General features: G+C 61.0%; 437 protein-coding genes, 11 tRNA genes, 3 pseudogenes and 1 riboswitch (2 of these 452 running past the window's edge). Of the genes and pseudogenes, 183 read left to right on the top strand and 268 right to left on the bottom strand.

From position 1 onward, the window contains the following. Both EFQ99_RS12395 and EFQ99_RS12390 read right to left on the bottom strand, forming a co-directional pair. Nucleotides 1-1,930: the 5' portion of a putative bifunctional diguanylate cyclase/phosphodiesterase gene (locus tag EFQ99_RS12395; RefSeq protein WP_126921322.1), read on the bottom strand. 341 nt of this gene lie to the left of the window's left edge; the window shows 1,930 of its 2,271 coding nt (coding positions 1-1,930); it begins with the start codon at nucleotides 1,928-1,930; its stop codon lies off the left edge, out of view. Nucleotides 1,931-2,021: 91 nt separating this feature from the next. Then, on the bottom strand, nucleotides 2,022-2,579 hold the full coding sequence (locus tag EFQ99_RS12390; RefSeq protein WP_126921321.1) for an RBBP9/YdeN family alpha/beta hydrolase: 558 nt from the start codon (nucleotides 2,577-2,579) through the stop codon (nucleotides 2,022-2,024). A gap of 176 nt (nucleotides 2,580-2,755) precedes the next feature. On the opposite strand from EFQ99_RS12390, the gene EFQ99_RS12385 reads away from it, so the two are divergent. Together EFQ99_RS12385 and EFQ99_RS12380 are read left to right on the top strand one after the other, a co-directional pair. Continuing rightward, complete coding sequence (locus EFQ99_RS12385) at nucleotides 2,756-3,559, top strand: DUF2189 domain-containing protein (RefSeq protein WP_126921320.1); 804 nt, start codon at nucleotides 2,756-2,758, stop codon at nucleotides 3,557-3,559. A gap of 108 nt (nucleotides 3,560-3,667) precedes the next feature. Next, on the top strand, nucleotides 3,668-4,126 hold the full coding sequence (locus EFQ99_RS12380; RefSeq protein WP_126921471.1) for a low affinity iron permease family protein: 459 nt from the start codon (nucleotides 3,668-3,670) through the stop codon (nucleotides 4,124-4,126). A gap of 78 nt (nucleotides 4,127-4,204) precedes the next feature. Here the strand turns inward: EFQ99_RS12380 and EFQ99_RS12375 are convergent, their stop codons facing one another. The 6 genes from EFQ99_RS12375 to EFQ99_RS12350 form a co-directional block, all read right to left on the bottom strand. Further along, nucleotides 4,205-4,477: a hypothetical protein gene (locus tag EFQ99_RS12375; protein WP_126921319.1), complete on the bottom strand. Its 273-nt coding sequence runs from the start codon at nucleotides 4,475-4,477 to the stop codon at nucleotides 4,205-4,207. 93 nt (nucleotides 4,478-4,570) lie between these two features. Beyond that, nucleotides 4,571-5,878, bottom strand: coding sequence for an adenylosuccinate lyase (gene purB, locus EFQ99_RS12370; protein WP_126921318.1), 1,308 nt, complete (start codon nucleotides 5,876-5,878; stop codon nucleotides 4,571-4,573). 61 nt (nucleotides 5,879-5,939) lie between these two features. Beyond that, nucleotides 5,940-6,425 carry a hypothetical protein gene (locus tag EFQ99_RS12365; RefSeq protein WP_126921317.1) on the bottom strand — a complete coding sequence of 162 codons (486 nt, stop codon included), beginning with the start codon at nucleotides 6,423-6,425 and terminating at the stop codon, nucleotides 5,940-5,942. Nucleotides 6,426-6,427: 2 nt separating this feature from the next. Continuing rightward, complete coding sequence (locus EFQ99_RS12360) at nucleotides 6,428-7,153, bottom strand: DUF2259 domain-containing protein (RefSeq protein ID WP_126921316.1); 726 nt, start codon at nucleotides 7,151-7,153, stop codon at nucleotides 6,428-6,430. Next, nucleotides 7,150-7,827, bottom strand: a complete 678-nt coding sequence (gene rpe / locus EFQ99_RS12355) for a ribulose-phosphate 3-epimerase (protein WP_126921315.1) — start codon at nucleotides 7,825-7,827, stop codon at nucleotides 7,150-7,152. The genes EFQ99_RS12360 and rpe overlap by 4 nt, the downstream gene beginning before the upstream one ends. A 64-nt stretch (nucleotides 7,828-7,891) precedes the next feature. After that, nucleotides 7,892-8,974, bottom strand: a complete 1,083-nt coding sequence (locus EFQ99_RS12350; RefSeq protein ID WP_126921314.1) for a branched-chain amino acid ABC transporter substrate-binding protein — start codon at nucleotides 8,972-8,974, stop codon at nucleotides 7,892-7,894. 181 nt (nucleotides 8,975-9,155) lie between these two features. On the opposite strand from EFQ99_RS12350, the gene EFQ99_RS12345 reads away from it, so the two are divergent. Next, a complete protein-coding gene (locus EFQ99_RS12345; RefSeq protein ID WP_126921313.1) occupies nucleotides 9,156-9,650 on the top strand; it encodes a flavin reductase in 495 nt (164 codons plus the stop codon). 32 nt (nucleotides 9,651-9,682) lie between these two features. Further along, nucleotides 9,683-10,000 (top strand): TfoX/Sxy family protein, encoded by a 318-nt coding sequence (locus tag EFQ99_RS12340; RefSeq protein ID WP_008526029.1) that lies wholly within the window; start codon nucleotides 9,683-9,685, stop codon nucleotides 9,998-10,000. Here the strand turns inward: EFQ99_RS12340 and EFQ99_RS12335 are convergent, their stop codons facing one another. The 5 genes from EFQ99_RS12335 to EFQ99_RS12315 all read right to left on the bottom strand — a co-directional run bounded on the left by EFQ99_RS12335 (nucleotide 10,001) and on the right by EFQ99_RS12315 (nucleotide 14,828). Then, nucleotides 10,001-10,423 (bottom strand): NUDIX domain-containing protein, encoded by a 423-nt coding sequence (locus tag EFQ99_RS12335; protein ID WP_126921312.1) that lies wholly within the window; start codon nucleotides 10,421-10,423, stop codon nucleotides 10,001-10,003. A 7-nt stretch (nucleotides 10,424-10,430) separates the two neighbouring features. Continuing rightward, nucleotides 10,431-11,945: a DEAD/DEAH box helicase gene (locus tag EFQ99_RS12330; RefSeq protein WP_126921311.1), complete on the bottom strand. Its 1,515-nt coding sequence runs from the start codon at nucleotides 11,943-11,945 to the stop codon at nucleotides 10,431-10,433. 157 nt (nucleotides 11,946-12,102) lie between these two features. Then, nucleotides 12,103-13,425 (bottom strand): peptidoglycan DD-metalloendopeptidase family protein, encoded by a 1,323-nt coding sequence (locus EFQ99_RS12325; protein ID WP_126921310.1) that lies wholly within the window; start codon nucleotides 13,423-13,425, stop codon nucleotides 12,103-12,105. 105 nt (nucleotides 13,426-13,530) lie between these two features. Then, nucleotides 13,531-14,358, bottom strand: coding sequence for a ferritin-like domain-containing protein (locus EFQ99_RS12320; protein WP_126921309.1), 828 nt, complete (start codon nucleotides 14,356-14,358; stop codon nucleotides 13,531-13,533). After that, complete coding sequence (locus EFQ99_RS12315; protein ID WP_126921308.1) at nucleotides 14,355-14,828, bottom strand: peroxiredoxin; 474 nt, start codon at nucleotides 14,826-14,828, stop codon at nucleotides 14,355-14,357. The genes EFQ99_RS12320 and EFQ99_RS12315 overlap by 4 nt, the downstream gene beginning before the upstream one ends. A gap of 124 nt (nucleotides 14,829-14,952) precedes the next feature. Between EFQ99_RS12315 and EFQ99_RS12310 the strand changes: the two genes are divergently transcribed. Together EFQ99_RS12310 and EFQ99_RS12305 are read left to right on the top strand one after the other, a co-directional pair. Beyond that, nucleotides 14,953-18,351: a YhdP family protein gene (locus tag EFQ99_RS12310; protein WP_126921307.1), complete on the top strand. Its 3,399-nt coding sequence runs from the start codon at nucleotides 14,953-14,955 to the stop codon at nucleotides 18,349-18,351. A gap of 220 nt (nucleotides 18,352-18,571) precedes the next feature. Further along, nucleotides 18,572-18,853, top strand: a complete 282-nt coding sequence (locus EFQ99_RS12305) for a hypothetical protein (RefSeq protein ID WP_126921306.1) — start codon at nucleotides 18,572-18,574, stop codon at nucleotides 18,851-18,853. Between the two features lie 90 nt (nucleotides 18,854-18,943). Here the strand turns inward: EFQ99_RS12305 and EFQ99_RS12300 are convergent, their stop codons facing one another. Together EFQ99_RS12300 and tyrS are read right to left on the bottom strand one after the other, a co-directional pair. Continuing rightward, the gene (locus EFQ99_RS12300) at nucleotides 18,944-19,513 is read right to left on the bottom strand and encodes a hypothetical protein (protein ID WP_126921305.1); all 570 of its coding nucleotides are present in this window, start codon (nucleotides 19,511-19,513) and stop codon (nucleotides 18,944-18,946) included. Nucleotides 19,514-19,626: 113 nt separating this feature from the next. Then, nucleotides 19,627-20,883 (bottom strand): tyrosine--tRNA ligase, encoded by a 1,257-nt coding sequence (gene tyrS / locus EFQ99_RS12295; RefSeq protein ID WP_126921304.1) that lies wholly within the window; start codon nucleotides 20,881-20,883, stop codon nucleotides 19,627-19,629. Nucleotides 20,884-21,013: 130 nt separating this feature from the next. Here tyrS and EFQ99_RS12290 point away from each other — a divergent pair, with 130 nt between their 5' ends. Then, the gene (locus tag EFQ99_RS12290) at nucleotides 21,014-22,132 is read left to right on the top strand and encodes an anhydro-N-acetylmuramic acid kinase (protein ID WP_126921303.1); all 1,119 of its coding nucleotides are present in this window, start codon (nucleotides 21,014-21,016) and stop codon (nucleotides 22,130-22,132) included. Further along, a complete protein-coding gene (locus tag EFQ99_RS12285; RefSeq protein ID WP_126921302.1) occupies nucleotides 22,132-22,644 on the top strand; it encodes a GNAT family N-acetyltransferase in 513 nt (170 codons plus the stop codon). The genes EFQ99_RS12290 and EFQ99_RS12285 overlap by 1 nt, the downstream gene beginning before the upstream one ends. 3 nt (nucleotides 22,645-22,647) lie before the next feature. On the opposite strand, the gene EFQ99_RS12280 is transcribed toward EFQ99_RS12285, so the two are convergent. After that, nucleotides 22,648-23,325: an alpha/beta hydrolase gene (locus EFQ99_RS12280; protein ID WP_126921301.1), complete on the bottom strand. Its 678-nt coding sequence runs from the start codon at nucleotides 23,323-23,325 to the stop codon at nucleotides 22,648-22,650. A 217-nt stretch (nucleotides 23,326-23,542) separates the two neighbouring features. Between EFQ99_RS12280 and EFQ99_RS12275 the strand changes: the two genes are divergently transcribed. The 8 genes from EFQ99_RS12275 to sufA all read left to right on the top strand — a co-directional run bounded on the left by EFQ99_RS12275 (nucleotide 23,543) and on the right by sufA (nucleotide 30,910). Then, nucleotides 23,543-24,709 carry a cysteine desulfurase family protein gene (locus EFQ99_RS12275; protein ID WP_126921300.1) on the top strand — a complete coding sequence of 389 codons (1,167 nt, stop codon included), beginning with the start codon at nucleotides 23,543-23,545 and terminating at the stop codon, nucleotides 24,707-24,709. A gap of 191 nt (nucleotides 24,710-24,900) precedes the next feature. Then, nucleotides 24,901-26,370: a Fe-S cluster assembly protein SufB gene (gene sufB / locus EFQ99_RS12270; protein ID WP_126921299.1), complete on the top strand. Its 1,470-nt coding sequence runs from the start codon at nucleotides 24,901-24,903 to the stop codon at nucleotides 26,368-26,370. A 1-nt stretch (nucleotide 26,371) separates the two neighbouring features. Then, on the top strand, nucleotides 26,372-26,614 hold the full coding sequence (locus EFQ99_RS12265) for a hypothetical protein (protein WP_126921298.1): 243 nt from the start codon (nucleotides 26,372-26,374) through the stop codon (nucleotides 26,612-26,614). Between the two features lie 83 nt (nucleotides 26,615-26,697). Beyond that, the gene (gene sufC, locus EFQ99_RS12260; RefSeq protein ID WP_126822894.1) at nucleotides 26,698-27,453 is read left to right on the top strand and encodes a Fe-S cluster assembly ATPase SufC; all 756 of its coding nucleotides are present in this window, start codon (nucleotides 26,698-26,700) and stop codon (nucleotides 27,451-27,453) included. Nucleotides 27,454-27,478: 25 nt separating this feature from the next. Further along, nucleotides 27,479-28,753 (top strand): Fe-S cluster assembly protein SufD, encoded by a 1,275-nt coding sequence (sufD, locus tag EFQ99_RS12255; protein ID WP_126921297.1) that lies wholly within the window; start codon nucleotides 27,479-27,481, stop codon nucleotides 28,751-28,753. A gap of 12 nt (nucleotides 28,754-28,765) precedes the next feature. Next, on the top strand, nucleotides 28,766-30,007 hold the full coding sequence (locus tag EFQ99_RS12250; protein WP_126921296.1) for a cysteine desulfurase: 1,242 nt from the start codon (nucleotides 28,766-28,768) through the stop codon (nucleotides 30,005-30,007). A gap of 12 nt (nucleotides 30,008-30,019) precedes the next feature. Beyond that, complete coding sequence (locus EFQ99_RS12245; protein ID WP_003559708.1) at nucleotides 30,020-30,400, top strand: SUF system Fe-S cluster assembly protein; 381 nt, start codon at nucleotides 30,020-30,022, stop codon at nucleotides 30,398-30,400. A gap of 117 nt (nucleotides 30,401-30,517) precedes the next feature. Then, nucleotides 30,518-30,910 carry a Fe-S cluster assembly scaffold SufA gene (gene sufA, locus EFQ99_RS12240; protein WP_126921295.1) on the top strand — a complete coding sequence of 131 codons (393 nt, stop codon included), beginning with the start codon at nucleotides 30,518-30,520 and terminating at the stop codon, nucleotides 30,908-30,910. Between the two features lie 11 nt (nucleotides 30,911-30,921). Here the strand turns inward: sufA and EFQ99_RS12235 are convergent, their stop codons facing one another. From EFQ99_RS12235 to gcvT, 7 genes are all read right to left on the bottom strand, one after another. Next, entirely contained in the window at nucleotides 30,922-31,548 is a 627-nt protein-coding gene (locus tag EFQ99_RS12235) for an alpha/beta hydrolase (RefSeq protein WP_126921294.1), read from the bottom strand. 85 nt (nucleotides 31,549-31,633) lie between these two features. After that, on the bottom strand, nucleotides 31,634-31,939 hold the full coding sequence (locus EFQ99_RS12230) for a flagellar basal body rod protein FlgC (protein WP_126921293.1): 306 nt from the start codon (nucleotides 31,937-31,939) through the stop codon (nucleotides 31,634-31,636). A 153-nt stretch (nucleotides 31,940-32,092) separates the two neighbouring features. Beyond that, nucleotides 32,093-33,133, bottom strand: a complete 1,041-nt coding sequence (locus EFQ99_RS12225; RefSeq protein ID WP_126921292.1) for a glycoside hydrolase family 25 protein — start codon at nucleotides 33,131-33,133, stop codon at nucleotides 32,093-32,095. Nucleotides 33,134-33,373: 240 nt separating this feature from the next. After that, complete coding sequence (locus tag EFQ99_RS12220) at nucleotides 33,374-33,619, bottom strand: DUF982 domain-containing protein (protein WP_164736371.1); 246 nt, start codon at nucleotides 33,617-33,619, stop codon at nucleotides 33,374-33,376. Between the two features lie 130 nt (nucleotides 33,620-33,749). Continuing rightward, on the bottom strand, nucleotides 33,750-36,614 hold the full coding sequence (gcvP, locus tag EFQ99_RS12215) for an aminomethyl-transferring glycine dehydrogenase (protein WP_126921290.1): 2,865 nt from the start codon (nucleotides 36,612-36,614) through the stop codon (nucleotides 33,750-33,752). Further along, nucleotides 36,614-36,976, bottom strand: coding sequence for a glycine cleavage system protein GcvH (gene gcvH, locus EFQ99_RS12210; protein WP_126921289.1), 363 nt, complete (start codon nucleotides 36,974-36,976; stop codon nucleotides 36,614-36,616). Before gcvH ends, gcvP begins: the two co-directional genes overlap by 1 nt. 23 nt (nucleotides 36,977-36,999) lie before the next feature. Next, nucleotides 37,000-38,136 carry a glycine cleavage system aminomethyltransferase GcvT gene (gene gcvT / locus EFQ99_RS12205; protein WP_126921288.1) on the bottom strand — a complete coding sequence of 379 codons (1,137 nt, stop codon included), beginning with the start codon at nucleotides 38,134-38,136 and terminating at the stop codon, nucleotides 37,000-37,002. Between the two features lie 155 nt (nucleotides 38,137-38,291). Further along, a riboswitch (glycine riboswitch) is annotated at nucleotides 38,292-38,384 on the bottom strand. Nucleotides 38,385-38,541: 157 nt separating this feature from the next. Between gcvT and EFQ99_RS12200 the strand changes: the two genes are divergently transcribed. After that, nucleotides 38,542-38,922, top strand: coding sequence for a hypothetical protein (locus EFQ99_RS12200; RefSeq protein WP_126921287.1), 381 nt, complete (start codon nucleotides 38,542-38,544; stop codon nucleotides 38,920-38,922). 73 nt (nucleotides 38,923-38,995) lie between these two features. Beyond that, entirely contained in the window at nucleotides 38,996-40,048 is a 1,053-nt protein-coding gene (locus EFQ99_RS12195) for a DUF1775 domain-containing protein (protein WP_126921286.1), read from the top strand. A gap of 76 nt (nucleotides 40,049-40,124) precedes the next feature. On the opposite strand, the gene EFQ99_RS12190 is transcribed toward EFQ99_RS12195, so the two are convergent. Then, nucleotides 40,125-40,391: a hypothetical protein gene (locus EFQ99_RS12190; protein WP_126921285.1), complete on the bottom strand. Its 267-nt coding sequence runs from the start codon at nucleotides 40,389-40,391 to the stop codon at nucleotides 40,125-40,127. A 121-nt stretch (nucleotides 40,392-40,512) separates the two neighbouring features. On the opposite strand from EFQ99_RS12190, the gene crcB reads away from it, so the two are divergent. The 7 genes from crcB (at nucleotide 40,513) to EFQ99_RS12155 (ending at nucleotide 46,037) form a co-directional block, all read left to right on the top strand. Continuing rightward, entirely contained in the window at nucleotides 40,513-40,890 is a 378-nt protein-coding gene (crcB, locus tag EFQ99_RS12185) for a fluoride efflux transporter CrcB (protein WP_126921284.1), read from the top strand. A gap of 94 nt (nucleotides 40,891-40,984) precedes the next feature. After that, nucleotides 40,985-41,977 carry an RluA family pseudouridine synthase gene (locus tag EFQ99_RS12180; protein WP_126921283.1) on the top strand — a complete coding sequence of 331 codons (993 nt, stop codon included), beginning with the start codon at nucleotides 40,985-40,987 and terminating at the stop codon, nucleotides 41,975-41,977. Continuing rightward, a complete protein-coding gene (locus tag EFQ99_RS12175; protein WP_126921282.1) occupies nucleotides 41,974-42,627 on the top strand; it encodes an HAD-IA family hydrolase in 654 nt (217 codons plus the stop codon). The genes EFQ99_RS12180 and EFQ99_RS12175 overlap by 4 nt, the downstream gene beginning before the upstream one ends. Before the next feature lie 9 nt (nucleotides 42,628-42,636). Beyond that, entirely contained in the window at nucleotides 42,637-43,422 is a 786-nt protein-coding gene (locus EFQ99_RS12170; RefSeq protein ID WP_126921281.1) for an ATP12 family chaperone protein, read from the top strand. A gap of 66 nt (nucleotides 43,423-43,488) precedes the next feature. Continuing rightward, entirely contained in the window at nucleotides 43,489-43,947 is a 459-nt protein-coding gene (locus tag EFQ99_RS12165) for a calponin homology domain-containing protein (protein ID WP_126921280.1), read from the top strand. 25 nt (nucleotides 43,948-43,972) lie between these two features. Continuing rightward, the gene (locus tag EFQ99_RS12160; RefSeq protein ID WP_126921279.1) at nucleotides 43,973-45,505 is read left to right on the top strand and encodes an acyl-CoA carboxylase subunit beta; all 1,533 of its coding nucleotides are present in this window, start codon (nucleotides 43,973-43,975) and stop codon (nucleotides 45,503-45,505) included. Between the two features lie 139 nt (nucleotides 45,506-45,644). After that, nucleotides 45,645-46,037, top strand: a complete 393-nt coding sequence (locus tag EFQ99_RS12155) for a DoxX family protein (RefSeq protein ID WP_126921278.1) — start codon at nucleotides 45,645-45,647, stop codon at nucleotides 46,035-46,037. Between the two features lie 47 nt (nucleotides 46,038-46,084). Here the strand turns inward: EFQ99_RS12155 and sugE are convergent, their stop codons facing one another. The 7 genes from sugE to lipB form a co-directional block, all read right to left on the bottom strand. Next, a complete protein-coding gene (gene sugE, locus EFQ99_RS12150) occupies nucleotides 46,085-46,399 on the bottom strand; it encodes a quaternary ammonium compound efflux SMR transporter SugE (protein ID WP_126921277.1) in 315 nt (104 codons plus the stop codon). Between the two features lie 176 nt (nucleotides 46,400-46,575). Continuing rightward, nucleotides 46,576-47,043, bottom strand: coding sequence for a YaiI/YqxD family protein (locus EFQ99_RS12145; protein ID WP_126921276.1), 468 nt, complete (start codon nucleotides 47,041-47,043; stop codon nucleotides 46,576-46,578). 10 nt (nucleotides 47,044-47,053) lie between these two features. Beyond that, complete coding sequence (locus EFQ99_RS12140) at nucleotides 47,054-47,527, bottom strand: GNAT family N-acetyltransferase (RefSeq protein WP_126921275.1); 474 nt, start codon at nucleotides 47,525-47,527, stop codon at nucleotides 47,054-47,056. Between the two features lie 537 nt (nucleotides 47,528-48,064). Further along, nucleotides 48,065-50,074 carry an acetyl-CoA carboxylase biotin carboxylase subunit gene (locus tag EFQ99_RS12130; RefSeq protein ID WP_126921273.1) on the bottom strand — a complete coding sequence of 670 codons (2,010 nt, stop codon included), beginning with the start codon at nucleotides 50,072-50,074 and terminating at the stop codon, nucleotides 48,065-48,067. Nucleotides 50,075-50,164: 90 nt separating this feature from the next. Beyond that, nucleotides 50,165-50,869, bottom strand: a complete 705-nt coding sequence (locus EFQ99_RS12125) for a hypothetical protein (RefSeq protein ID WP_126921272.1) — start codon at nucleotides 50,867-50,869, stop codon at nucleotides 50,165-50,167. 64 nt (nucleotides 50,870-50,933) lie between these two features. Further along, the gene (locus tag EFQ99_RS12120) at nucleotides 50,934-51,923 is read right to left on the bottom strand and encodes a DMT family transporter (RefSeq protein WP_208722745.1); all 990 of its coding nucleotides are present in this window, start codon (nucleotides 51,921-51,923) and stop codon (nucleotides 50,934-50,936) included. A 44-nt stretch (nucleotides 51,924-51,967) separates the two neighbouring features. Beyond that, nucleotides 51,968-52,687, bottom strand: coding sequence for a lipoyl(octanoyl) transferase LipB (gene lipB, locus EFQ99_RS12115; protein ID WP_126921270.1), 720 nt, complete (start codon nucleotides 52,685-52,687; stop codon nucleotides 51,968-51,970). Nucleotides 52,688-52,863: 176 nt separating this feature from the next. Here lipB and EFQ99_RS12110 point away from each other — a divergent pair. Beyond that, a tRNA-Leu gene (locus EFQ99_RS12110) sits at nucleotides 52,864-52,948 on the top strand. A gap of 229 nt (nucleotides 52,949-53,177) precedes the next feature. Continuing rightward, on the top strand, nucleotides 53,178-53,819 hold the full coding sequence (locus EFQ99_RS12105) for a methyltransferase family protein (protein WP_126921269.1): 642 nt from the start codon (nucleotides 53,178-53,180) through the stop codon (nucleotides 53,817-53,819). A gap of 71 nt (nucleotides 53,820-53,890) precedes the next feature. Here the strand turns inward: EFQ99_RS12105 and EFQ99_RS12100 are convergent, their stop codons facing one another. The 3 genes from EFQ99_RS12100 to EFQ99_RS12090 all read right to left on the bottom strand — a co-directional run bounded on the left by EFQ99_RS12100 (nucleotide 53,891) and on the right by EFQ99_RS12090 (nucleotide 55,666). Beyond that, complete coding sequence (locus EFQ99_RS12100) at nucleotides 53,891-54,256, bottom strand: hypothetical protein (protein WP_126921268.1); 366 nt, start codon at nucleotides 54,254-54,256, stop codon at nucleotides 53,891-53,893. A 311-nt stretch (nucleotides 54,257-54,567) separates the two neighbouring features. After that, nucleotides 54,568-55,101: a BON domain-containing protein gene (locus EFQ99_RS12095; protein WP_126921267.1), complete on the bottom strand. Its 534-nt coding sequence runs from the start codon at nucleotides 55,099-55,101 to the stop codon at nucleotides 54,568-54,570. Nucleotides 55,102-55,171: 70 nt separating this feature from the next. Continuing rightward, nucleotides 55,172-55,666 (bottom strand): peptide deformylase, encoded by a 495-nt coding sequence (locus EFQ99_RS12090; RefSeq protein WP_126921266.1) that lies wholly within the window; start codon nucleotides 55,664-55,666, stop codon nucleotides 55,172-55,174. A gap of 239 nt (nucleotides 55,667-55,905) precedes the next feature. On the opposite strand from EFQ99_RS12090, the gene mgtE reads away from it, so the two are divergent. Together mgtE and EFQ99_RS12080 are read left to right on the top strand one after the other, a co-directional pair. Next, nucleotides 55,906-57,321, top strand: a complete 1,416-nt coding sequence (mgtE, locus tag EFQ99_RS12085; protein ID WP_126921265.1) for a magnesium transporter — start codon at nucleotides 55,906-55,908, stop codon at nucleotides 57,319-57,321. A gap of 63 nt (nucleotides 57,322-57,384) precedes the next feature. Then, nucleotides 57,385-57,777: a MerR family transcriptional regulator gene (locus tag EFQ99_RS12080; RefSeq protein WP_011425479.1), complete on the top strand. Its 393-nt coding sequence runs from the start codon at nucleotides 57,385-57,387 to the stop codon at nucleotides 57,775-57,777. A gap of 26 nt (nucleotides 57,778-57,803) precedes the next feature. Here the strand turns inward: EFQ99_RS12080 and EFQ99_RS12075 are convergent, their stop codons facing one another. Then, entirely contained in the window at nucleotides 57,804-58,793 is a 990-nt protein-coding gene (locus EFQ99_RS12075; protein WP_126921264.1) for a heparan-alpha-glucosaminide N-acetyltransferase, read from the bottom strand. Beyond that, nucleotides 58,793-59,557, bottom strand: coding sequence for a DUF599 domain-containing protein (locus EFQ99_RS12070; RefSeq protein WP_126921263.1), 765 nt, complete (start codon nucleotides 59,555-59,557; stop codon nucleotides 58,793-58,795). Before EFQ99_RS12070 ends, EFQ99_RS12075 begins: the two co-directional genes overlap by 1 nt. A 194-nt stretch (nucleotides 59,558-59,751) precedes the next feature. On the opposite strand from EFQ99_RS12070, the gene EFQ99_RS12065 reads away from it, so the two are divergent. Next, a complete protein-coding gene (locus EFQ99_RS12065; RefSeq protein ID WP_126921262.1) occupies nucleotides 59,752-61,155 on the top strand; it encodes an L-serine ammonia-lyase in 1,404 nt (467 codons plus the stop codon). 204 nt (nucleotides 61,156-61,359) lie between these two features. Next, the gene (locus EFQ99_RS12060; RefSeq protein ID WP_126921261.1) at nucleotides 61,360-61,797 is read left to right on the top strand and encodes a DUF1489 family protein; all 438 of its coding nucleotides are present in this window, start codon (nucleotides 61,360-61,362) and stop codon (nucleotides 61,795-61,797) included. An 83-nt stretch (nucleotides 61,798-61,880) separates the two neighbouring features. Here the strand turns inward: EFQ99_RS12060 and EFQ99_RS12055 are convergent, their stop codons facing one another. From EFQ99_RS12055 to EFQ99_RS12015, 7 genes are all read right to left on the bottom strand, one after another. Then, the gene (locus EFQ99_RS12055) at nucleotides 61,881-62,156 is read right to left on the bottom strand and encodes a hypothetical protein (protein WP_126921260.1); all 276 of its coding nucleotides are present in this window, start codon (nucleotides 62,154-62,156) and stop codon (nucleotides 61,881-61,883) included. Between the two features lie 113 nt (nucleotides 62,157-62,269). Next, on the bottom strand, nucleotides 62,270-63,811 hold the full coding sequence (locus EFQ99_RS12050) for a D-alanyl-D-alanine carboxypeptidase (RefSeq protein ID WP_126921259.1): 1,542 nt from the start codon (nucleotides 63,809-63,811) through the stop codon (nucleotides 62,270-62,272). A 135-nt stretch (nucleotides 63,812-63,946) separates the two neighbouring features. Next, nucleotides 63,947-64,732, bottom strand: a complete 786-nt coding sequence (locus EFQ99_RS12045) for a hypothetical protein (RefSeq protein ID WP_126921258.1) — start codon at nucleotides 64,730-64,732, stop codon at nucleotides 63,947-63,949. Nucleotides 64,733-65,229: 497 nt separating this feature from the next. Continuing rightward, a complete protein-coding gene (locus EFQ99_RS12030) occupies nucleotides 65,230-65,835 on the bottom strand; it encodes a transglutaminase-like cysteine peptidase (RefSeq protein ID WP_126921257.1) in 606 nt (201 codons plus the stop codon). 376 nt (nucleotides 65,836-66,211) lie between these two features. Beyond that, nucleotides 66,212-67,186 (bottom strand): prolyl aminopeptidase, encoded by a 975-nt coding sequence (pip, locus tag EFQ99_RS12025; RefSeq protein WP_126921256.1) that lies wholly within the window; start codon nucleotides 67,184-67,186, stop codon nucleotides 66,212-66,214. 163 nt (nucleotides 67,187-67,349) lie between these two features. Continuing rightward, on the bottom strand, nucleotides 67,350-67,961 hold the full coding sequence (locus EFQ99_RS12020) for a PilZ domain-containing protein (RefSeq protein ID WP_126921255.1): 612 nt from the start codon (nucleotides 67,959-67,961) through the stop codon (nucleotides 67,350-67,352). A 124-nt stretch (nucleotides 67,962-68,085) separates the two neighbouring features. Next, on the bottom strand, nucleotides 68,086-68,730 hold the full coding sequence (locus EFQ99_RS12015) for a PAS domain-containing protein (protein WP_126921254.1): 645 nt from the start codon (nucleotides 68,728-68,730) through the stop codon (nucleotides 68,086-68,088). Nucleotides 68,731-68,993: 263 nt separating this feature from the next. On the opposite strand from EFQ99_RS12015, the gene EFQ99_RS12010 reads away from it, so the two are divergent. Further along, nucleotides 68,994-69,788, top strand: a complete 795-nt coding sequence (locus EFQ99_RS12010) for a rhomboid family intramembrane serine protease (RefSeq protein ID WP_126921253.1) — start codon at nucleotides 68,994-68,996, stop codon at nucleotides 69,786-69,788. 91 nt (nucleotides 69,789-69,879) lie between these two features. Continuing rightward, nucleotides 69,880-70,314 (top strand): CBS domain-containing protein, encoded by a 435-nt coding sequence (locus tag EFQ99_RS12005; RefSeq protein ID WP_126921252.1) that lies wholly within the window; start codon nucleotides 69,880-69,882, stop codon nucleotides 70,312-70,314. Nucleotides 70,315-70,364: 50 nt separating this feature from the next. On the opposite strand, the gene EFQ99_RS12000 is transcribed toward EFQ99_RS12005, so the two are convergent. The 3 genes from EFQ99_RS12000 to folE form a co-directional block, all read right to left on the bottom strand. Next, nucleotides 70,365-71,327 carry a patatin-like phospholipase family protein gene (locus EFQ99_RS12000; protein WP_126921251.1) on the bottom strand — a complete coding sequence of 321 codons (963 nt, stop codon included), beginning with the start codon at nucleotides 71,325-71,327 and terminating at the stop codon, nucleotides 70,365-70,367. 116 nt (nucleotides 71,328-71,443) lie between these two features. Further along, complete coding sequence (hisI, locus tag EFQ99_RS11995) at nucleotides 71,444-71,896, bottom strand: phosphoribosyl-AMP cyclohydrolase (RefSeq protein WP_126921250.1); 453 nt, start codon at nucleotides 71,894-71,896, stop codon at nucleotides 71,444-71,446. A 25-nt stretch (nucleotides 71,897-71,921) separates the two neighbouring features. After that, nucleotides 71,922-72,536: a GTP cyclohydrolase I FolE gene (gene folE / locus EFQ99_RS11990; RefSeq protein WP_126921249.1), complete on the bottom strand. Its 615-nt coding sequence runs from the start codon at nucleotides 72,534-72,536 to the stop codon at nucleotides 71,922-71,924. Between the two features lie 307 nt (nucleotides 72,537-72,843). Between folE and EFQ99_RS11985 the strand changes: the two genes are divergently transcribed. The 6 genes from EFQ99_RS11985 (at nucleotide 72,844) to EFQ99_RS11960 (ending at nucleotide 80,148) form a co-directional block, all read left to right on the top strand. Next, on the top strand, nucleotides 72,844-73,290 hold the full coding sequence (locus EFQ99_RS11985) for an iron-sulfur cluster assembly scaffold protein (RefSeq protein WP_126921248.1): 447 nt from the start codon (nucleotides 72,844-72,846) through the stop codon (nucleotides 73,288-73,290). A 5-nt stretch (nucleotides 73,291-73,295) separates the two neighbouring features. Beyond that, nucleotides 73,296-73,718 (top strand): membrane protein insertion efficiency factor YidD, encoded by a 423-nt coding sequence (yidD, locus tag EFQ99_RS11980; protein WP_126921247.1) that lies wholly within the window; start codon nucleotides 73,296-73,298, stop codon nucleotides 73,716-73,718. Between the two features lie 24 nt (nucleotides 73,719-73,742). After that, on the top strand, nucleotides 73,743-74,270 hold the full coding sequence (locus tag EFQ99_RS11975) for a DUF1697 domain-containing protein (protein ID WP_126921246.1): 528 nt from the start codon (nucleotides 73,743-73,745) through the stop codon (nucleotides 74,268-74,270). Between the two features lie 178 nt (nucleotides 74,271-74,448). Then, nucleotides 74,449-77,049, top strand: coding sequence for a tetratricopeptide repeat protein (locus tag EFQ99_RS11970; RefSeq protein WP_126921245.1), 2,601 nt, complete (start codon nucleotides 74,449-74,451; stop codon nucleotides 77,047-77,049). Nucleotides 77,050-77,198: 149 nt separating this feature from the next. Then, entirely contained in the window at nucleotides 77,199-79,205 is a 2,007-nt protein-coding gene (gene thrS, locus EFQ99_RS11965) for a threonine--tRNA ligase (RefSeq protein ID WP_126921244.1), read from the top strand. Nucleotides 79,206-79,308: 103 nt separating this feature from the next. Next, nucleotides 79,309-80,148 carry a lysophospholipid acyltransferase family protein gene (locus tag EFQ99_RS11960; protein WP_126921243.1) on the top strand — a complete coding sequence of 280 codons (840 nt, stop codon included), beginning with the start codon at nucleotides 79,309-79,311 and terminating at the stop codon, nucleotides 80,146-80,148. Nucleotides 80,149-80,169: 21 nt separating this feature from the next. Here the strand turns inward: EFQ99_RS11960 and EFQ99_RS11955 are convergent, their stop codons facing one another. Further along, nucleotides 80,170-81,267, bottom strand: a complete 1,098-nt coding sequence (locus tag EFQ99_RS11955) for a hypothetical protein (protein ID WP_126921242.1) — start codon at nucleotides 81,265-81,267, stop codon at nucleotides 80,170-80,172. A gap of 114 nt (nucleotides 81,268-81,381) precedes the next feature. On the opposite strand from EFQ99_RS11955, the gene EFQ99_RS11950 reads away from it, so the two are divergent. From EFQ99_RS11950 to EFQ99_RS11940, 3 genes are all read left to right on the top strand, one after another. Next, a complete protein-coding gene (locus EFQ99_RS11950) occupies nucleotides 81,382-81,966 on the top strand; it encodes a nitroreductase family protein (RefSeq protein WP_126921470.1) in 585 nt (194 codons plus the stop codon). Continuing rightward, complete coding sequence (locus EFQ99_RS11945) at nucleotides 81,966-82,574, top strand: flavin reductase family protein (protein ID WP_126921241.1); 609 nt, start codon at nucleotides 81,966-81,968, stop codon at nucleotides 82,572-82,574. Before EFQ99_RS11950 ends, EFQ99_RS11945 begins: the two co-directional genes overlap by 1 nt. A 102-nt stretch (nucleotides 82,575-82,676) precedes the next feature. Continuing rightward, nucleotides 82,677-83,822: a DUF2336 domain-containing protein gene (locus tag EFQ99_RS11940; RefSeq protein ID WP_126921240.1), complete on the top strand. Its 1,146-nt coding sequence runs from the start codon at nucleotides 82,677-82,679 to the stop codon at nucleotides 83,820-83,822. A 56-nt stretch (nucleotides 83,823-83,878) separates the two neighbouring features. Here the strand turns inward: EFQ99_RS11940 and EFQ99_RS11935 are convergent, their stop codons facing one another. After that, complete coding sequence (locus EFQ99_RS11935) at nucleotides 83,879-84,307, bottom strand: hypothetical protein (protein ID WP_126921239.1); 429 nt, start codon at nucleotides 84,305-84,307, stop codon at nucleotides 83,879-83,881. Between the two features lie 129 nt (nucleotides 84,308-84,436). On the opposite strand from EFQ99_RS11935, the gene EFQ99_RS11930 reads away from it, so the two are divergent. Then, nucleotides 84,437-84,895, top strand: coding sequence for a GNAT family N-acetyltransferase (locus EFQ99_RS11930; protein ID WP_126921238.1), 459 nt, complete (start codon nucleotides 84,437-84,439; stop codon nucleotides 84,893-84,895). Between the two features lie 15 nt (nucleotides 84,896-84,910). On the opposite strand, the gene EFQ99_RS11925 is transcribed toward EFQ99_RS11930, so the two are convergent. The 3 genes from EFQ99_RS11925 to parE form a co-directional block, all read right to left on the bottom strand. Continuing rightward, nucleotides 84,911-86,116, bottom strand: coding sequence for an AI-2E family transporter (locus tag EFQ99_RS11925; RefSeq protein WP_126921237.1), 1,206 nt, complete (start codon nucleotides 86,114-86,116; stop codon nucleotides 84,911-84,913). A 112-nt stretch (nucleotides 86,117-86,228) separates the two neighbouring features. Further along, entirely contained in the window at nucleotides 86,229-87,368 is a 1,140-nt protein-coding gene (locus EFQ99_RS11920; protein WP_126921236.1) for an esterase-like activity of phytase family protein, read from the bottom strand. Nucleotides 87,369-87,564: 196 nt separating this feature from the next. Further along, the gene (gene parE, locus EFQ99_RS11915; protein WP_126921235.1) at nucleotides 87,565-89,667 is read right to left on the bottom strand and encodes a DNA topoisomerase IV subunit B; all 2,103 of its coding nucleotides are present in this window, start codon (nucleotides 89,665-89,667) and stop codon (nucleotides 87,565-87,567) included. A gap of 207 nt (nucleotides 89,668-89,874) precedes the next feature. Between parE and EFQ99_RS11910 the strand changes: the two genes are divergently transcribed. The 4 genes from EFQ99_RS11910 (at nucleotide 89,875) to EFQ99_RS11895 (ending at nucleotide 94,068) form a co-directional block, all read left to right on the top strand. Then, the gene (locus EFQ99_RS11910; protein ID WP_126921234.1) at nucleotides 89,875-90,774 is read left to right on the top strand and encodes a dienelactone hydrolase family protein; all 900 of its coding nucleotides are present in this window, start codon (nucleotides 89,875-89,877) and stop codon (nucleotides 90,772-90,774) included. Between the two features lie 125 nt (nucleotides 90,775-90,899). Then, nucleotides 90,900-91,670 carry a triose-phosphate isomerase gene (gene tpiA, locus EFQ99_RS11905; RefSeq protein ID WP_126921233.1) on the top strand — a complete coding sequence of 257 codons (771 nt, stop codon included), beginning with the start codon at nucleotides 90,900-90,902 and terminating at the stop codon, nucleotides 91,668-91,670. 119 nt (nucleotides 91,671-91,789) lie between these two features. Continuing rightward, on the top strand, nucleotides 91,790-92,296 hold the full coding sequence (secG, locus tag EFQ99_RS11900) for a preprotein translocase subunit SecG (protein ID WP_126921232.1): 507 nt from the start codon (nucleotides 91,790-91,792) through the stop codon (nucleotides 92,294-92,296). Nucleotides 92,297-92,439: 143 nt separating this feature from the next. Continuing rightward, entirely contained in the window at nucleotides 92,440-94,068 is a 1,629-nt protein-coding gene (locus EFQ99_RS11895) for a CTP synthase (RefSeq protein WP_126921231.1), read from the top strand. Nucleotides 94,069-94,114: 46 nt separating this feature from the next. Here EFQ99_RS11895 and EFQ99_RS11890 read toward each other — a convergent pair whose 3' ends face one another. After that, nucleotides 94,115-95,203 (bottom strand): citrate synthase/methylcitrate synthase, encoded by a 1,089-nt coding sequence (locus tag EFQ99_RS11890; protein ID WP_126921230.1) that lies wholly within the window; start codon nucleotides 95,201-95,203, stop codon nucleotides 94,115-94,117. Between the two features lie 84 nt (nucleotides 95,204-95,287). Here EFQ99_RS11890 and EFQ99_RS11885 point away from each other — a divergent pair, with 84 nt between their 5' ends. From EFQ99_RS11885 to EFQ99_RS11865, 5 genes are all read left to right on the top strand, one after another. Beyond that, a complete protein-coding gene (locus EFQ99_RS11885; protein ID WP_126921229.1) occupies nucleotides 95,288-96,433 on the top strand; it encodes a citrate synthase in 1,146 nt (381 codons plus the stop codon). A 123-nt stretch (nucleotides 96,434-96,556) separates the two neighbouring features. Then, a complete protein-coding gene (locus EFQ99_RS11880) occupies nucleotides 96,557-97,072 on the top strand; it encodes a FecR domain-containing protein (protein WP_126921228.1) in 516 nt (171 codons plus the stop codon). 5 nt (nucleotides 97,073-97,077) lie between these two features. Beyond that, complete coding sequence (locus tag EFQ99_RS11875; protein WP_126921227.1) at nucleotides 97,078-98,934, top strand: CHASE2 domain-containing protein; 1,857 nt, start codon at nucleotides 97,078-97,080, stop codon at nucleotides 98,932-98,934. Between the two features lie 97 nt (nucleotides 98,935-99,031). After that, a complete protein-coding gene (locus tag EFQ99_RS11870; protein ID WP_126921226.1) occupies nucleotides 99,032-100,987 on the top strand; it encodes a DEAD/DEAH box helicase in 1,956 nt (651 codons plus the stop codon). A 44-nt stretch (nucleotides 100,988-101,031) separates the two neighbouring features. After that, complete coding sequence (locus EFQ99_RS11865; RefSeq protein ID WP_126921225.1) at nucleotides 101,032-101,682, top strand: class I SAM-dependent methyltransferase; 651 nt, start codon at nucleotides 101,032-101,034, stop codon at nucleotides 101,680-101,682. Between the two features lie 17 nt (nucleotides 101,683-101,699). Here the strand turns inward: EFQ99_RS11865 and EFQ99_RS11860 are convergent, their stop codons facing one another. The 5 genes from EFQ99_RS11860 to EFQ99_RS11840 are packed head-to-tail and all read right to left on the bottom strand — an operon-like array spanning nucleotide 101,700 to nucleotide 107,166. After that, a complete protein-coding gene (locus tag EFQ99_RS11860; RefSeq protein ID WP_126921224.1) occupies nucleotides 101,700-102,923 on the bottom strand; it encodes a molybdopterin molybdotransferase MoeA in 1,224 nt (407 codons plus the stop codon). After that, nucleotides 102,920-103,417: a cyclic pyranopterin monophosphate synthase MoaC gene (moaC, locus tag EFQ99_RS11855; RefSeq protein ID WP_126921223.1), complete on the bottom strand. Its 498-nt coding sequence runs from the start codon at nucleotides 103,415-103,417 to the stop codon at nucleotides 102,920-102,922. Before moaC ends, EFQ99_RS11860 begins: the two co-directional genes overlap by 4 nt. A 1-nt stretch (nucleotide 103,418) precedes the next feature. Beyond that, nucleotides 103,419-104,231 (bottom strand): indole-3-glycerol phosphate synthase TrpC, encoded by an 813-nt coding sequence (gene trpC / locus EFQ99_RS11850; protein ID WP_126921222.1) that lies wholly within the window; start codon nucleotides 104,229-104,231, stop codon nucleotides 103,419-103,421. Nucleotides 104,232-104,240: 9 nt separating this feature from the next. Beyond that, complete coding sequence (gene trpD / locus EFQ99_RS11845) at nucleotides 104,241-105,257, bottom strand: anthranilate phosphoribosyltransferase (RefSeq protein ID WP_126921221.1); 1,017 nt, start codon at nucleotides 105,255-105,257, stop codon at nucleotides 104,241-104,243. Nucleotides 105,258-105,273: 16 nt separating this feature from the next. Continuing rightward, the gene (locus EFQ99_RS11840; protein ID WP_126921220.1) at nucleotides 105,274-107,166 is read right to left on the bottom strand and encodes a peptidylprolyl isomerase; all 1,893 of its coding nucleotides are present in this window, start codon (nucleotides 107,164-107,166) and stop codon (nucleotides 105,274-105,276) included. A gap of 219 nt (nucleotides 107,167-107,385) precedes the next feature. Between EFQ99_RS11840 and EFQ99_RS11835 the strand changes: the two genes are divergently transcribed. Continuing rightward, on the top strand, nucleotides 107,386-107,667 hold the full coding sequence (locus EFQ99_RS11835) for a hypothetical protein (RefSeq protein ID WP_126921219.1): 282 nt from the start codon (nucleotides 107,386-107,388) through the stop codon (nucleotides 107,665-107,667). Nucleotides 107,668-107,740: 73 nt separating this feature from the next. On the opposite strand, the gene EFQ99_RS11830 is transcribed toward EFQ99_RS11835, so the two are convergent. Together EFQ99_RS11830 and EFQ99_RS35990 are read right to left on the bottom strand one after the other, a co-directional pair. Further along, nucleotides 107,741-107,995, bottom strand: coding sequence for a GlsB/YeaQ/YmgE family stress response membrane protein (locus tag EFQ99_RS11830; RefSeq protein WP_126921218.1), 255 nt, complete (start codon nucleotides 107,993-107,995; stop codon nucleotides 107,741-107,743). A 70-nt stretch (nucleotides 107,996-108,065) separates the two neighbouring features. After that, entirely contained in the window at nucleotides 108,066-108,194 is a 129-nt protein-coding gene (locus tag EFQ99_RS35990) for a hypothetical protein (protein ID WP_281024226.1), read from the bottom strand. A gap of 380 nt (nucleotides 108,195-108,574) precedes the next feature. Here EFQ99_RS35990 and EFQ99_RS11825 point away from each other — a divergent pair, with 380 nt between their 5' ends. Continuing rightward, nucleotides 108,575-108,730: a hypothetical protein gene (locus tag EFQ99_RS11825; protein WP_008526318.1), complete on the top strand. Its 156-nt coding sequence runs from the start codon at nucleotides 108,575-108,577 to the stop codon at nucleotides 108,728-108,730. Between the two features lie 469 nt (nucleotides 108,731-109,199). Then, nucleotides 109,200-109,358, top strand: a pseudogene (locus EFQ99_RS35480) (MFS transporter); the annotation flags it as partial. Nucleotides 109,359-109,765: 407 nt separating this feature from the next. Here EFQ99_RS35480 and EFQ99_RS11815 read toward each other — a convergent pair. Next, nucleotides 109,766-109,855, bottom strand: a tRNA-Ser gene (locus tag EFQ99_RS11815). Nucleotides 109,856-110,081: 226 nt separating this feature from the next. Next, a complete protein-coding gene (locus EFQ99_RS11810; RefSeq protein ID WP_126921217.1) occupies nucleotides 110,082-110,903 on the bottom strand; it encodes an Ig-like domain-containing protein in 822 nt (273 codons plus the stop codon). A 494-nt stretch (nucleotides 110,904-111,397) separates the two neighbouring features. On the opposite strand from EFQ99_RS11810, the gene EFQ99_RS11805 reads away from it, so the two are divergent. The 4 genes from EFQ99_RS11805 to EFQ99_RS11790 all read left to right on the top strand — a co-directional run bounded on the left by EFQ99_RS11805 (nucleotide 111,398) and on the right by EFQ99_RS11790 (nucleotide 115,594). Further along, the gene (locus EFQ99_RS11805) at nucleotides 111,398-112,498 is read left to right on the top strand and encodes a septal ring lytic transglycosylase RlpA family protein (RefSeq protein ID WP_126921216.1); all 1,101 of its coding nucleotides are present in this window, start codon (nucleotides 111,398-111,400) and stop codon (nucleotides 112,496-112,498) included. 72 nt (nucleotides 112,499-112,570) lie between these two features. Next, nucleotides 112,571-113,764 carry a D-alanyl-D-alanine carboxypeptidase family protein gene (locus EFQ99_RS11800; protein WP_126921215.1) on the top strand — a complete coding sequence of 398 codons (1,194 nt, stop codon included), beginning with the start codon at nucleotides 112,571-112,573 and terminating at the stop codon, nucleotides 113,762-113,764. 131 nt (nucleotides 113,765-113,895) lie between these two features. After that, nucleotides 113,896-114,576: a dTMP kinase gene (gene tmk / locus EFQ99_RS11795; protein WP_208722744.1), complete on the top strand. Its 681-nt coding sequence runs from the start codon at nucleotides 113,896-113,898 to the stop codon at nucleotides 114,574-114,576. Continuing rightward, complete coding sequence (locus EFQ99_RS11790) at nucleotides 114,569-115,594, top strand: DNA polymerase III subunit delta' (protein WP_126921213.1); 1,026 nt, start codon at nucleotides 114,569-114,571, stop codon at nucleotides 115,592-115,594. The genes tmk and EFQ99_RS11790 overlap by 8 nt, the downstream gene beginning before the upstream one ends. Here the strand turns inward: EFQ99_RS11790 and EFQ99_RS11785 are convergent, their stop codons facing one another. Continuing rightward, complete coding sequence (locus EFQ99_RS11785; protein ID WP_126921212.1) at nucleotides 115,595-116,383, bottom strand: sulfite exporter TauE/SafE family protein; 789 nt, start codon at nucleotides 116,381-116,383, stop codon at nucleotides 115,595-115,597. A 233-nt stretch (nucleotides 116,384-116,616) separates the two neighbouring features. On the opposite strand from EFQ99_RS11785, the gene metG reads away from it, so the two are divergent. The 3 genes from metG to EFQ99_RS11770 are packed head-to-tail and all read left to right on the top strand — an operon-like array spanning nucleotide 116,617 to nucleotide 119,783. Continuing rightward, nucleotides 116,617-118,167, top strand: coding sequence for a methionine--tRNA ligase (gene metG / locus EFQ99_RS11780; protein ID WP_126921211.1), 1,551 nt, complete (start codon nucleotides 116,617-116,619; stop codon nucleotides 118,165-118,167). A gap of 4 nt (nucleotides 118,168-118,171) precedes the next feature. Next, nucleotides 118,172-118,954, top strand: a complete 783-nt coding sequence (locus EFQ99_RS11775; RefSeq protein WP_126921210.1) for a TatD family hydrolase — start codon at nucleotides 118,172-118,174, stop codon at nucleotides 118,952-118,954. A 4-nt stretch (nucleotides 118,955-118,958) separates the two neighbouring features. Continuing rightward, nucleotides 118,959-119,783, top strand: coding sequence for an MBL fold metallo-hydrolase (locus tag EFQ99_RS11770; RefSeq protein ID WP_126921209.1), 825 nt, complete (start codon nucleotides 118,959-118,961; stop codon nucleotides 119,781-119,783). Between the two features lie 32 nt (nucleotides 119,784-119,815). Here EFQ99_RS11770 and EFQ99_RS11765 read toward each other — a convergent pair whose 3' ends face one another. Continuing rightward, a complete protein-coding gene (locus EFQ99_RS11765; protein WP_126921208.1) occupies nucleotides 119,816-120,424 on the bottom strand; it encodes a TerC family protein in 609 nt (202 codons plus the stop codon). A gap of 266 nt (nucleotides 120,425-120,690) precedes the next feature. On the opposite strand from EFQ99_RS11765, the gene EFQ99_RS11760 reads away from it, so the two are divergent. The 3 genes from EFQ99_RS11760 (at nucleotide 120,691) to EFQ99_RS11750 (ending at nucleotide 124,356) form a co-directional block, all read left to right on the top strand. After that, nucleotides 120,691-121,383 (top strand): hypothetical protein, encoded by a 693-nt coding sequence (locus tag EFQ99_RS11760; protein ID WP_126921207.1) that lies wholly within the window; start codon nucleotides 120,691-120,693, stop codon nucleotides 121,381-121,383. A 67-nt stretch (nucleotides 121,384-121,450) separates the two neighbouring features. Then, nucleotides 121,451-121,819 carry a hypothetical protein gene (locus tag EFQ99_RS11755; RefSeq protein ID WP_126921206.1) on the top strand — a complete coding sequence of 123 codons (369 nt, stop codon included), beginning with the start codon at nucleotides 121,451-121,453 and terminating at the stop codon, nucleotides 121,817-121,819. Nucleotides 121,820-122,205: 386 nt separating this feature from the next. Beyond that, the gene (locus EFQ99_RS11750) at nucleotides 122,206-124,356 is read left to right on the top strand and encodes a mechanosensitive ion channel domain-containing protein (protein ID WP_126921205.1); all 2,151 of its coding nucleotides are present in this window, start codon (nucleotides 122,206-122,208) and stop codon (nucleotides 124,354-124,356) included. 234 nt (nucleotides 124,357-124,590) lie between these two features. Here EFQ99_RS11750 and EFQ99_RS11745 read toward each other — a convergent pair whose 3' ends face one another. Further along, nucleotides 124,591-124,962 (bottom strand): hypothetical protein, encoded by a 372-nt coding sequence (locus tag EFQ99_RS11745; protein ID WP_126921204.1) that lies wholly within the window; start codon nucleotides 124,960-124,962, stop codon nucleotides 124,591-124,593. A gap of 213 nt (nucleotides 124,963-125,175) precedes the next feature. Here EFQ99_RS11745 and EFQ99_RS11740 point away from each other — a divergent pair, with 213 nt between their 5' ends. Continuing rightward, nucleotides 125,176-126,006 (top strand): universal stress protein, encoded by an 831-nt coding sequence (locus EFQ99_RS11740; protein ID WP_126921203.1) that lies wholly within the window; start codon nucleotides 125,176-125,178, stop codon nucleotides 126,004-126,006. Nucleotides 126,007-126,052: 46 nt separating this feature from the next. Here EFQ99_RS11740 and EFQ99_RS11735 read toward each other — a convergent pair whose 3' ends face one another. Next, entirely contained in the window at nucleotides 126,053-126,511 is a 459-nt protein-coding gene (locus EFQ99_RS11735) for a pyridoxamine 5'-phosphate oxidase family protein (protein WP_126921202.1), read from the bottom strand. Between the two features lie 202 nt (nucleotides 126,512-126,713). Here EFQ99_RS11735 and EFQ99_RS11730 point away from each other — a divergent pair, with 202 nt between their 5' ends. Further along, on the top strand, nucleotides 126,714-127,532 hold the full coding sequence (locus EFQ99_RS11730) for a universal stress protein (protein WP_126921201.1): 819 nt from the start codon (nucleotides 126,714-126,716) through the stop codon (nucleotides 127,530-127,532). Between the two features lie 61 nt (nucleotides 127,533-127,593). On the opposite strand, the gene EFQ99_RS11725 is transcribed toward EFQ99_RS11730, so the two are convergent. Further along, nucleotides 127,594-128,856 carry an MgtC/SapB family protein gene (locus EFQ99_RS11725; protein ID WP_126921200.1) on the bottom strand — a complete coding sequence of 421 codons (1,263 nt, stop codon included), beginning with the start codon at nucleotides 128,854-128,856 and terminating at the stop codon, nucleotides 127,594-127,596. 239 nt (nucleotides 128,857-129,095) lie between these two features. Here EFQ99_RS11725 and EFQ99_RS11720 point away from each other — a divergent pair, with 239 nt between their 5' ends. Then, complete coding sequence (locus tag EFQ99_RS11720; protein ID WP_126921199.1) at nucleotides 129,096-129,614, top strand: YidB family protein; 519 nt, start codon at nucleotides 129,096-129,098, stop codon at nucleotides 129,612-129,614. 52 nt (nucleotides 129,615-129,666) lie between these two features. On the opposite strand, the gene EFQ99_RS11715 is transcribed toward EFQ99_RS11720, so the two are convergent. From EFQ99_RS11715 to speB, 5 genes are all read right to left on the bottom strand, one after another. Further along, nucleotides 129,667-131,103 carry an NAD-dependent succinate-semialdehyde dehydrogenase gene (locus EFQ99_RS11715; protein WP_126921198.1) on the bottom strand — a complete coding sequence of 479 codons (1,437 nt, stop codon included), beginning with the start codon at nucleotides 131,101-131,103 and terminating at the stop codon, nucleotides 129,667-129,669. A 17-nt stretch (nucleotides 131,104-131,120) separates the two neighbouring features. Further along, entirely contained in the window at nucleotides 131,121-132,713 is a 1,593-nt protein-coding gene (gene ggt, locus EFQ99_RS11710) for a gamma-glutamyltransferase (protein ID WP_126921197.1), read from the bottom strand. Between the two features lie 17 nt (nucleotides 132,714-132,730). Continuing rightward, nucleotides 132,731-134,113 (bottom strand): aspartate aminotransferase family protein, encoded by a 1,383-nt coding sequence (locus EFQ99_RS11705; protein ID WP_126921196.1) that lies wholly within the window; start codon nucleotides 134,111-134,113, stop codon nucleotides 132,731-132,733. 115 nt (nucleotides 134,114-134,228) lie between these two features. Beyond that, entirely contained in the window at nucleotides 134,229-135,071 is an 843-nt protein-coding gene (locus tag EFQ99_RS11700; protein WP_126921195.1) for a transporter substrate-binding domain-containing protein, read from the bottom strand. 78 nt (nucleotides 135,072-135,149) lie between these two features. Beyond that, nucleotides 135,150-136,196: an agmatinase gene (speB, locus tag EFQ99_RS11695; protein WP_126921194.1), complete on the bottom strand. Its 1,047-nt coding sequence runs from the start codon at nucleotides 136,194-136,196 to the stop codon at nucleotides 135,150-135,152. Between the two features lie 177 nt (nucleotides 136,197-136,373). Between speB and EFQ99_RS11690 the strand changes: the two genes are divergently transcribed. The 6 genes from EFQ99_RS11690 to EFQ99_RS11665 all read left to right on the top strand — a co-directional run bounded on the left by EFQ99_RS11690 (nucleotide 136,374) and on the right by EFQ99_RS11665 (nucleotide 143,503). Next, nucleotides 136,374-137,072: a GntR family transcriptional regulator gene (locus EFQ99_RS11690; RefSeq protein WP_126921193.1), complete on the top strand. Its 699-nt coding sequence runs from the start codon at nucleotides 136,374-136,376 to the stop codon at nucleotides 137,070-137,072. Between the two features lie 33 nt (nucleotides 137,073-137,105). Further along, complete coding sequence (locus tag EFQ99_RS11685; RefSeq protein WP_126921192.1) at nucleotides 137,106-137,831, top strand: ABC transporter permease; 726 nt, start codon at nucleotides 137,106-137,108, stop codon at nucleotides 137,829-137,831. Then, the gene (locus EFQ99_RS11680) at nucleotides 137,828-138,529 is read left to right on the top strand and encodes an ABC transporter permease (protein ID WP_126921191.1); all 702 of its coding nucleotides are present in this window, start codon (nucleotides 137,828-137,830) and stop codon (nucleotides 138,527-138,529) included. The genes EFQ99_RS11685 and EFQ99_RS11680 overlap by 4 nt, the downstream gene beginning before the upstream one ends. Nucleotides 138,530-138,541: 12 nt before the next feature. After that, nucleotides 138,542-139,345 (top strand): ABC transporter ATP-binding protein, encoded by an 804-nt coding sequence (locus EFQ99_RS11675; protein WP_126921190.1) that lies wholly within the window; start codon nucleotides 138,542-138,544, stop codon nucleotides 139,343-139,345. Nucleotides 139,346-139,502: 157 nt separating this feature from the next. Next, on the top strand, nucleotides 139,503-142,751 hold the full coding sequence (locus EFQ99_RS11670; protein ID WP_126921189.1) for an adenylate/guanylate cyclase domain-containing protein: 3,249 nt from the start codon (nucleotides 139,503-139,505) through the stop codon (nucleotides 142,749-142,751). Between the two features lie 71 nt (nucleotides 142,752-142,822). Next, nucleotides 142,823-143,503, top strand: a complete 681-nt coding sequence (locus tag EFQ99_RS11665) for a peroxiredoxin-like family protein (protein WP_126921188.1) — start codon at nucleotides 142,823-142,825, stop codon at nucleotides 143,501-143,503. A gap of 210 nt (nucleotides 143,504-143,713) precedes the next feature. Here EFQ99_RS11665 and EFQ99_RS11655 read toward each other — a convergent pair whose 3' ends face one another. After that, nucleotides 143,714-146,560, bottom strand: coding sequence for a M16 family metallopeptidase (locus EFQ99_RS11655; RefSeq protein ID WP_126921187.1), 2,847 nt, complete (start codon nucleotides 146,558-146,560; stop codon nucleotides 143,714-143,716). Between the two features lie 200 nt (nucleotides 146,561-146,760). Between EFQ99_RS11655 and EFQ99_RS11650 the strand changes: the two genes are divergently transcribed. Then, complete coding sequence (locus EFQ99_RS11650) at nucleotides 146,761-147,741, top strand: substrate-binding domain-containing protein (RefSeq protein WP_126921186.1); 981 nt, start codon at nucleotides 146,761-146,763, stop codon at nucleotides 147,739-147,741. Nucleotides 147,742-147,813: 72 nt separating this feature from the next. Here EFQ99_RS11650 and EFQ99_RS11645 read toward each other — a convergent pair whose 3' ends face one another. From EFQ99_RS11645 to EFQ99_RS11620, 6 genes are all read right to left on the bottom strand, one after another. Beyond that, complete coding sequence (locus EFQ99_RS11645) at nucleotides 147,814-149,079, bottom strand: ABC transporter substrate-binding protein (RefSeq protein ID WP_126921185.1); 1,266 nt, start codon at nucleotides 149,077-149,079, stop codon at nucleotides 147,814-147,816. A 25-nt stretch (nucleotides 149,080-149,104) separates the two neighbouring features. Beyond that, complete coding sequence (locus EFQ99_RS11640) at nucleotides 149,105-149,941, bottom strand: carbohydrate ABC transporter permease (RefSeq protein WP_126921184.1); 837 nt, start codon at nucleotides 149,939-149,941, stop codon at nucleotides 149,105-149,107. Beyond that, nucleotides 149,938-150,861: a carbohydrate ABC transporter permease gene (locus EFQ99_RS11635; RefSeq protein ID WP_126921183.1), complete on the bottom strand. Its 924-nt coding sequence runs from the start codon at nucleotides 150,859-150,861 to the stop codon at nucleotides 149,938-149,940. Before EFQ99_RS11635 ends, EFQ99_RS11640 begins: the two co-directional genes overlap by 4 nt. Beyond that, on the bottom strand, nucleotides 150,854-152,035 hold the full coding sequence (locus EFQ99_RS11630) for an ABC transporter ATP-binding protein (protein ID WP_126921182.1): 1,182 nt from the start codon (nucleotides 152,033-152,035) through the stop codon (nucleotides 150,854-150,856). Before EFQ99_RS11630 ends, EFQ99_RS11635 begins: the two co-directional genes overlap by 8 nt. Beyond that, nucleotides 152,032-152,862: a metallophosphoesterase family protein gene (locus EFQ99_RS11625; RefSeq protein WP_126921181.1), complete on the bottom strand. Its 831-nt coding sequence runs from the start codon at nucleotides 152,860-152,862 to the stop codon at nucleotides 152,032-152,034. The genes EFQ99_RS11630 and EFQ99_RS11625 overlap by 4 nt, the downstream gene beginning before the upstream one ends. A gap of 157 nt (nucleotides 152,863-153,019) precedes the next feature. Next, entirely contained in the window at nucleotides 153,020-153,415 is a 396-nt protein-coding gene (locus EFQ99_RS11620) for a hypothetical protein (RefSeq protein WP_126921180.1), read from the bottom strand. 194 nt (nucleotides 153,416-153,609) lie between these two features. On the opposite strand from EFQ99_RS11620, the gene EFQ99_RS11615 reads away from it, so the two are divergent. Further along, nucleotides 153,610-153,795, top strand: a complete 186-nt coding sequence (locus EFQ99_RS11615; protein ID WP_126921179.1) for a hypothetical protein — start codon at nucleotides 153,610-153,612, stop codon at nucleotides 153,793-153,795. A 30-nt stretch (nucleotides 153,796-153,825) separates the two neighbouring features. Here EFQ99_RS11615 and EFQ99_RS11610 read toward each other — a convergent pair whose 3' ends face one another. Further along, on the bottom strand, nucleotides 153,826-156,198 hold the full coding sequence (locus tag EFQ99_RS11610; protein WP_126921178.1) for an alpha-amylase family glycosyl hydrolase: 2,373 nt from the start codon (nucleotides 156,196-156,198) through the stop codon (nucleotides 153,826-153,828). A gap of 261 nt (nucleotides 156,199-156,459) precedes the next feature. Between EFQ99_RS11610 and EFQ99_RS11605 the strand changes: the two genes are divergently transcribed. The 6 genes from EFQ99_RS11605 to EFQ99_RS11580 all read left to right on the top strand — a co-directional run bounded on the left by EFQ99_RS11605 (nucleotide 156,460) and on the right by EFQ99_RS11580 (nucleotide 162,288). Further along, entirely contained in the window at nucleotides 156,460-158,322 is a 1,863-nt protein-coding gene (locus EFQ99_RS11605; protein ID WP_126921177.1) for a calcium-binding protein, read from the top strand. 138 nt (nucleotides 158,323-158,460) lie between these two features. Further along, nucleotides 158,461-158,763: a hypothetical protein gene (locus EFQ99_RS11600; protein ID WP_126921176.1), complete on the top strand. Its 303-nt coding sequence runs from the start codon at nucleotides 158,461-158,463 to the stop codon at nucleotides 158,761-158,763. A gap of 38 nt (nucleotides 158,764-158,801) precedes the next feature. After that, nucleotides 158,802-159,308, top strand: a complete 507-nt coding sequence (locus EFQ99_RS11595) for a winged helix-turn-helix transcriptional regulator (protein WP_126921469.1) — start codon at nucleotides 158,802-158,804, stop codon at nucleotides 159,306-159,308. A 12-nt stretch (nucleotides 159,309-159,320) separates the two neighbouring features. After that, complete coding sequence (gene fabF, locus EFQ99_RS11590; protein WP_126921175.1) at nucleotides 159,321-160,586, top strand: beta-ketoacyl-ACP synthase II; 1,266 nt, start codon at nucleotides 159,321-159,323, stop codon at nucleotides 160,584-160,586. Between the two features lie 81 nt (nucleotides 160,587-160,667). Then, complete coding sequence (locus EFQ99_RS11585; RefSeq protein ID WP_126921174.1) at nucleotides 160,668-161,096, top strand: DUF4864 domain-containing protein; 429 nt, start codon at nucleotides 160,668-160,670, stop codon at nucleotides 161,094-161,096. 106 nt (nucleotides 161,097-161,202) lie between these two features. Beyond that, a complete protein-coding gene (locus tag EFQ99_RS11580; RefSeq protein ID WP_126921173.1) occupies nucleotides 161,203-162,288 on the top strand; it encodes an acyltransferase family protein in 1,086 nt (361 codons plus the stop codon). Here the strand turns inward: EFQ99_RS11580 and tgt are convergent. The 5 genes from tgt to coaD form a co-directional block, all read right to left on the bottom strand. Next, nucleotides 162,285-163,415, bottom strand: coding sequence for a tRNA guanosine(34) transglycosylase Tgt (tgt, locus tag EFQ99_RS11575; protein WP_126921172.1), 1,131 nt, complete (start codon nucleotides 163,413-163,415; stop codon nucleotides 162,285-162,287). The genes EFQ99_RS11580 and tgt overlap by 4 nt on opposite strands. Beyond that, entirely contained in the window at nucleotides 163,412-164,497 is a 1,086-nt protein-coding gene (gene queA / locus EFQ99_RS11570) for a tRNA preQ1(34) S-adenosylmethionine ribosyltransferase-isomerase QueA (RefSeq protein ID WP_126921171.1), read from the bottom strand. Before queA ends, tgt begins: the two co-directional genes overlap by 4 nt. Before the next feature lie 72 nt (nucleotides 164,498-164,569). Next, nucleotides 164,570-165,079, bottom strand: a complete 510-nt coding sequence (locus EFQ99_RS11565; RefSeq protein WP_126921170.1) for a peptidylprolyl isomerase — start codon at nucleotides 165,077-165,079, stop codon at nucleotides 164,570-164,572. Between the two features lie 28 nt (nucleotides 165,080-165,107). Next, complete coding sequence (locus tag EFQ99_RS11560; RefSeq protein ID WP_126921169.1) at nucleotides 165,108-165,680, bottom strand: peptidylprolyl isomerase; 573 nt, start codon at nucleotides 165,678-165,680, stop codon at nucleotides 165,108-165,110. A 25-nt stretch (nucleotides 165,681-165,705) separates the two neighbouring features. Further along, the gene (gene coaD / locus EFQ99_RS11555; RefSeq protein WP_126921168.1) at nucleotides 165,706-166,200 is read right to left on the bottom strand and encodes a pantetheine-phosphate adenylyltransferase; all 495 of its coding nucleotides are present in this window, start codon (nucleotides 166,198-166,200) and stop codon (nucleotides 165,706-165,708) included. 195 nt (nucleotides 166,201-166,395) lie between these two features. On the opposite strand from coaD, the gene EFQ99_RS11550 reads away from it, so the two are divergent. The 3 genes from EFQ99_RS11550 to EFQ99_RS35985 all read left to right on the top strand — a co-directional run bounded on the left by EFQ99_RS11550 (nucleotide 166,396) and on the right by EFQ99_RS35985 (nucleotide 167,040). Next, on the top strand, nucleotides 166,396-166,620 hold the full coding sequence (locus EFQ99_RS11550) for a hypothetical protein (protein ID WP_245441480.1): 225 nt from the start codon (nucleotides 166,396-166,398) through the stop codon (nucleotides 166,618-166,620). 93 nt (nucleotides 166,621-166,713) lie between these two features. Then, a complete protein-coding gene (locus tag EFQ99_RS35010) occupies nucleotides 166,714-166,869 on the top strand; it encodes a hypothetical protein (RefSeq protein ID WP_164736368.1) in 156 nt (51 codons plus the stop codon). A 36-nt stretch (nucleotides 166,870-166,905) separates the two neighbouring features. Continuing rightward, nucleotides 166,906-167,040, top strand: coding sequence for a hypothetical protein (locus EFQ99_RS35985; protein WP_010056528.1), 135 nt, complete (start codon nucleotides 166,906-166,908; stop codon nucleotides 167,038-167,040). A gap of 86 nt (nucleotides 167,041-167,126) precedes the next feature. Here the strand turns inward: EFQ99_RS35985 and EFQ99_RS11545 are convergent, their stop codons facing one another. The 5 genes from EFQ99_RS11545 to gyrA form a co-directional block, all read right to left on the bottom strand. Next, nucleotides 167,127-167,429 carry a hypothetical protein gene (locus EFQ99_RS11545; protein ID WP_126921166.1) on the bottom strand — a complete coding sequence of 101 codons (303 nt, stop codon included), beginning with the start codon at nucleotides 167,427-167,429 and terminating at the stop codon, nucleotides 167,127-167,129. A 20-nt stretch (nucleotides 167,430-167,449) separates the two neighbouring features. Then, nucleotides 167,450-168,523 (bottom strand): hypothetical protein, encoded by a 1,074-nt coding sequence (locus EFQ99_RS11540; protein WP_126921165.1) that lies wholly within the window; start codon nucleotides 168,521-168,523, stop codon nucleotides 167,450-167,452. After that, nucleotides 168,523-168,930, bottom strand: coding sequence for a hypothetical protein (locus EFQ99_RS11535; RefSeq protein WP_126921164.1), 408 nt, complete (start codon nucleotides 168,928-168,930; stop codon nucleotides 168,523-168,525). The genes EFQ99_RS11540 and EFQ99_RS11535 overlap by 1 nt, the downstream gene beginning before the upstream one ends. Before the next feature lie 10 nt (nucleotides 168,931-168,940). After that, nucleotides 168,941-170,434 carry an FAD-binding oxidoreductase gene (locus EFQ99_RS11530; protein ID WP_126921163.1) on the bottom strand — a complete coding sequence of 498 codons (1,494 nt, stop codon included), beginning with the start codon at nucleotides 170,432-170,434 and terminating at the stop codon, nucleotides 168,941-168,943. A 94-nt stretch (nucleotides 170,435-170,528) separates the two neighbouring features. Further along, nucleotides 170,529-173,327: a DNA gyrase subunit A gene (gene gyrA / locus EFQ99_RS11525; RefSeq protein WP_126921162.1), complete on the bottom strand. Its 2,799-nt coding sequence runs from the start codon at nucleotides 173,325-173,327 to the stop codon at nucleotides 170,529-170,531. A 237-nt stretch (nucleotides 173,328-173,564) separates the two neighbouring features. On the opposite strand from gyrA, the gene EFQ99_RS11520 reads away from it, so the two are divergent. Further along, nucleotides 173,565-174,212 (top strand): MarC family protein, encoded by a 648-nt coding sequence (locus tag EFQ99_RS11520; RefSeq protein ID WP_126921161.1) that lies wholly within the window; start codon nucleotides 173,565-173,567, stop codon nucleotides 174,210-174,212. 97 nt (nucleotides 174,213-174,309) lie between these two features. Here EFQ99_RS11520 and EFQ99_RS11515 read toward each other — a convergent pair whose 3' ends face one another. After that, a complete protein-coding gene (locus EFQ99_RS11515; RefSeq protein WP_126921160.1) occupies nucleotides 174,310-174,834 on the bottom strand; it encodes a single-stranded DNA-binding protein in 525 nt (174 codons plus the stop codon). 282 nt (nucleotides 174,835-175,116) lie between these two features. Here EFQ99_RS11515 and uvrA point away from each other — a divergent pair, with 282 nt between their 5' ends. From uvrA to EFQ99_RS11500, 3 genes are read left to right on the top strand one after another with little or no spacing between them, the layout of a single operon-like run. After that, nucleotides 175,117-178,038 (top strand): excinuclease ABC subunit UvrA, encoded by a 2,922-nt coding sequence (uvrA, locus tag EFQ99_RS11510; RefSeq protein WP_126921159.1) that lies wholly within the window; start codon nucleotides 175,117-175,119, stop codon nucleotides 178,036-178,038. After that, the gene (locus tag EFQ99_RS11505; protein ID WP_126921158.1) at nucleotides 178,035-178,523 is read left to right on the top strand and encodes a GNAT family N-acetyltransferase; all 489 of its coding nucleotides are present in this window, start codon (nucleotides 178,035-178,037) and stop codon (nucleotides 178,521-178,523) included. Before uvrA ends, EFQ99_RS11505 begins: the two co-directional genes overlap by 4 nt. Then, a complete protein-coding gene (locus EFQ99_RS11500) occupies nucleotides 178,520-179,326 on the top strand; it encodes a DUF72 domain-containing protein (protein WP_126921157.1) in 807 nt (268 codons plus the stop codon). The genes EFQ99_RS11505 and EFQ99_RS11500 overlap by 4 nt, the downstream gene beginning before the upstream one ends. Nucleotides 179,327-179,352: 26 nt before the next feature. Here EFQ99_RS11500 and EFQ99_RS11495 read toward each other — a convergent pair whose 3' ends face one another. Further along, nucleotides 179,353-180,825 carry an NAD(P)H-hydrate dehydratase gene (locus EFQ99_RS11495; protein WP_126921468.1) on the bottom strand — a complete coding sequence of 491 codons (1,473 nt, stop codon included), beginning with the start codon at nucleotides 180,823-180,825 and terminating at the stop codon, nucleotides 179,353-179,355. Between the two features lie 340 nt (nucleotides 180,826-181,165). On the opposite strand from EFQ99_RS11495, the gene EFQ99_RS11490 reads away from it, so the two are divergent. From EFQ99_RS11490 to hspQ, 3 genes are all read left to right on the top strand, one after another. Continuing rightward, nucleotides 181,166-181,504: a P-II family nitrogen regulator gene (locus tag EFQ99_RS11490; protein WP_003579240.1), complete on the top strand. Its 339-nt coding sequence runs from the start codon at nucleotides 181,166-181,168 to the stop codon at nucleotides 181,502-181,504. A 90-nt stretch (nucleotides 181,505-181,594) separates the two neighbouring features. Then, the gene (gene glnA, locus EFQ99_RS11485; protein WP_028756888.1) at nucleotides 181,595-183,004 is read left to right on the top strand and encodes a type I glutamate--ammonia ligase; all 1,410 of its coding nucleotides are present in this window, start codon (nucleotides 181,595-181,597) and stop codon (nucleotides 183,002-183,004) included. A gap of 156 nt (nucleotides 183,005-183,160) precedes the next feature. Next, nucleotides 183,161-183,490: a heat shock protein HspQ gene (hspQ, locus tag EFQ99_RS11480; RefSeq protein ID WP_126921156.1), complete on the top strand. Its 330-nt coding sequence runs from the start codon at nucleotides 183,161-183,163 to the stop codon at nucleotides 183,488-183,490. A 137-nt stretch (nucleotides 183,491-183,627) separates the two neighbouring features. Here the strand turns inward: hspQ and EFQ99_RS11475 are convergent, their stop codons facing one another. After that, nucleotides 183,628-184,287, bottom strand: coding sequence for an invasion associated locus B family protein (locus EFQ99_RS11475; RefSeq protein WP_126921155.1), 660 nt, complete (start codon nucleotides 184,285-184,287; stop codon nucleotides 183,628-183,630). Nucleotides 184,288-184,572: 285 nt separating this feature from the next. On the opposite strand from EFQ99_RS11475, the gene EFQ99_RS11470 reads away from it, so the two are divergent. The 3 genes from EFQ99_RS11470 (at nucleotide 184,573) to EFQ99_RS11460 (ending at nucleotide 187,826) form a co-directional block, all read left to right on the top strand. Continuing rightward, entirely contained in the window at nucleotides 184,573-186,375 is a 1,803-nt protein-coding gene (locus EFQ99_RS11470) for an extracellular solute-binding protein (RefSeq protein WP_126921154.1), read from the top strand. Between the two features lie 53 nt (nucleotides 186,376-186,428). Continuing rightward, the gene (locus EFQ99_RS11465) at nucleotides 186,429-187,100 is read left to right on the top strand and encodes a DsbA family oxidoreductase (protein WP_126921153.1); all 672 of its coding nucleotides are present in this window, start codon (nucleotides 186,429-186,431) and stop codon (nucleotides 187,098-187,100) included. 99 nt (nucleotides 187,101-187,199) lie between these two features. Continuing rightward, the gene (locus EFQ99_RS11460) at nucleotides 187,200-187,826 is read left to right on the top strand and encodes an imm11 family protein (protein ID WP_126921152.1); all 627 of its coding nucleotides are present in this window, start codon (nucleotides 187,200-187,202) and stop codon (nucleotides 187,824-187,826) included. A gap of 78 nt (nucleotides 187,827-187,904) precedes the next feature. On the opposite strand, the gene EFQ99_RS11455 is transcribed toward EFQ99_RS11460, so the two are convergent. Genes EFQ99_RS11455 through EFQ99_RS11445 form a run of 3 tightly spaced genes read right to left on the bottom strand, consistent with a single transcriptional unit; the run spans nucleotide 187,905 to nucleotide 192,194 of the window. Then, complete coding sequence (locus tag EFQ99_RS11455; protein ID WP_126921151.1) at nucleotides 187,905-188,372, bottom strand: OsmC family protein; 468 nt, start codon at nucleotides 188,370-188,372, stop codon at nucleotides 187,905-187,907. Nucleotides 188,373-188,388: 16 nt separating this feature from the next. Further along, on the bottom strand, nucleotides 188,389-191,892 hold the full coding sequence (mfd, locus tag EFQ99_RS11450; RefSeq protein ID WP_126921150.1) for a transcription-repair coupling factor: 3,504 nt from the start codon (nucleotides 191,890-191,892) through the stop codon (nucleotides 188,389-188,391). Then, the gene (locus EFQ99_RS11445) at nucleotides 191,889-192,194 is read right to left on the bottom strand and encodes an FAD assembly factor SdhE (RefSeq protein ID WP_126921149.1); all 306 of its coding nucleotides are present in this window, start codon (nucleotides 192,192-192,194) and stop codon (nucleotides 191,889-191,891) included. The genes mfd and EFQ99_RS11445 overlap by 4 nt, the downstream gene beginning before the upstream one ends. 92 nt (nucleotides 192,195-192,286) lie before the next feature. Between EFQ99_RS11445 and recG the strand changes: the two genes are divergently transcribed. Beyond that, nucleotides 192,287-194,392: an ATP-dependent DNA helicase RecG gene (gene recG, locus EFQ99_RS11440; protein ID WP_126921148.1), complete on the top strand. Its 2,106-nt coding sequence runs from the start codon at nucleotides 192,287-192,289 to the stop codon at nucleotides 194,390-194,392. An 80-nt stretch (nucleotides 194,393-194,472) separates the two neighbouring features. Here recG and EFQ99_RS11435 read toward each other — a convergent pair whose 3' ends face one another. The 14 genes from EFQ99_RS11435 to pcsA all read right to left on the bottom strand — a co-directional run bounded on the left by EFQ99_RS11435 (nucleotide 194,473) and on the right by pcsA (nucleotide 210,705). After that, nucleotides 194,473-195,180 (bottom strand): DUF502 domain-containing protein, encoded by a 708-nt coding sequence (locus EFQ99_RS11435; protein WP_126921147.1) that lies wholly within the window; start codon nucleotides 195,178-195,180, stop codon nucleotides 194,473-194,475. A gap of 135 nt (nucleotides 195,181-195,315) precedes the next feature. Beyond that, the gene (glmS, locus tag EFQ99_RS11430) at nucleotides 195,316-197,142 is read right to left on the bottom strand and encodes a glutamine--fructose-6-phosphate transaminase (isomerizing) (protein ID WP_126921146.1); all 1,827 of its coding nucleotides are present in this window, start codon (nucleotides 197,140-197,142) and stop codon (nucleotides 195,316-195,318) included. Nucleotides 197,143-197,250: 108 nt separating this feature from the next. Continuing rightward, nucleotides 197,251-198,612, bottom strand: coding sequence for a bifunctional UDP-N-acetylglucosamine diphosphorylase/glucosamine-1-phosphate N-acetyltransferase GlmU (glmU, locus tag EFQ99_RS11425; protein ID WP_126921145.1), 1,362 nt, complete (start codon nucleotides 198,610-198,612; stop codon nucleotides 197,251-197,253). Between the two features lie 127 nt (nucleotides 198,613-198,739). Next, nucleotides 198,740-199,516 carry a FadR/GntR family transcriptional regulator gene (locus EFQ99_RS11420; RefSeq protein WP_126921144.1) on the bottom strand — a complete coding sequence of 259 codons (777 nt, stop codon included), beginning with the start codon at nucleotides 199,514-199,516 and terminating at the stop codon, nucleotides 198,740-198,742. A 15-nt stretch (nucleotides 199,517-199,531) separates the two neighbouring features. Beyond that, the gene (gene yjfF, locus EFQ99_RS11415) at nucleotides 199,532-200,500 is read right to left on the bottom strand and encodes a galactofuranose ABC transporter, permease protein YjfF (RefSeq protein ID WP_126921143.1); all 969 of its coding nucleotides are present in this window, start codon (nucleotides 200,498-200,500) and stop codon (nucleotides 199,532-199,534) included. Then, a complete protein-coding gene (locus EFQ99_RS11410) occupies nucleotides 200,497-201,510 on the bottom strand; it encodes an ABC transporter permease (RefSeq protein ID WP_126921142.1) in 1,014 nt (337 codons plus the stop codon). The genes yjfF and EFQ99_RS11410 overlap by 4 nt, the downstream gene beginning before the upstream one ends. Next, nucleotides 201,507-203,030 carry a galactofuranose ABC transporter, ATP-binding protein YtfR gene (ytfR, locus tag EFQ99_RS11405; RefSeq protein WP_126921141.1) on the bottom strand — a complete coding sequence of 508 codons (1,524 nt, stop codon included), beginning with the start codon at nucleotides 203,028-203,030 and terminating at the stop codon, nucleotides 201,507-201,509. The genes EFQ99_RS11410 and ytfR overlap by 4 nt, the downstream gene beginning before the upstream one ends. Nucleotides 203,031-203,150: 120 nt before the next feature. Next, nucleotides 203,151-204,113, bottom strand: coding sequence for a galactofuranose ABC transporter, galactofuranose-binding protein YtfQ (ytfQ, locus tag EFQ99_RS11400; RefSeq protein ID WP_126921140.1), 963 nt, complete (start codon nucleotides 204,111-204,113; stop codon nucleotides 203,151-203,153). Nucleotides 204,114-204,255: 142 nt separating this feature from the next. Then, nucleotides 204,256-205,332, bottom strand: coding sequence for a BMP family ABC transporter substrate-binding protein (locus EFQ99_RS11395; RefSeq protein WP_126921139.1), 1,077 nt, complete (start codon nucleotides 205,330-205,332; stop codon nucleotides 204,256-204,258). 53 nt (nucleotides 205,333-205,385) lie between these two features. After that, complete coding sequence (locus EFQ99_RS11390) at nucleotides 205,386-206,306, bottom strand: ABC transporter permease (RefSeq protein ID WP_126921138.1); 921 nt, start codon at nucleotides 206,304-206,306, stop codon at nucleotides 205,386-205,388. Next, nucleotides 206,303-207,388, bottom strand: coding sequence for an ABC transporter permease (locus EFQ99_RS11385; RefSeq protein ID WP_126921137.1), 1,086 nt, complete (start codon nucleotides 207,386-207,388; stop codon nucleotides 206,303-206,305). Before EFQ99_RS11385 ends, EFQ99_RS11390 begins: the two co-directional genes overlap by 4 nt. Continuing rightward, nucleotides 207,378-208,946 (bottom strand): ABC transporter ATP-binding protein, encoded by a 1,569-nt coding sequence (locus EFQ99_RS11380; protein ID WP_126921136.1) that lies wholly within the window; start codon nucleotides 208,944-208,946, stop codon nucleotides 207,378-207,380. Before EFQ99_RS11380 ends, EFQ99_RS11385 begins: the two co-directional genes overlap by 11 nt. 39 nt (nucleotides 208,947-208,985) lie before the next feature. Continuing rightward, a complete protein-coding gene (locus EFQ99_RS11375) occupies nucleotides 208,986-209,966 on the bottom strand; it encodes a quinone oxidoreductase family protein (RefSeq protein ID WP_126921135.1) in 981 nt (326 codons plus the stop codon). Nucleotides 209,967-209,976: 10 nt separating this feature from the next. Continuing rightward, a complete protein-coding gene (gene pcsA / locus EFQ99_RS11370) occupies nucleotides 209,977-210,705 on the bottom strand; it encodes a phosphatidylcholine synthase (RefSeq protein ID WP_126921134.1) in 729 nt (242 codons plus the stop codon). 357 nt (nucleotides 210,706-211,062) lie between these two features. On the opposite strand from pcsA, the gene EFQ99_RS11365 reads away from it, so the two are divergent. Further along, nucleotides 211,063-211,875, top strand: coding sequence for a ferredoxin--NADP reductase (locus EFQ99_RS11365; RefSeq protein ID WP_126921133.1), 813 nt, complete (start codon nucleotides 211,063-211,065; stop codon nucleotides 211,873-211,875). Nucleotides 211,876-211,925: 50 nt separating this feature from the next. Here EFQ99_RS11365 and EFQ99_RS11360 read toward each other — a convergent pair whose 3' ends face one another. The 6 genes and pseudogenes from EFQ99_RS11360 to EFQ99_RS11335 all read right to left on the bottom strand — a co-directional run bounded on the left by EFQ99_RS11360 (nucleotide 211,926) and on the right by EFQ99_RS11335 (nucleotide 216,600). Further along, a complete protein-coding gene (locus EFQ99_RS11360; RefSeq protein WP_126921132.1) occupies nucleotides 211,926-212,540 on the bottom strand; it encodes a GntR family transcriptional regulator in 615 nt (204 codons plus the stop codon). Nucleotides 212,541-212,656: 116 nt separating this feature from the next. After that, nucleotides 212,657-213,858 (bottom strand): annotated as a pseudogene (locus EFQ99_RS11355) (ABC transporter permease). Continuing rightward, a complete protein-coding gene (locus EFQ99_RS11350; protein ID WP_126921131.1) occupies nucleotides 213,848-214,564 on the bottom strand; it encodes an ABC transporter ATP-binding protein in 717 nt (238 codons plus the stop codon). The pseudogene EFQ99_RS11355 and the gene EFQ99_RS11350 overlap by 11 nt, the downstream one beginning before the upstream one ends. Before the next feature lie 11 nt (nucleotides 214,565-214,575). After that, on the bottom strand, nucleotides 214,576-215,865 hold the full coding sequence (locus EFQ99_RS11345) for an efflux RND transporter periplasmic adaptor subunit (RefSeq protein ID WP_126921130.1): 1,290 nt from the start codon (nucleotides 215,863-215,865) through the stop codon (nucleotides 214,576-214,578). Nucleotides 215,866-216,017: 152 nt separating this feature from the next. Next, nucleotides 216,018-216,392 (bottom strand): GFA family protein, encoded by a 375-nt coding sequence (locus EFQ99_RS11340; protein WP_126921129.1) that lies wholly within the window; start codon nucleotides 216,390-216,392, stop codon nucleotides 216,018-216,020. Between the two features lie 7 nt (nucleotides 216,393-216,399). After that, nucleotides 216,400-216,600 (bottom strand): hypothetical protein, encoded by a 201-nt coding sequence (locus EFQ99_RS11335; protein WP_126921128.1) that lies wholly within the window; start codon nucleotides 216,598-216,600, stop codon nucleotides 216,400-216,402. 372 nt (nucleotides 216,601-216,972) lie between these two features. Between EFQ99_RS11335 and EFQ99_RS11330 the strand changes: the two genes are divergently transcribed. Beyond that, a complete protein-coding gene (locus tag EFQ99_RS11330; protein ID WP_126921127.1) occupies nucleotides 216,973-217,152 on the top strand; it encodes a hypothetical protein in 180 nt (59 codons plus the stop codon). A 54-nt stretch (nucleotides 217,153-217,206) separates the two neighbouring features. On the opposite strand, the gene EFQ99_RS11325 is transcribed toward EFQ99_RS11330, so the two are convergent. The 5 genes from EFQ99_RS11325 to EFQ99_RS11305 all read right to left on the bottom strand — a co-directional run bounded on the left by EFQ99_RS11325 (nucleotide 217,207) and on the right by EFQ99_RS11305 (nucleotide 224,252). Beyond that, a complete protein-coding gene (locus EFQ99_RS11325; protein WP_126921126.1) occupies nucleotides 217,207-218,286 on the bottom strand; it encodes an ABC transporter ATP-binding protein in 1,080 nt (359 codons plus the stop codon). Between the two features lie 29 nt (nucleotides 218,287-218,315). Beyond that, nucleotides 218,316-219,365, bottom strand: a complete 1,050-nt coding sequence (locus EFQ99_RS11320; protein WP_126921125.1) for a carbohydrate ABC transporter permease — start codon at nucleotides 219,363-219,365, stop codon at nucleotides 218,316-218,318. Further along, entirely contained in the window at nucleotides 219,365-220,399 is a 1,035-nt protein-coding gene (locus EFQ99_RS11315; protein WP_126921124.1) for a carbohydrate ABC transporter permease, read from the bottom strand. The genes EFQ99_RS11320 and EFQ99_RS11315 overlap by 1 nt, the downstream gene beginning before the upstream one ends. A gap of 11 nt (nucleotides 220,400-220,410) precedes the next feature. Continuing rightward, nucleotides 220,411-221,670: an ABC transporter substrate-binding protein gene (locus EFQ99_RS11310; protein ID WP_126921123.1), complete on the bottom strand. Its 1,260-nt coding sequence runs from the start codon at nucleotides 221,668-221,670 to the stop codon at nucleotides 220,411-220,413. A 65-nt stretch (nucleotides 221,671-221,735) separates the two neighbouring features. Beyond that, nucleotides 221,736-224,252, bottom strand: coding sequence for a hypothetical protein (locus EFQ99_RS11305; RefSeq protein WP_126921122.1), 2,517 nt, complete (start codon nucleotides 224,250-224,252; stop codon nucleotides 221,736-221,738). Between the two features lie 188 nt (nucleotides 224,253-224,440). Between EFQ99_RS11305 and EFQ99_RS11300 the strand changes: the two genes are divergently transcribed. Then, on the top strand, nucleotides 224,441-225,493 hold the full coding sequence (locus tag EFQ99_RS11300; protein ID WP_126921121.1) for a LacI family DNA-binding transcriptional regulator: 1,053 nt from the start codon (nucleotides 224,441-224,443) through the stop codon (nucleotides 225,491-225,493). Between the two features lie 35 nt (nucleotides 225,494-225,528). Beyond that, complete coding sequence (locus EFQ99_RS11295) at nucleotides 225,529-226,059, top strand: NADPH-dependent FMN reductase (protein ID WP_126921120.1); 531 nt, start codon at nucleotides 225,529-225,531, stop codon at nucleotides 226,057-226,059. Between the two features lie 19 nt (nucleotides 226,060-226,078). On the opposite strand, the gene EFQ99_RS11290 is transcribed toward EFQ99_RS11295, so the two are convergent. The 5 genes from EFQ99_RS11290 to EFQ99_RS11270 are packed head-to-tail and all read right to left on the bottom strand — an operon-like array spanning nucleotide 226,079 to nucleotide 231,193. After that, nucleotides 226,079-226,822 carry an ABC transporter ATP-binding protein gene (locus EFQ99_RS11290; protein WP_126921119.1) on the bottom strand — a complete coding sequence of 248 codons (744 nt, stop codon included), beginning with the start codon at nucleotides 226,820-226,822 and terminating at the stop codon, nucleotides 226,079-226,081. Further along, nucleotides 226,819-227,664, bottom strand: coding sequence for an ABC transporter ATP-binding protein (locus tag EFQ99_RS11285; protein WP_126921118.1), 846 nt, complete (start codon nucleotides 227,662-227,664; stop codon nucleotides 226,819-226,821). Before EFQ99_RS11285 ends, EFQ99_RS11290 begins: the two co-directional genes overlap by 4 nt. Then, on the bottom strand, nucleotides 227,651-228,553 hold the full coding sequence (locus EFQ99_RS11280; protein ID WP_126921117.1) for an ABC transporter permease: 903 nt from the start codon (nucleotides 228,551-228,553) through the stop codon (nucleotides 227,651-227,653). Before EFQ99_RS11280 ends, EFQ99_RS11285 begins: the two co-directional genes overlap by 14 nt. After that, nucleotides 228,550-229,578, bottom strand: a complete 1,029-nt coding sequence (locus tag EFQ99_RS11275) for an ABC transporter permease (RefSeq protein WP_126921116.1) — start codon at nucleotides 229,576-229,578, stop codon at nucleotides 228,550-228,552. The genes EFQ99_RS11280 and EFQ99_RS11275 overlap by 4 nt, the downstream gene beginning before the upstream one ends. Nucleotides 229,579-229,597: 19 nt before the next feature. Continuing rightward, nucleotides 229,598-231,193 (bottom strand): ABC transporter substrate-binding protein, encoded by a 1,596-nt coding sequence (locus EFQ99_RS11270; RefSeq protein ID WP_126921115.1) that lies wholly within the window; start codon nucleotides 231,191-231,193, stop codon nucleotides 229,598-229,600. A 132-nt stretch (nucleotides 231,194-231,325) separates the two neighbouring features. Here EFQ99_RS11270 and EFQ99_RS11265 point away from each other — a divergent pair, with 132 nt between their 5' ends. The 3 genes from EFQ99_RS11265 (at nucleotide 231,326) to kdgD (ending at nucleotide 234,035) form a co-directional block, all read left to right on the top strand. Continuing rightward, nucleotides 231,326-232,033 carry a FadR/GntR family transcriptional regulator gene (locus EFQ99_RS11265; protein WP_126921114.1) on the top strand — a complete coding sequence of 236 codons (708 nt, stop codon included), beginning with the start codon at nucleotides 231,326-231,328 and terminating at the stop codon, nucleotides 232,031-232,033. Nucleotides 232,034-232,101: 68 nt separating this feature from the next. Then, nucleotides 232,102-233,112, top strand: coding sequence for a mannonate dehydratase (locus EFQ99_RS11260; RefSeq protein WP_126921113.1), 1,011 nt, complete (start codon nucleotides 232,102-232,104; stop codon nucleotides 233,110-233,112). After that, on the top strand, nucleotides 233,109-234,035 hold the full coding sequence (gene kdgD / locus EFQ99_RS11255) for a 5-dehydro-4-deoxyglucarate dehydratase (RefSeq protein ID WP_126921112.1): 927 nt from the start codon (nucleotides 233,109-233,111) through the stop codon (nucleotides 234,033-234,035). The genes EFQ99_RS11260 and kdgD overlap by 4 nt, the downstream gene beginning before the upstream one ends. Nucleotides 234,036-234,290: 255 nt before the next feature. On the opposite strand, the gene EFQ99_RS11250 is transcribed toward kdgD, so the two are convergent. The 4 genes from EFQ99_RS11250 to EFQ99_RS11235 form a co-directional block, all read right to left on the bottom strand. Continuing rightward, the gene (locus tag EFQ99_RS11250) at nucleotides 234,291-235,364 is read right to left on the bottom strand and encodes an ABC transporter ATP-binding protein (protein ID WP_126921111.1); all 1,074 of its coding nucleotides are present in this window, start codon (nucleotides 235,362-235,364) and stop codon (nucleotides 234,291-234,293) included. Between the two features lie 23 nt (nucleotides 235,365-235,387). Continuing rightward, complete coding sequence (locus EFQ99_RS11245; RefSeq protein WP_126921110.1) at nucleotides 235,388-236,236, bottom strand: carbohydrate ABC transporter permease; 849 nt, start codon at nucleotides 236,234-236,236, stop codon at nucleotides 235,388-235,390. Next, on the bottom strand, nucleotides 236,229-237,167 hold the full coding sequence (locus tag EFQ99_RS11240; protein WP_126921109.1) for a carbohydrate ABC transporter permease: 939 nt from the start codon (nucleotides 237,165-237,167) through the stop codon (nucleotides 236,229-236,231). The genes EFQ99_RS11245 and EFQ99_RS11240 overlap by 8 nt, the downstream gene beginning before the upstream one ends. Before the next feature lie 80 nt (nucleotides 237,168-237,247). After that, nucleotides 237,248-238,552, bottom strand: a complete 1,305-nt coding sequence (locus EFQ99_RS11235; RefSeq protein ID WP_126921108.1) for an extracellular solute-binding protein — start codon at nucleotides 238,550-238,552, stop codon at nucleotides 237,248-237,250. Nucleotides 238,553-238,752: 200 nt separating this feature from the next. Here EFQ99_RS11235 and EFQ99_RS11230 point away from each other — a divergent pair, with 200 nt between their 5' ends. The 3 genes from EFQ99_RS11230 to EFQ99_RS11220 are packed head-to-tail and all read left to right on the top strand — an operon-like array spanning nucleotide 238,753 to nucleotide 241,746. Next, nucleotides 238,753-239,952 carry an ROK family transcriptional regulator gene (locus EFQ99_RS11230; RefSeq protein WP_126921107.1) on the top strand — a complete coding sequence of 400 codons (1,200 nt, stop codon included), beginning with the start codon at nucleotides 238,753-238,755 and terminating at the stop codon, nucleotides 239,950-239,952. A 33-nt stretch (nucleotides 239,953-239,985) separates the two neighbouring features. After that, the gene (locus tag EFQ99_RS11225) at nucleotides 239,986-241,086 is read left to right on the top strand and encodes a Gfo/Idh/MocA family protein (RefSeq protein ID WP_126921106.1); all 1,101 of its coding nucleotides are present in this window, start codon (nucleotides 239,986-239,988) and stop codon (nucleotides 241,084-241,086) included. 18 nt (nucleotides 241,087-241,104) lie between these two features. Continuing rightward, entirely contained in the window at nucleotides 241,105-241,746 is a 642-nt protein-coding gene (locus EFQ99_RS11220; protein WP_064249998.1) for a ThuA domain-containing protein, read from the top strand. 55 nt (nucleotides 241,747-241,801) lie between these two features. Here the strand turns inward: EFQ99_RS11220 and EFQ99_RS11215 are convergent, their stop codons facing one another. Further along, nucleotides 241,802-242,281: a DUF2938 domain-containing protein gene (locus EFQ99_RS11215; protein WP_126921105.1), complete on the bottom strand. Its 480-nt coding sequence runs from the start codon at nucleotides 242,279-242,281 to the stop codon at nucleotides 241,802-241,804. 245 nt (nucleotides 242,282-242,526) lie between these two features. Between EFQ99_RS11215 and EFQ99_RS11210 the strand changes: the two genes are divergently transcribed. Continuing rightward, nucleotides 242,527-243,324 (top strand): creatininase family protein, encoded by a 798-nt coding sequence (locus EFQ99_RS11210; protein ID WP_126921104.1) that lies wholly within the window; start codon nucleotides 242,527-242,529, stop codon nucleotides 243,322-243,324. A 21-nt stretch (nucleotides 243,325-243,345) separates the two neighbouring features. On the opposite strand, the gene EFQ99_RS11205 is transcribed toward EFQ99_RS11210, so the two are convergent. Then, nucleotides 243,346-244,296, bottom strand: a complete 951-nt coding sequence (locus tag EFQ99_RS11205; RefSeq protein WP_126921103.1) for a LysR family transcriptional regulator — start codon at nucleotides 244,294-244,296, stop codon at nucleotides 243,346-243,348. A gap of 182 nt (nucleotides 244,297-244,478) precedes the next feature. Between EFQ99_RS11205 and EFQ99_RS11200 the strand changes: the two genes are divergently transcribed. The 7 genes from EFQ99_RS11200 (at nucleotide 244,479) to EFQ99_RS11170 (ending at nucleotide 251,011) form a co-directional block, all read left to right on the top strand. Beyond that, nucleotides 244,479-245,495 (top strand): ABC transporter substrate-binding protein, encoded by a 1,017-nt coding sequence (locus tag EFQ99_RS11200; protein ID WP_126921102.1) that lies wholly within the window; start codon nucleotides 244,479-244,481, stop codon nucleotides 245,493-245,495. Nucleotides 245,496-245,564: 69 nt separating this feature from the next. Further along, entirely contained in the window at nucleotides 245,565-246,389 is an 825-nt protein-coding gene (locus tag EFQ99_RS11195; protein WP_126921101.1) for an ABC transporter ATP-binding protein, read from the top strand. After that, nucleotides 246,389-247,231, top strand: coding sequence for an ABC transporter permease (locus EFQ99_RS11190; protein ID WP_126921100.1), 843 nt, complete (start codon nucleotides 246,389-246,391; stop codon nucleotides 247,229-247,231). The genes EFQ99_RS11195 and EFQ99_RS11190 overlap by 1 nt, the downstream gene beginning before the upstream one ends. Further along, entirely contained in the window at nucleotides 247,231-248,544 is a 1,314-nt protein-coding gene (locus EFQ99_RS11185) for a cytosine deaminase (protein WP_126921099.1), read from the top strand. Before EFQ99_RS11190 ends, EFQ99_RS11185 begins: the two co-directional genes overlap by 1 nt. Before the next feature lies 1 nt (nucleotide 248,545). Further along, nucleotides 248,546-249,955 carry an FAD-binding oxidoreductase gene (locus EFQ99_RS11180; RefSeq protein WP_126921098.1) on the top strand — a complete coding sequence of 470 codons (1,410 nt, stop codon included), beginning with the start codon at nucleotides 248,546-248,548 and terminating at the stop codon, nucleotides 249,953-249,955. Next, nucleotides 249,952-250,533: an NAD(P)H-dependent oxidoreductase gene (locus tag EFQ99_RS11175; protein ID WP_126921097.1), complete on the top strand. Its 582-nt coding sequence runs from the start codon at nucleotides 249,952-249,954 to the stop codon at nucleotides 250,531-250,533. Before EFQ99_RS11180 ends, EFQ99_RS11175 begins: the two co-directional genes overlap by 4 nt. An 85-nt stretch (nucleotides 250,534-250,618) precedes the next feature. After that, a complete protein-coding gene (locus tag EFQ99_RS11170; RefSeq protein WP_126921096.1) occupies nucleotides 250,619-251,011 on the top strand; it encodes a RidA family protein in 393 nt (130 codons plus the stop codon). Nucleotides 251,012-251,032: 21 nt separating this feature from the next. On the opposite strand, the gene EFQ99_RS11165 is transcribed toward EFQ99_RS11170, so the two are convergent. Then, nucleotides 251,033-251,551, bottom strand: coding sequence for a MarR family winged helix-turn-helix transcriptional regulator (locus tag EFQ99_RS11165; protein WP_126921095.1), 519 nt, complete (start codon nucleotides 251,549-251,551; stop codon nucleotides 251,033-251,035). Between the two features lie 50 nt (nucleotides 251,552-251,601). Between EFQ99_RS11165 and EFQ99_RS11160 the strand changes: the two genes are divergently transcribed. Next, nucleotides 251,602-253,116, top strand: a complete 1,515-nt coding sequence (locus tag EFQ99_RS11160; RefSeq protein WP_126921467.1) for an FAD-dependent oxidoreductase — start codon at nucleotides 251,602-251,604, stop codon at nucleotides 253,114-253,116. A gap of 71 nt (nucleotides 253,117-253,187) precedes the next feature. Here the strand turns inward: EFQ99_RS11160 and EFQ99_RS11155 are convergent, their stop codons facing one another. From EFQ99_RS11155 to EFQ99_RS11145, 3 genes are all read right to left on the bottom strand, one after another. Then, nucleotides 253,188-253,439 (bottom strand): hypothetical protein, encoded by a 252-nt coding sequence (locus EFQ99_RS11155; protein ID WP_126921094.1) that lies wholly within the window; start codon nucleotides 253,437-253,439, stop codon nucleotides 253,188-253,190. Beyond that, the gene (locus tag EFQ99_RS11150) at nucleotides 253,439-253,609 is read right to left on the bottom strand and encodes a hypothetical protein (protein ID WP_164736361.1); all 171 of its coding nucleotides are present in this window, start codon (nucleotides 253,607-253,609) and stop codon (nucleotides 253,439-253,441) included. The genes EFQ99_RS11155 and EFQ99_RS11150 overlap by 1 nt, the downstream gene beginning before the upstream one ends. Nucleotides 253,610-253,770: 161 nt before the next feature. Beyond that, nucleotides 253,771-254,028, bottom strand: a complete 258-nt coding sequence (locus EFQ99_RS11145) for a DUF982 domain-containing protein (protein WP_126921092.1) — start codon at nucleotides 254,026-254,028, stop codon at nucleotides 253,771-253,773. Between the two features lie 496 nt (nucleotides 254,029-254,524). Here EFQ99_RS11145 and EFQ99_RS11140 point away from each other — a divergent pair, with 496 nt between their 5' ends. Then, entirely contained in the window at nucleotides 254,525-255,352 is an 828-nt protein-coding gene (locus EFQ99_RS11140; RefSeq protein WP_126921091.1) for a nickel-binding protein, read from the top strand. A gap of 117 nt (nucleotides 255,353-255,469) precedes the next feature. Here the strand turns inward: EFQ99_RS11140 and EFQ99_RS11135 are convergent, their stop codons facing one another. After that, nucleotides 255,470-255,754 carry a DUF982 domain-containing protein gene (locus EFQ99_RS11135; RefSeq protein WP_126921090.1) on the bottom strand — a complete coding sequence of 95 codons (285 nt, stop codon included), beginning with the start codon at nucleotides 255,752-255,754 and terminating at the stop codon, nucleotides 255,470-255,472. 294 nt (nucleotides 255,755-256,048) lie between these two features. Between EFQ99_RS11135 and EFQ99_RS35475 the strand changes: the two genes are divergently transcribed. The 3 genes from EFQ99_RS35475 to EFQ99_RS11120 all read left to right on the top strand — a co-directional run bounded on the left by EFQ99_RS35475 (nucleotide 256,049) and on the right by EFQ99_RS11120 (nucleotide 257,060). Continuing rightward, on the top strand, nucleotides 256,049-256,231 hold the full coding sequence (locus EFQ99_RS35475) for a hypothetical protein (RefSeq protein WP_126921089.1): 183 nt from the start codon (nucleotides 256,049-256,051) through the stop codon (nucleotides 256,229-256,231). Then, the gene (locus EFQ99_RS11125; protein ID WP_164736360.1) at nucleotides 256,191-256,571 is read left to right on the top strand and encodes a hypothetical protein; all 381 of its coding nucleotides are present in this window, start codon (nucleotides 256,191-256,193) and stop codon (nucleotides 256,569-256,571) included. The genes EFQ99_RS35475 and EFQ99_RS11125 overlap by 41 nt, the downstream gene beginning before the upstream one ends. 261 nt (nucleotides 256,572-256,832) lie before the next feature. Then, on the top strand, nucleotides 256,833-257,060 hold the full coding sequence (locus EFQ99_RS11120) for a hypothetical protein (RefSeq protein ID WP_126921087.1): 228 nt from the start codon (nucleotides 256,833-256,835) through the stop codon (nucleotides 257,058-257,060). A 105-nt stretch (nucleotides 257,061-257,165) separates the two neighbouring features. Here EFQ99_RS11120 and EFQ99_RS11115 read toward each other — a convergent pair whose 3' ends face one another. Both EFQ99_RS11115 and EFQ99_RS11110 read right to left on the bottom strand, forming a co-directional pair. Next, nucleotides 257,166-257,369, bottom strand: a complete 204-nt coding sequence (locus EFQ99_RS11115) for a CsbD family protein (protein WP_126921086.1) — start codon at nucleotides 257,367-257,369, stop codon at nucleotides 257,166-257,168. 183 nt (nucleotides 257,370-257,552) lie between these two features. After that, a tRNA-Lys gene (locus EFQ99_RS11110) sits at nucleotides 257,553-257,628 on the bottom strand. Nucleotides 257,629-257,838: 210 nt separating this feature from the next. Here EFQ99_RS11110 and EFQ99_RS11105 point away from each other — a divergent pair. The 3 genes from EFQ99_RS11105 (at nucleotide 257,839) to EFQ99_RS11095 (ending at nucleotide 260,832) form a co-directional block, all read left to right on the top strand. Then, entirely contained in the window at nucleotides 257,839-258,588 is a 750-nt protein-coding gene (locus tag EFQ99_RS11105) for a cytochrome c biogenesis CcdA family protein (protein WP_126921085.1), read from the top strand. 169 nt (nucleotides 258,589-258,757) lie between these two features. Further along, the gene (locus tag EFQ99_RS11100) at nucleotides 258,758-259,693 is read left to right on the top strand and encodes an MBL fold metallo-hydrolase (RefSeq protein ID WP_126921084.1); all 936 of its coding nucleotides are present in this window, start codon (nucleotides 258,758-258,760) and stop codon (nucleotides 259,691-259,693) included. Nucleotides 259,694-259,869: 176 nt separating this feature from the next. Beyond that, nucleotides 259,870-260,832, top strand: a complete 963-nt coding sequence (locus tag EFQ99_RS11095; protein WP_126921083.1) for an AEC family transporter — start codon at nucleotides 259,870-259,872, stop codon at nucleotides 260,830-260,832. Here the strand turns inward: EFQ99_RS11095 and EFQ99_RS11090 are convergent. The 5 genes from EFQ99_RS11090 to cysG are packed head-to-tail and all read right to left on the bottom strand — an operon-like array spanning nucleotide 260,800 to nucleotide 266,005. Continuing rightward, complete coding sequence (locus tag EFQ99_RS11090) at nucleotides 260,800-262,011, bottom strand: UbiH/UbiF family hydroxylase (protein WP_126921082.1); 1,212 nt, start codon at nucleotides 262,009-262,011, stop codon at nucleotides 260,800-260,802. The genes EFQ99_RS11095 and EFQ99_RS11090 overlap by 33 nt on opposite strands. Before the next feature lie 38 nt (nucleotides 262,012-262,049). Then, on the bottom strand, nucleotides 262,050-262,562 hold the full coding sequence (locus EFQ99_RS11085; protein WP_126921081.1) for a DUF934 domain-containing protein: 513 nt from the start codon (nucleotides 262,560-262,562) through the stop codon (nucleotides 262,050-262,052). 10 nt (nucleotides 262,563-262,572) lie between these two features. Next, nucleotides 262,573-264,243, bottom strand: coding sequence for a nitrite/sulfite reductase (locus tag EFQ99_RS11080; protein ID WP_126921080.1), 1,671 nt, complete (start codon nucleotides 264,241-264,243; stop codon nucleotides 262,573-262,575). An 8-nt stretch (nucleotides 264,244-264,251) separates the two neighbouring features. After that, entirely contained in the window at nucleotides 264,252-264,566 is a 315-nt protein-coding gene (locus tag EFQ99_RS11075; protein WP_126921079.1) for a DUF2849 domain-containing protein, read from the bottom strand. A gap of 2 nt (nucleotides 264,567-264,568) precedes the next feature. Continuing rightward, nucleotides 264,569-266,005 carry a siroheme synthase CysG gene (cysG, locus tag EFQ99_RS11070; protein ID WP_126921078.1) on the bottom strand — a complete coding sequence of 479 codons (1,437 nt, stop codon included), beginning with the start codon at nucleotides 266,003-266,005 and terminating at the stop codon, nucleotides 264,569-264,571. A 265-nt stretch (nucleotides 266,006-266,270) separates the two neighbouring features. Here cysG and EFQ99_RS11065 point away from each other — a divergent pair, with 265 nt between their 5' ends. Then, on the top strand, nucleotides 266,271-266,858 hold the full coding sequence (locus EFQ99_RS11065) for a deaminase (protein ID WP_126921077.1): 588 nt from the start codon (nucleotides 266,271-266,273) through the stop codon (nucleotides 266,856-266,858). Nucleotides 266,859-266,878: 20 nt separating this feature from the next. After that, on the top strand, nucleotides 266,879-267,718 hold the full coding sequence (gene mazG / locus EFQ99_RS11060) for a nucleoside triphosphate pyrophosphohydrolase (protein ID WP_126921076.1): 840 nt from the start codon (nucleotides 266,879-266,881) through the stop codon (nucleotides 267,716-267,718). Nucleotides 267,719-267,721: 3 nt separating this feature from the next. On the opposite strand, the gene hflX is transcribed toward mazG, so the two are convergent. From hflX to dusB, 8 genes are all read right to left on the bottom strand, one after another. Beyond that, on the bottom strand, nucleotides 267,722-269,047 hold the full coding sequence (hflX, locus tag EFQ99_RS11055) for a GTPase HflX (protein WP_126921075.1): 1,326 nt from the start codon (nucleotides 269,045-269,047) through the stop codon (nucleotides 267,722-267,724). A gap of 77 nt (nucleotides 269,048-269,124) precedes the next feature. Next, nucleotides 269,125-269,367, bottom strand: a complete 243-nt coding sequence (hfq, locus tag EFQ99_RS11050; RefSeq protein ID WP_003539403.1) for an RNA chaperone Hfq — start codon at nucleotides 269,365-269,367, stop codon at nucleotides 269,125-269,127. A 111-nt stretch (nucleotides 269,368-269,478) separates the two neighbouring features. Beyond that, nucleotides 269,479-270,342 carry a D-amino-acid transaminase gene (locus EFQ99_RS11045; RefSeq protein WP_126921074.1) on the bottom strand — a complete coding sequence of 288 codons (864 nt, stop codon included), beginning with the start codon at nucleotides 270,340-270,342 and terminating at the stop codon, nucleotides 269,479-269,481. Between the two features lie 65 nt (nucleotides 270,343-270,407). Then, nucleotides 270,408-271,772 (bottom strand): nitrogen assimilation response regulator NtrX, encoded by a 1,365-nt coding sequence (gene ntrX / locus EFQ99_RS11040; RefSeq protein WP_126921073.1) that lies wholly within the window; start codon nucleotides 271,770-271,772, stop codon nucleotides 270,408-270,410. After that, a complete protein-coding gene (locus EFQ99_RS11035; RefSeq protein WP_126921072.1) occupies nucleotides 271,762-274,032 on the bottom strand; it encodes a sensor histidine kinase NtrY-like in 2,271 nt (756 codons plus the stop codon). Before EFQ99_RS11035 ends, ntrX begins: the two co-directional genes overlap by 11 nt. Nucleotides 274,033-274,722: 690 nt before the next feature. Continuing rightward, nucleotides 274,723-276,174: a nitrogen regulation protein NR(I) gene (ntrC, locus tag EFQ99_RS11025; protein ID WP_126921071.1), complete on the bottom strand. Its 1,452-nt coding sequence runs from the start codon at nucleotides 276,172-276,174 to the stop codon at nucleotides 274,723-274,725. After that, nucleotides 276,171-277,325 carry a two-component system sensor histidine kinase NtrB gene (locus EFQ99_RS11020; protein WP_126921070.1) on the bottom strand — a complete coding sequence of 385 codons (1,155 nt, stop codon included), beginning with the start codon at nucleotides 277,323-277,325 and terminating at the stop codon, nucleotides 276,171-276,173. Before EFQ99_RS11020 ends, ntrC begins: the two co-directional genes overlap by 4 nt. Beyond that, nucleotides 277,322-278,341, bottom strand: a complete 1,020-nt coding sequence (gene dusB, locus EFQ99_RS11015; RefSeq protein WP_126921069.1) for a tRNA dihydrouridine synthase DusB — start codon at nucleotides 278,339-278,341, stop codon at nucleotides 277,322-277,324. The genes EFQ99_RS11020 and dusB overlap by 4 nt, the downstream gene beginning before the upstream one ends. A 142-nt stretch (nucleotides 278,342-278,483) precedes the next feature. Between dusB and EFQ99_RS11010 the strand changes: the two genes are divergently transcribed. Together EFQ99_RS11010 and EFQ99_RS11005 are read left to right on the top strand one after the other, a co-directional pair. Further along, nucleotides 278,484-279,701, top strand: a complete 1,218-nt coding sequence (locus EFQ99_RS11010) for a bifunctional 2-C-methyl-D-erythritol 4-phosphate cytidylyltransferase/2-C-methyl-D-erythritol 2,4-cyclodiphosphate synthase (RefSeq protein ID WP_126921068.1) — start codon at nucleotides 278,484-278,486, stop codon at nucleotides 279,699-279,701. Then, nucleotides 279,698-280,195, top strand: a complete 498-nt coding sequence (locus EFQ99_RS11005) for a CinA family protein (protein WP_126921067.1) — start codon at nucleotides 279,698-279,700, stop codon at nucleotides 280,193-280,195. Before EFQ99_RS11010 ends, EFQ99_RS11005 begins: the two co-directional genes overlap by 4 nt. Nucleotides 280,196-280,205: 10 nt before the next feature. Here EFQ99_RS11005 and EFQ99_RS11000 read toward each other — a convergent pair whose 3' ends face one another. The 16 genes from EFQ99_RS11000 to EFQ99_RS10925 form a co-directional block, all read right to left on the bottom strand. Then, nucleotides 280,206-280,658 carry a type II toxin-antitoxin system RatA family toxin gene (locus tag EFQ99_RS11000; RefSeq protein ID WP_126921066.1) on the bottom strand — a complete coding sequence of 151 codons (453 nt, stop codon included), beginning with the start codon at nucleotides 280,656-280,658 and terminating at the stop codon, nucleotides 280,206-280,208. 9 nt (nucleotides 280,659-280,667) lie between these two features. After that, nucleotides 280,668-281,264 (bottom strand): P-loop NTPase family protein, encoded by a 597-nt coding sequence (locus tag EFQ99_RS10995; protein WP_126921065.1) that lies wholly within the window; start codon nucleotides 281,262-281,264, stop codon nucleotides 280,668-280,670. Continuing rightward, nucleotides 281,261-281,827 carry an AAA family ATPase gene (locus EFQ99_RS10990; RefSeq protein WP_126921064.1) on the bottom strand — a complete coding sequence of 189 codons (567 nt, stop codon included), beginning with the start codon at nucleotides 281,825-281,827 and terminating at the stop codon, nucleotides 281,261-281,263. Before EFQ99_RS10990 ends, EFQ99_RS10995 begins: the two co-directional genes overlap by 4 nt. Before the next feature lie 67 nt (nucleotides 281,828-281,894). After that, on the bottom strand, nucleotides 281,895-282,866 hold the full coding sequence (gene lipA, locus EFQ99_RS10985) for a lipoyl synthase (protein ID WP_126921063.1): 972 nt from the start codon (nucleotides 282,864-282,866) through the stop codon (nucleotides 281,895-281,897). Nucleotides 282,867-282,906: 40 nt separating this feature from the next. Further along, a complete protein-coding gene (locus tag EFQ99_RS10980) occupies nucleotides 282,907-283,155 on the bottom strand; it encodes a GlsB/YeaQ/YmgE family stress response membrane protein (RefSeq protein WP_126921062.1) in 249 nt (82 codons plus the stop codon). Between the two features lie 23 nt (nucleotides 283,156-283,178). Continuing rightward, entirely contained in the window at nucleotides 283,179-283,433 is a 255-nt protein-coding gene (locus tag EFQ99_RS10975; RefSeq protein ID WP_003539329.1) for a GlsB/YeaQ/YmgE family stress response membrane protein, read from the bottom strand. Between the two features lie 76 nt (nucleotides 283,434-283,509). Next, on the bottom strand, nucleotides 283,510-284,955 hold the full coding sequence (gene lpdA / locus EFQ99_RS10970) for a dihydrolipoyl dehydrogenase (protein WP_126921061.1): 1,446 nt from the start codon (nucleotides 284,953-284,955) through the stop codon (nucleotides 283,510-283,512). A gap of 16 nt (nucleotides 284,956-284,971) precedes the next feature. After that, a complete protein-coding gene (locus EFQ99_RS10965) occupies nucleotides 284,972-285,553 on the bottom strand; it encodes a GNAT family N-acetyltransferase (RefSeq protein WP_126921060.1) in 582 nt (193 codons plus the stop codon). 2 nt (nucleotides 285,554-285,555) lie between these two features. After that, nucleotides 285,556-286,197, bottom strand: coding sequence for an SGNH/GDSL hydrolase family protein (locus EFQ99_RS10960; protein WP_126921059.1), 642 nt, complete (start codon nucleotides 286,195-286,197; stop codon nucleotides 285,556-285,558). Between the two features lie 19 nt (nucleotides 286,198-286,216). Beyond that, nucleotides 286,217-287,566 (bottom strand): pyruvate dehydrogenase complex dihydrolipoamide acetyltransferase, encoded by a 1,350-nt coding sequence (locus EFQ99_RS10955; protein WP_126921058.1) that lies wholly within the window; start codon nucleotides 287,564-287,566, stop codon nucleotides 286,217-286,219. A gap of 15 nt (nucleotides 287,567-287,581) precedes the next feature. Next, nucleotides 287,582-288,964, bottom strand: a complete 1,383-nt coding sequence (locus EFQ99_RS10950; protein ID WP_126921057.1) for a pyruvate dehydrogenase complex E1 component subunit beta — start codon at nucleotides 288,962-288,964, stop codon at nucleotides 287,582-287,584. 16 nt (nucleotides 288,965-288,980) lie between these two features. Then, nucleotides 288,981-290,027, bottom strand: a complete 1,047-nt coding sequence (gene pdhA / locus EFQ99_RS10945) for a pyruvate dehydrogenase (acetyl-transferring) E1 component subunit alpha (protein WP_126921056.1) — start codon at nucleotides 290,025-290,027, stop codon at nucleotides 288,981-288,983. 144 nt (nucleotides 290,028-290,171) lie between these two features. Continuing rightward, nucleotides 290,172-290,492, bottom strand: a complete 321-nt coding sequence (locus EFQ99_RS10940) for an FtsB family cell division protein (protein WP_126921055.1) — start codon at nucleotides 290,490-290,492, stop codon at nucleotides 290,172-290,174. A 136-nt stretch (nucleotides 290,493-290,628) separates the two neighbouring features. Then, complete coding sequence (gene eno, locus EFQ99_RS10935) at nucleotides 290,629-291,903, bottom strand: phosphopyruvate hydratase (protein ID WP_064838359.1); 1,275 nt, start codon at nucleotides 291,901-291,903, stop codon at nucleotides 290,629-290,631. A gap of 141 nt (nucleotides 291,904-292,044) precedes the next feature. Next, a complete protein-coding gene (gene kdsA / locus EFQ99_RS10930; RefSeq protein WP_126921054.1) occupies nucleotides 292,045-292,890 on the bottom strand; it encodes a 3-deoxy-8-phosphooctulonate synthase in 846 nt (281 codons plus the stop codon). After that, nucleotides 292,887-293,783 (bottom strand): VOC family protein, encoded by an 897-nt coding sequence (locus EFQ99_RS10925; RefSeq protein ID WP_126921053.1) that lies wholly within the window; start codon nucleotides 293,781-293,783, stop codon nucleotides 292,887-292,889. Before EFQ99_RS10925 ends, kdsA begins: the two co-directional genes overlap by 4 nt. A gap of 199 nt (nucleotides 293,784-293,982) precedes the next feature. Between EFQ99_RS10925 and lexA the strand changes: the two genes are divergently transcribed. Continuing rightward, nucleotides 293,983-294,702, top strand: a complete 720-nt coding sequence (lexA, locus tag EFQ99_RS10920; protein WP_126921052.1) for a transcriptional repressor LexA — start codon at nucleotides 293,983-293,985, stop codon at nucleotides 294,700-294,702. On the opposite strand, the gene EFQ99_RS10915 is transcribed toward lexA, so the two are convergent. Continuing rightward, entirely contained in the window at nucleotides 294,683-297,115 is a 2,433-nt protein-coding gene (locus tag EFQ99_RS10915; RefSeq protein ID WP_126921051.1) for a ComEC/Rec2 family competence protein, read from the bottom strand. The two genes, lexA and EFQ99_RS10915, sit on opposite strands and share 20 nt — an antisense overlap. A gap of 290 nt (nucleotides 297,116-297,405) precedes the next feature. On the opposite strand from EFQ99_RS10915, the gene gltA reads away from it, so the two are divergent. Further along, complete coding sequence (gene gltA, locus EFQ99_RS10910; RefSeq protein WP_126921050.1) at nucleotides 297,406-298,695, top strand: citrate synthase; 1,290 nt, start codon at nucleotides 297,406-297,408, stop codon at nucleotides 298,693-298,695. A gap of 28 nt (nucleotides 298,696-298,723) precedes the next feature. Here gltA and lpxB read toward each other — a convergent pair whose 3' ends face one another. From lpxB to EFQ99_RS10820, 18 genes are all read right to left on the bottom strand, one after another. Further along, nucleotides 298,724-299,893, bottom strand: a complete 1,170-nt coding sequence (lpxB, locus tag EFQ99_RS10905; RefSeq protein ID WP_126921049.1) for a lipid-A-disaccharide synthase — start codon at nucleotides 299,891-299,893, stop codon at nucleotides 298,724-298,726. Then, complete coding sequence (locus tag EFQ99_RS10900; RefSeq protein ID WP_126921048.1) at nucleotides 299,890-300,771, bottom strand: LpxI family protein; 882 nt, start codon at nucleotides 300,769-300,771, stop codon at nucleotides 299,890-299,892. The genes lpxB and EFQ99_RS10900 overlap by 4 nt, the downstream gene beginning before the upstream one ends. A gap of 3 nt (nucleotides 300,772-300,774) precedes the next feature. Next, entirely contained in the window at nucleotides 300,775-301,593 is an 819-nt protein-coding gene (gene lpxA, locus EFQ99_RS10895) for an acyl-ACP--UDP-N-acetylglucosamine O-acyltransferase (RefSeq protein WP_126921047.1), read from the bottom strand. After that, nucleotides 301,590-302,057: a 3-hydroxyacyl-ACP dehydratase FabZ gene (gene fabZ, locus EFQ99_RS10890; protein ID WP_126921046.1), complete on the bottom strand. Its 468-nt coding sequence runs from the start codon at nucleotides 302,055-302,057 to the stop codon at nucleotides 301,590-301,592. Before fabZ ends, lpxA begins: the two co-directional genes overlap by 4 nt. Then, the gene (gene lpxD, locus EFQ99_RS10885) at nucleotides 302,050-303,117 is read right to left on the bottom strand and encodes a UDP-3-O-(3-hydroxymyristoyl)glucosamine N-acyltransferase (RefSeq protein ID WP_126921045.1); all 1,068 of its coding nucleotides are present in this window, start codon (nucleotides 303,115-303,117) and stop codon (nucleotides 302,050-302,052) included. The genes fabZ and lpxD overlap by 8 nt, the downstream gene beginning before the upstream one ends. Before the next feature lie 50 nt (nucleotides 303,118-303,167). Further along, nucleotides 303,168-305,507 (bottom strand): outer membrane protein assembly factor BamA, encoded by a 2,340-nt coding sequence (gene bamA, locus EFQ99_RS10880; protein WP_126921044.1) that lies wholly within the window; start codon nucleotides 305,505-305,507, stop codon nucleotides 303,168-303,170. Between the two features lie 196 nt (nucleotides 305,508-305,703). Further along, a complete protein-coding gene (gene rseP / locus EFQ99_RS10875; protein ID WP_126921043.1) occupies nucleotides 305,704-306,837 on the bottom strand; it encodes an RIP metalloprotease RseP in 1,134 nt (377 codons plus the stop codon). Between the two features lie 29 nt (nucleotides 306,838-306,866). Next, entirely contained in the window at nucleotides 306,867-307,697 is an 831-nt protein-coding gene (locus EFQ99_RS10870; RefSeq protein ID WP_126921042.1) for a phosphatidate cytidylyltransferase, read from the bottom strand. Then, nucleotides 307,697-308,440 (bottom strand): isoprenyl transferase, encoded by a 744-nt coding sequence (locus tag EFQ99_RS10865; RefSeq protein WP_126921041.1) that lies wholly within the window; start codon nucleotides 308,438-308,440, stop codon nucleotides 307,697-307,699. The genes EFQ99_RS10870 and EFQ99_RS10865 overlap by 1 nt, the downstream gene beginning before the upstream one ends. Before the next feature lie 37 nt (nucleotides 308,441-308,477). Then, nucleotides 308,478-309,038, bottom strand: a complete 561-nt coding sequence (frr, locus tag EFQ99_RS10860; RefSeq protein WP_126921040.1) for a ribosome recycling factor — start codon at nucleotides 309,036-309,038, stop codon at nucleotides 308,478-308,480. 52 nt (nucleotides 309,039-309,090) lie between these two features. After that, complete coding sequence (pyrH, locus tag EFQ99_RS10855) at nucleotides 309,091-309,813, bottom strand: UMP kinase (protein ID WP_126921039.1); 723 nt, start codon at nucleotides 309,811-309,813, stop codon at nucleotides 309,091-309,093. A 96-nt stretch (nucleotides 309,814-309,909) separates the two neighbouring features. After that, nucleotides 309,910-310,836 (bottom strand): translation elongation factor Ts, encoded by a 927-nt coding sequence (gene tsf / locus EFQ99_RS10850; RefSeq protein WP_126921038.1) that lies wholly within the window; start codon nucleotides 310,834-310,836, stop codon nucleotides 309,910-309,912. 239 nt (nucleotides 310,837-311,075) lie between these two features. Beyond that, nucleotides 311,076-311,843: a 30S ribosomal protein S2 gene (gene rpsB, locus EFQ99_RS10845; RefSeq protein ID WP_008526906.1), complete on the bottom strand. Its 768-nt coding sequence runs from the start codon at nucleotides 311,841-311,843 to the stop codon at nucleotides 311,076-311,078. A gap of 221 nt (nucleotides 311,844-312,064) precedes the next feature. Then, nucleotides 312,065-313,171 (bottom strand): type 2 periplasmic-binding domain-containing protein, encoded by a 1,107-nt coding sequence (locus EFQ99_RS10840; protein WP_126921037.1) that lies wholly within the window; start codon nucleotides 313,169-313,171, stop codon nucleotides 312,065-312,067. Continuing rightward, nucleotides 313,171-313,788 (bottom strand): 5-bromo-4-chloroindolyl phosphate hydrolysis family protein, encoded by a 618-nt coding sequence (locus EFQ99_RS10835; RefSeq protein ID WP_126921036.1) that lies wholly within the window; start codon nucleotides 313,786-313,788, stop codon nucleotides 313,171-313,173. Before EFQ99_RS10835 ends, EFQ99_RS10840 begins: the two co-directional genes overlap by 1 nt. Nucleotides 313,789-313,795: 7 nt before the next feature. Then, nucleotides 313,796-315,382, bottom strand: a complete 1,587-nt coding sequence (locus EFQ99_RS10830; protein ID WP_126921035.1) for a VWA domain-containing protein — start codon at nucleotides 315,380-315,382, stop codon at nucleotides 313,796-313,798. Beyond that, nucleotides 315,379-316,455: a toxic anion resistance protein gene (locus tag EFQ99_RS10825; RefSeq protein ID WP_126921034.1), complete on the bottom strand. Its 1,077-nt coding sequence runs from the start codon at nucleotides 316,453-316,455 to the stop codon at nucleotides 315,379-315,381. The genes EFQ99_RS10830 and EFQ99_RS10825 overlap by 4 nt, the downstream gene beginning before the upstream one ends. A 205-nt stretch (nucleotides 316,456-316,660) precedes the next feature. Then, nucleotides 316,661-317,497 (bottom strand): cell envelope integrity EipB family protein, encoded by an 837-nt coding sequence (locus EFQ99_RS10820; RefSeq protein WP_126921033.1) that lies wholly within the window; start codon nucleotides 317,495-317,497, stop codon nucleotides 316,661-316,663. A gap of 136 nt (nucleotides 317,498-317,633) precedes the next feature. On the opposite strand from EFQ99_RS10820, the gene EFQ99_RS10815 reads away from it, so the two are divergent. The 4 genes from EFQ99_RS10815 (at nucleotide 317,634) to EFQ99_RS10800 (ending at nucleotide 320,575) form a co-directional block, all read left to right on the top strand. Further along, on the top strand, nucleotides 317,634-318,104 hold the full coding sequence (locus tag EFQ99_RS10815) for a RidA family protein (protein ID WP_126921032.1): 471 nt from the start codon (nucleotides 317,634-317,636) through the stop codon (nucleotides 318,102-318,104). Then, the gene (locus EFQ99_RS10810; protein ID WP_126921031.1) at nucleotides 318,101-318,820 is read left to right on the top strand and encodes a glycerophosphodiester phosphodiesterase; all 720 of its coding nucleotides are present in this window, start codon (nucleotides 318,101-318,103) and stop codon (nucleotides 318,818-318,820) included. The genes EFQ99_RS10815 and EFQ99_RS10810 overlap by 4 nt, the downstream gene beginning before the upstream one ends. A gap of 79 nt (nucleotides 318,821-318,899) precedes the next feature. Further along, a complete protein-coding gene (locus EFQ99_RS10805) occupies nucleotides 318,900-320,090 on the top strand; it encodes a GNAT family N-acetyltransferase (RefSeq protein ID WP_126921030.1) in 1,191 nt (396 codons plus the stop codon). A 53-nt stretch (nucleotides 320,091-320,143) separates the two neighbouring features. Further along, a complete protein-coding gene (locus tag EFQ99_RS10800) occupies nucleotides 320,144-320,575 on the top strand; it encodes an HIT family protein (protein WP_126921029.1) in 432 nt (143 codons plus the stop codon). A gap of 73 nt (nucleotides 320,576-320,648) precedes the next feature. Here EFQ99_RS10800 and clpA read toward each other — a convergent pair whose 3' ends face one another. From clpA to EFQ99_RS10770, 6 genes are all read right to left on the bottom strand, one after another. Further along, nucleotides 320,649-323,141 carry an ATP-dependent Clp protease ATP-binding subunit ClpA gene (gene clpA, locus EFQ99_RS10795; RefSeq protein WP_126921028.1) on the bottom strand — a complete coding sequence of 831 codons (2,493 nt, stop codon included), beginning with the start codon at nucleotides 323,139-323,141 and terminating at the stop codon, nucleotides 320,649-320,651. A gap of 10 nt (nucleotides 323,142-323,151) precedes the next feature. Then, nucleotides 323,152-323,505: an ATP-dependent Clp protease adapter ClpS gene (gene clpS, locus EFQ99_RS10790; RefSeq protein WP_008526939.1), complete on the bottom strand. Its 354-nt coding sequence runs from the start codon at nucleotides 323,503-323,505 to the stop codon at nucleotides 323,152-323,154. 278 nt (nucleotides 323,506-323,783) lie between these two features. Then, nucleotides 323,784-324,155, bottom strand: a complete 372-nt coding sequence (locus EFQ99_RS10785) for a phasin family protein (RefSeq protein ID WP_126921027.1) — start codon at nucleotides 324,153-324,155, stop codon at nucleotides 323,784-323,786. A gap of 274 nt (nucleotides 324,156-324,429) precedes the next feature. After that, nucleotides 324,430-324,633: a DUF3126 family protein gene (locus EFQ99_RS10780; protein ID WP_008526943.1), complete on the bottom strand. Its 204-nt coding sequence runs from the start codon at nucleotides 324,631-324,633 to the stop codon at nucleotides 324,430-324,432. A gap of 139 nt (nucleotides 324,634-324,772) precedes the next feature. After that, nucleotides 324,773-325,606 carry a serine O-acetyltransferase gene (gene cysE, locus EFQ99_RS10775; RefSeq protein ID WP_126921026.1) on the bottom strand — a complete coding sequence of 278 codons (834 nt, stop codon included), beginning with the start codon at nucleotides 325,604-325,606 and terminating at the stop codon, nucleotides 324,773-324,775. Nucleotides 325,607-325,746: 140 nt separating this feature from the next. Next, entirely contained in the window at nucleotides 325,747-326,532 is a 786-nt protein-coding gene (locus tag EFQ99_RS10770) for an alpha/beta fold hydrolase (protein ID WP_126921025.1), read from the bottom strand. A 166-nt stretch (nucleotides 326,533-326,698) separates the two neighbouring features. Here EFQ99_RS10770 and EFQ99_RS10765 point away from each other — a divergent pair, with 166 nt between their 5' ends. Then, nucleotides 326,699-326,944, top strand: coding sequence for a zinc-finger domain-containing protein (locus tag EFQ99_RS10765; protein WP_003539274.1), 246 nt, complete (start codon nucleotides 326,699-326,701; stop codon nucleotides 326,942-326,944). Between the two features lie 27 nt (nucleotides 326,945-326,971). After that, entirely contained in the window at nucleotides 326,972-328,126 is a 1,155-nt protein-coding gene (locus tag EFQ99_RS10760) for an FAD-dependent monooxygenase (protein WP_126921024.1), read from the top strand. Nucleotides 328,127-328,162: 36 nt separating this feature from the next. Here the strand turns inward: EFQ99_RS10760 and EFQ99_RS10755 are convergent, their stop codons facing one another. Further along, nucleotides 328,163-329,350: a cystathionine beta-lyase gene (locus EFQ99_RS10755; RefSeq protein WP_126921023.1), complete on the bottom strand. Its 1,188-nt coding sequence runs from the start codon at nucleotides 329,348-329,350 to the stop codon at nucleotides 328,163-328,165. Between the two features lie 359 nt (nucleotides 329,351-329,709). On the opposite strand from EFQ99_RS10755, the gene EFQ99_RS10750 reads away from it, so the two are divergent. The 4 genes from EFQ99_RS10750 (at nucleotide 329,710) to EFQ99_RS10735 (ending at nucleotide 333,981) form a co-directional block, all read left to right on the top strand. Then, entirely contained in the window at nucleotides 329,710-330,735 is a 1,026-nt protein-coding gene (locus tag EFQ99_RS10750; RefSeq protein WP_126921022.1) for an amino acid ABC transporter substrate-binding protein, read from the top strand. A 104-nt stretch (nucleotides 330,736-330,839) separates the two neighbouring features. Further along, complete coding sequence (locus EFQ99_RS10745; RefSeq protein ID WP_126921021.1) at nucleotides 330,840-332,042, top strand: amino acid ABC transporter permease; 1,203 nt, start codon at nucleotides 330,840-330,842, stop codon at nucleotides 332,040-332,042. Between the two features lies 1 nt (nucleotide 332,043). Next, nucleotides 332,044-333,189 (top strand): amino acid ABC transporter permease, encoded by a 1,146-nt coding sequence (locus EFQ99_RS10740; RefSeq protein WP_126921020.1) that lies wholly within the window; start codon nucleotides 332,044-332,046, stop codon nucleotides 333,187-333,189. An 18-nt stretch (nucleotides 333,190-333,207) separates the two neighbouring features. Beyond that, nucleotides 333,208-333,981 (top strand): amino acid ABC transporter ATP-binding protein, encoded by a 774-nt coding sequence (locus tag EFQ99_RS10735; protein ID WP_126921019.1) that lies wholly within the window; start codon nucleotides 333,208-333,210, stop codon nucleotides 333,979-333,981. A 90-nt stretch (nucleotides 333,982-334,071) separates the two neighbouring features. Here EFQ99_RS10735 and EFQ99_RS10730 read toward each other — a convergent pair whose 3' ends face one another. After that, on the bottom strand, nucleotides 334,072-334,713 hold the full coding sequence (locus tag EFQ99_RS10730; RefSeq protein WP_126921018.1) for a hypothetical protein: 642 nt from the start codon (nucleotides 334,711-334,713) through the stop codon (nucleotides 334,072-334,074). 354 nt (nucleotides 334,714-335,067) lie between these two features. On the opposite strand from EFQ99_RS10730, the gene EFQ99_RS10720 reads away from it, so the two are divergent. Continuing rightward, nucleotides 335,068-335,490 carry a DUF3597 domain-containing protein gene (locus EFQ99_RS10720; RefSeq protein WP_126921016.1) on the top strand — a complete coding sequence of 141 codons (423 nt, stop codon included), beginning with the start codon at nucleotides 335,068-335,070 and terminating at the stop codon, nucleotides 335,488-335,490. Between the two features lie 206 nt (nucleotides 335,491-335,696). Further along, nucleotides 335,697-336,011 carry a hypothetical protein gene (locus tag EFQ99_RS10715; RefSeq protein ID WP_126921015.1) on the top strand — a complete coding sequence of 105 codons (315 nt, stop codon included), beginning with the start codon at nucleotides 335,697-335,699 and terminating at the stop codon, nucleotides 336,009-336,011. 177 nt (nucleotides 336,012-336,188) lie between these two features. Here EFQ99_RS10715 and EFQ99_RS36290 read toward each other — a convergent pair. Further along, nucleotides 336,189-336,287, bottom strand: a pseudogene (locus tag EFQ99_RS36290) (flagellin); the annotation flags it as partial. Nucleotides 336,288-336,934: 647 nt separating this feature from the next. On the opposite strand from EFQ99_RS36290, the gene EFQ99_RS10710 reads away from it, so the two are divergent. Beyond that, the gene (locus tag EFQ99_RS10710) at nucleotides 336,935-338,986 is read left to right on the top strand and encodes a M10 family metallopeptidase C-terminal domain-containing protein (protein WP_126921014.1); all 2,052 of its coding nucleotides are present in this window, start codon (nucleotides 336,935-336,937) and stop codon (nucleotides 338,984-338,986) included. Between the two features lie 263 nt (nucleotides 338,987-339,249). Here EFQ99_RS10710 and EFQ99_RS10705 read toward each other — a convergent pair. From EFQ99_RS10705 to EFQ99_RS10685, 5 genes are all read right to left on the bottom strand, one after another. Then, a tRNA-Arg gene (locus EFQ99_RS10705) sits at nucleotides 339,250-339,326 on the bottom strand. A 57-nt stretch (nucleotides 339,327-339,383) separates the two neighbouring features. Next, entirely contained in the window at nucleotides 339,384-339,689 is a 306-nt protein-coding gene (locus EFQ99_RS10700; RefSeq protein ID WP_008526983.1) for an ETC complex I subunit, read from the bottom strand. Nucleotides 339,690-340,302: 613 nt separating this feature from the next. Continuing rightward, nucleotides 340,303-340,379, bottom strand: a tRNA-Pro gene (locus EFQ99_RS10695). 92 nt (nucleotides 340,380-340,471) lie between these two features. Beyond that, nucleotides 340,472-340,960 carry a DUF192 domain-containing protein gene (locus tag EFQ99_RS10690; protein WP_126921013.1) on the bottom strand — a complete coding sequence of 163 codons (489 nt, stop codon included), beginning with the start codon at nucleotides 340,958-340,960 and terminating at the stop codon, nucleotides 340,472-340,474. Nucleotide 340,961: 1 nt separating this feature from the next. Further along, on the bottom strand, nucleotides 340,962-341,540 hold the full coding sequence (locus EFQ99_RS10685; protein ID WP_126921012.1) for a cold-shock protein: 579 nt from the start codon (nucleotides 341,538-341,540) through the stop codon (nucleotides 340,962-340,964). Nucleotides 341,541-341,734: 194 nt separating this feature from the next. Between EFQ99_RS10685 and gloA the strand changes: the two genes are divergently transcribed. The 5 genes from gloA to EFQ99_RS10660 all read left to right on the top strand — a co-directional run bounded on the left by gloA (nucleotide 341,735) and on the right by EFQ99_RS10660 (nucleotide 344,092). Continuing rightward, nucleotides 341,735-342,175 (top strand): lactoylglutathione lyase, encoded by a 441-nt coding sequence (gene gloA, locus EFQ99_RS10680; protein WP_003539134.1) that lies wholly within the window; start codon nucleotides 341,735-341,737, stop codon nucleotides 342,173-342,175. A gap of 167 nt (nucleotides 342,176-342,342) precedes the next feature. Then, the gene (locus tag EFQ99_RS10675) at nucleotides 342,343-343,419 is read left to right on the top strand and encodes a YcbK family protein (RefSeq protein WP_126921011.1); all 1,077 of its coding nucleotides are present in this window, start codon (nucleotides 342,343-342,345) and stop codon (nucleotides 343,417-343,419) included. Between the two features lie 197 nt (nucleotides 343,420-343,616). Beyond that, nucleotides 343,617-343,691 (top strand) — tRNA-Glu (locus EFQ99_RS10670). Nucleotides 343,692-343,765: 74 nt separating this feature from the next. After that, nucleotides 343,766-343,840 (top strand) — tRNA-Glu (locus EFQ99_RS10665). Nucleotides 343,841-344,017: 177 nt separating this feature from the next. Continuing rightward, nucleotides 344,018-344,092: transfer RNA gene (locus EFQ99_RS10660), tRNA-Glu, on the top strand. 47 nt (nucleotides 344,093-344,139) lie between these two features. Here the strand turns inward: EFQ99_RS10660 and recJ are convergent. The 5 genes from recJ to EFQ99_RS10635 form a co-directional block, all read right to left on the bottom strand. Next, a complete protein-coding gene (gene recJ / locus EFQ99_RS10655; RefSeq protein ID WP_126921010.1) occupies nucleotides 344,140-345,942 on the bottom strand; it encodes a single-stranded-DNA-specific exonuclease RecJ in 1,803 nt (600 codons plus the stop codon). A gap of 80 nt (nucleotides 345,943-346,022) precedes the next feature. Then, nucleotides 346,023-346,268: a hypothetical protein gene (locus EFQ99_RS10650; protein ID WP_126921009.1), complete on the bottom strand. Its 246-nt coding sequence runs from the start codon at nucleotides 346,266-346,268 to the stop codon at nucleotides 346,023-346,025. Between the two features lie 160 nt (nucleotides 346,269-346,428). After that, nucleotides 346,429-347,754 carry a homoserine dehydrogenase gene (locus EFQ99_RS10645; RefSeq protein WP_126921008.1) on the bottom strand — a complete coding sequence of 442 codons (1,326 nt, stop codon included), beginning with the start codon at nucleotides 347,752-347,754 and terminating at the stop codon, nucleotides 346,429-346,431. Between the two features lie 64 nt (nucleotides 347,755-347,818). Beyond that, a complete protein-coding gene (locus EFQ99_RS10640) occupies nucleotides 347,819-349,036 on the bottom strand; it encodes an LL-diaminopimelate aminotransferase (protein WP_126921007.1) in 1,218 nt (405 codons plus the stop codon). A gap of 220 nt (nucleotides 349,037-349,256) precedes the next feature. Continuing rightward, the gene (locus tag EFQ99_RS10635; RefSeq protein ID WP_126921006.1) at nucleotides 349,257-349,670 is read right to left on the bottom strand and encodes a hypothetical protein; all 414 of its coding nucleotides are present in this window, start codon (nucleotides 349,668-349,670) and stop codon (nucleotides 349,257-349,259) included. A 146-nt stretch (nucleotides 349,671-349,816) separates the two neighbouring features. Between EFQ99_RS10635 and phaC the strand changes: the two genes are divergently transcribed. Both phaC and EFQ99_RS10625 read left to right on the top strand, forming a co-directional pair. Continuing rightward, entirely contained in the window at nucleotides 349,817-351,652 is a 1,836-nt protein-coding gene (gene phaC / locus EFQ99_RS10630) for a class I poly(R)-hydroxyalkanoic acid synthase (RefSeq protein WP_245441485.1), read from the top strand. Between the two features lie 207 nt (nucleotides 351,653-351,859). After that, entirely contained in the window at nucleotides 351,860-353,203 is a 1,344-nt protein-coding gene (locus tag EFQ99_RS10625; RefSeq protein WP_126921005.1) for a DUF2778 domain-containing protein, read from the top strand. Nucleotides 353,204-353,233: 30 nt separating this feature from the next. On the opposite strand, the gene EFQ99_RS10620 is transcribed toward EFQ99_RS10625, so the two are convergent. Further along, nucleotides 353,234-354,391 (bottom strand): pyridoxal phosphate-dependent aminotransferase, encoded by a 1,158-nt coding sequence (locus EFQ99_RS10620; RefSeq protein ID WP_126921004.1) that lies wholly within the window; start codon nucleotides 354,389-354,391, stop codon nucleotides 353,234-353,236. A 205-nt stretch (nucleotides 354,392-354,596) separates the two neighbouring features. Between EFQ99_RS10620 and EFQ99_RS10615 the strand changes: the two genes are divergently transcribed. The 5 genes from EFQ99_RS10615 to aat all read left to right on the top strand — a co-directional run bounded on the left by EFQ99_RS10615 (nucleotide 354,597) and on the right by aat (nucleotide 358,426). Continuing rightward, nucleotides 354,597-355,355 carry a DsbA family protein gene (locus tag EFQ99_RS10615; RefSeq protein WP_126921003.1) on the top strand — a complete coding sequence of 253 codons (759 nt, stop codon included), beginning with the start codon at nucleotides 354,597-354,599 and terminating at the stop codon, nucleotides 355,353-355,355. A 160-nt stretch (nucleotides 355,356-355,515) separates the two neighbouring features. Beyond that, on the top strand, nucleotides 355,516-355,953 hold the full coding sequence (gene aroQ, locus EFQ99_RS10610) for a type II 3-dehydroquinate dehydratase (protein WP_126921002.1): 438 nt from the start codon (nucleotides 355,516-355,518) through the stop codon (nucleotides 355,951-355,953). Between the two features lie 20 nt (nucleotides 355,954-355,973). Continuing rightward, nucleotides 355,974-356,444, top strand: coding sequence for an acetyl-CoA carboxylase biotin carboxyl carrier protein (gene accB, locus EFQ99_RS10605; RefSeq protein WP_126921001.1), 471 nt, complete (start codon nucleotides 355,974-355,976; stop codon nucleotides 356,442-356,444). A gap of 4 nt (nucleotides 356,445-356,448) precedes the next feature. Next, nucleotides 356,449-357,804, top strand: a complete 1,356-nt coding sequence (accC, locus tag EFQ99_RS10600) for an acetyl-CoA carboxylase biotin carboxylase subunit (protein ID WP_208722743.1) — start codon at nucleotides 356,449-356,451, stop codon at nucleotides 357,802-357,804. A gap of 7 nt (nucleotides 357,805-357,811) precedes the next feature. Further along, nucleotides 357,812-358,426: a leucyl/phenylalanyl-tRNA--protein transferase gene (gene aat / locus EFQ99_RS10595; RefSeq protein ID WP_126921000.1), complete on the top strand. Its 615-nt coding sequence runs from the start codon at nucleotides 357,812-357,814 to the stop codon at nucleotides 358,424-358,426. Nucleotides 358,427-358,484: 58 nt separating this feature from the next. Here the strand turns inward: aat and EFQ99_RS10590 are convergent, their stop codons facing one another. The 7 genes from EFQ99_RS10590 to gatB form a co-directional block, all read right to left on the bottom strand. After that, nucleotides 358,485-359,507, bottom strand: coding sequence for a LuxR family transcriptional regulator (locus EFQ99_RS10590; protein ID WP_126920999.1), 1,023 nt, complete (start codon nucleotides 359,505-359,507; stop codon nucleotides 358,485-358,487). A 14-nt stretch (nucleotides 359,508-359,521) separates the two neighbouring features. Next, entirely contained in the window at nucleotides 359,522-359,713 is a 192-nt protein-coding gene (locus tag EFQ99_RS10585; RefSeq protein WP_126920998.1) for a hypothetical protein, read from the bottom strand. A gap of 215 nt (nucleotides 359,714-359,928) precedes the next feature. Beyond that, nucleotides 359,929-360,369, bottom strand: coding sequence for a DUF2155 domain-containing protein (locus tag EFQ99_RS10580; protein ID WP_126920997.1), 441 nt, complete (start codon nucleotides 360,367-360,369; stop codon nucleotides 359,929-359,931). A 110-nt stretch (nucleotides 360,370-360,479) separates the two neighbouring features. Continuing rightward, nucleotides 360,480-360,878, bottom strand: coding sequence for an NADH:ubiquinone oxidoreductase subunit NDUFA12 (locus EFQ99_RS10575; RefSeq protein ID WP_126920996.1), 399 nt, complete (start codon nucleotides 360,876-360,878; stop codon nucleotides 360,480-360,482). 102 nt (nucleotides 360,879-360,980) lie between these two features. Further along, entirely contained in the window at nucleotides 360,981-361,454 is a 474-nt protein-coding gene (locus EFQ99_RS10570) for a GNAT family N-acetyltransferase (RefSeq protein ID WP_245441477.1), read from the bottom strand. Between the two features lie 4 nt (nucleotides 361,455-361,458). After that, the gene (locus EFQ99_RS10565) at nucleotides 361,459-361,962 is read right to left on the bottom strand and encodes a GNAT family N-acetyltransferase (protein WP_126920994.1); all 504 of its coding nucleotides are present in this window, start codon (nucleotides 361,960-361,962) and stop codon (nucleotides 361,459-361,461) included. A gap of 3 nt (nucleotides 361,963-361,965) precedes the next feature. After that, nucleotides 361,966-363,468, bottom strand: coding sequence for an Asp-tRNA(Asn)/Glu-tRNA(Gln) amidotransferase subunit GatB (gene gatB, locus EFQ99_RS10560; RefSeq protein ID WP_126920993.1), 1,503 nt, complete (start codon nucleotides 363,466-363,468; stop codon nucleotides 361,966-361,968). A gap of 147 nt (nucleotides 363,469-363,615) precedes the next feature. On the opposite strand from gatB, the gene EFQ99_RS10555 reads away from it, so the two are divergent. Then, a complete protein-coding gene (locus EFQ99_RS10555) occupies nucleotides 363,616-363,927 on the top strand; it encodes a DUF1294 domain-containing protein (RefSeq protein ID WP_126920992.1) in 312 nt (103 codons plus the stop codon). A 4-nt stretch (nucleotides 363,928-363,931) separates the two neighbouring features. Here EFQ99_RS10555 and EFQ99_RS10550 read toward each other — a convergent pair whose 3' ends face one another. Next, the gene (locus EFQ99_RS10550; RefSeq protein WP_126920991.1) at nucleotides 363,932-364,441 is read right to left on the bottom strand and encodes a GNAT family N-acetyltransferase; all 510 of its coding nucleotides are present in this window, start codon (nucleotides 364,439-364,441) and stop codon (nucleotides 363,932-363,934) included. A 310-nt stretch (nucleotides 364,442-364,751) separates the two neighbouring features. Here EFQ99_RS10550 and EFQ99_RS10545 point away from each other — a divergent pair, with 310 nt between their 5' ends. After that, nucleotides 364,752-365,009: a YjhX family toxin gene (locus tag EFQ99_RS10545; protein WP_126920990.1), complete on the top strand. Its 258-nt coding sequence runs from the start codon at nucleotides 364,752-364,754 to the stop codon at nucleotides 365,007-365,009. Nucleotides 365,010-365,060: 51 nt separating this feature from the next. Here the strand turns inward: EFQ99_RS10545 and EFQ99_RS10540 are convergent, their stop codons facing one another. From EFQ99_RS10540 to EFQ99_RS10520, 5 genes are all read right to left on the bottom strand, one after another. After that, nucleotides 365,061-365,336 carry a hypothetical protein gene (locus EFQ99_RS10540; RefSeq protein WP_126920989.1) on the bottom strand — a complete coding sequence of 92 codons (276 nt, stop codon included), beginning with the start codon at nucleotides 365,334-365,336 and terminating at the stop codon, nucleotides 365,061-365,063. A 23-nt stretch (nucleotides 365,337-365,359) separates the two neighbouring features. After that, entirely contained in the window at nucleotides 365,360-365,857 is a 498-nt protein-coding gene (locus tag EFQ99_RS10535) for a GNAT family N-acetyltransferase (protein WP_126920988.1), read from the bottom strand. Next, entirely contained in the window at nucleotides 365,848-367,329 is a 1,482-nt protein-coding gene (gatA, locus tag EFQ99_RS10530) for an Asp-tRNA(Asn)/Glu-tRNA(Gln) amidotransferase subunit GatA (RefSeq protein WP_126920987.1), read from the bottom strand. The genes EFQ99_RS10535 and gatA overlap by 10 nt, the downstream gene beginning before the upstream one ends. A 58-nt stretch (nucleotides 367,330-367,387) precedes the next feature. Beyond that, entirely contained in the window at nucleotides 367,388-367,675 is a 288-nt protein-coding gene (gene gatC, locus EFQ99_RS10525; RefSeq protein WP_126920986.1) for an Asp-tRNA(Asn)/Glu-tRNA(Gln) amidotransferase subunit GatC, read from the bottom strand. A gap of 69 nt (nucleotides 367,676-367,744) precedes the next feature. Then, the gene (locus EFQ99_RS10520) at nucleotides 367,745-368,449 is read right to left on the bottom strand and encodes a metal-dependent hydrolase (RefSeq protein WP_126920985.1); all 705 of its coding nucleotides are present in this window, start codon (nucleotides 368,447-368,449) and stop codon (nucleotides 367,745-367,747) included. Nucleotides 368,450-368,652: 203 nt separating this feature from the next. Between EFQ99_RS10520 and ruvX the strand changes: the two genes are divergently transcribed. Continuing rightward, the gene (gene ruvX / locus EFQ99_RS10515) at nucleotides 368,653-369,147 is read left to right on the top strand and encodes a Holliday junction resolvase RuvX (protein ID WP_126920984.1); all 495 of its coding nucleotides are present in this window, start codon (nucleotides 368,653-368,655) and stop codon (nucleotides 369,145-369,147) included. Here ruvX and EFQ99_RS10510 read toward each other — a convergent pair. From EFQ99_RS10510 to EFQ99_RS10505, 3 genes are all read right to left on the bottom strand, one after another. Next, nucleotides 369,084-369,416 carry a DUF6105 family protein gene (locus EFQ99_RS10510; RefSeq protein ID WP_126920983.1) on the bottom strand — a complete coding sequence of 111 codons (333 nt, stop codon included), beginning with the start codon at nucleotides 369,414-369,416 and terminating at the stop codon, nucleotides 369,084-369,086. The two genes, ruvX and EFQ99_RS10510, sit on opposite strands and share 64 nt — an antisense overlap. Further along, nucleotides 369,413-369,586 carry a hypothetical protein gene (locus EFQ99_RS35005; RefSeq protein ID WP_164736367.1) on the bottom strand — a complete coding sequence of 58 codons (174 nt, stop codon included), beginning with the start codon at nucleotides 369,584-369,586 and terminating at the stop codon, nucleotides 369,413-369,415. Before EFQ99_RS35005 ends, EFQ99_RS10510 begins: the two co-directional genes overlap by 4 nt. A gap of 129 nt (nucleotides 369,587-369,715) precedes the next feature. Continuing rightward, nucleotides 369,716-370,375: a TetR/AcrR family transcriptional regulator gene (locus EFQ99_RS10505; protein WP_126920982.1), complete on the bottom strand. Its 660-nt coding sequence runs from the start codon at nucleotides 370,373-370,375 to the stop codon at nucleotides 369,716-369,718. Nucleotides 370,376-370,624: 249 nt separating this feature from the next. Between EFQ99_RS10505 and map the strand changes: the two genes are divergently transcribed. The 5 genes from map to EFQ99_RS10480 all read left to right on the top strand — a co-directional run bounded on the left by map (nucleotide 370,625) and on the right by EFQ99_RS10480 (nucleotide 376,609). After that, a complete protein-coding gene (map, locus tag EFQ99_RS10500; protein ID WP_126920981.1) occupies nucleotides 370,625-371,461 on the top strand; it encodes a type I methionyl aminopeptidase in 837 nt (278 codons plus the stop codon). 7 nt (nucleotides 371,462-371,468) lie between these two features. Then, a complete protein-coding gene (radC, locus tag EFQ99_RS10495) occupies nucleotides 371,469-372,287 on the top strand; it encodes a RadC family protein (protein WP_126920980.1) in 819 nt (272 codons plus the stop codon). Between the two features lie 119 nt (nucleotides 372,288-372,406). Then, a complete protein-coding gene (gene sthA / locus EFQ99_RS10490) occupies nucleotides 372,407-373,813 on the top strand; it encodes a Si-specific NAD(P)(+) transhydrogenase (protein ID WP_126921464.1) in 1,407 nt (468 codons plus the stop codon). Nucleotides 373,814-373,869: 56 nt separating this feature from the next. After that, complete coding sequence (locus EFQ99_RS10485; protein WP_208722742.1) at nucleotides 373,870-374,679, top strand: endonuclease/exonuclease/phosphatase family protein; 810 nt, start codon at nucleotides 373,870-373,872, stop codon at nucleotides 374,677-374,679. A 160-nt stretch (nucleotides 374,680-374,839) separates the two neighbouring features. Beyond that, a complete protein-coding gene (locus EFQ99_RS10480; protein WP_126920979.1) occupies nucleotides 374,840-376,609 on the top strand; it encodes a B12-binding domain-containing radical SAM protein in 1,770 nt (589 codons plus the stop codon). A gap of 82 nt (nucleotides 376,610-376,691) precedes the next feature. Here EFQ99_RS10480 and EFQ99_RS10475 read toward each other — a convergent pair whose 3' ends face one another. The 6 genes from EFQ99_RS10475 to EFQ99_RS10445 form a co-directional block, all read right to left on the bottom strand. Further along, nucleotides 376,692-377,117, bottom strand: a complete 426-nt coding sequence (locus EFQ99_RS10475; RefSeq protein WP_126920978.1) for a nuclear transport factor 2 family protein — start codon at nucleotides 377,115-377,117, stop codon at nucleotides 376,692-376,694. Between the two features lie 185 nt (nucleotides 377,118-377,302). Continuing rightward, complete coding sequence (tig, locus tag EFQ99_RS10470; protein ID WP_126920977.1) at nucleotides 377,303-378,790, bottom strand: trigger factor; 1,488 nt, start codon at nucleotides 378,788-378,790, stop codon at nucleotides 377,303-377,305. Nucleotides 378,791-378,992: 202 nt separating this feature from the next. Then, a tRNA-Leu gene (locus EFQ99_RS10465) sits at nucleotides 378,993-379,077 on the bottom strand. Nucleotides 379,078-379,230: 153 nt separating this feature from the next. Beyond that, nucleotides 379,231-379,821 carry a GDYXXLXY domain-containing protein gene (locus EFQ99_RS10460; protein WP_126920976.1) on the bottom strand — a complete coding sequence of 197 codons (591 nt, stop codon included), beginning with the start codon at nucleotides 379,819-379,821 and terminating at the stop codon, nucleotides 379,231-379,233. Continuing rightward, entirely contained in the window at nucleotides 379,818-380,924 is a 1,107-nt protein-coding gene (locus tag EFQ99_RS10455; RefSeq protein WP_126920975.1) for a DUF2157 domain-containing protein, read from the bottom strand. The genes EFQ99_RS10460 and EFQ99_RS10455 overlap by 4 nt, the downstream gene beginning before the upstream one ends. A gap of 482 nt (nucleotides 380,925-381,406) precedes the next feature. Beyond that, the gene (locus tag EFQ99_RS10445; RefSeq protein WP_126920974.1) at nucleotides 381,407-381,604 is read right to left on the bottom strand and encodes a hypothetical protein; all 198 of its coding nucleotides are present in this window, start codon (nucleotides 381,602-381,604) and stop codon (nucleotides 381,407-381,409) included. Nucleotides 381,605-381,796: 192 nt separating this feature from the next. Between EFQ99_RS10445 and EFQ99_RS10440 the strand changes: the two genes are divergently transcribed. The 3 genes from EFQ99_RS10440 to trmFO all read left to right on the top strand — a co-directional run bounded on the left by EFQ99_RS10440 (nucleotide 381,797) and on the right by trmFO (nucleotide 383,915). After that, a complete protein-coding gene (locus tag EFQ99_RS10440) occupies nucleotides 381,797-381,943 on the top strand; it encodes a DUF1127 domain-containing protein (RefSeq protein ID WP_126920973.1) in 147 nt (48 codons plus the stop codon). Between the two features lie 300 nt (nucleotides 381,944-382,243). Next, nucleotides 382,244-382,387, top strand: coding sequence for a DUF1127 domain-containing protein (locus EFQ99_RS36285; RefSeq protein ID WP_126920972.1), 144 nt, complete (start codon nucleotides 382,244-382,246; stop codon nucleotides 382,385-382,387). 94 nt (nucleotides 382,388-382,481) lie between these two features. After that, nucleotides 382,482-383,915: a methylenetetrahydrofolate--tRNA-(uracil(54)-C(5))-methyltransferase (FADH(2)-oxidizing) TrmFO gene (gene trmFO, locus EFQ99_RS10430; RefSeq protein ID WP_126920971.1), complete on the top strand. Its 1,434-nt coding sequence runs from the start codon at nucleotides 382,482-382,484 to the stop codon at nucleotides 383,913-383,915. A gap of 9 nt (nucleotides 383,916-383,924) precedes the next feature. Here the strand turns inward: trmFO and EFQ99_RS10425 are convergent, their stop codons facing one another. The 5 genes from EFQ99_RS10425 to yajC form a co-directional block, all read right to left on the bottom strand. Then, nucleotides 383,925-384,392, bottom strand: a complete 468-nt coding sequence (locus EFQ99_RS10425) for a hypothetical protein (protein ID WP_126920970.1) — start codon at nucleotides 384,390-384,392, stop codon at nucleotides 383,925-383,927. Between the two features lie 72 nt (nucleotides 384,393-384,464). Next, nucleotides 384,465-385,322 carry a phytoene/squalene synthase family protein gene (locus EFQ99_RS10420; RefSeq protein ID WP_126920969.1) on the bottom strand — a complete coding sequence of 286 codons (858 nt, stop codon included), beginning with the start codon at nucleotides 385,320-385,322 and terminating at the stop codon, nucleotides 384,465-384,467. 2 nt (nucleotides 385,323-385,324) lie between these two features. Then, nucleotides 385,325-385,711 carry an Mth938-like domain-containing protein gene (locus EFQ99_RS10415; protein WP_126920968.1) on the bottom strand — a complete coding sequence of 129 codons (387 nt, stop codon included), beginning with the start codon at nucleotides 385,709-385,711 and terminating at the stop codon, nucleotides 385,325-385,327. 4 nt (nucleotides 385,712-385,715) lie between these two features. Further along, entirely contained in the window at nucleotides 385,716-388,256 is a 2,541-nt protein-coding gene (gene secDF, locus EFQ99_RS10410; protein WP_126920967.1) for a protein translocase subunit SecDF, read from the bottom strand. Nucleotides 388,257-388,300: 44 nt separating this feature from the next. Next, nucleotides 388,301-388,648, bottom strand: a complete 348-nt coding sequence (yajC, locus tag EFQ99_RS10405; RefSeq protein ID WP_126920966.1) for a preprotein translocase subunit YajC — start codon at nucleotides 388,646-388,648, stop codon at nucleotides 388,301-388,303. Nucleotides 388,649-388,854: 206 nt separating this feature from the next. Here yajC and EFQ99_RS10400 point away from each other — a divergent pair, with 206 nt between their 5' ends. Next, nucleotides 388,855-389,727: an ATP-binding protein gene (locus tag EFQ99_RS10400; RefSeq protein ID WP_126920965.1), complete on the top strand. Its 873-nt coding sequence runs from the start codon at nucleotides 388,855-388,857 to the stop codon at nucleotides 389,725-389,727. A gap of 125 nt (nucleotides 389,728-389,852) precedes the next feature. On the opposite strand, the gene EFQ99_RS10395 is transcribed toward EFQ99_RS10400, so the two are convergent. The 14 genes from EFQ99_RS10395 to EFQ99_RS10330 form a co-directional block, all read right to left on the bottom strand. Further along, nucleotides 389,853-392,828, bottom strand: coding sequence for an NAD(P)-dependent oxidoreductase (locus EFQ99_RS10395; RefSeq protein ID WP_126920964.1), 2,976 nt, complete (start codon nucleotides 392,826-392,828; stop codon nucleotides 389,853-389,855). Nucleotides 392,829-393,074: 246 nt separating this feature from the next. Further along, a complete protein-coding gene (locus EFQ99_RS10390) occupies nucleotides 393,075-394,673 on the bottom strand; it encodes a peptidoglycan DD-metalloendopeptidase family protein (RefSeq protein WP_126920963.1) in 1,599 nt (532 codons plus the stop codon). A gap of 251 nt (nucleotides 394,674-394,924) precedes the next feature. Next, nucleotides 394,925-395,578 (bottom strand): protein-L-isoaspartate(D-aspartate) O-methyltransferase, encoded by a 654-nt coding sequence (locus EFQ99_RS10385; protein ID WP_126920962.1) that lies wholly within the window; start codon nucleotides 395,576-395,578, stop codon nucleotides 394,925-394,927. Then, a complete protein-coding gene (surE, locus tag EFQ99_RS10380) occupies nucleotides 395,575-396,348 on the bottom strand; it encodes a 5'/3'-nucleotidase SurE (RefSeq protein ID WP_126920961.1) in 774 nt (257 codons plus the stop codon). The genes EFQ99_RS10385 and surE overlap by 4 nt, the downstream gene beginning before the upstream one ends. Before the next feature lie 4 nt (nucleotides 396,349-396,352). Beyond that, nucleotides 396,353-397,636: a serine--tRNA ligase gene (gene serS, locus EFQ99_RS10375; protein ID WP_126920960.1), complete on the bottom strand. Its 1,284-nt coding sequence runs from the start codon at nucleotides 397,634-397,636 to the stop codon at nucleotides 396,353-396,355. A gap of 98 nt (nucleotides 397,637-397,734) precedes the next feature. Continuing rightward, on the bottom strand, nucleotides 397,735-398,562 hold the full coding sequence (tatC, locus tag EFQ99_RS10370; protein ID WP_126920959.1) for a twin-arginine translocase subunit TatC: 828 nt from the start codon (nucleotides 398,560-398,562) through the stop codon (nucleotides 397,735-397,737). Further along, nucleotides 398,559-399,161 carry a Sec-independent protein translocase protein TatB gene (gene tatB / locus EFQ99_RS10365; RefSeq protein WP_126920958.1) on the bottom strand — a complete coding sequence of 201 codons (603 nt, stop codon included), beginning with the start codon at nucleotides 399,159-399,161 and terminating at the stop codon, nucleotides 398,559-398,561. Before tatB ends, tatC begins: the two co-directional genes overlap by 4 nt. A 51-nt stretch (nucleotides 399,162-399,212) precedes the next feature. Beyond that, the gene (locus EFQ99_RS10360) at nucleotides 399,213-399,404 is read right to left on the bottom strand and encodes a twin-arginine translocase TatA/TatE family subunit (RefSeq protein WP_064709192.1); all 192 of its coding nucleotides are present in this window, start codon (nucleotides 399,402-399,404) and stop codon (nucleotides 399,213-399,215) included. Nucleotides 399,405-399,587: 183 nt separating this feature from the next. Next, on the bottom strand, nucleotides 399,588-400,304 hold the full coding sequence (gene scpB, locus EFQ99_RS10355) for an SMC-Scp complex subunit ScpB (RefSeq protein WP_126920957.1): 717 nt from the start codon (nucleotides 400,302-400,304) through the stop codon (nucleotides 399,588-399,590). After that, nucleotides 400,301-401,158, bottom strand: coding sequence for a segregation and condensation protein A (locus EFQ99_RS10350; protein ID WP_126920956.1), 858 nt, complete (start codon nucleotides 401,156-401,158; stop codon nucleotides 400,301-400,303). The genes scpB and EFQ99_RS10350 overlap by 4 nt, the downstream gene beginning before the upstream one ends. Before the next feature lie 18 nt (nucleotides 401,159-401,176). After that, nucleotides 401,177-402,190, bottom strand: coding sequence for a beta-N-acetylhexosaminidase (gene nagZ, locus EFQ99_RS10345; RefSeq protein WP_126920955.1), 1,014 nt, complete (start codon nucleotides 402,188-402,190; stop codon nucleotides 401,177-401,179). Between the two features lie 111 nt (nucleotides 402,191-402,301). Beyond that, on the bottom strand, nucleotides 402,302-405,514 hold the full coding sequence (locus EFQ99_RS10340) for an SPOR domain-containing protein (protein WP_126920954.1): 3,213 nt from the start codon (nucleotides 405,512-405,514) through the stop codon (nucleotides 402,302-402,304). A gap of 61 nt (nucleotides 405,515-405,575) precedes the next feature. Further along, nucleotides 405,576-407,333: an arginine--tRNA ligase gene (gene argS, locus EFQ99_RS10335; protein WP_126920953.1), complete on the bottom strand. Its 1,758-nt coding sequence runs from the start codon at nucleotides 407,331-407,333 to the stop codon at nucleotides 405,576-405,578. Between the two features lie 65 nt (nucleotides 407,334-407,398). Further along, complete coding sequence (locus tag EFQ99_RS10330; protein WP_126920952.1) at nucleotides 407,399-408,616, bottom strand: deoxyguanosinetriphosphate triphosphohydrolase; 1,218 nt, start codon at nucleotides 408,614-408,616, stop codon at nucleotides 407,399-407,401. A gap of 221 nt (nucleotides 408,617-408,837) precedes the next feature. Between EFQ99_RS10330 and erpA the strand changes: the two genes are divergently transcribed. Further along, nucleotides 408,838-409,170: an iron-sulfur cluster insertion protein ErpA gene (gene erpA, locus EFQ99_RS10325; protein WP_004674150.1), complete on the top strand. Its 333-nt coding sequence runs from the start codon at nucleotides 408,838-408,840 to the stop codon at nucleotides 409,168-409,170. Nucleotides 409,171-409,326: 156 nt separating this feature from the next. Continuing rightward, entirely contained in the window at nucleotides 409,327-410,118 is a 792-nt protein-coding gene (gene xth, locus EFQ99_RS10320) for an exodeoxyribonuclease III (RefSeq protein ID WP_126920951.1), read from the top strand. A 71-nt stretch (nucleotides 410,119-410,189) separates the two neighbouring features. Here the strand turns inward: xth and exoR are convergent, their stop codons facing one another. From exoR to EFQ99_RS10290, 6 genes are all read right to left on the bottom strand, one after another. Next, nucleotides 410,190-410,993 carry an exopolysaccharide production regulator ExoR gene (gene exoR, locus EFQ99_RS10315; protein WP_126823514.1) on the bottom strand — a complete coding sequence of 268 codons (804 nt, stop codon included), beginning with the start codon at nucleotides 410,991-410,993 and terminating at the stop codon, nucleotides 410,190-410,192. A gap of 19 nt (nucleotides 410,994-411,012) precedes the next feature. Then, entirely contained in the window at nucleotides 411,013-411,483 is a 471-nt protein-coding gene (locus EFQ99_RS10310; protein ID WP_126920950.1) for a hypothetical protein, read from the bottom strand. Nucleotides 411,484-411,712: 229 nt separating this feature from the next. After that, complete coding sequence (locus tag EFQ99_RS10305; RefSeq protein ID WP_126920949.1) at nucleotides 411,713-412,990, bottom strand: OmpP1/FadL family transporter; 1,278 nt, start codon at nucleotides 412,988-412,990, stop codon at nucleotides 411,713-411,715. 400 nt (nucleotides 412,991-413,390) lie between these two features. Further along, the gene (locus tag EFQ99_RS10300) at nucleotides 413,391-416,234 is read right to left on the bottom strand and encodes a valine--tRNA ligase (RefSeq protein WP_126920948.1); all 2,844 of its coding nucleotides are present in this window, start codon (nucleotides 416,232-416,234) and stop codon (nucleotides 413,391-413,393) included. A 117-nt stretch (nucleotides 416,235-416,351) separates the two neighbouring features. Then, nucleotides 416,352-417,230, bottom strand: coding sequence for a DUF2497 domain-containing protein (locus tag EFQ99_RS10295; protein WP_126920947.1), 879 nt, complete (start codon nucleotides 417,228-417,230; stop codon nucleotides 416,352-416,354). Between the two features lie 309 nt (nucleotides 417,231-417,539). Beyond that, entirely contained in the window at nucleotides 417,540-418,205 is a 666-nt protein-coding gene (locus EFQ99_RS10290; RefSeq protein WP_208722741.1) for a protein-L-isoaspartate O-methyltransferase family protein, read from the bottom strand. Nucleotides 418,206-418,659: 454 nt separating this feature from the next. Between EFQ99_RS10290 and EFQ99_RS10285 the strand changes: the two genes are divergently transcribed. Further along, nucleotides 418,660-418,962 carry a hypothetical protein gene (locus EFQ99_RS10285; protein ID WP_126920946.1) on the top strand — a complete coding sequence of 101 codons (303 nt, stop codon included), beginning with the start codon at nucleotides 418,660-418,662 and terminating at the stop codon, nucleotides 418,960-418,962. A 71-nt stretch (nucleotides 418,963-419,033) separates the two neighbouring features. On the opposite strand, the gene EFQ99_RS10280 is transcribed toward EFQ99_RS10285, so the two are convergent. Then, nucleotides 419,034-419,107 (bottom strand) — tRNA-Cys (locus tag EFQ99_RS10280). A 271-nt stretch (nucleotides 419,108-419,378) separates the two neighbouring features. On the opposite strand from EFQ99_RS10280, the gene EFQ99_RS10275 reads away from it, so the two are divergent. Next, nucleotides 419,379-419,717: a KTSC domain-containing protein gene (locus EFQ99_RS10275; RefSeq protein ID WP_126920945.1), complete on the top strand. Its 339-nt coding sequence runs from the start codon at nucleotides 419,379-419,381 to the stop codon at nucleotides 419,715-419,717. Between the two features lie 100 nt (nucleotides 419,718-419,817). On the opposite strand, the gene EFQ99_RS10270 is transcribed toward EFQ99_RS10275, so the two are convergent. Both EFQ99_RS10270 and EFQ99_RS10265 read right to left on the bottom strand, forming a co-directional pair. Then, nucleotides 419,818-420,153, bottom strand: coding sequence for a hypothetical protein (locus tag EFQ99_RS10270; RefSeq protein WP_245441475.1), 336 nt, complete (start codon nucleotides 420,151-420,153; stop codon nucleotides 419,818-419,820). A 93-nt stretch (nucleotides 420,154-420,246) separates the two neighbouring features. Then, nucleotides 420,247-420,564, bottom strand: a complete 318-nt coding sequence (locus EFQ99_RS10265) for a hypothetical protein (protein WP_126920944.1) — start codon at nucleotides 420,562-420,564, stop codon at nucleotides 420,247-420,249. A gap of 117 nt (nucleotides 420,565-420,681) precedes the next feature. Between EFQ99_RS10265 and EFQ99_RS10260 the strand changes: the two genes are divergently transcribed. After that, nucleotides 420,682-420,756 (top strand) — tRNA-Asn (locus tag EFQ99_RS10260). A 203-nt stretch (nucleotides 420,757-420,959) separates the two neighbouring features. Here the strand turns inward: EFQ99_RS10260 and EFQ99_RS10255 are convergent. Further along, a complete protein-coding gene (locus EFQ99_RS10255) occupies nucleotides 420,960-421,292 on the bottom strand; it encodes a hypothetical protein (protein WP_126920943.1) in 333 nt (110 codons plus the stop codon). Nucleotides 421,293-421,539: 247 nt separating this feature from the next. Here EFQ99_RS10255 and EFQ99_RS10250 point away from each other — a divergent pair, with 247 nt between their 5' ends. Further along, nucleotides 421,540-421,791, top strand: a complete 252-nt coding sequence (locus EFQ99_RS10250; protein ID WP_126920942.1) for a hypothetical protein — start codon at nucleotides 421,540-421,542, stop codon at nucleotides 421,789-421,791. A 237-nt stretch (nucleotides 421,792-422,028) separates the two neighbouring features. Here the strand turns inward: EFQ99_RS10250 and EFQ99_RS10245 are convergent, their stop codons facing one another. The 3 genes from EFQ99_RS10245 to EFQ99_RS10235 form a co-directional block, all read right to left on the bottom strand. After that, entirely contained in the window at nucleotides 422,029-422,619 is a 591-nt protein-coding gene (locus tag EFQ99_RS10245; RefSeq protein WP_126920941.1) for a hypothetical protein, read from the bottom strand. A gap of 554 nt (nucleotides 422,620-423,173) precedes the next feature. Then, nucleotides 423,174-423,353 carry a hypothetical protein gene (locus EFQ99_RS35465; protein ID WP_126920940.1) on the bottom strand — a complete coding sequence of 60 codons (180 nt, stop codon included), beginning with the start codon at nucleotides 423,351-423,353 and terminating at the stop codon, nucleotides 423,174-423,176. A 391-nt stretch (nucleotides 423,354-423,744) separates the two neighbouring features. After that, a complete protein-coding gene (locus EFQ99_RS10235) occupies nucleotides 423,745-424,041 on the bottom strand; it encodes a DUF6074 family protein (protein WP_126920939.1) in 297 nt (98 codons plus the stop codon). A 185-nt stretch (nucleotides 424,042-424,226) separates the two neighbouring features. Here EFQ99_RS10235 and EFQ99_RS10230 point away from each other — a divergent pair, with 185 nt between their 5' ends. Next, entirely contained in the window at nucleotides 424,227-425,492 is a 1,266-nt protein-coding gene (locus EFQ99_RS10230; RefSeq protein WP_126920938.1) for a glycerate kinase type-2 family protein, read from the top strand. Nucleotides 425,493-425,494: 2 nt separating this feature from the next. Here EFQ99_RS10230 and EFQ99_RS10225 read toward each other — a convergent pair whose 3' ends face one another. The 3 genes from EFQ99_RS10225 to EFQ99_RS10215 form a co-directional block, all read right to left on the bottom strand. Further along, nucleotides 425,495-426,448 (bottom strand): NAD-dependent epimerase/dehydratase family protein, encoded by a 954-nt coding sequence (locus tag EFQ99_RS10225; protein ID WP_126920937.1) that lies wholly within the window; start codon nucleotides 426,446-426,448, stop codon nucleotides 425,495-425,497. A 97-nt stretch (nucleotides 426,449-426,545) separates the two neighbouring features. Continuing rightward, a complete protein-coding gene (locus EFQ99_RS10220; protein ID WP_126920936.1) occupies nucleotides 426,546-427,502 on the bottom strand; it encodes a lytic transglycosylase domain-containing protein in 957 nt (318 codons plus the stop codon). Nucleotides 427,503-427,670: 168 nt separating this feature from the next. Then, on the bottom strand, nucleotides 427,671-428,330 hold the full coding sequence (locus tag EFQ99_RS10215) for a peroxiredoxin (protein WP_126920935.1): 660 nt from the start codon (nucleotides 428,328-428,330) through the stop codon (nucleotides 427,671-427,673). 455 nt (nucleotides 428,331-428,785) lie between these two features. On the opposite strand from EFQ99_RS10215, the gene EFQ99_RS10210 reads away from it, so the two are divergent. The 6 genes from EFQ99_RS10210 (at nucleotide 428,786) to EFQ99_RS10185 (ending at nucleotide 437,864) form a co-directional block, all read left to right on the top strand. After that, entirely contained in the window at nucleotides 428,786-429,385 is a 600-nt protein-coding gene (locus EFQ99_RS10210) for an ANTAR domain-containing response regulator (RefSeq protein WP_126920934.1), read from the top strand. A 43-nt stretch (nucleotides 429,386-429,428) separates the two neighbouring features. Further along, complete coding sequence (locus tag EFQ99_RS10205) at nucleotides 429,429-430,703, top strand: CmpA/NrtA family ABC transporter substrate-binding protein (protein WP_425376270.1); 1,275 nt, start codon at nucleotides 429,429-429,431, stop codon at nucleotides 430,701-430,703. A 453-nt stretch (nucleotides 430,704-431,156) separates the two neighbouring features. Next, nucleotides 431,157-432,398, top strand: a complete 1,242-nt coding sequence (locus EFQ99_RS10200; RefSeq protein WP_126920933.1) for an MFS transporter — start codon at nucleotides 431,157-431,159, stop codon at nucleotides 432,396-432,398. A gap of 17 nt (nucleotides 432,399-432,415) precedes the next feature. Next, nucleotides 432,416-434,866: a nitrite reductase large subunit NirB gene (gene nirB / locus EFQ99_RS10195; protein WP_126920932.1), complete on the top strand. Its 2,451-nt coding sequence runs from the start codon at nucleotides 432,416-432,418 to the stop codon at nucleotides 434,864-434,866. Between the two features lie 4 nt (nucleotides 434,867-434,870). Continuing rightward, nucleotides 434,871-435,206, top strand: coding sequence for a nitrite reductase small subunit NirD (nirD, locus tag EFQ99_RS10190; RefSeq protein WP_126920931.1), 336 nt, complete (start codon nucleotides 434,871-434,873; stop codon nucleotides 435,204-435,206). Next, a complete protein-coding gene (locus EFQ99_RS10185; protein ID WP_126920930.1) occupies nucleotides 435,207-437,864 on the top strand; it encodes a nitrate reductase in 2,658 nt (885 codons plus the stop codon). A 36-nt stretch (nucleotides 437,865-437,900) separates the two neighbouring features. On the opposite strand, the gene EFQ99_RS10180 is transcribed toward EFQ99_RS10185, so the two are convergent. The 3 genes from EFQ99_RS10180 to EFQ99_RS10170 form a co-directional block, all read right to left on the bottom strand. After that, nucleotides 437,901-438,578: an HAD-IA family hydrolase gene (locus tag EFQ99_RS10180; RefSeq protein WP_126920929.1), complete on the bottom strand. Its 678-nt coding sequence runs from the start codon at nucleotides 438,576-438,578 to the stop codon at nucleotides 437,901-437,903. A gap of 123 nt (nucleotides 438,579-438,701) precedes the next feature. After that, nucleotides 438,702-439,100, bottom strand: a complete 399-nt coding sequence (locus EFQ99_RS10175; RefSeq protein WP_126920928.1) for a DUF2000 family protein — start codon at nucleotides 439,098-439,100, stop codon at nucleotides 438,702-438,704. Then, nucleotides 439,061-439,375 (bottom strand): hypothetical protein, encoded by a 315-nt coding sequence (locus tag EFQ99_RS10170; RefSeq protein WP_126920927.1) that lies wholly within the window; start codon nucleotides 439,373-439,375, stop codon nucleotides 439,061-439,063. The genes EFQ99_RS10175 and EFQ99_RS10170 overlap by 40 nt, the downstream gene beginning before the upstream one ends. Before the next feature lie 209 nt (nucleotides 439,376-439,584). On the opposite strand from EFQ99_RS10170, the gene EFQ99_RS10165 reads away from it, so the two are divergent. The 5 genes from EFQ99_RS10165 (at nucleotide 439,585) to EFQ99_RS10145 (ending at nucleotide 445,082) form a co-directional block, all read left to right on the top strand. Beyond that, nucleotides 439,585-439,911, top strand: coding sequence for a hypothetical protein (locus tag EFQ99_RS10165; RefSeq protein ID WP_126920926.1), 327 nt, complete (start codon nucleotides 439,585-439,587; stop codon nucleotides 439,909-439,911). Between the two features lie 184 nt (nucleotides 439,912-440,095). Beyond that, nucleotides 440,096-441,547, top strand: a complete 1,452-nt coding sequence (locus EFQ99_RS10160) for a cryptochrome/photolyase family protein (RefSeq protein WP_126920925.1) — start codon at nucleotides 440,096-440,098, stop codon at nucleotides 441,545-441,547. Beyond that, entirely contained in the window at nucleotides 441,544-442,878 is a 1,335-nt protein-coding gene (locus EFQ99_RS10155; RefSeq protein ID WP_126920924.1) for an NAD(P)/FAD-dependent oxidoreductase, read from the top strand. Before EFQ99_RS10160 ends, EFQ99_RS10155 begins: the two co-directional genes overlap by 4 nt. After that, on the top strand, nucleotides 442,875-443,726 hold the full coding sequence (locus tag EFQ99_RS10150; protein WP_126920923.1) for a DUF1365 domain-containing protein: 852 nt from the start codon (nucleotides 442,875-442,877) through the stop codon (nucleotides 443,724-443,726). The genes EFQ99_RS10155 and EFQ99_RS10150 overlap by 4 nt, the downstream gene beginning before the upstream one ends. A 96-nt stretch (nucleotides 443,727-443,822) precedes the next feature. Beyond that, on the top strand, nucleotides 443,823-445,082 hold the full coding sequence (locus EFQ99_RS10145; RefSeq protein ID WP_126920922.1) for an SAM-dependent methyltransferase: 1,260 nt from the start codon (nucleotides 443,823-443,825) through the stop codon (nucleotides 445,080-445,082). On the opposite strand, the gene EFQ99_RS10140 is transcribed toward EFQ99_RS10145, so the two are convergent. Together EFQ99_RS10140 and EFQ99_RS10135 are read right to left on the bottom strand one after the other, a co-directional pair. Then, nucleotides 445,083-445,916, bottom strand: coding sequence for an SDR family NAD(P)-dependent oxidoreductase (locus EFQ99_RS10140; protein ID WP_126920921.1), 834 nt, complete (start codon nucleotides 445,914-445,916; stop codon nucleotides 445,083-445,085). Nucleotides 445,917-446,014: 98 nt separating this feature from the next. Beyond that, nucleotides 446,015-446,191, bottom strand: the end of a protein-coding gene (locus tag EFQ99_RS10135; protein ID WP_208722739.1) for a ChrR family anti-sigma-E factor. The gene runs 477 nt beyond the window's last position; the window shows 177 of its 654 coding nt (coding positions 478-654); its start codon lies off the right edge, out of view — the gene reads right to left on this strand; the stop codon is at nucleotides 446,015-446,017.

The raw sequence follows: 446,191 nt of genomic DNA, 5'->3' as shown, positions 1-446,191 counted from the left end.
TGACGATCGAAGCGTGGCCGGTGCCGAAATCATCGATCTGGATGTCGATGCCGAACTTGCGCAGCTTTTTCAAGTTTGCGGTCACCGCCTCGTCGCAATCGTCGAGCGAGATCGACTCCAAGAGCTCGAAGGAAATGCTGCCGGGCTGGATCTTCAGGGCGCGGAGCTTCTTGCCGAGATCGGGATCGGCGAGCCGCCTTGCGGAGACATTGACCGATATCTTCGGGACCGACAGCCCGTCCTTGATCCAGGCGCGGCGGTCGGCCAACGCGCGCTCCAGGATCAGGGCGTCGATGGTCGAGACGACGTCGAGATCCTCGGCGATATCGAGGAATCTGTCGGGCGTCAGCAGCCCATGCACCGGATGTTGCCAGCGGGCAAGCGTCTCGACGCCTGCGACATCGAGCGTGCGAGCATCGAACTGCAACTGGTAGAAGGGCACGAATTCATTGCGCTCGAGGCCGATCAGGATCTCGTCGGCGAGCTGCTTGGCGGACACGACGTCGCGGCGGTCGGACGCCGAGAAGAATTCGAAGCGATTGCGGCCGAGGCCCTTGGCCCGATAAAGCGCGATATCGGCGTCGAGCAGGATCTGCTTGGCGTCGAGCTTCGGACCGCTGTCGACGGCGATGCCGATGCTGGCGCCGAAACGGCAGTCGTGGCCCTCATATCTGACGGGTTTGCGCAACTCGCGGATGACGCGTTCGGCAAGGCTGGCAATCTTCTTCGACGCGGCGTCGACGGCGCAGAGGATGACGAACTCGTCGCCGCCGATGCGGGCGACGAAATCGGCGGCGCGGACGGAATTCTTCAACACGCCCGCGGCATGTTTCAGCATGGCGTCACCAGCGCGGTGGCCGAGCGTGTCGTTGATCTGCTTGAAGCGGTCGAGATCGATATGCAGGATCGCCAGCGCCAGGCCCTTGGCGCGGCATTCGGCTGAGCGCTCGTCCAGCATCTTGTCGAGATAGCGGCGATTCGGAAGGCCGGTAAGGTAATCGTGCAGCGCCAGGTGCTCGATACTCTCCTTGGCGGCTTCGAGTTCAAGGTTGCGGGCTTCAGCCAGATCCTTGGCGCGCTGCAGCTCGTCGCGAAGCTTGACTTCCTCGGTCACGTCCCAGTTGGCGCCGATCAGCTTGCGGTGACCATTGCCGTCGATAAAGAAGGCCGAGCGGGCGCGGATGACCCGTTCAATACCATCGCCGCGGATAATGCGGTATTCCTGCTGGAAATCGCTGCCGCTTTCGACGCTGCTGTCGGCTAGGCCAAGGACGCGCTCACGATCATCGGGATGCAGGCTTTTCGCCCAGACGTCGCCGGCAATCCGACGAGCGGCGCCCTTCAGCCCGTAAATGGCGATGAGGCGGTCATCCCACTCGACCATATCCTCTTCGATATCGGCTTCGAAGACGCCGATGCGGGAAATCTCCAGCGCCAGATCGAGCCGGCGCGACAGGCGCGACAGCGTTTCCTCGGCCTCCTTGCGGGCGGTAATGTCGGTGTCTGTGCCGACAATGCGGGTCGGCACGCCGTTCTCGTCCCATTCGACGCAGGCGCCGCGGCATTCAATCCAGATCCAGCGACCGTCCTGGTGGCGCTCGCGATATTCGAAGATCTGATAATCAGGATCGCCGGCATTCTGCCGGTCAATGGCATGAGCGATGAAATCGCGATCATCGGGATGGACGAGCTGCAGCCAGGCATCGTAATCGCCGGCGACTTCCTCGTCCGGCGCCATGCCGCGCATGGTTTTCCAGGTCGGGGAATAATATTTCCGGTCGAGGCGGTAATTGTGATCCCACACGCCGAGGTCCGAGCCGACGAGCGCATAGTTCCAGCGGCCCTCCCGCTCGGCCAGATCGGAGCCGTCGGCCGCAGCAGCATCGCCATGCGGATCGTCGGCCTCTGGATGGGCTTTCTTCACAGGCATTCTCGCTTATTGCATCTCGATGCAGTCTGCGGTCATTCCATTAAGAAAGACTTAGAAAGCAATCACTCAATTAACGAGGGGAGGCTTTTCCTCAATCAGCGGAGAGCCGGCTGAGGAACTGGGCAAAGACCATCGTGCCTTCGGGCCAGGGGCCGTGACCGGAATCGGCATTGATATGACCGGCCTCACCGGCATCGACGAGGAAGGACCCCCAGCTGCCGGCGATATCGTCGGCATGTTCGTAAGTGCCGAACGGATCGTTGCGGCTCGCCACCGTGATCGAGGGGAAGGGCAGCGGGTCGCGCGGGTAAGGGCCGAAGGTCATCAGGTGCTTCGGGCGGATCTCGGGATTGGCGACATCCGGGGGCGCGACAAGGAAGGCGCCCGCCACTCGCTGGCGGAAATGCGGGATGGCGTGGATCACCGAGGGCACGCCCAGCGAATGGGCAACAAGAACGACGGGCCGCGTCGAGGCGTTCACTTCTTCGGCGATACGGGCGATCCAGTCCTCGCGGACCGGCTTGGTCCATTCGGCCTGTTCGACGCGCCGCGCCGTGCTGAGTTTTGCCTCCCAGCGGCTCTGCCAATGGCCGGGGCCTGAATTGGTATAGCCGGGGATGATGAGGATATCTGCGTCTGAGGCTTTCATAGTGCCGCCGATGTGAGAAAGCTTGTCCAAGATGTCAAGAGGGGAAGATCAAGGGAGAGAGCGACACCGGCGCTGAAAGTTGCTATATTGCTCCAGTGCCGGTTGCGGATTTCGTGTCGGCTTGTTCGCCGATGCTGTCCGCCGCCGATCATGTCTCGGCTGAGGAGGAGAAAGCCATGGCGGCATTTCATGTCATGACGGGTGCAGGTGAAAGCTTCGCGCGGCCCGTGGTCAATCGCATCGGCATCGCCGACGTCTTCGATGCGCTGAAGCGCGGATTCGACGATTTCATGGAGAAACCGTCGCACTATGTGTTCCTCTGCCTGATGTACCCGATCGCCGGCGTCTTCCTGACGCTGTGGAGCTCGGGCGCCAATCTTCTGCCGATGGTCTTCCCGCTGATGGCAGGTTTCGTGCTGATCGGCCCGATCGCGGCGATCGGCCTCTACGAGATCAGCCGCCGGCGCGAGGCCGGCGTCGACACCTCATGGACGCATGCGCTCGATGTGCGTCATTCGCCGGCGCTGCCGTCGATCGTGGCGGTGGGGCTGATGCTCTTTGCTCTCTTCGTGGTTTGGCTGGTGACGGCGCAGACGCTTTACAGCAACCTGCTCGGCGAAGTGTTTCCGCGCACCATGGGGGATTTCACCCGTCAGGTCTTCGGCACGCCCCAGGGCTTGCAGCTGATCATCTGGGGTAACCTCATCGGTTTCGTCTTTGCGCTCGTCGTGCTGGCAATTTCCGTCATCACCTTTCCGCTGCTGCTCGACCGCGATGTCGGGGCGGTTTCCGCCGTCGTGACCTCGATCCGCGCAATGGTCATGAACCCGGTGCCGGTGCTGCTCTGGGGTCTGATCGTCGCAGCTCTCCTCGTCATCGGCACGATCCCGGTCTTTGCCGGACTTGCCCTCGTCATTCCCGTCCTCGGCCATGCGACATGGCACCTCTATCGCAAGCTGATTGCGCGAGAAGCCCCGTAGCCACAGCTATTCCGAGGGATCGCGGCCCCGGCCGTGATCTGCTGGAACCTTCGAACCTTCCTCGGCGTTTTTTAGCGTAAACTCCGAGGAAGGATTTCAGAGGTGACGATGAAGCATCTGTTTGCCCACTTCGCAACCAAGACATCGGAATGGGCGGGCAAGCCCGTCGTCTTTATCCTGGCGCTGATGGTCGTCATTGTCTGGGCGGCGCTCGGCCCGTTCTTCGGCTATTCCGAAACATGGCAGTTGATCATCAATACGGGCACGACGATCATCACCTTCCTGATGGTCTTCGTGCTGCAGAATGCCCAGACCCGTGACACGCGGGCAATCCAGGCCAAACTCAACGAGATCATCCTGACAAGCCACGCCGAAAACCGCTTCATCGGCATCGAAAATCTCGATGAGGAGGAGCTGAAACGTCTCGACGAGCTGGTCGCGAAGGCCGCGAAAGGCCGGGGCGAGACGGAGGCCTGCAGGGTATCGGAATCAATCGAGGCAGCATCGTCGAGAAAGGCCGAGCCGAAGAAGCGGCGCGTTTCCGCCAAGCCGGCGAAGCAGAGATAGGCAACCGTTGAAGGTTGGCAGTGAGGTCGCTTGGCAGAAGATAGGGCTATCTAGTCTCTTTGACAGACCGGGTCTCTTTCATTTTTCCAGAGTGTTCATAGCTACGGCGTGCCATGCTGAAAAGAAACCGAGCTTAAATTTAAAATAAGATGCCAATTCCAACATAAGCAGAATCGTCAATAAAATAGCTGCGGGTATCGGCCATACAAAATTGAAATTAGCGACAGACGCGAAATCGATGTGTTCAAGCTCAACATATTTAAGCTTTGCTATAAAATACACGACGAGGGCTGGCGCGAACAATGCCCACAGGACAACAAAGAAATATACCTCACCGGGTAGCTTTTTCACCTGCTCCTCCTTCATTGAGTCGGCCGCGCCACTTCGGAAGCGGACATCAAGCTTGAGTCCGCTTCCATTTGCAAAATACCGATCCCGGTTCGCTCAGGCGTTACCAAACACCCGTCGGAAAATCGTGTCGACATGCTTGGTATGGTATCCGAGATCAAATTTCTCCCGAATATCCTCCTCCGAAAGGGCAGCCCGAACCTCCGCATCAGCCAGCAGTTCCTCCAAGAAATCCTTGCCCTGTTCCCAGACCTTCATGGCGTTGCGCTGCACCAGGCGGTAGGCGTCCTCGCGGGAGGTGCCGGCTTGGGTCAGCGCTAGCAGGACGCGCTGCGAATGGACGAGGCCGCGGAACTTGTTGAGGTTCTTCTCCATATTCTCCGGGTAGACCAGCAGCTTTTCGATGACGCCGGCCAGGCGGGCGAGGGCGAAATCGAGGGTGACTGTGGCATCCGGGCCGATCATGCGTTCGACCGAGGAGTGGGAAATATCGCGCTCGTGCCAGAGGGCGACGTTTTCCATGGCCGGCATGGCATAGGAGCGGACCATGCGGGCAAGGCCGGTCAGGTTTTCGGTCAGCACCGGGTTACGCTTGTGGGGCATGGCCGAGGAGCCCTTTTGGCCGGGGGAGAAATATTCCTCGGCTTCCAGCACCTCGGTGCGCTGCAGGTGGCGGATCTCGGTCGCCAGGCGTTCGATCGAGGAGGCGACGACGCCGAGCGTGGCGAAATACATGGCGTGGCGGTCACGCGGGATGACCTGGGTCGAGACCGGCTCGGCCTTCAGGCCGAGGGCCTCGGCGACATGTTCCTCGACGCGCGGATCGATGTTGGCGAAGGTGCCGACGGCACCCGAGATGGCGCAGGTCGCGACTTCCTCGCGGGCGGCGACAAGGCGCTGGCGGCAGCGCTCGAATTCGGCATAGGCGAGCGCCAGTTTGACGCCGAAGGTGGTGGGCTCGGCATGGATGCCGTGCGAGCGGCCGATGGTGACGGTGTCCTTGTGTTCGAAGGCGCGAGTCTTCAGCGCCGCAAGCAGGCGGTCGATATCAGCGATGAGGATATCGGTGGCGCGCACCAGCTGGACATTGAAGCAGGTGTCGAGCACGTCGGACGAGGTCATGCCCTGGTGGACGAAGCGGGCATCCGGGCCGACGATCTCGGCGAGGTGGGTGAGGAAGGCGATGACGTCGTGCTTGGTGACGGCCTCGATCTCATCGATGCGGGCGACGTCGAAAGTGGCGGCGCCACCCTTCTCCCAGATCGTCTTTGCCGCCGATTTCGGGATGACGCCGAGTTCGGCCAGCGCGTCGCAGGCGTGCGCCTCGATCTCGAACCAGATGCGGAACTTGGTTTCGGGAGACCAGATGGCGACCATTTCGGGCCGGGAATAACGCGGGATCATGGGCGGCTGCCTTCATTCAAGAGGTTTGTTAGCGCCCCTGTATCAAAGACGGGCGGCAATCTCAACGCATGCGTTTGGCAAGATGATAGCTGCTTGCGACAAGGCAGACGAGGCCGAGCGGCAGGAAAAGGCGCAATCCGATCACCAGGAACTGGTAGACGGCGCTGACGCTGGTGAAGACGAACTGGAAGGCCCAGACGATGCTGCCGAAGGGCGCGTGCCAGCGCGAATAGAAGATCCGGTATTCCATCGCAAAGAGAAAGGCGGTCATCAGGATCGTGGCGGCCGTCAGTGTCACGAAAAATGCGGCAAACCGGGCTTCCGACGGCCTGTTATACGCGAGGAAGCGGGCGACCGGCAGAGCGAAGGGCCACGAAAGCAGGCCGCCAAGGAAGTAGAGCACGGCGACCTCGCCAAGCCGGCTCGTCTGCAGGCCGTTGCGGAGGTAAAGGCCGAGCATGGCGGCGGCCAGCATCTGCATGCCCCAGAGCAATGCGCCGGCGAAGAGATCGGGGTAGGGCGGCTTTGCCGCCCGAAAACGATCCATGCTCAGGGATGAACCGGAACGGCGATCCAGCGTCCGTTCCTCGCCGCATCGAAGGCGAGGACGAGCGCGATATGAACCTGGTTTCCGCCTTCCGGCTGGTAGACCAGGGCGCCGCCGATCCTGTATTCCACCGAACACGTGCGCTCGGCCGGAACAGCCGTCACCTGGCGCGCCGCCTGGCGGTTCGGAACGCCTTGCTTTTCGATCATCTGCAGGCTGAAGCCCAGGACCCGCCTGTCGACCGCCGCGCAATCCTTCGGCGTCGGCACCGGCATCTCGGTAAGCGAGAGTGTATAGGGCGATTTCGGCGGACCGTCGGTCGCAAGTGTGGTGTAGCGAAGCGTCTTCGAGGGCGAGCCGAGTTCGGTTGGTGGGTTGAAGGCAGCGATCAGACCGGGATTGGTCAGAAGGTCGTATTTGTCCATCTGGCTGCGCGCCGCCGTCAGGTTCTGACGCCTCGCCTTGGAAAGATTGGCGTCCTTGTCAGTCAGCTCTGTGCGGAAGGGCGTGCCTTCGAGATACTCGCCGCTGTCGGTGTCGATGAAGTAGGTTTCGGAATAGGGGACGTTGCCGCTCTCCTTGATGCCGAATTCCTGGAACGCAAAGACCTTGCCGTCAGCGGAAAACCCAATCGGCTGGACGCTGGCGATGTCGCCGGCAAGTGACATGCCGGGCAGGCCGGCAAGCGCGCCGACGAGCATGCCACCGATGATCAGACTTTTTCTCATGCTCGTGCCCCTTCGGCTGCCTGACGCAGATCGGTGACGGTCTTGCGATAATCCTCGACCGTATCGCCCTTGAAAATTGCCGAGCCGGCAACGAGGACGTTGCCGCCGGCGCGCGCGATCAATGGGGCCGTTTCCACGGTAACCCCACCGTCGACCTCAAGTTCGATAGGCCGGTCACCGATCAGTGATTTCGCCGCGGCGATCTTCGCCGCCATGGCCGGAATGAACTTCTGGCCGCCGAAGCCGGGATTGACCGACATGATGAGGATGAGATCGACATCGTCGAGCACGTTCTCGATGGCGCTCAGCGGGGTTGCCGGATTGATCGTCACCCCGACCTTCTTGCCGAGATTGCGCACGGTCTGCAGCGAGCGGTGCAGATGCGGCCCGGCTTCGGCATGGACGGTGATGCGGTCGCAGCCGGCCTTGGCGAAGGCTTCGAGATAGTCGTCGACAGGCGAGATCATCAGGTGGCAATCGAAAGTGGCTGACGTGTAGGAGCGCAGCGACTTGATGACATCGGGGCCGAAGGAAATGTTCGGGACGAAGTGGCCGTCCATCACGTCGAGATGGATCCAGTCGGCGCCGGCGGCCGTCACGTCGCGCACCTCCTCGCCGAGCCTGGCGAAATCCGCCGCGAGGATCGAAGGGGCAATGCGAATGGGCAGCGTCATCAGGTCTTACTCCGTATGGGCCGCCATTTGACCACGGCGGCCGGATTCAAGGCTGGCGCGTTGCTTATTGCGTTGGCGCCGCAGGTGGAAAAAAGCCGTTGCCCCGCCATTCGAGCAGGCGGTAGGGATTTTGCGAAAGTTCATGTGCGCCGGTGAAGACAATCGCGCCGACCGGCGTCTGGAATGTCGTGCCGACAAGCGCCTCCTGCAGGGGCTTGCTTGCCGCAGCTGCGGCTTCCGCCGACTGTCCCGCAATGAGGGCGGCGGCCAGCGACGGCAGAACATAACCTTCCGGCTCGGTGCCTTTGGCGCGCAGCGCGTCGGCCGCCGCCGTGCCTTCCTGAAGCAAAGCATATTCAGGCAAAGCGACGGCGCGCACGCCATCGGCGAGTGCCAGGGGTTGATTGGCGGCGCGCATGGCATCGCCGCCAAGAATGGAGAGCGGGATGTTCTCCGCCTTGGCATCACGGGCGATGACGGCGACATCGTTACGGTCACCGCCGATGAAGACCCTGGTGGCGCCCGCCCGTTTCAGGCGGCGGACGAGGGCGATCTGCTGCTCCTGTCCCGGGCGGTAGGTATCGATGAACACAGGCTTCAGGCCGTTCTGCTCCAGCGCATTGCGCACCGCTTCCGTCAGTTCGTGGCCATGGATGGTGCCATCCTCGATGAGGGCGATCGGATCAGCAGCCCAGTCCTTCAAGATGACGTCGATGACCTTTGCCGCCTCGGTGCCGTCGGCGGGCGCCATGCGGAAGAGCGGCCAGCCGTTTTTCAACGCATCCTCCATCAGGATGCGCGAGCGCACGGAGACGGTGATTGCGGGAATATTGGCGTCCTTCAGCTTCGGCAGCGCGCCTTCCAGCGTTTCGCTGCAGAGAAAGCCGACGGCGACCTGGACTTTCGCATTGACGAGCGCATCGGCAACCGCCGCGCCGCTATTGTCTTCGCAGGTCTCATTGATCGCAACGAGCGTATTGCCGGATTGCTGGATCTCGAAACCGGCGCCGGCGGCAATCTGTGCGCCGAGCAGGCCGAGCGGGCCACCCTGAGGGGCGACGACGCCGATCGTCACGCCGGCCGCATGGCCTTGCGCCGCCGCTACCAGCAGCGTCAGAAAGGCTGCTATGCCACGCAGGTTGATCATGAAAGGCGGAGATCCCTAGCCATCGTCCATGCCCTTTTATCCGCAAGGCCGCGATCGTCAAAGAAAAACAAGCATAACGCGGCGCTTTTCGCCGCTCCTATTGTAGAAAACGTAACCGATGCTCGCCATATTGGCGCGATGGGAAGAGAATCCCAGGCATCACATGCGCACGGAGAAGCAGGTGTTGAATAGGCAGCATATCGACCCCGGCCTTTATCGCGACGCCATGAGCCGTTATGCCGGCCATGTGCAGCTCGTGACGACGGCGATGGAAGGGATGCGCCGTGGCGTCACCATCACCGCCGCCTGCTCGGTTTCGGACAATCCGGCCTCGGTGCTTATCTGCCTCAACAACACCAACCCGAAGAACGAGATCTTTTTCCGCAGCGGCATCTTCGCGCTGAACACGCTCGGCGCCCATCATCAGGGGGTTGCCGACGCCTTTTCCGGGCGCACGGCGCTTGCCAATGACGACCGCTTCGCCAGCGCCCGCTTCCAGACGCTCGTCACAGGTGCGCCCGTCCTTGCCGATGCGCTCGCCACCTTCGATTGCCGGGTGACCGACATCAAGGAACTGCCGACGCACAATGTCATTTTCGGCGAGGTCGCCGCCGTCCGCTTCAGCGAAAAGCATCCGGCGCTCATTTATTTGAACCGGGATTATCACACGCTGTGAGCGGCTTGGCCGAGACTTCGAGGGGATAGAGCATGGACAATGCCGGGATCGAGGAAATGTTTCAGGGGCTCGGGCCGGTCACGGTCAAGCGCATGTTCGGCGGCAAGGGCATCTATCATATGGGGCGGATCATCGCCGTCGAAGTGCGCGACGAGATGCTGCTGAAGGCCGACGAGACGAGCGCCCCGGAATTTGCCGCCGCCGGCGCAACCCAATGGGCCTATGAGGGCAAGAAGGGCAAGCCGGTGAAGATGCCTTACTGGTCGATCCCCGAAGAAGCCTACGACGATCCCGACCTCATGGCGAAATGGGTAAGGCTTGCCTATGAGGCGGCGCTTCGCGCGGAATAGCTAGCCGCGCTCACCGGGCGGCAATGCTGCTATCGCCGCCTTGGTGAAGGCCGAGAGCGGTTCCGGCAGATCTGTCAGGGGAAACCAGCCGAAATCCGAAAGCTTGTCCGGTTCGGTCAAATGCGGCTCGCCCTCGATGTCGCGGGCGAGATAGAGAATCGAAATCCAGTGCTGGCGATCGGCCTCGATGATCTGCTCGCTCATGCAGAGGCGTTCGATGCGGCCGATCGTCAGGCCGGTTTCTTCTTCGGCCTCGCGGCGCGCGGCTTCTTCAGCCGGCTCCATATGATCGACCTTGCCGCCGACGATATTCCAATAGCCGGCTTCAGGCGGACGCAGACGTTTGTAGAGAAGAATTTTGGCGTCGCGCAGAATCACCAAGCCGACGCCGAAGCCCGGGAAATCGAGGCCGGGCTTGCCCATTGGATGTTCAGACCTTGGCGCTGCCGGCAATCAGCATGAAGGCGGGGATATCGTCGCCGAAGCCGACCGGGGTCGGGCCGTCGTCGTGATCGCGATGACGGCGGCGGTCGCGGCTGTCGTCATTTGCCGGGTAAGGCCGATTGTTGCGCGCATTGTTCTGCGGCTTCTGCTCTGCTTTGCGCTCGTTCTTCACGATGTCGGCCTTTACTGGTGCTGCCTGGATCACGTCTACGCCATTATCCTGTACGTCGTTATCAGATTTATGACCTGCGGCGCCACGACCACCGCGTCCGCGGCCACGATCCTTCTCGCCCCGATCGTCCCGACCGCCGCGCTCACGGCTGTTGCGGCGCGGGCGTTCGTCCTTGCTTTCTTCTGCCGGCGGCAGCGAATTCAGGTCGCCGCTCTGCCATTCGATCTTTTCGCCGATCAGCTTCTCGATCGCATCGACGAATTTGGTGTCGCGCTTGGTGACGAGAGTGAAGGCAGCACCCGAGCGGCCGGCACGGCCGGTGCGGCCAATGCGGTGGACGTAATCCTCGGAATGGATCGGTACGTCGAAATTGAAGACGTGGCTGACATCAGGAATGTCGAGGCCGCGGGCAGCGACGTCGGAGGCAACGAGCAGCTGGAGATTGCCGTCACGGAAGCTCTGCAGCATCATCGTGCGCGAACGCTGGTCCATGTCACCATGCAGGGCGCCGACGGAGAATCCGTGGCGTTCGAGCGACCGGAAGAGATCGGCGACATCCTTCTTGCGGTTGCAGAAGATGATGGCGTTCTTCAGTTCAGTCTGGGCCCGGACGAGCTCGCGCAGAACCGCGCGCTTCTCGTAGTCCTTGCTGTGCGAGGCAACGAAGCGCTGGGTGACGGTCTTTGCGGCCGAAGCCGGCTTTGCGACCTCGATACGCTCGGGATTCTGCAGGAAGCGGTCGGCGAGCTTCTGGATCTCCGGCGGCATGGTGGCCGAGAAAAACAGCGTCTGGCGGGTGAACGGGATCATCTTGGCGATGCGCTCGATATCAGGGATGAAGCCCATGTCGAGCATGCGGTCAGCTTCGTCGATGACGAGGATCTCGACGCCGCTCATCAGGAGCTTGCCACGCTCGAAATGGTCGAGCAGGCGGCCGGGCGTGCAGATCAGCACGTCGGCGCCGCGTTCGAGCTTGCGATCCTGATCCTCGAAGGAAACGCCGCCGATCAGAAGGGCGACGTTGAGGCGATGGTTCTTGCCGTATTTCTCGAAATTCTCTGCGACCTGCGCGGCGAGTTCGCGCGTCGGCTCGAGGATCAGCGTGCGGGGCATGCGGGCGCGGGCGCGGCCCTTTTCCAGAAGCGACAGCATCGGCAGAACGAAGGATGCCGTCTTGCCGGTGCCCGTCTGCGCGATGCCGCAAATATCGCGACGCTCGAGCGCAAAGGGAATAGCACCCGCCTGAATAGGCGTGGGGATCGTATAGCCCGCGTCGGTCACAGCGGATAACACTTTTTGGCTCAAGCCAAGGTCAGCGAATGTCGTCAAAGGGAAAACTGTTTCCGTTCCGGTTCGGCCGAGCTCTGAACGAGTCGGCGGGATTGCATGCCGCAATGCAGCGCGACATAGCCCCGAATGACCGGCAAGTCAAGAAATAGAGAGGCCGCACCCCGTGCAGAGTGAAGCGATGGTTACCTGATGACTGTTACTTGATGTAGGTGGCGAGTTTAAGGCCGGCATTCATGAAGTATACTGGATCGACCGCACGTCCATCCTGGCGAACTTCATAATGCAGATGCGTGCCCGTCGAGCGGCCGGTGCTGCCGGCAAGGCCGATGACGTCATTGCGGTCGACGGTATCGCCGACCTTAACCAGAACCTCGGACATATGCCCGTAGCGCGTCGAGACGCCGTTGCCGTGATCGACCTCGACCATGTTGCCGTAACCGCCGGTCCAGCCGGCTGATATCACCTTGCCCGGTGCGGTTGGGCGGATCTTCTCGCCCGGCGAAAAGCGGAAGTCGATGCCTGAATGGAGGGCCAAACGGCCGAGGAAAGGATCGCGGCGATTGCCGAACGGGCTGGTCATTTCCTTGCCGATGGCGGGATTGCGGAAGGGCAGGGATTCGGCAGTGCTGCGCACGGCCTCAAGCCGGGTCAGCGCGCCGTCGAGTGCGACCAGCGAATTGTTGAAGTCGTCGTTGCTCTCCGGCTCGACATAGGGACCGCCGACGGCGCTGTCATCCTCATCCTGCTTGGCGGCGGTCTCGGGCATCGGGATCTTGAAGCGGGTCAGCACGCTCTCGATGGCGTTGGCGGCACTGCCGGCATCGCTCGTCAGCTGCTCGACACGGTTGCGCTGGTCCTGCTCGACATCTTTCAACGAAAGCGTCACCTTGGAGAAGATGCGGTCGGCGCGGTCGCCGACAGTTTCGGCGGCCGGCACATAAGCGAGCGTCGAATTATCAGGTGTCGCATCGGTGGGTGCGCCGTTCGCCAGTTGCTTCTCTATCGCCTCGATGCCGCCGCCGGTCAGTGACGCGCGCTTGTCCTTGACATCGGGGGCGTAGGACTGGACGGGAGAAGACGGCGCGGGCAGGGCACCGTCCTTATCGGTCAGACCGGAGCTTTCGGCCCGGTCGAGGAGATTGTCGAGCTTGCCATGGCGTGAGGTCAGCGCCATCTGCTGCTCCATCAGCTTGTCGACCTTGTCCTCGACCACCTGCTGGTCAAGAAGCTGGCGGGAGGTGATGCGGTCGACCTGAGCGCGAAGTGCGGCGATGCGGTCTTCATAATCGTGCTGCATGCGGGCCTGGCGAGCCATGGTCGCGCCGATCAGATCATCGCGCAGCACGAGGTAGGACGTCGCCAGGAGATAGCCGATCGAGAAGACGCCGACGAAACAGAAGGCGAGTGCTGCCATCCACGGCCGGACCGTCATATGACGGACCTTGTCACCGCTGGCCAGGATGAGAATATGTTCCTGCGCCCGCTTACCGAATACCCGGTGCTGATGTCCGCTGTTCACGCAGGCTCTCCCGATTGATGCTCTACGCCTCTTTCGGAAAATTAGACACGTTTATGGTTAACGAATACTTTCATCGCCGCCATTTACGCCAGAAAATCAATCATCTCAGGCGTGGCTGATCGATGCCAGCGAGCGGTAGAAGGATGGCGTCAAGCCGGCCTCGGCGCGGGCCAGATCGTTGAAGGGCGGCTTCAGCGGCCCGCGGAAATTGGCGCGCACCAGTTCCTGGAAGGCTTTTGCCGGATCGCGCTTCTCGCGGGCGCAGAGGAAGCGGAACCATTTGGCGCCGACGGCGACATGGCCTTTCTCGTCGTTATAAATGACGTCGAGAACCTCAGCACTTTCGAGATCGCCAGTCTCGCGCATCTTGGCCTGCAGCGACGGCGTGACGTCGAGGCCGCGGGCCTCCAGAATCAGCGGCACGACGGCAAGTCTTGCCGTCAGATCGTTGCGGGTGGAGTGGGCCGCCTGCCAGAGCCCGTCATGGGCGGGAAGATCGCCGTAATCGGCGCCGAGATCGTTAAGACGGGCGCGCACCATGCGGAAATGCTTCGCTTCCTCGAAGGCAACCTGCATCCAGCCGTCGAAGAAGGAGTTCGGCACCTGTTCGCTGGCGAATCGCGCCACGATATCGAGTGCCAGATCGACGGCGTTGAGCTCGATGTGGGCGATGGCGTGGAGCAAGGCGATACGGCCTTTCAGCGTATGCAGCGAGCGCTTCTCCACCTGGGTGGGCGGCGTCAGAACCGGTTTGTCAGGACGGCCCGGCCTTTCGGACAGGGCGGCGTCGAGCGGCGAGCGCAGCGACACCCGGCGCGCGAACCAGCGGGTGGCGCTTTCCTGCGCAAGCGCCGTCTTGCGGTCGAGGTCGGCTGCGCGGATGGCATCGATCGCTCCACCGCGCAGCGAGGTTATCGCGAGATCGCCGGTCACGCGGCGAGGTTCCTCACCGCTTGGAGCACGGTTTCGGCATGACCCTGTACCTTCACTTTCTGCCAGATGGTGGCGATGATCCCGTCCCGGCGGATGAGGAAGGTGGTGCGCTCGACCCCCATGAAATTGCGGCCGTACATGCTCTTTTCCTTCCAGACGCCGTAGGCCTGCAGTGTCGTCTTGTCCTCGTCCGAGGCGAGCGCCACCGAAAGGCTATGCTTCCTGATGAACTTGTCATGGCAGGCAGCCGAATCGGGCGACATGCCGATGACGGCAGCGCCCGCCGCGTCGAACTCGGGCGCGAGCGCAGTGAAAGCCAATGATTCGGCCGTGCAGCCCGTCGTGTCATCCTTCGGATAGAAGAACAGCACGAGCGGCTTGCCGTGGAAATGGGCAAGCGAGATGCGCCCGCCGCCATCGCGGGGGAGGTTGAAATCGGGGGCCATGGCACCGATGCCGGGAACCGCCATTATGAAAACCTTTCTTTTGCCGGGTTTGTGGATGACACACTCTCTCCCCGAATTATATATTGGACGGAAACCCGTCCAGCATGGCCGGGTTCAATTCTTCATTTAAGGGAGAGCCCAAGGGCGCATGTCAGCCATCCGCGGCGAAAAGGTCACGTTTCGCAAGAAGGATATCGTTGCGCTGGACCGCTTGCCGTCCGCCCAGGCCGAGGATCCGATCATCGTTCATTGCCCGCCGCCGCGTTCGCCAATGCGCCGGACAGCGAAGCTGACTTCAGGGTTTCTGGGACTGATCCTCCTCATTCTTGCCGCCGTCGTGTTCACCGTCGAGAGCGGCATGTTCGACAAGCCGCTGTCGCAGCAGGCCCAGGCGGCGCTGAATGGCGCGGCCGGACCGCGCTACCGCGCCGAGGTCGGCTCCACCGTCATCCGCTTCACCTCGGGCTTGCGGCTGGCGCTGGAAGCGCGCGACGTCAACATGATCGACCAGGCGAGCGGTCAGCACGTATCGACGACGGGCTCTGTGCGCCTGGCGCTCGATCCGCTGCAGCTTTTCCGCGGCCGTATCGCCGTGACCGATATCGAAGCCGAGGATATCGCCCTCGATACCGCGCTTCTGCCCTCCGGCAATCCCGTCAAGCTCGACGATCTGCGCATCGACGCGATGCCGGCGGCGATGGAGAGGATCTTCTCGCAGTTCGATATGTTTGACGGCATCGTCACCCGTGGTTCGACGAATTCAGTGCGTATCTCCGGCATCGACATCAAGCTTGCCGACACGGCGAACGGTCCGTTGTCGCTCGTCGTCGACAATCTCGTCTTTGCCCATGCCGGCCCAACCTCGCTGCAATTGAGCGGCGAGGTCGCGCTCAACGGCGAGGTGGCGGAACTCGACGTGTTGGCCGAGAAGGAGAACGGCCACGTGTCGAAGGTGGCGGCGACGCTCAAGCACGCCGACCTCACACCCTTCGCGCTGAAGCGCAACGATGAAGGCGTGATACGGCAGGGGCTCAACGCCTTCGCAGATCTGGCGGTGTCGGCCACCAGGGCGAGGGATGGTGTTTCACCGTCGCTCGCTGCGACGATCGATGTAGATCCCGGCCTGATCTATACCGATGGTGATGCTCAGGAGCTGTCGGGCGGGCAAATCAACCTCGTTTATGATTTCACCAAGCAGACGCTCGAAATCGCGAAATCAAACGCCCGGTTCGGCGCGACCACGGTCCCCCTCAACGGCGCGCTGATCGATCTCGACAAGCTCGATCCGAAGGCGGGCAAAGGTTTCGGCATCGACCTTCTGGTCAGCGGCGGTACGGCCGCCCCCAGCGGTTCCGGCGAACAGCCGCTCTCCTTCGATATTCAGGCGACCGGGCGCTACATGGTCGCCGGCCGGGAATTCCAGTTTCCCAATATGACCGTCTCCAGCCCGCTGGGCGCTCTCTACGGATCGCTGCATGTCAAACTCGGCGACAAATCGCCGGAGATCAGCTTCGCCGGCCAGTCGTCGATGCTGCAGACGACGGCGATCAAGCAACTCTGGCCGTTCTGGATGGCGCCCAAGGTGCGCACCTGGGTGCACGGCAACCTTTTCGGCGGCACGGTCACGGACGCCGCCATCTCAGTCTTCATTCCCTTCGGCCGGCTGGACGAAGCGGCCGGCGGCAAGGGATTGAAACTCGATGCCAACCAGATCCGCATCGGTTTCGACATCACGGGGGCGAGAATGAACGTCGCCGGCGACATTCCGCCGATCCGTGACACGGCGGCGCATTTCGACCTGACAGGCCCCGTTGCGACGATCGGGATCAAGAGCGGCACGTCCTATTTCCCCTCCAGCCGATCTGTCACACTCGGGCAGGGGACGTTCGTCATACCGTCCGCCTACGACAAGCCGCTGATGGCCGACATCGATCTCGCAGTATCAGGTGCGGCGGACGCCATCGGGGAGCTCCTGACCTACAAGCCGATCCGGGTGCTGCAGCGCGCCGGCTTTACGCCCGACGATCTCAAGGGCCACATCGAGGCGAATGTGAAGGCGCATTTCGGCCTGCTCTCATCGCAAAACCCGCCGCCTGCCGACTGGAAGGCGATGATGAAGCTCACCGACATCGACCTTGCCAAGCCCTTCTCCGGCCGAACGATCAGCAATGTCAGCGGCATGCTGAACGGCGATCCGAAACAGATCACGCTCGATGCCAAGGGCGAGATCGACGGCATTCCGGCCGATATCGATCTCATCGAGCCGGTCGAGGCATCCTCCGGCGTGGAGCGGCAGCGCGTGATCACCGCCACGCTCTCCGAGGCCCAACGCAACAAGGTGATGCCCGGACTTTCCGGCGTCGTCGGCGGCAATTTGAAGATGGTGCTGACGCGGATCGACGACGACCGGCAGAACGTTCAGCTCGACCTCACCAAGTCGCTGCTCGACCTGCCCTGGATCGGCTGGGCCAAAGGCAGCGGTATTGCTGCCTCCGCCGAATTCGAGGTATCCGGCCCACCCGACAATACGCAGATCAAGAATTTCCGGCTGAAGGGCGACGGTTTCGGCGCCAGCGGATCGCTTGTTGTCGGCAAGGCAGGGCTGATCTCCGCCGATTTCGACAGCGTCAAGCTTTCCTCGCTTGACGATTTCGCTCTCTCGGTGAAGCGCGGCAAAGGCAGTTTCGACGTCTCCGTCTCCGGCGACAGCGCCGATGCGCGACCGGTCATGGCGCGGTTGAAATCAGGCTCGGGTGACGACGAGGGTGGCGATGGCGGCGACACCAGCGTATCGGTGCGCGCCAAGCTGAAAAACGTCATCGGCTTCAACGACGAGAAGGTCGGCAATTTCCAGGCGCAGCTGTCACTGCTTGGCGACAAGCTGCAGACGCTCAGCTTTTCCGGCGTTACCGACAGCGGCGAGGCCGTGGTCAGCCAGATGAAGGACGGCGGCGTCATCAACATTACCAGCGGCGATGCCGGCGCAGTATCGCGTTTCGCCGATCTCTATCAGCATATGCAGGGCGGTCTTCTCAATCTGGCGATCCGACTGGGGGCGCAGGGCGGATGGGATGGTTCGCTCGACGTGCGCCGCTTCTCGATCGTCAACGAGCAACGCCTGCGCTCGATCGTCTCGACACCTGTCGGTCAGGAGCAGCGCAGCCTCAACGAGGCCGTCAAGCGCGATATCGATACTTCCTCGCAGCGCTTCCAACGCGGGTTTGCCCGCGTCGTCTCGCGCGACGGTATGGTCGGCATCGAGAACGGCGTGCTGCGGGGCGATCAGATTGGCGCGACCTTCCAGGGCGTGGTACGCGACAGCAAGGGCAACATGGACATGACCGGCACATTCATGCCGGCCTACGGCCTCAACCGGCTGTTTGCCGAACTACCGCTGATCGGCGTCATCCTCGGCAATGGCAGCGACCGCGGCCTGATCGGCATCACCTTCAAGCTCACCGGCAAGTTCGACCAGCCAAACCTGCAGATCAACCCGCTATCGATTATCGCGCCGGGCGTGTTCCGGCAGATCTTCGAATTTCAATGATGCGGGATGAAGCCAGGACGGCAGAGGTCGTGGCGATAAGTACCTAAATCCTTTCCTCCTGAGGAGATCAGAATCATGCACGGGCGTCAGACGGATCAGCCTCGATCCGAAGCCCGGTGTAGAAACGCGCCATCGATGCTCGGCCTGCTATTTTAGAGAGATTTGATGTAAGCTGTGGTTCTCGGCTTTGACAACGGCCGTTGCAATGTCGGAGGATGCCATGCAGTGCGCTCGGACAGGCTATTTCGTATCGTTCGCGGTGGTCGCCGCCCTTGGCGGCCATGCATCATACTCGGCCGAAAAAAGCGATCGGCTGGCGCCGCGCAAGCCTATTCATTCGGCCCATGTGCTGACGGTGCCTCTCGACGCGATGATGACGCCGCCGATCTTCTCGATCAGCTGGTGGTCGCGCGTGAAGCCTGCGTCAGACGTCAATCCGCCAAGCTATGTCTTCCGGGAGGCCGAACGAACGGACGCGGTATCTCGGCCGGGAGTTGAGTGATTTTTAAGCTCGGACCGCTTGAAAACTTCGGTACACCCGGCCGCGGCGTGAGCCTAGATCAGCGCCTCGATCTCACAGTTGCCGCCAATATCATTTTACAGGGAGCGCCTGTTCCAAAACAGCGGCCAGATCCTCTCGTTGCATCCTTATCCGCGGAATATCCGTTGCCGTGAAGAGTGCGAGATTGAGCAGCGCGAGCGTGTAGTCGCAATAGGGGCTAGACAAATCTTTTTGATATCTAATTTCTGCCAGGCATTGGGAAACGTTGTCATCACTTAATTTACTGCGGGCCGTGTCTACAACTATGTCAATATTGCTGATTACCTCCTGTGTTTGAGGAATGTTTTTTTGCTCCGTCGGTTTTTCATTTCCAGCTTGGATCAGTTTGACAAGCATCTCCTTGAAACCGGTTTTATCGTGGAAGTCGATGCGTTCCACCTTTGCTTTGTCTTGTGCAAACCAGATCTGCCAGAGCGTCCCGACACACGAAGGCGAATCGAAGCCGTCACGTGCCAGGATTGAAGTGTAACATGCTTGGATATCATGTATCGGATGAGCTAAAATCGATGCGAAATAGGGTGGCTGTGCCTTGTCATCCGCCGCATGCAAAGCCGTTGCGAGCAAAATAAAGAACGTGGGCACAAGCCATTTAGATCTCATCTCTAACTCATTTCCAAAGGCTCAATTCATATGCGGCTTTGCCAGTGCCATCAGCGAAATCGAAAAAGCCGGCGCGGACGCCGGCTTTGATATCCGTTCCGAATTGAAGCCGCTTAAGCGGCCCGGCGGATCAGGATGTGTTTCTTTTTGCCGAGCGAGAGCTTGATGATGCCGTCGGCGGTGATCTCGCCGCTGCCGATCATCTTGCGCTCGTCGCTGACAGCTTCGTCGTTGATGCGGACAGCGCCGCCCTGGACGTGACGGCGGGCTTCGCCGTTCGATGCGGCGAGGCCGGCGCGTACGATGAGCGAGAGAAGGCCGATGCCGGCGTCGAGCTCTGAAGCGGGAACGTCGACCGACGGCAGGTTCTCCGAGAGACCGCCTTCCTCGAAGGTCTTGCGCGCCGTTTCGGCGGCCTGGTCGGCGGCCTCGCGGCCGTGCAGGATCGCGGTGACTTCAGTCGCCAGGATCTTCTTGACCTCGTTCAGTTCCGACCCGCCGATTGCCGAAAGACGAGCGATTTCATCCATCGGCAGCGTCGTGAAGAGCTTGAGGAAGCGCGGAACATCGGCATCCTCGGTGTTGCGCCAATATTGCCAGAAATCATAGACGGGGAGCAGGTCGGCATTCAGCCAGACCGCGCCAGAAGCCGACTTGCCCATCTTGGCGCCCGATGACGTCGTCAGGAGCGGCGAGGTGAGGGCGTAGAGCTGCGGCGTCCCCATGCGGTGACCGAGATCGATACCATTGACGATATTGCCCCACTGGTCCGAACCACCCATCTGCAGGCGGCAGTCGTAGCGCTTCGCCAGCTCGACGAAGTCGTAGGCCTGGAGGATCATGTAGTTGAACTCCAGGAAGGACAGCGATTGTTCGCGGTCAAGGCGCGTCTTCACGCTGTCAAAGGACAGCATGCGGTTGACCGAGAAATGGCGGCCGACATCGCGCAGGAACTCCAGGTAATTCAACGAACGCAGCCATTCGGCATTGTTGATCATCAATGCGGCGTTGCCCGATTTGTCGTAATCGAGATAGTTCGAGAAGCAGCGCTTGATCGACGCGATATTTTCTTCGATCGTCTCGATCGTCATCAGTTTGCGGGCCTCCTCTTTGAAGGAGGGATCGCCGACCATGCCGGTGCCGCCGCCCATCAGCGATATCGGGCGATGACCCGTCGCCTGCAGCCAGTGCAGCATCATGATCTGTGTGAGATGGCCGACGTGAAGGCTGGATGCCGTCGGGTCGTAGCCGATATAGGCGGTCACGGTTTCCTTGGCGAAGAGGTCGTCGAGGCCGCTTTCATCGGAGATCTGATGAATGAAGCCGCGCTCTTTCAGCGTGCGGAGGAAATCGGACTTGAACTCGGACATGGCCTTCGTCTCTTGATATCTGCGCTCGCCCGCGTGGGTTCGCGCAAGTTCGTTGTTGTTGATCTGTCGCGGCGCGTTTAGCACTGTTTTTACAAAAGTGCATCCGGGAATCGCATGGGAGGCAAGCCTCATGGACGTCATCAGGACTGCGATCGGTCTGATGAGCGGCACGTCGATGGACGGAATCGATGTTGCGCTGATCAGAACCGACGGCCGCGGCTTCATCGAGCGCGGGCCGTTCATGGGGGCTCCCTATGATGTAGGCTTTCGCGGGCAGCTCAAACGGGCGCTGGAACTGGCGCGCCCGCTAAGTGACAGAACCGAACGGCCGTCCGAGCTTCGTCAGATCGAGCTTGAGCTTACCTTACGTCATGCAACCGCCGTTACGGCATTCCTCGAGCGTTTCGAGCTTTCTCCCGATGCGGTGGATGTTCTCGGTTTCCATGGCCAGACGGTGCTTCACCGACCCGATGAAGGCTTGACGATCCAGATCGGCGACGGCGGGGAACTGGCGCGCAGGACCGGCATATCGGTGGTCTACGACATGCGCGCCAACGACATGGCTCATGGCGGGCAGGGAGCGCCGCTCGTGCCGGCCTACCACGCCGCACTTGCCGGAAAATTCCAGCAGGCGGGACAAGCTGTCTGCTTCGTCAATATCGGCGGCATCTCCAATCTGACCTATATCGGCGCCGATGGCCGGATATCGGCGTTCGACAGCGGGCCGGGCAATACGCTGATCGATCAGTGGGTCGAGATGCAGACCGGCAAAACCTACGATCCCGGCGGCGAGATCGGCGGGCGTGGCACGGTTGTCGCTGATCTGGCGGAGCGTTATCTAGCAAGCCCGTTCTTTCGCGGCAATGTTCGCCGTTCGCTTGATCGCGGTGATTTCGCACCACTTCAGCAGGGAGAGGCAAGCCTCGAAGACGGCGCCCGGACGCTGGCGCATGTAGCCGCCGCGTCAATCATCAAATCCGCCGGTTTCCTGCCCGAGACGCCATCGATCTATATCATCTGCGGCGGCGGACGGCTGAACCGGACCCTCATGGCGGAATTTTCGATCATGGCTGAACGGCTGGGGTCTGATGTATTGACTGCCGAGGAGGCAGGTTTCGACGGCGATGCGATGGAGGCTGAAGCCTGGGCCTATCTCGCCGTGCGTTCGCTGGACGGGCTGCCACTGACTTTTCCCGGCACCACGGGGGTCAGCGCGCCGGTCAGCGGCGGCGTGATCGCGGCGGCGTGATGTCGGAGACGGTCATTCTCAAGACGCCGCGGCTCAGTCTCGTCATCTGGGGCGAAGACGACGCGTGGCTGGTGCAGGAACTGCATTCGACGATGGCGACGACCCGGTATCTCTCGGGCCAGGCGCCATGGAGCCTCGAAAAGGCTGAGAAGCGGCTGCAGGGTTGGCTCGAGGAACAGGCGCGCGACGGCACGACGAAATACAAGATCATCGCCGATGACGGCCGATTCGTCGGCCGCGCGGGGATTTCCAAGTTCGGGAACGAACAATTCGAACTCGGTTATTCCCTGCGGGAGCGGGAATGGGGCAAGGGCTACGCCACCGAAGCCGCAAGCGCCCTAAAGGAATGGTTTTTTGAAAGGGGATTTGCGCCTGATTTCATCGCCTTTACCCATCCCGAGAACATCGCTTCGCAGCGTGTGCTCAAGAAGATCGGCATGCGGGAACGCATGCCGATCCTGATCGATGGAGTGCTTCGGACGGCTTTCGAGATCACCGCCGACACCAGGTGATCTTCAGCGGATCCGCTTGGCCGCCGGTTCCGGCACCAGTTCGCCGTTGAGGCGGCGGTCGAGATAGTCCTCGCATTCGCCCATCAGCGTTTCCACCTGGCCGTTGAAGAAGTGGTTGGCGGCGGGCACGGTGCGATGGGTGATGAGGATGCCCTTCTGGGTCTTCAATTTCTCGACGAGGCCGTTGACGTCCTTCTCGGGCGCCACCTTGTCGGCTTCGCCGCTGATGATCAGGCCGGAGGAGGGGCAGGGCGCCAGGAACGAGAAATCGTAAGTGTTCGGCTGCGGGGCGATCGACATGAAGCCTTCGATCTCCGGCCGGCGCATCAGGAGCTGCATGCCGATCCAGGAGCCGAAGGAATAGCCCGCGACCCAACAGGTCTTGGAATCGGGATGCAGGCTCTGCACCCAGTCGAGCGCAGAAGCTGCATCCGAGAGTTCGCCAGCTCCGTGGTCGAATTCGCCCTGGCTGCGGCCGATGCCCCGGAAGTTGAAGCGCAGCGTCGTGAACCCGCGCTTCTGGAACATGTAGAAGAGCTGGTAGACGATCTGATTGTTCATCGTGCCGCCGAACTGCGGATGCGGGTGCAAAATCAGGGCGATGGGCGCGCTTTTTTCCTTGGAGGGCTGGTAGCGGCCTTCAAGACGACCGGCAGGGCCGTTGAAAATAACTTCGGGCATTGGTACTCCGGGTTTTATTTCGCGTTCGCGCTGCGTCGGACGACAACATGACTTGACTAATGTTGTCAGCTTTTCTAAAACGCAGTTTAGAACAATTCGAAACTTGCATGGCGATCCACGCATCGTGGAACGTGTCATAAGGCAAGCCCGGCGGAAATTTCAAGAAAAATGAACCGCGGGTGCTGAAGCAAGCTCGTTAAGCGCAGGACTGAAGATCATGGCGCCGCCACGCCTTTATCTCGACTGGAATGCCACAGCGCCGCTGCACCCGGCTGCGCGCGAGGCGATCATGCGCGCCATCGACATCTTCGGCAATCCAAATAGCGTCCATGGAGAGGGCCGCGCCGCGCGCGCCGCCATCGAAGGTGCACGGCGCAAGGTGGCGGCACTCGCCGACACCGATGCCGCCAACGTGGTCTTCACCAGCGGCGCGACGGAAGCCGCCAATCTGGTGCTGACGCCTGAATTCAGCATGGGCCGTACGCCGCTGAGGCTCGGCCGCCTCTATTATTCCGCTATCGAGCATTTGGCAGTACGGGAGGGAGGCCGGTTCCCCCAGGACCGCACGACCGAGATTCCGGTGACGGATGCCGGCATCGTCGATCTCAACGCGCTCGCCGCACTTCTCGATGCCCATGACAAGTCGGCGGGCCTTCCCGTCGTGGCGATCATGCTCGTCAACAACGAGACGGGCATCGTCCAGCCGGTGGAAGAAGCGGCAAAGATCGTGCACGCCCATGGCGGTCTCCTCATCGTCGATGCCGTGCAGGCGGCCGGCCGCCTGCCGATCGAGATCGAGCGCATCGGCGCGGATTTCATGATCATCTCCTCTCACAAGATCGGTGGACCGAAGGGCGCGGGCGCGCTGATCGCCCGTGGCGAGGCGCTGATGCCGAAGGCGCTGATCCGCGGCGGCGGGCAGGAGAAAGGTCACCGATCGGGGACACAGAATTCGCTGGCGCTGATCGGATTCGGAGCAGCGGCGGAAGCCGCACTGGAGAATCTCGGGGAACGCAACGCTGCGATTGCCGCGCTGCGCGATCGGCTGGAAGCCGGCATGCGCGCTGCCGCGCCCGATGTCATCATCCACGGGTTGGGCGGTCCGCGGGTCGCCAACACCATCTTCTTCACGCTTCCCTGCCTGAAGGCGGAGACCGGCCAGATCGCCTTCGATCTTGAAGGTGTCGCACTTTCGGCAGGCTCCGCCTGCTCGTCCGGCAAGGTCGGCGAAAGCCATGTTCTGGCGGCGATGGGACGCGACGCCAAGCTCGGAGCCTTGCGCATCTCGCTCGGCTTTTCCACAACGGACGGGGACATCGACCGGGCAATCGCGGCTTTCGGAAAGATCGCCTGCCGTCGCAGGTCGGCGGGCGAGGCGGCTTGACCGCATCATAAACTTGCGGAAACGCAAATTTCCGCTTGCCAATCGGGCTGAAAAGTCCCTTTTGGCCTCCTACATAAGGGCAAACAATTGCCCGGCATAAGGGGCAAGTAATTGCCCGAGGTGAAGGGCAAGTGAATTGCCCAGACGCTACAAGCTGCCGGACCTTGTATCCGGCGAGATTGGAGAATGAAATGGCTGCGGTGCAGGAAACAATCGACCAGGTTCGCCTGATCGATGTGGACCAGTACAAATACGGTTTCGAGACCGTCATCGAGATGGACAAGGCGCCGAAGGGCCTGTCCGAGGATATCATTCGCTTCATTTCGGCCAAGAAGCAGGAGCCGGAATGGATGCTGGAATGGCGTCTCGAAGCCTATCGGCGCTGGCTGACGCTGGAAGAGCCGACCTGGGCGCGCGTCAACTATCCGAAGATTGATTTCAACGACATCTATTACTACGCCGCGCCGAAGAGCACGCCGGGCCCGAAGTCGCTTGACGAAGTCGATCCGGAGATCCTCAAGGTCTACGAAAAGCTCGGCATTCCGCTGAAAGAGCAGGAAATCCTGGCCGGCGTCGAGAAGCCGAAGATCGCAGTCGATGCCGTCTTTGACTCCGTTTCTGTCGTCACCACCTTCAAGGAAGAGCTGAAGAAAGCCGGCGTGATCTTCATGTCGATTTCGGAAGCGATCCGCGAGCATCCGGAACTGGTGCGGAAGTACCTCGGCTCCGTTGTTCCGACGAGCGACAACTACTATGCGACGCTGAATTCGGCCGTGTTCACCGACGGTTCCTTCGTGTTCGTGCCCAAGGGCGTTCGCTGCCCGATGGAACTGTCCACCTATTTCCGCATCAATGAGAAGAACACCGGCCAGTTCGAGCGCACGCTGATCATCGCCGAAGAAGGCGCCTACGTCTCCTATCTCGAAGGCTGCACCGCGCCGCAGCGCGACGAGAACCAGCTTCATGCCGCCGTGGTCGAGCTGGTTGCGCTCGATGACGCCGAGATCAAATATTCGACGGTGCAGAACTGGTATCCGGGCGACAAGCACGGCAAGGGCGGCATCTACAACTTCGTCACCAAGCGCGGCGATTGCCGCGGCGACCGCTCGAAGATCTCGTGGACGCAGGTCGAAACGGGCTCGGCGATCACCTGGAAATATCCGTCCTGCATCCTGCGCGGCGACGACAGCCGCGGCGAGTTCTACTCGATCGCCGTCTCCAACGGCCATCAGCAGATCGACAGCGGCACCAAGATGATCCATCTCGGCAAGAACACGTCGAGCCGCATCGTCTCCAAGGGCATCGCCGCCGGTGTTTCCAACAACACCTATCGCGGCCAGGTCTCGGCCCACCGCAAGGCTTCGAACGCACGCAACTTCACCCAGTGCGATTCGCTGCTGATCGGCGACAAGTGCGGCGCCCATACCGTGCCCTACATCGAGGCGAAGAATTCGACGGCGCAGTTCGAGCACGAAGCGACGACCTCGAAGATCTCCGAGGACCAGCTGTTCTATTGCCTGCAGCGCGGCATCCCGACCGAAGCGGCGATCGCACTGATCGTCAACGGCTTCGTCAAGGAAGTCCTGCAGGAACTGCCGATGGAGTTTGCGGTCGAAGCGCAGAAGCTGATCAGCATTTCGCTGGAAGGTTCGGTCGGCTGACATGAACGAGGCGGACAAGAAGCGCATTCTTGAACGTCTGGAGAATATGCGCGGGGAGATATTGGCGAAAATTCGCCCCCGCGAGCAGAGATATGAAACCGAGAAGCCGCCGGAGCAGCCTTATGTGTTTCTCCAGCAGCGCATGGAAAAGCCGGGAAAGATCGTTCAGGGGATCTTGGAATTTCTCGAATGGCTTTGGCTCGTAACGGTCGCGGTTTTCCGTGTCATCCGTTTATTTGGGTGATAGCACCGAGCCCAACATGTTGATGTCCTTAGAAATTACGCGAGGCTCTGATGAGCTACGCAGAGAAAACGCAGGAACCAAAGATGCTTGAAATCAAAAACCTTCATGCCCGTATCGCCGAAGATGGCACCGAGATTATCCGTGGCCTGAACCTGACGGTGAAGGCTGGCGAAGTTGCCGCGATCATGGGGCCGAATGGCTCGGGTAAGTCGACCCTCTCCTATGTGCTGTCCGGCCGCAGCGACTACGAGGTGACCGAGGGCGACATTCTTTATAATGGCGAGAGCATTCTCGAACTCGATCCGGCCGAGCGTGCCGCCAAGGGCATTTTCCTTGCCTTCCAGTACCCGGTCGAAATTCCCGGCGTCGCCACGATGCAGTTTCTCAAGGTGGCGATGAACGAGCAGCGCAAGGCACGCGGCGAGGACGAGTTGACGACGCCTGACTTCATGCGCCGCGTCAAGGATGCTGCGGCCAAGCTGCAGATCAATACCGAGATGCTGAAGCGGCCGCTCAACGTCGGTTTCTCCGGCGGCGAGAAGAAGCGCGCCGAGATCCTGCAGATGGCGCTGCTCGAGCCGAAGCTTTGCGTTCTCGACGAAACCGATTCCGGCCTCGACATCGATGCGCTGAAGATCGTTGCCGACGGCGTCAACGCGCTGCGTTCGCCCGATCGCGCCGTCGTGGTCATCACCCACTACCAGCGCCTGCTCGACTATATCGTGCCTGATACCGTCCACGTGCTCTACAAGGGCCAGGTGATCAAGTCGGGTGACAAGACGCTGGCGCATGAGCTTGAGGCCAACGGCTATGCCGACATCATCGGCGCGGCAGCCTGAGTTTCGGGCGGAAAGGACGACGTCCATGAACATGCAGACGACAGGCCGCCTGACCGCGGCCGAGGCGGCGTTGATCGAAGCCTTCAACCAGCAGATCGGCGAGCTGCCGGGCAATGGTGCCGTGACGGCGTTGCGCGACCGGCTTCTTGACGACCTGAAGAAGGCCGGCCTGCCGACGCGCCGCATCGAGGCCTGGCACTATACCGACCTCAAGAATCTCCTGCGCACGGTCCCGTCGCAGGCGGGCGACGCGGGCTCGGAGCCTTTGGAGCCGCTCGTTGCCGATGCCACGGTGCTGGCGGTGATCCAGGGCCATTCCAACCAGAAGGCTGCCGCCGACGGTCTTGGTATTTCCGCCTATTCGGAACATCTGATCAACGGCTCGGCCGCGGACGGCCTGGATGCACTCGGTTCCGATGACGCGGTGGGCCGTATCAACGGCAGCTTCGTGCGCGACGGCTATGTCGTCGACGTGCCTGCCGAAACCGTGCTCGAAGACCCGCTCGAAATCCAGTTTATCCATGCCGGCGGCCAGACACATACACGCCTTCCCGTCTCCTTCGGCGCCGGCGTCAAGGCGACTGTGATCGAGCGTCACCTCGCGGCGACAAGTGATGCGGCCCTCGTGTCCCATATCAGTGACATCACGGTCGGTGCGGGCACGGAGCTGACCTGGATCATCCTGCAGCAGCAGGGCGCCGACGATACGCATCTCGGTCAGATCCGCGTCGATCTCGGCGCTGACGCCAAGCTCCGGCTGTTCGTCATCAATGCCGGCGGCAAGCTGGTGCGCCAGGAGCTTAATATCAAGGTGACGGGCGAGGGCGCCGATCTGACGCTGCGCGGCATCAACCTTCTTGGAGCCGACAGCCATACCGACGTGACGATGGTGCTCGGCCACGACGTACCGCACACCGGCTCGACCGAGGTGATCCGCAACGTCGTCTTCGACCGCGCCAAGGGCGTTTTCCAGGGCATGATCCGCGTCGCGCCCGATGCGCAGAAGACCGATGCCAAGATGGCCTGCAATACGCTGCTGATGTCCGATGATGCCGAATTTTCGGTCAAGCCCGAGCTTGAGATCTTCGCCGATGACGTCCAGTGCGGCCATGGCGCGACGGTGACCGATATCGACGCCAATCATCTCTATTACATGATGGCGCGCGGCATTCCGGAGAACAAGGCGCGGGCGATGCTCGTCAACGCCTTCGTCGCCGAGATCGTCGAGGAACTTGATGATGAAGCCCTGGTCGAGGCGCTGGAAGGCGTGATCTCGGCCTGGCTCGAAAAGCACGCCTGATCGGATATATCGATGGACAAGCTAGCGCCAGCCACGCAATACGACGTCGAAGCCATCCGCCGGGATTTTCCAATCCTGGCGGAGAAGGTGCATGGCAAGCCGCTGGTCTACCTCGACAACGGCGCCTCGGCACAGAAGCCGCAGGTGGTGATCGACGCCATCTCACATACCTACGCCCACGAATATGCCAATGTGCATCGCGGCCTGCATTATCTCTCGAATGCGGCGACGGATGCCTATGAGGCGGCGCGCGAGAAGGTGCGTCGTTTCCTCAACGCGCCTGTTGTCAACAACATCGTTTTCACCAAGAATTCGACCGAAGCGATCAACACCGTCGCCTATGGCTGGGGCATGCCAAAGATCGGCGAGGGCGATGAGATCGTGCTTTCGATCATGGAGCACCATTCCAACATCGTGCCCTGGCACTTCATCCGCGAGCGGCAGGGCGCCAAACTGGTCTGGGTTCCCGTCGATGATGAGGGCGCCTTCCACATCGAGGATTTCGAGAAGAGCCTGACGGAGCGCACCAAGCTCGTCGCCATCACCCATATGTCGAATGCGCTCGGCACGATCGTTCCCGTCAAGGAAGTCTGCCGCATCGCGCATGAGCGCGGCATCCCGGTGCTGATCGACGGCTCGCAAGGTGCCGTGCATCTGCCGGTCGACGTGCAGGACATCGATTGCGACTGGTATGTGATGACCGGCCACAAGCTCTACGGCCCATCGGGCATCGGCGTGCTCTACGGCAAGAAGGAACGGCTGCAGGAGATGCGCCCGTTCCAGGGCGGCGGCGAGATGATCTTCGAGGTCGCCGAAGACGCCGTCACCTACAACGATCCGCCGCATCGCTTCGAGGCCGGCACGCCGCCGATCGTGCAGGCGATCGGGCTGGGCTACGCGCTCGACTATATGGAGAAGATCGGCCGTGAGGCGATCGCCCGTCATGAGGCCGATCTAGCGGCCTATGCGGTCGAGCGTCTGAGATCAGTCAATTCGCTGCGCATGTTCGGGACGACGGCGGAGAAGGGGAGTATCTTCTCCTTCGAGCTTGCCGGCATCCATGCCCATGACGTCTCGATGGTGATCGATCGGCAGGGTGTCGCGGTGCGGGCCGGCACGCATTGCGCCATGCCGCTCTTGAAACGCTTCGGCGTCACATCCACATGCCGTGCATCCTTCGGCATGTACAATACCCGCGCCGAGGTCGATGCGCTGGCCGATGCGCTGGAATATGCGCGCAAGTTCTTTGCCTGAGGAGTGTCCTTTATGAGCCTGGACGAAAGCGAACAAAAGATCGACGTGCGCGAAGGCATCGTGCATTCCAGCATCCCGGCCGATGAACTGGCGCGGCTGAGCGACGACGTCATCAGCGCCCTGAAGACCGTCTACGATCCGGAAATTCCGGCCGACATCTTCGAACTCGGGCTGATCTACAAGATCGACATCGAAGACGATCGGATGGTGAAGATCATGATGACGCTGACCGCTCCCGGTTGCCCGGTCGCCGGCGAGATGCCCGGCTGGGTCGAAAATGCCGTCGGCGCCGTCGAAGGCGTGTCGGGCGTCGAGGTCGCCATGACCTTCGATCCGCCGTGGACGCCGGACCGCATGTCGGAAGAAGCGCAGGTCGCCGTCGGCTGGTACTGATACAGTACCGTGGTACTGACATCATCCCCCGCGGTATTGATCCGTTTACTTCAGGGCACTACATTTGATTCATGATGCGCCGGATCTTGACCCCGGTTGCGGAAGGAGAATGAGCCGATGGGCTTTGCAATCATGAGCATGACGGACGGTGCTGCTGCCCGCGTCAAGGCGATCGTCGAGAACTCAGGCCCTGACGCCAAGGGTGTGCGCGTCGGCATCAAGAAGGGCGGTTGCGCCGGGATGGAATATACCATCGACCTGGTGACCGAGCCCAATGCCAAGGACGACCTGATCGAGCGCGACGGCGCCAAGGTCTGGGTCGAACCATCGGCCGTGCTCTATCTGCTCGGCACCGAAATGGGCTTCGAGCAGACCACTCTGCGCTCGGGCTTCACCTTCACCAATCCGAACCAGACATCGGCCTGTGGCTGCGGCGAATCCGTCGAACTGAAGCCTGCCGATCTGGCCGCCCTTGCCGCCCAACGGCAGAGCGAACCGGCGCATTCCTGATAGTGCCGCGTTCAGGCTGGTGGGAAATTTTTCGCCAGCCAACTCCTGATGAAATCCGGTTCTTCCTCGTCAAGGCCATGGCCCGTGGGGAACAATCTGGTGGTGACGCCGGCGCCGCTTTTTTCGATCTGATCCTTCACCAGCACAACATCTTCGGGCGCGCGCCGTTCGTCGCGTTCACCCGCGAGGATCAGGATGCGATGGTTTTTCAGATCGGGAAAATCGGCGGCCGGCGCCGGTGACAGCGGCCGCAGCAGGATGGCGCCGGCCGCTGTTTCCGGGCGATGCAGCAGGATCGAAGCGGCCATGATCGCACCATTCGAAAAGCCGAGCAGCACCGGCGACCGTTTCAAGCGCCGGGTTTCCAGCGCCTTCGCCAGAAAATCGGCGAGGCGGTGGGTCTGATCGAAGAGATCGATGTAATCAAGCGTCCGGTCCGGGTTTCGCCGGAAGAAGGCGAATCCTTCCTCCCACACCACCGCACCTCTCACCGCCAGATAAGGGCGATCGGGGCCGACCCTGTCGGCGAGCGCGATGAGATTGCGTTCATGCATGCCGCTACCGTGCAGCAGCACAAGCGGCGGCGCATCCTGTTCGGCTCTTGCGGAAATGGTGAGAAAATCCTGACGATCAGGCATGGGATCGATCCGCGTCATTGGCGCAGACCGGCATAGGACCGATTCAAGACGGGGTTATTGCAGCGCTGGCCTTTACCTGCCGTGCTCAGTCGCGCTTGATGCTCATGAGCATTTCCCACATGTCAGCGCCGGTCTCGAAGACGACGGCGTTGGCTTTGTAGCTCTGCTCGGCTTGGATCATATCGGTCAGTTCGCTGGCGGGATCGACATCAGACGCCGTCGGCTCGACGATCGCCTGCACACCGCCTGGTTCAACGGAGGTGAGGCTGGTGTTCAGCCTGGCATAGCCCGGCGTGCTGCTGTTTGCGATATTGTTGGCGATCGCGCTGACCCGCGTCGTCTGCGCCCTCATGCCCGAGAGAGCAGTGCTCGTAATGCTCAATATGCTCATCAGCCGTTTCCCCAGAACTGGATGGTAGCGTTTTACCCACAACGGCTTAGGGAATGCTGAAGGCATTGCGTTAGCAAAGGGCTATGGCGCAGACGTCGCGCCGCCACATCTGTCTCGGAATGGCACGGTAGGCGGTGGCCTCATGACGACGTGCTACCGCGACGCCACCCAGTCGTGCCAATCGCTTTCGTTGCCGTTGAACACGTTGAGATCGATCTTGCCGTCGACGCCATCGGAAAGGCCGGAACCGGAATATTGCCAGAAGAGCCACTTGCGGCCCGGATAGACCTTGGAAGGATGGGCGGCGACAGAGCGGAGCCAGAAGGGATAATTGAGCATTTCGCCCTTCAAATTATCCCGATAGAAGTCCGGCGCGGTGTAGATGATCGGGCGCTGGCCGTAATAGCTTTCCAGCTTGTCCATGAAGACCTGCATCTTTTCCCGGACACGGGCGGGGGAGATGCGTCTCTTGCAGCTCGATTCGCCGTTCCATTCCACGTCGATGACCGGCGGAAGCGCATTTGCTTCCCTCGGCACGTTGCGGATGAACCAATCGGCCTGTTCGCCGGCTGTTCGGCACCAGTAGAAAAAGTGATAGGCGCCGTGTTTCAGGCCGGCTTCTTTGGCGCGGCGCCAGTTCTTCTTGAACATCGGATCGAGGTGATCGCCACCATCGGTCGCCTTGATATAGACGAAGTTCGCGCCTTGCTTCCGCAACGTCTCCCAATCGATCTCGCCCTGCCAGCGCGACACGTCGACGCCGTGCACGGCAAGCTTTCTCGGCGAGGTAGAGCCGAAGTTGATCGGCTTGGCGTCACGGAAACGGTGGCTGTAAATTCGCCCGCGTGTCGGCGATTTCGTATCGGCGTCGGGCTCGATACCCGGGTCGGCGGGCATGAGCATCGCGACCGGTCTTTCCGTCGGCATTGGCATGCCGACCGGCCGGTCCGTCGGCACGAGCGCTTGCGGCTCCGGAACCGGTCCCGTCCAGCTCAGCGCCTGCTGCGGCGGGCTTGCCTGCGGCGCGGGACTGCCAACGGCTGCAGCCGGAACCGGGCCGCTTGGCTTGGTGATGGCGTTGGTCGTTTCCGACGACGGCACGTTCGCCAGCAGATCTTCGGCGCCAGAACTGGCGGAGCATCCCGAGAGAATCAGGGCGGCGAGGAGAATTGCTGGCACAGCCGATGGACGCATGAGAACCTGCACGCAAAACAAAGATCGACGGGAACATCCATACTGAATGGAAATCGCCCATTTCGAATTGCTAACAGAGACTTGCTAAGAAAGGTTAAATTTGAACCTATGCCTTGATATGTGCGGGAAGGGCTTGCCGAATATTACTCCGCCGCCTCCGCATGACTTTCCACCGGTCGGCGGTGCAGATCGGGTTGCGGTCGCCGCCGTAGACGTTACGGACTTGGCCGTCATCGCCGTTCAGGCCTTGATGTCGAGGTCCGCTTCGACTGCGGCGGCGATGAATGCCTTGCGTGCATCCTCGCCGGTGCGCTTGCCCTTGATGACGTCGGCGCAGATCAGCAGCGCCTGGTCGAGTGCGGCACCGTCCTCCGTCGGCCAGTCCTCGATCATCGCCCAGGAGGCGGCCTGGGTGTTGTCGATGGTCACGTATTGGCCGGGCTCTTCGAGAGCGATGAGCACAGGTTTCGACCAGGGCGCCTGCATTCTTGCTTCGCTTTGATCCTGGGGCATGGGATGACCTTCTTTCGTGCATTCTATCAGAATAGGAAAGCCCCTCCCATGATGGAAGGGGCTTGGATTGTCCAGCCTTTCGCGACAGCGTCAGGCTTGACCGCTACTCGGCCGCCTCTGCGTAAGCCTCGACCGGCGGGCAGGTGCAGATGAGGTTGCGGTCGCCATAGACGTTGTCGACGCGATTAACAGGCGACCAGTATTTGTCGACGCGGAAGGCGCCGGGCGGGAAGCAAGCTTGTTCGCGCGAATAGGGGCGGTCCCATTCGCCGACGAGGTCTTCCACCGTGTGCGGGGCGTTCTTCAGCGGATTGTTGGTCTTGTCCATGCGGCCTTCTTCGATGGCGCGGGCTTCCTCGCGGATCGCCAGCATCGCTTCGCAGAAGCGATCGAGCTCGGCCTTGGTCTCAGACTCGGTCGGCTCGATCATCAGCGTGCCGGCAACCGGCCAGCTCATTGTGGGCGCATGGAAGCCGCAGTCGATCAGCCGCTTGGCGACATCGTCGACGGTGACGCCGGAGCTATCGATCAGAGGGCGGGTGTCGATGATGCATTCATGCGCGACACGGCCGGTCTTCGACTTGTAGAGCACGTCATAGGCGCCCTTCAGCCGAGTGGCGATGTAGTTGGCGTTGAGGATCGCCACCTTGGTCGCCTGCGTCAGGCCTTCGCCGCCCATCATCAGGCAATAGCTCCAGGAGATCGGCAGGATCGAGGCCGAGCCGAAGGCGGCGGCCGAGACCGCACCCGAACGGCCATCGGTTTCGGGATGGCCGGGCAGGTAAGGCGCCAGATGCGCCTTGACGCCGATCGGACCCATGCCCGGGCCGCCGCCGCCATGCGGGATGCAGAAGGTCTTGTGCAGGTTGAGGTGGGAAACGTCCGAACCAATGTCACCGGGGCGGGACAGGCCGACCATAGCGTTCATATTGGCGCCGTCGAGATAGACCTGGCCGCCATGCTCATGCACCAGATCGCAGATCTCCTTGACCGTTTCTTCGAACACGCCGTGCGTCGAGGGATAGGTGATCATGCAGCAGGCAAGGTTTGCCGCATGCTCTTCAGCCTTGGCGCGGAAATCGTCGAGATCGATATCGCCGTTTTCACGCACCTTGACGACGACCACCTTCATGCCGACCATCTGAGCGGAGGCCGGATTGGTGCCATGCGCCGAGGTCGGGATCAGGCACACGTCGCGATGGCCGTCGCCATTGGCGATATGATAGTTGCGGATCGTCAAGAGGCCGGCATATTCGCCCTGCGCACCGGAATTCGGCTGCATGGAGAAGGCGTCGTAGCCGGTGACGGCGCAGAGCTTTTCCGTCAGGTCGTCGATCATCTCGCGGTAGCCGAGGGCCTGGTCGGCCGGTACAAAGGGATGGATGTCGGAAAATTCCGGCCAGGTGATCGGCAGCATTTCCGCCGTCGCATTGAGCTTCATCGTGCAGGAACCGAGCGGGATCATCGAACGGTCGAGCGCGAGGTCCCTGTCGGAGAGCCGGCGGATGTAACGCGTCATCTCGCTTTCGGCGCGGTTCATGTGGAAGATCGGATGCGAGAGGTAATCGCTGGTCCTGAGCAGGCCCTTGGGCAGGCGGTAGGAAGGCTCGAAATCGGCAATAGTGAAATTGCCGCCGAAGGCACGCCAGACGGCTTCCAGCGTTGCAGGGCGCGAGCGCTCGTCGAGGCTCATGCCGATCTTCGTTTCGCCGACCTTGCGCAGATTGACGCCTTCGGCGACGGCGGCGCGCAGGATGAGACCCTGCATATGGCCGACTTCGACGGTGATCGTGTCGAAGAAGGTTTCCGGCTCGACGGCATAACCGAGCTTTTCCAGGCCCTTGGCCATCAGCACGGCCTTCTGGTGCACCTGCTGGGCGATCGCCTTGATGCCCTTGGGGCCGTGGAAGACCGCATACATCGAGGCCATGACGGCGAGCAGCACCTGGGCGGTGCAGATGTTCGAGGTCGCCTTCTCGCGACGGATATGCTGTTCGCGGGTCTGCAGCGACAGGCGATAGGCGCGGTTGCCGCGGGCATCGACGGAAACGCCGACGAGGCGGCCGGGCATGGAGCGCTTGATGGCGTCCTTGACCGACATATAGGCCGCATGCGGGCCGCCATAGCCCACGGGCACGCCGAAGCGCTGCGAGGAGCCGACGGCGATATCGGCGCCCATCTCGCCGGGCGATTTCAAGAGCGTCAGCGACAGGATATCGGCAGCGACGACAGCGATGGCGCCGGTCTGATGCAGGCGTGAGATCAGGCCGGTGAAATCATGCACGTGACCGTGCGTGCCGGGATACTGGAAGATCGCGCCGAAGACATCGACGGGATCGAGATCGGTGAAGGGGTTGCCGACGATGACGCTCCAGCCAAGCGGCTCGGCGCGGGTGCGGATGAGGGCGATGGTCTGCGGATGGCAGTCGGCGTCGACGAAGAAGGCCTTGGCCTTCGACTTGGCGACACGCTCGGCCATCGCCATGCCTTCGGCGGCGGCGGTTGCCTCGTCGAGCAGCGAAGCATTGGCGACGTCGAGACCGGTGAGGTCACAGATCATCGTCTGGTAGTTCAGCAGCGCTTCCAGGCGGCCCTGGCTGATCTCCGGCTGGTAGGGCGTATAGGCCGTGTACCAGGCCGGGTTTTCCAGAATGTTGCGCTGGATGACGGGCGGCGTGATCGTACCGTAGTAGCCCTGGCCGATCAGCGAGACCAACACCTTGTTCTTGTTGGCGGTCTCGCGCAGCTTGTCGAGTGCCTCGCGCTCGGTCATCGGCGCGCCCCAGACGAGCGGCGCCTTCTGGCGGATTGCGGGCGGCAGCGTCGCGTCGATCAGGCCGTCGAGGCTGTTATAGCCGATCACCTTCAGCATGTCGGTCATCTCAGTCGGCGAGGGGCCGATGTGACGGCGATTGGCGAAATCGTAGGGCTGATAATCTGTGAACTGGAATTCTGTCGGCGTCGTCATTACGCGGTGAGCTCCTTGTAGGCCGCCTCGTCGAGCAGGCCATCGGCGTCCGCAGCATTTGCAAGCTTCAGCTTGAAGAACCAGCCGGCGCCCTGAGGATCGGAATTGACCAGCGACGGATCGGCAACGATGGCCGGATTGACCTCGGTGATCTCGCCGTCGAGCGGACAATAGACGTCGGAAGCAGCCTTGACGGATTCAACGGTCGCGGCATTGCCGTTCTTGGAGAAGGTCGCGCCGACTTCCGGCAGTTCGACGAAAACCAGGTCGCCGAGCTGGTCGACGGCATAAGTGGTGATGCCGACCGTCGCAACGCCGTCTTCGATCTTCAGCCATTCGTGTTCTTCGGTAAATTTCAGCATTGTTCGTCCTCTCTGGAAAAAGGTTAGCGTTTGTAGGTCGGGGTAACGAAGGGCAGGGTGCTGACGGTGATCGGCAGATATTTGCCGCGCACCTCGGCGTAAACGAGCGTGCCTGCCGCAGCATGAGAGACGGGTACGTAGCCCATGGCAACCGGGCCTTCGGCGCTGGGGCCGAAGCCGCCGGAGGTGACTTCGCCGATTTCGACCTTGCCCTCGGCATCGGCATAGAGCTTGGCATGGCCGCGCACCGGCGCCTTGCCTTCCGGCTTCAGGCCGACGCGGCGGCGCGCAGCACCGTTTTCAAGTTCGGAAAGGATGCGTCCGGAGCCCGGGAAACCGCCGGCGCGCGTGCCGGCGCCGCGCCGCGCCTTTTGTATTGCCCATTCCAGCGCTGCCTCGACCGGCGAGGTGGTCGTATCGATATCGTTGCCATAGAGGCAGAGGCCGGCTTCCAGGCGCAGGGAGTCGCGCGCGCCGAGGCCGATCGTCTCGACATCGGGATGTTCGAGCAACCGCATGGTGACATCCACGGCCTTGTCCGATGGAACCGAGATTTCGAAGCCGTCCTCACCGCTGTAGCCGGAGCGCGAGACCAGACAGGACACGTCGTGGAGGCGGCAGTGGCGAACGTCCATGAATTTCATCGCCGCGACATCGGCCCAGAGTTCGGCGAGAACCTCGACCGCGCGCGGTCCCTGCAGCGCGATCAGAGCGCGATCGAGAACAGTGATATCGCATTGGTCGCCGATATGGGCCCGGAGGTGAGCGACGTCGGCCTCCTTGCAGGAAGCGTTGACGACGACGAACAGGTGGTCGTCGAGATGGGTGATCATCAGGTCATCGAGAATGCAGCCACTATCGTCGGTGAAGAAGCCGTAGCGCTGGCGGCCTTCGGCAAGACCCAGGATATCGACAGGCACCAGGCTTTCGAGCGCGAGTGCTGCATCCTCATAGCTGCCCGACTTCGCCTTGATGATGACCTGTCCCATATGGGAGACATCGAAGAGGCCTGCTTCGGCGCGGGTATGAAGATGCTCCTTCATGACGCCCGCGGGATATTGCACCGGCATGTCGTAACCTGCGAACGGCACCATGCGGGCGCCGAGTTGGAGATGCAGGGCATGCAGCGGGGTTTTCTTCAGGGCAGCAGTATCGTCCAAAAGACGCCTCCGGGGTTTGCGCCTTTCTCGAAGGCGCGGGCTCAAATCTGAAGGCGCGACTGCGCACTTCCCTCCTGAGCCCCCTCTGTCCTTAGCGCCTGAGATTGTTATCCCTTCGGCGAGCGTTTCGAGAACGCTTCTCTCCAGAGTTCCGTCTGCCCCTGCTGGTCCTTTTGCCTGAGAGTTTCCGGGGCGGTTGCTCCTTCGGCACCGGTGACGAAAGCACCGGATTCTCCCAACATGGTTGGCGCAATTATCCGGCGGGGGCGGCACTTGGCAAGGCCAAATGTCGTGACCTGACAAATTTTTGTCGTCATACTCAGGGGAGGCGCCGATCTCAGGCAAATCTGCTTTTGCATTCGGCGGGGAAACCGGTTATCGCGACATGCTGTTGAAGGGGATCTCATGCGGCAGACCGGACTGAAAGCAACGCTCTTCCTGCGCATGCTTTGCGCGGTGAGCCTGCTTTTGCTGGGCCTCGCCCATCAGGCGCCGCAGGCCATCTCCGCCGAAGGCTACGACGCTGCGGTCTATAGGCTGCCTGACGGCAGCTTTGCCTCTCTCTGCGTGACGGTGAAGGACGATGACGGCAAGACCGCCACCTTCAAGCCGAATTGCGAAACCTGCCGCCTGTCGTCCTCCGTTATCCTGCCGACGCCGGATGCGGGTTGCTGGCTCGATCGCAAGCTCGCCTCGCTCGTCAACTCGCCAATCGAGACCCCAGCGGTTGCCGGGGCAAGCACCGTCAGCCGGCCGAATTCGCGCGCGCCTCCCATCCCAGTCTGATCTTCCTCCGCAATCTGAACGCAACATGCCGGTCCGCCTGAGAGAAGTGCCGCGGCCGGCGAGGAGATATCCGATGAAAACGATCAAGACGCAGGCTATCAAGACCTTGGGGCTCGCCGCTCTTCTTTCCGCCACCGCCATTGCGGGTGCCGAGGCCCATGTGACCTTCCTCGACAAGCAGGCGACACAGGAAAGCACTATTCTCGCGACGCTGCAGCTGCCGCATGGCTGTGACGGCAAGGCGACCACGGAAGTGCGGGTCAAGCTGCCGGAAGGCTTCGTCTTCGCCAAGCCGCAGCCGAAAGCCGGCTGGGAACTCGAAGTGATCAAGGGCGATTACCAGAAGACCTACGATAATCACGGCGACAAGGTGAACAAGGGAGCGATCGAGATCCGCTGGAAGAACGGCAATCTCTCCGACGATTTCTACGACACCTTCGTCATTCAGGGTAAGGTTTCGGGCGTTGAGGCAGGCACCTCGCTCGCCTTTCCGGTGACGCAGATGTGCGGCGATACGGTCACGGCCTGGGATCAGGTGGCGACGGCAGGCGGCGATGCCCATAGCCTTAAAAGCCCGGCGCCTTTGTTGAAGGTTGTTGCCGGCGAAGATCATGGCCATGACCATGATGACATGGCCGGCATGGACATGAGCGGTAAAACCGGCATGGACATGACCGGTAAAGCCGGCATGGATATGACCGGTATGCCAGACATGGCGGCTGCTGCGCCGGGCGGCGAAACGGTCAAGGCGGGCGATCTCGAAATCTCCGGCGGTTTCGCCAAGGCGATGCTGCCCGGTCAGCCGGTCGGCGGCGGCTTTTTCACCGTGAAGAACAACGGCAAGGCGGATGATCGCCTGATCTCGGTGACATCGCCTGCGGCGGGCGAGGTTCAGATCCATCAAATGGTGACGAAGGACAATGTCATGCGGATGCGCCAGCTGAAGGACGGTATCGCCATTGCCGCGGGCGAGACCATAAAGCTCGAGCCTGGCAACCTGCACCTGATGTTCCAAAAGGTGACGACGCCGTTCAAGCAGGGCGACACGGTGCCGGTGACGCTGACCTTCGAGAAGGCAGGCAAGGTCGACCTGATGCTGCAGGTGCTGTCGGCCCAAGGCAAGTAAGGAAACAGCTGTTAAAACAGAGAAGCCCGCGACCGAGATAATATCGGTGGCGGGCTTTTCGTTTGGAAGGGCGGCCTCAAAAATCTTCGTAGGATTGCAACGCCTGTTTCAGGCCTGCTTGAGGCTGACGGTTGCCTTTGGCCATCAGGTCGAGCGCCACTTCCGTCGACTGGATGATGCTGGCGGGCTCTTCGGCTTGGTCAGGGCTATCGGCCTTCAATTGGCGGTCAGCAATGCGGCGAGCATCGCGTGCTGCCGTGCTCGTCGCGACACGCTGCGGGATTCGGAGCGATTCGAAGGCAATGGCAGCGGTGTTGGCCGATATCGACAAGAGCTGGGTCATGCCGTCACCGTATCGGCATGATCTTGGCGCCAACATAAGAAAATCGTTCACATTTTACCGGATGGTAAGAATTCTCGGTGACGAGATTGGAATCGCTTTCAAACTTCGGTAAATCCAGCTCATGATCCAGGCTCTCCTCGTCGCGGTCGGCGGCGCTATCGGTTCGGTGCTCAGATATTATGTCGGCCAATGGGGGCTGAGGCTCATGGGACCGGCGTTCCCCTGGGGCACGCTCGCCGTCAATGTCGTCGGCTGCTTTGGCATCGGTGTCATCACCGAGTTGATTGCGCGGAAATTCAACGCTTCGGTGGAACTGCGCCTGCTGCTCGTGACCGGCTTCCTCGGCGGCTTTACCACCTTCTCGGCCTTCTCGCTCGACGCCATCTCTCTGTTCGAGCGCGGCGAGGCTGTCGCCGGCAGCGTCTATGTAGCCGCGAGCGTCGGATTTTCCATAGCGGCCGCTATCGCGGGGCTCGCTATCATGCGCGCTTTGGCCTGATTTCTTTTCCGGTTTCCGTTTTGCGTGAAAATGCTCTAAAGGCTGCGGCAAGAACGCCGGCTCGGCCCGCGCAGCAATTTCCGAAAGATCGTTTATGGCTGGCATAGAACATATCAAGATTGAACCTGATGAAGCGGGCATGCGGCTCGATCGCTGGTTCAAGGTGCATTTTCCCGGGCTCGGCTTCGGGCCGCTGCAGAAGCTGCTGCGCTCCGGCCAGGTGCGCGTCGATGGCGGACGCGTGAAATCGGATGCGCGCGTGCAGCCCGGCCAGACGGTGCGGGTGCCGCCGCTTGACGTTGATGCGAAGGCGAAATCCGGGCCGATCGCCGGCAAGGATCTCAAGCATTCGAGTGATTTCGAGCTTCTCTCCCGAATGGTGCTGCATGAGGACGAAAAGGTGATCGTGCTCAATAAGCCGCCCGGCCTAGCCGTGCAGGGCGGGTCCGGCGTCGCCAGGCATATCGACCAGATGCTCGAAGCCTGGACCAGCCCGAAGGGCGAGAAGCCGCGGCTCGTCCACCGCCTCGACCGCGATACATCGGGCGTTCTGGTCATTGCCCGCACGCGCGGCGCCGCACAGAAGCTGACGGCAGCCTTCCGCGAGCGCGACACCAAGAAGACCTACTGGGCGCTGGTCAAGGGCGTGCCGCGCAAGCATGAGGACAAGATCTCGACGTGGCTCGTCAAGGAGCCGACGGCAGATGGCGACCGCATGCGCATTGCCAAGCACGGCGAAGACGGCGCCGATCACGCGATTTCCTTCTACCGCGTGCTGGAGACGGCGGCACAGAACCTCGCATGGCTGGAGATGGAGCCCTACACCGGCCGCACCCACCAGCTGCGCGTCCATGCGCTGCATATCGGCCATCCGATCATCGGCGATCCGAAATATTTCGACGACGATCCGAACTGGCCTTTCCCTGGCGGTATCCAGAAGAAGCTGCATCTTCACGCCCGTCACATCGACATCCCGCATCCCTCGGGTGGGCGGCTGCGCGTCAGCGCGCCACTGCCACCGCATATGGTGCAGACCTGGAACCTTCTCGGTCTCGACCTCGCAGGCGCTGAAAGGGATGACGAATGAAACTGGCACTCTTCGATTGTGACGGCACGTTGGTCGACAGTGCCGGGCTGATCCACGAAACCATGCGCCGGACCTTCGAGAAATTCGGCAAGCCGGAACCGCCATTTGAAGACACCAAGGCCATTATCGGCCTGTCTCTCGATATTGCGATCGCCCGCATGCAGGGCAGGCCGCATGTCGAGCAGGGAGACGTCGACATGACGGCGCATTACAAATCGCTGTTTTCGGTCGTGCGCCAGGATCTCGATTACCGGGAACCGCTGTTTGCCGGCATTCGTGAGATGATCGACGCGATCAGCGGGCGCGAGGATCTGCTGATCGGCGCGGTGACGGGCAAATCGAGGCGCGGGCTAAACCTCGTGATGGAGACGCATGGCTTCGACCAGCATTTCATCGTCGCGCGCACCGCCGACGATTGCCCTTCCAAGCCGCATCCTGCCATGGTGACGGAATGCTGTGACGAAACCGGCATGAATGCTGCCGAGACCATTGTCATCGGGGACGCGATTTACGATATGCAGATGGCAAAGGCTGCCGGCGCCAAGGCGATCGGCGTTGCCTGGGGGTATGCCAGCGTGGATGAGCTGATCGCCAACGGCGCCGATGCGATCGCCTATCATCCGAACGATCTATTGCGCCATTTTTCCTGAGGTAAGCCCATGCGCGACCTGCTGAACGATCTTTCCGAAGGCCTGAGCCACCCCGATCCCATCCGCCGTGCACAGATCCAGATGAAGAAGCCGCTGCCGAAGCGTTTCTACACAGATGTTGCCGTTGCCGAGCACGAGGGCGGTTTTGCGATCATGCTCGACGGCAAGAGTGTGCGCACGCCGGCGCGCCAGGTTCTCGCCGTTCCCACAGGGGCGCTCGCGCGGCTCGTTGCCGCCGAATGGGAGGCGCAGGCCGAGGTCATCGACCCCGTCACCATGCCGGTAACGAGGCTCGTCAATACCGCGCTCGATGGCGTTGCCTCGAATGCGCAGGCGACCTTCGAGGATATCCTGCGCTTTTCCTTGAGTGACCTGCTCTGCTACCGCGCTGATGGGCCCGAACTTCTGGTCGAGCGCCAGGCCGAGCGTTGGGACCCCATTGTCGATTGGGCCGCCAACGATCTCGGTGCCCGCTTCATCCTCGTCGAAGGCGTGATGCATCACGAGCAGCCGCGCGAGGCGACCGCCGCCTTTGCCGTCACGCTCGCACGGCATGAAAGCCCACTGAAGCTCGCAGCGCTCCACACGATCACGACGCTGACCGGCTCGGCGATCCTGGCGCTCGCTTTTGCCGAGGGCCGGGTGACCATGGAGGAGGCATGGTCGCTTGCCCATCTCGATGAGGATTGGACGATCGAGCATTGGGGACGCGACGAAGAGGCCGAGGAGCGGCGGGCGGCGCGCTTTGCGGAGTTCAAGGCGGCGACGGAGGTTTTTTTCGCCCTAAGCGCCTGAAACACATTGCCTTCCCAGACATTATGACGAAATCTGCGACTCCAATGGGGAATGCGGGATTTTGCAATGAATTGGCTGAGGTCGTGTTTTTGCCGAGCCACGCTCGTCTGTGTCGCGCTCACGGCCTGCGTCAGCCTCTCGGCCAACAAGCCTGAGGCGCCGATCTACGACGTGCGAAGCGCCGTCGTTCTTTCCGGCCCGAACATGCCAGCCGAATTGCTTGCCGGCATCAACGACCGCGTCAACGCTGCGATCAACGCCACTGTTCGCGATACCGTGCTGCCGCGGGTGGTGCTGACGATCCGCGTGGTTTCCATCCAGAAGGGGCTCGGCTTCCAGAAGGACCGCAACGTCACCAAGATCAGCATCGATGCAGCCTCGGTCGAAGACGGTTCGGTCATCGCCGTCAGCGCTTTCGACGTGAACAGCATCGCCGCCGATCCGAAGCTTGCCGACGAGATCATGGCCGAGGACGTCGCGGCCCGGATACGCTCGGTATTCTCGCTCAGTGGACGCGGCCGCTAGCGCATTAGCGGCGAGGAGAGATCGCATGAAGGAAATTCTCGAAGAACTGGAACGCCGCCGCGGCGTTGCCCGCCTCGGTGGCGGCAAGGAGCGCATCGGCGCTCAGCATAAGCGCGGCAAGCTGACGGCGCGCGAGCGTATCGATCTGTTCCTCGACGAGGGCTCCTTCGAGGAGTTCGACATGTTCGTCGAACATCGCTCTACCGATTTCGGCATGGACAAGAGCCGTATCGCCGGCGACGGCGTCGTCACCGGCTGGGGCACGGTCAACGGCCGCACCGTCTTCGTCTTCGCCAAGGATTTCACGGTCTTCGGCGGCTCGCTTTCGGAAGCGCATGCCGAGAAGATCATGAAGGTGCAGGATATGGCGCTGAAGAACCGCGCGCCGATCGTTGGTATCTACGATGCCGGCGGCGCCCGCATCCAGGAGGGAGTTGCGGCACTCGGCGGCTATGCCGAGGTGTTTCAGCGCAATGTGCTCGCCTCCGGCGTCATCCCGCAAATCTCCGTCATCATGGGCCCCTGCGCCGGCGGCGACGTCTATTCGCCTGCCATGACCGATTTCATCTTCATGGTGCGCGATTCCTCCTACATGTTCGTCACCGGCCCAGATGTGGTCAAAACCGTCACCAACGAGACCGTGACATCAGAAGAACTCGGCGGCGCGGTCGTGCATACGACACGCTCCTCGATTGCCGACGGCGCCTATGACAATGATGTGGAGACGCTTTTACAGGTGCGCCGCCTGATCGATTTCCTGCCGCAGTCCAACACGTCGCCGGTGCCGGAAATCGAATGTTACCAGTCGGTGACCGACACCGACAATTCGTTGGATACGCTGGTGCCAGCCAGCGCCAACAAGCCTTACGACATCAAGGAACTGATCCGGAAAGTGGCGGACGAGGGGGATTTCTTCGAGATCCAGGAGAGCTTCGCCAAAAACATCGTCTGCGGTTTCGGCCGTGTCGAAGGCTCCACCGTCGGTTTCGTCGCCAACCAGCCTATGGTGCTGGCCGGCGTGCTCGACAGCGATGCCTCGCGCAAGGCGGCCCGTTTCGTCCGTTTCTGTGACTGCTTCAACATTCCGATCGTCACCTTCGTCGACGTGCCGGGATTCCTGCCGGGCACGGCGCAGGAATATGGGGGCCTGATCAAACACGGCGCCAAGCTGCTTTTCGCCTACGCGGAGGCGACGGTGCCGAAGCTCACCGTCATCACCCGCAAGGCCTTCGGCGGCGCCTATGACGTGATGGCGTCGAAGCATCTACGCGGTGACCTCAACTATGCCTGGCCGACGGCACAGATCGCGGTGATGGGCGCCAAGGGCGCGGTCGAAATCATTTTCCGCAAGGATATCGCCGATCCTGAGAAGATCGCCGCCCATACGAAAATGTACGAGGACCGTTTTCTCTCGCCCTTCGTCGCCGCCGAGCGCGGCTATATCGACGAGGTCATCATGCCGCATTCGACCAGACGACGGCTGGCGCGCGGCCTGAAGATGCTGCGCAACAAGGATCTCGCCAATCCCTGGAAGAAACACGACAACATTCCGCTTTGACGTTTTCCACCGAATAAACCTGCGCGATCGGGTGTTCACCTACTGTCGAAAAAGTGAACGGCCGTCAGCGATCCGTGTGTTCAATCCTTGTCGAGGACAAGTTAACGCTCGGCTCTTAGTCTTTTAAAGGAGAGGTTTAATGTCAACTTTCGAGCGTCTTTCTGCCTATCGCCCCTATGGGCTGGCCGCTCTCAGAATCATCGCCGCGTTGCTTTTCATCGAGCACGGCACGATGAAGCTTTTCAGTTTCCCGATCGAGGCAATGCCCGGCTCACTGCCGCCGCTGATGCTTGTCGCAGCACTTCTGGAATTGGTCGGCGGCCTTCTTATTCTCGTCGGCCTGCTGACGCGCCCTATTGCCTTCCTCCTCGCCGGTGAAATGGCGGTCGCCTATTTCATGGCGCATGCCCCGAACAGCTTCTTCCCGGCCGTCAACCAGGGCGACGCCGCAATCCTGTTCTGCTTCGTTTTCCTCTATCTGTTCTTCTCCGGTCCCGGCGCTTTTGCTGTCGACAACCGCAAGACGGCCTGATGCATATAGGCTGCGGGGCGCTTCGGCGCCCCGCGGTGTTTTTCTGATCAAGCGGTAAGCTTGAGGCCGGCGATGCCAGCGACGATCAATGTGATGCAGGCAAGGCGGGAGACACTTGCCGAATCGCCGAGCAGCCAGACGCCGAGAAGCACGGTGCCGACCGTGCCGATGCCGGTCCAGATCGCGTAGGCGGTGCCGATCGGCAGGTGCTTCACGGCAAGACCGAGCAGCACGACGCTCACCACCATGGATATAACAGTCAGCGCCGTCGGCAGCGGCCGCGTAAAGCCATCGGTATATTTAAGGCCGACGGCCCACCCACATTCGAAAAGACCAGCAAGAAAAAGCAGAAACCAGGCCATACGACTCTCCTTGTTCAAAGAGCGAGGCCGTCCCCGCGACAGTTGCATCCTCAGGATGCCGCAGTCGTCTGCGATAAAGACTATATGAGTGAGGGAACGGCCGTGTTCAAGGTAGGAATTGGCATGGCTGCCTTGCCACCCGTTTCTTGCGGGCCTTTGTGGCCGGCGCCTGGAAGCTATTGCGTGTTGTCGGCACTCTGTGAATGGCTCTTGGCGCGTCGGCAGAGGCGATCGAAAGTTTCGAGGAAACGTGAGCGATCCCTAGGGCTGAAGGCAGCATTATAACCTTTGCTCTCGCCGGTTTCGCGCAGATGCGCGCCGAGATCGCGCATGGCGCTCGCCATGCCTATATTGGTCTCATCGAAGACGCGGCCCGTCGGGCCGCTGACAAAAGCGCCGGCCGCAACACAGCGCACGGCAAGCGGCACATCTGCGGTGACGACGACATCGCCCGAGCCGGCGCGCTCGGCGATCCAATTGTCGGCGGCGTCGAAGGCGTTGGAGACGATGACGTTGTGGACCATCGGGTCGCGCGAGGGACGCAGGCCGGAATTGGCAACGAAGGTGACCTCCAGGCCATGGCGCTCAGCGACCTTCAGGACTTCCGGCTTCACCGGGCAGGCGTCGGCATCGACGTAGATCATGGCGATATCCTCATGCCGGTTGAGTGACCGGCTGGCGGACCATATCGATATGGGGAATGCCATCCTCCAGATATTCCTCAGACGTGCCGATAAAGCCGAAGGATTCGTAGAAGCGGCGCAGATGGGCCTGCGCCGACAGCGCAATGGGGTTTGCCGGAAAAAGCCGCGCGCAGGCGGCGACCGCTTCGCTCATCAATGCACCGCCGAGGCGCTTTCCGCGATGGGCGGGGGAGACGACGACGCGGCCGATCTTTGACGGATCCTGCGCACTGTGCGGTTTCAGCAGCCGCGCAGAGGCGAGCAGTTCGCCGCCGTCCAGCAGCCGCAGATGCAGGGCATCGACGTCCTTGCCATCAAGTTCCGGGTAGGGACAGTTCTGTTCGACGACGAAAACGTTGACGCGCATTCTCAGAAGGTCGTAAAGTTCGCGCGCGGAGAACTCGTCGAGACCCTTGAGGTCGGTCGTGTAAGTCGTCGGAGCCATCGATAAAACCACGTTGCGGGTGCTCTCGCCGGAATGCATGAGCTTGAGGTTTTCGTATATGTACGACGGGAACGCTGACTTCAAGCGCGGAAATGGCTGCTCCTGTTTTGCTAATCTCCGCGAAGGTACTGATGAAAGTTCAAGCCGTACGCATGAGGAGCCTCTGTCGGAGGCTGCTGCGGTTCGGTCGAGTAAATATAGATTCGCCCGGACGCGCTAAATCCCAAATCCCGACCAATCGTCACGATCATATCAACAGCTTGGTCATCGTCGGTCGCCCAAACCTGTATGGTAAAGAAGGCTGCCGAGCCCGCCGTTGTACGGAAATCCGAGTTGGAGGTTATGACCTCTCCGTCTGCAATAACGGTGAAATGGCGGAAAGCAGTTTTCAGCTTTCCGTATCGTAGTTTCAACTTCCAGTTCTTTAGCAAATCCATATACGGTCAAAACAAGCTTTAAGTTGCGAATAGAGATCCGGACTGCGTCAGCTCGCAGCCTTGTTGATGTCATCGAGCGGTCCGGCTTGCCACTTTTGCCTCAGGCGAATTCCATGATGACGGCATCGACGGCCAGGCTTTCGCCGGGCGCGGCATTGATCTTCGAGACGACGAGATCGCGTTCGGCGCGCAGCACGTTTTCCATCTTCATCGCCTCGACGACCGCCAGCGTCTCACCGGCCTTGACCTCCTGACCCTCGGCAACCGCGATGGCAACGACGAGGCCTGGCATCGGGCACAGCAGGAGCTTCGACGTATCGGGCGGAAGCTTCACCGGCATCAGCCTGTCGAGTTCAGCATGACGCGGCGAAAAGACCTTGGCGGTCACCGAAAGTCCCTGCCAGTCGATGCGCAAGCCGTTGAGAACGGGACGGATCTGCGCGGTGACATCGAGACCGCCGACCTTACCGCTCCAGACCGGATCGCCCGGTCTCCAATCGGTGACAACACCTGAATGTTCGCGCTCGATCGCCATCTCCATATCGAAGGGGATGGTGACGAGGCCGTCGAGCAATCTGACAGCGACGTGGTTTTCGCCTGTTTTGACCACCCAATCCTCGCGCAACGCGCCCGATGCGGCGCGCAGGCGATCTGAAAAACGCTCGCGGCGATTCGTCTCGATCAGGAAGGCGGAGAGGGCGATGGCTGAAAGGACTGCCTCCTCCTTTCCGTCCGGCTTCATCGGCGCGAAGCCGTCAGGATATTCCTCGGCAATGAAGCCTGTGGAAAGCCGGCCCTCACGCCAGCGCGGATGTTTCATCAGCGCCGACAGGAATGGAACATTGTGCTCGATGCCATCGACGACGAAGCCGTCGAGCGCGCGGCCCATGGCGTCGATCGCCTCGCTTCGCGTCGGCGCCCAGGTGCAGAGCTTGGCGATCATCGGATCGTAATACATCGAGATTTCAGCACCCTCGAAGACGCCGGTATCGTTGCGGACGACGACATTGCCGGTCCGACCTTCGGCCGGCGGGCGATAGCGCGTCAGGCGGCCGATCGACGGCAGGAAGTTGCGGTAGGGGTCTTCTGCATAGAGCCGGCTCTCGATCGCCCAGCCGTCGAGCCGGATGTCCTCCTGCGCGAAAGGGAGCGATTCGCCGGCTGCGACCCGGATCATCTGCTCGACAAGATCGATGCCGGTGACGAGTTCGGTCACGGGATGCTCGACCTGCAGGCGGGTATTCATCTCGAGGAAATAGAAATTGCGATCGCGGTCGACGATGAATTCGACCGTGCCGGCGCTCTGGTAGTCGACGGCTTTCGCCAGCGCCACCGATTGTTCGCCCATGGCCTTGCGGGTCTTTTCGTCGAGGAAGGGCGAGGGCGCCTCTTCCGCCACCTTCTGGTTCCGCCGCTGGATCGAGCATTCGCGTTCGCCGAGATAGACGACGTTGCCATGCGCATCGGCCAGCACCTGGATCTCGATGTGGCGCGGCTCGACGACGAATTTCTCGATGAAGACGCGGTCGTCGCCAAAGGAGCTTTTCGCCTCCGAGCGGGCGCGCTCGAAGCCGTCGCGCACTTCCGCCTCGTTCCAGGCAATGCGCATGCCCTTGCCGCCGCCGCCGGCCGAGGCCTTGATCATGACGGGATAGCCGATCCCGCCCGCGATCACTTCCGCATGGGCGGCGTCCTCGATGACGCCGAGATGGCCAGGCACGGTGGAGACGCCGGCGGCATTGGCGAATTTCTTCGATTCGATCTTGTCGCCCATCGCCATGATGGCCTTCGGCTTCGGTCCGATGAAGACGATGCCCTGCTTTTCCAATTCAGCGCAGAAGGAGGCGCGTTCGGAGAGGAATCCGTAGCCGGGATGCACGGCCTCGGCGCCGGTCGCCTTGCAGGCGGCGATGATCTTTTCAGCAACGAGATAACTCTCGGAGGCCGCCGGAGGGCCGATATGAACGGCCTCGTCGGCCATCTCGACATGCAATGCGTCCCGATCAGCATCCGAATAGACCGCAACGGTCAAAATGCCCATGCGGCGCGCAGTCTTGATCACGCGGCAGGCGATCTCGCCGCGGTTCGCGATCAGGATTTTCTTGAACATCGAGACTCCACCCAGAAATGCGTTCCGAAGTTTTACGCACAAAACACCGGAACGCACAATCAGGCTTGAGGCGGGTCGCGCTTCGAGGCGTCAGGCGACGGCGGCTTCCCAGACGGGTTCCTCGTCAACGATGCGCAGCCAGCGGCTGCGCCGCTGCTCGGGACGGTCGCGCAGCTCGACGGCGGCCATGATGCCGTTCCAGTGCGGATGATTCGCACTGGGCAGCGTTGCCTGCTCGATCTGCTGGAGCACCCCAAATTCGGCCGGCGAGACGGCGATGACGCCGCCTGCGGAGATGCCTCTGAAGACGCGCATCGCGAAATCGACATCCTGGCGCGTGATGCTCCTGCGGTCGACGGCGCGTGACAGCTTGTAACCGCCGATGCCGTCCGTGATCGCCAGCCGAAGCTGATCGAGGACGAGCGCCCTCAGTTCGCCCGGGACATCGGTGGAAATCTCCATGACGTGGAGAATGAGCTCGAGCTCCAGCGCCGAGTTGACGACGCCATCGGTCGTGAACATGCGCATGATCCAGGCGACGTTGATTTCATCAAGCGAGCCCTGCGGATAGGTGTAATTGACGATGAAACCGGCGAGCTGCTCCACGAAGAAGGCATTCCACTCGGCACATTTTTCGGGGCAGGAATTGTTGAGCGCCAACATGGTCACGACATCCTGGGATGTCCGGATACCTTCGGGAAAGGCATGTTTGCGCAGCAGCACTATATCTTCGGCCGTCAGCCGATGCTTACCGGCCACGACACAGGCCGGAAAAGCGAGACGGAATTCGCTCATGTTTTAACTCCAGGCCTCATCATGAAGCCGGAGATTGTTTTACCGTCTGCGAATTGACGATCCCTCAAGAAGGGGAGTTAACCCCGTATTTGCCGGGTGGGGAAGATTTTAACGATCGTGCCTGCAGCCGCTCGCGCCAGATAATGAAGAGGCCGGAAGCGACGATGATGAAAATGCCAATCCATTTGGAGAAACTCGGGAAATCGTTGAACAGCGCATAGCCGAGCACGGTCGCCGAGATGATCTCAAAATACTGGAACGGCGCAAGCAGCGACAGCGGCGCGAGCCGGAAGGCCCTAACCACCAGCATATGCGCATATCCCGAAATCGAGCCGAGGATGAGAAGCAGGATCAGGCCGAGAACGGAGGAGGGCAGGGAGATGGCAAAATCGGCACTGCCGGAACCGCTTCCGATGATAAGCACAGCAGCCATGAAGGCCGTTCCACCAATGCCGGCCATCGTCTGCATGGTCAGCGGCGAATCGGCCTCGCCGATCGCCCGGTTGAGGAACAGATAAAGCGAGAACAGAAAGGCGCAGGCGACCGGCAGCAACGCCTTCAGGCCGAAGATCTCGTAGCTCGGCTGGATGACGATCATTGCGCCCCCGAAGCCGACGACGATCGCCATCCAGCGCCGCCAGCCGACCTTGTCGCCGAGAAACAGCGCCGACATGGCGGTCAGCATGAAGGGTTCGACGAAATAGATGGCGAAGACATCAGCAAGCGGCATGTATTTGACGGCGACGAAAAACAGCAGGCTCGCAGCCCCGTGCAGCACGCCGCGCAAAAGGTTCATCCAGGGCCGCTTGGCCGAAAGCGCCTTCGCGCCGAAAAGGGCGAAAAGAATCGGCAGGGTGCAGGCAATCTGGAAGAAGAATCGGTAGAAAGTGACCTGGCCCGGCGACATTGCCTCGAAGGTCGCCATGTATTTGGCGATGGCATCCATGGTCGGCAGGATGAGCATGGCGCCGGACATGATCGCCATGCCCTGCAGGGAATTTTGATGGACTGAATGCTCTGACATGGCGACCGATTCTTGAGGGGGTGACGCCATCAATCATCGGAATGCGCGGCAAATCAAGCCGAGCAACCGCGAGATCAGACTTCGTTTGCCGTTTCGCCAAAAACCTCCTCGAAAGCGGCGCGCAGCCGGATATCGACATCCGACATCATGACAGGCAGGCCGAGATCGACGAGGCTGGTGACGCCGTAACCCGATATTCCGCAGGGCACGATGCCGCCGAAATGATCGAGATCGGGATCGACGTTGAGCGACAGGCCATGGAAAGTCACCCATTTACGCAGCCTGATGCCGAGGGCTGCGATCTTGTCTTCCGCCATCGTTCCGTCGGGCAACGGCAGCTTTTCGGGGCGGCGCACCCAGACGCCGACGCGATCCTCGCGGCGCTCGCCGCGCACGTTCATGCTGTCGAGCGTGCGGATGACCACGTCTTCCAGGGCGGCGACGAAGGCGCGAACGTCCTGGCGCCTCCGCTTCAGGTCGAGCATGACATAGGCAACGCGCTGGCCCGGCCCATGATAGGTATATTCACCGCCACGACCCGTCGCAAAAACAGGAAAACGATCGGGCTGGACGAGGTCACTGGCATTGGCGCTGGTGCCGGCGGTATAAAGCGGCGGATGCTCGACGAGCCAGACGAACTCATCGCCGCCATCTGATATCACCGCCACCTCGCGTTCCATCGTCTCCACGGCGTCTTCGTAAGCAACGAGACCATCGGCGATGCGCCAGCGCACCGGGCGAGTGCCGAGTTTCGGTAGCATGGAGAATTCGAGATCAGTGCGAAGCATGGCCATTCCTTGCCGCTTTCCCCAAATACCGAAAGGGGCGGCAGGAGATCTATATGGACCCGTTTCAGGGGCAATTCAAATGCTGTGACAGGTTTTGAAAAAAACTGTCATATCGCCCTTGTGCACCCCAAATGCTTTTGCTACATGCTGCCCCGCCGACGCAAATCGGCACCTACCACGATGCGGTCGTGGCGGAATTGGTAGACGCGCAGCGTTGAGGTCGCTGTGGGGCAACCCGTGGAAGTTCGAGTCTTCTCGACCGCACCATCTCCCTTCACGGGAGCGCTCGCCGGGCGATACTTGCGGCACATCCTGATCCAACGCTATTGCCTGTGACAGAGCCTGCCGGCCTGTCATCGCGGCTGCGGTGTGCAGCCGGGTCGGCCAAGCACGACCATCTGCTCGGTGAGATTTCAGCGAGCGCTTTAACACATAATTAGCAGCGGCAAATATAGAGGTAAGGCCGGCTCTGAGAATGTGAAAGTGGTTGAGGACAATGAAAAAACAGGCGGTAAGCTGGTCATTCCTCGATGTTCATTTCGCTCTCGATATCGTCGAGAAGGTCCTGATCGGCTATTTCTTCGTCGCCATCGTCATCCGTGTTTTGCCCCAGATGCAGGACAACCGGGCGATTATCGACTGCCTGCTGATTGTTTCAGAGGCCGCCGCCGCCTTGCTCATTCTGACACGCCGGCCGACGAGAAATGCGTCTCTGCGTCTATTCGACTGGATGCTCACCGCCGTCGGCACCGTCTTCCCGCTGCTCGTCTCGCCTTCCGAGTCGCAGCCGCTTGCGCCGATCCCGCTTTGCGTGATGGCCATGGCATTCGGGTTGGCCCTGCAAATCTCGGCAAAGCTAACCCTGCTGCGAAGCTTCGGGCTGGTGCCGGCCAATCGCGGCGTGAAGATCGGCGGCCCCTACAAGTTCGTCCGCCATCCGATGTATGCCGGGTATCTGCTAACGCATATCGGCTTCTTCCTGGTCCATCCGAGCTTTTGGAATTTTACCGTCTATGCAACTGCCCTCGCTGCGCAATGTTTTCGCCTTCTCGCTGAAGAGCGTCTGCTCAAGCAGGATCCCGCATATGTAAGCTTCATGGCCACGACCCGTTACCGGCTCGTTCCATTCGTCTTCTGAGACGACAAAGCGGATGAAGAGAAAAAGGGCCGACTTCCGACCCTTTCCTTTAGCTAATCATGATTGCTGCATCAGTGCATCGCACGGCATGCTTCTGTGCGGGAGGCCCCACTGTCGGCACCCTTGGTGTGGGAGCCACTCGGGCCGACCATGCTGTGGCATGGGGGCAGGGGCTTGATGCTGGCGGTCGCGGTCTTGTCGACGGCCGGGCCGGCCATGGCGCTCGGGGCGAAGCCGTCGCTGTCATTGGTGTAGTCGCTGGAATAGGCCGGTGCCTTGTGGTTGCTGTAGTGCACCGTGGCGGGCTTTGACATCGCGCTCGGGGCGAAACCGTCGCTGTCGTTGGTGTAGTCATCGGAATATGTCGGCTGGGCGAAGGCAGCGCCTGCGAGGCTGACGGCGAACAGGGAGGCGGCGAGAGCAATTTTGATACGCATGGTTTATCTCCTCAATCTGATGTTGAATTCAACAACATCAACCATCCCCGGCGAAGAGAAGTTCGCGCCCCAATTCAGGCAATTTTGTGAAATGAAAAAGGCTTGCATTCGGCCTTTTGTTCAAATGAAATCACAGTCTTGTCAACGAATTTGACGTTTTCGTTACGACAGCCGCCTAAGTAAAAAGGGCAAAGGCGACACGCACAAAATAGCGCTCGCTACAATCGGAAATTGATTAACTTTTTGTAATATTGGAGAGCCATTCGGGAGGCGGCGGCCGGCCTCCCGCTGTGGTTTTTCTGTGAAATGGCTCAGTCCTCGTTCGGGATATGCGCGTCAACACCTGTCAGCTGCAGCTTGTTGCGTACATGGTGAACACCGTCTACCGAAAGCGCACCGAGTTCGACCTTGCGGGCAATGCCGATCGTCTCGACGGAACCCTCAAGGGTCACCACGTGGCCGTCGGCGTGGACATCAATGCTGTTTATGTCGACGTCGGGAATGTTTTCCAGGTTTTCGGTAACCCGCGCTTCCAGATCATCGCTTTCATCCCGATCGATCATACCGGCGCGAAGCGAATCCTTCAGGCGATTCTCGTTTCCATCCTTGTCGATGCCGTCGAGCCGAAAGCCTGTGTTGGGATCAGTATCGAAATTGGCCGCGGTCTCGCCATAAGGGCGGTTTCCCGGACCGTCGGTGCTGGTGCCGTCGGCATAGGGCCAGCCATCGTCAAGATTGCGTTCCTCGAGGTCGCGGTAATCTTCCTCGCGGGAAAGTTCCAACCTATCTCTGGAAACCCTGGGCTTCTCACCTGGAAGAGGGGGCTTGTCTTCGATCCTTGCCATTGCCGTCGCTCCTTGTTTTCTCTTTTGAGAACGCAACGAACGGCCAATGGTTCGGGCGCGCAGCGATTTCTCACGCTTGCGTCTTCTCCCATTTCTTCACCAGACGGTCGCGCTTCAGCCGTGAGAGGCGCTGCAGCCAGAAAATGCCGTCGAGCTGATCGATCTCATGCTGGATGCAGATGGCGAGGAAACCTTCGGCGGCATCTTCGTGCACGCCACCCTCGCCATCCTGATAGCGGAAGCGGATCGCCCGCGGGCGCGTCACCTCATCGGTCGCGCCGGGCATGGAGACGCTGCCTTCCGCATGGCTCATCGTCTCCTTCGAAAACCAGGTGATCTCCGGGTTGACGTAGAGGCGCACGCCGTCAGTCTTGTCGAGCTCCAGCACCGTCACACGGCGAAAGACGCCGATATGAGCGGCGGTAATGCCGACGCCGGGAGCGGCGCGCATCGTCGCCAGCAGGTCGTCGGCGAGCGTGGCGAGCGACGAATCGAAGGCCGTCACCGGCGCGCAGACTGTCTTCAGACCGGGATCGGGATAGCGCAGGATCGGACGGATGGGCATGGGGCTGGCTTTCTTCGCTTGGACGGCTGCGGAAACTATCGCTGGCCGCAGGCATTGTCATCACGAAGCATGGGTTGCGGCTTTACGGCAAGGATGGTTTGAGCTAGCAGGTGCAGGGATTCCGACTGCGGCAAGCTCGCGCGGGATTGACTTATCCGCTTGTTGACAATGTGTTTTCGGCCGACATTTGCGAATGGCGGCGGCAGTCGTTGAAATTCGAACCAGGTGCGAGGCGGCAGATGACGACGACCGACGGGGAAGACCGCATTCGCAGGCGTCCCGATGACGAGGAAGCCGACATCTACGACGAGGACGGCAATGTCCGCAGCGATTTCCTGGCGCTCGTCGGCGCCGCGATCGCCGACCGCGATACGCTGTTCCTGCGCCAGAACGTTGCCCGCCTGCATGAATCCGAAATAGGCGACCTGCTGGAATCGATCCAGCCGGATCAGCGCCTGGCGCTGGTGCGTTTGCTCGGCGACGATTTCGACATGACGGCGCTGACCGAGGTCGACGAGGCGATCCGCCGCGAAATCGTCGATCAGATGCCGAACGAGCAGATCGCAGCGGCGATCGGCGAGCTCGATTCGGACGATGCGGTCTACATTCTCGAAGACCTCGACAAGGAGGACCGGGAAGAGATTCTGGCCCAGTTGCCGTTCACAGAGCGGGTGCGGCTGCGCCGGGCGCTCGACTATCCCGAAAGTTCGGCCGGACGCCGCATGCAGACGGAATTCGTCGCCGTGCCGCCATTCTGGACGGTGGGACAGACGATCGACTATATGCGCGACGAGGAGGATCTGCCCTATTCCTTTTCGCAGATCTTCGTCATCGATCCGACCTTCAAGCTGCTTGGCGCCGTCGATCTCGACCAGATCCTGCGTACCAAACGGCAGACGAAGATCGAACAGATCATGCGGGAGACGAACCATCCGATCCCGGCGGAAATGGACCAGGAAGAGGCGGCCCAGCTCTTCGAGCAATACGACCTTCTCTCCGCCGCCGTCGTCGACGAGAACGGCCGGCTGGTCGGCGTGCTGACCATCGACGACGTCGTCGACGTCATTCATGAAGAGGCGGACGAGGACATCAAGCGCCTCGGCGGCGTCGGCGACGAAGAACTGTCCGACAACGTGCTCTCGACGGCGCGCTCGCGTTTCCTGTGGCTTTTGATCAATCTCGGCACGGCGATGCTGTCGGCAAGCGTCATCGGCCTGTTCGACGCTTCGATCGAAAAGATGATCGCGCTTGCGGTGCTGATGCCGATCGTCGCCTCGATGGGCGGCAATGCCGGCACGCAGACGATGACGGTGACGGTGCGCGCGCTCGCGACCCGCGATCTCGACATCTACAATGCCGGCCGTATCATCCGCAGAGAGGCAGGCGTCGGCATCCTGAACGGCATTATCTTCGCGACGATCATGGGCGCGATTGCCGGCACCTGGTTCCACGACTATCAGCTCGGGGGGGTGATCGCGGCGGCGATGATCATCAACCTGATGGCGGCCGCCCTTGCCGGCATTCTCCTGCCGCTGCTGCTCGACAAGATGGGAGCCGATCCGGCGATCGCCTCATCCGTTTTCGTCACGACGGTGACCGACTGTACCGGTTTCTTCGCTTTCCTCGGCATCGCAACCTGGTGGTTTGGCATCTGACCGGCTGCCGAAATTGACTATTACGTAAAAGTCAATATTATGACCTGCGCAGACGGGGAACACATGCCGGTGAACAAATATTATAGCATAACGGAGCTGACGCGCGAATTCGGCGTATCCACGCGCACGCTCCGCTTCTACGAAGACGAGGGACTTATCCATCCGGAGCGGAGAGGGCGCACCCGTCTCTTCCGGCCCGCCGACCGGCGGCTTATCGGCGAGATCCTCCGCGGCCGGCGCATCGGTTTCACCATTGCCGAAATCCGCGAGATCATCCAGGTCTACAAGGAGCCTCCGGGCGAACTCGGCCAGCTGAAGCTGCTGATGAAACGCGTCGACGAGAAGCGCGAGGACCTGCGCCAGAAGCGCAAGGACATCGACGACACGCTGACCGAACTCGACAATATCGAAGAGGCCTGCCTCGGCCGCCTCGCCGAAATCGGCGTCACCACCTGAAAACTTCCGCCAAGCGGCGCCGGCTTTTATTGCGCCTCGGCGCTGCATTCGGCAGCGATCGTCTGGACTCGCTCATCGTTTTCGATGTCGATCGTCCCCGCCTGCAATGGCGTCAGCAGGCTTTGCGTCTGCAATTTCTGCAGCGTGCACTGGCAGAAGCTGCGGCAGAGCGCTTCGCCTTGCTGCATCACGCAAGCGGCGTTGCATTGCTTTAGGTAAGTTTCGACCGGATCTGGCTTCGGCGGCGGGACCGCAAGGGAAAGCCCGTAGGCGATGGCGATCAAAACCGGCTGGTGAACGAGGTAGAAGGCAAGGCTGTGACGGCCAAGCCTTGCCGTCCACCAGGAGCCGGTGCCCAGAGCCGCAAGCCGGTGCGCAAGCCGGGTTCTCAGCGCGATCGAGGCAAAGCTCAGTCCTGCGAAAAACGGCGCTGCCCATGGAAAGAGCGGGACGTAGTCGTTGGAGCGTTCCGGCATCTCGGCAAGGCCGATCCAGGCAAGATATCTGGGATCGAAGAAAGACGATCGAAGCAGTCCCGGGGTTCCGAAATTATCGATGAGCCAGGCGGCAAGAAGACCGACGGTGGCGATCAGCGTGAAAGCCAGCGGCAGCCTTACGAAAACGACGCCGATGAGCGTGAGCACCGCGATGCAATGCAGGATGCCGAAATAGATCCACTCATTCGGCATTGCGATGCGCGTGGCGATCGAGATGAGCGCGGCTGCGGCGGCAATCATGCCGAACCGCTTCCAGAAGGAGGGCCAGCGCACTTCGGGTGTGCTGGAAAGCGCCAGGCTGATGCCGACGATGAAGAGAAACGTCGTGGCGATCGCCCGGGCATAGATTTTCAGCCATCCGGTCTCGGCCGTGCCCGGCGCAAGATAGCCCATGAACTCCATGTCCCAGCTGAAATGGTAGGTGGCCATGGCGATCAGCGCGACCCCGCGCGCGGTATCCAACAGACCGATGCGTGGCGGTCTCGCCGCCGCATCGGCTTCAATTGCCGGCAATGTCATCAGAAGCCCTCGGGCAAATCATTTCCGTCGCGCGACGGCATATCGCGGCGAATAGCAGAAAGGTGGAGATTTGATGGCGAACCGACATCCATGATCGCCAGACGCGCTTCCGAGAAGAACTGCCGGCGTGCGAGCACGAAGATGACGATGGAGGTCGTCACCATGAAGACATAAGGGTTGATGAGCCAGCCGAGATAACCGATCGACAGGAAGATTGCCCTGAGGCCTTCGTTGAAGTTGCTGGCAGCGATGACGTTCATGCGGATGACCCGTTCGGCGGCCCGCTCGGCGGCGATGACATCGCTCTCGGCCTCGCGCAGCATCGGGATCGAGCCGAAAAGGATGGTGCAGTAGTTGAACAGCCGGTAGGACCAGCCGAACTTGAAGAAGGCATAGCCGAAAAGCGCGGCGAGCCCTCCAACCTTGAGTTCGAAGGCGGCGTGGCCACCGTGGAGGACGAAGGGAAGGTCGGCGAAAACGGCATCGACCTTTTCCGTCGCGCCAAGCAGGGCAAAGCAGCTGCCGATCGCGAAGATCGAGGTCGAGGCGAAGAAGGCGGTGCCGTTCTGCAGGCCGGCCATGATCTGCGTATCGATCATCTTCAGGTCGCGACGCAGCGAATTGTAGATCCATTCCCGCCGCCGCTCAATCATCGCATGCGTCAGGCTGGTGCGCCCGAAGAAAGTGCGGCCCTGCAGCAGCCAGGAATAGCCCACCCACATACAGGCAAAGAAGGCCAGAGCGATGTAGTCCGCCGTCGTCATCAGTGATTCAGTCTCCGCATGAACGCGCGCCACTCTACATATGCATTGAAATGCTGCAATGACTGGTAAGGCGGGTCACTTGGTTTTAGTCTGCTGCGTGAATGTCGCATCGGCTCCATGCTATGTCGGTCAATCGCGCAGGTCTGGAGCGGGCCTCGCTTAAGCTTGCATTCTCGTATTCAAAAGGCGCATCCATGTTTCTTTCGGTATTCGATGTCTTCAAGATCGGTGTCGGGCCGTCGAGCTCGCACACGATGGGTCCGATGTCCGCCGCCAACCGGTTTCTCGAACTGATCCTGTCGAGCGAATGGCCGCGTCCGTCATCGGGCGCGCAGATCGCCGCGATCAAGGTCAGCCTGCACGGCTCGCTCGCCCATACCGGAATCGGGCACGGCACGGGCAGGGCGGTCATTCTCGGGCTGATGGGCGAGGCGCCCGACAGCGTCGATCCCGACAAGATGGACGGCATCATCGACACGGTGGAACGCACCGGTCGCATCACGCCGGCGGGCCATCCTTCCTATCAGTTCCAACCGAAGACCGACCTGATCTTCGACAAAAAACAGCCGCTGCCCGGCCATGCCAACGGCATGTCCTTCTCGGCCTATGACAAGGACGACCGGCTGCTCCTCAAGCGCATCTATTATTCGGTCGGCGGCGGCTTCGTCGTTACCGACACCGAGCTGGAACAGATGCGGGCGAAAAAGAACGCGGCCAGCGGAGCGCGTGTTCCCTATCCCTTCTCGACCGCCAAGCAGATGCTCGACATGGCAGAGCGCTCCGGGCTTTCGATCGCGCAGATGAAACGGGCGAATGAGGAGAGCCAGCGCTCGCGCGAGGAGCTCGACCAGGGGCTCGACCGCATCTGGGAGGCAATGCGCTCCTGTATCGAGCGCGGTCTTAAGGTCGATGGCATCATGCCCGGCGGCCTCAACGTCAAGCGCCGCGCCCGCAAGATCCACGACAAACTGGAGGAGGAGTGGCGCAGCAACCGCATTAACCCGCTGCTCGCCAACGATTGGCTGAGCGTTTATGCGATGGCGGTCAACGAGGAGAACGCCGCCGGCGGGCGTGTCGTGACTGCACCGACCAACGGGGCGGCCGGCGTCATTCCGGCGACGATCCGTTACTACGAGCATTTTCACGAGGACTGGGACCAGGAAGGCATCCGCGATTACCTGCTGACGGCGGCTGCCATCGGCGGCATCATCAAGCACAATGCCTCCATCTCGGGCGCCGAGGTCGGCTGTCAGGGCGAGGTCGGCTCCGCAGCCGCCATGGCCGCCGCCGGCCTTGCGGCCGTCATGGGCGGCACGCCGGAGCAGATCGAGAACGCCGCCGAGATTGCGCTGGAGCACCATCTCGGCATGACCTGCGATCCGGTCGCGGGTCTCGTGCAGGTTCCCTGCATCGAGCGCAACGCACTCGGTGCGGTCAAGGCGGTCACCGCGGCGTCACTCGCCGTCAAGGGCGACGGCCAACATTTCGTACCGCTTGACGCCTGCATCGAGACGATGCGCCAGACCGGCCACGACATGAGCGAGAAATACAAGGAAACCTCGACCGGCGGCCTTGCCGTCAACGTCGTCGAATGCTGAGTTTGTGGACGCGTGCGTAGGAGCGGCTTAGCGCTTCACGCGAGCGCAGAACCGCTCTAAGTTCTTGTTGCAATTCCCGGCAAAAGCGCTTTGCGCTTGCTTGGCAAAAACGCTGCGCGCTTTGCCAGGGAAAACCGCTTCACACTTTTCCTGGAACTGCTTTAGACGCTTGACGCTCGCTGCCAAAAGGATTTCAACGGCAGCATGGCATTGCATCTCATCAAACTCTGTGTCGGCGCCGACTCGATAGACGATCTGCGCGAATGGGTGGCGGAGCGGTCGCTGCGCGCCATAGCCACCGGCCTTGAGCCGCATTCGGTTCACACGACACGCATGGTGCCGAAGCGCGTCGAGGAGTTGCTTGACGGCGGCTCGCTCTATTGGGTGATCAAGGGCCAGGTGCAGGCGCGTCAGAAGCTGCTCGACATCAAGACCTTTACGGACGGCGAGGGGATTTCTCGCTGCCATCTGGTGCTCGGTCCCGAGGTCATCGAGACGGCCGTACAGCCGAAGCGCCCCTTCCAGGGCTGGCGCTATTACACACAGGACGACGTGCCGCGCGACCTGATGAGCCTCGGTGCCGGCATTACCGAAATGCCGGCCGATCTTCGCCGCGAACTTACGGAACTCGGACTGCTCTAACGCAAGACCCCGAAAACCGGAATCGATCTTCGGGGCCTCAGTAGATTGAAAGCGATAGTGCGTCCTGTCGGACGCTCTGCAGTTTAACGCAGGCGCAGTTGCACCGGCGCACTGCCGTCCGGCGAGGTCACATGCAGGTGGATGCGCGCCTCAGGTTGGGAATAGCGCCAGGCGCGGGCGCCATGGCAAAGCAGAAGATTGATGAGATCCCGGGTCTTCGCGGACTTCGCCTTTGGCCGCTGCAGGCCGAGTTCGGCGAGGCGGAGAGCGGCCTCGTGCAGCGGATGCAGGGAGGAACGCATCTTGCCGGCGGCGCGGCGCTCTGAAGGCGTTCCCGGAACATTCTCATTGATCGCCATTGTTTTCCCCGTAAGCAATACTGATCGAGTTCAAAAATGGTGGCCGGAAACGCAAACACCGATTCCGGCCTTCACCGATGCCGCCGGCACTTGCGTGGGCAGCATCGAATAGGTCATTGGGCGGCTGCCCAGCACTTGACGCCGGCCTTCTTCAAGGCCTTGCAGGCGTTGATGGCGTCGCGCTGGTCGTCGAAGCCACCGAAGCGGGCGCGATAAACCTGGCCACCGCCGTCGCCATAGGCGACCGCGAAAGGCTTTGCCGAGGCCAGTGCCTTGCCGCCCTTGTTCTTGGCGCTATCCAGCAGATCCATGGCCATCTGCCGGCTCGGTGAAACGCCGACCTGCACGACCCAGCCAGCCGGCCCGTCTTTGGCCGTGGTCGGGCTGGTAGACGCGGTGGTGACGTTATCGACGGCGGCATCGTTGTCTTCGGATGGGGCGGCGGCAGCGGCCTGCGGCTTGAAGGTCTTGGTCTTGACTTTGGTCGGCGCCGGCATTGCCTGGGCCACCAGCGGATTGTCGGTCTTCGGCGCAGCGGTTTCGGCGTAGGCCACCTCGGTTTCGGCGACCTGATAGCGCGCATCCGGCTGCGGCCCCTTCTGCGGCAGGCTTAGATCGGCGACGGCGGCCGAAACCGGCGGCTGTGCTGGTGTGATCGTTTTTGCGACCTGCTGCGGAGCCTTCGGAGGCTCGACGGGAGCGGGCGTCTCAATGATCGCAGACGCAGGGGCAGGGGCTGCCTGGGCGATCAGCGCCGAGGAACCGCCGCGGCTCGAAGCCTTCGGCAGGTAGGTGGCAATCAGATTGCGCATCTGGGTATCGCGGGCAGGTGTCGAGGCGCCGCCGAGCACGACGCCGACGATCGACTTGCCGTCCACCTGTACCGAGCTCACCAGATTGAAGCCGGCTGCCCTGGTGTAACCGGTCTTGATGCCGTCGACGCCGCGTACCGACCCGACCAGTCGGTTATGGCTGCGGATCGTGCGGGTGCCGAACTTGAAGGCGCGGGTGGAGAAATAACCGTAATATTGCGGGAAATGCTGGCGAAGCGCGATACCGAGGCGCGCCTGGTCGCGCGCCGTCGTCATCTGCGCCGTATTCGGCAGGCCATTGGCATTGCGATAGGTGGTGCGTGTCATGCCGAGCGCATGCGCCTTGGCAGTCATCAACTGAGCGAAGCGATCCTCGCTGCCGCCGCCGAGCATTTCGCCGAGGGCGGTTGCAGCATCATTGGCCGAAAGGGTGACGAGACCGAGGATGCCCTGTTCGACGGTGATCGTGCCACCGGCGCGCACACCGAGCTTGGTCGGCGCCTGGGCTGCAGCGTGAGCGGAGAAGGGAACTGGCGTATCGAGACGAATGCGCCCCTGCTCCAGCGCCTCGAAGGTCATGTAGATAGTCATCATCTTGGTCAGCGAGGCTGGATATTGCAGCCGATCGGCATTCTCGCTGTAGAGAACGTTGCCGGTCTTGGCGTCGACGACGATGCCCGCATATTTCGGATTTGCCGCTTCCGCTTCGGCACTTATCGAATCGACCAGGACGATCGTGACAGCCACAGAAAGGGCCGCCAACAGCCTTACGAAAAAGCTACCGGATCGGGACGATGATACGGAGGAGACTGACCTTGACACTATTCCACTCTTCGCTTGCATTTCAGATATTTGGCACTTCAGATTGTCGGCCGGATCCGCACACCTCCCGCCGCACAGTCCGTCGTTTGAAACTAACGGTTGGGCGTTACCAATCCGTTTATGATGAATCGTTTATTTCGCCTGCCGGGATGCATTTTAGGAACTTGTCTGGGAATGGTTCACAAGCCGCGCTTCCACAAAGGTGCGGATAGCGGCATCAATATGTTCCCAGTCGTCGAGATGGCTGCTGGAGAAGCGGTAGAGAACGCTGAGGTCCCTACCGACCTTGATATCGCGCTGACAATCTCCGCTCGCCGCCTTGTCCGGGGCTGAAGGCAATATGCAGCGCACGACGTAGTCCGGCCCGCCCTTGACTGGCGCCGTCAACAGCACCTCGTCACCGTAGCCCGCGTCGGCGCGAAGACGATGCAGCGTCAGGCCGTCACGAAACGGCTCGGGCGCTCCTTCGAGCAGATGCGAATAGATCGGCTCCAGCCGCCCGGACATGTCGCGCGACATCGTACCCTGGGTGATCTGCAGGAAGATCAGGCCGGAGGACTGAGCAATATCGTCGAATCGCAGGTGGTTTGCCTTGCCGTAACCCTGCATATCAGGCCATGCGAGGTAGAGATCGACGCGCTCGGCCGCACCTTCATGCCTCTGGCTCGGGAAGCGAATCGCATTTTCGGGAAATTTCACCGTATCGCGACCAATGGTCAGGCTGATTTCATCAGTGCTGTCGGTATTGCCGGCAAGAGAGATATGCCGGCCGAACCAGCGCCCGCCGATGCTGATCGCGACGGTCAGAACGGCGAGGACTGAAATCACAGTCATCGTGCGGAGCAGGAAACCCATGGAAAGGAGCGGCTGCTCGTCTGGTGCGCTGTGCGCGGCGTGGCTCATGGCGGTTCTTCGCGTTTCGGTCCGCCGCAAGATGAACATGAGCCGCTGATGCCGATGATGAATCTGATCGTCATCATCGGACCAACAAGGTTAACAATTCGCTAATAATTGGGGACGGTGTGCGGTCCCGGGACAGCGTCACCATAGGCTAGAGATTTTCCGGGTTAGCTTGCAGCATTCTGCCGGAGCAGGTTTTCGTCAGGGCAAAGGCGATTGGCGCAGGGCATACCCCAAGGTACGTCCGAGCTGATCGCCTTTGATCCTGCCGGAAAGATGCCCGGCCCTTCGGGTTGGCTGAAACGGGCCGCCTGATCGACCGGCCGGCTTGGCCGTAGAACTGGGCTACGACGCGCGCCGGCCGGTCGACCATCCGATTCCGTTTGAGCCAACAGAATGCTGCAATCTAACCCGGAAAGGCTCTAGAAATGGGCGAGCCGTTCCCGGGACAGCGGGAACGGCTCTTGGGCACCGGTCGGGACGGGTATGCGGGGACTGACCGGGCCGAGGCCTGCCGCCGGCAGAGCCGGCGGGCGTTCTTACTTGACGCTACCAACCGCGACAGTGCGGCCGTCCTGAAGCTTCGACCAGCGAGCCGGATCGTCGGCGGACTGGCGCTTCAGATAGGTGTATTCGGTATCCGACCACAGCAGCACCTTGTTGCGCATGTTGTCGAGGATGAAGTCGCCGTGATCGGTGCGGACCGTCAGCACGGCATGGCCTTCGCCGTTCGGCTGCAGCACGACCGTGATCAGTGTGTCGGACGGCGAGAAGCCGTCGTCGATCAGCATCTTGCGCTTCAGGAGGGCATAGTCCTCACAATCGCCGACCGTTGTGGGATAGGCCCAGTGCTCTTCGACACCGTAGATCTGTTCATCCGTCTCCGGCTGAATCGTCGAATTGACGGTGTAGTTGACCTTGAGGATTTCTTTCCAACGATCCTCGGTGAGGATGGCCGGTCCGGCATCGCCGCCGGCATAGGCGCATTCTTTCGGATTCGCCTTGCAGAATTCGTAGTGTCCGATCGGCGGGCTGGCATTGCCTGCCAGTGCCATGCTGGCGGGCATCGCCTGTCCCGAACCCGCCATTGCCATGATGATGGCGCCAGCCCAAAGGCCGCCTTTCAGGATATTCGCAGTTGTCATTGCCGTCTCCCCGTAAGTTGAAGCGACAATGGCACATACGTTTTTATCTCACGCAAAATTACGCAATAGAATTAAAGGCTTAGTTGATTCAAATGCCGATAAATATTGACTCAAAACAAACTCGAATGCGCATAAAATTCGACGAAGATTTGTCGCGAAATCGATTAAAATTGAAATCGACGCGACAAGGCTTTCGCCCTCGAAAGGCTTGGTTTGCCGTCCCTGACGTTAAGGATTTTCGTTGAGCCGGGTAACATCCGGTGCGCCACGAGAAGCGGGCGGCGTCGCGTGGCCGGCGAACGACTCAACCGAAATCGGCCGATTCGGCCGGCTCAGAACCAGAATATGGCTCACATCCGTGGTTACGGCGGAGAAATTATTTTTGAGGAGAGTCGCGAAATCGGTCGATGGCGGCAACGATCGCCGCGCTCATATCGGGATTAGAGGTGGAATGGGCGGCGCGCGCGATGATCCTGAGCTCGCTTTGCGGCCAGGCGCGGGCCAGTTCCCAGGCGGTGACAAGCGGCGCCTCTATATCGAACCTTCCCTGCAATAGGATACCGGGAATGCCGCTGAGCCGCTTTGCATTCTTCAGCAGCACGCCTTCTTCCAGCCAGGCACCGTTCACGAAATAGTGGGTGATGATGCGGGCGCGCGTCAGCAGATAGGCCGGATCGGCCCAGCGGCGCGGCAGGCCTTCGGGATCGGCGAGCAGGATCGAGGCCGCTTCCCAGTCATGCCAGTCGCGCGCCGCCTTGAGGCGTGTTGCAGGGCAGGGATCGTTGAGAAGACGATGGTAGGCGACGACCATATCCTCGTCCTGCCCCTGCACGCCTGGGGGAATCGCCTGACGGAAACGGTGCCACTCCTCGGGAAAGAAGGGCGCCATGCCGCGATAGAGCCAGTCGATCTCCGAGCGGCGCGTGGTGGTCACGCCTGATATGACGATCGCGGCGACGTGGCTCGGATGGGTTTCGGCATAGGCGAGCGCCAGCGTCGAGCCCCAGGAATTGCCGAGAAGGAGCCAGGTGTCGATCCCCAGATGGGTCCGCAGCCGTTCGATATCCGCAACGAGATGCCAGGTGGTGTTGAGAGAAAGATCGGTTCCGGGATCGGCAGCGCTCGGCAGGCTGCGACCGCAATTGCGCTGATCGAACAGAATGATCCGGTAGGCGTCGGGATCGAAATAGCGCCGCGCCGTGGCCGAACAGCCGGAGCCCGGCCCACCATGCAGCACCAGCGCCGGTCGGCCCGCCGGGTTGCCGCAGGCCTCCCAATAGATCAGGTTGCCGTCGCCCGTATCGAGCAGGCCGTGATCGTATGGTTCGATTTCAGGATAAAGAGGTGACATTGGCGCGCCTGGGACTGAGGCGAACCTTATCCGATACAGGAGTGACGAATGGAAGACGGTTAAAGCGCGTCGCGATCTTTCAGATTCGCTTGTCGCGCTTTAGATCTTTGTTTTTACGCATGTCCTGACCGCAAAACCGCTGCACACTTTTGCGCGACATGCTCTAAAGGAATTCGCGCAGCGTCTCGCGGGACTGGATCGAGAGAAATTCGATCGCCACACCTTCGACGAAGTGGCGAACGACACGCCCGCGCATGTTGCCGAGACGTACCGCCGTTCCGATTGAGGGACGCATTTCTACGTCGACGGCTGCGCCCGACAGCGAAAGGTCCATGATACGGCAGGAATAACGGGTGCCGTCCTCAAGCGTGAGTTCGGTCTTCACGTCGCGTGGCGTCAGGCGGTCGTGGCGACGATCCTCGGGCAGGCCGAGCTCGTGTTTATTGGCAAGCCAAGTGAGCTGGGCGGCGAGCTTCTCGCGCTTGCGGTCGGTGGCATTGATCGACATGGTGAAGCCGCGGCTGTCGAGCGTCTGAACATAACCTTCGACGCGACCGAGGTGGTCGATATAGGCAACCACGCGTTCGCTGGCGCGGGGTCGCCCAAGGCAGGTGACGTACATGTCGCCAGGCGACATGTCGATCACCATGCATTCGAATTCCTCGTAGTTGGCAAGCATCAGCCGGCCCTGCATATTGATGGGCACACGCTGGAAAACGCCCTGTTCAGGGCGCGGCGCAGGTCTTTGCGTCTGAGCTGGCTGGAACGAGTGCATCAAAAGGCTTCTTCATGAAAATCGCAGAGCTCGATCTTTACCTGCAATCCATTAACAGAAGGTTGTTTCGCCCCATTCCAGCATAGCCGAAAACGAGTATGCCCGCTGTCCCGAAACGGGACCGTCAACGGGCTTCCACGCTGAGCAGCTGCGACATCATGCGGCGCATGACCTGGCCGAAACGGGCGCCTCTACCGGCGACGATCTCATTGATCGGGCGCACGGGGGCCGGCGCGGCCTTGCCGAAATTTGTCGGCAGCAGACGGCTGCGGTCCAGCGCCAGGAATTCGAGCGGCACGATCTCCAACCAGCTCGCAGCCGCTGCCGGCGTGATCGCGCCGAGCAGCCGATCGCAGGCGCCGTCCGATGAGCGCAGCGGCATCATGACGATCTCGAAAGACGCCTGATGGCCAATGGTGCTGTAGCCGGTGGCATTGAACAGGGCCGGCATGGCGTGGTCCATTACGCCCTTTGCCGTGCGTTCGATATCGGTATGCTGACCATGCGCCCAGAGCGAAGAAAAACGTTCGCCGCGCAGATCTCGCCCGAAAAGATCGCAGATGCGGGTGCCGGCAAGCCGAAAACCGATGTCTCCGCCGTCGCGCGTCTCCAGAATGAAGAGATTCTGAAGAAGATGGGGAACGGCGGACGGTTCGACCTGGGATTTCAACGGTGCATCCGCGGTGCCGCGGATACGGTTCCAGTAGTCAAATATTTCGATGGTCGTCTGTAAACGCATTTCACACCAACCTGTCCCATTCCGGAGCAATTTCAGGCCGTCATGGCCCTTACAGGCTTTACCTTGCGGATTTCATGCCAAACCGCGGCGGTTAAGGTTAAGAAACGGTTTCGATTGAGATGGGGCGCCTCTCGTGACACTGTCTTGCCATCGCTTCGACTTTCGAAGTTCTGCACAACCTCCCCGGGCCGGGTCTTTCCAGGAGTTCCGGGTTACGCCGTCCGACACTACGGGCGGCTTTTTTTTTGACAGGCGCTCCTGTATGGCTGTGGCCTCAATGAGGCGAAACACAGATGAATGAGCAGACGGCCGAACCGAACAAGGCGCCCGAACCTCCCGAGGTCCAGCCGCCGGCACGGCCACCGCGCGTACCGGTTTTCAATCTTCCACCGGCACTGTTCTTCAGCCTCTGCCTGCTGATCGTCATCTATGCGGTGCAGACGCTCGTGCTGTCCGACGATGCAGTGGGCTGGCTGCTGTTCACCTTCGGCTTCGTTCCCGCGCGCTATGTGATTCCGCTGTCGCAGCAGGGGCTGGAACTGTTCTGGACGCCCGTCACCTATTCGCTGCTGCACGGCAGCGTCCAGCATATCGTCTTCAACGGATTCTGGCTCATGGCTTTCGGCGCACCGGTGGTGCGCCGGATCGGAACGCTGCGCTTCGTGCTCTTCTGGATTCTTTCCGCGATCGCATCCGCCGCCCTGCACACCGCGCTCAACTGGGGCGACATATCGCTGCTGATCGGCGCGTCGGGAGTCATCTCCGGCCTGATGGGAGCTGCCTGCCGATTCGCCTTTCCGGCCGAGCAGCGGCCGATGCTGTCCATGCCGACACATCTCAACGCCCGGCTCTCCATCTTCGAGGCGCTGAAGAGCCGGACCGTCGTTATCTTCATGCTGCTCTGGTTGGTCGGCAACGCGCTGATCGCCGTCGGCATACCGCTTGCGGGCGACAGCGATCAGGCGATCGCCTGGGACGCGCATATCGGCGGTTTCGTCTTCGGCTTCCTGCTTTTTTCGCTTTTCGACCGGGCGCCGCGCCCGCCTGTGGAAGCTGCCGGCACCAAGAAGGATATATTGCAATCCTGAGCGGGGCGGTGCACCATCGACCTATATCCGCGCTGGGGGGAGAAACCGTCGCGGACCTGTGAAAAGTGTTTCACGGACATAGGAGGTTCGAATGACCAGTTCAGTTAAAGCAATCCTCGACAGGAAGGGCAGGGACGTCGTCACCGCCGGGCCGAACACCACCGTCGCCGAGGCGGCCAACATCCTGAGTAAAAAGAAGATCGGCGCCATCGTCGTCGTCGGCATGGAAAACCGGATTTCGGGGATGTTCACCGAGCGCGACCTCGTGCACGCCATCTCCAAACACGGCAAGGACGGTCTCGACCAGTCACTTGCCCAGGTGATGACCGCGAAGGTCTACCGCTGCCATGAAGAGACGACCGTCAATGAGCTGATGGAGCTGATGACCAGTCGCCGTTTCCGTCACGTGCCGGTGGAAACCAATGGCAAGCTCGCCGGAATCATCTCGATTGGCGACGTGGTGAAATCACGCATCGCCGAAGTCGAGCGCGAGACCGAGGAAATCAAGGCCTATATCGCCGGCTGAGGTTTTCGCCGACCTGTTTGATGCATGTCGTTCCAAAACCGCGACGTGCATCAGGGAGGGCTGGCGTAGACTTCCTGCATGCGCTGGATTTCGGGGAGCCGCGCTCTGGCTTCCTCGTAGCCGCGTTCGATCGCTTCGCCGGCCCGGTGGAATTCGGAAAGGCCGATATAACTGAGACGCGGCTGCAGCGAAATATCGGGGGGATCGCCGGCAAGGCGGGCGCGGGCAATCCGGTCCTGGATGATGTTGAAGGCCTGGACCATGACGCCGGTCATGCCGAGGCGCGCATAAGGCGCCTCTTCCTGCTTCTGCACCTCCTGCGGCGAGAGGCTGGCATTATGCCGGACGACGGCCGAACGGCCGTAAAGATCGTAGTTCAGATTGACGGCGACGACGAGCGGCTGCTCGTAGGCGCGGCAGACGGAGACGGGCACCGGATTGACCAGCGCGCCGTCAACCAGCGTGCGGTGGTTGCTGCGCACCGGCTCGAAAATCCCGGGCAGGGCATAGGAAGCGCGCAGCGCCGTGATCAGCGAACCATTGGCGATCCAGACCTCGTGGCCGGTATTGACCTCGGCGGCAACCGCGACGAAAGGCCGGTCGAGGTCTTCGACGTTCAGGCCTTCGAGATGCTCCTGCATGCGCTTGGTCAGCCGCATGCCGCCGAAGAGGCCGCTGCCGCCGATGGTGAGATCGAGAAGGCTTGCGATGCGCCGCATGGTCAGCGAGCGCGCGAAGCTTTCGAGTTCGTCGAGCTTGCCCGCGAGATAGCAACCGCCGACCAGCGCACCGATCGAAGTGCCGGCAATCATGCCGATCTCGATCTTTGCCTCGTCAAGGGCGCGCAGCACCCCGATGTGAGCCCAGCCGCGGGCGGCACCGCCGCCGAGCGCGAGAGCGATCTTGATTCTCTTGACGGGCGCGGGAGGCGGGAGCGTTTCAAGTGTGGTGGAGATATCGGAACCGGCGCCTTCGCCCTCAGAGCTTTGACGATGCAGACTCCAGCTCAGCATGGCGTTCTCCCCTCCCAGCAGAACACTTGGTTTCCGATAGTGTGCCCGTTCAGTTTCCAAATGGTATATAGAAGCGGTTTTTGGCGCAATAAGGGGCAGATACCGGGTAATTCCGGCTATTTTCCGTAGACGTCCTGCGGATCAAAATGACGTTCGTCATCGACGATATCAAGCATCGGCTTTCCGTCCTGAAGCGTGATCGTCCGATAGAAGCAGGAGCGGCGGCCGGTATGACAGGTGGCGTCGTGACCGGCGACCTCGACCTTCAGCCAGATGGCGTCCTGATCGCAATCAGTGCGAATTTCCTTGACCGTCTGAAGATTGCCCGAGGTTTCGCCCTTCTTCCAGATCTTGCCGCGCGAACGGCTGAAATAATGGGCCGTGCCGGTCTGGATGGTCAGCGCCAGCGCCTGGGCGTTCATATGCGCCACCATCAGCAGTTCGCCGTCGCCGGCGTCGGTCACGATCGCGGTGATCAGGCCGCGGTCGTCGAAACGCGGCGTGAAATCACCGGCGTCTTCCAACGCGGACTTGTCCTCGGATGGTTGGCTGAAGATCAATTGGCTCATCGCGGCCCTCCTGAGGGAGCCGGTATCAGCGGCTCCGCACCATGGTCATGAAACGGGCCTGATCGGCCGGTTCGGTCTTGAACGTTCCGGTAAACGTCGTCGTCAACGTGGTCGAGCCCTGCTTCTGAACGCCGCGCATCGCCATGCACATATGTTCGGCCTCGATCATCACGGCGACACCACGCGGATTGAGCGTATCGTCGATCGCCCGGGCGATCTGCGCGGTCATCGTTTCCTGCGTCTGCAGTCGGCGGCCGTAGATCTCGACGACACGCGCGATCTTCGACAGGCCGAGCACGCGGCCGTCGGGCATGTAGGCGACGTGGGCCTTGCCGATGATCGGCACCATGTGGTGTTCGCAATGGGAGTAGAACGGAATGTCCTTGACGAGGACCATATCGTCGTAACCGGCAACCTCCTCGAAGGTGCGGCCGAGCACGTCTTCCGGCGCCATATCGTAGCCGGCGAAAAGCTCGCGGTAGGATTTGGCGACGCGAGCCGGCGTTTCCAGCAGGCCTTCCCGTGTCGGATCGTCGCCGGCCCAGCGCAGCAGAACGCGAACGGCTTCCTCCGCCTCCTGCTGGGAAGGCCGATCAGACTCACGGTTGGTCTGCGGAAAATTCTTCACGATGGCGTCCATGATCAATGGTCTCCTGGTCCGCATCGCGGACCCGTCTGTCGGAATCGCCACTGGTCAGTCCCATGCGGGAAGTCATGCACCTTTGGCAGGCTCCGGGGCTTTCAGGGCTGATTCAATACCCATCCGGCACGGTTTCCCAATCAAACTTACACGAGGCCATTGCATTTTCATGGCCTTCGAACGACATACATATAGGAAGACCGTCATGGTATGTAAGTATCCCTAGGCGACACGGTGTGTTTTTTGTTTCGACGACAATAACAGGCCGATACGGCCGATCCGCAGCGATTTTGGAGCGGAATCCAGCATGGACGACATCTACAACAGCAAAATTCTCGAATTCGCCGGCAATATTCCGTTGACCGGAACGCTTGTGGATGCGGATGCGAGCGCCCAGGCCCATTCCAAGCTTTGCGGCTCGAAGGTGCGGATCTGGCTGAAGATGGACGGCGATATCGTCACCGATTTTGCCCATGACGTGAAGGCCTGCGCGCTCGGACAGGCCTCGTCCTCGATCATGGCCCGCCATGTCGTCGGAGCCACATCGGGCGAACTGCGCCAGGCACGCCAGGACATGCTCGCCATGTTGAAGGCGGATGGAGCGGGACCCGCCGGGCGCTTCGAAGACATGCGCTATTTGATGCCGGTGCGGGATTACAAGGCCCGCCATGCCTCGACGATGCTGACTTTCGATGCGGTGGTCGATGCGATCGGGCAGATCGAGGCGAAACGGGCGGAAATTGTCGAGGCGTAACCGAAATGTGCGAGTTCTGCGCCCTGCAGGCCAGCGATGAGGACGACGGTGGCGCCGCCGGCTCCGAAAAGCCGCGCAAAACGACCGCACACCGTTCTCGCAACTATGCCGGCCCTTTCCGCAAGACTCCCGACCGCCTGCTCGGTATGGGGCTCATCCGTTTCTATCAGTTGACGCTTTCGGGCTTCGTCGGCAATTCCTGCCGCCACATCCCGACCTGCTCCGAATATGGCTACGAGTCGATCGCCCGTCACGGGCTCTGGGCGGGCGGATGGATGACGCTGTTTCGCGTCGGCCGCTGCGGCCCGGGCGGCACCAGCGGCCTCGATCAGGTCCCGGAAATGCTCGGCCAAGACTTTCGCTGGTGGATGCCATGGCGTTACCTCTCCATCGGACGCAAGAGGGGGGAGCGCCATGACGAAGCCTGATTGCGCATGGGAGTTCCGGCGGCCATGAGCATGTTCGTAGCGCTCCTCCACAGCATCGTCCTGGCGCCCGACCGCCGCGTCATCATGGAAGATTTGCGCGCGCTTGCCAAGGAGCTCGGCTATCGCGAACCGCGCACCTTGGTTTCAACAGGCAATCTTGTCTTCGAGGCCGACGAAATGCGGCCGCACGAACTCGAGGTCGCGCTGGAAGAGGCCTTCGAAGAGAAGTTCGGCAAACATGTCGATATCATCGTGCGCAGCGACTGCACCTGGATGGCGCTTTGCAGCACCAACCCCTTCAAGGACGGCAGTGGTGATCAGGTCATCGTCCGGGTGATGCGCCTGCCGGTCGACCCGGAAAAGGTGGAGGCCCTGAAGCCGCTAATGTCCGAAGGCCAGCGCATCGCCATCGTCGGCGGCGACGTCTGGATCGATTTCGCCGGCAAACCGAGCCAATCCAAACTGCTTTCGGCCCTGACCACCAAACGGCTCGGCGTCGGCACGATGCGCAACTGGAACACGGTGTGCGGCCTTGCCGAAATGATCATCTAGGCCGGCTTCTTCTTTACTCGGACGGGAAACGATCCCGCTCCTGACCGATGTGCCAGATTAGATGCAGGGAGAACACGTCTTCAAATGTTTTCATCACCGGAGAAAAAATGTACTTGCAGTTGAATAGGTGACAGATATCACTGTATTTCCTGTCCTGGTTTTTGAAATTCCGTCACTGATGAAACTCTTCAACTTTCTCGCGACCGCGTCACTTTTTCTCGCCGTCTCTATTGCCAATTCTCCCGTAGCTGCTGCAAACGCAGTTGACTCCGCACCGGAAGCCAAGTGCCGCCATCTTGCGCGTGACGGCGTAGAAATCGACAATCTCGCTTACTGGCGGAATGCACTTGCCGCTTGCGAAGCCTATTTGCAGGCAGAACCAGGCTCCACCGACGCCCGTTATTTCTGGCTCGCCAGCAAGTTCAACCTTCAGCAATATGAGCCGGCACTTGCCGGATTCGAGGAGCTGGCGGCCCAGGGGCACGCACCTTCCATGGATTATCTGGCGGAGGCATCTGCCTACGGTTTCGGGCGTGAGCGCGATTTCAATACCGCACTGTCCTGGCTGAGAAAGGCAAGAGAAAAAAACGATCCGCGCTCCGCCGATTATCTCGGAGAAATGTATAAGCTGGGATGGGGCGTTGCGCAGGACTTCGTCATGGCGCGCTCCTATTTCGAACTTGCCGACCGGCTGGGCTATGTTCCGGCGAAAAGATCGCTTGCCTGGGGGTATCTGGACGGGATCGGTGCTCCGGTGGATGCCGAGCGGGCTTTCGAACTGCTTTCAGCCGCAGCACAACAGGGCGATGAGAGAGCGATAACGGACCTCGCATTCCTTTACACGAGAGGCATTGGAACGGAAAAGAACGCCAGCCGTGCCGTTGCCATGCTGGATGACCTGGTGCGGAAAGGTTCCGCCGATGGAATGAGGACGCTTGCCCGATATTATCTGAGAGAGGGGGACAAGGCGCAGAAAAAGACGGCACTCGATCTCCTCGAGAAAGCCGTGGCGCTTGGCGACGGCAGTGCGATGAGGACGCTGGCAGACGTCTACATCGCGGGCAAGGAAACGGAGCGAGACTTCGCAAAGGCAGAGGCCCTGCTGGATCAGGCAATTGCGCAAGGGATAGTCGCTGCTTATCGCGGCAAGGCTTTGCTTTTCTGGAAGATGCCCGATCCGCGCTATGGCCAAGTCATGTACTGGATGAAGGAAGCCGCCTCTCGTGGAGATTCCCGCGCCATTGTGGATGTAGGCATTATGTATGAAGAAGGCAAAGGTGTGCCGGTGGACGAACGCGAAGCCCGCATCTGGTATGAAAAATCTGCCGAACTCGGAGATTCGAACGGTGCCCGCCATTTCGGCCAATCGCTCTATTTCGGAACAGGTGGTCCTCGCGACATCGAAAATGGCGTGAAATGGCTCGAGAAGTCGGCAGCGACCGGCGAGACAGACGCCATGCGGGTCCTTGCCTATGGTTATGAAGACGGCAGCGGTCTTGCAAAGGATGCGGTGAAAGCTTTCGAATGGTTCCAGAAGGCGGCGGAAGCCGGAGATGCCGACGCATTTCTCGAAGTCGCGGACCGCTCCTATGACGGTTCCGGGACGACTGCCGACGCCCAAAAATCCTTTGTCTGGTATCTCAAGGCGGCAGAAGGTGGTTCGGCCAAGGCCCAGTATTGTGTTGGGCTTCTGTATGAAAGAGGCGAGGGTACGGCTCAGGATTCGAGAGAGGCTGTACACTGGTTCAAGACCGCTGCAGAGAACGGATATATCGAGGCCTTCGCCAAGCTTGGCGAAATGTACGCCAATGATGCCAACCTGCCACGGGACGACGGCAAGTCGATCGACTATCTGGAAAAAGGCGCGGCTGCCGGTAATGCCACGGCGATGATCCTCCTCGGTATCAAATATGAGGACGGCGATGGGGTAACCCGCGACTATGCGAAAGCGATCGAGTGGTACGAGGCGGCGGCGAACAAGAAATCTGCCGACGCGATGTACAGGCTCGGGACGCTCTATCGAGGAGCGGATGGAAACCAGAAGGATTTCGGCAAAGCTTTGGAATGGCTGACGAAGGCCGGAGCCTATGGCAATGCGAAAGCGCAATACTCCCTGGGCGATATGTACGAATACGGGCAGGGCGTGCCTATTGATCGCTCCAAGGCGCTCAGTTGGTTCATGATGGCGGCCTTCAAGCAATATCCTGAAGCGATGAACGCCGTGGGCTACTACTACCAGAATGGCATCGGCACCAAAGAGGACCAGACAATCGCCCGCAACTGGTTTCAAAAGGCAGCCGATGCGGGATCTGCGGCCGGCGCTCTTAATCTTGCGGGGTATTACGAGAACGGGAAGGATCAAGATCAGGCTATCGCATTCCAATACTACAAGAAATCCGCCGAGCTGAATTCGGCTGGTGGCATGTTCGCTCTCGGGCGTTTCTACGATGATGGCCTCGGAATTGCTGCCAACCGGCAAGAGGCCATCAAGTGGTATCTGCGGGCGGCTGACGCGGGATACCGAAGAGCCGCCTATCGACTGGCCTATGCTTATGATGCGACCTTCAGTTCGGATAATGCAGCGGAAAGCATTCTCGTGGCAATCCAGCAGGGCGACCGACAGATTGTCGATGAGTTGAAGGCGTTTTCGCCTTTCACCCGCACGGCACTGAAAAGAAGCCTCTTGCGACGCGGCCTTTTCGATGGGCCGCTGGACGATGAGATCGACCAGCCCTTGAAATCAGCGCTGCAGAATTACACGATGACCTACGGCGGATAGAAGCCCGACGTCGCTTCGGTGCCGGATCGTCCGCTTCTTCTTTACTCACGAGGCAAATCTGAGTATCAGGCGGCGGCGCCTCCAAAGGACGGAGGCGCTTTCGTTTCAACCACCCGCATTCGTTGGCGGGACTGGACAGGAGAATTTCAATGTCCCAATCCGTTTCCCTGACATTTCCCGATGGTTCGGTGCGCAGCTTCCCGGCTGGCGCGACCGGCAAGGATGTCGCCGAATCCATTTCCAAGTCGCTTGCCAAGAGTGCCGTCGCCATTGCGATCGACGGCACTGTGCGCGACCTTTCCGACGCCGTGACCGACGGCAAGATCGAGATCGTCACGCGCAAGGACGGCCGTGCGCTGGAGCTTATCCGGCATGACGCCGCTCACGTGATGGCCGAAGCCGTACAGGAGCTGTGGCCCGGGACACAGGTAACGATCGGTCCTGTGATCGAGAACGGCTTCTATTACGACTTCGCCAAGAACGAGCCCTTCACGCCTGACGATCTGCCCAAGATCGAAAAGAAGATGAAGGAAATCATTGCCCGCAATGCGCCCTTCACCAAGCAGATCTGGTCACGCGAGAAGGCCAAGGAAGTTTTTGCCGCCAAAGGCGAGCAGTACAAGGTCGAGCTCGTCGATGCGATTCCCGAAGGGCAGGATCTGAAGATCTACAATCAGGGCGAATGGTTCGACCTCTGCCGCGGCCCACATATGGCCTCGACCGGCCAGATCGGCACCGCCTTCAAGCTGATGAAGGTTGCCGGCGCTTATTGGCGCGGCGACAGCAACAACGCCATGCTCTCGCGGATCTACGGCACGGCATGGGCTGATCAGGCAGATCTCGACAACTACCTGCACATGCTGGCGGAAGCCGAAAAGCGCGACCACCGTAAGCTCGGCCGCGAAATGGACCTGTTCCATTTCCAGGAAGAAGGCCCGGGCGTCGTCTTCTGGCACGGCAAGGGCTGGCGCATCTTCCAGACGCTCGTTGCCTATATGCGCCGCAGACTCGCCATCGACTATGAAGAAGTCAACGCACCCCAGGTACTCGACACCGCGCTTTGGGAAACCTCGGGCCACTGGGGCTGGTATCAGGAAAACATGTTCGCCGTGAAATCGGCCCATGCGATGACGCACCCGGAAGACAAGGAAGCGGATAATCGCGTCTTCGCGCTGAAGCCGATGAACTGCCCGGGCCACGTGCAGATTTTCAAGCACGGCCTGAAGTCCTACCGCGAACTGCCGATCCGCCTGGCCGAATTCGGGCTCGTGCATCGCTACGAGCCCTCGGGCGCTCTGCACGGGCTGATGCGCGTGCGCGGCTTCACGCAGGACGACGCGCACATCTTCTGCACCGACGAGCAGATGGCGGCCGAATGCCTGAAGATCAACGACCTGATCCTGTCGGTCTATGAAGACTTCGGCTTCAAGGAAATCGTCGTCAAGCTCTCCACCCGTCCGGACAAGCGCGTCGGCACCGATGCGCTGTGGGACCGGGCCGAAGCCGTCATGACCGATGTGCTGAAGACGATCGAGACCCAGTCCGAAGGCCGCATCAAGACCGGCATCCTGCCGGGCGAGGGCGCTTTCTACGGGCCGAAGTTCGAATATACGCTGAAGGACGCGATCGGCCGCGAATGGCAGTGCGGCACGACGCAGGTGGACTTCAACCTGCCGGAACGCTTCGGCGCCTTCTACATCGACAGCAACTCCGAAAAGACGCAGCCGGTGATGATCCATCGCGCCATCTGCGGCTCGATGGAGCGCTTCCTCGGCATCCTGATCGAGAACTTCGCAGGCCATATGCCCCTCTGGGTATCGCCGCTGCAGGTCGTCGTTGCGACGATTACCTCCGAAGCCGACGCCTACGGCCAGGAAGTGGCGGACGCGCTGCGCGAAGCTGGGCTGCATGTCGAGACCGACTTCCGTAACGAAAAGATCAACTACAAGGTCCGCGAACATTCCGTTACGAAAGTTCCCGTCATCATCGTCTGCGGCAGGAAAGAGGCCGAGGAGCGCACGGTCAACATCCGCCGCCTCGGCAGCCAGGACCAGGTTTCGATGGAACTCGACGTCGCCGTCGAGAGCCTTGCCCTCGAGGCAACGCCTCCAGACGTTCGGCGCAAGGCCAAAGCGAAGAAAGCCAAGGCGGCCTGAAAATCGTCTGATCCGACAGTGCCAATCTGGCGCTGTCGGAAATCTGATATGAAACCGCAATATTCTCGCCACAAACGAGGGAGCGGGTCATCCCGAGGCCGGATTGCGGTTCAAAGAACTGTCCTATGCCAATGACGGAGATCCGCGCCTGAAGCGTTGGCTGATCCGGTCGATCGAGGGGCTCTCGGGCCGCGATCGCTATGCCAGGCTCTACGACATCTGGCGCTGCGACATCATCGGCCAGAGCGACCGCGTGTTCGCCAAGCTGCTCGATCTCATCGGCGTCGAACTCGACGTCAAGGGCAATTGGCCGCTCGAATCCATCCCTACCGAGCCGATCGTCATCGTCGCCAACCACCCCTTCGGCATCGGCGACGGCGTGGCCGTACTGGCGCTTGCCGAACAGCTCGGTCGTCCCTTCAAGGTGCTGATCCATAACGACCTGCTGAAGGTGCCCGAGATGGCGCCTTACTCGCTGCCGATTTCTTTCGAGGAAACCAGACAGGCGCTGGCGATGAACATCAGGAGCCGGCACGAGGCGATGCGGCTGCTCAAGGACGGCACCACCATCATCGTCTTTCCGGCCGGTGGCGTGGCGACCGCCAGGAAAGGCTTCGGCCCTGCCGAGGACCTGCCGTGGAAGATGTTTCCGGCAAAGCTCATCCAGGCGACGGGAGCAAGCGTGCTGCCGATCTATTTCGAGGGCCAGAACGGCCGGTTGTTTCATCTGGCGAGCTGGGTGTCGATGACGCTACGCCTGTCGCTCTTGATCCACGAATTCCGCCGGCTGTCCGGCAGGACGATCACAGCGCATGTCGGCAAGGTGCTGACATGGGAAACGCTGAGCAGCGGCGGCGACCGCAAAAATCTGCTCGACCGTCTTTACGACGCCGTCTTCTCGATGCAGCCGCCGAAACGCGCCGTCCGAAAAGGCCTCGGCTAGGCCGAAACCATTGCCACGAAATCAATCCAGGCTGGCGCCATCGCCGCCCTGCGGCACGAGCTGTTCGTAGGAAGGCAGCGGCTGCTCCGGAGCCGGCTGGACGCCGGGGGGGGGCGGCGTGCCGGCTGGCACCTGCTGTACCGTGCGGGCCGCGCTCACCGGCTGCTGCGGCTGCTGGTCCCTCATCAGAACCTCGATATCGGTGTTCCTGCCGGCGACGACGGTGAAATCGCGCTGGTAGATCTTGTCCTTGTTGCGGGCGACGGCGGAATATCCGCCTTCGGCCAGAACCATCGTCGGAAAGGCGCTGACGCTTTCGCCGACGCTGTCGCCAGCCGCCGTCAGGATCGACCAGGCCGTGTCGGCGATCGCCTCGCCACCAGTTTCGGAGACCAGCTTGAAGGTGACCTGCGCGGCGCGGTGCTGGATCGTCGCCTCGGTCAGTTTGCCGGCCTCGACCTGGATGTCAGCGCGGATGACAGCGTTGACGCTGCCGTATTCGGAAACGATGTGATAGGTGCCGGCATTGAGACGGACGACCGTGTTTGGTGAGACATCGGCCATGACGAGACCGCGCTCGCCGTCGTCACGCACTTCCGACGAATAGATCGAGAAGCTCAGCTGATCCGGACGGATGCGGGCGTCGGTGCCGGAAACGGCGTTGAGCAGCAAGCCGCCGGCATCAAGCACCATCACCTGCTTGTCGACTTCGCCATCGGCGGGAACGGTCAGTTTCTTGGTGACGCCGGCGCGGCCGAAGGAGACGTTGACGAAATAATCACCCGGGGCGAGCTGGAAGGCGGCAGGCCCGCCCTTGGCGCTGGCGATCAGCGGCAGCTTGCCGTCGGCTCCCGCGATCGGGCTGAAAACATACCAGGAAAGACCGTCCTCAACCGGTGTGCCGTCCGATGTCAGCTTGGCTTCCATTGCGACATCGCGCAGCTTGGCGGCTTCAGGCGCCGTGCCGGGCGCGATGAAGGCGTTGAGCTTCGGCATCTTCGACGTCGATTCGAGCTGCTTGAAGTCCTTGAAGGCCTCCTGGGCGCCGGCGCCGCAGGTCGTCAATGCCACCAGGGCGAAGGCGAGGCCGATGCGTGCAAAAGGCGAAATGCCAAACATCTGTTTCGTGAACCGATTGACTTCTGAAATCGCAAAGGCCACTTCAAGACCAATGCGATGGCAAATTCAAGACCCACCCTTTGCAGCAGCCTAAAAATGAAAGCTTCTCCCCGCATGAAATCCGATATCAAGCTGATCGACTACCTCGCCGTACGCCGCTCCATCCCCGCTTTCCAGATGTGCGAACCAGGCCCCGAGAAGGCTGAAATCGAGGACATCCTGCGTCTTGCCTCGCGCGTTCCCGATCACGGCAAGATCGCCCCCTGGCGCTTCATCGTCTATCGCGGGCAACAGCGGGCCAATCTCGGCGAAGCGCTTCTGAAGCTCGCACTGGAAAAGAATCCCGAACTTTCCGAAGAGATGATCCAGGTCGAGCGCGCCCGTTTCACCCGCGCGCCTGTGGTCGTCGCCGTGGTCAGCAAGGCGGGGCCGCATATCAAGATCCCGGAATGGGAGCAGTTGATGTCGGCAGGTGCGCTTTGCCTCAACGTCATTCTCGCGGCCAACGCGAACGGCTATGTCGCCAACTGGCTGACGGAGTGGTTTGCCTACGACGAACGCGCCTATCCACTGCTTGGTGTCAACACTGGTGAAAAGGTGGCGGGCTTCATCCATATCGGCTCGACGACATTTCCTGTTATCGAACGGCCGCGGCCGGAGCTTACCGACACGGTGACCTGGATCGGCGGAGAGGACTGATGTTCTACACCACCGACAGCAACCGGCACGGGCTCGCGCATGATCCCTTCAAGGCGATCGTGTCGCCGCGCCCGATCGGCTGGATCGGCAGCAAGGGCAGGGACGGTTCGATCAACCTCGGCCCCTATTCCTTCTTCAATGCCGTAGCCGACCGGCCGAAGTTGGTGATGTTTTCCTCCGCCGGGCGCAAGCACAGCCAGCGCAACGCGGCTGAAACCGGCGTCTTCACCTGTAATTTCGTCAGTCGTAATCTCGCCGAGAAGATGAACCTTTCGTCGGCGGCACTGCCCTATGGCAGCAACGAATTCGACTTCGCCGGCCTGACGCCGAAGCAGGCCGAACTGATCGATGCGCCCTACGTCGCCGAGGCCTTCGCAGTGCTTGAATGCAAGGTCACCGAGATCATCGAACCGAAGACGCTGTCGGGCGCACCGTCGGAAAATGTTCTCGTCTTCGGTGAAGTGGTCGGCATCCATATCGACGAGGCGATCGTCAGGAACGGCCGCCTCGACATGTCGATCGCCCGGCCTATCGCGCGCATGGGCTACATGGATTACAGCGAAGGCAGCGATGTTTTCGAGATGTTCCGGCCGCAGGTCGAAACCTAACCGGCAAGGCATACAAAGGCTTAAGAAACATGGTGAACGAATCTTAAACCTTTTACCACTACGGTCGCAGCAGTGAATGGAGCGCGAGGGAATCGCGTTCAAGTGCTGGGGCATCGAGTGATCGTAGAAGCTTTCCTTCGTTGGATCGAAACGGCCAAGACCGGTGACCGAGCCCGGGCGGCAAATGCCCTCGGTCGAGCCTATCTGCAGTCCGAAATGTCCGCGGACGAGCGGAAGGCAGCCGAGATGGCGATGACCTATCTTCTCGACGATCCGTCGCCGCGCGTGCGGCTGGCACTTGCCGAGGCGATCGCCTGGTCGCCCGATGCACCGCGCAGCCTGATCCTTTCGCTTGCCGAAGACCAGCCGGAGGTCGCCTGCCACGCTGTCTCCTGCTCGCCGCTTTTGAGCGATGGCGATCTCGTCGACCTTGCCGCGCGTGGCAACGGCGCCACCCGCATGCTGATCGCTGCCAGAGCCTATGTGACGCGCCCGGTTTCCGCCGCACTTGCCGAAGTTGGCGACGAAGAGGAGCTGCTCTGCCTGCTGGAAAACGAGGGCGCGGCGATCGCCAGCCAATCGCTGAAGCGCATCGCCGAACGGCTCGGCGACAACTGCGACATCCGTAATCTGCTTTTCGACCGCAGCGATCTTCCCGCCGATGCCCGCCAGTTGCTCACCCAACATGTCAGCAATGCGCTGGTCGGACTGCCGCTGGCACAGGCTGCAATCGGTCTGCAGCGGCTCCAGCGCATCAGCCGCGAGGCGACCGAAGCTGCGATCGTTGCGATTGCCGGCGACATCGCGCCGCGCGAAATACCCGATCTCGTCGAGCATCTGCGCCTCAACGGCCGGCTGACGCCGTCCTTCCTGATGCATGCGCTCTGCGCCGGTAGGGTGGATTTCTTTGCCGCCGCGATCGTCGATCTGAGCGGCTGTGGCGAGCGCCGGGTGCGCTCGATCCTGGCGACCGGACGCATGCATGCGGTGCGCGCGCTTTACGAGTCCGCCGGCCTGCCGAGGGACATCAGCGTCATCTTCGTCGAGGCGACGCTGCTGTGGCGCGACGCCGCCAGGAAAGCACCGGGCAGCGTGCTCGGCAACGTCTGTGGCCGTCTTCTCGAAAAATTCCGCCATCACGACGGTGCACACGGTGCGGTCGGCGAATTGCTCGATATGGTGGAAAAGCTTGGCGTCGCCGAACAGCGGCAATCGGCCCGCGTCTATGCGGCGCTTGCGGCGGCTTAAAACATGAGCAGAATGATGGCGCGTGCCTGGCGCGCCCTATCGGACGCGCGACGAACCTAATCGTTCAGCCGCGTCACGACCCAGGAATAGCTGGCGGATACGAAGTGCACAGGTTTGGAAAGCGTCTCCTTGACGTCTCGGCCCGATGGAATATGTGCGCGGACCTGACCGGCGATGTTTTCAGCAAAGCTCGCCAGTCTTCCCGGTTCTTCGGCGGGTTCGGGCACGGCAGTCGCAACCTCAGGCGTGGCTGCAGGCAGAGGCGCCGGCTTCGGCGGTTCGGCTGCGGCGAGCGCTTTCGGCGCCTCGCACACCGCAATCACGGAGGGATAGCTGACATTGGCGTAGGTCTTGAGCCGGCGTTCGGCTTCGGCATCGCAGGCGGCAACGGTTTCCCAGCGCTTATCGACGGTCGCCACATAATTGCATTGACTGACGGAATCGTCGCAACCGAGAATGGTCATCGCGATGAGCACCGCTTGCATATTCTGCCTCCCTGGCTATTGAACCTGACATCGCCTTAGACGGCGCAATTCCAACCGAAAGAAGGCGAAGGCATTAACTCTTCGTCATCTCCGCGAAAATTGCGCCCCTTGCAAGCATCCGGAGCCAGCATGCCCGTTACCATCGCCCAAGAGCCGCCGCGTCAGCAGGACGTCATCCGCCTTCTCGATCTTTCCGATGCCTATGCGCAATCGCTCTATCCAGCGGAGAGCAACCATCTGGTTGACCTCTCGTCGCTGGAGAGGCCTTCGGTAAGCTTCTTCGTTGCCCGCAACGACGGCGCAATCGTCGGATGCTGCGCGCTGGTCGAGGCCGGCGACGGCACGGCGGAGATCAAGCGGATGTTCGTCGACCCGGAGGCGAGGGGACTGAGGATCGCCAGCGGCCTGATGAACGCGCTGGAGGCGATCGCAGGGGAGAAAGGGCTGGCGGCGATCCGGCTCGAAACCGGCATCTACCAGCCCGAGGCGATCGCCCTCTACCGCAAATATGGATATCGGGATATCGAACCTTTCGGCAGCTACCTGCCGGACCCGCTCAGCCTGTTCATGGAAAAGCAGCTGAGCTAAGGGGCGGAACGCCGGTCAGCCTTCGGCGACGCGGGAGATCGTTTTGGACGGCGGCGGGGCCTGTTCGTCGATGAGGATCTGCGGTCCCGTCTCGCTCTTTTCGGCGTTGCGGGCCTCATGAATCCACTCGCGCCATATGGCGACGATCAGCGCCATCAGCACCGGGCCGATGAAGAGGCCGAGGAAACCCATCGTCTTGACGCCGCCGACGAGGCCGAAGAAAGTCGGCAGGAAGGGCAGCTTGATCGGCCCGCCGACGAGCTTCGGGCGTAATGTCTTGTCGACGATGAAGAGCTCGACAGTGCCCCAGACGAAGAGACCGATGCCTGCGACATGCGAGCCGCTTGCCAGCAGATAGACGGAGACCAACGAGAAGGAGAGCGGCGCGCCGCCCGGTATCAGCGCCATCACGCCCGTCAGCACGCCGAGCGTCACCGGCGAGGGCACGCCGGCGATCCAGTAGGCGAGCCCGAGCACAATGCCTTCGCCGATCGCAATCAGCGTCATGCCCATCACGGTGGAGCTGATTGTTGCCGGCACCACGCGGGAAATCCGCTCCCAGCGGTTCGGCAGGATGCGCTCACCCAGCATGTCGATCTGCTTGGAGAAGGAGAAGCCGTCGCGATAGACGAAGAACAACGCGATCAGCATGAAAAGCAGCGTCAGGAGGAGGTGGAAGGCGCCACCGCCGGCCGCAAGTACGGCACGGTAGATGTTGCCGATATTGGCGCCGCTGACTGCCTGAATGACTTCGCCCAGCGCGCCGGGACTTCCGATGTATCTTGTCCAGACTTCATCGAGGTAGGAGCCCGCCCAAGGCAGCGCGACGATCCAGGCGGGTGTCGGGGCGCCGGCGCGGTTGGCATGGATCGCCCAGGCAACCCAGGTGCGCACTTCACCGGTCGTATAGGTGACAGCAAGCCCGATCGGGATGACCAGAAAGGTGATGATCATGACGATGGCGATGGTCGCCGCAATCGTCGTGTTGCCGCCGACGCGGGCAAGAAGCTTGCGATAGAGCGGCCAGCTGGCAAAGCCGATGACGAGGGCTGCGAGCACCGGCACGAGGAAGCCGTAGAAGAAATAGACGCCGGCCGCGACGATCAGGACAAGCAGCCAGCGTGCGGCCGAGATGGAAGGTATCAGCGGCGTGCGTGTCGGCGACGACGATCCCAGCCACCGAGGCTCATGATTGCTTTTTTGACGGTCGAACACACCCACGCGCGCCTCTTCTTGTTATGCTCTGGTTATGGGCCATGATCCCGGCGGTTTCAAGGTGCGTAGCCCGAAAGCGTATACAAAGCGTCGCTATTCGACCGTCAGACGCAGCCTCTTACGACTGCGGACGGCTGAGAATCTTGAAGGCGTAAAATTGCGTCTTCTGGGCGGGCGAGAAGTTATTGTCGGAGCCAAGAATGAGGACGTCGCTGCCGTCCTTCGCCTTGCCGAGTGACATGGCCTCGATATTGTCCGGGACGAGGCCGATCGCGCGGAGATCGAGGGCCTGGCTTTTGCGGGCGGGGACGACGCGCTCGTCGTTCCTGGCGAGCGAGGCGATGGCGGATACGTCGGTCGCGTCAGTGAGATCCATCATCATGATCTTGACGTTGTTACCGAAGCCCTGGGCGTAGCTGCGCTCGACGGCGAGCAGGCGGTGATCGTCAAGCGCAAGCATTTCCGACATGCCGTTGTCGTTGCCGCCGTCGGCCTTGGTGGCGGCCTGCGGGATCGGCGAGACGGGATAGACGTACTGAGCCTTCGGCTCGCCGGTTGCGCCGTCATAGCGGATGATCCGCGACAGGCTGCCCGATGTCAGCGAGGGGTTCGGGCCATCCTGGTAGAGTGCGGCTTCTAAACCGACGAAAACATCGCCAGAGGGCGCGACGGCGAGATCCTCGAAGGCGAGGTTGTCGCGGATGCCGGTCGACTTGTCTGCGGTCGGGGCGAACCCCTCCGGCAGCTTGAATTCGCGCACAAAGGAACCGTCCGGCGAAGCGACGCGGATGAAGGGCGGAAGCAACGCCTTGCCGTCGCCTTCGCTGCCCCAGTAGATGCCGTCCTTGCCGAGGCGGATCGATTCCGGATCGACGGTCCTGGCAGCGAAGGGCTCGCCGTTCTTGTCCTTCAGCGTGACGTGCTTGACGATGGAGACGCCCTTGAGGCCCGAGGCATCGACATCCACATCGAGTTCGTAAAAGCGGGCCGGAGCCTTGTCCGAACGATCGTCGCTGATGGCGATATAATGACCGGAGGCGGCATCGAAATCGAGGCCTGATATGCCGCCGAATTCGACGCCGTTTTCCATGTGGCCTGTGGGGATAACGAATTCACCGAGATAGGAGAGCGAAATGCCGGCGGCGCAATCGCCGAAGGGGCAGGCGGTCGCGAAGGTAGCGCCGATATCGGTGGCGCTGACGGTGACGGTGCTGGACAGGAGAACGAAAGCGGCAGTCGCGAGAAAACGCTTGGTCATGACAAATATCCGGCAAAGAGTTGAAAACGGTCGAACCGGCGCAGCTGCTTCCCCCAGGAGAAGGCGCGCCGACCGCTTCATGCGCCGGTTGTTTTACGGAGTTGTTACGGTTCTTCGTCAGTTCCGTGAAATCGTGAATGCTAAAATGGGCGCGCCTGATAGTATCAGTCCCGGCTCTTCAGCGCGCCCGCGCGCCTTAGATATCGAGGTTTTCGGCGAAGGCTGCGCGCTCCTGGATGAAGCGGAAACGGGCTTCCGGCTTGGTGCCCATGAGATCGTCGACCGCGCTGCGGGTGCCCTCGAAATCGACCTCGTCGATCAGCACCTTGAGCAGCGTGCGCTTGGACGGATCCATCGTGGTCTCCTTGAGCTGGGCAGGCATCATCTCGCCGAGACCTTTGAAGCGGCTGATTTCGACCTTGGCTTTGCCCTTGAACTCCGTCTGCATCAGCTCGGCGCGATGGTTGTCGTCGCGGGCATAGGCAGATTTCGACCCTTGGGTGATCTTGTAAAGCGGCGGCACGGCGAGGAAGAGATGGCCGCCGCGCACCAGCTCCGGCATCTCCTGATAGAAGAAGGTGATGAGCAGCGAAGCGATGTGGGCGCCGTCGACGTCAGCATCGGTCATGACGATGATGCGCTCGTAGCGCAGGTCTTCGTCGCGGTATTTCGAGCGCGTGCCGCAGCCGAGCGCCTGGATGAGATCGGCAAGCTGCTGATTGGCGCCGAGTTTTTCGCGGCCGGCGCTGGCAACGTTCAGGATCTTGCCGCGCAACGGCAGAATTGCCTGATTGGCGCGGTTGCGCGCCTGCTTGGCCGAACCACCTGCCGAGTCACCCTCGACGATGAAGAGTTCGGCGCCTTCGGCAGTGTTCTGCGAGCAGTCGGCGAGCTTGCCGGGCAGGCGCAGCTTGCGCACAGCCGTCTTACGGTTGACTTCCTTTTCCTTGCGGCGGCGCAGGCGCTCTTCGGCGCGCTCGATCACCCAGTCAAGCAGCTTGGCAGACTCGTTCGGATTGTCGGCCAGGTAATGGTCGAAGGGATCGCGGAGCGCATTCTCGACGATGCGCTGGGCCTCGACGGTCGCAAGCTTGTCCTTGGTCTGGCCGACGAATTCCGGTTCACGGATGAAGACCGACAGCATGCCGACGGCAGAGATCATCACGTCGTCGGTGGTGATCTGCGCGGCGCGCTTGTTCTGCGTCAGCTCGGCATAGGCTTTCAAGCCCTTGGTCAGCGCGATGCGCAGGCCGGCCTCATGCGTGCCGCCCTCGGGGGTCGGAATGGTATTGCAATAGGAATGCACCTGCGGATCACCGCCATACCAGGTGATCGCCCATTCCATCGAGCCATGGCCACTGGTCTTTTCCGTCTTGCCGGCGAAGATCTCGCGGGTGACGGTGAACTCCTTGCCCATCGTTGCCTGCAGATAGTCCTTCAGGCCGCCGGGGAAGTGGAAGACCGCCTTGTCGGGGACCTCGGAACCTTCGGGCAACACGCCGGCTTCGCAGCTCCAGCGGATCTCGACGCCGCCGAACAGGTAGGCCTTCGAGCGCGCCATGCGAAAGACGCGGGCGGCATCGAACTTCATGTGATCCCCAAAGATCTGGGGGTCGGGATGGAAGCGCACGCGGGTGCCGCGGCGATTGTGGACGTCGCCCAGCTCTTCAAGTCCGCCCTGGGGCAGGCCACGGGAGAAACGCTGGCGGTAGAGCTTGCGGTTTCGCGCCACCTCGACCTCGAGGTCGTCGGAAAGCGCGTTGACGACCGAGACGCCGACGCCGTGCAGGCCGCCCGAGGTCTCGTAGGCCTTGCCGTCGAATTTGCCGCCGGCATGCAGCTTGGTCATGATGACTTCGAGCGTCGACTTGCCCGGCACCTGCGGATGGTTCTCGACCGGGATGCCACGGCCATTGTCGGAGACGGTGAGATAACCCTCAAGGTCAAGATAGACCTCGATGAAATTGGCGTGTCCGGCGACGGCTTCGTCCATCGCATTGTCGATGACTTCGGCAAAGAGGTGATGCAGCGCCTTTTCATCGGTGCCGCCGATATACATGCCCGGGCGCATGCGCACCGGCTCGAGGCCCTCGAGGACACGGATCGACGAGGCACCGTATTCGTCCGAGTTCGAAGCGGCAGGCGCCGGGCGCGCGGAGGCTCCGGCAGCAGAAGGGGCTGCGGAAGCGACGGGCGCAGCCGTCACCGGTGGCCGCTCGGCGGGGGCCGCAGGCTTTTGTGCCTCCTCGCGTTTTTCGGAGAGGGGCATTCCGGAAAAAAGGTCTTTGCTATCGTCCATGGAGCCGTTCAGATCTTCATCCTGTCTTGGGCTGGCATTGCCGCCGACCCAAAATCACCGCATTTCATGCCACGCTTGCGAATCAGGCAGATTTTGCCAGAAAGCACCTCTATACGCGACACCGCCTGATTTGGCGGGCTTTTCCCAAATGATTTGCGTTGCCGGGCGCGGAATGGCAAGCGGCGGCAGGCTTCAGGAACCATCCGAATGCGAATGTCCACAAGTCATTGCACCATTATTACCGCAATTGCGGCGTTTTTCTTGTCCGCGGCCGTTCTGTCCCGCAGCGGGCCGGCGCTGGCGGGCGATGCGCTGCCGCCGTTCAAGGACGATCTGTTTTCGAAGCAGGCCGTGCTGCAGACAAGCGATGACGGCGCCTTCGAGCTCATCGACTATGACGAGATGCGCGATATCAACGGCCGCGACCAGATCCCACAAAAGCGGGTGCAGCAGAAATATGTGGCGCTCGGAGTCCGCAAGAGCCAGGCTGACGAAACGCTCTCGTTCGACGGCATCAAGCTGGATGTCACCAGGGTGGGACCAGCCGCCAATGCCGCTTTCACGGTGATCTTCATTCATGGCCGTGACGGCGACCGCCGGCTCGGCGCCAATGACTACAGCTTCGGTGGCAATTTCAACCGGCTGAAGAACCTCGTCGCCGGCAATGGCGGCGTCTATTATTCGCCGACAGTGAAAAGCTTCGACAGCGACGGCGTTGCCGCGATCGAAGGCCTGATCCGCTATGCCAGCGCCCAATCACCCGGCCGGCCGATCATCCTTTCCTGCGCCTCGATGGGCAGCCAGGTCTGCTGGGGCGTTGCGCGCGACGGCGACAGCGTCAAGCGGCTGAAGGGCATGCTTGTTATGAGCGGGGTGACCGATCCCGATTTTGCCAAGAGCCCGTACCACAAGGCGAAGCTGCCGCTCTGGTTTGCGCATGGGAGCCGCGATCCCGTCTACGCCGCAGCCGACCAGCAGGCGCTGTTCGAGACCCTGTACAAGGCGAAATATCCGACGCGCTTCACGCTGTTTCAGACCGGAAATCACGGAACGCCGATCCGGATGATCGACTGGCGCAGGGTGTTGAACTGGATTCTCGCCGGCTGAGGAACGATTTCGGCGGAAATTATGCTTGGATCGCAGAGATTCCCCTCACGTCAAGGGCATCAAGCTTTCCTTTGCCGCAAGCTTTTGATATTGCCCCAGGGATATGCAGTTTGTGGAAGGCCGGCATGACACCTGACGTGCGCCCGCTCGTGGCGGGAAATTGGAAAATGAACGGCACGCGTGCCTCCCTGGATCAGATCAAGGCGATCGCCGAGGGCGTTCGCCCTCCGCTCGCCAACAAGGTCGAGGCGCTGATCTGCCCACCGACGACGCTGCTCTACGTGGCAACCGCGCTCTGCACGGACAGCCCGCTGGCGATCGGCGCGCAGGACTGCCACCAGAAGCCGTCAGGCGCACACACTGGCGATATTTCGGCCGAGATGATCGCCGATAGTTTCGGCACCTATGTGATCGTCGGCCATTCCGAGCGACGCACAGACCATGCCGAGACCGACCATCTGGTCCGCGCCAAGGCGGAAGCCGCCTTTGCAGCCGAGCTGACGGCAATCATCTGCATCGGCGAGACGGCGGACGAACGCCGCGGCGGGCAGGAACTCGACGTCATCAAGCGGCAGCTTTCCGCATCGGTTCCCGATGCCGCAACCGCCGAGAATACGGTCATCGCCTACGAGCCGATCTGGGCGATCGGCACCGGTGTGACGCCGACATCAGGCGATGTCGAAAAGGCTCATGCCTTCATGCGCGCTGAGCTCGTGGCCCGCTTCGGTGACGAGGGCCGCAAGATGCGCCTTCTCTACGGCGGTTCGGTGAAGCCTGCCAATGCCGGAGAATTGCTTGGTATCGCCAATGTCGACGGAGCGCTGATCGGCGGAGCAAGCTTGAAAGCCGCCGACTTCCTCGCCATCTATCGGGCCTATGAGGCGCTGCTCGCCTGAGGCATTGTTTATTCCTGGGTTTATTCCTGGCCGAAGGGCTTGGAATAGATCAAAGCCTCATGTAAAGAGCCGCCAGAATTCTTAACTTTGTCCGTCTCCGGACGGGCAGGACTGGACCCATGCAGACAGTATTGATTGTCATCCATCTCATGATCGTGCTCGCCCTCGTCGGCGTCGTGCTCATCCAGCGCTCGGAAGGCGGCGGCCTCGGTATCGGCGGCGGCTCGGGCTTCATGTCGGCCCGCGGCACGGCCAATGCGCTGACGCGTACGACCGCGATCCTTGCGACCCTTTTCTTTCTGACCTCGCTCGGCCTCGGCATCCTGACGCGTTACGAGGGTCGTCCGACCGACATTCTCGACCGCATTCCGGCAACAGGCGGCCAGGGCAACGGCATTCTTGATTCGCTCGGCGGCGGCGCAAAGGCTCCGGCCCAGCCGGCCGGCAACGGCGTTCCGAATGGCGGCACTGCTGCTCCGGCACCGGCTGTCCAGGCTCCTGCAGCGTCTGCGCCTGCAACCCAGGCACCGGCTGCCAATGCACCTGCGGCGACTGCTCCGGCAACGCCTGCGGCTCCGGCCGCGCCGGCGCCGGCTCAGCCCTCCGGCGTCCCGACGGGACAGTAAGCCGGTCTTCGACATAAACCGCCGGCAGGCCCTCGGGTCTGCCGGTTTTCTTTTGTTCAGATTCCCGCGCGGCGCACCGAAAGTTCCGGAAAAGAATTTTTGGGCTGGTGGAATCGTTTTTGAAAAGGTATCCGGTGAATCCCATGGCGCGATACGTATTCATCACTGGCGGCGTGGTTTCCTCTCTCGGAAAAGGAATTGCGGCCGCGGCTCTCGGAGCGTTGCTGCAGGCCCGTGGATATCGGGTGCGGCTTCGCAAGCTCGACCCCTATCTGAACGTGGACCCGGGCACGATGAGCCCGACCCAGCACGGCGAGGTCTTCGTCACCGACGACGGCGCGGAAACCGATCTCGATCTTGGCCACTACGAACGCTTTACCGGGCGTTCGGCCACCAAGACCGACAACATCACTACCGGCCGCATCTACAAGAACATCATCGACAAGGAACGGCGCGGCGACTATCTCGGCGCGACGGTGCAGGTCATCCCGCACGTCACCAACGAAATCAAGGATTTCGTCACCGAAGGCAATGATGACTACGATTTCGTCATCTGCGAGATCGGCGGCACGGTCGGCGACATCGAGGCGATGCCCTTCATGGAAGCGATCCGCCAGCTCGGCAACGATCTGCCGCGCGGCACTGCCGTCTACGTCCACCTGACGCTGATGCCCTATATTCCGGCAGCCGGCGAGCTGAAGACCAAGCCGACGCAGCATTCGGTCAAGGAGTTGCAGGCGCTCGGCATTCATCCCGATATCCTGCTGGTACGCGCCGACCGGGAGATCCCGGAAGCCGAACGCCGCAAGCTTTCGCTGTTCTGCAACGTGCGTCCTTCCGCCGTCATCCAGGCGCTCGACGTTGCCAATATCTACGATGTGCCGATGGCCTATCACAAGGAAGGCCTGGACGATGAAGTGCTCGCCGCCTTCGGCATCGAGCCGGCCCCGAAGCCGCGCCTCGACCAGTGGGAAGAGGTCTGCAACCGCATCCGCACGCCGGAAGGCGAGGTAACGATTGCGATCGTCGGCAAGTACACCGGCCTCAAGGACGCCTACAAGTCGCTGATCGAGGCACTGCATCACGGCGGCATCGCCAACCGTGTCAAGGTCAAGCTCGAATGGATCGAGTCCGAGGTCTTCGAAAAGGAAGATCCGGCGCCTTACCTCGAAAAGGTGCACGGCATCCTGGTGCCCGGCGGCTTCGGCGAACGCGGTTCGGAAGGCAAGATCCATGCGGCGCGTTTTGCCCGCGAACGCAAGGTGCCGTATTTCGGCATCTGCTTCGGCATGCAGATGGCCGTCATCGAGGCTGCCCGCAATCTCGCCGACGTGCCGGCCGCATCCTCGACGGAATTCGGCCCGACGAAGGAGCCGGTTGTCGGTCTGATGACCGAATGGGTGAAGGGCAACGCCCTGGAGAAGCGCGCTGCTTCCGGCGATCTCGGCGGCACGATGCGCCTCGGCGCTTACAAGGCGGCGCTGAAAAAGGGTACGAAGATTTCCGATATCTACGGCTCGACCGATATTTCCGAGCGTCATCGCCACCGCTACGAAGTCAATATCGACTACAAGGACCGGCTTGAGAACTGCGGTCTCGTCTTCTCCGGCATGTCGCCCGATGGCGTGTTGCCGGAGACGATCGAATATCCCGATCATCCCTGGTTCATCGGTGTGCAATACCACCCCGAACTGAAGAGCCGGCCGCTCGACCCGCATCCGCTGTTTGCCAGCTTCATCGAAGCGGCGACGGAACAGAGCCGGTTGGTCTAAAATCCGGCCGCTCCCTCTGAAACGAGGGAGCGGCTTTTTCTTTGCGTCACGCTGCTTCCGGCAACGGCCCGACATAGACCGAGCGCGGGCGGATGAGACGGCCTTCCAGCGCCTGTTCGCGGGCATGGGCGATCCAGCCGACGGTGCGGCCGATCGCGAAGACGCCGGTGAAGGCATCGCGCGGGAAGCCAAGGCTTTCCAACAGCAGCGCGGTATAGAATTCCACATTCACATCCAGCGGCCGGTCCGGCTTGCGTTCCTTCAGGATCGCGAGGGCTGCCTGCTCCACTGCTTCGGCAAGCGCGATTCTGCTGGCATTGACCTGACCTGCGGCAACGAGCGGCTTCAGCGCATTTTTCAGGGCATCGGCACGTGGGTCGCGTACGCGATAGACGCGGTGGCCGAAGCCCATCAGCCGCTCACCGCGATCGAGCGCCTGATACAACCAGGGGCCGGCATTGGCCTCGCTGCCGATACCGTCCAGCATATCGAGTACCGGTCCCGGCGCGCCGCCATGCAGCGGTCCCTTCAGCGCGCTGATCGCCGCCAACACCGAGGAGGTGAGGCCAGCACGGGTGGAGGCGATGACACGCGATGCGAAGGTCGAGGCATTCAGGCCGTGGTCCGAGATCGTCACAAGATAGGTGTCGAGGGCTGCGGTCTGCTCGGCACTCGGCACCACGCCTGAGAGCATGCGCAGGATGTCCGTCGACTGTGAGAGGCCTGCATCGGGCTTTACCGGCTTTTCGCCGCGCTGCAGGCGCAGAACCGCCGGCAGGAAGACGGCGGGTGCGGCAAGCAGACGGAGCACGGTATCTATATCCTCGCCGTCAGGTAGGCGAGCAACAAGAGCCCGCATGGCATCGACCGGTGGCAGCTTCAGCAGGCGAGTATCGGCAGTTTTGACTTCGGCGAAAACTTCCATTCGCGCATGGCCGAGCCGGCGGCGCAATTCGCTTGCGTCGAGATGCGGCTCGATCAGGCCGTCCAGCAGCAGGGCGGCGACATCCTCATAGGTGCTGCTTCCTGCCAGATGATCCAGCGATACACCGCGGATGATTAGCCGGCCGGCTTCGCCGTCGACATCCGAGAGCTGGGTTTCAGCGGCAATGACATCTTCCAAACCATTTTTCATGGGTCTTTCTCCTTTACCGGATGAAAGATCGGATCTACTTTAGTTGACGTCAATCTTGACGCAATTGATCAATGTGAGGTTGACATGAGCTGGCTGACAGCGGAGGAAGCGCTGGCCGAACTCGGCACCAAGCCGCAGACACTCTACGCTAATGTCAGCCGCGGCCGCATTCACGCCAAGCCCGATCCCGCCGACCCGCGCCGCAGCCTCTACCAGGCCTCCGACGTGCAGCGGCTTGCAGAACGCCATGCCGGCCGCCGCAAGGCCGAAACGGTTGCCGCTGAGACGATTCGATGGGGCGACCCGGTTCTTGCCTCGGCGATCTCGACCATCATCGACGGACGCCTGTTTTATCGCGGACGGGATGCAGCCGATTTCGCTGAAGCTGCGACGCTGGAGCAGACGGCGGCGTTGCTCTGGAACGGTGCGGAAGCACTCTCCTCCGGCACGGGAGCCGAAAATGCCTCTCCATCGCTTCAGGCTGCTTTTCTCGCCCTTGCCCGGCGGGTGACATCAGATCTGCCGTCGCTCGGCCGTTCGCAGGCGGCCCTTCGACGTGAGGCATGCGGGGTTCTCTCCACCATTGCCGATGCGCTGGCGCCGAGGTTTGCGGACCAGCCGCTTCATCTCAGGCTTGCGGCGAGCTGGCAGCGGCCGGATGCGGCCGATTGCCTGCGGCGCGCGCTGGTGCTGCTTGCCGATCACGAACTCAATGCCTCGACCTTTGCGGCGCGGGTGACGGTATCGGCGGGTGCCGCTCTTTCGGCTGCCGTGCTTTCCGGCCTCGCGACGCTGACCGGGCCGCTGCACGGCGCCGCCTGGCAGGGCGTCGGTGCGTTGATCGAGGCCGCTTCCGCTCTCGGGGCGGAGCAGGCGATCGGCCGCACGCTTGCCCAGGGCAATCATCTGTCGGCCTTCGGCCATCCGCTCTATCCCGACGGCGATATCAGGGCTCTCGCGCTGCTATCGCACTTTCCTCTGCCGCCGCAGTTTGCCGAGGTGAGGGACGCCGGCGAAGAGATTGTCGGCGACAAGGTCAACGTCGATTTCGCGCTTGCCGCGATGACCGCCGCCTTCGATCTCCCGAAAGAAGCGCCGATCATCATCTTTTCGCTTGCCCGCTCTACCGGCTGGATGGCGCATGCGATGGAGCAGATCGAGAGCGGCCAGTTGATCCGGCCGCGGGCGCGTTATGCCGGACCGGCGCCCGAAACCGTTACCGGCCGCTGAGCGTGCTACGTCACTTTTTTCGCATAGGGAAACATCCGAATTCGGCTATCATGCCGCAAATGGAAGAAGACGGTTGGCGGACACTCTCATAAAAGCTGTTCCGCGCGGTCAAAGGGGCTTTCCATGCATACGATATTACGCAGTCTGCTTGCCTCCGCACTCGGTGTTGGCCTGTTTTCGCATGCGGCCTTTGCCCAGTCGGCCGGCTGCGCGGTGTCGCGCGATGCCAGTGCTCGCCAAGTGTTCAGTTGTCCAGGCGGTGTCAAAGTGACGGCGGAAGCGGGCGCTTCCTTCCGTCTCACCGACCGCAACCGTGACGGCAGCCCCGATTCCTTATCGCTGCGCAGCAAGGCGGTCCTCGTTGACGTCGACAGCAGCCGGCACGCTGGCGGTTTCCAGGTCGCGACGCCGCAGGCGATCGCCGCGGTGCGCGGCACGCAATGGGCCGTCGATGTAGCAAGCGGCAAAACCTCGGTGCTGGTCGTCAGAGGCAGCGTCGCGGTCCGCCGGCCGGCCGGCGAGCCGGTGGTGCTGTCGCCAGGCGAGGGCGTCGATGTCAGCGGCGGAACGGAACCGCTCGTCGTGCGCCGCTGGCCGGCGCCGCGTGCCGGCGCCCTTCTTGCCCGCCTCGGCCAATAAATGCCATGAACCATCGTCTGCTGACCGTGATCGCGCTGGTGCTCGCCGGTCTCTGGGGGACAGCACTCGGCTATATCAATCTCAATACCGGCAGCGGCCTCCTCGACCGGATGGAAGCTTCGCTCGCCGATATCCGCAGCGCCATCGTCGGAGCAAAAGCACCGCCTCCCGTCGTCTCCATCTTCGCGATCGACGACCGCACGGCGGCGGCCCATGGTTATCCGCTGGATCGGGCGACACTCGCGCGCCTCGTCAACGCGATCAACGCCTTGAAGCCGAAGGCGCTCGCGCTCGACATCCTGCTCGTCGATCCCGGACCGGAGGAGGGCGATGCGGCGCTCGCCTCAGCCCTTCGCCAGGGGCCGAGCGTGATTGCGGCCGCGGCCACCTTTGCGCAAAGCCGGCAGCAGGTCACCGATGCGGCCGGCGATCCGCTTGCCGCTATCCCGGAGGCAAACCAGCTTCTCCTGCCGCTTCCCCGTTTTGCCGAGGCTACCGCGGTCGGCATCGTCAATGTTGCGACCGACCAGACGGGCACGCCGCGCTTCATTCCGCTGATCTCACGCGCCACGGATCGGCTGGATCCGGCTTTTCCGCTACGCGCAGCTTCGCTGGCGCTCGGTGTCGATCCGACGATCGAACCTGATGCCATCATGCTCGGAACGCTGCGCATTCCCACGGATATCGGCCAGCGCCTGCCGGTGACTTTTTACGGCGGGCGCGGCAGCATCGCCACCTTCAGCGCCGCCGATGCGTTGGACGGTAAGCTTTCGGCGGATGCCGTGGCGGGCCGCATCGTCGTCATCGGTTCGACGGTCACCGGCGGCGGCGACGTCTTCCCGACCCCGTTCGATCCCGTGATGCCCGGCGTCGAAGTGATGTCGACGGCGATTACTCATCTCATTGCTGGCGACGGCATGGTGCGCGACCACAGGATAAGGCTGATCGATGCCGGGACCGCCGTCGGCCTGCCGCTCGTGCTCGTTTCGCTGGTCGCCTGGCGACGGAGCGCTGCCGGCTACCTCATCATCGTGCTTATGCTAGTCGTCTGGGCGATGATCAACCTGTCAGCCTATGCGCATGGCTACTGGCTGAGCGCGGCGCTGCCGATCGCAGCTGCGTTGCCGCCGGCCCTTATATACGGCGCAGCCGAGCTCTGGCTCGACCGCGGCCGCGCTCGCCACTTCGCCGAACAGAGCGCGCTGCTGCAGCGCATCGAGGCGCCCGGCCTCGGGGAGTGGCTGGCGCGCGATCCGAATTTCCTTGTCGAGCCAGTGCGCCAGAACGCCGCCGTCGTCTTCATCGATCTCTCCGGCTTCACCGGCCTCAGCGAAAATCTCGGACCGGTCAAGGTGAGCCAGGTGCTGAGCGGCTTCTTCGAACTGATCGACGAGGAGGCGCGCGCCCATGGCGGCGCCATCACCAGCTTCATGGGTGACGGAGCCATGATCCTGTTCGGTCTGCCGGAGCCCGCCGATGACGATGCCGCCCGGGCCGCCGCCTGCGCAGTCAGCCTGTGCGAGCGCACCCGAGCCTGGCTTCAGGCGCATGCAGGCTTTGCCCAGAAGAAGATCGGCTTCAAGGTCGGCGCCCATTGCGGCCCGATCGTCGCCTCGCGGCTTGGCACCGGCGACCGGCAGCAGATTACGGCGGCAGGCGACACGATCAATGTCGGGAGCCGGCTGATGGAGGTGGCCGCCCGCCATGGCGTGGAACTCGCCCTCAGCGCCGAAATCGTCCGCGCCGCAGGCCCCGACAGTGTGCTCACGCAGTCCGGCCGGATGGAGGGTCCGCTGGAAACTGCACTGCGCGGCCGGGCAAGCCGTATCGACGCCTGGCTATGGCGCAGCCGCACGCTTTGACAATCGACGCGGGAGCGGCTAGGAACGGCGCAAATACCCGCCGGCTGGCTCCGGCCATGGCGCAGTTCGCGCCTGACAGCTCCGAAAGATCGAACTCATGACAGAATTCAACGGCGTCGTTCCGGCGATCGCCAAGGCGTTGCAGAAGCGCGGTTACGCCGAACTCACCCCGGTGCAGAAGGCGATGCTTGACCCCAGTCTCGCCGCGTCCGACGCACTGGTCTCGGCCCAGACTGGCTCCGGCAAGACCGTCGCCTTCGGCTTGGCGCTGGCGCCGACGCTGCTCGAGGGCGGGGAGCGCTTCGGCAATGCCGGCGCGCCGCTCGCCCTCGTTATTGCTCCGACCCGCGAGCTTGCCCTGCAGGTGAAGCGCGAGCTCGAATGGCTCTATGAGATGACCGGCGCCGTCATCGCCAGCTGCGTCGGCGGCATGGACATCCGCAGCGAGCGCCGGGCGCTCGAACGCGGCGCTCACATCGTCGTCGGCACACCCGGCAGGCTCTGCGACCACATCCGGCGCAGAGCGCTCGACATGTCGGACCTGAAGGCGGCCGTGCTCGACGAGGCCGACGAGATGCTCGATCTCGGCTTCCGCGAGGACCTGGAATTCATTCTCGATTCGGCGCCGGACGAGCGCCGCACGCTGATGTTTTCGGCAACGGTGCCGGCCGCTATCGCCAAGCTCGCCAAGAGCTATCAGCGCGATGCGGTGCGCATCAGCACGCAGGCCGAAGAAAAGCAGCATGTCGACATCGAATATCGTGCGCTGATGGTGGCCCCGAGCGACCGCGAGAACGCTATTATCAACGTGTTGCGCTATTACGAGGCGACCAATGCCATCGTGTTCTGTTCGACGCGCGCTGCCGTCAATCATCTGACCGCGCGGTTCAACAACCGCAATTTCGCTGTCGTGGCGCTGTCCGGCGAACTGACGCAGAACGAGCGCAGCCACGCGCTGCAGGCAATGCGCGACGGCCGCGCCCGTGTCTGCATCGCAACCGACGTCGCCGCCCGCGGCATCGACCTGCCGGGTCTCGATCTCGTCATCCATGCCGACCTGCCGACCAATCCGGAAACGCTGCTGCACCGCAGCGGCCGCACCGGCCGCGCCGGGCGCAAGGGCATCAGCGCCATGATCGTGCCGCTGAATGCACGTCGCAAGGCAGAGCGCCTGCTTGAGAATGCCGGTATTTCGGCTGCCTGGGCGCGGCCGCCGTCGGCCGAAGAGGTGAGCGAGCGCGACGATGAGCGGCTGCTCGCCGATCCGATCTTCTCAGAAGCGCCGCAAGAGGAAGAGCAGGGGCTGGTGCAGCAGCTTCTCGCCAGCCACGGTGCAGAAAAACTCGCCGCCGCCTTCCTGCGTCTTTACCGCACCAACCATTCGGCGCCGGAGGACCTTATCGAGGTCACCGTGCAAGATGACCGCGGCCGCAAGCGCCGCGACAACGCAGCCCCCTACGAGCCGGCGCAGAAGGGACCGCGCGAGGATTTCGGCGCCAGTGTCTGGTTCTCCGTCTCCGTCGGGCGCAAGCAGAATGCCGAGCCGCGCTGGCTGATTCCGATGCTCTGCCGCAATGGCAATGTGACGAAGCGCGAGATCGGCGCGATCAAGATGCAGCCTGAGGAAACCTATGTGGAGATTGCCGCGGCAAGTGCGGAAGGTTTCCAGGAGGCCCTTGGACCGAACAAGACACTCGAACGCGGCATCCGCGTGACCCGGCTTTCCGGCACGCCGGACTTCAGCCGGGCGCCATCGCCGAAGCCCTATGCCGGCAAGGCATCCCGTGACGAGCGACCGGACGATGCAGTCCGCAGCGAGCGACCGAAGAACAAGTTCGGCAAGGGTTCGGGCGGCGGATATGCTGCAGCCGACAATAGCGGCGGGGAAAGACGGGATACCAAGCCCTGGAGCAAGAAGCCGGGCAAGCCCGGTTTCGACGGTCCGAAAGCCGACAAGCCCAGATACGACAAGCCGAAATCCGAAGGCGGCAAATATGAAGGCAAGGGCGGAGCTGGACCGAAAGGCAAATTCTCGAAGAAGAAGCCCAGCTGATTTCGTTTCCAGCATGACTTGATGATCGGCAGGATCAGAAGACGATGAAACGCTCCGGCATGCGGCGTCCAGATCCAGCCGCCTTCATCAAGGCCAACCTGCCGATATCGACTGTTCCCTCTATCCCCGAGATCCTGCTGCACACCGCCGGGCCTGCGAGCGGGCTCTGGCGGCTTGCCGGCCGTGAAGAAGCCTATCCCCCGCCATACTGGGCCTATCCCTGGGCCGGCGGCGCGGTGCTTGCCCGCCACCTGCTTGACCGGCCGGAGACGGTTGCCGGCCGCCGTATCGTCGATCTCGGCGCCGGCTCCGGGCTCGTTGCCATCGCGGCGGCAAAGGCCGGGGCAGAGGCAGTGACGGCGATCGATATCGATGCCAATGCCATTGCCGCAATCGGTCTCAACGCGGCGATCAACGGCGTGAGCATCGCGGCAGTCGCCGCCGATATCATCGAGGCTTCGCCGCCGGAAACTGATCTCCTCGTCGTCGGCGACCTGTTCTACGATCCCACACTTGCCTTAAAGGTGATGACCTTCCTGAGGCGTTGCCAGGCCAGCGGCATCGAGGTGCTGATCGGCGATCCCGAGCGGATATATCTGCCGCAGGACGAACTCCGCCGAATCGCCACCCATGCGGTTGCGGACTTCGGCGCAGCCGACCGGGCGGCGCAGGCCAGCGTGTTCGTGCTTTCCTGAAACCGCTAAAGGCGAAGCTATACCTGGAGATCCGGACGCAGCAGCATGACCGGGCAGGGTGCTCCGGCCGGCAGCTCCGGCGCATGCGGCGGGCGGATGATGAGGCAATCCGAACGGGCAAAGGTTTTCATCATCGAGGAATCCTGCTTGTCGAAGGGTTCGACCAGCCAGTTGCCGGCACCGGATTTCGAAAGCTTGGCCCTGATATAGTCCTGCCGGTGATCATTGGCGCGCAGTGTCACGGCCGCCTCCACCATTGCCTCGCGCCGCACTGGCGGCAGGGAGGCGAGCTTGCGAATCAGCGGCTCCAGGAAGAGCAGCGAGCAGACGAGGCTCGATACCGGATTGCCGGGCAGGCCGAGCACATGCGTCGCGCCGAAGCTGCCGACCATCAGCGGTTTGCCGGGCCGCATGGCGATGCGCCAGAAATCGAGCTGCATGCCTGCTTCGAGCAACGTGGCCTGCACCAGATCATGGTCGCCGACCGACGCGCCCCCGAGCGTGACGATGACATCGACCTTGGCGTCCCGCGCCTTGTCGATCGCGGCGGTAATCTTGGCCTTATTGTCAGGCACGATGCCGAGATCGAGCACGTCGGCACCGGCCCGCCGGGCAAGGGCTGCGACGCCGAATGTGTTCGACGCGATTATTTGCGAAGGGCCGGGCGCGCTTCCGGGCGGCAGCAGTTCGTCGCCGGTTGCGAGGATGGCGATCACCGGACGGCGCAGCACTTCGACATCAGGCCGGTTCATGCCGGCAGCGACCGTCAGCCGCGAGAAATCGAGCACGGCACCTGCGAGCAACACGGCTTCACCTTCGACGAAATCCTGGCCGCGGGGACGCACATGCTGGCCCTGACGTACGGGGAAATTCGTTTTGATGCCGCCTTCGATCTTCTCGGCATCTTCCTGCAAGAGGACGCTGTCGGCGCCTGACGGGACGGGCGCGCCGGTGAAGATGCGGACAGCCTCGCCCTTGCCGACGCTTCCTTCGAAGCCGCGGCCGGCGGAAGAGATGCCGATGACCTTCAGCACGGCGCCCGGCTCCGGCGCGTCTTGGCGGCGCAGAGCATAGCCATCCATGGCAGATGCATTGAAAGGCGGCTGGGTCAGGCCGGCCTTGAGATCGACGGCAAGGACCCGGCCCTCCGCCTCGGCAAGCGGCAGCGTCTCGGATGCCGCGACGGGTTTTGCGCGAGAGAGCAAGCGGCTCAGGGCCTCGGCGACCGGTAGAAGGTTCATTTCGCCTCCGGGCGACGGAAATAACCGGATTTGCCGCCGGATTTTTCGAGCAGCCTGACGCCGCCGATCTCCATTGTCTTGTCGGCGGCCTTGGCCATGTCGTAGATCGTCAGACAAGCGACCGAAACGGCGGTCAGCGCTTCCATCTCCACACCGGTCTTGCCGGTGAGCTTGGCGGTCGCTCTCACCCGCAGGCCAGGCAGAGTGGCGTCTTCCTCGATCTCGACCGCGACCTTCGTCAGCATCAGCGGATGGCAGAGCGGGATGAGATCGGCGGTGCGTTTTGCCGCCATGATGCCGGCAAGGCGCGCCGTTCCGATGACGTCACCCTTCTTCGCATCACCTGCCCGGATGAGCGCAAGCGTTTCCGGCGCCATCTTCACATGGCCCTCGGCAGTGGCAATGCGCACAGTCTCGGCCTTGTCGGAAACATCGACCATATGCGCCTCGCCGGAGGCGCCGATATGGGTAAGGCCGGGCTTTGCGCCGCTCATATCATTCGGCCGCGATGGCGGCTTCGCCATAAAGCAGGACGCGGGTGGCGGCCGTCACATCATCCTTACGCATCAGGCTTTCGCCGACGAGGAAGGTGTTGATGTCAACGGCCTGCAGGCGCTTGCAATCGGCATTGGTGAAGATGCCGCTTTCGCCGACCAACAATCGATCATCAGGAACCATGGCCGCCAGCGTCTCGCTGACCGTTAGGCTGACATCGAAGGTGCGCAGATTGCGGTTGTTGATGCCGATAAGCGGCGAGGAAAGCTTCAGCGCGCGTTCCATTTCCGCCGCGTCGTGAACTTCGACCAGCACATCCATGCCGAGCGAGAAAGCCTCGTCCTGAAGACGTTCGGCATCGTCATCCGTCAGCGAGGCCATGATGAGCAGAATGCAGTCGCCGCCCCAGGCGCGCGCCTCATGGACCTGATAGGTCTCGAACATGAAATCCTTGCGCAGCGCGGGCAGGGCGCAGGCAGCGCGCGCTGCCGTCAGGAATTCCGGTGCGCCCTGGAAGCTCGGAGTGTCGGTCAAAACCGAAAGGCAGGCAGCGCCCCCGGCTTCATAGGCCTTTGCAAGCGCCGGCGGATCGAAATCCGGCCGGATCAGACCTTTGGAGGGGCTTGCCTTCTTGATCTCGGCGATGAGGCCGAAGTGACCTGCATCGCGCTTGGCGACGAGCGCCTTGTGGAAACCGCGCGGGGCGGACTGACCGGCCTGCATGGCCTTCAGGTCAGCCAGCGAGGTCTTCGCCTTGGCGGCAGCGATTTCCTCACGTTTGTAGGCTTCTATCTTCTTGAGGATATCGGTCATGAGGCGATCCTAGTCGATATCGTTGGAAACAGCGATGAGTTTGTCGAGCGCGGAGGCCGTGGCGCCGGTATCGAGCGATTCCGTTGCAAGCTTCATGCCGTCAAGGATCGTTCCGACCTTGCCTGCGATCACAAGCGAAGCGGCGGCATTGGCGAGCGCAATATCGCGATAGGCGTTCTTGGCGCCCGCAAGCACAGCCCGGAGGGCGGCGGCATTGACGGTACCGTCGCCGCCCTTGATATCGGCGAGCACGCAGGACGCCAGACCGAAATCGGCCGGCGACAGCTCGAAGGTGCGGATCTGACCGTTTTCGAGTGCGGCAACACTGGTCTTGCCGGTCGTGGTGATTTCATCGAGGCCATCGCCATGGACGACCCACACGCTTTCGGAGCCGAGATCGCGCATGACTTCGGCAAGCGGCACGACCCATTGCGGCGCAAAAACGCCGAGAAGCTGGCGCTTGACGCCCGCCGGATTGGAGAGGGGGCCAAGCAGATTGAAGATGGTACGGGTGCCGAGTTCGACGCGCGTGGGACCGACATGGCGCATGGCCGAATGATGCTGCTGCGCGAACATGAAGCCGACGCCAGCCTCGGCAATGCAGCGCGAGATCATCTCGGGACTAACCTCGAGATTGACGCCGAGGGCCGCAAGACTGTCGGCGGCGCCGGATTTGGAGCTCAGCGCCCGGTTGCCGTGCTTGGCGACCGGAACGCCGGCGCCGGCGACGATCAGCGCCGCCAGCGTCGAGATGTTATAGGTGCCGCTGGCGTCACCACCGGTGCCGACGATATCGATCGCGTCAGCGGGCGCTTCCACCCGCAACATCTTGGAGCGCATCGTGGTGACGGCACCGACGATCTCGTCGACCGTCTCGCCACGAACGCGGAGCGCCATCAGGAAGCCGCCGATCTGCGAAGGCGTTGCCTGGCCGGACATCAGAATATCGAAGGCCTGGCGGGCCTCGTCACGGGTCAGGGGCTCGCGGCTTGCTGCCTTGGCGAGAAGCGGCTTCAGATCGGTCATGCGGTTTCCAAGCCTCCTAGCGGAGCGTCGCCTGTTCGGCGAGCTTCTGGTTGATCTGAGCGCCGTACTGCGTCTGCAGCAAGTTGACCATCTGATCGAGAATATCGTCGCCGGCGGCATTGGCCATGGCCGTAATCTGGGCATCGCGATTGTTCAGCGCGTCGCCGGTCGGCTCAGCATTGACCTCGGTGACCTTCATCAGGATCTGCGTCGAAGGATCGGCTCCCACTGCACCCGCGACCGTATCGACGGGACCGGAGAAAGCGGCGCTGATACCGGCGCGACCGAGGACCGGATCGTCGGTGGAGCGGGTAAATCCGCTTTTGCTTTCGACGGCAATTCCAAGCGGCGCTGCGATATCGGCAAGGGCGGTGCCCTTCGCCGCCTCGGCCTTCAATTCTTCGGCCTTCTTGGCGAGTGCTGCCTTCTGCTGTTCCGCAGTCCAGTCCTCGACGGCTTTCTCGCGCACTTCGGCGACCGGGCGCTCGCGATCCGGCGTGATTTCGCGGACATTGAACCAGACGTAGCCGTCATTGCCCATCGGAAGCGGCGGCGCATCGACGCCGACCTCGGTCTTGGAGGCTTCACCGAGCAACTGCTGCTTGATCGGAATATCCTTGATCTCGTTGCCGTCCTTGCCGGCGCCAGTCATATCGACGGCATCGACGGTCACGGCCTTGAGCTTCAGCTGGTTGGCGATATCCTCCAGCGTGGCGCCGCCGGCGCGCAGGTCCTCGATGCGGTCATGAACATTGATCACCTCCTGGGAGGCATTGGCAAGCGCCAGCTGCTTGCGGATATCTTCCTTCACCTCGTCCAAATTCTTCATCGTCTCCCGCTTGATATTGGTGACGCGTAGGATGACCGGACCGAAGGAGCCGTCGACGACCGGGGTCGTGCCGCCATCGGTCGCAACCGCGAAGGCGGCGTCGGCAACCGCCTGATCCGGAACCTTGTCCTTGGTGAATTCGCCGAGCAGCACGTCGCTTGCCGTCTTGCCCTGATCGGAAACCAGCTGGTCGAAGCTGGTGCCGCTCTTCAGCGCGGTTGCGGCGGCGGCGGCAAGATCCTTGCTCGCGAAGGTCAGCTGCTCGATGGTGCGGCTTTCCGGTGTGCGATAGGCATCCTTGCCCTTGTCGAACGCCTCGCGGATCTGATCGTCGCTGACGGTAGCGGCATCGGCGATATCGACCGGCTGCAGCTTGAGATAAATGAGCTTGCGGTATTCCGGCGCGCGGTAACGCTGCTTGACACCCTCGAACCATGTCGCCAGCACGTCGTCGGCCGGCGCCTTGATCGGCTCGATATTGGCGTTGGTGAGCAGCAGATAGTCTACGCTGCGGCTTTCATTGCCATAAAGCTTCAGGGCGTCGACCAGCGTCTTCGGCGCGGAGAAGCCGTTGGAGACGGCGTCGACGATCTGGCTGCGCACGGCGACCTTGCTGCGCTCCTTGATGTAGTCATCCTGACGGATGCCGGCATTGCGCAGGCGCGAGATGAAGAGTTCGCGGTCGAACTTGCCGTTGACGGCCTTGAAGGCCGGATCGTCGCCGATCAGCTGGGCGAGGCGATCCTCGGAGAGGCCGAGATTCATATCTTCGGCGAGCTGGTCGAGCGAGGCGCCGGCGACGAGCTGGGAGAGCACCTGCTGCTCGACGCCGAAGGCGCGGGCCTGCTCGGGGGTGAGGCGCGTGCCGAATTGCTGGCTGAGGCTTGCCACCTGGCGCTGGTAGGCGAGGTGGAATTCGTTGACATCCACATGCTGATCGCCGACGGCCACGACCGTGGTGCTGTTGCCGCCCGTGATCAGCGACCGGGATACACCCCAGATGCCGAAGGAGGCGACCAGCAGAAGCATCAGCAGCTTGGCAACCCAGGTCTGAGCGGCTCTTCTCAGGATATCGAACATGGAAACGCAAACCTCGCAGTAACATTGACCCGCAAGCGGGCAGACATTCGACGTTCCTTAGAACAAACCCGACAGGAAATGAAGGGTTTGTCGCGCGAAAAGCTGCGTCGAGCAACGCGCGGCGGGCGCGGCCGGGACACGCAACAAAAGAACGGCTCCGGCGGAACCTTTCCGGCCGTCATTTCGTTGAAGCGGCATCCCATGAAACAGGAGCAGACCATGGCAGAATTGAAAACCGCTTCCGCCGAATCCACCGCTGCGCGCGTCAAGGCGGATATCGCAGCAGACGATCTGTCGGCGCAGGTCACGGCGCTGCGCGAAGACCTCTCCAGGCTTACCGAAAGCGTGCGGGCGCTGGGGCAGGGGGCAAAGTCTGTGGTTACCGACGAGGCTTCGCTGATGACGGAACAGCTGCGCGACAAGGTTCGCGAAGAACCGCTCATGGCACTCGCGGTGACGGCAGGCGTCGCCTATCTTTTCGGCCTGCTGAGCCGCCGCTGAACTCGGAAATCGGACAAGGAAAGGCCGGGCGCTATGAACGCCCGGCTTTTGCCGTTCCGAATGGTTGGTTTGGCTAGCGGCGGATGAGGCGCCCGATAAAGATCAAGATGCAAGCGCCGACGAAACCGGTGATCAGGTAACCCAGCCAGCCGGCCAGCGGCTGGATGTGCAACAGCCCCAGCAGCCAGTTGGCGACGATGGCGCCGACAATGCCGAGCAATATGTTCATGAGCAGACCCATGTTGCTGCTCATGACTTTTTCCGCCAGCCATCCGGCGATACCGCCGATGATGATGGCCGCAATCCAACCCACGCCTGCGTTTTCCATGGTGTTTCCCTCCTGACAAAACGACTCGAATGATGCACGAAATGAAGAAAAGTTCCACTCCCAGAGGAACTTAAACCGCATTCACGGATGCAAGCAGGGTGATCGGCGTCTCCAGCGCATGAACGGCGAGCTGGAACAGAAGGCCGGCGATCGCAAGCGCCGCGAAGCCGAAAGGCATGATGAGGCTTTGGCTAAACATCTTTTTCTCCCCCGTTTTGAGTAAAGAATAAGCTGAAGTGGACGCCGTGCAAGACTATTGTTAACAGATAGTTAAGTGTGAGATTTAAGTAAAATTTAAAATAATACCTTAGGCTAAGTTCATCCGCCTTTGGTTGAACAATAATACTGGATGGATTGTTCTTCTCCCTCGAAAACAAGAACATCGATCCGGCAATTGGCGTAATTTGTTTCCATGGCGTAGACCACCATCGACCGCTGCGTGGTCGATTCCCGGCGCCAATGACGGCATCATCGGATAGGCGGCCGATTTTTGCCCTATCCCGCCGCTTGTCGGCGGATTGATTTTGGCGCGGATTGCATCATTCTTTCCTGATCACGATTCAATCGGGGGAACACTTGATGCCCAAAGCTGCCATCGCCCTTGCCTGCATCTGCCTGCTCACGCTTTCCGGTTGCGGCAACACCGCGCGCGGACTGAAGAAGGACGGGCAGGAAACAAGCCACGCATTGGACAATGCGACACATCGGGTGCTCTCAGCCGGTGCGAAGAAGTAATCCAGGAGACGACAGCGCCGCTTAGTACGGCCGCGTTGCTCCTTCGACGAAAAAGGCCCGCCTGGGGTGAGGCGGGCCTGACTAACAGAGAGAATGACGGACAGAAGCCGTCTTTTTAGCGAGTCATGCACTTTCTTGAGCGCATAACCTTACGTCCTTCGAGGCGACCGAGCCCCTCGGGCAACGGTCACCGGAATCAAGTCAGAAATTGCCCCAGTTCTGGGCACGGGCACGAGCGCGAATGATTCGATATTCGCGACCGCCATAAAGCGAGCCGATGGTCAGCAGAATCGTCAGAAAGTCCCAGATGATATGCATCGTATCCTCCTTGGATTTTAATGGTTCTGCCGTTGATCGGTGAAGCTACAATAGCAATCTTTCGAACGTGCTTATATGACAAGATATCGGGATAGGCGGAGCCTTGCTGCCTTGGCGCAAACCGTTCCCTTCAGCCAATCGGCGCCCAGGCGCGCTTGCCTCGGCGACATCGGACATCGCGATCGCGCATCCCGAAGCCGTTGCGTCTGGCATGCGGACCACCTTCGCTGTCTCAGTTGCACTGATCGCCGCCGCACTCGTCATCGCGGCCGGAACTTACCGGCGACGCCGAGCACCAGGGCTCGGGTAGCTGGAGATGTTTCCGCGCCAGAAAACTGAGACCAAGGTCCGATCCATCCTGGACTTCGTGCCCATACCAAAGCGTTGGTCACTGCCGTAGATCTCTGCGCTACGGTTGGCGTTTCGGAGTTTTTCTGTGACCAAAATCTTCGTTGCGGCAATGATCCTTACGCCGCTTTTATTCTGGGGGTCCATTGGCCTCCTGATATACTCGCACCTCTCGTGAACGAGCTTCACCCCGTCATTCCAGTAAGAATGATCGGCGCCGGGTCTGGCATGCACGCCCTTGCCGTCAGTAATCCCGACAACTCGGCCTGAAAATCTTCCCTAGTGCAGATAGTCGTGTGGCTCACCGCTCAACTGGAGGGCTGAACCAATGGCAGGCGGTCAATAGTGCGGGTTGAACAAGACGGGAGGTGGCGGAAGAGGTGGGATTCGAACCCACGGTACGGTTTCCCGCACGCCGGTTTTCAAGACCGGTTCCTTAAACCACTCGGACACTCTTCCATGCAATTGGAAAGCCCAAAGAAATTCCGTTTCGGCGTTTCTTTTGGATCGGTGTTTCTACCGATTTGCTACCCATTCACTTGCTGGCGGGCTTTGTAGCAGCTTTGACCGCAGCGTCAACTTGTTCTGCAGCGTTCAACTCATCGCCGCAGATGAATAAATCAGACCTTCTGGAGAGCGCCTGGCGAGAGGAGAAGCGGCTTCAACGGCCGCTTCCCGGCTATCATCACACCAGGACGGTGAAGTTGTCGAAGGCAAGCTGCGGAAAGCCTGTGGGCTCCGTTTCAGGCGCGATATCGAAGCGGACGAAGTCGACGGCTCCCAGCGCCTCCAATGAAATATGCTGGCCATCGGCAATGGTGTCACCATAGACCGTTACAGCCATCTCGCTCACCTTGTGGCCGCCGACGTAGCCCTCGAAGGTAACGACGGCATCGACGCCTTCGTAACCGGCGTCAAAAACGGTGGCGACGTCGACGCCCTCGATCGTGAAGAGTTTGCCGTCAACGCGATCGAAAAAGGGATTGTAAGGATTGCTGACGACGTATTCGTTGCCACCGGCTTCAGCGACGGCCCATAGATTGCCGTCGACCTTGTCGCCAAACTTGAAGCCGGCGTAACCCGAAGCGATATCCGATTGCCCTGGATATTCCTTGGGGGCGTTTTCGAAATCGATGGAATACAGCCCTTGCGGAGGCGCTTTGACAGCGATGTTGAAATCGGCGACGTCGGTGCCGCCTTTTCCGTCGGAGATCTTGAACGAGAATTTCTCGGAGAAGGCCTTACCTGGCTCAAGGCTTGCGGGATCGTCGACCGCGTAATTATAGCTGCCATCGCTCCAGATCGTCAGCGTTCCGTGCTCGCCCTCGATGGTAAGAAATCCGGGCTCACCGGCTTTGCTGGGAATTCTCAGGCCGTTGACGAACTGAACCTGAAGCAGGTCGCCATCCGGATCTGACGCGTTGTCGAGAAGGCTTCCTTCAATGGCTTCCATTGGTGAGTAGTCGTGGATCAATACGCTAGGCACTGTTGGTTTGTGATTTGCCATGGATCGCCCCTTAAAAATGAGCGTGGAAAGGATGCCGGGCGCAACCCGAACGCCCGCAAATAAACTTTCTACCTTTCTTTGAGTCAAGCAGCAAACTACACGCAGCAAGAGAGCGCAGTCGATACAGCTGCCATCAACAGCAACTTAAGCATGCGAGGAGCAATCGACAGACCACCGCGGAACGAAAGCTATAGCTCCGGCTGACGCTTCAATTCCGAGCTTTTCGGGGGCGCTGACCCCGCAGGCGTTTACCATATGCCCCGCTTCGGCACGACGATTTCGGGCTTCATTGCGGCCGCTGAAGGGCAGGGCGGCGGGGCTCGCGTTAGCAATCTGTAAACCATAATCATTAGAATTGTCGCTATCGCTGCGAAATTGTTCGTAAATTTGCCACGATGCAAGCAAGATTAAGCTCTCGTTAGGCGGGTGGGAATAAGGCGCTATTGACCCATTATCGGGCAGAGTTCCTTAACCATATGAGCGGCGTGGGACATATGAAACTGGAATACGGGGCGGCGTCATTCGCAACGACAGCACGGTGGCTGGCGATATCGGCGATGTGCGCGACGGTTGCAGCGTGCGGTACGACACAGGCGGTTCCGAAGAAGCGAGCCCACGGCAAAGAATATTTTTCCGAATCCGAATATGGCGTCAAGGCGAGCCCGCGGGTCGCCACCGGCAACAATATCCCGAAGGGCGGCGGCCGCTACATGGTCGGCAATCCCTACGAGGTGAAGGGCAAGTGGTATTATCCGAAGGAAGATTTCGCCTATAGCAAGGTCGGGATCGCCTCCTGGTACGGCTCGGCCTTTCATGGGCGCCTGACGGCAAACGGCGAAGTCTACGACCAGATGCATCTTTCGGCCGCCCATCCGACCTTCCCGCTGCCGAGCTATGCGCGCGTCACCAATCTCGAGAACGGTTCGTCCATCGTCGTGCGCGTCAACGATCGCGGCCCCTATCACGAAGGCCGCATCATCGATCTTTCCAACAAGACTGCAGACATGCTGGATCTGCAGCACAGCGGCACCGGCAAGGTGCGTGTGCAATATGTCGGCCGCGCCCGCATGGACGGCCATGACATGCCTTACCTGATGGCGTCCTACTCGCCGAAGGGCAGCCGTCTTCCGGGGATCAATCCGGAAGGGCAGATCGCAACCGGCGTGATGGTCGCTTCCAACGGCCGCAAGATCACCCGCGACCAGTTGCAGAGTGCGGAAGACTACGAGACGCAGCCCGCCAACGTGCCGGTGCCGATGTCGGCAACCTCTTATGCCGGCTCGACGCCGAGCGCCCGCTACAATTCAGCGCCCGCCCTCGCGCCGGCAGCCCATGTCCTGGTCGCGCCGTCTGCGTCCCCCGCCAATACCATGCAGGCCTTCGACCAGATGGTTGTGCTTCCGGAGATCGGCCCTATGCCCTATGAGCGCCCCTATGGTGGGGGATCGCTTGCGCTCGGCTACCAGAACGAAGAGGTGAAGACAGTGACGGTCAATCTCGCCTTCGACGCGGTCATGGTGCGCAATGACGGGCTGACGCAGGAGTCGATCCTTGCCTCGGCAAAGCGTCAGCAGGCAAAATCCGCCGCGCGCTGAGCGTGGTAATTGCATCGGATTCCCTCTCGCTCTAACCTCCTTACATCAGACGCTCGTTCGATGGGAATTGCGATGCTGAAGCCTTTGCTTCGCCTTCTTGCATGCCTGATGCCGCTCGCCACCGGCGCGCTTGCAGCCGATGGCGGCACCGTCGGTTTCGCCACCAAGGCGACGCAGGCCTATATGATCGAGGCGTCCACCGGCACCGTGCTTCTCGCCAAGAACGAGGACCAGGGCTTTTCGCCGGCTTCGCTCGCCAAGCTGATGACGATGGATCTCGTTTTCGACGCGGTGACGAAGGGCCAGATCACGCTCGATACCGAATATCCGGTTTCGGAATATGCCTGGCGGACGGGCGGCGCACCGTCGCGGACGGCAACCATGTTCGCCGCGCTTAAATCGCGCGTGCGCGTCGAGGACCTGATCAAGGGGATCGCCATACAGGGCGCCAATGATGCCTGCATCGTGCTTGCCGAAGGCATGGCGGGAAGCGAACAGCAATTTGCCGATTCGATGACGCGCCGCGCCCGCGAACTCGGCCTGGAAAAGGCGATGTTCGGCAATTCCACCGGCCTTCCCGATGGCAAAAGCAAGGTGACGGCTCGCGAGATGGTGACGCTCGCCGCCGCTCTCCAGCAGTCCTATCCGAACCTCTATGCCTATTTCGCGCAGCCGGAATTCGAGTGGAACAAGATCCAGCAGCGAAACAGGAATCCGCTGCTTGGGTTCGATCTCGGCGCCGACGGGCTTGCCACCGGCTTCACCGAAGGCGAGGGCTATTCGATCGTCGCTTCGGTTGAGCGCGACGGCAGACGGCTGTTTCTGGCGCTTGCCGGCATCGCTTCCGACAAGGAGCGGACGGAGGAAGCCAAGCGCGTGCTTGAATGGGGGCTGACAGCCTTCGAGAGCCGGCAGATATTCGCCGACAAGGAAGTCATCGGCGCAGCCAGCGTCTACGGCGGCACGGCGCGCACCGTCGATCTCGTCGCCAGGGCGCCGGTCAGCGTTTATATTCCGATCAGCAATCCCGACCGGCTATCGGCGCGCATCGTCTATCACTGGCCGCTGACGGCGCCGGTCAAGCCGGATTACCAGGCGGGCACGCTGAGGATCTTTGCCGGCAGCCGGCTGCTCAGGGAAGTGCCGCTCTATACCGTGCAAGCGGTGGACGAGGGCTCGCTCAGCAGCCGGGCGGTCGACGCCGTGCTGGAACTCGGCGAATCGCTGTTCTTCTCCTGGCTCTGGGACAAGTCCGCGCCCGGCTGACGCCCTCTTTCCGATGCAATTTGCCGGGAAAGGTGAATATGTCGCCGCGGCAAAAGGTTTTCCTCCCTGGTATCTTCGGATAGATAGAAGAGGCAGGGCGCATGCGGCGCCCGGAATGCGGGAAGCTGTCATTGTCATCCGGTGCGGGATTGTTCGTTACGTTTGAAGGCGGGGAGGGTGCTGGGAAATCCACGCAGATCCGCCGCCTCGCCGCAGCGCTGAAGGGCGAAGGTCACGATGTGCTGATGACGCGGGAGCCGGGCGGATCGCCGGGCGCGGAGGCCGTGCGACATGTGCTGCTCTCGGGCGCTGCCGAAGCCTTCGGCACGCGAATGGAGGCGATCCTTTTTGCCGCAGCGCGCAACGATCATGTCGAAGAGGTGATCCGGCCGGCACTTGCCGCAAGCAAGGTCGTGCTCTGCGACCGCTTCATGGATTCCTCCCGCGTCTACCAGGGCATTACCGGCAATCTCGAGCCCGATTTCATCGAGACCCTGCAGCGCATCGCCATCAACGGCGTCATGCCCGATTGCACTGTGATACTCGACATCCCTGCCAGGATCGGACTGGAGCGGGCGCAGAAGCGCGCTGCCGCCGACGGTCCCGACCGTTTCGAGAAGGAGCGGCTCGAAACACACGAGAAGCGGCGCGAGGCCTTTCTCGATATCGCCGCCCGCGAGCCGGAGCGCTGCCACGTGATCAACGCCATGCAGGCGGAGGAGGCGATCGCCGCCGAGATCCTGACGATCGTCAAGCAACTGCTGGCGCCATCAGGCCCTGTCAGGACACCGGAAGCCGCCCACCATGAGTGAGGAAAGGCCCGGACTGCTCGACGGCGCAATCTGGCCGGCGGAAAACACCAAGCTGTTCGGCCATGAGGAGGCGGAGGCGTTCCTCGCGCAATCCTACCGGTCGGGCAAGGGCCATCACGCCATCCTGATCGAAGGGCCTGAGGGCATCGGCAAGGCGACGCTCGCTTTCCGCTTCGCCAATCACGTGCTCTCGCATCCCGATCCCGACACCGCGCCGGAAACGATCGGCGATCCCGATCCTGCCTCTCCCGTGAGCCGGCAGATCGTCTCCGGCGCCTCGCACAATCTCCTGCACCTTGCCCGGCCGGTGGATGAAAAGACCGGCAAGGTGAAATCGGCGATCACGGTCGATGAGGTACGCCGCGCCGGCAAGTTCTTCTCGCAGACGTCGGGCACCGGCAACTGGCGGATCGTCATCATCGACCCGGCCGACGATATGAACCGCAATGCGGCCAACGCTATCCTGAAGATCCTGGAGGAGCCGCCAAAGCGGGCGCTGTTTCTGGTGCTGTCGCATGCGCCGGGCAGATTGCTGCCGACGATCCGCTCACGTTGCCTGCCGCTGAAACTGGCGCCGCTTACGGATGACGCGCTAATCGCCGCACTTGCCCATCTCGGCATATCAGGCGAGGGCGGGGCGGTGCTTTCGGCCGCGAAGGGCAGCGTCGGCGAGGCGCTGAAACTCTTGAATTACGGCGGCGGCGAGATCATCGCCGCCTATGACGAGATGCTTTCCGCCGAGGGGCCGGCGGCGCGCAAGGCGATGCATCGGCTGGCCGACGCGCTTTCGGGCAGGGAAAGCGACACGATCTTCGATTTCTTCGTCGGTCACATTGGCGACGACATCATGAACCGGGCGCGGGCGGCGGCAGGCGAAGGGCGGATCGCCGCGGCAGAGCGGCTGGCACGGCTCTATTCCGAGATCACCGAGCGGCTCGCCATTTCCGACGGCTACAATCTCGACCGCAAGCAGACGATCATCAGCATTCTGGCCGATATCAAGCAGCCGGGCCTCTGATCAGCCGGCCAGCAGCTTCCATGCAACGACGGAGAGGGTAGCGGCCAGGACGATGCGGATGGTGCGCTCGTGCAGTTTCGGCGCCAGGAGGCTTCCGGCAATGATGCCGGGGATCGAGCCGACGATCAGGGCAAACAGCATTGCCCAATCGATCTCACCGATAAACCAGTACCCCATGCCCCCGATCAGGGTCAGCGGGACGGCATGGACGATGTCGGAACCGACGATCTCGCGCACGTCGAGCCTGGGATAGAGGACCAGCAGGATCGTCACGCCCAGCGCACCGGCGCCGACCGAGGTCAAGGTGACGAGAACGCCGAGCAGGAAGCCGAGAGCGACGGTGAAGGCGATGATCGTCGCCGGCCGCGGCGGCGTGCGTTGGCCGATGGCGCGGCGCGCCAATTCGAGTATCTGGCCTCGGAAGACCAGCATAATCGCGGTCATGACGAGAAGCCAGCCGAGCGCGGTCGTGATGGTATTGGTGACGCCGATGCTCTTGCGATCGACGCCGGCCAGCAGCCACAGCATCAGCAGCGCCGCCGGCACGCTGCCAGCGGCCAAGCCGCCGACGATCTTCCAGTTGACGCGCCCGTGCATGCCGTGAACGGCGGTGCCGGCCGTCTTGGTGATCGCCGCGTAGAGAAGATCCGTGCCGACGGCGGTCGCCGGATGGACGCCGAAAAGCAGCACCAGCAGGGGCGTCATCAACGACCCGCCGCCAACGCCAGTGATGCCGACGAGCGCGCCGACGCAGAGGCCCGAGAGCGAATAGAGAGGCTCGAATGTCAATCAAGCGCCCCCGACGGCGCGCGGCTACGCCGCTTCCGATAAATGAAAACTGGCACTTCGTTCAGTCCCGCCCTCTTTTCCATGACGGGTAAATGGCGGCAGAACATGAGTCAAGTTCACACGCCGGGGTCCCGGAAATCATTGGCGGCGACAAAACTTGATGTTTCGCTTGACGGTGACATGCGCTAAGAGCGGCTGACCATTTTTATAGAGTTAGCCGGACATTGGCCGCCATGACAGACAAGACACCTTTCTACATCACCACCGCGATTTCCTATCCCAACGGCAAGCCGCATATCGGTCATGCCTACGAGCTGATCGCGACGGATGCGATGGCGCGTTACCAGCGACTGGACGGCAGGGATGTGTTCTTCCTGACGGGCACCGACGAACACGGCCAGAAGATGCAGCAGACGGCGCGCGCCGAGGGGATCAGCGCGCAGGCGCTCGCCGATCGCAATTCCGGCGAATTCCAGGCGATGGCGACGCTGCTCAACGCCTCGAACGATGATTTCATTCGCACCACGCAGGAGCGTCATCACGAGACGTCGCGGAATATCTGGAACCTGATGGCCGATAACGGTGACATCTACAAGGACAGCTATGCCGGCTGGTATTCGGTGCGCGACGAAGCCTATTACCAGGAAAACGAGACGGAGCTGCGCGCCGACGGCGTGCGCTACGGGCCACAGGGCACGCCCGTCGAGTGGGTGGAAGAGGCAAGCTATTTCTTCAAGCTTTCCGAATACCAGGACAAGCTACTGGCGCATTACGAAGCCAACCCTGACTTCATCGGTCCGGCCGAGCGCCGCAATGAGGTGATCTCCTTCGTCAAGTCGGGTCTCAAGGACCTCTCGGTCTCGCGCACGACCTTCGACTGGGGCATCAAGGTGCCGAACGATCCCGCCCATGTCATGTACGTCTGGGTCGACGCGCTGACCAACTACATCACGGCGACGGGCTATATCGAGGACCGCAACGGCCCGCGAGCGAAATACTGGCCTGCCGACGTCCACATCATCGGCAAGGACATCATTCGCTTCCACGCCGTCTACTGGCCGGCCTTCCTGATGTCGGCCAAGCTGCCGCTGCCGAAGCGCGTCTTTGCCCATGGCTTCCTGCTCAACAAGGGCGAGAAGATGTCGAAGTCGCTCGGCAACGTCGTCGATCCGGTCAATCTGGTGAACCATTTCGGCCTCGACCAAGTGCGCTATTTCTTCCTGCGCGAAGTCTCCTTCGGCCAGGACGGCAGCTACAGCGAAGATGCGATCGGCACGCGCATCAATTCCGACCTCGCCAACGGCATCGGCAATCTCGCCAGCCGGTCGCTGTCGATGATCGTCAAGAACTGCGACGGCAAGATCCCGGAATGCGGACCGCTGACCGAGGAGGACAAGGCGATGCTGGCGCAGGCCGACGCGCTGCATGCCTCGACGCGCGAAGACATGGGCAAGCAGCAGATCCACCGGGCGCTCGCCTCGATCATCGCGGTCGTCTCCGAGACCGACCGTTATTTCGCCGGCCAGGCGCCGTGGGCGCTGAAGAAGACCGATCCGGAGCGTATGGGCACGGTGCTCTATGTGACTGCTGAAGTCGTGCGTCAGATCGCGATCCTGCTGCAGCCTTTCATGCCGGATTCATCGGGCAAACTGCTCGATCTCGTGGCCGCGCCGGCTGAGAAGCGTGATTTTGCCGCCCTCGGCGAGGCAGGCCGCCTCGTTGCGGGAACGGCTCTCGAAGCGCCGACGCCGGTCTTCCCGCGTTACGTGGCGCCGGAGGCTTAAGACCGTGCTGGTCGATACGCATTGCCATCTGGATTTCGCTGATTTCGAGGCGGAGCGCGACGAGATCGTCGCGCGCGCCCATCAGGCCGGTGTCGCCCAGATGGTGACGATCTCGACGCGGGTGCGCAAGCTCGACGGGCTGCTCGCCATCACCGAGAAATATCCATCCGTCTTCTGCTCGGTCGGCACGCATCCGAACAATGCCGGCGACGAACTCGATATCCAGACGGAAGATCTGGTGCGCCTGGCCAATGCCCATGAAAAGATCGTCGCGATCGGCGAAGCCGGTCTCGATTATTTCTACGACACGCAGAAGCCCGAAGACCAGCAGACCGGCTTTCGCCGGCATATCGCCGCCGCCCGGGAAACGCAGCTTCCGCTCGTCATCCACAGCCGCAGCGCCGACGAAGACATGGCCGCAATCCTGACCGAGGAAACGGGCAAGGGGGCCTTCCCCTTCATTCTGCATTGCTTCTCGGCAGGGCTGGAGCTGGCAAAGACCGGCGTCGCGCTCGGCGGCTACATCTCCTTCTCGGGCATCTTGACCTTCCCGAAATCTGAAGAGCTGCGGGAGATCGCCAAGTCGATCCCGCAGGATCGGCTGCTGGTGGAAACCGACGCACCTTATCTCGCGCCGAAGCGCTGGCGCGGCAAACGCAACGAGCCGTCCTATGTCGTGAATACGGCCGAGGTGCTCGCCGATACGATCGGCCTTTCCTATGCGGAGGTTGCGCGCATCACGACAGAGAACGCTTTCCGCCTGTTTTCGAAAATGCCGAGGATCTAGCGGCGTGCTCTACCGGCGGCGTTTCACCATTCTCGGCTGTTCGTCGTCGCCCGGCGTGCCGCGGATCACCGGCGACTGGGGCGCCTGCAATCCCGACAATCCGAAGAACCGGCGCACGCGCGCCTCCTTCATGGTGCAGCAATTCGCGCCGGACGGCGGTATCACGACCGTTGTCATCGACACCGGGCCGGATTTTCGCGAGCAGATGATCAGGGCAGGGGCCGACCATGTCGATGCCGTGCTCTACAGCCATCCGCATGCCGACCATATTCACGGCATCGACGATCTGCGCGGCTATTTCCACAATACGCGCCGCCGGGTGCCGATCTTTGCCGACCAGTTTACGATGGACAGGCTGCGTGACGCCTTCGGCTATTGCCTGGAAACGCCGCCGGGCAGCAATTATCCGCCGATCGTGCTGCCTGTTGTCATCGAAAATCTCGACGAACCCTTGGAAATCGGTGGTCCCGGAGGCAAGATCGCCTTCCGTCCCCATATCCAGCAGCACGGCGATATCTACTCACTTGGCTTTCGCATCGGCGATGTAGCCTATTGCAGCGATATCAGCGACTTCCCGCCGCAAACCGTCGAGAAACTTCACAATCTCGATGTGCTGATCATCGATGCGCTGCAATATACCTATCATCCGAGCCATCTGTCGCTGGAACAGTCGCTAGATTGGATCGGCCGGTTGAAACCGAAGCGGGCGATCCTCACGCATATGCACACGCCGCTCGATTACGACGCCGTGATGGCTGAGACGCCGGACCATGTGGTACCGGCGTATGACCAGATGAGCTTCGAGACCGAAGTCAGGGTCCCGGCCTAAGCCCGTACCCCAAGTGCGGGGTGCTAGGCTCGTTACTGCATGTAGGGCAGAACCTCGACTGCGCCACGATGGATCATGTCGAGCGAGACGTAGAGGATGATCAGCAGGCCGATATAGGCGATCCAGCGATGGCGGTTGAGCAGCCGGGCGATCAGATTTGCGGCGATACCCATCAGTGCGATCGACAATCCGAGGCCGATGACCAGAACGCCCGGATGTTCGCGCGCGGCACCGGCAACGGCGAGCACGTTGTCGAGCGACATCGACACGTCGGCGATGACGATCTGGGTCGCCGCCTGGAAGAAGGTCTTTTTCGGTAGGCCTTCGGCATTCGCCCCGTCGTGAGCATCGCCGTGGCCGGCGCGAAGCTCGCGCCACATCTTCCAGCAGACCCAGAGGAGCAGCAGGCCGCCGGCCAGCAGCAGGCCGACAATCGCCAGCAGATATACGGCGACGCTGGCAAAGAGGATACGCAGGACGGTCGCGGCCAGGATGCCGACGACGATCGCTTTGCGGCGCTGGGACGCCTCAAGGCCGGCAGCAGCAAGGCCGATGACCACAGCGTTATCGCCGGCGAGAACGAGGTCGATAGCGATGACCTGCAGCAAAGCCGTGAGAGCGGCTGCCGTAAAGAAATCCATAGTGATTACCCCCAATGCGTTAGAAGGGTGCTAGCCTCTCGGGGGTTTGACGTCAACCGCCGAAAGGATACGTCAAGCCGCGCAATCCACGCTGCCGCGCATGGGAGATGCTCAGGCGGCGGCGTTATGGAACCAGAGGCGAGGGGGCCTACATCCCCGTCCGGTCCCCCTACCATTTCCCTGGAACATTCATCTCATCCGCCGGTTCTTCCAGTCAGGAAACCAGGCCGGATCGACGGCTGTATTTACATCGAGAGGAGCGCCCCGTGAGCAACATTTACAAGGATACCAACCCAGCCTTCTCAGGCCCGGCAGGCAGCGGCAGCCTCGCCGCATTTTTCGACAGCCGATCGCAAGCCGAATCCGCAGTCTCTCGCCTTGAAGATGCGGGTGTGCCGACCGCGAGGATACGGTTGATGCCGGGATATGAGGCGGATGGAAAAAATGCCGGCGTGATGAGCGACGACCGCAGCGGCTTCTTCGACGCGCTGGCGGACTTCTTCTTCCCCGACGAGGATCGGAAAGTCTATGCAGAGGGATTGCGGCGTGGCGGCTTCCTCGTTCAGGTCAGCGACATCGATGACGCACTCTATGAAACCGTCCACGATATCCTGGACGACGAGGGCAGCATCGACATGGATGAGCGGGCGGATCGCTGGTCGTCGGAGGACGCATTTCAAGGGGCATCGAATGCGGGCTTTGCCGGACCTGCCCACGGCGGCAAATCGTCGGAAGATCTCGCCGTATCGGAGAGCGCGTTCGAAGAACGGGATCTGTTTTCCGGTTCCGAAGACGCGCGTCCGGTCGCGATGCGAGACACTACACACGGAAGCGCCAAAGTGCGTGCCTATACGTTCACTGGCACCGGTTCCGCGCCATCGAGCGATGCCGATCGGCAATCGCAGAGCCAGTCGCAGGACGGATCGCGACAGAGCCAGGGTTTTCGACGCGATCACTGATGCCCCAGAGGCCCGGTGGTAACGCCGGGCCTCACTCCGTTCCGCTAACCTATTCGAGGATATGTCCATGCAATCATCCATCAATCGTGACGGCTTCCTTCCGCCCGACCCCGACGAGTTGATCGAGGAGGGCGAACTGCCTTTTGCCGATGCCGCGCGTGACAAGGCCGACACTAGTTTGACCGCTTTGCAGCGGGAGGTAAGGCTGCTCAGCGCCCGCATCGACATGCTGCGCCTAGATGCGGAGGCGGCGTTGAAAGCCAAGGCGACATCGATCGATGCAAACGCTCATGTCCAGCTGGGCGACTATCCCTGGCTGAAGCTCGCCGCGGCGACGAGCGCAGCCTTCGTCGTAGCCAGGATCGTTCGAAGCCTTCCATTCCACGTGCTGTTTGCCGGCTTTGCCGGCCATCTCACCGAGACGAGACGGCGGTGAAGGCTGGCGCGCAAGAGCTTGACGAACCGTGTTGCGCGTATCGCTGCAAAAGCCGGGACGGGCGCTGACGCGAATGCCCCGTCAAGATTTTTATTGTAATAGTCAAATTTTATCTGAATGATATGGCAATTTCTTCAACCATTTATTTCGCTTCTGGATGCGGGAAATGGCCGGTAGGATAGCGGTTGTTCGCACGATCTTGCCGGCGAACTCGAAGCCCTTTTCTTTCCTGATATAGACCCAGATCACCTTAAGGCGTTTTCAGCCAGCGGGCGGGCGTGCGACCGCCCGACGGGTTCATCGATTGACGTTGATCGCGCAACGTTTCACAAAGTCCCAAGCCTCTTCCAACCAAAAGCGATGGCAAACCCGGGGACCACGATTACATGCGCATCAACGACGCCCGTCATCCCTTGCGGAGAATGTCCACATTCCTGGCGGTAGTATTTTCGACGCTTCTGCTGGCGGGCATAAGCCCGACCTTGGCGGCCGAACCTTCTGCTTCCTCGGCGCCGATCCGCGTTATTATCGAACTGCCGAATGACGATTCCGGACGCGCGCTGGTCAATCGGATGGTTCCCGGTAACCAGGAGCCGGGCCAGCCGGTAGCAGTTACCCAGAAGGAGGCACCGCCGTCGATTGCCACCTCACTGCAGGATTTGCGCCAAAGGTTACTCACACTCGTCGATGCAATTGCAACGCTTCCAGGGCAGATCCGAACGGCGATCCAGGTCTTCCAAACGGATAATCGCATCGACCCAGTCGGCCTGATCTTGGCGGTCATACTCTTTGTAGCAGGCGGATTCGTCGCGCAGCGCCTTGCCTGGTGGTCAGGGCGAGGGCTCCTCCATTTCGTGCTGACCGCGCCCGCCGACACTGTCCGGCAGCGTATCAAGCTTCACGCGGCCCGGCTTTCAATGGGTCTTCTCGCGTTGGTCGGCTACCTGATCGGAAGCCTCGGCGCGTTTATCCTCTTTCCGTGGCCTGCCGTGTTTCGCGATGTGGCAATCATCCTGCTATCGGCCGCGCTCATGGTGCGCCTTGGCGTGCTTGTGGGCCGCGTTGTCATAGCGCCAGGCGCCCGCCTGCCACATATGCGGCTTCTGACGCTTGTCACGTCGCTTGCCTGGTTCTGGTATTACTGGCTCCTCGGAATCGTCGCAGTGCTGGCGGCTGGCTGGGCCACCATCGCAGTGATACGGACGATCGGGGCTTCACCCATCCTGGTCGACCTCTTTACCGCGGCATGGTTCGGTGTCGTTTCAATCGCTTTGATCGTCATGATTTGGCTGCGGCACTTTCGCTCCGACGGACCGCCCGTAAGCCGGCTGGTCTGTGTCGGCTTCAGCGCGAGCATCATACTGTCGTGGCTGTTGTGGGTGTCCGGGCTCCGCGGCGCATTCTGGACGGTGGTCATCATCACGCTGCTGCCGCTGACCGTTTCGGTGGCGCATGATATCATTCGCCGCATTATACAATCCGGGGAGGGGCAGGCGGTCGAAGATCCCACCATCGTCGGATGGTCTGTCGTCATCATGCAAACGCTGCGCAACGGCCTCATTGTGGTTGCTGCGCTGCTCATTGCCCGCTCATGGAATGTCAACCTCAGCGACCTCGCCGCAGCCGAAACGGTGACCACGCGGTTGATCCGCGCAGGAATCCGCATCGTTATCGTATTGCTGGTGACCGACGTTATCTGGAAACTCGTAAGCACGCTGATCGACACTCAGATGGCGGTGGCGTCGCGAAGTGCGCAGGCGGGACATCAGGACGGCCCCGACGCGCGCCGGCGTCAGCGGTTGAATACTCTTCTTCCCATTCTTCGCAATGTGCTTTTCCTGGCGATCGGAGCGGTTGGCTTCCTGATGATCCTGGATGCCGTTGGCATTCAGATCGGACCGCTGCTTGCGGGCGCTGGCGTCGTCGGCATAGCCGTCGGCTTCGGTGCCCAGACACTCGTCAAGGACATTATCTCCGGCGTCTTTTATCTGTTCGACGATGCCTTTCGCATCGGCGAATATATCCAGGCTGCAAAATACAAGGGTACCGTTGAAGGCTTTTCGCTGCGATCGATCCGCTTGCGACACCACCGCGGCCCGGTCACCATCGTTCCTTTCGGTGAACTCGGCGCGGTGCAGAACCTCAGCCGCGACTGGGTTATCGACATCATTACGCTCACCTTGAACTATGACAGCGACCTCGAGGAGGTTCGCAAGACCATCAAGCGCATCGGCGTCGAACTGCTAGAGGATCCTGAACTTGGGCCTAACATCATCGAGCCCCTGAAAATGCAGGGGATCGAGCAGATGGCCGACTATGGCGTGCAAATTCGGCTGAAGTTCATGGCGAAACCCGGCGAACAATTCGGCGTTCGCCGAAAAGCCCTTGCCATGCTCAAGAAGACATTCGCGGATAAAGGCATTCAGTTTGCAACTCCGACAGTCCATGTTTCCGGCGGACCGGCCGATGCAGCGTCATCCGCTGCCGCGCTGGAACTGCAAAGACCATCAAAAGACGTTCCAACGCTTCAGGATTAGAAGCGTCGAGCCACAGGCGAGCTTTCACTTCAAATGTCGCAATGAGCATGCGGCTGGCGTTATCGCCAACATGGGAGCACAGCCAGACATGTCATTGTAACGTAACGACATTCTTTAGTTCCATAATCTGTCTTATGCGATTTTCTCGTAGCCGCAAAGTTGAAGTGTCCTGTTTCTGCAAAGTTGGAATGTCACGCTCCTCACTTCTGAACAACGCTTGGAGCCCTACCCGATTTAAGGACGTTTCCGAGACGGAGCGTGCATCGCCCTTAGCCGGCGGATCGTCTCGCAGCCCTCGGTCGCTGGCGAAACTGCGTTTTTCTTTCCGGCTGCTTCGGCTGCCGCATCCACGAGCTGGAACGCATATTCCACCGCAGCTTCCGTATCGTCTTCACAGAGTTTCTCGTCGTGGCAGCGGGCTTCAAGCAATCGTCTGACCCGGCGCTTGATCACCGGCACTGCAAAGCCACCCGAGTGAGCGAGAAGCTGTCGTAAGCAGCTGGTTGCGACCACTTCGCAAACCAATAGCTTTCCCTCGATTTCGCCGAACGTCGGCACCGCGAATCGCGCTCCTCCCGTCCTGCAGTCACGATCTGTAACCAACATCTTCGTTCTCCTGTCATTTCAGCTTTCATCAACCGCCCCAGTATCCAATGCGGGATCACCCCCATAAAAATATGGGGTCGGATCCGACTTCGTCGGCCTCAGCTGTCATCACATTCTAGCCGGCCGGAACCGGGCCGCTTTGCGTCAGATCAATGAATGATCGTGTCTGGAAGGATTAGGGTTGATCATCTCCAACAGAAAGGCGATCCGACCATGAGCATCAAGACTGTTTTGAGCGTATTTAACTTCGCTCACTTCGCTGAAGATTTGAAGGGCGCTATCGGCTTTTGCGAAACCCATGGCGCTCATCTGACCGCAATGGTGATTGCGATGGGCGCGCCCCCTATGGGCTCCTACGAAGTCATTTCGACAGTTTGGGTCGAAGAACGTCAGCGTGAAATCGAACGCCTCGCCGACTCGGCATCCGAGATCAAGGCGATCCTCGCCAAGAGCGAGGTCTACTTCGACGTGCAGGAGATCTACACGGAATTCGCCCTGGCGGACGAGGATATTGCCGAGCGAGCGCTCTATGCCGATCTCGTCCTGATCGGTGCGCAGGCCGCGAGCGACCAGGACCTTCGGCGCAGAATCATCGATGGCGCCTTGTTCCAGTCGCCAACGCCGATGCTGATCATTCCCCAAAGGACGAAAGTCTTGCTCGCTCCGAAGACAATATTGCTGGCCTGGGACTCCAGCGACGAGGCGTCGCGCGCAACACGCCAGGCGATCGCGTTCTTGCGGGCTGCTCAATCGGTGCATGTCACGCTTGTCGATCCACAGGCATCATCATCTGCAAGTGGCGAAGAACCAGGCGCTGACGTCGCCACCTTTCTGGCGCGACACGGCGTGAAAGTCGACGTTGATCGCATCTCGAGCGGTGGTCGCCGCGTCGACGAGGTGTTGCGACAGCATGCCGTGGATGTCGCCGCCGACATGATCGTCATGGGCGCATATAATCATCCGCGGCTGCAGCAGCGTCTTTTCGGCGGCGTCACCCGGTCGATGCTAGAGGAAATTCAAATCCCTCTGTTCCTCGCCCACTGAACAGGGTGCCCGGGATCGTCCCGGGCACCCTTCCCCAGCGATTGTCTCAGTCGACTGGAATCGCCGTTCGACCGGTCACTTCCCGAAGAGATATGCCGTAAAAAATGTGTTCGGGCAGCGAGCCCGGCGGCCGCGCCTGCGGCTTCAGCGCACCGATTTCCCACCAGTCGAAGTGTTTTTGCAGCAACGACCAGGCCTGCAATCTCTCACTGCGCCAAAGATCCGTGTCCGGAAACTCTTCGAACCGCCCATCGACGACGACGCTCGTCCAGCCCCTGCCCGTGCCGCGCTGGTCGATTTGCAAACAGACATTCTCGTTCGCGCGCATCCAATCGACCTTACGGCCGGGCATTGAAAAACTGTAGATCGTGCCCTTTGCATAGGCGAAATAGATCGGCACCACATAGGGCCGACCCTCGTTACAACAGGCCAAATGGCCAAATCGGGATTGCTCAAGAATGGTTGAGCATTCCGCCTGGGTCAGGTCTTTCAGAATGTAGCCCATCGGCATCTCTCCCTGCCGCCAATCGATCATATATTATAGTCTGATCACGACCCGTCGTTGATCGAGCGCAATGAGGCCGGTCGGTGCCCACCGTGAAGACGCTGCAGGTTCGCGACTTTTACGATGAGCCCGCTTTGATCTTCATCAAGGCGCAGCTCGCATGCGCAAGCGACACTCTCTGCATCTCGCAAGGACGTCAGCCATGAAAGCGCAATTTCACTTGCCCCTGACCACCTATCCAGACGCAAGCTCCTTTTCGCTCCTTCAGAATGCTGTCGATGTGTGCCTTCACCAGAAGGCGGATCTGACCGCAAGTATCCCGCTGGTCAGCCTGGAGCCGGTTCGTCCGCGTCTTTCGTCATTGCCTGACATCGAAACAATGCGCGCGGTCGAGCAATCCAGCAAGGACAATGGGGCCGCTCTGGAACAGACGCTTCGCGACTATGCGAAGCAGGCCGATGTCGCGGTGGAGATCCAGCCATTCGCCGTCAAGGAGCCGTTCGTCGCGCAAAGCCTGGCCGAGCTGTCACGCGCATATGATCTTTCGATCCTGGAAGCATCTGATCTCATGAGGCCGTTGATCGAGAGCGTGCTGTTTGAAAGCGGTAGACCACTGCTGCTCTTTCCCCCGGACAATTTCTGCGGTCGGGTCGATGCCGTCGCGGTCGCCTGGGATGGAGGAGCCACTGTCGCCCGGGCCTTGACCGGTTGCCGGTTCTTCCTGGAACAGGCCTCGCGCGTCGTCCTGATCTCCGTTGCCGACGACAAGCAGATCGACCATCTAAGCCGCGACCGCTTTGCGACCACGCTTCAAAAGGCTGGACTTTCCGTCGATGTCGCGGCTGTGCAGGCGAATGGAGAACCGGTCGCCGGCGTCATTCAGGCAACCGCCCTGGAGCGCAAGGCCGATTTGCTGGTCTGTGGTGCGTTCGGCCATTCGAGATTGCGGGAGTTCATTCTTGGAGGCGTCACCCGATCGCTGTTGACGCGCCTCGATATGCCCGCCCTTCTCTGCCACTGAAGTCTCTCTCATCCGGCGCTCGATGCCGCTGATAACACCAGCCAAATCCGACGACGAAGGCTTAAACCAGGAACAAGCCGGCAGTTCCGGCAAGGGTTGCGAAAACGCCGGCAATGGCGAGGCGAACTGCATAGCCGATGCTTCCCATGCTTGCTGCAAGAACAGTCTTGGCAAGGAGATTGGCAAAGGCCGCGACGGCTATGGCGCGAGCGGCCGCGTCCGCCGGCACCTGCGCGTTGGGCAATCTCGCAACGACGAGGGTTATCGCATCGAGGTCGCCCAGTCCCGTAATGAAAGCAAGAGCGATCAGCGACTGAGTTCCGAAGACGATCATGGTCATTCTCGTCACGACCATCACGACGGCGAGAACCAGCGCGAAACGGAGCACGACCATTACCTCAAGCGGGTTTCGTGGTGTAAAATCGGCGCCCTCATCGGCGCGGCGCGACAATGCAGAAAGGCCGGCTCCCACGGCGAAAACCGCCGCAGCGGCAGCGAGCGATGGAGCCAGCTCCAAGAAAACAGCCGGCGCAATGACGCCGCAAATCAAGAGCACCCGGACAAGGGAAACGGTTCCCGCCAGCATGGCACCCGCCGAGAGAAGTGGCGAGAGCGGACGCATCTGCATCGACTGGCGGGCAAAGGAAAGCGTCAAAGCTGTCGACGAGACGATGCCGCCGCTTGCCCCGGTCAGCAATATTCCGGCGCGGGCGCCGCTAAGCTTGATCAGGATATAACCCGCAAAAGAGACGCCTCCCACCAGGATCGTCATCATCCAAAGTTCAAAGGGATTGATCAGCTGCCAGCGATCGACCGCCTCGTTGGGAAGGATCGGCAGGATGACGACCGTCATCGTCAGCAGGATGAGGGCGGCCCTGAGCTCGAGCCAGGTCAATTGCCTGAGAAATCCATGCAACGGTTCCCGCGCCGCGAGAAGAACCGTGACGGCAACAGCGCTCGCCGCCGTTACCGTCATATCCGCAACTGCTGCGCCGAATCCGAGCGCAAAGACCATTATTGCTGCAATGGCGCCGGTGGCGCTGTAATCCTCTTCCCTGACGGCCTGCAAACGGCTGAAAAGCAGCACCGTGATGCAAAAGAACCCGAAGATGGCCGTCGGCAGAACCGGGCCGATCATGGGCTGCAGGAAACCGCAGAAGCCTCCGAGGAAGCTGGACAGGCCATAGGTGCGGATGCCCGCCACCCTTTTACCCGCGGCGACGTCACGATCCTGCCAGCCGCGCTCAATGCCGACCAGGATGCCGATCGCAAGCGCGAGGCTGAGCCGCTGGAATGCTTCTGTCGTCACCAATGATATCATCATTCGATGGTCCGGAACCGGCAGGCGATTTCGTTCAATATATTGCAATATGACATCCGCCTGTCACTGCATTGCGAAGGATCAATCGGGACCGCGGCAGCAGCAAAAACGCAGACGAGAACGGCGGGGCCGCATCGTTTCCCCTGATAAAACGATGTGGAACCTTTGTGCACTTGGGACATTGCCTTCCTGCAATCCGGCGCTCCAGAATTGGATCGCCCGCACCACAGGAGGATTTCATAATGATGAGCGGTCCATTGAAAGCGCTTCTCGCCGTTCTTGCCGTCGCCGGTTATCAGAACAGAGACAAGATTGGGGAGCTCCTGCGAGGTCTCCAGAACCCTCAGCAGCCGGGCGCGGGCCAGCAGCCGGGCGGGCTTGGCGGACTAGCCGGTTCGGGCGGTCTCGGCGATCTTCTCGGAGGGCTGACATCAGGCAGTATCGTCAGCGGTGGTCTTGGCGATCTCCTCAAGACCTTCCAGCAGAATGGTCACGGTGACAAGATGGAGTCGTGGGTAAGGCCAGGCCAGAATGCCGACATCAACGACGGCCAGCTTGCGGAAGCACTGGGTCCGGACGTTCTGAGCGAAATCGCCAGGAATACCGGTCTTTCGCATCAGGAGATTCTTGGGCGGCTGAGCCGCGATCTTCCCAAAGCGGTCGACGACTTGACCCCAGGTGGAACGGTGCCGAGCGCCGAAGACGACGTTTTGTCTTCCATGAGTCAATCAACCGGCTCCCCTCGCCCCGGCACGATCTGACTCCGAAACGACTGGCGCAACGATACGGACCAATTCCGATGACGGACAGTGGCTAATTAATAGCCTCGGTTACGAGCTTCGTATTGAAGAAGGCTTCCATGGCTTCGCTGCCGCCTTCCGACCCGTAGCCTGACTCCTTGATGCCGCCGAAAGGCAGCTCGGGTAGCGCCAGTCCGTGATGATTGATCGACAGCATGCCGCTTTCGATGTCGCGGGCAAGGTCTGCGCTCGTCTTGGCGGACGTCGTGTAGGCATATGCCGCCAGCCCGTATGGCAGGCGGTTGGCTTCCGCAATGGCAGAACCGTAGTCCGAAAATGCGCTGACGATCGCCATTGGACCGAAGGGTTCTTCGTTCAGCACGCGCGCATCTTGTGGAACGTCGGTCAGAACTGTTGGCTGGAAGAAGTTGCCGAGATTGCCGATCCTTTTGCCGCCGGTTGCGATCCTGGCGCCGCGCATGACTGCGTCGGCGGTCAGTGCTTCCATCGCTTCGACCCTTCGCGGGTTGGCAAGCGGTCCCATTGTCGTGCCGTCACTCAAGCCATCGCCGACAGTGACTGCCTCGGCGGCCTTGACGAAGCCGTCGAGGAATTTTTCAAAGACGCGTTCCTGGATGAGGAAACGCGTCGGCGCTACGCAGACCTGGCCGCCATTTCGAAACTTCGCGCCGGCCAATATCCTGACCGCAAGATCGATATCGGCATCATCGAAAACGAGCGCCGGCGCATGGCCGCCGAGTTCCATCGTGACGCGCTTCATGTGCGCGCCGGCGAGCGAGGCCAGTTGCTTTCCGACCGGGGTCGATCCGGTGAAGGAGATCTTGCGGACGACAGGGTGCGGGATCAGGTGATTTGAAATATCGGCTGGAATTCCGAAAACCAGATTGAGAACGCCCGCCGGCAGGCCTGCGTCGGCAAAGGCGCGAACGAGCTCGGCGCAGCTTGCCGGCGTCTCCTCCGGTCCCTTCAATATGATCGAGCAGCCGGCTGCAAGGGCCGCCGAAACCTTGCGCACGGCTTGGTTCAACGGGAAGTTCCAGGGACTGAAGGCAGCCACCGGGCCGACAGGCTCCTTGACCACCATTTGCCTGACATTGGTCGCTCTCGGCGGGATCAGGCGGCCGTAGCTACGCCGAGCCTCTTCGGCAAACCAGTCGATGGTGTCGGCAGCGCCGGCCGTTTCCGCTTTGGATTCAGCCAGCGGCTTGCCCTGCTCCAGGGTCATCATCATCGAGATCGCCGCGGAACGGTCGCGCAGGATCTCGGCAGCTCGGCGCATAAGTTTTGCCCGCTCGAACGCACTGACGCGACGCCATTGTTCAAAGCCGGCGGCGGCAGCCGCAAGCGCTTCGTCGAGATCACTTTTGCTGGCATTCGAAACGTGGCCGATGACCTCGCCCGAAGCGGGATTGACGATGGCGAGATGATCGTGCGAGCCGTCCCGCCAGAGGCCATTGATGTAAAGTTGGGTGTCCGGATATCCCGACATGTCTTTCTCCATCGCTGTCAGTAGCCGAGCGCGCAACCATCTTTTCGATGATCGGAGGCGCCGAGCAGCGTGTGGTTTTGATCGTCGATCCAGATCGCCTGGGCGCCGCCAATTGCCCAATTGGGAGCGACAACCTTGAAACCGCGCGCTTCAAGATCGTGACCGATGGCGGTCCGAAGGAGTGCTTCTGCCTCGACCGACGCCGTGCCGGGGAGCGGAAAGAGCCGGGGTAGATCGATGGCGCTTTGGATGTCCAGACCGAAATCGAACAGCTTGGAGAGGAAGTGGGCGTGGCCCATCGCCTGATAGTGCCCGCCCATGACGCCGAACGACAGGACAGCTTTGCCATGGCGTGTCACCAGCCCCGGGATGATCGTGTGCATGGGTCTCTTGCGCGGCCCTATCGCATTCGGATGGCCCTGTTTCACACTGAAGCTCTGCCCACGATTGTGGAACAACACGCCGGAGTTTGGCGCCATCAAACCACTTCCGTAGGAATGGAAGATCGAGTTGATGAAGCTCGCAACATTTCGGTCTTTGTCGACAACCGAAATATAGACCGTGTCCGCATGCTCGGCACCGTCGAGAGCCGCCGTGGCGTCGGCAATCCCGTTCATGTCGATCTTGCTGGCAAGACTATCGGCGAGTTCATCGGATAGCAGGAAGTCGACCGGAACATCCGATACCGCAGTGTCGGCAATCCACCGATCGCGGGCTGCATAGGCCAGTCGAGTGGCTTCGATTTCGATGTGCAGATTGTCGGCGCCGAGCGGATCGCCCTTGCGTTCGAAACGCTCCAGGATCTTCAGGATCATCAAAGCGATGATCCCCTGCCCGTTCGGCGGGCATTCATGCACGGTCCATCCTCGATAGGTCGCGCTGACTGGCTTCACATATTCGCCGGCGGCGGACGCAAAATCCTCAAGCGTGTGGAGCCCGCCAAGCGAATTCAGCCGCGCCACCATGTCTTCCGCCACGGGGCCGCGATAGAAGCCGTCACGCCCCAAAGCTCCTATCGTCTCCAGGGTCTGCGCCAATTCCGGCTGCCATTGAACCGATCCGACAGGCGGGACCTCGTCATCGGCCAGCAAAATGCGGCGCGTTGAGGGATCGCGCAGCAGCAATTCGCGTTGATTGGAGATGTCGGCGGCAACTCGCGGCGTAATCCCGTAGCCGTCGCGCGCCAACGCTATCGCTGGAGCTAGAATTTCGGCCAGCGACATCCTTCCGTGATCGGCGACCAGCCGCGCCCATGCATCCACCGCGCCGGGAACGGTCACCGCATGCGGCGACGATCGCTCGATCGAGGTGATCCCGTTATCCCGATACCACTCGAAATGCGCCGCGGCCGGCGTGCGTCCCGAGCCGTTATAAGCAACGACATCGTCATTTCCATTTGAAGCCAGCAGCGCAAAACAATCGCCGCCGATGCCGGTGGACCCGGCTTCGACCACGCATTGCACGGCACAGGCACCCACCGCAGCATCGATCGCCTTGCCGCCGGCTTTGAGGATTTCGATCGCGGTCAAGGTCGCCATGGGGTGCGATGTCGCTGCCATCCCATTGCGGCCGACGGCTATCGATCTTCCCGGTATTTCGAAGTTTCGCATGTCGTCGGTTCCCTTGTTCAGTAGAGGCCGGTCGCCCTGGCCCATGTGTAGGTGTCATCCAAAGCACGGGTAGAGCGGTCGAACAAATCGTTGATCTCACCCTCGGTGATGATAAGCGGCGGGCAAAGCGAGTAGTTGTCGCCAAGAGCGCGCGTGATGACGCCATGTACCTGGGCCTGCTTGCCCGCGTGAATGGCAATGCCGTCCGCTCGCTTGAACTGCTCTTTCGTTTCCTTGTTGCGAACCAGTTCGAGAGTGCCGATGAGGCCGCGGCCGCGGGCGTTGCCCACCAGCGGATGCTCGCCAAGTTCGTTCAATCGCCGTTGGAATACCGGGGCGACGTCCCTGACGTGGCCGACAATGTCGCGCTCCTCGTAGATTTTCAAGGTTTCCAAAGCGACGGCGGTCGCAACAGGATGGCCGCTATAGGTGAAACCATGTCCGAATGTTCCGATTTTCTCGCTTTCGGCAACGACTGCGGAATGGACCTTCTCGTTGATCATCAGTGCGGATATCGGCTGATAGGCTGCAGATAGCTGCTTTGCCATGACGATCATATCCGGCTGAAGCCCGAAGCTTTCGGAGCCGAACATCGTACCGAGCCTGCCGAAGCCGCAGATGACTTCATCGGCGATCAGCAGCACGTCGTATTTTTTGAGGATTGCCTGGACCTTCTCGTAATAGGTCGGCGGCGGGACGATGCAGCCGCCGGAAGCCATCAACGGCTCAGCGAAAAATGCACCGATGGTTTCCGGGCCCTCGGCGAGGATCATTTGTTCAAGCGAATCCGCACAGCGTGTCGCAAACTCCTCCTCCGTCTCCCCCGGGCGGCCGTAGCGATAAAATTCCGGGCAATCGGTATGCAGCACCCGGTCAATAGGCAGATCGAAATCGCGATGGTTGTTCGGAAGGCCGGTCAGGCTGGCCGAAGCGATCGTCACGCCGTGGTAGGCCCGCATCCGCGATATGATTTTCTTCTTTTCCGGCTTGCCGATGGCATTGTGATAATACCAGACAAGCTTCATGGCCGTGTCGTTGGCCTCGGAACCCGAATTGGCAAAGAACACTTTCGACATCGGCACCGGTGAAAGCTGGATGAGCCGGTCGGCAAGCTCGACTGCGGTCTCATGCGTCTTGCCGCCGAAGCTGTGATAGAAGGGCAATTCCTTCATCTGGCGGGTTGCCGCGTCTACCAGCCGTTGTTCACTGAAACCCAGCGACGCACAAAACAGCCCGCCAAGCCCCTCGATATATTTATTGCCGTCGCTGTCGATGATGTGGATCCCCTCACCCCTGGCGATCACCAGCGGGCCGTCCTTCAAGTGCTGCGAGGCGTTTGTATAGGGATGAAGAACGAAGGCGGCGTCGCGGGATTCGAGGGAATTGAGAAGGATGGTCACAGTGGTTCTCCAAATGATGGGTGTGTTTCGATGGCGACGCCGGGCCGGTCAGCCGGCGCGACCTCTCGGTGCGCCGGCTGCCAATCGCTGCCGAAATGGGAGCGCTGCCGCTTGATCAATCAAGCGTCGTCTTCATCCACTTCTGTGCGAGCTTGTTGATCGTGCCGTCCGCTTCGGCCGCTTCGATCGCCGCGTCGAACATCGACTTCAAGACGGTATCGTCCTTGCGAAGGCCCGCCGCGATGCCTTGTCCGAAGACCCCGCCTTTGAAGGTCGGACCCGCGATCTTGTAGTCTTTGAAGTCGTCCTTGCCGAGCGTTGCATTCAGTGATGTCTTCTGGGCAACGACGGCGTCGATACGGCCGGCCTGGAGGTCCAGATCATGCTGTTCGACGGTCTTGTATTCCCTGGTGTCGACCACGCCCTTGAAATAGGCGTCGAGAAAGGCAGTGTTGGCCGTCGACACCTGGGCGCCCACGGCCTTGCCCTTCAGGGCGTCTCGAAGCGGCTGCAATTCCTTCTCGACCTTCGCCTTGTCGCCGGCGAGATCAACCGTCGTCCCAGTTCCCGGCAGATCTGCGAGAGAACCTGATTTTTCGACCATGAAGGCGGCGGCGGTCGGGGCATAGGGCTTGCTGAACGAGATGACGGCAAGGCGCTTTTCGGTAACGATCATCGACGCCATGATGGCGTCGAACTTCTTCGCATTGAGCGATGGAATCAGCCCATCCCAATCCTGCGCGACGATAGTGCATTTGATCTTCATGCGAGCGCAAAGGTCGTTGGCAAGATCGATCTCGAACCCTGCGAGCTTGCCATCAGGACCGGTAAAGTTCCAAGGCTCGTATGCGCCTTCGGTTGCGATGGTGATCTCAGTCGGCTTCGTCTCAGCGACGGCGGCGCCAGCCGACAGCACGCCAAGCAGAGCGGACGTCAGCAAAAGTTTTGATACTTGCATATTGGCATTCCCCTTTTGTTGCACCCTGCCCTTTTCCCAAGGCAAGGCTGTTGCAGACTCCGCGCGTCCGGCGATTTGCTAGGACGCACGAATCTTGATTGCCTCGGCCGTCAGGCAGAGGATTTCGAATAAGACCTGCGCGGCAATCTGCGCCGTGTTTGAGGTTGGATCGTATTGCGGAGCGATCTCCACGACGTCGCCGCCAACGATGTTCAAACCTGAAAGACCGCGCAGAATTCCGAGCGCCTGGGCGGATGTCAGCCCGCCCACTTCTGGCGTCCCAGTGCCGGGCGCAAATGCCGGGTCAAGCGAATCAACATCGAAACTGATGTAGGTCGGGCCTGATCCGGCAATCTCTCTCGCCTTTGCGATCACGCCCTTGATGCTGAGGTCACCGACTTCTTCCGCATGGATGACGGTCATGCCCGAGGCATAGGAGAACTCCCACAGATACTCGGAATTTCCTCGAATTCCGATCTGAATCGTCCGCCTGGGATCAAGAACACCGTCGAGAACCGCCTGGCGGAAGGGCCCGCCATGATGGAATTTGCAGCCCTCAAACGAGCCGCCTGTATCGCAATGCGCATCGATGTGGATCATCCCCACCGGCTGATGCCTGCCCACGGCCCTCAGAATGGGAAGGCTGACCGAATGGTCGCCGCCGACCGCCAGCGGCGCGACGCCAGCTCCAATCAAGCGATGGACAAATCGTTCGATATCTCGGTGGGATGCAGCAAGATCAAAACGGCTGGCGAACGGGACATCGCCCACATCAGCAACGCGGGCATGGGCAGTCGGGACGGCTCGCAGGACGTGATCGTAGGGACCAACCCGATCGACATTGCGTACGGCTCTCGGCCCGAAACGTGCACCCGATCGGTTCGTTACCCCGAGATCCATGGGAATTCCAAAAAGCGCAATGTCCAGATCCATGAAATCCGGCGAGGCATCGGGACGATACGGGGCCTTCAGCAAGGTCGGAACACCGCAGTAAGGAGCCTGACGACTGTCGCCCTCACCGAAGACCAGTTCGGCGACCTTTCCAAATTCCGGATCGAACACTTCACCGCCTGAAGCATTCAAAAAGCGCTTCCGCAGTTCGTCAAGGCTGAGAATCTCCGGCATCGGACCTCCATGTGTTCTGTCTCTTCAAGCCGCGACCAAAAAGCGGAAGAGGAGCCATTGCTTGTTGTCGCCAACATTGTATACATAATCGTATTCTTCTTGATCGAGCAAGAGGAAAAACGTTATGGTGTCACTCGCCGAGACCGGTGAATGGACCAGAAATGGAAGGGGAATTGATTGGCACCGACCAAAACGGAACAGCGAGGATCGTTGCGCGAGAGCACCTATGCGCAATTGAAGGACCTGATCCTCAGCGGCCAACTTCGCCCCTCCGAGCGGCTTTCTGAAGTTACGCTTGCCAAACGCTTCGGCGTCAGCCGAACGCCGTTGCGTGAAGCGCTGATGAAGCTCGAAGAGGAAGGGCTGGTCGTCGGGCAGCGGAATTTCGGCTACACGGTGACCGATCTCGACGTCACCAAATTCTGCAATCTGCTGGTTGTTCGCGAAGCGCTCGATGTTTGCGCGGCGCAGCTCGCCTGCGAGATGGCGAGCGAGGAAGATCTCGATCGGCTTCGCGGCGTCATCCTCCAGATGGAAGAACTCAAGGAAACGACCAACGAGGCACCGTCGGACGCCGCGCGCAATCTCGATCTTGGACTGCACATCCATCGCGTGATCGTCGAATCGACCCGGAACGAGGCCCTCGTGAGGGCGACGGATCAAATTTACCAGCAGCTTCGCCTGGCGCTTTGGCTTGAAGTGCTTTGGGTTGATCTGGAGCACACCGATCTCGACGAGCACCGGGCGATCGCAGACGCCATCTGTGCACGCGACAAGGAGGCGGCGGCCATCGCAGCCCGGGCGCATGTCCAAAGCTCGCTCAAGAACATGTCGAAGCTTCAGCGCATTTGGGCGCACCGGCGCGCTGCCGAGTGAAGCAACCCCGATCCTTCACCAAGAGGTCCACGCATGGCATTTATCGGTAGTTACCTCACACTCATCGGTTTCGGGCCGACCGGTTGGGGCTGGCTGCTTCTGACAGCGGCGGCCATGACAATCGGTGTGTCCGTCTGCGGCTTTCTGGCTGGAACGGTCATCGGCTCGATCGTCACCTTCATGCAGCTGTCCCGCCACATGGGCCTGCGCTGGCTTGCCGACTGCTACACGACCGTCCTTCGCGGCGTACCGGACCTTCTGGTCATCTATCTCTTCTATTTCGGCGGCAGCGCGTTCCTCGGATCCATCGGCGGCCTGTTCGGGTATCAAGGCTTCATCGGAATGCCTGCCTTTTTGACCGGGACCCTGGCGCTTGGCGTGGTTTCGGCAGCCTATCAGGCCGAAGTATTTCGCGGAGCCTACAGATCGGTCGCACGCGGCGAACTCGAAGCCGCCAGCGCCGTCGGTATGCGGCCATGGCCCAAATTCAGGCGTATCGTCGCCCCGCTCGTCCTTCGTTACGCCATTCCCGGTCTTGGAAACACCTGGCAACTCGTATTGAAGGAATCGGCGCTGATCTCTGTTACCGGCCTCGTCGAGCTGCTGCGCCAATCGCAAATCGCCGCCGGCTCCACCCGACGCCCCTTCGAATTCTACCTGTCGGCGGTCGTTCTCTATCTCGTCGTAACCTGGTTCTCCTCGATCGTATTCAGGCGAATGGAAGCTCGAACGACCCAGGGCGTAAGGAGAGCGCTATGACGGATATCGGCTTCATGTGGGATACGTTTCTCACGCTTCTGACCGGGGTGCCCCTCACCCTCGAGCTCGCAGTCACTTCCATCGTGGCAGGAAGCATCCTGGCGCTTGCCATCTCGCTGCTGGCGGTGACAGGCGGCGCAATGGGACGAAACGCAGCCGGCGCCTATGTCTTCGTCTTCAGAGGTTCGCCTCTCCTCGTCCAGATGTTCCTGATCTATTATGGCCTCGGCCAGTTCCGGCACGGGTTGCAGGACCTCGGGCTCTGGTGGTTCTTTCGCGAGCCTTATTGGTGCGCGGTGCTGGCGCTCACGCTAAACACGGCCGCTTACTGCAGCGAAATTTTCCGCGGCGGTCTCAGGGCCGTCTCCAGCCAGGAAATCGAAGCGGCGCGCGCCTGCGGGATGTCGGGTGTTCTTCTGTTCAGACGGATCATCCTGCCGATCGCCATCAGGCATGCGCTGCCTGCCTACGGCAATGAGATCATCCTGATGCTCAAAGCAACGGCACTCGCGTCTGTCATCACGATCATGGAAGTCACCGGCCTGGCCGGAAAACTGATCGCCGACAGCTTCCGCGCCTTCGAGATCTTCATCGTCGCAGGGGCGATCTACCTTGCGATCAATTTCATCGTTACGCGCATGCTCTTGCTGGTCGAATTTTGGCTTTCGCCGCACATGCGCATGCGGCTGCAATCTTAGATGGGAGTGTGGATGTCTGGCAGGGGAACATTTTCGGCGAGCGAGAACAAAGACAAAAACGCTGCCGTTTCGGTCAAGGATCTTCGCAAGTGCTTTGGCCCATTGGAAGTCTTGAAGGGCGTTTCGTTCGAAGCGCATGAGGGCGATGTGATTTCCATTCTTGGTTCGTCCGGATCGGGCAAATCGACGATGCTCAGATGTCTCAATATGCTCGAAGTTCCCGACAGCGGGGAAATCCGTATCGGCGGCGAGGTGTATGGCCTGAAGAAAACGGGGCACAGAACCGTGCCCGCCGACCGCAGGCAGGTCGATCGGATGCGCGAGCATATCGGCATGGTGTTTCAGAGTTTCAATCTTTGGTCGCACATGACGATCCTGGAAAACCTGATCGAAGCGCCGGTGCACGTCCAGAAACGCGACCGTGCGGAATGCATTGCCGAGGCCGAAGCTCTGCTTGAACGGGTCGGTATCGCCGACAAGCGAAATTTCTATCCCGCGCACCTGTCCGGAGGGCAGCAGCAGCGCGCTGCAATCGCCCGTGCGCTGGCGCAGCGCCCGAAGGTCATGCTGTTTGACGAACCGACCTCTGCGCTTGATCCCGAACTCGTCGGCGAAGTGCTGAAGGTGATGCGCTCGCTTGCCGAAGAAGGCCGTACCATGCTTGTCGTGACGCATGAGATGGGGTTTGCGCGCGACGTTTCCAATAAAGTGGTGTTTCTCCACAAGGGTGTCATCGAAGAAACCGGCGCGCCTGCCGAGCTTTTTACGCAGCCGAAGTCCGAACGGTTTCGGCAGTTTCTTGCGGGGACGAGGTGACGTCGTTTGAGGGCCACGAGCATTCTACCCGACACGTCGTCGCCGCTCGTTTAGTGCTTGCGGGCTCGGGGCAGCAGGTTCATGCTGGTTCCTGTTTTGAAGCCCGCTGCGCGGCTGAATAGCCAGAACAAAGTGGGCTCTTCGTGAGACGCGTGCGATGGAGTGCGCCGGCTGCGGTTTCGATATTCAAAGCGGGTTTGCTTTCTGTCCGCGATGCGGCGCAAAGCAGCCGCTCTCCTGCGCCGCCTGCGGCTGCGCGTGCCAAGCCGATTTTGCCTTCTGCCCGCGATGCGGCGCGTCGCTTCTGGGCAAAGCGCAGCCAGTCCCGAAGCCAAGTACCGAGGTGGCGGCACCGGAAAAATCAGACAGCGATGCCGACCGGCGGCCGGTGACGGTGCTCTTTGCCGATCTCTGTGGCTTCACGACGCTGAGCGAGCAAATCGACCCGGAAGTCATGCGGGTGCTGCAGAACGAATTGTTCGAAGAAATGACCCAGGCGGTCGAGACCTATGGGGGCTTTGTCGACAAGTTCGTCGGCGATGCGCTGCTGGCGCTGTTCGGCGCACCGGTCGCACACGAGGACGATCCGGTTCGGGCGCTCAACGCCGCACTCGTTATGATCAATCGGGCCACCCAAGTCGGCACGCGCTGGCGTTCACGCGCCGGCGTGCCGCTGCGGCTGCATATCGGTATCAATAGCGGCCCGGTCGTCACCGGTGGTTTTGGTGCGGTCAGTACAAAATCGTATTCCGTGACCGGCGACACGGTGAACACCGCGCAGCGCCTGCAATCCATGGCCGGCGAAAACGACATCCTCGTCGGGCCGCTGACCTATCGCCTCACCCGCCATGCCTTCGCCTTCGACAGTCTCGGCGCGCAGACGTTGCGTGGCAAAAGCGGAAACGTCCAAGTCCATCGCCTGACAGGGCTGTTGGAAGCGCCGCATACGGCGCGCGGGCTCGAAGGTTTCGGCCTGCAGGCGCCGATGATCGGACGGGATGCTGAGCTCTCACGGTTGCTGACATGCCTCGATCTTGCCTGCGGCGGCGCGGCCCAGCTTGTCCGCCTGATCGGCGAAGCCGGTATCGGCAAGTCGCGGCTGGTGAACGAATTCGTCGGAGCCGCCGGCAATGCCGCCCGTTTCCAGGGCCTTGCCATCCGCCAAGCCACCTGCTCTCCCCTCGGCGAACAATCCTATGGCACGCTCGCCGCAGTCGTGCGCAGCGCCTATGGCATCGGCGAGCGGGACGATCCTGAGAGGACGCGACAACTGCTGGCAACGGGATTCCGCGCTCTTGGTCTGACGCCGGAGGACGTCGAGGGACTGCTGCCGCTCTTTCTGCACATCCTCGGCCTCGGTGATCCCGATGGCACGTTGCGGCATATCGAACCGGAGCAGCTACGGCGGCAGATCTTCTATGCGGTCCGTACTGTCTTCGAGCGGCGGCTGGGACAAGGCCCGCTGCTGCTTGTCATAGAGGATCTGCATTGGGCGGACGCCGCCTCACTTGAAGTGCTTCGCTTCATGATGGATCGGCTGGAGCGCAGCCGGCTGATGCTGCTTGCGATCTACCGGCCGACATCGCAGACCGACCCGCTGAATTCCAATCGTGTCAGCGTCACCGTGCAGCGCCTTGGTCCGCTCGCCGCCGCCGACGGCCAGAAACTGCTTGCCGCCTTTTTCGGCGAGGCTCACGGCAAATTGCCGGTCACGATGCGCAAGCGCATCCTCGATCGAGCCGGCGGCAATCCGCTTTTTATCGAAGAAATCCTTCGGGGGCTGATCGACATGGGCACGTTGCACCATGACGGTCAGCATTGGCACGTTGCGGCCGAAGACACGGATGTCGATATCCCGGTCAATCTGCAAGCGCTGCTGCTTGCCCGCGTCGATCGTCTGCCGCAGGAGATAAGACGGTCGGCGCAGGAGGCGGCCGTGGTCGGCCCGAAGTTCGATACAGCGCTCCTGCGCACCGTCGCCACCGATCCGGCCGGCATCGATGCTGCATTGGATTATCTCTGCGATGCCAACATCATCGAGGAATTGCGCGGCCCCGATGCCGCCGTATCGCCGGGCTATCGCTTCAGCCAGACGCTGATGCATGACGTCATCTACCATAATCTCCTGCTGCAAAGGCGCACGGAGCTTCATCGACGGATCGGCCAGGTTCTGGAACGCCAGTATGGCGCGGCGCCCGACCGGCCCGAGCATCTGGCGTTGCTCGGCCATCACTTCAGCCTGACCACCGAAAAGGCCAAAGGAGCCGCCTATCTGATGGCGGCGGGCGATCTGGCACGCAAGACCTACGCCAATGACGACGCAATGCGCCTCTATCGCCAAGCGCTTGCCGCCTTCGCAAACGAGGCGGAGGTGACGACGGAGCAACTGGCGCTCCTGGAACGTCTTGCCGATCTCTGCGGCCCTGTCGGCCTGCGCGACGCTGCCTTGAACCATTACCAGCGAGCGCTGGCGATCCACCGCACCAAGGACGACCCTATCGCTGCCGCGAGGATACTGCGAAAGATCGGCCGTCTGCATCTCGATGCAGGGCGGCGCGATCAGGCGGAGACGCATTGCGCCGAGGCCGAAGCGATGATCGCGACGATAGATGCACCGGTCGAACATGCGCATCTTCTGCAGGAGCGCGGCCATCTGGCCTTTCGCATGGGGGATCAGGCCGCTGCCGCCGAGTGGGCGTCGCAGGCCCTGCAACGACTGCAAACGCTGCCGATCGACGGAACGACCGAGGTCGGACGGGAGGCAGCGCGCGCGATGGCTGAGGCGCTGAACACCAAAGGTGCGGCGCTGGCGCGGCTCGGGCGTCGCCGCGAGGCCGTGCAGGAAGTGGAGCGCAGCCTCTCGGTCGCCGAAAAGGCCGATCTGCAAAGTGTCGCCTGTCGCGCCTATTCCAATCTCGGCGTTCTCTACACGATCGTCGATCCGGGCAACGCCATCAAGATCTGCCGGCGTGGACTGGAGGTCGCGACCCGTATCGGCGATCTCGGCTTCCAGGCACGCCTTCTCGCCAATCTCGCCGTTTCCTGCTGCACTTTCACCGATCGCTGCGCCGCAGAGGGTGTGCCGGCCGCGGAGAAATCCGTCGAAATCGACCGGGCGCTCGATCAGCGCGATCATCTCTCCGTACCGCTGATCGTGCTCGGCCAGATTCATCAGTGCCATGGGCAGCCGAAGCTAGCTCGTAAGTATTACGAGGAAGCTCTTGAGGTCGCGAAGGAAATTGACGAACCGCAGCTGCTCTTTCCGTGCTATGATGGCTTGGCGACACTCAGCCTTGAGCATGACGATATGGACGAGGCAGAACGGTACTTTACGCTGGCGCAGGATGTATGCATCCGCCACAACCTCGATCCCGGCACACTCGTCGTTTTGCCGTTTCTCGACTGACTGTCCTCTTTGCAAAGACTGCCGGAGATCGATGAGGAGAATCGATTCCAATATATAGGGAGGAACGAACCATGCAGGAGAACCACGCCGAAAGACCATTGCAGCCGGGAGATCGCGCCCCGAATGTGGTGCTGGATGCGATCACCCGCCAAGGCAAGGTCGCCATCGACGATTTTCGCGGCCAGAAGCCGGTGCTCGTCGGGCTGTTCCGCGGACTGCATTGCCCCTTCTGCCGCCGGCAGATCGCCGCCATGGCCGAACTCACCGATGCATTGCAGGAGAAAGGCATCGACAGCCTGACCGTCGTCAATACGCCGATCGACCGCGCCCGCCTCTATTTCCGCTACCACCCGCTTCCCAATCTGCTAGCGGCCTCGGACCCGGAAAGGGTATCGCATAGGGCCTTCGGCCTGCCGAACCTTCAGTTTACTGAATCCGAGAATGACTGGCCGCACAAAATCAGCATGAATGCGGTCACGTCGATGCGCATCGACATGCCCGACGAGCTTCCAGCGCCTATGGATCTGATGGCAGCGGTGGAATATCTCGACAAGGCGGACGGCTATGAATTCACCGAGGATGACACCCAGATGATCGCCACCGGCCACGGCCAACTTGTCGGCGAATTCCTGCTCGATCGAGATGGCGTCGTGCGCTGGTGTTTCACCGAAGTCGAGGACGGCGGCCGCCATATGTTCGGCGGCCCCGCCCCTCGGGAAGTGATGTCGGCAGCGTCGAATATGGCTGTTTGAAGCGAATGACCTCTTAGCTCAGGGATCATTCTTGCATTGCTGGCGCGATAGAGCGCCAGCAACAGCTGATCTCGCCGTTTCTTGCGGCGAACACATCCGCCATTGCGCTCTACAAAACGCTCGATTTTACGCTTCGCTCGGAGATGAAGATGCGCATCGTCGAACGCCGATCCTGAGCAGCGAACAATAACTGCAATTGCGCCGTGCCCACTATCGTATGGTCGCCGGCAGCACTTCGAATCTCCAGAATTTTTCCGGGGTGAAATAGGTCGCGGCAAACTCGCGGATATCTCCGGCGGTGACCTTTTCGTAACCGCTGAGATTGTCGCGTATCAGGTCCAGGCGACGCGGATCGGTCTCAGCATGATGCAGATATTCAATCCAATATTCGTTGCCCTGCTGCCGATGCTTCGCGGTCTCGATGATGGGTTCGCGGGCACGCGCGAGTTCGTCCGGAGAGACATCTTGCGACCGCAGATTGTTGGCGATCTCGTCGACAAGTGCATAGAAACGCGCGACCTTTGCAGGGTCCGTCTCAACGTAAAAATAGGCGTAGCCATAGTCCGGAACGCCCTTTGACAGGGCAACGTTGCCCTGCACGGCGTAGCTTGCTCCCTCGGCAATGCGAAACTGATCGATCAGCCTGTTTTGGAAAATCTGGACGGCGATATTGGCGGTGAAGGAACGCGGCAGATCGGACAGCAAATCGCCAACGGGAGCCCCTACCGCGGCGGCAGCGTTATCCGGCCTACCGTTATGGGTCTGCAAAACAGGCTTCTTTGTCGTCTCCGGAAAATGCACGCCGTTCCGCTCGCCGCTCGACGCAGGCTCCGGGCGCGGCGGCAAAGCGCCAAAGGTTTCAGCTGTCAGCCGGATTGCGTCGTCCACCGTTACATCGCCGACGATGGTGATATCGATCGGGCCATTGGAAAGCACAGGCCGGAACAGCGCTTCGAAATCCTCCGGTTTGGCGGCGGACAGCCGCGCCTGATCGGGGAATATCCAGCGCGGGTCGCCCGAATGCACGAGACCTGCGAAATCGCGGCTGACAATCCCGCCGGGGGTTGCCTCATATTGATCGAGGCCGCTCAAATAGGCCTGCTGCACGCGCTTGAATGCTTCGGGGCGGTACGCGGGATCGGAGGTATAGGCTGTCATCACCTGCAGTTGCGTCTCAAGATCTTCCGTCCGCGTATGACCGTCGAATTTAAAGGAGCTGTCACCTACCGAGAAGTCGATGCTGAAGACGCTGGCCGTCAGCGCTTTCTGCATATCCTCATAACCCATAGCCTTCACGCCGGACAGCACAACGGCCGGCGATGACCAGATCGGTGCGTCACGGTCGTTCGGCAGCTCCAGCCGACCGCGGCCGATATCTTCACGCACCAACACTTCGTTGGCACGCAACTTGGTCGGCTTGACGGTAAGCCGCACGCCGTTGGAGAACCGCACCATGGTCAGGCCGAGATCGTCGACGGTGCGGCGCTGGACTACAGCGCCCGGCTCGCCGAAATGGGTGTAGGGCCAGGCGACGTCAGCTACGTTGGATGGTGCCGAGACGGCGATGGCGTTTGAAGCATCGTAGATTTGCCGAACTTCCTCTGCTCCGCCTTGCGGCGATTGAGCCGTCTGCAGCACCACCTGCGGACCGTTGCCGGAGAAAGCTTGCTGCAGGGCCTGATTGACCTCGGCCGCCGTGAGGCCGCTCGTCATCGTCTCGAAGAGCGAGAGGTCTTCGCCAGGTGAGGTGAAGACCTGGTTCTCATCGACGTTGCTGGCCAGAATGGAAGCGATGTCGGTGGTCGTGCGCGTTGCGGCTCCTGCCGCAAGAGCTTGCAAGGCCGAGCGATAGTCGCGGATTTCGCGATCGATCTCGGCCTGCGCCGCGCCGAACTCCTGGATACGGCGCTGTTCCTGGTCAATGGCGTTAAGCGCCGCCTGCCATTTGTCCGGCTCGGCGTTCGCCGCGATCAGCACGACATGTGCGGAATCGAGGAGATCCCGGGAGCCTATGCCCGCACTGATGAATGGAGCATCCACCTTGCTGGCAATAGTGCTCACCCGGCGTTGGAGCACCATGAGACCAAGATCTTCAACAAGCTCGCTACGGCGTTTGGCGAAGCTGTCCGGCGCGGCGTCGTAGGGACGCGTCCAGGCAATCTGTATGCTTGTCATGCCGCCGGGAACAACGATGACTTCGGCGCTTTTGCCTTTGGTCTGCAGCGTACCGAGATCCGGTCTTGCCGGCGCCGGCGCCACAGATTTCCAGTCGCCGAAGCGCTGCCGGATTTCGGTTTCGATAGCGGCAGGGTCGATATCACCCACCACCATCAGCGTCGCCCGATCGGGCCGGTAGTTGGCCCGGTAATAATCACGGACAAGGTCCACAGGCGCATTGCTGATGATGTCGGCTTTGCCGATCGGCTCGCGAATCGTCGCGCGCTGGCCGGCCAGCAATGAATTCATGATCCCGAGTGCGGCGCGGTATTGCGGCGTATCGCGCATCCTTTCTTCCGAGAGAATGACCCCGCGTTCGCGATCGAAGGCGCCGGCATCAAGCGTCAACTCGCTCGCCGTCTCTCGCATGAGCATCAGGCCAGTCGAAACCGTGTCTGCATCGACCTCGGGCAAATCGAGCGTATAGACGGTCTCGTCATAAGAGGTATTGGCATTGGTGTCCGGTCCAAATGCCAAGCCTTTGCGCTGCAGGATACGGATCATCTCTCCTTCGGCGACATGCGTCGAACCATTGAAGGCCATGTGCTCGAGAAAATGCGCCAGCCCTTGCTGGTTGTCGTTTTCGTCGAGCGAGCCGGAGCCAATACGAAAGCGGATCGCTGCCTGTCCGGGCGGCGTCACATTGCGCATGATCGCAAAGCGCATTCCGTTGGCGAGGGTGCCGAAATGGACTTGGGGATCGGCTTTGAGATCGCTTTGCGTTTGTGCCCATGGCATGGACGGGGCGTCCGCATAGGCTGGTAATGCGAAGTTTGCGACAAGGGAGACCGCCGCAAGCAAACACCAAGCCGTCGAGTATTTCATTTTTTTGTGAGACATGTTTTCCAGGCGAGCGCGCAAAGAGGGTAGATAGAGTCGAGCCGAACTATTCTACAGGTTGCATTTCGGATCAACTTCCATGTGTGCCAATAGATAAGAAGTCGATAACTTAACCTAGCCGTCTCGCCAAGTGTCAGACCAATGTCATTGAACCTGCCTAAAGGCTTGCGCCTCGGTGCTGTCACTAGGAGGTGTCTTCGATGGCCACATTGCAACAGGTCGCGTTCCGCGCCGGCTGCTCGCTGGCAACCGCAAGCCGCGTCCTCAACCGCAACGGACCGGCAAGCGATCTGATGGTGCGCAAGGTTCGCCGCGCCGCCGCCGAACTCGGTTATCGCCCGGCCGGCCCTTCAGTCGGCCGGGTCGGGCGCAGGCCCGTGGTTGGCGTGCTGATCCCCAGCATCACCAATCCGGTCTTTGCCTCGTCGCTGTCGAGCATCCAGAACCGCATGCTGGTGGCAGGCCATGGCGTGTTGATTGCCCAGTCGAATTACGATCCGGCGCGCGAGGCCGATGCTGTCGCGGCGCTCCTCAACGACCGGCCGACCGGGCTGATCCTCACCGTCTGCGATCCATCGACCAGCGAGGCGCTGCTTGCGAGGCTGCCGCCGACCGTGCTGCTCAACAACCTGCCGACGGCGCAATTTCCGGCGGCCGTCACCGCCGACAATCGTGGCGCGGGCCACGAAATTACCACCTTCCTGATCGGAATGGGCCACCGCCGCATTCTCTTCCTCTCCGGCAATTTCGCCGCGTCCGACCGCGCGCGGCTTCGCTATCAAGGATATCTCGACGCCATTGCGGAAAACGGGCTCAGTCCGCTCGATGCGGTGCAGATCCCCTTCGTCAACGGTTATGACCAGCTCGATCTGAGTGGCGTGATGTACCCGCTTTCTCCGACTGCGATCATCGCGTCCAACGATCTTCTCGCACTCGGCGTCATCGGCGCGCTGAAGCGCGAGGGGCTTTCGGTACCGGGGGATATTTCGGTCGCCGGCTTCGACGGCATCGCCATCGGTCGGCTGATCGATCCGCCGCTGACAACGATCGAAATGCCGGATGCCAGCATGGGGGCAACGGCCGCTTCGCTGCTGCTCGACATGGCGGAGAATGCCGCCCCTGCCCGGCACCTCGACGTCGCCTATACGCTGCGCCGCGGCGGCACGGTGCGCGCCATCTGAAGCTTGCAAAACAGGAAGGCCGCCACACGCTCAGCGTGGCGGCCCTTTTTCCTGTACCTGATGAGGAAGCGATCAGCTGCGCGGCAGCATGCCTTCGACGTCAGCGGCCGCGTCGTCGAGCGCTTCCTTCGGTTCTGCCGACTGGTCGACGATGCGCGAGAGGTTGTCGACGATCGTCTGCGTAACCTTGACGCCGTTCGAGCCGGGGAAGGCATACCAGGGGATCATCACCGGCATCTGGCTGAGGCCTGCCTGGAACAGCGGGTTCTGCTTGTAGAAATCGCCGAGATATTCGGGCGACTTGGCGGCCAGTTCGTTGTTCGGGACATAACCGGTGCCCGGCACGACGACGGAGGCGCCGTAAGGGCCGGCTGCGAACTTGGCGAACTTCCAGGCGGCATCCTGCTTGGCGGCATCATGCGTCAGGATGACGACGGCGTTGCCGCCCGTCGGCAGACGGCCGTTGACTGGATCGATCAGCGGGATCTTGGCGGTGCGCAGATCGAACTTGTTGCCGACATTCTTGATCGTGTTGCGCAGCGCGCCTGTCGTCTGGAATTCGAAACCGACCTTGCCGGCCGCGAAGGCCTGCTCACCGGCGGGCTTGGTGAAGACGGGCATGCCGCCTTCGGTAGCCAGGCGATGCAGGACCTCGACGGCCTTCTGGCCTTCCGGACCGTTGAAGGCAACCTTACTTTCGTCATCGCTCAGCATCTTGCCGCCGGCGCCGAAGAGCAATGCGGAGAACATCCAGTCGTCTCCCTGCCAGCGGAAATCGATGCCGTCGACGCCGTTGCCGAGCGCCTTGATCTTGCCGCCGAGCGCGATGACCTCATCCCAGGTCTTCGGCGGATTTTCGGGATCGCCGCCGGCCGCTTTTACGAGATCGGCATTGTAATACATGATCGGGTTGGAGGTGGCGAAAGCCAGGCCCACCTGCTTGCCCTTGACCTGGGCGAGCTTCAGGATCGTGTCGGAGAAGCCCTGCTCGGCCATGTTGCCGTCTTTCTTGACGAGCGGGCCGAGATCGACGGCGACGTCGCGCTCGTCGAGCATGCGCAGACGGTTGAGGCCGATGAAGGTGACATCGGGCATTTCGCTGGTGCCGACCTGGCGAAGGATCGTCTGGATGCCTTCTTCATAAGTTGCCGAGGGGCTGGCGAACTGGATCTTGATGTCAGGGTTTTCTGCCATGAACTTCTTCGAGATCGTGTCCATCACGTCCTTGAAGAAACCCGGCATCGGGTAATGAACCGTCAAGGTCGTCTCGGCATGCGCGGGAAGCGCGATTGCCAAGGATACCGCCGCTGCGGCGAGAAGCTGGGTGATATGTTTCATCGCTCGTTCTCCTGGTTGAAGCCGGTCAGCCTTTGAGACCGGTCATGGTGATGCCCTCGACGAAACGCTTCTGCGCAAGCAGGAAGGCGGCGACGAGGGGAAGGGTAATGATGAGGGTCGCCGCCATCAGAGCGCCGTAGTCGTCGCCGGCTTCGGCCGCGCGGAAATACATCAGGCCGAGCGGCGGCGTTGCGTAGTCCTGCTTGCTGATGACGATCAGCGGCCAGTAGAGGTCGTTCCAATGGGCAACGACCGAGAAGATGGCGAAGGCGGTGACCGCCGGCCAGGCATTCGGCACGATGACGCGGGCAACGATGCCGAGCTCCGACATACCGTCGAGACGGGCGGCATGGATGAGATCATCCGGCATGGCGCGGAAGAACTGCAGGAACATGAAGATCGCGAAGACCGAGATGGTGAAGGGCGCGACAAGGGCGGCATAGCTGTTGAGCAGCGAGGCGCTGTTGAACGCAACATAGAGCGGCAGCGCGGTCGCATGGATCGGCACGAGAAGGCCGAGCATGACGAGCACCATCATCGCCCGGGCGGCGCCAAAGCGCAGCTTTGCCATGGCATAGGCGCAGGGGATCGCCACCAGCACCTGGAAGAAGAAGATCAGCCCGCAGACGACGACGCCGTTCCACAACAGCCGCGCCATCGGCACCCGGCTCAAGGCCTTGGTAAAATTCTCCACGTAGGTGAAATGTGCAGGGATGAGCGACAGCGACGACGTGAAGATGTCGCTCTGCGCCTTGCCGGCCGCCGAAATCATGAAGACGTAAGGCGACAGGAAGATGAGCGCGCCAAGAGAAAGCAGCGTCAGGCGGACGATCCTGCCGAGGGGAAAAGCATTCGTCATCATGTGTAATGCACCTGGCGATCGAGAATGCGGTACTGCAGGAACATCAGCACCACCAGGATCAGCAGGAAGACCACCGTCATCGCCGAGGCATAACCGACGCGCAGGTAGACGAAGCCTTCCTGGTAGATCGTGAAGAGCAGCACTTCCGACGCCTTGTTGGGGCCGCCGTCGGTCAGGGTCTTGACGGTCTCGAACACCTTGACTGCATTGGTGATGCTGATCGTAATCACGAAGAGCGTCGTCGGCCCGAGCATCGGCCAGGTCACCAGCAGGAAACGGTCGAGCGAGGATCTGGCGCCGTCCACTTCGGCCGCCGCGTAAAGCTCGCGCGGGATCGCCGTCAGCCCGGCAAGGAACAGCACCATGTTGAAGCCGGCCGATTGCCAAACGCCGATGATCGACAGGCTGTAGAGGACCGTGCCGGAGCTGCCCAGCCAGTTCGGACCGGGAAGGCCTGCAAGCGCCAGCAACGCATTGATCGGGCCGATTGTGGGATGGAACATATATTGCCAGACGGTCGCCATGGCGACGATCAACGAGGCGACAGGCAGGAAATAGGCGGTGCGGAAGAAGCTGCGCGCGGCAGTCTCGCTCTCGATCAGCATGGCGATTCCGAGCCCGAGAAGGATCGAGACCGGTGCCACGATCGCCGTGTAGACCGTCGTATTCCACAGCGACTTGCGAAAGGTGCGATCGGTGATCAGGTGCGTGTAATTCTCGAAACCGACGAAACGGAACTTGCCGTAGCCGAGTTCGAAATCGGTGAAACCGAGGACGATGACTGATACAACCGGCAAAAGCACGAACAGGAAAAGCAGGATGATCGCCGGCAGCACCAACATCCAGGCGATGCGGGACTCGCTGCGTCGATGAGCAGCGGCGAGATTGGTTGGCACCGCCATGGAAACGACGCTAGCCATGCGCCTTCTCCCGCTTGATGTCGCTTGCAGCGATCCCGCTGCCGGCTTCAGTGCGAGCGGCCAGTCGGTTGCCATCTTCAGCGAAAGCCATTGTCCTGGCTGCCGACAGTCGCAGCCCGACCGGATCGCCGGCAGCAAGGCCCGCAGCTTCGGACGGCTGAACCTTGGCGATCACGGTCTCGCCGATCGCATCGAGGCGGCAATAGAGGATAACCTCCGACCCCAGGAACTCGACGCGCTCGATGCGGGCGGCAAGCCCGTCCTGGCGGTTCCTGTCTGGAAACACGAACTCGGGGCGAATGGCGAGCGTAACCGGCATTTTGCCCGCAGGCGGGTTTTCCAGCGTCAGGCGCAGGTCGCCAAAGGCAACCACACCATCCTCGGCTTCCGCCGGCAGCAGATTGATGCGCGGCTGGCCGATGAAGCGCGCGACCTCGATATGGGCGGGATCGTCGTAGATGACTTCGGGGCTTGCAATCTGCAGCAGCCGGCCGCCCATCATCACGGCAACACGGTCCGCCATTGAAAGCGCTTCCGCCTGGTCGTGGGTGACATAGAGCGTCGGCACGCCGGCGCGGCGATGCACCTCGACGATTTCGCCGCGGGCGTGGACGCGCAGGTTGGCGTCAAGATTGGACAGCGGCTCGTCCATCAGGAAGATGCTCGGCCGGCGCACCATGGCGCGGGCGAGCGCCACGCGCTGGCGCTGGCCGCCTGACATCTGGCCGGGCTTGCGGTCAAGCAGGTGGTCGATCTTCAGCGATGTCGCCATTTCCCTGACGTCGCGGGCGATCGCCGCACGGGTAGCGCGCTGGCCCGGGATCAGCGATCCCACGAAGGGCAACCGCTGCATCCTCGAAAGCCGGCGCATCGCCAGGGGCACGGCAATGTTCTGCGAGGCAGTCAGATGCGGATAGAGCGCGTAGGATTGGAAGACCATGGCAATGTTGCGGTCGGCAGCCGCGACGCCGGACATGTCCGTGCCGCCGATCAGGATCTCGCCTTGATCGGCATGGTCGAGGCCAGCAAGCACACGCAGCAGCGTGCTCTTGCCGCAGCCGGATGGACCGACCAGCGCGATGAATTCGTCGGCGCCGACTTCGAGGCTGACGCCGTTGAGGATTTGGTTGCCACCGAAGGCCTTGGTGATGCCGCGAAGCGAGAGCGCACTCATTCGACGGGCTCCCGCGGCTTGACCGCCTGCGGATAGACCTCATGCACGACATCGTCGAGGACATGCGCCGTCATGCCGGGAACGGCAACGATCGTGCTTGCGACTGACGTATCGAACTCGTGGACGACGGCGCCGATCAGGCGCTCGCCCGGCATCTCCCGTTCCATCTCGTCGATGATGAAGGCAGCCGAGGGACCCCAGGTCAGCTGGGTATTGTCGAAGCGGCCCTGCCAGGCCCAATGGAGATGGCCGCTTGCAAACAGCGCCACGTCATGGGCCTCGATCAGATCATAGAGCCGCCGGCGTTGAGAGGGACGAACACTCCAATAGCCGGTATCGCCTTCATCGGGAGCATCGACGAACAGCGGCTTGTGCGCGAAAAGTGCCACGCGCCGCCCTGCCCTTTCGGAAAGCGCCTCGGCCAGCCATTCGAATTGGGCCTCTTCTTCGTCGTCCTCATGGCCGAGAAGCAGCGAGTTCAGCCCGACGAAGCGCCAGCCGGCAGTATCCTCCAGCCAGCGGTCGTCGCCGGCAAGGCTGCGCCAGCGCGCCAGTCGCTCGGCATTGACGGGCTGATCGGATTCCTTGAAGTGGCCGACGTCATGGTTGCCGGGAACGATCAGCATCGGGATCGACACCTGACGCATCAGATCCATCGAGAAGGTGATATCCTCGTCCTTGTCGGCCCCGTCGACGGTGAGATCGCCGGTGTGGACGATCAGGTCGGCGCCCGTTTCCTCGATCCATGTCAGGAGCGGCGCCCAATTGCCGTTGAAATGCGGCTTGTTCGGGCTGAAATGGGTATCGGTGATCTGAATGATTTTCATGGGGCGCGCGTCTCCGAGACCTTGGAAACGCTGGATGCACGCTTCCTTCTCGGGCCCTCTCTAGAAGGCTCCCATGTCAATCAGACACCTGATGTTTTCAGCTGTTTCTCAGTTTCGACATCAAACTGTCATGCGAACAAAGCCGCCGTCCCACAGGTCAGCGTCGCGGGGCGTTGGTGGGGATGGATGAAACCGTTGCCGAGACCGGGTCACTTGCGGGGAATGTATCCTCAAGCCCCTCCTCGAGTTCGTCTTCCAGCGTATCCCGATCTTTACTTGAGCGCGCGCTGGCCAGGCCGATCAGGCCCTGGCTGCCTTCATCGAAATTGCCGTTGCTCAAGGCATCGTAGCGGTTGACGCTGCCATCCGTGCCGGGGCCGGTAAATGCCGTCAACTGAACCATCATGACCTTGGCGTGATCCACCGCCGTTTTCTCATCGAGTTCGCCACTGGAGTTGTCGATCCTGACGGAAATCGATTCCCCTCCCTCGCCCAGGAATTCGACGGCGAGGAAAGCGCCAGCCTGCGTCACCCTAGTTTCGACCAATTGCATGGAAACCTCCTGTGCTCTCACATCAACGGCGAGCACGGTTCGGAGTTCCATCAGGACGTCTATCGAGGCCGCGAGCGATCGAGCCGAAATGCGCCTTTCGCCGGCGCTTATGGTTAATTTATTAATAATTCAGGATTTATAAATGGAACCAAGCGGTCTGTCCGACTGTTGAAGGTGCGCTGCGGAGAACCCCGATGATCCTGAAAATCCTTGCCCCGAAGATCGACGCCGATTGCCATGACACTGGCACTTACGCTGATGGAATCTTTGCCGAAAACCGAATCGATCTTTCCATCCGCCGTGACGGCCGTCGCTCGCCGCATGAACGCGACTATGGCGCCAACAGGAAACCGGAAAACCTGCCGCTCGGCTTCGCCTGACGTTCCCCGCGCCTCATGGAGCGACACGCGTTACAGCCTGCGGAAGACCAAAACACCGGACGCAGGCAACACGGCATTGAGTGCTCCCGCCGCGGCCCTGATCTTGCCGCCGCCATTGCCGACGTTCCAGCCGCCATATTCCTGAGCATCGCTGTTGAAAACCTCCTCCCAGAGGGCATCTCCCAGACGTTCGCTATGCAGCCAGTAGCCGTCATCGAAGGGAGCATCGTTCAGTGATCCGACGACAAGGAAATCCTCGCCATCGTTCCATCGATGAAACGCGATCACCCGATTTTCGTCGTGAACCACGGGAATAGCAATGTTGCGTGAGCGAATGGCATCTTCTCGGATGCTGAGCTTGATCAGATCGCGATAGCAGCTGAGTATTCCTGCCCCACCATTGGTCGCCTCGCCGAGAATATTCTCCCTGTTGTCGAGGAAATCATTGTAGCGATAGGGCTTCTGCGCGCCGATTTCCTCGCCCATGAAAAACATCGGCGTCCCGGCCGACAACAGCGTTATCGCCGCCGCAAACCTCGATCTCGCCTCGGCCCACTTGCGCGTCTCGCCGACGATCGGAGCGAAATTGACGGCGATAACAGCGGTTCGCGCCGACCCCTCACGATTGCCGCAATCGTCATGCGACTGGTTGTAGACCACCTTGGAGCGCGCGCTCGTCTGCAATGCGCCGGCAAATGACGACATGGTCAGCGTCCGTTCGTCGCCGAAACCGGCATTCTTCAACAGCTGCGCCTGCGCGCCGCCGTGATATTCGACGAGATTGTGGTGAAAATCGCCGTACCAGGTTGCGTCGAAGCCAAGCCCGTCGCCGGTCAGGCTTGGCTGCGTCATCGCCGACCAGTCGGAATAGTCCTCGGCGGTCAGGAAGAGTTGCTGCTTGATCAACCGCATCGTGCGGGTCCACTGCTTCAAGAATTTGGCCCCGAAGGCTGCGGCCCGGTCAGCTCGCCGACCGTCGGCGTGCAGGACTGGATATTGATGGATCGAGCTCGTCTGATCGAGCCGGAAGCCGTCGATATGGCAAACGGAAACGAGAAAGGCCGCGCTTGAGATGAAAAGCTGGCGCACGGCTTCCTCGTCGAAGGCAGGCGCCCAACCGGTGGAGATGTTGTCAATATATCCGCCTGTCGGGTCGGCGTAGTCTTCGGGACGTCCTTCGTACCAGTAATAGATATTGCGCGTGTGATCGTTGGAATCATAGGCCCATTGCGCGCGCTCGCCGTCCGGATCGAAGTGGTTGTAACAGACGTCGAGGATGACGACGATGCCCTGCTGGTGGCAAGCCTTGACGAACATTTTCAGCCGGTCGGTGCCGCCTGCGCCCTGGTCGGCGGCAAAGAAATGCGACGTGCCGTAACCCCAGTTGGCGCGGGTCTCAAATTCCGCGATCGGCAACAGTTCCACGGCGTTGACGCCGAGCGCCGATAGATGCGCCACGAAAGCGATGGCGTCATCGAGTGTGCCGGGCGCAGGCTTGCCGAAACCGAGAGCGCCGACGTGCAGCTCATAGATCACCAGATCCTCAAGCCGATCGGGAAGCTTTCGACCACTGGCGAATTCGTCGGCCCAGAAAGCCTCGGCGGCCATCTCTTGTCCCGACGGCAGCACCACCCGTTTCGGATCGCAGACGACCGAGCAGCTCTGCGGTCCGTCCAATGCCGCCGGCGACCCATGATAGACTGCTCCATCGGGATCGAAGTCTCCGGCGCCGATCTGCATGAGGGACCAGATATCGGTGCGGTAGGCGAGCGAGCCGTCGTCTTTGGTGACGCGATACATATAGGGCGTGCCGACCATGCTATCGAAATCGGCAAGGCTGCGATCGTCGCCCGTCTCAGCGATCCAGAACCCGTCCGCAGCCCTTCGCATGCTGATCGTTGCGACCGCGCCGGTGCCGTCGTCGGCGACGTAGCCGATAGCGGGATCGGCGAGCACCAGCGAAACCTCTTTTGCGTTCGGCGCCCAGACCGAGAAGCGAATGCCGTCGGCGGCGCCGGGCCTTTCAACCCGGTTCGCCCCCAGACGGCCAATCCATGTCAAATAATAGGTCTGCGGCACCGTATCTCGCTGGAGGTCGAAGGAGCGCTCGCGACGCGACAAAGTCTCATCGTCCAATTCGGCGGCGATTGCCCAGAGGTTGGGTGTGCGCGGCCGATCCAGCTCGATACCCCAGCGAAAATTCGTGCCGAGCTCCTCTTCGGAAAGGGAGACATCGGATATGAAGACCTCATATCCGTCTTCGTCCTGGGAACGCCGCATCGGAACGGATGTCCAATCGTTCGAATGCCGGCCTTGCCCGTTCCAACTGCCGCAAAGGCGGACACTGTCGAACTCCGACGACAGCAAGCCGCTGCGAAACCGGAATTGAACGTTGACGGTCATCGGATCCTCCAAACCTGCATCGGATTACGTCATGCAATGGGATATGCGGCCGTCTGATGCGGCATGATCAGCAGGCAGAACGCAAAAAGGCAAGCGCCAATTCCGCAGCAATTGCGATGCGACGCGGGTCACATTCAGAACAATATATCATGGTTAACGGACAACATTGCACGGCCCTCCTCGTGTATTAAATCGAATCGGCACTGGCAAATGGGGATATATTCCCATCGCCGATTCCCTCTTAAACTGGGAGAAGAACTTATGGCTCAAGCCGTTAGAATAAACGATATTATTCGCTCTTTTGGCATAGATACACATATCGACTATACCGACGGAAAATATTCCAATGTCGGGGAAGTTGTTAAGGCTCTCGATTATCTTGGCCTCGACACAGTTCGCGATCATGCCCCCAACGCCGCGTCCGATCCCAACGGTCAAACGCATCTCGGCGATGCGGCCGCAGCCGGCGTGCAATTCGTCTTCAGCGCTCAGCGCGAAGTGGACCCCGCGACCGTCGCCCAGCGGCTGCATGCCTTCGTGCAAGCACATCCGGGTTCCGTCGCCGGCATCGAAGGTCCGAACGAAGTCAACAACTGGCCGGTCAGCTATCACGGCCTCAGCGGCCAGGCAGCAGCACTCGCCTATCAGCAGGACCTGTTTTCCGCCGTCAACGCCGATCCCTTGCTGAAGAATATCCCGGTCCTCGGCTTTACCGGATATACCGTTGCTTCCGCGTCCGATTACACGACGATCCACACCTATGCGAAGGACGGCGACCAGCCATATTCCTGGCTTTCCCGCGAATCTGGTGTGCAGCGTAATGCCGATCCGGGCAAGCCGCTTGCGATCACCGAGACCGGTTACCACACCTCGCTTAGCGCCGACACCAATGGCGGCTGGGAAGGCGTCAGTGAAGCAACACAAGCAAAGCTCGTGCTCAATACATTGATGGACGGCGCGGCGCTCGGCTCGAAAAACACATTTATCTACGAGTTGCTGGACGCCTATTCCGATCCAGCGGGCGCCAACCAGGAAAAGCACTTCGGTCTTTTCCACCTCGACTATTCGGCCAAGCCGGCTGCGACGGCGATCCACAATCTGACCACGATCCTTGACGACAACGGCGCGACCAAGGCAAGTTTCAGCGCGGCGACCCTCAACTATTCGATCGACGGCCTGCCGTCGTCGGCCCACAGTCTGCTGACGGAAAAATCGGACGGCAGCTACCAGATCATCATCTGGAACGAACCCGATATCTGGAACCAATCCTCCGACACCGCCATTCAGGCGGCGGCGACAAGCGTCAAGGTCAATCTCGGAGCATCGTTCGGGTCCGTTCAGGTCTTCGATCCCATGAGCGGAACGACCGCGGTCAAAAGCCTGAGCAACGTCTCCTCGCTAATGCTCGATATCGTGGACCATCCCGTTATCATCGACGTCGCACGCGGCAGTGCCAGCACGCCGCCAGCCACCGACCATCTCTACGGCGGCACCGGCAACGACACCTTCACCGTGACCAGTCCAACTCAGATCGTCGACGAAAGCCGGGGCGGCGGAACGGATACCGTCGTGTCTTCGATCAGCTTCAGCCTCGCGGATACGGCGCACGTGATCGGAAATGTCGAGAACCTCAGGCTGACCGGCACGGCCAATCTGAACGGTACGGGCAACAACGCAGCCAACATTCTCACAGGCAACGACGGCAACAATTCTCTCACCGGCGGGAAAGGGGCCGACCGGTTGATCGGCGGCCTAGGAAACGACAAGCTGATCGGGAGGACGGAAGCGGACACCCTCACCGGCGGAGGTGGAGCCGACTCCTTTGTCTTCAACACCAAGCCCGACAATACCAATGTCGACAAGATCCTGGATTTCTCCTCCGCGGCGGGCGACAAGCTGTTGTTCGACCATACGATTTTCACCGCACTCAGCCTATCCAAATTTTCGGATGAGAATTTCGTTCTGGGAACGAAAGCGCTCGAGGCCGATGATAGATTGATCTACGATCAGGCCAGCGGCACTCTATCCTTTGACGCGGATGGAAGTGCGGCGGGCAGCGCAGTCCATGTCGCCGAACTCGCCAAGTCTCCCGCACTTCACTTCAGCGATCTCCAGCTCATCTGATCGGGATAGCGGCCGTCTGGGCCGCCTTCGACCGCCATCCATGGGTTTTCACGGCCGGCGTTCCCGCGCCCCTCTTGCCGCCGGGAATATCCGCCACATTCTTCCGTTGATGCCACTCGTGCAGCAGCGGAGAAGCGTTTGCCCTGGATCGCCTATATCACCCATTTCATTGCCGCGGCCTTTCTGACCAACGGCATCCCGCATTTCGTCAACGGCGTCAGCGGCCGGTCTTTCCGCATCCCTTTTGCGCCGCGGGCAAAGCTCGGCTCGCCGACAGCTAACGTCGTCTGGGGCTGGGCGAATTTCCTCATCGCCTTCCTGCTCTTTGCCAATATCGGGCCGCTCTATATCGGCACGCCGGGCGATACAATCTTCGTCGCAGCCGGCGTGCTCGTTACCGGCGTTCTGCTTGCCCGGATTTTCGAAAGCGATCAGCGGTAACTTGCATGATGATAGCTACTGCTGTAGTGACTATCATCATGCAACGGACAAGCTTCAGCCAATTCAAATGCCCGGCGGCGCGCGCGCTCGACAGCGTCGGCGACTGGTGGAGCATCCTGATCCTGCGCGACGCCTTCCAGGGGCTGTCACGCTTCGACGAATTCCAGAAAAGCCTCGGTATCGCGCCAAACATCCTGACGCGGCGGCTGAAACATCTGACGGATGAAGGGCTCTTCGAACGGCGGCTCTATCAACAGCGCCCTGCCCGCTACGAATATCTGCTGACGGAAAAGGGACGCGATTTCTTTCCTGTGCTGATGACGCTGTTTTCCTGGGGAAGCCGGCATATTCCGGAAAGCGATCTCGCCTTCCTGCTGGGCGACGCCGCCTCGGGCAGAGAGCGCCAGACAATGCTGGTCGATGCGCGCACCGGCGAAGAAGTGACACCCGAAAATACGAGCCTGCTGGCAGGCCCCGCCGCCGACGACGAGGTGCGTGAGCGGATCGCCCGCATGCGCGCCTGGTATCTCGGCATCGACGCATAGAGAGGAAATGAAATGGATCGCATCGTTGTCACCGGCATGGGACTTGTCTCGCCACTCGGCACCGGCGTCGAGCCCGCCTGGAGGCGTCTTCTCGACGGCGGTTCGGGGCTGAGCGTCCTGACGGAGGATGTCGTCGGCGAACTCTCGGCCAAGGTCGGCGGCATCGTTCCCGGCATCGCCGAAGATGCGGAAGCCGGTTTCGATCCGGACCGCTACATCACGCCGAAGGACCAGAAGAAGATGGACCGCTTCATCCATTTCGCCATGGCGGCGACGGAAGAGGCGGTAAAGCAGGCCGGTTGGATGCCCACCGATGAAGGCGAGCGTGAACGGACCGCGACGATCATCGCCTCGGGTGTCGGCGGCTTTCCTGCTATTGCCGAGGCGGTGCGGATCGGCGAAACCCGTGGCGTACGGCGTCTGTCTCCCTTCACCGTGCCCTCCTTCCTCGTCAATCTCGCCGCCGGCCAGGTCAGCATCCGCTATGGCTTCAAGGGGCCGCTCGGCGCTCCGGTGACCGCCTGTGCGGCCAGCGTTCAGGCAATCGGCGATGCGGCGCGTCTCATCCGCTCCGGCGAAGCTGACGTGGCGATCTGCGGCGGCGCCGAAGCCTGCATCGACAAGGTGAGCCTCGGCGGGTTCGCTGCCGCCCGCGCCCTTTCCACCGGCTTCAACGAGACGCCGGAGCTGGCGTCGCGGCCCTTCGACACGGCGCGCGATGGTTTCGTCATGGGCGAAGGCGCCGGCATCCTGGTCATCGAGACGCTGGAGCACGCGCTTGCCCGCGGCGCCACACCGCTCGCCGAACTCGTCGGCTACGGCACGGCGGCGGACGCCTACCATATGACCTCAGGCCCCGAAGACGGCGACGGCGCGCGCCGGGCGATGGAAGCTGCACTCCAGCAGGCGAAGATCGCTGCCTCAGAGGTCAAGCATCTCAATGCGCATGCGACATCGACACCGGTCGGTGACAGAGGCGAGATCGCGGCGATCGCCACGGTTTTCGGCCGCAATGGCGGCATTGCCGTCAGCGCGACGAAATCGGCGACCGGCCATCTGCTCGGTGCTGCCGGCGGGCTGGAGGCGATCTTCACCATTCTGGCGCTGCGCGACCAGATCGCGCCGCCGACCCGCAACCTCGATGAGGCCGATCCTGCTGCAGACGGCATCGACATCGTCGGCAAGACCGCGCGGCCGCTGGCGATGGATTATGCCATTACCAACGGTTTCGGCTTCGGCGGCGTGAATGCCAGCGCCCTCTTCCGGCGCTGGTCGTAAAGTCCGCTTTCCTTGCGCTGGAAATGGCCTACACTCCTGTTCTCTCGAGGATCATTCCCCGATAGAGCCGGAGATCACCTCATGCGCGCCTTCTTCGCAGTTCTCATTCTGTGTGCCGCGTCCATCATCTCCCAGGTATCGGCTCACGCCGAGGATCCGATCGACACGACGCGGACGATGATCGAGGAGCAGATCAAGGCCTTCCTCAAGGACGATGCCGAGACCGCCTATTCCTTCGCCGCCCCCGGCATCAAGGCGATGTATCCTGACAAGAACCTGTTCTTCGCCATGGTCAAGAAGAGCTACGAGCCTGTCTATCACCCCGGAAACTATGCCTTCGGGCGCAGCCGCTCGATCGACAACGGCGCGCTGATCTATCATGAGGTGCTGATTTCTGGCCGCGACGGCAAGGACTGGACAGCGATCTACCAGATCACCCGTCAGCCGGACGGCAGCTACCGGATCAACGGCGTGCAAATCATGCCGAACACCGACAGCAAGGGCATTTGACGCGCCGTTTGCTTCCTTCAATTGAGCTAACCGACCACACGTAATCGTTGCTAACGATTTCGAAATTCTCCTTAAGTAAGAAAGTAGCAGCGGAGGATTTTTCGGGTTGAGCTCTGGCAAGCAATTTTTCACGGCTCTTGAGGCGTTGCGGGGAGTTGCGGCTATCATGGTCATCTTCCGGCATACCGAAGGCACACTTGGCCCGATATGGCCGAATATCAGTTACCTAGCCGTCGATCTCTTCTTTCTTTTGAGCGGCGTCGTTCTTGCATATTCGTATGAGAGGCGGCTGATAACGGGAGAGATTTCGCCTGCAGGATTTCTGCTGCAGCGCATCATACGGCTTTATCCTCTTTATCTTCTTTCGCTTCCGATCGGCCTTGTCAGTTATGTAGTTCAGAGCGGCTTGGACTACTCCACGCTGTGGGGACTTCTGCTGAAGGGGATCCTATTCGTTCCAAGTATGGATCTCGGAAGTCTTTTCCCTTTCAACGCACCTAGCTGGTCGCTCTTCTTCGAGATTTGGGCCAGCGTGCTGCTCTCCATTCTCCTGATACGACTGTCACTGAGAAGCTTGCTCGCCATCGCGCTGGCGGCTGCAGGCATGGCCATGTACGGGGCATTGTTAGAAGGAAACCTCGACATCGGCTTCCAGCCGAGCTACTTCATCTTTGGCTTCTCAAGAGTACTGTTCTCATTCTCGCTCGGGATCTGCCTTTACAGATTATATGAGGTGCGAAAGCCGAACTGGGCCACCAACGGCAATATTGTCGGCCTTCTTCTCTGTGCTTGTCTGATCCTCATCGCAAACATACCCGCCGCTACATTTTTCGGTTTTCCGTACTTTGATTTTTTTGTGTGCTTAGTGGTATTCCCGACCATTGTCTGGATTGCAATGGGCACGATGCAGACCGGTCTAGTCGAACTGATATTCCGGTGGCTGGGGAGGCTCTCCTACCCGATTTATATCTTGCATGGGCCGATCTTCAGCCTGCTGCATGCACTGCGGCAAGAGGGCTTCAACCTTCCCGCCTCTCCGGCAGCCGGTATGATGGTCGTTATAGCAATCGTCATTGCGGCCGGCATCGTCGCCGTTCGCTTCGACGAACCAGTGCGCAGAAGGCTCAAAATGATGGTTTCGCGGAATCCACCGTCTACGGCCACCGCAACCAGCAACCTAGGTGGTGTTTAGACGGGCTGGAGGTCACCCCTCGCCCATTCCTCCTGCGTTTCCGCCATGAAATCGGCGAAGCGGCCTTCGGCGATCGCCTTGCGGATGCCCTGCATCAGCTCCTGGTAGTAAGCGAGATTGTGCCAGGAGAGCAGCATGCCGCCGAGCGCTTCGTTGGAGCGGACGAGGTGGTGGAGATAGGCGCGTGAATAATCGCGTGAGGCGGGGCAGTTCGACTGATCGTCGAGCGGGCGCATATCCTCGGCATGGCGGGCATTGCGAATGTTGACCTTGCCGCGGCGGGTGAAGGCCAGGCCGTGGCGGCCGGAACGGGTCGGCATGACGCAGTCGAACATGTCGATGCCACGCGCGACCGATTTCAGGATGTCGTCGGGCGTGCCGACGCCCATGAGGTAACGCGGCTTTTCAGTGGGAAGCACGGGCAGTGTCGTTTCAAGCATTTGCAGCATGACCTCCTGCGGCTCGCCGACGGCGAGCCCGCCGATGGCGTAGCCCTTGAGGTCGAGCTGGCTCAATGCCTCGGCTGAACGGATGCGCAGCGCCGGAATGTCGCCGCCCTGGACGATGCCGAACATCGCCTTGCCGGGCTGTTCGCCGAAGGCGACCCTGCAGCGCTCGGCCCAGCGCAGCGACATTTCCATGGCGCGCTCGATTTCCTTCGGCTCAGCCGGCAGCGCAACGCATTCGTCGAGCTGCATCTGGATGTCGGAGCCGAGCAGCCCCTGGATTTCGATGGAACGCTCCGGCGACATGTGGTGCAGGCTGCCGTCGACATGCGACTTGAAGGTGACGCCCTGTTCGTCGAGCTTGCGCAGGCCGGACAACGACATCACCTGGAAGCCACCGGAATCCGTCAGGATCGGGTGTTCCCAGCGGATCAGCTTGTGCAGGCCGCCGAGGCGGGCGACGCGCTCGGCCGTCGGGCGCAGCATCAGGTGATAGGTGTTGCCGAGAATGATGTCGGCGCCGGTCTCGCGCACCTGATCGAGATACATGGCCTTGACGGTGCCGACCGTGCCGACAGGCATGAAGGCCGGCGTGCGGATCGTGCCGCGCGGCATCGAGACTTCTCCGAGGCGCGCACCGGCATCGGTCTTCTTGAGGGTGAACTGGAAGTTCTCGGTCATGTGTCTTTCCGGAAAAGAAGGCTCGCGTCGCCGTAGGAGTAGAAGCGGTAGCCTGTCGAGATGGCATGTTTATAGGCCGCGTGCATGGTCTCGAAGCCGGCAAATGCTGAGACCAGCATGAACAGCGTCGAGCGCGGCAGGTGGAAGTTGGTCATCAGGATATCCACAGCCTTGAAGCGGTAGCCGGGCGTAATGAAGATGCCGGTGGCGCCTGCCCAGGCCTTGATCTGACCGCTTGCTTCGGCAGCGCTCTCGATCAGCCGTAGCGATGTCGTACCAACGCAGATGATCCGCCCGCCCCGTTCCCGCACCGCATTCAGCCTTGCAGCGATCTCAGCACTGACATAGCCGCTTTCGAGATGCATTTTATGGTCGGCGGTATCGTCCGCCTTAACAGGTAGGAAGGTACCAGCGCCGACATGCAGCGTCACGAAATGGCGCTCGATGCCGGCCTTATCGAGCGCTTCGAACAAAGCTGATGTGAAATGCAGGCCGGCGGTGGGGGCGGCAACGGCGCCCTCCTCCCGCGCATAAATGGTCTGATAATCGGCACGGTCACGCTCGTCTTCGGGGCGCTTGGCGGCGATATAAGGCGGCAGCGGGATATGACCGACGGCGGCGATCGCCTCATCGAGCGCCGGGCCGGAGAGATCGAAGGCAAGCGTCACTTCGCCTGCCTCGCCTTTTTCCTCCACGGTCGCATCGAGCGTGCCGATCATGCAGCTTTCGCCGCTATGGCCGAAGGCGATGCGGTCGCCCTCCTTGATGCGTTTACCGGGCTTGGCGAAGGCTTTCCATTTGTTGGCGCCGATACGCATGTGCAACGTCGCCGAGACCTGCTGGCCGCCAGCACCCTCGCGATGGCGAATGCCTTCGAGTTGGGCCGGAATAACCTTGGTGTCGTTGAAGACAAGCGCGTCGCCTGCCCGCAGAAAGGACGGCAGGTCCGAGACGCGATGATCGGAAAGCGTTGTCTGCCCGTTCGGATCGACGACGAGCAGGCGCGCGCTGTCGCGCGGCTCGGCGGGCCGCAGCGCAATGCGTTCATCCGGCAGGTCGAAATCGAAGAGGTCTACGCGCATAAGGGTACTTTCAGGCAAAGCGAAACCCGCCCCGCGCTTTCGCGCAAGGGCGGGTTTCAGCAGAAATCACAATCAGACGTCGGCGGCAACCCGCATGGAGACGATCGAATCGGGATCGGAGACGGGCTCGCCCTTCTTGATCTTATCGATGTTGTCCATGCCTTCGATGACCTGGCCCCAGACGGAATACTGCTTGTTCAGCCACGGAGCGTCGGTGAAGCAGATGAAAAACTGCGAGTTGGCGGAATTCGGGTTCTGCGAACGGGCCATCGAGCAGGTGCCGCGAACATGCGGTGTCGCGGAGAATTCGGCCTTCAGATCGTCCTTGGAGGAACCGCCCATGCCGGCGCGGCCCGGGTTGAAGCTCTCGCCACCCTTCTTGCCGAACTCCACGTCGCCCGTCTGCGCCATGAAATCGGCGATGACGCGGTGGAAAACGACGCCGTCATAGGCATTTTCGCGAGCAAGTTCCTTGATGCGCTTGACATGCTCCGGTGCCACCTGCGGCAGAAGCTGGATGACAACCTTGCCCTTTGTGGTTTCCAGAATGATGGTGTTTTCGGGATCTTTGATCTCGGCCATTGTCTTCTCCTCTTTTTCTTCTCGTCGGTTACTTCTTGCCCAGGGTGACCTTGATCATCCGGTCGGGATTGCTGACTTCGCCGTTCTGGCCTTCGCCCTTCTTGATCTTGTCGACATTTTCCATGCCGGAAACGACCTTGCCGACCACGGTGTACTGGCCGTTCAGGAAGGAACCGTCGGCGAACATGATGAAGAACTGCGAATTGGCGGAATTCGGATCCTGGGAGCGGGCCATGCCAACCGTGCCGCGCACGAACGGGGTCTTGGAGAATTCAGCTGGAAGGTCAGGCAGGTCGGAGCCGCCGGTACCGGCCTGGTTCGCGTCGAAGTTCTTTTCCATATTGCCGTATTTCACATCGCCGGTCTGGGCCATGAAGCCGGGGATGACGCGGTGGAAGGCGACGTTGTCATATTCGCCCTTCTTGGCCAGCGCCTCGATCTGGGCGACATGCTTCGGCGCCACGTCGGGCATTAGCTGAATGACGACGGGGCCATTCTTCAGCTGGATGGTGAGATAATGATCGGCCGACTGGGCGAAGGCATCGCCGGCAAAGGAGGCGAGATACAGCACGCCGGCAAATGCGAGATAAAAGAGTTTCATGTGAGCTCCGTTGGGCGTTATCCGCCTAGTCTTTGCGCTTGGATGTGAGGGCTTGTAAGACGGCGGCCGGCACGAAAGCGCTGACGTCACCGCCCATGGCGGCGATCTGGCGGACCAATGTGGCGGTAATGGGCCGCGAAGCCGTTCCCGCCGGCAAAAAGATGGTCTGGATATCGGGCGCCATTGTCCTGTTCATGCCGGCCATCTGCATCTCGTAATCGAGGTCGGTTCCGTCGCGAAGGCCACGGATCAGAAGCGTTGCGCCATGAGTGCGGGCGGCATCGACGACCAGATTGTCAAAGGCGACGACTGATATGTCGCCGGTCTTGCCGGGCAGGACTTCGGCAAGCGAACGGCGGATGAGTTCGGCTCTCTCCTCGAAGGAGAAGAGCGGCGCCTTGCCGGGATGGATACCAATCGCGACGATGACCTTCTCGGCGACGTTCAGCGCCTGGACCAGAACATCCACATGTCCGTTGGTGATCGGGTCGAATGACCCGGGATAAAAAGCTGTCGTCATCTGACCCGGCCGTTGGTTTGACGCCTTTTGTCACGGATACCGCCTTCCCGCAAGTGATTTGGCCAGCCCTCCGGGGTGGCTGAATGACGGATGAATAAGCCGTTCAAGGCCGTTTCACACACGATCTGCTTAACTCGGATCATCAAGCCAGCCGATGCCATTCAGGCATTCGGCGCCTCCCGAAAGACCAGGTCCATGCTGATCGTGCTCGTTGCACTTGCCGTCGTTTCCTCCCTCGCCGCCGAGATGGCCTATGGCTATTTCACCGATCGTTACGAGGTGAATTGGGTACGGCCGGAGCTTGCCGAACATGCGGCGATCGTGCGCGCCACCCAAGGCAGCGTGCGCCAAAAAACGAGCTTCGAATCTGAACGCCAGATGAACGAGACATTCAAAGTCGCTTCAGATCGGGCTTGGTAAACACCCGCTCAACATCCGGCGGAACCAATTTCAAACGGATGCGTTCATTCAACCGACACATAGATGCGACAAGCGCGCCAGGAAGGACCGAAGATGCCCGGCAAGATTACGATGATTAACGTGCTCTGGATGGCAATGATCACGGGCATGCTCACCGCAACCGTTGCACTCTATGATCAGAAGGTCGACACCTCCAAGGTTTATGGTCCCTATGCTTCGGCCCGCACGGCCGTCGTGGGCCAGTACTGAGGGGCGAGAACGCAACTCCCCAGGAAAGGAATGCCTATGTTCACGATCTTGACAGTGCTCACAGCCCTCATCAGCGTCATGTTCATAGTGTCCGTGGCCTCAACGATTTCCGCGCTCAGGCGTGAAGGCGAAGAGGTAAAGGCGCTGAACGAAAAACACAGCGCATTCTGACAATCCTCTCTTCCCCACCTCGAGCGACACCCTTCCGTCGCCGAGGCTATTCAAAGCCGGATGCACCCCAGCGTCCGGCTTTTTTCTCAGCCCGATGCCGGGCGAAACGCCAGGCAGCCGCTCTTTCGCACCGGCAGGACGAGAAATGCGCCGTTGCCATAAAGCGCCCTGACATAATCGGCGCGCTCGCTCGTCACCACGGCAAAACCGCTGCCCCATCGAAGGATGGCGACGCCTTCCGGCAAGGCCTCAGCCTGCATGCCGCGTGCGGCAAAGACCATGGCGGCGGGCGCCTCGCCAGTTGCTGCGAAGACGATCGCAAACAGCATAAAGACCGCGGCAACGACCGCAATCGCAATGCCTGTCCCGCGTGCCAGGCGCCTTATCATCGCGTCACCCATCCGATACGTCAGAAATCGAATATATGCTCAATGCCGGGATCGGCAATCTGCCGGTCTCGCAGCAGGAGCGAGAGATCCGCCACCTTGACCGACAGAAGTAGACGGTCGCCATCGAAGCCTGCCCGCCGGAGACGCGTGATCACCTCGCCCGGCAGATCATTCTGCACGGCGCCCGAAGGCACGGTCAGCGACACCATGATCTCGTCATTACCGGCAATCTCGCGGACTGTCCCGCCGGCCCTGACAATCTCGTCGAGGATATGGGTAAAGCGATCATATCGCGGCGTCTCGATCAGCACGCCATCAGCGCCGTCAGAAATAACAGACACATCGGGTATTGCCGAAAGTGTGGCGGCCGGCAGGCCTGATATCATCGAACGGATCGTCAGCTTCGCCTCGCCGGTTGCGGCCACTGCATCGGCGATCATACCGGCATAGGCGATCTTGGCGCGCCATTCGCCGCCGAGCGCCAGCCGGCGCTCCCAGCCGCGCAACGGTTCTTCCATCGGGGCGGCCCAAAGCCTGTCGATCCAGGGCTGAAAGGGATATTTGTACCATGGGGTCTGACGCAGGAAGGCCGCATAATCGATCGCCATGTCACGGGCAACGATATCCTGCGGCGTCTTTTCGCTGCCGCGCCAGAGCGCGAACACCCGGCCCACCGTTTCCTCATAGGCAGCTTTCAGGCCCATTTCGAGCGTGAAGCTGACACCGATCGTAGCGATCATCATTCGAGTCTGACTATCCGCGCCGCCATGACGATCGGCGATGCGGGTCAGGGCGCAATCGGCAGCCCAGAAATCCTTGACGCTAGAGACATAGCCGAAGCCATATTCGTCTCCGGTCTTCAGCGTCTCGGCAAGGCCGTCATAGGCATAGACGATATGCCACTCCGGATAGGTGAGATAGGTATTGGCCTCCTGCCGGCGGAATTCCGGCTCCGATATCATCGGCTTGTAGCTATCGGGTTCCGGATCTGCATGGCAGGAGATCTCGACGTAGGCGACCGGGCTGAGCAGCAAAAGGACGACAATAATCAAGACGGCCAGAAGCCAGCCGATGATTTTCAGCAGGCGCCGCATCAAGGCGCCTCGCGACGGAAGACATAGCTGGAAGCGATCGCCGCACCGCCAAGGAAGAGATGTGGCAGGTTGGCCAGGATCTTGAACGTAAAGGGAATATCCTGGATGCCGTAATTGATGATACCGAGGTCGAGGTAGCCCGATCCCGTGATCAGCCCGAGCAGTCCGTCGCTGAAATAGAGCAGACCGAAATAGAAGAGGAAATTTCTGGATGCGCGGGCCGACAGCAACGCCGCGATGCCAGCCCAGGTGGCCGAGGCAAGATGCAGGCTGTCATCATAAATATCGAGCGCAAAGATGCCGAAAGCGCGCCCCTGCGCATCCGTCAGCCCCGGAATGTAATTCAGCGCCGCCGCAAAGAGCAGGGCCAGGGTATAAAGCACAGCAGTCAGCCGAAGCCTGGACATGCAATTCCTCCTATAGGCTTCCGAGATAACGATCCCAGAAATGATTGCGGAAGGTGAGGCCGGGATCCAGCCGGCGCTTGGCGGCCGCGAACTCCGGGGCGCGTGGATAAGAACGGGTAAACTGATCCTGCCGGGCATGCGGGCGATAGGGCAGATAGTAGCTGCCACCGATATCAAGCACCCGCTCGATCAGCGCCTCGGTCATCCGCTGCATGTCGGCCTCGCCCCTCACCGTTTTTTCCTGCGAGAAGAGCATGACAGCGGCGATCCGGGGTTCGGTAGCGTAGGCCAGTATGCTGTCCCTATCGGTATTCACATAGCGCAGCGTAATGTTCAGGAGCTGTTGATAGGATGCCGGAATGACATCGCGGCAAGCTGCGACGAAATCGGCAAAACGCGTCGGCGACACGAAATATTCGTGCAGGATATCCGTGCGGGAAGGATCGCGATCGTCGAGCGTGACGACGGGTTCATTCATCAGGCTGTTGCGCGTCGCTTGCCTCGCGATCGGTGGGCCGATGACAGCCTCGGTCCACCAACGGAAATGTTTGGCCGCATCCGAGCCGAGCTGCGCCCGGAATATCCCGCGCGAGACGTGGCTGACGAACCCGGAGCCGGCGGCCGGCGGTATATTCGTCTGATCCGGGGCAGCGCGATAGCTAATCAGTAGCGCATCCTCGAAGAAGCGATCGAGCGAAACGTCCATGCGGCCATAGGCCATGTTGATCGAGCTGTCGTTCCTGAGCACCTCGGCAAAGCGCCGCCCAAGATCCTCGCCAGCAAGATGCTCGAATGTCGGCTGCAGCAGCACGTTCGGCACCATATCCAGCTCAAGCTCGGTGATGACCCCGAAAAGACCGTATCCGCCCATGGCATGATTGAAGAGTTCGGCGTTCTCCGTGCGCGAGCAAGTCTGCAGATTGCCATCCGCCGTCATTAGGCGGATGGAACGGACAGTGCTGCCGCAACCGCTGAACGGAACCGGCCAGCCATGCGCATTGACCGAAAAGGTGCTGGCGACCCCGAAGTCATTGTTCGATTGCATGACGGCGGGCGAAAAGCCGATGGCATCGAGCCTGGAAATGACAGTCGACCAGCGCGTGCCGGCGGCGACGCGATAGGTCCGCGCTGATGTATCGGCCTCCAGCCAATCCTGATCGAGCGTCAGTGCCGTGCCGTTCTGGACAAGACTCTGCCCACCCATCGAATGGCGCGCGGCGCTGGCGACGAAGGGCCTGTTTGTATTGACCGCCTCAGAAAGTGCGCTGCGCAAGCGGCCGATCGTTGCCTCCTGCGGCGGCTCCCTGACGGTCAGATGGGCGGCGACCCGTGTCGGCGTCAGTTCTCCTGCATCGTTGAGAATGATCACGCCGTCTTCGGCGGGAGTTGCCGGTGGAAAGACCGGTCCGGCATTGCTCTCGGGCTGTAGGAAATAGCCGCCCGCGGCAGCACCCGCGGCGGCCGAAATGCCCGCGAGCACCCCTCGCCTTGTCCACTTGCCCATAACATTCCCCCTCGGATGAATCGGCAAGTCCTTCATAGCGCAATAAAAAACCGGGCGGCAGGGGCCGCCCGGTTCAGAATGACAATGCAGCGAATTATTCGGCCGATGGGGTTTCGTCGGTTTCGCCAGCAGGAGCCGCGCCTTCGGAAACAGCTGTCTCCTCGCCCGCTTCCGCCGCCTCGTCGTCCTCCGGCTCGCTGATGCGCTCGACGGACACGACCTTCTCGTCCTTGGCCGTCGAGAAGATGGTGACACCCTTGGTGGCGCGGCTGGCGATGCGGATGCCGCCGACCGGCACACGGATCAGCTGGCCGCCATCGGAGACGAGCATGATCTGGTCACCGTCATCGACCGGGAAGGCCGCGACCAGTTCGCCGATTTCACCTGTTTTCGACGTATCGGTGGCTCGGATACCCTTGCCGCCGCGACCGGAAATGCGGAAATCGTAAGAGGACGAGCGTTTGCCAAAGCCCTTTTCCGAAACCGTCAGCACGAACTGCTCGCGTCCCTTCAGCTCTTCATAGCGCTCGTCGGAGAGCTGTCCCTCTTCGGTGACTTCTTCGCCAACCAGCGCAATATCCTCTTCATCCACGCCCGTCGCCCGGCGTTCGACAGCGGAACGCTTGAGATAGGCAGCACGCTCCCATGGCTCGGCATCGACATGGCCGACGATCGTCATCGAGATGATGCGGTCGCCATCGCCGAGATTGATGCCGCGCACGCCGATCGAGTTGCGGCCGGCAAAGACGCGGACGTCATCGACCGAGAAGCGGATGCACTGCCCGAGCGCCGTCGTCAGCAGCACGTCGTCGTTTTCCGTGCAGGTCTCGACGGAGAGGATTTCGTCGCCCTCCTCCTCAAGCTTCATGGCGATCTTGCCGTTGCGGTTGACCTGGACGAAATCCGACAGCTTGTTGCGGCGAACCGTGCCGCGCGTCGTCGAGAACATCACGTCGAGATTGTCCCAGCTCGCCTCATCCTCGGGCAAGGGCAGGATGGTGGTGATGCGCTCGCCGGGTTCGAGCGGCAGCATGTTGATCAGTGCCTTGCCGCGCGAGGTCGGCGTGCCGATCGGCAGGCGCCAGACCTTCTCCTTGTAGACGATGCCGCGAGAGGAGAAGAACAGAACAGGCGTATGGGTATTGACCACAAATAGCCGGCTAACAAAATCCTCGTCACGGGTGGTCATGCCGGAGCGGCCTTTGCCGCCGCGGCGCTGGGCGCGGTAGGTGGTGAGCGGTACGCGCTTGATGTAGCCGAGGTGCGAGACGGTGACCACCATGTCTTCGCGGGCGATCAGATCCTCGTCATCCATCTCGAGGCCGCCATCGACGATCTCGGTGCGGCGCGGCGTGCCGAACTCGTCACGGACGGCGATAAGCTCGTCCTTGACGATGGTCTGGATGCGGACGCGCGAGGAGAGAATATCGAGGTAATCCTTGATTTCTTCGCCGATCTTGTTGAGTTCGTCGCCAATCTCGTCGCGGCCAAGGGCCGTCAGGCGGGCAAGGCGCAGTTCGAGGATGGCGCGCGCCTGCTCTTCAGAGAGGTTATAGGTCAGGTCCTCGTTGATGCGATGGCGCGGATCGTCGATCAGGCGGATCAGACTTTCGACATCTTCCGCCGGCCAGCGGCGGGTCATCAATTCTTCGCGGGCCGACTGCGGATCGGGCGCCTGGCGGATGACCCGGATGACCTCGTCGATATTGGCGACGGCAATGGCGAGACCAACCAAAACATGGGCGCGGTCACGCGCCTTGCGCAGTAGGAATTTCGTTCTCCGGCTAACAACCTCTTCGCGGAAGGAGACGAAAGCACGCAGCATGTCGAGCAGTGCCAGCTGCTCCGGCTTGCCGCCGTTGAGCGCCACCATGTTGCATCCGAAAGAAGTCTGCAGCGGCGTGTAGCGGTAAAGCTGGTTGAGGATGACCTCGGCATTGGCGTCGCGCTTCAGTTCGATAACGACGCGATAGCCCTGGCGGTCGGATTCGTCGCGCAGGTCGGAGATGCCCTCGATGCGTTTTTCGCGCACCAGCTCGGCCATCTTCTCGATCATCGTCGCCTTGTTCACCTGATAGGGAATCTCAGTGATGATGATCTGTTCGCGGTCGCCGCGCATCGGCTCAATGGCGGCGACACCGCGCATGATGACCGAGCCGCGGCCGGTCTCGTAAGCCGAGCGGATGCCGGCGCGGCCAAGGATCTTCGCGCCCGTCGGGAAGTCGGGGCCGGGAATGATCTGCATCAGTTCCAGCAGCTCGATCGCCGGATTGTCGATCAATGCAATGCAGCCGTCGATGACTTCGGAAAGATTGTGCGGCGGGATGTTGGTCGCCATGCCGACGGCGATGCCGCCGGCGCCATTGACGAGCAGGTTCGGGAACTTGGCGGGAACCACGACCGGCTCAGAGAGCGTGCCGTCATAGTTGTCGCGGAAGTCGACGGTTTCCTTGTCGAGGTCGTCGAGCAGCGAATGGGCGGCCTTCTCCAGCCGGCATTCGGTGTAACGTTCGGCCGCCGGCGGATCGCCGTCGACAGAGCCGAAATTGCCCTGACCGTCGATCAGCGGCAGTCGCAGCGACCAGGGCTGCGCCATGCGGGCCAGCGCATCATAGATCGCGGCATTGCCGTGCGGATGGTATTTACCCATCACGTCACCGGTGACGCGGGCGCATTTGACGTATTTCTTGTTCCAGTCGATGCCGAGCTCGGACATGCCGTAGAGGATGCGCCGGTGCACGGGCTTCAGGCCGTCGCGCACGTCGGGCAATGCGCGGCTGACGATGACGCTCATGGCGTAATCGAGATACGACCGCTGCATTTCCTCCATGATGGAGATGGGCTCGATGCCTGGCGGGAGCTTCCCGCCGCCGGGGGGTGTTTGCTCAGTCAAAACAGATCACGATCTCTTCTAGAATCACTTGAAGATTTATAGCGGAAAGCCTGTTCCCGCGCCAATTTCACAGGGCGTTTTGAACAGGCTTTTGCGGCTTAAAAAGGGTAATACATGCGAGTTGCGCGGCCGGACCGGACAAATCCGCCCCGGGCCGCCGCGGGATATTTGCCAAATCGGAATCCCCGCTTCACAATCATAAAAAACCACGCACCTATATGGGGTTCCGGAGAGACGATGGCAAGCGCCGACCAATTGATCAACGCCTTCACGACGCTGCTCGTCACCATCGATCCGCCGGGGCTCGCACCGATCTTCCTGGGGCTGACGACGGGCATGAGCCGGGCCGAGCGCACCCAGGTGGCGCTGCGTGGTTCGACCATCGCCTTCATCATCCTGGCCGTCTTCGCCTTGTTCGGAGCAAGCGTGCTCGGCGTGCTCGGGATTTCGATCGGCGCCTTCCGCATCGCCGGCGGATTGCTGCTCTTCTGGATCGCTTTCGAGATGGTGTTCGAGCGGCGACAGGAGCGCAAGGAGAAGGCCTCCGAGGCGGCCGTCACCAAGGATCATATCGAGAATATCGCCGTCTTTCCCCTCGCCTTGCCGCTGATTGCCGGTCCGGGTGCGATCTCGGCGACGATCCTCCTGGCGGGGACGCTGGCGACATCAGTCGGAAAAGCACAGCTGATCGCCGTCATCGCCGCCAATCTGTTGCTGACACTGCTGATGCTGCTGATCGCCGACAGACTCGACCGTTTCCTCGGCGTCACCGGCCGGGCGATCCTGACACGCCTCCTCGGCGTCATCCTCGCTGCCCTCGCGGTGCAATTCGTCGTGGACGGCGCGAAAGCGGCGCTCAATCTCATCAGCGCGACGCCGCACTAACGACGGGGCAGCTGCCGCGAAATCAAAGAAAAAGAGCATGACGTCGTCCAAGACATCATGCTCTCAGGTCTTTCATAAAACCACAAAAGGCGGTCGATCAGAACGGGATGTCGTCGTCGAGATCCCGCGAGAAGTTGCCGCCGCCACTGCCGCCACCGCGGCTTGGCGATGAAGAGGGCGCCGGGGCGCCGTAGTCGTCGCCATAATCGTTGCCGCCAGCGCCGCCGCCACGACCGCCGCCGAAGCCGGAGCTCGCGCCACCGCCTTCGCCGCGGCCGTCGAGCATCGTCAGCGTCGAGCTGAAGCCCTGCAGCACGACTTCCGTCGAGTAGCGGTCCTGGCCCTGCTGATCCTGCCACTTGCGGGTCTGCAATTGGCCTTCGATATAGAGCTTGGCGCCCTTCTTTACATATTGCTCAACGACCTTGCAGAGGCCCTCGTTGAAGACGACGACAGTGTGCCATTCGGTCTTCTCGCGGCGCTCGCCGGAATTTCGGTCGCGCCAGGTTTCCGAGGTCGCGATACGAAGATTGGCGATCGGCCGGCCATCCTGAGTGCGGCGGATTTCGGGGTCTGCACCCACGTTTCCAACCAGAATTACCTTGTTTACGCTACCAGCCATGCTTCTCACCCTGCCTGCCGCCCTGCCCGGCGGCGTTAATCGATCAGCGCACCTTAAACCATAGAGGGCCGCCGATGCGCGTGAACGGCCTTTAATCCACATGTTTATCCCATCAGAAAGCCGCATGCATTCATCAGGAATTTTGTTCTTTATTTGTTCTAGTTTATCCGTATGATCCTGTCAACAGAATCGAAAACCTTGACCCTAGTTGACATTCAGCCTCGACTCGCCGGTCGGCATCACTAAATAAGGGCTGTTATCCAAAGGACCAAAGCTGAGACGATGAGCGAACTGAAGACGATCTCCATCCGCGGTGCGCGCGAGCACAATCTCAAGGGCATCGATCTGGATCTGCCGCGCAACAAGCTGATCGTCATGACCGGGCTTTCCGGCTCGGGCAAATCCTCGCTCGCCTTCGACACGATCTATGCCGAGGGCCAGCGGCGCTATGTCGAGAGCCTGTCGGCCTATGCCCGGCAGTTCCTCGAAATGATGCAGAAGCCCGACGTCGACCAGATCGACGGGCTGTCGCCGGCAATCTCGATCGAGCAGAAGACCACCTCGCGCAACCCGCGTTCGACGGTCGGCACCGTCACCGAGATCTACGACTATATGCGCCTGCTTTTTGCCCGCGTCGGCGTCCCCTATTCGCCGGCGACCGGTCTGCCGATCGAGAGCCAGACCGTCAGCCAGATGGTCGACCGTATCCTCGATTTCGGCGAGGGCACCCGCCTTTATATCCTCGCGCCGCTCGTGCGTGGGCGCAAGGGCGAATACAAGAAGGAACTGGCGGAGCTCATGAAGAAGGGCTTCCAGCGCGTCAAGGTCGACGGCCAGTTCTACGAGATCGCCGAGGCGCCAACGCTCGACAAGAAATACAAGCACGACATCGACGTGGTGGTCGATCGCATCGTCGTGCGCTCGGATGTGTCGTCGCGCCTGGCGGACAGCCTGGAGACCTGCCTGAAACTCGCCGACGGGCTGGCAGTCGCCGAGTTCGCCGACAAGCCGCTGCCGCCCGAAGAGACTTCGGCCGGCGGCTCGGCCAACAAGTCGCTGAACGAGACGCATGAGCGCGTGCTATTTTCGGAGAAGTTCGCCTGCCCGGTTTCCGGCTTCACCATTCCGGAGATCGAACCCAGGCTCTTCTCGTTCAACAACCCCTTCGGCGCCTGCCCGACCTGCGACGGCCTCGGCGCGCAGCAGAAGATCGATGCCGACCTGATCGTGCCCGAGCCCGAGCGGACGCTGCGCGACGGGGCGATCGCGCCCTGGGCCAAGTCGACCTCGCCTTATTACAATCAGACGCTGGAAGCGCTCGGAAAGCATTACGGCTTCAAGCTCGGCACCCGCTGGAACGATCTTTCTGACCAGGCCAAGGACGTCATCCTCAATGGTACCGAGGACAAGATCGAATTCCACTATGCCGACGGCGCCCGCTCCTACACGACGCAGAAGAATTTCGAGGGCATCATCACCAATCTCGAGCGCCGCTGGAAGGAGACGGATTCCGCCTGGGCGCGTGAGGATATCGAGCGCTTCATGTCAGCGGCCCCCTGCCCTTCCTGTAACGGCTTCCGCCTGAAGCCGGAGGCCTTAGCGGTGAAGATCGACACGCTGCATATCGGCGAAGTGACCGCGATGTCGATCCGCGTCGCCCGCGACTGGTTCGAGACGCTGCCGGCAAGCTTCAACGCCAAACAGAACGAAATCGCCGTCCGCATCCTCAAGGAAATCCGCGACCGGTTGCGCTTTCTCAACGATGTCGGCCTGGAATATCTCAGCCTGTCGCGCAATTCAGGCACCTTGTCGGGTGGCGAGAGCCAGCGCATCCGTCTCGCCTCGCAGATCGGCTCGGGGTTGACGGGCGTGCTCTACGTGCTCGACGAGCCGTCGATCGGCCTGCATCAGCGCGACAATGCCCGGCTGCTCGACACGCTAAAGCACCTGCGCGACATCGGCAATACCGTGATCGTCGTCGAACATGACGAGGATGCGATCCTGACGGCCGACGACGTGGTCGATATCGGCCCGGCAGCCGGCATTCATGGCGGTGAGGTCATTGCGCATGGCACGCCGCAGGACATCATGGACAATCCGAAGTCGCTGACCGGCAAATATCTCTCTGGCGAACTCGGCGTGCCAATTCCCGATGAGCGCCGCAAGCCGAAGAAGGGCCGCGAGATCAAGGTGATCGGCGCGCGCGGCAACAATCTGAAGAACGTCACGGCATCGATCCCGCTCGGCGTCTTCACGGCGGTGACCGGCGTCTCCGGCGGCGGCAAATCCACCTTCCTGATCGAGACGCTTTATAAATCGGCGGCAAGGCGGGTCATGGGCGCCCGTGAAAACCCGGCCGATCACGATCGTATCGACGGTTTCGAGCATATCGACAAGGTGATCGACATCGACCAGTCGCCGATCGGCCGCACGCCGCGCTCAAATCCGGCGACCTATACCGGCGCCTTCACGCCGATCCGCGACTGGTTCGCCGGCCTGCCGGAAGCCAAGGCGCGCGGCTACCAGCCGGGCCGCTTCTCCTTCAACGTCAAGGGCGGGCGCTGCGAAGCCTGCCAGGGCGACGGCGTCATTAAGATCGAGATGCACTTCCTGCCTGATGTCTACGTCACCTGCGACGTCTGCCACGGCAAGCGCTATAACAGAGAGACGCTCGACGTCACCTTCAAGCACAAGTCGATCGCCGACGTGCTCGACATGACGGTGGAGGAAGGTGTCGATTTCTTCGCGGCAGTACCCGCCGTGCGCGACAAGCTGCAATCGCTGAAGGATGTCGGTCTCGGCTACATCAAGGTCGGTCAGCAGGCCAATACGCTCTCGGGCGGTGAGGCGCAGCGCGTCAAGCTCGCCAAGGAACTGTCGAAACGCTCGACGGGACGCACGCTCTACATTCTCGACGAACCGACCACCGGCCTGCATTTCCACGACGTCGCCAAGCTGCTCGAGATGCTGCACGAACTGGTCAACCAGGGCAATTCGGTGGTGGTGATCGAGCACAATCTCGAGGTCATCAAGACAGCCGATTGGGTGCTCGATTTCGGCCCCGAAGGTGGCGACGGCGGCGGCGAGATTGTTGCGACCGGCACGCCCGAGGCGATCGTCAAGGAGAAGCGGTCCTATACCGGGCAATTCCTGAAGGAGTTGCTGGAGCGGCGGCCGGCGAAGAAGGCGGTTGCGGCGGAATGACGATGAGGCCAGCGTCGCCCGATGATCTCGAAACGATCGCGACGCTGACAGCTGCCGCCTACCTGCCCTATACCGAGCTTCTCGGCGCTCCGCCGATCCCGGTAACGGAGGATTATGCGCCGCGGATTGAACGCGGCGAGGTCTGGCTGCGCGAGATCGGCGGCGAGACGGCCGGGCTCCTGGTGGTCGAGCGGTATTCCGATCACCTCATGCTGTTCAGCATTGCGGTCTCGCCGGCCTTTCAGGGCGGCGGGCATGGGCTTTCGATGCTGCGTTGGCTGGAAGGCAAGGCGCGGGAATGGACCGTGCCGGAAATCCGGCTTTATACGAATGCGCGTATGGAGCGGAACATCGCGCTCTACGGCGCCTACGGATTTCGGGAAACGGGTCGCCGGCCGAACCCTTATCGGCCAGGATGGACGCTCGTCGACATGACGAAAGAGATCGATGCGGCCCGAACGGCTGCGAACGGGAGGACGACATGACGAAATCCGGCACTATCCGCACCGGCATCGGCGGCTGGACCTTCGAGCCCTGGCGCGGCCATTTCTTTCCCGATGACCTGAAGCAGAAGGACGAGCTGAATTATGCCAGCCGCCAGCTGAAGGTCATCGAGGTCAACGGCACCTATTACAGCACCCAGAAGCCTGCGGTCTTCGCCAAGTGGGCGGCTGACGTGCCCGATGGCTTCATCTTTTCACTGAAAGCGACGCGGTTTGTCACCAATCGCCGTGTGCTGGCAGAAGCGGGTGAATCGATGGAGCGGTTCCTCCAGTCCGGCATCAGTGAGCTTGGCGATCACCTCGGCCCCCTGCTCTGGCAGTTCGCGCCGACGAAGAAGTTCGAGCCGGAGGATTTCGAAGCCTTCCTGAAGCTGCTGCCGGAAAAGCAGGACGGGCTGAAGCTGCGACACGTGGTCGAGGTGCGGCACGATTCCTTCAAGGTGCCCGAGTTCGTCGCGCTCCTTGCGAAATACGGCGTGGCGCCTGTTTGCGCCGAACATTTCGAATATCCGATGATCGCCGACGTCACGGCTGATTTCGTCTATGCCAGATTGCAGAAGGGATCGGACGATATTCCGACCTGCTATCCCGACGAGGACCTGAAGGCCTGGGCGAAACGGCTCGAGATCTGGGCCGAAGGCAAGGTTCCCGATGATCTGCCGTTGATCGATAAGGATCGTAAGGTGAAGGCCGAGCCGCGCGACGTCTTCGCCTTCATGATCCATGAGGGCAAGATCAATGCGCCTCATGGGGCGATCGCCCTGCAGCAGACGCTGGCGAAATAGGCCGGACTACATTTGGCCCCTCGAGTCTACAGCGGCCTCACCTCGACTGCGAGGTCCTCCGCCGTCAGTCCCTTGCCGGCGCGCTGGCCGGCCTCTCCATGCAGCCAGACGCCGGCGGCGGCCGCCTCGAAGGCCGGCAGCCCCTGGGCGAGCAAGCCGCCGATGATACCAGCAAGCACATCGCCGGAACCGGCGGTGGCAAGCCAGGCCGGGGCGTTGGTGTTGATAAGCGCGCGGCCATCCGGGGAAGCGATAACGGTATCGGCCCCTTTATAGACGATCGCGGCATTGGCGCGGCGGGCGGCGGCTACCGCCTTATCCACCTTGCCTAGCGCATCGTCGCCGGCGATATCGGGAAAGAGCCGTGCGAATTCACCCTCGTGCGGCGTCAGCACCAGCCGCGGCTCACCTTTAAAGAGAGCGAAAAGCTGATCAGGATCGTCCTTGAACGAGGAGATGCCATCCGCATCGAGCACGAGGTGGCGTTCCGCAAGCGCCGAGACAAAGCCGCGGGCTCTGTCACCAATGCCAAAACCGGGACCGAGGACGAAGGTCTGCAACCGCTTGTCGGCGAGCCAGCCTTCGAGCTGGGGTTTGTCGTCGACCGGATGCAGCATAATCGCTGTCAGGTGCGCGGCATTGGCGACCATTGCCGCGCCGGGTGCTGCGATCGTCACCAGACCGGCACCGGCCTTCAGGCCCGAGATCGCCGACATGCGTGCGGCCCCCGTCTTGTCGGCCTCGCCTGAGAACACCACCAAATGGCCGCGCTTGTATTTGTGGGTTTCCAATTGCTCGGCCGGCAGTACGCCTTTCCACGCCTCGGGAGTGTTCTCGACAATGACGCCGCCCGCCTCGGCCCGGACGATGCGGGCGGGAATGCCGATGTCAAAGACCTCCAAATGACCGCAAAGTTCCCTGCCCGGCATCAAAAGATGGCCCGGCTTGCGCGTCATGAAGGTGATGGTGTTCTGCGCCCGGAAGGCAGCACCCAGCACCTTGCCGGTGCGGCCATCAAGGCCGGAAGGCAGATCAATGGCGAGCACCGGGATACCCGCATCGGTGACGCGCCCGATCAGCGCGCGCACCTCGGCCGGCACCTCACGGCCAAGTCCCGCCCCGAACAGGCCGTCCATGACGACATCGCCGGGTTCGGGCCGGTAGAGGCCAAGCTCCTGACCTTGGGATGCGCAGCCGGCGCGAGCGCGGGCGGCATCGCCCTTCAGCCTGGAGGGGTCTCCAAGATGAAAAAGTGTGAGCGCTGCCCCGCTCTCTTGCAGATGTCTTGCCGCGACATAGGCATCGCCGCCATTGTTGCCAGGGCCGCAGAGCACAACGAAGCGCTGAGCACCGGGATGCAGTCGCAACACGGCTGCGGCGATGGCAGAACCCGCTCGTTCCATCAGGCTGAAGGAATCGATCCCCGATGCCGCAGCGGCCGCGTCGACGGCCGCCATTTCAGCAGGCGTGAGAAGAAGGTCGGATAGATCGCTCATCACCCCATTCAATTGAAAAAACGCCTAAAAAACAACCGCTCAACGCAATAAAGTGAAGCACATAATTTAAGCATTCGCCTATATTTTCACCGACTCGCGACATGTTTTCGCAATTGCGAATACATGTGTTTTTTTCGACTTTCGATGCAGTTTCGATCCACGGACGATGTTTTTCTATTTTTCTGTCACCGAAACGACGTAGATTTCCCCGCAAACGCGCCGGTTTCGGCAAAATCGGCGTCTTTTTTCGATAAGATGGATTTCAAACTGGCACGATATCTGCATCATATCCGGCGAGCGGGAAAATTCCTGCCATAACGGAGAAGCGGAGAGACATTTTCTCATGAAAAAGATCGAAGCGATCATTAAGCCCTTCAAGCTGGACGAAGTGAAGGAAGCCCTTCAGGAAGTCGGCCTGCAGGGCATCACGGTCACCGAAGCCAAGGGCTTCGGTCGTCAGAAGGGCCATACGGAACTCTACCGCGGAGCCGAATACGTCGTCGATTTCCTGCCGAAGGTAAAGGTCGAGGTCGTGCTGGCCGACGAGAACGCGGAGGCTGTCATCGACGCGATCCGCAAGGCGGCGCAGACGGGCCGGATCGGCGACGGAAAAATCTTCGTTTCCAACATCGAAGAGGTTATCCGCATCCGTACCGGTGAGACCGGCATCGACGCCATCTGACCACTTTGCCAACCGCGCAAAGTCCGATACCGTCATCGCACAAATCGAACACCCCACCTATTGTCATCGCAAATCGGAGGAACGTATTTAATGGCGACCGCAAGCGAAATTCTGAAGCAGATCAAGGAAAACGACGTGAAGTTCGTCGATCTGCGTTTCACCGACCCGAAGGGCAAGTTGCAGCATGTGACGATGGACGTCGTCTGCGTCGATGAAGACATGTTCGCTGACGGCGTGATGTTCGACGGCTCCTCGATCGGCGGCTGGAAGGCCATCAACGAGTCCGACATGGTGCTGATGCCCGATACCGAGACGGTGCATATGGACCCGTTCTTCGCTCAGTCGACCATGGTCATCATGTGCGATATTCTCGACCCGGTCTCCGGCGAGGCCTATAACCGCGATCCGCGCGGCACCGCCAAGAAGGCCGAAGCCTACCTCAAGGCATCCGGCATCGGTGACACGATCTTCGTCGGCCCGGAAGCCGAATTCTTCGTCTTCGACGACGTCAAGTACAAGGCCGATCCCTACAATACCGGCTTCAAGCTCGATTCGACCGAACTGCCGTCGAACGACGACACAGACTATGAAACCGGCAACCTCGGCCATCGCCCGCGCGTCAAGGGCGGCTATTTCCCGGTCCCGCCCGTCGACAGCGCCCAGGACATGCGTTCGGAAATGCTGACGGTGCTCTCCGAGATGGGCGTCGTCGTCGAAAAGCATCACCATGAAGTCGCCGCCGCGCAGCACGAACTCGGCATCAAGTTCGACACGCTGGTGCGCAACGCCGACAAGATGCAGATCTACAAATATGTCGTGCATCAGGTGGCGAACGCCTACGGCAAGACCGCGACCTTCATGCCGAAGCCGATCTTCGGCGACAACGGTTCGGGCATGCACGTGCACCAGTCGATCTGGAAGGGCGGCAAGCCGACCTTTGCCGGCGACGAATATGCGGGCCTTTCCGAGAGCTGCCTTTTCTACATCGGCGGCATCATCAAGCATGCCAAGGCGATCAACGCCTTCACCAACCCGTCGACGAACTCCTACAAGCGTCTCGTCCCGGGCTATGAAGCACCGGTTCTGCTGGCATACTCCGCCCGCAACCGTTCGGCTTCCTGCCGCATTCCGTTCGGCTCCAACCCGAAGGCAAAGCGCGTCGAAGTCCGCTTCCCGGATCCGACCGCCAACCCCTACCTCGCCTTCGCCGCCATGCTGATGGCAGGCCTCGACGGCATCAAGAACAAGATCCATCCCGGCAAGGCCATGGACAAGGATCTCTACGACCTGCCGCCAAAGGAACTGAAGAAGATCCCGACCGTCTGCGGTTCGCTGCGCGAAGCGCTGGAAAGCCTCGACAAGGACCGCAAGTTCCTGACAGCGGGCGGCGTCTTCGACGACGACCAGATCGATGCGTTCATCGAGCTGAAGATGGCTGAGGTGATGCGCTTCGAAATGACGCCGCATCCGGTCGAATATGATATGTACTATTCGGCCTAAGCGGCCATAACACGGAAAGCCCCGGCACCCGGGGCTTTCGCCTCCCCGGTCATGGACGCCACTAGGAGGATATGACGTTCATGTGACGCACTCGCGCAAAAATCTTGATTTGCGCGACACCAATCACCAAATTTGGTGATGAAAGGAAGTCGTACCATGAAAGAAAGAGTAGCAAAGTTCAGTATCGGCGAAGTGGTTCGGCACAAGGTATTTCCGTTTCGCGGCGTCATCTTCGACGTTGATCCTGAGTTCGCGAATACGGAAGAATGGTGGAATTCCATTCCGGCCGAAGTGCGCCCCAGCAAGGACCAGCCCTTCTATCATCTGCTCGCCGAGAACGACGAAAGCGAATATGTCGCTTATGTCTCCGAGCAGAACCTGATGAACGACGAGAGCGGCACACCGCTTCGAAACCCTCAGATCTACCAGATTTTCGATCAGGCCCCGTCAGGGCAGTTCAAACCCAAGATGAGCTTCGCCCACTAAGATCGGTCTGACCGCTGAATGAACCAAGGCCTCGCATCTCCCAGCGAGGCCTTTTTCTTTGCTCGATGGGCGAGTTCTTTACGCAAACAAAAAACCCGGCATGAAGCCGGGTTCGTTGTTCAAGCATGAGCGCTGAATTACTGCGCTTTGGCTGCCTTCTGGGCGTCTTCCAGCTTCTTGCGGGCTTCGTCGGCCTTCTTCTGCATGCCTTCCTGAAGGCTGCGCTGGCTTGCGGCAAGCTTGGATTCAGAAACCGGCTCGCCGTCATAAGCGCCGGTAAAGCCTTCGAGCGAGATCTTGATCGGGTTCGGAGCGCGGCGGAAGTTGATCGACGTGAAGATCACGTCGCTGCCCTTCTTGAGGCTGGCGATCATCGCGTCGGTCAGCGGAATTTCTGCAGTGCACTTATCCGGCAGGCAGACGGCGTAATCGAGCTTCTGGCCCTTGCCGCCGTCGATCTGCATGATGATGCCCGGGGGGATCAGGCGTGCGGTAGGAACCGAGACCTGCAGGAGCTTGCGGTTGATCTTGCCGGTAACCGAGATCAGGCCAACAGCCGTGACGAGCTGGCCGCCATTGGCGAGGATCAGGTTCTGGACGACACAGATGTCGTTGTCTTCCTGCTTGCTGCAGGTCTTGTACCAGCCAAGCTTCGGCGCGCTGGTTGCCTGAGCATCGGTCGGAGCCTGTGCCGCTGCATCCTGCGCAAAGGAGGAGACCGGAGCCGAAGCGGCGCCGAACATCACTGCCAGAACGGACAGTGCTGCCCGCATTTTCTTTTCAGACTTGAACATCATAACGAATTCCGTCTCCTGATATCCGTTCGGGGCAGCGACTTTGCCACCCCAACCATCGGGTCGTTCGGCACTCCACCTCATGGAAAAATAAGGCAAATGCATGACCCCGAAACTTCGGGTTCACCTGTTACATCGCAGCGTTCAAGATATCCAGCATTTCTTTGGCAATTCGAGCAGCAATTTCGTCGCCGGACCAAAGAAATAGCGCCCACGTGTTGGAATCGGTCGACCAGATGATAATCTCGCGGTGAATCATGCCCGTTTTCACGGATCAAGGATTGCCGAATGCTCCGGATCGTCGTCCCCCTCGTCCTCTCGCTGCTGTGCGGCGCTGTCGCCGCCGAGCCGCTGCACGGCATCGCGATGCACGGCGAACCGGCCTTGCCGCCTGACTACAAGCACTTCCCTTACGTCAATCCTGACGTCAAGAAAGGCGGCAAGATTACCTATGGCGTCGTCGGCACCTTCGACAGTCTCAACCCGTTCATCGTCAAGAGCAATCGGACGACGGCGCGCGGCATGTGGGATCCGGAATATGGCAATCTGGTCTACGAATCGCTGATGCAACGCTCCAGGGATGAGCCGTTCACGCTCTACGGCCTGCTGGCCGAGACTGTGGAATGGGACGACGCCAGGAGCTTCATCCAATTCAACCTCAATCCGAAGGCGAAATGGGCCGATGGCCAGCCGGTGACACCTGAGGATGTGATGTTCACCTTTGAACTGATGCGCGACAAGGGCCGCCCTCCCTACTCCGAACGCCTGAAAGTCGTCGCCAAGATGGAGAAGATTGGCGAACACAGCGTGCGCTTCACCTTCAATGAAAAAGCCGACCGGGAGACACCTCTAATCTTCGGCCTTTTCCCGGTACTGCCAAAACATGTGGTCGACCCGGAAACCTTCGACCGCTCCTCGCTGACGCCGCCGGTCGGTTCCGGTCCCTACAAGGTGAAGACGGTGAAACCCGGTGAGAGCATCACCTACGAACGCGACCCGAACTACTGGGGAAAGGACATTCCCGCCAAGGTCGGCACCGACAATTACGATCAGATCACCGTTCAGTATTTCCTGCAGGACACGACGCTGTTCGAGGCCTTCAAGAAGGGCGATGTGGACCTTTATCCCGATGGCAACCCCGGCCATTGGGCCAATGCCTATAATTTCCCCGCCGCTACTTCCGGGGCCGTGATCAAGGACTTGTTCACGCCGAAACTCCCAAGCGGCATGCTCGGCTTCGTGTTCAACACGCGCCGGCCGATCTTTACCGATCCGAAAGTGCGCGAAGGCCTGTCGCTGGTGTTCGATTTCGAATGGGCGAACAAGAACCTCTATTCCGGCGCCTACAAGCGCACACAGAGCTTCTGGCAGAATTCCGAGCTTTCGAGCTTCGGCGTTCCCGCCAATGCGGCGGAACTTGCGCTGCTCGGGCCGATCAAGGACAAAATTGCACCCACGATTCTCGACGGCACCTATAAACTGCCGGTCACCGACGGCTCCGGCCGCGACCGCAATGCGCTAAAGCAGGCGGTCGAGTTGTTGAAGCAAGGCGGCTATACGATCCAGGGTGGCAAAATGCTTGACGCCTCCGGCCATCAGCTCGCCTTCGAAATCATGACGCAGAATGCCGACCAGGAGAAGCTGGCCATCGCCTACCAGCGTTCGCTGCAGGCGATCGGCATTGCCGCTTCGATCCGCACGGTAGACGATTCGCAGTATCAGAGCCGGACGAACAGCTTCGATTACGACATGATCATCAAGTCCTATACCTCGTCGCTGTCGCCTGGAACCGAGCAGCTCGGCCGCTGGTCTTCGGCTGCACGCACGCAGGAGGGTAAGGACAGCTTCGCCGGCGCCAACGATCCCGACCTCGACACGCTGATTGACCACGTATTGCGGGCACGCTCGGCCGAGGATTTTACCGCGGCGGTGCGCTCCTACGACCGACTGCTGCTTTCCAGCCATTACGTGCTGCCGCTCTATCATATGGACCAGCAATGGGTGGCCCGCAGCAAGCGCATCGGCCATCCCGATACGGTGCCGCTCTACGGCTACCAGCTGCCGGTATGGTGGGATACAAGCGCGCAATAGCAGCAGGCCGAATCGCCGCCCTGCCGCAGCGTCCAGATATAAGGAAAACGATCATGGAGCCAATCACCATCGACGTCGTCTCGGATGTCGTCTGCCCCTGGTGCTATCTCGGTAAAGCGCGGCTGGAACTCGCCATTGCCGAAGTTCAGGACGAGATTGGCGTCGACATCAACTGGCGGCCCTATCGGCTCAACCCCGACTATCCCAAGGAAGGCGTCGACCAGAAGAAAAAGCTGGCGGAGAAACTCGGCGGCGAGGAGCGTGTGGCACAGGCGCATAAGATGCTCACCGACCTCGGCCGCGAGGTCGGTATCGCCTTCGATTTCGAGGCGATCAAGATCGGCCCCAACACGCTCGACGCCCATCGGCTGATCCACTGGGCGATGATCGAAGGCCGCGAGAAGCAGGACAAAGTCGTCGCCGCGCTGTTCAAAGCGAATTTCGAGGAAGGCCGCAATGTCGGCGACCATGCGGTACTGCTCGATATCGCCGAGAAGGCCGGCCTCGACCGCTCGGTCATCGCCTCGCTGCTTGCCTCCGACGCCGATAGCAATCTGATCGTCGCCGAGATCACGGCGGCTCAGGAGATGGGCGTCAACGGCGTGCCGTTCTTCATCTTCGACCAGCAATATGCCGTCAGCGGCGCTCAGACGCCCGACGTCCTGGCGAATGCGTTGCGCGATATCGCCAAGGCGAAGGCCGAGGCGCGGTCGGGGCTGAACTAACGCTGTCGCCCGGCGGCTCGAGATCGGACAGCTGCAACAAAGTTGTCCGAGAGAGCCAGCTATACCGTTTTTATTTTCAAGCACGACTTGGAACGAAGCATGAGTGGCGCCCGAGCGAAACCTCAAAAAGCCTATCTACTTGATTCAAATTGGAATTATGGTTGGGAATTCGCAAATCTAGAAAGGCTGCAACCAGACGGCGACGGTCTCGGCATCAGGGGGCCTCTATGGCCGGGTAGCATGCTCGATCTGCCTCGAGGTCCGTGGCGAATACCCGAATATCTTGAAGCGCCAAAGCTAATCTTTGATCCGAAGCGCAAGGTGCAAGATATTTATGCTGTAGATTATTTCCTCTTCATCTCTGAAAAAATGAAGAGTTTGTTCGATGAGTTCGTTCCAAATTCATGTGAATACCTGCTTTGCGAGACGGAGTTTTCGAACGGAAAACCCGGGCCGAAAATTTGGCTGTGCAGCGTTGTCGATTCATATCGCAAGGCGGTGGACGTCGAGAATTCTCCCTTAATTCACGTCACTCGATCTGGTGGCTACATGATATCGGGCGGAGCTGACTGGTGTTTTCTGCCTGATGTCCTCAAAGGCGCGCAGCTCTTCCGCTTGGTTGAGTATGCGGTGGCAATTTTTTGCGATCAAACGTTCAAGAACCTTTGTAAAGAAAAGGGTATTAAAGGCACCTCTTTCCAACAGGTCGGCTTTTTGCAGGAATAGTTAGAGACATTTCAATAGGCCCCGCAACTTCGCCGTAAAGCGAAGTTGCGGGGTTTCCTGCCTGACAACGGTCCACGATCAGCCCAGAACAGGAACGCAGCGCACGTCGGTCTTCACCGAATTGGCGATAAAGCATTCGTCGTGGGCGCGGTGATGCAGGGCTTCAAGCTCGCTGAGCGAGGGCTGTTTCTCGCCACCGAACACGGCGAGCGGCCTCAGTATCACCACGGTCATGGCAAGACGGCCTTCGGCATTCTTCTCCATGATGCCTTCGGCGGCATCCGTGTAGCTATTGACGCAAAAGCCCTGTTTGACGGCAAGCGACAGGAACCAGAGCGTATGGCAACTGGAGAGCGAAGCGACGAAGGCCTCTTCCGGATCGACGGCATCCTCGGCGGAATAGGGCAGCGGAACAACATGTGGCGAAGCGGACGCCCGCACCTCGATGCCGCCGTCGAAAGTCCAGTGGTGCGCGCGACTGTAGCGGTTGTCGGTGAAAGTCTCACCGTTGCGTTGCCAGGAGATCGTTGCGCCGTATGTCGCCATTGCTATCTCCTCCCCTCTATTTCGCCAGTTCCGCCAGTTGCGTCATGATAACAGCCGCCCCCTGCAGGCGCTTTTCCGGCGTCGGCAGGTCGCGGGTCAGGAACAGGCTGTGATCCGGGCGGATCTTCGCCATGGTGCCCTGCTTGCCGATATAACCGACAAGGTTTACCGGATTGGGGAATTCCTTGTTGCGGAACTGCACGACCACACCCTTCGGGCCGGCATCCAGCTTTTCAACATTGGCAGTGCGGCAGAGCGACTTGATGTAGACGATCTTCAGGAGATGCTGGACTTCGATCGGCATCGGCCCGAAGCGGTCGATCATCTCGGCGCCGAAGCCGTCGATTTCCTTGAGTTCGGTGATCTCGCCGAGACGGCGGTAAAGCGCCATGCGCAGATGCAGGTCGGGCACATAGCCCTCCGGGATCATCACCGTCGTGCCGACGGAGATCTGCGGAGACCAGCCGGTGTCGTGGATCTCGTCGACGCCCTTGACCTCAGCGACCGCCTCTTCGAGCATCTGCTGGTAAAGCTCGAAGCCGACCTCCTTGATATGGCCGGACTGCTCCTCGCCGAGCAGATTGCCGGCGCCGCGGATATCGAGATCGTGGCTCGCCAGTTGGAAGCCCGCGCCGAGAGTATCCAGCGACTGTAGCACCTTAAGGCGGCGTTCGGCGGTCGCCGTCAGCACCTTGTTGACCGGCAGCGTGAAGAGCGCGAAGGCGCGCACCTTCGAGCGGCCGACGCGGCCGCGCAGCTGATAGAGCTGGGCAAGGCCGAACATGTCGGCGCGGTGGACGATCAGCGTATTGGCTGTCGGCACGTCGAGGCCGGATTCAACGATGGTTGTGGACAGCAGCACGTCGTAGCGGCCTTCATAGAAGGCATTCATGATGTCTTCGAGTTCGCCGGCCGGCATCTGACCGTGGGCGACGGCGACCTTCAGCTCAGGCACATCCGATTGCAGGAAGGCATGTACATCCTCGAGATCGGCAAGCCTGGGGCAGACATAGAAGCTCTGGCCGCCGCGATAGTGCTCGCGCATCAGCGTCTCGCGGATGACCAGGCTGTCGAAGGGCGAGATGAAGGTGCGCACCGCCATGCGATCGACCGGCGGCGTGGTGATCAACGACAACTCGCGGACACCGGTCATGGCAAGCTGCAGCGTGCGCGGGATCGGCGTTGCTGACAGCGTCAGCACGTGCACGTCGCTCTTCAACTCCTTCAGCCGCTCCTTGTGCTTGACGCCGAAATGCTGCTCCTCGTCGATGACGAGCAGGCCCAAGTTGGCGAATTTGATGCCGGCGCCGAGCAGCGCATGTGTGCCGACGACGATATCGGTCTTGCCGTCCGCCACTTCCTTCTTGGTCAGCGCCAGCTCCTTGGCGCCGACCAGACGCGAAGCCTGCTGGATGCGCACCGGCAGGCCGCGGAAACGGTCGGTGAAAGTTTTGAAATGCTGGCGGGCAAGCAATGTCGTCGGCACGACGACGGCAACCTGTGCGCCGTTCATCGCCGCAACAAAGGCGGCGCGCAGCGCGACTTCCGTCTTGCCGAACCCCACGTCGCCGCAGACGAGACGGTCCATCGGCCGACCGGCACCGAGATCGGAGCGCACCGCCTCGATGGCGTTATCCTGGTCCTCGGTCTCGTCATAGGGGAAGCGGGCGGCAAATTCGTCGTAGAGGCCTTCGGGTGTCGTCAGCATCGGTGCATGGCGCGTCAGCCGCTCGGCGGCAATGCGGATCAGCGCATCGGCCATGTCAAGCAGGCGTTTCTTGAGCTTGGCCTTGCGCATCTGCCATGCGCCGCCGCCGAGCTTGTCGAGCTGGGCCTCGGTGCCCTCGCCGCCATAGCGCGAGAGAAGATCGATGTTTTCGACCGGCAGGAAGAGCTTCGCCTCATCGGCATATTGCAGTTCCAGGCAAGCATGCGGGGCGCCTGCCGCCTCGATGGTTCGCAGCCCGATGAAGCGGCCGATGCCGTGTTCAGCGTGGACGACGATCGAGCCCTCGTCGAGGCCCGCCACCTCCGCGATGAAATCGGCGGCGCGCTTGCGGCGCTTGGAACGGCGCACCATGCGGTCGCCTAATATATCCTGCTCGCCGATGACGACGAGGTCGCCGGCCTCGAAGCCGGCTTCGAGACTGAGCACGGCCGCGGCCGCCTCGCCTCTCGCCAGCGAACCGAGATCCTTCAGCGCTTCGACCGGCTTCACCTTTTCCAAGCCGTGTTCGTTCAGCACCTGCAGCAGACGCTCCAGCGAGCCTTCGGTCCAGGCGGTGACGAGCACTTTCGCGCCGGCAGCGCGGCGGTCGGCGATATGCTTGACGACGACGTCGAAGACATTGATGCGCTCGGCATCGCCACCGCCTTCGGCGTTCGAGCGTGCCCAGCGCTGGCCCTGGCGGGCCTCGACATTGATCACCCGCCTCGCCTCGCCCTCATGCTCGTTGAAGGGGCTGACGCGGATGGCGCCGAGCGCGTCGAGGGTTCTCACGAAGAGTTTGCTGTCGAGGTAGAGCTGGCCAGGCGTCACCGGCTTGTACGGGGTGCCCTGCGCCATCTGGCCTTTGGTCGGCTGGCCGGAATTCAGGCGGGCGTCATAATAATCGAAGACGAGCTTGGAGCGCTCTTCAGCTGCCTCGCGCACGGTATGGTCGGTGACAACACGGAAGCCGCTGAGATAGTCGAAGACGGTATCGAGCTTCTCGTAGAAAAGCGGCAGCCAGTGCTCCATTCCAGGGTAACGGCGGCCCTCGGAGACGGCAAGATAGAGCGCGTCGTCGCGCGTCGTCGCGCCGAAAGCGGAGAGGTAGTTTTTGCGGAAACGGCTGATCGTATCGGGCGTCAGCGTCACCTCGCTCATCGGGTTGAGATCAAGGGAGCGCACCTGGCCTGTCGTGCGCTGGCTGGCTGGATCGAAGCTGCGGATCGATTCCAGCGTATCGCCGAAGAAATCAAGGCGGACCGGCTCTTCCGAACCCGGCACGAAGACGTCGAGAATGCCGCCGCGCACGGCATATTCGCCGACTTCGCGTACGGTTGCGACGCGCTCGAAACCGTTGCGCTCGAGGCGACCGGCCAGATCATCCATGCGCAGCTGGTTGCCGGGACGGGCCGAAAAGCTCAGGCTCTCGATGACATCCTGCGGCGCCACCTTCTGCAACATGGCATTGGCGGTGACGAGCACGATTGCGGCATGCGGCTTCTTCCGATGGGCGATGAGGCCGCCAAGTGCTGCAAGCCGGCGGGCCGAAGTGTCGGCGCTCGGCGAGACGCGGTCATAGGGCAGGCAGTCCCAGGCCGGCAGGCTGAGAACCGGAATATCAGGGGCGACGAAGCTCAGCATCTGTTCTAGATCGGCCATACGGTGGCCGTCCGATATGACATAGGCGACCGGCTCTCCCGTGCGGGCGAGCTCGGCGAGCAGCAGCGTTTCGAGACCTGCGGGCACATTGCCGATCGTCAGCGGTTCGGCAATGGCCGCAAGCTTCTTCGCATCGAAACCAGGGATCATTCCGGCGTCCTGAGGGGCTTGTCGAAATCGGGCTTGTAGGCGGCAAGGCGGGCAAACATCGGTGTCTGGAAACGCTCGGGCACCGGCCATGTTCCCATGATCCAGCGGACGAGATCATTGTCTTCTTCCGCCATGATCGTTTCGAACTCGTCGAGCTCGGCTTCCGAAAGCGTCGCGATCTCGCTTTCGGCGAACTGGCCGAAGACCAGATCCATCTCGCGGATGCCGCGATGCCAGCAGCGGAAAAGGATCCGGCGGCGGCGCGGGTCGAGACCGGCACTCGTGAGCGTGACACCTGTCATGGCATTACCTTCCTGTTGATGCGTTTCTATAGACCCTCGAAAGCGGCTTGTCAGCCTTGCCAAGGCCGCATTGTTCATCGCATTTTGGCCGCATGCGCCCCGCCATTCTCGATCCCTTGTTTTCCCCCGTATCGGGCCTTCCGGGCGTCGGCCCGAAGATCGCCGAGCTGTTGGTCAAACTGCTCGGGCGTGAGACGGCGGAGGATTGCCGGGTCATCGATCTCATCTTCCACGCGCCTTTTTCGCTGATCGACCGGCGCAACCAGCCGGGGATCGCGCGGGCGCCGCAGGGCGCGATTGTGACGATCACGGCGCGCGTCGACCGGCATCAGGTGCCGCCGCGCGGCAAAAGCAACATCCCCTACCGCGTGTTCCTGCATGACGAGACCGGCGAGCTGACGCTGGTCTTCTTCCGGGGACAGGCGGCATGGCTGGAAAAGCAGCTGCCTATTGATGCGGAGGTGACGGTCAGCGGCAAGATCGACTGGTTCAATGGTCGCGCCTCGATGGTGCATCCCGACTATATCGTCAGGGCCGACGAGGTCGAAAACCTGCCGCTGGTCGAGCCGATCTATCCGCTGACGGCAGGACTTTCACCGAAGACGCTGCGCAAGATCATCGACGCCGCACTGCCGCGTTTTCCCGAACTGCCGGAATGGATCGATCTCTCGCTGGCGCAGAGAGAGGGCCTGCCGTCGATCCGCGACAGCTTCCACATGCTGCACGAGCCCCGCGATCCCGCCGATATCGACCCGCAGGCCCCTGCCCGGCGACGGCTCGCCTATGACGAATTCCTCGCCGGCCAACTTTCGCTCAGCCTCGTGCGGCAGCGGCTGCGCAAAGTCGCGGGCCAGCCGGTGCATGCGACGGGTGCCGTCAGCGGCAAGATCGTGAAGAGCCTGCCCTTCTCGCTCACAACGAGCCAGAACGAGGCGATCGCCGAGGTTTTGAAGGACATGGCCGGCAACGAGCGCATGCTGCGGCTGCTGCAGGGCGATGTCGGCTCCGGCAAGACGCTGGTGGCGCTGATGGCGATGGTGGCCGTGATCGAGAGCGGCGGCCAGGCGGTGCTGATGGCGCCGACCGAAATCCTGGCGCGGCAGCACCATGCAACGATTTCGAAATTCGCCGCCTCCGCCGGGCTCGGCATCGAGGTGCTGACCGGGCGCACCAAGGGGCGCGAGCGCGAGGAAATACAAGAGCGTATCGCGTCCGGTGCGGCCCAGATCGTCATCGGCACGCATGCGCTGTTCCAGGACAGCGTCACCTACGCCAATCTGATGCTTGCCGTCGTCGACGAACAGCATCGTTTCGGCGTGCATCAGCGTTTGCGGCTGACGGCCAAGGGCATCTCGCCGCACATGCTTGTCATGACGGCAACGCCGATCCCGCGCACGCTGGTGCTTGCCGCCTTTGGCGATATGGACGTCTCCAAGCTCACCGAGAAACCGGCCGGCCGCAAGCCGATCCAGACGATCACCGTGCCGATGGAACGAACCGGCGAGATCGTCGGGCGGCTGCAAAGCGCGATTGCCGAGGGCAAGAAGGCCTACTGGATCTGCCCACTGGTTGAGGAATCCGAAGAGCTTGACCTGATGTCGGCTGAAGAACGGCATGCGACGCTCGTCTCCGCGCTCGGTCCCGGCATCGGTCTCATCCATGGCCGCATGAGCGGGCCGGAGAAGGACGCGGCGATGATGGCGTTCAAGAATGGCGACATCAGGCTGCTCGTCGCCACGACTGTCGTCGAAGTCGGTGTCGATGTGCCGGATGCGACGATCATGGTGATCGAACATGCCGAGCGTTTCGGCCTGGCGCAATTGCATCAGCTGCGCGGGCGCGTCGGGCGCGGAGATGAGGCCTCCACCTGCATCCTGCTCTACAAGGGGCCGCTCGGCGAGACCGGCCACGCCAGGCTTTCGATCATGCGCGAGACCGAAGATGGCTTCCGTATCGCCGAAGAAGACCTCAAGCTACGCGGCGAAGGCGAGTTGCTCGGCACAAGGCAATCCGGCACGCCGGGCTTCCGCATCGCCAGCTTGGAAGCACATGCAGATCTCCTCGAGATCGCCCGCAAGGACGCCGCCTATCTGATTGAACGTGACCCCGAACTGACGAGCGAAAGAGGACAGGCGATCCGCACCCTGCTCTATCTCTTCCGCCGAGACGAGGCGATCAGGTTCCTGAGGGCAGGATAAAGCGCGCTGCGGCGCGCTTTAAGTCTTTGTTTCATGCATGTCGTTATCCCAAAACCGCTGACACTTTTGGGCGACATGCATCAATCCGCTTTGGAAACCGCCACCGGCTTCGGCCGCGGCAGATGCTTCTGCTTCGGCTCGGACGGCTTGTGCTCAGGGGCGACCAGCCCGCCTGAAATCAGGAACTTGGCGGCATCTTCCGGCGACATATCAAGCAGGACGATTTTTTCGCGCGGCACGAAGACGAGGAAACCAGCTGTCGGCACCGGCGTCGGCGGCAGGAAGACGGCGACCATATCCTGGCCCATGGCATTGAACTTCGACGCGATTTCGCCCTTGGCGTCGGTGGCGATGAAAACCAGCGCCCAGAGGCCGGGACCGGGATATTCGATGAGGCCGACCTTCTTGAAGGAGTTCGCCTGCTCCTTCAGCACGGTTTCGAAAATCTGCTTCACGCTTCGGTAAACCGTGCGCACCAGCGGCATGCGCTGAACGATCGATTCGCCGAAACGGACGATGCTCTGGCCGATGAGGTTCTTGCCGAGGAAACCGACGACAGTGATGAGCACGACGGCGATCAGCAGACCGAAACCGGGAATGGCAAAATTGAGATAGCTTTCCGGATTCCAGCGTGCCGGAATATAGGGTCTCACCCAGCTGTCCGACCAGTGGATGAAGGTCCAGGTCAGCCAGATGGTGATCGCGATCGGAGCGCAAATGATAAGGCCCGCGAGAAAATTATTTCTCAGCCGGGTCGCGACCGGCATTCTGAGGGTGTTGTCGGTCATCGTTTCCTGATGATCTCCATCTCAGTCCTGGACAGGCCGGAACGCCAGCCTTTCCCCCTTGTCCGCCGACCAAAATTGCCAGAATTCGGGGTCCTGCACAATATGTTTCGACGCGAAGGTCACAGCGTTTCAGGCTTATTCCACTGTCACGGATTTCGCCAGGTTGCGCGGCTGATCGACGTCGGTGCCCATGAAGACGGCGGTGTGATAGGCGAGCAGCTGGATCGGCAGCGAGAAGATCATCGGCGCAATGATTTCGTCGACCACAGGCAGGATGATGGTCGCCATGGTCGGCAGTTTCGAGGCCGCCGCCCCCGCCTCGTCGGTGATGAAGATGATGCGGCCGCCGCGGGCTGCAACTTCCTGCATATTCGAGACGGTCTTGTCGAAGAACCGGTCGTAAGGGGCGATGACGATGACAGGCATGTTCTCGTCGATCAGCGCAATCGGCCCGTGTTTCAATTCGCCGGCGGCATAACCTTCGGCATGGATATAGGAAATTTCCTTGAGCTTCAGCGCGCCTTCCATAGCGAGCGGGAAGCTGGTGCCGCGGCCGAGATAGAGCACGTCCTTACATTTCGACAATTCGCGCGACAGGCTTTCCATCTGCGGCTGGATGAGGTTCAGCACCCGGCTCATGATCCGCGGCATCTCGGCGAGATGGCGCACCAGCGCCTTCTCTTCCTCCGCACTCACCGTGCCGCGCGCCTTGCCGGCACCGATCGCCAGCGACGCCAGCACGGCAAGCTGGCAGGTGAAGGCCTTGGTCGAGGCAACGCCGATTTCGGGACCCGCCATGATCGGGAAGACGGCATCAGATTCGCGCGCGATCGTCGATTCGCGGACATTGACGACAGCGCCGATCTTCAACCCGTTGTCGTGGCAATAGCGAAGCGATGCCAGCGTATCGGCGGTCTCGCCTGATTGTGAGATGAAGAGTGCTGCCTGAGACGGCGAGAGCGGCATTTCGCGGTAACGGAATTCGGAGGCGACGTCGATTTCAACAGGCAGGCGGGCATAACGCTCGAACCAGTATTTGCCGACCAGGCCGGCGAGATAGGCGGTGCCGCAAGCCGAGATCGCAAGTCCACTCGCCGCCTTGAAGTCGATCGCGGCGGCATTGGCGCCGATCGTGTTCTCGGCGAAATCGACATAGTGGCTGAGCGCATGGGAGATGACCTCCGGCTGCTCGTAGATTTCCTTTTCCATGAAATGGCGGTGGTTGCCCTTGTCGACGACATAGGCAGTCGCCTGCGAAATCTGGCGGGCGCGATTGACCGGCTTGCCGGCGAAATCGAGCACGGATACGCCGTCGCGGGTAAGGACAGCGCAATCGCCGTCGACGAGATAGGTGATCTCGTTGGTGAAGGGCGAGAGCGCGATCGCATCCGAGCCGAGGAACATCTCGCCGCGGCCATAGCCGACGGCAAGCGGCGGACCCGAACGGGCGGCCATGATCGTGCCGGGATCGGCCTTGAGCATGACGGCGAGCGCATAGGCGCCGGTCACCCGGTTCAGCATCTTCAACATCGCGGCGCGGGGCTCCAGACCCTCGCGCAGGTATTTCGCCATCAGGTGAGCGACCACCTCGGTATCGGTCTGGGTTTCGAAGACCGATCCCTCCTCGGTCAGCTCGTCGCGCAACTCGGAGAAATTCTCGATGATGCCGTTGTGGACGACGGCGACGCCTTCGACGAAATGCGGATGGGCATTGGTCTCATTGGGAACGCCGTGGGTCGCCCAGCGTGTATGGGCAATGCCGACGGTGCCGGGCAGCGGTTCAGCATCGAGGCGCTTTTCCAGATTGAAGAGCTTGCCCTCGGCGCGGCGGCGATCCATCACACCGTCATGAATGGTGGCAACGCCGGCGGAATCGTAACCGCGATATTCCAAACGCTTCAGCGCATCGACCAGGCGCCCGGCCACAGGCTGAGTTCCGACGATCCCCACAATGCCACACATGCAATATCCCCAAAAGGCCTCAACAACCAGGCCAGTCCTAACGAATCCTGCTTATTTCTCAATCACCTCGGCGGTCACTTTGAATTTCCGCCGGTTACGCAAGGCGGATCAGCCCTTCGCCTTCTTCGCCGCCTTGATGGCGAGCGCGCGCTCGCGCAGCAGCGTCGCGCGTCCCGGTTTGATCTCTTGGCGGGCGCGGCCCAGCGCCAGCGCGTCGGCCGGCACGTCGACGGTGATGACGCTGCCCGAAGCGATATAGGCACCATCGCCGATCGTCACCGGCGCCACCAGCGAGGAGTTGGAGCCGATGAAGGCGTTCTCGCCGATCACCGTCTCGCTCTTGTTGACGCCGTCATAGTTGCAGGTGATCGTACCTGCGCCGATATTGGTTCCGGCGCCGATAACGGCATCGCCGATATAGGTGAGATGGTTGACCTTGGCACCCTCGCCGAGCCGGCCGTTTTTCACCTCGCAGAAATTGCCGACCTTCGAGCCGTTGCCGAGATCGGCACCGGGCCTCAGCCGCGCGAAGGGTCCGACCGTCGCGCCCTCACGGACATGGGCGCCCTCGATATGCGAGAAGGCATGAATGACAGCGCCGCTGTCGATCACCGCGCCTGGGCCGAAGACGACGTTCGGCTCGATCAGCGCATCCTGGCCAATGACGGTGTCATAGGAGAGAAAAACCGTTTCCGGGGCGATCATGCTGACGCCTGAAAGCATCATCTCATGGCGGCGGCGCTCCTGCCAGAAGCGCTCGATGACGGCGAGTTCGGCGCGGTTGTTGCAGCCAGTCATCTCGATCTCAGGGGCATCGACGGCGGTGACGCGCCCACCGAGCGAACGGGCAATCTCGACGAGATCGGTCAGATAATATTCGCCCTTGGCATTGGCGTTGCCGATGCGCTGGAGAAGATCGAGCGCCTTGCGGCCATTGATCGCCATCAGCCCGCTGTTGCACCAGGTGACAGCGCGCTCGGCATCGGTCGCGTCCTTCTCCTCGCGGATGGCAATGAGTTCGCCGTCCTTGACGAGCAGTCGGCCATAGCCAGTCGGGTGGTCGGTGTGGAAGCCGATGACCACGATATCGCTGCCATCGGCAAGACCCTGGCGGGCGGCCTTCAGCGGCCCGTCAGTCTGAAGCGGCACGTCGCCATAGGTGACCAGAATATCGTCATAGCCCTTGGCGATCGCTTCACGCGCCGCGAGCACCGCGTGGCCGGTGCCGAGACGTTCCTTCTGCAGATAGGCTTCGATGCTCACGTCGCCGATGCTTGCGGCCTTCGCCACCTCTTCGGAATCGCGGCCGACGACGAGTGCCACCGACGAAATGCCGGCGGAGGCCACCGCATCGACCACATGGGCGATCATCGGCCGTCCGGCGACCGGATGCAGCACCTTCGATTTCGAGGATTTCATCCGCGTGCTGTCACCGGCAGCGAGAATGACGGCAAGACAAGTGCGTTCCATGATTTGCTCCGCGAATCCACGCCAAGAGGCGGCTTTGCTGCCTCATACTGCATAATTCCTGAAATCGGAATCGATTTTCGGAAAGCATGATGCGCGGATTGAAGGTGCTGTCCTGCGCTCGCGAAGGTCAAATTGCGGGAGAAATCGGCTCCATGACCGCAGGAGATCCATGGGCCGCGAAGGCTTCATGAACGTGATGGCGGCCATCCAGGATGACGAGTTCCATCGCGTGGCGTGCGGCCGCGCTGTCGCCGGAAACGATGGCATCAACGATGCGCATGTGGGTGTCGGCGATATTGGCGAAGCCATTTTCGGAGGGCGGCGTACTGATGCGGAACATGCCGACGAGAGCCGCTTCGATCAGGCTGCCGAGGGTGCGCATGAAAGGGTTGTGCGAGGCCTCGGCGATCGCCAGGTGAAAACGAAGGTCGGCGAGCGCCAGGCTGTCGGCGGTGTGGCCGGTCGCCGCCATCTCGAGCGCAAGCCCGCGCAGCATCTCGATATCCTCGGCATTCGCCCGTTCGGTGACGAGACCGGCGGCGAAGGGCTCGACGGCGAGACGGATATCGTAAAGCTGCAGCAGGAACTCTTCTGTCACACCGTTGTCGAAATGCCAGGCGATGATCTCGCTGTCGAACATGTTCCAGAGGTTTTTCTCGGTCACGCGCGTGCCGACCCGCGCCTTGGCGACGATCATGCCCTTGGCGGCGAGCGTCTTCATCGTCTCACGCAGCACGGTGCGAGACACCTTGAAACGTTGCGCCAGTTCGGTATCGCCCGGCAGGATCGAGCCGACAGGATAGGTGCCGGCGACGATCGCCTTGCCGAGTTCGTCGACGACCTGCGCGTGGCTCGTTCGGGTTCTGCGCCCTGTCTTGCGTGTCTCGATCACTTTGTTGCGCAAGTGTCCCGTCCTCCCTCAGGCATACCTCTTGTTCAGACTGGAAAGGAACAGGATGGCTTTCTGCATCAGGATGAATGCAAACAGCAGAAGCCCGATCAGGATCTTGGTCCACCAGCTCGACAGTGTGCCGTCGAAGGTGATGTAGGTCTGAATGAGCCCCTGGATCAGGATACCGATCAAAGTTCCCGCCACGAATCCCGCTCCTCCGGTCAGCAGCGTCCCCCCGATAACGACTGCAGCGATAGCATCGAGTTCGACGCCGACTGCCGCAAGCGAATATCCAGCAGAGGTGTACAGCGAAAATACGATCCCGGATAGGCCCGCCAGAAAACCCGACAGCGCATAGATCTGAATCGTCGTGCGGCCGACCGGAACGCCCATCAGCCGCGCCGTCTGCGGGCCGCCGCCGAGTGCATATACGTTTGTGCCGAAGCGGGTGCGGTGGGCGATGAAGACGCCGGCGGCAAAGACCAGAAGCATGATGCCGCCGATCAGCGTCAGCCGTCCGCCACCGGGAAGACGGTAATAGAGGCTCGTCAGCGTCGAATAATATTCGTGGTCGATCGGGATGCTGTCGATGGAGAGCACGAAGGCCATGCCGCGCGCCAGGAACATGCCCGCAAGCGTGACGATGAAGGCCGGCATTTCGAGATAGTGGATGATCGCTCCCATGATGGCGCCGAAGGCGGTGGTGATGACCAGTACCAGCGCGAAGGCGAGCAGTGGATGGATCGAGGTCTTCTGCAGGATCACCGCGAGGAAGACGCCGGTGAAGGCGATGACCGAACCGATCGACAGATCGATGCCGCCCGAAATGATGACGAAGGTCATGCCGACGGCGGCGATGCCGAGGAAGGCGTTGTCGGTCAAGAGATTACCGATGACGCGCGTCGACAGCATGTTCGGATATTGCAGCGTGCAGCCGGCATAGGCGAGCACGAAGATGACGATGGTCGCAAGCAGCGGCAGGTATTTGGAGTTCATTTCGGCTGCTCCATGGCGGCCTGCCTGCGGCTGGCGAAGATGGCGAGTGATTGCACCGCCGGCGACTGGATGACGAGGATCACGATGATGATGATGGCCTTGATGATCAGGTTGAATTCCGGCGGGAAGCCGGAAGACAGGATACCGGTATTCACCGCCTGAATGATCATTGCGCCGATCAGCGATCCGAGAATGCTGAAGCGACCGCCGAGCAGTGAATTGCCGCCGACGACGACGGCAAGGATGGCGTCGAGTTCAAGCCAGAGGCCGGCATTGTTGGCATCGGCGCCCTTGATATCGGCAGCAACGATGATGCCGGCAATCGAGGCGCAGAGGCCACTCAGCATGTAGACGGCCATCAGCAGCACCGGCGTCTGAATGCCTGAAAGCGTGCTGGCGCGCCGATTGATGCCGACAGCCTCGAGCAGCATGCCGAGCGCCGTGCGGCGGACGAGCAGGATGACGAGCAGGCCGACGAGAAACCAGATGATGACGGGCATCGGCAGGAGAGCCATGGAGCCGCTGCCGAAGAAGATCAGGCCGTCATTGTTGAAGGTCAGAATAGCGCCTTCGGTGATGAGTTGGGCGATGCCGCGGCCGGCGACCATCAGCACCAGCGTGGCGATGATCGGCTGGATGTTGAGGACAGCCACCAAAAAGCCATTCCAGACACCACAGGCAAGTCCGATCGCCAACGTCAGGATAATGGTGTAAGGAACTGAATTCCCTGCGACAATCGATGATGCGGCGACGGCGCCGCAGATGGCGACGACCGCACCGACGGAAAGGTCGATGCCCTTGGTAGCAATCACTAGCGTCATGCCGATCGCCAGGAGCGCTACCGGCGCGCCGCGATTCAGCACGTCGATCAGACTGCCGTAGAGGCGTCCGTTTTGAACCACGACATTAAAAAACTGCGGCGACGTTATGAAATTCAACAAAAGAATGACAACGAGCGCGATCAATTGCGGCGCCAGGCGATAGGCCAGCGCCTTCAGCGAGGACTTCATGCCTCCTCCATCTTATGCTCGGCGGCGGCAATGGCTTCGACGATGCCTGCCGCCGTGATACGTTCGCCTGTAAGCTCGGCGATATGCTGCCTGTCACGAAGTACGATGACACGTGAACTATAGGCGACAAGCTCTTCAAGTTCCGAGGAAATTACGATCAACGACATTCCGTCCGCGCAGAGCTTTTCGATCAGCCGGATGATTTCGGCATGGGCGCCGACATCGATGCCGCGGGTCGGCTCGTCGAGGATCAGAAACTTCGGATTGGTCGCCAGCCACCGGGCGAGGATCGCCTTCTGCTGGTTGCCGCCGGAGAGCAATCGGATCGGCTTCTCGCGATCGGTCGTACGGATATCGAGCGCCTTGATGTAACGATCGGCGAGCGCGTTCTGCTCGGCGCGGGAAAGCGGCCGCGTCCAGCCGCGGCGGGCCTGGAGGGCGAGCGCAATATTCTCCCTGATCGACAGGTCGCCGATGATGCCATCGGTCTTCCGGTCCTCGGGGCAGAAGCCAAAACCCTTTTCAATTGCCGCGCGCGGGCTCGAAAGCGTCACCGGCTGGCCGTCGATTGTGACGCTGCCGCTATCGGCATGTTCGATGCCAAAAAGGAGTTCGGCTGTTTCCGTACGACCGGAGCCGAGCAGGCCGGCAACGCCGACCACCTCTCCGGCGCGCACCTCGAGGTCGAAGGGTTTGACCTTACCGCGTTTGCCGTAGCCCGCGAAACGGTATCGGACGTCACCTGCCGCGAGGCTGCGTTCCTTCGCCTCCTCCTCGACATGCGCCAGTTCGCGGCCGAGCATCATGGCGATCAGGCCCTGGCGCGGCAGATCGGCGGCGTCGCGGGTGCCGACAAGCTTGCCGTTGCGCAGCACGGTAATGCGATCGCTGATTGCATAAACCTGCTCAAGGAAATGGGTGATGAAGACGATGCCGAGTCCGCGTTTCTTCAGGTCCTCGATGATGCGGAAGAGCAGCGCCACTTCGTGACTATCAAGGCTTGCCGTGGGCTCATCGAGGATCAGCACCTTGCCGGAGAGATCGACGGCACGAGCGATGGCGACCACCTGCTGCACGGCGACGGAGAAACGCCCGAGTTCGGCAGTCACGTCGATATCCATGCCGTAGCCGGCAAGCAGGTCGCGCGCCTTGCGGTTCATCGCGCGGACGTCTGTCATGCCGAAACGCCGCGGCTGGCGTCCGAGAAAGAGGTTTTCTGCCACACTCAGATTGGCGAGGAGATTGACCTCCTGGTAAACGGTACCGATGCCGAGCTTCTGGGCGGCGAGCGTATTGGCCGGATTGATTTCGTGGCCGTCCAGCGTCAGGCTGCCGCCGTCACGATGGTAGGCGCCGGTAATGCACTTGATCAGCGTGGACTTGCCGGCGCCGTTTTCGCCGAGCAATGCATGAACCTCACCACGGCGCAGCGTGAAATCCACCTTGTCCAGGGCGACAGCGCCGGGGAAGAATTTCGATATGCCGGAGGCTGCGAGAATATTCTCGAAATTGTGAACCATGAGGGCTGCGGTTTCCTGATATTGCGCCTTATGCCTGCGCCAAAACCGGACATGATGCCCGGCCCAGCACTGACAGTTCCGCACCGGCCCATGATGGGCCGGTGCGGTTCCAGGTTCAAATCAGTAGCCCTGACCCTTCTTCTCGTCGTAGACCTTCAACGGCTGGTCGGCAGGCGTGTAAAGCTTGGACTCGGTCTGGATCCACTTCGGCGGAGCCTTCTTGTCCTTCAGATAGGCTTCGAGCGCATCGAAGGCCGGGCCTGCCATGTTCGGCGTCAGCTCGACCGTGGCATTGGACTCGCCTTCAGACATAGCCTTGAAAATATCCGGCACGGCGTCGATGGAGACGACGAGGATATCTTTGCCGGGCTTCAGGCCGGCTTCCTTGATCGCCTGGATGGCGCCGACGGCCATGTCGTCGTTATGGGCGTAGAGAGCGCAGATATCCTTGCCGCCATTCTCGGCCTTCAGGAAGCTTTCCATGACTTCCTTGCCCTTGGTGCGGGTGAAGTCACCGGTCTGGCTGCGAACGATCTTCAGGTTGTCGTGGCCGGCGAGAGCCTCTTCGAAGCCCTTCTTGCGGGCGATGGCCGGCGAGGAGCCGGTCGTGCCCTGCAGCTCGACGACATTGCACTTCTTGTCGCCGACGGTCTTGACCAGGAAGTCGCCTGCAACCTTGCCTTCATGGACCAGATCCGACGTAACCGCCGTCAGGTAGAGATCGTCGGGAGCCTTGATGGTGCGGTCGAGAAGGATGACCGGAATCTTGGCTTCCTTGGCTTCCTTGAGAACGTCATCCCAGCCGGTTTCGACGACAGGAGCAATGAGAATGGCATCGACGCCCTGAGCAATGAAGGAACGCAGTGCCTTGATCTGGTTTTCCTGCTTCTGCTGTGCATCGGCAAACTTCAGATCGATGCCGCGCTTCTTGGCCTGTTCCTTGGTGACGGTCGTTTCAGCCGCACGCCAGCCCGATTCCGAGCCGATCTGCGAGAAGCCGACGGTCAAGCCGGCAGCCGAAGCCGAACCGAACATGCAGGCAGCAAGAATCGTGGCACTCAAAAGTGCAGTCTTCAATTTCATGATTTCCTCCCAATGCCGCATCTCGCGGCGCAGGGTCAAAAAATCATATAGTATTACTTTTGTAAATCGGAATCTTCGCATACGCCGCGAAAAAAAGAGCGCCCACAAGGGGCGCTCTTCGCAACTGCGAATTGCGTGTTGTTTATTGCGCCGGCAGCTTGTCGTCGACGCCTTCGACATAGAAATTCATGCCGAGAAGCGTGCCGTCATCGGCTTTCTCGCCGGCCTTCAGCCAGGGCGTGCCGTCCTGCTTGTTGATCGGGCCGGTGAAGGGATGCAGTTCGCCTGATTTGATCTTGGCTTCGGTTTCCTCGGCCATTTTCTTCACGTCGTCGGGCATATTGGTATAGGGCGCCATCTTCAGGATGCCGTCCTTCAGGCCGTCCCAGCTCTGCTCGGACTTCCAGGTACCGTCGAGAAGCGCGTGAACGCGCTTGGAGTAGTAGGCACCCCAGGTATCGACGATCGCCGTCAGCTGTGCCTTGGGGCCGGCTGCAATCATGTCGGTAGCCTGGCCGAAAGCATGGATGCCGCGCTCCTCGGCAACCTGCATCGGCGCGGTCGTGTCGGTATGCTGCGTCAGCACGTCGACGCCCTGGTCGATCATCGCCTTGGCGGCATCGGCTTCCTTGCCGGGGTCGAACCAGGTGTTGACCCAGATCACCTTCAGCTTGAAGCTCGGGTCGATCGACTTTGCGCCCTGCTCGAAGGAGTTGATGCCCATCACGACTTCGGGAATTGGGAAGGAAGCGATATAGGCGGCGCCGTGATTTTTCGAGGTCTTGGCGGCGATCTGACCGAGGATGTAGCGGCCTTCATAGAAGCGCGAGTTGTAGGTCGCAAGATTCGGGCCGGACTTGTAGCCGGTGCCGTGCTCGAACTTGACCTTCGGGAACTTGGCGGCAACCTTCACGGTCGCATCCATGAAGCCGAAGGAGGTCGTGAAGATCAGCTTGCAGCCGGAACGGGCCAGGCGCTCGATGGCGCGCTCGGCATCCGGGCCTTCCGGCACGTTTTCGAGGTAAGGCGTATCGATCTTGTCGCCGAACTCGGCCTGGACCTGCTGGCGGCCGAGATCGTGCGCCTGCGAATAACCGCCGTCGGTATGCGAACCGACATAGACGAAGCAGACCTTCGTCTTGTCAGCCGCCTGAGCGGCGGCGGAGATGCCGATCACGGCGGCAGCCGAGGCGGCAAGGGTGAATGCGAACTTCTTCATGGTGACCCCTGTTGGTTTGAAGTTATTCCGGAAACCCGTCTTATGTTGTTGCTTTATCGCTCCGGTACGAAGGCTTTTCCAAGCGACGCGGGCGTATTGATCAACGTCGTGCGCCGATTATGGGAAATGACGATGAGAACCACAATAGTCGCGGCATAGGGCAGCATCGAGAGGAACTGCGAGGGAATGCCGAGACCGAAGGCCTGCGCGTGAAGCTGCAGGATCGTGACCGCGCCGAAGAGATAGCCGCCGGCAAAAACCCGCCAGGGCCGCCAGGATGCGAAAACGACAAGCGCGAGCGTGATCCAGCCGCGGCCGGCCGACATGTTCTCCACCCATTGCGGGGTATAGACGAGCGAAAGCTGCGCGCCGGCAAGACCGGCACAGGCGCCGCCGAACATCACCGCGAGATATCGCGTGCGGATGACATGAATGCCGAGCGCATGGGCCGAACCGTGATTGTCGCCGATCGCCCGAAGCTTCAGCCCGGTCCGGCTGCGGAACAGAAACCAGCTGACGGCAAACACCAGCGCGATCGACAGATAGAAGATCAGATCCTGCTTGAAAAGAACCGGGCCGATGACAGGAATATCGGAAAAAACAGGAATGGTGATCTCTTCCAGCCGGATGCCGGGCACGCTGACGAAGGGTTCGCCCAACTGGCCGGATGCGCCAAGGCCGAGAAGGGTCAACGCCAGACCGGTCGCCACCTGGTTCGCTACGAGGGTGAGCGTCAGGAAGGCGAAGAGCAGCGAGAAAAGCGCGCCGGCGACGATGCCGCATATGATGCCGACATAGGGTGAGCCCGACATCTGGGCGCCAGCGAAAGCGGCGACCGCGCCCATGATCATCATGCCTTCGACGCCGAGATTGAGGACGCCGGAGCGCTCCGTCACCAATTCGCCGAGTGCCGCGATGACAAGCGGCGTGGAGGCGGTGATGACCGTCAGGAGAATGGCTTCGAAGATGCTCATGCAGCGCCGCCCCTTACCCGCGACCAGACGATGCGGATTTTATAATAGATCAGCGTGTCACAGGAGAGCACGAAGAACAGCAGCAGCCCCTGGAAGACGCGCGTGACCTTGTCCGAAACGCCGATCGAAAGCTGTGCTGCCTCGCCGCCGAGATATGTGAGGGCCAGCACCAGGCCCGAGGCGATGATGCCGAGCGGATTGAGGCGGCCAAGGAAGGCGACGATGATGGCGCTGAAACCATAGCCCGGCGAGATCGCCGGCTGCAGGTGGCCGATTGAGCCGGAGACCTCGCAAATGCCGGCGAGACCGGCGAGCGCGCCGGAGAAGAGGAAACTGAACCAGATCATCTTCTTCGAAGAGAAGCCGGCAAAGCGCCCTGCCCGCTCCGACTGGCCGAGCACGACGATCTCGAAGCCCTTCAGCGTATAACGCAGCATGAACCAGACGCCGACCGCGGCGACGATGGCGAAGATGAAGGCCCAATGGGCCCGGCCCGATTCTTCCCAGATCGCCGGCAGCACTGCTTCCGGGGCAAAATCGCGAGAGACGGGAAAGTTGAAACCCTTTGGATCGCGCCAAGCGCCGCGAATCAGCCAATCGAGGAAGAGCTGGGCGATATAGACCAGCATCAGCGACGTCAGGATCTCGTTGGTGTTGAAGTGCGCCTTCAGAAGCGCCGGAATGGCCGCGAAAAGCGCGCCGCCGAGCGCACCTGCGATCAGCATCAGCGGCAGCACGAGCGGCGAATGCCAGTCGTAGAAGACGATCGGCAGATAGGAGCCGGTGATGGCGCCGATGGTGAACTGGCCTTCGGCGCCGATATTCCAGTTGTTCGAGCGATAACAGACGGCAAGACCGACGGCGATCAGGATCAGGGGTGCGGCCTTGATCGCCAGTTCGTGCAGCGACCAGACCTCGAGCAGCGGCTCGACGAAGAAGGCATCCAGCGCCTCGACCGGATCCTTGCCAAGCATGGCGAACATGATAGCGCCGAAAATCAGCGTCAGGACAAGGGCAAGGAGCGGCGAGACGACGCCGAAGAGTTTCGAGACGTCGGGACGTTTTTCAAGTTCAATGCGCATGAGCTGCCTCCGCGGCAGAACCGCTCTCGTGCAAGCCGCCCATCAGCAGGCCGATCTTTTCGCGCGTCAGTTCGCCCGCCGGAAACGGCCTGGAAAGACGGCCTTCCGAGATGACGGCAATATCGGTCGCTACTTCGAAGATCTCGTCGAGATCCTGGCTGATGACGACGACTGCCGAACCGCTTCTCGCAAGATCGACCAAGGCCTGGCGGATGCGGCTCGCGGCGCCTGCATCCACACCCCAGGTCGGTTGGTTGACCACGAGCACGGCGGGCTGGCGGTCGAGCTCGCGGCCGACGATGAATTTCTGCAAATTGCCGCCGGAGAGCGAACCGGCGGCAGGATCATCGCCGCTCTTGCGGACATCCATGGCCTCCGAAATGCGCCTTGCGGCAGACTTCACCGCGCCGTGGCGGATGATGCCGAGCAGGCCGAGAAACGCCTTACGGTCCGACTGGCTGCGGGCAAGGACGAGATTATCCGACAGTTTCATGGCCGAGACGGCGGCATGGCCATGACGCTCCTCCGGCACGAAGCCGGCGCCGAGGAGACGGCGGGCGGTAATGCCCTGATTGCCCACGGGCTTCTTGCGGATGACGATCGCCTCGGCCGACGCGATCGGATATTCGCCGGAGAGAGCATCGAAGAGTTCGCTCTGCCCGTTGCCCGCCACACCGGCAATGGCGAGGATTTCGCCTGAGCGCACGATCATAGACACGTCACGCAGCGGCATGGCGAAGGGCGTGCGCGCCGCGACGGAAAGATTGGCGACTGCAAGCTGCACCTCGCCCTTGTCGCTGCGCTCAGGGTGGGTAACGGTCGCCACCTCGCTGCCGACCATCATGCGGGCAAGCGAGGCCGGCGTTTCCCGCTTCGGATCGCAAGCGCCGGTCACGCGGCCATGGCGCAGCACGGTGGCGCGATCGCAGATGCGCTGCACCTCTTCCAGGCGGTGGCTGATATAGAGAACCGAACGGCCTTCGGCGCGCAGCTTGAACAGCGTCTCGAACAACTTGTCCGCTTCCTGCGGCGTCAGCACCGAGGTCGGCTCGTCGAGGATGATCAGCTTGGGGTTTTGCAGCAGCGCCCTGACGATCTCGATGCGCTGACGCTCGCCGACCGAGAGATCGGCAACATGGGCATGCGGATCGAGCGGCAGGCCGTAAGCCACCGACAGCGCTCTCGCCTCCTCGGCGATCCTGTCGATCGGGATGGCGTCATCGAGCGATAGCGCGATGTTTTCGGCGACCGTCAGTGCCTCGAACAGAGAAAAGTGCTGGAAAACCATGCCGATGCCGAGCTTGCGAGCTTCGCCCGGCGACGTGATCGAGACCGGCCTGCCCTGCCAGAGGATTTGCCCATCCGTCGGCTCCAGGACACCAAACAGCATCTTCACCAGCGTGGATTTGCCTGCGCCATTTTCGCCGAGAAGCGCGTGAATTTCGCCCGGCGCCAGATCGAGATCGATTTCATTGCAGGCAGCAAAGCCGCCGAAAAACTTGGTCAGCTTCTGGACCGATAACAACGCACCGGAATCCGGTACATTCAATGGCGACACGTTCCCCTCATTTCTTCTGCCAACCGGTCCGTTCGGATCTCATGGAATCAGCAGCGTCGTTCCTGTTGTTTTTCTTGCTTCCAGATCCGCGTGAGCCCGCCCAACCTCACGCAGCGGATAGGTTTGATTGACATTGATACGCACTTTGTTGCTTTGCACAACATCAAATAGCGCGTTTGCACTGTCGATCAGTTCCTGGCGGGCGGCGACGTAGGTGAAGAGGGTCGGCCGCGTCGCAAAGAGTGAACCCCTCTGCGCCAGCGCGGAGAGCGTGAAATTCTCGATCGGCCCGGAAGATTGGCCGAATGAGACAAAAAAACCGCGCGGCTTCAGGCAGTCGAGCGACTGTGGAAAAGTGTCGCGGCCAATCGAATCGTAGACGACATCCACGCCCTTGCCGGCTGATATTTCGCGGACACGGCTGACAAAATCTTCGCTCTTGTAGTTGATTACATGGTCGTAGCCGTGGGCAAGCGCCAGTTCGACCTTATCCTCAGAGCCTGCCGTTCCAATAACGGTGGCGCCGAGCGCCTTTGCCCACTGCCCGGCGATCAGCCCGACGCCGCCGGCCGCGGCATGAAACAGCAGCACCGTCTGAGGGCCGACCTTGAAGGTGCGGTTGAGCAGATATTCGGCGGTCATGCCCTTCAGCATCATCGCCGCCGCCGTTTCGAGCTTTATGCCGTCAGGCACATGGACGAGATGCCGGGTCTCGATGTTGCGTTCGCTGCTATAGGCGCCGTCGGCGCCGGCATAGGCGACACGATCTCCGACCTTGAAATCCTCGACGCCAGGACCGACCGCCGTCACGGTGCCGGCGCCCTCCTTGCCGGTCACGAATGGCAGGTGCGGCACCTTGTAGCTGCCGTTGCGAAAATAGACGTCGATGAAATTGAGGCCGATTGCCGCGTGCCTGATTTGCACCTCGCCCGCTAGAGGCTCGGAAAGATCGACGTCGCCATATTCGAAGACCTCCGGCCCGCCCGTCCTCGAGAATGAAACCGCTTGCGTCCTGGTCATTTTGACTGTCCTAAGCTTCGCGTCCGAGTGCCGGGAAAAACTGTAGCACCGCGCCGATCACGTAAAGATAGATTCCGCTCACGATAAAGAGAATGAGCGCCCATTCGGGCGTGTCGAAATGCAGCAGGAGTGAATAGATACCGAGCGCCGACCACAGGAAAAAGACGCCGAGATTGAGCGGGCGCAGCCTTTTGACGCGGACCGGATGCAGGAAATTGATCGGCAGGAAGGTCAGCACCACCGAAACAATAACGACCGCGAGCGCCGTCGTCGCACTCGCATCGATGACGAACAGCGTGAAAACGATCATGTTCCAGACGACCGGGAAGCCGGAGAAGAAATACTCATCCGTCTTCATGCCCATATCGGCATAGTAGATGGCGCTGGAAACGACGATCATGCCGGCGGCGACAAAGGACCAGGGCTCGCCGATCATGCCGCTCTGATAGAGTGCGAAAGCCGGCAGAAGCACGTAGGTGACGTAATCGATGATATTGTCGAGCGTATCGCCCGACCAGTTCGGCAGCACTTCCTTGACGCGCACCTTGCGGGCGATCGGACCGTCGATGCCGTCGACGAGAAGGGCAAGCCCCAGCCACCAGAACATGTCGATGAAGCGGTGTTCGGCGGCGGCGACCACGCCGAGAAAGGCAAGGAAGGAGCCGGAAGCCGTCAGGATATGGACGGAAAAGGCGCGCATTTCCGCGTAAGGAACGCGCTTGTAGTTGAAAATCTTCATATTCCCCGGACCGCCCTATCGCGCCTGCCCCGGCAAGCGTCTTTTTTCGCCATCATCGCCGGATCCCTGTTCCTGTACACGGGTTCGGCGCCGTAGGTCTTTGTTGTCGCACCGCTTTTGCCGAGAGCCGGCGTCCATACCAGGCGCGCCACTCTAATATGCATCCTTTGCCGGGCTTCGCCAGCGGGAAATACGACATTCCCCGCCCGCGCCTCTTCGCTCTTGAATCCTGACAATGACACGCATATTTCCCTTGATGAGCGCTGGATGGAATGGAATGCCTTTAATTTCGGCCGGATATGTAATATCTGCCTCGCATCCGATAGTTCATCCGACGAAACGGGATCCTCTACCGCAATGAACGCGCCTGCAAAGACCGAAGACTTCGCCTCGTCCATCCCCGCCGGCGTTTACGCCGAGACGGTGCTTGCCGTGACGCATTATACCGACCGGCTCTTCCGCTTCACGATGACCCGGCCGCAGGGCTTCCGTTTCCGTTCCGGCGAATTCGCGATGATCGGCCTGATGGTCGAGGGCAAGCCGGTCTTCCGCGCCTATTCGATTGCCAGCCCCGCCTGGGCCGAAGAACTCGAATTCTTCTCGATCAAGGTGCCGGACGGCCCCCTCACCTCACATCTGCAGGCAATCAAGCCGGGCGACCAGGTGCTGATGCGCAAGAAGCCGACGGGCACGCTGGTGCTCGACGCGCTGACGCCCGGCCGTCGTCTCTACATGTTCTCGACGGGAACCGGCATTGCGCCCTTCGCCAGCCTGATCCGCGATCCCGAGACCTATGAGAAGTTCGAGGAGGTCATCCTCACCCATACGACCCGCGACGTCGCCGAGCTGAAATACGGCTTCGACCTCGTCCACGAAATTCAGAATGACGAGCTGCTGAACGAAGTCGTCGGCGACAAGCTGCGCCATTACGCGACTGTCACACGCGAGGATTTCGAGTATCGCGGCCGCATCACCGACCTGATCTCCTCCGGCAAGCTGTTCACCGATCTCGGCGTGCCGCCGCTCGATCCGGCGATCGATCGCGGCATGATCTGCGGTTCCTCGGCCATGCTGAAGGATACCAAGGAACTGCTCGAGAAGGCCGGCCTTGATGAAGGCGCCAACAGCAAGCCCGCCGAATTCGTCATCGAGCGCGCTTTCGTCGGCTGACGCTCTTCCGACAATCAGCTTTGACCGCGGCCCCGGAAACGGGGCCGTTTCTATATGTGGGCGATATAATCGATCAGCGCCGTCATGGCGGCGCGCGCCTCGTCCGGCTTGCCCGCATGGATAGCGCGGATGACGGCGACATGCAGTGAGATGGCGCGTTCCATGCGCTCCGGACTTGCGGTGGAATACCAGAGGCGGCGCGAATGTGTCTGCACCGGGCCGAGCGCTGCCATGATGAATCCGTTCGGGCAGGCATCCTCGAGGATTTCGTCGAAGGACTTGTCAGCGGCGAAGAACCCGGCGAGGTCTCCCGTGACGGCGCATTCTTCCATCGCGCCGGCGCATTCGATGAGGCGCGCACGCTGTTCGTCGCTCGCATGTTCGGCGACGAGGCTTGCAGCGATTGGCTCCAGTTCCCGGCGCACCTGCATGACGTTGCCATGGTCCTCCGGCGCGATCTTGGCAACCTGCAGCCCGACGCGCGCTTTGACGAGGATCAGCCCCTGCCAGGCGAGCTTCTGGATCGCCTCGCGCACGGGCGTACGCCCGTGGCCCGCCATATCGATCAGCTGCTTTTCGGTGACGAGCGCGCCAGGTTTCAACGCCAGCGTCACAATCAGATGCTCAAGCGCGAGATAGGCAAGATGGCTCTGTGAAGTCTGCATGCCCGAAAATCCGACCTAAAATCCTATACCGACATGCCCAGAACCCTAGGCTAGTTGCGCTGATATATCATAATAGAGACAGATAGATAACAGGGCGCCGAGATCAAGCGGCTTTTTCATTCATGCCGCAGCGCCTCGATGGGGTTGAGCTGCGCTGCCCTTCTCGCCGGGAAATAGCCGAAGATCATGCCGATCGCTGCGGAGAAGAGGAAGGCGACTGCGACCATGAGCGGGCTGAAGACGAAGGGGACTTTCAGCAGGGTCACGGCGCCGAAGCCGAGGCTCAAGCCGAGTAAAATGCCGGTGATGCCGCCGAACAGCGACAGTGCGACGGCCTCGACGAGAAACTGGGTGAGCACCTGGTTTTCAAGCGCGCCGATCGCGAGACGAATGCCGATCTCGCGGGTCCGCTCGGTGACGGAGACCAGCATGATGTTCATGATGCCGATGCCGCCGACGAGCAGGCTGATGGCCGCGACCGCGCCGAGCAGGCCGGTCAGCAGCGTCGTCGTGCCGGTCATCGCCTCGGCGATCTGCGTCATGTCGTTGACATTGAAATCGTCTTGCCGACCGGGAATGATCTTGCGGCGCTCGCGCAGGAGATTTTCGACATCCGACTGCACCTTGGCTGTGGATACACCGTCACGGGCAGAAATGATGATGGTCGGGACATTGGAACTGCCGCTGATGCGGCGCTGGAATACCTGACCGGCATGATGACGGCATCGTCTTGATCATTGCCCATCCCGGATTGGCCGCGCTTGGCGAGCACGCCGATAACGGGGCAAGAGACCTTGCCGACGCGAATCTGCTGGCCGATCGGATCGGCTCCGCCAAAGAGCTGGTCGCGGACCGTGCCTCCGATAATGCAGCGCGACTGGCCACGTTCCTCGGATGGGGTGAAATCGCGCCCGATCGCCAGGTCCCAGTCCTGTGCGACGAGATATTCGTTGGTGGTGCCGTAAACGGTGGTGGAATGGTTCTGCCCGCCGAAGATGACGGTCGCCGTCGACTGATTGGACGGCGCGACCGCCCGCAGGCCGGAAACCTGATCGCGGATTGCCGCTACATCCTTCAGCGAGAAGCGCCGCGCCTCGGAGCTCGCCCGGCCGGGGCCGAACTGGCCGGGGCGGACGAACAGCATGTTGGTGCCGAGCCGCGACAGCTCGGTCGAAACCTGCGCGGTCGTGCCGTTTCCGATCGTCACCAGCGCGATAACGGCGGCAACACCGATGACGACGCCGAGCACGGTCAGGAAAGAGCGCAGCATGTTGCGGCTGATGGCGCGCAGCGCGAGTTTCAGCGTCTCAAAGAACATGATCCGCCCTCCTCTGGTGCTCGACCTCAGTCTCCAGCTTGCCGTCGACGAAACGCAGCAACCGCTGCGCATAGGCGGCGATATCAGGTTCGTGCGTAACGATGACGATGGTGATGCCTTGCTCGCGGTTCAGCCGCGTCATCAGGTCCATGATCTCGACGCTGGTTTTCGTGTCGAGATTGCCTGTGGGCTCATCGGCCAGAAGCAGCGCCGGCTCGGTGACGATGGCGCGGGCGATGGCGACGCGCTGCTGCTGGCCGCCGGACAGTTCCTGTGTCTTATGATGTTCGCGGCCGGTGAGGCCGACCAACGCCAGGGCTTCCCGCGCCCGTTCGCGCCGCTCGCGCACTGCCATGCCGCGATAGATCAGCGGCAGCTCGACATTTTCGACGGCCGAGGTGCGCGACAGGAGGTTGAAGCCCTGGAAGACGAAGCCGAGCATATGCCGGCGCAGCAGCGTCAGCTGGCCGCGGTCGAAGCCGCTGGTCGGGATACCCTGGAAAATGTAATCGCCGCCACTCGGCACGTCGAGGCAACCGAGGATGTTCATCGCCGTCGATTTGCCGGAGCCTGACGGCCCCATGATCGCGACGAATTCATGGGCGTTGATTGCAAGGTCGACATGGTCGAGCGCGCGGATCGCCGCCTCGCCCTCGCCGTAGACTTTCGAGACCTGTCTGAATTCGATGAGCGGCGGGCTTGTCATTCGTCCCCCGCCTAATTCGTCTGCAGCGTGGCGTCGGTTACCAGCGCGTCATTCTCCTTGATTTCGCCGGAGACGACTTGGGTGAACTGGCCATCGGATGAGCCGACCTGGATGACGACGGGCGCCGGGCGACCGTTGCGCAGCACCCAGACGCGGCGCTGCGTCCCCGTCAGTGCCGGGCCGGACTCTCTGTTGCGCTGGCGTGGCGGGCCGAATATGCCGAAAATGCCACGGCCGCGCCGCTCGGCCTGCGGCGGGGCGTAGCGCAGCGCTGCATTCGGCACCATCAGCGTGTCCTTGACGGCTTCGACGGTGACATCTGCTGTCGCCGTCATGCCGGGGCGCAGCAGCAGGTCGGCATTGTCGACTGTTAGTACCGCCTTGTAGGTCACCACATTGTTGACCACCTCGGAGGCGAAGCGGATCTGCTCGATCTCGGCGGGAAAATTCCGGTCGGGATAGGCGTCCACCGTAAACTTCGCCTTCTGGCCGACGGCGATATGGCCGACATCGGCCTCGTCGACATCGACCTGCAGTTCCATCTTCTTCAGGTCGCCGGCGATGGTGAAGAGGATCGGCGCCGAAAGCGAGGCGGCCACCGTGGCGCCCGGATTGACGGAGCGGGTGAGGATGACACCGTCGATCGGCGAGATGATCTTCGCCTTGGCGAGATTGACCTCGGCAAGCTGCAGGTCGGCCTCCGAGGCCAGCACCTCAGCTTCGTTGATCTGTTTGGCGGCAACGGCGGAATCATATTTGTAGCTGGCGTCGTCGAGGCTCTGCTGGGTGGAGACATTGCTCTTGACCAGGCTCTTCAACCGATCGAGCGAAGTGCCCGCCGATTGCATATCGGCATTGGCCTTGACGACGTTCGCCTTGGCCGAATTGAGCTTGGCACGCGAACTCTTCACATCCGCCTCAAGCTTGTTCGTATCGAGAAGCGCGAGCACCTCGCCAGATTTGACCGTGCTGTTGTAATCGACGTTGACGTCGCGGACCGTGCCGGAAAGCTCGCTCGATATATCCACCTGCTCGGTCGGCTGTACCGAACCGGTGGCGGTGACGAGAACCGTCAGGTCGCCGCGTTTTGCCGGCTGGGTATCATAGCTCACTTCGCTGCGCCCGCGGCCCATGTAGACGTAGGCCGCGACTGCGGCAGCGGCGATGAGGATGAGAAGAATAACCAGGCGTCCACGCCAGCGGCGGCGCTTGCCCTGCCTTCCCGATGCAAGAACCGCTGCGAGATCGGACGCGCCGCTTGCCTGCGCTCCAGTCTTGTTGCCGGCTTGGGGATTGCTCATGAAGTCCTCGATCACTGGATGGCTGCTGCCGGCCTGCGCGTCAAAGTAACCACAGCGCACATGAACCGGCGATTAGCGTTGCCGCGGAAGTGGCACGGAATTGCGGATGGGTGAAATGAAATCTTGGTAAGGAAGGGTTGGCAGAGAGCGCGTCAGTCGGCATCCTCGCCATATTGACCGGCGCCCGGCAGCGGATGCAGCCATGGTTCGCGCCGCTTGATCCAGACTTCGTCGCCCGGCATCAGGTCTGTCGGCGGATTGTCGAGCGAGCCGAGGCGAATTTCCGCCGCATCCTGCCGAAGGCAGAAAAGCCTGCTGCCGCATGTCGGGCAGAAACTGCGGCCGGAGAAAGTAGCGATCTTGCCGCTATGGGAGAAAGCCGGGCGCGGCCAGACGGCAAAGAAGACGAACGCGGAGCCGCTCGATTTACGGCAATCGCCACAATGGCAGAGGCCGACACGAAGCGGCTCGCCTTCCACCCTGTAGGTAACCGCCCCGCAAAGGCAGCTCCCGGTCCGGATCTTCATGAGGTCGTCAGGCGTCGAGACTAGACGGCGGGCGCCGCTTTGCCGCCATCAACAGGTCGAGTTCGGTGGCAGACGGGCCAAACTTCTCATAGAGGCGCTTCGCCTCCTTGTCGTCCAGCCTGTATTTCCTGGCAAATTCGCCGATGCTGTAGGGGCGGCCACGCAACACTCTTCGCGCCGGGGTCGCCGTATTCGGTGCGTCGGTCATGGTTTTCTCCTTTCTTCCTATGCCTTTTAAGCTAGAGCGATGGGTTGAATAGGAAAGAGCAGACGAGCTGCGCCTGCGTTTCCGACATGGGTGAATCGGGTTCATGTCCGGAACCTTCTTGCCATCACAAGCATTGTCAGGACGAGGTTGCGGGCCGTGCCAAGCGGACGCGGCGGTGCTGGAGAACATCGGGATTTTTCCGTTTTCTCCCGATGGCCAACGAAATGGCAGGCGAGCTCCCTACCCGCCCGGTTCGCTTCCTCATCCCATCGAGGTGGAGATCACGAAATATTAAAATAGGGAACGTATGCGCCAAGGCGAGGTTCTCCCATCGAGGTCGACGTGGCCTCGTTCAAACCCAAGGAGAACCGTATGGCAAACCAAGGTGGAAACCATGAACAGCACGTCAAGGCTGGTCAGCAGAGTCACAAGAACGACTCCAAGGACCGTAGCGCCTCAGGCAGCCGCGACGCGCAGTCCAGCGGAACCCGCGGCGGCAGCCATGAACAGCATGTCAAGGCTGGTCAACAAAGTCACAAGAACAGCCATTAAAGCTGACTTGATCTAATATTCGGCCCGCGCTTCGGCGCGGGCTTTTTTAAATCATCAAGACAGGCGCCGGCCATCCTCTCCGAAGAGATGCAGGACCTCGGGATCGAGCTTGAGCGGCAGGCTGTCGCCCGATTTCATCTGCTGCTGGCCGGCAAAGACTGCGATCAGTTTCTTCCCGGCCGCTTCGGCATGCACGACGGTCTCGGAGCCCAGTTCCTCGACAAGGATAATGCGGGTATCCAGCCTGGTCGTCGCTCCCGCATCGGCAAGGGTGATGTGTTGCGGCCGGATGCCGATGCTGATCCTTTCGCCGACCGGGCAGGCTTCACGCGCAACGACGGAAAGGCGATGGCCGCCGACCGTTTCGACCTGGGTGGACCCACCCTCGTGACCGATGATCGCGCCTTCCAGGAAATTCATATGCGGGGCGCCGATGAAGCCGGCGACGAAGCGGTTCGCCGGCTTGTTGTAAAGTTCCAGCGGCGTTCCCACCTGCTCGATCCTGCCGCCGCGTAGCACGACGATACGATCGGCAAGCGTCATCGCCTCGACCTGGTCGTGGGTGACGTAGATCATCGTCGCCTTCAGGCGGGCGTGAAGGGCCGCGAGTTCGGTGCGCATGGAGACGCGCAGTTCCGCATCGAGATTGGACAGCGGCTCGTCGAGCAGAAAGGCATCCGGCCGCCGGACGATGGCGCGGCCGATCGCGACGCGCTGGCGCTGGCCGCCGGAGAGCTGGCCCGGACGGCGCTGCAGAAACGGCTCGATCTCCAGCATGCGTGCGGCATCAGCGATACGCGCTTCGATCTCCGCTTTCGCCACCTTGGTGTTTTCGAGGCCGAAGGCGAGGTTCTCCCGCACGCTCATATGCGGATAGAGCGCATAGGACTGGAAGACCATGGCGAGGCCGCGGTCGGCGGCGGTGATATCCGTGACGTCGTTGCCGTCGATGACGATGTTGCCGCCTGTGGGCTTATCGAGGCCGGCGATCAGACGCAGCAGCGTCGATTTCCCGCAGCCGGAAGGGCCGACGAAGGCGACGAACTCGCCGTCGTTGACGGCAAGCGAGACATCGCGAATGACCTCGACGGAGCCGAAATTCTTGACGATGTTCTTGAGCTCGAGCCCGCTCATGCACTCTCCTGTTTCATAGTATACACGGCCTATTTCAAGCCGGAGCCGGCAATGCCCGTGGTGATGAAGCGCTGCAGGAAGACGAAGATCAGCACGACCGGGATCATCGAAACGACGGTCATGGCAAGGATGTAGTGCCATTGCACATTGAGTTCGCCGGCATAGACATTGAGGCCGACCTGCAGCGTATAGAGTTCCTTGCGCGAGAGCACGATCAGCGGCCAGAGGAAGTCGTTCCAGCGCCAGACGACCGAGAAGATCGCCAGCACGGCCAGCGCCGGGGCGGACAACGGCAAGATGATGCGCCAGTAGATCTGCCATTCGCTCGCCTTATCCATGCGCGCAGCGTCGATCAACTCGTCCGGGATCGTCAGCATATATTGCCTGAGCAGGAAGACCCCGGTCGGGGTAGCGACCGTCGGCAGGATGACGCCCCAAAGGCTGTCGAAGAGGTTCAGCGTGCCGATGACGGAATAGAGCGGCACGACGATGACAGAAAGCGGCACCATCAGCGTCGCAAGGATCATCAGCATGACGGCAGTGCGGCCGGGGAACTGGTATTTCGACAGTGCGAAGGCGGCCATGGAATTGACGAGCAACGTGATGGCCGTTGCCGCCACCGTCACGAAGACGGAATTGCGCAGGAATAGGAAGAAATCGAAGCGCTGGAAAGGTTCGGTATAGTTGCCGCTGGCGAATTCGACCTTGCGCACCGGCGTGCGGTCCTTGATGTTTGCCTTGACGATCTCACCGGGCTGCTTCGGATCGACCATCTGGCCGACGATGCCGATGCGGCGGACTTCGGCGAGTACACGGGTGCTGCCGTCCGGCATCGTGACATTGTAGAGCGGCAATGGCTTATCGTAGCCCGGCACAACAGCCTGTTCGGTGACATAAGGCAGGAAGGACGGCGGGAATTCGGCAAGGGCCGCCGGCGTCTTAAACGAGGAGAAGACCAGCCAGACGGCCGGGCCGAACATCAGGAAGACGCCAGAGATCAGCCAGATCCACGTGACGATGTCCGTCCAGTGCCAGCCGCGGCCGCGACGGCGGAGAAGAAATGCACCGACGGCACTCATCAGCGTGTTCCCTTCTTCTCGTTGCGGGCGCTGACGCCGAGTTGGATCAGCGTCAGGATGACGAGGACGATGCCCATCAGGATCGAGGCGGCCGATGCAAGCCCCGGATTGCGCAATGAACTCGCAAAGCCGGTCTCATAAATATACTGGGTAATGTACATGGTGCTGGTGCCCGGGCCGCCGCCGGTCAGCACGAAGACCTCGTCGAAGATCTGCACGGCGCGGATCAGCGCCAGCACCAGCACCACGATGAGGTTCGGCATCAGCAGCGGCAGGGTGATGCGCCGGAAGATGCGGGTCGGGCTGGCCTTGTCCATCGCAGCCGCCTCGTAGAGATCTTTCGGGATCGCCTGCAGACCGGCGAGCAGGATCAGCGCGTAAAAGCCCATATGCGCCCAGACGGAGACGAAGACAGCGAAGAAGAAGGACCAGAAGCGATCGCTGAGCCAGGAAAACGGCTCCAAGCCGAGGGGGCTTAGCGCATAGTTCAGCAGGCCTTCACGCTGCAAAATCCATTTCCAGATCAGGCCGACGACGACCGGCGACAGAAGCACCGGAAAGAAGAAGACGGCGCGCCAGAAGCCGCGATTGGAGAGCTCGCGGTTGAGGATCAGCGCCGTCGTCAGGGCCGCGATCAGCATCACTGAGACCTGGAAGACGACGAAGACGGCGGTGTTGCGCACGGCGGCCCAGAACGTGTCGGCCGCGCAGGTCGACGGATCGAGGTAACTGCGGCAATCGAAGAGAATACGGTACTGGTCGGCGCCGACATAGGTCCGGTTCGGCAGGAAAATGGCGCTGCCGCTCGTCGTCGAATAGATGAAATTGATGACCAGCGGCAGGAGCACGAAGACGGTGAAGATCAGCATGTTGGGCGCGAGGAAAACGCCCGCCATGCCGTTCAGCCCCGTCAGCTTCTGCCAGGCGCGCATGGGAATGTCGACGATCCCCATGAGAAGCCGGACAGGCGCATTGAGCGCCTGCCGCAGAGCTGATTTCACCGGTGGTTCGGAAGAAACCGTCTTCGCCGTCATCTGTTCTTCCGTCAGTTGCCGGCGACCTTGGCCTTGATGTCCTCGTCGATGCGGGCATAGGCGTCGTCGAGCTTCATTTCACCGGCGACCACCTGGCTGATGCGGGCGACGATGGCACTGTAATAGGCGTCCGACCATTTCCAGCCCGGCAGCTTCATGGCGGGTGCCGCCGTCTGGCCGGCCGATTCGACGAAGGCCTTCAGTGCCGCCTTCACATGCGGATTGTCAGTCTTGAAGTCCAACCGGCCGGATGCGACGCCCTTATGCGCCGGGATGAACAGGCTGCGCTCGGCGAACTCCTTCTGCACGTCGGCACCTGCCAGGTAGTCCATCACCTTGGCGACGTCCTTCGGGTTCTTGGTGTACTTGACGGCCACCAGACCGGCACCACCCTGCATGCCGGAGCATGCAACTGGGCCGCAGGGGCTTCCCGTCACGACCCAGTCGAAATTATCGCCAATCTTCTGGGCGAAGCCCGAAATCTGCCAGCTCCCGGAATAAAGATAGGCGAGACCGCCATTGATGAAGTCCTCGGCACCGGAGCGGTAGGTGGAGCCGGCGGCGCTGACCCAGACGTCCTTGTTGATGGTGCCGTCCTCGTTCCACTTGACGAAGCGGCTGAGGAAGTCCTTGGCGCCCTGATCGATCGGCGCAGGCTTGCCATCGGCGGCGATGTAGTTGGCGCCATAGGAGATGTTCGGGCCGGAGACGCGGTGGCCGGAACGGTCGATCGCCATGGCGATGACCTTCTGGCTGTCGGCGACCTTCTTGGCGGCCGCTGCCCAGTCGTCCCAGGTGGCTTTCGGGCCGGGGATTTCTACACCGGCCTGATCGAACAGCGTCTTGTTGGCAAAGCCGCCGGTCAGCGTCAGCTGTGTCATGAAGCCGGTGATGGCGTTCGAGCCGTCGGGGCGCATCCAGTCAGCCTGGGCGCCGAAATTATCGTCCCAATATTTCGCATCAGCGAGGTAAGGACGAAGATCGAGCCAGTGTTGCGCCGGCGCCTTCAGATTGGTGACACGGGCGATATCCGGTCCCTGCCCGGCTTCAAGCTGCACCGGCAGCTGTTCCTTGACGACGTTGTAGGAGACCTCGTCGAGGATGACGTTGACGTCGGGATTGGCCTTGGAGAAGCGTGAGAGCAGGTCCTTGATCACATCGCCTTCGCCACCGTCGGAATACCACATGATGCGCACGTCGCCGGCATGGGCCGCGACGGAACTCAAGAGAACTGCGGCAAAAGCCGCGCCGATCGATTTCATTCTGGTCATTTTGTCCTCCTCCTGACCTATGAATTCCTGCGCCCGGCCGGTCCTCCACCTGCCGGACACGTCGTTTACGAGGCCGCGCGCCGCGGCTGCCTTCCCGGTATCTCCAGATGTACCGCGTCTCCCCGCACCGACCAGTCCGAAGGTCTGAGAATACGGCCTTCGGCGCGCACGGTGCCGTCCTCTTCGAAGACGACCTGGCCATAATCTGGATCGACGATGATCAGTGCTCCCTCGTCGTCCCGGCGGACCGAGAGCCTGGCGAACCGCGCCTGCATTCCTTCAAGGCCGCCGTCGCGCCTGACATCGGAGAGACGGACGATCCAGCGACTTTTTCGACCGGCAAGCCGCAATTCCATACCGGTCGTCGGGCCTTGCTTCACCGGCATCAATGCTCCGCTGCCGATCAGCATCGCCAGACCGTCGCCGGAGCGGGCAAGTGCCAGATTGCCGTCCACCGCGGTTTCGTCAAAGGCCTCGACCGGGAACCAGGCATGGCTGAAATCCGGCTGGCCTTCATGGATGTCGAAATCGAGGATCGCCAGATCCCGATACTGGTGTACGCGCGGCAACGTTCCGCAGCCGCCCCAGAAGCTCGGCCGGCCGTAGCCGAACTGGATGGTTTCACCGGGATGGTTGATCCAGACCTGTGCTTCCGGCCGGTCGCCGAGGCGCAGGTGCAGCACCGTCTCCTGATAACCCCAGGCGCCGGGGCGATAATGCGCGATGGTGCCGAGTGCGGTGTCGCGCGTCTTGTAGTGATAGAGCGCGGCGAAACGGTTCTCGCCCTGGGAAAAGGTCCATTCCTGCGCGTCATCGGATTGGTGCGCGGCGATTTCGGCCAACGTCTCGGGGAAACGCAGGCCGTGGTCGCGGATGCAGACGGCAAGCTGCGGCAAGGCGTGGACGCGCCGGCCGTACCAGCCACGGCCCCAGAGAAGGCGGGCGATGGCCGATAGTTCAACCGAGCGGCCGGGGCGCAGCGTGTGTTCGTAGGAGCGGCCCTGGCTGCCGGTGAGCATGCCGTGATGGGCCGAGCGGGCGACGATCTCCATCAGGCGGACGATGCTGGCGCTTGCCCGAGCACGGATCGCCTCATCCGGCGCGCAGGCGGCGAGCGCCGTCAGGCCCTTGAGGTCGATCGGGAAATAGGGAACGGAATTCCACTCGGCCATTTCCCAGCGCTCGAAATGATCGAGCCAGGCGCGGACACGCTCCTCGCCGACCTTCATCTGTTCGGCGCCGGTGCGGCCGGAACGGACGAAGACGGCATCCGGGAAAAGCCTGCCGCCGAGATAGGCGGCGGTATGGAAGAGAAGCGCGTGGTTTTCCGAAAAATACCACTGAACGTCGTTGCCCGGTTCATCCATCCAGTAGCGATAACGGAGAACGGCGTGCTCGATCCTTTGCCGTAGACCTGGCGACAGCAGATCGCTCCAGCGCGTATAGGCAAACAGCAGCGGCACCAGCACGAAATCGGCACAGTCGTGACAATCTTCGATGACGGGCAGCATGGCCGAGATCATCGCCTCGGTTTCCTCGCCGCCCTGCCCCAGCGCCAGGCGCGCGAAAGCGCAGACCGTGTCGGGCTCGGAATGCGCCGCGACCTCGGCAAGCGCCTCGGCGACGCGGTCTTCCAGCGCGGCAGGCGCTTCTCCCTGGGGATGACAGATCTCGACGCCGAGCGTGCGGCCGACGGAAAACTCGCCGGCCTTGAAGACGATACGGAAATGGCGGAAATCGGCCGGCATCCGCTCGGAGGCGCCGAGTTCAAGATTCGTCGCCCCTTTCTCCAGTTCGAAATCATAATCGAAACGCTCGGTCGACATGAAGTCGCCTTCGATCTCGACATGGCAGGTCAGCGATACAGGCAGCGGCTCGGGAAAAAGGATCGTGACATCCTCACCGAAATAGGCGGTGCGGTCGAACCTGATGCCTTCGAGGATCGCCTCCAGCGCATCCGCGTCACCGGCGGTGACGGGAACGGGAACTGATGTTTCGACCTCCGGCCCCTCGAGATAATCCAGCTGGAAATAGAAGCGGGCATCGCGCTCGGCGAGATCGTCGAAATAGACGCGGATCTCGTTGGGGCCGGCAGCCAGCTCGACCTCGAATAGCTGCTGGGCTTCGAGGTTGCGCTCGTAAGGCGCCATGAAGCCCTGCTCGCGATCGTTGACGAAGAGGATCGCGCCGCCGCAAGTCGACAGGCGAAGCTTGGCTGGCCCCGCCGAGCGGGCATCGAGGAAGGTGCGCGCCCAGCAGCCTATGCGGGTCGGCCGAAACCAGAAGCCGGACAGGTCGACACGCGGGGATGCGAAGGGAAGCCACCAGCGAGTGGCCTCGAAATCGGTGGCCGGCTGAGGCCGCCGTCCGGAGAAGGCTTCCTTGAATTCTGTGCGGCAGGGATATTCGTGAGGAATGAAGTTCTTCGTCTTGGTGACGAAGAAGAAGGGATCCATCTTGCCTTCCATCGGTCGGTCGGCGACGTCGTAACGCTCCTGCCACAAGTGGGCGAGCTGCCAATAGGCGATCGGGCTATTCTTCGTAGTTGCGCGATGGAGATAGGATTGCTGCTCGGAGGCCATGCTCTAGCCCACGCGAACTTGGGAACACCGGACAAAACGCCGACGGATGGACTGGCCGTCAAACCGCATCTTCAAAGCCTCCCTGCTCTGTTGCTTGTCGCGGACTCCTCGCAACACTTGTGCATAGGCATTCCATTTGCGCAATCTGAAAGATTTTTGCATAAAGGAAGAGAGAGCGAGGAGACGCCATGTCAGCGGAGCAGAAAAAAGGCAGGAGGACACGCCTCGACGACATCGCCGCCAGATGCGGCGTGTCGATCAGCACGGTGTCGCGGGCGCTCGCCGGCGAAAAAGGCGTGAGGCCGGAGATCCGCAAACTGGTGCTGGAAACGGCAAGCGCTGTCAGCTACGCCCTGCCGGCAAGTGTGGCGGGCAAGAAGGTCATGCTCGTCGCCTCCGGCGCGGCGATGATCGACTATGTTCGCAACCAGTTCACGCTCTACGTTCTCGAAGGACTGAATGCGCGCGCCTCCGCCCTCGGCATCGAAGTGGCGATGCGCCCCGTCGCCGACAAAGCGGACGAAGCACGCGTCATCGCCGAAATGCGTGACGACCCGAGCTTCGGCGGCATGCTGATCCTGACCGTCGATGAGGAGGATATGCTTGCAGCCGCCGCCGATCTTGGAAAACCCGTCGTGCTCGTCAACAGCGACGATCCGTATATGCGGCTTTCGAGTGTCACGCCCTGCAACCGCTCGGCCGCCTTCATCGCCGCGGAGCGACTGATCAAGGCTGGGCACGAACGCATCCTCTTCATGCTGCGGCCGGGGCGACGGACGATCGAGCGGCGTTTGGAGGGCTGGCGCGATGCCTTGCAGCATCACGGGCTGAAAGCCGATACCGATTTGGTGCTCGAGGTCGACGATTGGCTGCCGGAACTCGGCGCCGAGGCGATCACCCGGCTCATCCGCCAGAAAGGCCTGTTCTTCACCGCCATCCTGACGGCCGGCGACAGTCTTGCCGACGGCGCCGTGCGCGGGTTGCAGGCGGCGGGTTATGCCGTGCCGCGGGACATCTCGGTCATGGGCATAGACGACCTGCCGCAATCAGCCTTTCACAATCCGCCGCTCTCGACGGTGCATATTCCAATGCGTGAACTCGGCGCCACCGCGCTCGATCTGCTGCGCGACATGATGCTCGGCCTTGCGACGCCGCGGCGGCGAGTCGAGCTTTCCTGCCATCTCGTCGAAAGAGGCAGTGTCGCCGCGGTCAGCCGCCCAAGTGCCCCTGATCGCGTTTAAGCCGATCGCACGAAACAGGAGGCTATGCCGACACCATGAAATTCCTGGCAATATCCGGCAGCGCTCGCCGAGCCTCTACCAATACGGCCATGCTATATGCGCTGCAGTCGGTCGCCGGCTCGGCACATACGGTATCGGTCTATGACCGGGTCGGGGAACTTCCGGTCTTTTCGCCCGATCTGGAGCTTCCAGAGCCCCCGCTTGAAGTGGCGAGGCTTGCAAGAGCCATCGCCGACGCAGATGGACTGATCCTGGCCAGCCCCGAATACATCAGGTCAATCCCCGGCGGGCTGAAGAACGCCATTGACTGGCTGGTCTCCCGTCAAGAGGTGATCGGCAAACCGATCGTGCTTGCGCACGCCTCCCATAGAGGGGACGACATGCTGCGCCAGCTCCGCGTCGTTCTCGCCACGCTCAGCGGACGATTCAACGAGGAACTCTTCCTTCGGCTCCATCTGATGAAGCTTTCCCCGGAGGAGGTTGGGGCGCATCTTTCCGAGCCTCGGCATCAGGACGAGATGCGCCGTTTCCTCGACGATTTCGCAAGTTTCTGCAAAGCAGCCTGATGTTGCTGCTTAACTCGCGTCAAGCTCCCATGAAGCTCGCCTCGAACAGTTCCCTGGCATAGGCGTCATGCGTGGTGCCGGCCCGCAGATCCTCTTTGGTGAGTTCGTCCACGAAGCCGCCATCCTTCATGATCAGCACCCGGTCGCACATATGGGCGATGACCGCGAGGTCGTGACTGACGAGCAGATAGGTCAGTCCCTTTTCCTCGCGCTGATCGGCAAGCAGGTTGAGGATTTCGGCCTGGACGGAGACATCGAGTGCCGATGTCGGCTCATCCAGCAACAGGATCGGCGGCGACAGGATGAGTGCGCGGGCGATCGCCACGCGCTGCCTCTGGCCACCGGAAAGCTCGTGCGGAAAACGGCTAGCAAAACTCGCGGGCAAACCGACCTGAATCAACGCCTTTTCGACTTTCGACCAGATATCGGAACGCCCCATGGCGCGCAGCGGCTCCGCCAATGCAGTGCCGATACGATGGCGGGGGTGCAGGGAGCCGTAAGGGTCCTGAAACACCATCTGGGCTGACGTCAGCTCCTCGCGGGAACGCTTCTTTCCTATCGGCTTTCCGCCAAGTTCCATCTGACCCGTCCAGCCACTCTCCATTCCGGCGAGGCAACCCAGCACCGTCGATTTGCCGCATCCGGATTCACCGACGATTCCAAGCGTCTCCCCCTGCTTTACCTGAAAGCTGATGCCCCTGACGACATGGTTCCGGTTTTTGCCTGACGCAAAGATGACATCGAGATCACGCACATCAATCATTGTGCCGTCTCCAGATCAAGTTTCGCCCTGTCGAGAACCGCAAGCCGGCGAACCGGGTTCTTCGGGTCGGGCAGCGCTGATATCAACCCGCGGGTATAGGGATGGCGAGCATCTTCCAGGCGGGTCAGGGTTTCGACAATCCGGCCGGCATACATGACGATGATGCGCTCGCAGAAGGCTGCGACCATGCGAATATCGTGGCTGATGAGCAGCAGTCCGGAATTGTTCTCACGCACCAGTTCATCGAGCAGCAGCAGCACGTCCTTGCGGACGCTAACGTCGAGAGCCGAGGTCGGCTCGTCGGCGATGACCAGCTTCGGCCGTGCGAGCAGCATCATCGCGATCATCACACGCTGGCCCATTCCTCCTGAGATCTGGTGGGGATAGAGCGCCATGACCCGATCCGGATCGCTGATGCGCACACGTTCCAGCATGGCGCGGGCGGCATTCTGCGCCTCTTTCCCGCGAAGGCCGAGATGAAGGCGCGCGGCTTCGGCAATCTGTTTGCCGATCGACAGCACCGGGTTCAGCGAATAGCGCGGGTCCTGCATGATCAGGGCGATATCCTTGCCGCGAAGCGCGCCCATCTGTCGCTCGGTCTTTGCAAGCAAAGAGCTGCCTGTGAGATCCAGGCGCTCGGCCGCGAGCACGGCGGCCGGCGGCAAAAGACGCATAATGGCGCGGCCCGTCGTAGATTTGCCGGAACCGGATTCGCCGACGATGCCGACACGTTCGCGTCCGACGTCGAAACTGACATTGGAAACGGCGGGCACGGCCCCTCGCCCGAAACGGACGCTCAAGCCCTTGACGGAGAGAACGGGCTGCAGATCACGATCTTGCATGGCGGGGATCCAGAATGTCGCGCAGAGTATCTCCGGCGATGTTGAAGGCAAGGCTCGTCAGCAGGATGGCGATACCCGGCATGACGGCGACCCACCAATAATCGAGCATGAACTTGCGGCCGTTGGAGATCATCGCGCCCCATTCCGGCGCCGGCGGCTGGGCGCCCAGACCAAGAAAGCCTAGCGAGGCCGCCGTCAGGATGATGCCCGCCATGTTGAGCGTCAGGCGAACGATGACCGAGGGAATGCACATCGGCGCGATGTAGAGAAGAAGGATGCGTATCGGTGACGCGCCGTAAAGGCGGGCGGCAACCACATAGTCGGCATTTCGGACGACGAGCGCCTCTGCCCGGGCAAGCCTTGCGATCGGGGGCCATGCGGTGAGCGAGATTGCGATGATGGCCGTGCCCAGCCCCGCTCCGAGGGCGGCGGCAAAGGCAAGCGCCAGGATCAGCGACGGGAAGGAAAGAACGATATCTGTGGCTCGCATCAGAACAGCATCCGTATTCCCGCCGAAGAAACCCGCGACGACGCCGATCAGAAGGCCGATCGGCCCGACGATCAACGAAACCGCAAGCACGGTCTGAATGGTGATCCGCGTGCCGAAGATGAGGCGACTGAGGATATCCCGGCCGAATTCGTCCGTACCCGCCGGATGAGCAAGGCTTGGAGGCCGCAAGGCATCGCCAAGCGCCTGAATGGTCGGATCATAGGGCGCCAGAAGCGGCGCAAAAATCGCGACCACGCAGAGGATGCCAAGGACGGCGAAGCCGGCAAGACCAAGCGGCTCGTCGGCCAGTTTGCGGCCGGCGCGCGCAAAAGAGGCGGCAACGCGGCTCGGCACACTTGGAGGACGGATCTGGATCTCGCTGTGGACGGCGTCGGTCATCGGGCAGCCTCCCTCATGCGCGGATCAAGCACGGCGTAGGCGACGTCGGCCAGGAAATTCAGGAACATGAAGATGAACCCCACGATGATGGTGGCAGCGACGATGGCGTTCATGTCGCCGATCATCAGGGCATTGGTCATATATTGGCCGATACCCGGCCAGGAGAAGACGATCTCCGTCACGACAGCGCCTTCGAGCAGCCCGCCATAGGAAATCGCAAGGATGGTGATCAGTTGCACGGCGATATTCGGCAGGACGTGGCGCAAAACCGTACCGGTCGGGCTCACGCCCTTGGCGCGGGCGGCAATCACATAATCCTGGCTCAACTGCTCCAGCGTGAAGCTGCGGGTCATGCGGGTGATGTAGGCCATCGCCGCGTAAGCCAGGATGAAGGCGGGCAGAATGATATGGCCGAGCGCATTCCAGAAGATTTCCGTCTCGCCTTGCAGAAGGCTGTCGATCAGCAACAAGCCGGTCTGCGGGGTGACCAGCCCCTCGTAGAACACGTCCACCCTGCCCGGCCCGCCGACCCAGTTCAGGCCGGCATAGAAGATGACGAGGCCGACGATGCCGAACCAGAAAACCGGGATCGAATGACCAACGAGGGCGACCACGCGGGCAATCTTGTCGATCAGGCTGTCGCGAAATAGCGCCGCGACCAGGCCGAGCGGGACGCCGACGAAGGTCGAGATGATCACTGCCAACGTCGCAAGTTCGAATGTCGCTGGAAAGGCCTGAGCGAGGTCCGAGGAGACGGGATTGCCGGTGAGCACAGCCGTGCCGAAATCACCATGAGCCAGCCCGTTCAGATAGAGGAAGAACTGCTGATAGATCGGCAGATCGAGCCCCAGACGCGTCCGCATCGCCGCATAGGCGGCGGGATCGGCGAGCTCGCCGACGATCGCGCCGACGGGATCCGTGGGCAGGACGCGACCGATCACGAAGGTCACACATAAGAGGATGAACAGGCTGACCACCAGATGCGCCAGGCGTCGGCCAAATTCGGCTGCGGAGAGTTCCTTCATGATCGGCTGCCTCGGGGTATTACTGGGTTTCAGACTTCGTGACGTCCTCGAGGCGCGTCAGCTGGGTCGGATGTCCCACATATCCCTGTACCTTGCTTGATAGCACGATAGGCTCGAAGCGCTCGAAGAGCGGAAGCACCGCCGGCTTCTGTTCCACGAACATCTTCTGCATCTGAACGTAGAGCTCGCCGCGCTTCTTCGGGCCTGGCTCTATCGATGCCTTTGCCGTCAGGGCCGTCAGTTCGGGAATGTCCCAGGCCGAGCGCCAGACGAAGTTGCCGGCATTGTTGGCCTCCTTCGAGTTGTCGGGATTTGACGAGAACTGCTCCATCGAGCCGAGGACGTTCGGCATATAGGCGCTGGTCTGCGGAATCAGCAGATCGAAGTCCCGGGCGCGATGGGCGGCAATGATTTCCGAGCCGTTGCCCTGCTGGATGTCGATCTTGATGCCAACCTGGGCGAGCGAAGCCTGGATGGCCGTGGCAAGATCGATGCGCGGCGTCTGGGCGATGGTCTTCAGCGACAGCGAGAAGCCGTCCTTGAACCCTGCCTCGGCCAACAGATGCTTGGACTTTTCAACATCGAGATGCCAATCGGGATTCGGGATCGCATATTCGAAATTCTCCGGAACGGGAACGTTTCTCGCCCGCCCGTAAGGACCCATGATCGTCTTCTCGATGCCCTTATAATCGATACCGTAGGCAATGGCCTCGCGAACCTTCGGATTGGAGAGGTACTGATTGCCGGCATTCATCGACAGCACGTAGAAGCCGCCTGTCGGAATCCGCTGGATGGTGAAACCCTGCTTATCCTTGAACGTCGCAAGATCCGATGCCGTCAGGGCACTGGCGATATCGATATCGCCACGTTCGAGCATCAGGCGCTCGACCTGGCTTTCCGGAACGTGGCGGACGATGACGCGCTTCATCTTTGGACCGCCTGCCACATAATCCTTATTGGCGTCGAGAATGACAAGTTCGTTCGGAGACCAGCGATTGAGGGTGAAGGGACCGGAGCCGGCCGAGTGCGTCCGCATCCAGGCGTTTCCCCAGTCATTATCCGCGACATGCTTCTGCACTTCGACACTGTCGACCACGCTGGTGGTCGAGGTCGTGAGCCGGTAGAGCAGCATTTCGGCCGTCACCTGGCCTGAGAAGTCGATGCGCACCGTCTTGTCGTCGACCGCCGTGACGAGCTTGTCGACATTGGTCTTGTCATAACCGATACGCTTGAGGTTGGCGGCAGCGGCCTGGTCAAGCTTCAGGAGCCGCCCCAGCGAATAGACGACGTCCTTTGACGTCACCGGATTGCCGGAAGCGAAATTGGCCTGGCGCAGGGTGAAGGTGATGCCCTTGTCGTCAACCTTCCAGCTTTCGGCCAGCTGCGGCACGATCTTGCCGTCAGGCGTGCTGTTGACCAGCCGGTCGTAGAGGTTCGACATGATCTCGACCGCTTTTCCCTCGGTCGCCTGATGCGGATCGAGGGACAAGACCTGCGCCAACGATGTCCCGATCACCAACTGATCCCTCGGCGTGGCGGCGTGCAATTGCGGCGTGGCGATCGTCAATGCGCCGACGACGGCGCCGGCGAACAAGCCTTTAGAAAAATGCTTCATTGTAACTCCTCCCTGGATTACTATAGGAAACATATTATGTCGCCCGTATGTCGTATTATGATTTATCGAAGTCGAATATGATTTGCAAGACCTGAGCGGGGGACCTTGATGCAAAGGGATTGGGAACGGAAAATGACAACACTCAGCCGCGGTCGGCAAAGACTGGCGCAGCAGGTCATTGATCAGCTACGGGCGCAAATCGAGACGGGGAAGCTGCGCGTCGGCGACCAATTGCCGACCGAGCCGCAGCTTGAATCGACGTTCGGCGTGAGCCGCACCGTGGTGCGAGAAGCCATTGCCGACCTGAGAGCAGCGGGCTTCGTCAAGCCGATCCAGGGCAAAGGGGTTTTCGTCGCCGATCCCAAGATTCATTCGGTATTGTCACTGACGCCTGTGGAAATCAAAAGCATTCCGGAAACCCTGGAATTGCTGGAGTTTCGCATGGCGGCCGAGGGCGAAGCGGCAGCCATCGCCGCCTATCGCCGCACCGCCGAACAGGAGGCGGCAATCCGCGAAGCCAACCGCAGAATGGCAAGCCTGATCGAAGCCGGGCAGCAGACCGTGGAGGCTGACTATGCCTTCCATATGGCAATCGCGGCCGCCACGAACAACCGATTCTACGTCGATGTTCTGCGCCATTTCGGCCCGAGAGCCATTCCCCGCGGCCAGTTTCCGACGCTTCCTGAAGCTAATGACCGCGACTATCTCCAGAAGGTCTACGCCGAACATGTGGAAATCCTTTCGGCCATCGCCGACCAGGATCCGGAGCGGGCGCGCCAGGCGATGCGGGCACATATGATGGCGAGCCAGCGTCGCTACCGCATGCTCGCCGAACAGTAATAGGGCTCGACTCTCTCAAAAATTCATATTATGTCATATGACATTGCGAAGACTTGAGAGGGACTTTGATGTATCTGGGAACACAGGTGGCAGCGCGGGATGACGACGATTATCGCATTTTCGCGCAACTGGGTGTGAAGCATATCAACGCCGACCCGCCGGGAAAGCCGAGCAGCTGGACGCTTTCGGATATCGAGCGTCATCGCGACAAGGTCGAAAGCTTCGGCCTGATCCTCGACATGATCCAGTTGCCCCTGCCCTCGCAGCCGATCGAGAAGGCTTCCTATCCCGATATCCTGCTGGCCGGCCCCGATCGAGACAGACAGATCGACGCCGTCTGCAAGATGATCGAGAATGTCGCCGCGGCCGGCATTCCATCTGTGAAGTACAATCTCAACCTGATCGGCATTCCCCGCACGCCGGATGAACCGGGACGCGGCGGATCGCTGAACGCCAGCTTCCGCTGGGAGAAGGCGGATCATCAGGCCGCACCCGGTCTTGCCGGCGTTCTCTCCGAGGATGAAAACTGGGAACGGATCGACTATTTCCTCGAACGCGTCGTTCCTGTTGCCGCAAGTAACCGCGTCAGGCTCGCCTGCCATCCGCACGATCCCTATACGCCGCCCGGCTATCGCGGCGTCACGCGTGTGCTCGGCACGGTGGAAGGCCTGAAGAAATTCGTGCTGATGCGCGAAAACCCCTATCACGGCCTCAATTTCTGCCAGGGCTCGATCGGCGAGATGCTCGAAAACCCCGGCGAAGAAATCGACGACATCATTCGCTGGTTCGGTCAGCGCAACAAGATCTTCAACGTTCACTTCCGCAACATTCGCGGCGGCAAACTTTCCTTCATGGAGACCTTCCCGGAAGAAGGCGACATGGACATGGTCCGCTCGGCCAGGATCTACAAGGAAGTCGGCTTCAAATACATGCTGATGCCCGACCATGTGCCGACCGTCAGCGGCAAGGATCCGACCGCCACCGCCTTTGCCTTTTGCTACGGTTATATCGCGGCACTTCTACAGGTGCTCGAGAGCGCCCGAGACGATTTTCAACACCTAAGGAATAGGACTTCATGATGAACCCGATTGAATTGAAGAAGGCCGTCGGCAGTGGTCTCCTCTCGTTCCCGGTGACGCATTTCGACGATCAACTCAAATTCGACGAAGCCAAATACCGGCGTCATGTCGAGTGGCTTGCCGGTTACGATGCTGCTGCGCTGTTTGCCGCCGGCGGCACCGGCGAGTTCTTCTCCCTCAACCCCAGTGAGATCCCGCAGGTCGTGCGGGCCGCCAAGGCGTCGGCGGGCAAGACGCCGATCATTTCGGGAACCGGCTACGGCACGTCGCTGGCGATCGAGATCGCCGTCGCGGCCGAGAAGGCGGGCGCGGACGGTCTGCTGCTGCTGCCGCCCTATCTGATGTTTGCGGAACAGGCCGGGCTGATTGCCCACGTCAAGGCGGTCTGCCAATCGGTCGGCATCGGCGTCATCGTCTATAACCGGGACAACGCCATTCTTTCGGCCGAAAGCATCGCGCGTCTGGCAGAGGAATGCCCGAACCTGATCGGCTTCAAGGACGGCGTCGGCGATGTCGACAAGGTCATCGAGATCACCACCCTGCTCGGCGACCGTCTGGTCTATGTCGGCGGCATGCCGACCCATGAAGTCTATGCCCAGGCCTATTTCGCCGCCGGTGTGACGACCTATTCGTCTGCCGTTTTCAACTTCGTGCCCGCCCTCGCCCAACGCTTTTATGGCGCCTTGCGCACCGGCGATCAGTCGACGGTCGACGAGATCCTGAAGAGCTTCTTCTTCCCCTTCGTCGCCTTGCGCAATCGGAAGCGTGGCTATGCCGTCTCGATCATCAAGGCCGGCCTTCGCGTCCTCGGGCAGGATCCAGGGCCTGTGCGCCCGCCTCTGACGGATCTCACTCCGGAAGAACTCGGGCTGCTGGAGAAGATTGTGCAGGCAAACGGCGGGACACGCATCGCGGCGGAGTAGCAAATCGGAGATCAGGAAACGCGGGGGCCTTCCGCCATGGATTACAGTGCGCGCCCGCGTCCGTTCAGATGCGCGAAAAACACTTCAACCCTTTGAACCAATGACGAATCTCTCTTCTCGGCGTCATCCTCGGCCTTGTGCCGAGGATCTGCAACCGGCGTAACAGATGCTCGGGACGAGCCCGAGCATGACGAAAGAGAAGTTGGCCGGCTTATCAGCAGTCTAAGGTGCCGGCGGCTTTAACGTAAACCGCCCCTAAAGCGCCACGCCGGTGCCGCGATCGAAGACGTGCACCTGATCACTCGTAATACTCGCCTCGAACACGGCGCCATAACGGGCGGGATATTCACCGTCGACGATGGCGGTTACCTGCTGACCGGCGAGATCGAAGACCACGTGGGTCTGGGCGCCTGTCGGTTCCACCAGCATCGTCCGGCCGGCGAGCGGCGTGCCGGCTGATAGACCGGGAACGAGATGTTCGGGGCGCAGGCCGACGGTGATGGCCTGACCGGGCTTGACCTTGCGGTCAGGCGCGATGCGGATGGCCGTGCCGTCGCTGAGGCGAGCAGCTGGCCCACCATTTTCGCCGTCGACTGTGCCGTCGAGCATGTTCATCGCCGGTGATCCGATGAAGGCGGCGACGAAGAGATTGGCGGGCTTCTTGTAGAGTTCGAGCGGTGTTCCCTGCTGCTCCACCCTGCCCTGATTGAGCACGACGATGCGGTCGGCCAGCGTCATCGCTTCGATCTGGTCATGGGTGACATAGATCGAGGTCGTCCGGACCTTCTGGTGCAGCGTCTTGATTTCCGAGCGCATCTGCACGCGCAACTTGGCATCGAGGTTGGACAGCGGCTCATCGAACAGGAAGACAGCCGGATTGCGCACGACGGCGCGGCCCATGGCGACGCGCTGGCGCTGGCCGCCCGAAAGCTGGGCCGGCTTGCGGTCGAGGAGCTTGGCGAGATCGAGCATGCGGGCGGCCTCGGCGACGCGGAGCTCGATCTGGGGTTTCGCCACGCCGGCGAGCTTCAGATTGAAACCCATATTTTCAGCCACAGTCATGTGCGGATAGAGAGCATAGGATTGGAAGACCATGGCGATGTTGCGCTCGCGCGGCGTCATGGCGTTGACGACCTTGCCGCCGATCGCGATTTCGCCATCGGTGATCTCCTCGAGGCCGGCGATCATCCGCAGCAGCGTCGATTTTCCGCAACCGGACGGCCCGACGAGCGCGACGAATTCCCCATCCTCTATCGCAAGCGAAATGCCGTGGATGACGTCGACGGCGCCATAGGCCTTGCGAATATCGTGCAGTTCAACAGATGCCATGATTGCACCTCCAATGGTTCGGCTCAGGACTTCACGGCGCCGGCGGTCAAGCCGGCGATGATGTGTCTCTGGGCGACGAAAAAGACGATGATGGTGGGAAGGATGGTGAGGGTTATGAAGGCCAGTACCAGCTGCCATTCCGTGCCGTACTCGCCGCGATAGACCATGATGCCGAGCGGCCAGGGATATTTGGATTCCGAGTTCAGCATGATCAGCGGCAGGATATAGCTGTTCCAACTGCCGACGAAGGAGATGATGCTGACAGTGGCGACGATCGGCCGGGAAAGCGGCAGCGACACATGCCAGAAGAATCTGAGATAACCGCAGCCATCGACGAAGGCCGCCTGGAACAATTCTTCCGGGAGGTTGCGAAAATAGTTCCTGAATAAGAGGATGCTCATGCCGAGCCCGAAGGCGACCTGCGGCAGCACCACGCCCCAATAGGTATCGAGCAGGCCGAGATCGCGGATGCGGATGAAAAGCGGCAGGATCGCAGTCGCCGCCGGAAACATCAGGCCCAGCAGGAAATAATTGAGCAGGAACGACGAGCCGAAAAACCGGACATGGGCAAAGGCGAAAGCCGCCATGGACGACACGATCAGCGTCAGGAGGACGGTGAGTGCGGCGATCACAAGCGAATTGCCGATCTGCAGCCAGTAGCGCTCACCGAAAAGAATGTCGGTATAGTTCGCCCATTGCCATTCCGTCGGCAGGCCGAAGGGATTGGTGCGCAGATCGCCCAGCGTCTTGAAGCCGCCAAGCGCCGTCGTCAGCAGCGGCACGAGCACGATCGCGGCAATCAGGCTCAGCGACACGTAGAGATAGATGCGTGTCGATGTGCTCATGCGGATAGAAGAGCTCATATCAGTCATGGCGCATGAATATCCTTTTGTAACCGAAAGCGAGCGTCACGCAGATGATGAAGAGCACCACGCCGACGGCGCTGCCGAGGCCGACCTGCATGCGCATGACGCCGTAGGTATAGAGGAAGGTGACCATCGTCTGGGTGGAGTTGGACGGCCCGCCGCCGGTCAGCGGCATGATCATGTCGAAGAGCTGCAGCGAGCCGACGACCGCAAAGAAGATGGAAAGACGCAAGGTCGAGCCGAGCAGCGGCAGCGTGACGTAACGGAATTTCTGCCAGCCGGTGGCGCCGTCGATTTCGGCCGCCTCCAGCACGCTTTTGTCGACGGATTGCAGCCCGGCGATGAATAGCATCATGTGAAAACCGAAATATTTCCAGACGATCACCCCGAGGATGGCATAGATCGCCAAGTCCTTGTCGGCGAGCACATAAGGATTGGCGAAACCGAAGAAGTTGGAAACGGCGGCAAACAGGCCATAGTCGCCATCGTAGACGAAGCGCCAGATGAGGCCTGCGGCAACGTCCGCCAGCACATAGGGCAGGAAGAAGATCAGGCGGAAGCCGACGACACCCGGAATGCGGTGCGCCAGCATGGTCGCCAGCCAGATGGCGAGCGGTACCTGGATGCAGATCGAGATGACGATGATCAGGCCGTTATTAACAAGCGCCTGGGTGAAAGCCGCGTTACGGAACAGAACCTGGAAGTTGCGCAGTGCGATGAATTCGGTCGGCGTGCCGTAACCGTTCCATTTGTAAAGGCTGTACCAGGCGGCCTCCCCCATCGGCATGATGACGAAGAGCGTGAAAAGCAGCAGCGCCGGCGGCAGAAAGAGCAACAGCACCGTCAGCCGGTCATGCGCGACCGAGCTCCGGCTGTTTGCGGCTTTCCTTGCCGGCCGTGCGGCCGTCGTGATCGATGGGACTGAGATATTGGCCATTGTTCCTGCTTTCGCATGTCGGCAGCGACGCTGGCGCTCCGTTTTGGGTCGGAGCGCCAGGAAGGGTCTGCAGGCGCTGGTTATTGTTCCAGCTCGAAAGCGTCCTGGATCATCTTGGCGCCATCCTTGGAATTCATCTGACCGGAGACGATTTCCACCGACACGTCGTTGACGACGCGGCCGACGGCAGCACCAAGATCCTGGTCGAAAAAGTTCTGATGCCAGGTAGAGCCCGCGAGCTGTTTTGCCGATTCGGCGAGCAACGGGTTGACGACGCCGTCATCGGCGCCGACTGCAACGGGCAGAAGCATGCCGGCCTTGGCCATCGCCCGCTCGTTGTCCGCGTTCGTCAGGAAAGCGAGGAAATCGATCGCTTCCTTGGAGGCCTTCTTGGTGAGGGCCCAGCCGTTCAGGCCACCCAGCGTATCGGTCGGCTTGCCGGCGCCGCCCTCAACCGTCGGGAAAACGAAACGGCCAATATTGTCGGATGCCAGGCCCTTGCCGTCGCCGGCATTCTTGCGCTGGTTGGCTTCGGTCGCTTCAAAGCCGAGGATCATTGCCGCCTTGCCGTCACCGAAGACGCCGAGCGTCTGCGGCCATGTCGCGCCGAGATAGCCGGGCTGGAAAGGCTCCAGCTTGCCGAGTTCGGCGAGATCGTCACCCGCCTTGATGACGGCGGGATCGAGGAACCCTTCGCCTTCGCCGTTCTTGGCCGCGTCGAAGACCTTCTGGCCGCCTTCACGCATGACGAGATAACTCCAGTAGAAGTGGATCGGCCATTTTTCGCCACCGCCGCCGGCAATCGGCACGATGCCGGCCGCCTTGATCTTCTTCACCGCTTCGAGAAAATCAGTCCAGGTCTTGATATCCTCGGCCTTGACGCCGGCCCTTGCAAACAGCGCCTTGTTGTAGAAGAAGCTAACCAAGCCCACCTTGTAGGGGATCGCCCAGGTCTTGCCGTTGAAGGTCAGGCCATCGACCGAAGCCGGGGTATAGGCCTTGCGCAACTTGCCGCCATCGCCATCGAGAGCTGCCGTCACATCCTGCAGCGCGCCGGTCTCCGACTGCTGCTTCAGGACGCCGCCGCCCCAGCTGAAAAAGAAATCCGGCACGTCGTCGGACTGCAGCAATGTCGGAAGCTTAGCCTTGAACGCCTCGTTTTCGAGAAACTGCATCTGGATGTCGACATCGGGATGCTGGGCTTCGTATTTCTTAACAATCTCTTCCCAGGCCTTGACGTTTTTCGGATCGGTCTCGAGATGCAGCCACTTGACCACCGTCGTCGCCGAGGCGGCCCCTGCTCCGGCCAGCAGCATGCCGGCTGCCGCGGCCATGGATGCGATTCGCCTGCCGCCGAAACGGGTGCTCTTCAAACTGAAATTCATGATTTTCCTCCCAGGGGACCTATCCTCACAATTTTTCCCCAATGCGGATTAATTCAACGGAGCTTGCGTCCGATGTCAACCCAACTGCCTCTATTTTTATCAAATGCGCTTGACAGGGTGCCGGAATTACCTGCTATTTATTTCGTAACCCGTTAAAAATATTGGCTTCCGCCTAACGAAACGACCGCCGGCTAATTTTCATGAAGACAGCAGATCCAGAATTGATGCGCGCGATCAATCGCCTGAACGTGCTCGATACCGTCAGGCGTCATGGTCCGATTTCACGGATCGAGATCAGCGAGCGTACCGAACTTTCCACCACCACCGTTTCCGCCATCACCGCCTCGCTACTCGACGATGGGCTGATCCTACCGCGTCACGAAGGCGATATCCGTAACGAGGCGGTTCGCGGGAGACCGCGCGTGGCGCTGGAACTCAATCCCGATGCCGCCCGCGTCGTCGGCGGCAAGATCGCCGCCAACAGGATGGTCTTCGTCGTCACGAATTTCCGCGGCGACGTGCTGTCGAAGCTCGCCCTGCCGATCCGCATCGACCGGCAGCCGATCGGCGTCATCGCCGATCTGGTCGAGGACGGGGTCAGGCGCTGCGTCCTCGATGCCGGGCTGTCGCTGGAGGATGTCGACAGCGTCTGCCTCGGTTTTCCTGGCGTCATCGAGCACCGCACCGGCTACATAAGAAGCAGTCCAATCTTTCGCGACACCAATGTCGATTTCGCCGCCGAGATGTCGACGCGGCTTTCGACGCCGACCATCGTCGAAAGTGACGCCCACGCCATCACGCTTGGCCATCACTGGTTCGGAAAGGCCCGCGATCTCGAGGATATGGTGCTGATTTCGCTGGAACAGACGCTGGGGCTCGGGGTCCTGCACGGCAACAGCCTGTTCCGCGGCGCCGGCGGCCTCAGCCACAATCTCGGCGACCTCGTACTCGGAACGGGACCGAATGGCATCGTCCGGCTCTTCAGCCAGGCCGGCGAAAGCGCGATCCTCGGCGAACAGCAAGCGGACGGGCGCTTTGCCGAAGCGATCCGCCTCGGGCGCGGCATGAACCATGCGCAAGCGCTGATCAAGGCCGATGACGACCGGCTGATCAGTGCGGCCATCCGCGCCGGCGAAGCTGTCGGATTGACCATCGCCAATATCGTCACCCTCTTTGCGCCGCCGCGGGTCATTCTGGTCGGCTCCAGCCTGGCGCTCGGCGAACCCTTTCTCAACAGCCTGCGCGACGCCTATGCGCTAGCCATTCCGCCGTCGCTGCGCGGGGTGAGTGAACTCGTCTTCGACGATTCGAGCGATGATTTCTGGGCTCAGGGTGCCGCGGCAGTAGCGCTCTACGAACTGTACGAATCGCCCTGGAGCACGACAGGGCCGGCGCTCTGACGGGCGCACAATCAAGATTTAATGGAGGATTTCATGGACAAAGTCGGTATCGGCATCATCGGATGCGGCAATATTTCGGGCGCCTATCTCACGGCGATGGCATCCTTTCCCATTCTCGACATTCGTGGCGTCGCCGATCTCAATCGGGAGCTGGCAGAGGCAAAGGCCGCTGAATTCAACGTTCCGGTCAAATCCGTCGAAGAACTTTTCGCCGACCCCAAGGTCGAGATTATCGTCAATCTGACGATCCCCAAGGCCCATGTTGCCGTGGCGATGCTGGCGCTCGATGCCGGCAAGCACACCTATTCGGAAAAGCCGCTCGGGATTAATTTCGCAGAAGGGAAGAAATTGGCGGAGGCCGCGAAGGCCAGGAATTTTCGCATCGGCGCGGCCCCCGACACGTTCCTCGGCGGCGGCCACCAGACGGCCCGCGCCCTGATCGATCAGGGCGTCATCGGCCAGCCGGTCGGCGGTTCGGCGACCTTCATGTGCCCGGGCCATGAGCGCTGGCATCCGAACCCGGCCTTCTATTACGAAGTCGGCGGCGGGCCGATGCTCGATATGGGCCCCTATTACATCACCGACCTCGTCAATCTTCTCGGACCGGTTTCGCAAGTTGCCGGCTTTGCGACGACGCCGCGATCGGAACGGCTGATATCAAGCGAGCCGCGCAACGGCGAGCGCATTCCCGTGCATGTGCCGACCCATGTCGCCGGCATGATGGCCTTTGCCAACGGCGCCGTCGTCCAGATCGCCATGAGCTTCGATGTCGCCGGACACAGGCATGTGCCGCTTGAAGTCTACGGAACCGAGGGCACGCTTATTGTGCCCGATCCGAACAAGTTCGCCGGCCCGGTGGAATATCTGAAGAAGGGCGGTTCGTTCGAAGACCAACCGGTGACGGCACCCTATGCCAACGGCAATTATCGCTCGCTCGGCGTCGCCGACATGGCGCATGCGATCCGCTCCAACCGGCCGCATCGCGCCAATGGCGATCTCGCGCTGCATGTGCTCGAAGTCATGGAAGCGTTCCACACCGCGGCTACCAGCGGCCGCACTGTCACGATCACCACTGCAACGGAGCGCCCTGCCCCCTTGTCCGATTCCATCGTCGACGGACGGTTAGCGAAATAAGTTTCAGGAGGAAAAACTATGCGTGAAGCACTGATCGTCTGGGGCGGCTGGAGCGGCCACGAGCCGCAGGAATGCGCCGAAATCATCAAGACCATGCTCGAGGAAGATGGCTTCAAGGTCTATCTCGAACACGGCACCGAGGCGCTTGCCGACCCTTCCGTTCATGATCTCAGCCTCGTCGTGCCGATCATGACCATGTCGAAGATCGAAAAGGAGGAGGTCAAGAACCTCGCCACGGCAATCGAAAGCGGCGTCGGCATCGCCGGCTATCATGGCGGCGCGGGCGACGCCTTCCGCGACTCCGTCGACTACCAGTTCATCATCGGCGGCCAATGGGTGGCGCACCCCGGCAACATCATCGACTATACCGTCAACATCACCCGGCCCGATGACCCTCTCGTGGAGGGTATCGCCGATTTCCCCTATACGTCAGAGCAATATTATATGCATGTCGATCCCTCGAACGAGGTTCTGGCGACGACGAAATTCACCGGCGATCACGCCTACTGGATCGACGGCGTCGTCATGCCAGTCGTCTGGAAACGGAAATACGGCAAGGGCCGCGTTTTCTATTCCTCGCTCGGCCACCAGGCCAAGGAGTTCGACGTTCCCCAGATGAAGACCATCTTCCGCCGCGGCGCGAATTGGGCCGCGCGGTGAGACGAATGAACCCGGGCCGGGAAACCGGCCCGGGATTGAATAGATTGACCGAAGATTAGCGGATGATCAGGGCGGTGCCGTAGAGCCCCAGCGCAAACACGGTATGAGCGATGAGGTTGAGACACCGCACCTTGTTCGGCGTCGGATGTTTGGAGGCCGCCCACCCGATGCCGAGGCCCGGCTGCAGCAGGAACCATCCCGCGCCGACGGTGACGATGCCGAATATCCAGGCGGGAAGAAATGTCGGTGCGGACAGCCATCCTTCCCCCATGATGATCGCGAAGATCACCCCATAGAGAATGCCGACGGCGTAATGGCTGATCCAGCCGAGTGTCAGTTCATTGGCGTAAGGCTCGGCATCGGCGATGCTGTCGTGAAAGACCTTGCCACGGCGAAGATGCCAGAACCAGCGGCCCACCGGCGCCCAATTGGCCGGCGGCTGACCGAAGACCTTTGCGAGCACGATCGCCCAAAGGTCCATGAGAATGGTTGCGCCGGCGCCGATCACCAGGCCGCGCCACAGAATATCGAACATTGAAAATCACCGGAAAACGTTGAATTGCGAAGGCACTACAAAACCATTGCAACCACGCAGGCGCAATGGCTTCGATGAACGGACCCACCGCTATCAGGCATCTAACTGTGGAAGAGAGGCGCTTTTGATGGGGGCATGTCCCAATCACCCGCAAAAAGGCATCGGTGCGGGCGCAAATTGATGCTTTTCGCATGTTGCGATATTCCCTACTCACTGTCTCAAACGGCAATGAGAGGCGCACGGCGATGGCAATGCCATTCTACTGGAACGAACTAAACAGCTACGATTTCGCCGGACTTTCTCCCGAGACCACGATCGCCATTCTTCCGATTGCCTCCACTGAACAGCATGGACCCCATCTGCCTGTTGCAACAGATGTCGCCATCGCCAACGGCATGCTTGCCGAGTTGCGGAGCCAGAAGCCTGTCGATCTCGATTTTCTGGTGCTGCCGACCCAGGAGATCGGCAAAGCTAACGAGCATATCTACGGGCCGGGAACGCTGTCGCTTGGCGCGGAACTGCTCATTCCGGTCTGGACCGCGATCGGCGCCAAGGTTGCCGAAGCCGGTATCCGCAAGATGGTGATCGTCAATTCGCATGGCGGCAATGTCGACATTATGAGCATCGTCGCACGAGAGCTGCGCGTCCGCCACGAAATGGCTGTGGTTTCCACGCAATGGGGCCGCTTCGGCCACCCCGAAGGCATGATCAGCGAACACGAATTGAAATATGGCATTCACGGCGGCGAGGTGGAAACCTCGCTCATGCTCTATTTCCGCCCTGATCTGGTGCGGATGGATAGGGCACAGAATTTCACATCCAAGGCGGAAGGGATGCGCGATCAATCGAAATACATCCAGCCGCTGCCGCCGCATTCGCTTGCCTGGATCGCCCACGATCTCAATCCCAACGGCGTCGTCGGCGACGCGTCGCGCGGTACAGCCGAAAAGGGCGAGGCAATCTGCCGCCACCAGGTCAAGGGCTTTATCGAACTGCTCTACGACCTCAAGTATTACCCGCTCTCCAATCTCTATTCAAAGTAAGGGTCATGCCCGAGACGCGGTTCAGATCGCGGCGGATTTCTCCATCGCAATGTGGCCTTTGGCCTGCAGTTCCTCCACCAAGCCAGCCAGTTCGGCGAGGAGATATTCGACGAACAGGCTGGTCGCGGAATCGAGCGGCGCGCGGGCGCGTGCGAAAAGCTTCATCGACTGGTGGCGAGCATGCGGCTCTGCGATCGGCCGGAAAACCAATTCGCCCTGCCGGCACTCGGTGATGACGTCGAGCGGGTTCAGCATGGTTACCCCTGCCCCCGATTTGACGAGCTTTTTCAGCATCTCCGACGCGTTGGTTTCCAGGACGGGTTCGACATGCACATCGAGGCGGGCCATCGCCAGATTGATCACATCACGCAGGCTTGTGCCTTGCTGCGCCAGCACCAGGCGTTCCTGGACGATATCCGCCAGATTGATCGGGCCTGAACCGATCAGGTGGTGACCGGGCGGCAAAACCACCCCAATCGGAATGTCGAAAGTGCCGAGCGTTCGGATGCCTGGTGTGGCCGGAATATTGAAGCCGAGGCCGATATCCACCTCGCCCGACAGCACCGGATTGACCGTCATCGTGCCAGCGTCGTTGCGCAACTGCATGAAGACCCGCGGATGCTCCGACTGGAAGCGCGCGATGATTTCGGGAAGCGGACCTGCCGCAAGACCGACCGTGGTCACCAGACGCACCTTGCCCGCCTGCTGCATTTTCAGGCTGCGGATGCGCCCCTCCAGCCGCTCGTAATTCTTCAAAACGTCGCGAATATGTTCAATACAGAGCTCGCCGGCTGCCGTCAGGCGCAGACCGCGCGGCAGCCGCTCGAAGAGCGGCGCGCCCATTTCTTCCTCCAATGCGAGGATTTGTCGGTTGATCGCCGAAGACGCCACATTCAGCCGCGCCGCCGCCTTGCGGATCGAGCCTGAGCGCGCGATCTCGTTGATGTAGAGAAGCTTTCTGGAGTGCAGCATCACAACCTCGTTGCACAAAAATAAAGCACACAGCGCAAATTAGGCACAGGCTTTCGGTGAGATGCCGAAAAGGCATCATTGCGCACGAAATTTGATGCTTTTCAAAGAGCAAAGCAATCGCTCCTATGAAGAAAATCGGACGTCGCCGAGGACGTCGCGAATTCACAAGGGGAACGTCGATCATGCCCAATGCACTGAAGAACAGCGTCTTTTCCGCACTCATCGGCCTTGGCGGCATGCTTGCCTCCATGGCATCGGCTGAAGCAGCCGACAAAGTCAGCTATGGCACCAATTGGCTGGCGCAGGCCGAGCACGGAGGGTTCTATCAAGCGGTTGCCGACGGCACCTATGCCAAGCACGGCCTCGACGTCACCATCGTGCAGGGGGGGCCGAACGCGGCAAACAGCGCCCTGCTGATTTCCGGCAAGATCGATTTCTACATGGGCGGGCCGCAGGGCGAAATCTCCGCGGTCGAGCAGGGTATTCCGCTCGTCGACGTCGCGGCGATCTTCCAGAAGGATCCACAGGTGCTGATCGCGCATCCGGATGCCGGCATCGAGAAATTCGAAGACCTTGCCAAGCTCAAGACGCTGTTTCTCGGCAAGGATGGTTACCTCACCTATTTCGAATGGATGAAAGCGAATTTCAAAGGCTTCAAGGACGAGCAGTATAAGCCCTACAATTTCAGCCCGGCTCCGTTCCTCGCCGACAAGGAGTCCGCGCAGCAAGGCTACCTGACCTCGGAACCCTATGAGATCCAGAAGCAGGCCGGCTTCGAGCCGAAGGTCTTCCTGCTCGCCGACAACGGCTACTCTCCCTACTCGACGATGATCACCACCACGCAGACGATGATCGACAGCAAGCCTGACGTCGTTCAGCGCTTCGTCGATGCCTCGATTGAAGGCTGGTACCATTATCTCTACGGCGACAACACCAAGGCAAACGAACTGATCAAGAAAGACAATCCTGAAATGACGGATGGTCAGATCGCCTACTCCATCGCGAAGATGAAAGAATACGGCATCATCGAATCCGGCGACAGCCTGGACAAGGGCATCGGCTGCCTGACGGACGCGCACTACAAGGCGTTTTTCGACGAGATGGTGGCGATCAGGGTCTTTAAGCCGGAGACGGACTACGCGAAGGCCTTTACGACGAAATTCGTCTGCAAGGGCACCGGAATGGCGATGAAGAAGTAAGCCGCGACGACGCCTGTGATCCGCTGCGAACAGCGCGGATCACATCCCCTCGCATGAACGAGACAGGCAATGCCCCCAGCAGAAGCTCAGGCCCTATCCCCGAAAGAGACACGCAAGCGGCCGCTGGTCGCCATGCAATCGGTTTCGAAAGTCTTCTCCAGTGGAACCGTGGCCCTTTCGAACATGTCGCTCACCGTGGAGAACGGCGAGTTCATCAGCCTGCTCGGCCCCTCCGGGTGCGGCAAGTCGACGGCACTGCGCATCATCGCTGGCCTCGGCGATGTCACGTCGGGCGCGATCGACTGGCCGAGTTCACGCATCAACTCCAAGGGCCTTCCGGAAGGCGATATCAGCTTCGTCTTCCAAGAGCCGACGCTCATGCCTTGGAAGAACGTGTTCGACAATGTCTACCTGCCGCTGAAGCTCAAGCGCATTTCGAGGACGGCGGCGCATGATCAAATCCTGGAAGTGCTGAGCACTGTCGGCCTGCAGGACTTCGCCAAGGCTTACCCACGCGAACTTTCCGGCGGCATGAAGATGCGCGTCTCGATTGCCCGCGCGCTGGTGACGAAGCCGAAACTCCTGCTGATGGATGAGCCCTTCGCAGCACTCGACGAGATCACCCGCCAGAGACTGAACGACGACGTGCTGCGGCTCTGGAAGGCGACCGGTATCACCGTCATCTTCGTCACGCATTCAGTTTTCGAATCCGCCTATCTCTCCAACCGCATCGTCGTGATGAAGGCAAGGCCGGGGCGCGTGCATGCCGACCTTCCGCTGACAACCAGCCTGGAACGCGACGCGCATTACCGCACTTCGGAAGAATACCGCAAAGCCTGCGAAACGGTCTCGCATTCGCTCATCGGGGCGATCAACTCGGCGGAGGATCATTGATGAGCGACGAAACCGAGGCCTCGCCGCTGCTTCTTGCCAGCGCCGCAAGCGCAAGACGCCGCGATCTGGCTCTGCGCATCTGCATCCCTTTCCTGCTGATCGCGGCATTGATCCTGATCTGGTATCTCTACGTGAAGCTGTCTGGCGTGCCGCCTTACATCCTGCCGGGTCCGGCGGCCGTCGCCAGCGCCTTCGTGACCGACTGGGGCACGCTTGCCCCTGCCCTCTGGGTCACCACCAAGATCACCTTCATGTCGCTAATGCTGGCGCTCATCGGCGGCGTCGGTTTTGCGATCTTCCTGGTACAATCGCGCTGGATCGAACTCGCCTTCTATCCGCTCGCCGTCATTCTCCAGGTAACGCCGATCGTCGCGATCTCGCCACTGATCCTGATCTACGCGCCATCAACCCAGGTGGCGCTGCTGATCTGTGCCTTCCTCGTCGCCTTCTTCCCGATCCTTTCGAACATGGTCCAGGGGCTGAAGAGCGTGGACCACAATCTGATCAACCTTTTCGAACTCTACGGCGCCTCCCGGTGGCAGACGCTGCTCTATCTCAAGCTGCCCGCCGCCCAGCCTTATTTCATGACCGGCCTGAGGATTGGCGGCGGCCTTGCTCTGATTGCTGCCGTCGTCGCGGAATTTGCAGCAGGCTCAGCCGGCGCCGGCTCCGGTCTGGCTTTCCGGCTGCTCGAGGCGCAGTACCGGCTGAACATTCCGCGCCTCTTCGCCGCACTCCTGATGCTCTCCCTGCTTGGCGTCGCAATCTTTGCCGCCACCTCCTTCATTTCCTGGCTGAGCCTGCATCGCTGGCACGAAAGCAGCCTGAAACGGGAAAACTGATGACGTATTCCTTCATTTCCCCACCCAATGCCGGCCGCTTCGTGCTGAGTAACGCGACGCTGCCTGCCGTTGCCGTCGTGGGATTTCACCCGCCGGCCGCCGAGGGCCTCGTCAAAGCCGATATCGTCATCAGCGACGGCATTATTTCCGCCGTGCTGCCGCCCGGCGAAGCGCCGGTCGAATTCGCAAAGCTCGATCTGAAGGACGGCATGGTCTGGCCCTGCTTCACCGACATGCATACTCATCTCGACAAGGGCCACATCTGGCCGCGCAACGCCAATCCTGATGGTAGCTTCATCGGCGCGTTGGAGGCGGTGCGCGTTGATCGCGAAGCCTACTGGTCAGCCGCCGATGTGAAGAAGCGCATGGAATTTTCTCTACGCTCGGCTTATGCACACGGCACCAGCCTGATCCGCACGCATCTCGATTCTCTTGCGCCGCAACATCGCGTTTCCTTCGAGGTCTTCGCCGAGATGCGCGAGATCTGGAAGGACAAGATCGCGTTGCAGGCGGTGGCGCTCTTCCCCATGGAATACATGGCGGACGCGGACTATTTCGCCGACCTCGTCGCCGTGGTGCGTGACAAGGGCGGATTGATCGGCGGCGTCACCCGCATGAATCCGGATCTGGACGGCCAACTCGACGTGCTTTTCAGAGCCGCAGCCGACAACGGGCTCGATGTCGATCTCCACGTGGACGAAACCGATGATGCGAGCGCCGAGACGCTGAAGGCGATCGCGGAAGCGGTCCTGCGCAACGGGTTCGAAGGCAAGGTGACCGTCGGCCATTGTTGCTCGCTTGCCCGCCAGGACGAGGAGACGGCGAAGCGGACGGTGGAACTCGTCGCGCAGGCCGGTCTCTCCGTCGTTTCGCTGCCGATGTGCAACATGTATCTGCAGGATCGCTATGCCGGCCGCACGCCGCGCTGGCGCGGCATCACCCTGTTCAAGGAACTGGCGGCGGCCGGCGTCCCGACCGCAGTCGCGTCCGACAATACGCGCGATCCCTTTTACGCCTACGGCGATCTCGATCCGGTGGAGGTGTTCCGCGAGGCGGTCCGCATCCTGCATCTCGACCATCCGCTGGATATGGCCGCTCGTGTCGTCACCACTTCGCCCGCCGACATCCTCGGCCGGCCGGATCTGGGTCGCATCGCCGTTGGCGCTGCGGCCGATCTCGTGCTCTTCAGCGCCCGGCGCTGGAGCGAATTTCTTTCCCGTCCGCAGTCCGACCGCGTCGTGTTACGCCGCGGAAAGGTGATCGACCGCAGCCTGCCGGACTATCGTGAACTCGACAGCGTCGTTGGAGCCTGACATGCCGGATTATCAGACGATCAAGAAGGAACTCAAAGGCATCGCCATCGAAGACAATCCGGCGCTCGTGCGTCAGAAAAGCCGCGATTTCTACTGGTATTCGCCGATATTGAAGGCGCAGCTCGATAGCGTGACGGCCGATCTTATCGTCACGCCAAAAAGCGAAGAGGAAGTCATCCGGACGCTCAAGGTCGCCTTCGCCCATGGCGTACCGGTGACACCGCGCGGCGGCGGCACCGGCAATTATGGCCAGGCGATGCCGCTCTCCGGCGGGATCGTGCTGAACCTTGCCGCCATGGATAAGATCAAGGAAATCCATCCTGGTCGCGTGATCTGTGAACCGGGCATCATCATTGCCCAGCTCGACAAGCAGACAAAAGCTCATTCCGGACAGGAATTGCGTTTCCACCCCTCGACGGCGCAGATGGCGACTGTCGGCGGCTTTATCGCCGGCGGCTCCGGCGGTGTCGGCTCGATCACCTGGGGCGGCCTGCGCGATATCGGCAATATTTTGCGGCTGCGCGTCGTCACCATGGAGGCCGAGCCGCGCGTGCTCGACCTCACTGGCTGGGATCTCCAAAAGGTCAGCCATGCCTATGGCACCAACGGCATCATCACCGAAATCGAGATGCCGCTCGCTCCTGCCTATGACTGGGTCGACGTGCTCGTCGGCTATGACGATTTCATGGCTTCGGTGCGCTTCTCGGACGCGCTCGCCAAGTGCAACGGCATCCTCCTCAAGGAGATCGCGCCGATCGCGGCCCCTATCCCGCATGAATATTTCACCCGCCACAAGCCTTATATCCGCAAAGGGCAATCGGTTGTGGTGCTGATGATCGCGCCGCATTCGATGGATGCCTTCCTCGCCTTCACCTCGGCCCACAAAGGCGAGGTCATCTTCCGTTCCGACATGGTCGAGAGCATGAAAGGCATCCCGCATGCTTACGAACTTGTCTGGAACCACACGACGTTGCGCGCGCTGAAAGTCGATCCCGGCTTCACCTATCTGCAGGTCCAGTATCCAGGCCCGGATCATGTGGCCAAGGTCGCGAAGATGGTGGAGATCTTCGGCGACGAGGTCCCCGGCCATCTCGAATTCATCAAGTTCGACGGGCAGATCCAATGCTCCGGCCTACCGCTGGTGCGCTACACCACGGAGGAGCGTCTCGAAGAGATCATCAGGATCCATCAGGATCACGGCTGCCCGATCTTCAATCCGCACCGCTACACACTGGAGGAAGGCGGCATGAAGCGCACCGACAAGGTGCAGCTCGCTTTCAAGCATGAGACCGACCCCAAGGGGCTGCTCAACCCCGGCAAGATGATCGCCTGGGAGAACCCCGATTTCGATTTCAACGCCGGCAAAAACTATCTCTTCCCAGGCCTTGCGAGCGTCATGGAGGCCTCATGAAGGTTCTGGTGCTGCATTCGCATCCAGTCGAGGAAAGCTACGGCAAGGCGCTTTACAGACAGACGCTGGAAAGTCTGCGCACGGCAGGCCACGAGGTGGATGCATGTGATCTCTATGCGGAGAATTTCGATCCCGTGCTCTCCCGCCACGATCGGCTTGCCTATCACGACTATCCCGGCAACACCGCGCTGGTGAAGCCCTATGTGGATCGCTTGAAGCTGGCGGAAGGGCTGGTGCTGGTCACGCCGGTCTGGAACTTCGGTTTCCCGGCGATCCTCAAGGGCTATTTTGACCGCGTGTGGCTGCCCGGCGTCTCCTTCGAGCTGGTCGACGGCAAAGTGGAATCGCGGCTGCGCCATATCAGGAAGCTCGCCGCCGTGCTGACCTATGGCGCAACACCGTTCCGCGCCTTCGTCGCCGGCAACCCACCGAAGAAAATCGTCAAACGCGTGCTCAGGGCGCAGATCAACCCGCTGCGGCCCGTCACCTTCCTCGCTCATTACGACATGAACAATTGCACGCAGGAAACGCGGGCACGGTTTCTGGAGAAGGTGAAGACAACAATGGAGCGCTTCTGAGGACTTTCGCTGCGATCGGCATATGTCTCATAATTGGGCCCGATGAATGATCGCCAAAGCGTCCTCGCCCAAGGAAGGAATACCGATGACCAAGATCTTCAATCCGTCCGCTGTCCGCCGCCCGTTCGGAAACTATAATCATGGGTTTTTGGTGCCGCCAGGCGCCTCTCTGCTGGTGACTTCGGGGCAGCTTGGGATTGGCCTCGACGACACCGTACCGGAGGATATCAGTGCGCAGGCGGAACTTTGCTTCGAGGCGATCAAGGCAATTCTCGCCGAGGCGGAAATGAGTTTTGCCGACGTTATCCGCATTTCCGGATTCCTGACCAAACGCGAGGATTTCCCGGCCTATATGGCCGTGCGAGATCGCTATACGCTCGATCCGAAGCCGACGTCGACGCTGATTATCGTCGGCGGGTTCACCCGCCCGGAGTTCCTGGTGGAAGTCGAGGTCACGGCCGCCAAGGTGTTTGGCTGAAGCGAGCCGGAAGTCATCCCCTCAGCCGCTCTCTTCGCCCGGCTCGGACGCGCTCGCGGCGCTCCTGTCGGCATCGTCACCGATATCATTGGCGAACTTTCGCATTAGCCGCACCAACTCGTTGAAGTCGTGCTCGTCCCAGGTGGCGAAGATGGCGCGGCCCATCCGCTCGCGGGCGGCGTCGATGCGATCGGTCATCGCCTTGCCCTTTGGGCTGATGATCGCTTCCCGCACCCGCCGGTCGGCCACACTTCCGCGGCGCTCCACGAGGTCGAGGCTCTCGAGCTTGGCGACCTGCCGGCTGACGGTGGTGTAATCACGCCCGGCACGGTCGGCGAGTTCGACCACGCCGATAGGGCCAAGCCGCTCCACCATGACCAGCAGCGGAAACAGTGCGCGATCGAGCGAGATGCCCGCGTCGCGGACCATCTGCTCATCGCGCTGCGGGCGATTCATGACGCTGACGATTTCGATCAACGCCCCGTGAAGTTCACGCAGCTGATCGCTAATATGTGTATTTTGCACATTGTTTGTTGACATTGCCGTCCCAGTCCTTTTATTGTGTGCATAATACACATATGGAGATCACGATGACAGAGAATTCTGCAGTCGACGTACTGATTTCAGGCGCCGGAGCGGCTGGTTTGACGATGGCGATCGAATTGGCGCGCCGCGGCGTGTCGTTTCGTTTGATCGAGAAATTGAACGATCCGTCTCGCGGATCCCGCGGCAAGGGAATTCAACCGCGGACGCAGGAAGTCTTCGAGGATCTCGGCATCCTCGACCGGATCGTGGCAGTGGGCGGCACCTATCCCAGGCAGCGGGAATATCGCAACGACGGGAGCGTCACCGAAGCCGACATCGTGGTACACGAGGCTCCGACGCCGGCCGAACCCTATCATCATCCCCTAATGGTGCCGCAGTTTCTAACCGAAGGCGTCATGCGCGAGCGGCTGCTCGAATTGGGGCATCGCCCCGAATTTGGATGCGAACTCGTCGGCTTTGAACAAGACAAGGCGGGTGTGACCGCCCGGCTCAAGGACCAAACCGGTGAAGAGACCATCCGCGTGCGCTGGCTCGTTGGGGCGGATGGTGGCCGCAGCTTCGTGCGTCATGCGCTCGATATCGGCTTTCCAGGCAAGACGCTCGGCGTGCGGGCCATTGTTGCAGACGTCAACCTGACCGGGCTGCCGCGCGATGCGTGGCATCGTTTCAGCGACGGCGATATGGAGAAACAGATTTCCCTGTGCCCGCTCGCGGGAACGGACATGTTCCAGATTCAGGGACCGATTCCGCTGGACGGCGACGTCGATCTTTCCGCCGACGGCCTGAATGCCCTGGTGGCGGAGCGCAGCGGCCGCGGAGACATTACCATTCAGTCGGTGTCCTGGGCATCGGCCTTCAACATGAATGCCCGGCTCGCCGATCGCTACCGGCACGGCCGCGTGTTTCTGGTCGGCGATGCCGCACATATACATCCCCCGACCGGCGGACAGGGTCTCAATACCAGCGTTCAGGATGCCTATAATCTCGGATGGAAACTGGCGGCGGTTGCCGCAGGCGCACCCGACACGCTGCTCGACAGCTATGAGGAAGAGCGCCGCCCGATCGCAGCCGCCATGCTCGGACTCTCCACAACGTTACTTGACGCCCTCAAGCGGGGCGACATGCGACGCGGTCGCGAGGTCCATCAACTCGACATCGGCTATCCGCAATCCTCTTTCGCGCTGGAAAAACCGGAACGAGGCGGCGGCCTGCTTGCGGGCGACCGCGCGCCCGATGCGCCCCTCAACGGCGCCGCCGGCCAGCCGACACGTCTGTTCGAACTGTTCAAGGGTGCGCACTGGACGCTGCTGGGCTACGCGGTCGAGCAAGCGGCGGTGCCCCCGCGCCCAGGGTTGCACATCCATAAGATCGGCTCGCGTGGAGATGTTGTCGACGAAGGCGGGCATTTCCGTGATGCCTACACCGTGGCACCGGGAGACTGGGTGCTCGTGCGTCCCGATGGTTATATCGGCGCCATAGTCGCATCAACTGACGCGTGGGCGCTTGAGGCTTATCTCGCGAAGGTCGGACTTAGCCCGACTGCGCAGGAATTGCCGTGAGCCGAGTTCGGGCGAAAACCGCGCCAGCAATCGCCGCTCCTTGGTCGCGACCAAGGACGCGGCGCCGCGGTTCAGAGAACGTCCCGTTCATATCGCGGCGTCCATCCGCGGGTCATGCCACGGCTCATTGCGCTCTCCGCCAGCGCCAGTTGCTGGCGGAGATGTTTGCAGTCGTCGAGCAGCGCGCGTATGGCCGCTTTGGCATTGTCGTCATGCCAGGCGAGCACGGCTTCGACTTCCCAGGCTTGATCGGGCCAAGCTTGATCGGGGCAAGCTTGGCCGGGCGATGCCTGATCGGGTTCCAAGGTCTTTGCCGGCTGCATCAGTTCAGCGCCAGCGGCAATTGAACCGGGCGCGGCAAGGGCGGCAGCGGCCGGCTGAGTTCGACCTTTTTCTGCCAGGCAGCGCGCCGCAACTGATCCCGTTCGCGCGCCGCGCGGGACGCGTCGACAAGGGCTAGGGCGTTGGCGATCACCTGCTCCGTATGTGTCATGATCATCTCCAATGTTCCTGTTTTGTTCTAATTTAAGACTTTGGCTAGAGAAGTCAAGCGCTGCGACGTTGTTGCAGTCGGAACGGGCGACAAGCCCGAGTCTTCGATCGTCAAACCGGAGGTTTTGATGGTGAAATCCGGGGATTGAAGTTCGCCGGCATTCAGCCCGTAGCTTCTATCACGGCGATACCGGCCTCCTGCGCAGCCCTGATGAACGCCACCCTCACGCACTCGGGGGAAAGATCGCCGATAATGGCATCGAGACAGGCCTTCACGGCTTCGAAATATTCCTCGCCATCGTCGACGGGCCAGTCGTGGAGGAGCGTGCGCGCGGCATCCCACACAGAGTTAATGACGGCATAATGAGCGAGCCCTATAGAGGCCAAGCCGACCGGTCGAAAATTTGCCGTCTGTCTCACTTTGCTACAGCTTTTCCCAATTTCCGTGAGCTTATGAGTATCTTTGCAATTTCCGTGCCGGATGGGAAGCGCTGTCGAAGCGTCGATGCCTGGTGGGACTTATTTTGATCGGCGATAGTGGCAGCAAACATAACTCCAATTCCCTGTCGGCCCTTACCATCGACACTCGAGAAAGCATGGGCGATGCGTGGAACGCCGTCGGCATGCTTAAGGTTCCACATCTGAGGGAGGCTTGTCGAATAAAATTCAGAATTTCACCCAGAGCTTGCAGCAATTCTCATACAAAACATGTATCGACCCACTCAAGGTCGCATTCTGTATGTAGTTCATCGGTGGATATGAAGAACTCCTGCGCACCTTCCGATGCCATTTGCTTGGCCAATGACATCTCCAATAATTCAATATTACTACTCCACTGTGCCAAAGGTGGACGGAACAACCTCCAGACCGTACAATGCGGCACGTCCATACGCGGCGGATCTGGGAGGGACGCGCGATGCCCATCTTCATGGACCGGCACTATCTTGAGGGAACGTCGGCCGCCGAGGTTGCCCAGGCGCATCGCATGGACCTCGACATTCAGGATCGCTACGGCGTCAAGTTCCTCACCTATTGGTTCGACCAACGACGCGGCACCGCCTTTTGTCTCGTGGATGCACCAGACATGGCGACCGCGCAGTGCGTGCATCGTGAGGCCCACGGCTTCGTCGCCAACGAGATCGTCGAGGTGGCTTTGTCGGCCGTCGAGGCTTTTCTAGGCCGAATTCATGACCCCGATCCAGCGCCCGGCCAATCCTCCGCGCAAGTGGATCCCGGCCACCGGGCAATCCTCTTTACCGATATCGTCGGATCGACCGAGATGACATCACGCCTCGGCGACGTTCTGGCGACCGAACTCGTCCGAGCACATGACGCCATTGTGCGCCGATGCCTCAGCCAAAATTCAGGCCGCGAGGTGAAGCATACCGGCGACGGCATCATGGCGGCCTTTGCCGCAACAACCGCAGCCGTCGAATGCGCAATGGCGATTCAGCAGGAATTCGAGCATTACAACGGCGGAAACGCCGAGCCCATTCATGTCCGCATCGGACTGGATTGCGGCGAGCCGGTCGAAGATAGCAACGATCTCTTCGGCTCGACCGTGCAACTTGCCGCGCGACTTTGCGCGGCAGCCGCCAGCGACCAGATCCTCGTCTCAGAGAATATTTTTCGGGAATACGGTGCCGCCGATCTCTTCGCTCACGCGACGCGCCGACGGCTCAAGGGGTTTGCGAAGCCAGTGCTGGTTTTCCGATGCAACTGGGCCGGCGCTGGCCTCGGCTAAGATCCGCCAAGACCGACGATATCATCTTACGGCCATCGTGGAAGACGAGTTGCGCGAATGCGGGTCCGGGCGAAGCGTGATGGATCTGCCCATCCGTTGGCCCGGAAGCCGCCCTCCTCAAGCGTTACCGATATTTTGATCGCTGAGCACCCGATCGAATCTGGGGCCACCTTCGAGTACACCCGACATCTTCAGAAAACGCCGGAAATTTTCGCGCGCGGCGCTGAGCGGGAAACGCCCGCTCGCCGCATCCCTGCACGCCTTCAACAGCGTGTCATATGCCAAACCTCGTTTGTCTTGCGGCCATTCCTCCAGAACATCGAAGATTTCATCGAGACATGTGACCTGATCGACGAAATGTTTTCTATCAAGAAAAACCGGATCAAACCGAGCTTCAGACATAGTATCCTCCCATTTATAGTACTTTTTATGCTATTAATTTACTGAAAAACCTCGATTTATTCAAGATAAAATTGGTTACAACAGGCTTTCATCATCATTGAAATCACTTCCATAACGACAGAATAGCTGGATTAGATTATCGAAGCGAATTTGATCATGGATCGGGGCGATACATCGTCAACTGAACTGATCGATCGCGTGATTGTTTCGGGCGCGTGATCAACGCATGTCGTCAGTTTTGGTGTAGGCTTGTGATGCCACGATCTCGCACCACCCTTTCAAGGAGAGGCTCAGATGAACCGCTTTCTCACGTTGTTAGCCGCCGGGGCGCTGCTCGGTGCGTCCACGATCACCTCTGCCTGCACGTCACCTGCAAGGCACGACCACGAGGATTTTCAATATCAACGCGACACCTCGATAAATCCGGCATGCGCGGATGGGTTCAGGCCCAGCAACGCCCGCTCATGCAGTTATTGAAGGCAGCGCTGATAATACTGCGGCGGTATTGCGGCTGATTCCTCAGATCGCCGCCTGCTCTGATTTAGCCAAGGATGAACCTGAAGGATTTTATCGAAAAATGGACCTAACCGCCCATAAAGCGGTCGCCGACCTTGCACGGAGAAGGCAGCCAGATTTGCAAGAGGAGGCGGCCTGCGGCAATCACTTGATCGGGAACCTCAAGCTCTGCGCGCAGTTAGTCATCATGCCACGGATGGCTCAATCGAACGGGAGAACGGTTCCCATGAACAATTTGATCTGGCTTGTCGGCGCTGTCGTTATTGTCCTCGCGATTTTGAGTTTCTTCGGGTTTCGCTGAGTGCAGACGTCGCTGACCTAAATTCAACCGCGCCTTTACTTCTGCGCGTGGATAGATGTGTCAATTTTCCCTGTCGCAGGCTGTTCTTTTTCGCCTGGTAGAATGACTTACGACAGGATTCCGGCTTGCTCTAAAGCTATCTTCATTGCCACGTCGGTACGTCAATGTTTTCACGGAAGTTGTTCAAGTGAGCAGCCGAGCACGGAACGATCCGGTCCGGATGTGGTTTAGCCCACATACACGTTGCTAGCGGAGGCCACCATGTGGGCAATCCTGACCGGCGCCGCTCTCATAATTGGCGGACTTCTCTTTCACTTTTCCTCGGCGCTTCATCGAAAACCGAGCAATCCGCATCAAATGCCTGAAGGCGGCACGACGCTGGAACCACGGCGCCAAGGCCTCAGGTTCCTCGGAATATCTCAAAACTGGCCAGCGCTCGCCGTTATCGCACTCGGCGCACTTCTCTTGGCTTTCGGTGCATATTTATGAGATCAGACCGCGCTTGACCGTTCCAAACGCATCGTGTGGTAGCGGCTGAGACCTTAGCTCCTTCGACAGCAAAAACCCGGCTTTTACCGGGTTTTTGTTCAGGCACTACCAGGTCTGGCGACCGCACCAGTCATCGACGTCGCTTTTGATCCGGTCCTTTTCGATGCCATACCGCTCCTGGATCTTGCCTTCCAGTTGGTCGCGCTTGCCGGCGATCTGGTCGAGATCGTCGTCAGTAAGTTTGCCCCACTGCTCCTTGAGCTTGCCCTTAGCCTGCTTCCAATTTCCTTCGATACGATTCCAATCCATGATCGATTTCTCCTGTTTGCTGATGAGAAGAAAACGGACCGCAGTGGAAGTTGGTTCCTGGGTTTTAGCCGAATTCACAAATCGGAGTTGGCTGCAGCCAGACGTCAACGCCCATCAGACGAACAGCGTTATTCGCCGTCTTCTGGATTCGCTACTCGAAGGATCGTTCGAAGAGTGGATTGATGGTGAGAGCGTCGGGGTTCGAACCCGAGACCTACTGATTAAAAGTCAGTTGCTCTACCGGCTGAGCTACGCTCTCCCTCTCCGCGGGTGTGACGCACCCCGGCTGGAAGTGGGCGGAACATAGGCAGGCGACCCAGTGCGGTCAACCGAAAAATTTGTCTTTTCCAAACGTTCGGCACATTTCTTGCGAGCGCAAGGCGCATTTCTGCCAAGCGCAAAAAGGTGATTGGCAATCCCTAGCCTGGAAAGCTAGGAACATGACGCAGATTGCAGCCGGAGAGAATGCGTGTCGATTGCCGATATTTCCCTGTGGAGCGCGCTGATTGCCGGGGCGCTTTCCTTCTTGTCGCCCTGCGTGCTTCCCCTCGTCCCGCCCTATCTCTGCTACATGGCCGGCATCTCGGTTGAGCAGTTCCGCGGCGGCGGCGCGGTTTCAGTGGCACCCGATATCAGGCGTGGCGTCTTGTTCTCCGCGCTGCTCTTCACGCTCGGATTCGCCACCGTCTTCGTGGCGCTCGGTGCCGGCGCTTCCACGATCGGCATGGCGCTTCGCCAGCATCTCGACCTCCTGTCCAAGCTCGGCGGGCTCATCATCATCGTCATGGGCCTGAATTTCCTGGGTCTCTTCCGAATCGGGCTGCTTGCCCGCGAGGCGCGCTTTCAGGGCGGCGGTAAGCCGGCGACGCTGACGGGTGCCTATGTCATGGGCCTTGCCTTCGCCTTCGGCTGGACGCCCTGTATCGGCCCCGTGCTCGGCGCGATCCTCGGGGTTGCCGCTTCGCGGGAGACGGTCGGCTCCGGCGCCGGGCTGCTCGCCATCTATTCGCTCGGGCTTGCCATCCCCTTCTGGATCGCCGCCGGCTTTTCCGGCGCCTTCATGCGGTTCCTGTCGCGATTCCGCCGCCATCTCGGTACTGTGGAAAAGGTGATGGGCGTCTTCCTTGTCCTCACCGGCCTCGCCTTCCTGTTCGGATGGGTCAGCGATGTGGCGATCTGGTTCCAGCAGACCTTTCCGATCCTGATGCAGATCGGCTAGGCCGGTTACGCCGCCCGGCAGTAAAAGCGAAGCCTGCACCTATGCCGCGGTATGGCTTGCCCTGTCCTTCGGCCCCACCCGCCCTTATCCCTCGACCCAATCGATCGCAGACGCGCCTCCATGTAGCGTCAGCGGTGCCGTATTTAGGCGGCGGTCGAAGGAGACGAACATGAACCTTGAGACAAAGATGAGCCTGGAAAACACCGCACACCTCGGTAGGCCTCGGCTCGACGAGTTGGTTCCGTCGCGCTACGCGCTTAATATCGGCGAGATCGAGGTGCTGGTGATCAGCGATGGAGTGCTGCCGCTCCCAACCGCGATGCTGGGCCACAACGCCGATCCGGCCGCCCGGGCGGCCTGGCTGAAAGACATGTACCTGCCGCAGGACGCCTTGGATTGGGCGCTGAACGTCGTCGTGGTGCGCAGCGGCGGCCAGACCATACTCCTCGACGCCGGGCTGGGAATCGACCCGGACTTGCACTTGCCGCGGGCCGGGCAGTTGATCAAGCGACTGGAGGCCGCCGGCGTCGATCTTGCGTCCGTGACCGATGTGGTGCTGACCCACATGCACATGGACCACATTGGCGGGCTGCTGGTCGACGGGGTGAAGGAGCAGCTGCGTCCGGACTTGCGGATCCATGTGGCGGCCGCCGAGGTCAAGTTCTGGGAGGCGCCTGACTTCTCGCACGTGTCCATGCCGCCGGGGTTCCCGGACGCGCTGCGGGCAACTGCCAAGCGGTTCGCGAAAGAATACAGCGGCTATCTCAGGCTGTTCGACGAGGAGTACGAGGTGGCGCCTGGCGTGGTCGTTCATCGCACCGGCGGCCACACCCCCGGGCACAGCGTGATCCGCCTGGCATCCGGCGGCGACCGGCTGATGTTTGCCGGCGACGCCGTGTTCGCGGTCGGGTTTGAGCACCCGGACTGGTACAACGGCTTCGAACACGACCCCGAGGAGGCGGCTCGCGTTCGGGTCCGTCTTTTGCGGGAACTGGCGGAGACCGGCGAGCAACTGGTGGCCACGCACCTGCCGTTCCCGTCCGTCGGCCGGGTGGCCGTCGACGGCGACGCCTTTCGTTGGATAGCGGCTTTCTGGGACTACTGACCGCGATTGGGTTGGAGCCTCGATAAAATTAGAGCGTTTCCGTCTTTCTTCGAATGACGAAAACGCTCTATCTCTTTGTTTTCACGCAATTCCACCAAAACCGCTGTGCACTTTTGCTGGAATTGCTTTAAGTGAGATCCCTGCCCGCCTGTCATCCCCGTGCACTGGAAGACCTCTTGGCCGATATCGTCAGCCTGCTATTGCCGTTCTTTGGTTTGATCCTGATCGGTTACATCGCCGCCAAGGCGACCAAGCAGCCGGCTGAGGCGCTCGGATGGCTGAACACCTTCATCATCTACGCCGCCCTGCCCGCCCTGTTCTTCAAGCTCGTTTCGCGCACGCCGATCGAAGAGCTGACGCGCGTCGATTTCATCGTCACCGATATCGCAGCAACCTACGCTATCTTCATCCTGCTTTTCGTCGTCGGCCGCGTGATCCGCGGCAATTCGCTCGCGGATTGCACAATCCAGTCCTTTGCCGGCGCCTATGGCAATATCGGTTATATGGGGCCGGGCCTGGCGCTCCTGGCGCTCAGCGAAGGTGCTGCCGTGCCGGTGGCGCTGATCATCTGTTTCGAGAATGCGCTGCATTTCATCGTCGCGCCGGCGCTGATGGCGGCGGCCGGTGACGACAAGCGGTCAGCCGACCGGCTTGTCGCCGATATCGTGCGAAAGGTCGCGCTGCATCCGTTTATCCTGTCGACGGCGCTGGGCTTTGCGGTGGCCGCCTTGCACGTCGACCAGCCGCTGGCGTTTCAGCGCCTCGTCGACTACCTCGCCCAGGCGGCCGCTCCCTGCGCACTCTTTGCCATGGGCGTGACGTTGGCGCTTCGGCCGCTGAAGCGTATTCCGGCCGAGATCGGCTATATCGTGCCGTCGAAGCTGATCCTGCACCCGATAGCAGTCTTCGTTGCGCTCACAGCGGTCGGCGGTTTCGAGCCGGTGTGGATCCACGCGGCCGTGCTGCTGGCGTCGCTGCCGACGGCGACCAATGTCTTCGTCATCGGCCAGCAATACGGCGTCTGGCAGGAGCGCGCCTCGGCGACGATCCTGATCACGACGGTGCTTTCGGTGGCGAGCGTTTCGCTCTGGCTGATCGTAATCCGATCAGGCCTTCTTCCGCTTCAGCTTTTCCCGTAGCGAATCCGGAATATCGCGCAGGCCCCGGCCGGGCTCGATGCCCTCGCGCATGACGATGTTGCGCAGCGGCGGAATGGCCGAGAGGATATGCAGGCCGGCGGCGCGCAGCATCTGCACGGGCAGGAAATCCGACAGCAGCGACCGGTTGAGAAGATCGACACTCGCGGTGCGCGTGATGATATCGGCGCGGCGCTTTCGGTCAAATCTCTCGCCGGAATCAGCCGGCACCGGCAATTCCGCCCTGTCGCAAAGGATATCGGTCAGCGCCATGATATCGCGCAGGCTGAGATTCAGCCCCTGCGCCCCGATCGGCGGGAAGACATGGGCAGCCTCGCCGATCAGTGCGATACGCCCCCTGCCGAAGCGATGCGCCATCATGCCGGATAACGGCCAGACCTGGACGCCGTCCTCGACGTCAACCTTGCCGAGCATGGACTGCATGCGCGCCTCGACGAGGGCGCCCAGTTCTGCAAGCGGCAATTCCCTACGGCTCGCCGCTTCCGAGGGATCCTGCACCCAGACGAGGCTGGAGCGGCCTCCCGGCAGCGGCACCTGAGTGAACGGGCCGTGTTTGGTGTGGAATTCGGTCGAGATGTTCTGATGCGGCAGCGAATGGGCGAAATTCAGCACCATGGCCGATTGCGGATAGGACCAGTTGCGCACGCCGATGCCAGCCGTTTCGCGCAGCTTCGAGCCACGGCCGTCGGCGCCGACGGCAAAATCGGCCGAGAGCGTCTCACCGCCGGCAAGCGTGATCGAGACCGCCTCGGCTGTGAGTTCGATCGATTCGGCCATATCGGTGAAGCGGGTGATATTGCCCTCGCCAGCCGCGGCTTTTTCGAGGATATCGATCAGCACCTTGTTGGGAAAATTGTAGCCGAAGGCATCGAGGCCGACCTCGGGAGCGCGGAAGGTGGTCGTCGGCGCGCGCAGCAGCCGGTCAGTACCGTCGATAATGCGCATGCTGGTGAGAGGAGCAGCCGCCAGGCGCAGCTTTTCCCAGAGCGTCAGCCGGTCGAGGAAGCGGATCGACTGATCCATCAGCGCCGTGGTGCGCCAGTCTTCCCCAGGAGCGAGAGGAGCGACCAGCGCCACGTTGCGACCGCCGCGCGCGAGCGCGATTGCGGCGATCATGCCGGCAAGACCGCCACCGATCACCGCCACTTCGAATGTCTTCATGCTACTGTTCCGCCATTGGAAAACGGCGGACCGGTCGCTTATGCGGCCGGCTTCGCCTGACGGCGCCAACTATAGCCCTTGCCAGCGTCGGCGTCACGCACCGCCGGCTGATAATGATGGGGAATGGCCGGAAGACGATTTTCGGAAAGCCGCTTCAGCGCCGTGGCGTTGCTGACCGAAAAGCTGTCGATGCCGACGCGCAGCATCAGCGGCACCTGATCGATCAGCACGTCGCCGACGGCGCGCAGCTCGTTGGTGTAGCCCAGGCGCTGGCGCAGCAGCGAGGCATGGCTGAAGGCGCGGCCGTCGTTGAACGCCGGAAAGGCGACGGCAACGATTTCGAGGCGATAAAGATAGGGCTCCAGTCTGCGCACGTCATCGGCCGGCTTGATCAGCACGCCGAGACCGACATCGTTGCTTTCGTCGGCCTTGGCGATCAATTCGTCGAGACTCAGCAGCGGCTTCTGCTCCTCGGTCGCCTTCACCTCGTCGGTCTCGATCACCCAGGGATCGTTTTCGACAAAACCGGTTTCTCTCCAGATCTTCGTCATCATCCCCTCCTTATGCCGCTTCGGCGGCCGAGCCGTAGAGCGCGGTCTTAAAAGGCTGCGGTCCGACGCGGCGATAGGCGGCGAGGAAGGTTTCGGACTGATCGAGGCGCAGACCGAGATAGGTGTCGACGATCGTCTCGATCGCATCGGTCACCCGGTCCGGCTCGAAGCCGCGGCCGATGATTTCGCCGATCGAGGTATGTTCGTCGCCGGAGCCGCCGAGCGTGATCTGATAGAGTTCGGCGCCCTTCTTCTCGACACCGAGCAGGCCGATATGGCCGACATGGTGATGACCGCAGGCATTGATGCAGCCGGAGATCTTGATCTTCAGCTCGCCGATCTCGGCCTGACGTTCGGCATTGCCGAAGCGGTTGGAGATTTCCTGCGCCAGCGGAATGGAGCGCGCATTGGCGAGCGCGCAATAGTCGAGCCCCGGACAGGCAATGATATCGGTAATGAGGCCGGCATTGGCTTCGGCCAGATTTATGGCGACAAGGCCGCGATAGACAGCTTCGAGATCGGCCAGCGCCACATGCGGCAGGATCAGGTTCTGCTCATGGCTGACGCGGATCTCGTCGAAGCCATATTCCTCAGCGAGATCGGCGATCGCATCCATCTGCGCATCCGAGGCATCGCCCGGAATGCCGCCGATCGGCTTCAGCGAGATCGTCACCATGCCGTAATCGGGGTTCTTGTGCGGCTGCACGTTCTGCTGGACCCAGCGGGCGAAGCCGGCATCGGCCTTCTTCCAGCGGGCGAGGTTTTCCCAGCCTTCAGCGCGCTCCGGTAGATCGGGCAGCGCGAAATAGGCAGCGATCGCCTCGACGTCCTTTTCCGGCAGCTTGAGCTCACTGTCCTTCAGCGCCGCGAATTCGGCTTCCACCTGGCGCGTCAGTTCCTCGGCGCCGGTTTCGTGCACGAGGATCTTGATGCGGGCCTTGTACTTGTTGTCGCGGCGGCCGTGCAGATTGTACACGCGCACGATCGCTGTCGTGTAAGAGAGCAGGTCTTCCTCGGGCAGGAAGTCGCGGATCAGCTTGGCGATCATTGGTGTGCGGCCCTGGCCACCGCCGACATAGACGGCAAAACCGATCTCGCCCTTGTCGTTCTTCTTCAGGTGCAGGCCGATATCATGGACCTGGATCGCAGCGCGGTCGCGCTCGGCGCCGGTGACGGCGATCTTGAACTTGCGCGGCAGGAAGGAGAATTCCGGGTGGACCGACGACCATTGGCGCAGGATCTCGGCGTAGGGACGCGGATCGGCGCCCTCATCGGCGGCGGCACCGGCGAAGTGATCGGCCGTGACGTTTCTAATGCAATTGCCCGAGGTCTGCAGCGCATGCATCTCGACGCTCGCAAGGTCGGCGAGCGCATCGGGAATGTCGGACAGTTTCGGCCAGTTGAACTGCAGGTTCTGGCGCGTGGTGAAGTGACCATAGCCGCGGTCATAGGTGCGGGCGATATGGGCGAGCATGCGCAGTTGGCGCGCGCTCAGCGTGCCATAGGGAATGGCGATGCGCAGCATATAGGCGTGGAGCTGCAGGTAGACGCCATTCATCAGGCGCAGCGGCTTGAATGCATCCTCGGCAAGCTCGCCGGAAAGGCGGCGCTGAACCTGATCGCGAAACTGCTCGACGCGCTCGCTGACAAAGGCATGGTCAAATTCGTCGTAACGGTACATCGTCTTCCTCAGACTGCAATGAATTCGGGATCGGCCGGAGCGTAGCCCGGGGCATATTCCATGGTCGGGCCCTGAGCGCGGATGCGTTCACGAAGGCGAAGCGGCCATAAAACCCCGTTGGTTTCCTGGACTTCGACGACGGCGACGTCAACGACCTCGTTGTCGGCGTAGGACTTCTTGCCGATCGCTTCCAGCGCCTCAACGGCTTCGGCATGACGGGCAACGAGCGCGTCCTGCAGCGAGGTGGACCACTTCCCGTTCGCATCCAACCATACGGCAATGCCGTCCGTCAGCCGGTTGGCGGTCAGAACCTTGTCTACCATATTCAGCTCCTTGCAAGTTCCTCGAGCCGGGCGTTCGCGCGCACCAGTGGCTCGGACAGTTCGAAATTGGCGCCGGCGACCGCATCGCCGATGATGACCATGACCGGCCCGGTCAATTCGTCGCGGTGCTGCAGATCCGGGAGATCGGCAAGCGTGCCATGCAGCAGGCGGCGTTCAGTGCGGCTGGCATTTTCGATGACGGCGACGGTGGTTTCGGAAGGAATGCCCGCCTGCATCAGCCTCTCGGCGACAGAGGCGGCAACCGTGCGGCCCATATAGACGGCGATCGTCGCGCCTGACACGGCAAGGCTTGCCCAATCGGGCAGCACGTCGCCGGTCAAATCATGGCCTGTGGTGAAGACCAGCGAGGAGGCAACGCCGCGTAGCGTCAACGGCAGTTCAAAATCGGCAGCGGCGGCGAAAGCCGAGGTGATGCCAGGTACGACCTCATAGGTGATGCCGGCAGCGCGCAGCGCCGCCATCTCTTCACCTGCCCGGCCATAGACCAAGGGATCGCCTGACTTCAACCGGACGACGCGCTTGCCCTGGCGGCCGAGATCGACCAGCAGATCGTTGATCTCTTCCTGCGACTTCGAGTGGCACCCCTTGCGCTTGCCGACAGAAAGCCGCTCGGCGTCACGGCGGCCCATATCAACGATCGCCTGCGGCACGAGGGCGTCATATACGATGACGTCGGCTTCCATCATCACGCGCTGGGCGCGCAGCGTCAGCAGATCCTCGGCACCCGGGCCAGCGCCGACGAGCCAGACATGTCCGGCGATCTTATCCATCGCGCCCAACAGCCGATCGGCGGCATGCTGAGCTTGCGGCAGGTTACCGTTGGCGACTGCATCGGCAACCGGGCCGGAGAAGAAGCGGCGCCAGAAGACGCGGCGGGAAACGCCGCGCGGAACGAGTTGTTCGACGGCTTTGCGATAGCTGGTCGCCAGCGCCGCGAGCCGGCCGAGCGAGGGTGAAAGAAGCTGATCGATCTGTGCACGGATCATCTGCGCCAGAACCGGCCCTGCCCCTTCGGTGCCGATCGCTACGGCAACGGGGGCACGATTGACCAGCGCCGGCGTGAAGAAATCGCAGTAGTCGGGCTGATCGACGGCATTGGCCGGAATTCTGGAAGCGCGGGCGGCATCAACGATGTCGCGGTCGTCCGCGTCATTGCCGGTTGCGGCGAAGACAAGCGCCGATCCCTCGACTTGTTCGGCGGAAAAGCCAGCACGCACGGTCTCGATACGGTTGGCAATCAGGAAGGCATGGTAATCGGCTTCCGGCCGGTCGGCATAGGCGACGATCCGAGCCCGTGTGTTCAGCAGCAAACGCACCTTGGCGAAAGCTTCGTCGCCATTGCCGAAGACAGCCGTCTTCTGGCCTTCCACGCGAAAGAAGGCGGGAAATACCGAAAGCTGCTCAGTCTTGGGAGGCATCGTCAATCCACTTCGAAGTTGCCAGAATATGCCCTTGATCGACAAGGGATTGAAGGAACAGAAATTCGAAAGCCCAAGCAAGCGCGTATTCTTTTGCTCGCGCCATCCAAGATTTGAGAAAAGTCACCCATGCTGACCAAAACAGCACATCTCCAGCCTTTGCTGCAGCGCACTGTAAAGCCTGTGACAAACGGCGTCCACCGGCGACTCACGCATTTCACTTGCGCCGCCAAGGCGATAGACTGAACGAAAACCGGAGATATCAATGCCTGACAAGACCATCGCCTCCCGCCTTCTTTCGGTCATTGAAGATGATATCCTGCCGCTGACAGAGCGCGGCGTTTCGCTGGGGAATAAGGTGTTCGGTGCGGCGATCTTGAGGAAATCCGATCTTTCACTCGTCGTCGCCGAAACCAACAACGAGTTGGAAAACCCGCTCTGGCACGGCGAGGTGCATACGCTGAAGCGCTTCTACGAGCTTGGCGAGAAGCCGGCGACTAGGGATTTGATCTTCCTTTCGACGCACGAACCCTGCACGATGTGCATGTCGGCGATCACCTGGGCGGGCTTCGACAATTTCTATTATTTCTTCAGCCACGAGGATTCCCGCGATGCCTTCGCCATTCCGCACGACCTAAAGATCCTGAAGGAGGTCTTCGGGCTTGAACCCGGCGGCTACCGCAGGCAGAACGCCTTCTGGAACAGCTTTGCCATCGCCGATCTCGTCGAGACCGAAGAGGTTCAGTTGAAGACCGCGCTGAAGGCGCAGACCGCCCGCATCAAGGCGCGCTACGATGCGCTGTCTTCCACCTATCAGTCGTCGAAGAGCGCCAACGATATTCCGCTCAATTGAGGCCGCTAAACTGAGGTAACATGGAACCTTCCAAAGACATTTCGCGGCTGATCGAGATCATGGCGGCACTGCGCCATCCCGAAACCGGCTGCCCCTGGGACATCGAGCAGAACTTCGAAACGATCAAGCCGTATACGATCGAGGAGGCCTATGAGGTCTCCGATGCGATCGAGCGTGGCGATATGGACGATCTCCGCGACGAACTCGGCGACCTGCTGCTGCAGGTGGTCTTTCATGCGCGCATGGCCGAAGAGGCCGGCGAATTTTCCTTCGGCGACGTGGTCAACGCCATCACCACCAAGATGATCCGCCGCCACCCGCATGTCTTTGCCCGCTCGGCGGCGGATACGCCCGACGCGGTGAAGAAACAGTGGGACGAGATCAAGCAGGCGGAGAAACGCGAACGCGCCGAGCGGCGGTCCAAGCGCGGCATCACCGAAGATTTCAAAGGCGGCTTCCTCGGCTCTGTGCAGCGCAGTTTTCCGGCTTTAACCGAAGCGCTGAAGCTGCAGGAACGCGCCGCCAAGGTCGGCTTCGACTGGTCGGCACCCGAGCCGATCCTCGACAAGATCGAGGAGGAGATCGGCGAATTGCGGGTGGCACTTCGGGAAGGCGACCAGGCAAAGGTCAGCGACGAGCTCGGCGATCTGATCTTCGCAGTCGTCAATATCGGCCGTCACGTCAAGGCTGATCCGGAACAGGCAGTACGCGGAACGAATACGAAATTCCGTCGTCGTTTCAACCATATCGAGGATGTTCTTGAAGCAGAAGGTGAAACGCTGGAGGCAGCCAGTCTCGAGCGTATGGAGGAAATCTGGCAGGCGGCGAAGGCGATCGAACGGGCTGTGACAGCCGGCTGAGTGTTATCGCTCCCAATCTTCCTTATCAGGCTTGGGTCCATTGCCTATGCGCCGTTCAAGTTCAGCGGCCTCGGTTTCCGACAGGCGCAGCTCAAGCGTGATCGAGCCGTCCTCATTATCCTCGCGGCTGTCGACGATTGCGTGGTCGTAAAGCCAGGGCAGCAGCGCCAGCTTGTCGACGGGAAGGCGGATCGTCGTTTCGGTCATCACGCCTGACAGTCTGCGGCTGATTTCTTCCATCAGCGTGTCGACGCCCTCGCCGCTGACGGCCGAAACCGCGACGACGTTGCTGGCGCTGGCCGATTTCTGCACCATGGTGTCGTGCACCTCGGGCTCCAGCCGGTCGATCTTGTTCCAGACCTCGATCAGCCGCTTGGCGGATTCGGCCTCGTCGATACCGAGATCATTCAGGATGCGCATCACATCGGAGCTCTGCGCCTGGTTGTCGGCATCGGACATGTCGCGGACATGCAGGATGAGATCGGCTTCCAGCACCTCTTCCAGCGTTGCCCGGAAGGCGGCGACGAGATGGGTCGGCAGATCGGAGATGAAGCCGACGGTATCGGACAGGATGACGGTGCGGCCGTGCGGCAGCTTCATGCGCCGCAGCGTCGGATCGAGCGTGGCAAAGAGCATGTCTTCGGCCAGCACGCCGGCGCCGGTGATGCGGTTGAACAGCGTCGACTTGCCGGCATTGGTATAGCCGACCAGCGCCACGATCGGATGCGGCACCTTGCGGCGCTTGGCGCGGTGGAGCTGGCGGGTGCGCACGACCTGCTCCAGCTCGCGTTCGAGCTTGATGATGCGGTCCTGCAAGAGCCGCCGGTCGGCTTCGATCTGGGTTTCGCCGGGGCCGCCCATGAAGCCGCCGCCGCCGCGCTGGCGTTCAAGGTGGGTCCAGCTTCGGACCAGACGGCCCTTCTGATAATTGAGATGGGCGAGATCGACCTGCAGAGTGCCTTCCTTGGTGGAGGCGCGGCGGCCGAAGATTTCGAGGATGAGGCCCGTCCGGTCGATGACCTTGGCGTTCCATTCCTTTTCCAGATTGCGCTGCTGCACCGGCGTCAGCGGATGATCGACGATGACGAGACCGGAATCGCGCTCGTCGAGCAGCGCTTTGATCTCCTCGATCTTGCCGGTGCCGAGTAATGTTGCCGGTCGCGGATCATTGACCGGGACGATCGAGCCGTTGACGACATCAAGGTCGATCGCCTGAGCGAGGCCCGTCGCTTCTTCCAGCCGGCTTTCCGGCGTGCGGGTCGACGCCGATTCGGTCTGGCCGCCGCGATTGCGCGATTTCAGAACCGGCACGACGACGGTCGCGCGCATGTCGTCCCTGTGCTTGGCGGCCTCAGGGATGATCGAATCGTTCTTGGTATCGCGTGTCGAAATGACGGCTGATCCTGTTAGGACGCGGCTTCTTCGCTCTCGAACATCTGCATGGGCTGGCCCGGCATGATCGTCGAGATCGCATGCTTATACACCAGCTGCGAATGGCCGTCACGGCGAAGAAGAACACAGAAATTGTCGAAAGACGTAACAACACCCGTGAGTTTCACGCCGTTGATCAGAAAGATTGTCAGGGAAATCTTTTGTTTGCGAACAGTATTGAGAAATAAGTCCTGCAGATTCTGAGAACGTTCCGCCATCGCGCCGCTTCTTTCTTTATTGCCGACCTGATCCGGTCGGTAGAATATCAATCAACCTCACCATACAAGACCGGCGGCACCCTCATTCCACCCGTCCAGCAAATCTTGGTATCAAATCGCAATCTTTTCCGCAACGTCGAAAAAGGCTTCGCGGATTTTCTGCGAGACGCTGCCCGGGTGGCCGTTGGCGATGGTCTGGCCATCGACGGAAACCACTGGAAAACAAATACTTGTGGCTGCGGTCAGGAAAACCTCGCGGGCAGCTAGCATTTCGGGAACGGAGAAGTTCCGCTCCGTGATCTTCAAGCCGAGCTTGGCGCCGACATCCATCAATGTGGTGCGGGTAATGCCGCGCAGGATGCCGTGTTCGGCCGGGCGCGTCACCAGCGTTCCGTCCGAATCGACGATCCAGATATTGGTCGCCGCCCCTTCCTTCACCATGCCATTACCATCGACATAGATCGCTTCCTGGGCGCCGGCCTCCTTGGCCTGTTGGCGGGCCAAGGCGTTCGGCAGCAGGCCGATGGATTTGATGTCGACGCGATCCCAGCGGTTGTCGGCAACGGTGATCGCCCTGATGCCGTTGGCATTCTTGGCGGCGATGATCTTTGGGTCGGTGCTCTTGGCAGTGATGACCAGGGAAGGCGGCGTTCCCTCGGCGGGGAAAATATGATCGCGGCGGGCGACGCCGCGCGTCACTTGCATATAGAATAGCCCGTTGCGGACATGGTTGCGGCGCAGTGTCTCGCGAATGACCTGCGTCAGCGCCGCCCGGCTCATCGGCCAGGCGATGCTGAGTTCACCGAGCGAACGGTCGAGACGGTTCAGATGGCGTGTGAGGTCGACGATATAGCCGTGGCGCACCTCGCAGACTTCGTAGACACCGTCGGCGAACTGGTAGCCGCGATCCTCGATATGCACGCTGGCAGCGGAATGCTTGACGTAGCGGCCATTCACATAGGCAATTCTAGGCATGGGAAACCTGGAGTTCCGGGAAGCAACATAGGGAAGCGGCGCGGCTTCGGCCCCGCCTGGCATGATCAGACGCCAAGCGACTTCAGCTTGCGGTGCAGCGCCGAACGCTCCATCCCGACGAATTCCGCCGTGCGCGAGATATTGCCGCCGAAGCGGTTGATCTGGGCGATCAGGTAATCCTTCTCGAACATCTCGCGGGCTTCGCGCAGCGGCAGCGTCATGATGTGATAGTCGTTCTTGGCGGAAACCTTCGGCAGCATGTCGCCAAGGTCGGTCGGCAGCATATCGGCGGTGATCGGCGCATCCGGCCCGTCGGTGCGGGCAAGAATCATCAGGCGCTCGATGTTGTTGCGCAGCTGGCGGATATTGCCCGGCCAGTCATGCGCCTGCAGCACGGCCATGGCGTCGTCGCCGATGCGGCGCGGACGGATGCCGGCCTGCTCGGAAATCTGGCGCATCAGCTGGTCGACGAGGAAAGGAATATCCTCGCGCCGCTCGGCAAGTGCCGGCACACGCACCGGCACGACGGCGAGGCGATGATAGAGATCCTCGCGGAACCAGCCCTCGGCGATGCGGCTCTCGAGATTATAGGCCGTCGAGGAGATGATGCGGACATCGACCTTGACGCGTTTGGACCCGCCGACGCGTTCGAACTGCTGATCGACGAGCACGCGCAGAATCTTGTTCTGCGTCTCGCGCGGCATTTCGCCGACCTCGTCGAGATAGAGAATGCCGCGATGGGCTTCTTCCAGCGCGCCGATCTTGCGCGCCTGGCCAGGTGTGCCCTCGGTGCCGAAAAGCGCCACTTCCATCCTGTCGGGCGTGATGTTGGCGGCGTTCAGCGCCACGAAGGGACCGTTGGCGCGGGCCGATTTCTTGTGGATCATCCGCGCCACGAGCTCCTTACCGGAACCGGATGCGCCGAGGATCATGATGCGGCTGTTGGTCGGCGATACCTTCTCGATCGTCTGGCGCAGCTGCGAAACGGCGACCGAGGTGCCGATCAGTTCCAAGGCGTCGCCGGTGCGCCGCTTCAGTTCGGACACCTCCCGCTTGAGCTTTGAATTCTCCAGCGCACGCTCGGCGATCAGGATCAGTCGGTCGGCCTTGAAGGGCTTCTCGATGAAATCGAAGGCGCCGCGCTTGATCGCCGAAACGGCGGTTTCGATGTTGCCATGGCCGGAGATCATCACGACGGGCAGATCCGGATGGCGGGTCCTAATCTCGTCCAGCAGCGACAGACCGTCGAGCTTGCTGCCCTGCATCCAGATATCGAGGAAGATCAGCCGCGGCACACGATCGGAAATCGCCGCCAGCGCGCTGTCGCTGTCATGGGCCGTGCGGGTCTCATGGCCCTCGTCCGAGAGAATGCCGGAAACGATCTCGCGAATATCGTGCTCGTCATCGACGACGAGAATATCAGAGGCCATAAACGCTTTCCTTGTCATTGGCTGCGGGAGCGGCGGGCGTCGGATCCCGGCGTGGCAGATGCACGCGGATCATGGCCCCTCTTCCCCGGTCAAAATCGGCGGGCGCATCATGCAGCTCGAGCTGCCCGCCATGTTCCTCGATGATCTTCTTGACGATGGCGAGGCCGAGGCCGGTGCCCTTCTCGCGCATCGTCATATAAGGTTCCAGAATGCTGTGGCGGTTCTCCACCGGCAGGCCGCGGCCATTGTCGATCACATCGACGGTGAAGCGGTCGCGGCCGGTATCGAGTGCGGCGCGCACGAGAACCTTGCGTTCGTCCCGTTCTTCGCTTGGAACGGCTTCCAGAGATTCCACGGCATTCTTGATGAGGTTGCCGAAGGCCTGGCCGAGCATGCGGCTGTCGAACAGTCCCTCCAACGGCTGGTCGCCGAAATCCTGCGCAAAGGTCACGTGATGGTTGCCCATCTCGCGCAGGAAGATCGCGTCGCGCAGGATATCGCGCAGGTCGCTCGGCTCCTTGGTCGGCTTGGGCATGCGGGCGAAAGCGGAGAATTCATCGACCATGCGGCCGATATCGCCGACCTGGCGGATGATGGTATCCGTGCACTGGTCGAAGACGGCCCGGTCGCCCTGGTCGATCTGCTTGCCGTAACGGCGCTGGATGCGCTCGGCGGAAAGCTGAATCGGGGTCAGCGGGTTCTTGATCTCATGGGCGATGCGCCTTGCCACGTCGCCCCAGGCGGTCGAGCGCTGGGCGATGACAAGGTCGGTGATGTCGTCGAGCGTGATCACGTAGGATTCGCTCATATCCCGCACTTCCTCGCGGGTGACCTGCACGCTCAGCGTCCTCACCGTGCCACCGCGCACGAGCGCGATCTGCTTGCGGAAATCGCCGCGATGGCGCACCGCCGCTTCGGTCAGCACCTGATCGACCTCAGGGGCAATATCGGCCAGCTGCTTGCCGAGCATATCGTCGGCCGACAGCGCCATCAGGGTCTCGGCCGAACTGTTGACGATGGCGATGCGGCGGTCCTGCTCGACGCCGATGACGGCGGCAGTGACGCCCGACAGCACCGCTTCGATAAAGCGGCGGCGGTCGTCGACCTCGTCCTTTGCTTCGAGGATCTCGTCGCGTTGGGTGCGGATCTCGGAAATCATCTTGTTGAAGGTGCGCGAGAGATTGGCGACGTCGCCATCGACGGCATGCACCGGCACGACGATGTCCATATTGCCAGATGCAACGCTGTCGGCGGCGGTGATCAACAGGCGGATCGGTCGGACGATGCGGTCGGCGACGGCGATCGCGGTCCAGATCGCCGCCAAGAGCACGATCAGCGCGAAGCCGATATAGAGCACGGCGAAGGCAATCTGCAGCGAGAAGCGGTTTGCCTCCATCGAGCGGTATTCGGTGGCGTTCTCCTCCATCATGCGCATGGCGCCCATGACCTTGGGATCGACGGCGCGCATGGTATAAAGGAATGTGCCTGGGATGGCATCGAGCTTGATGATGGCGCCGACGAGGTTGGTGACGCCGGGCGGAATGAGCGTCGGCTGGCCGGCAGCGGCCTTTTCCAGCGCATCCTGCGGGATGGCCGGCAGCGGCTTTTCGGTGGCGATGTCGGCCTGGACGATCACCGATCCGTCGCGCTCGACGAGGAAGGAGCCCAGCAGGCCACGGCCCCTCGCCTGACGCGTCATCAAATCGGCAAAACCCGTCCTGTCGAGACTATAAAGGGCGCGGTTGCGCTCCAGGTCGTTGGCCATGGAAACCGTCTGCCCCTGCAGGTAGCTGGCGTTCTCCATCATGTAGGCCTGGCCGATATTGCGCGACGAACTAACGATCGATTGAGTACGCAGCGCAAACCAGCGGTCGAGGCCGGCATTCAGCGTGATACTGGCGAAGATGGCAACGAGGATCGCCGGCGTGATCGCGACGATCGAGAAAAGCACGACGATGCGGATGTGCAGGCGTGCCGCCGCGCGGCCGCGAGTGCGCGCCTTCAGCAGCCGTGCCACCTCACGGCCGATCAGGGCAATCAGCGTCAGGACGAAGAAGGAATTGACGATCACCGAGGTGATGACGACATGAGACGTCGGCGCGATCGGCGTCAGGCCGAGCAGCACGAAAAGCGTGATCGTGGCGCAGAGAAGAGCGCCGCCGGCGAGCACGAGGCCGGGCACGGCGAAAAGGGCGCGCCGGTCGGTCACCGTCGCCACCGCTTCGCCCGCCGCCGGCGGCGATACCCCATCCTGCGTCATTCGGCCTCTCTTCAGACGGCACCTGCCGCCTTCGCCATCCGATCGAAACCAAGCGACGCCGGCTCAAAAGCCAGCGCGCTAACGACTCGATTCGGGAGCGAAATACCAAAACCCTTGCGTGACCTTTAAGCAACGCATTGTGGCGAAAATGCAACGCATCTCGTCACATTGTCAAGCCAAGGCGACACCGGAATCCTAGAGATAGTTGGGCGCCGAATGCGTGGATCCGGGACCGGATGAACCACGAGCCGGCGTTCCGTTTGCGCCGACCGGAAAAAAGAACACCCCGGACTTTCGCCGAAGCGCCCCGTAGGAGCATGCGATCGGCAGCGTTTGCGGCGAAGGTCGACAGCAGCGACGGCACAATCACGAGATTCGAAACGTACAGGCAACATGCGACCCGTATTCGGAACGTGTATCGACCGCTGATGACAGTTTCATCCACCTTATATCCACAGCTTATCCACAGGGTACGGCAATGATGAACGCAGCAACTTCAATGAGATTTGCCCGGCAGCAAACCATAGCTCACAAGTGCTATGTGACCATTGAATGACACCGCGCCTTTGTTTCCCAGCGTAGATACAAATGGCGAGGCTGCTCGGATAGATTCAGTACCGTTCCCGACCGTGGCGGCGGATATTGGGAGGAGCTGGCGGTGGGCAAACACGAGGGGCCCACCGCCTTTTCTCAGGCGGTGCGGGAGCTTCTGTAGACAGAGACGCCGAGTTCCCTGATCTTCTTGCGCAAGGTGTTGCGGTTGAGGCCGAGAAGATCGGCCGCCTTGATCTGGTTGCCGCGCGTTGCCGTCAGGGCGGCGAGGATCAGCGGATATTCCAGTTCGGTCAGTACGCGGTCATAGAGGCCTGGCGGCGGCAGATTTTCGCCGAAGCTTGCGAAATACGTGCGCATATTCTCTTCAACGGCTTGCGCGATCGTCATCGAGCCGCTGCGGATCGGCCCCTTGTCGATCGGGCTATCGGGCACGTCGGAGCGCAGCTCGGCATCGATGATCTCGCGGGTGATGACGTCCTGCGGGTAGAGCGCCATCAGGCGGCGGATGAGGTTTTCCAGCTCGCGGACGTTGCCCGGCCAGGCATAGGCCTTCATCAGCTCCAGCGCCTCGTGATCGAAGCGCTTGGAACCAAGGCCTTCCTTCTCGGCCTGCTGGATGAAATGGCGCACCAGATCGGGAATGTCCTCGGCGCGGTCGCGCAGCGGCGGCAGGCGCAGCGGCACGACATTGAGGCGGTAATAGAGATCCTCGCGGAAAAGGCCCTGGTTGATCGCCTGCTTCAGGTCCTTGTTGGTGGCGGCGACGATGCGCACGTCAGTGCGGATCGGCGTGCGCCCGCCGACGGTGGTGTATTCGCCCTGCTGCAGGACGCGCAAAAGCCGCGTCTGGGCATCCATCGGCATGTCGCCGATTTCGTCGAGGAACAGGGTGCCGCCCTCGGCCTGCTCGAAACGGCCGGTCGAGCGGGTCTGCGCACCGGTAAAGGCGCCCTTCTCGTGGCCGAAGAGTTCCGATTCGATCAGGTCGCGCGGGATCGCCGCCATGTTGATCGCGACGAACGGGCCGTTGCGGCGCTTGCCGTAATCATGCAGCGCGCGGGCGACAAGTTCCTTGCCGGTGCCGGATTCGCCGGTGATCATCAGCGTCAGGTCCGTCTGCATCAGGCGGGCGAGCACGCGGTAGATTTCCTGCATTGCCGCCGAACGACCGACAAGCGGCATGCCGTCCTGCATATCCTCTTCGAGCTTGGCGGGCTTGCGCTTCGGCTCGGCGAGCGCACGGCCGATGATGCCGATCAGCTCGGTGAGGTCGAAGGGCTTCGGCAGATAGTCGTAAGCGCCCTTCTCGGAGGCCTTGATGGCGGTCATGAAAGTGTTCTGCGCGCTCATGACGAGAACCGGCAGGTCGGGGCGCGCCTTCTTGATGCGCGGCAGCAGGTCGAAGGCGTTCTCGTCGGGCATCACCACATCGGTGACGACCAGATCGCCCTCGCCTGCCGAAATCCAGCGCCAGAGGGTAGCGGCGTTGGAGGTGATGCGGACGTCATAGCCGGCGCGGCTCAAGGCTTGGTTGAGCACGGTCCGAATGGCCGCATCATCATCTGCAACGAGGATCGTGGCTGTCATCGAGAAGGTCCTGTCGAGCTTACGGTAGAGGCGTCTTCAAGCGAGGCATCCTTCGATGCCGGCATGAGAACGCGGAATGTCGTGCGGCTATTCTGGCTGTCGCATTCGATGATGCCGCCATGATCGCCGATGATCTTGGCGACCAGTGCCAGGCCGAGGCCGCTGCCGTTCGTCTTGGTGGTGATGAAGGGATCGAAGAGATGCGGCAGCAGATCGGCGGGAACGCCGGGGCCATTGTCGTGAACGCAGAATTCCAGCGGGAGCGAAATCTTTTCGCGCGTGCCGGCGACGGAAAGGCGAATGCCGGGTCGATAGGCCGTCGTCAGCACGATCTCGCCGTCCGGCCGGTCGCCAACCGCTTCAGCGGCGTTCTTCACCAGATTGAGAAAGACCTGAACGAGCTGGTCGCGGTTGGCATAGACGGCCGGCAGCGATGGGTCGTAACTCTCGGTAATGCGAATGTTGCGGGCAAAACCCGCCTTGGCGACGGCCTTCACATGATCGAGCACGGAATGGATATTGACCGGCATGCGATCGACGGGCCGTTCGTCGGAAAAGACTTCCATGCGGTCGACCAGCGACACGATGCGGTCGGTCTCGTCGCAGATCAGCCGGGTCAGCGCCCGATCGTCATCGATGGCCGACTGTTCGAGCAGTTGGGCAGCGCCGCGAATGCCGGAGAGCGGGTTCTTGATCTCATGCGCCAGCATCGAGGCGAGGCCCGTCACCGAGCGGGCGGCGGCGCGATGCGTCAGCTGCCGGTCGATCTTGTCGGCCATCGAGCGTTCCTGGAAGACGATGACGACGGCGCCGGGTTCGCTGAGCACGGGCGCGACATAGAGATCGACGAGCTTGTCCTGGCCGAGGCGCGGCGAGCTCAGGTCGACGCGATATTCGTTGACCGGCGCCTTGCGCTCACGCACCTGGTCGATCAGCGCCAGCAGCGGGCTACCAAAAGGAATGAAGGTCGAGATCCGGTAGCGCGCCAGATGCGAGGCGCTGGCGCCGAAGAAGGCCTCCGCCTCCCAATTGGCAAAGACGACGAAGCCGGATTCGTCGACCATGATGACGGGGTTCTGGATGGCGTTCAGCACGGCCATGGCGACGGTTCCGCCGGCCTGATCGGACGCAGATATCGTATCCTTCGTCATGCCGCCTCCCGGCTGTCGAGCGCACCTGCCGCAAGCGCATCGCGAAGGCGCGCGACCACCTCGCGCGGGTCACGCGAGGTCATGATGGCCGCCTTTTCACCACTGGCAAGCACCGGGGCGAAACGCTCAAGATACCAGCCGAGGTGTTTGCGGGCATGGCGGATCGCCACCGGCTCGCCGTAGAAATCCAGCATCATCCGGTAATGTTCGACGGCAATGTCGGCAATCTCATGCGGCAGCGGCTCGGCGGCGCCGGCAAGGGCGCCGGCATGCCATGGCCTGCCCTGGCAGCCCCTGCCGATCATGACGGCATCGGCGCCGGAGCGGCGCAATATTTCCTGCGCGTCCTGGGCGGTCTCAACATCGCCGTTGGCGATCAGCGGAATGGAGATCACCTCACGGACGGCGCGTATCGCGTCCCAATCGGCGCGGCCTTCGTAGAATTGCATGCGGGTGCGCCCATGGATGGTCACGAGCTGGATACCGGCCGCCTCGGCGCGGCGGGCGATGTCAGGCGCGTTGATCGAATTTTCATCCCAGCCGAGGCGCATCTTCAGCGTCACGGGAATGTCGACGGCCTTGACCGTCGCCTCGATGAGGCCGAGCGCGTGATCGGGATCGCGCATCAGCGCCGAGCCGGAATAACCGCCGATCACCTTCTTGGCCGGGCAACCCATGTTGATGTCAATGATATCGGCGCCGTGATCGGCAGCGATCTTGGCCGCCTCCGCCATCCAATGCGCCTCGCGCCCGGCAAGCTGCACCATATGCGGCCGGAAGCCCGCAGCCCGCAGCCGCGACCAGGATTCGGGCGTATCGTTGACAAGCTCCCGGCTCGCCACCATTTCGGTGACGACGAGGCCGGCGCCGAAGCGCCACGCAAGCTCGCGGAAGGGCATGTCCGTGACGCCGGACATCGGCGCCAGCACCACGCGGTTCCGCACGGACACGGGTCCGATTCGGAAAGGCGCTGCGAGGTCCTTGGAAATCAATTGATTATCTTTCAGGCACACCATGGAACTGCATTATTTTTAGCCATTGTTCCGGAGCTTGCCAAGGGGGCTAGGATCGAAATCGATATTTTTCGGGCAGATGCTGGAAAACGCCAAAGCAAGACGTTAGAGCACTCGGGTTCAGTTCCGGATATTGTGGGGATTTATGCTGCAAATGCCTTCCAAGCAACCGATATCGGCCGGAATTGTTATCGTCGCCGCCGGCCGCGGCGAGCGCGCCGGGGCTTCGAAGGAAGGCCCCAAGCAGTATCGCATGATCGGCGGCAAGCCGGTTATCGTCCATACGCTTGAAAACTTCATGACATGGGAGCCAGCCACGCAGATTGTCGTCGTCATCCATCCCGATGACGAGGCGCTGTTTGCAAGGGCGCTGCGCCATATCATTTCAGCGATACCGATCGAAACGGTGCATGGCGGCGCCACCAGGCAGCAATCCGTGCTCGCCGGCCTCAGGCACCTTAAGGACAAGCAGGTCAGCCATGTGCTGATCCACGATGCCGTGCGTCCCTTTTTCGACCATGTGCTTCTCGACCGCATTGCCGAGAGCCTCGGCGACGGCGCGCCGGCCGTTCTCCCGGCCATGCCCGTGACCGACACGCTGAAACGGACCGGCAGCGCAGGCACTGTACTGGCGACGGTCTCACGCGAAAGCCTCTACGCGGCGCAGACGCCGCAATCCTTTGCCTTCGAAACAATCCTCGATGCACATGAGAAGGCAGCAGCCAGCGGACGAACCGATTTCACCGACGACGCTTCGATCGCCGAATGGCGCGGCATTCCGGTGACCATCGTCGAAGGCACGGCCGACAACGTCAAGCTGACGGTCAAGAGCGACATCGCCAAGGCCGACGACAAACTGTCGGCTCCGCCGCTTCCCGACGTGCGCACCGGCAACGGCTACGACGTGCATCAGCTCGAAGCCGGCGATGGTGTGACACTCTGCGGCGTGTTCATTCCGCATGATCAGAAGCTCAAGGGGCACTCGGACGCCGACGTCGCGCTGCATGCGCTGACGGACGCGCTGCTTGCCACCTGCGGCGCCGGCGATATTGGCGATCATTTCCCGCCCTCAGACCCGCAATGGAAGGGCGCGCCCTCGCGGATCTTCATCGAGCACGCAGCCCGGATCGTGCGCGAGCACGGTGGCACGATCATGAATGCCGACGTCTCGCTGATTGCCGAGGCGCCGAAAGTCGGCCCGCATCGCCAGGCCATGCGGGCGAAACTATCGGATTATCTCGGCATCGATATCGAACGCTGCTCGGTCAAGGCGACGACCAACGAGACGATTGGCTTCGTCGGCCGGCGCGAAGGCATCGCGGCGATTGCGACTGCGACCGTCGTTTATCGTGGTAGGAAATGATGAGCCTGTTTCCTCGGGATATAATTTCGACGGCAGAGGCGATCATCCGTGACTTCACGGCCGCCGGGCTGATGCTCTCCACAGCCGAATCCTGCACTGGCGGGCTGATTGCCGGCGCACTGACCGAGATATCGGGCTCATCGGCCGTCGTCGACCGCGGCTTCGTCACCTATACGAATACGGCGAAGATCGAGATGCTCGGCGTGCACCCGGAAACGCTCCAGCGTTTCGGGGCGGTCTCTGAGGAAACAGCGCGGCAGATGGTGCATGGAGCCCTCTTCCGCTCGCGCGCCGACATCGCCGTCGCCGTTACCGGCATTGCCGGCCCCGGCGGCGGAACGGCCGAAAAACCCGTCGGCCTCGTGCATCTCGCAGCCAAATCTCGCGCGGGCGCACTCGTTCACCGCAAGATGTTCTACGGTGATATCGGCCGCAGCGAAGTTCGGCTGGCAACGGTCAGAACGGCGCTGGAGATGATCGTTTCGCTCCGCTGACGGTGCTCCGTCAGGCAGTAGCGTAGATCTTGCTGGCGCGCGTCTCGAAAGCCTCAGTGAACATGCGAAAGGCGCGGTCGAACATCGAGCCCATCAGTGCGCCGAGGATGCGGCTCTTGAACTCGTAGTCGATGAAGAAATCGACGGTGCAGCCGCCGGCCGACGTCTCGGCGAAGTGCCAGCGATTGTCGAGATATTTGAATGGGCCATCGATATATTTGACCTCGATGACGTGCTCGGCGCGGTTCAGCAGCACCTGTGTCGTGAAGGTTTCGCGGATCGCCTTGTAGCCGACCGTCATGTCGGCAACGAGCAGGATCTTGCCGTCGCGCTCCTTGCGGCTCTTGACAACAAGCGCCTCGCAGAGCGGCAGAAATTCCGGATAGCGCCCGACATCAGCAACGAGGTCGAACATCTGGTCGGGCGTGTGCGGAACGGGACGGTGCGTTTCGAATTGCGGCATAGGCGGCACTTAAGCGGGCCGGCGGAGAAGATCAAGAAGCTCGCGCATCTGGCGGCGGGATTTTAGCTGAAGAACCGGCACATCAGGGCCGTGCTCGGCAATGCCGGCAATCAAACGCGGCGCGAACTTCTCCTCATAGGTCCAAATGAACCGGATGAACTCCCAGTCGACCCTCTCGGCGCAGCCCGGCGCCATTTCCGGCCGGGTGCTGCCGAAGTAGCGGATCCAGCGCTTGATGACCGACCAGATGCAGACGAGGCGAGCGATCCGCATCCAGATGACGATATCCGTTCGAGGCAGCCTGAGATCGAAACTCGAGGGATTGCTTCCGTCCATCAGCCAGCGCTCCCCGGCGACAAGCTTCGTGACGATCTTCCGTTGTTCGGGCTTCGGGCGCTCCGTCCAGCCGGGCAGCCAGAAAATATCCCGATCGAAGGAAACGTAAGGAAGCCCGAATCCCGCGGCGATCTTCTGCGACAAGGTCGATTTGCCGGCACCGGATATGCCGATGACGACAATGCGGCTTGCTGCGCGGATATGCTCGGCAGCCTGTCCGAGATCGGTGATCTGCTGATTGGACGGCAGCTCTGCTCTCAGATCCATCATGCAACTCCCTCAAGCCCGTGCGCGAGAACGGCGAAGCGGCTCGCTGCCTTGCGCGATCTTATTATGGCAGTGGAATTTAGAAGCCGATGATCCCGAAGTGCTGCTTCGATCAAGGGGGCGGCATCCCGCTCGAAATTCCAGATATAGGCAAGCATCTCCAGCGAGAGGCGTTCAGGACAGCCAGCTGGCAGTTCGGGACGGTTGCGCCCGAAATAGCGCAACCCTCTCGATATCGCTCCGTACAGGCAGGCATATCTGGGCAGGCGAAGCCAAATGACCGCCTCGGCGCGCGGCAAACGAAGATGGAAGGAACTGAGGCCAGTTCCATCCATGATCCAGCGTTCTCCCGTCACGGCCTTGGCGATCATTTGGTCGATCTCGGCGCGCGGTCTCTTTCTCCAGCCCGGCAGCCAGTAGAAATCGCGGTCCATGGAAATGTAGGCAAGTCCGAGCGCTTGCGAGAGCCGCTTTGCAAGCGTGCTCTTACCGCTGCCGGGGCAGCCGATCACCAGAATACGGTCGGCTTCAACAAGCGTTGCTTTCAATCCAGATGTGACGTTCATCATCGACCGCCAAAGAAAAACCGCGACGAAAATCGCCGCGGTTCAATCAGAAAGCAAGTGCCGGATTTTATTCGGCGGCGATCAGCAGCTTCTTTTCGCGCGCCGCTCTCAGCCTTGCAAAATCGTCGCCGGCATGGTGGGAGGAACGGGTCAGCGGGCTCGAGGCGACCATCAGGAAGCCCTTGCTGTAGGCGACTGTCTCATAGGACTTGAACTCGTCGGGCGTGACGAAGCTTTCGACCTTGTGGTGTTTGCGGGTCGGCTGCAGATACTGGCCGATCGTCAGGAAATCGACATCGGCGGTCCGCAGGTCGTCCATCAGTTGAAGAACCTCATTCCGCTCTTCGCCGAGGCCGACCATGATGCCAGATTTGGTGAACATGGTGGGATCGAGTTCCTTCACCCGCTGCAGCAGACGGATGGAGTGAAAATAACGGGCGCCGGGGCGAACCGTCAGATAGTTGCCGGCGACCGTTTCCATATTGTGGTTGAAGACGTCGGGCTTGGCGGCGACGACGCGCTCCAGCGCACCCGGCTTCTTCAGAAAGTCTGGCGTGAGGATTTCGATCGTCGTCATCGGCGAGGCCGCACGGATCGCCCAGATCACCTTTTCGAAGTGCTCGGCGCCGCCGTCCTCCAGATCGTCACGGTCGACCGAGGTGATGACGACGTGGCTGAGGCCCATCTCTTTGACTGCCTTGGCGACGTTCTCAGGCTCGGCCATATCGAGCGCGTTCGGTTTGCCGGTGGAGACGTTGCAGAAGGCGCAGGCGCGGGTACAGATCTCGCCCATGATCATGAAGGTGGCGTGCTTCTTGTCCCAGCATTCGCCGATATTCGGGCAGCCCGCTTCCTCGCAGACGGTGACGAGCTTGTGCTCCTTCACGATCGCGCGCGTCTCGGCATAACCCTTCGAGGTCGGCGCCTTGACGCGGATCCAGTCCGGCTTACGCATGACTTCCGTATCCGGCCGATGCGCCTTCTCGGGATGGCGCACGCGCTTGGCGTCAGGATTGATCGTGTCGAGGATCGTTACCATTGCAGTTTCAGCCTTCCGCCGCCCCTATGCGGCAAATCATCTAGCGCCGCACCAGCCGCGCAAGGAATATCAGCAGGCAGGCGCCAAGGAAACCCGTCACGAAGTAACCGAGCCGTCCGCCGACCACCGCGACATGGAATTGCGCCAGAACGGCGCTTGCGACGACCGAACCGACGATGCCGAGTACGATGTTCAGGAAAATCCCGTATCGCGCTTCCATCAGCTTGCCGGCGAGCCAGCCCGCAAGTCCGCCGATGATGATTGCCGAAATCCAACCGACGCCTTCCATTCCTGCCCTGCTTTTTTTGACGCTTAAGCGACCGCTCTTGCGATCAGAACCACGATAATGGCGCCGACCGTGGCGTGGATGATTTGCACGACCAGCGCGTTTTCAATGCCCAGCGAGATGCCGAGCGCACTGAACAGATAGCCGCCGACGAAGGCGCCGATGATGCCGCTGAGCAGGCATCTTATCAAACCGCCGCCACCGACGACCAGACTTGCGAGAAACCCTGCAACCAGACCAATCAGCAAAAATACCAGCAACGCCTGCGTCTCCATAGACATGATGATTTCCCTTCGTTTTTTCCACCCCAGCGGAGTGGCTTTCCACTCCGGACAAAGAGGGCGGCCTTGGAAATTATCAAGCGTTCAGCACCCGGCCATAGGCATCGAGAACCGCTTCCTTCATCGTTTCGGAGACTGTGGGATGCGGGAAGATCGTGTGCATCAGCTCTTCTTCGGTCGTCTCCAGGTTCATCGCGACGACGAAGCCCTGGATGAGCTCAGTGACTTCGGCGCCGACCATGTGGGCGCCGAGCAGTTCGCCGGTCTTCTTGTCGAAGATCACCTTCACCATGCCCTGGTCTTCCCCGAGCGCGATCGCCTTGCCGTTCGCCGCGAAGGAGAAGCGGCCGACGCGGATGTCGCGGCCCTGCTCCTTGGCCTTGGCTTCGGTGAGGCCGACAGAGGCGACCTGCGGATTGCAATAGGTGCAGCCCGGAACCTTGCCCTTATCGGTCGGATGGACATTGGGAAGGCCGGCGATCTTTTCGACGCAGACGACGCCTTCGTGCTCCGCCTTGTGCGCCAGCATCGGCGGGCCGGCGACATCGCCGATCGCGTAGATGCCGGCAACATTGGTCTTGCCGTAACCGTCGGCGACGACGCAGCCGCGATCGGTCTTGATGCCGAGCGCCTCGAGGCCGAGGTTCTCGATGTTGCCCTGAACACCGACCGCCGAAATCATCCGGTCGGCGGTGATCTGCTGCACCTTGCCATCAGCCGTTTCCACATGGGCGGTGATGCTGTTTGCCGCCTTCTCGACCTTCGTGACCTTGGCGCTGGTAAAGATCTTGAGGCCGCGCTTTTCAAGCTGCTTGCGGGCGATCGCGGTTACCTCGACATCCTCGACCGGCATGATGGTCGGCATGACCTCGACGACTGTCACGTCGACCCCCATCGAGCGATAGAAGCTGGCGAATTCGATGCCGATTGCGCCCGAGCCCATGACGATCAGCGACTTCGACAGCGCATCCGGCTTCAGCGCCTCGAAATAGGTCCAGATCAGCTTGCCATCCGGCTCGATGCCGGGCAGCGCGCGCGGACGGGCGCCGGTCGCGATGATGATGTGCTTGGCGGTATAGGTGCCCTCGCCCTTGACGTTCTTCGGCAGCGGGTGCTGCGGCTCGACGACCGGCTTCGACGACTTGCCGACGACGATCTCGCCGGGCTTGGTGATCTTTGCCTCGCCCCAGATGATGTCGATCTTGTTCTTCTTCATCAGGAAGCCGACGCCGGCATTCAGACGGGCAGAGACGGCGCGCGAGCGGCCGACGACGGCCTTGGCATCCGGCTTGACCGTGCCTTCGAGAACCAGGCCGAAATCCTTGAAGTGATTGGCATGGTCGAGCACCTCGGCGGAGCGCAGCAGCGCCTTCGTGGGTATGCAACCCCAGTTCAGGCAGATGCCACCCATATGTTCGCGCTCTACAATCGCGGTCTTGAGGCCGAGTTGGCTGGCGCGGATGGCGGCGACATAGCCGCCGGGGCCGGAGCCGATGATGATGACGTCGTAGGATTCAGCCATGTGTTTCCTGCCTTTGTTACGCTGCGCTGCGGGTCATGAGCACCCACGCGTGTCTCTTGCTGTTTTCGAAGAGCGGCACGGCATCGGCGCGCGCAGCCTCCAAAAATCCGTTTCTTCCATAAAGCGACAGAGCCGCCTCGTTATCACTTGCGGTAATGAGACTGACGGGACGGCAATCCGCCCTTTCGATCTGATCTTCCAGCAATCTCTGCCCGATGCCGATGCCGCGCAGATGGCGATAGACGCCGAGACTGCCGATGAACCAGCTTCCCACAACCGTTTTCTGCAAGGCGAGCATCGGCCCGGTCGCCGGGACTGTCGCCTCGATATCGCGTATGCTTTCATCCAGCGCATGGCCGATCGCCACACCTGCGACCTCGCCATAGGCCTCGGCGATCACGGCATCCCTCCAGCCGCCGACCGCCTCCTCCTCACTCATCTTCAGCCGGCCCCGCTCCAGCGGCGTATCGCTCACGCCGTCCGCCACGTCGGCGAACCAAAGCCAGGAGGCGAAGCCATGCGATGCGATATCCGCCAGGATCGCCAGCTCCGAGGCATCCCGACGAGAGGCCGCTCGGAGGGCGATGAAGGAGGTCATTCTCAGATCCCCAGCATCATCCGCACGATCGATTCCAGCCCGCGCCCGAGCGCCCGCGTGTTCTCCGCATCGAGGTGAATGCCATCGATCGGTGTGGTCTTGGCGACCGAATTGCCGTCGAAAAAGCCACAACCGAGTTCATCGGCAAGATCGCGGTAAAGCGTTGCAAGCTTTGCCGATTCCTCGATGCCGCCCGGGAATGAAGCAGCGAAAGGCACGTTGCCCGTCGCGCAGATCGCCGGCGGCGCCACGATCAGGATCTCCGGCCCATCAAATTCGAAGGGCCAAGCATGATTGCGGATCAGCCGCACCAGCCGGCTGATGCCCTGGCAGGCGGCAAAGGCCGAACCCGCCACAACCGGCTTCATGTCATTGGTGCCGAGCAGGAGGATAACGAGATCGAGCGGTGCATGCGTCTGCAGGATCGTCGGCAGGACGCGCGCACCATTGCGGTCGCAATCGGCGAGATGGTCATCGAAGGCGGTCGTCCGGCCATTCAGGCCTTCGGCGATGACGCGCGCCTCACTACCGAGCGCTACCTGAAGCACGCTCGGCCAGCGGTTCTTGTAGTCATGACGACCGATCGTCTCGGCGTCATAACCCCAGGTCAGCGAGTCACCATAGCAAAGAACGGTCTTGGTCATTTCCGCCTCCGCTTCGCTATCAGACGAGCATGCCCATCGGGTTCTCGATGTAGCCCTTGAAGGCCTGGAGCAGCTCGGCGCCGAGCGCGCCGTCGACGCAGCGATGGTCGGTCGAGAGCGTGACTGACATCACGGTGGCGACTGCCATTTCGCCCTTCCTGACGACGACCCGTTGCTCGCCGGCACCGACCGCGAGGATCGTCGCATGCGGCGGGTTGACGACGGCTGCGAAGTTCTTCACGCCCATCATGCCCATGTTCGAAACCGAGCTGGTGCCGCCCTGATATTCCTCCGGCTTCAGCTTGCGGTCCTTGGCCCGCTTGCCGAGGTCACGCATCTCGTTGGAGATCGTCGACAGGGTCTTTTCTTCGGCCTTGCGGATGATCGGCGTGATCAGGCCGCCGGGGATCGAGACGGCGACGCCGACATCGGCGTGCTTGTGCTTGACCATGTTGGTGTCGGTCCAGGAGACATTGGCATCCGGAACATCGCGCAGCGCCAGCGCCATGGCCTTGATGACCATGTCGTTGACAGAGAGCTTGTAGGCCGGGGCGTTGTCCTTGCGGGGAGCCGCATCGTTCAACTGGGCACGGAGCGCCAGAAGCGCATCGAGTTCGCAATCGACACTGACGTAGAAATGCGGGATCGTCTGCTTGGATTCGACCAGGCGCCTGGCGATCGTCTTGCGCATGCCGTCATGCGGCACGAGTTCGTAGGAGCCCGGCTCGAAGAGCTTGAGCACGGCTTCTTCCGATGCGCCCTTCGGCGCTGCAGCGGCCGGAGCCGGCGCAGCGGCGGCCTGCGGAGCGGAGGCAGCAGCGGCAGGTGCCGCGGCAGCCTTGGCACCACCACCGGCAACGACTGCTTCGATATCGCTCTTGACGACGCGGCCATGCGGGCCGGAACCAGCGACTGCCGAAAGATCGATGCCGGCTTCCTTGGCGAGACGACGGGCGAGCGGCGAGGAGAAGGTGCGGTTGCCATCAACCGACACCGCGGCGGGTGCAGGCGCTGCAACCGGAGCCGGTGCAGACTGGGTCGGCGCGGCATCAGCCTTCGGCGCAGCTTCCGCTTTCGGCGCCGGAGCGGCTGAACCCGCGCCGCTTGCGGCAGCCGAGACATCCTCGCCATCGGCGGCGAGAACCGCGATCAGCGCGTTGACCTTGACGCCTTCGGTGCCGGCCGGAACGACCAGCTTGGCGACCGTGCCTTCATCGACGGCTTCGACTTCCATCGTCGCCTTGTCGGTCTCGATCTCGGCGATCACATCGCCAGACTTGACCGTGTCGCCTTCCTTGACCAGCCATTTGGAAAGATTGCCTTCCTCCATGGTCGGAGAGAGGGCGGGCATCGTGATATTGATCGGCATCGAAATACCCTCCCCTTATTTGTAACAAACGGCCTTCACCGCATCGACGACTTCGCCGACGTTCGGAAGCGCCAGCTTTTCGAGATTGGCGGCGTAAGGCATTGGTACGTCTTTGCCGGCGATCGTCAGGATCGGCGCATCGAGATAATCGAAGGCCTGCTGCATGACGCGGGTGGCGATTTCGGTGCCGACCGACGACTGCGGATAGCCCTCTTCGACGGTAACCAGACGACCGGTCTTCTTCACCGATTCGATAACGGTGGGAAGATCCATCGGACGGATGGTGCGAAGGTCGATCAGTTCGACATCGATGCCGATCTTCTCGAGTTCGGCCACCGCCTTGGTCGCGTAGGTCATGCCGATGCCGAAGGAGACGACCGTGACATCCTTGCCCGGACGGTGGATGCGGGCCTTGCCGATCGGCAGCACGAAATTGTCGAGCTTCGGCACGTCGAAGTGCTGGCCGTAGAGAATTTCGTTTTCGAGGAAGATGACCGGGTTCGGATCACGGATCGCAGCCTTGAGCAGGCCCTTGGCGTCGGATGCCGTGTAGGGCATGACGACCTTGAGGCCGGGGATTGCACTGTACCAGGCAGCATAATCCTGGCTGTGCTGGGCGCCGACGCGGGCCGCAGCGCCGTTCGGGCCGCGGAAAACGATCGGAGCGCCCATCTGGCCGCCAGACATATAGAGCGTCTTGGCGGCCGAGTTGATGATGTGGTCAATCGCCTGCATGGCGAAGTTGAAGGTCATGAATTCGACGATCGGGCGAAGGCCCGCCATTGCGGCGCCGACGCCGACGCCGGCAAAACCGTGCTCGGTAATCGGCGTATCGATGACGCGGCGCGGACCGAATTCCTGCAGCAGGCCTTGAGTGACCTTGTAGGCGCCCTGGTATTCGGCAACTTCCTCACCCATGACGAAGACGTCGTCGCTAGCGCGCATTTCTTCGGCCATGGCGTCGCGAAGCGCTTCGCGCACCGTCATCGACACCATTTCGGTGCCGGCCGGAATTTCGGGATCGTTCGGAACGACGGCCTTCGGCTCTGCCGGAAGCGGTGCGGAAGCAGAACCGGTGTTGGTCGGCTTCTCTTCCTGAGCAACTTGCGGAGCGGCCGCGGCCGGCTTGGCTACGGAAATGTCCGAAGCGGATTCGCCATCCTGCAGCAGCACGGCAATCTTGGTGTTGACCTTGACGCCTTCGGTGCCGGCATCGACCAGCAGCTTGCCGATGACGCCTTCGTCGACGGCTTCGACTTCCATCGTCGCCTTGTCGGTTTCGATTTCGGCAATCACGTCGCCTGATGTGACCTTGTCACCTTCCTGCTTCAGCCATTTGGACAGCGTGCCTTCTTCCATCGTCGGAGAGAGGGCGGGCATGAGGATATCGATAGGCATGGGTTCCCTCCCCCGATTAGAGCAGAATGTCGGTGTAGAGCTCGGATGCATCCGGCTCCGGATCGGCCTGGGCGAAGTCGGCGCTGTCGGCGACGATGTCACGGACATCCTTGTCGATCGCCTTCAGATCGTCTTCGGAAGCCCAGCCCTTCTCGATGAGGCGCGCCTTCACCTGCTCGATCGGATCCTGCTCGGAGCGCATCTTCTGCACTTCCTCCTTGGAGCGATACTTCGCCGGGTCGGACATGGAGTGGCCGCGATAACGATAGGTCAGCATTTCAAGAATGATCGGGCCTTTGCCGGAACGGCAGTGTTCGAGCGCCTCGTCAGCCGCCGCCTTGACGGCGCGAACGTCCATGCCGTCGACCTGAATGCCGGGGATGCCGAAGCCGGATCCGCGAAGGGAGTAGTTCGACTGCGCGGTGGCACGAGCCGTCGAAGTGCCCATGGCGTAACGGTTGTTTTCGACGATATAGACGATCGGCAGCTTCCAGAGAGCCGCCATATTGAAGCTCTCGTAAACCTGGCCCTGGTTGGCGGCACCGTCGCCGAAATAGGCGATGGAGACATTGCCATTGCCACGATAGTGGTTTGCAAAGGCAAGACCCGTTCCGAGCGAAACCTGGGCGCCGACGATGCCATGGCCGCCGTAGAAATGCTTCTCCTTCGAGAACATGTGCATCGAGCCGCCCTTCCCGTGGGAATAGCCGCTGCGGCGGCCGGTCAGCTCTGCCATGACGCCGCGCGCTTCCATGCCGGTTGCGAGCATGTGGCCGTGGTCGCGATAGGCGGTGATGACCTGGTCACCTTCCTTCTGCGCCATCTGCATGCCGACGACGACAGCTTCCTGACCAATGTAGAGGTGACAAAAACCGCCGATGAAGCCCATGCCGTAAAGTTGACCGGCCTTCTCCTCGAAGCGGCGGATCAGCAGCATCTCGCGATAGGCCTTGAGCTCCTCATCGCGGTCGAAGTCGGCTACCGGGCCGCCATTCGATGCTTTCGCTGTGGGTTTTGCTGCTGTTTTGCGGCTGGAAACGGTCGCGGTCTTTCGCGGCGCCATTCAACCCTCCCTATGGTTTGTCGGTTCTCGGTGCCGCGTACCATAGGGAAGAAACATGACCACAGCAATGCCATAATTGCATGGCTCGTATTCGGCGCTAAATTGTTGATTAAACGTCGAAAATCACAATTAACCTGTTTCCGGTTAATTGGAATAGTGGTTGAATATGACGATCTCGTCCGCGCGCGACATATTGAGTTGATAACGCGCCTTTTCGTCCAGCATGTCCTTGTCGAGCGAACCGTCACTGAGCAGCGCGACCTGACTTTCCAGATGTTCGCGCTTCGCCTTCAAGACTGCAAGCTCTTTTTCGCGCGCGATACGCTGATGCTCGAACGTCTCCGTCGCGCGCAGGCCGTAATCGCCATGGATGCAATGATAACCGAAGTAGGAAAGGAAGGCGACCGTCATGGCCGGAATGACGAAGCGACCGATTCTTCTCTTCTTATGATGCTTTGTCCACATACACGCATGCTCTTGAACGCATTACCAATTCGTTCAATCTAGCGCGCAGAGATTAACCGTTCGTTGACTCTAAAAAAGAGCAACAAAAAACCCGCGCCCGTAAGGGCGCGGGTGGAGTCTTGAAAATCAGATCCAATCAGCCGCGGATGATCGAGCGGCCGGCGTACTGGGCCTGGGGGCCGAGGCCTTCCTCGATGCGGATCAGCTGGTTGTACTTGGCAAGACGGTCGGAACGCGACAGCGAGCCGGTCTTGATCTGACCGCAGTTGGTGGCGACCGCGAGATCGGCGATGGTCGAATCTTCCGTTTCGCCGGAGCGGTGCGACATGACGGCGGTGTAGGCAGCCTTGTGCGCCGTGTTGACGGCGTCGAGGGTTTCCGTCAGCGAGCCGATCTGGTTGACCTTGACGAGGATCGAGTTGGCGACGCCCATGCGGATCCCATCGCGAAGACGGGCGGAGTTGGTGACGAAGAGATCGTCGCCGACGAGCTGGGTCTTCTTGCCGGTCAGATCGGTCAGCGTCTTCCAACCATCCCAGTCGTCTTCGGCCATGCCGTCCTCGATCGAGATGATCGGGTACTTGGCGGCGAGTTCGGCCAGATATTCAGCCATGGCGCCCGATTCGAGCGTGCGGCCTTCACCTTCGAGAACGTACTTGCCGTCCTTGAAGAATTCCGTCGAAGCGCAATCGAGGCCGAGGTAGATGTCCTCGCCCGGCCTGTAGCCGGCTTTCTCGACCGACTTGACGATGAAGTCGAGCGCTTCCGAAGCGCTCTTCAGGCCCGGTGCGAAACCGCCTTCGTCGCCGACATTGGTGTTGTGGCCCTGCGCTGCAAGTTCCTTGCGGAGCGTATGGAAGACTTCCGAACCCATGCGCACGGCTTCGGCGATCGTATCGGCACCGACCGGCAGGATCATGAATTCCTGGAAGTCGATTGGATTGTCGGCATGGGCGCCGCCATTGATAATGTTCATCATCGGCACCGGCAGCAGGCTGGCGGAAGCGCCGCCGACATAACGATAGAGCGGAAGGCCGGACGCCTGAGCGGCAGCCTTGGCGACGGCGAGAGATACGCCGAGGATGGCGTTGGCACCGAGGCGCGACTTGTTCGGCGTGCCGTCGAGCTCGATCATGATGTTGTCGATCTGGATCTGGTTTTCAGCATCGATGCCGCCGATCGCGTCGAAGATCTCGGTGTTGGCGGCATCGACCGCCTTCTGGACGCCCTTGCCGAGGTAGCGCTTGCCGCCGTCACGCAGCTCGACCGCCTCATGCGCGCCAGTCGAAGCGCCCGAGGGAACGGCCGCGCGGCCCATGCTGCCGTCTTCGAGATAGACATCGACTTCGACGGTGGGGTTGCCACGGCTATCGAGAATCTCGCGGGCAATGATATCGGTGATTGCAGTCATGGGTTCTTCCTGCTCGGGTGGGTGATAAGGCGTTCGAAACCTGTCTTAATAGAAGGTGCGCAAATTACAATGCTGCATTACGGCACCTTCTATTGCGTATCCCATCGTGGCTACAGCACGATCATGTCAGGCCTTTGACTGTCAGCTCTTGGCCACAGTGTCGAAGGCAAGCAGCTTTTCGAGGAGCCGCGGCATGTCCCTGAGATAGACCATGTTCGGGCCATCGGAAGGCGCGTTATCGGGATCCTGATGGGTTTCGACGAAAAGGCCCGCAATGCCCGCAGCCACCGCCGCGCGCGCCAGCGTTTCGACGAATTCCCGCTGGCCGCCAGAGGAATCGCCCTGCCCGCCAGGCTGTGCCACTGAATGCGTTGCATCGAAAACGACAGGGGCGCCCATCGCCGCCATGATCGGCAGCGAGCGCATGTCGGAAACCAAAGTATTGTAACCGAAGGAGGCGCCGCGCTCGCAGAGCAGCACATTCGGATTGCCGCTGGCGTTCAGCTTCTTCAGAACGTTTTTCATATCCCAGGGCGCGAGGAACTGGCCCTTCTTGACGTTGACGACGCGGCCGGTCTTGGCGGCAGCGATGAGAAGGTCGGTCTGGCGGCAGAGGAAGGCCGGGATCTGCAGGACATCGACGGTCTTTGCCACTTCGGCGCATTGCTCGGCGGTATGGACGTCGGTGATGACGGGGAAGCCGAATTCCTTCTTGAGGTCGGCAAAGATCTCCATGCCCTTCTCAAGCCCAATGCCGCGCTCGGCCGAAAGCGAGGTGCGGTTCGCCTTGTCGAAGGAGCTCTTGTAGACGAGGCCGATGCCGAGCTTGTCAGTCATCTCCTTCAGCGCACCGGCCATCATGAAGGCGTGATCGCGGCTTTCCATCTGGCAAGGGCCGGCAATCAGCGACAGGCGGCCGGTATTGGAGAAGGTGACCTGGGCGTCGCCTTGGCCGATTTTGACTTCGGAATTCGTGTCGGTGCTCATCGTTTTTCCTCGAAGGCGAAGAGCGTGCCCTGACCGGGCGCGGGCTTCACCAGAATGCGATCGTTCTTGCGCGTGTAGGTCACCCCGTTAGCAGCCAAATGCGCTTCTGTCACGGCAAGATCGCCGACATTGAAGAGGATCGCCCGGCCGCGCAGGCCACGCTCGGCGGGTGAGACGGCAATCTCGAAATAGGCTTCCAGCCCTTCCGGCGTCATCAGGCTGATCTTGGCATTCGATGCAGCGATATTGACGCCGAAACCAGTTTTCTCGATTGTCGATTGCCCAGCGACGAGGCTGACCAAGGCGCCGAACGCGGCCGGTTCCGGCGCGCAAAGCACCACCTCGGCAATGGCGGTGACGCCATTGGCATGTTTCTCCAGCGCACCACGATCGGCCGGAAGCGGATTGATGCGCTGACAGGTGAAAAGCAAGAGATCAGGCGCACGCAGATCGCTCGCGAAGGCCAATTTGAAGCTGCCGACGCTCTCGGAACCATCAGGCATCTTCATCAGCCGGCTGAACTCCAGCATCTCGCCCGCGCTCGATCCCGTGCTGGCGAACTTCTTATGATCGCGGGCAGAATCTTCGGTGGCGAAGACGATTGCCGAAAGCCCCTCCTCGCCGCAGCGGAAGCGGAAGGCCTGGTTGCGGGCGGTGAAGACATTGCCTTTCCGCGCCGATGCGTCGCTCTCTTCGACGCTCGCGACGCCGAGCGGCTCCAGATAGGTTTTGTCGGCAAAGAAGACGCAGGCGTTTTCCGTTCCGAAGGGATGGCGCGCATCGGCGGCGACGGTGAAGCCGAGCTTGCCGAGCCTCTCTCGCGCCAGGTCGATATTGACGACGGGCAGCACGATATGGTCCAGCGGGTGCGGGGTGGCGGAATGCGCGTTCATGATATCCCTCTCCCTGAGATGGCAAGAGATGTGCAGCAGCGACCGCCTGAATTCAAGACTTGCCCGGCGATCCGGCGAATGAAAATAAAAATCTCAACGAGTTGATGCGAAGTTTTACGGAAATTTAGCTACTTGCGGAACACATATGGAACATATAGTGTCTGTTCTGGATTTGTTTCAATCACGGGGTCTGACGTCGATGCTCACGCGCAAACAACAGGAGCTTCTCCTATTCATCCATGAGCGCATGAAGGAATCCGGCGTTCCGCCGTCTTTCGACGAAATGAAAGACGCTCTGGACCTGGCTTCTAAATCCGGCATTCACCGCCTGATCACGGCACTCGAGGAGCGAGGTTTCATTCGCCGCCTACCGAATCGCGCCCGCGCGCTTGAGGTCATCAAGCTTCCGGAGGCCTACAGCCCCAGTATTCAGCCTCGGCGCGGCTTTTCACCGAGCGTCATCGAGGGCAGCCTCGGCAAGCCCCAGCCGGTTGCAGCGCCCGCTCCCGTAAAGCCCGTTGCCGATAACGGCAACTCGATCTCCGTGCCGGTCATGGGCCGGATCGCCGCCGGCGTTCCGATCTCGGCGATCCAGAACAATACGCACGACATCGTCGTTCCGGCCGACATGCTCGGTTCCGGCGAACATTATGCGCTGGAGGTCAAGGGCGATTCGATGATCGACGCCGGCATCTTCGACGGCGACACCGTGATCATCCGCAACGGCAGCACCGCAAGCCCTGGCGACATCGTCGTCGCCCTCGTCGATGACGAGGAAGCGACGTTGAAGCGCTTCCGCCGCAAGGGCGCCTCGATCGCGCTGGAAGCAGCCAATCCGGCCTACGAGACCCGTATCTTCGGGCCGGATCGCGTCAAGGTTCAGGGCAAGCTCGTCGGTCTCATTCGCCGTTATCACTGACCGGTGACGGGCTGGCATCCGCGAAGCTGTCGCTGCGCCAGTCATAGGCGCGGTGGCGCATCCAGGGTCGCTGCAATGTGTCGAATGCCGTTGCAACCTCGATCCCCTCTTCGGTGAAGCGAAGCTCAGTCGCCCCTGTCTTGCGCAGCGTCTCGCCCGTAAAGAGCAGTGCGCCGGAACGGCAGCGATCAAAGCGCAGGCGGACCGGGGTGACGACGATATCAGCCGTATCGCAAGCCGGTCCGAGATAGGCGGCATTGTCGATGACAGTCAGTGTCTTTCCATTGTCAAGCAAGGTGGTGCACCAGGCGCCTTTCAGACAGGAAAAGCGTGACGGTGGGCTTGTGGCGACCGCCTTTCTCATCGCCTCTCGCGCGTCATTCTGCTGGTCCGGCGAGAGTTGCAGCCTTTTGCCTTGAGGCGCAGAAGGCGCATTACTCATCGCAACCATGACCGGCTGGCGGTGTTCTTCGATGGCAAGCGTGCGTTTCCATTGTTCGAAGATAAAAGATGGCGGCTTCGTGCGGTTCGAGGCCATCGTCTCACCATCGACGATAGCGACCAGACCGCCGTCTTCGGCAATGGCGATGTCGGGTGCCGCCTTTGATGGCAGCACCGCGATAGCCAGCGTGGAAATCGCGACGATTGCGGTTCCGATGTGGCGCAGGCGGGTTTTAAGCAATGTCAGCAAGAGAAAGCCGAAGACAGCCGTCGGGAAGTACCAACCGGACAAACGGCCCACATCTATGTTGCCGCCCCAGCCCGATACCGTGTTTGCAATTGCGATCACCAGATCGAGCCCAGCACCTGCGACCTGCCATGCCCAACCGTCCAGGCCAAAAGGCATCAGCAGCATCGCGATCATCCCGAATGGCATGACGATGAAAGAGATCACCGGCATGGCCGCGAGATTTGCCGGTAGCCCATAGGCGGTCAGACGATGGAAATGCTCGATGGAAAACAGCGCGGTCGAGAAACCGCCGATCAATGAGGTCAGGAAAATGCCGCCGAAGAAGCCGCCAACCATGAAGAAAGGTTTCATGATCGGCAGCTTGGCGAAGGCGTTCTCCCGCATCGGCCGCATTTTCCAGAGGTCATAGCCCGCAACCAGCGCAAGGGTCGCGGCAAAGGACATCTGGAAACTCGGCCCCAGCACCTCTGACGGGGAGACGGCAAGGATCACGAGAGCGGAAAGCGCGACGTTCCTGAGACTGATCGAAGGCCGGTCGAAGAAGACGGCGATCAGCATAATCGCCATCATGATGAAGGCGCGTTCGGCGGAGACGGCAAAGCCCGAGATCATATAATAGGCCGTCACAGCCAGGAGCGCGCCAGCGGCGGCGACCTTCTTCGTCGGCCAGGCTTGAGCAATGCCCGGAAACAGGCTGAAGATTATGCGCAGGCCGACGAAGAAAATGCCGGCTGACAGTGCCATGTTGAGACCGGAAATCGCAATGATGTGCGCAAGGCCAGATTGCCGTAGGGCTTCCGTGGTTTGGTCCGAGATCGCCCGTCTCTCATCGGTGACAAGAGAGGCGGCAAAAGCGCCCGTGTCGCCGGGTAGAATCGAGCGTATGCGGTCGCCGACGCGGCTGCGCAGGAGATAGAGCCATTCGAGCAGAGTCTCCGACGTCGATTGCGCAGCCTCTGGCCCCGTCGGCAAATCGACCCTCTCAGGTGCGCCGTAGAAGAAACCGTTGGCGCCGATGCCGTCGAAATAAGCCCCGAAGGAGAAATCGTTGAGCTCGGGAAGTGCGGGACCTGCCGGCGGCGTCAGCCGCGCCCTGCCAGTTATGATATCGCCGATCTCGAAAGGCACCTCCGCGCCGCGGACGATCGCGGTGATGCGTTCCGGCGGCCGCTTCACTTCGGGCGCCTCAGTGCCCCTCACGGCAAGAATGTAGCGGTACCGCCCGGGACCGTCCCCTTCGCGCCGTTCGACGCGGCCCGTCACCGTCGTCGTCACCGCGGAGTCAAGGATCACGGTCGAGGCACGCCACGTCTCGAACTGTGCCGAGAGCATGCCGCAGACCACGAGTGCAAGCGCCAGGAATGTTGCACGTAAAGCCGCCCGGCTATGGCTGGTGAGAAGGATTGCGACTGCCAGCACCAGCAGGCAGATCAGCGATACAACGACCGGAAAGTCCGATGCCGCGAGAAACCAGAAAGCCGCCCCGGCGCCGAGGAAGGCCGGCGAGAACAGCAGCAGACGGCCATGGTCCGCTTCCTCGTCCAGCATGCGGATACCGACACGCAACGATCGGGCGGTCATGGCCGGCAGCCGATGGCGCAACGGCGTCGTCGACTGCGTCCTTGCCAGTCGCGGCGCCACCGTGGGTGCGGAAAGCCCCGCGGAGCCGGCAAGGCCCGCGCCCGTTTCCGGCCGCAATTCGACTGTCGTCAACTCCTGCATGCACCGCCCAAGACCACCCGCGAAGGCAGCAAGAATGCAACCTCCATTCAAATCCGGCAAGGATAATCGATTGAAATATGAGGGAAAATCGCGAGCGCCAAAAAACCAGTCGAATCATCGGCTTCCGTTATGCGTGCGGCTCATCGCTGCAGTGCCTAAAAGGTGATACCGCAATGCACAAAATGGCGTCACGGTAACTTGGCATTAGCTTCGCGATCATATAGCTATCGGTGAGGACGCTTAACCCCTATGGCGCTTTTAAGGCGCTACCGACATTTCGGAGGATCAGCATGACGGATCAAAGCGCTACAATAAAAATCGGTGACAAATCGGTCGACCTTGCCGTCAAGAGCGGCACGATCGGCCCGAGCGTCATCGATATCGGTGCCCTGTATAAGAACACGGCTTCCTTCACGTACGATCCGGGTTTTACCTCGACCGCATCCTGTGAATCGAAAATCACCTACATCGACGGTGACGAAGGCGTCCTGCTGCATCGCGGCTATCCGATCGAGCAGCTCGCCGAGCACGGCGACTTCCTCGAAGTCTGCTACCTCCTGCTTTACGGCGAACTGCCGACGGCTGCGCAGAAGAAGGATTTCGATTATCGCGTCACGCACCACACCATGGTGCATGAGCAGATGAGCCGCTTCTTCACCGGCTTCCGCCGCGATGCACATCCGATGGCCGTCATGTGCGGCTGCGTTGGCGCGCTGTCGGCCTTCTATCACGACTCGACCGACATCACCGATCCGCACCAGCGCATGGTCGCCAGCCTGCGCATGATCGCCAAGATGCCGACGCTTGCCGCCATGGCTTACAAGTATCATATCGGCCAGCCCTTCGTTTACCCGAAGAACGATCTCGACTATGCGTCGAACTTCCTGCGCATGTGTTTTGCCGTTCCTTGCGAGGAATATGTGGTCAATCCGGTGCTTGCCCGCGCCATGGACCGCATCTTCATCCTGCATGCCGACCACGAGCAGAACGCCTCGACCTCGACCGTCCGCCTCGCCGGCTCGTCGGGCGCCAATCCGTTCGCGTGCATCGCTGCCGGCATCGCCTGCCTCTGGGGTCCCGCTCACGGCGGCGCCAATGAAGCAGCGCTCAACATGCTGACGGAAATCGGTACCGTTGACCGCATTCCGGAATATGTCGCCCGCGCCAAGGACAAGAACGATCCGTTCCGCCTGATGGGCTTCGGTCACCGCGTCTACAAGAACTACGATCCGCGCGCCAAGATCATGCAGAAGACGACGCATGAAGTGCTCGGCGAACTCGGCATCAAGGACGATCCGCTGCTCGAAGTGGCGATGGAGCTGGAGCGCATCGCGCTCACCGACGAATATTTCATCGAGAAGAAGCTCTATCCGAATATCGACTTCTATTCCGGCATCACGCTGAAGGCGCTGGGCTTCCCCACGACCATGTTTACCGTGCTCTTCGCGCTCGCCCGCACCGTCGGCTGGATCGCGCAGTGGAACGAGATGATCGAGGATCCGGAACAGCGCATCGGCCGTCCGCGCCAGCTCTATGTCGGCGAACCGAAGCGCGACTACATCCCCGTTTCGAAGCGCTGATTGCTTCCGAAGCCAAAAGAAAACCCGGTCAGAAATGGCCGGGTTTTTTCTTTTTCAGGACGTCGAGAAGAACTTCGGCGGCATGCTCGCCGGGCGGCTTTTCGGTCTGCATCCGTTGCCAGATGAGCTCGTAGCCTTCCTTCATCGCCTTGAGCTGATAGGTGTCGGCCGACAGCCTTTCCATCCAGCGTGCCAGGCTTGCGCCGCGCACGACATCGTTCAGGTATTCCGGCACGATCGCGTAATCGGCAATCAGGTTTGGCAGCGCGCCGGTCCAGGTCTTGATGCCTGACGTCAGCATGCGCATGATCCAGTCGACCTTGTAGGCGGAGACGACAGGAACCCCGGCCAGCGCCAGTTCGAGAATGACAGTTCCAGACGCCGCCATGGCTGCATCGGCTTCGGCGAAAGCTTTCCATTTCGCTTCCGCGCCGACAACGATCTCCGGCTTTACCGCCCATCCCGCGATCATTTCGCGGACAAGCGCTTGCCTGTGCATCACGGTCGGCAGAATGAAGCGCATCGGCCCATTGCGGGCGACAAGCTCGTTCGTTGCAGCCTCGAAATAAGGCATAAGCTTCTTGATTTCGGAGGAACGCGAGCCGGGGAGAAGAAGGATCGCACCGTTGCCGGGCTGCCTGCCGGCGCGCAGGTTCCGGGTCTCCAGCAGCGCGGGTTCGGCGGTCAGGCGATGCCCGACATAGGTTGTTGCCGGCCCGCCGAGCGCTTGCATTGTCGCCGGTTCGAAGGGAAGAACGGCAAGCACGTGATCGACATAGCCGAGCATGCGCGTGGCGCGGTATTCCTTCCAGGCCCAGACGCTCGGACAGACATAATTGACCACAGGCAGATCAGGCAGCGCAGTGCGAACTCGCTTTGCGACGCGATGCGTGAAATCCGGGCTGTCGATGATGAGCAGGACATCGGGCCTTGCGTCGATGATATCAGCCGCGGTTCGGCGGATCAGGTTAAACAGCCTCGGCAGCCGGCTCAACACCTGGGTGATGCCCATGATCGACAGCTCGGAGAAGTCAAACAGGGATTTCAAGCCTTCGGCCTGCAGCCCCTCGCCTCCGACGCCGACGAGTTCCACCGGTCCGGCATGGATGCGCTTCAGGGAGGCGATGAGATCGGCACCGAGCAGATCACCCGACACCTCACCGGCGATGACGGCGATCTTCAGCGGCCTCCCGGTCATTCGAGCCCCCATGCCGGCAGGCCGCGATCGATGCCGCAGACGAAAAGTCCTGCCTCGTCGGCGGCCTTGATGACACCGGCGCGGTCGAGCACCAGCGAACGGCCGGCTTCGACCGCGATGCCGGCAAGGCCAGCCTCTTTTGCGTTCAAGACCGTCGATGCACCGATCGCCGGCAGGTCGGCACGGATATCCTGCTGCGGCTTGCAGAGCTTGACGAGCGCGCCTCGGCGGCGCGGCGAGATTCGCCCGGCTGCTCTCAGACCTGTCACGCGATCCAGCATCTCATCAGTGCCCTCAAGACCTTCCAGCGCCACGACGCGCCCGCCGATGCTGACGGCCCCCTGCCCGACGTCGAGCCGGCCAAGCATTTCGGCGGCTTCGGCCGCGCGAGCGATATCACGCCGGTCCTCCTCGCTGGGCACGACTGCGCCAAGCGGGCCGACGGCGGCAAGCAGGTCGGGGGCAATCTCATGGGCGCCGACGACGCGCCGGCCATTTCCCTCGATCAACCGGATCACCATCTGCAGAACCGTATCGTCGCCGCCGGACAGCAGGGTACGGATGGCGGCCGGTACCTTCATCAGAATGCGCAGCGTCGGGCGCACCTCGCGCCATTCCGGGCGGCGGCGCACACTGCCCGACATCACGACACGGCCGATGCCATACCGATTGAACAAGCCGTCGAGGGCCGCGAAATCGCCGATGCCGATGACGGCGTGGTCATAGCCTTCCCAGCGCCGGTCGCTTTCGTCCTTCAGCGCGACGATCACGGGATTTTCGCCCGCGGCACGCGCGGCTTCGGCGACATAGGAAGGCAGAAGGCCGCCGCCGGCGATGATCGCCAGCCGGCCCGCAGCGGTGTCGCCTGATAAAATCACGGACTAGCCCTTCTGTCCCCGGGTGGGCGAGGACAGGGCGCGGTCGCTATCGAAAGCGATGAAATCGAGGATCTGGATCACCTGCTCGCAATCGGCATATTCCTCGCGGATGGCGGCGGCGTTTTCGCGCACGGAGGCCGTTCCTTCGAAGATCGCCTTATAGGCGCGGCGCACTCTGTGGATGACGGCACGATCGACGCCGGCGCGCGTCATGCCGACGACATTGAGACCGCTCAGCAGGCCGGGATTGCCGTTCAGCATGCCATAAGGAATGACGTCGTAGCTCACTGCCGAAAGGCCGCCGACGAAGGCCTGGCGGCCGACGCGGGTGAACTGATGAACCGCTGAACCGCCGCCGAGGATGACGCGATCCTCGATGACGACGTGGCCGGCGAGCATGACATTGTTCGACATGATCACATGATTGCCGACACGGCAATCATGGGCGACGTGGGAGTTGGCAAGGAAGAGATTGTTGTCGCCGACGATCGTCTGGCCGCCGAAATCAGCCGTGCCGGTGTTCATCGTCACGCCTTCGCGGATCGTGCAGTTGGCGCCGACCGTCAGCGTCGTCTCCTCGCCGCCGTGATGCACGCTCTGCGGATCGCCGCCGACGACGGCCATCGGGAAGATCCGCGTACCCTTGCCGATCACGGTGCGGCCGGCGACGACCGCATGCGCCAGGAGTTCGACATTCGCATGCAGAACAACATGCGGCCCGACATGGCAGAAGGGACCGATTTTGACGCCCTCACCAATGGTCGCCCCGTCTTCGACGACGGCCATCGGATGAATACGGGCGCTTTCGGCAATATTGCTCATGCCTGATCCTTACGAACGATCATCGCGCCGATATCGGCTTCGGCGACAAGCGCACCGTCGACTTTGGCGTCGCAATGGAATTTCCAGATATTGCCGCGCTGCTTGTGCTTCCTGACGTGGAATTCGACGCGGTCGCCGGGCACGACGGGCTTGCGGAAACGCGCATTCTCGATGGTCATGAAGTAGACGAGGTTGCCCGGCTGGCCTTCCTTCTTGGCACAGATCGCGCCCGCCGTCTGAGCCATGCCCTCGATCAGTAGGACACCTGGCATGATCGGAGATTCCGGAAAATGGCCGGTGAAATGCGGTTCGTTCACCGTCACATTCTTGATGCCGATCGCCGCATTGTCGCCATCGATCTCGATGATCTTGTCGACCATGAGAAACGGGTAGCGATGCGGCAGCAGCTTCATGATTTCAATGATGTCAGCCGACGAAAGCGTTGTCGTGGCTTCCTCAGTCATTTTGCGTGCCTCCAGGGTTCCTCCCGCGCAGCTTGCTCTTCGAAACCTGCTGCGCGGCCTCTCTCAGATAGTCTTTTAACGGACGTGCAGGTACACCACCATATTGCCCGCCGGCGGCAAGGTCGGTCATGATACCGCTTTTGGCGGCGATCTGCACGCCGTCACCGATCGTTACATGCCCCTTGATGCCGACCTGGCCGCCGATCTGCACGCCATTGCCGATCTTCGTACTGCCGGCGATGCCAACCTGGGCGACGATCGCACAATGGCGGCCGATCTGCACGTTGTGGCCGATCTGCACCTGGTTGTCGATCTTGGTGCCCTCGCCGATCACCGTGTCGTCCATGGCGCCGCGGTCGATCGTGGTATTGGCACCGATCTCGACCTTGTCCTGAATGATCACCCGGCCGATCTGGACGATCTTGATCATGCCGCGCGGACCCGGCGCATAACCGAAACCGTCCTGGCCGATGCGGACGCCGTTGTGAATGATGACGCCGTTGCCGATCAGCGCGCAGAGAACGCTCGCGCCGCTGGCGATCGAACAATCCCGGCCGATCTTGACATCAGGGCCGATGACGCTGTGCGCACCGATGCGCGTGCCTTCACCGATTTCGGCGCGCGGCCCGATGATCGCCATCGGCTCGACGATCACGCCCTTTTCAAGCTTGGCGCTCGGATCGACCACTGCGCTCGCTGCGATCTCGTCTTCACCCGGCGAAATGACGACCGGACGCAATGCTGCGGGATAGAACAAGCCGCCCGCCATAGCGAAGGCGGCATGCGGATTGGACGACAGGATGACCGGAATATGCGGGGGAACGAGATCGGCAAGCGACTTGTCGCAAATCACCGCCGAGGCTTCGCATGTGAGAAATTCGTCACGGCTACGGCGCGACAGAATATAACAGACATCCCCCGCCCGCGCCCGGCTGATAGGGGCCACGGACCTGACGATGACATCGGCATGGTCGGAATTGGCGAGTTCCGCCCCAAGAAACTCTGCCAGCTCAGCGAGCTTCAGACCTTCATGGGGCAGAAAAAAAACGTTTTGCTCCATCGGCAATGCTCCAGAACGGAATTGAATCTTACAGTTCCGGACTGCCGATATCAGAATTGGTTGTTGATGCCAAACTTGAAGTTTTGCGTCTTGTCGAAGTCTTCCTTCAGGACCGGGATTGCGTAATCCAGACGCAATGCACCGAAGGGAGACTGCCAGACGACGCCGACACCGACAGAAGCGCGCAGGGAGGCATCCTCGCCATCGATGCCGTCGCCCCTCAGGTCAACGTCGTTGCCGAACAACGTGCCGGCGTCGGCGAAGACCGCGCCGCGCAGGTTGAAGTCGCGCGGGAAGCCGGGCATCGGGAAGGTCGCTTCAGCCGATGCCGTGAAATAAGTCGTACCGCCCAACGGATCGTCGTTGCTGCCCGAAACACGCGGGCCGATGCCCTTGTTTTCAAAGCCACGAATATCGCCGTTGGTCAGCGTGAACTGGTCGAAGACATTCAGGTGGTCGCCGAAGCCGACGACATAACCGGCACCAGCGGAGAGCGACCCGATGATATCGGCATCATCGGCGAGCAGGTGGTAATAACGTGCCTTGCCGTAGATCTTGTAGAATTGCGAGTCACCGCCGAGGCCGGCAATTTCCTGTGTGGCCGTCGCATAGACGCCTTCACGCGGCAGGATCATATCGTCAAGCGTGTTGTAGGTCAGCGTCTGCGAGACGGAGGAACGCGTCCACGGGCTATCCTCGACGAGGTGCTGATACGGAGCGGACAGGTCAGCAAGATCGCTGTTGCTCGCATCATACTTCATCTGCTTGTAATTATAACGGAAGGTCGTCGCCAGATCCTCGGTGATCGGCGCAGTGACGCGCAGGACGACGCTGGTTTCCTCGTAGTCGTAATTGCTGTTGCTCGACGTTTCGCTGCGGTTGACGTCGAAGCCTGCCGCGAGACGATAGCCAAGGAAATAGGGCTCGGTGAAGCTCACGCCATAGCTGCGCGAGCCTTCTTCGCCGCCGCCGGCCGAGATGCGGATGTACTGGCCGCGGCCGAGGAAGTTCTTTTCCTCGATCGATGCTTCGAGCAGCAGGCCATCACCGCCGGCCGCATAACCCGCACCGACGCCGAACGAACCGGTCGACTGATCCTGCACGTCAACGACAACCACGACGCGGTCCGGAGAGCTGCCCGGCTGGGTGGTGATATTGACGGAAGAGAAATAACCGAGCGCTTCGAGGCGGCGCTTGGCCTTGGTGATCATCTGTTGATTGAAGGCGTCGCCTTCGCTCATGTCGAATTCGCGGCGGATAACGTAATCGCGTGTGCGGCTGTTTCCGCGAATTTCGATACGCTCGACATAGGCGCGCTCGCCCTGGTCGACCAGATATTCGACGCCGATCGTGTTATTGTTGAGGTCGCGATTACCGCGCGGCGTGACGCGCGCAAAGGGATAACCGGCAGAAGCCACCTGATCGGAGATCGCTTCGATCGACTTCTGTACTTCCTTGGCGCTGTAGAGGTGGCCCTCTTTCGTGCGCACCAGCGGCTGCAGCTGATCCGAGCCGACACCTTCGACCGTGGACTGGACGGTCACCGCTCCGAAATCGTAACGCTGTCCTTCCTCTATGTTGAAGGTAAGCGTGTATTTGTTGGTCGCTTCGTCGAAGCTAGCATCGGAAGAAACGATGCGCATGTCGGCATAGCCGCGATTGTAATAGAACTGGCGCAGCGCTTCTTCGTCGGCATGGAGCTTGTCTTCGTTGTAGACGTCCTTACGGGTCAGGAACGAAAGGAAGTTCGACCGCTTGGTCTGAATGACGGCAGCCAGGCGGCCGGCGCTGTAGGCATTGTTGCCGACGAAATTGATCGCATCGATCTTGGTGCGATCACCCTCGTTGATGACGAAAGCGAGGTTGACGCGGCCTTCGCCGAGCGGCACCACCTGCGTCGTCACTTCGACTTCGCTGCGGCCGGTTGCGGCATAGGCATCCTTGATCGCCTGAATGTCGGACTGGATCTGGGTGTCGCTATAGGGGCCGGCAGCATGGGTCTGGACGAGCGTCGCGAGCTTGTCGTCCTTGATCTTGCGGTTGCCGTTGAAGACGACCTGATTGACGAGCTGGGCTTCCTGAACATTGACGACGAGCGTGCTTCCGGAAACCGAGATCTTCACATCGGAGAAGTAACCCGTTCCGTAGAGCTGCTTTACGGATGCATCGATGTCGGTGTTCGAAAAACTCTTGCCGGGCGCGATGGTGAGGTTCGACCGGACGGCCTCCGCGCCGACGCGGCTTGCGCCGCGCACATCGATGCGCTGGATAACCGCGGCCTCAGCGGCCGTAGCGGAAACGAACGTCAAAGCACCTGCGCCCGAAGCAACAACACTAGCAGACAGCGCAACCGCCGATACTGCGTTCAAAAACTTTGAACCAGCCTTCATTTCACCTATTACCTTTTTTCCCTCGTCCCCGTCCCCGGGAGAACCCGATTCCGGTCACGTGTGTCGTTTTACCCGCTTTTGACATACAAGCAAGGGAGGTCGTTAATTTCTGTTTACTTCATTTCCAAGCGTGACCCATTCGCCACTACAGCCTTGAAACATCGTAAATAAATAGTAATTACCTCACCTTGCGCGTTCATCCTATCAGCGCGCTAATATCGTTCCAGGTCGCAAAAACCATCAATGTAAGTACCATGGCCAGGCCGATGCGAAATGCAATTTCCTGGGCCGTGGAGCCCAGCGGTTTCCCCCTCACGGCTTCCACCGCATAGAACATCAGGTGGCCGCCATCAAGTACCGGAACCGGCATCAGGTTAAGCAATCCTATCGAAACCGAAAGCACCGCAGCAAGCTGCAGCACTGCACCTATACCAAGCGTAGCCATCTGGCCCGAAGCTTGCGCCACGCGGATCGGTCCGCCCAATTGATCGGCCCGCATCGATCCAGTGAGGAGGTTGCCGATATATTTGAAGGTGCCGGTGACAATATCCCGGGTCTGGATCACACCCTCGCGCAGCGCCTGAAGCGGCGTATAGGTCTGCAGACGGAAGTGGCCGACCTCCTGATTGGTGACGATCCCAATCAGGCCCACCTCGATCTTGTTGCCGAACTGATCAGTCATGTCGGTGCGTTGCGGCACCATCGGCAGATCGAGCTTCTGACCGCCGCGCTCGATCGTCACGACGATCTTCTGGTTCGGGCGGATGCTGACGTAGCGGCGCACGTCGTCGAAAGTCTCGACCTTGCCGCCGTCGATGGCGACCAGCAGATCGCCGGGAAGGATGCCAGCGGCGGACGCGGCGCTATCCGGCTTGACCTCGGCCACGACGGGATCGGCGACCGTGCGGCCATAGACCGCGAAAAGAATGGTGAAGATGGCGATCGCCAGCAGGAAATTGGCGATCGGGCCGGCCGCGACGGTTGCCGCACGTTTCCACAGCTTTGCGCCGGCAAAGGAGCGCGCCCTGTCCTCCTCGGACATGGCTGCGAGCTTGTCGGCATCGGGTTTGCTCGAGGCATCCTCGTCGCCGAAGAACCGGACGTAGCCGCCGAGCGGAATTACCGAAATCTTCCAGCGTGTTCCATGGCGGTCGGTGAAGCCGAATATTTCAGGACCGAAGCCGACCGAAAAGGCGAGGATGCGGATACCGCTCCAGCGCCCGACGAGATAGTGGCCCATCTCGTGCACGAAGACGAGCAGCGAGAGCACGAGGACGAAGGGAACGATATAGCCCGTCAAGAATCCGAATATGCCGGTCACCGCTTCCATGTGTTCCTTCCGTCAGGGCTGCAGCGTCATCAAAGCCCGAACAACGCCGCACCAAGCGACGTCATTGCGTTTCCCTTTATCAGGGAAAAAAGCCCAGCAAGCAAGAACGCCGAAAAACAGGCGAAAATCAGTCCATCGACCCGGTCCATGACGCCGCCATGCCCCGGAATGAGACGGCTTGAATCCTTGACCCCGAATTTTCGCTTGATGAACGATTCGAAAAGATCGCCCGACTGGCTGCAAACCGACAGAACAAGCGCCACGCAGGCGGCGATGATTTCAGCGCCGGGAAGGAGAAAATGCACGAGAACGACGCCGGCTGCGACCGCCGAAACGGCGCCGCCGATGGCGCCCGACCATGTCTTCCCGGGTGAAATCGAAGGGGCGAGCTTCGGCCCGCCAAGCGCCCGGCCGACGAAATAGGCAAGGATATCGGTTGCCCAGACGACGGCGAAGACGAAGAGCATGGCGTATAGGCCGGGCCGATCATCGCTTCTGATTGCGGCAAGCGCCAGGCCGGTGACCCCAGCATAAAACAGGCCTGCCGGAAACCAGCGGCTCGTGCCATGCAGGATGATCAGGGCGATGCCGACGGCGGTGACGCCGACCAGCATGCCGGCGGCAAATTCGAAATTTCCGACCAGCACGAGAAAAGCAATCGCCGCCTCGCCGATCCAGCCGACGACATTGGCAACCCAGTCACGCGCGATACCGGTAATCCCGGACCATTCATAGTAGATCAGCAGGCCGATTACGGCCGCCAGGACACGGAAGGCAAGGCCGCCGTACCAGGTGGCTGCAAGAACGACGGCAGCAAGAATTACTCCTGAAACGATGCGGAGCTTCAGTTCCCGCTGCATCAGGTGCCGACCGCAGCTGCTTGCGACGACAGGCCGCCGAAGCGCCGGTCGCGGGAGGCAAATTTTTCCAGCGCCGAGCGGAAGATCTCGGGGCTGAAATCCGGCCAATATTCCGGAAGAAAGACGAATTCCGAATAGGCGGCCTGCCAGAGAAGGAAGTTGGAAAGCCGCTCCTCGCCGCTGGTGCGGATGATAAGATCCGGATCGGGAATACCGGCCGTATCGAGCCGAGCATTGATCAGCGCGGGCGTAATGTCCTGCGCCCTCAAGCGGCCGACCTCCACATCCCTCGCCAGGCTGACGACAGCGCGCGAAATCTCGTCGCGAGAGCCATAGTTGAAGGCGATGACGAGCGTCAGCGCCGTATTCTCCTTGGTCGTTTCCTCGGCTTCGAGCAGCAGGTTAAGAATGTCGCTTCGCAGGCCGTGGCGGTCGCCGATCACCTTGATCCGCACGTTCTGGCGATGAAGCTCGGCGAGGTCGCGGCGAATGAAAGCCTTGAGCAGGCCGAGCAGATCGGAGACCTCGGCTTCGGGCCGGCGCCAGTTTTCCGAGGAGAAGGCAAAGAGCGTCAGATATTTGATGCCCACGGCGCCGGCGGCGCGCACGGTCTCGCGCACCGTCTCGACACCCTTGCGATGGCCCATCGTGCGCGGCAGGCCGCGCTGCTTGGCCCAACGGCCGTTGCCGTCCATGATGATGGCAACGTGCTCTGGCACAGTCACAAATACAGATTCCGACATTTCCCGTCCGGTCTTTCCAGGCAAAGGCACAGATCCCTTAGACCTGCATGATTTCCTTTTCCTTCTCGGCAAGCAAGCGGTCGATCTCGGAAATCGTCTCGTCCGTCATCTTCTGTACGCGTTCCGACTGCGCCCTGCCCTCGTCCTGGCCGATCACGCCATCCTTTTCGGCCTTCTTGAGGCCGTCCATGCCGTCACGGCGGACGTGGCGAATCGCCACTTTGCTCTTTTCGGCATAATCGTGAGCCACCTTGACGAGCGACTTGCGGCGCTCCTCGTTCAGTTCCGGCAGCGGAATGCGCAGGTTCTGGCCGTCGACGATCGGGTTGAGGCCGAGGTTGGATTCGCGGATGCCGCGATCGACGGCGCTGACCATCGACTTGTCCCAGACGGAAACCGTCAGCATGCGCGGCTCGGGCACGGTGATGTTGGCGACCTGGTTCAGCGGCATGCGCGAACCATAGGCCTCGATCGTCACTGGATCCAGGATATTGGCCGAAGCACGGCCGGTGCGCAGCGATGCGATGTCGCTCTTGAAAGAGGAAACCGCGCCATCCATGCGGCGCTTCAGTTCCTTGATGTCGATACCTTCACTCATGTCGATGCTCCCGTCTAGCGAGGGCTGCGCCGAAAACGTGGCGCAGCTTATATCAGTTGTCGGAGACGATGGTCTTGAGGCCACCACCCGTCAAGATTTCAGCAAAACCGCCTTTCTCGTGGATCGAGAAGACGATGATCGGAATGGAATTTTCTCTGGCGAGAGCCACCGCGGCAACGTCCATCACCGCAAGCCCCCTGTCCAGCACTTCTTGGTGCGTCAGGCGGTCGAGGCGGGTCGCATCGGGATATTTCTTCGGGTCGGCCGTATAGATGCCATCCACCTGCGTACCCTTGAAGATCGCCTGCGCGCCCATTTCGGCAGCGCGTAGCGCTGCGGCGGAATCGGTGGTGAAGAAGGGATTGCCGGTGCCGCCGGCAAAGATCACCACGCGTCCCAGCGACAGATGATAGAGCGTTGCGCGCTGCGAGAAGCTCTCGCAGATTTCCGGCATGGAAATCGCCGAAAGCACCACCGTGTCGATGTTCAGCTTACGCAGCGAAGTTGCCAGCGCCAGCGCGTTGATGATCGTGCCGAGCATGCCCATATGGTCGCCGGTGACCCGATCGCCGCCCTTGGACGCCACCGCGACACCGCGGAAAATGTTGCCGCCGCCGACGACGACGCCGACTTCCACACCCATATGCCGTGCTTCGGCGATGTCAGATGCAATGCGGTCCGCCACCGCGACATCGATCCCGAAACCCTGGCTACCCATGAGCGCTTCGCCGGAGGCCTTGAGTAGAACGCGTTTATAGACAGGCTCTAAAGACATCTTGGCTCCTCGTAAATTGCCGTGAATGCCCGATACACGAAGGGCACCGCGTTGTCACGCGATGCCCTTCTTGTTTTCCCAATTATGGCTGGAAGATCAACCCTTGACGGCGGCCGCGACTTCGGCTGCGAAATCGGTCTCTTCCTTCTCGACGCCTTCGCCGAGCAGAAGACGGGCCATGCCGGCAACTTCGATCGGTGCGCCAACAGCCTTTTCAGCTTCCTTGATGGCAGCTGCGACGGTCAGATCCGGATTGATGACGAAAGCCTGCGAGAGAAGTGCGACTTCCTCGAAGAACTTGCGCATGCGGCCTTCGACCATCTTCTCGATGATGTTGTCGGGCTTGCCGGAAGCGCGCGACTGCTCGATGAAGACGTTGCGCTCGCGCTCGGCGACGGCGGCATCGACTTCCTCGGGGCGGATCGCCAGCGGCGCGGTCGCAGCGATGTGCATGGCAACCTGGCGGCCGATCGCGTTTAGGGCTTCCTTGTCGCCGGTCGACTTCAGCGCAACGAGAACGCCGAGTTTGCCGAGGCCGTCGGAAACGGCATTGTGGATATAGGTGGCGACGACGCCGTCCTCGACGGAGAGCGCGGCCGAACGGCGCAGGTTCATGTTTTCGCCGATCGTTGCGACCGCGTCCTTGATCGTGTCGGAAACGGACTTGCCGGATGCCGGGTAGGTCGCAGCCGCAACGGCGTCGACGGTACCGTCTGTGGAGACGGCGACCTTGGCGATGCCGCGGACGAGGTCCTGGAAGGCATCGTTACGGGCGACGAAGTCGGTTTCGGAGTTGACTTCGACGACGACGGCCTTGGTGCCTGCGCTCGCAACGGCGATCAGGCCTTCGGCAGCGGTGCGGCCGGACTTCTTGTCGGCCTTGGCGATGCCCTTGGCACGCAGCCAGTCGATCGCCGCTTCCATGTCGCCATTGGTTTCAGCAAGAGCCTTCTTGCAGTCCATCATGCCTGCGCCGGTCTTCTCGCGCAGTTCCTTCACCATTGCAGCCGTAATCTCGCTCATTAGCTTCCTCTTGTCGGTTCATACGGTGGGCCGCAAAGCGCGGCGCGGCACCGGATTGACGCACGAAATGTACCTGTATGTATGACAGCGTGATGAAGACGCGCCATACCGAATTTATCTGGCGAAGCGCCCTGTGCCTTCGCCCTGAAACAGGCAAGGCCGCCGAACTTCGATGAGTCGCGAGCGGCCTTGCCCAGTCTCTGCAAGCTTTGGCGGATTTTTCGGTCCGCCCGCTTTCATCAGCCTTCGGCTGCTTCCTCGAGAGCCGGCTCGACCGGAACTTCGGAGGATGCGCCGAGATCGCGGCCGGAAGAGCTCTGCTGACGTGCAATGCCGTCGATGGCAGCACGGGAGATCAGCTCGCAATAAAGAGCGATGGCGCGCGATGCGTCGTCGTTGCCCGGGATCGGATAGTCGATCAGGTCAGGATCGCAGTTCGAATCGATGATGGCGACGACCGGAATGCCGAGGCGCTTGGCTTCGTCGATCGCGATCTTTTCCTTGTTGGTGTCGATGATGAACATCAGGTCCGGAGTGCCGCCCATATCGCGGATACCGCCGAGAGCCTTGTCGAGCTTTTCACGCTCGCGCTCAAGGTTCAGACGTTCCTTCTTGGTGAAGCCCTGGGCTTCGCCGCCGAGGATTTCGTCGAGCTTGCGCAGGCGCTGGATCGAGTTGGAGATCGTCTTCCAGTTCGTCATCATGCCGCCGAGCCAGCGCGAGTTGACGTAGTACTGGGCCGAGCGCTTGGCGCTATCGGCGATGATCTCGGACGCCTGGCGCTTGGTGCCGACGAAGAGAACGCGGCCGCCGCGGGCAACGGTGTCGCTGACGACCTGAAGGGCGCGCGACAGCATCGGAACGGTCTGAGCCAGGTCGATGATGTGAATGTTGTTACGATCGCCGAAGATGTACGGCTTCATCTTCGGGTTCCAGCGATGAGTCTGGTGGCCGAAGTGAACACCTGCCTCGAGAAGCTGGCGCATAGAAAAATCAGGCAATGCCATGCCTTGTTACTCCTTTTCCGGTTGAACCTCCGCAAGGCGAACAGCACCCTCTTCGAGAATGCCACCGGGCGGAACAGCCCGGATTTCTCCCGGACGATCCCATGCCTTACGTGTGGAATGCCGGTGCCCATACATTCGATTTGACGCAAAAGCAAGGCTCTTGCCGAAAAATCGGCTTTATTCGACCGAGGCAGTGACTGTCCGCTTCCAGGGGATGCGGCTCAGCTTGCCAATGTCGGCAGCAACGACAGCATGACGCCGGCATCGGGCATCGGTAGGATGGCGTCGACCTCGGCGGGCAGCAGGCCCGATACGGCGCCGTCTGTATTTCCGGTGGCGGTCCCGAGCGGACCACGAAACCCATGTCTCGTCCAGGCGAGCTCCTGCAGCCGCGGGCTCACCAGCGCCTCGATCAACCGATTGGCGGTCTCGTCGACGACGATCAGCGGATGCGCGGAATAGACGGTCGGGCGCGGATAGAGCACCACCGGCTTTGCGCCGGCGCTTGCCTTGATGCGGTCCCAGCGCGTGGGATCGGCGAGGATCCATTCGACCAGCTGATTCTCATAGCCGACGATCATCGGCTCGCCGCCGAGACCGCCAGCCAGATACTGGTCGAAAAGCTTGCCGGACGAGGGCGACTTGAATCCCATGTTGCGGAAGATCGCCTGCACCTTGCTTCCGAACGTGGCAAGATCGGCTGATGTCGCGACATTGCCGCTGAAAAGACTGAGCACAAGGCCTGCGAACATGAAGCCGGAATTGGAGCGGTTCGGATCGGTCGAGACGATGCGGGCGCGGCCGTAGAGCGAATTGACGCCGAGCTTCGACCAGTCGGCGCTGGCAAGGATGGCATCCAGCAGCGCCTTGAGGTCGAGCTGGTGATGCCCTTCGTTCGTCACCGTCACCAATCCCGCCTTGATCAGTCCGTCGACGACGGGCTGCCAGGAATAGACGACGATTGGCGTGTTCAGCACGACGCGGTCGTTACGGATGCCGAGGCCATTCTGCCTGGCGATATCGACCATGATCGAGGAGGACGGCCAGAGGAATTGTGGATGCTGCGACAGCAGCGCCTGTTCGCGCACCATCTCCACTGAGCCGGCCACGCGGCTATCCACCGTCAACCCGTATCCGCTGAGCGCCCTGATGACATCCGGGTCGGCCAGGAAGGCTTCCTTCTCCCCGCCGACGAAACCGAACAGTGTCGTGCGGCTGCCGAGCAGGCCCTGCAATTCCGGCCGGTCCCGGACGGCGAAATAACCGCCCGTGCCGGCAACGCCGGCTCCGAGCAATCCCACTCCAAAGGCGCGACGAGAAAGGGCCATCAGCGTCCGATATCCTCTTTGAGCGATGCCTGAATGAGGCGCAGATCGGTGTCGAGCGTGCCAAGCGCCTCGTCGACCAGGCTATCGGCATAGTGGACGAAGGCGTCTTCGAGCTTCACAAGGACAGCGCGGACATCCTCCAACTGCTTGGGGTCGGGAGCACGCTTGGCCTCGATCACGGCGAAACCTTCCGCCACCTCCGCTGCACGCGGCAGATAATAGGAGAGGAACCGCCGCACCGCATTGGCGCTTTCGGGCTTGGCCTCGACCTTGCGAAAGACATCGGCAGCGATTTCGGCAAGGTGGCGGACGGCGGTTGCGGTCTGACGATCGCTTATTGTGTCGGCGGCGGCTTCAAGCCGCTCAGCAAAGGGAGCCGCGGCCTCCAGCAGATCCCGGGCAAAGGCGATACGCCCGCTGCCGATGCTCCTGACATCGAGGCCTTCGAACAGGCGGCGCGGCGCCAGCAGAATAACGAGACCAGCAAAGACCAGAACGGCGATGATGGCAGCGATCCAATAGGGCATGCCGCCGGCAAAGCTCAGCAGGGGCACGGTGATTGCCGCCGCTAGTCCCGCCACGATCCAGTTGCCGTCATTGCCGAGCCAGTTACGCATGCCCGTCCTAATTATAGCCGCGCGCGGTGCGGAAGGCGGCAGCGAGATCCGAACCGCCGTCGAATACGCGCGCCGATGTCTGCTTTGCAAGTGCGTCGAGCTGAGTCTTGTCGGCATCGCCGAACGTGATGCCGAAGATCGGCACATGCGGCTCGGTCGCATTCCATTCGCGCATAAACGCCTGGCTTTGATCGTCGGACTTGCCGTCGGTCATGATGACGATCGCCGGCAAATAAGTCGAGAGCCTGTCGGTTCTGGCGATCTGCTGCAAAGCGCGCTCGGCGCAGGCATACATGTTCGTACCGCCATTTGCCCTCTGCCGGGAAATCTCGTTCAGCAACCCTTCCTGCTCCAGCGGATTTCCGCTCGCCATGAAGGTATTGCGCACGCTGCCATCGAAGGGAATGACGATGATCTGGTCGGCGGGCGACCATTGCACCAGCACCTTGCTCGCCTCGTCTGGGGTCAGCAGGAAGCGCATCGCCTGTTGCAGCTGGTCTTCGCCATTACCCTGCATCGAGCCGGAGAAATCGAGGCAGAGCGCGGTCAGCGACGGCTTGCGCAGCGCGGCCTGATAAAGGGTGAGCGCCTGGCGGATAACGCCCGGCTCCGGCATGCGGATGGCGGTGACGAGCCGGGTGGGATCGAAATTCCAGTTGGGTTCCGGTTTTGCAGCAACGCCCGTCAGCGGAATGCGCCGGCCGGTATCAGCGATGCGCTGCTGCACGGGCGCTGACCTGAGGTAGGCGAGCAGATCGTTGAAGAAGGTCTGAACCTCGGCGCCGCGGCCATGATCGACGAAACCGATCGGTGAATCCGCCATGGCCACGCCATCGGCCGGATAAATCGCGTAAAGCGGTTCCTGCGATAAGGTGGCGAGCTTGTCGTTGGTCTCCTTCAGCACCGCTTCGTAGTTCCACATCGCGTCGTAGACCGTACCCTTGCCGGCGGAATCGACATAGAGATCGGCAAGCCAGCCGGAAGAACCTGAGGAACGCTCTACCCCTGAAAGCAGCGAACGGACGCTCTCCTGGACGTCCTTGTCGTCGAGATCGCCCGGCTCGATCACCGGCTTGTTGCCGAGTGCGCTCGACAGCATGGCGAGATAGGCGCTGGCACCTGAGTTGGATTGCGTCGCCGAGGTCATCAGGAACTTCAGCGATCCGCTTTCGACAGCGGCAAGGATGTCCTTCATGAAGACGTCTTTGCCGATCCAGCCGAGCTGCTGCGCCTTCGACTTGCGCACGCCCAATACGACCGGCGTCTGGGCAATCGAGGTCAGGCTCTTGACCCGGCGCCTGGTGTCGAACATGTCGACCCAGACACCGGAGGCCGGCCAGACCGCATCCTGCTCGACGCCCTGGTCGCTCTGCAGCGCCAGGCCGATATCGAGCGTGCCTTCATATTTGAAAGTGCAGGTGGCGTTCTTCTGCTTGCAGAATTCCTCGACGATCGGCTGTAGAACCGTATTTTCCGATCCCGATACGATCGAGAAATCCGGCCCATGGCCGAAAGGATTGCATCCGGCAAGGGCCAGAGCGGCGAGAAGTGCCAGGCTCGAGAGCAGCGCTCGCTTCGTCGTTGTACCGATCACGCCTGGGTCATCGCCTTCTTGAGTTCTACCGTCATCTGCTCCATCTGACGTTCGGCGAGCGCCCGCTTCTGCCGGCCCTCTTCCTGAACGCGCAGCACGCCCGAGATCGTGTCGATCAGGTCCTTGTTCGCCTTGGCGAGCGTGTCGATATCGACGATGCCGCGCTGCGACTGCTGCTCGATTGATATCGCCTGATCCTTCATCATCTCCGATGCCTGGCGGATCATGTCGTTGGTGGCGTCGGTGACCGCCTTCTGCAGATCGAGCGCCGATTTCTGCCGGGTCAGGCCGAGCAGAATCACCATCTTCTGCTTCCAGGCCGGCACGGTCAGCGCCGAGGTTGCCTGCAAGTTCTCGATCAGTGTCTCGTCGCCTGTCTGGACGATGCGGATCTGCGGCAATTGCTGGATGCCAAGCTGGCGAGCCTGTTGCAGATAGAAAACCCGCTTCTCCAGCCGGTCGAGCGCCTGCAGACTGTCCTGATAGGTCTGCGCTTCCAGCATGCCGCCGCCGGGAGCGGTCGCTGCCGCTTCGGCCACAGCCTTCAGCCTCGGCAGCTCGACGCTACGGAAACGCTCGGCGAAACTCTTGCCGGCCTGCACATAGGCGTCGAGGCGCATAATCGACTGCCTGGTTTCCTCGTGCAGATCGTCGAGCAGCGCGATGTCGCGCCTCAGTGTGTCCTTGTGACGGTCGAGCTCCAGGCCGATCCGGTCGATCTGGCCGGCCACGTCCTCGAATTCCTCCTTGAAGCGTTCGAGCCGAGCCTTGGCGGAGAGGAACATGCGACTGAGGAAACCCTTATCCTGCAGCGATGCCGGATCGAGGCTCTTCGACTTGAGGATGATGTCGGTCAGCAGGCGGCCCACTTCGCCGAGATCCTTGTTGCGGACCTCGCGCAGGATCCTGTCGGCATAATCGCTGACCGTCTGCTGGGCACGGTCGCCATAGACCGAAATGCCGGAGCGGTCGGTGATGCTGATGCTATCGGAAATGCGGGCAATTTCCGCCGGATCGGCGGCGACGACCGGCAGGGCAGCGTTCTGAACAGTCGCGAGGTCAGTATCGGCCATAGGTCGGGCTTTCCAAGCTTGCGGCGCATGATGGTCTTCAAGGCCCATCTTCGCAATAAACTGGCGTGATCGCAATGGCTTGGCAGCAAGGATCGCTGCTCGAAGAGCACGACGACGCGCCGGCGACTCAGCCATCGCTGGTCGCCGAACCATAGTGAATTTTATGATACAGTTTTATGACGGCTGAGAAGCGGCCCTGCGCCGCCTACTTGCAGACCTCGGCCTTGCGGTCGAGCAACTCCAGTTTGGCCAGCTTTCCGGTCAGGACGAAATCGCCGTAATCCATCGTCAGATCGCGGGTGATGCCGTTCTCGTAGAGCTTGAAGGACATACGATAGACGGGCAACGCATCCGATTTCGCGTTCTCATTGAAATAGGCAATGGTTACCGGCCAGAAGGCGGCTTTGGAGAAGGCGCCCGCATTGCCGGCATCGGCCTCCTCGGCAACAGGAATTTCCTGTTTGCCGACGATCGTCGTCGTTACCAACGACTTGTCGCCGTCATCAGAGCCATCGAAGACGCGGGCCTCGAAGAAGCGCTTGCCGTCCTTGGCATTCTGGATCACGTCGAGCATGTGCTCCGTCGGAAAGCGGCTTTCGGCAAGCTGAAGTTCGCGGCTCGCCGGCTGCGTGAGATCGACCTTGACACCATCGGGCTGATCCTGGGCCGCGCCGTTGACCTCCTTGTCGAGCTGTTCGTCGGTGAAGGATTTGGTGTCGAAGGTGAACTTGCCGTCCTTCAGATTTTCGAAGGTCTTCGTCTGCTGGTCGCTGACGCGCACGCTGTCGCCGGTATTGATCTGCGTCACGAAGCGGAAATTGGTGGTGAAGCCCTTGCAGTAGCTGCCGTCGAATTCATAGACCATGCGACCGTACATGCCGGCGATGCCCGAGCGGTCCGAGGCGTCCTTCAGTTCCAGATCATAGACGGCGCGATGGGCGACGAGGCCGGTCGCGATCGCAGCGCTTACCGCGGGCGCAGCCGCCCATGCATTGGCGGAAACGCTGGCGAGAAGCAGAGCGACAAGACCTGATCGGAACATTCATTAACTCCTGTTGGACTCGGTCGCGATGTTATAAGAACGCTTTCGGCCAAATCGAGGCTCGAACCTGTCATATTAAAGATTCTAGTCTTGATGCATAATTTTTGAAGAATTGACAACAAAAGCGGAGACGAAAATGTCCGATGAAATTGCATCACGCCTGACTGAGATGGGGATAACCCTGCCCGAAGCCGCAGCACCTGCTGCAAATTACGTTCCCTATGTCATCAGTGGCAATCTTCTCTACATCTCCGGCCAGCTGCCGCTCGAAGGCGGCAAGGTCGCCGTATCGGGCCATCTCGGCAAAACCGTCGATGTTGCAACGGGCCAACACGGTGCCGAACTCTGCGCCATCAACATCCTTGCCCAGGCGAAGGCGGCTCTTGGCGGCGATCTCAGCCGCATCCGTCGGGTCATCAAGCTGAACGGTTTCGTCGCCTCGGCGCCCGACTTCGTCGAGCAGCATCTCGTCATCAACGGCGCTTCGAACCTGATAGCCGGCGTGCTCGGCGAAGCCGGCAAACATGCGCGTGCTGCCGTCGGCATGGCCGCCCTGCCGCTGAACGCCGCCGTCGAGATCGATGCTATCATGGAAATCGCAGAATGACCAATGTCGACTGGATCAAGGACGTGCCGGTCGCCCATCGCGGCTATCACGACCTCAACAAGCTCGTCTGGGAAAACACGCTTTCGGCCTTTTCGCGCGCCGTCGAAGCGGGCTTCGCGATTGAATGTGACCTGCATTATGCCTCCGACGGCGTGCCGATCATCTTTCACGACGAAGATCTGCAGCGCCTGTGCAATCTCAGCGGCGACATCCGCGAGCGCACCTCCAGGGAGCTCGGGCTGATCGCCATCGGCGGCACCAGCGACAAGGTGCCGACGCTGCGCCAACTCCTCGACTTCGTGAAAGGCAAAGTGCCGCTGGTGCTGGAGCTCAAGGGCCGCGAGGCCGATGACGAGGGTTTTGCCGAAGCCGTGCTCGAGGTGCTTCAGGGTTATGAGGGCAAGGTGGCGCTGATGAGCTTCGACCATTGGCTGCTGCGCGACCTGAAGGCGCTCGGCTCACCCTACCCGCTCGGACTGACTGCCAACGGCAACACGCCGGAGGAGTTCGAGACCCATGCGAAAGCGATGGAGATCGGCCTCGATTTCATCTCCTATTATTATGATGAGCTGCCGAATGCCTTCATCACAGGCGAACGCGAAAAGGGCCTTCCCGTGATCACCTGGACGGTGCGTGACGAAGAAGCGCGCCAGCGTACATTCGCAAACGCCGACCAGATGACCTTCGAAGGCTTCGATCCGCGCGTAGCGGTTTGACACTCGCTTTTTGGCCAAGATCATGCGCAGACTGAGGTAGAGCCAAACCGTCCCTCCCCACAGGCTTCGCATTTGCTCCATGACCGATGAACTATCCATTCGCGTAGAACGCTCCTTCACCGCGATTTCCCCGGAGAGCTGGTCCAGGCTTTCCGGGGCATCGAAGGCCTGCAGCACGCTTGCCTACAACCCCTTCGTTTCGCACGCTTTTTTATCGTCGCTGGAGGAATCCGGCTCGGCGACGGCCGAAACCGGCTGGCTCGGCCATCACCTGCTGCTCGAAACCGATCGCGGCGAATTGATCGGCGCCCTGCCCGGTTACCTCAAGAACCACAGCCAGGGCGAATATGTCTTCGACCATGGCTGGGCCGACGCCTTCGAACGGGCGGGCGGAAGCTATTACCCCAAGCTGCAGTGCTCGATCCCGTTCACCCCGGCGACCGGTCCGCGTCTTCTTGTCGCCGAGGGGCTGCAGCGGCTGCCGATCCAGAATGCGATCGCCGAAAGCCTGAAGGAGGTCGTGCGCCGGCTCGGCATATCCTCGGCCCATATCACCTTCGTGCCAGATGAGGAGATCGGCGTCTTCGAGATGGACGGCTATCTGCACCGCACCGACCAGCAATTCCATTTCATCAATGACGGCTATGCCAATCACGAGGAGTTTCTCGAAACGCTCGCCTCGCGCAAACGCAAGGCATTGCGCAAAGAGCGCCGCACCGCCCTCGAAAACGGCATCACCATCGATTGGCTGACCGGCAGCGACCTGACGGAGCGCATCTGGGACCAGTTCTTCAAATTCTACATGGATACTGGCGGCCGCAAATGGGGCCGGCCCTACCTCACTCGGAAGTTCTACTCGCTGATCGGCGAACGCATGGCGGACGACATCCTGCTCGTCATGGCCAAGCGTGACGGGCGCTATATCGCCGGCGCGATCAACTTCATCGGCGACGACACGCTTTATGGCCGGCATTGGGGCTGTATCGAGGATCACCCCTTTCTGCATTTCGAGGTCTGCTATCACCAGGCGATCGACTTCGCCCTTTCGAAGGGATTGAAACGGGTCGAGGCTGGCGCGCAGGGCGAACATAAGCTCGCCCGCGGCTATCTGCCCGTGACGACGCATTCCGCCCACTATGTCGCCCATGCCGGCCTTCGCCGGGCGATCGGCGACTATCTCGCGCGCGAGCGCGCCGATGTCGAACAGATGAGCGAGCTGCTGAGCGAGCATAGTCCGTTCCGCAAAGGCGAGCGTCAGCAGGAGGATTGACGCCGCCCCGCCGGCCGCGCTACCCGATCAACAGGAACTAAGGAGACTTCGCGATGACCCGCCCGGCAGCCTATGACGACAACAATATTTTCGCCAAGATCCTGCGCGGCGAAATTCCCTCGCACCGCGTCTACGAGGACCAGCATACGGTCGCCTTCATGGATGTGATGCCGCAGGCGCCAGGCCACGTGCTTGTCGTTCCCAAAGCGGCTTCCCGCAACATCCTCGATGCCGATCCCACCACCCTCACCCATGCCATCACCGTCGTCCAGAAGGTCGCCCAGGCGCTCGAGGACGTCTTCGACGCCGATGGCGTGTTCATCGCCCAGTTCAACGAACCGGCCGCGGGGCAAACGGTGTTTCATCTGCATTTCCACATCATCCCCCGCCATGAGGGCGTGGCGCTCAAGCCGCATTCCGGCAAGATGGAGGATGGCGCCGTGCTTGCCGCCAATGCCGAAAAGATCAGGGCAGCGCTGGCATAAGACTGGTTTTGCTGATGCCCCAAATCAAAAAAGGCCGCTGTTGAGCGGCCTTTTCCAATGTGGTGACGAGATCTCACTTCTTGCGCGGAACCTTCGGAACCGTGCTTCCCTTTTTCGGAGCGTCGCGGACCTCTGGCTCGGCCTGCGGGATCGTCTTGGCGCGGCTCTTGGGAGCTGTCTTCGTCTTCAGTTCGCCATCGCCTTGGTCGTCGGCTTCGGGATGCACAACTTCGGCCTCCGGCTTCGGCTTGATCGGCGCCGTATCCGGAATGGCTTCCAGCATGATGCCCGGCTTGCCGTCTTCCTTCGGGCCGACGGTGACGTTGACAACGCCGCCCTTCTTCAGCTTGCCGAAGAGGATTTCGTTGGCAAGCGGCTTCTTGATCGTGTCCTGGATGACGCGGGCAAGCGGGCGGGCACCCATCTTCTCGTCGTAACCCTTTTCCGCCAGCCAGGCGATCGCGTCCTCATGCAGGTCGAAGGTGACGTTCCTTTCGGAAAGCTGAGCCTCCAGCTGCATGATGAACTTCTGCACGACCTTGTGGATGACAGCCGTCGGCAGCGCCGCGAAGGGAATGATCGCGTCGAGACGGTTGCGGAACTCCGGCGTGAACAGACGGGTCAGCGCCTCCTCGTCCTCGCCGGTGCGCTTGGACGAGCCGAAGCCGATCGCGGCCTTGGCCATTTCCGAAGCGCCCGCATTGGTCGTCATGATCAGGATGACGTTGCGGAAGTCGATCTTCTTGCCGTTATGGTCGGTCAGCGTGCCGTGGTCCATGACCTGCAGCAGGATATTGTAGATATCGGGATGCGCCTTCTCGATTTCGTCGAGCAGGACCACGCAATGCGGGTGCTGGTCGACGCCATCGGTCAGAAGACCGCCCTGATCGAAACCGACATAGCCGGGAGGTGCACCGAGCAGGCGCGAAACCGTGTGCCGCTCCATGTATTCGGACATGTCGAAGCGCAGAAGCTCGACGCCGAGCGACGACGCCAGCTGCTTTGCGACCTCGGTCTTGCCGACGCCGGTCGGACCGGAGAAGACATAGGAGCCGATCGGCTTGTTCGGTTCACGAAGGCCTGCACGCGCCAGCTTGATCGAGGTCGACAGGGCTTCGATCGCGATATCCTGACCGTAGACGACCGAACGCAGTTCCTGCTCGAGATTGGCAAGCACCGCCTCATCGTCCTTGGAGACAGTCTTCGGCGGAATACGGGCCATCGTGGCAATCGTCGCCTCGATTTCCTTTTCGGTGATCAGCTTGCGGCGCTTCGACGGCGGCAGCAACATCTGGGCCGCACCCGTTTCGTCGATCACGTCGATCGCCTTGTCGGGCAGCTTGCGGTCGGAGATATAGCGGGCCGACAGCTCGACGGCCGATTTGATGGCGTCGTTCGAGTAGCGCAGGTGGTGGTACTCTTCGAAATAGGGCTTCAGCCCCTTCATGATCTCGATGGCGTCATCGATCGACGGTTCGCTGACGTCGATCTTCTGGAAACGACGGACCAGCGCCCGATCCTTTTCGAAGAACTGGCGGTATTCCTTGTAAGTGGTCGAACCGATGCAGCGGATCGCGCCCGATGACAGGGCCGGCTTCAAAAGGTTCGATGCATCCATCGCGCCGCCCGACGTGGCGCCCGCGCCGATCACCGTATGGATTTCGTCGATGAAGAGCACGGCGCCCGGATATTCTTCCAGTTCCTTGACGACCTGCTTCAGGCGTTCCTCGAAATCGCCGCGGTAGCGTGTGCCGGCGAGCAGTGTGCCCATGTCGAGCGAGAAGATCGTCGCATCGGCGAGCGCTTCGGGAACCTTGCCCTCGACGATACGCTTGGCAAGGCCTTCGGCGATCGCCGTCTTGCCGACGCCGGGATCACCGACATAGAGCGGATTGTTCTTCGAACGGCGGCACAGGATCTGGATGGTGCGGCTCACCTCGGCGTGACGGCCGATCAGCGGGTCGATCTTGCCGCCCTTGGCCTTCTCGTTGAGATTGACGCAATAGGCCTTGAGCGCATCCTGCTGCTTCTTGGGGCCGCCCTCTTCCTCGCCGCCGCGTGCCGTGGGCTTGCTGCTTTCGGCTTCGTCCTCGGCGCCACGCGGAGGCCGAGCCTCCGAAGCGCCCGGCCGCTTGCCGATGCCGTGGGAGATATAGTTGACGGCATCGTAGCGGGTCATCTCCTGCTCCTGCAGGAAATAGGCAGCATGGCTTTCGCGCTCAGCGAAGATCGCGACGAGCACGTTGGCGCCGGTCACTTCCTCGCGGCCGGAAGACTGCACGTGGATGACCGCGCGCTGGATCACGCGCTGGAAGCCGGAGGTCGGCTTGGAATCCTCGTCATATCCGGTAATCAGGTTGGAAAGTTCGTTATCGACATACTCGACGAGCGTCTTGCGGAGCGCGTCGAGATCGACATTGCAGGCACCCATGACCGCGGCCGCATCGGCATCGTCGATCAGGGCGAGCAGCAGATGCTCGAGCGTGGCATATTCGTGGTGCCGCTCGTTGGCAAAGGTCAGTGCCTGATGGAGCGCCTTCTCTAAACTAGGCGAAAATGTTGGCACGTTCAGATCCTCACTTCTTTTCCATGACGCATTGCAGCGGATGCTGGTGCTGCCGGGCAAAGTCCATCACCTGGCTGACCTTCGTTTCCGCTACCTCGTATGTGAATATTCCGCATTCCCCGACGCCGTGGTTGTGGACATGGAGCATGATGCGGGTGGCACTTTCACGATCCTTCTGAAAAAAACGCTCCAGAATATGAATGACGAATTCCATGGGTGTGTAGTCGTCATTCAAAAGCAGCACGCGATAGAGGTTTGGCTTCTTGGTCTTCGGCTTCGTGCGTGTAATGACCGAGGTTCCGCGATTTCCGTTGTCCCCGTTCCTTTCGCTGTCGTTCTGCATCCGGATCGGCTTTGCGATCATTGTCATTCATTCCTCGATCAATCCGACGGAGCATGGGAGGGTGCTTTTCCCGCCGAATATCTGAAACACTAACTTAGTTCATAATAGGCCGATTTTAAGCCCCCTGTCAGACACTGCAATCAAGAAATGCCGGCATGCACGGGAAAGACTAAAAAAGTCCCCGGTCGATCCATGCGGTCGCTGCAGTGAAAGTGGAAACAAAAAAATACCGGCTACAAATGCGTAGCCGGTCCTGGTTTTTCAATATGTAGCGCAGGTTGCGCTAATTCGATGTTACTTCAAGCGGCAGCAGGCGTCGCCGGCTGCGGCGACTTCGGTGTCTTCACGGCTGCAGTAACAATCGGCGCCTCATAGGACTTGTAAGCGAACTTGGCGAGATCGGCATACATTTCGCCGAGCTTTGTCGTTTCGGAGACGAAGCTCTCATAGGCGGATTTGACATAGCTGGTCTGGAGTTCGAAAGCGGCCTCGAAGCTCTTGGCGCCGGCCAGCGTTTCGAAATGCGTCACCGCGTCCTGGAAGGATTTCTTCGAGTAATCAGCTGCTTCGGCAGCAATCGCCTGAAAGCCCTTGGCCGTGTCAGAATAGGTTTTCAGCGCCGTGTCGACGGCTTCCTTGCTCTTCTTGTTGGCATCGTCAAAGTTGAACATGGCCGTCCTCCGTTGGGGCTGTTGGTGGCGGCAGGGTAGCTGCAATGCACAAATAGTCAAGTAGTCTTGTGCGCCGCAAAACATCTACTGGTTGCATTACAATTAGATAACAAAGCATGCGCGCCGGGGCACGTACGTCTTTAATTGATTTTGCTAATATATATCACAATGACGCAACCGGAAGCTTTAAATAAATTTTCGCTCAAGCAGCAGAAAAACAAAAAAAGACCGGGCGGATTGCGCCGCCCGGTCCTCTTGAAGCTTTCGAATGCGATCAAAGATCGACGTCGAGGATCGCCATCGAAAAGTTGTAGGAGCGGTCACCGTCCTCGTCATCGACATAGACGACGCCCAGAAATTCTTCGCCGAGATAAACTTCCGCAGAATCGTTCTTGCGCGGACGCGCCTTGACGACGATCTGCGGGTTGAGCGTACGTTTGAAATAGGCGTCGAGCTTCTTGATTTCTTCAGGCTTCACTCTGTCATCTCCGTAAGCGGTCTTGATTGGCCGCTTCTTGCACAGGAAAAGCAGCGGTGTAAAGGCAAGGTTGCCACTTGGCGTGGCCTGTCCCCGCCCCGTTCCTGCCGACCTTTCCTATCCTATACCTAACAAGCGCTCAGATATCGGCGCCGATTACCTGGTCCATATTGCGCGACGGCTCGGAACAACCAGCCTCCCCGACAACTTTCGCCGGAACGCCCGCGACCGTCTTCTTGGGCGGCACCGCCTTCAGGACGACGGACCCGGCGGCGACGCGCGAGCAGTAGCCGATCTCGATATTGCCGAGGATCTTCGCGCCGGCGCCGATCATGACGCCGCTGCCGATCTTCGGATGGCGGTCGGCGCCCTCCTTGCCGGTGCCGCCAAGCGTGACGCCGTGCAGGATCGAGACATTGTCGCCGATAACGGCCGTCTCGCCGACGACGAGGCCGGTGGCATGATCAAGGAAGATGCCTTTGCCGATGCGGGCGGCCGGATTGATGTCGGTCTGGAAAACGCTGGAGGAGCGGCTCTGCAGATAGAGGGCAAAATCACGCCGTCCGCGGTTCAGCAGCCAATGAGCCAGACGGTGCGTCTGCAGCGCGTGGAAGCCCTTGAAATAAAGCACGGCCTCCATGAAACGCAGGCACGCGGGATCGCGATCGTAAATGGCCTGGATATCGACACGCAGGATGGAGCTCCAGTCCGGCCAATCGCGAAGCATTTCCTCGAAGGTCTGGCGAAGCAGGTTCGCCTGCATATCGGGATGATCGAGACGCTCGCAGATGCGGTGGATGACGCACTCCTCGAGCGAAGGGTAGTTGATCACCGTCGAGTAGAGAAAGGCGGCGAGGACGGGGTCTCGTTCGGCCGCGACCCGGGCTTCCTCGCGCAGGCTGTCCCAGATGGGATCCATCACCTTCACGGGATGGCCTGTCTCAAAAGCGCGAATATCTGTCTTCGCGACCATCGCCGCTCTCCTCGTTGCCAACAGGAATGCCGTTTTCGGAATGCCGATATATAGAGGAAAACGCCAATAACATAAATGGGTGCCGTCGCCATGGTTTTTTAGCATGGTTTTTCGACATCACGATCATGTCACCGACGATGTCACCGCTCGGCGACCCTCGCATAGAAGGCCAGCACCGCCTGCTTGAAGACCTTGTCGCCGACGGCAAGCATATGATCGCGGCCCGGAATATCCAGCGCTTCGGCGTTGGGCATCAGCGCCGCCAATTCCTGCGGCGAGCCGGCAATATCGTCCTTGGTGCCGACACCGATCAGCGTCGGCATGTCGAGCTTGCCCATATCCGAGCGGGCGACGAGATCGCGCGAGCCACGGATGCACTCGGCAAGGGCGACGCGGTCGCTCTTCGTCTGGTCGGCGAAAGCGCGGAACATCCGGCCTCGGGCATGCGTCACAAGGTCGAGCGAAGGAGCAAGCAGGGCATCGGCAATCGGATCCCAGTCGCCAACGCCGTCGGTCATGCCGATGCCGAGACCGCCGAGCACCAGTGAGCGAACGCGATGCGGATTGGCGAGTGCAGCAAAGACGGAAATGCGGGCGCCCATCGAATAGCCCATGACATTGGCTTCCGGGATGCCGAGATGGTCGAGCAGCGCAATCGCATCGCCGGCCATCACCCATGGACGATAGGCTTCGGCATCATGTGGCTTGTCGCTTGCGCCGTGGCCGCGATTGTCGATGGCGATCACCCGGTAGCCGGCATCACCCAGGGTCTTAAGCCAGCCCGGGTGCACCCAGTTGACACTAGCGGTCGAGGCAAAGCCATGGATCAACAGCACCGGCACACCGGACGGATCGCCCTCGTCGAAAAAAGCAAGCCGCAATCCTTCATGGGTGAAGCTTGAAAATGCGGGCGTATTCAGGTTCATCGCGTCTTCCTTCAGGGCCTTTTCGGCGCGACCATAATTGAGCCGCTTGTCAGCGTGAAGCCAAAAACTGTGGCTAAAAACTGTGCCTGGCGCGGCGCTTTGGCTCTACACATTTGCGGCGAAGGCTTATAAGGTCGCGCACGTTTCAAAGCATTCGGAGAGCAACATGGCCGGCCACAACATTCCCCACTTCCAGAACGACGGCGGTCACCGCGTCATCGAAGTCGGCGTCAAGGAATTCATGTGCACCGGCGCTTCGGCTCCCTTCGATCATCCGCATATCTTCATCGATATGGGCGACGATAACGAGAAGGTCTGTTCTTACTGCTCGACTCTCTATCGCTTCAATTCCGCGCTCAAGCCCAGCCAGACCAATCCGGCCGGTTGCGTTTTCCACGTGAAGGCGGCCTGACCCGTCCCGATCAGGATCGGAAGGACAATGCCGGTCGAACACGCCGCCATCATTGGCGCCGGGATATCAGGGCTGACGGCTGCCCTTTCACTTTCGCGACGCGGGATCAGCTCGGAAATCTTTGAGCAGGCGGGCAAACTCACCGAAGTTGGCGCCGGATTGCAGGTGTCGCCGAACGCCTCGCGCATCCTTGCCGAACTCGGTATCCTGGAAGGGCTTTCGAAAGTCTGGCTGGAACCGGACGCGATCCGGTTGATATCGGGCAGTTCGCTCCGCCAACTCGCAGCCGTCCCGGCAGGAAGTTTCGCGCACGAGCGCTGGGGCGCTCCCTACGGCGTCCTGCATCGCACCACATTGCAGAAGGCCCTTCTGGCCGCCGTCGAGGCCGATCCGCTCTGCCGGCTTCATCTCGGCGTGCGGATGAAATCCAGCCTTCCGCCTTTCGAGCAGCCGGCCGATCTTGTCATCGGCGCGGACGGCGTGTGGTCAAAGCTCCGTCCATCCGTTCCCGGCAGCCCCTGGCCGCGCTTTTCCGGCAATGTCGCCTATCGCTTCACTATTGACGAAGATGAGGCGCCCGGTTTTCTCGACCGGACAAGCGTGTCCGCTTTCCTCGGCGGGGCGGCGCATCTCGTCTGCTACCCCCTGAAAGAGACCCGCAGCTTCAACATGGTGGCGATCACCGCCGGCAACATTGCGTCGCAGGCCTGGCAAAGCGTGCCGACGGCCGAGCAGCGCGCACAATTGCGGGCGCGCCTTTCCGGCTGGAACGCAGCAATCCTCTCACTGTTCGAAACACAGGAGAATTTGACTTTCTGGCCGCTGTTCGAGACCACGTCGGGCGCGTGGCAGGACGGCCGCAAGACGGTTCTGATCGGTGACGCCGCGCATGCGATGATGCCCTTTGCCGCGCAGGGAGCGGCCATGGCGATCGAAGACGCTTACGAGCTTGCCGCATTTCTATCGAACCGTCCCGTGGCCGAAGCGCTGGTGCTCTTCGAGAAGCACCGCGCACCGCGCATTGCAAGACTTCGCCAGCGCGGCGCCTTCAACCGGTTCGCCTATCATGCGAAGGGACCAATCCGGATCGGCCGCGATCTCGTGCTCGGCCTCAAGCCACCGCAAAGCCTCGCGGCGGATCTCGACTGGATCTACGGCTATCGGGCGCTGCACCTGCCGTAAGGCATCGCTAGCAGCGGCAACACCCTACCCGCCCGCTTAGACCGCGCTTGCGGCGGCAAAACCCCGTTCGATATCGGCCTTCAGGTCGGCCACATCCTCTATGCCGATCTGCAAGCGGATGACCGGGCCGTCGGTCGGGGCTTTGGCGACCGTGCGATCTTTAAGATTCGCATGCAGGGCAAGGCTTTCAAAGCCGCCCCAGGAATAGCCGAGACCGAAAATCCGAAGCGCATCAAGGAAAGCATGCGCCTTTGCCTTGGACTTCTCGGGACTTGCAGCAAGCACGAAGGAGAAGATGCCGCTGGCGCCCTTGAAATCGCGCTTCCAGATATGATGAGAGGGGAAACTCGGCAGGGCCGGGTGCAGTACGCGGGCGACATCCTCCCTGCCCTCCAGCCATTGCGCAATCGCCAGCGCGCTTTCGTAATGCCGCTCGAGGCGCAGGCCCATGGTGCGCAGTCCTCGCAGAATCTGGTAGGCATCGTCAGGCGCGCCGCAAATGCCGAGCGCACCGTTCGTTTCCTTCAGTCGCTGCCAGTGCTCGGCATTGGCCGACACCGTTCCGAGCAGGATATCGGAATGACCGGACGGATATTTCGTCGACGCGTGAATGGAAATGTCGACTCCGTGATCGAGTGGCCTGAAATAGAGCGGCGTCGCCCAGGTATTGTCCATCATGACGATGGCGCCGCGACGGTGGGCAATCGCAGAGATCGCCGGGATATCCTGCATTTCGAAGGTATTGGAACCGGGAGCCTCGGTATGGACGATCTTCGTGTTCGGTCGGAACAGCGCCTCGATTCCGGCGCCGATCGCCGGATCGTAATATTCCACCTCGACGCCGAGGCGCTTCAGCATCGTGTCGCAGAAATGGCGCGTCGGGCCGTAAACCGAATCGACGACGAGCGCATGATCGCCAGCGGCGACGAAACCCAGGAACGGAATGGTGACGGCCGCGAGCCCCGAGGGCACGAGGATCGTGCCGGCCGAACCTTCGAGCGCATCAATCGCCTCGCAGAGCGCATCGGTCGTCGGTGTGCCACGCGTCCCGTAGGTGTATTTCTGTGCATGCGTCTCCATCGTCCGCGCATTCGGAAACAGCACTGTCGACGCATGCACGACCGGCGGATTGACGAAGCCATGATAATCGAACGGGTCATTGCCGATATGGGTCAGGCGGGTGTTGATGCCGGCATTCTGCAGCAAGCTGTCTTTGTCTTTCATGTCGGAAATAGCCTTTGGCGAAGGGTCGCGGAACCAAACCTTTGGACGCCCCGCCGTTTCCGGTCAACCCCTTGAAGCCTGGTTGCCGATGACGTTGGGAACGACGGATTTTTCGAATTTCGCGTTATTTTTCCGCAACCGGACGCCTATTTCATAGCCAACCGCCCAGGAATGCGGCCCAATCTGTCAAAATTCTGAATTTTGCCGCAATTATTGATGGCGACACTTGACCATAGTGACATTTGCGACTGTGATAGACCCACTCGCGCCGGGAGGGTGTCGAGGGACATGGGGGCGGCAGGTTTTTCCGCCGGAACTCCCCACAAGAAAATATAAGACAACGGAAAAGGTTGGGAAAAATGAAGAACACGCTTCTGTCCGCCGCTCTCGGCGCAGCAGTTTTGGCACTTGGCGCCTCGGCCGCCTCGGCCACCACTCTCGGAGACGTAAAGGCAAAGGGTTTCATTCAGTGCGGCGTCAATACCGGTCTTGCCGGCTTTGCCGCGCCTGACGCTTCCGGCAATTGGGCCGGCTTCGATGTGGATTTCTGCAAGGCTGTCGCTTCGGCTGTCTTCGGCGACCCCACCAAGGTGAAGTTCACCCCCCTCAGCGCCGCCAATCGATTCCCGGCCCTTCAGTCCGGTGAAATCGACCTGCTCGCCCGTAATACGACCTGGTCGATCAACCGCGATACGGCACTCGGTCTGAACTTCCGTTTCGTCAACTACTATGACGGCCAGGGGTTCATGGTCCGCAAGAGCCTGAACGTGAAGTCGGCACTGGAGCTCTCCGGCGCGTCCGTGTGCGTCCAGTCGGGCACGACCACCGAGCTCAACCTCGCCGACTACTTCAAGGCAAACAACCTTCAGTACAATCCGGTCGTCTTCGAAAAGCTGGACGAGGTCAATGCCGCTTATGATGCCGGCCGTTGCGACGTCTACACGACCGACCAGTCCGGCCTCTATTCGCTGCGCCTGACGCTGAAGAACCCGGACGAACATACGATCCTGCCGGAAATCATCTCCAAGGAACCGCTCGCCCCGGCCGTTCGCCAGGGTGACGACCAGTGGTTCGATATCGTCAGCTGGGTTGGCTATGCCATGATCAATGCTGAAGAATTCGGCATCACTCAGGCAAATGTCGACGACATGAAGAACTCGCCGAACCCCGATATCAAGCGCTTCCTCGGCGTCGAGGCTGATACCAAGATCGGCACCGATCTCGGCCTGACCAACGAGTGGGCCTACAACGTCGTCAAGAACGTCGGCAATTACGGCGAAGTCTTCGAGCGCAATATTGGCCAGGGAAGCCCGCTCAAGATCGCTCGCGGCCTCAACGCCCTGTGGAACAAGGGTGGCATCCAGTACGCTCCGCCGGTTCGCTGAGCGGCGCGCCATATAACGCATGAAGCCGGAAAGGCGGGCGACCGCCTTTCCTCCTCCAATAAAAAAGCTCCGAAAAGGAGCATATAACGGGGAATTGGCCAAGCATGACGCATCAGGCTGTGGATTCGACACGTTTATCCAGGAGCGGCTGGAGCTTTCAGTCCGCCCTCTACGACCCGACAATTCGGGGCATCTTCTTCCAAGTTCTCACCATCGTACTATTGGTCACTTTCGTCTGGTGGGTAGCGCACAACACTGCCGTCAATCTGGCGCGCGCCAATATCGCATCGGGCTTCGGCTTCCTGAACGGCCGCGCCGGCTTCGAGGTCGGTCAGTCGCTGATCGCCTATTCAAGCGATTCGACCTATGGCCGCGCGCTGGTCGTCGGCCTTCTGAATACGATGCTGATCGCCGTTACCGGCATCATCACCGCCACCATCATCGGCTTCATCATCGGCATTGGCCGCCTATCGAGGAACTGGCTGATTGCCAAACTTTGCACAGTCTATGTCGAAGTCTTCCGCAATATCCCGCCGCTGCTTGTGATCTTCTTCTGGTATTCGGGCGTTCTGGCGGTTCTGCCCAATGCACGCGAATCGCTGCATCTGCCGCTCAGGTCGTTTCTCAACAATCGCGGCCTTTCCTTCCCCAAGCCGATTTTCGGTGAGGGTTTCTGGCTCGTCGGCATCGCCTTCGTCATCGCGATCGTCGCCGTCATAGTGACGGCCCGATGGGCGCATCGCCGGCAGGCAGCGACCGGTCAGCCGTTCCACACGATCTGGGTTTCGATCGGCTTGCTCATCGGCCTGCCGCTCATTGCTTTCCTGATCGCAGGGGCACCGCTTTCCTTCGATTATCCGATTGCAGGCAAATTCAACCTCACCGGCGGGTCCGTCGTGGGGCCGGAGTTCATGTCTCTCTTCCTGGCGCTTTCCTTCTATACCGCCGCCTTCATCGCCGAGATCGTGCGCGCAGGCATTCGCGGCGTGCCGAAGGGGCAGACGGAAGCTGCAGCCGCATTGGGGCTTCATCCCTCGTCGGTCACCCGCCTGGTCGTCATTCCGCAGGCCTTCCGCATCATCATTCCGCCGCTGAGCAGCCAGTATCTCAATCTCACCAAGAACTCGTCGCTGGCAATCGCCATCGGCTTTGCCGATCTCGTCGCCGTTGGCAGCACGACGCTGAACCAGACCGGTCAGTCCGTCGAGGTGATCCTCATCTGGATGGTCGTCTATCTCAGCCTCAGTATCGTGACTTCGCTGCTCATGAACTGGTTCAATGCCAAGATGGCGCTGGTGGAGAGATAAGATGAGCAACAGTTTCGTCAGAACCGCCATACTGGCGCCGGAGCCGCCGCCCTCAGGAGAAAAAGGCGCGGTTGCCTGGCTTCGCCGTAACCTGCTTGCGACGCCGAAAGACATAGTCCTTACCGTCCTGGCGCTGGTCTTTCTGACCTGGGCCTTGTTCCACGCGATCGACTGGCTCTTCGTGCAGGCGGTCTGGAGCGGTCCAGACCGCACCTTCTGCGCCACGACAGTTCAGGGCGGCATCCAGCCGGACGGCTGGAGTGGCGCCTGCTGGGCCTTCATCAACGCAAAGTTCGACCAGATCATCTTCGGGAGTTACACACTCGATCAGCGCTGGCGGCCGACGCTGGTCGGCATTCTCTTCGTACTCCTGCTCGTGCCGATGCTAATCCCTTCGGCGCCGCGCAAGGGCCTGAATGCTATCCTGCTCTTCGGCGTGCTGCCGATCATTTCCATCATTCTGCTTTACGGCGGTTTTGGCCTGGAAATCGTCGAGACTCCCCGCTGGGGCGGCCTGATGGTGACACTGGTGCTGTCCTTCGTCGGCATCGCGGTCTCCTTCCCGCTCGGCATTGTCTTGGCGCTCGGCAGGCGCTCGCACATGCCTATTATCCGCACGGTCTGCGTCATCTTCATCGAAGTCGTCCGCGGCGTACCGCTGATCACGGTGCTCTTCATGGCGAGCGTCATGCTGCCGCTGTTCCTGCCGGCTGGCTGGACGGTGGACAAGCTGCTGCGCGCGATCGTCGGCGTGTCGATCTTCGCCTCCGCCTATATGGCCGAGGTCATTCGCGGCGGTTTGCAGGCGATCCCGAAGGGCCAATTCGAGGGCGCCGATTCGCTCGGCCTCGGCTATTGGCAGAAGATGCGGCTGATCATCTTGCCGCAGGCGATCAAGCTGGTGATCCCCGGTATCGTCAACACTTGCATCGGCATGTTCAAGGATACCTCACTGGTGTCGATCATCAGCATGTACGACCTGCTCGGCATTGTTCGTTTCCTCTTCACCGATCCGAACTGGGCCAGTGCCGTCACGCCGCTGACCGGCCTGATCTTTGCCGGCTTCGCCTTCTGGCTTTTCTGCTTCGGCATGTCGCGCTATTCAGCATTTATTGAACGTCACCTCGACACCGGCCACAAACGATAAGAATGAGGGAAAATAGTCATGGCTGAAGCTCCAGTTAAAAAGCTCACCGTTTCCGCAACGGAAGTGGCAGTCGATATCGTCAACATGAACAAGTGGTACGGCGATTTCCACGTGCTGCGCGATATCAACCTGAAGGTCATGCGCGGCGAGCGCATCGTTATCGCCGGCCCGTCGGGCTCGGGCAAATCGACGATGATCCGCTGCATCAACCGCCTGGAAGAACATCAGAAGGGCCAGATCATCGTCGACGGCACCGAGCTCACCAACGATCTGAAGAAGATCGACGAGGTCAGGCGCGAAGTCGGCATGGTGTTCCAGCACTTTAACCTCTTCCCCCACCTGACGATCCTCGAAAACTGCACTCTGGCGCCGATCTGGGTGCGCAAGATGCCGAAGAAGCAGGCGGAAGAGATCGCCATGCACTTCCTGAAGCGCGTCAAGATCCCGGAACAGGCCAACAAATATCCGGGCCAGCTTTCAGGCGGCCAGCAGCAGCGCGTGGCGATCGCCCGTTCGCTCTGCATGAACCCGAAGATCATGCTGTTCGATGAACCGACTTCGGCACTCGACCCCGAAATGATCAAGGAAGTGCTCGACACTATGGTGGGCCTTGCCGAGGAAGGCATGACCATGCTCTGCGTGACCCATGAAATGGGCTTTGCCCGCCAGGTGGCCAACCGCGTCATCTTCATGGACCAGGGCCAGATCGTCGAACAGAATTCGCCGGCCGAGTTCTTCGACAATCCGCAGCACGAACGCACCAAGCTGTTCCTCAGCCAGATCCTGCACTAAGCCAGACCCTGCGCTAAGAGAGCGGCACAAGCTTTTCGAAGACCCGCCGAGCCACGCCCGGCGGGTCTTTCACGTTCAGCCGGGACATATTCAGCGGGAGGCCGTCGTCCGCAGGAGCTGACAGAGACCGGCAAGACCGACATCGGAGCCGCCCGCGGTGGAGATATCGACGCAACGAATGAGGATCTTTCGCCGCTGATCGGCAGGCATGCTACGGAAGGCATCGAGGGTACGAGCCTCGGCCGCATCGACGGTGGCATCCGGCGCAGCTGCCGTGCCGTCTTCACCGCTCACGCCGCCGATGGCGAGATTGGCGTTGACGCCGTTGCCACGGCCAACCGAAGCCATGGCTTTGGCGTCGATCCCGCGAGAACCGCCGGTGCGTGCATTGATATCGGCATTGAGCCCGCGCCTGCCGCCAAGCCTAGCATTGGCGTTCGCGCCGAGACCATCGCTGCCGCCGACACCGGCATTGACATCAGCGTCGATGCCTCGGCCGTTGCCGGCGCTGGCAGTTGCATCCGCATCGACGCCATTCGAGCCGCCGACGGATGCATTGGCCGTAGCATCGACGCCACCGCCGCCGAGCGAAGCTCCAACATCGGCGCTGACGGCACTGCCTGCATTCACCGACACTCCGACATCGATCGCGCGCGCCTTCCCTGCCGGCATGGCAAGGAGGGCACAGGATGCAACCAGGGCAAGCGGCAGTCTAAAGTGCATATGGGTCATGATCTTCCTCCGTTTCCCATGGCCGAACGACCGGTCCGGCAGCTGAAAATCGAGGAACGCGCGTGCCTTCGATCAATCGGACGCCTGCAACGACAGGACGCCCATGCAAAGCAACGTGATGGACTTGCGAATGTTTCGCCGCGCCGCGCCGCAACCTGGCGCCATGGTTATCGCCATGTAAGCGTCAGCCGGGCCGACTGTGCCAGAAGCGGGCATCAGGTCGATTGCGCTGCTGGGGCAGCTGATTTTCCATCCTCGATTGAAGAGCAAAAATAACCCTTCGCCCGTCTGGATATGCCGGGGACGAACTCCATGTTTCAGCATGTTCTCATTTAGCGATTTGGAGGTTCACGCATGGGCATTTTCGACAAGATCAAACACGCAATCTTCGGAGAAGCAAAAGCAGCCGAACCGGTTGCGACAAGCGCGCCGAAAACAGAGGCTGCGCAGGCCCCAGTCGCACCATCGGCGGCGCCCAGCCCGGCACCCTCGGCCTCACCCGCTCAGAGCAACCCGACGACCGTCGATATTGTCCCTATCCTCGACGCGGTCGCGAAGAAGAGCGGTCAGAAGCTCGACTGGCGCCGTTCGATCGTGGACCTGATGAAAGCCGTAGGAATGGATGCGAGCCTCAGCGAGCGTAAGGAACTCGCAGCCGAACTGGGTTATACCGGCGACACTAACGATTCTGCGAAAATGAATATGTGGCTGCACAAGGCGCTGATGAAGCGGCTCTCGGAAAACGGCGGCAAGGTTCCCGCCGATCTCCTGGATTGATCGAACTGGATGGCATCGCCGCTTCTGGGCGGCTAACGCAGGCGTTTCGCGACATGGCTTCTTGAGCGCCTAGGCGATGGATGTGCGACCGCGAGCGCCAACACTGCCGGCTCTGTGAAGGCACGGGCCCGCTTGCCTGAAGCCGCGGGAAGCAATAATCTCGCATCGATTACTTCGGATAATCGACCATGGGAGATTTGCATCCAATGAGATTGATGGCGGTAGTAGGTCTTGTACTGAGTGTAGGCTGCATTTCGGCGGCGGAAGCCCCTTCGAACTATCAATCCTATCATGGCGGCATTCGGGTCGATACCGATCCGGTCCTCCTGGCGCGATACGATAAAGCGCTTCAGCGTTGCGTGCCGGAAGCCAGCTCGTGGCACAGAGGCTCGCCGGACTCGCAAAGCCTCCAATACAACACGGCTCTCAGAAGCTGCCTCTCCAGGCACAGCTTCCTCGACACAGGCGTCCACGCCTATCCGATCCCCAAGGTCTACTTCGATCACTTCCTGGATCGCTGAGAAGAGCAGCCGATCACTTCTGCCAGCTGGGAATGCAAAGCATTCTCCGGCGCCGCTTTGGCATGGCTGCTGTGATGCTGCAGTAGTGCGGGAATGCGTGGCCCAAGATCGTTAGCGACCCGTTCTGCATGCGGTCGTCGTTTATGCCTTAGGTACGTTTCGTTACGTGTTGTCGGTCGTATAAACGTCGGCCCTGGCAAAGCCGATGCCCTCGGAGACGGCTGACATTGCATTCTTGTCGGATCGCATCGTCGTTGCAATCGACCAGCAGGCGGATCTCCAGGGAGGCAAAGCGTCCGCTGCCATCCGAGTTAAACAGTTGTCCCCATCCGTTTACTGGACCGGGCAACTCCTAGGTCTGCGGCGACCGTCGATATGCTTCTTTACATCGCGGCGAGCAAAACCAAGGACCCTGCGGGGCGACCCATTTATAGTATGAATATGGTGCATGCATCCTGCACACCGGATCGATCCAAGCCGAATCGGCCGACGGCGGAAGCTCGATTCCGACGGTCATACCCTGCCATTAGTACCAATAATTAAGCCGAAACTGGCCAAAATAGCCAATTTCAGAAAAAAATGTCGATTCTGCCTTTGGCGGGAGGAATCCAGTCACGCCCACCAGGTTTTTCTAATGTTTTCAATGGATGCACTTCGCTATAGTTGCAGAAAGAATAATTCGCGGAAGGCGAGATATATATATTGCCCCAATTTGGGCGACTCGAAATTCACCAAGTATTTCAACCTGTAACTTCGGATACATTTGGATAATGTGGCAGCAATATGGCTATGATTCTCAAGCACTTACTGTCGCGTTGCTGTTGCACCCTCCGGAAGCTCGCCTTATAACCCCCCGCCGTAACCACTGATTAACTAAAATTAGTAATTGGTTAAATACAACGCTAAGGTTGAGGAACAAGACAATGACGACATACTACGTATCGGCGAGCAGCAGCGGCAGCGGTAACGGCAGTGCCTCGTCTCCTTTTCACACGATCAACGAGGCAATGGCGGCGGACCTTAAGCCCGGCGACGAGGTTGTGGTGCGCGCCGGCGTCTATAATGAGTCGGTGAACATGTATAAGGATGGTTCCGCCGCCGGCTACATTACCTTGCGGTCGGAGGTACCGGGTGGAGCGGTGATACACTCAGCATCAGGCGGCGCAAATGGTATCAACATCACTGCTAACTACGTGGCGGTCGAGGGCTTCGAGGTCTACGGCAGCGATTCGCACGGCATTGTTGGTGATGGCGTCCACCATGTGAGGATCGCCAATAACGTTTCCCACGACAACGGTGCGTCCGGCATCGCCTTCGCCGGATCCGACTTCATCACGATCGAAGGGAACGAGACTTACAAGAATGCGAGTTCCGGCTGGTTTTCAGGCATCTCTCTCTACGAGAACCGGAATATCACCGGGGCGCCGGACGATGGCAGCTTCCGCAACATCATCCGGAACAACATCTCGCACGACAACGTCACGAAGACGGGTGCGCACACCGATGGCAACGGCATCATCATCGACGATTTCCAGAGCACACAGACGGATGGTCATCCGAACTACACGTTTAAGACCCTGGTCGAAAACAACCTCGTCTATGAGAACGGCAGCAAAGGCATCCAGGTTACCTGGAGCGACTCCGTCACGGTGAAAAACAACACAGCATACCACAACAATCAGGACCCGCTGAACGACGGCACCTGGCGCGGCGAGCTCAGCAACGCGCAGTCGAGCAACAACACCTGGGTTAACAACGTCGCCGTAGCGGACCCATCGGTGAACAAGAACAACACCGCAGTCGATAACACGTCGTACGGTGGCTACACCAACGCCAACGTCGTCTGGGCCAACAACGTCACCTACAACGGCACGGCCGGCCAGGCATCGGTCAAGACCGACGGCGGCAACGCGATGCCGAGCGCAGCGAACGGCAACCAGCTCGGCGTCGATCCGAAATTCCTGGGGGCAGCGAGCGACAACTTCCACCTCGCCTCCGGCTCGCTGGCGATCGACCACGGAACCAGCCAGTACGGCGTCGCCTCGGTCGATCTGGACGGCCACACTCGCGTCGTTGGAACTGTCGATGTCGGTGCCTACGAATCCGGCTCCAGCGCGGCGCCGGGAACGCCAACCACGCCGACGCAACCGGGGACGCCGACTACACCGACACAACCGGGAACGCCGACTACGCCGACAACGCCAACCACGCCGACGGTATATACCGGTACCAACGGCAACGACATCATGCCACACACCGGTCAGTCCAACGGCGGCAACGAAACCTTCAAGGGTCTCGCCGGTAATGACGTGCTGAAGGGCGGCGCCGGCGCGGACGTGCTCGACGGCGGTTATGGCAACGACACGGCCAGCTATGAGGGCTCCTCCAGCGGGGTCAACGTCAACTTGGCGACTGGGGCCGCATCGGGCGGGCATGCTACTGGTGACAAGATCGTCAGCATCGAAAACTTGACTGGCTCCAGCTACGACGACGTGCTGACGGGCGGCAATAACGGCGGCAACGTTCTCAATGGCGGCGCTGGCGCGGACAAGCTCGACGGCGGCGCCGGCGCGGACAAGCTGAACGGCGGCGACGGCGCAGATGTCCTCATTGGCGGCGCCGGAAAGGACATCCTGACCGGTGGCCTCAGCTCGGATACGTTTGTGTTCAAAGCAGCGACGGAATCCGCGCCCGGCTCGAACCGCGACATCATCACCGACTTCCAGAAGGGCATCGATAAGATCGACTTCTCGGCGATGGATGCGAATGGCTCTGCGTGGGGCAATGGAGCCTTCCATTTCCTGGCGCAGGAGAATGCCTCGTTCGACCATAAGGCTGGCGCGATCACTTGGCACTATGAAGACAAGGCCGATGCTACCGTTGTCCAGGGCGACCTGAACGGCGACGGCGTTCGGGACTTCCAGGTTGAGCTGCATGGCCACATCCAGCTGGGAGCAGGCGATTTGATCCTGTAACTATGTCAGTTGCGGCGGTCGTCCGATCGCCGCAACAATCGTGCTAACGGCGCGCGGATGATCCCGTCGGGAGGGCTTAGGTCCACCGAGGGGATCATCCGCGCGCTGCGATTTTTCGACAGGTGTCAGCCGGCCTTCGGGCGCGGCTCTGCGCGGGGCGATAGCTTACGCTGGATTGGCCGGACGGCGGCCGAAATGTAAGCGCCCCGTGACCGGGTCTCTTCGGGCTGGTCATGGGCCGGCTTCAAGTCGTTAAATTTGGATGGCGACCCCTGCAGGAATCGAACCTGCGACAACCTGCTTAGAAGGCAGGTGCTCTATCCAGCTGAGCTAAGGGGCCGTCTGCTGGCCGCACCCAAGAGGCGCGGCCGGATGCGGCATATGTGGACGAGAAATCTCAGTGCGTCCAGGGCTGCGTGCGGGTATAGCGGAAATTATCCGGATAGGCGACAACCTGACGAGCCGGGTCCTTCGGCGCGATGACGCGGTATTCGATGCCGTTGCGCTGGGCATAGGCTTCGGCGAGCGCCTGCGTTTCGAAAGTGAGCTTCACCTGCTGGCGCATGTCGCCGGAGGAGGTGTAGCCCATGATCGGATCGATCTTGCGCGGCGACTCCTGATCAAACTCGAGCACCCAGAGATGGGTCTTGGCCTTGCCGGACTGCATGGCGGTCTTGGCAGGACGATAGATCTTGGCAGACATGACTGCGCGTCTCCGATATGTGGGCGGTGGTCCGCCTTTCATGGTCTCAATCCCGTCTCCGGGCCTTTGCGTCATCGTCAAATGATCACGCAAAGAGATGAATTTTGCTTATCCGCGAATCCCCGGTTTTTCAAGAAAAAAGGCGGTGCCCAACGTTGCGGCCGATTCCATCCGGGACGCAGGCGACGCTGTGGATGTCCTTTAGCCGCGAAGGCTCCGCTGCTTCATGAAACGCAAAGAGAAGTCCGGCAGGATTGCCTAATATTACAGATTGTCTCATGTTGTGATCACAACCTGATTGCCGCAGTCCGCGCCACGCACTAGTTTACCGTTCAGTTGGTTTCAGTGGATTTGCAGCTTATGACGAGACGCTCGGCAGAATTTAATGCCATTGTGGTGGGAGCGAGCATTACGGCTTTCTTCTACGTCGCCATCAGCTATGCCCAATATATCGGCCTGCTTGGTCAAGGCTGAGGCCCGCCTCCCACATTTATAGCGATATGCACGGACTTGCCAAATCGGCGAGTGGCTGGGCTTTGCCGAGCGGGCAACCGACAGCACGGATCGACCGACAAGCGGTCTTGCGAACCAACGATGCTGTAAAAGAGAAAAATGGTCGGAGTGGAGAGATTCGAACTCCCGACCCTCTGGTCCCAAACCAGATGCGCTACCAGACTGCGCTACACTCCGTACCGTGGATGGCAGGGGAAATACACGGTTCACCCTGCCCCCGCAACCCATAAATCCGCTGTCAGCAGGAGATTTCCGCGGGTTTCGACGTATCACTTCGCCTTGCTTGTCGTCGTGGCGCTGACGATCCTGTCGCCCGGCTTGATTCCGAGCTTGGCGACGATGCCGGCGTTGAGTTCGACGACGTATTTCACATCCCCCATCGAATCGATGATGTCGCGCGAATAGGGCTTGGCGTTTTCCTTGATGTGGCTGATCGTGCCGGTGTCGTCGGCAAAAAGCATGTCGAGCGGCAGGATGGTATTTTCCATCCACATGGCGACACGCCTGGATTCACCGAAATCGAAGATCATGCCCGCGTCATCGGCCATTGTCTTGCGGAACATCAGCCCGCGGGCGCGCTGGTCGTCTGATGAGGCGACTTCGACGGTGAAATGCAGCACCTTACCCGCCGCCGTCTGGATGAGCAGCGGCTCCTTGTCGAAGCGCATCTGCTCCTCGGCCAAAGCCGGTAGGGCAACCATGAAAAAAAGCGCCAGGACGGCGCTTCTGATGGCATGAAACAGGACAAGGCCGTGCATTTTAGTGCGACCGGCTCGCCGGGCTCGGAACATCGGGATGGATCTCTGCGGCCATCAGGCCCTTTTCACCGTCACCAAAGCGGACGAGCACCACCTGGCCGGGACGCAGTTCCGTCAGGCCGAAGCGACGAAGCGTCTCCATGTGCACGAAGATATCCTCGGTGCCCTCACCGCGCGTCAGAAAGCCGAAACCCTTTGTGCGGTTGAACCACTTGACCAGCGCACGCTCGAGCCCGCTCGTCGCGGTGACCTGCACATGTGTGCGCACCGGCGGCAGCTGCGAGGGATGAACCGCGGTCGACTGGTCCATCGAGAGGATCTTGAAAGCCTGGTAACCGCGCTCGCGGCGCTGGATCAGGGCCACGATACGCGTTCCCTCGAGGATCGTCTGATAACCATCGCGCCGTAGGCAGGTCACATGCAGCAGAACATCCTGCATGCCGTTGTCGGGTACGATGAAGCCGAAACCTTTGGCGACGTCAAACCACTTGACGACGCCGGTGATTTCAACAAGATCGACCGCTTCTGCCGATAGCTCGTCGAGATCGGAGTATTCGTTCGATGAAATCCTATCAGCCATTTCGCCAGCCCCTCGAATACGCGTCACACTGTTACGGTTAACTGATTCTTGAAATCAAGATTAACATCTTGGTAACGGATAAGCGCAAGTCCTAGTTTTCGGTTATTCCCAGCTGCACATTTTATAAAGATGACTTGCCCGAAGCTGACCTCGGCTCGCCGAAAAAAGCTAGCCCCAATAAAGGAGTAAATAGAATGCGTTATCTCCACACTATGGTTCGCGTCAAAGACCTGGACGCTTCGCTCGCCTTTTATACCACGCTGTTCGGCCTGGAGGAGATTCGCCGCCACGAAAATGAGAAGGGCCGCTTCACCTTGGTTTTCCTGGCGGCTCGCGACGATCTCGACCGTGCGCGCAGCGAAAAGGCCCCCTGCCTCGAGCTTACCTACAACTGGGATACGGAAGATTATAGCGGAGGACGCAATTTCGGCCACCTCGCCTATGAGGTCGACGATATTTATGCAACCTGCCAGAATCTGATGGACAACGGCATCACCATCAACCGGCCGCCGCGCGACGGAAACATGGCCTTCGTGCGCTCGCCGGATGGAATTTCGATCGAAATCCTGCAGAAGGGCAGCCCCCTTCCGGCCGCCGAGCCCTGGGCTTCGATGGGCAATACCGGCGCCTGGTAATCCTTTTTTGCCGCAAGGCTTTTGCGAAACTTGCGGCTTTTTCGATTTCGGGTCTGGCCGGCGCCTTGGCGCTTGCCGCGATCCGGCCCCGCAGGCAATCTCCAACCGACTCGAAGCGGAAGATGGCGTTTTTCGCCCGTTTTCCGCATCAACCGGAGACTGCTCGCTTGCGTAATACTGAGATGCGGATGCCCCTGACGGGCGCTTTGCTGATCGCCACTTCGGTGCTGGCGCTGTCCGGCTGCGTATCGGACAAGAAGGCGCTCGATTCCGCAGCGGCCGCGCCGGCGGCCCAGGCCCCAACAGCTCCGACACCCCAGCTTGCAACAGCCGCATCCGCAAAATCCACCCCGCGCTCGGTCTACAGCGACCCGCAAGTCGTCAATGTCTCCGGCGCCCAAGCCGCGCCTCAGCTCGTCGCGCAAAACCCGAACGCCACCGTCCCGCCGGCAGATCCGGCGACAGCAGCACCCGCCAATATCGGCGGGCTGGTGATGCAGTCGACCCGGATCAACGCGCAGGCGATGAGCATTTTTTCGGATCATCAGCCGGGGCCGCAGAACAATAGCACCTCCACCGTCATTCAGCCGCAGGGCTATGCACCGGTGGAAGGTGCCGCGCCTGCGAGAAGCAGCGTCTATAGCCAGCCTGGCGCGCCGGGACAGCCAGCGCAGCCGGTGCTGCCACAGCAATCCTCGCAGAATAACAGCACGCAGGCAGCGCCCATTCAAACCGCATCGTTGGCAACGGGCAGCATTCCGAGCACAACTGTGAATGCGCTCTACAGCGCCCCGAAGCGGAACCTGCTCGGCAGCCTTTCCGGACTCTTGCACAAGGCGTCCCTTCCCGGCATGACGCGCATCGCGCCAAACGGGCTGCATCTCCAGAACGACAAGGTCGAGGTCGGCTGCTTCAAGCCCGACCTGCTGAAAGTGATCAAGACGGTCGAAACCCATTTCGGCCGGCCGGTTATCGTCACGTCAGGCTATCGCGACGAAGAGCATAACCGCCTGGTCGGCGGCGCCGACGAATCGATGCACAAGAGCTGCGAGGCAGCCGACATCCAGATCGACGGCGTCACCAAATGGGATATCGCCACCTATATCCGCTCGTTGCCGGACCGCGGCGGCGTCGGTACCTATTGCCACACGGATTCGGTCCATCTCGACACCGGCAAAAGCCGCGACTGGAACTGGGGCTGCGGCGGCAAACGCGCGCCGATGGCGACTGCAAGAGCGATCTGACCGCCGCGAGATTTCGCATTACGTTACGGCAGCATCGCCTTGTCTCGTTAGTGAAACAACCCACAGCCCATTGATTCAGCTTCAATAATCGGCCTCTCGAACGCCCTAATATTTCTTGTCATTTTTTTGAAAGAAAACCGCGATTCCCGCTTGCGGGATTCAAAACGCCTGACTATAAGGGCGCCACCACGAAGGAAGCGCCCTTCGTCTATCGGTTAGGACACCAGATTTTCATTCTGGGAAGAGGGGTTCGACTCCCCTAGGGCGTGCCACTTTCTCTCCTTACAGAAGCCATCGCATCCGCTTGCAGAAGCCAGCGCGCACGCCTATTTTAAACAGGCTGGCTGCGCCCTTCGTCTATCGGTTAGGACGACAGATTCTCATTCTGTAAAGAGGGGTTCGACTCCCCTAGGGCGTACCACCTCGTCACGCAAGACTGTCAAATCCGTCCCGTCGCTTGGCCTTTTTCGGCTTTGCTGCGTTGCCAAACCGCGGTTTTCCACAACAGCAAAAAAATCGGCGAAAACGATGATTTTTTCGCGCCTTGGCGCTTGCGGCTTTCGAAGGTGCTGACTATAAGGGCGCCACCACGAAGGAAGCGCCCTTCGTCTATCGGTTAGGACACCAGATTTTCATTCTGGGAAGAGGGGTTCGACTCCCCTAGGGCGTGCCACTTCTTCTTTCCAAATCCCATGTCTTTCAGCGCCTTGCGCGACGATCCTATTTCGCCGGTGCGGCATCGCAGACCCGCAGCTGGACGCGGCGTGCGCCCTGGTAATGATCGGCGCCGAGCGAGCCTGCGACATGGAGGCTCGCGCCCCGCGAATTGAGCAGAAAACTACCGAGGGCCGTATCGGCGGCGCGGAAGGCGATGCCGTCGAGCCGCGATCCGTCCATTGCCTCCAGCGTCACCTTCACATGTTTCTCACCCACCAGGCGGGCGTCGCGCAGACGATGCGCCGGCACGGCAAAGAGCGGTTGTGAATGGCCCGAGCCGTAAGGGCCGGCGGCTTCCAACCGATCGATAAGTTCGATCGTGGCCCCGCTTGCGCCGATCGCGCCGTCGATCTTCAGCGTCTCATTGGCGACGAGGTTTGCCACCGTCCTTGCCGCCTTTTCCGTGAAGAAGGTCCTCAGCCTGCCGAGATTGTCGCGCTCGACCGTCAACCCTGCGGCCATCGCATGGCCACCGCCCTTGACGAGTATCCCCTCGTCGACGGCAGCCCGCACCATCCTGCCCATGTCAAAGCCGTTGATGGAGCGGCCCGAGCCGGTGCCGCGGCCGGAGGGATCAAAGGCGATGGCGAAGGCCGGCCGCTTGAACTTCTCTTTCAGCCGCGCGGCGATCAGCCCGACGATGCCGGGATGCCATTTCTCATGAGCGGTGACGATGACGGATGCGCCCTCGCCGTCGCCATATTCGGCAAGCGCCTCGACTTCCGCCTCCTGCAGCATGATGGCCTCCATCGCCTGACGTTCACGGTTGAGTTCGTCGAGGCGCTGGGCGATCACCTCAGCCTCGCCGGCATCGTCGAGCGTCAGCAGGCGGCTTCCGAGTGCGGCGTCGCCGATCCGCCCGCCGGCATTGATGCGCGGGCCAACCAGGAAGCCGAAATGATAGGGCGTCACCGGGCCTGCGAGCCCGGCCTTGCGGAAGAGTGCTGCAAGCCCGGCATTGCTCTGGTGCCGGGCGGCAACCAGCCCCTTCACCACATAGGCGCGGTTGAGGCCTTTCAGCGGCACGACATCGCAGACGGTAGCAAGGGCCACGATGTCAAGCCATTGCAGCAGGTCGATCGCCAGGATGCGCTTGTTGCCGGCCACACGTAGCAGCCGCAGCGTCGCGACCAGCACCATGAAGACGACGCCCGCCGCACAAAGATGCCCCTGCCCCGAAAGATCGTCTTCACGGTTCGGATTGACGAGCGCATGGCAGGGCGGCAGCTCATGTGTCACCTGGTGGTGATCGATGACGACGACATCGATGTTGCGCGCGGCAGCCGCGGCAAGCGCCTCGTGGCTGGTGGAGCCGCAATCGACGGTGACGATAAGCTGGGCGCCGTTGTCGATCAACTGATTGATCGCCGTTGGATTGGGCCCATAACCTTCGAAGACACGGTCCGGAATATAAATATTCGCCTTGACGCCGAAATGGCTGAGAAAGCGGAACATCAGCGCCGAGGAGGCAGCGCCGTCGACGTCATAGTCGCCGAAGATCGCGACATTCTCGCCGCGCTCGATCGCGCTCACGAGGCGGGTGGCGGCCTTTTCGCAATCGGTCAGCGTATGGGGATCGGGCATCAGGCCGCGGATCGTCGGATCGAGGAATTCGATCGCCTCGTCCACCGTCACGCCCCGCCCCGCCAACACGCGGGCGATCAGATCCGGCAGTCCGTGGATCTGTGACATGGCCAGCGCGCGATTCTGTCCGGCCTGATCGAGCCGCGCGACCCAGCGATTATCGAGCGCGGATTTCTCCACGCCGAGAAACGCACGCTGTACGGGATCGACGAGATCTGCCATGCCAAACTCCGCTGACTTTATCTGCTCTTTCTACAGGAGCAGCGGAGATAACATAGCGGGGAGTTCGCAGACACGGATTTTTACCAGAACACGGCCCAGACGATCAGGGCGATGCCAGCGAGCTGCACCAGCAGGACCGAAAACAGCGTCAGCAAAATGGCCCAGTTGCGGCCTGCCGTGTATTCGTCGCCGTCAGCCTCATCTTGAGGCTCTTTGCGAATCTCACGGTGGACCGGCTCGAGGATTTGTTCAAGCATATTGGGTTGGTCTGGCGGCGCCTCGCCCGGGCGGCCATACCCCTTCCCGGCATGGCTGTCCTTGCTCATGAAAATACTCCCCGCCGACGACTCACCATCTCCGGTTTTATTTATATCAATATTTTCGCATCTGTTAATATAGGCTTCCGTAGGGGAAGGTTAAACAGATAACAAAAAAACCGCCCTGCCAGAGACAGGGCGGCATCCGTGCCGTTTCGGAATAGAGGGGTTAGCCTTCCTCTTTCGGCCGCTCAATGCGAATGACCTGCGGCTCGCCGAAGAGATAACCCTCCGACTTGATCGAGGCGACAGCCTTGCGCACCGACTCTTCCATCGTCGCGTGGGTGACGAGAATGATCGTCTGATGGTGCGAGGGCGCCAGATGCTGCTTGGAACGCTGCACGATCGATTCCAGCGAGATGTGATTTTCAGCCATGCGGGTTGCGACGCTTGCAAAGACGCCGGTGCGGTCGAGCACGGTGAGACGGATGAAATAGCCACCCTCGTGGCTCTGCATTTGTGCCTTGCGGTAGGGCTCCAGCGCCGCTGCGGGATGGCCGAGCACAGGCACGCGCTGGGCGCCCGGCTGGCTCTTGGCGATATCGGCGATATCGCCGAGCACCGAGGAAGCGGTGGCATTTCCGCCGGCGCCGGGGCCAACCATCAGCAGTTCGCCGAGCACGTCGGATTCGATCGCCACCGCGTTGGTGACGCCGTCGACCTGTGCAATGACCGAATCGACCGGCACCATGGTCGGGTGCACACGCTGCTCGATGCCGGTATCGGTGCGCTGGGCGACACCGAGCAGCTTGATGCGATAACCGAGCTCGGCGGCAGCGTGGATATCCTCGATCGAGATGTTGGTGATGCCTTCGAGATAGATATCGTCAGCCGCAATGCGGTTGCCGAAGGCGAGCGTCGTCAGGATGGCGAGCTTATGGGCCGTGTCATTGCCCTCGATGTCGAAGGCGGGATCAGCCTCGGCATAACCCAGCCGCTGCGCTTCCTTGAGACATTCGGCGAAGGAAAGCCCTTCCTTCTCCATCTTGGTCAGGATGTAATTGCAGGTGCCGTTCATGATGCCGTAGATGCGCGAGACGGCATTGCCCGTCAGCGATTCCCGCAGCGCCTTGATGACGGGGATGCCGCCGGCGACCGCCGCTTCGAAGTTTAGGAGCGAGCCCTTCTCCTCCGCGATCGTCGCAAGTTCTACGCCGTGATAGGCAAGCAGCGCCTTGTTGGCTGTCACTACATGGAGACCACGCTGGAGTGCGGTGCGCACAGAAACGTTGGCAGCCCCTTCGGCCCCACCCATCAGCTCGACGAAGACGTCGATATCACCTTTTTCGGCAAGATCTTCCGGCCGGTCGAACCAGGTGACGCCGGAAAGATCGACACCTCGGTCTCGCGTTTTGTCGCGCGCAGAGACGGCCGTGATAATGATCGGACGCCCGCAGGTGACGGCAAGCTCGTTGCTTTTCTGCTGAATGATACGGACGAGCGAAGCGCCAACGGTGCCCAAGCCCGCAATGCCGATTTTGAGGGCATCTGCCATGGATCGATCCTGAAATGTCTGGTGAGAGACAGCCGCAAATCTGCGGCTGTCTTCGAGGTTGGAATTAACGGTGGGCGTTGAGCGAGATGACGTTGTGCATCGTCTCGTCGGCCGTCGACATGAACTTCTTGATGTTGCGCGCGGCCTGGCGGATGCGGTGTTCGTTCTCCACAAGCGCCAGACGGACGTAGTCGTCGCCCATTTCGCCGAAGCCGATGCCCGGGGCAACGGCGACGTCGGCCTTCTCGACCAGCAGCTTGGAAAACTCAAGCGAACCGAGATGACGGAACTTTTCCGGGATCTTCGCCCAGGCGAACATGGTGGCAGCCGGCGGCGGCACCTCGAAGCCGGCCTTGCCGAAGCTCTCGACCATGACGTCGCGGCGACGCTTATAGACGTTGCGGACTTCCGCAATGTCGGAGCCGTCGCCGTTCAGAGCGTGGGTCGCGGCCACCTGGATCGGCGTGAAGGCGCCGTAGTCGAGATAGGACTTCACACGCGTCAGGGCGGCGATCAGCCGCTCGTTGCCGACGGCAAAGCCCATGCGCCAGCCGGGCATGGAGAAAGTCTTCGACATCGAGGTGAACTCGACAGTCACATCCATTGCGCCAGGCACTTCGAGAACCGACGGCGGCGGAGCGCCGTCGAAGTAGATTTCCGAATAGGCGAGATCCGAAAGCACGATGATGTCGTGCTTCTTGGCGAAGGCGATGACGTCCTTGTAGAAATCGAGCGTCGCGACAAAGGCCGTCGGGTTCGAGGGGTAGTTGAGGATCAGCGCTAGGGGTTTCGGGATCGAATGGCGGACCGCGCGTTCAAGCGGTGGGAAAAAGCTCTCGTCCGGTTCCACCGACATCGAGCGGATCACGCCGCCGGCCATCAGGAAGCCGAAGGCGTGGATCGGATAGGTGGGGTTCGGGCAGAGGATCACGTCGCCGGGCGCAGTGATCGCCTGCGCCATGTTGGCAAAGCCTTCCTTGGAGCCCAAGGTGGCGACCACCTGCGTATCCGGGTTCAGCTTGACGCCGAAACGGCGGGCATAGTAGGCGGCCTGGGCGCGGCGCAGCCCGGGAATACCCTTGGATGAGGAATAACGGTGGGTGCGCGGATCCTGCACGACCTCGCACAGCTTGTCGACGATCGACTGGGGAGTGGGAAGGTCAGGGTTTCCCATGCCGAGATCGATGATATCGGCGCCGCCCGCTCGCGCGCTTGCTTTCAAACGGTTGACCTGTTCGAAAACATAAGGCGGCAAACGCCGGACTTTGTGAAACTCTTCCATTTCATTCCCCATGGAAAGGCGGCTTTCGGGCCGCAGTCGAAGTTCGTTCCGTCTCCCGGCGGCTGCGACACGAACTTCAGAATCGCAACGCCGTATTCATCAGACCCAAGCCACACGGCAAATCTTTGACGGAAAGGCCACGCAACGCGCATTATTGGGAAAATTGCATCTTCCGATCCATCCGGAAGGCTTTGCGTCCAAATTGCCTGAAAGGCAAGGTTTATTTGGAGATTTCGGAGAGCGTATCAGCGCCGTGCTCGGCGGCAAGGCGGCGCATTTCGGCGACCTTGGCCTGGTATTCGGCTTCCGAGATCGTGCCGGCCTTTCGCTGGGCGGCAAGCGCGGTCAGTTGGTGCTGCAGTTCGGCCGCCTGTTCGTCACTCATCTGAACATTGGCCGCCGTCAGCGGCGCACCGAAATTCGGATAGCCGTCCGGATACTTCGCAAGGCCGCCTTCGACCGACTCGCCTTTGGTGGCGGGCATGACGACGGCAGTCGGCGCCGCTCGCTTGGCGGCGGCTGCGGCCTTCTGTTCCGCCGTAAGATTGCAGCCGGCAAGGGCCATCGCCGCCGCGGCGCAGATCAATGCGGTGCGGTTGAAGGTTGCGATGCGCCGAATGCCGTTCTTCGTCATGCCTCAAAATCCAGTTCTGACTGCGTCGACTGTTAAATTTGTCGCCGCCACAAAGCAATAGCACGAGCCGATGCGGGTGGAACTTGTTTTCTCGTTCGGTCACGATGTACAACGAATGGATAAAAAGAGTGCTGCCGCCGGAGGAAATGGTGACCGACAGCAAGCAGGAGAATGGCGGCAAGGCCGGTTTCGACGCGACCGATCTCGATCCTTATCTGTTGAAGGATCCCGAGGCCATGACGATGAATTTCGCCCGGGCGCTCGAAAATCTCGGGAAAGCCGCCTCGGCCTGGCTTGCGCCACGCGAACGCGGCGAGATCGCCGACAGTGTCGTCGATCCAATGACCGATATGGTCAAGACGCTCTCCAAGGTTACCGAATACTGGATCGCCGATCCGCGCCGCACCTTCGAGGCGCAAACGGAGCTGATGTCCTCGTTTTTCGGAATTTGGATGCGCTCGATGCAGCGCATGCAGGGCGAGCCGACGCCTGCCGAACCGGATACCCGCAAAGACAAGCGCTTTTCGGACGAAGACTGGCAGAAGAATCCGTTCTTCGATTTTCTGCGCCAGGTCTATTTCGTCACATCCGACTGGGCGGAGAAGCTGGTGTCGGAGACCGACGGGCTCGACGAGCATACCAAGCACAAGGCCGGCTTCTATGTGAAGCAGATCACGGCAGCTCTTTCGCCAAGCAATTTCGTCGCCACCAATCCGCAGCTCTACCGCGAGACGATCGCAACCAGCGGCGAAAACCTGGTGCGCGGCATGAAGATGCTGGCCGAAGACATCGCCGCTGGAAAGGGCGATCTTCGCCTGCGCCAGACCGACATGACGAAATTCGCCGTCGGCCGCGACATGGCGCTGACGCCTGGAAAGGTGATCGCCCAGAACGATATCTGCCAGATCCTCCAGTACGAAGCTTCGACCGAAACGGTGCTGAAGCGGCCGCTGCTGATCTGCCCGCCGTGGATCAACAAGTTCTATATTCTCGACCTCAACCCGCAGAAATCCTTCATCAAATGGTGCGTCGACCAGGGGCAGACGGTCTTCGTCATTTCCTGGGTCAACCCGGATGCGCGTCATGCCGGGAAGGACTGGGCGGCCTATGCCCGCGAGGGCATCGATTTTGCGCTTGCAACGATCGAGAAGGCGACCGGCGAGAAGGAAGTCAACGCTGTAGGCTACTGCGTCGGCGGAACGCTGCTGGCGGCAACATTGGCGCTGCACGCGAAAGAAAAAAACAAGCGGATCAAGACCGCGACGCTCTTCACCACCCAGGTCGATTTCACCCATGCCGGCGATCTCAAGGTCTTTGTCGACGAGGAGCAGCTTACAGCGCTCGAGGAGCATATGCAGGCGGTCGGCTATCTCGACGGTTCGAAAATGTCGATGGCCTTCAACATGCTGCGCGCTTCCGAACTGATCTGGCCTTATTTCGTCAACAGCTACCTCAAGGGCCAGGAGCCCCTGCCCTTCGACCTCTTGTTCTGGAACGCTGATTCGACCCGGATGGCGGCGGCAAACCACGCCTTCTACCTGCGCAACTGCTATCTCCGGAATGCGCTGACGCGAAACGAGATGATCCTCGACGGCAAGTCCGTATCGCTGAAGGACGTGAAGATCCCGATCTACAATCTCGCCACCCGCGAGGATCATATCGCACCTGCCAAATCCGTTTTCCTCGGCAGCCAGTTCTTCGGCGGCAAGGTGGAATTCGTCGTCACCGGTTCGGGACATATCGCCGGCGTCGTCAACCCGCCCGACAAGAAGAAGTATCAATACTGGACAGGCGGCCCGGCCAAAGGCGAATACGAGGACTGGATCGAACAGGCGAGCGAGACACCGGGATCGTGGTGGCCGCACTGGCAGGTGTGGATCGAAACGCATGACAGCAGGCGCGTGCCGGCGCGCAAACCCGGCGGCGACGCACTCAATGCGATCGAGGAAGCGCCGGGAAGTTATGTGATGGAACGCACCTAAGAAGGCCCAAAGCATCTCTTTTTGAGACGTCGAGAAAAACAGCGACACCGCGTAAACAAATTAGAAACCATAATTCGTCATCCTTGCGAGACAGTCGGAAGTCGCATTTGGTCCAAATTCGGCCCATTTGCGCCTTTACCGGCCCCGGCGAAGTTTAGTCAGTCAGTGCCGCCGGCCTGCGTAGCGAGTTTGAAAGACGAGTGTAGTATGGCGTTAGCGGTAGGGACGTTCGATGACGTCACCCCTCTTGGCGGGTCTGCTTTGCGTTCGCGCAGATCTCGCGGCTTTCTCTGCGGTGTCGTCGGCGCCGGATTTCTGACCTCCACATGGCTGATCGCGACCTTCGCGACGATGCACTCGATCACCGCACCCGTGTCGCCTTCGGACGGCTTTGCGCAGGTCGCATCGACGAAGCTCAAGCCGACGACGAAGCATGAACGGCTGATCCATATCAGCAAGGCTGACCGGCTGGCCGCCTTCGACGCCAAGCCGGTCGTCGCCCTGACGGCAGACCTCATCCATTCGCATGCGAAAAAAACCAACGCTGCGGCAATGGCGTCGCTGGCGCTTGCAAAGAGCAATCGACTGGTGACGCCCACCGAGCCGGTGATCACCGTTGCCGCGGCTGCACCTTCCGAAACCGCGAAATTCGCCAAGGACGATATCGTCAAGCCCTCTGCCGAGGTTGCTCTGGTCGAGACGGACGAGGAAAACCAAGACCGCATTATCATTCCCTCCAAGGAGGCGGTCGCGGCCGTCCAACTCCCTGGCTTGCTGGCGCTCGCCGATGCCGGACCGCAACAGATCGCTCCGGAACCGGTCGAGCCGACCGCCTCCACGGTCAAAACGGTTTCGGCGCCTGCAGAAAAATCGGCGCCCGTGGTCGTTGCAGAGGCTGAAGAGCAACAGCCCTTCGATCTCGTTCTGGCGCCGGACGCTGATTCGGTGCCGCTGCCGATGGCGCGGCCTGACGGCCTGGTCGGCAAGCCTGCTCCAGCTTCGAAGGGGGAACAGCGCCCGGCCGAGCCAGTCCTCGCCTATGCGAAGCCGAACTCGCCGATCGAGGATGACCAGGATGACGCCGTGCCGCGCTACGACAAGCCGGTCTTCTCGCCGAAGCTGCGCGCAGGTGTCGCGATCTACGACATCGAGAACAGCACCGTCTATCTGCCGAACGGCGAACGGCTGGAAGCTCACTCCGGTCTCGGCAAGATGCGCGACAATCCGCGCTATGTGAGCCAGAAGATGCGCGGACCGACGCCACCGCACACATATGTCCTCACTATGCGCGAGAGCCTTTTCCATGGCGTCGCGGCGATCCGGCTGACGCCGGTCGAGGGCGCGGACGCGATCTATGACCGTGTCGGCCTGCTTGCCCATACCTACATGCTCGGCAAGAACGGCGACTCCAACGGCTGCGTATCCTTCAAGGACTACAAGCGCTTCCTCGCAGCTTACAGGCGCGGTGACATCAAGCAGCTCGTTGTGGTGCCGCGGCTGAACGGCAAACCGGCTTCGACGCTCGCCTCGCTGTTTTCGTCGCGAAGCTGAGCGACGGGCGGGCAAGCCGCCGCTTGCCCCCTACTTCAACCAGACGGCTATTCGCTCCACCGCCTCGGCGATCTCTGTTTGCGAACCCGCATAGGACAGACGCAAAGTTCGATGCCCCTCCAGCGGATCGAAGTCCAGGCCTGGTGTTGCCGCGACGTTGATTTCCGCAAGCATCCGTTTGGCAAAACCCATGCTGTCATTGGTGAAGCGCGAAACATCGACATAGGCGTAGAAGGCACCATCCATCGGTGAAGCGGGCGCAAGGCCGATCTTGGGCAGTCGGTCGAGCAGCAGCTCGCGATTTGCGGCATAACTTGCCTTGACGCGATCCAGCTCTTGGCCTGCCCCGAGAGCGGCGGCTGCTGCGATCTGGGAGAGTTCGGGCGGCGAGATATAGAGACTCTGCGCCACACGCTCGATCGGCCGGACCAGGCATTCCGGCAGCACCATCCAGCCAATTCGCCAGCCAGTCATGCAGTAATATTTGGAGAAGGAGTTGATGACAATCGCTTCATCGGTCAGCTCCAGCGCGCTCGCCTCCTCGCCGGCGAAGGTCAGTCCGTGGTAGATCTCATCCGAGATGAAGGCGATGGATTGGGCCGCACAATAATCCGCAAGCGCCTTCAGCCCATCGCGGCCGGTCACCGTGCCCGTGGGGTTGGCGGGGCTGGCGAGCAGCACACCTTTCAGCCTCACGCCGCTTTCCTTCTGCACCGCCTCCAGGCTTTCCGGCGTCAAGGTAAAATGGGTCTCGGCCGTCACCGGCACTTCGAGAACCTTCAAACCCAGCGCGCCGAGGATATTGCGGTAGGCGGGATAGCCGGGCCTTGCGATCGCCACCGCATCGCCGGCATCGAAAAGCGTCAGGAAGGCGAGATTGAAAGCCGCCGAGGAACCCGTCGTGACGGCGATGCGCGCCGGATCGATCTCCAGGCCGTGCCGGTCCTTGTAATGCGTGGCAATCGCCGATTTCAGCCGCACTGTCCCCAGCGCATCGGTATAGCCGATCCGGCCCTCGGCGAGCGCGCCGCGCGCTGCCTCGAGGGCAGCCTGAGGTGCAGGGTGCGAGGGCTGGCCGACAGCCATAGAGATAACAGGATGGCCAGCCGCACGCCGTTTCGTCGCCTCCGCCAGGACATCCATGGCATGAAAAGGCTCGACTTCGCTGCGTTTCGATATGGAAAACAAGATCTCTTCTCGCTTGGCTTCTGAATGACGGCCCGACAATTGCCGCAATAATCGGCTCATCACAATCCCGCGAGGGTCGCGCTGGGATGAAAAATCCTGTTTGAGGAGAAGAGAACGCGCCGTACCTTGACGCGAAGCATTCAAGTCCATTAACCCGGCGACGTCTCGACACCGAGACGATCATACCGCCGATGACGAGGATATCATGGCATTCATCCCGAAAACCTTCACCGCTCTGGCGCTTGCCGCATCAATCGCTCTTCCGCTTCCGGCTGCGGCGCTCGACGATCAGCAAAAGAAGGAGTTCGGCGAGTTCATCAAGCAGTATCTGATCGAGAACCCCGAGATCATGCTCGACGTCCAGGATGCCCTGCAGAAGAAGCAGGAAGCCCAGCGGCTGGTGAAAGCCAATATGGCGATCGAGGAAAACAGCGGCAACATCTTCGAGTCGAAGGATGACGTGACGCTCGGCAATCCCAAGGGCGATGTGACGGTTGTCGAATTCTTCGATTATAACTGCACCTACTGCCGGCATGCGCTTCCCGACATGCAGGCGATGCTGAAGAAGGACAAGAACGTCCGCTTCGTCCTCAAGGAATTCCCGATCCTGGGACCGGATTCGGTCGCTGCCCATAAGGTGGCCGACGCTTTCCGCAGGCTGGCACCCGAGAAGTATGCCGATTTCCATATCGCTCTTCTCAGCAGCGAAGGCCGCGCCTCGGAAGAAAGCGCGATCGCGGTAGCAAGCTCTCTCGGCGTCAAGGAAGACAAGCTTCGCGCCGAAATGGCCAAGAGCCCGAATGACGGAATCGTTCAGGCGACATACCAGCTTGCCTCCAGTCTCGGCATCAGCGGCACGCCCTCTTATGTGATCGGGAACGAATTGGTGCCGGGCGCCGTCGGGTTCGACGAGCTCGAAGCCAAGGTCAAGAACATGCGCAGCTGCGGTAAGACCGCCTGCTAAGCCGCCGGCGGTCAACCGGGCCGCTCATCAATTCGCCAAAATCGAAGCGTTTCAGCCATGTGGACAAATGTGGCGCGATTCCCGCCGGCCATCCGTAAGGGCTTTCATTCAGCCCTCGCGGAGTCTATAGGTTGCCGTCGTGCATTTTACGGAACATTCGATGACGCAAACAATTTTCGTCCTGAACGGCCCCAACCTGAACATGCTGGGCAAGCGAGAGCCTGGCATTTATGGCGGCAAGACGCTCAAGGACATCGAGGCGGACTGCAAGGCGGCCGGCCGCGAACTCGGTTTCGATATGGATTTCCGCCAGAGCAACCACGAAGGCACGCTTGTGGACTGGTTCCACGAGGCGGACGAAAAGGCCGTCGGCGTTGCCATCAATGCGGGCGCCTATACGCATACTTCGGTCGCGCTGCATGATGCGATCCGCGCTATATCAATTCCCGTCATCGAGCTCCACATATCCAACGTGCATGCACGGGAAGAATTCCGCCACAAGTCGATGATCGCGCCGGCGTGCAAGGGCGTGATCTGCGGCTTCGGGCCTCACAGCTACATCCTGGCGCTCCACGCGCTGAAAAACATCACGGCATAAGAAGAAGACAGGGCAACACCATGGCTGAAAAGAAATCGGGTATCGATCAGGCACTGATCCGCGATCTCGCCAACATTCTCAACGAGACGGATCTGACGGAGATCGAGGTCGAGCAGGACGATCTGCGCATTCGCGTTTCGCGCGCCGGCGCGACGCAATACGTCCAGGCACCGATCGCAGCGCCGGCCTTTGCCGCGCCCGCCGCCGCACCAACAGCAGCCGCTGCCGCCCCGGCCGCAACTCCCAGCCGCAACCCCGCAAATGTCGTCAATGCGCCGATGGTCGGCACCGTCTATATGGCCCCGGCTCCGGGCGCCCGTGCCTTCATCGAGATCGGCGCGACCGTCAAGGAAGGCCAGACGCTGCTCATCATCGAAGCGATGAAGACGATGAACCAGATCCCCTCGCCGAAGTCAGGCAAGGTAACCGAGATCCTCGTCGATGACGGGCATCCCGTCGAATACGGCCAAGCCCTCGTCGTCGTCGAGTAGACCGATGCCCATGATTTCAAAAATCCTCATCGCCAATCGCGGGGAAATCGCCCTTCGCGTGCTCCGGGCCTGCAAAGAGCTCGGCATCGCCTGCGTCGTGGTTCATTCCACCGCCGACGCCGACGCCATGCATGTGCGCCTTGCCGACGAAAGCGTGTGCATCGGCCCGCCCTCCTCGCGCGAGAGCTATCTCAACATTCACCAGATCGTCGCCGCCTGCGAGATCACCGGCGCCGACGCCGTGCATCCGGGCTACGGCTTTCTGTCCGAGAATGCCAAGTTCGCCGATATTCTCGAAGCCCACGGCATCACCTTCATCGGGCCGACGGCAGATCATATCCGCATCATGGGCGACAAGATCACCGCCAAGACGACAGCCCTGGAGCTCGGCATTCCCGTCGTTCCCGGTTCGGACGGCGAAGTGAAGACCGAAGAGGACGCACTGAAGACGGCCGCCGAAATCGGCTATCCCGTGCTGATTAAGGCAACGGCCGGTGGCGGTGGTCGCGGCATGAAGGTCGCCAAGAGCGAGGATGACCTGATCGAGGCCTGGTCGACGGCACGCACGGAAGCAGCAGCCGCCTTCGGCAACGATGCCGTCTACATGGAAAAATACCTTGGCAAGCCGCGCCACATCGAAATTCAGGTGTTCGGCGACGGCGAAGGCAACGCCATCCATCTCGGCGAGCGCGACTGCTCGCTGCAGCGCCGCCACCAGAAGGTCTGGGAAGAGGCGAATTCGCCGGCGCTCAATGTCGAGCAGCGCATGAAGATCGGCCAGGTCTGCGCCGACGCCATGAAGAAGCTGAAATATCGCGGCGCCGGCACGATCGAATTCCTCTACGAGAACGGCGAGTTCTATTTCATCGAAATGAACACCCGCCTGCAGGTGGAGCATCCGATCACGGAGGCGATCACCGGCATCGACCTGGTGCACGAGCAGATCCGCGTCGCCTCCGGCGGCGGTCTCTCGGTGACGCAGGACGAAGTGCACTTTTCCGGTCACGCCATCGAGTGCCGCATCAATGCCGAGCACCCGCGCACTTTCGTGCCCTCGCCCGGCACGATCACGCATTTCCATGCGCCGGGCGGCCTCGGTGTGCGCATCGATTCCGGCGCCTATCAGGGCTACAAGATCCCGCCCTATTACGACAGCCTCATCGGCAAGCTGATCGTGCACGGCCGCACCCGCGTCGAATGCATGATGCGCCTGCGCAGGGCGCTCGATGAATTCGTCGTCGACGGCATCAACACGACGCTGCCGCTGTTCCAGGATCTCGTCTCCAACCAGGATATCGCCAACGGCGACTACGACATCCACTGGCTGGAACACCACCTCGCCAACACGCCGGCGGCATAGGACAGGAATGGCAGGATCGCGCAGGAAGTCACCAGGCATTACCCCTGACATTCTCCTGCGCGCCTATTCCATCGGCCTCTTCCCGATGGCCGAATCTGCCGACGACCCGGAGATCTTCTGGGTCGAACCGGAATTGCGCGGCGTGCTGCCGCTCGATCATTTCCACGTGTCGAAGCGCCTTGCCAAGACGGTGCGCAGACAGCCATTCGAAATCCGCTTCGATCACGCCTTCGATGCTGTGATCGCGGCCTGCGCGGAAGAGACATTCGGGCGCCCAAGCACCTGGATCAACACGACGATCCGATCGCTCTATTCGACACTGTTCGATATGGGCCATGCCCACACCGTCGAGGCCTGGGACGGCGATGAACTGGTCGGCGGGCTCTACGGTGTTTCGCTCGGCTCCGCCTTCTTCGGCGAAAGCATGTTTTCGCGCCGGACGGACGCCTCGAAGATCTGCCTCGTGCATCTGGTCGACCGGCTACGGGAAAAGGGATTCACCCTGCTCGACACCCAGTTCACCACCGAACACCTGAAGACATTCGGCGCGATCGACGTTCCGAAAGCCGATTATGCCGAGATACTGGCAGCGGCAATGGAATCGCCGCACCTTAAGTTTTAAGCTCCAAAAGATCCCGCATCGACGGTTAGCCGGGTGCCGTAGCGTCCGGCGGTCGAGTTTATTTGTTTGGAGCCCCGGCGCTCAAAAGCGCCCGGACCAATGCCGCCTGGCTGCGAACGCCTGTTTTGTCGAAGATGCGCTGCAACTGGGTGCGCAACGTGTTGACACTGACCCCAAGCTGGTCGGAGGCGGCTGCGAGGTCGTGGCCATCGACGATCAGGCGCGCAAGCCGGGTCTGCGCCGGCGACAGGCTGAAGATCTCCCGCGCGCTCGCAATCCGGCGCACCACCGTCTCGGCGTCGTCGAAGGAAACCAGCGTCTTGCCATCCTCGGGCAGAACCCAGCAGTAGAGCGGGATCCCCGCCTCGTCCTCGCCGAGCGTCACCGACCACGCCTGCTTCGGCGCGATGTTCAAAGGCCTCTGACCCTGCAGCTCATGGAATGCCAGACGCATCGCCTCGCGCAGCGCGACGTCGCGATCACGCCGCCGGGCGCGCAAGCGGCCGGCAGCAGCGACGAGCCCCGGATGGCCGCGCATCCGTTCCCGCGCCAGCCGGTTTGTCCAGAGGATTCTGGCATCCGCATCGACCTCGATCAGCGGGCAGCTCGCCTCCTCGACACTGCTCTCCAGCATCACCATACAGCTGATCTTCCAGGCGCCGTCGATCCGGTGAAGTATCCGCAGTTGGCGCTTGCGATCCTCGCCGGTGTCACTGCCGATCTGATCGAAGGTCATCCAGGCCATATTACCGTCGACGACGATGTTGACCTTTTCCCAGCGGACGCGCCCATCGAAAGCGTATTTCTCGGGGAAGCGCTCCACGATCTTCTTGATCCGCGCCGCGATCGGGTCCCAGCCTTCGTCCACCCGGACGCCCAGCGACGCGAAGGCTTCCATCCTCCGGGTCTGCGGCGACTGCACCCAGTGGCTCGCCAGCGCCTCGAAGTCCCGCTGCAGCCATGCCTCGGTTTCGGCACGGATCACCGCCATGATCGACGCCCGGTCAGCCTCGCTGTCGTCCATCTCGCTGTCCCCCGTGACAAGGGGTCCCAGCATAGCATGATCGGTCTGTCTGACCATGACGGCGCCTCGCCTCATGCCTTGATGACACCAGCCAGAAGCAGCGTCAGGCCGGCGGTCGTTGTGATCAGGCCGACTAGCCGAAGCCCAAGGCGCGGCGGAAGGATGATCTGGTTTCGGTAGTATCGGTCCTCGGCCGCGGCGTTCATCCGTGTGGGGCGGCGACGGTTCGACATGTGTGCGGCGATGAGACTCTGAATATCCATCTGATGCCTCCTGGTTCGGGGCTTCATCTGAAAAGATTGTCGCACGCATCCGAGCCGTACCCTGTCATGCAGGCGGACGACATCGGTTCAGAAGATCGCGCTTGCCGCTGAATTTCCGCTTCGCATGAAGACGAGGAAATCGAAGACGTCATTGCGATCGTCACGAAGCACGTGCAGTTCGATAGGGGAATGGCCTGGCGCGTTGGCGAGACGTGTTAGCGGGCTGGCGCCTTGGCGCTGTCCGGCGCGGGGACGTCCGAGCTCGTCTTGCAGTCTTTCAGCCAGACGTCGTAGATCGGGTGTTCAACGGCATTGAGGCCGGGGCTGGCGGCAAACATCCAGCCGGTGAAGATGCGGCGGATCTTGCGGTCGAGGGTAATCTCGTCGACCTCGACGAAGCCGTCGATTTTCTGCGCTTCCGACTGGTCGCGCGAATAGCAGGCCTTCGGTGTCACCTGCAATGCGCCGAACTGTACCGTTTCGTTGACATAGACGTCGAAGGTCGTGATCCGGCCGGTGATCTTGTCGAGGCCGGAGAAGACGGCAACCGGATTTTCGATGCGGGCGGCATTTGCCGCGACCGCCGGAAGCAAAACCGAGAGCGCCAGCAGCGATCCGGCGGCACGCAGGACCGTGTTCCGCGTGAAGAGCTTCATGTACCCGTCTCCAGAATTTTCAAATAAGGCCGCGGTCAAGCACGGCCAACCTGCGGGTAAAGGTCAATTGTGGCCAAAAGCCGGGCTTGGGATCACCCGGTCAAGCCGTCTCAGTTGCCCGGCGTCCAGGCGTCGTAATCGCCGGTGACGCGCGGCCGCTCGCCCGGAACGGCGATCGAGCCCGGCGGACGGTACGCCTGCGGAGAACCGGTGAGGTTGGGACGGTGCAACTTCTGCCATTCCTTGGCAGTGTAGTTTTCCTTGGACGGAGGAACATCCGTGCGATGATGCATCCAGCCATGCCAGCCCGGAGGAATGGCTGAGGCTTCGGCATATCCCTTGTAGATCACCCAGCGCTTCGGCAGGCCGTAAGAAGACATGCCGCCTTCGTAATAGACGTTGCCGAATTCATCCTCTCCGACGCGCTTGCCGAAACGCCAGGTCGCAAAACGCGTGCCCATCGTCTGACCGTTCCACCAGGTGAAGGTTTGAACCAGAAGATTCCACATGTCTTTTCCTTGTGCCCGCCAGATGCGGACCAAACCAAATTCGTTTCCTCGCTTATGCCGTCGCCCAGCCGAATTGTCCAGCGATTCCGCGAGAGCCAAAGGTCATTTCAAAGCCATCTTGAAGCCCACATGCGACGGCTTGAATCCCAGCCTTTGATAGAAACGATGGGCGTCCTTGCGTAGCGCATTCGAGGTCAGTTGAACCAGCCGCACGCCGCGGCCTTTTGCCTCGGCAATGGCAAATTCGATCATCAGCGCGCCGATCCCCTGCCCGCGCATATCGGCCCGGGTCTGCACCGCTTCGACGATCATCGCCGAAGAGCCGCGGCCGGTCAGCGAGGTCGTTATCATCGTCTGAAACGTGCCGACGACTTCGCCGCCGCGCTCAGCAACATAAAGCGTCTGGTCGGGCGAAGCCTCGATGACGGCGAAGGCCCTAACATAATCCGGAAAAGCCTGGCGATCCGTCGTATCGCCATGACCGCCAAGCGCATCGGCGGCAAACAGCGCGACGAGTGCCGGCAGATCGTCTTCACGTGCCCGGCGAACGAGAATATCCGACGATCCGAGCGTCACTGTCTCAACGCCCTTCGAGCGGTTTTTCGAAAATAAGCGCCGGAATGCCGGATTGCCCCGCTGCGCCATTCTCGTTGCGCCCAACCTCGGCGAAGCCGTGCGCGCGGTAAAAGGCAATCGCGCCCGCATTCCGCGGTTCGACTTCGAGACGCATGATCTCCGCATCCGGGAAGCAGGTTTCGAGCTCGGCGAAAATATCCCGGCCGATGCCCTGGCGTTGCAGCGCCGGGCTGACATAGAGGAGATGCAACATCACGGTTTTCGTCAGCGCCTGCGACATCGCCGCATAGCCCATGCCGCCGATGTTGCGGCCATCGTCGGCGACGAGGAATTCCGCATCCTTACGCACCAAGCGCGCTTTCAGCGCCGCCGGCGTAAAGAGATGGGCGATCAGCTCGTCCACCCTGGCTTTGCCGTGGAGGCCGTCATAGGTGGCGTGGAAGCTCTCCGCCAGCAGGGCGCGAACCTTCTCAAGGTCGCGCTCGCCGGCGGTGCGGACGAAATACACCGCTTATTCCTCGATGCCGAGCTTCGCCTTGACGAGCGCCTGGACGGCCTGCGGATTGGCCTTGCCCCCGGTCGCCTTCATCACCTGGCCGACGAACCACGCCGCCATGGTCGGCTTCGCTTTGACCTTTTCGACCTGATCGGGATTGGCGGCAATGATCTCGTCCACGGCCTTTTCGATCGCGCCGGTATCCGTCACCTGCTTCATGCCGCGCAATTCAACGATCTCGGCCGGATCGCCGCCCTCGGTCAGCACGATCTCGAAAAGATCCTTGGCGATCTTGCCGGAGATCGTTCCCGCCTTGATGAGATCGATGATGGCGCCGAGCTGGGCCGGGGAAACCGACGTCTGCTCGATGTCCTTGCCGGTGCGGTTCAACGCGCCGAGCAGATCGTTGATCACCCAGTTTGCCGCGATCTTGCCGTCGCGGCCGGCGGCCACTGCCTCGAAATAGTCGGCGATCGCCTTTTCGGAGACGAGCACGGAGGCATCGTAGATCGATAGCCCGAGCTCGCGCACGAAGCGTTCCTTTTTGTCGTCGGGCAATTCCGGCAGATCGGCTTCGAGCGCCGTGACGAAAGCATCGTCGAATTCGAGCGGCAGCAGATCCGGATCGGGGAAGTAACGATAGTCGTGCGCATCCTCCTTCGACCGCATGGATTCCGTTCTGCCCGTGTTCGGGTCATAGAGCCGCGTCTCCTGATCGATCTTGCCGCCATCCTCCAAAATGTCGATCTGGCGACGGGCCTCGGATTCGATCGCCTGGCCGATGAAGCGGATGGAGTTGACGTTCTTGATCTCGCAGCGCGTGCCGAAACCCTCGCCCGGGCGGCGAACGGAGACGTTGACGTCGGCGCGCATCGAGCCTTCGTCCATGTTGCCGTCGCAGGTGCCGAGATAGCGCACGATCGCACGCAGCTTGGTCATAAAGGCCTTGGCTTCGTCGGACGAGCGCATGTCGGGCTTGGAGACGATCTCCATCAGCGCAACGCCGGATCGGTTGAGGTCGACATAGGACATGGTCGCATGCTGGTCGTGCATCGACTTGCCGGCATCCTGTTCCAGGTGCAGGCGCTCGATGCCGATCTCGATATCCTCGAACTGGCCCTGGCGGTCCGGCCCGAGCGAAATGACGATCTTGCCCTCGCCGACGATCGGATCCTTGAACTGCGAGATCTGATAGCCCTGCGGCAGGTCGGGATAGAAATAGTTTTTGCGGTCGAACAGCGAGCGCTTGTTGATCTGGGCTTTGAGGCCGAGACCGGTACGCACGGCCTGCTTGACGCATTCCTCGTTGATGACGGGCAGCATGCCGGGCATGGCGGCGTCGACGAGCGAGACGTTCGAGTTCTGCGGCTTGCCGAATTCAGTCGAGGCGCCGGAGAAGAGCTTCGAATTGGAGAGCACCTGGGCATGGACTTCCATGCCGACGATGACTTCCCAGTCGCCGGTGGCGCCAGGAATGAAGCGTTTCGGATCGGGCGTGCGGACGTCGACAAGGGTCATCTGATGCTCTTTGCAGGCTGTTCTTTTCCACTCGTGAGGTAAAGGAAATGGCGTACCGGTGCAAGGCTTTCGCCATGTCGCACGTCGCGGTTTGATGACGACGACGACATTTGCCGCCCGTTAACGGAGGCGCGGTAGGGTTCCCCTATGACGATGATCGATATCATCCAATCAACCATCCTGTTTCTGGCGCTGAACCTCCTCGCCTTCTCGGTCTATTACCTCGACAAGCAGGCGGCGCGCCGAGGCAGATGGCGCATCAGCGAGCGCACGCTTTTGACCCTTGCGCTGATCGGCGGCAGCCTCGGCGCGGTGGCGGCGCAGCAACTCCTGCGGCACAAGACGAGAAAGGAGCCGTTCCGGTCCATCCTGGTGGCGATCCTGATCTTGCACGGCGCACTGGCTGCTGTGCTGGCCTTTGCGCCGCAATGGAGCCTGCGTCTTCCGCAGGATTTTTGAGCCGTCAGAATTCCTGCCCGTATCCCCCGTCGCCGTCGGAAACGAGCTGTTTCGTCAGCCCGACCGAGGGCACGTCGCGATCGAGCTTGGGATTGTAGGCGACCGAGAGCCAGTGGATGCTGTAGCCGTGCTTCCGGAAGAAGCCGATCGCCTCGTTATTGCCGGAATGGGTCTGCATCGCCGCTTTTTCGAAGCCCTGCTCGGCAATTTCCCTTTCGATGCGCTCGAGAAGGGCCGAACCCAACCCCTGGCGGGTAAAGGCGGGATCGATCCAGAAATCCGAGATGGTTTCGTCCAATCCCTCGCGCGCCGCCCAGCCTGCAACCTGGCCGTTCTGCTCGACGACGGTGATGGTCAGCCAGTCGTTTTCCACGAAGTTGCGAAAGGCGTTGCGCGCCGCGTCGATCATCGCGTCCGATTCGCCGATCGACGCCATCGCATTTTGCCAGGCCCGCAGCCCGATCTCGCTCAGCAGTTCCGCTTCCCCGTCGCGGGCATTGCGAATGTGGATCAAAGACACCTCCGCGTTACCCCTCAACTAGACCATTGAGTCGCGAAATTTACCAGTACCCGCAACGGGGCGATGTATCGAAACCACGGTTTTGGACTGATTTTGAGCTGAGAACACGCTCTTGACCGGCTTTTCCTGGCTGCATAATAAAGCTTATCGAGGTGTTTTATGTTGAGCCTGCCTGAGACCCGGTAAAGGCCCTGCCCGCAAGTTTTTTTGCGCGCATGGGCCCGAAAAAACGAAGCCCTGACGTTCGAATGAGCGTCAGATCGTTTTTGTGCGCCCTGCCGGGCGCGATACCGGATCTCACTATATGGACATTTCACGCACGGAGCAGCGCATCCTGCACCTCATGGCCCAAGGCGGCCGCATCGAACTCACCCGCGACGACAACAGGAAAATCGAGGCCGTCAGTTGCTTCACCCGCGACGGCTGGCTCTATCCCGGCGTCGACCTCGATCTCTTCCGTAGATTGAAGCGGCTGAGGGCGATCAAATCCTCGGGCGGCCAACCTTATCGGATCACCGAAAGAGGGCTGAGGCTGGTCAGGTCGCAGTTGGACAACAGGTAATCACCAGCCCCCTAATCACGCGCCGGCATCGGCGCGTGGTTAGGGTCCACTTCAAGCCTTTGCAGACAATTCCGCCCGCATCGCCGACCACTCATCGGCCATCGCGCCCGTGCCGCGCGCCTTGCCGGCGCGGCGATACCAGTAATCGGCGTTCCAGTCGTCGCCCTCGATGCGATGACAGAGAGCGTGACCCCAGTCGAACGGCTGCTCGCCTTCGTGGCGCTGGCAGATATCGTGAACCGCCTGCCATTCCGCATCCATGGCAAAACCACCGGTAGCAAGGCGATCGATTGCCTCGATCAGCCGCATGAGATCATCGCCCGCCATAAGACCCTCCCCGGTTCCTGACATCACTCAACCAAGCGCTTCTCCAGATGCACCTTTTGCAGCGGGACACCCATGCTCTTTGAAAATTCGATACCGTGCCAGATGATTGTGAAGCCGCAATTCTCGTAGAGCCGGACAGCGCCGCTGTTCTTCGCATGCGTGTCGAGCCGCGCCGTTTCCAGGCCTTCAGCCTTCATCAAAGCGCAGAGATGAAGCAGAAGCGCCTTGCCTACGCCCCTGCCCTGATGATCGGGGTGCACCCACAAATCAGAAATATAGTTTGGTGCATTCTCCCGTGCACCCCAGCCAACGATTTTCCCGCTCAGCTCCGCGACGAAGATCTCGCCTTTCGTCTCACCCGGAAAAATCGCGAATTCCCGCCGCACCCGGTCGATGACATCAGGATCGCGATAGCTGTCCTCGAAGGCGCTTCCCGCGGCCCAGGCGGCAAAGCCGACGGCGCCGACCGTTTCGTGATCGGCAGCCGTTATCTTTCGGATCGTTAGATCCGTTACCACCACTTCGCCGGCGTAAACCTGCCGGCGGCCTGCTCGATGACATGGGCGGTCTTGAACAGGGTTTCCTCGTCGAAGGGCTTGCCGATCAGCTGCAGCCCCAGTGGCAGGCCCTTCTGGTCGAGACCGGCGGGCACGGCGATACCGGGCAGGCCCGCCATGTTGACCGTTACCGTGAAAATGTCGTTCAGGTACATCTTCACCGGATCGGCGGCGAGGTCCTCATCGGCGACACCGAAGGCAGACGATGGCGTGGCCGGCGTCAGGATGGCGTCGACGCCAGCGTCAAAGGCAAGTTCGAAATCGCGCTTGATCAGCGTGCGGACCTTCTGGGCGCGGATGTAATAGGCGTCGTAGTAGCCGGCGGACAGCACATAGGTGCCGATCATGATGCGGCGCTTGACTTCCTGGCCGAAGCCTGCGGCACGCGTCTTCTCATACATGTCGACGATATCCTTGCCGTCGACGCGCAGGCCGTAGCGCACGCCGTCGTAACGTGCGAGGTTCGATGACGCCTCGGCCGGAGCAACGATGTAATAGGCCGGAAGAGCATATTTGGTGTGTGGCAGCGAGATGTCGACGATCTCGGCGCCGGCATCCTTCAGCCAGGCGATGCCCTGGCGCCAGAGGGTCTCGATCTCCTCAGGCATGCCATCGACGCGGTATTCGTTCGGAATGCCGATCTTCATGCCCTTCAGCGACTGGCCGAGGACGGCCTCGTAATCCGGTACCGGCAGATCGACAGAGGTCGTGTCCTTTGCATCGACACTTGCCATCGATTTCAGGAGGATGGCGGCATCGCGGACGTCGCGGGCGATCGGGCCGGCCTGGTCGAGCGAGGAAGCGAAGGCGACGGTGCCCCAACGCGAGCAGCGGCCATAGGTCGGCTTGATGCCGACCGTGCCGGTGAAGGCGGCCGGCTGGCGGATCGAGCCGCCGGTATCGGTTGCGGTGGCGCCGGCGCAAAGATGCGCAGCAACGGCTGCGGCCGAGCCGCCGGAGGAGCCGCCTGGGACGAGCTGCTGGTTGGAGCCGCCGGCCCGCCAGGGGTTGATCACCGGACCGTAATAGGAGGTCTCGTTGGACGAACCCATGGCGAACTCGTCCATGTTGAGCTTGCCAAGCATGACGGCGCCGTCGTCCCAGAGGTTCTGGGTCACAGTCGATTCATAACGCGGCTCGAAACCATCGAGAATGTGGCTGCAGGCCTGGGTGTGCACGCCGACAGTGGCGAAAAGGTCCTTGATGCCGAGCGGAATACCCTCGAGATCACCGGCCTTTCCGGCAGCGATGCGCTCGTCGGAATTCTTGGCCATGACGCGGGCGAGATCCGGCGTGACCTTTATATAAGCGTTCAGCCGGCCATTGGCCGCATCGATCGCCGAGATATAGGCTTCGGTCAGTTCGATTGCGGTGATTTCCTTGGCACGCAGCTTCTGGCGGGCTTCGGCAATGGTCAGGCTGGTAAGTTCGCTCATCGTGTTTTCGCTTCAGATCTTTAAATGGCAACAGGGTCGGAAAGAGGCCTTCGAAGCCTTATTCGACGACTTTCGGCACCAGGAAGAAATTGTGGTCGGTGACGGGCGCATTGGCGACAACGTCATCAGCCTTGTTGCCGTCGGTGACCTCATCGGTCCGCTTCTTCATCGCCATCGGGGTGACCGATGTCATCGCCTCGACGCCATCGACATTCACTTCGGAGAGCTGCTCGACGAAACCAAGGATGCCGTTCAGCTCACCGACCATGCGATTTGCCTCGTCCTCGGAGACGGCAATACGGGCGAGTTTGGCGACGCGCTTTACGGTGGCGAGATCGACGGACATGGCATTCTCCGGATGGGATTTTTCCTACCCGCTATAAAGGCCATGTCCGCCTGACGCAACGGGGTTTCGTCAGATCGAAAGGCTCTCGGAAGGCTTGATCGCCTTCACATCCGTCTTCGATCCCTCCATGCCGGCGACGAATTTATCGGCCGTCTGGTCGATAATCGGGAAGGTGCCGTAGTGGCAGGGGATGGCGGTTTTGAAGCTGAAATAACGCTGGCAGGCGAGTGCTGCCACCGCGCCGCCCATGGTGAAGCGGTCGCCGATCGGCACGAAGCCGATATCGGGCTGATGCAGCTCATTGATCAGCGCCATGTCGGAGAAGATGTCCGTGTCACCCATGGCGAAGATCGAGGCTTCGTCGTCAAAATGCAGCATCAGGCCGTTGGCATTGCCGAGCGCATGCGAGACGCCGTCCTCGGTGATCTGCGCGGAGGAATGCAGCGCATTGGTGAAGGTCGCCGAGAAGCCGCCGAGGGTGATCGTGCCGCCGGTATTGCCCATCTCGATCCTGTCGACACCCTTGGAGCCGAGCCAGGCAGCGAGATCGGCATTGGCGAGAACGACAGCGCCGGTCTCCTTGGCGAGTGCCACGGTATCGCCGACATGATCGCCATGACCATGCGTCAGCAGGATATGGGTGATGCCTGAGGAAACGTCCTTGATATCCTGGCCGGAAAAGGAAGCGTTGTAGGTGAGGAACGGATCGAGCAGGATCTTCGCCTTTGATGTCTCGATGCGGAAGGCGGAATGGCCGAACCAGGTGATCTTCATGAAATGTCTCCTTTATTACGGTATGCAAAGGCCGGTTTCGGGAGATCCGGACGATTTAGACCGGATCTCAATCAAAGAATTGGAGCATGATGTTGTCCGAAAACCGTTCACACTTTTCGGCATCATGCTCTAAGGACATAACTTATGTCGCCGCAAAGGAAAGCGGCTGCGACTTCAATTTCTTTTGACGGGATGAAACGGTAATGACGGTGCTGACAATCGAGGAAATGGCCGAGACGCTTGCCCCGGGACAGGCAATCGCAGGCCTTGATCTCGGCACCAAGACGATAGGGCTTTCCATGTCCGATCTTGGGCGGCGTTTCGCCACGCCGCGCCCGGTAATCCGCCGGGTCAAGTTCACCATCGACGCGCAGGCGCTGCTGGATTTTGCCTCAGGTGAAAAAATCGCGGCCTTCGTCATCGGTCTGCCGATGAATATGGACGGCTCGGCCGGTCCGCGCGTGCAGGCGACCCGCGCCTTCGTGCGCAATATGGAACAGAAGACGGCGTTGCCGTTCGTCTATTGGGACGAGCGGCTTTCGACGGTTGCGGCGGAGCGGGCGCTGCTGGAAATGGATGTCTCACGCGCCAAGCGGGCCGAACGGATCGATTCGGCCGCGGCAAGCTTCATCCTTCAAGGGGCGCTCGACAGGCTTTCCTTGCTGGCAAGGTCTGCTGGAGATGAATTCAACGCCTGACGCGCCTTCCACCAGGCGGTGATCGATTTGCGCTTTCTGAAGCCCAGGATTGCGAAGACGACGAGGCTGTCAACGGCGATCGCGCGGGCAACCAGCGGCGGGATGGTTTCCGGCGGAAGGCCGAGCGCCTTGCCATAAACCGCGAAGGTCAGGTCATGGACCTGCCGCGTCAGCATGAAGATGCCGAAGTTCATGTCGTAATAGGAAAGCCAGTACCATCCGCCCAGAAAGACGATGGGGCCGGCCCAGAAGATCAGAAACCACTTCATGCGGCCTCTCCTCCATGCTTGTGCGCGACGGGCAGATCGAGGGAGACCAGCCGGGTCGACAATGCCATGATGCAAAGCACCAGCGTTGGAACTGCTATATCCAGCGCCAGGACTGCGAAGAACATCATCGCCGTCACGAGAAACGCGGCTCTAGCGATTTTGGCTCCCATGGGCGTCAACTCGGGACTCTACTCGTACCATCTCTGCTGACTGCCACACTGTCGGGTTAACCCGTGCCGCGCAACGTAAACCATTTATTAAGGTTAACGTGGCGGTCGCCTCCTGTGGATGAGGAGGTATCAGCCATAGACGCCGCGCACGATGCGCTTCAACGCCGTTGCCGCCTTCTCCCAGTCCTTCGGCGTCTTCAGCGATAGGCCGGCGCACTGCCCGCCGGCGGCGCCGGCAAGCACCAGATGCTGGATCGCGGCGATGACGACGGCGTTGACGGCTGCAGCATCTACGCCCTTCGGCGGCGCCAGCGAGCTGCGCATGCGCTCCAGCCAGAGCGCGAGCGCCTTCGAGCGCGCTTCCGACAGGCGCCTCACCTGCTCGGTATTTTCCGATATCTCCCAGGCGAGGATGCGGCGCATCAGCGGATCGTTTTTCAAGGCGTCGAGAAGGAGAAGCGCCAACCGCTCCATCAGATCGCCATAGGTGAGCAGGAACATGCCGCCGGCATCTTCCGGGATACGATCCCTCACCCAGGTGCCGAGATCGGCGCCAATCGCCTCGACCAGACCGTCGAGGCCGCCATAATAACGATAGATCAGCTGCTTGTCGGAACCGGCGCGGCGGGCGACCGCATTGATGCCGAAGTTCTGAAAGCCTTCCTCGGCCAGCAGGCTCTTGGCGGCGGCGAGGATGGCGCGTTCCGTGGCGCCGCGATCTCGCACGCGCCGTTCCGGCTCGGCGCCCGTCTCGGGCGAATTTTCAAGTTTTACCGCTTCAATCAACATGACGGACCCTTCCCCGCTGTCACCAATCGGTGAGTAGCGGGGAGGGTCCATCCAATCAATCCTATCCCTTTGGGAAGATTGTGGATATTCAGCCCCCGCCGATAATTTGCCGTCGGACGGATGCAGAATGCTGCAGGGGGCGGCCGATGGTATCCGTTCAGAAATGTCGCGCCGGTGGTTGATCGCGATGGACGAACCCGGCATAGCTGCATTATGAACAATTCTAATATTCTCGACTAAGGCCCTGCAATGGTGAACTATATCGAAGCCTCTTCCGCGCCCCCGAAGAATACGGGCGCCATCCGGCTTTACGACGCTGAAGCATTCGAGGGTATGCGCAGGGCATGCCAGCTGACCGCGCGCTGCCTCGACGCGCTTGCCGATATCGTGAAGCCGGGACTGGTGACCGATGACATCGACCGGTTCGTCTTCGATTTCGGCATGGATCACGGCGCCTATCCGGCGACGCTGAACTATCGCGGCTACACCAAATCGACCTGCACCTCGATCAACCACGTCGTCTGCCATGGCATTCCGAACGACAAGCCGCTGCGCGAAGGCGATATCGTCAATATCGACGTCACCTTCGTGGTCGATGGCTGGCACGGCGATTCCAGCCGCATGTACCCTGTCGGCACGGTCAAGCGCGCTGCCGAACGGCTGCTCGAGGTCACCTACGAATCGCTGATGCGCGGCATTGCCGCTGTCAGACCGGGCGCCCGCACCGGCGCGATCGGCGAGGCAATCCAGACTTATGCGGAGGCGGAGCGCTGTTCGGTGGTGCGCGATTTCTGCGGCCACGGCGTCGGCCGGCTGTTCCATGATTCGCCGAACATCCTGCACTACGGCCGCGCCAATGAAGGGCCGGAGCTGCGCGAAGGCATGATCTTCACCATCGAGCCGATGATCAATCTCGGCCGGCCGCATGTGAAGGTGCTCGCCGACGGCTGGACGGCGGTAACCCGAGACCGCTCGCTTTCGGCGCAGTACGAACATACCGTCGGCGTCACCTCCGACGGCTGCGAGATCTTCACGCTGTCGCCCGGTGGCCTCGACCGCCCCGGCCTGCCACCGTTCATCGGGTGACGGTCCGATGGCGAAAGGGCCGGTTCCGAAATCTTCCGACGACGAACTGCCTTTCGAGGAGACTGTGGCGGCCGACGAACGCTCGTTCTTCGGGCGGCCAGGAAAGGCACCCGCGCCGAATGCGAGGGCCGCCCTGCCCGCCTCTCTTGCTCCCCAAGAGCACTACCATGGCCATCGCGAGCGCTTGCGAGACCGCTTCCGCGAACACGGCGACACCGCGCTTGCCGATTACGAAATCCTCGAACTCTTGCTTTTCCGCCTGATCCCGCGGCGCGACACCAAGCCGATCGCCAAGGCGCTGATCGAACGGTTCGGCTCGCTCGCCGGCGTCTTCGGCGCACCTGCGGCGCTGCTGACGGAGGTGAAGGGTGTCGGCGAGGCTGTGGCGCTCGATCTGAAGCTGATCTCGACCGTCGCCCATCGGACCCTGAAAAGCGAGCTCAGAAGCAAGCAGGTCCTGTCTTCATGGTCTTCGGTCATTCAATATTGCCATGCCGCCATGGCGCACGAAACCCGCGAACAGTTTCGTATTCTCTTTCTCGACAAGCGCAACGTGCTGATCGCTGACGAGGTGCAGGGCCGCGGCACGGTCGACCACACGCCGGTCTATCCGCGCGAAGTGGTGAAACGGGCACTCGAGCTTTCGGCAACGGCAATGATCCTCGTCCATAACCATCCCTCCGGCGATCCGACGCCGTCGCGCGCCGACATCGAAATGACGAAGGTGATCATGGACGCCGCCAAGGCGCTCGATATTATCGTCCACGATCACGTCATCATCGGCAAGGATGGCCATGTCAGCCTGAAGGGGCTGAAGCTGATCTGAAAGACGCAGTTCCGGCTGAATCGGCAGCCGTAAAACAATCTGTAACATTGACCGGCTACCGATAGACAGGCGACATTTTTGCGTCGCAAATGATTCTATTTCCAATCCGGGGCTTGATGATGCTTCAGTACGATCTTGTTGTAGTGGGCAGCGGTCCCGCAGGGCGCCGTGGCGCGATCCAGGCTGCAAAACTCGGCAAGAAAGTGCTTGTCATCGAGCAGGGCAAACGCGTTGGCGGCGTGTCGGTCCATACCGGCACCATCCCTTCCAAAACGCTGCGCGAGACCGCGCTCAATCTTTCCGGCTGGCGCGAACGCGGCTTCTACGGCCGGTCTTACCGCGTCAAGGAAGAGATCAGTGCAGATGACCTGCGGCGTCGCCTGCTGATTACGCTGAACCACGAGGTCGAGGTGCTGGAACACCAGTTCGCCCGCAATCGCGTGCAACATATTCGCGGCAAGGCGAGCTTCATCGATGCGTCGACGCTGCAGGTGGTCAAGGATGACGGCGAGACCACGCAGGTCACCGCCGCCAGCGTGCTGCTCGCCGTCGGCACAAAGCCATTCCGCCCCGATTATATACCCTTCGACGGGAAAACCGTTCTCGACAGCGACGAACTGCTCGACATCCAGGAACTGCCGCGATCGATGGTCGTCATCGGCGCCGGCGTCATCGGCATCGAATATGCGACGATCTTCAGCGCGCTCGACACTGCTGTTACCGTCATCGACCCGAAGGCGACGATGCTGGACTTTATCGACAGGGAAATCGTCGAAGACTTCATCTACCAGCTGCGCGACCGCAACATGAAGCTGCTGCTCGGCCAGAAGGCCGACAAGGTAGAGACGCTTGATAACGGCAAGGTCGAGCTGACACTCGACAGCGGCCGGCGCCTGACGACCGACATGGTGCTTTTCGCCGCCGGTCGCATGGGTGCGACCGACGCGCTGAACCTTCCGGCCATCGGCCTCGAAGCTGACAGCCGCGGCCGTCTCAAGGTCAATCCGGAAACCTTCCAGACATCGGTTGCCAACGTCTACGCCGCTGGCGACGTCGTGGGCTTTCCGAGCCTTGCCTCTACCTCGATGGAACAGGGCCGCATCGCCGCCCGTGTCGCGATCGGCGCGGTTGCCAAGGAGCCGCCGAAATATTTCCCCTACGGCATCTATGCCGTGCCAGAGATTTCGACCTGCGGCCTGACTGAAGAGGAAATGAAAGAGCGCGGTATTCCTTACGAATGCGGCATAGCCCGTTTCCGCGAAACTTCGCGCGGTCACATCATGGGTCTCGACACCGGGCTTCTGAAGCTGATCTTCTCGCTGAAGACGCGCCGGCTGCTCGGTGTGCATATCGTCGGCGAAGGTGCTACCGAACTCGTCCATATCGGTCAGGCGGTGCTCAATCTCAAAGGCACGGTCGAATATTTCGTCGAGAATACCTTCAACTATCCGACGCTTGCCGAAGCCTACAAGATCGCCGGCCTCGATGCCTGGAACCGGATGGGCGACATCAAGTCGGAACTCTAAGCGCATCGCTTAGACGCCGGAGCTGCGGTTTAATCCGATCGCCAAAACGGAGCCGAATGACGTTGCGGATCATTTCGCTGAATGCATGGGGCGGCAGGCTGCATGAGGCCCTGATCAGCTATGTCAGGCAGGCCGATCCGGATGTGCTGTGCCTGCAGGAGGTGCTGCGCGCCCCCGGGGCAGCGCCCGGATGGGCGGTCTATCGTGACGCGGGGTTGGATCTGCCGCAGCGCCCTAACCTCTTTGCGGAGGTCAGCGCCGCCCTGCCCGGCCACGACGCCTTCTTCTGTCCGACATCGAGAGGCGAGCTCTTTGACGGCGATACGACCATTGCCGCCGAATTCGGACTGGCGACCTTCGTGCGTACATCGCACTCCGTTATCGCCCAGGGACTGGATTTCGTGCACGGCCGCTTTTCCAGCAATGGCTGGGGCGAACATCCGCGGCCGCGAAATGCGCATTGCATCCGCCTCTTCAGCCGCGACAATGATTCCACGGTGACCATTGCCCATATGCATGGGCTGCGTGACCCCGCGGGCAAGGGCGATACGGCGGCGCGCGAAGAACAGGCCGAAGCGCTGGCCAGGCTCATCGAGCGCATCTGGCCCGGCGACGAAAGGCTCGTCGTCTGCGGCGATTTCAACGTGCTGCCGGACAGCGCGACCTTCGAGGTTCTCGCCAGACTCGGGCTTTCCGATCTTGTCACCGGAAACGGCCTTGTAGACACACGCACCTCCTACTATCTGAAGCAGGGCCGATATGCCGACTACATGCTCGTTACACCGGGGGTGAATATTGCCAGATTCAGCGTGGTCGAGGCGCCAGAGGTCTCAGACCACCGCGCATTGCTGCTCGATGTCAGGTAGTATATTGGTGATTGAGAACCTGCGCGGAGCGTCGCGCCTCGGCGCCGATTTTTATGCCTTAGTTTGAGCCCGATAGGTCGCATCCCTACGCCGTGCCTGATATGTGCCTTCAACGCCATTTTGTCTCCGGGCAAAAGCTTCGAAAGAAAGATAGATACTCTTGTCCTATATCCCGGAAGCCGCGCGCAGACGTTTTCAGCTCATTCTGATCAAGCCGTCGCATTACGACGATGACGGCTACGTCATTCGCTGGTGGCGGGCGATGATCCCCTCCAATTCGCTCGCGGCTCTCTATGGCATCGCCGCCGAGTGCGCCGAACGCAAGGTGCTCGGACCGGACACCGAGATTGACATCACTGTTATCGACGAGACCAATACGCGGATCGATTTCGCCAAGCTGCTGGCGCAGTTCAAGCGTCACGATAATTTCGGCATGATCGCTCTCGTCGGCGTCCAGTCGAACCAGTATCCGCGTGCGCTGGATATCGCCCGGCCCTTCCGCGATGCCGGCCTGCCGGTCTCGATGGGCGGCTTCCATGTTTCCGGCTGCCTGTCGATGCTCGATGGCAAGGCGGTCGGGCTCGACGCCTGCCGCGACATGGGCATCTCGATGTTCGCCGGCGAAGCCGAGGGGCGGCTGGATATGGTGCTGCGCGACGTCGTCGCCGGCGAGTTGAAGCCGCTCTATAATTTCATGAACGACCTGCCCGGCATCGGCGGTACGCCGGTTCCCTTCCTGCCGAGGGACAATATCCAGCGCACGCTCGGGCTCAGCACCAGCTTCGATGCCGGACGCGGCTGCCCCTACCAGTGCTCGTTCTGCACGATCATCAACGTTCAGGGGCGCAAGTCGCGCTTCCGCTCAGCCGACGACGTCGAGAAGCTGGTGCGGATGAACTGGGCGCAGGGCATCCATAAATTCTTCATCACCGACGACAATTTTGCTCGTAACAAGGATTGGGAAGCGATCTTCGACCGGTTGATCGAACTCAAGGAGCGGGACGGCATACCGCTCGGCCTGATGATCCAGGTCGACACGCTCTGCCACAAGATTCCGAATTTCATCGAGAAATCCAAGCGCGCCGGCGTCACCCGCGTCTTCATCGGCCTCGAAAACGTCAATCCGGATAATCTGACGGCCGCCAAGAAGAACCAGAACAAGATCACCGAATATCGCAAGATGCTGCTCGCCTGGAAGGCGCAGGGCATCATGACGCTGGCCGGTTATATCCTGGGCTTCCCCGCCGATACGCCGGAATCGATCCGCCGCGACATTGCCATCATCCAGGAAGAATTGCCGCTCGATGTCATCGAATTTTTCGTCCTGACGCCGCTGCCCGGCTCCGAAGACCATCAGGTCCTGTGGAAGAAGGGCGTCGAGATGGATGCCGATCTCAACATCTACGACGTCGAACATGTCTGCACCGCGCATCCGAAGATGAGCAAGCAGGAATGGGAAGATATCTATCACGAGGCATGGTCGCTCTATTATTCGCCTGATCATATGAAGACGCTGCTGCGCCGCGCTGTGGCAACCGGGGTTCCACTGGTAAGGCTCGCCAAGGTTCTCGTTTCCTTCGCCACCACCGTGCCGCTGGAAAACGTGCATCCGCTTCAAAGCGGCCTGCTGCGTCTAAAGACGCCGTCCGAACGGCGCCCCGAGCTGCCACGCGAAAATCCGTTGGTGTTCTGGCCACGCTTCGTCTGGGAAACCGTCAGCAAGCACGTCTCGCTCGCCGGCACGATCATCAGCCTGGCAGTCTCGGCATTCCTTATCGCAAGGGACACCAAGTCGAAGACCTATATGGATCAGGCTTTGACGCCGGTGGCCGATGACGAGGAGGAAACGCTTCACCTCTTCACCCAGACGTCAGGCGGCGCCGCAGCCGTCAGCCATGTCAGGAAAGTCGCGCAACTGACAGGGCATTGATTGCAACGGCGGCTGACGCCCTGTCGACCGGAAATCACGGGTGCCTAAATCGAAGCCCCGAGGCTCCGACTTTGGCGGCTGTTTAGTCGAGCTGGATCATCCGGGTCGTCTCGGCCACTTGCAGCGTATCGACGAATTCGACGATCTTCACCGGTTTCCCATTGCTGAAATGAATCTTGTCGACGAATTCGGTATAGAACGTCGCGCCCGTGGGAATGTACCTGACCTCGCCTTCGCGATGCGCAAAGACCACATCATGGTCCTCGTCCACATAGATGCCTGATGTATTGACCTTGGATAGATCCCAGTCAGTAATAAGCTGCGCTATCGTCTGGCGAAAAGCATGAGGCCCGCCTGATTCAGACGAAAAAGGCGCCAGCCGTGCATTGCCGACCATGCGAAAAGTGCAATCGTCGCCGATCAGCGCCAGCGTGCCCTCGATATCACCGCGACCACGGACAGCGTAGATTTCCTCTACCAGCTTCTTCATGTCGAGTTTTGCAGTCATTTACAGATCCTCCCGCTACTCCGCAAATCTGCATCTAATTATACTTCATTTCAACTATTTGTTGTTGCGAATGACGACAACACCACAATGAACACGACGTCCGAGAATGAACGGTCCGGACGAGTAGAAAAGAAAAGGCCCCGCACAATGGCGGGGCCTTCCAAACTTTCAGAACGGGCGAGTGATTACTCGGCGCTGTCCTCGGAAGCCTTCTTCTTCGGAGCAGCCTTCTTCTTCGGGGCTGCGGCTTCTTCGCCTTCGCCGGCGTCAGTAGCTTCGGCCTTGGCGGCAGCCTTCTTCTTCGGAGCGGCCTTCTTGGTCTCAGCCTTGGCTTCGCCTTCTTCCTCGGCGAGCAGCTCTTCCTTCGTCACCTTCTTGTCGGTGACGTCGATCTCGGTCAGCAGGTGATCGATGACCTTCTCTTCGAAGATCGGCGCACGGATCGAAGCGGCGGCGCCCGGCTGGCTGCGGAAGAATTCGAGGATCTGCTTTTCCTGGCCGGGATACTGGCGCAGCTGATCGTAAATCGCGCGCTGCATCTCGTCTTCGCTGACTTCGACGCCGGCCTTTTCGCCGATTTCAGAGAGAACGAGGCCGAGGCGGACGCGACGCTCGGCGAGCGCCTTGTATTCCTCACGCGCCTTGTCTTCGGTCGTGTCTTCGTCTTCGAAGGTCTTGCCTGATTGAGCGAGGTCGTTGTTCACCTGGCTCCAGATGCCGTTATATTCGGCATCGACCAGCGAGGTCGGGGTCTCGAACTTGTACATCTCGTCGAGCTGGTCGAGGATCTGGCGCTTCAGCTTCTGGCGGGTCAGCGAGCCGTACTGCGATTCGATCTGGCCGCGGACGATTTCCTTCAGGCGATCGGCGGATTCAATGCCGAGCTTGGAGGCGAGTTCGTCGTTGATCTCGACAGCGCCGGGGGCTGCGACATCCTTGACGGTGATGTCGAAGGTTGCTTCCTTGCCAGCGAGGTTCTTGGCCGGATAGTCGGCCGGGAAGGTCACGGTGATGGTCTTCTCTTCGCCGGCCTTGACGCCGACGAGCTGGTCTTCGAAGCCCGGAATGAAGCGGCCGGAACCGATCACCAGCTCGGCGCCCTGATCGGTGCCGCCTTCGAAGGCTTCGCCGTCGACCTTGCCGACGTAATCCATGGTGATGCGGTCGCCATTTGCGGCCTTGCCGGTCTTGGTCTCGTAGGCGCGCGCGCTCTCAGCAACCTTCAGGACCTGCTCGTTGACTTCGTCATCGGAGATGTCGATGACTTCGCGCGTGACCTTGATGCCCGTTGCGGACTTCAGTTCGATCGGCGGCAGAACTTCGTAGGAGAGCGTGAATTCGAAATCCTGCTCGGCGGCGAGGATCTTGTCGGCTTCGTCCTTGTCCTCGGTCATGGCGATTTCCGGCTGGGTGGCCGACTTCTCGCCGCGGCTGGACAGGATGGCAGCCGGCTGCTCGCGGACGATCTCGTTGACGAGGTCGGCCATGATCGACTTGCCGTAGACCTTCTTCAGGTGAGCAGCGGGGACCTTGCCCGGACGGAAGCCGTTGATGCGAACCTTGTCCTTCACATCGGCAAGACGCTCATTCATCTTGTCTTCCATGTCCTTGGCCGGGATAACGACCTTGATTTCGCGCTTCAGCCCTTCAGCGAGCGTTTCGATAACCTGCATGTCTTCCTACCTTCATGTCGTGGCGGCCGTGCCCAGACGCCGTTCGTTTCTATGAGCACGACGCCGGCAGCGTGCCGCGCGTGGCTTTTCCCAATTCCTGCATCATTCCACCCAAGGCGGAACGGCACTCGCTTCCGGGTATCTGGCCAACCTTACGGTCGTCCGGGACAACTAAATTCTTAGTCTCCCCCTGCAAACAGCCTGGTGCGGGTAGAGAGACTTGAACTCCCACGCCTTGCGGCACCAGAACCTAAATCTGGCGTGTCTACCAATTTCACCATACCCGCGTTCACAGAACCGCATGCCTATGCCTGCGCATGAGGCCTTCCGGAGCGCGGCGTCTCTATATCACCCGATTTGGTCGAGGCAAAGGAAAAATGAACGGTAAATGACAGGGGATTTGCGGCCGCAAAGCCGTCTTCCCCTGAACGGCTCAAGGATCAGTAAAGCGGCTCGTCGTAAACCGGCTTGCCGTCGACGAGCAGGCTGCGAATCTGCGCGGTTCCCGCTGGCGAGACGCGCACCGATATGGCGACGTTGCCGTCATTGCGGGCCTCCTCGATGGGCTTACCCTCACCTTCCGGAACGTAGTAGCGCTCTATGCCGTATTCGACGCGGATGCTGTCGCCCGCGGCAAGTCCGTTGCTGTAGAATGGCTGGCTGCGCAGGATCACCGTCTCCGGCTGTGGCGGCAGCGCGTTGAAGGACGATTCGGTTACGGTCCAGAAACCGTCCTCCTGCCTCTTCAGCCGCACCCACAATGTGCGCTCGCCGGGCTCGGCCGGAATACTGCCGGAAACCGTGCTCACCGGAACGGCTGAGATGTCGTAGTTCAAGACGACATAATCGCCGCGCAGGAAATCGCGCGGATCGACGGGAGCCGTTTTCAGCAGCACCTCGGCCCCATCGCTCAAAATCGACGCCCGGCTCTGGATGATGGTGCCGAGGATGAGGGTCTGCAGGCCTGCGACGACGATTGCCGAAAACAGATAGCCCTTGCCGGATTGCAGCCTTGCCATCAACGAGCTCATGCGTGCTCTCCCCGTACATTGGCGGAAAAGCGGCGCTCGAGACGGATGACGAGCCAGGCGACAAGTGCCACCACGAGACCGGAGAAGAGGAAGAGGCTCGACGTGCCGAGGATCGAGCCGACGGTGACGGAGGCGAGGTAAAGCATCTCGGCGGCAAAGATCGCATAGGCGAGATAACGCACCGCACCGTTGTCCCTGCCATGGAGCGCGATCGCCAGCACGGAAGCGGCAAGCGTCGCCACGCCGAGCACCGCCAGTCGCCGCCAGTCGTCTTCAATCTCGATATGCAATAACAAGAAGCCGATTGCGGCAACGAGGAAGCTGTAGAAGGCCGGGGCAGCGCCGGCACTCCTGACCAAGGAGGCAATGCGTGGGAGCGGCAGGGCCGTCAGCACGAAGGCCGCCATACCGCCGATCGCGAAGGCGAGCGCCACAGCGATCTCCTCATAAAGGGTATAGAGCCAGGCGAGCCAGCCGATCAGCAGCAGATAGGCCAGATGGCGAGCGCGCTCGACGCCGGTGTAGCGCACCAGCGCAATGACAACTACCGCCATGACCGGCGCCATCCACGGATCGAGCCCAATCCAGTGCGTGTCATTATTCTGCAGATAGACGGAGAAGGACGCCCAGGAGAGGAAGCCCGCGACGACGACCACCGCGCCGGAGCGGAACAGGATCGCCGAAATCGCAGCGATCGCGAACCAGAGATACATCACCGTCTGCTCGTCACCGGAGAGATGGTACATTTGGCCGACGAGCGAGATGGCGCCGCCGAAGCTCATTGCGCCGATGACCAGCAATCCGTTGGCTACTGCAGTCGCACCGCGGGCAAGCATCAGGGCGGCGCCGATATGAACTGCCCAGATCAGGAGAAGGATGGCGCCGACGCGCACAAGGCGCGGGATGTCCTCCCAGTTGGAGGCAACGACCAGGAGGATGGCGGCTGCAAGCAGCACTGCTGCCAGCGCCATCAGCACCCTGCCGAGGCTGAAGCTTGCCGGGCGGCTGTCATATTCGGCGAGAAGTGCGCCTGCCGTATCCTTCGCGAGCAGACCCTTGCCCACCCACAGAGAGAGATCCCGCTCCAATCTGCCGCGATACATGCTCCACCCCTCAATTTGCGCAACGCTCTTTCCAGCGCTGCGGCTCACGCCGTTATAGACGCAAGCACACCGGTTCGGAAACGTCATTATGACAAATATACAAGATCCTCATTGGTCTAAGTTGGATCAGATATTAACCGATTGGTTACGTCATAACCGGTAATATAGGCATATACTCCGATAGCCATGCGCACATCGCATAGCCACCATGAATTTATTGCACTGCAAAATACTCATTAGTCATACTATTTAGCAGATATCGAAGCGCGGGGATGGCGCCCCGGCCGGCTCTGCCGAATGCCCACGGACGCTTTGTCCGCGACGAGATTCGTAGCTGCGCACTCCTCCTCCCAAGCGCGCTATGATAGACTGGCAGCAACTCCTCCTCCCAGTTGCCAGTCACTATAATGCGCCCGCCGGATCCTCCCCCGGCGGGCGTTTTATTTAAATGATGATGATTTAACGCGTTGGCATTCCGGAGTTTATGCCGTCCGGCGCCCGATCTGCCGCATTGTCGCCACGCCGCTTAACCAAGCCGTGCGATCGAACAGCAACTTCCGCTCTGCGCGAAACTTGCGGATGCGACGGGTTTGGGGGCATGGAATCGCTGGAAATTCGCCGTTTTCGAGTGGCGATACGCCAGGCATCACCTCGAACATGGTTACTTTTCCAAGAATCATTCTGCCTATTCCTTGACCACAAAACGGTCAAAAGGTGTCAAACCCCTTCCAAGCATTGCGCTATTCGCATAGGTGATCTGAAAACTTGGCTGTTTTACTCTTTCGCGCCGCAACATATATTCCGGTCATCAAATAGAGGTCAGCGCCGATCGGTGGCTGCTGGCAGATCAAACCCTCGGAAAGGGGCTTAACATGAACATCACTCGCTCTTTCAATAACTGGCGCAAGTATCGTCAGACCGTCACGGAACTTGGCCGCATGAGCAACCGCGAATTGCACGACCTCGGCATCGACCGTTCGGACATCCATCGCGTTGCCCGCGAGGCTTCTGCCCGCTAAGTCAGGCGATCGCTGCTCCTCCCAAGCAGATCGTCGTTGATTGAAACGCCCGCTGTACCCACAGCGGGCGTTTTCTTTTGTCTACACGCTGGTACCGCTGTAGTTGCAGACCTTTGGCGTCTCGTTAGCCCGCTCAAAAAATATTCATCGCTTAATTCGCGGGCATCATATTGCACAAATGCATGGCAGACGCCTCTTATTTGCACTGCACAATAAGCCTGATCTCACCTATATAGATATCAACCGCAGAGAGACAGGCGATCCCGCCGTCCAGCGGACATTTGTTCGAGGAAAAAGACAATGAACCCGATCCGCATTGCAAGAAGCTGGCTCAGCTACCGCCGTACGCTCAACGAACTCGGCAGCCTGTCCAACCAGACCCTGTCCGACATCGGCGTCAGCCGCTACGACATCCGCAATATCGCATCCCGCTCGTTCCGCTAATAACGAGCGCGATGCTTCCAAGACGGCGCCATCAGGGCGCCGTTTTTGATTCCGGGGTGTTGGATCGCATCCGCCGACATGATATCAGCCCGGAATGAACACGACCTCTTCCTATTCTCCTATCCACGTTGTCGGCGGCGGGCTTGCCGGTTCGGAAGCCGCCTGGCAGATCGCCAGCTCAGGCGTTCCCGTCATCCTGCATGAAATGCGCGGCGTGCGCGGCACGGATGCACACAAGACCGACGGCCTTGCCGAACTGGTCTGCTCCAATTCCTTCCGATCCGATGACGCCACCAGCAATGCGGTCGGCGTCATCCATGCCGAGATGCGTATGGCCGGCTCGCTGATCATGGCGGCGGCTGATCGCCACCAGGTGCCGGCGGGCGGCGCACTCGCCGTCGATCGCGACGGCTTCTCCGAGGCGGTTACCAAGGCCATCCACGACCACCCGCTCATCACCGTCGTGCGTGAAGAGATCACCGGCCTGCCGCCGAAGGATTGGGATCTTGCGATCGTTGCGACCGGGCCGCTGACTGCGCCGTCACTCGCAAGCGCCATCCAGGCTGAAACCGGCGAAGATTCTCTCGCCTTCTTCGACGCCATCGCACCGATCGTCTACCGCGAGAGCATCGACATGGATATCTGCTGGTTTCAGTCGCGCTACGACAAGGTCGGCCCGGGCGGCACCGGCAAGGATTACATCAACTGCCCGATGGATGAGGCGCAGTACAATGCCTTCGTCGATGCGCTGATTTCAGGCGATACGGTCGGCTTCAAGGAATGGGAGGGCACGCCTTATTTCGACGGCTGCCTGCCGATCGAGGTGATGGCGGAACGTGGTCGCGAGACGCTGCGCCACGGGCCGATGAAGCCGATGGGGCTGACGAATGCGCATAACCCGACGGTCAAGGCCTATGCCGTGGTGCAGCTGCGGCAGGACAATTCGCTCGGCACGCTCTACAACATGGTCGGTTTCCAGACGAAGCTGAAGTATGGCGCGCAGGCGGAAATCTTCCGGCTGATCCCGGGCCTGGAAAATGCGGAATTCGCGCGTCTCGGCGGCCTGCACCGCAATACCTACATCAACTCCCCTACCCTGCTCGACCGATCTCTGACGCTGAAATCGCGGCCCGGCCTGCGTTTCGCCGGCCAGATCACCGGCTGCGAGGGTTATGTGGAAAGCGCCAGCATCGGGCTGCTGGCCGGGCGTTTCGCCGCCGCCGAACGCAAGGGCGAGACGATCTCTCCGCCGCCGGCGACGACGGCGCTCGGCTCGCTGCTCGGCCATATCACAGGCGGACACATCGTCACCGACGAGGAGCCGGGCAAACGCTCCTTCCAGCCGATGAACATCAATTTCGGCCTGTTCCCGGAGCTTCAGCCGGGTTCGATCGTCAAGCCCGAGGGCGTCAAGCGCTTCCGCGGCAAGGACAAGACGATCATGAAACGGCAATTGATCGCGCGCCGCGCGCTTGCCGACTGCGCCGCCTGGCTCGGCCAGACTGCGCCGGTTGCCGAAAGCGCCTGACCGCCGTTTCTACTGCTTGTTGGCCGCCGAGATATTGCTCGGCGGCAATTCCCTATCCGGCTCAGCAATATAATTGCCGAGCAGCCAGAGCGCGACTTCCGAGGCCTCCTTGGCGGAGGCGAATTCGAAATCGCCGTTGTGAGAGGGCGCATCGAGGAAATCGATCACCAGACCTCGACCCGTTGTTGAACTCACAACCCGCACCCGGCCCGGCTCGATCAGATGACAGGCGAAATGGCGCGACATGTTGCGCATGAAGCCGGCCTTGTTGTCGTGCAGACGCACGAAGATGGCCTGGCCGTTTTCAGTCGCCTGCAATTGACGGATCGCCTCGTTGGGAAAGGCGCGTCCGAATTCGATGATGGCGAGGCCCGTGTCGTGCAGGCCATCTTCCTTGTTTTGCGCAGCCATGCGCGTTGCCACAAAGGCAACGAAAATGACGATGGCGAAAAGAACGCACCAGACGATAATGCCCACGCCGAATCTCCGTTCCAAGGGGTAGCGGTGAAAGCCTTCTAATGCGCGAGACTTGCGCGAATTTGACCGATATCAGATTTTTCTGCGGGCTGCCGAAATCGCCATCCGGAGCTGGCGGCGCCATTGCGGCGGCTGCAGCGGCCGGTCGAATAGCAAGACACCACGCTTCTGCGCCTTTGAGAGCACCGGGTCGGCAAGCGTTGCCGGCAGGAAGGCCGGAAAGACCGAGTGCGCGATCGGCCCTGCCGCCCTCGCCTTTGCCAGATGCTCGCGACCGAGACCGGCGAAAGCCTCGACGGCGGCAGAGATACGCTGCCTGTCTTCCCCAGCGAGGAAGGCGTCTCGGTCAAGACCGGTGGCTGAGAGGATCTGCAGCGGAATATAGACCTGGCCGCGGCGGCGATGCAGCGGCATCAGCAGCAGCAGGCCGGCGACCGCCTGGGCGACACCGGCATGACCGGCGGCATCGGCCGATCGGGCTGCTTCTTCCGGCGAAAGCACGAGGCTTGCGAGCTGGATCAGCGCAGATGCGGTTTCGCCCGCATACCCTTCGAGAGAAAGCCGCGTTTCCATCGGATCGTCGTAGAGGTCGAAGGTGCGGGCCTCGATCATGTCGATCAGCGTCTTGCGCGGCAGATGATAAGTTTCGATCGCCGTCAGAAGGGCGGAGGCGACGGGATTGGCCGCCGTCGAGCCGTGCGCGCTGCCTTCCAGCAGATCGCGCCAATATTGCATGCGCACCTCGCCCGGCAAAGGTTCGTGCACCAGGTCGCGGACGCGGGCAAGTTCGGCATTGAAGGCGTAAAGGGCTGCAAGTGAGCCGCGCTTGTCCTCGGGCGACAGCAGGCAGGCGAGATAGCGGTCGCGATCATTGTCGCGCAGCATCGCCAGGCAGATATCCTGGTTCGTCGCAATATTGGCTTCCGTCATCGTCAGACCGCTATCAAAGCCGCGGCGACGGCGCGCTGTTCCGAGAGCATGATATTGAAGGTGCGGACCGCCGCACCCGTGCTCATCGGATCTGAGGAAATGCCGCGCGACTTCAGCGCCTGCTTCAATTCCTCGGGCAGGCGGCGAAGCTCCGTGCCAGTACCGACGAGCAGAACCTCGATATCACTAGCTTCATCCAGCACGCGGCGAAAATTTTCGAGTGACAGCGGCTTCGACATGTCCATGTCCCAGCCGTAAATGCCGGAAGGCAGGCAAAGGATCGAGCCGCGATGCGACATATCGGCAAAGCGGAAGCCGCCATTGCCGTAAGTATCGATCGGAGCGCGGCCGGGAAAATGCGCCGCGCGGATTTCTATGCCTTTTGCCATATTTTCAAACCACCGTGCCAGATCTTACACCAGCATCCGTCTTGTTGCTCTCTTCGCCATCGGGAGCATCGGGCCGCAGCCGGAAGACGATCAATACTGGAGCGGCGATATAGATCGAAGAGAAGGTGCCGAGAGCGACGCCGAAGAGCATCGCGAAGGTGAAGGAGCGGATGACTTCGCCCCCGAAAAGGAAAAGCGCCAGCAAGGCGAGCAGGGTCGTCGCTGCTGTCAGCACGGTGCGCGACAGCGTCTGGTTGATCGAGGCGTCGATCAGGATCGGCAGCGGCATCTTCCTGTAGCGCTTGAGGTTTTCGCGCATCCTGTCATAGACCACGACCGTATCGTTCAGCGAATAACCGACGATCGTCAGCACGGCGGCGATGCTCGTCAGGTTGAACTCGATGCCTGACAGCACGAAGAGGCCGAGCATGATGATGACGTCATGCAGCGTCGCAATGATGGCGCCGACCGCGAACTGCCATTCGAAGCGGATCCAGATGTAGACCAGGATCGCCGCGAGCGCCGCAAGCACGCCAAGCGTCGCCATCATCGTCAATTCGCCCGAGATGGCGGGACCAACAACCTCGACGCGGCGGAAATCGTAATCCTCCTCGAGCTCGCCGCGCACCAGCGTCGCTGCCGACTGCTCGGCATTTTCACCGCCGCCCTGGGACGCGATGCGGATTCGTGCGTTCGCCCCGCCGCCGGCGGGCTCGACCCTGACGTCACCGAGATTGAGATCATTGAGACGCGAGCTGAGATCGGCGATGTCGGCATTACCCTGCTTTGCCGTGACCTCGATCAGCGAGCCGCCGGTAAAATCGATGCCGAGATGCAGGCCGAGGCTGGCAAAGGCGACCATGGCGATCAGCGAGATGATCGCCGACGCCGTGAAGACGTAACGACGGATCCCCATGAAACGGATATTGGCGTGTTCGAAAAGATGCGTCAGCAGGCTCTTCGGCAGGTGACGGGGATGACGTTTTCTCACCCAGACGGCGACGATCGAGCGCGTCAGCGTGAAGGCCGTCAACAGGGTCGTCAGGATGCCGACCGCCAGTGTTACCGCGAAGCCGCGGATGGATTCGCTGCCGAGATAGAAGAGGATGACGGCAGCAATGAAGATCGTGACGTTCGCGTCGACGATCGTTGCGAAAGCGCGCGAAAACCCGCGACCGACGGCTTCGCCGAAGGAATGGGCGGTTCTCTCCTCCTCGCGGATGCGCTCGTAGATCAGCACGTTGGAATCGACCGCCATGCCGACGATCAGAACGATGCCTGCTATGCCAGGCAGAGTGAGCGTGGCGCCGGCAAGGCTCAACCCCGCGACGATGAAGATCAGGTTGAAGATAAGCGAAACGACGGCAATGACGCCGAGAATGCGGTAAAGTGCGATCATCAGTGCGGCGACCAGCACGACGGCGACGATGCCGGCAACAAGGCCGCTGAAGATGGATTCAGCGCCGAAGGCGGGGCTGACGCTGCGTTCCTCGACGCTCGTCAGCGTCGCCGGCAAAGCGCCTGCGCGCAGCATTACCGCCAGGTCGCGAACACCATCGTCGGAAAAATTCGCGGAAATACGGCCCTCGCCGCTCGTAATTGCCGCCTCGATAACCGGGGCCGACATCACCTGGTCGTCGAAGACGATGGCGAGGTGCTTGCCGATATTCTGCCCTGTCATCTCAGCCAGCCGCTCTTTGCCTCCCGCATCAAGACGATAGGCAATCGACGTATCCTGCGTCTGCGGATCGACGACCGGCTGGATATCGACCATGTTGGCGCCAGTGACGAAAGCCGTACGGTCGACGAGATAGGGAACCGGCGGATCGTCCAGTGAATAGAGGACCTCAGAAGTCACCGGCCAGCGGCCGTTCAGCGCCTCCTGCCCGGACATGCTCTCATCAATCAGATGAAAGGAAAGCTTGGCCGGCTGGTTGAGCAGGTTCTTCAGCCGCTCGGCATCGATCGATCCCAGCACCTGCACGACGATCCGGTCGGCGCCATCGGGGCGCACGAGGAAATCGGTGTAGCCGAACCCTGCGATGCGGCGGCCAACGATATCGAGCGACCGGGTTTGGGCGGAGGCGACGTCAGCCGTGATGCCGGCATCGGAAATCTGCAGCGAGAGTTGACCCTCGCCGGCCTGCTGCAACCCGACCTCAGGTCCCGAATGTCCACCAGCCGCAGTCAATGGCTTCAGGAGATCGACCGCTTTTTGCGTCTCGGCCGGATCGGTGATCCGCACCGTAACAGTCTGGTCGTTGCCGGTCAGCCCGGTATAGCGGATGCCGGCGCCGCGCAGGGCGTTGCGCACATTTCCGACCAGCTCTTCCAGGCGGTCTTTGACGATATCGGAACGCTCGACCTTCAGAACGATATGCGAGCCGCCCTGCAGGTCGAGGCCGAGCGTCACGCGGTCATGTCGCAGCCAGCCTGGTAGGGAGGCGCGCTGCGCTTCAGTCAGCAGATTGGGCGCAGCGACGACGATGGCCGCGAAGGCGACCAGCCAAATCAGAAGTGTTTTCCAGCGGGAAAAATGCAACATTCTCTCGACGATCTTCCGATCCGGCGGCCTGCCGTTATCGCTTGTTACGCTGCGTCGGCCTTGACGGGTTCACCCTTGACGCGAACTTCGGAAATGCCGCTGCGGACGATGCGCACGCGCACGCCTTCAGCGATTTCGACTTCGACTTCCTTGTCGTCGACGACCTTGGTGACCTTGCCGACGAGACCGCCGCCGGTGACGACCTGATCGCCGCGGCGGATCGCCTTCAGGGTTTCTTCGCGCTTCTTGGCCTGAGCGCGCTGCGGGCGGATCAGCAGGAAGTACCAGACGACCATCAGCGGCACGAACAGGATGATCATTTCGAAACCGGAGCCACCGAATGCCGATGTGGCGTCGGTCGCGCTCTGGGCGAATGCCGGGGTGATGAACATGCTAAACTCCTCAGGCTTTGGCGGCGGAACGCCGCCTCTCTTTTCAGGTTGCCGGACTATAGTTACGGCTTCGATGAATGCAACAGAAACAGCCGGAAACCGTACCGATTCCGCTGCCTCATAACCTTTCCGCCGGTAAAACGCCATGCTACCCGGCATCGAAAGATCTAAGCGGATTGCCGCAGCAAGAGATCAGGAGGCCTGCGATGACCGAGGAACCCACCACCGCCCTTCTTGCCGAGCTGAAACGGCTCGCCGCAGCCGTCGAGCGTCTTGCCGGGCCGGCGCCTGCTCTCAACGACTGGGATGCGGCCGACTGTTTCGTCTGGGCGCCGCTGCGCCAGCATCTGCAGCCGGTCAAGAGGCCGAACCGCGTGGAATTGAAGCTCATCCGCGGCGTCGACCACGTACGCGATATCCTGCATGAGAATACCGTGCGCTTCGCTGAAGGCTATGCCGCCAACAACGTGCTGCTTTGGGGCGCGCGCGGCATGGGCAAATCCTCCCTGGTCAAAGCCGTGCACGAGGATGTCAGGCGCGAGAGCGGCGTCTCGCTGAAGCTCGTCGAGGTCCATCGCGAGGATATCGCCAGTCTGCCTACCCTGCTCGACCTGCTGAAGGACACGCCCTACCGCGTAATCGTCTTCTGCGACGACCTCTCCTTCGATCACGACGACACCGCCTACAAATCGCTGAAGGCAGCGCTCGACGGTGGCGTTGAGGGCCGGCCGGACAATGTGCTGTTCTACGCCACGTCGAACCGGCGCCATCTCCTGCCGCGTCACATGATGGAAAACGAGCAGTCGACGGCGATCAATCCGTCGGAGGCGGTCGAGGAGAAAGTTTCGCTTTCCGACCGCTTCGGGCTCTGGCTCGGCTTCCACAAATGCAGCCAGGAAGACTATCTCGGCATGATCGACGGCTATGCCGATCACTTCAAGCTCGGGCTCGAACGCGCCAAGATGCATGCCGAAGCGCTGGAATGGGCGACGACGCGCGGAGCGCGCTCCGGTCGCGTCGCCTGGCAGTATATCCAGGATCTGGCCGGGCGCATGCGCGTTCACATCGACAGGGCCTGAACAGCCAAAGCGCGTCGCATGAACCAGGTTCGGTGCGACGCGCTTCAGCCGGGGTCAGGGCTTCGGGCACTTGCAAGCGGTGCCCGAAGCCGGGAACGATCAGCACTCATCCGTCGCCACGGCGGCTACTCTCCTGCCGGTCCGTAAAGGCCAAGCTGCTCGAGAAGCACCCGCTGCCGCCCAGCGCTTTCGACCAGCAGACCGGTGTAACGATCGACGATCCGGTCGCGATGGTTCGGGTCGGAGATGGCGGAAAGCGCACCGACGATGGCTGCGACCTTTTCTGAAGTCCGCCGCAACTCGTCGAGCAGCTCCGACTTGTCGACGATCTCGCCGACTACCCGTTTCGTCACCTTGCCGATCCCCGCCGGCGTGCGGCTGCCCGCCAAGGCGTAACCCTCGGGCAGGTCGCCCTTGAGATTGGTGACCGACTTGAACCGGATGACATCGAAGATCTGGTCGACCGCCTGCTTGGCGCCGGTCACCCGCGAGGGATGATCGGTATCGGCGGCTGCGTGCGGCAGCAGTTCCAGCTTACCCTTGTGGCGCTCTTCCAGCGGCAGGTAGGGCAGCATCGGTCCGCTGAGCTTGCCCGTCGCGGCATCCTTGAAGAGGTCGGCGTCAATCGCCGCATGGGCGATCTTGCCTGATGCCAGCGCCCGGTCGAGTGCCGCGGCATCGACGACCTCGCCCCGGTCGTAATTGACCAGCACCGCACCGTCGTTCATCGCGTCGAGGACCCTGCTGTCGACGACACCGGCATTTGAGTAAACGCCGGTTGAAGCATCCAGGCGGCCGAGACCGATATGGACCGAGAGCACATCGGCGCCGGTCGCCGCTTCGACTGGGCTTGCGGCATAGCCAAAACCTTCCGCCTCGATCCAGCGCTGGTGATGCTGGCGGGCGTAGATCGCCACCTTCATGCCGAAGGCCTTGGCGAGCTTGGCGACTTCGCGGCCGATATTGCCGTAGCCGAGGACGGCGATTTTCCGGCCCTCCAGCTTGGCGGTCGGGAAATCCTTGAGCTGGCGCCCGGTATCGAAATCGCCGCTGGCGACCATCTGGTGCAGCCTGTCGACCGGCAGATCGGGCACGACCTTGAGGATCGCCTTCACCGCCATCTGGGCGGTTGCCCGGCTGTTGATGCCGGGGGTATTCATCAGCGGAGCCTCACCGCCCTCGCCGTTGCCACCGCCCCAGGAAGCCGAGCCCATGTTGCCGGTCCCCGCGCCGATGCGCACGCCGCCGAGCGGGAAGACGGAAGCCTTCGGGATGAAGGTCGCCGCCGCGATCAAGGCGTGATACTGGCCCCTGTCCGTCTGCGGCAGGATTTCCGCCTCGGTGCTGAGATCGGGTTGATAGAAGAAGTGGATGCGCCCCGTCTCCAGTGCCTCGCCGTCGCCGATCGGGCCGGCATGGAAGACGCCTCCCTTTTCCTCGATATAGGCCCGGATTTCGCTGTGGTCGGGCTTGCCGTCCGCGCCGAGGCGCAGGCCGACCAGATCGGCGATCAGCACCTTGTAGACGCGTTGCGGATCGTCCTTGCGGACCGCTGTGCCGGCCGTCGCGGGCGCGTCAAACGTCACGCCCTCCTTCACCAGTTCCTCTTCGAGAACGACGATCTTGGCGCGCAGATAGGCATATTGCAGGTTTTCCAAGAGGGCTACGACATCTGCCGGCTCGCGGATGCCGCCGACCCAGGCACGGTAGTCGCCAGGCGTTCCCGGGAACGCATTGACGTAGCGCGCCGCGTCGAGACCGGGCTCAAATTCGCCATTCGGATGGGTAATGCCTTCGTAGCCGAGCAGCTGTTTCGACCGGGCAATGATGCGCGCATGGATGGCCGGATCGGTGATGCCGGTATCCTCCACCTTCAGGAGCGTTACCGCCGCGCCGCGCCGCTCGGCATCGGTGACGGTCAGCGACAGGAGCGGATGCGACTTCACCCACTCGTCGATCACCGCCCGATTGGCGGCGGAGCGCTGGTTGAGCTCGACCACCGAGCCGACCCGCGCCTCAGACTGCAGGAGGCCGAACGTGGTTTCGGCAAAGGCGAGCGCGCTGTAGGTGTTGATGACGCCGCCGAGCATGCGGTCTTCCCCGGCATCGAAGAACGGCCCGGCATCCACGGAGCGCTTGGCTGAAAGCGGCTGGCGCGCATCGATTGGCGGCGCGATCTTCAGCTGGCGCGGGATCGCCCAGGCGGGATCCTGCTGGTTCTTCTCGACAAGCGCCAGGGCATGCGGCGTGAAGGAGGCGACGAAATATCCGGAGATCCCGCCGATCGCCTTCTGGAACGGCATGAACAGGCAGCATTTCGCCATCACGGCGTCGACCAGTTCGGGCTCCCAGGGCATGGCGCCGAGCATTGACGTGGCGTCAAATACCGCATGGTGGTTTGCCGGATCGCGGTCGATCCAGTTCAGCAACTCGTGGATCTCACGGCTCGTATAGGCGTTGGCGCCTGTGGTCTCGTGGCCGACACCGACGAAGATCGACACGCCGAGATCGGAGAGCTCGGCGGCCGTCGGGATCACGCCTTCGGAGGCGGCAAAATGAATGCGGCTCTCGCAGCCCTTTTCGGCAAAGCGCTGCATCTCGATCAGCTGCGTGGCCCAGGACTGACGGAAGAAGCCGGCTGCCCGAGACGGATCGCTTTCCGGGCGCGGCGTATCGACATAGACGCGCTGGTTGGCGTCGTTGGCATTCATCAGATGCTGGACGCAGACGGTGTAGCCACTGTGGCCGCCGCCAAGCCCCACCGCCATGCGGTTCTTCTTCGGGAAATGGAAGTAGCTGTGGATCGCCCGCATCATGTCGGTCAGGATCTTATCTGCCGGATAACCGCGGTGCATGCTGCGGGAAATCTCGGCCGTGGTGAAGCCGCCGATATCGTTGCCCTTGTCGTCGAACTTGCGATAGGTCTTCTCGATCCACGCATCGAAGGCGATGCGCCGCAGGCGGCTATCCACTTCGTCGGTGGTCGCATCGGTGATCGGGCCGACCCCGAAAAACGGGTTGGACGGCAATTCAGGCGCACCCGACTTCGTCAGTCGAAGTGCTTCGAGACGCTGTTCCTGCATCTGCGCGATATTCGTCATGAGGTGCCTATCCGTTTCCAATTGGGTCCAGGCATAGTGAATTGAACTTTGGGGAAAGTAGGTGCCTTCTGCGCCGAACGTCAGGCTGAATGCGTCATCGGCATCCGCCCAATGTCCCCAATGCGTACAGCAACGATCTCCAACGACGAATTTGCGTCGAAGCCGGATGCGATGAAATTGCGTCATGCCCCAAATGACAAAAGCCCGGCGGATGGCCGGGCTTTTGCGCTTCCTGGTACGCTGTACCTATTCCAGGAAAGTCATGGGATTGACCGGGGACGCATCCTTGCGCACCTCGAAATGGACCTGCGGCTGCTTGACGTCGCCGCTCATGCCGGAGACCGCGACGGTCTGGCCGCGCTGGATCTTCTGGCCGCGGGTGACGTTCAGCGTATCGGCGTTGCCGTAGACGGTGACGGTACCGTCGTCATGACGGACGAGAACCGTATTGCCGAGTTCCTTGAGGCCGTTGCCGGCATAGATGACGACACCGTTTTCGGCAGCCTTGATCGGCGTGCCCTGCGGGACCGAGATATCGATGCCGTCATTGCGGTTGCCGTTGACGTTGGCGCCATAGGCGGCAATGACCTGGCCGCGCACCGGCCAACGATACTTGCCGATACCGGTCGATTCCGGCGCGGCGGAGCTGACGTCAGACTTCTTCTCGACATCATCGACAGTCTGGGTGGCAGTCGGCGCCTTGTAGGGCGCCGGTTGAATGGAAGCCGTCTGCTGGACAGGTGCGGCCTGAGCCGGCTTCGGATCGGCCTTCTCGGCCGGGATCGAAGCGGTCTTGATCGTGTCGGCGGTACCGTTCGGGATCTTCAGGGCCTGGCCGACACGCAGCGAGTTGGCCGAGAGATTGTTGGCAGCCTTGAGATCGTCGATATCCGCACCGGTCGCCTTGGCGATCTTGGCAAGCGAATCGCCCTGCTTGACGACATAGGAGCCGGCGGGTGCCTTCGGATCCTTACCGGCGCCGGCAGGAAGTTTGCCGGTGGAATCGGCGCTCGCCGTGGTCTTGTCGCGGGCGGAATTTGCACCGGGAACGACGGCGACGTTCTGCTCCGGCGCCTTGGGCGACTCGGGCACCTTGCCCGGCTTGGAGAGGTCGGCCGTCTGCGATGCCGCCTTGGCAGCATTGCCGCCGTTGAAGGTCGGGATCAGAATTGCCTGGCCAGGCTTGGCGGCCGATGCCGTCTTCAGATTGTTGACACGCAGGATTTCGTTCTCCGGAACACCGAAGCGCCTGGAGAGTATCGCAACGCTTTCACCGGGACGCAGCGTCACGGAAGGGGCGTTGGTCGCCGACCAGCCGGAAACTTTCGGCGTCGTGCCCGTCGTCAAAGAATCGGTAGTGGCCTTCGGCGCGGCCGGCGCCACCAGCCGGGGCTTTTCAGCCTGGGGCATTGACGGGAAAGGCTGGGCGAGCGCAACTTCCCTCTCCCGCTGGCGGGAGGGTGCTACTGCCGTCGGCGCGGCAAGCTCGGAACGCTGCACCGAAACCGGCGCGGAAGCCATACGTGCACTCGAATTCGAAGTGCGGATGGGGTCATAGCTCGGACGCGACGGATAGGACTGACCCATCGCGCCGTTGCCGCTGCCGTAACCGGACTGGCTGGCAACGGCCGAGCCGCCGAGATCGGCGCGTGGCACCGGATCGACCTGAGGACCACCCCTGCGCGGAATGGAACTGGTGGTGATCTGATCCTGCCCTGAGGAGGAAAACAAGCCGCCGAACCGTGTCACATCGGAACTACAGCCCGTTGCGGCACTCGCCAGCAGACCAACAACCAGAAGATTACTGGCCGACTTCCCGAACTTCGGCGAAAGACTGAAACGCATGACTCGACCCACTGAGAACGCAACCATTTGTGAGTCTATTAAAACGCGTTAGTATTACCACGCGGTTAAGATGCTGGAATCAGTGCGATATTTTTGAGAAGTTGATAACCATAGCTTACGGGTGAAAAATCGCAGTGCGCAGAGCATAATGCCGAAAAGTGTGAGCGGTTTTCGGACGACATCATGCTCTCTTTTTTTGATGGAGATGCGGATTCAGATTTCATGCCGATCCGGCCTGAAATCATCCGCATCTAGAGCAGCGAGGCAAGCCGCGGGACGATCGGCAGGTAAGGCGCTTCGAACAGTTCCTCGCGCTCGAACCGGCTGCCGGTTTTTGTCAGCCGCACCATCCGGCATTCATTCTCGGAGATCATCAGCGGCGCAATCATCGAGCCGCCGGAAACGAGCTGATCGGTATAAAAGCGCGGCATCGAATTGAAGGCTGATGTCACCAGGATGCGGTCGAAGGTGCCCTCGCCCTGCATGCCGGCGCTGCCATCCGCATGGCGGATGACGACGTTGCGTAACCCGAGCGTTTCCATGCGCCGCTGGGCGGCCGTCGTCAGCGTCTTGTAACGATCGATGGACAGGACGCGCTCGGCCAGACGACCCATCACCGCTGCGGTGAAGCCGCTGCCGGTGCCGATCTCCAGAACGCGCTGTCCCGGCTTGAGTTTCAGGTGATGCAGGATGCGGACCACAAAATCGATGCCTTCGAGGAAGGAACCGCATTCGATCGGGATCGTGCGGCTCGAATAGGCGTCGTCGGCAAATTGCGGCGGCACGAACAGCGAGCGCTGCGTCTGCTCGACCGCCGTCAGCAAATCGAGGTCGGAGATGCCTTCGGCACGCAATCTGAGGACGAGCGCTGCAAAGCCCTCCTTCTCCGCCAGTCTTGCCGTCAAACCTGTGCTCCGTATCCCAAAGCCCGCGCCACGCGGTCCGTCACGGAATAATCGGTCAGATCCAGTTTCAAAGGCGTTACCGAAATCTTGTTATGCTTCAGGGCGTGAATATCCGTGCCTTCGATGAAGGCGCCGGCGCGTTCGCCGAACTTCAGCCAGTAATAGGGGAAACCCCGGCCATCGGAGCGGGCGTCGACCTGCAGGTTGAACGCGAGCTTGCCCTGCATGGTCACCTCAGCGCCATCAACCTCCTCGGGGCGGCAGTTCGGGAAATTCAGATTGAGGAAGGTGCCATCCGGCAGGTCCAGGCCCATCAGCTTCTCAAGCAGCGCTGGTGCATGCGTTTCGCAGACCTCCCACGGCACGAGGCGCGCGCCGTCCTCATGGAGATAGGCCTGGCTCAGCGCAAAGGAACGCACGCCCTGCATCGTGCCTTCGATGGCGCCGGCGATCGTGCCGGAATAGGTTACGTCGTCGGCAACGTTCGAGCCCGAATTGACGCCGGAGAGAACGAGATCGGGCTTGATGTCCATCACCTGCCGGATGCCCATGATGACGCAATCGGTCGGCGTGCCGCGTAGCGCGAAATGCTTGTCGGAAACCTTGCGCAGCCGCAGCGGTTCGGAAAGGCTCAGCGAGTGGGCAAGGCCGCTCTGGTCCGTCTCCGGCGCCACGATCCAGACATCGTCGGACAGTGTGCGCGCAATCCGCTCCAACGCGGCAAGACCTTCGGCGTGAATGCCGTCATCATTCGTAAGCAGGATGCGCATCGTCTCAGGCCGCCCGTTCGATCTTGGTCAAGCCGCCCATATAGGGCAGCAAAACGTCCGGAATCGTGACCGAACCATCCTCGTTCAAATAATTTTCGAGGACGGCGATCAGGCAGCGGCCGACAGCGGTGCCGGAACCGTTCAGCGTGTGAACGAATTTGTTGCTCTTGTCCTCCTTGCCGCGATAGCGCGCATTCATCCGCCGGGCCTGGAAATCGCCGCAGACCGAGCAGGAGGAAATTTCGCGGAAGGCATTCTGCCCCGGCAGCCAGACTTCGAGATCGTAAGTCTTGCGCGAGCCGAAGCCCATATCGCCGGTGCAAAGCGTCATCGTGCGGAAATGCAGGCCGAGGCGCTTCAGCACCTCCTCGGCGCAGGCGGTCATCCGTTCATGCTCGGCAACGGCGCTTTCGGCATCGGTGATCGAGACAAGTTCGCATTTCCAGAACTGATGCTGGCGCAGCATGCCGCGCGTATCGCGGCCGGCGGAGCCCGCTTCCGAGCGGAAGGAGGGCGTCAACGCGGTGAAGCGCAGCGGGAGTTTCTCCTGGTCGAGGATCTCCTCGCGCACCAGGTTGGTGAGCGTCACCTCGGCCGTCGGAATGAGATAGCGGCCATCCGTCGTCTTGAAGAGATCCTCTTCGAACTTCGGCAGGTTGCCGGTGCCGAAGAGCGCCTCACTGCGCACCATCAGCGGCGAGCTGACTTCGGTATAGCCATGCTCCCTGGTGTGGAGGTCGATCATGAACAGGCCGAGCGCGCGCTCGAGTCTGGCGAGTTGTCCGGTCAAAACCGTGAAGCGCGAGCCGGAGAGTTTGGCGGCGCGCTCGAAATCCATGTAGCCGAGCGCTTCGCCGATTTCGAAGTGTTCCCTAGGCGTGTGGTTCCAGCGCGGCTTTTCGCCGACGACGCGGGTGACGACGTTGTCGTGCTCGTCCTTGCCGACAGGGACTTCGTCGAACGGCACGTTCGGAATGCGTGAGAGCGCGTCGTTGAGCTCGGCGGAAAGCGCGCGCTCCTCCTCCTCGGCTGCAGGAAGCGTCTCCTTGATATCGGCGACCTCTGCCTTCAGTTTTTCAGCAAGCTCGGTGTTCTTTTGCGCCATGGCCGCCCCGATCTCCTTGGAGGCGGCGTTGCGGCGGGAGAGCAAATCCTGCGCCTTCTGCACGGCGGAGCGGCGCTTTTCATCGAGGGCGACGAGACTTTGGGCCAGAGGCTCCGCACCGCGTTTGGCAAGGGCGGCATCGAGCGCTTCGGGATTCTCACGGATCCATTTGATATCGAGCATCGTCGTTCCAGGTCGTTGCAACAGAAATGACCCGGCCAAAACCTGACCGGGCCTCGGATGTTAAACGGCGTTCATGAAGGGATTTCCGGAATTGCCGCTCAGACGCTGTCGGTCTTGGCAACGTCCGCAGATCCGGTGCCCTCTTCGACCGCCTGCCGGGCACGCTGGCGCTCCACGAGTCGCGCCGCATGGATTGAAATCTCGTAGAGAAGGATCGTCGGCAGCGCAAGGCCGATCTGGGACATCGGATCGGGCGGCGTCAGCACGGCAGCGACGATGAAGGCGAGTACAATCGCGAACTTGCGTTTCTCGGCGAGCCATTGCGACGTCAGGAGACCGACACGGGCCAGAAGCGTGGTGACCACAGGCAGCTGGAAGACCAGGCCGAAGGAGAAGACCAGCGTCATGATGAGGCTCAGATATTCCGAGACCTTGGGCATCAGCGAGATCGCCACCTCGTCATGGCCCGGCGCCTGCTGCATCGACAGGAAGAACCACATGACCATCGGCGTGAAGAAGAAATAGACGAGCGCGCCGCCCATCAGGAACAGGACCGGCGAGGCAATCAGGAACGGCAGGAAGGCCTGGCGCTCATTCTTGTAGAGGCCCGGCGCCACGAATTTGTAGACCTGGGCGGCAATGATCGGGAAAGCGACGACCAGGCCGCCGAACATCGCGACCTTGACCTGCGTGAAGAAGAATTCCTGCGGTGCGGTGTAGATGAGCTGGGCTTTCTCGACGTCGAGACCAGCCCACTGGACGGCCGTCTTGTAGGGAATGACGAGATAGTTGAAGAGGTGCTTGGCAAAGAAGAAGCAGACGATGAAGGCGACGAAAAACGCGCCGATCGACCATATCAGCCGCGTGCGCAGCTCCATCAGGTGCTCGATCAACGGCTGCGGCTTGTCTTCGGTTTCACCGCTCATGCCTCGTCCTTCTTCGTCTGCGCCGGCTTCTTCGGCGTTGCTGGCTTTCTGGCTGCCGTCGTGCGCTTCGGTTTTTCGACCGACGGAGCAAAAGCGGTCACCGCATCAACCTTTTCAGCAGCCTTGGCGCGCGGCTTGCGCACGGGTTTCGGCTTGTCGGCAACCGCATTGGCCTGGACGACCGCTGCGGCGGCCGGTTCCGGCGTCGGCACCAGCGGAGGCGTTTCCGGCAGGCTCATCGACGGCGTCGGGGCCGCGACGGCATCGGCCGGCAACTCGGTCTTGTTTTCCGTGACCGTGGTCGACTTCTGCAGGTCGGCCTTGATCTCGTTGCCCATCTGGCGAAGCGGGTTCATGGCTTCGCGCAGGCTGTTGACCGGGTTGAGCTTCTGGGCGTCGCTGATCGTCTGGCGAACATCGTCAAGCTCAGCTTCGCGCAACGCTTCGTCGAACTGCGCACGAAATTCACCCGCCACCTTGCGGGCACGCTGAGTCATTTTGCCGAAAGCGCGCAGCATCGGCGGCAAATCCTTGGGACCGACAACCACGATCAGTACGACCGCGATGACCAAAAGCTCGGTCCAGCCAATATCGAACATGCAAGGCTCCTGGACGGGAAGCGCGGGGGCTGCGCTTTTTCCCGGACTTGGTTATTTCGTTTCGTCGGCCTTGTGATCGACGGTCTTTGCTGTTTCCGGCGCGTCTTCGTCCGTCATACCCTTCTTGAAGCTCTTGATGCCCTTGGCAACGTCGCCCATCAGTTCCGGAATCTTGCCGCGACCGAACAACAACAGCACGATGACCAGAACGATCAGCCAGTGCCACATGCTAAAAGAACCCATTACGCTAACTCCCTGTTTCTATGTTCCCACGATGTAAGGATTTCCGACACCGTTTCCAACATCAAGCCCTTTGAACTGAGCTTAATGTCACGGTATCGCCCTTTGTGACAAGCCATTGACCCATCGAAAAGTGGTGGCCCCTATTGTTTTCGCCATGCATGGCAAAAGCAAGACGTAAGCCCCTCAATCTTCGGAGGTGCCGCGTGGCGCCAGCAACCCCAATTCCTCGAGGTCCATCTGCGTGATCGGGTCTTCGTCCTCGGTCAGTTCGTCGTTCATCAACGGCGAGGGAATATTGAAATTCGCAGGGATACGGCCCGACAGCAAGCCTGCGCCCTTCAATTCTTCGAGACCGGGCAGGTCGCGCAGCTCCTCGAGGCCGAAATGGTCAAGGAAATCGCGTGTCGTGCCCAAAGTTACCGGCCGGCCCGGCGTGCGCCGGCGGCCACGAAACCGCACCCAGCCGGCTTCCATCAGCACATCGAGCGTGCCGCGCGAGGTTTGGACGCCTCGGATATCTTCGATCTCGGCGCGCGTCACCGGCTGGTGATAAGCGATGATCGCCAGAACTTCCAATGCGGCGCGCGAAAGCTTCTTCACCTCGTTGTCGTCACGGCGGATGACGAAGGAGAGGTCGGCGGCGGTGCGGAAGGCCCAGGCGCCCTCGATCTGCACGAGATTGACGCCGCGCGGGGCATATTGCTCCTTCAGGCGCAGCATGATCGCACGGATGTCGGCGCCGCTGGGCAGGCGCTCAGCGAGGAAGGCTTCGGGAACCGGCTGCGAGGAAGCGAAGACCAGCGCCTCAGCGATGCGCTCGGCCTCGATCTCGGCCTGCAGTTCGCGGCTTCTGTCTTGGAAATCGCCCTCGAAATCCGCTTCACCCCTGGGATCGATCAAACCGGCTGCTCCTGCTCCACCACCTGCAGCGTGGCGTGTTTGGGACCACGACGCATATATATCGGCTGAAAGGCGCCGTCCTGGCGGATTTCGAGCTTGCCCTCGCGCACCAGCTCCAGCGAGGCGGCAAAGGCGCTGGCGATTGCCGTCACGCGTTCCTCGGGTGTCGCGAGGTAGCGCAGCAGATAATGTTCCATCGCCGTCCAGTCGCCGACCTCACCGATCATCTGGGTCAGCAGCTCGCGGGCATCGGTCAGCGACCAGACGCTGCGCCTTTCGATCGTCACCTGGGTGACGGCATTGCGCTGGCGCAGCGCCGCATAGGCGGTCAAGAGATCATAGAGGCTCGCCATATAGGCGGATTGCTGCCGGTCGGGAATATGCTCGGGCGCACCGCGGGCGAAGATATCGCGGCCGAGGCGGTTGCGGTTGACAAGGCCCTCCGCAGCCTGGCGCATGGCTTCGAGGCGTTTCAGGCGAAAGGCAAGCGTCGCCGCCATCTCCTCGCCCGAGGGACCATCGTCCTTGACCTGCTGGGGAATGAGCAGCCGCGACTTCAGATAGGCGAGCCAGGCCGCCATGACGAGATAATCGGCGGCAAGCTCGATGCGGATGCGCCGGGCGCTTTCGACGAACTGCAAATATTGTTCGGCGAGCGCCAGCACCGAAATGCGCGACAGGTCGACCTTCTGGTTGCGGGCGAGATAGAGTAGCAGGTCGAGCGGGCCTTCGAAGCCGGCGACGTCGATCACCAGCCCCGGCTCGTGGCTGGCGCGCTCGGCGCCATTATCCTGCCACAGCTTGTCCATCGGCGTTGCCGCGTGGGGGCGTTCCGTGCCCTTGACCGTGTTCACTCAACTGCTCCCTTACGATCAGACTGTCGCAAACATCGCCCCGAATTCCATCCTCAATTTCACTTCGTCGGCCGCATCCGGCGCCTTGAAGCCTGCCTCCACCGCTTTTGCGCGTTCAAGCGACAGGCCAGCGAGCGGCGGAACATTTGCCACGACATCCAGCATCTCGTCCATCTTGCCATTGCAATGCAGCACGATATCGCATCCGCCTGCAATGATATTCGCCGCTCTTTCGCCGATCGTGCCGGAAAGCGCGTTCATCGAGCTATCGTCTGAGAGCAAAAGGCCCTTGAAACCGATATGCTGCCGGATGACGCCGTCGATCACCTTGCGTGAGGTCGTCGCCGGATTGTCAGGGTCGATTGATGTGAAGACGACGTGGCAGGTCATCGCCATCAGTTCGTCCTTCATCGCGACGAAGGGCGGAAAATCATGGGCCTCCAGCTCTTCGCGAGGAACGGTGACGACGGGCAATTCCAGATGCGAATCCGCAAAGCCGCGACCATGGCCCGGCATATGCTTCATGACGGGCAACAGGCCGCCGGCCTTCAACCCGTCGGCTGCCGCGCGGCCCATTGCGATGACCGTCTCGGGATCGTCACCATAGGCGCGGTCGCCGATGACATTGCTGCTGCCCTCGACGGGCACGTCGAGCACCGGCAGGCAATCGACATCGATGCCGAGGCTTGAAAGGTCGAAGGCATGCAGCCGCGACATCAACCACGCGGCGCGCAGGCCGAGTGCGCGATCGCGGCGATAGAGATCGCCGAGCGCCTGGCCGGACGGATATCGCGCCAGAACCGGCGGGCGGATGCGCTGGACGCGGCCGCCCTCCTGGTCGATCAGCACCGGCGCATGCCAGCCGACGCTTTCGCGCATCTCGGCAACGAGATCGGTTATCTGCTGTGCTTCGGAAATGTTGCGCCCGAAGAGGATGAAGCCCCAGGGTCGTTCGTCCCGGTAGAAGGCTTTCTCTTCGGATGTGAGGGCAAGGCCGCTGCAGCCAAGGATCATCGCTTTTGATTCGGTCATGTTCGAATCATAGACCGCGTCGAACCAAATGCGAGCAGGGCCAGGCGCGATGCACAAAAAAGAGCGGCGGAACGATCCGGCCCGCCGCTCTTTTAATTCAATATGCCAATGTTATTTGGAGATTAGGCAGCTTCCGCCCGCTGCACGATACTGTTCGCAGAGTGCTGCGGCCTCATCCTTCGAGCCAACCGGGATGCGGACACGGTAGAAAGTGCCCTTGCCGGCAATATCGGCCTTGCGGATCTCGTGGTTGCGGCCGTTTAGTACGCTGGCGAACTTCTTCGACAGGCTGGCATAGGACTTGTTCGCCTCATCTTCCGATGGCAGCGAGGCAATCTGGAGGCCGTAGCCGCCGGCCGATGCGGCCTGCTGCGGTTGGGCGGCAGCCGGCGCGGCGGCTGCGACCTGCGTCGTCTTCGGCTGCTGTGCAGGCGGCCGGACATTGCCCTTCTCGGTCACGGTGCTGACGACGTTGACGGGCTGTTCAGCCGGACGGGCAATCGGAACCGGGGCGGTATCGACAATTGCCGTGGTCTTGACCGGCCGTGCCGGCGCATCGACCGGGGCTGGATTTGCGGCCTGCGCGTCGGCATTGCCGACAGGCGACGGCTGTGCCGGCGCGGTTTCGACAGGCGCCGCGGAACGAGCGTCGACGGAAGCAACCTCGGCGCTTGCCGGGAGGCCTGCGGCCTTTCCGACGACAGGAGGTACGGACGGCGTCGACGGGGCCGCCAACGCCGGCTGAGCCGGCAATGTCGCCTGGGCAGACTGCGTCGCCTGGGCAGACTGCGGCGCCGGGGCAGACTGCGGCGCCGGGGCGGATTGCGCGGGCTGGTCGACGGGTGCCAGATCTTCGCGAGCGACCAACGTGCCGTCGGGCTTGACGATCATCGTGCGGACCTTGCGCGGTGAAACGGATGGCGTCTTGTCGGCATCGCTTGCGGCACCGTTGTCGGCACTGCCCTGGTTCGGCAGGAGACGCGGATCTTCCGTCTCGCCAACTGCGGTCGGCGTGATCTGGTCGTTAGCGCCGGCGTTCTCATCGTCCTCGGGCAATGCTTCCGGCGTCAGCGTGCGCTGGACGACATCGACAGGCGCCTCATCGGAGGAAACGAGCGCTTTCTGCTTCGGCTCCTCGGCGGAACCGGCAACGCGGTCATAGACGGCCTTGTCTTGGTTCGGCACGGTCTTGCCGCCCGGATTTTCCGGAACGACCTTGACCGGCTCCTTGTCGGCGGCGATCACGCGCGGCTCGCCGGTCGCGACGATGCCTAGCCCCTCGCCGTTCCAGACGGAGGAATAGATGCCGTAACCGACGCCGGCAAAGACCACGAACACGACGGCTCCGGCAAGCAGACGGCGCATCGACCGGGCGCGGCTGAAATCAGCGGCCTGGCTTGCCGATTCGATGCGGACCTCGGAAACGTTCTCGCGACGCTCGACCGGCTCGCGCACGCTGCGGCGGAAATCCTCCTCCAGCGCCCGCTCGAAATCATCGAGACCATCGGCAATGGTGGGCTTGACCGGCTTTGCTGCGGCAGCCGCCGTATCCCGTGCCGGCGCAGGTGTTTCCCGCGGCTTGGCCGGTTCAAAGAAGCTCGCAATTTCCGCATCGAGATCGAAATCAAAATCCGCCGTCTTGGCAACCGGCGCGGGCTGCTCGACCGGCGGCAGCGCCGGCACGTGCATGTCATCGACGGTCTCAGGACGATCCTCCGGGTCGGAGATCATCGCCGGATCAAACGGCAGGTCTTCGGTCGACTCGGCGGCAGGCGCCCAATTGAAAACCGGAGCCGGAACTGGAGCCGGCGGCTCGGGAGTGAATGCCGGTGCGGCGCTTGCAGGCGCGGCAGTCGCCTGCGGACGCGCTGACATTTCCGGCTGCGGCACAGGAATTGCAGGCGTCGGCGCAGGGGCTACCGCCTGCGGCTGCGGCTTTGGCTCCACGTCTGGCTCGGAGAAATCGAGATCGGCGAGTTCCAGCTCGATGTCGGCAAGATCCAGCTCGAAATCATGGCCGGCGAACGGATCGTCGGCTTCCTCTAGCGGCTGCGGCACCCGCGAATATGACGTTGCGGCAGGCTGCGGCGGAGCGACCTCGGTAAGCTGCGGCGCGATCGGCCTTGCGGCCTCGGCAAAATAGGCCGGCGCCGGCTCGACCGGAGCGGACTGGACGGGTGCTGCAGCCGCCGGCGCAGGCACGATTGCTTCGGGCTGTGCAGGCGCGGCTGCAACGACGGGCGTTGCCTCGATCGCGGCGGGCTGCGACGCAACAGGCGCCAGATTGGCGCGTTGCGGCACAGGATAACGCGAGACATCGGCAAGCAGATCGTCGAGATCGAACGTGCCGGCGGTATGCGGCACTTCGGGCACGACCGCCGTCAGCGCGGCATCGGCCTGGATCTCGCCTTGGACGGCGGCGGCGATGAGATCGAAACCGGCATCGTCTCCGAAATCCTGGAGTTCGTCCTCGATCTCGACAAATTCCTCGGCCTCGGCAGTCTCTTCCGGTGTCGTCACCTCATCATGGCGATCGAGCTCGGCGGGGAAGCCGAGCGACGGAGCAACGGCTTCGAATTCCTCGGAAGGTTCGGCAACGGCGACGGGCACAGGCTGCTCGATCACCGGCTCCGGCTTCAACTCAGGAAGATCGGCGAACGACGTCTCAGCCACCGGCACGGCAGCCGGCTCCACCACCGGCGGAGCAGCCGGTTCTTCGCGTTTCGCGGCATGGAAATTGGCAAGCGGCAACCGGATGCTGGCGGCCGACCATTGCGGCGCCTTGGCGGGTTGCGCAATCGACGAGACTGGCGCTGCGCCGATCGAAAGTTCGAGTTCCTCGATCAGATCGCGCGCACCGCCGAAGGCCGATTGCACCGGCGCCTCGGCAACGGGCTCGACGGAAAGCTGCTGCTGCGGCCCGGCCGCCCAATCGGCAGCGAGCGCGTCCCAGCCCTTGGCAGCGAGCGCTGCTTCTTCGGCGGGAGCAGGAGTAACGGAAACCGGCTCGGGGGCTTCCGCGCTTTCGGCAACGGGGGAAACGTCAAGAACGGGCTCGACATAATCCTCGGGAGCGATATCTTCAGCAGCAGGTTCGGCCGGACGATCGAGCTCTGCAAGCGGACGCGGAGCGTCGTAACGGTCGAACTCGCGTACAAGCTCTTCCTCGAGATCGAGGGCAGGCTCGCGCCGTTCTTCGGTCACCGTGTTTGCCGCTACGCGCGGCTCGAAACCAACGATACGGGCGAGTTCGGCCAACGGATCGTCGTCAGCAAACAGATCGTCTTTTCCGCGCGCATCATACGCAAGTTGTTTCTCAGCCATGCCTATCCCACTCGCAAACGCCAACGCTCAAATGCCAGCGCATTGTGGGTAAATGGTGACGTTATCGCATTTCGTCAGGTGCGGCAGTGCCTGTAATGGCGAGTCCCGACTTCAAAACCGACGCGACGGCGTACACCAGCCCAAGTCTGGCAATACTTGATTCTCGGTTTTTATCATTAACAAATCGTAATTCCGTCTGATCTTTACCTTTGTTCCAGTGCGCGTGGAACGAACTTGCGAGGTCATAGAGGTAAAAAGCGATGCGATGCGGCTCCTGGGACTGGGCGGCCGCCTCGACGACGCGGGGGAATTCGGCAAGCTTGGCGACAAGCTGCAATTCGGCCGGATCGCCAATGCCAGCAACGGTTTTCGCAAGATCCTCAGGCGAAACTTCGAGGCCGGGGAAAGCCTCCCTCGCCTGCCGGAAGACCGACATGCAACGGGCATGCGCATACTGCACGTAAAAAACCGGATTATCTTTCGATTGTTCCGTCACTTTGGCGAAATCGAAGTCGAGCGGCTCGGAATTCTTCCGGTAAAGCATCATAAACCGGACCGAATCACGTCCGACTTCCTCGACGACATCCCGCAGTGTGACGAAGTCGCCGGAGCGCTTCGACATCTTCACCGGCTCGCCGTTGCGATAGAGCTTGACGAGCTGGCAGAGCAGCACGGTCAGCTTCGCCTTACCATCCGAGACGCCGCGTGCAACCGCTTCCAAGCGCTTGACGTAGCCGCCATGGTCGGCGCCGAGCACATAGATCATCTCGTTAAAGCCACGGTCGAACTTGTTCTTGAAGTACGCAACGTCGGCAGCGAAATAGGTGTAGGAGCCGTCTGACTTGATCAGCGGCCGGTCCATGTCGTCGCCCACCTCGGTCGAGCGGAACAGCGTCTGTTCGCGATCCTCCCAGTCCTCGGCAAGCTGGCCCTTCGGCGGCGGCAGGGTGCCCTTATAGACAAAGCCCTTGAAGGTCAGGTCGTTGATCGCGGTGCGGATCGCTGCCGCGCCGTTGGCATGCAGCGTCCGTTCGGAGAAGAAGACGTCGTGATGGACATTGAGCGCCGCGAGATCTTCGCGGATCATCACCATCATCGCGTCGATCGTGCGATCCTTGACGATCGGCATCCACTGCTCTTCCGGCATGTTGTGCAGCCTCACGCCGTAATCGGCGGCAAGCGACTGGCCGACGGGCACGAGATAATCACCCGGGTAAAGACCGGAGGGGATCTCGCCGATCTTTTCGCCAAGCGCTTCGCGATAACGCAGGAAGACGGAGCGGGCGAGCACGTCGATCTGCGAGCCCGCATCGTTGATGTAATATTCTTTCTCGACGCCGTAGCCGGCAAAAGCGAGCAAGTTGGCGAGCGCATCGCCGACGACGGCGCCACGGCAATGGCCGACATGCATCGGGCCGGTCGGATTGGCCGAGACATATTCGACGTTGACCTTCAGCCCATTGCCGAGCGTCGAGCGGCCGTATTCAGTGCCGGCGCCGATCATCGAGGCGAGCAGCCGCTGCCAGTAGCCGACGGACAGACGAATGTTGATGAACCCGGGGCCTGCGACCGAGACATCGGCGACGTCGGCATCTTCCTTGAGCTTGGCGATGATAACGTCGGCCAGCGCGCGCGGATTGGAGCCGAGCGGCTTTGCCAGCACCATCGCAGCGTTGGTCGCGACGTCACCATGGCTCGCATCGCGCGGCGGCTCGACGGCGATGCGGCCGAAATCGAGCTCAGATCGCTTTTCCCTGACCAGATCGATCTGTTCAAGGGCGGTTTTGATCCTGGCTTCGAAGTCGGTAAAAAGGTTCATCGCACTCTTCCATGCATAGGCTGTGCCAAAGTCCGCAAATCGGCCCTCGGCGGGGCGACCGCTGCCTATCGCAAATCCGGAGTGTGGTCAAACAATCGCCTGTGGGCGCTGATCGCGTAGGTATCCGTCATGCCGGCGAGATAATCACCGACATGGCGGGCTTTCGGCGCATCGGAGAGGCCGGCGATATGATCCACCCAGTAGTGACTCTGCATCTCCTTGGGGTTGGCCATGTAGGCGCCAAAGAGATCGGCGACGATCTGGGCAGCACCCGCACGGATGCGCATGATATCCGGATTGCGGTAGATGCGCTTGAAGAGCATCGCCTTGATCTGCTTGTCTGTTTCGGACATCTGCTCGGAAAACGTGGCGATAACCCGGTCGGCTGCGCGCACGTCGCCGGCGCTCTGCGGGCGGATGAGGGAAAGGCGCTCCTGCGCGACGGTGATCACGTCCTCGACCATGCGCGTGATCTGGCGGCGCATGATCTCATGGGTGAAGCGGCTCGGTTCCAGATGCGGATAGCGCTCCCGCACCTCCGCCATCAGCTCGGCAAGAAACGGTATTTCCTCCAGCATGTCGAAAGTCAGGTAGCCGGAGCGCAGGCCGTCGTCGATATCGTGGGTGTTATAGGCGATGTCGTCGGCGATTGCCGCGACCTGGGCCTCGAGGCTGGCATAGGTTGCAAGCTCAAGATCATGCAGTTCGCAATAATCGAGGATCGGCTGCGGAACCGGGCCGCGCGTGCCCACACCTTCCGGCGTCAGCAGCGGACCATTGTGCTTGACGAGACCTTCGAGGCTTTCCCATGTCAGGTTGATGCCATCGAATTCGGCATATCGCCGCTCGAGTTTGGTCACGATGCGCAGCGATTGGGCATTGTGGTCGAAGCCGCCATAGGGCAGCAGCACTTCGTGCAGCGCGTCCTCGCCGGTATGACCGAACGGCGTGTGGCCGAAATCATGGACCAGCGCTACGCCTTCCGCCAGATCCTCATCGAGCTTCAGGGCGCGGGCAAGCGCACGGGCGATCTGGGCCACCTCGATCGTATGGGTGAGCCGGGTGCGATAATGATCGCCATCCTGGGCGATGAAGACCTGGGTCTTGTGCTTCAGCCGGCGAAAGGCGGTGGTGTGGACGATACGGTCGCGGTCGCGCTGAAAATCGGAGCGTGTCGGACTTCCATCCTCCTGGTAGAGCCGCCCGCGTGTCGTCCAGGGGTCCGCCGCATAGACTGCCCTTTCGCTGTTGCCGAAACCCAAAGCACGCCTGTCAATCGTCATTCTTCACCGTCATTCTGCCTGTTGCCGCATCTGCCCATTGACGCCGCTATGCGCTCTTCATACCTATAGGCTGACGAACGGCAAAGAGGCGCTTTCTTCATCGCTTCTGCGCATCATGGCCTTTTCGCGAGGATCATGATAAGTTCCTTAGATATCAGGCATTTGAACATTCGAGTGCCAAAACCCATTCTCTCCGGATCTTGACCCCGGCAGGAGGAAACATGACGGATACGAGTGTAACCCTTTCGGACGCCGCGGCAAAGCGCATCGCTGCGATCATCGGCGCGGAGGCGGGCAAGAGCGCGCTGCGCGTTTCGGTCGAGGGCGGCGGCTGTTCGGGCTTTTCCTACAAGTTCGACCTTGCCGACAGCGCAGCCGACGACGACATCATCGTCGAAAAGAACGACGCCAAGGTGCTGATCGATAGCCTGTCGCTCGTCTATATGGCGGGTTCGGAGATCGACTTCGTCGACAATCTTCTCGGCCAATCCTTCCAGATCAAGAACCCCAATGCGGTGGCAAGCTGCGGCTGCGGCACCAGCTTCTCGATCTGAATATCTGAACGCACGACATTTCTCCCTCGAACCGGCCGAAGAATTCCTTCCGGCCGGTTTATCGTCTTGTCCTGTTGTAAAAGACCGCGATAAAAGAGGCGCGTCGCGCTTCGAACACACGTCCGGGCGGAATGCAATAACAGGAACGGGAGAGCCATGAAGATCGCGACCTGGAACATCAACGGCGTCAAGGCGCGCATCGACAACCTCACGCAATGGCTCAAGGATTCCGATCCCGATATTGTCTGCCTGCAGGAAATCAAGACGGTGGACGAAGGCTTTCCCCGGCTGGAGATCGAGGCGCTCGGCTATCACGTCGAGACGCACGGCCAGAAGGGCTTCAACGGCGTGGCGATCCTCTCCAAGAGTTCACCGTTCGAGGTCAACCGCGGCCTGCCCGGCGATCCGCTGGATGAGCAGGCACGTTTCCTCGAAGCAGTGTTCACGCTGGCCGACTCGCGCATCCTGCGGGTCTGCTGCATCTACCTGCCGAACGGCAACCCTGTCGAAACGGAAAAATATCCCTACAAGCTCGCCTGGATGGAGCGCTTGCGAACGTTCGCGGCCGAACGGCTCGCCTATGAAGAGATGCTTGTCCTTGCCGGCGACTACAACGTCATCCCCGAACCACACGACTGCTTCGACCCCAAAGTCTGGGAAAGCGATGCGCTGTTTCTGCCGCAGACACGGGAGGCGTTCCGCCGGCTCGAAAACCTCGGCCTGACGGATGCGGTGCGCGCGACGACGGACGCGACGCAGCTCTATTCCTTCTGGGATTATCAGGCCGGCGCCTGGCCGAAGAATAACGGCATCCGCATCGACCATCTGCTGCTGTCGCCGGAAGCCGCCGACCGCATGACGTCAGCGGCGATCGAAAAACATGTGCGGGCCTGGGAAAAGCCATCCGACCACGTGCCGGTGATCGCCTATTTCGACTTCGCGGCCTGAGGTTTTTTCTCAAGCTCTGTTTTAAGCATGTCGTTATCCTGGAACCGCTGCACACGTCCAGGCGACATGCATTAGTCGTCGGAGCCGCTTGCGATCGTGTGTGAAAGCGATATGGCCGTGCGGCGGTCGGCTTCGTTGGCAACCGAGAAGGCCTGCTCCTGCAGCGCTTCCATCCAGTTGCAATCCTTGGGCTTGCAGCGGTCGAGTGCTGCCGTCATCAGCGCCAGACCGCGCGCGGTCTGGCCTTCGTCGAAAAGAATATTGCCAAAGACGGCCATGGCGCCCGGATGACCACTCTTGCGGGCCTGGTTCAGCCATTTCTTCGCCTGCTGCGGGCTGGCTGAACCGCCCTCTCCCGCCAGCATCATCTGGGCCAGCTGGAATTGCGCCTCGGCAACGCCGAAGGTGGAGGCGACCTGGAAATAGAGCTGACGGGCCTGGGTAAGGTCGATCTTAACAGGGCTGCCGGTTATGCCGTGCTTGTAATAATTGGCGAGCGAGAGCAGCGCGTTGACGAAGAAGCCGGTATCTTCCGAACCGGGTTCGACGCCCTGCTGGGCGATCTCGCTGTAGATCTTGAAGGCTTCGAAATCATCCTGCGCGACGCCATCGCCGTCGGCATACATGTTGGCAAGCGCCCAGCGCGACCCGGTATGGCCCTTTTCGGCAGCGTATTTATAGGCTTCGACCGCCTCTTCCTTCTGTCCGTTCTTATAGGCCTTGAAGCCGAACTTGAAGAGATCGAAAGGACCGGATTCCTTGTTGACGCCGGCCTTGATGTCGAATGCACGGGCTGGGCAGGTCAGTGCCAGCGCCACGGCCATCGACATGCCCATCAGCATGAACTTGAACAATTTGAACTCGGACGTCACCATTTCAACCGATTTCTTTCGTTCATCCCTGGCAGGTAGCGGCGGCGCTTACGCCGTGCATACCGCGGATGTATTCCTTCGAGGCGAGCGATCCCGCGGCGAGCTCCATGGCCCCTTTGCCCGCGTCGCATCCAGCCGATTGGCCTTTTCTCAAAGACCGAATTTCCAGCGCGTCATTCAGAACCACCCGGCCTGCGGCATGGTCCGACTGCAATCTCCGTGGCACTCTTTCGGTGGGCGCGGCGTCCGCCTTCCCGCCTTTATCGCATTCGTAAATAGCAAATGTGACCAAACCGGTATCGACTTCTACGGCGAAGCTCGGCTGCTCATGCGAACGGGGCGAAAACAACGACAGTGAGTGGATCGACGATGTCATCGTCAGGCCAGTTCTGCCGCCGGAACAGCCTTGCTCGGAAGGAAAAACGGCCGCAATCCAACGACTGTCGCCAATCGCGCCGTACGATCTGGTGTTACCGGAAAAAATTCGACCCATGCTACTAATTACACGCACCGTAAGTCTGCCATCTCCTCGCCTGCAAATACCGCTGCGCTCTCTTTGTGGCGGGAAATGGACAAATTCGCCCCATCGCCACCATACGCCAACTGCCATAAAAAAGTGTTGCTGAATCGTCACAAATCAGAAGGTCGTTTTGTCTTGCGGAGCGCCCAAAGAAAAGCCCGGCAAACTGCCGGGCTCCGTGACTTCTACTTGAGGCGCAGGATCAGAACTTGATCTTTACGCTGGTGGAGAGGGCTGCGACCAGATCGTCGTCGAAGGAATAGGAGACGTCATCGCCATAGGTCTTGCCTTTGTAGACGAAGGTGCCGGATTCACCGCCGGTCATGATGCCGAGCGCGCCGGCCAGACGCCATTCTACATTCTCGACCGGCGTATAGGAAACGCCTGCGCCGAGCGTCCATGTGTCGGTCTGGGAGCCATAGCCCTGGCTCGTGCCGCGATCCCAGGTCAGGCTGACGGCGCCCGCCCACTGGTCGTTGAACTTGTGCCCGACGCCACCACCGATCGTCCAGCCGTCTTGATAGAAGAGATCGAGCGAGGTGAGCTGGGTGCTGCCGTTGCAGGCGACGACGCCCTTGTTGGCCTTCGGGCAGAAGGCGATCGACTGCAGCACGCTCCAGTTCGTCCACTTGACCGAACCGAAGGCAAGCCAGTCCGGCGCAATGCCGCTCTGCAGCTTCAATTCAACAGAATCGGGGGCTTCGGCCGAACCATAGACCGGGGTGACGACGCCGAGGTATTTATTGGCGGGATTGACGGCCTTCGGCACCTCGGTCAGATCGACCGTGCCTGTAAGATCGTCATATTTGACCTTGCTGTTGTAAACCAGGCTGGCGCGAAAGGCATATTCCGGGATTTCGTAAGCAAGGCCCGCGCGCCATCCCCAGGCCTGGTCGGAAAGCTCCAGACGGCCGGTGCCGTCATAGATCAGCGAGGCCGGCGGTGTGGTGATAGGCGCGACGAGGCGGGTCTTGAAACCCTCGACCATCTGATAGAAGCCGCCACCGATAAAGCGAAGCTGGCCGGGGCCCATATCGAAACGATAGGAGCAGGTGAGGCCGTAATTGCGGGTGCTGATCTTGGTTTCGATGTTGTTGTTGACGCCCAGCCAGTCAGTGCCGGGATTGGTATGTGCGCCGAAGGGTGTGGAATAGTCGCCCAAGCAATCGATCGCGTCGCCGAAACCGACCTTCACGCCGAGATAGGGAACCCAATAATTCTCGGTATCGTCGGCGGTGGTCGAACCGCCACCGACGCCATTGGTGCCGAGACCGTCGCTCGCCTTGGTGTCCTTGACGTTCTTTAGCTTGCGCTGCGGCATGACATAGGTCGCGCCGGATTGAACGGAAAACCGCGAATTGTCGAACAGCTGATCGATATTGTATCCGCCACGCTCCAAACCGCCGGCGAAGGACGGCGATGCGAGCGACGAAAGAAGAACGAGCGACGTCACGCCCCTGGAAAACATACGCGATGCCATTGTGTCTCCCCCACTCCAGCAATTGATGTGGCGACACTCTAGTAAGTGTTCGCCTGACATGGCAACGCGCCCCATGACAACGTTTCCAATCGGTGCGGCGGCCAACTTACGTAAAGAAATTGACGGACACGTCAAAAAATCTGGTTAATAAAATTTTATTCCGGAGACGGATGATTTTCGGGCATCTTTTGGGCGTTCGTTCCAAACATTGCAGAAGCTGTATCAATCCGACAACAGTAGCGGTTTTCGCCGGCCGGACGCTTTCGAGGCCACAATCCACAGGCTGGAAGCCCGAAACCAGCCGTTCTCGGGACCGAATCACGCACGCCACAAGGACAAAAAAAGACGCGCCGGCGAAGGCGCGTCTTTGAAATAACTTACCAAATGGGTCTTGAGAAACTTAACCGGCTTCGCTGACCCTGGAGAGAGCGATCTTCAAGCTTGCGATCTGCCCCTCCAGCTCTTCGAGACGCTCACGCTCGGCCTCGACCACCTCGGGATTGGCATTGGCGACGAACTTCTCGTTGGAGAGCTTGCCGTTGATGCGTGACATCTCGCCTTCCGTCTTGGCGATCGCCTTTTCCAAGCGGGCCTTTTCGGCGGAAAGGTCGATCAGATTACCGAGCGGCAGGCAAATGGTGGCCTCGGCGACGACGATCTGTGCGGCCCCCTTCGGCGCATCATCGGCCAGCGATATCGCTTCCACGCGCGCAAGCCGCTTGATGGCGGCGTCGTGGCGGAACAGCCTTTCGCGGGTCAGGTTGTTGGCCTTGACGACGACGAGCGGCGCCGTTGCCGATGGCGGCACGTTCATTTCGGCGCGCACGGAGCGGATGCCGGAGACGAGGTCGATCAGCCAGTTGATCTCGTCGGCGGCTCCATCATCGGCATAGGAGGGCGCAGGCCATTCTGCATGGCAGACCAGCGTGTCGCGCTCCTTGCCTTCGCCGGCTGTATGGCCCCAGAGTTCTTCGGTCATGAACGGCATGAAGGGATGCAGCAGCTTGTAGATCTCTTCAAGAATATAGGCGCTGCAGGCTTGGGCTTCGGCCTTGGCGCCCTCATCCTCACCGTTGAACACCGGCTTCAGCAGTTCGAGATACCAGTCGCAGACCTCGTTCCAGACGAAGCGATAGAGCGCGCCAGCGGCGTCGTTGAAACGGAAGGCTTCGAGCGCTTCCGTTACGTCACGTTCCGTACGGGCAAGCTCCGTCAGGATCCAGCGGTTGATGGTGAGTTCGGCGGCCTCCGGCACGAAATGCGGGTCGCTCTTGGCACCGTTCATCTCGGCAAAACGCGTGGCGTTCCAGAGCTTTGTGCCGAAATTCCGGTAGCCGGCGATACGGGCCGGATCGAGCTTCACGTCGCGGCCCTGCGCCGCCATGATCGCCAGGGTGAAGCGCAACGCGTCAGCGCCATATTCGTCGATCAGTTCCAAGGGATCGATGACGTTGCCCTTCGACTTCGACATCTTCTGCCCATTCTTGTCGCGCACCAGCGCGTGAATGTAGATCGTGTGGAAGGGTTCGACAGGATCGCCGTTCTCGTCCTTCATGAAATGCAGGCCCATCTGCATCATGCGAACGACCCAGAACGGGATGATATCGAAGCCAGTGACCAGAACATTGGTCGGATAGTAGCGCGCAAGCTCCGGTGTCTGGTCAGGCCAGCCGAGTGTCGAGAATGGCCAGAGGGCCGAGGAGAACCATGTGTCGAGCACGTCCTCGTCACGCGTCAGGATCTCGCCGGGCTTGAAGTTTTCGAGCAGGTCCTCGACATAGGCCTTCATCGGCCCCTCATGCGAGAGGTAATGCTGGATCGCCGCCTGCAGCGCCTCTTCCTCGGTCTTTTCGACGAAGACCTGGCCATCCGGGCCGTACCAGGCGGGAATCTGATGTCCCCACCAGAGCTGGCGGGAAATGCACCACGGCTCGATGTTCTCCAGCCAGTTGAAATAGGTGTTTTCCCAGTTCCTCGGGATAAACCTGGCTCTTCCCTCGCGAACAGATTCCAGCGCGGGTTGTCCCAAGGTCTTATTGTCGACAAACCACTGTTCCGTCAGCCGCGGCTCGATCGGCACGCCGCCACGGTCACCATGCGGGACCATGTGCTTGTGCGGCTCGATCTTGTCCAGGAGGCCGGCCTCTTCGAAAATCTCGACGATGACCTTGCGTGCATGGAAACGGTCCTGCCCTTCCAGACGGTCCCAGGCGCCATGAAGCGCCGCCGGATTGTCGAGACCTTCGAGAAAGTCCTCGTTCTCCTTGATGGCGATCGTGCCATCGACGTTCATGACGTTGATAGCGCGCAGCTTCGCCCTCTTGCCGACCTCGAAGTCGTTGAAGTCATGCGCCGGCGTGATCTTGACGGCGCCGGTGCCAGCCGTCGGATCGGCGTAGCTGTCAGTAACAATCGGAATGCGGCGGCCGACGATCGGCAGGATGACGTGCTTGCCGACGATCGGCTTATAACGCTCATCCTCAGGATTCACGGCAATGCCGGTATCGCCCAGCATCGTCTCCGGCCGCGTCGTCGCGACGACGATATAGTCGCGCGTCTCGAATTCGGTCGGCTTGCCTTCCTCGTCGAAGGCAATCGGATATTGATAGGTGACGCCAGGCTCGAGCGGGTAGCGCAGATGCCAGAGATTCCCCTTCACCTCCTGCTGTTCGACCTCCATGTCGGAGATCGCAGTCAACAGTTTGGGGTCCCAATTGACGAGGCGCTTGTCCTTGTAGATCAGGCCTTCCTTGTAGAGCGTGACGAATACTTCGAGAACGGCCTGCGACAGGCCTTCGTCCATGGTGAAACGCTCACGCGACCAATCACATGAGGCGCCCAGGCGCTTCAGCTGGTTGAAGATCAGCCCACCCGATTCAGCCTTCCACTCCCAGATCTTGTCGATGAAGGCGTCGCGGCCCATTTCGCGGCGGCCAGGCAGCTGCTGTTCCATCAACTTGCGCTCGACGACCATCTGCGTGGCGATGCCAGCGTGGTCCATGCCCGGCTGCCAGAGCACGTCCTTGCCGCGCATGCGCTCGAAGCGCACCAGGATGTCTTGCAGCGTGTTGTTCAGCGCGTGCCCCATGTGCAGCGAACCGGTGACATTCGGCGGCGGGATCACGATGGTGAAGGTCTCGGCCCCGGGCCTGGCGTTCGCGCCAGCGCGGAAGGCGTCCGCCTCATCCCATTTCGCGGCGATTTTCGGTTCGACGGCAGCGGAATCATAGGTCTTGTCGAGCATTTTCTGACCAATTTCGAAGTTCGAGGATGGGCGTTTGTAAATAGGATGGGCACGGCCAAGTCAATAAAAAAGCCGCCCCGGAGACCGGAGCGGCTTTTCAGGAAAAAAGCAATCCGATCAGCGGCGCGGGCCGCGCGCCACACGCTCGATTTCCTCGCGCACCAGCCGCTCGACCAGCGTCGGCAAATTATCATCAAGCCATTCGCGCAACATCGGGCGCAGCATGTCCTCTGCGATCTCGTCGAGCGAGCGGCGCTCGGCGCCGTCGATCGCGGCGGCGAGCTCCTCGAAGGAGCGGCTGATCTGCAGGCCGGCATCTTCCGAAAGCAGCGTCGGCTGGATCTCCTCCATGACGCTCGGCAGGAAACGCTCGGCCGATGACTGCTCGGCAGGTTCCAACGCCGGTGCTGCTTCGATGGCAGGCGTCGGCTCGGCGACAGCGACTTTCGGCGCTTCTACGACCATCTGCTCGGCCGGCTGCTGCTGGACCGGAGCATACTGAACCGGCGCGGGAGCAACAGGGAAAACGGGCTGCGCCGACTGGGGCTCCAGCTGCGGCGCTGCGGCGCGCGGCGGCTCCGGCATCAGAACCGGCTGCGGCTCAGGCTGGCGGAAGGCGCTCGGAATTTCACGCAGTGCCTGACCGGCCTGTACGGCGCTGCGCTCGGAGGCGGCGCGCACGCGGGCGGCGACATCGGCAAGCGACATCGCGCGGGCCGGCACTTCAGGTTCGGGGGCGGTGCCGGCCGAATTGGCGGCAACGAAACGCGGATCGGAGGAGCGCATGGCCGGTTCAGGAAATTCGACGCCGGCATAGGTATCGTCAACGGTCAGATGGATTTCGGAGCCGTTCTCATCCTCATCGGCGCCGTAGACCGGCGGCAGGGATGCTGAAATCGCCTTGCCGGCGCCGGGCTCATTGCTTTCGATGATCTGGCGGATGGAGGCCAGAATTTCTTCCATGGACGGTTCACGCGCTACACTTGGCTGAGCCATATCTATCCCCGTTATTCCAAAACAACGACCGGATGGTGTGGAGCGTTCATCCGAATCACCACGACCTTAGAATACCCCAGGCGTGAAAAAAATCATCGCGAATCAAATGAATGCGACCATGCACAGTTTTGTTACCCAATGTTTGCCGGCGGAAAGCCTGTAGCGAATTCAGGCGACGAAAGGCACGCCGCATCCATGCGGTCCGCGGCGTCGACTTCAGGATAAAGTATGTTTGTGAAGGCTTTCCAGCGATGCCCAAAAAAACGGGCGCCGATGGCGCCCGTCGCTGAATTCATCGGTAGAACGGCCTCAGAAAACGAATTCGCGTACCTTGGCAAAACCCGGCAGCGGCTTGACGGAGGCGTTGAAGAAGACGTTCTCCGAAACGGCGCCGCGCTCGGCGACGAAGACCTTGGCGCGGGCGGCATTGCCGTAACCCTCGACCGTCACCAGACGGCCACCGTCACGCAATTGACCGAGAAGAGCTGCCGGAACTTCCTCGACCGCACCGTTGATGAAAATCAGATCATAGGGAGCGCCGGCAGCATAACCATTTTCGAGCGGGCCGGTGACGACCTCGAGTTTGCTGTAGCCGGCAAGCTGAGTCTTCGCTTCGGCCGCGAGCTGCTCGTCGCATTCGAGCGCGATAACCGAACCGGCAACGATCGACAGCAGCGCCGACGTGTAGCCCGTGCCGCAACCGACTTCGAGCACGAAATCATCCTTGGTGACCGCGGCGAGCTGCAGCAGCTTGGCAAGCGGCGACGCCTCCATCAGGAAGCGGGCTGGCTTTCCGGGTGCTGCGGCTGATATCTCGACATCGTTGTCGATATAGGCCAGCAGCTTCGCCTTCTCCGGCACGAAGGCCTCACGCGGCACCGTGAGAAACGCCGTCAGCACGGAATGCGAGGTAACGTCCGTCGTGCGAACCTGGTTGTCGACCATCTTTACGCGCGCAGCTTCGAAATCCATCATGTCCTCTCGCTCTTTGAAAAGCGGTTCCTGTCCCTGCGTCTCTTAATCTCCGCCACGAATGCTTTCAAGGCTTGGCAACCGCCGGCGCAAAGAATCCGGCGAGCGCTTCTTTCGCGCCACAGCAGGCCTGACGAGCGCCGCAGCTCAAACGTGGAATCTTCAACCCCTTGATGTTATCATCTCTGAAGGAGGAGCAGGCCATGTCTGCGATTTTCGAATATTTCTCGCTGTTCGATTTCTTCATCGTCGCAGCGCTCATCGTCATCTTCTGCTGCGGGCTGCTGGACGGCGAAAGGACCTGAGGCGACAGAGCGCCGCGAAGCGGCAATCTCATGCCGACGAAGGGGTCCGGCGTGCGCCGGGTTGCCTTGTAACAGCGGCTCTTTCCCCTCGCCCGCCTTATGCGCATTAAGGTTACATCAACCATTTTGTTGCGGCGCCCTCACCTTCCGCTATGGGTGCGCGCATGCAAACCTTTCTGATCCAATCGCGCGGTATAGAAGCGCTTCACTATAATGCCGATGCCCGTCTGCTGCTGATCAAATACAGCAGCGGCGACATCAGCAGCTTTACCCGGATTTCGCCGCAAGGCCTGCGGCGGCTGCTCGGCGCAGCGGCCGAAATCGACGAGGGGTCGGAGTTGAACGATCCAGCGTATCAGGCACAAATCCGCAAGGGCGGCCTGAAAGCGCTCTACCACTTCAAGGGAATCAATCCGGCACAGTTCGATTTTTCGCCGGGACCGCAGGTCTGGTAGCACGTCAAGGCATCGATGCCGCACGCCGAGCGAGCTGCATTCCAGACCGACTATGTCATGTGGGAAAATTTTGGAGGCCTCGCCCGGAATTGAACCGGGGTACAAGGATTTGCAGTCCTCTGCGTCACCACTCCGCCACGAGGCCTCACATGCTCGTTATCTGAGCCGTGGCGAGCGTTTAGAATGATCGTAAGGAAATCGCAAGAGGGCATTTCGGAAAAACGCCGTTCCGCCGCTGTCGAAAATGGCCCTTTCCCATTCCGGAGCGGCCGGGCGCGGACTAAAATTTCCACATCCGCGACGATGTCCCATTTCCTGCCGATGATCGTATTTGACATAAATCCCATGCTTGACTTCGACCGGGGGCCGGACATCTTACCCCATCGGGAGGGCATGAAAGCTGCATTGGAGCTGATATGGACTGGGCTGCCCTCAAATCAAATCGCGTGCGGGCGGCATACAATGCCGAAACTCGAGATCTGCACGTAAAATTTCCCGGTTCCCAGCCGGTGAAACACCTGGATATTCCGCAGCACGTCTACCAGAACCTGCTGGAAACGGATGATCCGCACTTCTACTACAGGTATTATATCGCTCCTTCTCGCGTGCCAGAGAGCCGGCGACGAGTGTTCTCTGCCGTGTCCTACGGATTGAAGCTCGCGTTCCTCCTCATCGCCTGCAGCCTGTTCATGGCGAACGACCTCGATCCCGGCCAAGACGGGTCTTTCGAGGCAAGCGCACTCAGGCAGCACTAAAAGCGAATTCGTCCCGGTGCTACGCAGCCTTGATCAACGGGAGCGATGCACCGGCTGAAAAATCAGCTGTTGGGTTCCGGCCGAATCGGCACGGCCAATGTCAGCCGGAACGGCCGTCGGCGGCCTGCCATAGAGGGGTGCCCTTCATCGCGATCGCCGGGTGGTCGGTTTCAGCGCCGGGATTGTCACTTCTGTTTTGCTGACGGTAGCGGCGATCATCCCGATCGCGGTTTCCCCCGTCGCGGTCGTTACGGCCGTTGAAATTGCGATAGTTTCGAGGTCCGCTGGAACCGCTTTGACCGTGATCGACCACGCAGCCCTCCGGGCGGCGGCAGATGCCGCGGGCGTCGAAACCGCCGCTATCGACACCTTGAGCCTCGGCCGGAACGCCTGAGAGAATGGTCGCCGACAGGACGACCATGAAAAAAGCCTTCATTTCCTCACCTGGCCCATTGTGGAGCGTTAGATTCCATAAACCACGAATGCGAAAAGCGTTCCACTGTTCCACCAGCCCTCCTCGGGTCGGTCGTCAGCCGGCCGGCTTGCGCCGCCTGTGCCACCAGACCGCCAGCCGCCGCCGAAGCCGGCGCGCAACCGGCAGATCGTGCGAGAGCACGAGGAAACCAAGCGGCAGCATCCAGAAACCGAGGATCGGCAGGAAGCCAAGGAATCCGCATAAAATGAGTGCAATGCCGATTGCCATCCGGGCAATCCGCGAACGCGGCAAACCGATGCTGAAGGAGCCGAGCATGAGCCTGCCGCTTGCGTGATCGATGCCGAAGCGCCTTGCCTTCACCTTGCGCTCCGCGCCGCCTTTCGTCTCTTCCCGATCATTCCCATTCGTCATGCAGCAGAGATGGGCGCAGACAACCCAAATACAAGTTCATTTCATTTTTTTGAAAAAACTGCTTGGCAAATCGGGAAAGCATTTGTATTAGCCCACTCACACCGCGCCAAGCAGTGATCCCTGGTAGCTCAGCGGTAGAGCATTCGACTGTTAATCGACAGGTCGCCGGTTCGAATCCGGCCCGGGGAGCCATTTTTCAAGCAATCGCCTGTTTCGTTGATAAATCCGAAAGCAGGCGTTTTCTTCCCCACTTCCTCTCCCCGCTTTTGATGCGTTTTTTCTGCGGTTCGATGCCTGTGGATAAACGTATTGCCGAAAAGGGTTTGCCCGCCGGCTGGTGATGCCGGACGGGCGCGCTTGTTGGGTACCAAGGTCGGTGTCCTTGGCGCCGGCAACTAAAAATCAAAATACACTGTCACACCTGACCGACGACGATAGGGGTAGTCGTCGCGGTAGCCATAATAGTCGCGGTGGCCGTAATAGTCGCGAGAGCCGTAGTACCGCGGACGATAGCACGAGCCGTAATACCGGCAGTCGCGGTACGCGTACCGCTGTTTCTTCCAGTGGCCATACGCATATCCATTACCGTGGCGACGGTGTTTGACCTGCTCGACGTCGGAGGTGTGCATCTGTACTGCATTCGGCACGACGATCGGCGTTGCGTTTAGCGGCAGGGCGAAAGATGCAGACAAGACAATGGCTGCAAGTGAGGAACAAAGCATTTTCATCGGCGCATCCTTTCAGGCTACGATTCTGGGTTAATTAGGATTAACCTCCGATGAACGGCCGCGCGCTTGTTAGAAAAGCACCGGCCGGCGCACTGCTGGTGTAGGCGCAGGCATTTTGCGGAGTTGCACCTGTCGTCGCATTAGATGATAACCGCCGGCTTGTGAGACCGGGAGGCGCTTGTGGCGGCGCGGCGGTAAAGTGGGCATTCGCTAGCCAAGCAATCGCCGGCGGTGTACAGCAAACACCATGGCGCTCGATCCTGAAAAAGCATTTTTAGATTACAGTGCGGCGGACTGCAGCGTGCAGTTCTGGACCGCCAACGCACCGGCCGTGCAATTCACCTCTTTGGAAGCCGCTGTCAGGTTCGCAAAAGACCATGGCGGCAGGTGGGAAGAGATTGAGATAACGGTCCATCTGCCGCGCGAAGACATCGCGTTCGCCACCGGAAAAGTGCATCAACTAATTGACGCTTTGCCAGGTGAAGTCAGGAAGAAATAGAACCGGCCGGCGCGCCGCTGGTGTGGTCGCGGGTGGTGATCGCGCCGGCCTATGGTGTTGGTTAGCGCTCGACGGCGTCATGCGGCGACTGCGGTCGAGCGCTAAATTTAGCCGGCCCAGGGAGCCATTTTTCAAGCAATCGCCTGTTTCGTTGAATATCCCGAAGCAGCGCTTTTTCTTCACTCCCCCTCCCCATATTTTGGCCGCCGGGACTGAATTTGCTCTGAACCTTCTTGGTTACTCGCGGACGATTCGCTCGACAACGGAAGACTGGCGGTCCGAGATCTTTTGCTGGAGCTTTTTAAAGAGCGGTAGACCGAGCATATCGATACCCTCGCCAACTGTGTGCCAGTGGATGTTACCCTTGGGGATACGGCCTAACTCGGCATCAACGATGACTCTGTCGGCATCTCTAACCCTCACCATAGTCTCATCAATCGTGTTGAGCGCGTCGGCGCGGAGATCATCGTCTGCTCCACTACCTTCAACCCTTGCTTTAAGATCGGCGAGGAAACTCTTTTTCTTGGCAAGTATGTCTTGGCATTCATCTATGAAGGCCTTGTCGATATCGGCTTCCCACCTTTCTTTCGGACCATCGAAAGAAAACCAAACGGTAGGGTCAAACATATCGTAAAGTGCCTTGTTCATCCTATATTTTGCCGCAAGGCGCTCTTTTTGTGCCAGTTGCAGTTGCTTCCATGCTGGCCGTGTAGAGTACCAAACACCGACAAGGGCGACGGCCCCGACAATAGCTGTTTGATACCGCTCGCCCCAGTAATCCAAGCACCTCAGGAATGATGGCAGCGATTGTAGGATGAAATCGATCATCCGATAGCACTGCCATAAGTTCAGTACGTGGACTAGATGGGATCAACATTCAGGGTTCTCAAATCAGATGACCGCTGAATGAAGCCCGAGAAGCTCCGCAGGGTCCCGGGACCGAGTGGATTGAAACAACCGTTTCCTATTTCAAATCCAGCGGAGGAACGTTGCATCCCGGTTCTAGCCAGAAATCGGTAGCTCCATAATCCTTGCGATAATTCACAAGCCGCCTACACTTGCTGCATGAAATCAGATGGCTGGCGACCACGGATGAACTGGCGCTTTGCGGATGATGGTTGAGAAAGGTCGGCGCGAACTCTCGCGCCGACCTTTTGTATTCTTTGCGCCAAGAAAGGCCGTGCGCAACCGGCCACCTTTGCGTTGACGATCGGATGATATAGAGACTGCCGCAGGACGCGACTGCCATTAACTTAAGAATGGGGTCGGGCGACAGATTGACGTCACGTCGCTGCCACGAGATCACGTGGCCGTTCTATGTTGAAGCGCCTACCTGACGGATTCGACGGCTGCCATTCTTTGCGGGCAGGAGCCGACCGCCTCTAATAGCTGCACGAACGGCCCTCGTTGGGACGGAATCCATCCGCGCAGGCCGGGTTCATGGAATCTCCCGGCACATATCCGGATGCCGATCCATAGGAATTCGGAGGGGTCGAGCAGCCCGAGGCGATGGCGGCAAGCGTGATTGCTCCGGCTGCTACTAATGCCCGAAATTTGTTCATCGATGCTTCTCCAGTTTGCGCTACGCGCGGGTCGTGAAGGCTATTCACTTGGATCAACGGGAGAATCCTTCCCGGCTCATCCCCCAAATCATCTGCTCCTCAAGATATATGCATGCTCCCCGACCGCCGTCAGCTTCGAACGCGTAAAATTTTCACGGGTCTCGAGTAAGATAGACCAAGGCGCTGTGGAATGTCGTCAACGAGCGCGCCGAATTGGGCCAGGCAAGCTGTAGGATGGCGCGCAGGCAGCCGGTCGACCTCGTCGTCGACACATCAGGCGACCTGCTGATCGCCGACAATATCGGCAATATCGTGCGGGTGACGTCAGCCGGTCAATAAACCCGGGGCACCCAGGTCAGTCCGGAGGACGTTCGCTCCGCCGCGATTGCCGCTATCGCTTTTGCGATTTGGCGACGGCCCGCTTTTCGTGGCTGAGAACGAGTTCGATCTGAACATCTTCCTGGAACTGCATCACCCGCTCTGCGATATCGCGCTCCGGCATACCGGCGGCCAGAAGCTGATCGGCAAGCCTGCGGCATTCCGCCTTCCAGAATTCTATTGCATCCGCGCCATGCCGCCGGCCGAGTTCACGGGCGCAGCGTTCGATATTGGCGGTTCCAGTACCGGAGGGGAAAGCGATAATCCTGCCTTCACGGGAGACGGGGCGGCGGGTCATTTCAGTAGCCATCGAACACACGTTCCTTTGATCCTGTTCGTTGTCTACGGGAGTATGGTTAATGCTTTCTATTCGTTTCCTGTCCGCGCCCCTCAAGAACGTCCGTTGCCTTCAATTGGCCCGGTCTTCGACCTTGACGCGGGCACCGCGATGCGCCGACAGTCCGCATCACGACCGATAGCTGAGGCAGACCACCGATGACATTAACTCCTCCCCGCGCTTTCCTGAAAAGCCTGTTCGACGCGGGGGTTCGCGCCGCCGATCCGCTGACCGGCATCAAGGCGAAGCTTCCAAATAAGCCGAAGGGAAGAACCGTGGTGATCGGCGCCGGCAAGGGCGCAGCACAAATGGCGCGAGCACTGGAAAGCATCTGGGATGGAAAGCTGGAAGGTGTGGTCGTCACCCGCTACGGCTATGGCTGCGAGACGCGCGATATCGAGATCGTCGAGGCCGCGCATCCTGTACCCGATGCCGCAGGGCTTGCCGCGGCAAGACGGCTGATGGAGACGGTTGGCGGACTGACAGAAGACGATCTCGTCATCGCGCTGATCTGCGGCGGCGGCTCGGCGCTGCTGCCCGCCCCGCCGGAAGGGCTGGCGCTCGAAGACGAGATCACCCTCAACGAGATGCTGCTCGCCTCCGGCGCACCGATCTCGGCGATGAACGTCGTGCGCAAGCATCTCTCGACCATCAAGGGCGGCAGACTTGCTGCAGCGACCAGAGCGAGGGTCGTCAGCCTGATCGTTTCCGACATTCCCGGAGACAACCCGGCGCATGTCGCCTCGGGGCCGACGGTGCCTGATGGTTCGACACGGCATGAGGCGCTGGAGATCGTCCGTCAATATGGCCTGCAGCTGCCGCAGGCAGCGCTCGATCACTTGAATTCACCGCAGGCGGACGCCCCGCGACCCGATGATCCGGTATTTGCAGGTCACGAGCACCACATCATTGCCTCTGCCGGCGTGTCGCTGGAGGCGGCGGCGGCCGTTGCGAGGGCGCAGGGCATCACGCCCGTCATCCTGTCGGATGCGATCGAGGGGGAATCGCGCGACGTGGCGCTGGTACATGCGGCGATCGCCCGCGAAGTGCTCGGCCGCGACCGGCCGTTTTCGAAGCCCGTCGTCATCCTCTCCGGTGGCGAAACGACGGTGACGCTGCGTGCCAAGGGCGGCAAGGGCGGGCGTAATGGCGAATTCACCCTCGCCACGGCGCTGGCGATCGATGGACAGGAGGGCATTCATGTCCTGGCAGCCGATACGGACGGGATCGACGGATCGGAAGACAATGCCGGCGCCTTTGCCGACGGAAGCACCGTGAGGCGCCTGCGCGCTGCCGGCCTCGACCCGCGCCGGCTGCTCGACGGCAATGATAGCTATTCCGCCTTCAAGGCCATCGGCGACCTCTTCGAGACCGGACCGACCGGAACCAACGTCAATGATTTCCGGGCGATCCTGATCCGCTAGCCTCAGGTCTCGATCCGCCCCTGCCCCACCAGCCAGCCAACCGATTCCTGCACCGCCTGCAGGGACGTATATCTCGGCGTGTAACCAAGAAGGCGCTGGGCTTTGGCGATCGAGCAATTCGGGCTGCGGGCGATATGCTCCCATGTCGCCGTCGCATCCTCCTTCGTCTGGCTTTCGGCCCAGACCTCGAATGGCGCGAAGCTGAGTTTCGGCCCATGCCCGAACCATCGCGACATGGCTTCCGCGTAGCCGCGAAGCGTCAGCGCCTTCTCCGAAACAGCATGGAAACTTTCGCCGATCGACGCATTCCAGTTGGCGACCGCGCCCATGAACATCGCCGCGACGTCATCGGCATGGACGTGGTGAACAGTCTCCAGCCCGAAATTGGGCAGCGCCAAAGCCTCTCCCCGGGCAAGCGTCGAAAAGACCTGCGGGTTGAAATTACCGGCCGGATTGAGCGGCGCCCAGCCGGGGCCGACAATGTGGCCGGGATGAATGATGGTTGCCGGAAATCCTCGAAGCCTTGCCTGCTGCAGGAGATAGGTTTCGATCGCCGCCTTCTGTATGCCGTAGTCACCGAACGGAGACTTCGGCGCCTCCTCCGCCGTCGGCACGGTCGTCGGATAGCCATGCGTCCAGATCGTACCGGTATGGAGGAAATGTCCGACATGCCCTGACAGGGCCGCCACCAGATGCTCCGCACTTTCCAGCGTGAAGCAGATCATGTCGATGACGATATCGGCTTTCAAAGCACGCACAGCCGGAGCGAATTCACCGGTCCGCTCCATCTCTGCACGGTCCATCTGCCGCTGATCGACGGACGCCCAGGCGCGGTTCGCCGTATAGGGTTTTGCCGTGCCGCGGCTGATGGTGACGACCTCGTGACCTGCCTCGACAAGGCGTGGAACCAGATAGGTTCCGACATGGCCCGTTGCCCCGATTACCAAAACCCGCATCGTCGTTCTCCCTTTTCATTTTCGCGCCGAATATGATGCGCCTTCCCGCGATCCTGCAAGCGAACTTTTCGTCATCGAGAGTGGATCGACGGACCCGTTATCGATTCTTGAAAACCAGACAGCTGCCGCCATGTTTCTTGATCTGGTTGCAGACATCACTGGCTTCCACGCGCGTCTGCCGGGCGATGCGGGCGGCATAACGCGGGCGAAAACCGAAGCTGCGGTCGCGCTGGCGCAGGATCAGCGGCTGCTCCGCATTTAGAGGCGCGGGCAGGTCCTCGACGGCATCGAGGAACAGGCGCCGGGCGATCCCTGCATCCGCATTTGCCGCAAGCTGAACACCCCAGGGAGCCCAATTGCCCTCCTGACGCCAGGGTGTGTCTTTCAACGTCCGCCTTTCGGCAAGCGCCACGCAACCATCGAGAAAGGGCTTGTCCTTGTCGAGCGGGACCGCCGCATCTTCCGGTGGGTTATCCTTCCATTCCTCGACCGTGTGTGCGGTAATCGCCATCACGTAGCTGCGCGTCTCGTAAGGTAATCTGCCTGCTGCAAGGTAAGTGGCGAGGCCGTTTTCGCCGGCATTGTAGGCGGCTGCGGCCAGGCCGAGATTGCCGAACCGATTGCGCAATTCATCGAGATATTGCGCCGATTTCCGCAGGGCTTCCAGCACCTGGTAACTGTCTTCGAGGCCTCGGAGTTTAGCCGTTCCCGGCATGAATTGCGCTATGCCCTGCGCTCCTTTGAAGCTGACCGCATCGGGGCGAAAAGTGCTCTCCCGCCAGATGAGCCGGGCGAAATAATCGGGCGGCAACTGGTTGGCCTCGGCGAAATGCTCGATCGCGACGCAGAGATCGCGATTGAAACTCTCCTTCCGAATGCAGAGCGTCTCGCCTGATGCCGACGCCGAAGATCCCGAATACAGACAGGCCGGCGGCGCGACACTCCCCTCCGGCCGGGCCTCTGTCGTGTCCACTTGAGAAAACAGAAGGCAGAGCGAAAGCATGGCCTTCGCCGGTCTCTTCCCAATGCCGGACTGACGCTTTCGCCCTATCATCGGATCTCAGCAGGTTCGAACTTCCACCGTGACGCTGAATCCTAGATAGCATCGATGACGTCCTGAAGCTTCCCCAATTCCATATCTGCCCTCGAATTCAAGCCGATACGAAAAAGCCGCCGGGCCAATATGGCCGCGGCGGCTCAAGGAACTGCTTGAAACCGACAATCAGGCGGTCGGCTGCTTGGTCTTCCTGAGATAGGGCAGAACCGTGTCGAAAGAGCCGAAACGGGCAATCGCGTCTTCGTTGGAAACCGCGGCGGTGATGATGACGTCCTCGCCCTGGTTCCAGTTCGCCGGCGTCGCCACCTGGTGCTTGGCTGTCAGCTGGATGGAGTCGATGGCGCGCAGGATCTCGTTGAAATTGCGGCCCGTCGTCATCGGATAGGTCAGGATCAGCTTGATCTTCTTGTCCGGGCCAATGATGAAGACCGAACGCACCGTCGCATTGTCAGCCGGCGTGCGGCCTTCCGAGCTTTCGCCGGCTCCGGCCGGCAGCATGTCATAGAGCTTGGCGACCTTGAGGTCCTTGTCGCCGATCAGGGGATACTCGACGTCAAAGCCGGTGGCGGTCTTGATGTCGTTCTTCCACTTGGCATGGCTTTCCACAGGATCGACGGAGATACCGATGATCTTGGCACCGCGCTTGGAAAATTCTCCGGCGAGGCCGGCCATGGCGCCGAGCTCGGTCGTGCAGACGGGCGTGAAATTTTTCGGATGCGAGAACAGGACCGCCCAGCCGTTGCCGATCCAGTCATGGAAGCTCACCGGTCCCTGCGTGGTGTCGGCGGTAAAATCGGGGGCAATATCGTTGATGCGTAAGCTCATGGTCGGCCCTCCAAGCCTTGTGTTAAATGTTATTCATCTCAAATCGAGGCCATGGGATCTGCCCGCCGGAAGCGGTCACAAGATTGCGGTCATCGATCGCACCGGCCGAAGGTAAAACTTCCCATCCCAGGATTTTAAGTAGGTTATATACCACGATAACCGAAGGCATGCTCTTTCGATTTCCGACCTGCCGCCGCATTATTTTTCCCGCGGACGCGCGCAATGATAGACCGATGGTTCGCCGCCGGCCTCACGAAAACAGGCGCAATAGTCGGCGACCTCATTTCGAGCAGTCGGCCGGAGTGACACTGCCTATGCCGCGTCCCGCATGCGCTGTGCTCGATGCGGTTGTGAGGTCCTACTGCCCTAAATACGGCAATTTGATTATTTTGTGTGCACTTTTATTCATGCACACTTTTCAGGCGAACACCTTGCAAAAATTGCTGCAGTGCGTCATGAATATAGGCATGACGCATCGCGATCTGACGATTCTGGTGATCGACGAAAATGCCATTCGCGCCTCCATCATCGAAGAGGGGCTGCGCGAGGCAGGGCATGCGCACGTCACCGTGGTGCATGAGGTCCACGGCATCGCGCGTACCATCGAAACACTGATGCCCGACGTGATCATCATCGATATCGAGAATCCCAACCGCGACATGATGGAGCATCTTTTCCAGTTGACGCGTACGGTCTCCCGCCCGATCGCCATGTTCGTCGACCGCTCCGACACCGCCTCGATCGAGGCTGCGGTCGATGCGGGCGTCTCGGCCTATATCGTCGACGGCTTGAAGAAGGAACGCGTCAAGCCGATCCTCGACATGGCCGTGAGCAGGTTCAACGCCTTCAGCCGGCTGCAGCGAGAACTTGCCGATGCCCGGTCGGCTCTGGAGGAGCGCAAGCTAATCGAGCGGGCCAAGGGCATATTGATGAAGATGAAAGGCCTGCCCGAAGAAGAGGCCTTCGCGCTGCTGCGCCAGACGGCGATGAACGAGAAGAAGAAGATGTCGGAAATCGCCCAGAGCGTTGTCACCGCTGCGGGACTTTTGATGTGAGAGCCGATTTGGCGAATTTCCGGAGGAAACCGGAGTGGATATGATGACTGAGATCGCCGATGTGAGCGGTGGACTGCCCTTGCCGGCGCGCGTAAACCGCGAAGGCGCCAAGGTGCTGCGGGCCGGCTTCATTCCGCTCGTTGATGCATCGGTACTGATCGCCGCGGCGGAATTCGGATTTATCCGCAAGGAAGGCCTGACGCTCGAGCTCGTCAAGGACGTTTCCTGGGCGAATGTCCGCGACCGCCTGGCGTTCCGCCAGTTCGACATTGCCCATATGCTGTCGCCGATGCCCATCGCCTCCACGCTCGGCCTCGGCTCCAACCCCTCGCCGACGATCACGCCGTTTTCCCTTGGGCGCGGCGGCAATGCGATCACGCTGTCGACACGGCTTTTCGAGAGGATGCGGGAGAGCACCGGCCTGTCGGAAACGGCAAGCGCGCTCGACAATGCTCGCGCCCTGGCAAATACAGTCGCGGCGATGAAGGCGCGCGGCGAGCCCTTGCCAACCTTTGGCGTCACCTACCCCTTCTCCTCCCACAATTACGAATTCCGCTACTGGCTGGCGGCTGGCGGCATCGATCCCGACAAGGACGTCAAGCTCGTCGTCGTGCCGCCGCCGCTGACGTCGGACGCGCTGGAGGCCGGCGCCATCGACGGCTTCTGCGTCGGCGCACCGTGGAACATGATCGCCTCGGAACGCGGCGTCGGCCGCATCGTCGCAACCAAGCAGGACATCTGGCCCTCGGCCCCGGAAAAGGTGATCGGCATGCGACCGGATTGGGCCGAAAGCCATCCGGAAACCGTTTCCCGGCTGATCGTGGCGCTCGACGCTGCGGCCCGTTGGTGCGACCGGCCGGACAATCATGACGCGCTGGCGGCCGCTCTCGCTGATCCCCGCTATATCGCCGCTCCCGTCGACATCATCCGTCGTGTGCTCGCCGGCGAATTCAGCCTTGATGCCAGGGGCAACCGGCGTGTCATTGCAGATTACTTCAAGTTCCATTCCGGCTTCGCCAATTATCCCCGCCCGAGCCATGCGCTGTGGATCTACAGCCAGATGATCCGTTGGGGACAGGCCGAGACCAGCCTCAACCACGCGCGGGCTGCCGCCTCCGCCTATCGCCCGGATCTCTATCGCGCGGCTCTCGGCGACGCGAATGCGCCCGAGGATGCGGATATCCGCATCGAAGGTGGCGACGAGAGTGACCGCTTCATGGATGGCCACGTCTTCGATCCCACAAGACTGCCGGAATACGTCGCAGGCTTTGCCGTCAGAGGCGACCTGCCCTTCGCTTGCGGCAGCGACGAGATTTGATGTCGTTCGGGCTGCACAAAACGCCAGCAAGGATCTGCGCGCACCCTACCGCAACGCACAAAAGATTTGCACAACCGACTAGAGCCTGAAAAACGTGCAGACGCTTTATTTCTAAAAAATCTTTTACATTCAATGAATTGAAACAAACAAAGCGAATTGGCACGCCGTTTGCTTTGTTATTATCAAGACCGGTCAACGATGATCGGAGCAGAGTGAGCAAGGGATGGCTCACGAGATACAGAGAGACTTACCCTTAAGCAGTCCGGCATAGGGATTGCTTTAAGGGAGATAGGCCAAAGGGCCAGGAATTCGGCGTCCAACGGCGGGCGCCACCAGCAAAGCCGCTGATCAGGATAATTCGCGCACCTCGTGTATGCGCGCCCTGACCAGCGGCTTTTTTGTTTTAACCCCCAGCGATGGATCGGCACGACCTTGTCGGGCCACGGAGAAGCCATGTCTATCATCGAGAAAGTGCCGCCCATGTCCGCCGGCGAACCAGCCAAAGCACTGTGGATCTCCACTGTGGCCTTCACTCTCTGTTTCGCCGTCTGGACGATCTTTGCGATCATCGGCATTCGCATCAAACAGGATCTCGGACTGAACGAGGCCGAGTTCGGATTGCTGGTCGGCACCCCAGTCTTGACCGGCTCTCTCGTGCGCATCGTTCTCGGCATCTGGACCGAGCGTTACGGCGGCCGTCTCGTCTACACCCTCACGATGCTGGCCGCCGCATTGGCGACCTTCCTGCTCTCCTACGCCCACACCTATCCCCAAATGCTGGTCGCCGGCCTCGGCGTCGGCCTTGCCGGCGGCTCCTTCGCGGTCGGCATCGCCTATGTCTCGCCTTTCTTCCCGCCGCAGAAGCAGGGAACGGCCCTCGGCATCTTCGGCGCCGGCAATGTCGGCGCGGCCGTGACCAAATTCGCCGCCCCCTTCGTGCTCATCGCATGGGGCTGGCAGGCGGTTGCCGAGATCTGGGCTGTCGGCCTGGCGCTGATGGCAGTCGTCTTCTGGTTCACCACGTCAGATGATCCGGCTTTCCGTCTTCGCCGCGAACGTGGCGTCGCCTCGAAGAGCTTTGCCCAGGAATTCGCGCCGCTGCAGAACGTTCAGGTCTGGCGCTTCTCGCTCTACTATTTCTTCGCCTTCGGCGGCTTCGTCGCCTTGTCCCTGTGGCTGCCGCGCTATCTGGTCGGCGTCTACGGCTTCAATCTGGAAACTGCCGGCATGGTTGCGGCGGCCTATTCGATCCCCGGCAGCATCTTCCGCGCTCTCGGCGGCGTGGTGTCGGACAAGAAGGGCGCGCGCAGCGTGATGTATGCGATGTTCGCGGTGTCGGCCGTGGCCACACTCATCCTGTCGCTGCCCGCTACCACTATTACGCCGGTCATCTTCATCGTCGTCATCTTCGTGCTCGGCTTCTTCATGAGCTTGGGCAAAGCTGCCGTCTACAAGCACATTCCGGCTTATTACCCCGAAAGCGTCGGCGCCGTCGGCGGCATCGTCGGAATGATGGGCGGTCTCGGCGGCTTTATCCTTCCGATCGCCTTTGGCCTCCTCAAAGACATGACCGGTCTTTGGTCCAGCTGCTTCCTGCTGCTGTTCGCGATCGTCGCGGTTTCACTCGTCTGGATGCACCTGTCCGTCAAGCAACTGTCGCGCCGGGGACACTCCGCGCCCGTGGCTGCAACCTGATCTGAGGATTTGGAAATATGACCGAAAAACTCGTCATCATCGGCAATGGCATGGCGCCCGGGCGCATGCTGGAGCACCTCTTCGAACAGGCGCCCGGACGCTATGAAGTTACGATCTTCAATGCCGAACCGCGCGTCAATTACGATCGCATCATGCTGTCGCCGGTTCTCTCCGGCGAAAAAGACTACGAACAGATCATCATTCATGGCGATGGCTGGTATATCAAGCACGGCATCATGCTCTACAAGGGCCACAAGATCGTCAACATCGATCGCGTCGCCAAGACAGTCACCTCCGACCACGGCGTCACCGAAAGCTACGACAAGCTGGTCATCGCCACCGGTTCCGTGCCCTTCATCATCCCCGTCCCCGGCAAGGATCTGCCCGGTGTCATCACCTATCGCGATCTCGACGACGTGCAGGCCATGCTGCTTGCCGCGCAGTCGCGCGAAAAGGCCGTCGTCATCGGTGGCGGCCTGCTTGGCCTCGAAGCCGCCGCCGGTCTTGCCCAGCGCGGCATGGACGTCACCGTGCTGCACGTGATGCCGACGCTGATGGAGCGCCAGCTCGATCCGGCCGCCGGCTATCTCTTGCAAAAGGCGGTCGAGGAACGCGGCATCAAGGTCATTTGCAAGGCCAACACCAAGGCGATCGTCGGCAATGGCAAGGTCGAGGGCATCGAACTCGACGACGGCCGTATCATCCCGGCAACGCTGGTTGTGATGGCCGTCGGCATTCGTCCGAGTGTGGGCCTCGCAAAGGATGCCGGTCTCGCGGTCAACCGCGGCATCGTCGTCGATGCCGGCATGCAGACCTCGGACGGCAATATCCTTGCACTCGGCGAATGCGCCGAAGTGGGCGGCATGGTCTATGGTCTCGTCGCCCCGCTCTACGAGATGGCCCGCATTGCCGCCGCACATCTCTCCGGCGATCGCTCGCCCGCTTTCGTGCATGCAGACACGCCGACCAAGCTGAAGGTCACCGGCATCGAGCTTTATTCGCTTGGTGATTTCGCCGATGGCGACGACCGTGAGGAAATCGTGCTGCGCGATGCTTCAGCCGGCGTCTACAAGCGTCTCGTGCTGAAGGACAACAAGATCATCGGCACCGTGCTTTACGGCGAAACCGCCGATGGCGCGTGGTTCAACGATCTGAAGAAGAAGGCGACCGATATTTCGGAGATGCGCGAGACGCTGATCTTCGGTCAGGCCTATCAGGGAGGGTCGCCGCTGGACCCTATGGCGGCCGTTGCAGCCTTGCCGGATGACGCGGAGATCTGTGGCTGCAACGGCGTCTGCAAGGGCAAGATCACCTCGACTATTTCGAGCAAAGGGCTGACGTCGCTCGATGACGTGCGCGCCCACACCAAGGCATCCGCCTCGTGCGGCTCGTGCACCGGCCTCGTCGAGCAGCTCATGGCACTGACGCTCGGCGACGGCTACAACCCGGCCGCCGTCCAGCCGATGTGCACCTGCACAGAACTCGGCCATGACGACGTCCGCCGCCTGATCAAGGCAAAGGGGCTGAAGAGCATCCCTGCCGTCATGCAGGAGCTGGAATGGAAGACCTCCTGCGGCTGCGCCAAATGTCGGCCCGCACTCAACTATTACCTCGTCTGCGACTGGCCGGACGAATATGCCGACGACTACCAGTCGCGTTTCATCAATGAGCGCGTCCACGCCAACATCCAGAAGGACGGCACCTATTCGGTCGTTCCCCGCATGTGGGGCGGCGTCACCAATTCGAACGAGCTGCGCGCCATCGCCGATGTCGTCGACAAGTTCGAAATCCCGATGGTGAAGGTAACAGGCGGCCAGCGCATCGACCTGCTCGGCATCGAGAAGGAAGACCTGCCTGCCGTCTGGGCCGATCTCGGCAAGGCCGGCTTCATCTCCGGCCAGGCCTATGCCAAGGGCCTGCGTACCGTGAAGACCTGTGTCGGCTCCGACTGGTGTCGTTTCGGCACGCAGGATTCCACTGGTCTCGGCATTCGCATCGAGAAATTCATGTGGGGCTCGTGGACGCCGGCCAAGCTGAAGATGGCCGTCTCCGGCTGCCCACGCAACTGTGCGGAAGCAACCTGCAAGGATATCGGCGTAATCTGCGTGGATTCCGGTTTCGAGATTCACTTCGCGGGTGCTGCCGGTCTCGACATCAAGGGAACGGAGGTCCTTGGGCTCGTTCGGACCGAGGACGAGGCGCTGGAGCATATCGTGGCGCTGACGCAGATGTATCGCGAGCAGGCCCGTTATCTCGAGCGCATCTACAAATGGGCCAAGCGCGTCGGCCTGGATGAAATCCGCCGCCAGATCATGGACGATGCCGAAAAGCGCACGGCCTATTACGACCGCTTCGTCTTCTCCCAGAAATTTGCCCAGGTCGATCCCTGGTCGGAGCGTGTTTCCGGCAAGGACAAGCACGAGTTCAAGCCGATGGCGACGATCGGCTACCCGCAGGCTGCAGAATAAGGAGATGGACATGAACTGGATCGCAATCGGTGACCTCTCCGACATTCCCTTGCGCGGCGCGCGCTGCGTGAAGACGCCGCAGGGCAAGATCGCCGTCTTCCGCACGGCAGAAAACGAAGTGTTCGCCATCGAGGATCACTGCCCGCACAAGGGCGGCCCGCTCTCCCAGGGCATCGTCCACGGCAAGGCGGTGACGTGCCCGCTGCATAATTGGGTGATCTCGCTGGAAACGGGCAAGGCGCTCGGCGCCGATGAGGGCGAGGTCCGGACGATCCCGGTGCTGAACGAAGACGGCAGGCTGTTCGTCGCCCTGGAAAGCCTGATGATGGCGGCGGAATAGATGGCGGCCGAGGTCAAGACCACCTGTCCCTATTGCGGCGTCGGCTGCGGCGTGCTCGCCACGGTCGACGAGGCGGGCGCAGTCAGCGTCAAGGGCGATCCCGAGCATCCGTCGAATTTCGGACGGCTCTGCTCGAAGGGTTCGGCCCTTGCCGAAACCATCGATCTCGACGGCCGGCTTCTTTTTCCCGAAATCGCCGGCAAACAGAGCGGCTGGGACGAAGCGCTTGATCTCGTTGCCCAGCGGTTTTCCGAAACGATCGCCGAGCATGGGCCTGATTCCGTCGCCTTCTACGTCTCGGGCCAGCTTCTGACCGAGGATTATTATATCGCCAACAAGCTGATGAAGGGCTTCATTGGTTCGGCCAATATCGACACCAATTCAAGGCTCTGCATGTCCTCCTCGGTGGCGGGGCATCGCCGCGCCTTCGGCGCCGATACGGTGCCCGGTACCTATGAGGATATCGAACTCGCGGACTTGGTGGTTCTCACCGGCTCCAATCTCGCCTGGTGCCATCCCGTCATCTACCAGCGGCTTGCAGCGACAAAAGCGGCACGGCCGAGCATGCGGATCGTCGTCATCGATCCGCGCCGGACGATGACATGCGATATTGCCGACCTGCACCTGGCAATCCGCCCGGACGGCGACGTCGCGCTGTTCATGGGGCTGCTTGCCCATCTCGCGACGAGCCCGGCCATCGACCAGAATTATATCGCCGCCCATACGGAAGGTTTCGCCGAGGCTTTTGCGGCCGCCGCCGCACTTGATATGAACAACCTCCTGGAACGGACCGGCCTGCCCGCCATGCAGATCCGGGAGTTCTTCCGCCTGTTCGAGACGACGCCGAAGGTCGTGACCTGCTACAGCCAAGGCGTCAACCAGTCCTCCTCCGGCACTGACAAGGTCAATGCGATCCTCAACTGTCATCTGGCGACCGGCCGCATCGGCCGCCCTGGCATGGGACCGTTCTCGCTGACCGGCCAGCCGAACGCCATGGGCGGGCGCGAGGTCGGCGGCCTCGCCAACATGCTCGCTGCCCATATGGCAATCGAGAATGCCGATGATCGCGACCGCGTGCAGCGCTTCTGGGGCTCGCCGGTCATTGCCGCCAAGCCCGGCCTGAAGGCGGTCGACATGTTCCGCGCCGTGGCCGACGGGCGCATCAAGGCGCTCTGGATCATGGCCACCAATCCCGTGGTCTCGATGCCGGATGCCGACAGCGTCGAAGCCGCGATCGCGGCCTGCCCCTTTGTCGTCGTGTCCGACATCCTCAAAGAGACGGATACGACCAGGCACGCGCATGTGCTTTTGCCATCGCTCGGCTGGGGCGAGAAGAACGGCACGGTGACCAATTCCGAACGGCGCATATCCAGGCAGCGGCCGTTTCTCGACATTCCCGGCGAGGCAAGGGCCGACTGGTGGCAGCTTGCGGAAGTCGGACACCGCATGGGGTTTGCCGCTGCCTTCGACTTCGACGCGCCGGTCGAGATCTTTGCGGAACACGCCGCCCTTTCCGCTTTCGAAAACAACGGCAGCCGCGATTTCGACATCGGTGCCCGCGCCGGCGTAACCGGCGACGCCTACGACGAATTGTCGCCCTTCCAGTGGCCGCAGCCGGAAGGCACCGCGCCCAGTGTGACCCGTTTCTTCGCCGACGGCGGTTTCTTCCATCCCGATGGCAAGGCGCGCTTCGTTGCGATCAAACCGCCGGCAACGGATCGCACCAATGCCGATTTCCCCTTCACGCTCAATACCGGGCGCATTCGCGACCAGTGGCATACGATGACGCGAACCGGCAAGAGCGCGCGGCTTTCTGCCCATATCGCCGAGCCCTTTGCGGAAATCCATCCGCGCGACGCGATCGAAACCGGGATATCAAGCGCCGGTCTCGTCGAGATCGAGAGCCCGCAAGGCAAGGCTGTCGTCCGGGCGCTGGTGACCGATCGCCAGGCACGCGGCGGCATCTTTGCACCGATGCACTGGAACGACCAGTTCGCGGCAAAAGCGCGGATCGACGCCGTGGTCGCACCAATTACCGATCCCGTTTCCGGGCAGCCGGCATCGAAGAACGTCGCCGTCGCCGTCCGGCCGTTCCGGGCCACGCATTACGGTTTCGCCGTCTCGGCCATAAAACCCGTAACACCCGACGCGGCCTATTGGGCGCTGGCGAAGGCCGATGGCGGCTGGCGGCTGGAGCTTGCCTTCGCTGAGGCCGTCGAAGACTGGACCGCTTGGTGCCGCGCGGTTTTTGCCATTCCTGAAGAAATCGAACCGCTCGGTTATGCTGACCGGCAATCCGGAGACCTCAGGCTTGCCTTCTTCGATGGCGAGACCCTGCTTGCCGCGCTGTTCCTTGCGCGCGAGCCAGTCGCCGTCGCGCGCAACTGGGCGATCTCGCGGCTCACCGCCTCGCATGGCGATCTCAGGAAACGCTTCGCGCTCGTTGCAGGCCGGCCCGGGGCCGGCAGGCCGGATCCGGGCGCTACCATCTGCTCCTGCTTCAGCGTCGGGGTCAATCAGATCGCCGCCGCCGTGCGCGGTGGATGCCACAGCGTCGAGGCCGTCGGCAAGGAAACAAGCGCTGGAACCAATTGCGGCTCCTGCCGCAGCGAAATCGGCAGGATCATCGATCGCTGTCTTGCCGCCGCCGCGGAGTGAACCGCCAGCAGGAAACCGTCAACGCGGCCCGCTCGGTCAGGCCGCGTTGGCCACGATGAACATCTTATGCTCGGCAGAGATGCGGATAGATATTTCGTCATAGGAGGCCAGGCTCGGATGCGCCGTCGCCATCTTGTGCTGATGGGTCGCCGTGACGACCATGACGTCGGCGCCCGCTGCCTCTCCGGCGGCGATGCCGGCTGCAACATCCTCAAACACCAGGCACTCATGCGTGCTGACGCCGAGGCGTTCGGCGCCCAGAATATAACATTGCGGATCAGGCTTCCCGACCGTCACGTCTTCTGCCGTCACCATGAATTTCGGCCGCGGCAAACCAGCCGCTTCCAACCGTCGGTGAGCGAGGCGCAGCGGCGAGGAAGTGACGATCGCCCAACGATCCGGAGGCAGGGAACTCAGAAACGCCGCGGCACCCGAAATGGGAACGACATCGCTGACATCGGCGATCTCAGCTTCGGTCACCAATTTTGCTTCATGTACGGGATCGACGCCGGGCAGGTTCAGCCGGGTGATCGTGTCGATGCCGCGCGACCCGTGCATCTTCGGCAAAAAGTCATCGACATCGAGCCCGTGACGCCTCGCCCAGTTGCTCCAGGCGCGCTCCGCGGCACGGATGGAATTGAGGATCGTGCCGTCCATATCGAACAGGAAGGCGGCAAAAGGCTTCTCGAAGCCGTGGGGCATCGGCAGGGACAAGGGCAGATCCTTTAAGGAAGAGCATCGGATGGTTGTCGCTATCACTCGATGAAACGGCAAATCATCGGCTTTTGCAAGCTTGGACCCGGAGACATCCGTCATATCTCCACTCGGCGACACCCATCAGCGTAACAGCTTTAGCGAGCCCGTCAGGGAGCGGATCCACTTCGTCGGACCGGCGAGCCCGACGCCGTCGATAGCTTCCGAAGATAGGTCGCGCTCCGGCATCGAAGTCTCATAGTCGGCGTAGACGTGCAAGGCGCGGGCAAAACGCGGAAACGGTACGACCAGCGCACCTTCAGGCGCCGGCAAAGCCTTCACCAACAGCGATCTCAGGTCCGTGGCCGCCGCCTGCAGCACCGGCACCGGCTTGTTGGCGCTGACATGAAATATCCGGCCAGCCTGGTCGGTCAGTCGCGCACCGGCCAGCGCGGGCGCCGCGGCGCCGAGGCCGATCGACAGGACGGCGACAGTATTGGCGTCTAAAAGGCTGTGCTGCTGGTGGCGATCAAATCGCAGGATAGGCGCAGGCCGATCTGGTCATGGCACACATCATCGGCGCGGGCGGCAAATTCTAATCCAGTCGGAGGATCGGCTCGCAAATAGGCCTGTGTTGCCGGGTCGATGTGCATCGGAACGGCTGTCCACAGCGAGGGACGGCTAACGTCGAGCGCTGAGATACCGACCTTCACGCCGCCTGTAGCGGAGGACGCGATCGCCATTCCAGTTACCGTCAAGGCGAGTGCGATCGCGATCTGGAGACCAAGATCTGCCGCCTCGCGCGGGGAAACGAACATAGCGGCCTCATGCTGCGGATTAGCGTTTCATCATGCCACTAAGGCAGGTGGCCGCACCGATCCAGCGACTTCGGCTGTTAAGGTTTATCCGTAACCACATGGGGCAAGGCGGGGGTTCCACCGCAAGTTTTCTACAAATTTCGGAACAATGATTCCGGAGGGCAGTTACCCAAGGTCATCCAAGATGAAAATCAAAGGAGGATATCCTCATGACCAAATCTTTTATTGCTGCCTCACTACTCGCCATCGGCATGGCATCATCGGCCTTTGCCCAGTCGAACCCGGACCCGATCGGGCCGACCAACGGTGGTTCGACTGATCCGAGTTCGGGTACCTATTCATCTGATTACAGCAACAGTGACAATGGCATGTATCCGGTACGCGTCGCGCCGGTCGATCCGATGACGACGCAGAGCATCGGCCGGCCGCAGGCGATGGAATGCCCCGGCATGCCTCAGCAGATGTCCGGCGTCGATACGCGCGGTGGCGAAAGCGGTGCATCGATCAGCGAAGCCTGCCGCGAATACGACAACTGACAGGCAGTCTTTCGTTCCTGAAGCATGTCGCACGCGAGCGCGCCACGCTTGGAAAAGGCCGGTTCACGCAGGCCTTTTTCACGTAGAAACGACCGTAAAAGCTTTTCCCTTTCGATGAAACTTTTGATCCGGGCACTCCGTACATCCGTAGCAGGTTGAAATACACGGACGGGGAGCGGTTTCATTGACAAAGGACGCGACAAAACCTGTCATCCTCTGGTTTCGCAAGGACTTGCGCCTTGACGACAACAAGGCGCTCGCCGCTGCCCATCTCTCCGGGCGGCCGATCATTCCCCTTTATATAAACGAGCCGGAGGCCGCAGGCACAGGTCCGTTGGGCGCGGCCCAGGCTTGGTGGTTGCATCATTCTCTGGAAGCGCTCGACCGATCGCTGCATGAGCGGCAGGGACGGCTGGTGCTTGCAAGCGGCGAGCCGCTCGAGGTGCTTCGCGCCATTATCGGGAACAGCGGCGCCGAAGCGGTGTTCTGGAACCGACGCTACGATCCAGCAGGAATCTCCATCGACATCCGCATCAAGCACGAACTGGAAAAGCAGGCGATCGAGGCGCAAAGTTTCGGCGGCCAGTTGCTGCACGAACCCTCGAGACTAGTGACCGGCGGCGGCACGCCCTATCGCGTCTACACGCCATTCTGGCGTGCGCTGGAGAACGCCAGTGAACCAGAACCGCCGCTGGAGGCGCCGTCGAAGCTGCAATTGGCGCAGAAACTTCCGGCATCGGAAAGGCTGGGTAGCTGGAAGCTGCTGCCGATGAAGCCCAACTGGGCGGGTGATTTCGATGATCTCTGGATACCCGGCGAAGCGGGTGCTCGGGAGAAGCTCCGCGCTTTCCTCGAAGACGCGCTCGACGGCTACAGAGAAAACCGCGACTATCCCGCCAAGCAGGCGACGTCGATGCTGTCGCCGCATCTGGCGCTCGGCGAAATCTCCCCTACCCGCATCTGGGATGCGACGCGCGGCCTGTCGAAACGAGTGCCTGCGGCCGACCTCGTGCATTTCCGCAAGGAGATCGCCTGGCGCGAATTCTCCTATCACCTGCTTTTCCATTTCCCGCGCCTTGCCTCGGTCAACTGGAACGATCGTTTCGACGGCTTCGAATGGCGCAACGACGGCGAGGATTTCGACGCCTGGCGCCGCGGCATGACCGGATATCCGATCGTCGATGCCGGCATGCGTCAACTCTGGCGCCACGGCTGGATGCACAATCGCGTGCGCATGATCGTTGCCTCCTTCCTGATCAAGGACCTGATGGTCGACTGGCGCCGGGGCGAGGCCTGGTTCCGGGATACGCTGGTCGATGCCGATCCGGCCAACAACGCGGCTAGCTGGCAATGGGTGGCGGGCTCGGGAGCCGACGCCTCGCCGTTCTTCCGCATCTTCAATCCGGTACTGCAAGGCGAAACCTTCGATCCCGACGGCGACTATGTCAGAACTCACGTGCCTGAGCTTCGAGGGCTGGACGCAAAATACATTCATCGGCCGTTCGAGGCGCCGAAGAGCGTGCTCGACGGGGCCGGCGTCGCCCTCGGTGAAACTTACCCAAAACCGATCGTCGACCACGCCAGCGCCCGCAACCGCGCGCTTGCGGCCTATAAAGCCACGAGGGATGCCGCATGAACGCGCACTTCCGTGTCCCACCACGTAGGCTCAAGATCGCGGTCATCGGCTCCGGCATTTCGGGCGCTTCCGCAGCCTGGGCGCTGAACCCGGTGCACGACGTTACGCTCTATGAAAGCCAAGCCCGTGCCGGCGGCCATACGGCGACGGTCAACGTGGACTACGACGGAGTTTCGATCGCGGTCGATACCGGCTTCATCGTCTACAACGAAGCGAATTACCCCAACCTGACGGCGCTCTTTAGCGAGCTCGGCATCGCCACGCATGCGAGCGACATGAGTTTTTCGCTCTCGCTCGATCGCGGCAGGCTGGAATGGAGCGGCGGTGGCTTGTCCTCGATCTTCGCGCAGAAGCGCAACCTGCTGCGGCCATCATTCCTGTTGATGACCCGCGAGATCCTGCGCTTCAACCGAATGTGCCTCGAAGACCGGGCCGCTGGCCATCTCGCCTCGCGCTCGATCGGCGATTATCTCGACTGGCGCGGCTTCTCGCCCGGTTTCACCAACAACTATCTCGTGCCGATGGCGGCGGCGATCTGGTCGACGCCGTCTGCCCGCATGCTGCAGTTTCCGGCCGAGCATTTCGTCAACTTCTTTGACAATCACCGCCTGATCTACCGCCGGCAGCAACAGTGGCGCACGGTGACCGGCGGCAGCCGCACCTATCTCGACCGGCTGCTGCAGCCCCTCGGCGAGCGGGTGAAGCTTTCCTGCGGCGTGCGCGGCGTGATCCTTGGCGAATACGGCATCACAATCATCGACGAAACGGGCAATGAGTGCCCGTTCGACAAGGTGATCTTTGCCTGCCATAGCGACCAGACCGCGCGCTTGCTCACTGACGCCACCGATCGGGAAAGCAGGCTGCTTGCAGCCATCCCCTACCAGCCGAACCGCGTCGTCCTGCACCGCGACGAAGCGCTGATGCCGCAGCGGCGCAAGGTCTGGGCCTCCTGGAATTATCTGCGCTCCAGCCGCGAAGATGAAAAGGCAGGCGTGGCCGTCACCTACTGGATGAACCGGCTGCAGGGCATCGACCACAAGTTCCCGCTGTTCGTGACGCTCAACCCGGATCGCGAGCCGGATCATCGCAAGGTGTTTGCCGAATTCACCTACGAGCATCCGCAATTCTCGGCCGAGGCGATGGCGGCGCAGCGGGCGCTCGCCACCATTCAGGGACAGAACAATTGCCATTTCGCCGGTGCTTGGATGGGATACGGATTTCACGAGGATGGACTGGTTTCCGGCCTGGCCGCGGCCGAGGCGCTCGGCGGGGTCATACCCTGGCGAACCGCCCGGGCCTCCTGGGAAACCCAACCGGACGTGGCGGCATGAGGATGCGACCAAAAAGACGCGGCGTCAGCGCCGCCAACAATGGCCCTCCTCCAGATGCGGCGGCAACGCTCTATGTCGGCGAAATCATGCATCAACGGATGAAACCGTTCGGCCATCGCTTCCGCTACCGGGTGTTCTCACTGCTCGTCGATCTCGACAGGCTTGACGAGGCCGGCGGCCTATCGGCCCTGTTTTCCGTCAACCGGCGCAATTTCGTCTCCTTTTATGAAAAGGACCATGCCCATACGGAGAATACGCCGCTGCGAACCCATGCCGACCGGCTGCTCGCTGAGGCAGGGCTCGGGCGCGCCGAGAGAATATTGCTCGTCTGCTATCCCCGTATTCTTGGCTATGTCTTCAATCCGCTCTCCGTCTACCACGCCTATGATGCCGATGGCCGGCTCATCGCGATGATCTACGAAGTGCGCAACACCTTCGGTGAGCGGCACAGCTATGTCTGTCCCGTCGGCGATGGCGAGATTTGGGAAGGCGGGCTTCGCCAGAGCTGCGACAAGCTCTTCCACGTCTCGCCTTTTATCGGCGTGGCGGGGCGCTATCACTTCCGCATGTTGCCGCCCGGTGCGGAAATCCGCTGGCGTATCCTCGAAACCGACAGCGAAGGCCCGCTTCTCTCGGCAACTTTTTCAGGACGACAGGTGCCTTTAACAAGCGCTTCGCTGCTGGCGCTAACGGTGCGCATCCCCTTCCTCACCTTCAAAATCGTGGCAGGCATCCATTGGGAAGCGCTGAAACTTTGGTTGAAGGGCGCGCGTTATATCCGACGCCCGGCACCTCCCCCTGAAGTCAGCATCCACAGACCCCAGGCGCTTGCGGACGCAGCGGAATAACATTAGCTTTTGACGTAATGGCCGGAGGCCGCCCGAGCACATCGTCATGGATGTGTCGTCGTCCTTAACCGGCAAGAAAATGCTGGAGGAGGAAAGATGAGCAAGGCGCAGGATTGGAATCTGCTGGCTCGCGACGCGGTGACGCTGACGGCCGAAAACATATCCCGTCTGGTGAAGGGTCTGCCGTTCAAGGCGAAGCTGGCGCTGCGCGGACTTCTGCGCATGCAGCACGGCTCACTTGCCGTCACCCTGCCCGACGGCCGCAGGCTGCTGATCGAGGGCAAGAAAGCCGGGCCGAAAGCGGCGCTCAACCTCAACAACTGGAACCTTGCCTACCGGGCGCTGACGAGCGGCACGATCGGGGTCGCCGAAACCTATATGGACGGCGACTGGGACAGCCCTGACATCACTGCATTCCTCGAACTCTTCCTCGTCAACGGCGAGGCCGCGTTCAGCTATGCCCATGGCAAAAGCGGCCTTGGCCGCGTCTTCGAGCGCGTTCGCCACTGGATGAACGCCAATACCAGGACGGGTTCGAAGCGCAACATCTCCGCCCATTACGATCTCGGCAACGATTTCTACAGGCAATGGCTCGATCCGAGCATGACCTATTCCTCCGCGCTCTATTCGACGGGGGCCAACGACCTGCAATCGGCGCAGAATGCCAAATACCGGGCGCTCGCCGAGGCGACCGGCATCCAGCCCGGGGATCACGTGCTGGAGATCGGCTGCGGCTGGGGCGGTTTTGCCGAATTCGCTGCAAGCGAGCTGAACTGCAAGGTAACGGGGCTGACGATCAGCCGCGAGCAGCTCGCCTTCGCCGAGGAGCGTATCCACAAGGCGGGCCTCAACGACCGCGTCGAATTCCGCTTCCAGGACTATCGCGATGAAGCAGGGCTTTATGATCGGATCGTCTCGATCGAGATGTTCGAAGCGGTCGGCGAGAAATACTGGCCATCCTATTTCTCCAAGCTCAGGCAATGTCTGAAACCGGGCGGCAAGGCGGGCCTGCAGATCATCACGATCAGTCCGGAGTCCTTCGACCAGTATCGCAGCAATCCCGACTTCATCCAGAAATATGTCTTTCCGGGCGGCATGCTGCCGACGCGCAATCATCTCGCCGAACTTGCGGTCAAGGTCGATCTGTCGCTGGTCAAGGATTTCGGCTTTGGGCTCGATTACGCCCGCACGCTCGCCGAATGGCGCGAGCGCTTCTGGTCGGTCTGGGAACGCATCCGCCCTATGGGCTTCGACGAACGCTTCAAGCGGCTTTGGGAATTCTACCTGTTCTATTGCGAGGCCGGCTTCCGCGCCCGCAACATCGATGTGCGCCAGGTCGTGTTCTCGCGCCGCTGATCATTCCGCCGGATGCGGTGTCGCCGGATGGTGACCCGTTTCCGACGGTCGCTCCTGCCAACCGGTCACCCGGTTCACCAGCGCGAAATAGGCGCCGTAGGGAAGCATCCTCGCCAGCTTCAGCATGAGGGTGAAGCGCTTCGGGAAGCTGATCTCGAAGGCTTGCGATTTCAACCCGGCGGCAATGTGCTGGGCGGCGTCCTCCACCGATATCAGGGCCGGCATCGGAAAAGCGTTCTTCCTCGTCGCCGGCGTATCGACGAAGCCGGGGCTGACGAGTTGGATGCGGATGCCCATCTTGTCGAGATCGAATTTCAGGCTTTCGGCCATATTGATCAGCGCCGCCTTGGTGGCGCCATAGGCAGCGCCTGTCGGCAGGCCGCCATAGCCGGTGACGGAGGAGATGATGGCGATCTGCCCCTGCCCTTTCGCCTTCATATGGCGAATCGCCGGCAGCAGGCAGTTGACGACACCGGACAGATTGACGGCAAAGCTCTTTTCGAAATCGGCGCGGTGAAGATCCTCGGCATGAACAGGCAGGTAGACGCCTGCATTGAGTATCGCCATGGCGAGCGTCCCGTGCTCGTATTCGATCGAGGCCATGACATGCTCCATGTCCTCGGCATCGGTGACGTCGCCGTCGAGAACGATAATGCTGCCGGAAAGGCCGCTGGCCTCGGCCTGTAGCTCGACCAGCTTTTCATGGCTTCTGGCGGTGACGGCGACCTTGTATCCTTCGCCGGCGAGCTTCAACGCAAGTGCACGGCCGATGCCGGAACTCGCGCCCGAGATCCAGACGATTCCATGTTCGGGACGGGCGATGAAATCACGCATGACATGTTCCTCCGGGACTGCCTATCAACACGAAAACAGGTCCGGAAGCCCCTCTATCCCTCCGGATTTATGGCTCTATCACACCATTGTGGCTGCTTTCAGCCGATCAGGTCGATCATCATCTGACGAAAGGATCCCGTGAGCCTGACCGGCCCGTCCGAAACGGCGAAGGCGATGCAGGGCCGGTCCTTTTCGGCGACCGGCCGATGGTCGATCGTCTCGTCGGCAATGGAGATGTCTCCGGGGCCAAAACGGCCGCGTTCATCATTGAAGGC

The organism is Rhizobium vallis, assembly GCF_003985155.1.
GTDB classification, from domain to species: Bacteria; Pseudomonadota; Alphaproteobacteria; order Rhizobiales; family Rhizobiaceae; genus Rhizobium; species Rhizobium vallis.
This window is presented reverse-complemented; position numbering and strand designations above follow the sequence as displayed.

What these genes read in the sequence shown, in the direction of transcription:
- EFQ99_RS10760 (WP_126921024.1), top strand. Translation starts at nt 326,972, where the DNA reads ATGCCGGTCGAACACGCCGCCATCATTGGCGCCGGGATATCAGGGCTG.
- hisI (WP_126921250.1), bottom strand. Translation starts at nt 71,896, where the DNA reads ATGAGCCAATTGATCTTCAGCCAACCATCCGAGGACAAGTCCGCGTTG.
- EFQ99_RS10635 (WP_126921006.1), bottom strand. Translation starts at nt 349,670, where the DNA reads ATGACGAAGAACGGCATTCGGCGCATCGCAACCTTCAACCGCACCGCA.
- EFQ99_RS10505 (WP_126920982.1), bottom strand. Translation starts at nt 370,375, where the DNA reads ATGTTGATTGAAGCGGTAAAACTTGAAAATTCGCCCGAGACGGGCGCC.
- EFQ99_RS10270 (WP_245441475.1), bottom strand. Translation starts at nt 420,153, where the DNA reads ATGAAGGCTTTTTTCATGGTCGTCCTGTCGGCGACCATTCTCTCAGGC.
- EFQ99_RS12045 (WP_126921258.1), bottom strand. Translation starts at nt 64,732, where the DNA reads ATGTTCATCTTGCGGCGGACCGAAACGCGAAGAACCGCCATGAGCCAC.
- pdhA (WP_126921056.1), bottom strand. Translation starts at nt 290,027, where the DNA reads ATGGCGCCGCGAAAGACCGCGACCGTTTCCAGCCGCAAAACAGCAGCA.
- EFQ99_RS10255 (WP_126920943.1), bottom strand. Translation starts at nt 421,292, where the DNA reads ATGAAAATGCTTTGTTCCTCACTTGCAGCCATTGTCTTGTCTGCATCT.
- EFQ99_RS11805 (WP_126921216.1), top strand. Translation starts at nt 111,398, where the DNA reads ATGAAACTGGAATACGGGGCGGCGTCATTCGCAACGACAGCACGGTGG.
- pip (WP_126921256.1), bottom strand. Translation starts at nt 67,186, where the DNA reads ATGTCACCTCTTTATCCTGAAATCGAACCATACGATCACGGCCTGCTC.
- EFQ99_RS12170 (WP_126921281.1), top strand. Translation starts at nt 42,637, where the DNA reads ATGCGCGACCTGCTGAACGATCTTTCCGAAGGCCTGAGCCACCCCGAT.
- EFQ99_RS10995 (WP_126921065.1), bottom strand. Translation starts at nt 281,264, where the DNA reads ATGATGGATCTGAGAGCAGAGCTGCCGTCCAATCAGCAGATCACCGAT.
- EFQ99_RS11320 (WP_126921125.1), bottom strand. Translation starts at nt 219,365, where the DNA reads ATGAGTGCCGTCGGTGCATTTCTTCTCCGCCGTCGCGGCCGCGGCTGG.
- EFQ99_RS11655 (WP_126921187.1), bottom strand. Translation starts at nt 146,560, where the DNA reads ATGTCTCACAAAAAAATGAAATACTCGACGGCTTGGTGTTTGCTTGCG.
- EFQ99_RS10275 (WP_126920945.1), top strand. Translation starts at nt 419,379, where the DNA reads ATGGACTGGGCTGCCCTCAAATCAAATCGCGTGCGGGCGGCATACAAT.
- EFQ99_RS11290 (WP_126921119.1), bottom strand. Translation starts at nt 226,822, where the DNA reads ATGATTGATGTGCGTGATCTCGATGTCATCTTTGCGTCAGGCAAAAAC.
- exoR (WP_126823514.1), bottom strand. Translation starts at nt 410,993, where the DNA reads ATGGTGACGTCCGAGTTCAAATTGTTCAAGTTCATGCTGATGGGCATG.
- EFQ99_RS10185 (WP_126920930.1), top strand. Translation starts at nt 435,207, where the DNA reads ATGGCGGCCGAGGTCAAGACCACCTGTCCCTATTGCGGCGTCGGCTGC.
- ntrC (WP_126921071.1), bottom strand. Translation starts at nt 276,174, where the DNA reads ATGACAGCCACGATCCTCGTTGCAGATGATGATGCGGCCATTCGGACC.
- EFQ99_RS10295 (WP_126920947.1), bottom strand. Translation starts at nt 417,230, where the DNA reads ATGGCTCAGCCAAGTGTAGCGCGTGAACCGTCCATGGAAGAAATTCTG.
- EFQ99_RS11345 (WP_126921130.1), bottom strand. Translation starts at nt 215,865, where the DNA reads ATGAGCAATCCCCAAGCCGGCAACAAGACTGGAGCGCAGGCAAGCGGC.
- EFQ99_RS12070 (WP_126921263.1), bottom strand. Translation starts at nt 59,557, where the DNA reads ATGACGACGGCGGACTACATCGCTCTGGCCTTCTTTGCCTGTATGTGG.
- EFQ99_RS10460 (WP_126920976.1), bottom strand. Translation starts at nt 379,821, where the DNA reads ATGAGCTCGTTGATGGCAAGGCTGCAATCCGGCAAGGGCTATCTGTTT.
- sufA (WP_126921295.1), top strand. Translation starts at nt 30,518, where the DNA reads ATGGGCTTTGCAATCATGAGCATGACGGACGGTGCTGCTGCCCGCGTC.
- EFQ99_RS12275 (WP_126921300.1), top strand. Translation starts at nt 23,543, where the DNA reads ATGGCGCCGCCACGCCTTTATCTCGACTGGAATGCCACAGCGCCGCTG.
- EFQ99_RS12225 (WP_126921292.1), bottom strand. Translation starts at nt 33,133, where the DNA reads ATGCGTCCATCGGCTGTGCCAGCAATTCTCCTCGCCGCCCTGATTCTC.
- EFQ99_RS11500 (WP_126921157.1), top strand. Translation starts at nt 178,520, where the DNA reads ATGACGAAATCCGGCACTATCCGCACCGGCATCGGCGGCTGGACCTTC.
- EFQ99_RS11045 (WP_126921074.1), bottom strand. Translation starts at nt 270,342, where the DNA reads ATGCCTAGAATTGCCTATGTGAATGGCCGCTACGTCAAGCATTCCGCT.
- EFQ99_RS10940 (WP_126921055.1), bottom strand. Translation starts at nt 290,492, where the DNA reads ATGTGGACAAAGCATCATAAGAAGAGAAGAATCGGTCGCTTCGTCATT.
- glmU (WP_126921145.1), bottom strand. Translation starts at nt 198,612, where the DNA reads ATGGAACGCACTTGTCTTGCCGTCATTCTCGCTGCCGGTGACAGCACG.
- EFQ99_RS11635 (WP_126921183.1), bottom strand. Translation starts at nt 150,861, where the DNA reads ATGGCTAGCGTCGTTTCCATGGCGGTGCCAACCAATCTCGCCGCTGCT.
- ytfR (WP_126921141.1), bottom strand. Translation starts at nt 203,030, where the DNA reads ATGGTTCACAATTTCGAGAATATTCTCGCAGCCTCCGGCATATCGAAA.
- EFQ99_RS10825 (WP_126921034.1), bottom strand. Translation starts at nt 316,455, where the DNA reads ATGGCCGATACTGACCTCGCGACTGTTCAGAACGCTGCCCTGCCGGTC.
- EFQ99_RS11885 (WP_126921229.1), top strand. Translation starts at nt 95,288, where the DNA reads ATGAGCTGGCTGACAGCGGAGGAAGCGCTGGCCGAACTCGGCACCAAG.
- EFQ99_RS10475 (WP_126920978.1), bottom strand. Translation starts at nt 377,117, where the DNA reads ATGACTGCAAAACTCGACATGAAGAAGCTGGTAGAGGAAATCTACGCT.
- ytfQ (WP_126921140.1), bottom strand. Translation starts at nt 204,113, where the DNA reads ATGAAATTGAAGACTGCACTTTTGAGTGCCACGATTCTTGCTGCCTGC.
- EFQ99_RS35005 (WP_164736367.1), bottom strand. Translation starts at nt 369,586, where the DNA reads ATGGGAGCCAAAATCGCTAGAGCCGCGTTTCTCGTGACGGCGATGATG.
- EFQ99_RS10360 (WP_064709192.1), bottom strand. Translation starts at nt 399,404, where the DNA reads ATGGGTTCTTTTAGCATGTGGCACTGGCTGATCGTTCTGGTCATCGTG.
- EFQ99_RS10340 (WP_126920954.1), bottom strand. Translation starts at nt 405,514, where the DNA reads ATGGCTGAGAAACAACTTGCGTATGATGCGCGCGGAAAAGACGATCTG.
- secDF (WP_126920967.1), bottom strand. Translation starts at nt 388,256, where the DNA reads ATGTTGCATTTTTCCCGCTGGAAAACACTTCTGATTTGGCTGGTCGCC.
- surE (WP_126920961.1), bottom strand. Translation starts at nt 396,348, where the DNA reads ATGCGCATCCTGCTTACGAATGATGACGGCATTCACGCCGAAGGTCTT.
- EFQ99_RS11950 (WP_126921470.1), top strand. Translation starts at nt 81,382, where the DNA reads ATGAAATCCGATATCAAGCTGATCGACTACCTCGCCGTACGCCGCTCC.
- EFQ99_RS10840 (WP_126921037.1), bottom strand. Translation starts at nt 313,171, where the DNA reads ATGGCCCTTTCTCGTCGCGCCTTTGGAGTGGGATTGCTCGGAGCCGGC.
- EFQ99_RS11550 (WP_245441480.1), top strand. Translation starts at nt 166,396, where the DNA reads ATGCTGATCGTGCTCGTTGCACTTGCCGTCGTTTCCTCCCTCGCCGCC.
- EFQ99_RS11330 (WP_126921127.1), top strand. Translation starts at nt 216,973, where the DNA reads ATGGCAAACCAAGGTGGAAACCATGAACAGCACGTCAAGGCTGGTCAG.
- EFQ99_RS10625 (WP_126921005.1), top strand. Translation starts at nt 351,860, where the DNA reads ATGGCGTTAGCGGTAGGGACGTTCGATGACGTCACCCCTCTTGGCGGG.
- EFQ99_RS11730 (WP_126921201.1), top strand. Translation starts at nt 126,714, where the DNA reads ATGAAAGCGCAATTTCACTTGCCCCTGACCACCTATCCAGACGCAAGC.
- EFQ99_RS11545 (WP_126921166.1), bottom strand. Translation starts at nt 167,429, where the DNA reads ATGATAAGGCGCCTGGCACGCGGGACAGGCATTGCGATTGCGGTCGTT.
- EFQ99_RS10925 (WP_126921053.1), bottom strand. Translation starts at nt 293,783, where the DNA reads ATGAACGCGCATTCCGCCACCCCGCACCCGCTGGACCATATCGTGCTG.
- EFQ99_RS10555 (WP_126920992.1), top strand. Translation starts at nt 363,616, where the DNA reads ATGACGATGATCGATATCATCCAATCAACCATCCTGTTTCTGGCGCTG.
- EFQ99_RS11235 (WP_126921108.1), bottom strand. Translation starts at nt 238,552, where the DNA reads ATGAATTTCAGTTTGAAGAGCACCCGTTTCGGCGGCAGGCGAATCGCA.
- EFQ99_RS11280 (WP_126921117.1), bottom strand. Translation starts at nt 228,553, where the DNA reads ATGACCGACGCCGTCCACAGCGAGATCCAGATCCGTCCTCCAAGTGTG.
- EFQ99_RS11435 (WP_126921147.1), bottom strand. Translation starts at nt 195,180, where the DNA reads ATGACCGACAACACCCTCAGAATGCCGGTCGCGACCCGGCTGAGAAAT.
- EFQ99_RS12055 (WP_126921260.1), bottom strand. Translation starts at nt 62,156, where the DNA reads ATGGCGATCAATGAGAATGTTCCGGGAACGCCTTCAGAGCGCCGCGCC.
- EFQ99_RS10785 (WP_126921027.1), bottom strand. Translation starts at nt 324,155, where the DNA reads ATGTTCAACTTTGACGATGCCAACAAGAAGAGCAAGGAAGCCGTCGAC.
- EFQ99_RS10220 (WP_126920936.1), bottom strand. Translation starts at nt 427,502, where the DNA reads ATGATAGGGCGAAAGCGTCAGTCCGGCATTGGGAAGAGACCGGCGAAG.
- EFQ99_RS10960 (WP_126921059.1), bottom strand. Translation starts at nt 286,197, where the DNA reads ATGACCAAGACCGTTCTTTGCTATGGTGACTCGCTGACCTGGGGTTAT.
- EFQ99_RS11395 (WP_126921139.1), bottom strand. Translation starts at nt 205,332, where the DNA reads ATGAAGAAGTTCGCATTCACCCTTGCCGCCTCGGCTGCCGCCGTGATC.
- EFQ99_RS12120 (WP_208722745.1), bottom strand. Translation starts at nt 51,923, where the DNA reads ATGGCGTCACCCCCTCAAGAATCGGTCGCCATGTCAGAGCATTCAGTC.
- EFQ99_RS11260 (WP_126921113.1), top strand. Translation starts at nt 232,102, where the DNA reads ATGTATCTGGGAACACAGGTGGCAGCGCGGGATGACGACGATTATCGC.
- kdsA (WP_126921054.1), bottom strand. Translation starts at nt 292,890, where the DNA reads ATGAGCACCGACACGAATTCCGAAGTCAAAATCGGCCAAGGCGACGCC.
- rseP (WP_126921043.1), bottom strand. Translation starts at nt 306,837, where the DNA reads ATGGAAGCGGTGACCGGCATATTCGGATTCTTGACGGGCTATATCGTT.
- EFQ99_RS11800 (WP_126921215.1), top strand. Translation starts at nt 112,571, where the DNA reads ATGCTGAAGCCTTTGCTTCGCCTTCTTGCATGCCTGATGCCGCTCGCC.
- tpiA (WP_126921233.1), top strand. Translation starts at nt 90,900, where the DNA reads ATGACACCTGACGTGCGCCCGCTCGTGGCGGGAAATTGGAAAATGAAC.
- EFQ99_RS10740 (WP_126921020.1), top strand. Translation starts at nt 332,044, where the DNA reads ATGAGCAACAGTTTCGTCAGAACCGCCATACTGGCGCCGGAGCCGCCG.
- kdgD (WP_126921112.1), top strand. Translation starts at nt 233,109, where the DNA reads ATGATGAACCCGATTGAATTGAAGAAGGCCGTCGGCAGTGGTCTCCTC.
- EFQ99_RS12190 (WP_126921285.1), bottom strand. Translation starts at nt 40,391, where the DNA reads ATGACCCAGCTCTTGTCGATATCGGCCAACACCGCTGCCATTGCCTTC.
- EFQ99_RS11210 (WP_126921104.1), top strand. Translation starts at nt 242,527, where the DNA reads ATGGCAATGCCATTCTACTGGAACGAACTAAACAGCTACGATTTCGCC.
- EFQ99_RS11605 (WP_126921177.1), top strand. Translation starts at nt 156,460, where the DNA reads ATGGCTCAAGCCGTTAGAATAAACGATATTATTCGCTCTTTTGGCATA.
- EFQ99_RS12145 (WP_126921276.1), bottom strand. Translation starts at nt 47,043, where the DNA reads ATGATCTACGTCGATGCCGACGCCTGCCCGGTGAAGCCGGAAGTCCTG.
- mgtE (WP_126921265.1), top strand. Translation starts at nt 55,906, where the DNA reads ATGACGACGACCGACGGGGAAGACCGCATTCGCAGGCGTCCCGATGAC.
- EFQ99_RS10225 (WP_126920937.1), bottom strand. Translation starts at nt 426,448, where the DNA reads ATGCGGGTTTTGGTAATCGGGGCAACGGGCCATGTCGGAACCTATCTG.
- EFQ99_RS10805 (WP_126921030.1), top strand. Translation starts at nt 318,900, where the DNA reads ATGACCGATGAACTATCCATTCGCGTAGAACGCTCCTTCACCGCGATT.
- EFQ99_RS10575 (WP_126920996.1), bottom strand. Translation starts at nt 360,878, where the DNA reads ATGTGGAATCTTCTGGTTCAAACCTTCACCTGGTGGAACGGTCAGACG.
- EFQ99_RS12130 (WP_126921273.1), bottom strand. Translation starts at nt 50,074, where the DNA reads ATGTTCAAGAAAATCCTGATCGCGAACCGCGGCGAGATCGCCTGCCGC.
- EFQ99_RS11125 (WP_164736360.1), top strand. Translation starts at nt 256,191, where the DNA reads ATGGGTTCAGGCCCAGCAACGCCCGCTCATGCAGTTATTGAAGGCAGC.
- EFQ99_RS11865 (WP_126921225.1), top strand. Translation starts at nt 101,032, where the DNA reads ATGAAACGCTCCGGCATGCGGCGTCCAGATCCAGCCGCCTTCATCAAG.
- sufC (WP_126822894.1), top strand. Translation starts at nt 26,698, where the DNA reads ATGCTTGAAATCAAAAACCTTCATGCCCGTATCGCCGAAGATGGCACC.
- EFQ99_RS11540 (WP_126921165.1), bottom strand. Translation starts at nt 168,523, where the DNA reads ATGCGGCGCCTGCTGAAAATCATCGGCTGGCTTCTGGCCGTCTTGATT.
- EFQ99_RS11265 (WP_126921114.1), top strand. Translation starts at nt 231,326, where the DNA reads ATGACAACACTCAGCCGCGGTCGGCAAAGACTGGCGCAGCAGGTCATT.
- EFQ99_RS11065 (WP_126921077.1), top strand. Translation starts at nt 266,271, where the DNA reads ATGCCTGACAAGACCATCGCCTCCCGCCTTCTTTCGGTCATTGAAGAT.
- EFQ99_RS11645 (WP_126921185.1), bottom strand. Translation starts at nt 149,079, where the DNA reads ATGAAACATATCACCCAGCTTCTCGCCGCAGCGGCGGTATCCTTGGCA.
- EFQ99_RS11220 (WP_064249998.1), top strand. Translation starts at nt 241,105, where the DNA reads ATGCGTGAAGCACTGATCGTCTGGGGCGGCTGGAGCGGCCACGAGCCG.
- EFQ99_RS11920 (WP_126921236.1), bottom strand. Translation starts at nt 87,368, where the DNA reads ATGACCAAGCGTTTTCTCGCGACTGCCGCTTTCGTTCTCCTGTCCAGC.
- EFQ99_RS12165 (WP_126921280.1), top strand. Translation starts at nt 43,489, where the DNA reads ATGAATTGGCTGAGGTCGTGTTTTTGCCGAGCCACGCTCGTCTGTGTC.
- EFQ99_RS35465 (WP_126920940.1), bottom strand. Translation starts at nt 423,353, where the DNA reads ATGAACAAATTTCGGGCATTAGTAGCAGCCGGAGCAATCACGCTTGCC.
- speB (WP_126921194.1), bottom strand. Translation starts at nt 136,196, where the DNA reads ATGCCGGAGATTCTCAGCCTTGACGAACTGCGGAAGCGCTTTTTGAAT.
- fabZ (WP_126921046.1), bottom strand. Translation starts at nt 302,057, where the DNA reads ATGACTGAGGAAGCCACGACAACGCTTTCGTCGGCTGACATCATTGAA.
- EFQ99_RS10330 (WP_126920952.1), bottom strand. Translation starts at nt 408,616, where the DNA reads ATGACGATTGACAGGCGTGCTTTGGGTTTCGGCAACAGCGAAAGGGCA.
- EFQ99_RS12060 (WP_126921261.1), top strand. Translation starts at nt 61,360, where the DNA reads ATGGCATTGCATCTCATCAAACTCTGTGTCGGCGCCGACTCGATAGAC.
- EFQ99_RS11615 (WP_126921179.1), top strand. Translation starts at nt 153,610, where the DNA reads ATGATCCTGAAAATCCTTGCCCCGAAGATCGACGCCGATTGCCATGAC.
- EFQ99_RS10265 (WP_126920944.1), bottom strand. Translation starts at nt 420,564, where the DNA reads ATGACGAATGGGAATGATCGGGAAGAGACGAAAGGCGGCGCGGAGCGC.
- EFQ99_RS10210 (WP_126920934.1), top strand. Translation starts at nt 428,786, where the DNA reads ATGAATATAGGCATGACGCATCGCGATCTGACGATTCTGGTGATCGAC.
- EFQ99_RS10445 (WP_126920974.1), bottom strand. Translation starts at nt 381,604, where the DNA reads ATGATTCTTGGAAAAGTAACCATGTTCGAGGTGATGCCTGGCGTATCG.
- EFQ99_RS10965 (WP_126921060.1), bottom strand. Translation starts at nt 285,553, where the DNA reads ATGACCTCCTTCATCGCCCTCCGAGCGGCCTCTCGTCGGGATGCCTCG.
- EFQ99_RS11270 (WP_126921115.1), bottom strand. Translation starts at nt 231,193, where the DNA reads ATGAAGCATTTTTCTAAAGGCTTGTTCGCCGGCGCCGTCGTCGGCGCA.
- EFQ99_RS10230 (WP_126920938.1), top strand. Translation starts at nt 424,227, where the DNA reads ATGACATTAACTCCTCCCCGCGCTTTCCTGAAAAGCCTGTTCGACGCG.
- EFQ99_RS11560 (WP_126921169.1), bottom strand. Translation starts at nt 165,680, where the DNA reads ATGAAACTCTTTTATCTCGCATTTGCCGGCGTGCTGTATCTCGCCTCC.
- EFQ99_RS10615 (WP_126921003.1), top strand. Translation starts at nt 354,597, where the DNA reads ATGGCATTCATCCCGAAAACCTTCACCGCTCTGGCGCTTGCCGCATCA.
- rpsB (WP_008526906.1), bottom strand. Translation starts at nt 311,843, where the DNA reads ATGGCATTGCCTGATTTTTCTATGCGCCAGCTTCTCGAGGCAGGTGTT.
- map (WP_126920981.1), top strand. Translation starts at nt 370,625, where the DNA reads ATGGTGAACTATATCGAAGCCTCTTCCGCGCCCCCGAAGAATACGGGC.
- lpxD (WP_126921045.1), bottom strand. Translation starts at nt 303,117, where the DNA reads ATGGAGCAAAACGTTTTTTTTCTGCCCCATGAAGGTCTGAAGCTCGCT.
- EFQ99_RS12305 (WP_126921306.1), top strand. Translation starts at nt 18,572, where the DNA reads ATGCAGTGCGCTCGGACAGGCTATTTCGTATCGTTCGCGGTGGTCGCC.
- thrS (WP_126921244.1), top strand. Translation starts at nt 77,199, where the DNA reads ATGTCCCAATCCGTTTCCCTGACATTTCCCGATGGTTCGGTGCGCAGC.
- EFQ99_RS10585 (WP_126920998.1), bottom strand. Translation starts at nt 359,713, where the DNA reads ATGGATATTCAGAGTCTCATCGCCGCACACATGTCGAACCGTCGCCGC.
- gcvP (WP_126921290.1), bottom strand. Translation starts at nt 36,614, where the DNA reads ATGACGACGCCGACAGAATTCCAGTTCACAGATTATCAGCCCTACGAT.
- hflX (WP_126921075.1), bottom strand. Translation starts at nt 269,047, where the DNA reads ATGCGCGCGACCGTCGTCGTGCCGGTTCTGAAATCGCGCAATCGCGGC.
- EFQ99_RS10545 (WP_126920990.1), top strand. Translation starts at nt 364,752, where the DNA reads ATGGACATTTCACGCACGGAGCAGCGCATCCTGCACCTCATGGCCCAA.
- EFQ99_RS11625 (WP_126921181.1), bottom strand. Translation starts at nt 152,862, where the DNA reads ATGAAAATCATTCAGATCACCGATACCCATTTCAGCCCGAACAAGCCG.
- EFQ99_RS10745 (WP_126921021.1), top strand. Translation starts at nt 330,840, where the DNA reads ATGACGCATCAGGCTGTGGATTCGACACGTTTATCCAGGAGCGGCTGG.
- EFQ99_RS12340 (WP_008526029.1), top strand. Translation starts at nt 9,683, where the DNA reads ATGGACAATGCCGGGATCGAGGAAATGTTTCAGGGGCTCGGGCCGGTC.
- erpA (WP_004674150.1), top strand. Translation starts at nt 408,838, where the DNA reads ATGACGGATACGAGTGTAACCCTTTCGGACGCCGCGGCAAAGCGCATC.
- EFQ99_RS11520 (WP_126921161.1), top strand. Translation starts at nt 173,565, where the DNA reads ATGGCAAGCGCCGACCAATTGATCAACGCCTTCACGACGCTGCTCGTC.
- EFQ99_RS11610 (WP_126921178.1), bottom strand. Translation starts at nt 156,198, where the DNA reads ATGACCGTCAACGTTCAATTCCGGTTTCGCAGCGGCTTGCTGTCGTCG.
- EFQ99_RS11790 (WP_126921213.1), top strand. Translation starts at nt 114,569, where the DNA reads ATGAGTGAGGAAAGGCCCGGACTGCTCGACGGCGCAATCTGGCCGGCG.
- EFQ99_RS11315 (WP_126921124.1), bottom strand. Translation starts at nt 220,399, where the DNA reads ATGACGGCGAAGACGGTTTCTTCCGAACCACCGGTGAAATCAGCTCTG.
- xth (WP_126920951.1), top strand. Translation starts at nt 409,327, where the DNA reads ATGAAGATCGCGACCTGGAACATCAACGGCGTCAAGGCGCGCATCGAC.
- EFQ99_RS11745 (WP_126921204.1), bottom strand. Translation starts at nt 124,962, where the DNA reads ATGTTGGTTACAGATCGTGACTGCAGGACGGGAGGAGCGCGATTCGCG.
- gatC (WP_126920986.1), bottom strand. Translation starts at nt 367,675, where the DNA reads ATGTCCGTCGATCTCGCCACCGTAAAGCGCGTCGCCAAACTCGCCCGT.
- queA (WP_126921171.1), bottom strand. Translation starts at nt 164,497, where the DNA reads ATGCGCGTAGACCTCTTCGATTTCGACCTGCCGGATGAACGCATTGCG.
- EFQ99_RS11675 (WP_126921190.1), top strand. Translation starts at nt 138,542, where the DNA reads ATGTCTGGCAGGGGAACATTTTCGGCGAGCGAGAACAAAGACAAAAAC.
- EFQ99_RS10305 (WP_126920949.1), bottom strand. Translation starts at nt 412,990, where the DNA reads ATGGCATCGCGTATGTTTTCCAGGGGCGTGACGTCGCTCGTTCTTCTT.
- cysG (WP_126921078.1), bottom strand. Translation starts at nt 266,005, where the DNA reads ATGCCTCCCAAGACTGAGCAGCTTTCGGTATTTCCCGCCTTCTTTCGC.
- sugE (WP_126921277.1), bottom strand. Translation starts at nt 46,399, where the DNA reads ATGGCCTGGTTTCTGCTTTTTCTTGCTGGTCTTTTCGAATGTGGGTGG.
- EFQ99_RS10420 (WP_126920969.1), bottom strand. Translation starts at nt 385,322, where the DNA reads ATGACGGAAGCCAATATTGCGACGAACCAGGATATCTGCCTGGCGATG.
- mazG (WP_126921076.1), top strand. Translation starts at nt 266,879, where the DNA reads ATGGAACCTTCCAAAGACATTTCGCGGCTGATCGAGATCATGGCGGCA.
- EFQ99_RS11650 (WP_126921186.1), top strand. Translation starts at nt 146,761, where the DNA reads ATGGCCACATTGCAACAGGTCGCGTTCCGCGCCGGCTGCTCGCTGGCA.
- EFQ99_RS10400 (WP_126920965.1), top strand. Translation starts at nt 388,855, where the DNA reads ATGACCGAGGAACCCACCACCGCCCTTCTTGCCGAGCTGAAACGGCTC.
- EFQ99_RS11010 (WP_126921068.1), top strand. Translation starts at nt 278,484, where the DNA reads ATGCTGCAAATGCCTTCCAAGCAACCGATATCGGCCGGAATTGTTATC.
- EFQ99_RS10730 (WP_126921018.1), bottom strand. Translation starts at nt 334,713, where the DNA reads ATGACCCATATGCACTTTAGACTGCCGCTTGCCCTGGTTGCATCCTGT.
- EFQ99_RS12310 (WP_126921307.1), top strand. Translation starts at nt 14,953, where the DNA reads ATGTCAGCCATCCGCGGCGAAAAGGTCACGTTTCGCAAGAAGGATATC.
- ggt (WP_126921197.1), bottom strand. Translation starts at nt 132,713, where the DNA reads ATGCGAAACTTCGAAATACCGGGAAGATCGATAGCCGTCGGCCGCAAT.
- rpe (WP_126921315.1), bottom strand. Translation starts at nt 7,827, where the DNA reads ATGACGCTGCCCATTCGCATTGCCCCTTCGATCCTCGCGGCGGATTTC.
- EFQ99_RS11680 (WP_126921191.1), top strand. Translation starts at nt 137,828, where the DNA reads ATGACGGATATCGGCTTCATGTGGGATACGTTTCTCACGCTTCTGACC.
- EFQ99_RS11910 (WP_126921234.1), top strand. Translation starts at nt 89,875, where the DNA reads ATGCGAATGTCCACAAGTCATTGCACCATTATTACCGCAATTGCGGCG.
- EFQ99_RS10980 (WP_126921062.1), bottom strand. Translation starts at nt 283,155, where the DNA reads ATGGAAGGCGTCGGTTGGATTTCGGCAATCATCATCGGCGGACTTGCG.
- uvrA (WP_126921159.1), top strand. Translation starts at nt 175,117, where the DNA reads ATGAGCGAACTGAAGACGATCTCCATCCGCGGTGCGCGCGAGCACAAT.
- EFQ99_RS11360 (WP_126921132.1), bottom strand. Translation starts at nt 212,540, where the DNA reads ATGCAGACTTCACAGAGCCATCTTGCCTATCTCGCGCTTGAGCATCTG.
- EFQ99_RS11595 (WP_126921469.1), top strand. Translation starts at nt 158,802, where the DNA reads ATGCAACGGACAAGCTTCAGCCAATTCAAATGCCCGGCGGCGCGCGCG.
- EFQ99_RS10455 (WP_126920975.1), bottom strand. Translation starts at nt 380,924, where the DNA reads ATGTATCGCGGCAGATTGGAGCGGGATCTCTCTCTGTGGGTGGGCAAG.
- EFQ99_RS11100 (WP_126921084.1), top strand. Translation starts at nt 258,758, where the DNA reads ATGAACCTTGAGACAAAGATGAGCCTGGAAAACACCGCACACCTCGGT.
- EFQ99_RS10395 (WP_126920964.1), bottom strand. Translation starts at nt 392,828, where the DNA reads ATGACGAATATCGCGCAGATGCAGGAACAGCGTCTCGAAGCACTTCGA.
- EFQ99_RS11505 (WP_126921158.1), top strand. Translation starts at nt 178,035, where the DNA reads ATGACGATGAGGCCAGCGTCGCCCGATGATCTCGAAACGATCGCGACG.
- EFQ99_RS11185 (WP_126921099.1), top strand. Translation starts at nt 247,231, where the DNA reads ATGACGTATTCCTTCATTTCCCCACCCAATGCCGGCCGCTTCGTGCTG.
- EFQ99_RS10865 (WP_126921041.1), bottom strand. Translation starts at nt 308,440, where the DNA reads ATGTCGGAATCTGTATTTGTGACTGTGCCAGAGCACGTTGCCATCATC.
- lpdA (WP_126921061.1), bottom strand. Translation starts at nt 284,955, where the DNA reads ATGGCTGAATCCTACGACGTCATCATCATCGGCTCCGGCCCCGGCGGC.
- lpxB (WP_126921049.1), bottom strand. Translation starts at nt 299,893, where the DNA reads ATGACCGGGAGGCCGCTGAAGATCGCCGTCATCGCCGGTGAGGTGTCG.
- EFQ99_RS11020 (WP_126921070.1), bottom strand. Translation starts at nt 277,325, where the DNA reads ATGACGAAGGATACGATATCTGCGTCCGATCAGGCCGGCGGAACCGTC.
- EFQ99_RS10170 (WP_126920927.1), bottom strand. Translation starts at nt 439,375, where the DNA reads ATGTTCGTTTCCCCGCGCGAGGCGGCAGATCTTGGTCTCCAGATCGCG.
- EFQ99_RS11685 (WP_126921192.1), top strand. Translation starts at nt 137,106, where the DNA reads ATGGCATTTATCGGTAGTTACCTCACACTCATCGGTTTCGGGCCGACC.
- EFQ99_RS11455 (WP_126921151.1), bottom strand. Translation starts at nt 188,372, where the DNA reads ATGGCGACATACGGCGCAACGATCTCCTGGCAACGCAACGGTGAGACT.
- ruvX (WP_126920984.1), top strand. Translation starts at nt 368,653, where the DNA reads ATGACGGTGCTGACAATCGAGGAAATGGCCGAGACGCTTGCCCCGGGA.
- gatA (WP_126920987.1), bottom strand. Translation starts at nt 367,329, where the DNA reads ATGAGCGAACTTACCAGCCTGACCATTGCCGAAGCCCGCCAGAAGCTG.
- EFQ99_RS11460 (WP_126921152.1), top strand. Translation starts at nt 187,200, where the DNA reads ATGAGTGGCGCCCGAGCGAAACCTCAAAAAGCCTATCTACTTGATTCA.
- EFQ99_RS35985 (WP_010056528.1), top strand. Translation starts at nt 166,906, where the DNA reads ATGTTCACGATCTTGACAGTGCTCACAGCCCTCATCAGCGTCATGTTC.
- EFQ99_RS12250 (WP_126921296.1), top strand. Translation starts at nt 28,766, where the DNA reads ATGGACAAGCTAGCGCCAGCCACGCAATACGACGTCGAAGCCATCCGC.
- EFQ99_RS11720 (WP_126921199.1), top strand. Translation starts at nt 129,096, where the DNA reads ATGATGAGCGGTCCATTGAAAGCGCTTCTCGCCGTTCTTGCCGTCGCC.
- folE (WP_126921249.1), bottom strand. Translation starts at nt 72,536, where the DNA reads ATGGACGCCATCGTGAAGAATTTTCCGCAGACCAACCGTGAGTCTGAT.
- EFQ99_RS11630 (WP_126921182.1), bottom strand. Translation starts at nt 152,035, where the DNA reads ATGAGTGCGCTCTCGCTTCGCGGCATCACCAAGGCCTTCGGTGGCAAC.
- EFQ99_RS11000 (WP_126921066.1), bottom strand. Translation starts at nt 280,658, where the DNA reads ATGCCGCAATTCGAAACGCACCGTCCCGTTCCGCACACGCCCGACCAG.
- EFQ99_RS12100 (WP_126921268.1), bottom strand. Translation starts at nt 54,256, where the DNA reads ATGCGTATCAAAATTGCTCTCGCCGCCTCCCTGTTCGCCGTCAGCCTC.
- trpC (WP_126921222.1), bottom strand. Translation starts at nt 104,231, where the DNA reads ATGACCGATATCCTCAAGAAGATAGAAGCCTACAAACGTGAGGAAATC.
- EFQ99_RS10155 (WP_126920924.1), top strand. Translation starts at nt 441,544, where the DNA reads ATGAACGCGCACTTCCGTGTCCCACCACGTAGGCTCAAGATCGCGGTC.
- EFQ99_RS12315 (WP_126921308.1), bottom strand. Translation starts at nt 14,828, where the DNA reads ATGGCGGTTCCCGGCATCGGTGCCATGGCCCCCGATTTCAACCTCCCC.
- EFQ99_RS12125 (WP_126921272.1), bottom strand. Translation starts at nt 50,869, where the DNA reads ATGAGCGAATTCCGTCTCGCTTTTCCGGCCTGTGTCGTGGCCGGTAAG.
- EFQ99_RS11945 (WP_126921241.1), top strand. Translation starts at nt 81,966, where the DNA reads ATGTTCTACACCACCGACAGCAACCGGCACGGGCTCGCGCATGATCCC.
- purB (WP_126921318.1), bottom strand. Translation starts at nt 5,878, where the DNA reads ATGATCCCGCGTTATTCCCGGCCCGAAATGGTCGCCATCTGGTCTCCC.
- EFQ99_RS11970 (WP_126921245.1), top strand. Translation starts at nt 74,449, where the DNA reads ATGAAACTCTTCAACTTTCTCGCGACCGCGTCACTTTTTCTCGCCGTC.
- EFQ99_RS11840 (WP_126921220.1), bottom strand. Translation starts at nt 107,166, where the DNA reads ATGTTCGATATCCTGAGAAGAGCCGCTCAGACCTGGGTTGCCAAGCTG.
- cysE (WP_126921026.1), bottom strand. Translation starts at nt 325,606, where the DNA reads ATGGTCGCGAAGACAGATATTCGCGCTTTTGAGACAGGCCATCCCGTG.
- EFQ99_RS11700 (WP_126921195.1), bottom strand. Translation starts at nt 135,071, where the DNA reads ATGCAAGTATCAAAACTTTTGCTGACGTCCGCTCTGCTTGGCGTGCTG.
- EFQ99_RS11250 (WP_126921111.1), bottom strand. Translation starts at nt 235,364, where the DNA reads ATGGCATCTGTTGAACTGCACGATATTCGCAAGGCCTATGGCGCCGTC.
- EFQ99_RS11335 (WP_126921128.1), bottom strand. Translation starts at nt 216,600, where the DNA reads ATGACCGACGCACCGAATACGGCGACCCCGGCGCGAAGAGTGTTGCGT.
- EFQ99_RS12360 (WP_126921316.1), bottom strand. Translation starts at nt 7,153, where the DNA reads ATGAGAAAAAGTCTGATCATCGGTGGCATGCTCGTCGGCGCGCTTGCC.
- EFQ99_RS11305 (WP_126921122.1), bottom strand. Translation starts at nt 224,252, where the DNA reads ATGGCCTCCGAGCAGCAATCCTATCTCCATCGCGCAACTACGAAGAAT.
- EFQ99_RS10810 (WP_126921031.1), top strand. Translation starts at nt 318,101, where the DNA reads ATGACCAATGTCGACTGGATCAAGGACGTGCCGGTCGCCCATCGCGGC.
- EFQ99_RS11120 (WP_126921087.1), top strand. Translation starts at nt 256,833, where the DNA reads ATGTGGGCAATCCTGACCGGCGCCGCTCTCATAATTGGCGGACTTCTC.
- EFQ99_RS12195 (WP_126921286.1), top strand. Translation starts at nt 38,996, where the DNA reads ATGAAAACGATCAAGACGCAGGCTATCAAGACCTTGGGGCTCGCCGCT.
- EFQ99_RS11230 (WP_126921107.1), top strand. Translation starts at nt 238,753, where the DNA reads ATGAAGACAGCAGATCCAGAATTGATGCGCGCGATCAATCGCCTGAAC.
- sthA (WP_126921464.1), top strand. Translation starts at nt 372,407, where the DNA reads ATGCTTCAGTACGATCTTGTTGTAGTGGGCAGCGGTCCCGCAGGGCGC.
- EFQ99_RS11390 (WP_126921138.1), bottom strand. Translation starts at nt 206,306, where the DNA reads ATGAGCATCTTCGAAGCCATTCTCCTGACGGTCATCACCGCCTCCACG.
- trpD (WP_126921221.1), bottom strand. Translation starts at nt 105,257, where the DNA reads ATGACCGATCTGAAGCCGCTTCTCGCCAAGGCAGCAAGCCGCGAGCCC.
- EFQ99_RS12265 (WP_126921298.1), top strand. Translation starts at nt 26,372, where the DNA reads ATGAACGAGGCGGACAAGAAGCGCATTCTTGAACGTCTGGAGAATATG.
- EFQ99_RS10165 (WP_126920926.1), top strand. Translation starts at nt 439,585, where the DNA reads ATGACCAAATCTTTTATTGCTGCCTCACTACTCGCCATCGGCATGGCA.
- EFQ99_RS11085 (WP_126921081.1), bottom strand. Translation starts at nt 262,562, where the DNA reads ATGACGAAGATCTGGAGAGAAACCGGTTTTGTCGAAAACGATCCCTGG.
- EFQ99_RS12390 (WP_126921321.1), bottom strand. Translation starts at nt 2,579, where the DNA reads ATGAAAGCCTCAGACGCAGATATCCTCATCATCCCCGGCTATACCAAT.
- secG (WP_126921232.1), top strand. Translation starts at nt 91,790, where the DNA reads ATGCAGACAGTATTGATTGTCATCCATCTCATGATCGTGCTCGCCCTC.
- EFQ99_RS12180 (WP_126921283.1), top strand. Translation starts at nt 40,985, where the DNA reads ATGGCTGGCATAGAACATATCAAGATTGAACCTGATGAAGCGGGCATG.
- lipA (WP_126921063.1), bottom strand. Translation starts at nt 282,866, where the DNA reads ATGGTAACGATCCTCGACACGATCAATCCTGACGCCAAGCGCGTGCGC.
- EFQ99_RS12300 (WP_126921305.1), bottom strand. Translation starts at nt 19,513, where the DNA reads ATGAGATCTAAATGGCTTGTGCCCACGTTCTTTATTTTGCTCGCAACG.
- EFQ99_RS10975 (WP_003539329.1), bottom strand. Translation starts at nt 283,433, where the DNA reads ATGTCTATGGAGACGCAGGCGTTGCTGGTATTTTTGCTGATTGGTCTG.
- ntrX (WP_126921073.1), bottom strand. Translation starts at nt 271,772, where the DNA reads ATGGCCTCTGATATTCTCGTCGTCGATGACGAGCACGATATTCGCGAG.
- EFQ99_RS12220 (WP_164736371.1), bottom strand. Translation starts at nt 33,619, where the DNA reads ATGCAGGCGCCCTGGTCGAAACCTGTGCTCATCGCTCTCGAAGAGCCC.
- EFQ99_RS36285 (WP_126920972.1), top strand. Translation starts at nt 382,244, where the DNA reads ATGAACCCGATCCGCATTGCAAGAAGCTGGCTCAGCTACCGCCGTACG.
- EFQ99_RS11410 (WP_126921142.1), bottom strand. Translation starts at nt 201,510, where the DNA reads ATGAAGTCCTCGCTGAAGGCGCTGGCCTATCGCCTGGCGCCGCAATTG.
- EFQ99_RS11535 (WP_126921164.1), bottom strand. Translation starts at nt 168,930, where the DNA reads ATGTCCAGGCTTCGGCTGACTGCTGTGCTTTATACCCTGGCCCTGCTC.
- EFQ99_RS11515 (WP_126921160.1), bottom strand. Translation starts at nt 174,834, where the DNA reads ATGGCTGGTAGCGTAAACAAGGTAATTCTGGTTGGAAACGTGGGTGCA.
- EFQ99_RS10415 (WP_126920968.1), bottom strand. Translation starts at nt 385,711, where the DNA reads ATGGCAAAAGGCATAGAAATCCGCGCGGCGCATTTTCCCGGCCGCGCT.
- EFQ99_RS11975 (WP_126921246.1), top strand. Translation starts at nt 73,743, where the DNA reads ATGAGCATGTTCGTAGCGCTCCTCCACAGCATCGTCCTGGCGCCCGAC.
- EFQ99_RS10200 (WP_126920933.1), top strand. Translation starts at nt 431,157, where the DNA reads ATGTCTATCATCGAGAAAGTGCCGCCCATGTCCGCCGGCGAACCAGCC.
- sufB (WP_126921299.1), top strand. Translation starts at nt 24,901, where the DNA reads ATGGCTGCGGTGCAGGAAACAATCGACCAGGTTCGCCTGATCGATGTG.
- EFQ99_RS10710 (WP_126921014.1), top strand. Translation starts at nt 336,935, where the DNA reads ATGACGACATACTACGTATCGGCGAGCAGCAGCGGCAGCGGTAACGGC.
- EFQ99_RS12080 (WP_011425479.1), top strand. Translation starts at nt 57,385, where the DNA reads ATGCCGGTGAACAAATATTATAGCATAACGGAGCTGACGCGCGAATTC.
- EFQ99_RS11325 (WP_126921126.1), bottom strand. Translation starts at nt 218,286, where the DNA reads ATGAGCGGGCTCGAGCTCAAGAACATCGTCAAGAATTTCGGCTCCGTC.
- EFQ99_RS12365 (WP_126921317.1), bottom strand. Translation starts at nt 6,425, where the DNA reads ATGGATCGTTTTCGGGCGGCAAAGCCGCCCTACCCCGATCTCTTCGCC.
- EFQ99_RS10645 (WP_126921008.1), bottom strand. Translation starts at nt 347,754, where the DNA reads ATGGCAGATGCCCTCAAAATCGGCATTGCGGGCTTGGGCACCGTTGGC.
- EFQ99_RS10835 (WP_126921036.1), bottom strand. Translation starts at nt 313,788, where the DNA reads ATGCGTAACTGGCTCGGCAATGACGGCAACTGGATCGTGGCGGGACTA.
- EFQ99_RS11215 (WP_126921105.1), bottom strand. Translation starts at nt 242,281, where the DNA reads ATGTTCGATATTCTGTGGCGCGGCCTGGTGATCGGCGCCGGCGCAACC.
- EFQ99_RS35475 (WP_126921089.1), top strand. Translation starts at nt 256,049, where the DNA reads ATGAACCGCTTTCTCACGTTGTTAGCCGCCGGGGCGCTGCTCGGTGCG.
- EFQ99_RS12030 (WP_126921257.1), bottom strand. Translation starts at nt 65,835, where the DNA reads ATGACAACTGCGAATATCCTGAAAGGCGGCCTTTGGGCTGGCGCCATC.
- EFQ99_RS12285 (WP_126921302.1), top strand. Translation starts at nt 22,132, where the DNA reads ATGTCGGAGACGGTCATTCTCAAGACGCCGCGGCTCAGTCTCGTCATC.
- EFQ99_RS12090 (WP_126921266.1), bottom strand. Translation starts at nt 55,666, where the DNA reads ATGCCCATCCGTCCGATCCTGCGCTATCCCGATCCCGGTCTGAAGACA.
- EFQ99_RS11240 (WP_126921109.1), bottom strand. Translation starts at nt 237,167, where the DNA reads ATGGCCAATATCTCAGTCCCATCGATCACGACGGCCGCACGGCCGGCA.
- EFQ99_RS11385 (WP_126921137.1), bottom strand. Translation starts at nt 207,388, where the DNA reads ATGCGCATTGAACTTGAAAAACGTCCCGACGTCTCGAAACTCTTCGGC.
- EFQ99_RS12050 (WP_126921259.1), bottom strand. Translation starts at nt 63,811, where the DNA reads ATGCAAGCGAAGAGTGGAATAGTGTCAAGGTCAGTCTCCTCCGTATCA.
- glmS (WP_126921146.1), bottom strand. Translation starts at nt 197,142, where the DNA reads ATGTGTGGCATTGTGGGGATCGTCGGAACTCAGCCTGTGGCCGGGCGC.
- EFQ99_RS11870 (WP_126921226.1), top strand. Translation starts at nt 99,032, where the DNA reads ATGACAGAATTCAACGGCGTCGTTCCGGCGATCGCCAAGGCGTTGCAG.
- EFQ99_RS10800 (WP_126921029.1), top strand. Translation starts at nt 320,144, where the DNA reads ATGACCCGCCCGGCAGCCTATGACGACAACAATATTTTCGCCAAGATC.
- EFQ99_RS12095 (WP_126921267.1), bottom strand. Translation starts at nt 55,101, where the DNA reads ATGGCAAGGATCGAAGACAAGCCCCCTCTTCCAGGTGAGAAGCCCAGG.
- EFQ99_RS11150 (WP_164736361.1), bottom strand. Translation starts at nt 253,609, where the DNA reads ATGACACATACGGAGCAGGTGATCGCCAACGCCCTAGCCCTTGTCGAC.
- EFQ99_RS10685 (WP_126921012.1), bottom strand. Translation starts at nt 341,540, where the DNA reads ATGGCTGATAGGATTTCATCGAACGAATACTCCGATCTCGACGAGCTA.
- EFQ99_RS11165 (WP_126921095.1), bottom strand. Translation starts at nt 251,551, where the DNA reads ATGTCAACAAACAATGTGCAAAATACACATATTAGCGATCAGCTGCGT.
- EFQ99_RS11810 (WP_126921217.1), bottom strand. Translation starts at nt 110,903, where the DNA reads ATGGCAAATCACAAACCAACAGTGCCTAGCGTATTGATCCACGACTAC.
- EFQ99_RS11825 (WP_008526318.1), top strand. Translation starts at nt 108,575, where the DNA reads ATGCCCAAAGCTGCCATCGCCCTTGCCTGCATCTGCCTGCTCACGCTT.
- EFQ99_RS12290 (WP_126921303.1), top strand. Translation starts at nt 21,014, where the DNA reads ATGGACGTCATCAGGACTGCGATCGGTCTGATGAGCGGCACGTCGATG.
- glnA (WP_028756888.1), top strand. Translation starts at nt 181,595, where the DNA reads ATGGCGACCGCAAGCGAAATTCTGAAGCAGATCAAGGAAAACGACGTG.
- dusB (WP_126921069.1), bottom strand. Translation starts at nt 278,341, where the DNA reads ATGGTGTGCCTGAAAGATAATCAATTGATTTCCAAGGACCTCGCAGCG.
- bamA (WP_126921044.1), bottom strand. Translation starts at nt 305,507, where the DNA reads ATGAAGGCTGGTTCAAAGTTTTTGAACGCAGTATCGGCGGTTGCGCTG.
- tig (WP_126920977.1), bottom strand. Translation starts at nt 378,790, where the DNA reads ATGCAGGTTATCGAAACGCTCGCTGAAGGGCTGAAGCGCGAAATCAAG.
- EFQ99_RS10440 (WP_126920973.1), top strand. Translation starts at nt 381,797, where the DNA reads ATGAACATCACTCGCTCTTTCAATAACTGGCGCAAGTATCGTCAGACC.
- EFQ99_RS12000 (WP_126921251.1), bottom strand. Translation starts at nt 71,327, where the DNA reads ATGCTGAGCTGGAGTCTGCATCGTCAAAGCTCTGAGGGCGAAGGCGCC.
- EFQ99_RS11115 (WP_126921086.1), bottom strand. Translation starts at nt 257,369, where the DNA reads ATGGATTGGAATCGTATCGAAGGAAATTGGAAGCAGGCTAAGGGCAAG.
- eno (WP_064838359.1), bottom strand. Translation starts at nt 291,903, where the DNA reads ATGACTGCAATCACCGATATCATTGCCCGCGAGATTCTCGATAGCCGT.
- EFQ99_RS11225 (WP_126921106.1), top strand. Translation starts at nt 239,986, where the DNA reads ATGGACAAAGTCGGTATCGGCATCATCGGATGCGGCAATATTTCGGGC.
- EFQ99_RS11205 (WP_126921103.1), bottom strand. Translation starts at nt 244,296, where the DNA reads ATGCTGCACTCCAGAAAGCTTCTCTACATCAACGAGATCGCGCGCTCA.
- EFQ99_RS10540 (WP_126920989.1), bottom strand. Translation starts at nt 365,336, where the DNA reads ATGGCGGGCGATGATCTCATGCGGCTGATCGAGGCAATCGATCGCCTT.
- EFQ99_RS11445 (WP_126921149.1), bottom strand. Translation starts at nt 192,194, where the DNA reads ATGACAGGTGTCACGCTCACGAGTGCCGGTCTCGACCCGCGCCGCCGC.
- EFQ99_RS10590 (WP_126920999.1), bottom strand. Translation starts at nt 359,507, where the DNA reads ATGGTCAGACAGACCGATCATGCTATGCTGGGACCCCTTGTCACGGGG.
- EFQ99_RS11465 (WP_126921153.1), top strand. Translation starts at nt 186,429, where the DNA reads ATGGAGCCAATCACCATCGACGTCGTCTCGGATGTCGTCTGCCCCTGG.
- EFQ99_RS10145 (WP_126920922.1), top strand. Translation starts at nt 443,823, where the DNA reads ATGAGCAAGGCGCAGGATTGGAATCTGCTGGCTCGCGACGCGGTGACG.
- EFQ99_RS10815 (WP_126921032.1), top strand. Translation starts at nt 317,634, where the DNA reads ATGTCCGATGAAATTGCATCACGCCTGACTGAGATGGGGATAACCCTG.
- EFQ99_RS11245 (WP_126921110.1), bottom strand. Translation starts at nt 236,236, where the DNA reads ATGACTGATATGAGCTCTTCTATCCGCATGAGCACATCGACACGCATC.
- EFQ99_RS11310 (WP_126921123.1), bottom strand. Translation starts at nt 221,670, where the DNA reads ATGACCAGAATGAAATCGATCGGCGCGGCTTTTGCCGCAGTTCTCTTG.
- EFQ99_RS10955 (WP_126921058.1), bottom strand. Translation starts at nt 287,566, where the DNA reads ATGCCGATCAATATCACGATGCCCGCCCTCTCTCCGACCATGGAGGAA.
- EFQ99_RS11765 (WP_126921208.1), bottom strand. Translation starts at nt 120,424, where the DNA reads ATGGATTTCTTTACGGCAGCCGCTCTCACGGCTTTGCTGCAGGTCATC.
- phaC (WP_245441485.1), top strand. Translation starts at nt 349,817, where the DNA reads ATGGTGACCGACAGCAAGCAGGAGAATGGCGGCAAGGCCGGTTTCGAC.
- EFQ99_RS11075 (WP_126921079.1), bottom strand. Translation starts at nt 264,566, where the DNA reads ATGGTAGACAAGGTTCTGACCGCCAACCGGCTGACGGACGGCATTGCC.
- EFQ99_RS12065 (WP_126921262.1), top strand. Translation starts at nt 59,752, where the DNA reads ATGTTTCTTTCGGTATTCGATGTCTTCAAGATCGGTGTCGGGCCGTCG.
- serS (WP_126920960.1), bottom strand. Translation starts at nt 397,636, where the DNA reads ATGCTCGATATCAAATGGATCCGTGAGAATCCCGAAGCGCTCGATGCC.
- EFQ99_RS11755 (WP_126921206.1), top strand. Translation starts at nt 121,451, where the DNA reads ATGCAATCATCCATCAATCGTGACGGCTTCCTTCCGCCCGACCCCGAC.
- EFQ99_RS12380 (WP_126921471.1), top strand. Translation starts at nt 3,668, where the DNA reads ATGAAGCATCTGTTTGCCCACTTCGCAACCAAGACATCGGAATGGGCG.
- EFQ99_RS11190 (WP_126921100.1), top strand. Translation starts at nt 246,389, where the DNA reads ATGAGCGACGAAACCGAGGCCTCGCCGCTGCTTCTTGCCAGCGCCGCA.
- EFQ99_RS11300 (WP_126921121.1), top strand. Translation starts at nt 224,441, where the DNA reads ATGTCAGCGGAGCAGAAAAAAGGCAGGAGGACACGCCTCGACGACATC.
- EFQ99_RS11140 (WP_126921091.1), top strand. Translation starts at nt 254,525, where the DNA reads ATGCCCATCTTCATGGACCGGCACTATCTTGAGGGAACGTCGGCCGCC.
- EFQ99_RS11285 (WP_126921118.1), bottom strand. Translation starts at nt 227,664, where the DNA reads ATGCAAGATCGTGATCTGCAGCCCGTTCTCTCCGTCAAGGGCTTGAGC.
- EFQ99_RS10990 (WP_126921064.1), bottom strand. Translation starts at nt 281,827, where the DNA reads ATGAACGTCACATCTGGATTGAAAGCAACGCTTGTTGAAGCCGACCGT.
- EFQ99_RS10950 (WP_126921057.1), bottom strand. Translation starts at nt 288,964, where the DNA reads ATGCCTATCGATATCCTCATGCCCGCCCTCTCTCCGACGATGGAAGAA.
- EFQ99_RS11935 (WP_126921239.1), bottom strand. Translation starts at nt 84,307, where the DNA reads ATGCAAGCGGTGCTCATCGCGATGACCATTCTCGGTTGCGACGATTCC.
- nirD (WP_126920931.1), top strand. Translation starts at nt 434,871, where the DNA reads ATGGACATGAACTGGATCGCAATCGGTGACCTCTCCGACATTCCCTTG.
- EFQ99_RS11530 (WP_126921163.1), bottom strand. Translation starts at nt 170,434, where the DNA reads ATGGGCAAGTGGACAAGGCGAGGGGTGCTCGCGGGCATTTCGGCCGCC.
- lipB (WP_126921270.1), bottom strand. Translation starts at nt 52,687, where the DNA reads ATGGCCATGCTTCGCACTGATCTCGAATTCTCCATGCTACCGAAACTC.
- hfq (WP_003539403.1), bottom strand. Translation starts at nt 269,367, where the DNA reads ATGGCGGAACGTTCTCAGAATCTGCAGGACTTATTTCTCAATACTGTT.
- EFQ99_RS10650 (WP_126921009.1), bottom strand. Translation starts at nt 346,268, where the DNA reads ATGAGCAAGGACAGCCATGCCGGGAAGGGGTATGGCCGCCCGGGCGAG.
- coaD (WP_126921168.1), bottom strand. Translation starts at nt 166,200, where the DNA reads ATGACGACAGCTTTTTATCCCGGGTCATTCGACCCGATCACCAACGGA.
- EFQ99_RS11005 (WP_126921067.1), top strand. Translation starts at nt 279,698, where the DNA reads ATGATGAGCCTGTTTCCTCGGGATATAATTTCGACGGCAGAGGCGATC.
- EFQ99_RS11620 (WP_126921180.1), bottom strand. Translation starts at nt 153,415, where the DNA reads ATGCAATTGGTCGAAACTAGGGTGACGCAGGCTGGCGCTTTCCTCGCC.
- nirB (WP_126920932.1), top strand. Translation starts at nt 432,416, where the DNA reads ATGACCGAAAAACTCGTCATCATCGGCAATGGCATGGCGCCCGGGCGC.
- EFQ99_RS11365 (WP_126921133.1), top strand. Translation starts at nt 211,063, where the DNA reads ATGAACGCGCCTGCAAAGACCGAAGACTTCGCCTCGTCCATCCCCGCC.
- EFQ99_RS12385 (WP_126921320.1), top strand. Translation starts at nt 2,756, where the DNA reads ATGGCGGCATTTCATGTCATGACGGGTGCAGGTGAAAGCTTCGCGCGG.
- EFQ99_RS10235 (WP_126920939.1), bottom strand. Translation starts at nt 424,041, where the DNA reads ATGGCTACTGAAATGACCCGCCGCCCCGTCTCCCGTGAAGGCAGGATT.
- EFQ99_RS12230 (WP_126921293.1), bottom strand. Translation starts at nt 31,939, where the DNA reads ATGAGCATATTGAGCATTACGAGCACTGCTCTCTCGGGCATGAGGGCG.
- EFQ99_RS10640 (WP_126921007.1), bottom strand. Translation starts at nt 349,036, where the DNA reads ATGGAAGAGTTTCACAAAGTCCGGCGTTTGCCGCCTTATGTTTTCGAA.
- EFQ99_RS11160 (WP_126921467.1), top strand. Translation starts at nt 251,602, where the DNA reads ATGACAGAGAATTCTGCAGTCGACGTACTGATTTCAGGCGCCGGAGCG.
- crcB (WP_126921284.1), top strand. Translation starts at nt 40,513, where the DNA reads ATGATCCAGGCTCTCCTCGTCGCGGTCGGCGGCGCTATCGGTTCGGTG.
- EFQ99_RS10150 (WP_126920923.1), top strand. Translation starts at nt 442,875, where the DNA reads ATGAGGATGCGACCAAAAAGACGCGGCGTCAGCGCCGCCAACAATGGC.
- EFQ99_RS11875 (WP_126921227.1), top strand. Translation starts at nt 97,078, where the DNA reads ATGAACCATCGTCTGCTGACCGTGATCGCGCTGGTGCTCGCCGGTCTC.
- EFQ99_RS11715 (WP_126921198.1), bottom strand. Translation starts at nt 131,103, where the DNA reads ATGTCGGGATATCCGGACACCCAACTTTACATCAATGGCCTCTGGCGG.
- EFQ99_RS10485 (WP_208722742.1), top strand. Translation starts at nt 373,870, where the DNA reads ATGACGTTGCGGATCATTTCGCTGAATGCATGGGGCGGCAGGCTGCAT.
- aroQ (WP_126921002.1), top strand. Translation starts at nt 355,516, where the DNA reads ATGACGCAAACAATTTTCGTCCTGAACGGCCCCAACCTGAACATGCTG.
- EFQ99_RS11350 (WP_126921131.1), bottom strand. Translation starts at nt 214,564, where the DNA reads ATGACAAGCCCGCCGCTCATCGAATTCAGACAGGTCTCGAAAGTCTAC.
- EFQ99_RS10205 (WP_425376270.1), top strand. Translation starts at nt 429,429, where the DNA reads ATGACTGAGATCGCCGATGTGAGCGGTGGACTGCCCTTGCCGGCGCGC.
- EFQ99_RS10310 (WP_126920950.1), bottom strand. Translation starts at nt 411,483, where the DNA reads ATGGGTCGAATTTTTTCCGGTAACACCAGATCGTACGGCGCGATTGGC.
- lpxA (WP_126921047.1), bottom strand. Translation starts at nt 301,593, where the DNA reads ATGAGCAATATTGCCGAAAGCGCCCGTATTCATCCGATGGCCGTCGTC.
- EFQ99_RS10755 (WP_126921023.1), bottom strand. Translation starts at nt 329,350, where the DNA reads ATGAAAGACAAAGACAGCTTGCTGCAGAATGCCGGCATCAACACCCGC.
- EFQ99_RS11735 (WP_126921202.1), bottom strand. Translation starts at nt 126,511, where the DNA reads ATGGGCTACATTCTGAAAGACCTGACCCAGGCGGAATGCTCAACCATT.
- EFQ99_RS11860 (WP_126921224.1), bottom strand. Translation starts at nt 102,923, where the DNA reads ATGAACCTTCTACCGGTCGCCGAGGCCCTGAGCCGCTTGCTCTCTCGC.
- EFQ99_RS35990 (WP_281024226.1), bottom strand. Translation starts at nt 108,194, where the DNA reads ATGTTTAGCCAAAGCCTCATCATGCCTTTCGGCTTCGCGGCGCTTGCG.
- EFQ99_RS12245 (WP_003559708.1), top strand. Translation starts at nt 30,020, where the DNA reads ATGAGCCTGGACGAAAGCGAACAAAAGATCGACGTGCGCGAAGGCATC.
- aat (WP_126921000.1), top strand. Translation starts at nt 357,812, where the DNA reads ATGGCAGGATCGCGCAGGAAGTCACCAGGCATTACCCCTGACATTCTC.
- recJ (WP_126921010.1), bottom strand. Translation starts at nt 345,942, where the DNA reads ATGGCAGATCTCGTCGATCCCGTACAGCGTGCGTTTCTCGGCGTGGAG.
- EFQ99_RS11895 (WP_126921231.1), top strand. Translation starts at nt 92,440, where the DNA reads ATGGCGCGATACGTATTCATCACTGGCGGCGTGGTTTCCTCTCTCGGA.
- EFQ99_RS12235 (WP_126921294.1), bottom strand. Translation starts at nt 31,548, where the DNA reads ATGCCTGATCGTCAGGATTTTCTCACCATTTCCGCAAGAGCCGAACAG.
- mfd (WP_126921150.1), bottom strand. Translation starts at nt 191,892, where the DNA reads ATGATCCCTGGTTTCGATGCGAAGAAGCTTGCGGCCATTGCCGAACCG.
- EFQ99_RS11175 (WP_126921097.1), top strand. Translation starts at nt 249,952, where the DNA reads ATGAAGGTTCTGGTGCTGCATTCGCATCCAGTCGAGGAAAGCTACGGC.
- frr (WP_126921040.1), bottom strand. Translation starts at nt 309,038, where the DNA reads ATGAGTGAAGGTATCGACATCAAGGAACTGAAGCGCCGCATGGATGGC.
- gcvH (WP_126921289.1), bottom strand. Translation starts at nt 36,976, where the DNA reads ATGCTGAAATTTACCGAAGAACACGAATGGCTGAAGATCGAAGACGGC.
- EFQ99_RS11955 (WP_126921242.1), bottom strand. Translation starts at nt 81,267, where the DNA reads ATGTTTGGCATTTCGCCTTTTGCACGCATCGGCCTCGCCTTCGCCCTG.
- EFQ99_RS11195 (WP_126921101.1), top strand. Translation starts at nt 245,565, where the DNA reads ATGCCCCCAGCAGAAGCTCAGGCCCTATCCCCGAAAGAGACACGCAAG.
- EFQ99_RS10870 (WP_126921042.1), bottom strand. Translation starts at nt 307,697, where the DNA reads ATGCAGCGGGAACTGAAGCTCCGCATCGTTTCAGGAGTAATTCTTGCT.
- EFQ99_RS10285 (WP_126920946.1), top strand. Translation starts at nt 418,660, where the DNA reads ATGGGTGCGCGCATGCAAACCTTTCTGATCCAATCGCGCGGTATAGAA.
- EFQ99_RS12200 (WP_126921287.1), top strand. Translation starts at nt 38,542, where the DNA reads ATGCGGCAGACCGGACTGAAAGCAACGCTCTTCCTGCGCATGCTTTGC.
- EFQ99_RS11750 (WP_126921205.1), top strand. Translation starts at nt 122,206, where the DNA reads ATGCGCATCAACGACGCCCGTCATCCCTTGCGGAGAATGTCCACATTC.
- EFQ99_RS12020 (WP_126921255.1), bottom strand. Translation starts at nt 67,961, where the DNA reads ATGCACTCGTTCCAGCCAGCTCAGACGCAAAGACCTGCGCCGCGCCCT.
- EFQ99_RS12335 (WP_126921312.1), bottom strand. Translation starts at nt 10,423, where the DNA reads ATGGGCAAGCCCGGCCTCGATTTCCCGGGCTTCGGCGTCGGCTTGGTG.
- hspQ (WP_126921156.1), top strand. Translation starts at nt 183,161, where the DNA reads ATGAAAGAAAGAGTAGCAAAGTTCAGTATCGGCGAAGTGGTTCGGCAC.
- EFQ99_RS12280 (WP_126921301.1), bottom strand. Translation starts at nt 23,325, where the DNA reads ATGCCCGAAGTTATTTTCAACGGCCCTGCCGGTCGTCTTGAAGGCCGC.
- EFQ99_RS10215 (WP_126920935.1), bottom strand. Translation starts at nt 428,330, where the DNA reads ATGAGCTTACGCATCAACGATATTGCCCCCGATTTTACCGCCGACACC.
- tgt (WP_126921172.1), bottom strand. Translation starts at nt 163,415, where the DNA reads ATGACCGAGAACTTCCAGTTCACCCTCAAGAAGACCGATGCCGGTGCG.
- EFQ99_RS11200 (WP_126921102.1), top strand. Translation starts at nt 244,479, where the DNA reads ATGCCCAATGCACTGAAGAACAGCGTCTTTTCCGCACTCATCGGCCTT.
- yidD (WP_126921247.1), top strand. Translation starts at nt 73,296, where the DNA reads ATGTGCGAGTTCTGCGCCCTGCAGGCCAGCGATGAGGACGACGGTGGC.
- EFQ99_RS11640 (WP_126921184.1), bottom strand. Translation starts at nt 149,941, where the DNA reads ATGATGACGAATGCTTTTCCCCTCGGCAGGATCGTCCGCCTGACGCTG.
- EFQ99_RS10510 (WP_126920983.1), bottom strand. Translation starts at nt 369,416, where the DNA reads ATGAAGTGGTTTCTGATCTTCTGGGCCGGCCCCATCGTCTTTCTGGGC.
- EFQ99_RS12160 (WP_126921279.1), top strand. Translation starts at nt 43,973, where the DNA reads ATGAAGGAAATTCTCGAAGAACTGGAACGCCGCCGCGGCGTTGCCCGC.
- argS (WP_126920953.1), bottom strand. Translation starts at nt 407,333, where the DNA reads ATGAACCTTTTTACCGACTTCGAAGCCAGGATCAAAACCGCCCTTGAA.
- parE (WP_126921235.1), bottom strand. Translation starts at nt 89,667, where the DNA reads ATGGACGATAGCAAAGACCTTTTTTCCGGAATGCCCCTCTCCGAAAAA.
- EFQ99_RS11135 (WP_126921090.1), bottom strand. Translation starts at nt 255,754, where the DNA reads ATGTCTGAAGCTCGGTTTGATCCGGTTTTTCTTGATAGAAAACATTTC.
- EFQ99_RS11725 (WP_126921200.1), bottom strand. Translation starts at nt 128,856, where the DNA reads ATGATGATATCATTGGTGACGACAGAAGCATTCCAGCGGCTCAGCCTC.
- accB (WP_126921001.1), top strand. Translation starts at nt 355,974, where the DNA reads ATGGCTGAAAAGAAATCGGGTATCGATCAGGCACTGATCCGCGATCTC.
- EFQ99_RS11295 (WP_126921120.1), top strand. Translation starts at nt 225,529, where the DNA reads ATGAAATTCCTGGCAATATCCGGCAGCGCTCGCCGAGCCTCTACCAAT.
- gltA (WP_126921050.1), top strand. Translation starts at nt 297,406, where the DNA reads ATGACGGATCAAAGCGCTACAATAAAAATCGGTGACAAATCGGTCGAC.
- EFQ99_RS11880 (WP_126921228.1), top strand. Translation starts at nt 96,557, where the DNA reads ATGCATACGATATTACGCAGTCTGCTTGCCTCCGCACTCGGTGTTGGC.
- trmFO (WP_126920971.1), top strand. Translation starts at nt 382,482, where the DNA reads ATGAACACGACCTCTTCCTATTCTCCTATCCACGTTGTCGGCGGCGGG.
- EFQ99_RS11670 (WP_126921189.1), top strand. Translation starts at nt 139,503, where the DNA reads ATGGAGTGCGCCGGCTGCGGTTTCGATATTCAAAGCGGGTTTGCTTTC.
- EFQ99_RS10140 (WP_126920921.1), bottom strand. Translation starts at nt 445,916, where the DNA reads ATGCGTGATTTCATCGCCCGTCCCGAACATGGAATCGTCTGGATCTCG.
- EFQ99_RS10765 (WP_003539274.1), top strand. Translation starts at nt 326,699, where the DNA reads ATGGCCGGCCACAACATTCCCCACTTCCAGAACGACGGCGGTCACCGC.
- EFQ99_RS11090 (WP_126921082.1), bottom strand. Translation starts at nt 262,011, where the DNA reads ATGAAGACATTCGAAGTGGCGGTGATCGGTGGCGGTCTTGCCGGCATG.
- EFQ99_RS11930 (WP_126921238.1), top strand. Translation starts at nt 84,437, where the DNA reads ATGCCCGTTACCATCGCCCAAGAGCCGCCGCGTCAGCAGGACGTCATC.
- EFQ99_RS11340 (WP_126921129.1), bottom strand. Translation starts at nt 216,392, where the DNA reads ATGAAGATCCGGACCGGGAGCTGCCTTTGCGGGGCGGTTACCTACAGG.
- EFQ99_RS10735 (WP_126921019.1), top strand. Translation starts at nt 333,208, where the DNA reads ATGGCTGAAGCTCCAGTTAAAAAGCTCACCGTTTCCGCAACGGAAGTG.
- EFQ99_RS11375 (WP_126921135.1), bottom strand. Translation starts at nt 209,966, where the DNA reads ATGACCAGGACGCAAGCGGTTTCATTCTCGAGGACGGGCGGGCCGGAG.
- yajC (WP_126920966.1), bottom strand. Translation starts at nt 388,648, where the DNA reads ATGTTCATCACCCCGGCATTCGCCCAGAGCGCGACCGACGCCACATCG.
- EFQ99_RS11275 (WP_126921116.1), bottom strand. Translation starts at nt 229,578, where the DNA reads ATGAAGGAACTCTCCGCAGCCGAATTTGGCCGACGCCTGGCGCATCTG.
- EFQ99_RS11890 (WP_126921230.1), bottom strand. Translation starts at nt 95,203, where the DNA reads ATGAAAAATGGTTTGGAAGATGTCATTGCCGCTGAAACCCAGCTCTCG.
- EFQ99_RS10770 (WP_126921025.1), bottom strand. Translation starts at nt 326,532, where the DNA reads ATGAACCTGAATACGCCCGCATTTTCAAGCTTCACCCATGAAGGATTG.
- recG (WP_126921148.1), top strand. Translation starts at nt 192,287, where the DNA reads ATGCGCCCCGCCATTCTCGATCCCTTGTTTTCCCCCGTATCGGGCCTT.
- clpS (WP_008526939.1), bottom strand. Translation starts at nt 323,505, where the DNA reads ATGATCGCAAAGCCGATCCGGATGCAGAACGACAGCGAAAGGAACGGG.
- EFQ99_RS11035 (WP_126921072.1), bottom strand. Translation starts at nt 274,032, where the DNA reads ATGACGCAGGATGGGGTATCGCCGCCGGCGGCGGGCGAAGCGGTGGCG.
- EFQ99_RS12010 (WP_126921253.1), top strand. Translation starts at nt 68,994, where the DNA reads ATGAATGAGCAGACGGCCGAACCGAACAAGGCGCCCGAACCTCCCGAG.
- EFQ99_RS11475 (WP_126921155.1), bottom strand. Translation starts at nt 184,287, where the DNA reads ATGATGTTCAAGTCTGAAAAGAAAATGCGGGCAGCACTGTCCGTTCTG.
- EFQ99_RS11470 (WP_126921154.1), top strand. Translation starts at nt 184,573, where the DNA reads ATGCTCCGGATCGTCGTCCCCCTCGTCCTCTCGCTGCTGTGCGGCGCT.
- sufD (WP_126921297.1), top strand. Translation starts at nt 27,479, where the DNA reads ATGAACATGCAGACGACAGGCCGCCTGACCGCGGCCGAGGCGGCGTTG.
- metG (WP_126921211.1), top strand. Translation starts at nt 116,617, where the DNA reads ATGACAGACAAGACACCTTTCTACATCACCACCGCGATTTCCTATCCC.
- EFQ99_RS11170 (WP_126921096.1), top strand. Translation starts at nt 250,619, where the DNA reads ATGACCAAGATCTTCAATCCGTCCGCTGTCCGCCGCCCGTTCGGAAAC.
- tyrS (WP_126921304.1), bottom strand. Translation starts at nt 20,883, where the DNA reads ATGTCCGAGTTCAAGTCCGATTTCCTCCGCACGCTGAAAGAGCGCGGC.
- EFQ99_RS10690 (WP_126921013.1), bottom strand. Translation starts at nt 340,960, where the DNA reads ATGCACGGCCTTGTCCTGTTTCATGCCATCAGAAGCGCCGTCCTGGCG.
- EFQ99_RS11985 (WP_126921248.1), top strand. Translation starts at nt 72,844, where the DNA reads ATGGACGACATCTACAACAGCAAAATTCTCGAATTCGCCGGCAATATT.
- radC (WP_126920980.1), top strand. Translation starts at nt 371,469, where the DNA reads ATGGCGAAAGGGCCGGTTCCGAAATCTTCCGACGACGAACTGCCTTTC.
- tatC (WP_126920959.1), bottom strand. Translation starts at nt 398,562, where the DNA reads ATGAGCGGTGAAACCGAAGACAAGCCGCAGCCGTTGATCGAGCACCTG.
- tatB (WP_126920958.1), bottom strand. Translation starts at nt 399,161, where the DNA reads ATGTTCGATATTGGCTGGACCGAGCTTTTGGTCATCGCGGTCGTACTG.
- EFQ99_RS11080 (WP_126921080.1), bottom strand. Translation starts at nt 264,243, where the DNA reads ATGTACCGTTACGACGAATTTGACCATGCCTTTGTCAGCGAGCGCGTC.
- EFQ99_RS10700 (WP_008526983.1), bottom strand. Translation starts at nt 339,689, where the DNA reads ATGTCTGCCAAGATCTATCGTCCTGCCAAGACCGCCATGCAGTCCGGC.
- EFQ99_RS10750 (WP_126921022.1), top strand. Translation starts at nt 329,710, where the DNA reads ATGAAGAACACGCTTCTGTCCGCCGCTCTCGGCGCAGCAGTTTTGGCA.
- EFQ99_RS12075 (WP_126921264.1), bottom strand. Translation starts at nt 58,793, where the DNA reads ATGACATTGCCGGCAATTGAAGCCGATGCGGCGGCGAGACCGCCACGC.
- EFQ99_RS35010 (WP_164736368.1), top strand. Translation starts at nt 166,714, where the DNA reads ATGCCCGGCAAGATTACGATGATTAACGTGCTCTGGATGGCAATGATC.
- gatB (WP_126920993.1), bottom strand. Translation starts at nt 363,468, where the DNA reads ATGACCCTTGTCGACGTCCGCACGCCCGATCCGAAACGCTTCATTCCT.
- moaC (WP_126921223.1), bottom strand. Translation starts at nt 103,417, where the DNA reads ATGAGCGGCGCAAAGCCCGGCCTTACCCATATCGGCGCCTCCGGCGAG.
- fabF (WP_126921175.1), top strand. Translation starts at nt 159,321, where the DNA reads ATGGATCGCATCGTTGTCACCGGCATGGGACTTGTCTCGCCACTCGGC.
- EFQ99_RS11830 (WP_126921218.1), bottom strand. Translation starts at nt 107,995, where the DNA reads ATGGAAAACGCAGGCGTGGGTTGGATTGCGGCCATCATCATCGGCGGT.
- EFQ99_RS10715 (WP_126921015.1), top strand. Translation starts at nt 335,697, where the DNA reads ATGAGATTGATGGCGGTAGTAGGTCTTGTACTGAGTGTAGGCTGCATT.
- EFQ99_RS11180 (WP_126921098.1), top strand. Translation starts at nt 248,546, where the DNA reads ATGCCGGATTATCAGACGATCAAGAAGGAACTCAAAGGCATCGCCATC.
- EFQ99_RS10520 (WP_126920985.1), bottom strand. Translation starts at nt 368,449, where the DNA reads ATGAAGATCACCTGGTTCGGCCATTCCGCCTTCCGCATCGAGACATCA.
- EFQ99_RS10290 (WP_208722741.1), bottom strand. Translation starts at nt 418,205, where the DNA reads ATGATGGATTTCGAAGCTGCGCGCGTAAAGATGGTCGACAACCAGGTT.
- EFQ99_RS12175 (WP_126921282.1), top strand. Translation starts at nt 41,974, where the DNA reads ATGAAACTGGCACTCTTCGATTGTGACGGCACGTTGGTCGACAGTGCC.
- EFQ99_RS10300 (WP_126920948.1), bottom strand. Translation starts at nt 416,234, where the DNA reads ATGCTCGACAAGACCTATGATTCCGCTGCCGTCGAACCGAAAATCGCC.
- EFQ99_RS12140 (WP_126921275.1), bottom strand. Translation starts at nt 47,527, where the DNA reads ATGGCTCCGACGACTTACACGACCGACCTCAAGGGTCTCGACGAGTTC.
- EFQ99_RS10820 (WP_126921033.1), bottom strand. Translation starts at nt 317,497, where the DNA reads ATGTTCCGATCAGGTCTTGTCGCTCTGCTTCTCGCCAGCGTTTCCGCC.
- EFQ99_RS10250 (WP_126920942.1), top strand. Translation starts at nt 421,540, where the DNA reads ATGGCGCTCGATCCTGAAAAAGCATTTTTAGATTACAGTGCGGCGGAC.
- EFQ99_RS11565 (WP_126921170.1), bottom strand. Translation starts at nt 165,079, where the DNA reads ATGGCCGAGATCAAAGATCCCGAAAACACCATCATTCTGGAAACCACA.
- pcsA (WP_126921134.1), bottom strand. Translation starts at nt 210,705, where the DNA reads ATGAAGATTTTCAACTACAAGCGCGTTCCTTACGCGGAAATGCGCGCC.
- EFQ99_RS11665 (WP_126921188.1), top strand. Translation starts at nt 142,823, where the DNA reads ATGCAGGAGAACCACGCCGAAAGACCATTGCAGCCGGGAGATCGCGCC.
- lexA (WP_126921052.1), top strand. Translation starts at nt 293,983, where the DNA reads ATGCTCACGCGCAAACAACAGGAGCTTCTCCTATTCATCCATGAGCGC.
- EFQ99_RS11490 (WP_003579240.1), top strand. Translation starts at nt 181,166, where the DNA reads ATGAAAAAGATCGAAGCGATCATTAAGCCCTTCAAGCTGGACGAAGTG.
- accC (WP_208722743.1), top strand. Translation starts at nt 356,449, where the DNA reads ATGCCCATGATTTCAAAAATCCTCATCGCCAATCGCGGGGAAATCGCC.
- EFQ99_RS11740 (WP_126921203.1), top strand. Translation starts at nt 125,176, where the DNA reads ATGAGCATCAAGACTGTTTTGAGCGTATTTAACTTCGCTCACTTCGCT.
- EFQ99_RS12005 (WP_126921252.1), top strand. Translation starts at nt 69,880, where the DNA reads ATGACCAGTTCAGTTAAAGCAATCCTCGACAGGAAGGGCAGGGACGTC.
- EFQ99_RS10915 (WP_126921051.1), bottom strand. Translation starts at nt 297,115, where the DNA reads ATGCAGGAGTTGACGACAGTCGAATTGCGGCCGGAAACGGGCGCGGGC.
- EFQ99_RS11155 (WP_126921094.1), bottom strand. Translation starts at nt 253,439, where the DNA reads ATGCAGCCGGCAAAGACCTTGGAACCCGATCAGGCATCGCCCGGCCAA.
- yjfF (WP_126921143.1), bottom strand. Translation starts at nt 200,500, where the DNA reads ATGAACTCCAAATACCTGCCGCTGCTTGCGACCATCGTCATCTTCGTG.
- EFQ99_RS10720 (WP_126921016.1), top strand. Translation starts at nt 335,068, where the DNA reads ATGGGCATTTTCGACAAGATCAAACACGCAATCTTCGGAGAAGCAAAA.
- EFQ99_RS12105 (WP_126921269.1), top strand. Translation starts at nt 53,178, where the DNA reads ATGAAAAAACAGGCGGTAAGCTGGTCATTCCTCGATGTTCATTTCGCT.
- pyrH (WP_126921039.1), bottom strand. Translation starts at nt 309,813, where the DNA reads ATGTCTTTAGAGCCTGTCTATAAACGCGTTCTACTCAAGGCCTCCGGC.
- nagZ (WP_126920955.1), bottom strand. Translation starts at nt 402,190, where the DNA reads ATGACCGAATCAAAAGCGATGATCCTTGGCTGCAGCGGCCTTGCCCTC.
- tsf (WP_126921038.1), bottom strand. Translation starts at nt 310,836, where the DNA reads ATGAGCGAGATTACGGCTGCAATGGTGAAGGAACTGCGCGAGAAGACC.
- EFQ99_RS10245 (WP_126920941.1), bottom strand. Translation starts at nt 422,619, where the DNA reads ATGATCGATTTCATCCTACAATCGCTGCCATCATTCCTGAGGTGCTTG.
- EFQ99_RS11585 (WP_126921174.1), top strand. Translation starts at nt 160,668, where the DNA reads ATGCGCGCCTTCTTCGCAGTTCTCATTCTGTGTGCCGCGTCCATCATC.
- EFQ99_RS11835 (WP_126921219.1), top strand. Translation starts at nt 107,386, where the DNA reads ATGGCAGAATTGAAAACCGCTTCCGCCGAATCCACCGCTGCGCGCGTC.
- EFQ99_RS10580 (WP_126920997.1), bottom strand. Translation starts at nt 360,369, where the DNA reads ATGAAGCTCTTCACGCGGAACACGGTCCTGCGTGCCGCCGGATCGCTG.
- EFQ99_RS10390 (WP_126920963.1), bottom strand. Translation starts at nt 394,673, where the DNA reads ATGCGTTTCAGTCTTTCGCCGAAGTTCGGGAAGTCGGCCAGTAATCTT.
- EFQ99_RS12155 (WP_126921278.1), top strand. Translation starts at nt 45,645, where the DNA reads ATGTCAACTTTCGAGCGTCTTTCTGCCTATCGCCCCTATGGGCTGGCC.
- EFQ99_RS12350 (WP_126921314.1), bottom strand. Translation starts at nt 8,974, where the DNA reads ATGATCAACCTGCGTGGCATAGCAGCCTTTCTGACGCTGCTGGTAGCG.
- gloA (WP_003539134.1), top strand. Translation starts at nt 341,735, where the DNA reads ATGCGTTATCTCCACACTATGGTTCGCGTCAAAGACCTGGACGCTTCG.